The organism is Rhodanobacter geophilus, from assembly GCF_040812275.1.
Taxonomy (GTDB): domain Bacteria; phylum Pseudomonadota; class Gammaproteobacteria; order Xanthomonadales; family Rhodanobacteraceae; genus Rhodanobacter_A; species Rhodanobacter_A geophilus.
Map to the genome: position 1 here is coordinate 1 of NZ_JBFOHL010000002.1, position 416293 is coordinate 416293.

Consider the following 416293-nt stretch of genomic DNA (forward strand, 5'->3'; position numbering starts at 1 on the left):
CACCGAGCATATGAAGGCCGCCGTTCGATCCAAGGTGGAACACCCGTTCCGGGTGGTGAAGCGGCAGTTTGGCTACCAGAAGGTACGCTTCAAGGGGCTGCTTAAGAACACCGCGCAGATACTAACGCTGTTTGCGCTGTCGAACCTGTGGATGGCGCGACGAACGTTGCTGGCTGCTGCAGGGGACGTGCGCCTGTGAGATGGGAAACCCATCCCATCGAGCGCGCATTCATCGTTCAACAGTAGGGTTTTACGAGTGAGCCAACTCTTTTTCCGTCTACCAGTCATGATTCGAGCACGGACGTATGGACGTCCGTTTCATGTTCTATAGATCAGAGCATCCCTAGACCAGGAAAGTTCAAAACATGAAGCGTTTGGGGTCGCACAGCGACCATTGCCAGACAGTTGGCAATCGCCGTACAACGACAGACGGCGACGGTCGCTGACCGGCCAAAAGCGGGGGCGTCGGGCAAAGCGAAAACGAGAGCGCCCGTCCAGCTTCGATGAAATGGAGCCAGCCGCTCTCGAAATAAATGAACCACCGCCGGCAATACACATCTCATCGTCAGCTGAGGCTGAGCCAGCTGAAATCAACGTGTGTACACGCCCCTGGAACCAATGTTTGTACAACGCGTACACACATTGGTTTCATGCCCAGTCGCCGCCAATGGCGGCGGCCATGACTTCCGGCGCATGCACTAGTACGAAGTGAATACTATGGTTCACTCCAAGCTATGACGCAGTACGGGCAAGCACGTGGACGACACCGCCAGCCAGCTGAAGAAATTCCAGAAGGAGCTGTCCACCGGCACCGTGTCGCTGGTGTTGCTGGCGGTGCTCGGGCAGTCGCGCCAGCCGTTGTACGGCTACCAGATCGCCAAGCAGCTGGAGCAGGCGGGCGAGGGCGTGCTGGCCGGCAAGCAGAGCGCGCTGTACCCGGTGCTGCGCAACCTGGAGGGCGCGGGCCTTTTGGCCAGCGAGGTGGAGCCTTCGGTGAGCGGCCCGCCGCGCCGCTACTACCGCATCACGAAATTCGGCCGCGAGGTGCTGCGCGAGTGGACCGCCGCGTGGAACGCCAGCCGCGACAGCGTCGACAAGGTATTGCAGGGAGAACTGTGATGAATGCACCGTCCAGCACGCCGCCGCGCACGATCGCGGAATACCTCGAACAGTTGCGTACCGCCCTGCGCGGCGCCGACCCGGCGCTGGTCCAGGACGCGCTGTACGACGCCGAGGAACACCTGCGCGCCGAGCTGTACGAACGCCCCGGCCGCGACGAGGCGGCGATGCTCGAACACGTGGTGGAAAGCTACGGCGCGCCCGGCGAGGTGGCCGAGATCTACCGCGACCAGGAGATCAGGATCCAGCGCGCGATCCGCCCGCCGCCACCGCCGAAGCGGCGTTCGCTGGCCGGGCGCTTCTTCGGCGTGATCGCCGATCCGCGCGCCTGGGGCGCGCTGTTCTACCTGCTGTTCGGCCTGGTCACCGGCATCGCCTATTTCACCTGGGTGATCGCCGGCCTCTCGATGTCGATGGGGCTCTCGGTGCTCATCATCGGCCTGCCGTTCATCGTGCTGTTCTTCGGCAGCGTGCGCAGCTTCGCCCTGCTGGAAGGGCGGCTGGTGGAGGCCATGCTGGGCGTGCGCATGCCGCGCCGCCCGCCGTATCCGCCGAAGCACAGGTCGCTGTTCCAGCGCATCGGCGCAATGTTCACCGACCCGCGCAGCTGGAGCTCGATGCTGTATGGACTGCTGCAGTTGCCGCTGGGCATCTTCTACTTCACGCTGATCGTGGTGTGGCTTTCCGTTTCGTTGAGCTTCATCGCCGCACCCATCGTGAAGCTGGTCGCCATGCTGGAGCATTGGGACATGGGCACTTGCGTCGGCGCGCCCGAGTGGATTTGCGGCGGCGTCGAATGGTTGAGCGGCTGGGGCGGTGCGACTGTATTGTGCTTGCTGGGCCTGCTGCTGTTCTTCCTGCTGCTGCACGTGGCGCGTGGCCTGGGCCACCTGCACGGCCTGCTGGCCAAGCACCTGCTGGTGCGGAGGGCGTGAGCATGGCGATGGGGGACGCGCTGGCCATGCTGGCGGGCGAGTGGGAAGGCGAGGAAGCCATCGCCACCACGCGCTGGGGTGAGGGTGGTCCGGCGCGCGGGCACTTTTCCGCGCGACTGGATCTGGGTGAACGCGTGCTGCTGATGGATTACCGCGAAGAGCGCGACGGTCGACCTGCCCTGCAGGCACACGCCGTGCTCACCGGCGGCCCCGGGCACGACGAGTACGCGCTCTACTGGTTCGACAGCTACGGCTTCGCCCCCGCGCAGCCGGCGCCGGGGCACTGGGACGGCGCGCGGCTGGTGTTCCTGCGCAGCTCGCCGCGCGGACAAACGCGGCACACGTATGCCTTCCGCGACGGCGCCTGCGAGCTGACCCTGGAAAGCTCGTTCGACGGTGGCGTGCACTGGGATCCGGTGATGCAGGGCAGCTACCGGCGCGTGGCTTAGCCGTCCAAACCGTGCCGGCCGGTCTCCCTCTGCTGCGTGCAGGAAAGGGTCGGGGCGGGGCTTTCGATGACCAATGGCGGTTGACCCCGCCTGGCCGGCTTCCTACGCTGCCCCGGCGCGCCTGTGCGCTCATCGGGGAATACCATGCGCTTCCGTCGCTGCTGGCTTCCGGCTTTTCTCCTGGCGTCGCTGGCGGCCACTGCCGCCGACGCGCCGATCAAGGGCTTCCCGCCCACGCTGCCCGCTGCCGACCTGGTGCTGCGCGACGCCAGCATCGCCACGCTCGATCCGCTGCAGCCGCACGCGCAGGCGCTGGCGGTGAAGGACGGCAGGATCGCCGCGCTGGGCAGCGACGAGGCGATCGCGCACTACATCGGCCCGCACACCAAGGTGCTGGACCTGCACGGCGCCTTCGTCACGCCCGGTTTCATCGAGGGCCACGGCCACCTGATAGACACCGGCGACTCGCTGATGCAGCTCAACGTGGGCATGGCGCCGAACTGGGACGCCATCGTGGCGATGGTGAAGTCCGCGGTGGCCAAGGCCAGGCCGGGCGAATGGATCGTCGGCCAGGGCTGGCAGCAGAGCAAGTGGAACAAGGTGCCGCAGCCCAATGTCGACGGCCTGCCGCTGCCGGCCAGCCTCGACGCGGTATCGCCGGACAATCCCGTGCTGCTCGCGCACACCAGCGGCCACGCGATCTACGCCAATGCCGCCGCGCTGAAACTGGCCGGCATCGGCCACGACACGCCCGATCCCGTCGGCGGCAGCATCGTGCGCGATGCCAAGGGCAACGCCATCGGCGCGCTGCGCGACACCGCGGGCGACGCGGTGTATGCCGCCTACCATCGTTACCTCGCCAGCCTGCCGCCGCAGGAACTGGCCGCGCGCAAGCAGCAGTCGCTCAGGCTCGCCATGCAGAACGAGGTGAGCAAGGGCATCACCGGCTTCGTCGACATGGGCGAGGACTTCCAGACCATCGCCTGGCTCAAGCAGCAGGCGGCCAAGGGCTTCCCGCTGCGCCTGTACGTCAACGTCGGCGTGCTCGACGTCGCCAGCCTGGAGCAGAACCTCGCCAAATACCGCACGATCGGCTACGCCGACGACCACTTCACCGTGCGCGGCGTGGGCGAGGATGTCTCCGACGGCGCGCTGGGCACGCACAGTGCGTGGTTCCTGCAGCCGTACGACGACGCGCCGGGCATCACCGGCAAGAACGTCACGCCGATGGCCACGCTGGCGCAGATCGCGCGCATCGCCGCGCGCGACGGTTTCCAGGTCTCCATCCACGCGATCGGCGACCGCGCCAACCGCGAAGTGCTGGACATGTACCAGAGGATCTTCGACGAATATCCGGCCGCGCATGCGCTGCGCTGGCGCATCGAGCACGCGCAGCACCTGGCGCCTGCCGACATCCCGCGCTTCGCGCAGATGGGCGTGATCGCCTCGATGCAGTCCATCCACGCCTGCTCGGACGCGCCCTACGTGGTGCCCCACCTGGGCGAGCAGCGCGCGAAGGAGGGCGCCTACGTGTGGCACACCCTGATCGACAGCGGCGCGATGGTGCTGGACGGCAGCGACACGCCAGTGGAGGACACCAACCCCATCGCCGGCTTCTACTGCGCGGTGACGCGCGACAACGGCCGCGGCCAGCGCTTCTTCCCGGCGCAGGTGAAGACGCGGCTGCAGGCGCTGCAGTCCTACACCTGGAACAACGCCTACGCCTTGTTCGAGGACCACCAGCTCGGCTCGCTGAGCCCCGGCAAGCTGGCCGACATGGTGGTGTTCTCCGGCAACCTGCTCACCATTCCCGACGACCAGATCCTGCGCACGCGGGTGTTGTACACCGTGGTGGGTGGCAAGGTGGTGTACCAGCGGCCCGATGCAGGCGCGTGGCGCAGCGGGCAGCTGTTCAAGGCCATGCCTGAGTTCGACCACGTGAATTGATGGGGTGACCCCGGTGGCGAAATGATGTCCCCGTTCGCCGACATTTGAGTTGCCATCTGCGCTTCATGTAAGCCGAACATCATTAGGCTGGTGCAGCGTGCGTCCGGCTTGGGCAACCAAACCCAGGCCGATGCCTCCGGCATTTCTGCCAACGGCAAGGGCACGGGTTCCGATGCGCGCATCGATCTGTCGCAAACCACTGGTGGTACGGCCGCCGACGGCAACAAGACGTGGTCGGAGCACGTAGGCTTGGCGCACGAACTCGGTCATGCGCGCACCATCGACCAGGGCGTGCAAAGCTGTGACAAGGGCAACGGAGCGCCGGGCACCACGCCCCCGAGCGAGATCCACTCGATGGCGAACGAGAACATGGTGCGTCGGGAGCACAACTTGCCAATTCGCCCGAGCTACTACGATCCGATCCCGAAGAAACGACCGTTGTCTTCGCCGGCAACAAGCTCATGACAACTACACGCCTGCCGATGCCCCAGATGGCCTTGATGCTGCTACTCGTGTCAGCATGCGCCGCTGCGGGCGAGTTCGTGCTGGGGGATTCTTCCCTGGATGTCCCCATCGTTTCGCCAGCTGCGGCCCCGAAGGTATTGGACAACGGTTGTTCGGTGGTGAATCTCACCTACGATCCGGCGCGCAAAAAGGTCACGTCGCTGTTCTGCAACGGCTCGGGTTGAACTGCGTGGAAATATTCCGATGGGGTGTCTTTGCATTGCGCCAAATCAAGATGCCGGAGACAAAGTGCTCCCCGTCAGCTCGTGCCCCTTCAATAATCGCGCACGTCAAGCACCATGAAGCCGTGGGCGCTGTAGTCACCATCCTGCGGCCATGCCAGGGTGGCCAGCGCATTGGTTCCCGTTATCCACGGCTCGTTGTCGAGCAAAACTTCGCAACGCGCTTCGCCTTCCGCCGTGCGGCGGTACACCAGGCGCAACCAGTGCAGTTCTGGGGTCAAGGCTTCGCGCTGCAGCGTGGATTCGATCGCTGCCGGCACCTGTTCCAGCATCTCCAGGTCGGTGATGTCGGTACCGTGCAGCGCGTAGGAGCCGGCGAACACGTCCCAGGTGCGTACGCCGATCTCCCATGACGTGATCGTCAGCTTGCGCTCGTCGGTGACGTACCAGCAGGCGGCGAGCAGCGGGTGCAGCGCGCTTTGCTCGAACGCGCGCAGCGCAGCCATGCAGCCATCCGTGCCGGCGCCGAGGCCGGCAAAACTTTCCTCGATGCAGCGGTCCTCGCTCAGCACCACGTCGATGTCGAGGTGCCCCGGTGCGACCGCCGTGGCTTCGTGCCATTGGGCGCGCAGGGTCGGGAAGTCGCCATCGGTGGTCAGCCAGCCATCCTCGTCGGCGTCGAGCGCCACGTCGTGCCGCTCGAACAGTCGCAACAGGTATTTCTGCAGTGCCGCGCCATCCATCGTCATTCCCGGTGGTCGGTGGTGTCCGGCGCAGGCAGCTCGCGCCAGGTCAGGTACAGGCGCAGGTCGAATTCGCGCTGGTGGTAGTCCGGCAGCATGTGCTGGCACAGCTGGTAGAACGCCTTGTTGTGCCCGGTTTCCTTCAGGTGCGCCAGCTCGTGCACCACGATCATCTGCAGGAACTCCGGCGCGGCGGCCTTGAACAGGCTGGCCACGCGGATCTCCTTTTTCGCCTTGAGCCGGCTGCCCTGCACGCGCGAGATCGCGGTGTGCAGGCCCAGTGCCCGTTGCACCACGTCGAGCTTGCTGTCGTACAGCACCTTGTCGATGCCCGGTGCCTGCTTCAGGTGCTGCTGCTTCAGCGCGGCCACGTAGGCGTACAGCGCCTTGTCGCTCTGCACGTCGTGGCGATCCGGGTAGCGCGTGGCCAGGTGTTCGCCGAGGCGCTGCTGCGCGATCAGCTGGCGCACCTTGTCCTGCAGGGCCGGCGGGTATGCCTGGAGATACTTCAGCGGGGTCATCGGCGCATTCTCGCATTGCGCCGGCGCACGCGTATCGCGCGGGGTCGTCGCGCCGATGCGGATGTGTCATGGCAGGGAAGAAGGGCGCCCGGTGCGGGTCCGCAATCTCGCATGCCCCGTCGCAGGCAAGCCGCCTGCGGCAGGCGCCTACACCAGGCGCAGATCCTTCGGTCGCGCCTGCGGAAACACCGTCTGCAGCTGGCCGCCGCCCAAGCCCCACAGCCGCGCAAACAGCCCGCCCAGCACGTCGCGGTAGTCGTTGAGCACCGGGTAGTCCCGGTTCTGCAGCAGGTTCTGCGGGTTCACCGCGAGCTGCTCGCCGGCGATCCGGCCGCCGGCCACCTTGCCGCCCAGCACCCAGTGCACGGTGCCGTGGCCGTGGTCGGTGCCGTGGTCGCCGTTCTCGCGGAAGGTGCGGCCGAACTCGGAGAGCACCACCACCGTGGTGTCGTTCCAGGCGTCGCCCAGCGCATCGGCGTAGGCGGCGAGGCCTTCGCCGAGGTTCTTCAGATTGTTGGCGAGGCCGCCCGTGGTGCTGCCCTGGTTGACGTGGGTGTCCCAGCCGCCGACGTCGACGAAGCCGAGCCGGTACTGGTCGCGCATCAGGGTGGCGATGCGCCGGGTTTCAGCGGCGAAATTGTGCGCGCTGGGCGCACCGCGGCTGGCCGCCACCATCTCGTTGCGCAGGTCGGCGGACACAGTCTTGGGCAGGGCGAGGCCATCGGCGCTGGCCTGCGCCAGTAGCGTGCCCTTGTACATGCCGGACAGGATCGCCGCCTGCCGCTCGTCGAAATGCGCCCTGGGGTCGCCCTTCAGCGAGATGTTGGGAATGTCGTGTCCGGCGCCCTGGAAGGAGAGCGGCAGGTTGTTCGTGAACGCGATCGCCGGCACGCCGGCGAGCAGGCCGGACAACCGCGCGAGGAAGCCGGAGCGGTAATTCGTTTCATGGCCAAGCGGCTCGCCGCGCTCGATGTGGTCCTGCGTCTCGAAGTGGCTGCGCGAGAGATCGTTGGTGCCGGCGAACGGCACGAAGGCGAGCTGCTTCTTCTGCCACAGCGGGTAGAGCGATTCGCGCACCACGGGGTTCAAGCCCCAGTGGGCGTCGAGCGCCACGGCGCTGTCGGGATCGTTCGCGGCGGGCTTCGCGATGGCGAGCGTGGGGCGGGACTCGTAGTAGAAGTCGCTGCCGCAGGGCACCAGCAGGTTGTTGCAGTCGTAGCCGCCGCGCAGGAACACCAGCAGGAAGCGCGGCGAGTCCGCCGGCGCGGCCAACAGCCGGCCGGAGAACGACAGCGTGGATGCGGCGGCGGCACCGGCGGCGGCAAGCAGGAATTCGCGGCGGTTCATGGCGGCACCTCAGCGGTAGTTGAAGTCGGGCGAGGACAGCAGGAAGGTGTTCCACTCCATCGGCGATTTGGCTTGCGCCAGCGCGTTGCGGGTGGCATCGGAGAGACGTGGTGCGATCGCATCGCGATACAGCGCGGAGCCCTGCAGGTCCGGCACGCCGGGCGGCGGGTCGTTCGTCAGCTTCGCGCCGCTGCCGTCGTTGCCCGCGAACAGCCGGTTGCGGCCGCTGCCGATCACGCGGGCGAAGTCGAAGCGCTTGCTCAGCTGGCCGGAGCCGGTCCAGCTCGCCGAGTCCAGTGGCCAGCCGTCGGGCGTGATGCGGCCGTACAGCGGCTCGCCCATCTGGCGCAGCCAGTTCACCAGCGGCAGGGCGTTCGGAACCGGCTGGCCGTCGTAGCCCAGCCGCATCGCGGAAACCAGGAAGCGCATCGGGTCCTTGAACTTGTGGCCGCCGACGGCGGCGGCTTCCTTCGACAGCAGCATCGTGCGCAGCACCGCGGCGATGTCGCCGTCGGTGCGCCGGAAGGTGCGCGCCATCGCGTCCACCAGCGCGGGCGGGGGCCGGTCGGCTATGAAGTATTCGGCGAGTTGCTGCGAGACGAAGTGCGCGCAGGCGGGCTGGCGCACGATCAGGTCCACCGCCTGCGCGATCTCGGCGTAGCCGCTGCCCTTGATGGTCTGGCCGAGGAAGGTCTTGTCGCCGAAGTCGTGTTTGGCCGGATTGAAGACGAACAGGCCGTCGCGCACGACGCCGGGCCGCTCGCGGCCGAAGCGCCCGCCGCGCATCGCCAGCTTCGGCGGCATCAGGCCTGCGCCGGTGAGCACGCGCATCAGCTGTTGCACGTCGGCTTGCGTATAGCCCGAGCCCACGCCCAGCGTGTGCAGCTCCATCAGTTCGCGCGCGTAGTTCTCGTTGGTCTTGCCCTGGACGTTGTGCACGTTGTCGAGAAACACCAGCATGGCCGGGCTCTGCAGCGTGGCCATCACCAGGTCCCTGAACTTGCCCAGCGCGTGCGGGCGGATCACCCGTTCCTCGTAGTCGGCGGCGAACACGCGCACCGGGCCCTTGTTCGCGTAGATGCTGAAGTGGTTGAGCCAGAACCACACCATCTGTTCCTTGAGCTGGTCGCCGCCGTAGATCGCGTGCAGCAGCTCGGCCTGCGCGGCCTGCTGCTCGAGCCCGCGGCGGTACTGCGCGAGCGCCTTCTTTGCGGCGTCCTTGGCCGGGCCGGCGGGCGTGTCCTTGTACTGCTTCTGGCGGTCGCGGAAATCCGCGAGCAGCGCGGGCAGCGGCGTGCCCACCACTGGGAAGGCCTGGATTTGCGCGGCCACCTGCGGCGGCAGCGTGTCGTCGGCGCCGGCCAGTTCCCCGTCGAGGAAGCGCGTGCGGCCGAGCTGGCGGTAACGCGTCAGGGTGGCGCTGTCCAGGCCGAAGCCGTCGCGGCGCAGCCAGGCGATGTCGGAGAGGCTCAGGCCATCGACCCTTGCGGTGACGGTGGCGGTGGGCATGCGCGGCGGCGCGGCCTGGCCGGCGCAGGCCAATGCGGGCAGGCATCCCAGCAGCAGGCCCAGTGCGAGGCTGCGGCGACGTGTCGGTGTGGCAGGCATGCGTCCGTTCTCCGGCGAGGATGCTGGGTGATTCCAACGGCGAGGGTGCCGGAGCGGATGACCCCGGCGCTGTGATGCGCCGGGCGGATTCGGGGGCGATTCATCTTACGCAGCCTCTTGCGCCGGTTACCATGCGCGACCTGCCGGAGTGCCTCGATGACCAAGACCTACGACCGCGCCTATTTCGACAAGTGGTACCGCCACCCCGCGCACGCGGTGGGCTCGCCGGCCGAGCTGAGGCGCAAGGTGGCGATGGCGGTGGCGCAGGCGGAGTACTACCTTGGCCGGCCGCTGCGCAACGTGCTGGACGTGGGCTGCGGCGAGGGCACGTGGCGCGCGCCGCTGCGCGCGCTCAGGCCCGGCCTTGACTATCGCGGGCTGGACGCCAGCGAGTACGCGGTGGCGCGCTATGGCCGCAGCCGCAACATCGGGCTGGCGCGCTTCGGCCAGCTCGAACACCTGCGCTTCGACACGCGCTTCGACCTGATCGTGTGCAGCGACGTGCTGCATTACCTCAAGCCCGCGGAGGTTCGCGCGGGCCTCATCGGTGTCGCGGAGATGGTGGAGGGCGTGGCCTTTCTGGAGGTGTTCACCAGCCGCGACGGCGTGGATGGCGACCTGGAGGGCTTCCACCTGCGCTCGCCGGACTGGTACCTGCGCGCGTTCGCCGCGGCGGGGTTGCTGCCGTGCGGGTCGCATTGCTATCTGGCGCCGCGCCTGGGGCGGCGGATCGCAGCGCTGGAGTTGGCGCGGCGGCCGGCCTAGCTTCCTCCTGTCCCGTGAGTGGGGAAGGGGCTCCGTACTCCCGATGCGCGCGCACCGGCAGTTGCGCGGCAGCGCGAACTAGCCAGCTAGTTGTTGTCGCCGCCCAGTATCGAGCCGACGACACCGCCGAGCAGGCCGGCGCCGATGCCGGTCGATGCCGCCCGGTTGCTCTCGCCCGGCAGGTATTCGGCGATCTGGTGGGCCAGGCGCGAAATCGGCAGGGTCTGCAGCCACACCGTGCCGGGCCCGGTGAGCGAGGCGAGGAAGATGCCGTCGCCGCCGAAGATGGCGTTCCTGATGCCGGGCACGGTGGTGATCTGGAAGTTCACCGAGGCCTGGAAGGCGCCCACGTGCCCGGGATGCACGCGCAGCGTCTCGCCGGGGGCCAGGTCCTTCCGGATGAGTTCGCCGGACAGTTCCAGCCAGGCCGTGCCGGTGCCGCCGATGTGCTGGAGGAGGAAGCCGCTGCCGCCGAAGATGCCGGCGCCCAGCGACTGCTGGAAGCCCACGCCGATGCTGACCTGCGGCGTGGCGCAGAGGAAGCCATGCCGGTGCACCATGTATTCGCTGCCCGGCGCTACCGGCACGGGCACGATATGGCCGGGCACCTTGGTGGCGAAGGCCACCGTGCCGGGAGACTGGACGGCGCGGTAGTCCGTCATGAACAGGCTGCCGCCGCCGACCACGCGCTTGAACATGCCGAACAGGCCACCGCCGCCGCCCATCTGGGTGTGTGTGGTCATCTGTATGGACGCGCTCATCCAGGACAGCTCGCCGCTTTCGGCAAAGACGCTTTCGCCGGGGTCGAGCTGCACTTCGAGCACCGGCATCGTCGTGCCCTGGATATGGGTCTGCATGGCGAACCTTTCGGATGATGGTCGGGTGGGAGCCGTCGACGACGCGCGAGCGATCGCCTGCCCCTGCGAAGATACGCTTCCGCGAAGCACGCCGTAAGTCCCCGCCATCAAGCCGAAGGCCGCCTCGCGGCGGCCTTCGGCTTGATGGGTTGGATCTCGCGTTACCCGCGCGACGCGCGCTTGCGGTCGTTCTCGGTGAGGTGCTTCTTGCGCAGGCGGATCTCCTTCGGCGTGACCTCGACCAGCTCGTCGTCGTCGATGAAGTCCAGCGCCTGTTCCAGCGAGAACTTGGTCGCCGGGGTGAGCTGGATCGCGTCGTCCTTGCCGGAGGCGCGCATGTTGGTCAGCGGCTTGGGCTTGATCACGTTGACGGTGAGGTCGTTGTCCTTGGCGTGGATGCCGACCAGCTGGCCTTCGTACACGTTGTCGCCCTCGGCGGCGAACAGCTTGCCGCGCTCCTGCAACGGCCCGAGCGAGTAGGCCGGAGTGGTGCCGCCGGCGTTGGCGATCATCACGCCGTTGAGGCGCTTGGCGATCTGGCCTTCTTCCTTGGGACCGTAGTGGTCGAACACGTGGAACAGCAGGCCCGAGCCCTGGGTGAGGGTCTTGAACTGGTTCTGGAAGCCGATCAGGCCGCGCGCCGGGATCAGGTACTCCAGGCGCACGCGGCCCTTGCCGTCCGGCTCCATGTTCTTCAGCTGGCCCTTGCGCACGCCGATGCGCTCCATCACCGGGCCCTGGTGGATCTCCTCGACGTCGATCACCAGTTGCTCGAACGGCTCCATCTTCTGGCCGTCGATCTCCTTGATGATGACCTCGGGACGCGACACGGCCAGCTCGTAGCCCTCGCGGCGCATGTTCTCGATCAGCACCGACAGGTGCAGCTCGCCGCGGCCGGAAACGAGGAACTTGTCCGCGTCCGAACCCTGCTCGACCTTCAGCGCCACGTTGTGTACCTGCTCGCGGTCCAGGCGGTCCTTGAGCTGGCGGCTGGTGAGGAACTTGCCGCCGCTGAGATCCTTGTTGCCGGCGAACGGCGAGCTGTTCACCTGGAAGGTCATCGAGATGGTCGGCTCGTCCACGGTCAGCGCCGGCAGCGCCTCGGGCGCGTCCAGCGCGCAGACGGTGTCGGAGATGGTCAGCTCGGCGATGCCGGAGATGGCCACGATGTCGCCGGCCTCGGCGCTGTCCTGCTCGATGCGCTCCAGGCCCATGAAGCCCAGCACCTGCAGCACCTTGCCCTGGCGCTTCTTGCCGTGGCGGTCGATCACCGCCACCGGCATGTTCTTCTTCAGCGTGCCGCGCTGGATGCGGCCGATGCCGATCACGCCGACGAAGTTGTTGTAGTCCAGCTGGCTGATGCGCATCTGGAACGGGCCTTCCGGATCCACCTCGGGCCTGGGCGCGTGCTGCATGATGGCTTCGTACAGCGGCGTCATGTCGCCTTCGCGGGCGTTCTCGTCCAGCGAGGCGTAGCCGTTCAGCGCCGAGGCGTAGACGATCGGGAAGTCCATCTGCTCCGGCGTGGCGCCGAGGCGGTCGAACAGGTCCCACACCTGTTCCACCACCCACTCGGGGCGCGAACCGGGGCGGTCGATCTTGTTGATCACCACGATCGGCTTGAAGCCCATCGCGAAGGCCTTCTGGGTCACGAAGCGCGTCTGCGGCATCGGGCCGTCCATCGCGTCGACCAGGATCAGCACGGTGTCGACCATCGACAGCACGCGCTCGACCTCGCCGCCGAAGTCGGCGTGGCCGGGGGTGTCGACGATGTTGATGCGGTTGCCTTGCCAGGTGATGGCGGTGTTCTTGGCCAGGATGGTGATGCCGCGTTCCTTTTCCTGGTCGTTCGAATCCATCACGCGCTCGGCCAGCACGGTGCGCTCGGAGAGCGTGCCGGACTGCTTCAGCAGCTGGTCGACGAGGGTGGTCTTGCCGTGGTCGACGTGGGCGACGATGGCGATGTTGCGCAGGTTTTCGATGGACATGGGGCAGGCTCGGGCGATGCGGGGATCGTCACGCAGGTTTCTGAAAGGCGAATCGGTCGATTATACGCGCTTGCGCGCGTTCCTGCTTGTGTCGGCGATGGGCGCCGATGCCCCTCTGTTCACCCCGGGAGTGGAACGCGGTGCCCGACCGGCGCGGCTGATCGCCAACGTGGCGGGGAGGATCCCCCGCCGTGCCTTCAGTGCGTTGCCGGCGGTGCGGGTTGCCGGGCCTGCTGCCCGTAAGCCTGGATGATCACCGCCCGTGCGCTGGTGAAGTAGTTGATCACGCGGGGCAGGCGGCCGCGCACGAAGAAGATGCCGTACAGCCCGCTGCGGCGGTCGATCCAGGGGAAGGTGCCGGTGGCGCCGGGACTGGAAACCAGCAGGCAGCGGTCGTCGCTCCAGGTTTCGCACCAGTTGCCCAGGGCGTACTGGACCTGGCCCCGGTCGTGCCCCTGCATGCCGGGCGGCAGATAGGCCATGGGCCTGCCGAGGGTTTGCACGGTCTCCATCGTGTCCACTGCCTGCGCCGACAGGATCCGGTGGCCGTCGAAGCGGCCGTGCTGCGCCAGCATGGTGAGGAAGTGCATGTAGTCCGCGGCGGTGGTCACCACCCCGCCTTGCAGCAAGGGGTTCAGCGTTCCGGCTGGCGTCACGCCGCGGCTGGGCAGGTGCTCCCAATGGGTATGGCGCATGCCCAAGGGGCGGGCGATGCGCTCGTCGAACAGCGCGGCCCAGCGCTGGCCGGTGACTGCCTCGACCGCCGCGCCGGCGACCTGGAAGCCCGGGCCGCCGTAGCGGAACGTGGTTCCCGGCTTGTCCTGCAGGGGGCGGCGGGCGATCTGCGCGGCGGAGGCGGCCAGGGTGATGCGCGGATCCTGGCGGATGTCGACCGCCTGGCGCAGGTCGCCTTCGCCGGAAGTCTGCGCCAGCAATTCGCGCAGCGTGACCTGGCCGGCCTGTCCGGCGAAGTCCGGCAGGTAGCGCGAGACCGGGGCATCCAGCGACAGCTTGCCCTCGTCGACCACGCTCATGACCAGCGCGGCGGTCATCCACTTCGATGCCGACGCCACGGGCAGTTGCTCGTCGGGGGCGATCTTGCCCAGGTCGAGCCGGAACACCAGGTGGCCGTAGCGCATGACGATCGCGGTGAGGCCGGAAGCGCCATGCTTGAGCGCCTCCTCCAGTTCCTTGCGGGCTTCGTCCGGCACGGGCAACGGACCGGCGATGACCGTGGTGGGGGACGACAGCGCCTTGTACGCGCTCTTGCCGGCATGGACGAGGATCGCCACGCAACCCGAGACGCTGGCCATCACCGCCATGCCCAGCGCCAGCCGCAGGGTCAGTCGCCAGGACATGGGAGGACCGAGTCGGCCGTATCGCCCCTGGCAGGGGCGGGCGTGCCTGGAGCGCCGGCCGCGATGCCGCCCCAGTCGGCGGGGGCGTGGTCGGCGAGGGTCTGGGAGAACGTCCACAGGTGTCCGCCGGGATCGACCGCCAGGTACTGGCGCTCGCCATAGGCGTAGTCGGCCGGCGGGCTGGCGATATGTGCCCCCGCGTTCACGGCGCGCCGGTAGTGGGCGTCGACGTCGGCAACGCGCACCATGACCGCGTGGGTTCCGTTGACGCCGTCGGGATGCGGCGGGTCGCTCTGCACCGCCACGACGTCGCCGCCGCCGTTGCACAGCTGGGCGCGGTGGCCGGCGACCCGCAGGCGTTCGTGGAAGCCGAATGCCGCGGCCAGCCAGGCCACCGCGGCGTCCAGGTCGGGGTAGTACAGCTCCGGGACCACGACGCTGGTGGGCATGGAGCGATTGCGCGCGGGCGCTGCGGGAACCATGGGGGACGTTTCCGGGCAGGCAGCGGATGATCAGCGCGCGGCGCGGCGCTGCTGGATGTAGGCGAGGATCTCGGTCTTGGACAATTGCCCGTCGTGGTCGGTGTCGATCTCGTCGAAGTGCTCGGCCAGGCGCGGCATGCCCTGCGCCGCCTCGTCGCGGCTGAGGTAGCCGTCGTGGTTGGCGTCGGCGGCGGCAAAGCGCTGGCTGGCCTTGTCGGTGAATCGTTGCGAGCGGCTTTGGCTGCTGGCGCACGCCGACAAGGTCAGGCCCACGGCAGCGGCGATCGCGATCCGGGCGATGTTCGAGGCGGTCTTGGTCATGCGGGTTTTCCTCCGTGGAACAGGTGGTGGCCGCGGAGTCTAGGCAAGTGCGCCGCCCCGGATGTTTCCGGAAGCGGGGGAGCTGTGAGCAGATGTGTCTGGCCCGGATGCCGGCAACAGCCGCTTACAAAGCGGGGGAGCAGCCGGCCGCGAACCGCGCTATGCCGGTTCCGGGTTGCGGCGCTCGCCGCGATGAAGCCCGCGGGCGTGCGGTATCCTAGGCAGGGACTGCATTCGCGTCGGCGCATGCGTTCTTCCCCTGATTCCGAGAGAAGCCCGATGACCATCAACGTCACCCTGCAAACCAGCCGTGGCCCGATCCACCTCCGCCTGCACGAGGACAAGGCCCCGCTGACCGTGGCGAACTTCGTGAACCTGGCGCGGCGCGGCTACTACGACGGCCTGTCGTTCCATCGCGTGATTGCCGACTTCATGATCCAGGGCGGCTGCCCGGAAGGCAGCGGCCGTGGCGGTCCCGGCTACAAGTTCGAGGACGAGTTCCACTCCTCGCTGCGCCACGACAAACCGGGCGTGCTGTCGATGGCGAACGCCGGCCCGCGCACCAACGGCAGCCAGTTCTTCATCACCCATGGTCCCACGCCGTGGCTGGACGGCAAGCACACCGTGTTCGGCGAAGTGGTGGACGCGGATGACCAGCAGGTGGTCGACGCGATCCGCCAGGGCGACGTGATCGAGAAGGTCACTCTCGAAGGCGACGTGGACGCGCTGCTGGCGGCCAAGGCCGATCGCGTGCAGGAGTGGAACGGCGTGCTCGACCAGCGCGGCTGATCGACGCCTGCTCCGCCCCGCAAGCCACCGTCCTCCGGGCGGTGGCTTTTTCACGCGCCGGTCACGGCAGTGACAGTGGGCAATCCATAGAATCGGCGGACTGCGCGCGGCATTCGCGCGCGGCTTCCATCAACCAAGGAGAGCAGCCATGTCATTACTCGGTAGTTTGCTGGGCGGCGGCGGTCAGGCCGGTGGTTCGGACCTGGTGTCGCTGGCCGGCCAGCTGATTCAGCAGGCCGGCGGCGTGCAGGGGCTGGCCGGCATGCTGCATCAGGGCGGGCTAGGCGAAGCCGTGCAGTCGTGGGTGGGCAATGGCGCCAACCAGGCCGTGTCCGGCGACCAGCTCAACCAGGCGCTGCAGAGCGGCGGACTGGGCATGGTGCTGCAGGAAGCGGCGGGCAAGCTGGGCATGGACCAGGGGCAACTGTCCGGCGCACTGGCGCAGGTGTTGCCGCACGTGGTCGACCATCTCACTCCCGATGGCCAGGTGCCAGGGCAGGGGCAGGCTGGCGGTTTCGATCTCGGCTCGCTGGCGGGGCTGGCCGGCAAGCTGTTCGGCTGAGGGTCGGTCGACCCATCCCCGAGCGTCGCGCGGGCAGGCAGCGCCCGCCCGCGCGACCGCGTCTCACGAGGAGGCGCTGGGTTTGAACAGCACGTGGTAGATCGCGAGCAGGATGATCGCGCCCACGATCGATGCGATGAAATGCACGAATCCGGTGGCGGGCCACCAGCCCAGTCGCTCGCCCACCCAGGTGGCGAGGATCGAGCCCACGATGCCGATGATGATGGTGACGATGAAGCCGACCGAATCCTTGCCGCCGCGGATGAACTTGGCGATGACGCCGACGATGAAGCCGATGATGATGACCCAGAGCCAATGCATATCCGTGTGTCCTCATGCGTGGTTGATGAAGTCCCCTGGATAGTGCACGAGCCGCATGTCCCGGCGGCTCGTTGCCGCGTGCCCGGTGAGGGCGTGGCGGCGACGGCATCATGCCATTCGCGGGCACGGGCATGCATCCACGGATCGTGATGCCGCAAGCTCTTGCGGGGGGCCGGGATGCGGCGGCGCCGCATGCTAAAATCGCCGGGTTTGCCGCTTCCGTCCCCTCACGAACCCGAGGAAGTCATGCCCCAGCTCGCCCAGCGTGTCGGCCGTGCCAAGCCCAGCGCGATCATGGTCATCGCCGCCAAGGCGAAGCAGCTCAAGGCCGAAGGCCGCGACATCATCAGCTTCTCCATCGGCGTGCCGAACTTCCTGCCCGGCGAACACGTGTACGCGGCGGCGCGCGAGGCGCTCAGCCACGACAGCGGCCAGTACGGCAGCAACCGCGGCGCCGAGCCGCTGCTGGACGCATTCCTGAAGCACATCGAGGCGCTGGGTTTCAGCGGCTACGGCCACGCCAACCTGTCGGTGGGCATCGGCGCCAAGCAGGTGCTGTACAACCTGGCCGAGGCGCTGCTGGACGAAGGGGACGAGATCGCCTTCGCCGCGCCGTACTGGACCACCTACCGCGACATCGCCGACATCGTGGGCGCGAAGGCCAACGTGCTGCATTGCGGCCCGGAGCAGGCCTACAAGCTCACGCCTGCGCAGCTCGACGCCGCGCTGGCGCGCAAGCCCAGGGTGTTCCTGTTCAACAACCCGTCCAACCCCACCGGCATGGTCTACACGCGCGAGGAAATCGCCGCGCTGGCGGATGTGCTGGCGAGGCATCCGGACACCTGGATCATCACCGACGACATCTACAACTCGATGGTGTTCGACGGCATCGGCTACCACAACTTCGTGTTCGCGCGGCCGGAGCTGAAGGAGCGGCTGGTCTTCGTCGACTCGGTGTCCAAGACCTACGGCATGCCGGGCTGGCGCGTGGGCCTGCTGGCCGGGCCGGAGGCGGTGGCCAAGGCGGTCACCACGCTCAACTCCAACCACATCACCAGCGTGCCGGAAGTGATCACCGCCGCCGCGGTGGCCGCGTTCACCGGCCCGCAGGACATCCCGCTGGCCAAGTGCACCGAGTTCGCCGCGCGGCGCGACACCGTGGTCGCCGCGCTCAACGCCATCCCCGGCGTCACCTGCCCGCGTCCGCAGGGGGCGTTCTACGCGTTCCCGGATATCTCGGTGGCGTTCGGCAAGAGCCACCACGGCACGAAGATTTCCAATGACGTGGAGCTTTGCGCCGCGCTGCTGGAGGCCAAGGGCGTGGCCTGCGTGCCGGGCTCGGCCTTCGGCGAGCCGCGCGCCCTGCGCATTTCCTATACCTGCCCGCAGGCTCAATTGCAGCCCGGCCTGCACCGCATCCAGGAGTTCTTCGCCGAACTTGCCTGAGGCGAAGCACGTTTTTCGAATCCCGCACGACCCATCCCGGAGATCCAACGATGAAAGCCCCCGTTCGAGTTGCCGTTACCGGCGCTGCCGGCCAGATCGGCTATGCCCTGCTGTTCCGCATCGCCGCTGGCGACATGCTGGGCCCCGACCAGCCGGTGATCCTGCACCTGCTGGAGATCACCCCGGCGCTGCCCGCGCTGCAGGGCGTGGTGATGGAACTCAACGACTGTGCGTTCCCGACCCTGGCCGGCGTGGTCGCCACCGATGACGTCAACGTCGCCTTCAAGGACGTGGACTACGCGCTGCTGGTCGGTGCGCGCCCGCGCGGCCCCGGCATGGAGCGCAAGGACCTGCTGGAGGCGAACGGCGCCATCTTCGCCCCGCAGGGCAAGGCGTTGAACGACCACGCCAAGCGCGACGTGAAGGTGCTGGTGGTGGGCAACCCGGCCAACACCAATGCGCTGATCGCGCAGCAGAACGCGCCCAGCCTGGACCCGAAGTGCTTCACCGCGATGGTGCGCCTGGACCACAACCGCGCGATGAGCCAGCTCGCCGAGAAGACCGGCAAGCACAACACCGACGTGAAGAAGATGACGATCTGGGGCAACCACAGTTCCACCCAGTACCCCGACCTGCACCACGCCACCGTGGACGGCAAGCCGGCGCTGTCGCTGGTCGACCAGGCCTGGTACGAGAACGACTTCATCCCCACCGTGCAGCAGCGCGGCGCGGCGATCATCAAGGCGCGCGGCGCTTCCTCCGCCGCTTCCGCCGCTTCCGCCGCGATCGACCACATGCGCACCTGGGCGCTGGGCACGGCCGAGGGTGACTGGGTGTCGATGGGCATCCCGTCCGACGGTTCCTATGGCATCGAGCCGGGCGTGATCTTCGGCTACCCGGTGACGGTGAAGGACGGCAAGTACGCCATCGTGCAGGGCCTGGCGATCAATGCGTTCTCGCAGGCGCGCATCGACGCGACCAACAAGGAACTGCGCGAAGAGCGCGCTGGAGTGGAGCACCTGTTCGCCAAGTAAATGGCGAGGTGCCTGCGTGCTTCAGGGGAAGGGCGGCTTCGGCCGTCCTTCTTCGTTTTCGGGCGGGAGTAGGCCTGCCGGCCGCCGCGCTCGATTCCCGCAGGGAACCTGTGGCGGCTCGCTTCGCGCCGGCCTTGATCGAGCCCCTCTCCCGCTTGCGGGAGAGGGGTTGGGGAGAGGGCACGGTATCGCCGCGATGTCTCGCTCCGCCCGTACCCTCACCCGCCTGCCGGCACCCTCTCCCGGAGGGAGAGGGATTCACCCGGGCGGCTGGCGGGGCTTCCATGCATCGAGCTGCTTTTGATCGAGCTCCTCTCCCTGTGGCTCGCGTGTGCCCTCAGGCCGCGGCGGCCTCGGCCGCCGGCGCCGAGCTGCGGATCAGGTGGTCGAACGCGCCCAGCGCGGCGGTGGAGCCGGCGCCCATCGCGATCACGATCTGCTTGTACGGCACCGTGGTGGCGTCGCCGGCGGCGAACACGCCGGGCAGCGAGGTCTGGCCGCGGGCGTCGATCACGATCTCGCCGCGCGGGCTGAGTTCCAGCGTGCCCTTCAGCCATTCGGTGTTCGGCAGCAGGCCGATCTGCACGAAGATGCCTTCCAGCGAGAGGCTGTGCATGGTGCCGTCGCTGCGGTCCTTGTAGACCAGGCCGTTGACCTTCTGGCCGTCGCCCAGCACCTCGGTGGTCTGCGCGCTGACGATCACGTCCACGTTGGGCAGGCTGCGCAGCTTGCGTTGCAGCACCTCGTCCGCGCGCAGCTTGCCGTCGAACTCGATCAGGCTGACGTGGGCCACGATGCCGGCCAGGTCGATCGCCGCCTCCACGCCGGAGTTGCCGCCGCCGACCACCGCCACGCGCTTGCCCTTGAACAGCGGGCCGTCGCAGTGCGGGCAGTAGGCCACGCCCTTGTTGCGGTACTCGTCCTCGCCGGGCACGCCCATCTGCCGCCAGCGCGCGCCGGTGGAGAGCACCACCGACTTCGCCTTCAGGCTGGCGCCGTTTTCCAGTTCGATCTCGATCAAACCACTGGCCGATCCATCGGCTGGCACGAGCTTGTTCGCGCGCTGCAGGTCCATGATGTCCACGTCGTAGTTGCGCACGTGCTGCTCCAGCGCGGCGCCCAGCTTCGGGCCTTCGGTGTAGTCCACCGAGACGAAGTTCTCGATCGCCATGGTGTCCAGCACCTGGCCGCCGAAGCGCTCGGCCGCCACGCCGGTGCGGATGCCCTTGCGTGCGGCGTAGATCGCCGCCGCGGCGCCGGCCGGGCCGCCGCCCACCACCAGCACGTCGAAGGCTTGCTTGGTCCTGATCGATTCGGCGGCGCGCGCGGCGGCGCCGGTATCGAGCTTCGCGACGATCTGCTCAAGGCTCATGCGACCCTGGTCGAAGACCTCGCCGTTGAGGTACACGGTGGGCACCGACATGATCTGGCGGCGCTCCACTTCGTCCTGGTACAGCGCGCCGTCGATGGCGACGTGCTTGATGTTGGGATTCAGCACGCTCATCAGGTTGAGCGCCTGCACCACGTCCGGGCAGTTCTGGCAGGACAGCGAGAAGTAGGTCTCGAAGCGGAACTCGCCTTCGAGGTTCTGCACCTGCGCGATGGTTTCCGCCGCGGCCTTGGACGGATGGCCGCCCACCTGCAACAGCGCCAGCACCAGCGAGGTGAACTCGTGGCCCAGCGGGATGCCCGCGAAACGCACGCCGATGTCGGTGCCGGCGCGGTTGATCGCGAACGAGGGCTTGCGCGGCTCGTCGTCGTCGCGGCGCAGTTCGATCCGGTCGCTGAGCGCGGCGATCTCGTGCAGCAGTTCGTCCAGTTCGCGCGACTTCGCGCTGTCGTCCAGCGCGGCGACCAGTTCGATCGGCTGCGTGAGTTTTTCCAGGTAGCCCGCGAGCTGGGCCTTGATGGTGGCGTCAAGCATGGTGAGCACTCCGGCAGGAATGGAGAGGGGGAGGGAGGCTTGTGGCAGCGGCCGGTGCCGTGGGGGAGGGCGGCTGCGGAGGGGAGCGCAGCCGGGCACGGGCCGCTGGCACAAGCATCCTCGGAGGAACCCGGGCGCTGCGCGCCCGGGTCCGGTGTTGCAGGTATTGCCGTGGATCAGATCTTGCCGACCAGGTCCAGCGAGGGAGCCAGGGTCTTCTCGCCTTCCTTCCACTTGGCCGGGCACACCTCGCCCGGGTGGGAGGCGACGTACTGCGCGGCCTTCACCTTGCGCAGCAGCTCCCCGGCGTCGCGGCCGATGCCGCCGGCGGTGATCTCGACGATCTGGATCTTGCCCTGCGGGTCGACCACGAAGGTGCCGCGGTCGGCCAGGCCGGCGTCCTCGATCAGCACCTCGAAGTTGCGGCTGATCGCGTGGGTGGGATCGCCCACCATCGTGTAGCCGATCTTCCTGATCGCGTCCGAGGTGTCGTGCCACGCCTTGTGCGAGAAGTGCGTATCGGTCGAGACGCTGTAGATCTCCACGCCCAGCTTCTGGAACTCGGCGTAGTTGTCGGCCAGGTCTTCCAGCTCGGTCGGGCAGACGAAGGTGAAGTCGGCCGGGTAGAAGAACACCACGGACCACTTGCCCTTGAGATCGGCCTCGGTCACTTCGACGAACTGGCCGGCCTTGAACGCCTGGGCCTTGAATGGCTTCACTTCGGTGTTGATAAGCGACATCTGTGTTGCTCCTGGTGGTTGAAAGCTTGGGAAGAATGCTAGACGGCACCAGACAATCAATCCAATTGATTGTCAGCATGGATGCCATTGTCCAAGACTATGGTATGGCCGGCTGCGCTATACGCAAGAGGCGCTGGTCACGGCATGCCGCCGCGCAGCCACGTCGGAATGCGCAGCGGCCCGGCGAACGTCCTATCCCGGGTGCGCGACCACGTAGGCTAAAATGACCGTTTTGACGGAGGCCACATGACACAGTCAGCCACCGCAGGCGCCCGTTTCCGCGCGGCACTCGCCGCCGAATCGCCGCTGCAGGTGATCGGCGCGATCACCGCCTACGCCGGCCTGATGGCCAAACGCGTGGGCTACCAGGCGCTGTACCTCTCCGGCGGCGGCGTGGCCGCCAATTCGCTGGGCATGCCCGACCTCGGCATCTCCACCATGGAGGACGTGCTCACCGACGCGCGCCGCATCGTCGACGCCACCGGCCTGCCGCTGCTGGTCGACATCGACACCGGCTGGGGCGGCGCCTTCAACATCGCGCGCACCATCCGCAACTTCGAGCGCATCGGCGTGGCCGCGGTGCACATCGAGGACCAGGTCGGCCAGAAGCGCTGCGGCCATCGCCCCGGCAAGGAAGTGGTGCCGAAGGAGGAGATGGTGGACCGCGTGAAGGCCGCGGTGGACGCGAAGACCGACGCGGACTTCGTGCTGATGGCGCGCACCGACGCCGCCGCGGTGGAAGGCATCGATGCCGCCATCGACCGCGCCTGCGCCTACGTCGAGGCCGGTGCCGACATGATCTTCCCCGAGGCGATGAAGACGCTGGACGACTACCGCAAGTTCAAGGCCGCGGTGAAGGTGCCGATCCTCGCCAACCTCACCGAGTTCGGCTCCACGCCGTTCTTCACCACGGAGGAGCTCAGGAGTGCCGACGTGGACATCGCGCTGTACTGCTGCGGCGCCTACCGCGCGATGAACAAGGCGGCGCTGAACTTCTACGAGACGGTGCGCCGCGAGGGCACCCAGAAGAACATCATCGACACCCTGCAGACGCGCGAGGAGCTGTACGACTTCCTGGGCTACCACGCCTACGAGGACAAGCTCGACGCGCTGTTCAACAAGCGAGGCTGACACGCTTAGCGAATGCCTTGCAGGAGCGGCTTCAGCCGCGATCCACGCACTGGTCCGCGGCCGAAGCCGCGCCCACGCGGACGTTTTGATTTACCCCTGCACCCCAGGAGATACCCATGAGCGAGCAAGTCCTTCCCAAGGCCAAGAAATCCGTGGCGCTGTCCGGCGTGGCCGCCGGCAACACCGCGCTGTGCACGGTGGGCCGCAGCGGCAACGACCTGCACTACCGCGGCTACGACATCCACGACCTGGCCGCCAAGGGCTGCTTCGAGGAAGTGGCGCACCTGCTGGTCTACGGCGTGCTGCCGAACTGGACCGAGCTGCAGAACTACAAGGCCAGGCTGAAGCGCCTGCGCGGCCTGCCGGCGCCGGTGAAGGCCGCGCTGGAGCTGCTGCCCGCCGCCACCCACCCGATGGACGTGCTGCGTACCGGCTGCTCGGTGCTGGGCACCGTGCTGCCGGAGAAGGACGACCACAACGTCACCGGTGCGCGCGACATCGCCGACCGCCTGATGGCCAGCTTCGGCTCGATGCTGCTGTACTGGTACCACTTCAGCCACAACGGCAAGCGCGTGGAGACGCAGACGGACGACGACTCCATCGCCGCGCACTTCCTGCACGTGCTGCACGGCAAGGCGCCCAGCGAGCTGCACGCGAATGCGCTGGACAAGTCGCTGGTGCTGTATGCCGAGCACGAGTTCAACGCCTCGACCTTCACCGCCCGCGTGATCGCCGGCACCGGCTCGGACATGTATTCCGCCCTAACCGGCGCGATCGGCGCGCTGCGCGGTCCCAAGCACGGCGGCGCCAACGAGGTGGCGATGGAGATCATCGCGCGCTACCGCAATGCCGACGAGGCCGAGGCCGACATCCGCGCCCGCGTGGAGCGCAAGGAGATCGTGATCGGCTTCGGCCACCCGGTGTACACGGTGTCCGACCCGCGCAACGTGATCATCAAGGAGATCTCGCGCAAGCTCTGCACGGACGGCGGCAACCCGGTGCTGTTCGACGTCTCCGAGCGCATCGAGAAGGTGATGGGCGAGACCAAGAAGATGTTCCCCAACCTCGACTGGTTCTCGGCCAGCGCCTACCACATGATGGGCGTGCCCACCGCGATGTTCACGCCGCTGTTCGTGATCGCCCGCACCTCCGGCTGGAGCGCGCACGTGATCGAGCAGCGCCAGGACGGCAAGATCATCCGCCCCAGCGCGAACTACGTTGGCCCGGAAGACCAGACCTACGTGCCGATCGACAAGCGCTGAGGCGCTGCCGGAAAGCCGAAGCAACGAGGGAGCCGCGAGGCTCCCTTTTTCGTGGGAATGGCGGCGGTTCGTGCCCACGGCACCTTGCGCCCGTTACAGGTGTTGCAGGTCTGATACAGATTCCCGCGTCACCGGGCTGGCGGCCAAAGCCTTGTCGCGGCGCGCCGGGGGATGCCTCGGCCATTCCCGCCTGCCGCCCGCTGTAACGCTTCCGGAACAGTGCATGCGGCGAATCGATGCGGCGTTGTCGATGCGTTGATTTCAACTTCTTGATTGAAAAGAAATTCCATCCGCGTGCTCGTTTGGCATTCCCTTTGCCAGTTCAGCTTGCTGCACACGCAAGACTAGGCGGGATGGCCCAAGTCAACCAGGGGATTCCCGAGCAGAACCGCAACCCGGCGCGTGCCGGAGCATGGCGGCGGGGTCTGGCGCTGCAGGCAAGCGGTTCCGGCATTCACCGGAATTGATGATGCACGGGCCTGATCAGGCATTTCTAAGGAGAGCGAATCATGCGCAAGACACTCATAGTCACGGCATTGGCCGCGGTCGGTTTGGCCATGGCGGTTCCGGCAATGGCCGATCACAACTACAACAATGGCAATGACAACAGCCACAACAACAACAACTCGGCGAACCTGAATTTCGTCAATGCAAGCACGCACACCAAGACCGTCACCAAGACCAAGAACGTCGATGCCAGTGGCAACGACCGCAACAACAGCGGCGATGCCAGCAGCCTCGGCCTCGGCAATGCCACGGCGAACAACAGCAGTTCCGCGAGCAGCTCGGTCAGCGATTCGTTCAACAAGAGCGTCGCGGTAGGCAAGACCGAGCTGGACGGCGCGGTTTCGGACAACGTGGTGTTCGGCATCGGCAACCGGGCCGGGAACTGGGGCAATGCCAGCGGCTCGCACGGCGGCAGCGGTGGTGATGCCCGGGGCGCCAACGCCAACAGTGCTGGCGGCAACGCGCACTCCAGGAGCGGTGACACCAGCGGCCTGTTCAGCGGCGACAGCGGCAGCTCCGCCGCCACCGGCGGGAACGGCGGCAACGACACCGGTGGCTCCAACATGGGTGGCGCGGGTGGCAGCGGCGGCAACGGTGGCACCGCTGCGGCTGACGCCGGTTCCTTCGACATGGCGAACAGCATGAGCAGCGTAGCCGCCGGCGCGGCTGGCATCACCACGATTGCCCAGAACAGCGGCGCTTCTTCGCTGATCCAGCAGGGCGTGACGGTTCAAGCCAACCTGAGCGTAGGCCACTGAGTGACGACGGACTGGCACGGCGAGGCGAAACGCCTCGCCGTGCCGGACGGGAGTTGTTGCAAACGAGCCGAACGCCATGGGAGGTGGGTCATGTCCCCGTCAAAGGGTTGGATCGGGTGCTGTCTGCTGATGGTACCGATGGCGGCATTTGCCGCGAATCCGCCGGCTGGTTCCGCCGCCGGCACGATGGCGCCGCATGCCGAAGGCTGCGCGCAGGCAAGCGCAGCCGCGCGCCGATGTGTTGACGGCCTCGGTCCGGTCGTGAGCACCGACACGCTGGAACATTCCAGCGGTGGCACGAACACCAGCAACATCCAGAACCTCAGCGGTGTCGTGACGGGCAACAGTGCGACGCAGGTGGATACCGGCTCGAACTCGGTCAGTTCCGGCGCCTTCAGCGGTGCGGTCGGGCTGCCGACGGTCATCCAGAACACCGGCAACAACGTGCTGATCCAGAGTGGCGTCATCGTCAACGTGCAGTTCAAGCCATGAGCAGGAGGTGGCTGCCGCCGCTCGCGATCATGCTGGCGCTGGCCTGGCCTGCCGGCCTGCTTGCCGGTTCGGTGGAGATCAACAACGGCACGGGCTCGACCTACACGCTGCATCTGACCACCCTCAAGGAGGCCAAATTCAGGAACACCATCCGGCAGAAGTACGACTTCAGTTGCGGGTCTGCCGCCGTGGCCACCCTGCTGACCTACCAGTACGGCTATCCGGTCACCGAGCAGATGGCATTCGCGCAGATGTACGCGCACGGCGACCGCGCCAAGATCAACAAGGAAGGTTTTTCCCTGCTGGACATCAAGGACTACCTGCAGACCCTCGGCTTCGAGGCGGACGGCTTCCGCCTGCCGCTGGACAAGCTTGTGCAGGAACACCTGCCGGCGATCGTGCTGATCGAGGAAAACCGCTACCACCACTTCGTCGTCGTCAAGGGCCTGCTGGGTGGCCGCGTACTGGTGGGCGACCCCGCCCTGGGTACGCGTTCGATCCCGCGGGACCGATTCGAAAAACTGTGGAAGGACAAGTTGCTGTTCGTGATTCACAACCGGCGCGATCTCGCGCACTTCAACCTGGTCAGCGATTGGCGCGCGGCGCCTTTGGCGCCGCTGGGCATGGGCATCGACCGACGCTTGATGGATTACACCACCATGCCGAAGTTCGGGCCCGGGCAGTACTGAGGTGATGGTGATGCAACACAAGAATCCGAATTCAAGAACGAGCCTGCAAGTCGTGCTGCCCTTGTGCCTGCTCGGCAGTGCAGGCGTCGCCCACGCCATGCCCGGCGCTGATGCGGGCAATGCCGGTGTCCAGGCGCGGCAGTCGGTGGAGGCGCCGCCCGCGGACCAGGCGGGGCCCGATATCCCCGGCCTCGGGCAACCGACCAGCGATGCCAGCCTCGACCACGTGCGGGGCGGCTTCGATCTTGGCAGCGGATTGGTGGCCTCGTTCGGCCTCCAGGAGGAGACCTACATCAATGGCCTCCTGGTGATGTCCACGAACATCAATATCCCGGATATCAGCAAGATCACCCAGCAGCAGGCCGCTGCCCTGGCATCGACACTCGACGGCCTGAACCTCGTGCAGAACGGGCCGGGCAACAGTGTCGCTTCCGGCAAGGCGCCGGCCACGCCCGCTCCCGGCTCGACCGGCAAGTCGGCCAATCCCATGCCGGCCTCGCAAGCGCCCGTTGCCGCGGTGGCCACCAGGCCAGGCACGTCGAATGGCGGCAGCGGCGCATACGTCCCGAATCAGCAGAGCACCATCACCCCGGTCATGGATGCGCCGCCGGAGGCGCTTGGCGCGCCTGCGCCAGGCTCGATCAACGTCACGTCGGCGGCAACCCGGAACACCATGAGCAGCGCTGCCGCCGCCGCATCCGCACTCGCGCAGGGTGGCGCCCTGGCGCAGGTCGTGCAGAACACCTTGAACAACCAGTCCATACAGACTTTGACCACGCTCAACGTTTCGGTGAACACGTTGCAGGCGCTGCGCCAGATGAACCTGCAGAACACCCTGCAGTCGGCGCAACTGCTTTCGCTCGGGCACTGAACCGTCGTGCGACTGCTGCGTGCGCGCGTCTGGTGATGCCCAGGTCTCCCAGATCGGTTTGACAAGGAGCTGAAATGGAACGCAAACGTCGACAATGGGCATGCGCAGCCAGCTGCGCCGGACTGATGGTGTTCGGCGGATGGGCGGGCGCGCAGGAGGTCTCGCCACCCGCGGCGCCCGCCGAGGCGGGGCATGGCGATTCCGCGCCGGCCTTGCCCGCCGCGCCTGCACCGGCCGTGTCTTCCGCGACGATACGCCAGCGACTGCAGCAACAGGATGCGCAGATCGACGCGATGCGCAGGCAGATCGATGCACAGGTGGCGCAGCTCAAGCTGATGCGCCAGCAGCTGGCCCAGCAGGCGGCCGACTATGCATCGCTGCGCCACGCGGTCGGCATGCGCGAGCTGGATCGGCAGCGTGGCGGCAACCTGCAGGCGGCGGGGGCGAGTTCGCCGACGCAGCCCATGCCGGCCGCATCCGCCGCGCAAACGGTGACGGCCGCCAATCCGCCCGAAGTCGGGCAGGCTCCGCCGAAAGACACCCGTCCGCCGGAAGTGGCGCCCATTTCCAACCAGCCCGGCGTGTTGACCCCAAGGCACAGCTTCGTGCTGGAGCCCTCGTACCAGTTCGGCTATTCCGCCGCCAACCAGGTCGATCTGGTGGGTTACACCGTCATCCCGGCCATCCTGATCGGCCTGATCGACATCCGCACGGTGCGGACCACCAGCCATACCGTGACGTTGACCGGGCGCTATGGCCTTACCAATCGCCTCGAACTCGAGGTGCGCGTGCCTTATGTCTGGGAGGGCAGCAACATCGTCAGCCGCGAGGTATTCACCGGCACGGCGACGAACAACGTGCTGAGCTCCAGCGGCAGCGGCATCGGCGACATCGAGGCCACCGCGCGCTACCAGTTCAACGACGGTGGTGCGGACAAGCCGTATTACATCGGCTGGCTCCGCTTCAAGTCCCGCACCGGCGAAGATCCGTTCGAAGTGAGGACCGACTGCCAGACGCGCTGCGTCGAGAATGCCACCGGCACGGGCCTGCCGCTGGAGCTGCCGACCGGCTCGGGCTTCTATTCCCTGCAGCCCGGCCTCACCTGGCTGCTGCCCTCCGATCCGGTGGTGATCTTCGGCAACCTCAGCTACATGTACAACTTCGAACGGCACAACGTGTCCGAGAACCTCGTGGTGGGCAAGGAATTCATCGGCAACGTGAAGGTGGGCAACGTCGCCGATGCGAGCATCGGCGTCGGCTTCGCGATGAACGACAAGGTGTCGTTGAGCCTGGGCTACGACCAGAGCTTCATCGGCGTGACGCGCGAAGCCGGTTCCAAGGTGCCGGGCTCGACCAAGATCTGGCTGGGCTCGCTGCTGGTGGGTGGTTCCTACCGCGTCGATCCCAAGCGGACCCTGAATTTCACGCTCGGCGTAGGCGTGACCCGCGATACGCCCGACGTGCTGATGACGGTGCGCGTGCCGATGGCGTACTGAGACGAGCAACCATCGGTCACGCCGGGGCTCGACGCCGGCGTTGCAGCAGCCAGCCGTCGCCGCAGACGCCAAGCACCAGCATCGCATCGAGCAGGTATTTGACCCAGGCATGCGCCGTGAACCAGGCCGACCACAGATGGTCATGCGCGATCATGCGCGCCGATGTCCAGGCGATCGCGCCGGCGCCGAGGTAGACGATGACGGGAAAGCGCTCGATCAGCTTCAGGATCAGGGTCGAGCCCCACACCACCAGCGGCACGCTGATGGCCAGGCCAAGCACCACCAGCAGCAGGTCGCCGTGCGACGCGCCGGCGATCGCCAGCACGTTGTCCAGCCCCATCAGCGCGTCGGCGACGATGATGGTGCGCAGCGCGGCCCAGAAGCCGTCGGCGGCGGCGACGTCGTGCGCTGCTTCGTCCTGCTTCAGCAGCTTCAAGGCGATCGGCAGCAGCAGGAGGCCGCCGGCAAGCATCAGGCCCGGCAGCTTCAGCAGCCAGACCACGATGGCGGTAAGTGCGATGCGCACGGCGACGGCACCGAAGCTGCCCCAGAACACGGCTTTCTTCTGCAGCGGCCCGGGCAGCTTGCGCGCAGCCAGCGCGATCACGATGGCGTTGTCGCCGGCCAGCACCAGGTCGAGCAGGACGATGGTGGACAGGCCGGAGAGAAAGCTGGTGAGGGATTCCATGCAATGGTCCGACGCGCCGAGCGCATGCAGCGACGACGGACGCGCGCAAAACCGTCGTCACCGCAAAAGTCTCGTTCGCGACATCGGTCGCCACGGTGTCCGGAGCGAGGCATCGCTCGTGTTGACGAACACCGCACGGATGCATGAGCGCATCCGGAACTACTCCCCCTTGGGTGGTAGTCCGGCCATTCTCATGGCGGTCCGGGCAGGGGTCAAGCACGCCGCGTTCCTGCTGGCGGCACGGGCCGGATACAATGGGCGTTTTCCCTCGCCGCGAGATCCGCCATGAGCGCCCACGACATCCGTTCCGCCGTCCGCCCCGATCCCGACCAGCCGATGGTCGACATCGCCAACTACGTGGCCGACTACCGGATCGAGTCGAAGGAAGCCTACGACACCGCGCGCTACATGCTGCTGGACTCGCTGGCCACCGCGATGATGGCGATGAAGTTCCCCGAGTGCGTGAAGCACCTCGGTCCGGTGGTGCCGGGCGCCGCGCTGCCCGGCGGCGCCCGCGTGCCGGGCACCAGCCACGAGCTGGATCCGGTGCAGGCCGCGTTCGCGATCGGCACGCAGATCCGCTGGCTGGATTTCAACGACACCTGGCTGGCCGCCGAGTGGGGCCATCCGTCCGACAACCTCGGCACCGTCCTCGCCGTGGGCGACTGGCTGGGCCGCAAGGCCGAGCGCGAAGGCGGCCAGGCGCCGACCGTGCGCGACGTGCTGGGCTATGCGATCAAGGCCCACGAGATCCAGGGTTGCTACGCGCTGAAGAACAGCTTCAACCGCGTGGGCCAGGACCACGTGATCCTGGTGCGCCTCGCCTCCACCGCGGTGGCCACGCACATGCTGGGCGGCAACAAGGAGCAGATCACCACCGCCGTGTCGCACAGCTGGATCGACAACGGCGCGCTGCGCACCTACCGCCACGCGCCGAACACCGGGCCGCGCAAGAGCTGGGCCGCCGGCGACGCCTGCCGTCGCGCCGTCACGCATGCCATCAATGCGGTGTACCGCGGCGTGGCGGGCTATCCCTCCGCGTTGTCGGCGAAGACCTGGGGCTTCTACGACGTGGCGTTCAAGGGCAACGCGTTCGAGTTCGAGCGCCCGTTTGGCAGCTACGTGATGGAGAACGTGCTGTTCAAGATCAGTTTCCCGGCCGAGTTCCACGCGCAGACCGCGGTGGAGTGCGCGATGCAGCTGCACGGCCAGGTCGCCGGCAGGCTGGACCAGGTCGAGAGGGTGGTGATCGAGACCCAGGAAGCCGGTTGCCGCATCATCGACAAGACCGGCCCGCTGGCCAACTATGCCGATCGCGACCACTGCATCCAGTACATGGTCGCCGTGCCGCTGATCTTCGGCCGCCTCACCGCCGACGACTACAACGACGACGTGGCCGCCGACCCGCGCATCGACGCGCTGCGCGAGAAGATGACGGTGAGCGAGAACCCGCAGTTCACCAGGGACTACTTCGACCCCGAGAAGCGCTACATCGGCAATTCGGTGCAAGTGTTCTTCAAGGACGGCACGTCGACCGAAAAGGTTTCCATCGATTACCCGATCGGCCACCGCAAGCGTCGTGCCGAGGGCATCCCCGTGCTGCTGAAGAAGTTCGAGGCAGCCATGCGCGGCCACCTGCCGGCACACAAGGTCAAGGCGATCCTGGAAGCCACCCGCGATCCGGCGAAACTGGATGCCATGCCGATCCAGCAATTCCTCGGTTTGTTCGCGCTCTGAATACACCTCGGCGGCAATGCTTGCCGAAGCCGCATGCCGCCCAACAGCATCGGTTGTCACGAATTGTCCCGATATTCCCGATGTGTTAGTTTTGTGTAAAGCCGTAATGAGCCGACCGGGCTCACGCAAGGGTGCCGCATCAGGACAAAAGCGGATGCGACTGTTTCAATAACGAAAAGGGAGAGACTTGATGAAACACAAGGGCCTTTATTTCATGGTTGCCCTGGCCTTGGGCGGCGTAGGTGCCGCCCACGCGCAGGACAACACGGCGGCGAGCGCCGGCAGCAGCGACAGTGCGGCCGCTCCGGCGTGGCCGAACGGGTTCGATGACCGCTGGTACATCGCGCCGACCATCGGCGGTTATTTCAACGACACGGACCGCAACACGAACAGCCGTCAGATCTACTACGGCCTGGCCGTGGGCAAGTTCTTCACGCCGAATCTGTCGCTGGACCTGTTCGCCGACCGCACGAAGCGCGACATCGACCACAATGCCGGGACGTGGGCGAGCAACAACGTGGGCGTAGCCGCACGCTGGTACTTCACGAATGGTTCGTGGCGTCCGTACCTGCTGGGTGCCGTGATGGGCAGCCATCACAAGAACCCGGTGGACAGCGACTGGGCGCCGGCGGCCGAGCTGGGCCTGGGTCTGTCGAAGTCGATCACCGACAGCTCCGACATTCGCGTGGAAGGTGGCTACCGTTACGACTGGGACGACAAGAGCCAGACCACCAAGAGCGGTTACGGCGACTGGTTCCTGGGCCTGAGCATCGTGTCGCGCTTCGGCGCGGTGCCGGCTGCTCCGGCTCCGGTGGCACCGCCGCCGCCGCCCCCGCCGCCGCCGGCAGAAGCGCCGGCGCCACAGAAGGTGGTGATCGACCTGCGTGGCGTGAACTTCAAGTTCGACTATCCGAAGAAGGGCCACGTGCACGCTTCGGAAATCGACAAGGCGCTGGCCGTGCCGACGTCGGACTCGGTGGCGATCCTGGACCAGGCGGTGGATACGCTGAAGCGCTATCCGGACGTGCACGTGACGGTGGCGGGCTACACCGACTCGAAGGGCAAGCCGGCGTACAACCAGGCGCTGTCGGAGCGTCGTGCACAGATCGTGTACGACTACCTGACCAGCCACGGCGTGGACGCGAGCCGTCTGGAAGGTCCGATCGGCCACGGTGCGGACAACCCGATCGGCGACAACGCCACGGACGCGGGTCGTGCGCAGAACCGTCGCGTGGAGCTGCAGGTCCAGCAGTAATCGGACGGGTCGCAGTGTTACGAAAAAGCCCGGCGCATGCCGGGCTTTTTCGTGAATGGGGCAATGCGGATCGACTCGATCAGGTCGACATTGCCCAATACAAAAAATACACGTGGACAGGAGTAGGGAAAAGACCCGACGCCGACCCTGAACGATAGTGTACCGAGTAGTGCAAAAGCTGTTTTGATCCCGTGTGCGGCGTTTAACGATTTTGCTACACTCGTTCCCGGTTGCTGAGTACGAGCGCCAGGCAGATAAGGCGTTACAAGCCGTTGAAGACGTTAAAAGCAACGCCATGCAGTGCCCGTTTGGCGTGTAACGGACGCGAAGACCAAATTGACGAGGAGAGACCTGATGAAACACAAGGGCCTTTATTTCATGGTTGCCCTGGCCTTGGGCGGCGTAGGTGCCGCCCACGCGCAGGACAACACGGCGGCGAGCGCCGGCAGCAGCGACAGTGCGGCCGCTCCGGCGTGGCCGAACGGGTTCGATGACCGCTGGTACATCGCGCCGACCATCGGCGGTTATTTCAACGACACGGACCGCAACACGAACAGCCGTCAGATCTACTACGGCCTGGCCGTGGGCAAGTTCTTCACGCCGAATCTGTCGCTGGACCTGTTCGCCGACCGCACGAAGCGCGACATCGACCACAATGCCGGGACGTGGGCGAGCAACAACGTGGGCGTAGCCGCACGCTGGTACTTCACGAATGGTTCGTGGCGTCCGTACCTGCTGGGTGCCGTGATGGGCAGCCATCACAAGAACCCGGTGGACAGCGACTGGGCGCCGGCGGCCGAGCTGGGCCTGGGTCTGTCGAAGTCGATCACCGACAGCTCCGACATTCGCGTGGAAGGTGGCTACCGTTACGACTGGGACGACAAGAGCCAGACCACCAAGAGCGGTTACGGCGACTGGTTCCTGGGCCTGAGCATCGTGTCGCGCTTCGGCGCGGTGCCGGCTGCTCCGGCTCCGGTGGCACCGCCGCCGCCGCCCCCGCCGCCGCCGGCAGAAGCGCCGGCGCCACAGAAGGTGGTGATCGACCTGCGTGGCGTGAACTTCAAGTTCGACTATCCGAAGAAGGGCCACGTGCACGCTTCGGAAATCGACAAGGCGCTGGCCGTGCCGACGTCGGACTCGGTGGCGATCCTGGACCAGGCGGTGGATACGCTGAAGCGCTATCCGGACGTGCACGTGACGGTGGCGGGCTACACCGACTCGAAGGGCAAGCCGGCGTACAACCAGGCGCTGTCGGAGCGTCGTGCACAGATCGTGTACGACTACCTGACCAGCCACGGCGTGGACGCGAGCCGTCTGGAAGGTCCGATCGGCCACGGTGCGGACAACCCGATCGGCGACAACGCCACGGACGCGGGTCGTGCGCAGAACCGTCGCGTGGAGCTGCAGGTCCAGCAGTAATCGGACGGGTCGCAGTGTTACGAAAAAGCCCGGCGCATGCCGGGCTTTTTCGTGAATGGGGCGGCCACGGACGGTCACCCGTTTGATTCTCGCGATCATGGATGGTTGCAAAAGGGGTTGCCCCGACGCCATCGAGGTTTGCTTGATGCCTCCTGCACGACCATCCGGAACACAAGGCGGCAAACGCCATGGCGTTGCCCGCGTGCTGAGCAAGCTGGGCGTGTGCTCGCGCAGTCAGGCCGAGGCCGCGGTGCGCGCGGGACGCGTGGGCGTGGATGGCCGCGTGGTGCGCGATCCCGAATACCCGGTCGAGGCGGATCGCCAGCAGCTCAGCCTGGATGGCGTCGCCGTGATGGCGGCACGGCGCATCTACCTCGCGCTGAACAAGCCGCGCGGCATCGTGGTGAGCGCGGCCGACGAGCGTGGCCGCGACACGGTCTACGACCTGCTGCGCGATGCCGGCCTGCCGTGGCTGGGACCGGTGGGGCGATTGGACAAGGCCAGTGAAGGCCTGCTGCTGCTCAGCAACGACAGCGCCTGGGCTGCGGGCATCACCGAGCCGAGCACGCATCTGGACAAGACTTATCACGTACAGGTGGCTGGCCAGCCGGATGCAGCGGTGTTGGCTGCGATGCAGGCCGGTATTCGTGAAGGGGCAGACCTGCTCAAGGCCCGAAGGGTCGCGCTGTTGCGCGCCGGCGAGAAGAATGCCTGGCTGGAAGTGGTGCTGGACGAGGGCCGCAACCGGCATATCCGCCGCCTGCTGGCGGCGTTGGGCACCGACGTGCTGCGGCTGGTACGCGTGGCCATCGGGCCGCTGGTGCTGGGCGACCTCGCCAAGGGGCAGTGGCGCCACCTCGATGCGAGCGAGGTGGCGCAACTTCGCCGGCGCTGACCGGCGACTTCAGCCGCCGATCACGCCCAGCTGCTTGCCCACCTTGGTGAACGCCGCGATCGCGCGGTCCAGGTGCTCGCGGGTGTGCGCCGCGCTCATCTGGGTGCGGATGCGCGCCTGGCCCTGCGGCACCACCGGATAGAAGAAGCCGGTGACGTAGATGCCCTCGTCGAGCAGCGCCGATGCCATCGCCTGCGCCTTCTTCGCATCGTAGATCATCACCGGCACGATGGGATGCACGCCCGGCTTGATGTCAAAGCCGGCCCGCGTCATGCCCTCGCGGAAATGGCGGGTGTTCTCCTGCACCTTCGCGCGCAGGTCGCCAGCCGCTTCCAGCATGTCGAACACCTTGATCGCGGCCGCCACCACGTGCGGTGGCAGCGAGTTGGAGAACAGGTACGGCCGCGAGCGCTGGCGCAGCATCTCGATCATCTCGGCGCGGCCGGTGGTGAAGCCGCCCAGTGCGCCGCCCAGCGCCTTGCCCAGCGTGCCGGTGAAGAGGTCGATCCTGTCCATCACGCCGTTGACCTCGGCCGAGCCGCGGCCGGTCTCGCCGAGGAAACCGGTGCAGTGGCATTCGTCGATGTGCACCAGCGCATGGTACTTCGCGGCCAGCGCGGTGATCTGGTCCAGCTTGGCGATGAAGCCGTCCATCGAGAACGCGCCGTCGGTCGAGATCAGCTTGGTGCGCGCGCCGGCCGCGTCCGCGGCCTGCAGCTGCTTCTCCAGGTCGGCCATGTCGCTGTTGGCGTAGCGGTAGCGCTTGGCCTTGCACAGGCGGATGCCGTCGATGATCGAGGCGTGGTTGAGCGCGTCGGAGATCACCGCATCCTCCTCGCCCAGCAGCGGCTCGTACAGGCCGCCGTTGGCGTCGAAGCAGGCGGCGTAGAGGATGGTGTCCTGGGTACCGAAGAAGTCGGCGATCTTCCTCTCCAGCTGCTTGTGCAGGTCCTGCGTGCCGCAGATGAAGCGCACCGAGGCCATGCCGAAGCCGTGGGTGTCCAGCGCCTCCTTGGCGGCCTTGATGACCTCCGGATGGTCGGCCAGGCCCAGGTAGTTGTTCGCGCAGAAGTTCAGTACCTTGCGGCCGCCTTCCAGCTCGATCTCGGCCGACTGCGGCGAGGTGATGACGCGTTCGGCCTTGAACAGGCCCTGTTCGCGGATGGATTCGAGTTCGCTGGCGTAGCGCGCCTGGCCGGGGTAGCTCATGGTGGGGTTTCCGCTGGGTCAAAAGCCTATTTTGATCCCTGGTGCTCCGGCTGGGAAGGAAGCGCGGGATCCTGGCGCGCTCATCCCTGGTGCAAGCCGAACTCCACGCGCGTGGTCTTGCCCTTGTCGGTGATGCCCTTGGCATCGAGCCTGGGCGCCTTGAGCGAGACGCGCTTGTCGTCCAGCTTGCCCTTCAGCCACGCCTGCACCGCGGCGGCGCGACGCTGCGCCAGCGCGCGCATGGCGGCCTCGTCGACCGGGACGTTGGTTTCCATCAGGCTGCGCATCTCGTCGGGCGCGAGCGATTTCTTGAGGCCGATGAAATTCTTCGGCTTGCCCTTGAAGTCGTCCTCCTTGTACGCGCGCTTGAGGTACTTGTCGGACTCGTCCGGCGTGATATTGACCGCGGCGAGCGCGGTGTCCGAAGTGTCGGCGTGCTTGCCCGCCTGGTCGAGCAGCTTTGCGCGGCGCACCAGGTTGTCCACCGTGACCTTGCGCAGCCCGTCCTGGTCCTTGGACGGATCGACGCGGCCGGTGATGTCGAGATCCAGCGTGGTCTTCTGCCTGAGCATGGCGACGATCTTGCCCAGCCGTTCCTGCGCGTTCTTGTCCAGTACGGCGGAACCGGGAGCGAACTCCACGTAGCCAAGATCCTCGTGGTTGCTGCCACCGAAGGCCGCGCCCAGCAGGCGGAACGGCGCCGTGGCGGCCCTGGCGATGAGGTTGCCGATGGCATGCCAGATCAGGCTGCCCAGGCTGAACTGCGGATCGTCCAGCGAACCGGACACCGGCACGTTCACGTCGATGTTGCCCTGCGTGTCCTTCAGCAGCGCCACCGCGAGCTTCACCGGAAGATGCCTGATGCCGGGACTTTCGTCGCGGTTGCCGAAGGTCAGCTGGGTGATGAAGATGTGGTTGTCGGCGTTGAGCTTGCGCTGGTCCAGCATGTAGCGGACATCCACCGTCAGCTTGCCCGCCGTGATCGGGTAGCCGGTGTACTTGGTGGAATAGGCGCTCAGGCCGGTCAGCTCCACCTCGTCGGCCTTGCCCTTGATGTCGAGGAAGGCCACCGGCTGCAGCGGGTTGATGGTGCCGTCGATGTCGACCGGCGAGTTGTCGTTCACCGCCGCCTGCACCGACAGGTCGGCCGGCGGATCGCCCGGCTTGGTGCCGAAGGCACCGATCTTGCCGGTGAGCTTGGTGAGGTTGGCGGTGTAGTTGGGCTTGATGAAGTTGTCGGTGTAGTTGAGCTGGCCGTTGACGAGGGTGATGCCGCCGATGTGGATGTCGGCGGCGGGAGCCGCGGCGGAAGCGGCCGATGCAGGTGCGGCGGCAGCGATTCCTGTCGTCGCCGTCGCGCTGGCGGCAGGCTTGGGCGCCGGTGGCGGCGCGGAGACGGCCGGCGCCGGCACGGACGCGCCCGCGGGCTGCTCGTTGGCGGCACGGGTCACCGAAACCGGCGCCGCGGCGGGATTGGCCTCCACCTCCGACAGGTTCAGCGTGCCGTTCGCGTTGACGATCATGCGCGCATAGAACGAGCTGAGCACCAGGCTGCCCACATGCATGCGCGGCGCGCCGATGCCGTAGGACACGTCGAGCCGGTCAGCGCTCAGCGTGCGCCAGCGCAGGAAGTCGTCGCCGGTGAGCTTGTCCTGGACGCGTACCCGCTCGAGCGCCGCATTGCCCCGGTAGGTCATCCTCGGTTCGGCGTGGCGCCCGTCGTAGTGCAGCCGGCCCTTGCTGCTGATGCGTGCGCTGGAAATGGTCACGTTCAGCGGCACGCTGATGTAGGGCTCGAAGCGGGCGATGTCCAGGTGCCGGGTGTCGAGCCGGAGGTCGGCCAGCGTCGGCAGTGGCTGTACCCGGCCGCTGGCGGTGAAGCTGCCCTTGCCGACGGTACCCGCCAGCTTCACGGCGCTGGGCTTGTCGAGCTTGTCGCTCACGCCGTCGAGGCCGCCGCTGAGCGCATCGATCTTGATCTTCACCGGCTTGGCGCCGGCGGCGAAGTCCGTAAAGGCGATCGCGGACTTGTCGAAGGCCAGGTGCGCGATGCTCCAGTGCCACGGCGGCGCGTTCGCGGTGGTCTTCTTCGCCCGCGCCCCGTTGCCGGCGAACAGCTCGACCAGGTTGATGTGCCGGTTGCGGTAGCGCTCCACGTCCAGCTCCAGGCCCGCCGCCTTGAGCGTACCCAGCCGCGCCTGCTGTGTTGCCAGGTCGACCTGGTCGATCTCCGCATCGAGGCTGTTCCATGCCAGCGGCGAACCGCGCCCCCTGGAGCGGGGTTGCAGCGCGAAGTCGCTGACCGTGGCATGCGCGCCGGCCAGGTGCACGTTGAACGGCTTGCCCCAGTCCAGCTTGAGCTGGCCGGTGGCCTCCAGCTTGCCCTTGGCCACGTGTGCCGCCAGTCCCGGGGAGATGGCCGCCTGCAGCGGTGCCAGCCCGACCTGCTGCAGGTTCAGCGCGGTGGCGAGCGTGCTCCTGGCGAGATCCAGGCTGCCCTTCAGAGCAAGCTGGCCGCCGAAGAGCTGCGCCCCCATGTCCAGCCTGGCCGGCGGGGCGGCCAGCATGCTCAGGCCCTGGATGCTGCCGTGCAGGTGGGTCAGGTCGATCTTGCTGCCGCTGGCATCGCTGTAGTGGATGCCGCTGCCGGCCAGCGTCAGCGAGGCGATGCGCAGGTCGGTCGGCTGGGTTTTCGCGCCGGTGGCCGGCTTCGCCGGCGTCGCCGTCAGCGTATCGAAGTTGCTGTGGCCGTCGGCGCCGGCGGTGTAATCGAGCTGCGCGTTGTCGAGCGCAAGTGCGGCCAGCGCGTAACGCGATTGCAGCGGCTGCACGTCGGAGAGGTCCGCGGTGCCCTTGCCCAGGCTCAGGATCGGCTGGCCGTGGCTGCTGTCGAGGACGAAGTCGTCCAGCTGCAGTCTGCCGGTGAGCTGCAGCTGCGGCGTGGGCCTGGCCTGTACGAAATGCAGGGTGAGATCGCCGCTGAGCAGACCCCTGGGGATCGCGACCGGCAGGGTGGTGGGTGCGTAGGCGATGTAGCGCGCCAGGTCGAGGTGGTCGAGCCGGAAACCGATGGTCGACTCGCGATTGTCGGCGAAAGGCCGGGTGTGGCCTTCCATGTGCAGCGGGCTGCCGTCCACTTCCAGCGACAGCAATGGCTGCACGAACACGTCGGTGTCGCTGGGCAGGTTGGCGATGAACGGGATGCCCAGTTCCAGGTGGGTCACGTGATGGCTGGTCTTCAGCACCTCGTCGGCGAACTGGATGTCGCCGTCGTGCACGCTGATGTTGGAGAGCGCGAAGCGGGCAGGCGACGCCTTGGGATCGGCCGGCGTCGCGTCGATGCGGTCGATGATGTCGCTGAAGTTGAAGCGCTGCTCGCCCGTGCGCACGATGCGGATGCGCGGGCGCTGCAGGGTCAGCCCGTCCAGCACCGGCGCCATGCGGAACAGCGAGGCCCAGGACGCATTGACGACGACCTGGTCGATGTCGACGAAGTCCGACTTGCCGTCGCGGTCGGCGATGTGCAGCCGATCCAGCTCCAGCCGCAGCGTGTACGGATTCAGGTGCACGGCGCCCACGCTGACCGGACGCTGCAGCGCGGCCGAGGCACGCTGCTCGATCTGCCCGCGGATGACGGGAGGCGCCGCGAAGAAACCGAGCAGGCCGAACACGATCAGCAAGATCGCGACGATCAGGGCGATCTTGCGCGTGCGGTGCGAGCGGTAGACGGCGAGGGCGCGGTCGCGTCCCGCGGCCAACCGTGGATGGCTGAAAAGGCCTGTCATCACGATGCTCCCATGACATCGCGTGCCGACCGTGCTTGGCCCTCGCGCCCCGCACCTTCACAATCCCGGCGATTCTGTCGGCCGCCCAAGTCCGGAGTGTACAAGGGCGGCCGAACGCTCAGCGCGGATTTCCCGTGAAGGCGTCCGCGCCGAGACAGGAGGCGCTCAGTTCCAGGAACAGACCACCTTGCCGCACTTGCCGGCGTCCATCAGGTCGAAGCCCTTCTGGAAGTCGTCGATGTGGATCTGGTGGGTGAGCACCTTCTGCAGCGGGAAGCCGGTGAGCACCATCTGGGTCATCTTGTACCAGGTCTCGTACATGCGGCGGCCGTAGATGCCCTGCAGGGTGAGGCCCTTGAAGATCACGCGGTCCCAGTCGATGCCGGCGCCCTTGGGCAGGATGCCGAGCAGGGCGACCTTGCCGCCGTGGTACATGCAGTCGAGCATGTCGTTGAAGGCGCGCGGGTTGCCGCTCATTTCCAGGCCCACGTCGAAGCCCTCCATGTGCAGATCCTTCATCACGTCCTTCAGCGACTGGTTCGCCACGTTCACCACGCGGGTGGCGCCCATGTCGGCCGCCAGCTTCAGGCGGTAGTCGTTGACGTCGGTGACCACCACGTTGCGCGCGCCCACGTGCTTGGCGATGCCGGCGGCGATGATGCCGATCGGGCCGGCGCCGGTGATCAGCACGTCCTCGCCGATCAGGTCGAACTCCAGCGCGCAGTGCGCGGCGTTGCCGTAGGGGTCGAAGAAGGCAGCCAGCTCGGACGGGATCTGGTCGGGGATCGGCCACAGGTTGGAGGCCGGCATGGTCATGTACTCGGCGAACGCGCCGTTGCGGTTCACGCCGATGCCGATGGTGTTCGGGCACAGGTGCTGGCGGCCGGCGCGGCAGTTGCGGCAGTGGCCGCAGACGATGTGGCCCTCGGCCGAGACGCGGTCGCCGACCTTGTAGCCGGTGACGCCGGGGCCGATCTCCACGATGCGGCCGACGAACTCGTGGCCGATGGTGAGGCCCGGCTTGATCGTGCGCTGGCTCCACTCGTCCCACTTGTAGATGTGCAGGTCGGTGCCGCAGATCGCGGTCTTCTCCAGCTTGATCAGCACCTCGTTCGGCCCGACCTCGGGCACCGGCACCTCTTCCATCCAGATGCCCTGCTCGGGCTTGCGCTTGACCAGGGCTTTCATCGTCTGCGGCATGGGGAATCCAATGGCTGGCCCGAACGGGCGGGGAAAGCGCCAATTATAGATCCTTGCCGCGACGGCCAGCCGTTGCGTGCCGCAGCGCGCTCAATCGACGCGCTGGTAGACGCGACGGAACACCACCGGACGCTGCAGGAAGCCGGGCTGCCAGCGTTCGGTGACTTGCAGCGTGCGGCCGTCGGCGGAGCGCGACCAGGTCTCGTCGATCCGGCTGCCGTCGTCGAATTGCAGGCTGAACTGCAGGTCCCCGCCGCCGGCTTCCCTGCGCGCGACGGCGCTGCCGTTGAGCGTCTGCTGGTGGTTGCCGTCGAGGCGCACGGCCAACTGTTCGCCGTTCTCAAGCCGGGCCTGCAAGGCCTGCGCGTCCTGCTGCACGACCAGGACGGCATCGTTGTCGAGCATCGGCGGCGGGTGCAGCAGGTCGTCGCTGCCGCTGGATGCATCGCCCGATGATGCGCCGGCGCGCCTGCCGCCACGGCCATGGCCACCACCCATGCCGCCGCCACCCATGTGGCCGCCGCCCATCCCTCCACCGTGCCTGCCGCCGCGGTTGCCCGACTGCGGCGTCGTGCCGCTCGACGAGGAACCGGCCGGCGCCACGGTGGGCGACTGTTCGCGCCTGAGTTCCATGCGCAAGCTCGCGGTGACCTGCGCCAGGTTGTCGCTGGCCTGGTCGTCGATGCGCCACAGGCCGCTGAAATCGGCTGGCGCGGGGGCTTGCTGGGCCGGTGCCTGCAGGGGCGCAAGCAGCAGGCTGGCACCGATGAGCAGCGAAACGGGGATGCGTGGCGTGGACATGCCTGCCTGAACGGACGAGGCGCCAATGCGATGACGTGCTGCCCGTGCAGGCGTTGCCCCGGGCGCCGTTCCGACGGGTGGCCTGCGGCGCGGAGGCAGGAGATTGCCTTGCGGGCGGCTTCATGACTATGGTCGCAGGCTTCAACGAAACCTCGCCGGGGAAAGGCCATGCGCTTGCAGTCGATGGATCTGGTACGGGCCGTGCCGCGCGGGCAGGGCATGCGCAGGTACTGCTTCGGCGCCCTGCTGCGCCTGCGGCCGGCACTGTTGTTGGCCCTGGCCCTGGCAGCGCTGGCGCCCGCCGCGGCCGCGCAGGCCCGCAGCCAGGGGGCCGCGCCGCCGCTGCAGTTCCGCGTCGCCGAGGGAGGCATCGAGAACGCGTTCTACCAGCAGGGCGACATCGCCGCGCACCTGCTGTTGAGCTCCGGCGATCATCCCCGCGTGCTGGTGGCGTTTCCGGCCGGCAACAGCGGCGTGGGCGTGTGGTTCGAGCCCACCGCCACGCCGGTGCGCTGGACGCTGGACAAGGTGCAGGGGCTGCAGCGCGCGGTCGACGGCCATGCGATGAACGGCATCGTGGCCGAGGCCAGCGTGGACTCCGCCGCGCCGCTGGTGGTGAAGGATGCGGTATTGAGCAGCATCCGCGTGCTGCGCGACTACCAGCTCGAACAGGTCTATCCCGAGCAGGTGGCCGCCGCGCCGCAGGTGGCGGACCGCTCGGTACGCTGGCAGCGCCGGCGGCTGGACGGCGCGGCGGGCTACGAGCTGTCGCTGAGCACCGACAACGGCCGTTTCCGGCGCGAGGACGGCCGCATCGTGTTGCGCCCCGACCATGCCGGCGAAGCGCTGCACCTGCACATCGAGGCTGCCACGGGCGAACAGCCGCTCACCCCGTTCGCGCACCTGTTCAACGACCGCGTGCGGAACGATGCGCGCAGCCAGGACGTGCTGCGCTTCCTCAGCTACCGGCAGAAGTTCCTCGCCGGCTCCTGGCGCTTCGACACCTACTTCGGCCGCGACACGCTGATGTCGCTGCGCCTGCTGATGCCGGTGCTGCAACCCGCCGCCATGGACGCCGGCATCGCCTCGGTGCTCGCGCGGCTTGCGCCCGACGGCGAGGTGGCGCACGAGGAGGGCATCGGCGAGTTTGCGGTGCTGGACCACCTGGAGAAGGAGGGCAAGCTCTCCGACCGGCCGGTCTACGACTACCAGATGATCGACGGCAACTACATGCTGGCGCCGGTCGCCATGGCCTGGCTGCTGGACGATGCGCGCGGCCGCGCCGGGGCACAGGCCTTCCTCGCCGGGGGCGAGCCGGGGCAGCGACGCGGCGACGCGCTGGTGCGCAACCTGTCGTACGTCGCCGCCAGCAGCGAAGCCTTCGCGCGCCAGCCGGTGTACGCGAACCTGATCGGACTCAAGCCCGGCAGCCAGGTGGGGCAGTGGCGCGACAGCAATGCCGGCATCGGCGGCGGGCGCTATCCCTACGACGTCAACGTGGTCTGGGTGCCGGCCGCCTTGCGCGCCATCGGCCGCTTCCTCGACGCCGGCCTGCTGGACGCCTACACCACGCCGGCCCAGCGCGCGCGCCTGCGCGCCGATGCCGCCCACGCCGATGCGTGGGAACGCCTTGCCGCGGCCATGTTCGCCGTGCACCTGGACCGCGCGCAGGCAGCGGCGCAGGTGCGTGCCTACGCGGCGCAGGCCGGCGTGCCCGCTGCCGCCGCGCTGGCTTCCCTGCCGGACGAGGGCCTGCAGTTCCCGGCCATCGCGCTGGACGCGCAGGGGCGCCCGGTGCCGATCCTGCATTCCGACGAAGGCTTCGACCTGCTGTTCGGCCAGCCGAACGCGGCGACGCTGGATCGCTACGTCGACGACATGCTGCGGCCGTTCCCCGCCGGCCTGATGACCGGCGTGGGCATGGTCGTGGCCAACCCGGCCTATGCGAACCGCGACGCATGGTCCATGTTCGGCAGCAACGCCTATCACGGCACCGTGGTGTGGTCCTGGCAGCAGGCCCTGCTGGCGGCGGGGTTGCGTCGCCAGTTGGCCCGCGCCGGCCTGCCGCAAGCCACGCGCACGCGGCTGGCCAAGGCGCAGGCGACGCTGTGGCAGGGCATCTGCACCACCCGGTCGATGCGCGACTCGGAACTGTGGTCGTGGACATTCTCCGGTGACGCTTACCACGTCGAGCCGTTCGGCGCGGCCGGCGCGCACGAGGACGAGGCCAACGCCGCGCAGTTGTGGAGCACGGTGTACCTGGCGATTCCACCGCCTGCCGCGGACATCGCGCCGGCCTGTCGCTGACGGTTGGCGCAAGGCAGCGGGCGGCGAGGCGGCGCCCCGTTTCGCCGCCGGGCTGTCGTGTGGTGCCGGCCTGCCGCTGCGGTCGCCGCGGCCCATCGCCACAGGCTTCCGCGGGCGCCGGTGGGGAACGGGGAATGCGCTGGAAGACGGCACGCCCAAGGCCGAGGCGACTGCGATCAAGGTCGAGGCCTTCGGCGGTGGCGCCTCCGGTCCCCCGCTTTCGGCGCGAGGTTCTATCCACAGCGAATGTGGATAGGCATTGGACAAGCGTGTGGACAAGTCGCGTTCGCGCCGCCGCAACAGGCACTTGCCACGCATTGGCCAAACTTTGCGCAAGCATGCCTGGGTTACCCTTGCGCACCTGCGCCAACGCCGATACGCATGAGCCTCGATACCCGCCCCCTCGCCATCTTCCTGATGGGCCCCACCGCCTCGGGCAAGACCGCGCTTGCCTGCGAGCTGGCGGATCGCTTTCCGCTGGGCCTGGTCAGCGTGGACTCGGCCCTGGTCTATCGTGGCCTGGACATCGGCGCAGCCAAGCCCGACGCGGCCACGCTGGCGCGCTGGCCGCATGCGCTGATCGACATCCGCGATCCGGCCGAGCCGTATTCCGCGGCGGAGTTTTGCGACGATGCGCTGGCGACGATGCGGACGATCACGGCGCGGGGCAGGGTGCCGCTGCTGGTGGGCGGCACCGGCCTGTATTTCCGGGCGCTGCAGCGCGGCCTGTCCGACCTGCCCGAGGCCGATCCGGCGCTGCGGGCGCGCCTGGGCGAGGAGGCGGCGCGCATCGGCTGGCCGGCCATGCATGCGCGGCTGGCGCGGCTCGATCCCGCCGCCGCGGCGCGCATTGGCCCGAACGACGTCCAGCGCCTGCAGCGTGCGCTGGAGGTGATAACGCTCAGCGGGCGCCCCTTGTCCGAGCTGCAGCGTGGTGGCCGCGGCGGCGTGTTCCCGTGGCGTGTGCTCAAGCTGGCGCTGCTGCCGGGCGACCGCCGGCCGCTGCACGCGCGCATCGCCGAACGCTTCGATGCGATGCTGGCCGCCGGTTTTCTCGACGAGCTGCGCGCGTTGCACGCCCGCGGCGACCTGCACGCGGACCTGCCGGCGATCCGCGCGGTGGGTTACCGGCAGGGCTGGGAGCACCTGGACGGCCGCTTCGGTGCCGTGGAGTTCCGCGACCGCGCCATCTTCGCCACCCGCCAGTTGGCCAAGCGGCAGATCACCTGGCTGCGCGCCGAGCTGGAGGCGCGCGTGTTCGATCCGGAGCTGGCGCCACCGCTGGCGCAGGCGGCCGGGGCCGTCGACCTGTTCCTCGGGGCGCCGGCCTGAGGGAGGCGCGGACCGGTTCCGGTTTCGTGCGCCGCCCCCGAAAAACCGCTTCCTTCAAGCCCTTGAACCCAGTTAAGATTCCTTCAGTTGGGCCGGGGCGCCGCAGGCGTTTTTTCCCCGGCCGGTTCGCCGCTCAGGGGAGAACAAGAAATGTCCAAGGGACAATCGTTGCAGGATCCTTTTCTCAATGCCTTGCGCCGCGAGCGTGTGCCGGTAGCCATCTACCTGGTCAATGGCATCAAGCTGCAAGGCACGGTCGAGTCGTTCGACCAGTTCGTGGTGCTGCTGCGCAACCAGGTCAGCCAGATGGTCTACAAGCATGCCATCTCCACCGTGGTGCCCAGCCGCAACGTGCGCCTCGGCAATGGCCACGACAGCCACGACGCGCAGGCCGACGCCGCGTCGGCAGCCGACGCGACGGATGCTTGATTGAGCGCCGGTCGGCCCACATGAAAACGGAATCCCCCCGGTTCCGTCCCCGCACAGAGGCCGTCGTTCCACGTGTTTGATCGTCAGAAGAAAGGCGAGCGCGCCGTCCTCGTGCTCCCGCATGCCCGTGGCAGCGGCGACGCCGAGCGCCGCGCCGCCGAGTTCGTCGAGCTGGTGAAGTCGGCCGGCGCCGAAGTGCTGGGCTGCATCGCCGCGCGCGTCGAAGTACCCAATCCGCGTTTCTACATCGGCAGCGGCAAGGCCGAGGAAGTGGCCGAGATGGTGCGCGCGCTGGATGCCGACCTGGTGCTGGTCGACCACCTGCTCAGCCCGGTGCAGGAGCGCAACCTCGAAAAGCACCTCGGCGCGCGCGTGGTCGACCGTGCCGGCCTGATCCTGGACATCTTCGCCCAGCGCGCCCGCTCGCACGAAGGCAAGCTGGAAGTGGAGCTGGCCCAGCTCAAGCACATCGCCACCCGGCTGGTGCGCGGCTGGACCCATCTGGACGCCCAGCGCGGCGGCGCGATCGGCAACCGCGGCCCCGGCGAGACCCAGCTGGAAACCGACCGCCGCCTGCTCGCCGAGCGGGTGAAGCAGCTCACCAGGCGCCTGGAGAAGGTGCAGACCCAGCGCGGCCAGCAGCGCCGCGCGCGCCTGCGCAACACGGTGCCGCGGGTGGCCCTGGTCGGCTACACCAACGCCGGCAAGTCCACCCTGTTCAATGCGCTCACCGCCGGCGGCGTGTATGCCGCCGACCAGCTGTTCGCCACGCTGGATCCCACCGTGCGCCGGCTCGACGACCTCGCCTGCGGCCCGGCGGTGGTCGCCGACACCGTGGGCTTCATCCGCGAGCTGCCGCACGACCTGGTCGCGGCGTTCCGCGGCACCCTGGCCGAGGCGCGCGACGCCGACCTGCTGCTGCACGTCAGCGACGCCGCCGACGAGGAGCGCGAGCCGCTGCGCCGCGTGGTCGACCAGGTGCTGGAGGAGATCGGCGCCGGCGAGGTGCCGCAGCTGCGCGTGTTCAACAAGATAGATTTGGTTGGAGGTGAAGTGGACGATGCGGGAGCATCGCCCGCTTCACCGATGCAACCACGCATCGACCGCGACGCCGCGGGCCGGCCGCAGGCGGTGTGGCTGTCGGCCGCCACCGGCGCCGGCATCGAGCTGCTGCGCCAGGCGCTGGGTGAACTGCTCGGTGGCGAGCGGGTGCAGTCCGAGTTGCGCCTGCCGCTGACGGCGGGCCGGCTGCACGCACGGCTCAAGGCCGTGGGCGCGATCGCCGGCGAACAGGTGGACGAGCACGGCTGGTGCCTGCGCATCGACGCGCCGCGCAGCGTGATCGCGCCGCTCAACGGCGGCAGTGCGACGGAAACCGAGCTGCTGCGCGCGTTGCTGGCGGCACCGCCCCCGGACGCCGCCTCGCTCTGCTAGAATTCCAATCGTTTGCGCGACCGAAAAACCCTCGGCGCCACCCCCGACAGGCAGCCTGGTTCCGCTACATGCTCGTTGCGTCCAAACCGACTCGCTCCGGCACGCATAGCCGGCCTCCCAAGCCAAGAGCCTGTTCGATGCCTTCGCATAGCTCGCGTTGCCTTGCCGGGGTCGTCAGGTGGTAGCGCTTGGCGCAGCGCCTGCCTGGCTGGCAGGTCAAGCCGCGTGCTGCCGCATGGCGACCCCGGCAAGGCAACCCGGAGGGCCGGGTCTGTTTGCCCCCATCCCTGCGTCATCACTCAGTCGTGGACGGACGTCCACTCCTTCGCCCTTCCTTGGCCTGCGCGCAAACAGCTTCCGGCGCGGGCCATGCGAAGGCATCGAACAGGCTCTAAAGGAGACTGACCATGGCCTGGAATGAACCCGGCGGCGGGCAGAAGGATCCGTGGAACCGGCAGCGCCCGGGCGGCAACAAGTTCGCGCCCGACAAGCTGCTGAAGGGCATCGGCGATCACCTGGGCCGGCTGGGCCGCGGCCCGGGCGGCATCCTCACCGCCATCGTCGTGCTGGTCGTCGTGGGCCTGCTGATGAGCAGCTACACCATCATCGACGCGCGCCAGGTCGGCGTGGTGCTGCGTTTCGGCGAGTACACGCGCACCTTGTCGCCGGGCTTCCACTTCAAGCTGCCGACCCCGATCGAGGAAGTGGACAAGGTCGAGGCCACGCGCATCCGCTCGGTCAACGACCGCGTCTCCATGCTGACCCGCGACGAGAACATCATCACCATCGATTTCACCGTGCAGTACCAGGTGGACGACGCGCGCAAGTACCTGTTCTCGGTGAGCGACCCCGACGGCAGCGTGAGCGCGGCGGCCGAGGCCGCGGTGCGCTCGGTGGTCGGCGGCAGCGACATGGACCAGATCCTTTCCGCCGCCGGCGCGAACCTGGTGGGCGAGGCGCAGCAGGCGCTGCAGAAGACGCTGGACAGCTACGACAGCGGCCTGCGCGTCACCGAGGTGAGTTTCCAGAACGTGGCGCCGCCGGCCGAGGTGAAGGACGCCTTCGACGACGTCAACAACGCGCGCGAGGACAAGCAGAGCATCGAGAACAACGCGCTGGCCTACGCCAACAAGGTGGTGCCGGTGGCGCGCGGCGACGCGTCGCGCATCGCCGCCGAGGCCGCGGGCTACAAGGCCGAGCGCATCGCCCGCGCCCAGGGCGACGTCGCCCGCTTCGATCTGCTGCTGAAGGAATACAAGGCGGCGCCCGCGGTGACCCGCAAGCGGCTGTGGCTGGAGACGATGGAACAGGTGATGGCCGACAACCCCAAGGTGATCGACGGTTCCGGCGGCCGCAACATCATCAACCTGCCGGCCGGCCGGCACGCGCGCAGTACGGATGGCGGCGGCGCCAGTGCCGCGGCGGTGGCCGCGCCCGCCCCGGCCAGCTCCACCGACGACGCGGCTGCGGGCAAGGAGAAGCAGCCATGAAGCGGATCGTCACGATCGTCGTCGTCCTGCTGCTGGTCCTGCTCGGCCTGAACAGCATGTTCGTGGTGGGCGAAGGGCAGAGCGCGCTGCTGCTGCAGTTCGGCCGCATCGTGCGCGCCGACTACCCGCCGGGCCTGCACTTCAAGCTGCCGGTGGTGCAGCAGGTGCTGCACTTCGACAAGCGCATCCTGTCGCTGGACGCACAGCCGGAGCGCTACTTCACCTCCGAGAAGAAGAGCGTCAACGTCGACTTCTACGTGAAGTGGCGCATCGCCGACAACGCGGCCTACTACCGCGCCACCGGCGGCGACCAGCTGCAGGCGGAGCAGCGGCTCACCCCGGTCATCAAGGATGCGCTGCGCTTCGAGTTCAACGCGCGCACGCTGCAGGACCTGATCTCCGGCGGGCGCAAGGACATCACCGAGCGCGTGCGCCAGCAGACTGACGCCTCGGCGCGCAGGAACCTCGGCATCGCCGTGGTCGACGTGCGCATCAAGCGCATCGACCTGCCCGACGAGGTGAGCGAGTCGGTGTACAAGCGCATGCGCGCCGAGCGCCTGCAGCTGGCCAACGAACTGCGCTTCACCGGCCAGGAAGTGGCGGAGAAGATCAAGGCCGATGCCGACCGCCAGGGCCAGGTGCTGCGCGCCGACGCCGGGCGCGATGCCGCCAAGGTGCGCGGCGAGGGCGATGCCGAGGCCGCGGCGATCTACGCGCAGGCCTACAGCCAGGACCCGGAGTTCTTCGCGTTCTACCGCAGCCTGGCCGCCTACCGGAAGTCGTTCGAGGACGGCAATGGCGTGCTGATCCTGAAGCCCGACTCGGAGTTCCTGCATTACTTCGGCAACCCGGAGCCGGCCAGGCATTGAACGTCGCGTCGCCGGGCAGGCGACGCGGTGCATGCGTCACTGAAACAGTTCACGGCGGCCACGCGCCGGCAGGGTTACCTTTTCGCGTTCCCCACGGGGCGCTTCAACGTTGAGCGAGAACATCATGGGCAAGTCAGTCGTCATTCTCGGGGCCCAGTGGGGCGACGAAGGCAAAGGCAAGATCGTCGACCTGCTGACCGAGCGGGTCGGGGCGGTGGCACGCTTCCAGGGCGGCCACAACGCCGGCCACACGCTGGTCATCAAGGGCAAGAAGACCGTGCTGCACCTGATCCCCTCGGGCATCCTGCGCGACGACGCGCTGTGCCTGATCGGCAACGGCGTGGTGCTGTCGCCGCAGGCGCTCAAGCAGGAAATCGAGGAGCTGGAAGCGCAGGGCGTGGAAGTGCGTTCGCGCCTGAAGATCAGCCCGGCGACCCCGCTGATCATGCCGTACCACATCGCCGTGGACAAAGCGCGCGAGGTCGCCGCGGGCAAGGACGCCATCGGCACCACCGGCCGCGGCATCGGCCCGGCCTACGAGGACAAGGTGGCCCGCCGCAGCGTGCGCGTGGCCGACCTGATGTACCCGCACGAGCTGCCGGAGAAGCTCAAGGCGGCGGTGGAATACCAGAACTTCATCCTCACCCAGTGGCTGAAGGCCGAGCCGGTCGACTACGACACCGTGCTGAAGGACGCGCTGGCCTACGGCGAGTTCATCCGCCCGATGGTCGACGACGTCGCCACCATCCTGCACGACGTGCGCAAGGAAGGCGGCCACATCCTGTACGAAGGCGCGCAGGGCGCGCTGCTCGACATCGACCACGGCACCTATCCGTACGTCACCTCGTCCAACACCACGGTGGGCGGCGCGCTGGCCGGTACCGGCGTGGGCGCGGACGACATCGACTACGTGCTGGGCATCTGCAAGGCCTACGCCACGCGCGTCGGCGGCGGCCCGTTCCCCACCGAGCTGCATGACGAGATGGGCGAGCGCCTGCGCAAGGTCGGCAACGAGTTTGGCGCCAGCACCGGCCGGCCGCGCCGCTGCGGCTGGATCGACCTCGTCGCGCTGAAGCGCGCGGTGCAGATCAACGGCATCAACGGCCTGGCCATCACCAAGCTGGACGTGCTCGACGGCCTGGAGACGATCAAGGTCTGCATCGCCTACGAATACCGCGGCAAGCGCCGCGAGCTGGCGCCGCTGGACGCGGACGGCTGGGACGAGTGCAAGCCGGTGTACCTGGAGTTCCCGGGCTGGGAGGAGTCCACCGCCGGCATCCGCGACTGGAACAAGCTGCCCGCCGCCGCGCGCGCCTACCTGCGTGCGGTGGAGGAGCTCTCCGGCTGCAGGCTCGCCATCGTCGCCACCGGCGCCGACCGCGACGACACCATCGTGCTGGACGATCCGTTCGCCTGATCGTTCCGCCGGCCTGAGCCGTGCGACGAAGAAGGCCCCGCATGCGGGGCCTTCTTCGTTTCGCATGACACCGTCCCCGCATCGCGGCTCGGGGATTCAGTGCCCCTGTGCGTTCGCATCGGCACTGCCGCTGGCCTGGGCCGAGGCGGAGACACCGCTCCCGCCGAGCGAACCGTTGGCGTTGGCCCGGCCGCTGCCTTCGGCCGCGCCGCTTGCGCCGGAGCGGGCGCCGGTGCGGGCGTTCGCGTTGCCGCTGGCGCTGCCCGAGCCCGAGGCATCGACCGCCGGGCTGCCATTGCCGTCGGCGGTGTCCGCGACCGCACCCACGCGGTTGCCCGCGCTGCCCGTGGCGGACGAGGCCGTGTTCCTCAAATCGCCAGCGGCCTGCGTACCGGACGAGCGGGCCGAGGACATGCCGCTGGCTGCAGCCTGCCGGGTCCTGTCGACCCCTGCCCGGGCCGCATCTTCGGCATCCGTGCGGGCGTTGCCGGCTGCAGTCCGCGTGCGGTCCAGGGCGTTCGCGGCTCCCTGCCTGGCCGTCGAGACGGCCGAATGCGCCGGGCCGGCGGCATCACGCACCGCACTGCCGTCGATGCTGCCGGTGGCGGACGCTCCCGATCCGGCAGTGCCGCCCAGTGCAGCCTGCCTGGCGCTGGCGCCGGCCGCACCGGCGAGCTGGCCGGTGCCGCCGGCAGCCGTCTGGCCGCCCAATTGGCCGGCGGCCTGTGTCGCGGCATGCGTCGCCGTCGCGGTGCCCGAAGTGGCGCGCCGACGCAGGCGTTCGGCGCGCTGTTCGGCTGCGCGCGGGTTGATGTCGGGCATGCCGAGGTTGCCCATGCCACGCGCGGAACCGCCGATCTGGCCGTTCGGTTGGCCCATCGTCGCGTGGAGCTGGCCGGCCGCCCCGCCGACGAGGCCGCCGCCCAGGTGCTGGGCATGCGCGCTGGTGATCGAGGCGAGGGCAAGCACGCCGCCGCACACGGCGATGCCGAGGGTCTTGTGGTTGAGGATCGTGTTGCGCATGTCGGGACCTCCTGCCGGCGGCGAATCCGCGGCTTCCAGGGTCCACTACGCGTCTTGCCGGAACATCCTTCCACGTTGGCCCGGCGTGGTTGCTGGGTGTTCAGTTTCAGGGCGACAGCAGGCCGTGCCCGCAGCGCTGGCCGTGATCCGCGGAATCGAGCGGATGCGCTTCGCCGATCAGGCTTTGCAGTGCCTGGGCTGCGGCGTCCGGCCGGGGCGCATCCAGCGACTGCATCGCCTTGCGCGCCACGATGGGGGCCGCGAACGAGGTGCCGCGCAGCGCGTTGCGACCGCTGCCGACCACGCCGAGCGCGCAGAACGCCACCTGCTTGCCGCTGGCGGACTCGGGCAACACGCGGCCACGGGCATCGACGGCGCCGACGCCGATCACGCCCGGGTAGGCGGCCGGAAACAAGGGCGGCGCCGCAGGGCCATCGTTGCCGGCCGCGCCGACCAGCACGTGGCCGCGCGCGATCATCGCCTGCACCGCGCGGGCGAGCACCGGATTGTCGGGGCCGACCAGGCTGATGTTGATCACCGCCACGCGTTCGCGGTCCATCCAGGCGAGCGCGTCCACCAATCCGGAGGTTGCGCCACCGACCGCGTCGCCGCACCACAGGTCGGCGGCATACAAGGTGTCCGGGTCACCGGCGACGAGGCGCGCGGCGACCGCCGTGCCATGCCGCGACGGCGTCGTCGTGCGGCAGCCGTGCCCTTCGATGCGCGCGTGCGCCAGCGCGGGATCGGCCGGGTCGACGCCACCGTCGACCATGCCCACGCTGCGGGCGGGCATGTTGGCAGACGAAGCCGCGGCAGGCGCTGCGCTGGTGCCGCCTGCCGGAAGGTAGAGATGCTGATAGGTGAACGTGGCATCCGGCGCGGCCTGCTGCAGGACGCGCAGGGCCTTTCGCATGCTGCGCCCGCGGGTGTCGTGCAGCACCGTGAAGTCCAGCCCGAGCGTCGCGTTCGCCGAAGCCTGGCGGTCCGCGGTGAAACCCAGCGCCTGCAAGGCATCGAGCTGGGGGCCCGACAGGCCCATGGCGAGGAACTCGCCGCGCAGGATCGGTGCGCCGCTGGGATCGACGGTGACACGTCGCGGCTCCCTGTGCAGCAGCGCATCGACCTGCACCTTCAGGCTGAGGGCCAGTGGTCGCCGCAGCAGGTCGTCGACGCCCTGCTGGTTCACGCCGGGCACCGCGCCGGGCAGCGGCGTGGACGGCAGCGGCAGGTTCGGCAGCCCCCGCTGCATCGGCCCCAGCACCTGCGCCTGCGCGGGAGCGCTGCCGGCCAGTGCGAGCATGATGGCCAGCAGCGGAACGGACAACGCGGAAGCACGACGCAAGGGCATCGCCGGACACCTCGGGAGCGATCGGGCCGGATGCTAGCATGCGTTTTCTTTACGCCCTCGGACCGCGCCGGCGCGGGCGAGGGAAGGAATCCGTCCCTCCGGACGTAACGGAAGGTGATGCGTGCATTCGAGCGACGCCGTGCGCGAAGGACTGCTTGCATTGCTGCCGCGCCTGCGCCGCCTGGCACGGGCGTTGGCAGGGCAGGCGGCCGATGCCGACGACCTGGTGCAGGTGGTGCTTGAGCGCGCACTGGCCCGGGCCGGGCAGTGGCGGCCGGACGCTGCGCTGGACAAATGGGTGTTCGCGATCGCGCGCAACGCCTGGCGGGACGAGTTGCGGGCACGCGGCCGGGCGCAGCACCTGTTCGCGCCCGAGGAGGCTGGCGAGGCGGTGGCCGACGGCAGCGATGTGCGGCACGCGCGGCAGATGGAACTGGCGCAGGCAGTGGCGATGCTGCCGCCGGACCATCGCGAAGTGGTGGCGCTGGTGCTGGTCGAGGGCCTGTCCTACGACGAGGCCGCCGCGTTGCTGGAGGTGCCGGTGGGAACCGTCACCAGCCGCCTGGCCCGCGCCCGCGCCACCCTGCAGGCTCATCTTGGGAACGACGCATGAACCCGATCGACGACGACACCTTGCAGGCTTACGTGGATGGCCAGCTCGACGCGGCGGAAGCCGCGCGTGTCGATGCCGCGCTGGCGCAGGATGACGCGCTGGCTGGTCGCGTGCGGCGGATGCGGACACTGAATACGCGACTGCGTGCCGCATTCGATCCGGTACTGGACGAGCCGCTACCCGAGCGCTTGTCCGCCCTGCTGCAGCCAGCCAGGCCGAATGTCGCGCCCATCGTGCTTGCGGGCGGACGAGGTGCGGATGCCGGCCGCCGTCGCGCACCCCGCCGCTGGCTGATGCCTGGCGCCGCGCTGGCGGCATCGGTGGCGTTGCTTGCCGCAGCCCTGTGGTGGCACGCAGGCAACGGGCTGGTGCGCATGCGCAGCGGCGGGCCCTATGCCTCCGGCGCCCTCGGCCGCGCGCTCGACCAGTCGCTGGCGAGCGAGCCGGACGCGCATGCCCCGGTCGCGATCGGCCTGAGTTTCCGCACGGCCGAAGGGAACATCTGCCGCACCTTCACCATCCGCACGCCACCGGCGCGCGCCGGGCTGGCCTGCCACACGGCAGCGGGCTGGGAACTGCCCGTGCTGGCTCCGTCGGCCCCGGCCGAAAGTGGCGAGCTGCGCCAGGCGGCGAGCAGCTTGCCGCCCGCGGTGCAGGCCGCGGTCGATGCCCGCCTGCGCGGCAACGTCTTCGACGCGCAACAGGAGCGCGCGGCAAGGGCGGCGGGCTGGCGCTGAAGGTTCCGGAAGCGGCGCCGCCCGTGATTCCGCGCACTGGTGCTTTTGCCGCCGGCATGGTTCTTGGATCGGCGACGCCTGCCCCCATCTCGTTCGAGTCGACCACCGCGGAGACCTGCCATGTCCGTGTACCGCAAGACACCCGAGGCCTTGGCGCGGCTGACGCCGGAGCAATACCACGTCACGCAGGAGAACGCCACCGAGTACCCCGGCACCGGCGAATACCTGCACAACAAGGCCGCGGGCATCTACGTGGACGTGGTGTCAGGCGAGCCGCTGTTCGCGTCCTCCGACAAGTTCGATTCGCACTGCGGCTGGCCCAGCTTCACCCGGCCGCTGCAGCCGGCGAGCGTCCGCGAACTGCGCGACACCACGCACGGCATGGTCCGCACCGAAGTCCGCTCGGCGCAGGGCGATAGCCATCTGGGTCACGTCTTTCCGGACGGCCCTGCCGAGCGCGGCGGCCTGCGCTACTGCATCAACTCCGCGTCGCTGCGCTTCGTGCCGCGCGCCGAGATGGAGGCCGAGGGCTACGGCGCGTACCTCGACCAGGTGGAGGGTGAATGATGGCCACCGAACGAGCCGTACTCGCCGGCGGTTGCTTCTGGGGCGTGCAGGAGCTGCTGCGCCAGCAGCCGGGTGTGCTGTCCACGCGCACCGGTTATGCCGGCGGCGACGTGCCCCACGCCACCTACCGCCACCACGGCACGCATGCCGAGGCGGTGGAGATCGTGTTCGATCCCGCGCGCATCGGCTACCGCGAGCTGCTGGAGTTCTTCTTCCAGATCCACGACCCGAGCACGCCGAACCGGCAAGGCAACGACCGCGGCAGCTCGTACCGCTCGATGATCCTTTACGCCAGCGAGGAACAGAAGCGCGTCGCCGAGGACACCATCGCCGACGTGGACGCTTCGGGCCTGTGGCCGGGCAAGGTGGTGACCGAGGTTCGGCCGCTGGGCGACTTCTGGGAAGCCGAGCCCGAGCACCAGGACTACCTGCAGCACTATCCTGGCGGCTACACCTGCCATTTCGTGCGGCCGGGCTGGCGTTTGCCGCGCCGGGAGGGCGAGGCGGGGCATCGATCGTGAACTGATTCGCGAGGGCGGTGCGGTGGCCTTGCTGGACCGCGTGGCTGGTGCTGGCCGGGTGGCGCAGCGGAGGGAGCGCGACGGGCACCCTCGAGAAATCGGCGGCGCGCACGCAGCGGTCGAACGTGACGTTGCATAAGCCGATGCCGGCGCCGTCCATGGCATGGACGGGGGCAAGGGCGGCACGTACCCAGCGTGTCCAGGGTCGCGTGCCCGGCGATCGGGTGGACGCGCCGCAGGGAAGATGCCCTCGATCGCGATGGAGTTCCCGCCGGCCGATCGCCGGGAGCGGGCATGGCGGCCGATTCTGCGGGTTTCGCCGGGCATGCGACCAAGCCGGCTTCGGTGGGTGCGTAACCGGCGAAAGGCGGCGCGAAGCGCCCGCGGCAGGCATGACTTCCGGCCATTCCTGCCCATCGTCGCCGGCGCCACCATGGACGGCAATCCATCCCACCTGCCCTCCAAGGAGAGGTCTGCATGCGCAAGTCCCTGGTTTCCGCGATCGCGCTGGCGCTCGCCGTGTCCGCCGGCGCCACGCTGGCGCTGCCGGCACAACACGCGGCTGCCGCTGCCGCGTCGCAGACCCCCACGCAATTGCCGCGCAACGTGCGGCCCGCGCATTACGCCGTGGCCATCACACCGCATGCGGACAAGCTGGACTTCGACGGCCGGGTCACCGTGGACGTGCAGGTGCTCGAGCCCAGCACCCGCATCACGCTCAACGCGGCGGGCATGACGTTCTCGTCGGTGACGCTGGCGCCGGCTTCGGGCAAGGGCGCGGCCATCAAGGCCAAGGTCGCCGTGGACGAGAAGACGCAGACCGCCACCTTCAGCTTCGACAAGACCATCGCGCCGGGCCGCTACCGGCTGGCGATGGACTACGTCGGCACCATCGGCACCCAGGCCAACGGCCTGTTCGCCATCGACTACCCGACCGACACCGGCCAGAAGCGCGCGCTGTACACCCAGTTCGAGAATTCCGACGCGCGCCGTTTCATTCCCTCGTGGGACGAGCCGAACTACAAGGCCACGTTCGACCTCTCGGTCACCGTGCCCGCCGGCGAGATGGCGGTGAGCAACATGCCGGTGGCCTCGAAGACCGACCTCGGCCATGGCCTGGCGAAGGTGACGTTCCGCACCACGCCGAAGATGTCCACCTACCTGCTGTTCTTCGGGCTGGGCGACTTCGACCGCGCCACCACCAGCTCGGACGGCACCGAGATCGGCGTGATCATGCAGAAGGGCAAGGCCGCGCAGGCGCGCTTCGCGCTGGAGTCGGCCAAGGCGGTGCTGCACGACTACAACGAGTACTTCGGCATCAAATATCCGCTGCCGAAGCTGGACAACATCGCCGCGCCGGGCAGCAGCCAGTTCTTCTCGGCGATGGAGAACTGGGGCGCGATCTTCACCTTCGAGTACGCGATGCTGCTCGACCCGTCGTACTCCACGCAGGGCGACCGGATGGAGGTGTTCAACACCGCCGCGCACGAGATGGCGCACCAGTGGTTCGGCGACCTGGTGACCATGGACTGGTGGGACAACCTGTGGCTCAACGAGGGCTTCGCCTCGTGGATGGCCGAGCGCGAAACCGAGAAGGTGCACCCGGAGTGGAACACGGTGCTCGACACCGTGGGCGTGCGCGAAGGCGCGATGTCGGTGGATGCGGTGGCCACCACGCACCCCATCGTGCAGAAGATCGACACCGTGGAGCAGGCCAGCCAGGCCTTCGACACCATCACCTATTCCAAGGGCGAGGCGGTGATCCGCATGCTGGAGGCCTACGTCGGCCCCGCGGCATGGCGCCAGGGCGTGCACGACTATCTCAAGGCCCACGCCCACGGCAACACGGTGTCCGACGACCTGTGGCATGCGATGGACGGCGTGGCGCCCGGCAAGCACCTCACCCAGGTGGCGCACGACTTCACCCTGCAGCCGGGCGTGCCGCTTATCAAGGTGGCTTCCGCCATGTGCAGCGACGGCGAAACCACCGTCAAGCTCACGCAAGGCGAGTTCACCAAGGATCGCCCGCACAAGCAGCCGCTGCGCTGGCACGTGCCGGTGACCGCGCAGGTGGTGGGCAACGCCGCGTCCAGCACGCCGGTGGACGGCTCGGCCACGCTGAAGCTGAAGGGCTGCGGCCCGGTGCTGGTGAACGCGGGGCAGAGCGGCTACTACCGCACGCTGTACGCGCCGGCGCAGCTCGCCGCGCTGAAGCAGGACTTCGGCAAGCTCGCGCCGGTCGACCAGCTCGGCCTGATGGGCGACACCTGGGCGGAGAGCATGGCCGGCCTCGAACCGGTGTCGGACTTCCTCGACATGGCCAAGGCCACGCCGGCCGACGCCGCGCCGGAAATCTGGGCGGAAGTGGCCGGCAGCCTCGAAGGGCTGGACCAGTACTACCGCGGCGACAAGGCGCGGCAGGACCGTTTCCGCGCGTACGCGGTGGCGCAACTCAAGCCGGTGTTCGCGCGCGTGGGCTGGGAGGCGAAGCCGGACGAGAGCACCTCCACCACGCTGCTGCGCACGCAGCTGATCGGCGCGCTGTCCCTGCTGGGCGACCAGGACATGCTCAAGGAAGTGCGCCGCCGCTACGACGCCCAGGCCATCGATCCGAAGGCGGTGCCGGCGGCGCTGCGCAAGACCATCCTCGCCATCGTGGCGCTGCATGCCGATGCGGCCACCTGGGACAAGCTGCATGCCGAGGCCAGGGCCGAGAAGTCCCCGATGATCAAGGACCGCCTGTACGGCCTGCTCTCCATCGCCGAGGACAAGGCGCTGGCGCAGCGTGCGCTCGACCTCGCGCTCACCGCCGAACCCGGTGCCACCAACAGCGCCGGCATGATCCGCAGCGTGTCCAGGTGGCACCCGGAACTGGCCTACGACTTCGCCATGGCGCACCGCGCCCAGGTGGACAAGCTGGTCGATTCCACCTCCAGCAGCCGCTACTACCCGTCGCTGGGCGGCAGCTCGTTCGACCCGGCGATGATCGAGAAGATCAAGGCCTACGAGGCCACCATCGATCCCTCGGCGCGCCGCCCCGCGGACACCGTGATCGCCAACATCCAGTACCGCATGATGGTGCGCAAGGATCGCCTGCCGGCGGTGGATGCGTGGCTGGCGAAGAACGGCGGCTGACTTGCTCTGACACCCCTCTCCCGCTTGCGGGGGAGGGGTTGGGGGAGAGGGCGCTTTTCAGCCCAGTGCTGTCTCAATCGCCCCCAGTGCCGCCTCGACGTTGCGTCGCGGCGTGCCGATGTTCATGCGCATGAAGCCGCTGCCGTCGGGGCCGAAGTCTGTGCCGGGGTTCAGGCCGAGCCGGCAGCGGTGGATGAAGAAGTCGTGCAGCCCCGTGTCGTCCATGCCCAGCGCGCGGCAGTCCAGCCACAGTAGGTAGCCGGCTTCGGGTGGCACCAGGCGGATCGATGGGATATGCGTGTGCAGGTAATCGGCGACGAAGTCGCGCGCACCGGCGAGGTAGGTGCGCAGGGCGTCGAGCCAGCGGTCGCCTTCGCACCACGCGGCTTCGCCGGCGGCGACGGCGAACGGATTGGCGTCGCCCAGATGCAGGGCCGCGACCACACGCCGCAGTGCTTCGCGCTGGTCGGGGCGGGGCGCGGCCATGACAGACAGTCCCAGCCCCTGCAGGTTGAAGGTCTTGCCGGGTGACAGCACGGCGATGATGCGGTCGTCCGCCTGCGCGAGGCCGAGCAGCGGATGGTGCTGGTCGCCGTGCAGCGCGAGGTCGCCGTGCACTTCGTCCGTGATGACGGTGAGGCCGTGGCGGCGCGCGATGCGCAGCACGCCTTGCAGCTCGTCCTGCGTCCATGCGCGGCCGACCGGGTTGTGCGGGTTGCACAGCAGCAGGGCGCGCGCACCATCGCGGGCCTGCTGCTCCAGTTGCGCGAGGTTCATCGTGTAGCGGCCATCGGTTTCGCGCAGCGGGTTGTGCAGCAGGCGCCGGCCGCTGTCTTCGACGACGCGGAAGAAGCCGGGGTACACCGGCGGCTGCACGATCACCGCGTCGCCTGCGGCGGTGCAGGCCTGGATCGCCGCGATCATCGCGGCCAGCACGCCGGCGACCGGCAGCAGCCAGTCGCGCTCGACATGCAGCCGATGGCGGCGTGCGCACCAGTCGACCAGCGCCTGCAGCAGGCTGTCGGGATACTGCGTGTAGCCGTAGATCGGGTGCCGCGCGCGGGCGAGCACGGCCTCGCTCACGCAGGCCGGCACGGCGAAATCCATGTCGGCGATCCACAGCGGGTTGACGTCGTCGCGGCCGAATTTCTGCAGGCGGCCTTCGAGCTTCAGCGCGTGGGTGCCGTGGCGGTCGACGGGCAGGTCGAAATCGAAGCTCACAGGTGGCCTCGCCAACCGCGTCGGGCAATCGCGGCGTGGGGCGTGGATGCGCGCAAACGCTGGCGAGTGAATCCATCTCCCTTCGGGAGAGGGTGGCGCCAGCCGGGAGAGGGTTCGGACGGAGCGAAGGGCCGCGGCATGCCCGAACCCTCACCGCCGCCCCCTCTCCCGGAGGGAGAGGGGGGAACGGCACCTGCGCAATATTCCGGACGGCGGTGCACTGGAGCAGGGTGGGCGATGAAGCGATCCAGCCGGATCACGCGCGCCGCCGCCACAGCGTCACCTCGGACAAGGTGTGCTGGAACTTGCGCCGCGTCTCGCGTATCACGAACGGCACCGCGCGCGGTTCGCCCAGCCGCTGGAAGTGCAGGCCGAGGATGGCGTCGAGGCCGTCCAGCGTGGTGAAGCTCTCGCCGTCCTTCTTGAAGCCGCCCACCCAGTCCGCGCGCGGCGTGTGCTCCGCCAGCCAGGTGTAGGGCGAGGCGATCATCAGCAGGCCGCCGGGGTTCAGGCGTTCGTGGATGGCTTCGAGGAATTGCGCGGGGTTGTACAGCCGGTCGATCAGGTTGGCGGCGAGGATGAAGTCGTAGCCGGTGAACTGCGGCTTGAGGTTGCAGGCGTCGCCCTGGAAGAACTCCACCTTCGCGGCCGTGTCCGCCAGGCCCAGCCCGGCGAGGTTGCGCGACTTGTACTCGACCAGTTCGCCTTCGTCGGCCAGCAGGTAGCGCAGGCTGTCGCCGCGCGCCAGCGCCACGCCCTGGCCGATGAAGCGCGCGGAGAAGTCCACGCCGGTGACGTGGTCGAAGTGGCGGGCCAGCTCGAAGCTGGCGCGGCCGGAGGCGCAGCCGAGATCCAGCGCGCTGCGCTTCGGCGCGTCGCCGAGTTCCGCCACCGCCAGTTGCACCAGCGCCTGCGGGAAATTCGGCACGCCGAAATAGCTGTCGCCGTAATGGAACTCCGCGTATTCGGAGAGCAGCTTGTCGGTCTCGTAGTGCGAGGCCGGAGCCGGCTTGATGTGCTTGGAAACCACGTAGCGGAACCCCGCGTGCTGGAAGAAGTGGCGACGGAAGGCGTAGCGCGAGGCGGCCTCCGCCTCGTTGCCGGTGGCGATCCACGAGCCGCCCTTCATCAGGTTGTGGCGGCCGTCGAAGGTGGGCGTGGTGAAGTCGTCGTAGATCGGGTGCACCTGGAAGCCCTCGAACGGATAGATCGGGGTTTCCGTCCACTGCCAGGCATTGCCGGCGACGTCGAAGAATTCGCCCTGCGCGAAGCGGTTCACCGGGCACGAGGAGGCCCAGTGCGCCAGGTTGAGGTTGGCGTCCGGCGTTTCGCCGTCCGGCGCGCCGTGGCGGCTTTCGGCGTACAGGCGATACCACTCGTCCTCGGTGGGCAGGCGCACCGGCTGGCCGCCGTGGGCGGATTTCCAGCGGCAGAACGCCTTGGCCTCGTGGTAGTTCACCTCCACCGGCCAGTCCCACGGCATCGGCACTTCGCCGGTCATCAGGCGCAGCTGCCAGCCTTCGGCGGAGCGGCGCCAGAACGTGGGATGCCCGGCCTTGGCGAATTCGCGCCAGCCGTCGCCCTCCGCTTCCCAGTAGCCGGACTGCGCGTAGCCGCCGGCCTCGACGAAGGCGAGGAACTCGCGGTTGCTGACCAGCATGCGGCTGGCCTCGAAGGCCGGCACCTCGGCCTCGTGGCGACCGTACTCGTTGTCCCAGCCGTAGACCGCGCTGCCGATCTCGCGGCCCAGCGCCACGCTGCCCGCCGGCACCTTCACCAGCGTGTTTTCCGGCGGCTCGCCGGCCTGCGTGCACGGTGGCCACGCCGGGTGCGGCTTCACGTAGGCCAGCTTGTGCTGGCGGATCAGCACCGACGAGGTTTCCAGGTGGATGCGCTCGTGCTCGATGCCCATGACGATGGCCCACCACGGGTGGTCCCAGCCGATCGGCAGTTCCAGCGGCGCCTCGTCGATCAGGCGGGTGACCAGGGCGCGCACCTTGTCGCGGTAGGCCTTCACCTCGGCCACGCCGGGCCAGTCGTAGTGGGCGTCGTTGAGGTCGTCCCAGCCCATCTCGTCCACGCCCACCGCGAACACGGACTCCAGGCGCGGGTCGATGCGTTCCTCGATCATCCGCGTCAGCAGCAGCTTGTTGACGAAGAACGTGGCGGTGTGGCCGTAGTAGAAGATCAGCGGATGGCGCAGCGTGATCGGCGGCTCGTACCAGGCCGCGTCGGTGGCGAGCGTCTCGAACAGCGACTCGTAGCGGTCGAAGGTGCTGGTGAAATACTCGCGCAGCACCTGGCGCATGCGCCGGGGATCGGTTTCGTGCAGGTTCGGCGTGCGCGGCAGCGGCGTGGTGGCAGCGCGCCGGACAGGCTCGGCGAGTGTGGAAGCGTTCAAGGCGATACCTCTCGATCCCGGGGAAACGGATGGCGCCAAGGCCTGCATTCTGGCACGCGGCGTGCCGTGCGGCCGCATGGGCCTGCACATCCGTGATACGTAAGGCACCCCGGCACGGATTCAATGCCGCGATGCGTGCGATCGGCCCGCATCGCGAGAATCACCGAGCCCCCATCCATGGCGCGCCCCTCAAACGGAAAGCCCCGCGAGGCGGGGCTTCTGCTCGAAGCCTCTCTCCCGCTTGCGGGAGAGAGGTTGGGAGAGAGGGGAGAAGCACGTTACGCCTCGGCCCCTTCCTTGTACGCATCCACCGGGATGCAGGCGCACATGATGTTCTTATCGCCATAGACGTTGTCCACGCGGGCCACCGGCGCCCAGTACTTCTGCCGCTTCAGCGAGGGCAGCGGGAAGGCGGCCAGTTCGCGCGGGTAGGCGTGGGTCCACTCGCTGGCGCTCACCGCGAACGCGGTGTGCGGGGCGTTGCGCAGCGGGTTGTCGTCGCGGTCGAGCTTGCCTTCCTCCACCGCGCGGATCTCGTCGCGGATCTGGATCATCGCGTCGACGAAGCGGTCCAGCTCGTGCTGCGACTCGCTCTCGGTGGGTTCCACCATCAGCGTGCCGGCGACCGGGAAGCTCAGCGTGGGCGCGTGGAAGCCGAAGTCGATCAGGCGCTTGGCCACGTCCTCCGCGCTGATGCCGGTGGCGTCCTTGAGCGGGCGCAGGTCGAGGATGCACTCGTGCGCCACCAGGCCGTTGCGGCCGGTGTACAGCGTGGGGTAGTGCGGCGCGAGGCGCTTGGCGATGTAGTTGGCGTTGAGCAGCGCCACCTGGGTGGCCTTGCGCAGGCCGGCCGTGCCCATCAGGGTGATGTACATCCACGAGATCGGCAGGATGGAGGCGCTGCCGAACGTGGCGGCGCTGACCATCGCGCCGTTGCCGGTGCCCTGCGTGCGTGCGCCGTCGTTGCCGAGCGCGCTCGGCAAGAAGGGGGCGAGGTGCGAGCGCACCGCGCACGGGCCCACGCCGGGGCCGCCGCCGCCGTGCGGGATGCAGAAGGTCTTGTGCAGGTTGAGGTGGCTGACGTCCGAGCCCCACTTGCCGGGCTTGGCCACGCCGACCAGCGCGTTCATGTTGGCGCCGTCGGTGTACACCTGGCCGCCGTGCTGGTGGACGATGTCGCAGATCGCCACCACGTCCTCCTCGAACACGCCGTGGGTGGACGGGTAGGTGAGCATGATCGCGGCGAGGCTGGCCGAATGCTTCTCGGCCTGCGCGCGGATGTCCGCCAGGTCGACGTTGCCGTTCGCGTCGCACTTGGTCACCACCACCTTCATGCCGCACAGGTTCGCGGAAGCGGGGTTGGTGCCGTGGGCGGACTCGGGGATCAGGCAGATGTCGCGGTGGCCTTCGCCGCGCGACTGGTGATACGCACGAATCGCCAGCAGGCCGGCGTATTCGCCCTGCGCGCCGGAGTTCGGCTGCAGGCTCACCGCGTCGTAGCCGGTGATCTCCACCAGCTGCGCTTCCAGCCCGGCGATGAGTTCCTCGTAGCCGCGGGTCTGTTCGGCCGGCGCGAACGGATGGATGTTGGCGAACTCGGGCCAGGTCACCGGTATCATCTCGGCGGTGGCGTTGAGCTTCATGGTGCACGAGCCCAGCGGGATCATCGTGCGGTCCATCGCCAGGTCCTTGTCGGCCAGCGCGCGCAGGTAGCGCAGCAGCTCGTGCTCGCTGTGGTGGGTGTTGAACACCGGGTGCGTGAGGAACGCCGACGTGCGCTGCAGCGCCTGTGGGATCAGCGACGGCGCGCTGCTGTCCAGCGCGTCGATGCTCGGCAGCTTCGCGTCGTCGCCGCCGAAGATGCGCCACAGCAGTTCGATGTCGGCGCGGGTGGTGGTCTCGTCCAGCGAGATGCACAGGTACTCGCCCCAGGCCTTGCGCAGGTTGGCGCCCAGCGCCACCGCGCGCGCGGCGATGGCGTCGGTGCGTTCGCCGGTATTCAGGCTCAGCGTGTCGAACGCGCTGTCGTGGTGGAACTGGGTGAAGCCGAGCTGCTGCAGGCCGGCCTTGAGGATGGCGGTGAGGCGCGCCACGCGCGAGGCGATACGCACCAGGCCTTCCGGGCCGTGGTAGACGGCGTACATCGAGGCCATCACGGCCAGCAGCACCTGCGCGGTGCAGATGTTGCTGGTGGCCTTCTCGCGGCGGATGTGCTGCTCGCGCGTCTGCAGGGTGAGGCGGTAGGCCTTGTTGCCTTCGGCGTCGATGGACACGCCGATCAGGCGACCCGGCATCGAGCGCTTGTAGGCGTCGCGGCAGGCCATGAAGGCGGCGTGCGGGCCGCCGAAGCCGAACGGCACGCCAAAGCGCTGCGAGTTGCCGATCACGATGTCCGCGCCCATCTCGCCCGGCGTCTTCAGCAGGGTCAGCGCCAGCAGGTCGGTGGCGAAGATGGCGAGCGCGCCCCTGGCGTGGATCTTCGCGACCTCGTCGCTCCAGTCCAGCAGCCAGCCGCTGCTGGCCGGGTACTGGATCAGCGCCGCGAAGTAGTCGTCCGCGGCGATCGCGGCGTCCCACTCCCCGGCGGAGTTGGCCTGCTTGACGGTCAGGCCCAGCGGCTCGGCGCGCGTGCGCATCACCTCGAGGGTTTGCGGGTGCGCGTCGCCGGACACCACGATCACGTTGCCCTTGGCCTTGGCCGAACGCTTGGCCAGCGTCATCGCCTCGGCCGCCGCGGTGGCCTCGTCCAGCAGGGAGGCGTTGGCGATCTCCATGCCGGTGAGGTCGGCGCACATCGTCTGGAAGTTGATCAGCGCCTCCATGCGGCCCTGCGAGATCTCCGCCTGGTACGGCGTGTAGGCCGTGTACCACGCCGGGTTCTCCAGGATGTTGCGCAGGATGACGTTGGGCGTGTGCGTGCCGTAGTAGCCCTGGCCGATGAAGCTCCTGAACACCCGGTTCTTGCCGGCGATGGCGCGGATCTTCGCAAGCGCCTCCACCTCGCTCATCGCGGCCGGCAGCGCCAGCGGCGCGGCGGACTTGATCTTGGCGGGCACGATGGCGTCGGTCATCGACTCCAGCGAATCGTGGCCGACGATGCGCAGCATGTGCGCGATCTCGGCATCGTTCGGGCCGATGTGGCGCGCGATGAAGGCGTCGTGGTTTTCCAGCTCGCGCAGGGAAGGGGAGTTCTGGCTCATTGGGGGCGTCCGAAGTCTGCGTGCATGCCGCACGCGGGCGCCCCTCTGTCCTTCTGCCTGAGAGTTTGGAAGCGCGGCGTTCCTCGTGGAAGCCGGCTTCGTGCCCCTTCGGCGGCGGATTCAACCGCTCTCTCCAGAGTGCTGTTACGCAGGATGGTATGGGGCCTGAGCGATTACGGGCGTTGCGCCTTCGGCAGCGGTGCGTTCCGGGAACGGCCGCTTCTCCCACCATGCGTTTCAGCGGCAATTATACAGGGGCAAGGCAGTTGGAGCGCTATGCTCGGGGTTTCCGGTCCCTGGAGTTTCCATGATCCGCATCGGCGAAATCGACCACGTCGTGCTGCGCGCCATCGACCCCGGGGCGATGCGGCGTTTCTACTGCGAGGTGCTGGGTTGCCGCGAGGAGCGCCGGCAGGACGAGATCGGCCTGCTGCAACTGCGTGCCGGTGCCTCGCTGATCGACCTGGTGACGATGGACGGCAGGCTGGGCCGGCAGGGCGGCGCCGCGCCGGGCAGGGAAGGCCACAACATGGACCACTTCTGCCTGCGCGTGGAGGATTGGGACGAGGCGGCGATCCTCGCCCATCTCGAGGCGCACGGCGTGCGCATCGGCGAGCTGGGCTCGCGTTACGGTGCGCGCGGCGAGGGCCCGTCGATCTACTGCTACGACCCGCAGGGCAACCTGGTGGAGCTGAAGGGGCCGGCGTCCGGTCCCTGATCGGGCGTGGCGTGCAGTGCCGCCGCGAGGCCGCTGCAGTCGGCGAAGTGCCAGTCGGCCAGCTCGGGCCAGCGGTTCACCGGCAAGTTCACCAAGACGGCCTGCGCGCCGGCCGCGCGGGCGCAGGCCAGATCATGGGCATGGTCGCCGACCATGGTCAGCCGGGTGGAATCGACCATCCAGCGTGCGGCCAGCCGATGCAGGCCGGCGGGGTCGGGCTTCGGCGGCGCGTCTTCGCGACCGAGCACGTCGGCCGGGTCGAAGCAGTCGGCGAGGCCGATCGCTTCGAGCGAAAGCAGGGCCAGTTCGCGCAGGTTGCGGGTGAGGATGCCGAGCCGGCAGCCGCGCGCCGCGAGTGTGCGCAGCAGGGGCACCGCGCCGCCGGCGGGGCGCGAGTCCAGCGCGAGTCCGCGTTCATGTTCGAGCAGCCAGGCGCGCTTGGCGCCGGCCTCATCCACGGGCAGGGCGGCGATGTGGGCGAGGATGTCCTCGTCGTCGCGGATGTCCAGCGCCCGGCGGATCACCTCGAAATCGTGCACGGCGACGGTCAGCGTGCCGTCGAGGTCGAACACCCAATGGCGTCGGTCGGCGAAGGCAGGGAGCGAAGACGTCATCGGGGCTCGCCGTGGCGCTGCGTACGGATCGCAGAAACGACGAAGCCCGCATCGCTGCGGGCTTCGTCTACAATTGGTGCCCAGGAGAGGACTCGAACCTCCACGGTTTTACCCGCTAGTACCTGAAACTAGTGCGTCTACCAATTCCGCCACCTGGGCAGGTGCCGCGCGAGCCTTGCGGGCTGCGTGAGCCGCGTAGATTAGGGATCGGCCCGGGCCCTGTCAACACTTTGTTGACGCATAACTCCATGACACTGCACCGTGCGCGGCGCAGCCATCCACACAAGGCGATTTCGTGACCAGAAAAAACAAGGAAGACCAGCGCGCGGGCAACCGTGCGCCGACCCGCAAGACCCCGTCCCCGCGCAAGACCACCACGGGCGCGAGCCCGGCCGCCGGCAAGCAGCGCAGGCAGGCCGATCCGCATGATCCGCATGCCGAGCGCGAGGCGCAGCGCTACGAGCGCCCCATTCCCAGCCGTGAGGCGATCCTCGCCCTGCTGGAGGAACGCGGCGAACTGCTCACCGAGGCGCGCATCGCCGAGGCGCTGGAGCTGCATGACACCAACGATCTCTACGCGCTGCACAAGCGCCTCGGCGCGATGGTGCGCGACGGCCAGCTGCTGCTGGGGCGGCGCGGCGGCTATGCGCCGGTACGCAAGCTCGACCTGATTCCCGGCGTGGTACTGGCGAATGCCGAAGGCTACGGCTTCCTGCGGCCGGACGAGGGCGGCGAGGATCTTTACCTTTCTCCGCAGCAGATGCGCAGCGTGCTGCACGGCGACCGCGTGCTGGCCAGCGTGGTGGGCGTGGACCGGCGCGGCCGCCGCCAGGGTGCGATCGCCGAGGTGCTGCAGCGCCGATCGCCGCGGCTGGTGGGCCGGGTGGTGGTCGAGAACGGCGTGACCCTGGTGGCGCCGGACGACCGCCGCCTGCACCAGGACGTGATGATCCCGCCCGGCGAAACGCAGGGTGCGCGCGCCGGGCAGATCGTGGTGGCCGAGATCACCGACCCGCCCACGCCGCACCGCGGCCCGCTGGGCGCGATCCGCGCCGTGCTGGGCGAACGCCTGCAGCCCTCGCTGCTGATCGAGATGGCGATCGCCAGCCACGACCTGCCGCGCGAATGGCCGCCCGAAGTGCTGCGCGATGCGTCCGAGGTGGAACCCGAGGTCACCGCCGCCGAGCGCGAAGGCCGCGTCGACCTGCGCAAGCTGCCGCTGGTGACCATCGACGGCGCCGACGCGCGCGACTTCGATGACGCGGTGTACGCCGAGCCGAAGCGCGGCGGCGGCTGGCGGCTGGTGGTCGCCATCGCCGACGTGTCGCACTACGTGCCGGTGGGCAGCGCGCTGGACCGCGAGGCATTCGAGCGCAGTACCTCCACCTATTTCCCCGGCTTCGTGGTGCCGATGCTGCCGGAGACGCTGTCCAATGGCATCTGTTCGCTCAACCCCAAGGTCGAGCGGCTGTGCATGGTCTGCGACATGACGGTGGACGCCGCGGGCGAAGTGACCAGGTCGAAGTTCTACCCGGCGGTGATGCGCTCGCACGCGCGGCTCACCTACGACCAGGTGTGGCAGGCGGTGGGCCTGCGCGAGGCCGGCGCCCGCGATGCGGCGTCCGACGTGCTGCCGCAGCTGGAGAACCTGCACGCGCTGTACCAGGCGATGGCGGCGCAGCGCAAGCGCCGCGGCGCGATCGACTTCGAGACACCGGAGGTGAAATTCCGTCTCGACCAGCGCGGCGACGTGGAATCGGCCGGCGCCACACAGCGCAACGACGCGCACAAGCTGATCGAGGAATGCATGATCGCCGCCAACGTGCAGGCGGCGCTGTTCCTGGAAAAGAAGAAGATCCCCGCGCTGTTCCGCGCGCACGAGCCGCCGCCGGCGGAGAAGTACGAAGACCTGCAGCAGTTCCTCCGCGAGTTCAAGCTGCGCATGCCGCCGGTGGAAGAGGTGACGCCGGCCGACTTCGCCGACGTGCTGCGCCTGGTGGCCGAGCGTCCCGAGCGCGAGCTGATCCAGAGCGTGCTGTTGCGCGCGCAGAGCATGGCCGCCTACCAGCCGGACAACCGCGGCCACTTCGGCCTCGCGCTTTCGGCCTACGCGCACTTCACCTCGCCGATCCGCCGTTATCCGGACCTGCTGGTGCACCGCGCGATCCGCTACGCCCTCACCGGCGGCAAGCCGGCCGGCCACGCATACACGCCGGCGCAGATGGCCACGATGGCGGTGCACTGCTCGCAGCGCGAGCGCCGCGCCGAGGAAGCCGAGCGCGACGTGGACGAGCGCTACAAGTGCGCGTGGATGGCCAAGCACGTGGGCGAGGAATTCGCGGGCGTGGTCACCGGCGTCACCTCGTTCGGCCTGTTCGTGGAGCTGGACGAATCCAAGGTGTCCGGCCTGGTCCACATCAGCCAGCTCAGCAACGACTACTACCACTTCGACCCGCAGCGCCACCTGCTCAAGGGCGAGCGCACCGGCGCGCAGTACCGGCTGGGCGACCACGTGCGTGTGCAGGTGCTGCGCGCCAGCCTGGAGGATCGCAAGATCGACTTCCGCCTGGCCGCGCCGCGCGCCGCCACCGCGGCACCGCCGCGCAGCGGCAAGGCCTACGACTACGCCGCGGCTGGCGAGCGCTATTCGCTGCCGAAGCCGGCGGCTGCGGCGGCGAAGGCGCCAGGCATGTTCGGCAGGGCGGCCAAGGCGATCGGCCGCGCGTTCGGGCGCAAGGAGGCCGCGGCCGTCGCGCAAGCGTCGCCGCAGCGGGCCGCGCCAGGCGATAATCCGCCGCCCGGCTCGCACGCGTCCCCGCGGCGCGATGCCGGTGCGCGTCCCGTCCGGACGCCGAAGGCAGACAAGGTCGAGCGGCCGGCGGCCTCCGCGCGCCAGACGGGCACCGCGAAACGCGGCGTGGCCTCTCCCGCCGCGCGGGCCACGAACAAGAACGCCGGCCGCAAGCCGGACAAACCGAAAGGCAGGAAATGAGCGAACACTGGATCGTCGGCATCAACCCGGTCGATGGCGCCCTGAACAATGATGCCGCGCGCGTGTGCGAGCTGCTGGTGGAAAACGGCCAGCGCAACCCGCGCGTGCATGAACTGGCGGAGCGCGCCAAGGCGTTGAAGATCCCGGTGCACCATCGCCCGCGCGAGCAGCTGGACAAGCTGGCCGGCGAGGCGCGCCACCAGGGCGTGGCGGCGTTGTACGAAGCGCCGGCGATGGCGACGGAAGGCGACCTGCCGGAGCTGCTGGAACGGGCCGGCGCTTCGGCGCTGGTGCTGGTGCTGGACGGCGTCACCGACCCGCACAACCTCGGCGCCTGCCTGCGCAGCGCGGCGGCGGCCAACGTCACGGCGGTGATCGTGCCCAAGGATCGTGCGGTGGGCCTCACGCCGGTGGTGCGCCGCGCCTCGGCGGGCGGCGCGGACCGCGTGCCACTGATCGCGGTGACCAACCTCGCGCGCACGCTGCGCGTGCTCAAGGATGCCGGCGTGTGGATCACCGGGCTGGCCGGCGACACCGATCAATCGATCTACGGCATCGACCTCAAGGGGCCGGTGGCGCTGGTGATGGGCAGCGAGGGCGAAGGCCTGCGCCGGCTCACCCGCGAGACCTGCGATTTCGCGGCGAAGATCCCGATGCCGGGCGCGATGGAGAGCCTCAACGTTTCCGTGGCGACCGGTGTCGTGCTGTTCGAGGCGCTGCGTCAACGGAGCGGACTGCGATGACCTTCCACTGGTACGACTGGGCCGGCTACATCGGCGTGCTGCTGGTGCTGCTGGCCTACTTCCTGCTGCAGGCCCGCAAGCTGCACGGCCACAAGCTGGCCTACCAGCTCATGAACATCCTCGGTGCGTTCGGCGTGCTGCTGTCGCTGACCTTCGGCAGCTTCAACTGGTCGGCGTTCCTGCTCGAAGTGGCGTGGATCGCCATCGGCATCTACGGCATCGCGCGGGGAGTGCAGTTGAAGCGCACGGAGCGCTGAAGCACGCGCTTTTGCGTGGCAGGTAGGCGCTGGCCGAAAGGGTTTCGCCACAGCGGCGCCGCGCGTGTCTTGCCCGTCATGCCGGCGAAAGCCGGCATGACGATTCGGCAGGCAGCTGGCCGCGGGATCTCCCTCAGTCCCCGTGGTCGCCCAGCTTCGGCAGCTCCGGGTTCGCGGTGAGGTCGCGCTTGGCGCGCTGGGCGGTGAGCGGTTCGCCGGTGACCTGGTACCACACGTTCTCGGCGATGTTGGTGGCATGGTCGCCGATGCGCTCGATGTTCTTCGCCATGAACAGCAGGTGGGTGCACGGCGTGATGTTGCGCGGGTCTTCCATCATGTAGGTGAGCAGCTGGCGGAAGTAGCCGGTGTAGGCGTCGTCCAGCTCCACGTCGTCCTTCCACACCTGGTAGGCGCGCTCGGCGTCGCGGTCGCGGTAGGCGCGCAACACTTCGCGAACCTCGGAGGCGGCCAATGCAGCGAGGTGGGCCAGGCCGCTGGTGGGGTTGATCGGCGCGGCCATCGACAGCGGGATCGAGCGCTTGGCCACGTTCGCGGCGTAGTCGCCGATGCGCTCGATGTCGGCGGCGATGCGCAGCGCGGCGAACACGTTGCGCAGGTCGCCCGCCATCGGCGCGCGCAGCGCCAGCAGGCGCACCACGTCGTGGCTGATTTCCTGTTCCAGCAGGTCGATCGCGTCGTCGTTGCCCACCACGTGCTGGGCGGCGCGTTCGTCGCGGCGCTCCACCACGTCGATCGCGGCTTCCAGCTGGCTCACCGCCAGCTCGCCCATGCGCACCAGCTCGCCGGTGAGGCGCGCCAGCTCGTCGTCGTAGCTCTTGATGATGTGTTCTTTGCCAGTGCTCATGGTTGCCTCGTGGTTTTTTTCCTTCTCCCTCCGGGAGAAGGTGCCCAAAGGGCGGATGAGGGTTCGGGCGGAGTGGTGCGTCGAGGGTTGCCCGGCCCCTCACCCCAACCCTCTCCCCGGAGGGGAGAGGGAGTTTTCCCGCTTACCCGAACCGGCCGGTGATGTAGTCCTCGGTCTGCTTCTTCGAGGGCTTGGTGAAGATCTTCTCGGTGACGTCGAACTCGATCAGCTCGCCCAGGTACATGAAGGCGGTGCGGTCGGAGACGCGCGCGGCCTGCTGCATGTTGTGGGTGACGATCACGATGGTGTAGTCGTGCTTGAGCTCTTCCACCAGCTGCTCGATGCGGCCGGTGGCGATGGGGTCGAGCGCCGAGGTGGGCTCGTCCAGCAGCAGCACCTCGGGCTTGAGCGCGATGCCGCGGGCGATGCACAGGCGTTGCTGCTGGCCGCCGGAGAGGCCCAGCGCGCTGTGCTTGAGCTTGTCCTTCACCTCGTCCCACAGCGCGGCGCGGCGCAGGGCCTGCTCCACGCGCTCGGTCATGTCGGCCTTCGACAGCTTCTCGTGGTGGCGGATGCCGTAGGCCACGTTCTCGAAGATCGTCATCGGGAACGGCACCGGCTTCTGGAACACCATGCCGACCTTGCTGCGCAGGCGGTTCAGCGAGTAGCGCGGGTCGAGGATGTTCTCGCCGTCCAGCAGCACCTCGCCGCTGGCGACCAGCTTCGGGTAGATCGCGTAGATGCGGTTGAAGATGCGCAGCAGGGTGGACTTGCCGCAGCCGGAGGGGCCGATGATCGCGGTGACCTGCTTCTCCGGGATGTCCATGCCGATGCCTTTCAGCGCATGGGAGCCGTTGTAGTGGAAGTGCAGGTCGCGCACCGCGATCTTGGTGGGCGCCGTGGTGGTGGTTTCCGCGGCAGCCGTGAAGTCCGCGGCGGTTTTCGCAGCACTCGCGGCGAAGTCAGTCATAACGCACCTTGTGGCGTGAGAACAGCATTCGGGTCAGCAGGCTGAGCGCGAGCACGAACAGCGTGATCAGCAGAGCGCCGGCCCAGGCGATGGCGTGCAGGGCCGGGTTGGGGTCGTTGGTGTACTGGTAGATCGCCACCGGCAGGCTTTCCATCTTGTCCAGCGGGTGCGCGGTCATGAAGTTGTTGCCGAACGCGGTGAACAGCAGCGGCGCGGTCTCGCCGGCCAGCCGCGCCAGCGCCAGCAGCACGCCGGTGACGATGCCGGAGGTGGCCGCGCGCATCAGCACCTGCACGGTCATCTTCCACTGCGGGATGCCCAGCGACAGCGTGGCCTCGCGCAGCGTGCCGGGCACCAGCTGCAGCATTTCGTCGGTGGTGCGCACGATCACCGGCAGGCCGATCAGCGCCAGCGCCACCGCGCCCGCAAAGCCGGAGAACGACACCGCGCCGTGGGTGAGGCTGGACATCGGCAGCACCACGATCACGTACACGAACAGGCCGAGCACGATGGACGGGGCGGACAGCAGGATGTCGTTGAGGAAGCGGATCGTGGCGCCGAGCCTGGTGCGGTTCGCGTACTCGGCGAGGAAGGTGCCCGCGAGCACGCCGATCGGCGCGCAGATCAGCAGCGCCATCAGGTCCATGATCAGGCTGCCCACGATCGCGTTGGACAGGCCGCCCTGGTCGGCGTAGGCGGTGATCTTGGTGAACAGGCGCGGGGTGATCGCGCCAAGGCCGTTCTCCAGCGTCACCCACAGGATCCAGGCCAGGAACAGCAGGCCCAGCAGGGTGGCGCAGGCGCTCAAGGTCAACGCCACCACGTTGACGGCGCGCCGGCGCAGGTAGACCGAGGCGGCCATCACGCGCCCTCCCGCCGCGCCAGCTGGCGCAGCATCAGGCGGGCGATCAGCAGCACCACGAAGGTCACCACGAATAGCAGGAAGCCCAGCGCGATCAGCGCCGAGCGGTGCGTGCCCACCGCCTCGTTGAACTCGTTCGCGATGGAGGAGGAGATCGAGGTGCCGGGCATCAGCAGCGAGTTGGTGATGCTGTAGGCGTTGCCGAGCACGAAGGTCACCGCCATCGTCTCGCCCAGCGCGCGGCCGAGGCCGAGGAAGATGCCGCCGATCACCGCCGAGCGCGTGTAGGGCAGCACGATGTCCCACACCACTTCCCAGGTGGTGGAGCCCAGCGCGTAGGAGGATTCCTTGAGGCGGGTGGGCACGGTCTGGAACACCTCGCGCATCACCGAGCAGATGAACGGCAGGATCATCACCGCCAGCACGATGCCCGCGGTGAGCAGGCCCAGCCCGATCGGCGGGCCCTGGAACAGCTTGCCGACCAGCGGCAGCCGGCCCAGCGTGTCGCTGAGCGTCGGCTCGATGCCCGCCATGAACGGCACGAACACGAACAGGCCCCACATGCCGTAGATGATCGACGGGATGCTGGCCAGCAGTTCGATGGCGGTGGCGACCGGGCCGCGCAGCCAGGCCGGGGCGATCTCGGTGAGGAACAGCGCGATGCCGAAGCTCACCGGCACCGCCAGCACCAGGGCGATCAGCGAGGTGACCAGGGTGCCGAAGATCGGCGCCAGCGCGCCGTAGTCGTCGCTGACCGGGTTCCAGGCGTCGCTGGAGAGGAAATGGAAGCCGTCCTTGAACAGCACCTCGCGGCCGCCCCACAGCGTGGACACCGCGGCGCCCAGCAGGGCCGCCAGCACCAGCAGGGCGCAGGTCCGCAGCAGCCAGCGGAACCAGGCATCGTGGCGGGCATCGCGATGACTGCGCTTGTCGATGTCGGAGGCGAAGTCGGTGGCTGGGATCGATGACATGTGGTGTCCGCGAGTGGATGCTTCTTCCCTATCCTTAGGGAGACAAATCGGCAGGATTGCCGATTTGCATGGCCGAGCCGCCCGAAGGGTGAGGCACATGGATGTGCCGAATGCAGGTGGCCCGAAGGGCCGGATGAGGGTACGGGCACGGCGAAACGGTTCGCCATGCCCGAACTCTCATCGCAGCCCCTCTCCCGCCGGGAGAGGGGCTTTCTTGTGGCTTACTGCTTGTACTCGGTCTTCCAGTAGTTCTCGATCTGGCTCACCAGCGAGGTGGGCAGCGGCACGTAGTCCAGCGAGCGGGCCTGTTCCTGGCCGTGCTCGTAGGCAAACTTGAAGAAGTCGAAGGCGACCTTGCTGTTGGCGGCGTTCTTCGGCTGCTTGTACATGATCACCCACGAGGTGGCGGTGATCGGCCAGGCGGTGGCGCCGGGCGCGTTGGTCATCAGCAGGTTGAAGTCCTTGGCGTGCGCCCAGTCGGCGGTGTCGGCGGCGGCCTGGAAACTGGAGGTCTTCGGCTCCACCACCTTGCCGGCGGCGTTCTTCATCAGCGCATAGCCGATGTGGTTCTGCAGCGCGTAGGCGTATTCGACGTAGCCGATCGAGTTCGGGATCTGGCGGATGTAGGCCGAGACGCCCTCGTTGCCCTTGCCGCCGATGCCGGTCGGCCAGTTGATGGCGGTGCCTTCGCCCACCTTGGACTTCCAGTCGGGGCTGACCTTGGACAGGTAGTCGGAGAAGTTGAAGGTGGTGCCCGAACCGTCGGAGCGATGCACCACGGTGATCTTGGTGCCGGGCAGCTTCAGGCCCGGGTTGAGCTTCTGGATGGCCGGATCGTTCCAGCTGGTGATCTTGCCCAGATAGATCTCGGCGAGGGTGGGGCCGTCCAGCACCAGCTTGCCGGCGGCCACGCCGGACACGTTGAACGCCGGCACGATGCCGCCGATCACGTCGGGGAACTGGCCCAGGCCGAACTTGGTCAACGTGGCCTCGTCCAGCGGCATGTCGCTGGCGCCGAAGTCCACGGTGCCGGCCTTGATCTGGGCGATGCCGCCGCCCGAGCCGATCGACTGGTAGTTGACGCGGTTGCCGGTCTTTTCGGCGTAGCTGGCCGACCACTTCGAGATCACCGGATACACGAAGCTGGAGCCCGCGCCGGTGATGTCGGTGGCTTGGGCGGACAGGGCGCTCAGCGAGCAGGCGAGGGCGAAGGCGATGGCGCCTAGGCGGAACGTGGAACGGGAGGAGGTGAACACGTTGAGGCTCCTTGGTGTGCACGGGGCGTGTGCCCGGATGCCCGCCATTGCAGCGTTGGCGTGTTGCAATGAAATGAGATGAATGTTGCAGATGGATGACAATTTCGCCGGAAAGGGTGTCAGCCCGCGTCCGTGCCGACCCGTTCGCGCTCGAACATCTCCAGCTGGCGCCAGCGGTTGACGATGTCGCAGAACAGCAGGGCGGTGGATTCGGCGTCGTAGATCGCCGAATGCGCCTCGCGGGTGTCGAACGCGCGGCCGGAGGCCTGCACCGCCTTGCCCAGCACGGTCTGGCCGTAGGCGAGGCCGCCCAGGGTGGCGGTGTCGAAGCAGCTGAAGGGATGGAACGGGTTGCGCTTGTTGCCGGTGCGGCGCACCGCGGCATTCAGGAAGCCCAGGTCGAACGCGGCGTTGTGGCCCACCAGGATCGCGCGCTGGCAGCCGTTGTCGCGCACCGCGGTGCGCACCGCCTGGAACACGTGCTCCAGGGCCGCGCGCTCGTGCAAGGCGCCGCGCAGCGGATTGTCCGGGTCGATGCCGGTGATTTCCAGCGCACGCGGGTCGAGGTTGGCGCCGGGGAAGGGCTCCACGTGGGCGTGCACGGTGGCCTGCGGATGCAGGAAGCCGTGCGCGTCCATGCCCACGGTGATCGCGGCGATCTCCAGCAGGGCGTCGCGCTCGGCGTCGAAGCCGCCGGTCTCCACGTCGACGATCACCGGCAGGAAGCCGCGGAAGCGCTCGGCCATGCGGCCGGCCATGCTGTTGTTTGGAACGTCCATCGACAAAGCATATCAGCCGCGGCGGGCCCTCCGCGGGCCATGTCTGCGCGCCGTGTCTTCATTCTGTCATGTGATGTGCATGCAACCGCAAAGATGGATGCGCATGCTGCGCCCCGTTCATGCCTTGCCGGCCGGCGTCAGCCAGGGGACGGTCGAGGCGGATCCCGCCATCACCAAACAGTGGAGAAAAGCATGCACTCGAAGACGCTCGCGCTCGCGATCGCCGCCGGCCTGGGCCTGACCAGCTTTGTGGCCAGTGCCCAGACGACGACGCAGCAGACGACGCACCACCACAAGGCTGCCAAGGCCGGCAAGTCCACCGTCACCGCCGACGAGGTGGCCCAGCTCAAGGCCCAGCTCGCCGTGCTGCAGGAGAAGGTGGACGAACTGCAGGCGCAGTCCAGCGCGCAGAACGAGGCGCAGAGCCAGACCGCCCAGGCCGTGCAGCAGGTCCAGGCGAAGCAGGCGACCATCGCCGCCGCGCCCAGCGACGCGCTCAGCAAGCGCGTGGACGCGCTGGACAAGCTGGTCAACAACACCACCGTGTCCGGCACGATGTTCTTCGACTTCAGCAACATCGACCAGAAGAACAGCGACACCGGCAAGACCAACAGCAGCGGCACGGGTTTCGACGTCAAGCGCTTCTACCTGAGCGTCAGCCACAAGTTCAACGACATCTGGTCGGCGAACCTGACCACCGACTTCCAGTACAGCAGCACGGTCGGCGCCACCGAGCTGTTCGTGAAGAAGGCCTACGTGCAGGGCAAGTTCGACGACGCCTTCGTCGTGCGCGCCGGTTCGGCCGACATGCCGTGGATCCCGTTCGTGGAGAACTACTACGGCTTCCGCTACGTCGACAACACGCTCACCGATCGCCTGAAGTACGCCAACTCCGCCGACTGGGGCATCAACGCGAGCGGCGACATCGGCGGCAGCAAGATGCTCAACTACTCGGTGTCGGCCGTGAACGGCGGCGGCTACAAGAACCCGAGCCGCACCGACGGCATGGACTTCGAGGGACGCGTCGGCTTCGTGCCGTTCAAGGGTTTCGTCGTCGCGCTGGGTGGCTACAGCGGCCACCGTGGCCAGGAGACCGAAAACGTCGATGCGCCGCACACCGCGCAGCGCGGCGACCTCCTGATCGCCTACGCCGACAACAACTTCCGCCTGGGTGGCGAGTACTTCACCGCAAAGGACTGGAACAACGTGCTGACGCCGGCGTCCGACAAGGCCGATGGCTACTCGCTGTGGGGCAGCATCGCGCTCAACGACGAGTGGAGCCTGTTCGCCCGCTACGACAACGCCAAGCTGAGCAAGGATCTGGACACCGGCAAGAAGGATGTCTACTACAACGCCGGCATCCAGTACCAGGTGACCAAGGGCCTGCGCCTGGCCGCCGTGTACAAGCACGAAACGGCCGACGCGACGGTTGCCGCTCCGGCGCCCCTGCACGTCCAGAACGTGAAGACCAACGAAATCGGCATCTTCGGCGAACTGAAGTACTGAGGCACGCGTTTATCGCAAGGGAGTTCGACCCAGGGACGGAAAACGGCGGGCATGATGCCCGCCGTTTGCTTTTTGCCGGCCGCGGGCGGGGCGATCAGTGGCCGAGGAAGGACGACGTCGCCTTGTCCGCCACGTGCTGGCACAGCTTCTTGGCCACCGTCCCCTTCAGGTTGCCGAGGTCGAAGCTCTGCCCGTTGCCGCCCTGCAGGACGCCGTTGAGGCCCTGCTGGTAACCCTTGTCCTGCGTGGCCTGGGACGAACCGCCGAACTTGCCCAGCAGCTTGTCCTTGAGCGTGTCGGTGGCGCTGGGCAGGTAGCCGTGCGACTGGCAGTAGCCCAGTACGCCCGCCGCGTTCTGCGCGCTGCCCAGCGAGGACACCGAAGGCAGGGCCGAGGTCGAACCCTTCTGGCCGAGCAGGTTGCCGGCGGTGCCCTTGAGCGAATCCAGGCTTTGCGCCGAAGCTGCACCGGCGAAGGCGAGGGCGGCGACAAGCAGCAACGGCCGGATGGGAGTGGCATGCATGGGTGGAGCCTCCGTGTGGACGAGGCTCCTGTTATACGCCACCTGGCGTGCTCGCTGTGTCGTGGCCAGGCACGCCGTCAGGCTGCCGGCGTCTTGTCCCTGTAGCGGCACAGGTCCCGGATCACGCAGCCCGGGCAGTCCGGCTTGCGCGCCTTGCACACGTAGCGGCCGTGCAGGATCAGCCAGTGGTGGGCGTCGCGCTTGAACTCGGCGGGCACCAGCTTTTCCAGCTTGTCCTCCACCGCGCGCACGTCCTTGTCGGGCGCGAGGCCGGTGCGGTTGGCGACACGGAAGATGTGCGTGTCCACCGCGATGGTGGGCTCGCCGAAGGCGGTGTTCAGCACCACGTTGGCGGTCTTGCGACCCACGCCGGGCAGCGCCTCCAGCGCCTCGCGCGTGCGCGGCACTTCGCCGCCGTGCTGTTCCAGCAGGATGCCGCACAGCGCGATCACGTTCTTCGCCTTGGCGTTGAACAGGCCGATGGTGCTGATGTATCGCTTCAGCTTTTCCTCGCCGAGCTCGAGGATGGCCTGCGGCGTGTTCGCCACCGGATAGAGCTTGCGCGTGGCCTTGTTCACGCCCACGTCGGTGGCCTGCGCGGACAGCACCACGGCCACCAGCAGCTCGAACGGCGTGCTGTAGTCCAGCTCGGTGGTGGGGTGGGGGTTCAGCTCGCGCAGGCGCGTGAACAGCTCGACCACGTCGGCGCGCTTCATGGTGACTTGTCCTGTTTCGCACGGGCGCGGGCCAGCGCGGCCAGCACCGGGTTGGCCGTGGCGGCGGTGTCCACCGCCGCCTTGCGCGCAGCCAGCTCCGCCTCGCGCTCGGCGGCTTCACGCGCCAGCCGCGTTTCGCGCTTCCGGAAATGCTCGCGTGCGGCATCGGCATGCGCCTGGTTGATCTGCGTCGGCGGCATGGGTTCCAGCACGATGCAATCCACCGGGCAGGCGGGCACGCACAGTTCGCAGCCGGTGCAGTCGTCGGCCAGCACGCTGTGCATCAGCCTGGCCGCGCCCACGATGGCATCCACCGGGCAGGCCTGGATGCACTTGGTGCAGCCGATGCACTCGTCCTCGACCACCCGCGCCAGCATGCGCGGCTTCTCGGTGCCGTGTTCCGGGTCGAGCGGCAGGGCGGGGCGATCCAGCAGCGCAGCCAGCTTCGCGATGCCGGCGGCGCCACCGGGCGGGCACTGGTTGATCGCCGCCTCGCCGCGCGCGATCGCCTCCGCGTAGGGCCGGCAGCCGTGGTAGCCGCACTGCTCGCACTGGGTCTGCGGCAGGAGCGCGTCGATGCGGTCGGCGAGTGAATGCGTCACGGCAGCACGCTTTTCTCCCTCTCCCCGCCGGGGAGAGGGCTGGGGGGAGGGGAGGTTCTGCCGAAGAGCCTTGAGATGGTGAAAGTGGATGCGCACATTTTTGTGGGGTGTGGCGAGAGTGTCCCCTCACCCTGGCCCTCTCCCCAAAGGGGAGAGGGGACTAAAACGTTCAGCGCACCGTGGCGCCCGGCTTTGCGCCCTGGTCGGCGTCGAGCAGGAACAGGTCGCTGCCGCCGTCGCCGGCGGAGAGGATCATGCCTTCGGAGAGGCCGAAGCGCATCTTGCGCGGGGCGAGGTTGGCGATGAACACCACGTTGCGGCCGACCAGCTTCTCCGGCTCGCCGTAGGCGGCGCGGATGCCGGAGAAGATCTGCCGCTGGCCCAGCGCGCCGGCATCCAGCTCGAAGCGCAGCAGCTTGTCCGAGCCGTCCACGAACTCGCAGGCCAGCACCTTGCCCACGCGCAGGTCGAGCCTGGCGAAGTCGTCGATGGCGATGGTGGCGGGAGCGTCGGCGGGGGCAGGTGCGGCGGCGGGCTTGGCGGCGTCGTTCATGGGTTTCTTCTTGGCTTGTTCCTGGGCGGGAGCGGGGGCTCCCAGCGACTCCTTCGAGGCCTCGACCATCGCCTCGATGCGCTTGGGGTCGAGGCGTGCGAGCAGCGGTTCGAAGGCGTTGATGGTGTGGCCGTGCAGCGCGTCGCGCGCATCGGCGAAGCCGGCGATGGGCGCGGCGAGGAATTGCTCGGCAGCGGCCACGGTGGCGGGAAGGATGGGTTTCAGCAGGCCGGCGAGCAGGCGGAACGCGGCCAGCGCGAACGAGCACACCTGGGCAAGCTCCGCGCGGCGCGCCTCGTCCTTCGCCATCGTCCACGGCGCCTTCCCGGCGATGTGGCCGTTGACCATATCGGCCATCAGCACGAAGCGGCGGGTGAGTTCGGCGAATTCGCCATCCTCGTACAGCGACTCGATGCCTTCGTAGTGCGCAAGCAGGCTCCGCCACAGCTCGGCGTGTTCCGCATCGAACGCATCGGCCAGCTTGCCGCCGGAGAACTTGTGCACGAAGCCCGCGGTGCGGCTGGCGATGTTCACCCACTTGCCGACCAGGTGCGAGTTGACGCGTTCCTCGAACGCCTTGAGGTCGAGATCCACATCAACCGGCGCGTCGCTCAGCATCGTGGCGAAGTAGTAGCGCAGAAATTCCGGATGCAGGCCGACGTCCAGGTAGGTGCGCGCCATGATGAAGGTACCGCGCGACTTCGACATCTTCGCGCCGTTCACCGTGAGGTAGCCGTTGACGTGCAGCGCGGTGGGCACGCGCATCTGCGCGCCGTGCAGCATCGCCGGCCAGAACAGGCCGTGGAAATTGATGATGTCCTTGCCGATGAAGTGGTGCATCTCGGCTGCGCTGCCGGCGCCCAGGAAGTCGTCGAACTCCAGGCCGGTGCGGTCGCACAGCGCCTTGAAGCTGGCGAGGTAGCCCACCGGCGCGTCCAGCCACACGTAGAAGAACTTGCCCGGCGCGTCGGGGATCGGGAAGCCGAAGTAGGGGGCGTCGCGCGAGATGTCCCAGTCCTTCAGTCCGCCGTCCAGCCATTCGCGCAGCTTGGCGGCCACGCCGCTGTTCGCCACCGGCTTGCCGCCGGTGTACTTGCCGGCGAACCAGTCGCGCAGCAAGTTCTCGAATTTCGACAGCTCGAAGAAGTAGTGCTCCGAATCCTTCAGCACCGGCGTGGCGCCGGAGACCACCGAATAGGGATCGATGAGGTCGGTGGGCGCATAGGTGGCGCCGCAGTTCTCGCAGTTGTCGCCGTACTGGTCGGGCGTGCCGCACTTCGGGCAGGTGCCCTTGATGTAGCGGTCCGGCAGGAACATCTGCTTCTCGGGGTCGTACAGCTGCTGGATGCCGCGCCTGGCGATATAGCCGGCGTCACGCAGGCGTGTGTAGATCAGCGCGGCCAGCTCGCGGTTCTCGTCCGAGTGGGTGGTGTGGTAGTGGTCGTAGCTGAAGTGGAAGTCCGCGAAATCGGCCTCGTGGCTGGCGCGGATGCCGGCGATGAACGCCTCCGGCGTCATGCCGGCCTTCTCCGCGGCCAGCATGATCGGCGTGCCGTGGGCATCGTCCGCGGCCACGAAATGCACCTCGTTGCCCATCATCCGCTGCGCACGCACCCAGATGTCGGTCTGGATGTAGCCCAGCATGTGGCCCAGGTGCAGCGGGCCGTTGGCGTAGGGCAGGGCGTGGGTGACGAGCAGGCGGCGACTCATGGTGGGCAGGCACTCCGTTGGACTGCGCATTATGACATGGCCGCATCGCGCGGCCGTTCGTCGCCTGGCGCCGGCAGGCCGGGTGCAGCATGGAGCGATGCGGCCTGCCGGCACATGGCGGATTGCGCATTTATACGTGATTGTTTATGTTTGTACGTATTGAATCGGAAGGAGTGGCGCGGTGTCTGCAAGCAGTGCGGTGGCGACTCGCGAGTTCGCGCCTGCGGGGCGCGCCACGCGGCTGGTGTTCCTGGCTGCCGGCATTGGCGTGGCGGCGTGGGCGCCGATGGTGCCCTACGCCAAGGCGCGGCTGGGGCTGGACGACGCCACGCTGGGCCTGGTGCTGCTGGCCTTCGGTGGCGGCTCGATGGTTTCGATGCCGCTGGTGGGTTTCCTCACCCACCGCTTCGGCAGCCGCAAGGTGATCGTCGTTGGCGGCGTGCTGACCTGCGTGGCCCTGCCGTTGCTGGCGCTGGCTCCCGACGCGTGGGCGCTGGGCGCGGCCCTGCTGTATTTCGGCGCGGCGCTGGGCGCGGTGGACGTGGCGATGAACGCGCACGCGGTGGAAGTGGAACGCCGTGCCGCGCGCCCGTTGATGTCCGGCTTCCACGGGCTGTTCAGCATCGGCGGCCTGGCGGGCGCGGCGGGCATGAGCCTGCTGCTGGCGGCGGGCTTGTCGCTGACGCTGGCGGCCGTCGTGGTCTCGCTGCTGCTGCTGGCGCTGGTGCTGACGCAGTGGCCGAACCTGCTCGGGGAAGTGGCGGGGGCGGCGCAGCGGCCGGCCTTCCGCATGCCGCGTGGCCCGGTGCTGCTGCTGGGCGTGCTGTGCTTCATCAGCTTCCTCGCCGAAGGTTCGATGCTGGACTGGAGCGCGCTGCTGCTGCGCGATTTCCACGGCTTTCCGGAAGCCTCGGCGGGCATCGGCTACGCGGTGTTCTCGGTGGCGATGGCGCTGGGGCGGTTGAGCGGCGACCGCGTGGTGGCGCGTTTCGGCCCCGTGCTCACCGTGCGCATGGGCGCCTGCGCGGCGGCGGCGGGGTTCCTGTTCGCCTCGCTGCTGGCGTGGCATTGGGCGGCGTTGGCCGGGTTCGTGCTGGTGGGCCTGGGCGCGGCCAACATCGTGCCGGTGATGTTCGGCGCGGCGGGGCGGCTGCCCGGCACCTCGCCCGGCATCGCCATCGCCACGGTAACCACGCTGGGCTACCTGGGCCTGCTCTGCGGCCCGGCGCTGGTCGGTTTCGCGGCGCGCGCGATCGGCCTGCCGCTGGCGCTGGCCGGCGTCGGCGCGATGCTGCTGCTGACCGCCGCCTCGGCGAAGCTGGTGCGGCCATGAGCGCGGCGCGCTTCGATGCCGTGGTGTTCGACCTCGGCGGCGTGCTGGTGGACTGGAACCCGCGCTACCTCTACCGCCAGCTGTTCGACGACGAGGCGGCGATGGAGCGCTTCCTGGCCGAGGTATGCACCTCGCACTGGAACGAGCAGCAGGACGCGGGGCGCCCCTGGTGCGAGGCGATTGCCGCGCTGAGCGCGGAACACCCGCAGCATGCCGCGCTGATCGCCGCCTACCGCGGGCGCTGGGACGAGATGCTGCGCGGGCCGATCGCGGGCAGCGTGGCCATCCTCGACGAACTGCGCGCGCGCGGCGTGCCGCTGTACGCGCTGACCAACTGGTCGCAGGAAACCTTCCCGCTGGCGCGGCGGATTTACCGTTTCATGGAGGCGTTCCGCGGCATCGTGGTGTCGGGGGAGGAGCGGCTGATCAAGCCCGATCCGGCGATCTACCGGTTGCTGCTGTCGCGCCATGGCCTGGATGCCGCGCGCACGGTGTACATCGACGACGCGCCGCGCAACGTCGAGGCCGCGGCGCGGCTGGGCATGCATGCGCTGCATTTCCGCGACCCGGCCACGCTGCGCGAGGCGCTGTGCCGCGCCGGCCTGCTGGAGGCGGCGCGTGGCTAGGCGCGCGCCGCCGGCGCAGATGCTGCCGCAGGAGCGCCAGCAGCGCATCCTGCAGCGCCTGCGCAGCCATGGTCGCGTGGTGGCGGCCGAACTGGCGGCGGAGTTCGCGGTGACCGAAGATTCGCTGCGCCGCGACCTGCGCGAGCTGGCGGCGCAAGGCCTGTGCCGGCGCGTCTACGGCGGCGCGCTGCCGGTGTCGGTGCCGGCGACGCCACTGCGGCAGCGGCGCGCCGAGCATGTCGGCCGCAAGCTGGCGCTGGCGCGCAAGGCGGTGGAGCTGGTACGCGAAGGGCAGGTGCTGCTGATCGACGCCGGTTCCACCAATGCCGCCATTGCCGCCGCATTGCCCGAACGGATGGGGCTGACCGTGGTCACCAACGCACCGGACATCGCGCTGGCGCTGTATGAGCGCGAGGGTTTCGGGATACTGCTGCTGGGCGGCCGCGTCGACCCGCGCATCGGCGGCACGGCGGGTGCGCAGACCCTGCAGGAGCTGCGGCGCATCCGTGCCGACCTGTGCTTCCCCGGCGCCTGCGCCATCGACGCGGGCAGCGGCCTGTGGGGCTTCGACAGCGAGGAGTCGCTGCTCAAGCGGGCGATGGTCGAGGCCAGCGCCGAGACCGTGGTGGTGGCCACCGACGACAAGCTGGGCGCGCACGCCACGCATCGCATCGTGCCGGTGGAGGCGGTGCGGCACCTCGTGGTGGAGCGTTCCGCGGGGCGTGCCGCGCGCAACGCCTTCGCGGCGCACGGCGTGCTCGTGCATCGCGCCGAACCGGCGGACGCCTGAGTGGCGTCACGAGCGGCCATGCACGGTGTTGGAAAGCCGGGCTGCAGCGTGTAGTTTCCATGGAACCGCCCGCTGCCCGGAGCCGATGCCCATGGTGGATACCACGCGCCGCACCTTCCTCTTCTCCAGTATCGGATTGGCGGGCTCCTGCCTCCTGCCGCGCGCCCTGTGGGCCGGTGGCATCGGCGGCGGGACTGGCGGAAAGCCGTCGCTGCTCCCGCGGCAAGGCGAGTCGCCGATGGCGCCGCGCGAGCAATGGCTGCTCGATTTCGACTGGCGCTTCGCGTTCGGCAATGGCGACGACCCGGCCAAGGACTTCGGCTACGGCTTCGGCCAGGGCGATTTTTCCAAGACCGGCGACTTCAAGATCGCCACGTCCGATTTCGACGACGCCGGCTGGCGCGCGCTGGATCTTCCGCACGACTGGGCCGTGGAGCTGGCGCCCGTGCACGACGACAGCGGCGACGACGACACCCGGCTGACCTCGCACGGCTACAAGCCGCTGGGCCGCCGTTATCCGGCGACCAGCGTGGGCTGGTACCGGCGCACGTTCGAGCTGCCCGCCAGCGATCGCGGCCGCCGCATCTGGATCGAGTTCGACGGCGCGATGCGCGACGTCGTGCTGTTCGTCAACGGCTGCTTCATCGGCCGGCACGACGACGGCTACACGCCGTTCCGCTTCGACCTCACCGATTTCCTGAACTACGGCGGCAAGAACGTCGTCGCGCTGCGCGTCGACGCCAGCTTCGGCGACGGCTGGTTCTACGAGGGCGCGGGCATCTACCGCCATGTCTGGCTGACCAAGATGGATCCCGTGCACCTCGGCCGCTGGGAAAGCGTGGTGCGGTCGACCGTCGAAGGCCATGCGGCCACGCTGGCACTGGCGACGATGGTCGAGAACGAGAGCGAGCATGCGGTCCAGGCATCGCTTGCGTGGAGCATCACGGATGCTGCCGGCCGCGTGGTGGCGCATGCGACGACGCCCGCGCAGGCGATCGCGCCCCACGCATCGGCGGATTGCCGGACGACGGCGCACATCGATGCCCCCATGCTCTGGTCGCCCGGCGAACCGCATCTCTATACGGCCCTGGTCAAGGTCGTCGTCGATGGCGCCACGCGCGACGCCGAGCAGTTCCCGTTCGGCATCCGCACGGCGGCGTTCGACCCCGACCGCGGCTTCTTCCTCAACGGCCAGCCGCTGAAGATCCAGGGCACCTGCAACCACCAGGACCACGCGGGCGTGGGTGCCGCCCTGCCGGACCGGCTGCAGGCGTTCCGCGTGGGCGTGCTGCAGGGCATGGGCTGCAATGCCGTGCGTACCTCGCACAACATGCCCACGCCCGAATGGGTGGCGGCCTGCGACCGCATGGGCATGATGATGATGTGCGAGACGCGGCACATGAGCTCCAGCCCCAGCGGCATGCAGCAGCTGGAGACCATGGTGAAGCGCTATCGCAACTCGCCCTCGATCATCCTCTGGTCGATCGGCAACGAGGAATGGCGGCTGCAGAAGGGCGCGCTGGAACAGCAGGGCGAACGCATCGGCGCGGCGATGGTCGAGCGCTGCCACGAGCTCGATCCCACCCGCGTGGTGTCGGCGGCGGTCAACGGCGACAACGAGCAGGGCGTGTCGGATGCGCTCGACGTCATCGGCTTCAACTACAACCTGAAGTACCCGGACAAGTTCCACCGCGAGCATCCCGGGCGCGCGGTGTACGGCTCGGAAACCTCCAGCGCCATCGCCACCCGCGGCGAATACGTCACCGACCCCGGGAAGAACACGGTCAACAGCTACGACGGCGTGGTGCCGTGGGGCGAGACGCCGGAGCAATGGTGGAGCTTCTACGGCAGCCGCGACTGGCTGGCCGGCGGCTTCGCGTGGACGGGCTTCGACTACCGCGGCGAACCGACGCCGTATGGCTGGCCCTCGGTGAGCTCGCAGTTCGGCATCGTCGACCTGTGCGGTTTTCCCAAGGACTATTACCACTACTACAAGGCCTGGTGGACGAAGGCGCCCAGCCTGCACGTGTTCCCGCACTGGAACTGGGCGGGCAAGGAAGGCCAGGAGATCGCGGTGTGGGCCTACACCAACCTGGACGAAGTCGAGCTGCTGCTCAACGGCAAGAGCCTGGGCGTCCGGAAGGTGCCGCGCTTCGGCCACGTGCAGTGGAAGGTGGCCTACGCCCCGGGCGTGATCGAGGCGCGCGGCCGCAGGAACGGCCAGGTCGTGCTGGTCGACCGCCGCGAAACCACCGGCGCGGCACGCAAGCTGCGGCTGACCGCCGATCGGAGGGAGATCGCCGCCGACGGGCAGGACGTGGCGATGATCACGGTCGACGTGCTCGACGGGCATGGCCGCCCGGTGCCGACGGCGAACAACAAGCTTGCTTTCCGCATTTCCGGCGCGGGCCGGCTGATCGGCGTGGGCAATGGCGATCCCAATTGCCATGAAAGCGACAAGGAGCCCCGGCGCTCGCTGTTCAACGGCCTGGCGCAGGTCATCATCCAGTCGACGGCGGACATCGGCACGATCCGCATCGAGGCGGTCGAAGAAGGGGCCACGGGGTCATCGTTGACCCCGGCCTCATTGACCGTCACGACCCGGAAGGCGGCGCCGCGGCTGGTTGTCGCCTAGGGAACCAGCCGCTCCGGCGCAAACGAAAAGCGCGCCTCGCGGCGCGCTTCGTGGTGTCGCTGCCGGGCCGGCGGCTCAGTCCTGGCGCTGCCAGGTCTGCGAGCGGCCGAGCAGGGCGAAGCCGATGTAGCCGTGCACGTCGAGCTTGCGCCCGCCGTCCTCCAGCGTGAGCTTCACCTTGTAGACCTTGCCGTTCTTGGGGTCGAGGATCTTGCCGCCGTCCCACACGTCGCCGTCCTTGCTGACGCCCCACATGATGGTCATGCCCTCGATGGGCTGGTCCTTGCGCGCACCATCGCACTTCACGCACTTCGGGTGCTCGCCGTCGCGGGCGATGTCTTCCGGGCTGCGGTTCAGCAGCTGCATCACCTTGCCCTGCAGTTCGCCGTTGCTCTCGCTGATCTGGATGATGGATTTCACCTTGCCGGTGACGTCGTCCACCTGCTTCCAGGTGCCGACTGGCGTGCCGGTGCCCGCGGCGGATACGGCGCCGGCGCCCAGCAGCAGGCCGAGGGCGAGGGCGAGATGAGCTGCTTGCTTCATGGTGATGCTCCCCGTACGAAACAGTATGGTCGGAGCCTGCCGATGCCCGGCGAGACCGTCAAGCTGCATCGCGCCATGCTGATCCACATCAGCCGGTGCCGCGGCCGCGGCTGGCATAATGCGTCGTCCCCCCTGCGATAAAGCCCGATCCGACATGACACAGGCGAACGAAGCCCTGGTGCGCCGACTGCTCGGCGAAGTTACCGACAGCCATACCGGCGCGCCGCTGGCCGAGGCCGTGCGCGCGGTCGGCGTGGATGGCGCGAAGGTGTCGGTGGACCTGCAGCTGGGTTACCCCGCCGCGGGCGCCTTTGAGGAACTGGCCGCGGAGGCGAAGCGGGCACTGGAGGCCGATCCGGCGATCGCGGCGGCCACGGTGTCCGTCACCAGCCGCATCCAGCCGCACAAGGTGCAGGGCACGCTGGCGCCGCTGCCGAACGTGAAGAACATCATCGTGGTGGCCTCGGGCAAGGGCGGCGTGGGCAAGTCCACGGTGGCGGCCAACCTTGCGCTGGCGCTGCAGGCCGAGGGCGCGAAGGTGGGCGTGCTCGACGCCGACATCTACGGCCCCAGCCAGCCGCGCATGCTGGGCATCAGCGGCAAGCCGGAATCACCCGACGGCAAGAGCATCACGCCGATGCAGGCGCACGGCCTGCAGGCGATGTCGATCGGTTTCCTCGTCGACGAGGAGACGCCGATGATCTGGCGCGGCCCGATGGTCACGCAGGCGATGATGCAACTGCTCACCGATTCGCGCTGGGAGATGCTCGATTACCTCGTCATCGACCTGCCGCCGGGCACTGGCGACATCCAGCTCACCCTGTCGCAGAAGGTGCCGGTGGCCGGCGCGGTGATCGTCACCACGCCGCAGGACATCGCCCTGCTGGACGCGCGCAAGGCGCTCAAGATGTTCGAGAAGGTGGAAGTGCCGGTGCTCGGCATCGTGGAGAACATGGCCACCCATGTCTGCTCGAACTGCGGCCACGAGGAACACATCTTCGGCGAGGGCGGCGGCGTGCGCATGGCGGAGCAATACGGCGTGGCCTACCTGGGCTCGCTGCCGCTGGACATCCGCATCCGCGAGCAGGCCGACGGCGGCACGCCCACCGTGGTGGCGATGCCGGAATCCGATCTTGCAGCGCGCTACCGCGAAATCGCCCGCAACGCCGCCGGGCGGCTGTCGCGCCAGCCGCGCAACAAGTCGCTGGGGCTGGGCAAGATCGTGGTGCAAGGCATTCCTGCCGCATGACCGCGCCATCGCGACGGCGCGTGCTGTGCCTGTGCGGCAGCCTGCGGCGGGTTTCGTCCAACCGCGCCGCGCTGCAAGCGGCGCGGCAACTGGCGCCCGCGTCGCTGGAACTGGCGATGTACGATGGTCTCGCTGCGCTGCCGCCGTTCAACCCCGACGACGAAGCCGGCCCGCTGCCCGCCCCGGTGCTGGCGCTGCGCGAAGCGGTGGGGCAGGCCGACGCGCTGCTGGCCGCCTGTCCCGAATACGCGCACGGCGTGCCCGGCGCATTCAAGAACCTGCTGGACTGGCTGGTCGGCAGCCTGGAATTCCCCGGCAAGCCGGTGCTGCTGCTGAACGCCTCGGCGCGCGGCTCGCACCACGCCCAGGAGGCGCTGGCCGAGATCCTGCGCACCATGTCGGCCGAATTGCTGAGCGCGCAACCGTTTCCGGTGGCCTTGCCGGGGGCCGGCTGCACGGCGGAGCAGATACTGGCCAGCGCGGAGCGCCGTGCCGAGTTGCGCGCGATGCTGGATTGCCTGGCGGGCGAGCTGGCCTGAGCCGCTGCGCGCCGGTCCCCGTCTCTCCAGGAGGGAGGACCGCGCAGGCTTGTTGCCACGGCTCCCGCCCCGTTGCTGGCGCGCGGCCACCCCGACCATGTATTTTTGCCGCTTTACGCCCGGTCCCGCCGGGCGCCACGCCGACCGCGGAGTGCACGTGAGCATCAAGTCCGACAAGTGGATCCGACGCATGGCCGCGAGCCACGGCATGATCGAGCCGTTCGAACCGGGCCAGATGAAGCTGCGCGAGGACGGCAGCCGCGCGGTGTCCTGGGGCACCTCCAGCTACGGCTACGACGTACGCTGCGCGCGCGAGTTCAAGGTGTTCACCAACATCAACTCCACCATCGTCGATCCGAAGGCGTTCGACCCGAACAGCTTCGTGGACGTGACGTCGGACGTGTGCATCATCCCGCCCAACTCCTTCGCGCTGGCGCGCACGGTGGAGTATTTCCGCATCCCGCGCGACGTGCTGGTGGTGTGCCTGGGCAAGAGCACCTATGCGCGCTGCGGCATCATCGTCAACGTGACGCCGCTGGAGCCGGAGTGGGAAGGCCACGTGACGCTTGAGTTCTCCAACACCACGCCGTTGCCGGCGAAGATCTACGCCAACGAGGGCGTGGCGCAGATGCTGTTCTTCGAATCCGACGAGTCGTGCGAGACCAGCTACCGGGACCGCGGCGGCAAGTACCAGGGCCAGCAGGGCGTGACCCTGCCGCGTACCTGAACAGGCGCACGACGACCGCCCACCGTGACCGCCCGGCGCAAGGCGCCGCGCTAAACTCGCCAAGCCATCACGACGCTTTTTGCAGGAGAACCCGATGATCCGTCTTTCCACCCTCTTGACCCGCGCCGCCGCCGCGCTGGTGCTCGGCAGCGCGCTTGTCCTCGCCGGTTGCCACAAGGAGAGCGTCAAGCAGCAACAGGCCACCACGGCCCAGTGGAAGGGCAAGTTCGACGCCACCGTCCAGGCCTACAAGGAAGGCCAGTTCGTGATCGACGGCGCGGTGCTGTCCGCGGTCGATGCCGGCAGCCACTTCGCCTACCTCAAGGACACCGGCAGGTTGCCCAAGACCGTGCTGCTGCTGCCCAGCGACGATTCCAAGATCCGCAAGGTGCACCTGCAGTACATGGCGCGCATGTCGCTCGACTACGGTTTCGCCGTGTATTACGACAAGGGCGGCCAGCTCACCCAGATCAACGCGATCAATACCAAGGCGCGCGCGCTCGAGGATCACCACGCGCCGGTGAAGGTCGACGACGGCCAGCAGTGCAAGACGGCCGCCGGGTGCGACTCCGTCGACCAGGCCGCACAGCAGCAACAGCACTGAGCACCAGCTCGCAGCGTATCGAACGAAGCCCGCGGAGCGATCCGCGGGCTTTTGCTTTTGCGCTCATCCCTGATCGCGGGAATCAAGCCGGCGGCCATCCTTGGCCGCACTTTTCAGTTCTTGGAGTTTTTGCCGCAAGGCATCCAGGCGCGCGGCCAGTGCGTCGGCTGCATACGGCACGGCCGCGCCGCTGCCCCATACCGGGCCGGGCCAGGCCGCGTCGTCCGCGGTGCGCGCCACCACGTGCAGGTGCAGCTGGCGCACGATGTTGCCCAGCGCACCGAGGTTGAGCTTGTCGCAGGGCGCCACGGCGCGCAGCGCGGCGGCGGCCTGGTTCGCCTCGCGCCACAGCTGCGCCTGTTCGGCCTCGGCGAGGTCGGCGATTTCCACCACGCCGGCGCGGCGCGGCACCAGGACCAGCCACGGGTAGCGCGCGTCGTCCATCAGCCGCAGCTCGCACAGCGGCAGGGTGGCGACGGGATGGGTGTCGGCCTGCAGCCGCGGATCGAGCGCGAAGCCAGCCTCGCTCATGCGCCGGCCAGTTGCCGGTCGAAGAACGCCAGCGTGCGCTGCCACGCCAGCATCGCGCTGGCGCCGTGGTAGTGCTTGTCGCCCGGCACGTCGCGATTGAACGCGTGGCCGGCGCCGGGGTAGCTGAACACCTCCATCTGCGGCAGCAACTCGCGGTGCTGCGCCACCGCCTCGGGCGGGATCGACGGGTCGTCCTCGCCGAAGTGGAACATCACCGGCGCCTTCGGTTTCTCGCCGAGGAAGGGCAGGTTGCGCGCGCCGTAGTAGCTCACCGCGGGCAGGCCCAGCCGCAGCGCCGAGAGCAGGGCCACCGTGCCGCCCCAGCAGTAGCCCACCACGCCGATCTTGCCGGACGAGGCGATCGCCTCGGCGGCGCTGGCCACGTCCTCCAGCGGGCGGTCCAGTCCCAGCTCGGACACCAGCGCCTTGCCGCGCGCCATGCCGACCTCGTCGTAATCCAGTTCCAGCCAGGATTCGAGATGGTCGAACAAGGCCGGCGCGATCGCGGTGTAGCCGGCGGCGGCGAAGCGGTCGGCCACGCTGCGGATGTGCGCGGTGACGCCGAAGATCTCCTGCACCACCACGATGCCGCCCTTCGGCTTGCCCTCGGGCTGGGCGAGGTAGCCGCCGATGCACTGGGTGCGCGAGGTGGGGATGTTGATGTGCTGGCCCATGGCGGGCGTCTCCTTGGCGAGGATGCGGGGATTCTAGCGGGCCAGGGCGCAAGGGGGCGGTGAAAGCGTATGCGGCTCCGACACTGTTGCAGAAGGGTTTCCAGTGAACCCATCTCCCTCCGGGAGGAGGGTGCGGGCGGAGCGAACGCAGTGGCATGACCGGACCCTCGCCCCAACCCCTCTCCCGACAGGAGAGGGCTTCGGCCACGTCGCACGGGCGATCCCCGTATAATTCGTTGTTTTCCCACGTCCCCACGGTTGCCGCCGCCATGTCGCAGGCCTCGCAGAAGATCGGTTTCGTCAGCCTCGGCTGCCCCAAGGCGCTGGTCGATTCCGAGCGCATCCTCACCCAGCTCAAGGTCGAGGGCTACGAGATCGTGCCCAGCTACGGCGAGGCCGATGCAGTGGTGGTGAATACCTGCGGCTTCATCGACGCCGCGGTGCAGGAGTCGCTGGACTCCATCGGCACGGCACTCAACGAGAACGGCAAGGTGATCGTCACCGGCTGCCTGGGCAAGCGCGCCGAGCTGATCCGCGAGGCCTACCCGGACGTGCTCTCGATCAGCGGCCCGCAGGACTACGCCAGCGTGATGCACGCGGTGCACGAGGCGCTGCCGCCGGTGCGCAACAGGTTCCTCGACATCGTGCCGGACACGGGGGTGAAGCTGACGCCCAAGCACTACGCCTACCTGAAGATTTCCGAAGGCTGCAACCACCGTTGCAGCTTCTGCATCATCCCCTCGATGCGCGGCGACCTCGTCTCGCGCCCGGTGGACGAGGTGCTGCTGGAGGCCGAGAAGCTGGTCAAGGGCGGCGTGAAGGAACTGCTGGTGATCTCGCAGGACACCAGCGCCTACGGCGTGGACCTCAAGTACGCCGAGCGCGAATGGCGCGGCAAGACGTACCGCACGCGCATGACCGAACTGTGCGAAGGCCTGGCCGAGCTGGGCGCGTGGACGCGCCTGCACTACGTCTACCCGTACCCGCACGTGGACGAGGTGATGCCGCTGATGGCCCAGACCCACAACGGCATGCCCAAGCTGCTGCCCTACCTCGACATCCCGTTCCAGCACGCCAGCCCGCGCATCCTCAAGCTGATGAAGCGCCCGGGCAACATCGACAAGACGCTGGAGCGCATCCGCAACTGGCGCAAGCTGGTGCCCGACCTCACCCTGCGCAGCACCTTCATCGTCGGCTTCCCCGGCGAGACCGACGCCGAGTTCGAGGAACTGCTGGACTTCCTGCGCGAAGCCGAGCTCGACCGCGTGGGCGCCTTCGCCTATTCGCCGGTGGACGGCGCCAAGGCCAACGAACTGCCCGGCGCCGTCTCCGAGGAACTGAAGGAAGACCGCCTCGAACAGTTCATGGCCGTGCAGGCGGAGATTTCCGCCGCCAGGCTGCAGCGCAAGATCGGCCGCACCATCAAGGTGCTGGTGGACGAGGCCGGCGCCGATGGCGCCGTGGCCCGCTCCGCCACCGATGCGCCGGAAATCGACGGCAGCGTGCTGATCGCCGACGGCCAATCGCTCAAGCCGGGCCAGTTCGTCGACGTGGTGGTCGAGGCGGCAAGCGAGCACGACCTGCATGCGCGCCTGGCGCATCCGACGCTCAAGGTGGTCTGAACGTTGGGCGGCTGCGGGTGATCCGCTGACGCCCAACGCTGTGCCAGTGCGCTTCGCCTCACCGTTCGCCCCCGGATCAAGTCCGGGGCAGGCTCTGGGCGTGGACCGGAAGGGGCGACGCGGAGAGTGGCCAAGGATGGCCACGCTTTGAGAAGCGAGGAAGTCGAAGGGCAGTTATCGCGAGGAAGCACACGGGGAGGGCGCATGAAGAAAACCCGCTACCTGGCACCTCCACGCGACGCGGTCGACCCGCAAGTGTTCGACCGCATGCCCCTGGCCGCCTGGCGCGAATACCTCCACCTGCTCACAAGCCCCGCCTGGCCCGGCATCGACACCCTCAACGCCGCCCGCCCACCCGGCATGCGCGAACGCTTCGCGGTCCAGACCCGCGAGCTGCTCGCCGACGGCCTGCACTACGAACAACGCATCGCCGAGCGCGGCGACATCGCCACCCGCGAAAACAACTGGCACGACCTGTTCAACGCCCTGGCCTGGCTGCGCCATCCCGCACTCAAGCGCGCGCTCAACGCACGGCAGGTGGCCGAGATCACCCACATGGGCCCGAAGCAACGCTCGCGCGCCCAATACGCGCTCACCCATTTCGACGAAGCCGGCGTCATCGTCACCCTGCGCGACTCCGCCTTGCTCGCGCTGTGGGACGTGCACGACTGGCACGGCCTGTTCTGGCGCGAACGCGAGGCATGGCTCGACGGCCGCATCCAGCTGGACGTGTTCGGCCACGCCCTGCTCGAACACGCGTTGACGCCGGGGCAGTTGCTGGTCGGCAAGGCGGTGGTATTGCTCCGCGCCGGCCGCCCGCCCGCGGGCGACGAGCCGGGGGAGAACGGCGCGCGGGCCGGCGCCGCCTGCGCCCGGGCCATCCACGCAGGCCAGTGGCTGCTCGACCCGCTGGAACTGCGCCCGCTGCCGCTCGCCGGCATCCCCGGCTGGCACCCCGGCAACGGGCGCGAGGCCTTCTTCGACGAAACCCCATGCTTCATGTCGGTGCGGCCGGGGCGCCGCTATCCCGCGCCGCTGGCCGGTGGATGAATCCCCTGCAGGACAAGGAAAAGGCGCTGCTTGCCGAGATCATCGAGCGGGTCAACGGGCTCTTCGAGGGCGGGATCAGCGAGGGCGACAAGCTCGTGTACGTCAACGGCGTGATCAAGGGCAAGCTGCTGGAAAACGAGACACTGGTGCAGCAGGCCGGCAGCAACAGCAAGGAACAGTTCGCCAACTCGCCCGACCTGGGCGAGGCCCTGCTGCACGCGATCATGGACGCGCTGGAAGTGCATTCATCCATGAGCAACCAGGCGCTGGGCTCGGAGCGCGTGCGCGATGGCATGAAGCACACCTTGCTCGGTCCGGGACAACTCTACGAACTGCTGCGCGCCAAGGCGGAGCAGCGTGGAGCCATGCGCTAGGCGACGGTTCTGGCCAAAGCAGGGCACCCAAAGCGGGGCCGGGCCCACTTGAGCCGTTTGTCAGAGGCAGCACGGACCTTTCCTTGGAGTGTGCCTGCGCCAAGCGTACGATGACTTTCTGCCGTCGCATCGCAAGCCTTTCGACATGCCACCAACCCCATCTTCCGTCTCAAGAACAAGCCGCATCCAGGGCGCCCTGCTGGGCGCTTTCATCGGCGACGCGCTGGCCCTCGGCCCGCACTGGTACTACGACCTCGATGCGCTCAAACGCGACTATGGCGACTGGGTCAGCGACTACGCGGCGCCGAAGCCGGGGCGCTATCACGGGGGATTGCCGGCCGGGGCGTCGTCGCAGGCGGGGTTCATCCTGGCGCTGACCACGCGTTCGCTGGTGGATTGCGGCGGCTACGACGAAGCGGATTTCTGTGCGCGGATGGATCGCGAGCTGTTCCCCCTGCTGGACGGCACGCCGATGGCGGGGCCGGGCGGTTACACCAGCCAGTCGATCCGCGAGGCGTGGCGCAAGCGGCGCGCCGGCCTGCCGTGGGGGCAGGTGGCGGGGCTGGCGGACAACACCGAAGCGGCGGAGCGCGTGCTGGCGATCGCGCTGCGCTACGCGGACGAGCCGGCACAGTTGGCGCGGCACGTGAGCAGCAACGTGGCGCTCACCCAGCGCGATCCCACGGTGGGCGCGATGACGCTGGCGTTTGCCGCGGTGCTGGGGCAACTGGTGAACGGGGTGGCGCTGGACGGGGATCTGTCCGGCCGCCTGATGGGCATGGTGAAGTCCGGCGAGCTGCCGTTCCACACCGTGACCAGCGGCGAACTGGACGTGCCGCAGGGCGCGGAAGCGCCCTTGCAGGCGGGGCAGTTCGCCTCGCCCGATGCCTTGCTCACGGTGTCCTCCATCGCGCGGGCCGCACACGATCCCGCTGTCGCGATCGAACCCGCGTCGAAGGTGGGCCTGGTCTACGGCCTGCCGTGCGCGGTGTACCACCAGTTTCCCGCGGCCTACTATCTTGCGGCGCGCTTCCAGGGCGACATGGAACAGGGCGTGCTGAACGCGGTGAACGCGGGCGGCCAGAACCAGGCGCGCGCCATGCTCGCCGGTGCCCTGTGCGGCGCCCTCGGCGGGTTGGAGGCGATCCCCGCGCGCTTCATCGCGGGGCTGGAGAAGGGCGAGGAATATCTGGCACTGGCGAAGGCAGTGGCGGAACGGGTCGGGTGAAGGCGGCTCACGCCTCGTAGCGCACCGCGACAATCAGGAACCTTGTGGGCCCGCCCGGCAACTCCGCCTCGAACTCGTCGTCGAGGCGCTTCTTCAGCACCGCCCGGGCCATGGGCGAGTCGATGCTGATCCAGCCCAGCCTGGCATCGGTTTCGTCGGGGCCGACGATGCGGTAGACGGCTTCCTTGCCGCTGGCGAGGTTTTCCAGCGTGATGCTGGCGCCGAAGAACACGGCTTCGCGGTCCGCGGGCAGGCCTTCGGCCACCTTGAGCGAAGGGATGCGCTTGCTCAGGTAGCGCACGCGGCGGTCGATCTCGCCGAGCTGCTTCTTGCGGTAGGTGTACTCGGCGTTTTCCGAGCGGTCGCCTTCGGCGGCCGCGGCCGCGAGTGCCTTCACCACCTCGGGGCGCAGCGTGTGCCACAGGTGGTCGAGTTCGGCCTTGAGCTTCTCGAAGCCGGCGCGGGTGATGATGGCCGTGGAGCCGGGTGCGGGTGGACGCCAGCGGCTCATGCGCTCTCCTCGTCGTGGTGGTGCAGCAGTTGCCACGCGGCGATGACCAGCCAGCCGAGCATCAGCAGGATCAGCGCCTTCTGGCCGAGGCCGCGGGGCGACGCGCGCCAGAACGCCTGCACCCACAGCAGCACGAAGCACAGCGCGGCGTACGCAAACGCGGGCCGGAACCAGCGTCGCCAGCGCGTGTCGCCGCGCAGTCGCCAGCTTTGCAGCAGCATGGCGGTGGCGGTGCACAGGAAGGCGCTTTGCGCGGCGATGCCGTGCACGTAGCCGTGCAGCGTGGGCGGGTGGTTCCAGGTGTCGGTGGTTTCGATGGCGGTGAGTGCCAGCGCTGCGCCGCCCGCGACGAACAGCAGCGCCGGTGCCGCGCTGCGTGCCGCAGGCGTCAGCGCGCGATAGGCGCCTGCGCCGAACAGCACCAGGGCCAGCGCCAGCGTGTAGTAGCCGGCGCGCACCATGCCGCCCCACGGACCGATCAGGTAGAAGCTGTTCGGCACGCGCACCCAGTCGAGCTCGGGGCGCAGGCATTGTGCGGCGATGCCGGTGGCGAGGAAGACGAGCATGCCGGCAAGCGCGAGGGCGGCGGTGGATCGGGTCGTGTTCACGCGGCCCCCGCCAATTGCCGCTGCAGGGTGGCGATGTCGCCGCGCAAGGGATGGTCGGGCCAGGCGGTGGCGAGTTTTTCCAGCAGCACGAGGGCCTCGGTGCGGCGCTCGGCCTGCGCGCCGAGCAGGCGCGCGACGAGCAGGCCGTAATGCGGCGCGTGTTCGTCGCGCGGCCAGTGCGCGAGGTAGCCGCGGCCGAGGTGGGTGGCGAGGCGCGCCATGCCCAGCCGGTCGGCGAGATCGGCCAGTTCGCCGCAAGTGCGCGGGTCGTCGGGCACGAATGCGGGATCGATGCCGCAGCATTCCTGCAGCACGCCCAGCGCGCGGCGCGCTTCGTTCTGGGCGATCAATGCGGCGATCCAGATCTGGCCGTGCACCAGCAGGTCGTCGCGCAGCCCCTGGCGGCGCAGCAGTTCGCGATAGAGCTGGTGCACCGGCGCCGGCGCGTTGTGCTGGCGCAGGCGTTCGGCGAGGCGATGCAGCGTGGCGACGGGATCGTCCGCGGCCTGCGCGCGCGCCTCCTCGACGAGGCGGCTGTCCTCGTCCTGGCCGGAGGCCCGGGCCAGCCGTGGCGCTTCGGGTACCAGGCCGAGGTGCTCGTGGCGCTGGTGGATCAGCGCTCCCATCAGGTGGAAGGCCAGCACGATCAGGTACGTGCTGGCGAAGGCGAACAGCGGCAGCGCGAGGATGCGCGGCAACAGGTGCGAGCCGAGCGAGGCCAGCACGACCAGCAGGCCGAGCAGCAGGTTGATCGCCACCGGCACCAGATAGACCGGACCGAACGTGTTGACCACGCGCACCCAGTTCAACGGGTTGAGCGCCAGCGCCAGGTTGCCGTCGAAGGCCAGCGACATGTCCACCGCCGGCAGCGCCAGCGCGGCCACCACCAGCACCGGCCACAACGCGCGCGGGAAGAACACCACCGCCAGCACGCACAGCGCCACCAGCAGCAGGTGGACCGCGGTGAGCCCCCAACCGCTGGCGCTGTTGCCCTCGCTGCCCACGTCAGGCGGGTTGGCGTAACCATGCGCGGTGTGCAGCAGGCAGTCGGCGGCATAGCGCCAGGTGGCGGCCCACACCAGCAGGCTGGCCAGCATGCCCACGGCAGGCAGCAGGCCCGCGTAGTGGGCCAGCGTGAGCGCAGTGCAGGTGGCCAGGCCGGCGCCGCGCAGCGGGTAGCCGAAGCCGGCGGCGAGGCGTTCGCCAAATGGCGTGTCGGCGGGAACCACTTCGATGCGCGGCATCAGGGACTGCTCCCGCTCGCGGCGCGTACCGGGTGGCCAAGCTTGCCGTGGAGGTCCCAGAAGATCTCCGGTTTGGCCTGCGGCTTCCCGTCATCCAGGCCGGGCTTGCCCAGCCGCGCCTTGAGCTTGTCGCCTGGCTCACCCGCGGCCATCGCCAGGCCGGCGAGATCGCCCTTGCCGTCGGCGAGCAAGCAGGGCACGCCCAACCTGGAGAAGCCCTCGGCCAGCACCATCAGCGACACCGATTTGCCGGTGCCGGTGGCGCCGGCGATCATGCCGTGGCGGTTGCCGCAGCGTGGTTCGAGCGCGACGCTGGCATGTTCGTTGCGGCCGATCAGGACGTCGGTCATGGGAGTCCCTTCGTTGCGATCAGGCCCGATTGTAGCCAGAGCGCATCGCAGTCAAGCCGGCAGGGTGCCGGTTCATTGAGTCTGCGGGTGCCGCGGGCTATGGTGTCCGTTTTTCGTCGGGTGGTTTTGCTCATGCGGCCTGTTCGTCTTGTTCGATCCTTGCGCCTGGCGCCGCTGGCGGCGGCGCTAGGCCTGCTGGCCGCTTGTGCGGGTACGGGCGGCACCAAGCCGACGGCGACGGTGGCCGCGTTGTACACCCAGCTCGACCAGGCCACCCAGGGCTACGACACCGCGTTGCAGCAGGTCCGCGCCGGCAACGGCGCCGCGGGGCAGAAGACGCTGGAGCAGGCGCTGGACACGCTGAAGAACGCCGCCGCCCGCTGCGGCGGCACCGCCGGCTGCGACCCGCAGCGCTTCCTCTCCGCCTATGACCGCATGCTGCGCCTCAAGGACGGCAGCTTCATCGGCGACGAGAGCGTGGACGAGGAGCCGCAGACCGGCATGGCGCTGGACCAGAATGGCGCCGCCGCGCTGCCGGAGGCGCAGCGCAGCGTGACCCTGCTGCACGGCCAAAAGCTGTCCGAACTGATCGCGATGAACGGCGCGGTGAAGGCCGCGCTGCAGATGTGGCTGACCCAGTGGCGGCCGAACCTGATCGACGCCTGGATCAACTACCAGTACCTGCGCCAGCAGATGTGGCCGCAGTACCAGCAGGCCGACCTGCCCGAGGCGCTGCTGTTCGGCATCATGGCCAAGGAATCCGGCGGCAAGGTGCACGCGGTGTCGCGCTCCGGCGCGGCCGGCCCGCTGCAGTTCATGTACGCCACCGGCATGCGCTTCGGCCTCACCAACTACGACGGCTTCGACCTGCGCTTCGATCCGGCCGCGTCGGCGCGCGCGAACGCCGCGTACATGAACGAGCAACTGAAGGTGTTCAACGACAACCTGGAGCTGACCCTGGCGGCCTACAACGCCGGCGAAGGACGCATGAAGCGCCTGGTGGGGCCGGACACCTCGGTGAGCTTCTACGACCCACGCATCTATGGCCAGCTTTCGCAGGAAACCCGGGACTACGTGCCCGCCGTGCTGGCGGCGGCATGGCTGTTCCTGCACCCCGACAGCTACAACCTGCGCTTCCCGAGGATCGACGGCGTATCCGGCAGCATCACGTTGAAGCGGCCGGCCTCGATCGACGAGCTTACCGTGTGCCTGGGCTCGGCGGGCGGCATGGAGGAAGGCTGGTTCCGTACCCTGCGCAACCTCAATCCGCGGCTCGACCCGCAGCAGGAACAGGCGACCGGCGCGGTGCTGCAGGTGCCGAAGCTGCTGGAGAAGTCCTACGCCGCGCGCTGCGTGGACGGCCCGTGGCCGATCCTCGCCGCCGACCTGCACAACGCGGCTGCGCCGGTGGTGGCCGCTCCGCCGCCGCCTGCGGCGCCGGCCGGGATCCGCCATTACAAGGTGCGCCACGGCGACACCCTGGTCGGCATCGTGCGCAAGCTGCGCTGCTCCAGCGTGCAGGAGGTGGCCGACATGAACCATCTGCGGCACCACCACATCGCGGTGGGGCAGGTGCTGAAGGTGCCGGAGTGCCGCTGAGCCTGCCGCATGCTTTGAAAGAACCGCGGCGTGGGCAGCACACGGATGCGCCGTACGCGGGCAAGCACCCGGGTGCTTGATCGCGGAGGCGTGTTCGGACATGTGCCGAACTCGCCGACTCGAATAACCATCAAGAGGACGGTTATTCGAGGGTAGGGGGCGTCTCAGGCGGTGGCGCCGGCGCGCATCCAGTCCTTGACCGGGTCGGCCGGGCGATGCAGGCGCTTGAGCTCCTGCAGCAGATGCAGCACCTGGCGGTGCTGTGGCAGCAGGCGATCCTGCGGAGAGTGCTTGGTCTCGTGGTAGGCCACGGCCAGCCACAGCGCGATGCCGCGCAGGGCCACCTCGGGGTTGTCCGAGCGCGCCCGCTCGTAGCCGGCGCCGGTGCCGTGGCCCCAGGGCAGGTAGCGCGCCTCGGGCGGCGTGCCGTACAGATGCGGGAATTCACTGCGCGAGGCCTGGCCGATCTCGCGCAGGGTCAGCAGGCTCAGCTGCGCACGGCTGCGCTGGGGCAGGGCGCGCACGCTGCGCTCGATCTCGCGCAACTGGCGAGCGAGCTGGTGTGCGCGGAGGAAGGCGATGGCCGGGCTGAGCAGCTGCATGGAGTCCTCGTCGGCTGGCACCGCAGATGGGCGCGGCAACGGCGGGAGGATAGTGGGCACGTGGCGCAGCAGGCGCCCAGTGCGTCACAAAATGACGTCTTGCGTCAGTTTGTGCGCACGAGGCGTCCCAGGCGCTGGCCCACCCGCACCGGCTGCTGCGGCTGCAGCGCATCCAGTTCGGCCATGCCCGCGGGCAGCAGCAGGATCACGGTGGAGCCCATGTTGAAGCGTGCCATCTCGGCGAAGCGCTGCAGCGTGATGTGCTGGCCCGCGAAGGACTTGCGGCGGATCGACGGTGCGTAGGGCGGGATCACCAGCCCGTCCCACACCGTGGCCACCGAGGACACCAGGATCGCGCCGACCATCACCACCGCGAACGGGCCGTGCTCGCCCTCGAAGTGGCAGACCAGCCGCTCGTTGCGCGCGAACAGCCGCGGGATCGCCTCCACCGCGAACGGCGCCACGCTGAAGATGCGCCCCGGCACGTGCACGGTTTCCTTCAGCGTGCCGGTCAGCGGCATGTGCACGCGATGGTAGTCGCGCGGCGACAGGTACACGGTGGCGAAGCGGCCATTGCGGTAGGGCGCGGCGGCGGCCGCGTCGCCCAGCAGTTCGGCGGCGCTGTAGTCCTGCCCCTTGGCCTGGAAGATGCGCCCGTCCACGATCGCGCCGGCCTGGCTGATGCGGCCGTCGGCGGGCGAGAGCAGGGCGGCCGGATCGGCGTCGGCCTGGCGTGCGCCGGGCTTCAGCTTGCGGGTGAAGAAGGCATTGAAGTGCTGGTAGGCCAGCGGATCGGGCTGCGCCGCCTCGGCCATGTCCACGGCGTAGTTGCGCACGATGGCGGAGATCAGCCAGTTCTTCCACGGCGCGAAGGTCCAGCGCGTGCCCCAGTAGACCAGGCGCGACAGGAAGCGGTGCGGAAGGGCGTATTGCAGGAATACTTTGAAAGTCATCCGGCCAGTATACGGGGCCGATACCTCTCATCGTGGATCCCCGCTCCCTCCGGGAGAGGGACCGGCCGGAGCGTGTCCTTGCCCATGGCCGCACCCTCACCCCAACCCCTCTCCCGAAGGGACAGGGGCTTATAATCGCCGGTCAATTTGCCGCCACCGGATTGCCGTGACCGCCGAACTCGCCACCATCATCGACTTCATCCGCTACGGCGCCAGCCGCTTCTCGGCGGCCGGGCTGACCTTCGGCCACAGCCACGACAACCCCATCGACGAGGCCACCCACCTTGTGCTGGCCAGCCTGCACCTGCCGCCGGACATCCCGCCGGCCTACGGTGCCGGCCGGCTCACGGCCGAGGAACGGGCGAACGTGCTGGCGCTGATCGAGCGTCGTGTCAACGAGCGCCTGCCGGTGGCCTACCTCGTCGGCGAAACCTGGTTCGCCGGGCTGAAGTTCAAGAGCGACCGCCGCGCCCTGGTGCCGCGCTCGCCGATCGCCGAACTGATCGAGTCGGGCTTCGCGCCGTGGCTGGACGAGCGCCACGTCGAGCGCGCGCTGGACCTGTGCACCGGCTCCGGCTGCATCGGCATCGCGATGGCCGAGTACAACCCCGACTGGCGCGTGGACATCGTCGACATCAGCGACGACGCGCTGGCGCTGGCGCGCGAGAACATCGTGTTCCAGCACGTCGAGGCGCGCGTCGAGGCGGTGAAGTCCGACCTGTTCGAGGGCGTGCGCGGGCGCACCTATGACCTGATCGTCTCCAACCCGCCCTACGTCACCGAGGACGAGTACGCCGCGCTGCCCGGCGAATACGCGCACGAGCCCAAGCTGGGCCTGACCTCGGGCGCGGACGGGCTGGACATCTGCCTGCGCATCCTCGACGAGGCGGCCGGCCTGCTGACCGACGACGGCCTGCTGATCGTCGAGGTGGGCGAGAGCGAGCACGCGCTGGCCGCGCTGCTGCCCGAAGTGCCGTTCGTGTGGATAGAGTTCAAGGTGGGCCAGATGGGCGTGTTCGCGCTGGAGCGGCGCGACCTGGTCGAGCACAAGGCGGCGATCCATGCCGCCGCGGCTGCGCGTCGCTGAACCGATGGAACTGGTGACGGCGCGCCTGCGACTGGATGCCCTGCGGGAAGGCGATGCGGAGGCGTTGTTCCGTTACCGCGCCGATCCTGATGTTTGCCGTTACCAGGGCTGGCGCCCGGCCGCATTGGCCGATGCCGAGCGTTTCATCGGCGACCAGTCGGCGATGACCGAGCCATCGCATGGCCAGTGGTTCCAGCGCGCCATCCGCGACCGCGACGATGGCGTGCTGATCGGCGACATCGGATTTTGCGTGGCCGATGCGCAAGCCGAATTCGGCATCACGCTGGCGCCCGCCGCCCAAGGCAAAGGCCTCGCCCGCGAGGCGCTGCATGCGCTGTTCGGCTGGCTGTTTGGCGAGATGGGCGTCCATCGCGTGCATGCGTCGGTCGATCCGCGCAACGCGCCCAGCATGGCCTTGCTGCAGGCGATGGGCATGCGCCAGGAGGCCCATTTCCGCGAAAGCCTGCGGTTCCATGGCGCATGGGTCGACGACGTCGTCTTCGGGCTGCTGGCGAGCGAATGGCCCGATGCCGCCGGCCGGGGCGCAGGGATTGCTGCATCGCGGTAAGCTGTGACAGTTTCCCGTGGACGTCCAAACCCCGTGTCCAGCAATTCCTTCGGCAAGCTCTTCACCGTCACCACCTTCGGCGAAAGCCACGGGCCGGCCATCGGCTGCGTGATCGACGGCTGCCCGCCCGGCCTGCCGATCAGTGTGGAGGAATTCCGCCACGACCTTGATCGCCGCGCCACCGGCAAATCGCGCCACACTTCGCAGCGGCGCGAGGCGGACGAGGTGGAGATCCTGTCCGGCGTGTACGAGGGGCGTACCACCGGCACACCGATTGCGCTCCTGATCCGCAACACCGACCAGCGCAGCAAGGACTACGGCGACATCGCCTCGACCTTCCGTCCCGGCCACGCCGACTACACCTACTGGCAGAAGTACGGCATCCGCGACCCGCGCGGCGGCGGGCGCTCCTCGGCGCGCGAGACCACCATGCGCGTGGCCGCCGCGGTGGTCGCGAAGAAATGGCTGGCCGAACGCCACGGCGTGCGCGTGCGCGGCTACCTCGCTCGGTTGGGCGACATCGTGCCGCTCGGCTTCGACTGGAGCGCGGTGGAACAGAATCCGTTCTTCTGGCCCTGCGCCGAACAGGTTCCCGCACTGGAAAAGGCCATGGACGCGCTGCGCAAGTCCGGCGACTCGGTGGGGGCGCGCGTCGGCGTGGTGGCCGAAGGCGTGCCGCCAGGCTGGGGCGAGCCGATCTACGGCAAGCTGGACGGCGACCTCGCCAGCGCGCTGATGTCGATCAACGCGGTGAAGGGCGTGGAGATCGGCGATGGTTTCGCCGCGGTTTCGCAGCATGGCAGCGAGCATCGCGACGAGATGCGTTTGGACGGCTTTACGTCCAATCATGCGGGTGGCATCCTTGGCGGCATCAGTACGGGACAGGCGGTGATTGCCTCGATCGCGCTGAAGCCCACTTCCAGCATCCTGATCCCCGGCCACAGCGTGAACCTGGCCGGCGAACCGGTGGACGTGGTCACCAAGGGCCGCCACGACCCCTGCGTCGGCATCCGTGCCACGCCCATCGCCGAGGCGATGATGGCGCTGGTGCTGATGGACCACGCGCTGCGCCACCGCGCGCAGTGCGGCGACGTGGGCGAAGTGGCACCGCGCATTCCCTGACGGAGGCGCAAGACAATGAAAACGCATTCCAGTCCGGCCGCCGGCCTGATGCCCCATTTCGGCGGGATCCTCAGCGATGCGATCGCCTACTGGGAGCGCCGGCGCATCGCCTACAACATCGCGCTGGCGGTCGTCGCCCTGGGCTGGACGGTGTCGGCATGGGCCAGGCTGCGTGACCAACTGGATGTCCAGCACCTGCTCGCGCTGTTCGTGCTCGCGGTGCTGGCGAACGTCTGCTATTGCGCGGCGTACCTGGTGGACGTGCCGATGCAACTCTCGACGTTCCGGTACGGCTGGCGTCGCCGACGCTGGCTGCTGTGGCTGGTCGGCACCCTGTTCGGCATGGCCTTGGCCTGGTTCTGGATCGCCGACGAGATCCTGCCGGCGGTTGGGCGACCATGAGCGACAGGCCGAGCGTGTGGGTGTCGCGCCCGACCTTCGACGACGTGATCGCACGGCTGGCGCCGCATTGCGAGGTGGATGTCGAGCCGGAGGAGAGGAAGTTCGCCCCGGCCGAGCTGGCCGCGAAGCTGGCTGCCTGCGATGCCGCCATCGTGGGCCTGAAGGAACACATCGGCGCGGCCGAGCTGGCCGGCGCGAAGCGCCTGCGCATCGTGGCCAACCTCGCCGTGGGCTACGACAACCTCGACCTGGCCGCGCTGAGCGCCGCCGGCATCGCCGCCAGCAACACCGCCGACGTGCTCAACGAGAGCGTGGCCGACTACGCCTGGGCGCTGCTGCTGGGCGCGGCGCGGCGGATGGGCGCCGCCGAGCGCTGGCTGCGCGCGGGGCAGTGGCACGCCACCGAGTTCAAGGGCTGGCTGGGCACGGACGTGCGCGGCCGTACGCTGGGCATCCTGGGCATGGGGCGGATCGGCCAGGCCATCGCGCGGCGCGCGCAGGGCTTCGGCATGCCGGTGCTCTACCACAACCGCACGCGCCTGCCCGAGGCCACCGAGCGCGAATGCCGCGCGCGCCACGTGGACAAGGACACCCTGCTGCGCGAGTCGGACTGCCTCGTGCTGGTGCTGCCGCTGACGCCGGAAACCCGCCACGCGATCGGCGCCGCCGAGCTGGCGCGGATGAAGCCGTCCGCGGTGCTGGTGAACGTGGCGCGCGGCGGCATCGTGGACGACGCGGCGCTGGCCGCCGCGCTGCGCGAAGGCCGGCTCGCCGCGGCCGGGCTGGACGTGTTCGAGGGCGAGCCGAAGGTGCATCCCGAGCTGCTCACGCTCGACAACGTGCTGCTCAGCCCGCATATCGCCAGCGCCACGACCGATACCCGCCGTGCGATGACCGCCGTGGCGGTGGACAATGTGCTGGCGTTCTTCGGCCACGGCCCGCATGCGGGGCATCCGCCGAATCTTTTGAATCCCGAGGCGCTGGCCGCGGCCGGCGTGGCTCTCCCGCCACACCACCACTTTCCAACCCACCAAGAACCCACCCGATGAGCAAGAAGAGCAGTTACAAGGTTGCGATGGTCGGAGCCACCGGCGCCGTGGGCGAGACCCTGCTCGCCATCCTCGCCGAGCGCAATTTCCCGGTCAGCGAGCTGGTGCCGCTGGCCAGCGAGCGTTCCGCCGGCAGCCAGATTTCGTTCGCTGGCAAACAGGTCACGGTGAAGAACCTTGACGACTACGACTTCGCCGGCGTGGACATTGCCTTCTTCTCGGCCGGCGGCCCGGTCAGCAAGGTGCACGCGCCGCGCGCGGCGGCGGCCGGCGCGGTGGTGATCGACAACACCTCCGAGTTCCGCTACCAGGACGACATCCCGCTGGTGGTGAGCGAGGTGAACCCGCACGCGATCGCCCAGTACACCACCCGCGGCATCATCGCCAACCCGAACTGCTCGACCATGGGCATGCTGGTGGCGCTGGCGCCGATCCACCGCGAGGTGGGCATCGAACGCATCAACGTTGCCACCTACCAGTCGGTTTCCGGCGCAGGCCGCTCGGGCATGGAGGAGCTGGGCAAGCAGACCGCGGCCCTGCTCAATTTCCAGGACGTGGAAGCGAAGAAGTTTCCCAAGCAGATCGCGTTCAACGTGATTCCGCACATCGACGACTTCCAGCCCAACGGCTACACCAAGGAAGAGATGAAGATGGTCTGGGAGACGCGCAAGATCCTGGAGGACGAGTCCATCGCCGTGAACCCCACCGCGGTGCGCGTGCCGGTGTTCTACGGGCATTCCGAGGCGGTGCACATCGAGACCCGCGACAAGATCACCGCCGAGCAGGCGCGTGCGCTGCTGGAGCAGGCCGAGGGCGTGCTGGTGATGGACGAGCGCAAGGCCGGCGGCTACCCCACCCCGGTGGGCGACGTGGCCGGCAAGGACCCGGTGTTCGTGGGCCGCATCCGCGAGGACATCTCGCACGAGCACGGCCTGGACCTGTGGATCGTCTCCGACAACATCCGCAAGGGCGCGGCGCTGAACGCGGTGCAGATCGCCGAGCTGCTGATCGAGGACTACCTGTGAGGCGGCGCCTGCACTGGCTGGCGCTGGCCGGGGTGCTGGCTGCCGCGCCGCCGTGGGCGCACGCCCAGCAGTCCGCCGACGCCCGAACCTCCAAGGCCGTGCGCAAGGATGCGGACACGGTCGCCCGGCAACGCGCCGAGGTGCAGCGTCTGCAGCACGACGTGGCAGCACAGGAGTCCGGCAGCCACGCGGCGGCGCAGCGGCTCCGGCAGCAGGATGCGGAAATCGCCGAACTGCAGCGACAGTTGCAGGCGGCGCAGCAGGGTGGCGCTGCGGCCGACAAGGGGCATTGAGCCGTTCCCGGGTTCTGGAATGCGCAGCAGCAATGCGTCGCAAGTCTTCGATCCGGCTATTGTTGATCCGTCCGCATCTAACTAAAGTGGCGCCTCGGCCGGGCGAAGCGCCGCCATCGTGGCGGCCTCACCAGAGGCCACGGCCTGTTCGGGGGAACGCGTGATGAATCGTTCGTTGAAACTGCCACTGCTGGTGGCGTTGGCCCTTGGCAGCGGCCACGCGCTGGCACTGGACCTGGGCCAGATCCGGGTCAAGTCGGCGCTGGGCCAGCCCTTGCTGGCGGAGATCCCGGTGCAGCAGGCCACGCCGGCCGAACTGCAGCAGCTCAGCGTGCAGCTGGCCTCGGGCGATGAATTCGCCCGCGCCGGAGTCGCTGGCGGGCGCCCCTCGGTTCCCTTGCATTTCGACGTGGTCGATGGCGGCAACGGCCACAAGCTCATCCGCATCACCAGCGAAGCGGCGGTCAACGACCCGTTCCTCGACCTGCTGATCGAGATCCACGGTGGCAGCGGCAAGAGCGTGCGCGAGTACACCATCCTGCTCGACCCGCCCGGCAGCGGTCCGGCGCCCACGTCCGTGGCGTCTCACCCGGCCGCGGCCGCGCGCGCGGCGAAGCCGGCTGCCGCCGCATCCGCGCCGCGCCAGGCCGCCGCCCATGCGGGCGCGGCGCACGCCGCCGTGGCGGAGCAGGTGGCCAACGGCCGCTTCGGGCCGGTCGAGCGCGGCCAGACCCTGTCCGCGGTGGCCCACCAGACGGCACCGGCCGGCGTCGACCTCAACCAGATGCTGCTGGCGCTCAAGCAGGCCAATCCCGACGCGTTCTACCGCGACAACATCAATGCGCTGAAGGCTGGCGCGGTGCTGCGCATCCCCAGCAAGGACGAGGCCGCGGCGGTTGCCGTGGCCGCTGCTGCGGCGGAAGTGCGCCGCCAGAACGGCGACTGGCGCAGCGGCACGGTGAGCAGCTCGCCGGTGACCGTGGCCGATGCCGGCACGCGCGCCGGTACCTCCAGTTCGCCCACGGCGGCTGCGAGCAAGGGCGATCACCTTGCCCTGGTGCCGGCAAAGCAGGGCGGCAAGGCCGCCACGGCGGCGGGCGGGTCGGCGCAGGGGAACGCGTTGCGCCAGGATCTGCTGCGCAGCCAGGAAACCCTCGCCAGCCTGCAGCAGCAGGGCGCGGACCTGAAGTCGCGGCTGAAAGAGCTCAGCGACATCAACAGCAAGAACGAACGCCTGCTGGCACTGAAGGACAACGAGATCGCCGAGCTGCAGCAGAAGCTGGCCGCGGCGCGCAAGGCCGCCGGCCAGCCGGCCGAGCCTGTGCATGCGGCAACGGCTGCTGCCGCCACGACGGCCGCTGCGGCCGGCGCGAACGCGGCGAAGCCGACGGGTCAGGCCGCCGGCACGGCTCCGGCGCCGGCGGCGACTGCGGGCAACGAGACGGCCGCCAAGCCGGAAACGGGCCCGGCCAGTGCCGCGACGGCACCCGCGGCAAGCAAGCCGGCGCCGGCCGCTGCGCCGGTGAAGACCGCGCCGGTCAAGCCGACGGCGATCAGGCCGGCCGCGGCCAGCGAGGAGCCCTGGTATACCCAGCTCTGGGCACAGGCGCTCGGCGCCCTCGTCATCGTGCTGCTGTTGCTGGGGGCGCTGCTTGGCCGCCGCCGCAAGGCGAAGCCTGCGGCCCAGGCGCCGAAGACGGCGCCATCGCTGGCCGATCGCTTCGGCGACGCCGCGCCGGCCGACGGTGCCGACGATGTCGACCAGAACCTGCTGCTCGACCAGCTGGCCGAGCATCCCGACGACATCGGCCTGCACCTGGAGCTGGTCAGCCTGTACTACGGTCGCCGCGACGTCGAGCATTTCGAGGCCGCCGCCGAGGCCATGCACGCCCACGTCAGCGACCCGCAGCAGGAAGAGTGGCAGGAAGTGCTGCACATGGGCGAAGACCTGGTGCCCGGCCATCCGCTGTTTGCCGGTCACGGTGGCATGCCGGCGGACGAGCTCGAGGCGCGCCACGGCTTCGACATCGACCAGTACGCCGCCGAACCCGCCGCGGCGCCGGCGCCGGCACCGGCCGGCCCGCCACCGCTGCCCGCGCATCCGGTGAAGGTGAGCGAGTACAACTTCAACTTCGATCTGACGCCGTCACACGAATCGGCGGCGCCGAAGCATGCCGACGACGTCGAGCCGGCCACGGCGCATCATGATGCGGAACATCACGCCGCAGACGACGACGCAACGGTGCTGCGTGGGGCGGCGTCGAGCTGGCAGTTCGATGAGTCGGAAGTGCAGATCCAGCCGGCCGGGCACGACATCGAGCCGCGCGATTTCAGCGACGACCCGGTGGACACCAAGCTCGACCTCGCCCGCGCCTACCTCGACATGGGCGATCCCGACGGCGCCCGCGCCATGCTGGAGGAAGTGCTGCACGAGGGCAGCCAGATGCAGCGCGACGTGGCCAGGCGCATGCTTGACGATCTGCACTGAGCATTCCACGCATCTGGACCCCGAACGGGCCGGCCACGCCGGCCCGTTTGATTTTCGCGATCCGGGGCGATCGCAAGTGAAGAGGCCTGCTACGCTGCGCACTTTCCGCGACTTTCCTGATCCATGCGCATCGCCCTGGGCATCGAATACGACGGTACCGACTTCCTCGGCTGGCAGCGCCTGAGCCACGGCAGCACGGTGCAGGGCGCGCTGGAACAGGCCTTGTCGAAGGTGGCCGCACAGGCGGTCGAGGTGACCTGCGCGGGCCGCACCGATGCCGGCGTGCACGGCCGTTGCCAGGTGGTGCATTTCGATACGCCGGTGGAGCGCGCGATGCGCGGCTGGCTGCTCGGCGCCACCTCCAACCTGCCGCACAGTGTGGCGGTGCTGTGGGCGCAGCCGGTGGCCGACGATTTCCACGCGCGCTTTTCCGCGCGCAGCCGGCGCTACCGCTACACCATCCTCAACCGGCCGGTGCGCGCGGCACTGGACGCGCGCTACGTGACCTGGGAGCGCCAGCCGCTGGACGCCGAACGCATGCACGCCGCCGCACAGGCGTTGCTGGGCGAGCATGACTTTTCCGCGTTCCGTGCGGTGTCCTGCCAGGCCGCGCACCCGCGCCGCTGCGTGCTGGCGGCAGGCGTGCGGCGCGAAGGCGAGCAGGTGATCGTGGAGATCGAGGCGAACGCCTTCCTGCACCACATGGTGCGCAACATCGTCGGTTCGCTGCTGCCGGTGGGGCGCGGCGAGCAGCCGGTCGGGTGGGTCGCCGAACTGCTGGCGGGATGCAATCGCGAAGTGGCCGGGCCGACCGCACCGTCGTCCGGGCTGACCTTTCTTGGGCCGCGCTACGAGGTGCGCTGGGGCCTGCCGGCCGAGGTGAGCCAGCCATGACGCGCATCAAGTGCTGCGGCATGACCCGGGTCGAGGATGCGCTGCTGGCCGCGCGGCTGGGTGCCGACGCGATCGGCCTGGTGTTCACCGCGCGCAGCAAGCGGCGCGTTTCCATGCAGCAGGCTCGCGCGATCCGGCGTGCGTTGCCGCCCTTCGTGGATGCAGTGGCCCTGTTCATGGACGACGAGGCTGCCCTGGTCGAAGAAGTCATCACGACGGTGCAGCCGGACCTGCTGCAATTCCACGGCGACGAAACAGATGCCTGGTGCGCGCGGTTCGAACGCCGGTACCTCAAGGCCATCGCGATGGGCGACGGCGCAAGCGCATTGCCGCGCCTGCACGATTACCCCTGCGCTGCCGCGCTGCTGCTGGACGGCCACGCCGCGGGCGAGGCCGGCGGCAGCGGCAAGGCCTTCGACTGGTCGCTGCTGCCACGCGACCTCGCGCAGCCGCTGATCCTCGCCGGCGGCCTGCACGCCGGCAACGTGGGCGGCGCGATCCGCGCGGCGCGGCCGTGGGCGGTCGACGTGGCCAGCGGCGTGGAGTCGGCGCCGGGCATCAAGGATGGCGGCAAACTGCGTGATTTCATCGCGGCGGTGCGCGCCGCGGACGAGGGGGAAAGCAAGCCATGAGCGAAGGTTCCAGCACGGTGCCGACACCGGCCGCGATGGAGGAGTGCCGGGTCGATGTCGGTCATCCGTTCGACCCGCGCATCCTGGTCGACCGTGACCGCCCGCTGGCGATCCGCGGCTTGGTGCGCGACTGGCCACTCGTGCAGCTCGCGCTGCAGTCGGACACCGCTTTCGCGCAGCGGCTGGCGGAGCTGGACAACGGCACCGATGTCAGCACCCTGATGGTGGCGCCGGAGGCCGACGGCATCGTCGGCTACTCGCCGGATCTGGGCGAGATGAACTACCAGCACTTCAAGGTGCCGGTGACCATGGGCCTGCAACGGCTGGCCAGCTACAGCCGGCGGGAGAACGCGCCGGCACTGGTGATCCAGAGCGCCCGCGTGCGCGAATGCCTGCCGGGGCTGCTGGAAGACCACCGCCTGCCGTTCCTCGATCCCTCGGTGGAGCCGCGCCTGTGGGTGGGCAACAAGGCCACCACGCCCACCCATTTCGACTCGATGCGCAACATCGCCTGCGTGCTGTGCGGCGCGCGTCGTTTCACCCTGTTTCCCCCGGAGCAGTTGCCCAACCTGTACATCGGGCCGCTGGACTTCGCGCCCACCGGCGCGGCGATCAGTCTGGCGCGGCTGGACCGGCCTGATGACCCGCGCTACCCGCGCCTGAAGCAGGCGCTGGCCGCCGCGCAGGTGGCCGAATTGCACCCCGGCGACGCGATCTACATGCCGCCGCTGTGGTGGCACAACGTGGAATCGCTGCGGCAGCTCAACGCGCTGATGAACTACTGGTGGAGCCCGGTGGACGTGCCCGGCTACAACTCCGGCTATGCGCGTGCGGCGCTGTTCCATTGTCTGCTGGCTTTCCGCGAACTGCCGGCGACGGAACGGGAACAGTGGCGCAGGCTGCTGGACTACTACGTGTTCGATGGCGAGGAAGCCGTGGCGCACATCCCCGAGCATCGCCGTGGCGTGCTGGGGCCGCAGACACCGGAGGTCGTGGAAAAGCTGAAGGAAGGTGCGCGGCAGAATCTCTGACCGCGCCTGCTTTCATGCTTCTGCCAGTTCATGGCGCAACCATCCTGCCAGCGCATCGGCACGGGTGTCGCCGCTACGCGTGGTGACCAGCGCCCAGCGTGCGGACGTTTCGCGAAACCCCCAGGGCGCCAGCAGGCGGCCGCTGGCAAGATCGTCGGCCACCAGCGGTTGCGGTGCGATCGCCACGCCCAGTCCCGCTGCGGCCGCTTCCAGCAGGAAGTAGAGGTGGGGCAGGGCCTGGGTCTGCTGCAGCGATTCGGGTGGCAAGCCCATCGCGCGTGCCCATTCCGGCCAGGCCTGCGGACGCGAGGCGGTGTGCAGCAACGGTTCGTCGCACAGTGCGCTGGCCGCCTGCTCGCGCAGGCGTTCGGCACCGGGATAGCGCGGGCTGAGCACGGGGCCGATGCGTTCCGGCGCCAGTTCGTGCACCTGCCAGCCGGCGGGCCAGGGCGGCGCGGCCAGCAGCAGGGCCGCATCGACATCGGCCAGGTGCCCGGCGACGGGTTCTTCCTGCACGGCCAGGTGCAGGGTCAGTGCGGGCAGTTCGTGGCGCAGGCGTTCCAGCCGCGGGATCACCCAGCGCGCCAGCACGCTGCCGGAGCAGCCGAGCACGAAGGCCGCCGCGGCGCGGGCATGGCGCAGCTGCAGCCATGCTTCACGCAATTGCCCGAACGCGGCACTGCACTGCTCGCGTAACTGCTGGCCGATCACGGTGAGCACGACGCCGCGCCCCTGGCGGGCGAACAGCGGCTGGCCCAGTGCTTCCTCCAGCGCGCGCACCTGGCGGCTTACCGCGCCGTGGGTCACGTGCAGTTCCTGCGCGGCGAGGCTCATGCTGCCCAGCCGTGCGGCGGCCTCGAAGGCGCGCAGGGCATTCAGCGAGGGCAGGTCGCGATCCGACATGCTGTGATTTTAGCTCAAGTATCGAGGCGATCTTTTCGCTTTTTCACTCGCAGGCATGGCGTTAAGGTGTGAGCCTGTTGCTCAGCTTTCGTTGGAGTCGCCATGCCCGAGATCCGGGATTTCCACGCCTTCCCCGACGCCCAGGGGCGTTTCGGCAAGTTCGGCGGCAGTTACGTGGCCGAGACCCTGATGGCGCCGCTGGCCGAGTTGACCGCGGCCTACCTGCGCCTGCGCGAGGATCCGGCCTTCATCGCCGAACTGGACCGCGACCTCACCCACTATGTGGGCCGGCCCAGCCCGGTGTATTTCGCCGAACGGCTGACCAAGCACGTGGGCGGCGCGCGCATCCTGCTCAAGCGCGAGGACCTCAACCATACCGGCGCGCACAAGATCAACAACACCGTGGGCCAGGCGCTGGTGGCGCGGCACATGGGCAAGACCCGCATCATCGCCGAGACCGGCGCCGGCCAGCACGGCGTGGCCAGCGCCACGGTGGCGGCGCGGCTGGGCCTGCAGTGCGTGGTCTACATGGGCGCGGTGGACATCGAGCGGCAGAAGATCAACGTCTACCGCATGAAGCTGCTCGGCGCCGAGGTGGTGCCGGTGACCTCGGGATCGAAGACGCTGAAGGATGCGCTGAACGAGGCGATGCGCGACTGGGTCACCCACGTGGCCGACACCTTCTACATCATCGGCACCGTGGCCGGCCCGCACCCGTACCCGCTGATGGTGCGCGACTTCAATGCCATCGTGGGCCGCGAGGCGCGCGCGCAACTGCTGGAGCAGTACGGCCGGCTGCCCGACGTGCTGACCGCCTGCGTGGGCGGAGGCTCCAACGCGATGGGCCTGTTCCACGCCTTCTTGAATGACCGCGAGGTGCGCATCGTGGGCGCCGAGGCGGCCGGCGAAGGCATCGCCACCGGCCGCCACGCGGCCTCGCTGGCCGCGGGCCGGCCCGGCGTGCTGCACGGCAACCGCACCTATGTGCTGTGCGACGACGACGGCCAGATCACCGAGACGCACTCGATCTCCGCCGGCCTGGACTACCCCGGCGTCGGCCCCGAGCACGCCTTCCTCAAGGATGCCGGCCGCGCGGAGTACGTGGGCGTCACCGACGACGAGGCGCTGGAAGCCTTTCATCTGCTGTGCCGCACCGAGGGCATCCTGCCGGCGCTGGAATCCAGCCATGCGGTGGCGCAGGCGATCAAGCTGGCGCGCGAGTATCCGCCGGACGGCATCGTGCTGTGCAACCTGTCCGGCCGCGGCGACAAGGACGTGCATACGATCGCGGCGCGCGAAGGAGTGCAGGTATGAATCGCATCGACCGTCGTTTTGCAGCTCTCAAGGCCGCCGGTCGCGCTGGCCTGATTCCCTTCGTCACCGCGGGCGACCCCGCACCGGAACACGCCGTGGCGTTGATGCACGCGCTGGTCGAATCCGGTGCCGACCTGATCGAGCTGGGCGTGCCGTTCTCCGACCCGATGGCCGACGGCCCGGTGATCCAGCACGCCAGCGAGCGTGCCATCGCCAAGGGCGTGGGGCTGGCCGACGTGCTCGGCTGGGTGGCGCAGTTCCGCCAGCGCGACACGGCTACGCCGGTGGTGCTGATGGGCTACCTCAACCCGGTCGAGATCCGCGGCTACGAGCGTTTCGCCGCCGAAGCGGTGGCGGCCGGCGTGGACGGCGTGCTGCTGGTGGATTGCCCGCTGGAGGAAGCCGCCGTGCTGGCGCCGCTGCGCGGGGCGGGCCTGCGGCAGATCCTGCTCGCCGCGCCGACCACGGCGCCGGAACGCCTGGCGCAACTGTGCCAGGCGGCGGAGGGCTTCCTCTACTACGTCTCGTTCGCCGGCATCACCGGCGCCGCACGGCTCAGCACCACGGATATCGCCGCGCGCGTGGCGGACGTGCGTGCGCATGCGAACGCGCCGGTGGCCGTGGGCTTCGGCGTGCGCGACGCGGAAAGCGCGAAGGCCATCGCCGGTTTTGCCGATGCGGTGGTGATTGGCAGCGCGCTGGTGGAGCGGCTGGCCGGCGCGATGTCCGAGGCGGACATCGCGCAGCGGGTGCAGGCATTCCTGCCGCCGATCCGCGCCGCGCTCGACGCGCGCTGAAGTGCTTTCGCCCGTCATCCCGGCGCAGGCCGGGATCCAGTAGCGATCACTCCTGTTCGAGCCGTACGGTTGCTGGATCCCGGCCTGCGCCAGGATGACGACAAAGACACGTTCTAGCTATTCGAAGGGCGTCGGGCCTGCGCCAGTGGGCATACAGTTGATGCCACGGCCCCGTCAGCCCGCCTCGCGCGCGCGGATCAACGCCCAGACCTGCGCCGCGTCCGCCGGCGTGGCCGGGGTGTACACCACCATGCCGAGGTCGGGCCGGCCATCGACCGCGAAGGCCGAGTACTCCAGCGCGATCGGGCCGGCGTGCGGGTGGATCAGGTGCTTGCTGCCCTCGCCGAACTGGCGCACATCGTGGTCGCGCCACATCGCCGCGAACTCGGGGCTTTGCCGGCTCAGTTCGTCCACCAGCGACTGCACGCTCGCCGAAGCCCCGGCACGCACGGCGTCGGCGCGGAACACCGCCACCACGAAGCGCGCCGCGCTTTCCCAGTCGGGCTGGGCGGCGCGCACGCGCGGATCGCAGAACATCATCCGCAGCACGTTGCGCCGTTCCGGCGGCAGCGTGGCGTAGTCGGTCAGCACCGCGGTGGCGGCGCGGTTCCAGGCCACCACGTCCCAGGTGGCCGTCTTCACCATGGCGGGACTCCACTCGAGCGCGTCGAGCACGCGCTGCAGCCGCGGCGAGACGCCGCCGGCCTCGCGCTGACGCACCTCGGGCGGGTGGCCCAGGGCGAGCAGGAACAGGTGTTCGCGCTCCACCTCGGTCAGCAGCAGGGCGCTGGCGATGCGCTCCAGCGCGTCGGCCGAGGGCGCGCCGCCGCGGCCCTGCTCCAGCCACGTGTACCAGGTCGCGCTGACGTGGGCGCGCTGGGCCACTTCCTCGCGGCGCAGCCCGGGCGTGCGCCGGCGCGCCAGCGGCAGGCCGAAGGCGGCCGGATCGAGCCGGGAGCGGCGGTCGCGCAGGTAGGCGCCCAGCAGATTGGCGTTGGCTGGCAGGTCCATCCTGTTGGTTCCGTTACCCGTATGAACTCACTACTTTACCCGGATGGCGCCGACGCGGAGAGTGGCCTCCTTCCATCGCGGAACGGGAGTTGACCCATGCGTGTATTCGTTACCGGCGCGACCGGTTTCATCGGCTCGGCCATCGTCGCGGAATTGATCGGCGCGGGGCACCGCGTGCTCGGCATGACGCGCTCGGATACCGGCGCCCGGGCGCTGCAGGCCGCCGGCGCGGAAGCCTATCGCGGCGACCTGGCGGACCCGGACAGCCTGCGCCGCGGCGCCGCCCTGGCGGAGGGCGTGATCCACTGCGCCTTCGACCACGACTTCTCCAACTTCGTCGCCAACTGCGAGAAGGACCGTCGCGCCATCGAGGCGCTGGGCGCCGGGCTCGCGGGCAGCGGCCACCCGCTGGTCGTCACCTCGGGCGTCGGCATGGGGCAGGCGGCGCCGGACCAGCCCGCCACCGAGGACGTGTTCAACATCGACGCCCCCAACCCGCGCAAGGCGTCGGAGCTGGCCGCGGCGGCGGTGGCCGCCGCCGGTGCCAACGTGTCGGTGCTGCGCCTGCCGCAGGTGCACGACACCCGCCGGCACGGCCTGGTCAGCTACCTGATCGCGGTGGCGCGCGAGAAGGGCGTCTCCGCCTACGTGGGCGAGGGCAGCAACCGTTATTCGGCGGCGCACGTGTCCGACGTCGCGCGGCTCTACCGCCTGGCGCTGGAGCGGCACGCGCCCGATGCGCGCTACCACGCGGTGGCCGAGGAAGGGGTGGCGTTGCGCGACATCGCCGAGGCCATCGGCCGTGGACTGGGCGTGCCGGTGGCCTCGCTGCCGGTCGACGAGGCGGCGGCCCATTTCGGCTGGCTGGCGATGTTCACCGCGCACGACCTCTCCGCCTCCAGCGCCTGGACGCGGCAACAACTGGGCTGGCAGCCGGCCGGGCCCGGGCTGCTGGCGGACCTCGCCGGCCACTTCAACGGCTGAACGAACGACGCGGCGCGCGATGGTCCGGTCGTCGCGCCGGCCCCGCGCTCTCGCTCGTCCCGGCGCCACGCCGCTCTCCCGGAGGGAGCGGGGCGCGCTCGACTACCTCGCGCGTAGTCAGGTGCTTCGACTTCGATGATCTTTGCTGGGATTCCGGACAACGGCGTGCGCCGCGTGGCATTCCACACGCCCGCGTCCGGAGCGCCCGTCGAACTCGGCTAGAATGCGCGCTTCACCAGAGGCGTCATTATGAACTGGCTGCAGAAAATCATGACACCGCGTGCGCGCACGCAAAGCTCCAACGGTGGCGGCAAGGGCAAGGTGCCCGAGGGCGTGTGGGAGAAGTGCGCCGGCTGCGGCTCGGTGCTGTACAAGCCGGAGCTGGAGCGCAACCTGATGGTCTGCCCCAAGTGCGGCCACCATCACGCCATCCGTGCGCGCGCCCGGCTGCTCGCGCTGCTCGACGAGAATTCGGCGCAGGAGCTGTGGCCGAGCATGGAGGCCACCGATCCGCTGAAGTTCCGCGACTCCAAGAAGTACCGCGACCGCATCGTCGCCTCGCAGAAGTCCAGCGGCGAGAAGGACTCGCTGGTCGCGATGAGCGGCCGGCTGAAGGGTCGCCCGCTGGTCGCCACCGCGTTCGAGTTCGGCTTCGTCGGTGGCTCGATGGGCTCGGTCGGCGGCGAGAAGTTCGCCCGCGCCGGCGAGCGCGCGCTGGCCGAGAAGAGCGCCCTGGTGTGCTTCGCCGCCAGCGGCGGCATGCGCATGCAGGAAGGCCTGTATTCGCTGATGCAGATGGCCAAGACCTCGGCCGTGCTGGCGAAGCTGCGCGATGCCGGCGTGCCCTACATCAGCGTGCTGACCAACCCGTCCACCGGTGGCGTCTCCGCCAGCATGGGCATGCTGGGCGACATCAACATCGGCGAGCCGAAGGCGCTGATCGGCTTCGCCGGTCCGCGCGTGATCGAGCAGACCGTGCGCGAGACCCTGCCCGAAGGCTTCCAGCGTTCCGAGTTCCTGCTGGAGCACGGCGCGATCGACCTGATCGTCGACCGCCGCGAGATGCGCGACAAGCTGGCCGACCTGCTCAACCTGCTGCAGAAGGCGCCGCGCGCGGCGTGAGGCTTTCCTGCATCGCGCGACACGATGCCGCCTCCGGGCGGCATCGTCGTTTCCGCGGCAGGGTTTTCCACAGCGGGTGTTGATGCCTGCCGAACAAAGCTGTGGACAAGCCGCATTCGCGGCTTTGCCGACAGGCACTTGGCACGCGTTGATGAATTTCTGCGCAGGACCTCCCGCATTTTCCACAGCGATTGTGGAAGCACGCGGGCAAAGCCTGTGGATAGGTGCGCCAAGTGCCTGATGCGGAAGCCCCGCGCGACGCCGTGCGGAAGAATCGCTCAGGCGAGCATGGCCACGGCGTGCCCCAGCCACAACGACAACGCGCCGAGCGCACCGCCGATGCCGATCGCGGCGAGCACGTCGCTGGGATAGTGCAGGCCGAGCACCACGCGCGACGTGGCGATCAGTACGGCGAACGTCACCAGCAGGGGCGCCAGCAGCGGGTACCAGGCCAGTGCCACCACGGTGAAGCCCACCGCCTGCAAGGTATGGCCGGACGGGAAGCTGAATTCATCCAGCGGCGGCACGTGCGCGATCACGCCGGGGCAGGCGCGGAACGGGCGTGGCCGGCGCGTGTGCCGTTTCAGCAGGCGGTAGAGCAGCAGGGCTGCCAGCCCGGTGACCGCCATGTGCACGGCGGCGAGCAGGCCGCGCCGGCCATCCAGCACGACCAGGGTGAGCATCAGCGCGTACCAGAACAGGCCGTCGCCGAGCCGGCTGACGACGCCGAAGAACGCACCCACCGCGCGCCGCGTGCCCCAGCGGTTCGCCGCCACGCAGACCCGGAGGTCGAAGGCGTAGCGTGGTGCTTCAGGCGTGGACGATGACGGTATCGTGCCCATGGTCGCGCTCCTCGGCCAGTTCGCGCAGCAGGGTTTCGAATTCGCGGATCACCGCATCTGGCGACAGTCGCGCCATGCTCTCGTGCGCGTGGCGCCCCATGTGGCGGATCAGGCCGGGGCTGCCCGCCAGCTTGACCGTTGCCTCCACGAAGGCGGCCGCATCGCCGCCGGCAATGCAATAGCCGTTGTAGTTGTTGCGCAGATGCTCGCGCGCCGCGCCCTCGCGATAGGCCACCACCGGCAGGCCGCTGGCCAGCGCCTCAAGGATCACGTTGCCGAAGGTCTCGCTGAGGCTGGGAAAGGGGAACAGATCCGCGCTGGCGATGTGCCGCGCCAGCGCCTCGCCACGCTGCAGGCCGGCGAAGACGAAGTCCGGATGCGCCGCCTGCAGCGCGGCGCGCGCCGGGCCGTCGCCCACCCACACGTAGCGCATCGCAGGCAGTTGCTGCTGCGCGGCGCGGAAGGCCTGCACCGCCAGCTCGAGATTCTTCTCCGGGGCGATGCGGCCCACGTACAGCATCACCGGCGTGCCGGCATCGACGCCCCATTGCACGCGCAGCGCCGGGTCGCGCCGGCCAGGATGGAACAGGCGCGTGTCCACCGCGCGACGCAGCAGGCGCGCATTGTCCACGCCGAGCCCGGCGAGCTCCTGCGCCAGCGCGTCGGTGGGCACGAGGGTGGTGGCGGCACGGCGATGGAAGCGGCGCAGGTGGCCGCGCACCAGTGGCGTGAGCCAGCGCAGCCCGTAATGGCCGGCGTAGCTGTCGAAGCGCGTGTGGAAACCGGTCGCCACCGGAATGCGCAGGGCGCTGGCTGCACGCAGCGCCGATCCGCCCAGCGGGCCTTCGGTGGCGACATAGACCGCATCGGGACGCTCCTGCGCCCACCGTTCGCGCAAGGCCTTCCCGGCCGGCAGGCCGAGCCGCAGGCCGGGATAACGCGGCAACGCCACGCCACGCGTGAGCAAGGTGTCGAAGCCGGGCTCGGCTACGCTCCGCCGTGTCTGGCGCGGCCGCACCACGTCGATGGAGTGCCCGCGCGCTGCGAGCCCGGCGGCGAGCCCGTGCACGGTGAGCGCCACGCCGTTGATCTCGGGAGGCCAGGTTTCGCTGACGATGCCGATGCGCATGACGGTGGCCCTCGCGTGGTCTGCGTGCAGCTTCGTCCTGCAGCTTTGCGCGCGGGTGGCGGCTGCATGACGCGGCGATGACGGCGGCCTGCACGGGCTTGCCGGCGCGGCTGGCTTGCCCGTTCATCCCTCGCGGGAGGCATGCCCGCCGTGCCCCGGCCATGCATGCGCCGCGGCGGGAGCGGGGCGACGCAAACCACGTCCGGTTCGCTGCCGGTGCCGGAGCGGATCACCATGCACGGGAACACTCAGCGGCCGAAATACACCGACACGCCGAGGCCCGCCTCCCACTCGTCGGCGTGGCCGGACAAGCGGTGGCGCGCGCTGGCGTCCAGCTGCACGCGCGGCGTGACCAGCCAGGCCACGCCGGCACCGGCCTGGCTGCCCTGGCCGTCCACGGCATCGTGCAGCCATGCCGCCTCGGCATAGACATTCAGCGCGGGCGTCAGTGCGTAGCCGTCGTCCAGCGCCAGCAACTGGCTGTCGTGGCCGCCGGCGCGCACGTCCTGCAAGTACAGCCCCGCGGTGTTGCGTGCGTTCCATTGCCAGTTGAAGTCGGCGCCGAGCAGGTATTGCCGTTGCGGGTTGTGCAGTGCGCGCGTGCCGTCGGTGAATTCCACGCTGCCCAGCAGACCCCAGCTGAAGGCGCCGGAGGCGGGCAGGGCGAACTTCATCCCCAGCGAAGTGTCGCCGCGGCCACTGGCATGCTCGCTCGTGCCTGCGCCGCTCAAGTGCAGTTCGTTCCAGGAGCTGCCCAGCTGCAGCTCCAGTGGACCGCCGAGGCCGAGGCGCAGCAGGCCGTCGGTGCTGTACTGCGCGCTGGATGTGCCGCCGTCGTGGCTGCGGGTCCAGTCGGGCAACCCCTGCTCGTACGTCACCGCCCCGGCCTGCAGCACGGCAGGCGCGAAGCCCAGGCCGGGGCGGTCGTAACCGGGGTTGCCGTCCGCATGCGCGGTGGCGGCGAGGCCGAGTGCAAGCAGGCCCGCCAGCGGCATGCCAAGGTGCGCGGCGCCGTATCGGCTAAAATCCGTCGCTTCGCTCCGCGTCCCCTTGAAGAATCCCATGACCGTTCGCACCCGTTTCGCCCCCAGTCCCACCGGTTTCCTGCACATCGGCGGCGCGCGCACCGCCCTGTACTGCTGGCTGGAGGCGCGCCGCCGCGGCGGTGAATTCCTGCTGCGCATCGAGGATACCGACCGCGAGCGTTCCACGGACGAGGCCGTGCAGGCGATCCTCGACGCGATGGCCTGGCTGGATCTCTCCGCCGACGAGGCACCGGTGTACCAGACCCGGCGCCTTGCCCGCTACCGGGAAGTGGCCGAGCGCCTGCTGGCCGAGGGCAAGGCCTACTACGCCTACGAGAGCAAGGAGGAGATCGAGGCGATGCGCGAGGCCGCGATGGCGAAGGGCGAGAAGCCCCGCTACAACGGTTTCTATCGCGACCGCAACGAGCCCTGTCGCGACGATCCCAATCGCGTCATTCGATTCAGGAACCCGCTGGAAGGATCGGTGGTGTTCGAGGACAAGGTGAAGGGCCGGGTGGAATGGGCCAACGCCGAGCTGGACGACCTGGTGATCTTCCGCTCCGACGGCTGGCCCACTTACAACTTCGCCGTGGTGGTGGACGACATCGACATGGGCATCACCGAGGTGATCCGCGGCGACGACCACGTCAACAACACACCGCGCCAGATCAACATCTACCACGCGCTGGGCGCGCCGGTGCCGGAGTTCGCGCACCTGCCGATGATCCTGGACAAGGATGGCAAGAAGCTCTCCAAGCGCACCAATTCGGTGAGCGTGATGGAGTACCGCGAGGAAGGCTACCTGCCGCACGCGATCCTCAATTACCTCGTGCGGCTGGGCTGGTCGCACGGCGACCAGGAGATCTTCTCGCGCGAGGAGATGGTGAAGCTGTTCGACGTGGCCGACGTCAACAAGGCCGCCTCGCGCTTCGACACCGAGAAGCTCAACTGGCTGAACCAGCATTACCTCAAGACCGAGGACCCCGCCGCGCTGGCGCCCGAGTTCGCGTGGCACCTGGCGCGCGCCGGAATCGACGTGGCGCATGGCCCTGCGCCCGCCGAGGTGATCGTGGCGTTGCGCGACCGTGTGCACACGCTGAAGGAAATGGCCGAGCGCGCGAAGATCTGGTACGGCCCGATCACCGAGTGGGACGACAAGGCCGTCGCCAGGCACCTGAAGAACGACAGCGCCGTTGCCGTGCTGGAAGAGGCCAGGGGCTTGCTGGCCGCCGTCGAGTGGAAGCCGGAAACTATCCACGGCGTGATCGAGCAGGTGGCCGCGAAGCTGGAACTGGGCATGGGCAAGATCGCCCAGCCGTTGCGCGTGGCGATGACCGGCACCCAGGTGTCGCCGTCGATCGACCACACCATCTACCTCGCCGGGCGTAACGAGGCGCTGAAGCGCATCGACCACGCGCTGGCCCTGGCGCGCGGCTGAGGGCGCCGGCGGACAGGGCGACCCATGCACGAGCTGCTTGCCCGCGCCATGCAGGGCGTCGATCCGGACGCGCCGGGCGCGTTCTGGCGGGTGTTCCTGAATCTCTGGGCGATGGTGCCCTGGGGCGCGCTGTTCTGGTGGAACCTGGTCTTCGTGGCGGTGGGCGCGCTGCTGGGCTGGTGGCGCGGGCGTTTCTGGGAAGGGGTGGCCTGGGCCTGGCTGCTGGGGCCGATCGGCTGGCTGGTGCTGTGGCTGCGCACGCGCCGCCGGTCGCGCGCCGTACCGCCGCCGCTGCCGCATTGACTTGCCGGCCTGTGGCCGCATCTCAGCGTGTATGATCGTCCGCGAGGAGAGCCCCTTGGCCCACGACGCCGCCAGCAAGCCGCACGCCCACCATGCGCATCACCATGACGCTAAGGGCTTCGTGCGCGAGGTGGCGCATGTCAGCGAGCAGCGTGGCCTGCGCCTCACCCCGCTGCGCATGGAGGTGCTGGAGCTGGTCGCCGCCGCGGACAAGCCGGCGAAGGCCTACGACCTGCTCGACCAGTTGCGCGAGAAGCACGGCAACGCGGCGCCGCCCACGGTGTATCGCGCGCTGGATTTCCTGCTGGAGCAGGGCTTCATCCACAAGCTGGAATCGATCAACGCCTACGTCTCCTGCCATCACCCGGCCGAGGCGCACCAGGTGCCCTTCCTGATCTGCGATGTCTGCTCCGGCGCCGAGGAAGTCTGCGACGAGCGTGTCGCCGAGTTGATCGAGGCGCAGGCCAGGGCGCTGGGTTTCCGCGCCCAGGCGCAGACCCTGGAAGTCCACGGCGTCTGCAAGCGCTGCCACAAGCCCTGAACGCCATCCCCGGGCAGCGCGCGCCGCTTGTGCAACTCAATTGTTATAAAGTAACATTGCCTACATGGACAGGATCGCAAGCTCCGCCGAAGCCGACAGTCTGCTGCTGGACCCCGTGACGATGGGGCCTGCCGTCGTGGACGATGCGCCGAAGGCGGCGGGCTGGTGGCATCTGGCTGACCGCGTGGGCGCCACCGCCTCGTTCCTGTGCGCGATCCACTGCGCGCTGCTGCCGTTCGTGCTCACCGTGCTGCCGCTGCTCGGCCTGGGCTTCCTGGCAGGGCATCGCTTCGAGCGCGGCTTCGTGATGTTCGCCGCGACGCTGGCGCTGTTCGCCCTGGCCGGTGGCTATCGCCGGCATCGTCGGCCGCTGCCGCTGCTGCTGGCCGTGCCGGGGTTGCTGCTGTTGCTGCTTGGCGTCACCTGGGCCACCGACTATTCGATCGTCGTGCACAGCGTGATGGTCACCTGTGGTGGCCTGCTGGTGGCTTCGGCGCACTTCGTGAACCTGTACATCGACCGCCGGCATGCGCATGCGGAGGCGCATGTGCACGGCCCGCAATGCGTGCATTGAGTTGCGCGCGGAGCCAGAGACCATGCGGCCTGCCCCCACGATCCTCGTCGTCGGCGCGTCGCGCGGGTTGGGCGCGGCCATGGCTGCCGGATTCCTCGACCGTGGCTGGCATGTCATCGGCACGGTGCGGGCCGGAACCCGGACCGCGTTGCATGATCTGGCGGAGCAGCACCCGGGGCGCGTCGAGGTCGAAACGCTCGACATCAACGAGGTGGAGCAGATCGCCGCCCTGCGCGGGCGCCTTGCCGGCCGCGCGCTCGACATCCTGTTCGTGAGCGCGGGAACCACCACGCACGACCAGCGCGTGCGCATCGGCGACGTGGCGACGGAAGAATTCGTCCGCGTGATGGTGACGAACGCGCTCGGCCCGATGCGCGTCATCGAGGCGCTGCAGGATCTCGTGCCGGCGGACGGGTTGATCGGAGCGATGTCGTCGGGGCAGGGCAGCATCGCGAACAACGAAACCGGGATGCGCGAGGTCTATCGCGGCAGCAAGGCCGCGCTGAACATGTTCATGCGCAGCTTCGCGGCACGCGAGGCCGCGAATCCGCGCGCCATGGTGGTGCTTGCGCCGGGATGGATACGCACCGAGCTGGGCGGTCCGGATGCGCCTTTCACGATCGAGGAGAGCGTGCCGCTGCTGGTCGATCTGCTGATCTCGAAGCGCGGGGTGCCGGGCCTGCAGTATCTAGACCGTTCCGGCCGGGACGTTCCGTGGTGAGCGCGTGCACGGAAACCCGTGCGGTGATTGTGTAACGCCAGCCGCGCTTCCTAGCATCTGCGCATGAGCAACCCGCATTCCTGCCGACACGATCATCCGCATCCGGCGACGGTGCACGATCACGATCTTGACCACGCGCCGCCTGTCGGCGCGCGCGGCCGCAAGCTGCTCGTGGCCTTCCTGCTGACCACGCTGACCATGCTGGCCGAGGTGGTCGGCGGCCTGTGGTCGGGCTCGCTGGCCCTGCTCACCGACGGCGGCCACATGATGGTGGACGCGCTGGCCCTGCTGATGGCCTTCGTCGGCGCGCGCCTGGCGCTGCGGCCGGCCGACGCGCGGCGCAGCTACGGCTACGGGCGGATGGAAGTGCTGGTCGGTTTCGTCAACGCGCTGAGCCAGTTCGTGCTGGTGGCATGGGTGGCGTGGGAGGCGGTCCAGCGCCTGCTGCATCCGGGCGCGATCCTGTCGGGCCTGATGCTGGCCGTGGCCATCGTCGGCCTGCTGGCGAACCTGCTGGTGCTGCGCAGCCTGCACGGTCATGCGCACGACGACGTGAACCTGGCCGGCGCGACCCTGCATGTGCTGGGCGACCTGCTCGGCTCGGTGGCCGCGGTGCTGGCCGCGCTGGCGATACGCTGGTTCGGCTGGCTGTGGGCCGATCCGCTGCTGTCGCTGCTGGTGGCGGTGCTGATCCTGGTCAGCGCGTGGCGCCTGCTGCGCCGCTCCGCCCATATCCTGCTGGAAGGCGTGCCGGACGGCATGGACAGCGCGGAGGTGGAGGCTGCGCTGCGCGGTGCGGATGCCTCGATCCGCGGCATCCATCACCTGCACGTGTGGCAGCTGGCCTCCGGTTCGCGCATGGCCACCCTGCATGCCGAGCTGCACGACCCGGCCGCCGCCGCGCAGGCGCTGCGCGCGATCCATCGCCTGCTGGGAGAGCGCTTCGGCATCCAGCACGTCACCGTGCAGATCGACCCGGAAGCCTGCCTCGACCAGCCGCGGGGCTGCGCCGGCCACGGCTGAATCCGGTCCGGCCAGCTCCGGCACCGTCTATGGCGCCGGGGCTGGCGCTGCTATCATGGCGGGCCATCACGCATCGAGGAGATTCCCATGGGCAAGGGCGATCGCAAGACCCGTCGCGGCAAGACCTATCGCGGCAGCTACGGCAACACCCGCGTGCACGGCGCGCAGCCGGCGGTGGTCGGCGCCAAGCCGACCGTGACCAAGCCGGCCGCCGCGAAGAAGGCCGCGCCGAAGAAGAAGTCGGCCTGAGTCTGTCCGGCACGTTCCACGAAGAACCCCGCCTTGCGCGGGGTTTTTTGTGCCCGCCATTCCTCGCGACCGTCCCATGGACCATCGCTGGTGCGGTGCCGGCATCGCTCGCGGCGGATTTGCGGGCGCTTTGCGGCTGCTGCGTCGACCGGCGGGTCTGCCGTGACGGCGCGCTGAACGCGGCCCGGCGCCCGACGCTTGCACCGGGTGCCGATGCTCCCTACAATGCCGATCCATTGTACTAATGCGCTAATACATTATGAAACGTCGATCGCTGGATCCCGAGACGCCCGTCGAGTCGGCGGAGCAGAGCCTGTGCCAGGCGCTGCTGTCGCTGAAGGACGAGGGGGAGATGGATGCCTTCCTGCGCGACCTGTGCACGCCGGCCGAGCTGGAGGTGCTGGTGGATCGCTGGCGCGTGGTGCCCTACCTGCTGGACGGCGTGGCCTATCGAGAGATCCACGAGCGCACCGCGGTGAGCATCACCACGATCGGTCGCGTGGCGCGCTTCCTCACCCAGGGCAACGGCGGCTACCTGGCGGCCGCGGCGCGCGCCTCGCGCCGCCGCGCGGTGGCGAAGAAGGTGCGCGCATGAAGCCGCGCGACCGCCTGCGCATCGCGATGCAGAAGTCCGGCCGGCTCACCGAGCCGGCGCTGGAACTGCTCAGGCGTTGCGGCCTCACGTTCCGGCAGAGCCGCGACAAGCTGTTCTGTTTCGGCGAAGGCGAGCCGGTGGACCTGCTGCTGGTGCGCGACGACGACATCCCCGGCCTGATCGCCCAGGGCGTGTGCGAGCTGGGCATCGTGGGTCGCAACGTGCTCGACGAATTCCGCCTCACGGCGGGGCTGGAGAGCGAGCCGCTGGCCGAGTTGCGGCCGTTGGGCTTCGGGCGCTGCCGGCTGTCCATCGCGGTGCCGCAGGAATTCGACTACCGCGAGCCGGCGCAACTGGCGGGGCAGCGCATCGCCACCTCGTATCCGGGCCTGCTCGGCGCATGGCTGCGCGAGCGCGGCGTCGAGGCCGGCGTGGTGACCCTGGCCGGTTCGGTGGAGATCGCGCCGAAGCTGGGCACCGCGGACGCGATCTGCGACCTGGTGCAGAGCGGCGGCACCCTGGTGGCGAACCAGCTGCGCGAAGCCGACGTGCTGCTGGAAAGCGAGGCGGTGCTGGCCGGCCCGCAGGCGCTGCCGGCGGACGAGCGTGGCGACCTGGCCGAGCTGTTGCTGAAGCGGCTGGACGGCGTGATCCAGGTGCGGGAATCGCGCCTGCTGCTGTTGCAGACCCCACGCCATGCGCTGGATGCGGTGACCCGGCTGCTGCCCGGCGGCCCGCAGCCGACCCTGCTGCCGGTGGCCGGCCAGCCCGACCAGTTGATGCTGCAGGCGCTGTGCGCGGGCGAAGTGAGCTGGCGCCAGCTGGAAGAGATCAAGAAGGCCGGTGCGCGCGAAATGTTCGTGCTGCCGGTGGAAAAGATGCTGGCATGAAGAGTCCCAAGGCATGAAACGGATCGACTGGAACGCGCTCGATGAACCGGGCCGCAGCGAGGCACTGGCGCGCCCGGCGCAATCGCGGGCGGCGGTGTTGCGCGACGGCGTGGCCCGCATCATCGTGGACGTGCGTGCGCGCGGCGACGCGGCCCTGCGCGAGCTGAGCGCGAAATACGATCGCTGCGCGCTGACGGAACTCGAGGTCGCCGATGCCGAGTTCATGGCTGCCGAAGCCGCGCTCGATCCCGCCCTGAAGGCGGCGATCCGCGAGGCCGCCGGCCGCATCGAGGCTTTCCATCGTGCGACCGCGCCGCAGCCGGTGGGCGTGGACACGGCGCCCGGCGTGCGGGTGGAACGCATGCTGCGGCCGATCGGCCGCGTGGGACTGTACGTGCCGGCGGGCAGCGCGCCGCTGCCGTCCACCGCGCTGATGCTGGGCGTGCCCGCGCGCATCGCCGGCTGCCGCGAGGTGGTGCTGTGCTCGCCGGCCCGCGCCGATGGACGCTGCGATGCGGCGGTGCTGTATGCCGCGCGCCTGGTCGGCGTGCACAAGGTGTTCAAGCTGGGCGGCGCGCAGGCGATCGCGGCGATGGCCCATGGCACGGCTTCCGTGCCGAAGTGCGACAAGCTGTTCGGCCCCGGCAACGCCTGGGTCACCGAGGCCAAGCTGCAGGTCTCCTCCGATCCGGACGGCGCGGCGATCGACATGCCGGCCGGTCCGTCCGAGGTGCTGGTGATCGCCGACGTGGCGGCTAATCCCGCCTTCGTCGCCGCCGACCTGCTGTCCCAGGCCGAGCACGGGCAGGATTCGCAGGTGATCCTGCTCAGCGACTCGGCCGCGCTGCTGGACCGCGTGGAGCGGGAGGTCGAACGGCAATGCGCGGAACTGCCGCGCGCGGAGATCGCCCTGCAGGCGCTGGCGCAGAGCCGGCTGATCGCCGTGGCCTCGCTGGCGCAGGCGGTCGAGGTGAGCAACCGCTACGCACCCGAGCACCTGATCCTGCAGGTGACGGCGCCGCGGCGCCTGCTGGACGGCATCGACAGCGCCGGCTCGGTGTTCCTGGGCGCATGGACGCCGGAGTCGGTGGGCGACTACTGCAGCGGCAGCAACCACGTGCTGCCCACCTACGGCCATGCGCGCAGCTACAGCGGCGTGTCGGTGGCGAGCTACCAGAAACAGATCACGGTGCAGGAGCTCAGTGCCGACGGCCTGCGCGGCATCGGGCCGTGCACCGCCACGCTGGCGGCGGCCGAACAACTGGAGGCGCACCGCCGCGCGGTGACGCTGCGACTGGCCGAACTGGAGTCCATGACATGAGTGTGCTCGATCTCGCGCGGGCGGAAATCCGCGCCCTGCAGCCGTATTCCTCCGCACGCATGGAGGCCAGCGGCGGCGAGCTGCTGCTGAACGCGAACGAATCCGCATGGGAGCCCACCGGCGACGGCGGCACGGGCTGCAATCGCTACCCGGAACCGCAGCCGGCGGCCCTGGTGGATGCGCTGACCCGCCTGTACGGCGTGCGTCGCGAACAGCTGCTGGTGGGCCGCGGCAGCGACGAGGCGATCGACCTGCTGGTGCGCGCGTTCTGCCGCGCCGGACGCGACGCGATCCTGGTGCAGCCGCCCACCTTCGGCATGTACGCGGTGTGCGCGCGCATCCAGGACGCCGGCGTGGTCGAAGTGCCGTTGCGTGGCGACTTCAGCCTGGACGTGGACGCCGTGCTGGCCGCGCTGACGCCCGCGGTGAAGCTGGTGTTCGCCTGCACGCCGAACAATCCCGCGGGCAGCGTGGTGCCGCGCGCCGACATCGAGCGGCTGGCGCAGGCGCTGGCCGGCCGTGCGCTGCTGGTGGTGGACGAGGCCTACGTGGAGTTCGCCGACGAAGGTAGCGTGGTCGACCTGCTCGATCGCTACGACAACCTTGCCGTGCTGCGCACGCTGTCCAAGGCCTGGGCGCTGGCCGGTGCGCGCATCGGCTGCCTGCTGGCGCATCCGGACGTGGTGGCCCTGCTGCGCCGGATCATGCCGCCGTATCCGTTGCCGCTGCCCAGCGTGAACGCGGCCCTGCTCGCGCTGTCGGGCTGGGGACAGGCGAATGCGCGGGCGCACATCGGCGTGGTGCGCGCCGAACGCGCACGCATGCGCGCGGCCCTGGCCCGCCTGCCGGGCGTGCGTGCCGTGCTGGCCTCGCAGGCGAATTTCCTTGCCGTGCGGTTCGACGATGCCGGCGCCGCGTATCGGCAACTGTACGAGGCCGGCATCGTGGTGCGCGACGTGCGGCGCCATCCCGGTCTGGACGATGCCTTGCGCATCACCGTCGGCACGCCGGAGGAGAACGATCGTGTGCTGGTTGCGCTGGGGGTTCCCATGCAGGCGCGAGGGGCGGCATGAGCGCTCGTCGCATCCTCTTCGTCGACCGCGACGGCTGCCTGATCGAGGAACCGGCGGACGAGCAGATCGACAGCTACGAGAAGCTGGCCCTGCTGCCTGGCGTGATCGCCGCGCTGCAGCGCTTCGTGGCCGCCGGCTACGAGCTGGTGATGGTGACGAACCAGGACGGACTCGGCACGGGCAGTTTCCCGGAGGCGCATTTCAGCGGCCCGCACGAGCTGCTGCTGCGCATCCTGTCCTCGCAGGGCATCGGTTTCCGCGAAGTGCTGATCGACCGCAGCTTTCCGCACGAGGGCCGCGACACGCGCAAGCCCGGCACCGGCCTGATGCGCGGCTGGCTCGCCGACGATGGCTGGAGCCGCGCGGCGTCGCTGATGGTGGGCGACCGCGAGACCGACCTGCAGTTCGCCGCCAATCTCGGCGTGCGCGGCTTCCGGGTGGGGCCACAAGGCATGGCCTGGGACGAACTGGCACACCAGGTGCTGGATGCGCCGCGTGTCGCCGGGGTGGTGCGCAACACCCGGGAGACCCGCATCACCGTGCGCGTCGACCTGGACAAGGTGGCGGAGCCGAAGGTGCACACCGGCCTGGGCTTCTTCGACCACATGCTGGAGCAGATCGGCAAGCATGGCGGCTTCGCGCTGCAGCTCGCCTGCGACGGCGACATCCACATCGACGAACACCACACCATCGAGGACTGCGGACTGGCGCTCGGTCAGGCCTTGAAGCAGGCGCTGGGCGACAAGCGCGGCATAGCCCGCTACGGCTTCTGCCTGCCGATGGACGAGAGCGCGGCGGAAGCGCGGCTGGATCTTTCCGGTCGCCCGTACTTCGTGTTCGAAGGCGGCTTTCCGCGCGAGCGCGTGGGCGAACTGGCGGTGGAGATGGTGCCGCACTTCTTCCGTTCGCTGTGCGAGACGCTGGGCGCGAACCTGCATCTGTCGGTGCGCGGTGACAACGCGCACCACATGGTCGAGGCCTGTTTCAAGGCGGTGGCGCGCACGCTGCGCCAGGCGATCCGCCGCGAGGGCGACGAGCTGCCCAGTACCAAGGGGACGCTGTAATGAGCGTCGTGCTGGTCGATGCGGGCGGCACCAATATCGGCTCGGTGCGCTACGCGCTGCAGCGGCTGGGCGCGGATGCGGCGCTGACTTCCGATGCCGCGTCGATCCGCGCCGCCGACAAGGTGATCCTGCCGGGCGTGGGCGCGGCAGGACCGGGCATGGCGCGGCTGCGCGAGCTGGACCTGGTCGAACTGCTGCGCTCGCTGAGCCAGCCGGTGCTGGGCGTGTGCCTGGGCATGCAACTGCTGTGTGCGCATTCGGACGAAGGCGACACCGAATGCCTCGGCCTGATCCCGGCCACGGTGCGCCGCTTCGCCGGGCGGCCGGGCCTGCGCGTGCCGCACATGGGCTGGAACGGCTTGTCCGTGCAGCAGGAACACCCGCTGCTGAGCGGACTGGACGAGGGCGGCCAGGCGTATTTCGTGCACAGCTATGCGGTGCCCGTGGGCGAATGGACGCTGGCCAGCGCGGACTACGGCGAACCGTTCTCCGCCGTGGTCGCACGCGGCAACTTCCACGGCATGCAGTTCCACCCCGAGCGTTCCGCCGCCGTCGGCGCCAGGCTCCTCAAGAACTTTCTCGAACTATGACGAGAGCCCTATGACGTTTGCGGTCATTCCCGCCATCGACCTGCGCGAAGGTCGCGTGGTACGCCTGAAGCAGGGCGACTACGCGCAGCAGACCACCTATGCCGACGACCCGCGCGCGCTGGCGCAGCGCTACGCCGAGGTCGGGGCGCGCTGGCTGCACCTGGTGGACCTCGACGGCGCACGCTCCGGCACGCTGGACAACCTGGCGGTGATCGCGGCGATCGCCAGGGACGGCATGCAGGTGCAGGCCGGTGGCGGCGTGCGCGAGGATGCCGACCTGCGCCGGTTGTTCGATGCCGGCGTTACCCGCGTGGTGGTGGGCAGCGTGGCGATCCGCGATCCCGAGCGGGTGGCCGGCTGGCTGCGCGACCATGGCGCCGAACGCATCACGCTGGCGCTCGACACCCGCTGCATCGACGGGCGCTGGAGCCTGCCCAGCACGGGCTGGACCGAAACCGAGACGCGCACCCTGGACGAACTGGCGCCGTGGTATGCCGCACAAGGTGCGCGCCACCTGCTGTGCACCGACATCGACCGTGACGGCATGCTGGCCGGCTTCAACCTCGACCTGTACCGGCATCTCGCCGCCAGCGTGCCGCAGCTCGCGGTACAGGCCTCGGGCGGCGTGCGCTCGCTGGACGACATCCGCGCGGCGCGCGCAGCCGGCGCACGCGGCGTGATCCTGGGACGCGCCCTGCTGGAAGGCCGCTTCAGCGTGGCGGAGGCGCTGGCATGCTGAGCCGCCGCATCATCCCCTGCCTCGACGTGCGCAACGGCCAGGTGGTCAAGGGCGTGCGTTTCCGCGACCACGTGGCGATGGGCGGCATCGTGGATCTCGCGCTGCGCTATCGCGACGAGGGCGCCGACGAGCTGGTGTTCTACGACATCACCGCCAGCCCGGAGGGACGCAGCGTGGACCGCGGCTGGGTGGAGAAGGTGGCGCGGGTGATCGACATCCCGTTCTGCGTCGCCGGCGGCATCCGCTCGGTGGACGAGGCGCGCGCCGTGCTGCACGCCGGCGCGGACAAGGTGTCGGTGAACTCGCCGGCACTGGAGCGACCGGCGCTGATCGACGAGCTGGCCGCCGCCTTCGGCGTGCAATGCGTGGTGGTGGGCGTGGATTCGCTGCGCGACGCCGACGGCGAGTGGCGCGTGCGCCAGTACACCGGCGATCCGTCGAAGACCCGCGTGCTGGCGCGCCGCACGCTGGACTGGGTGGTCGAGGCGCAGCAGCGCGGCGCCGGCGAAATCGTGCTCAACTGCATGGGCAGCGACGGCGTGCGGCAGGGCTACGACCTCGAACAGCTCGGGGCGGTGCGTGCCATATGCCATGTGCCCTTGATCGCATCGGGTGGTGCGGGCACGCCCGGGCATTTCCGCGACGCCTTCGTCGAGGCCGACGTGGACGGTGCATTGGCCGCGAGCGTGTTCCACGCCGGCGCGATCGCGATTCCCGGACTCAAGCGTTACCTGCAAGGGCAGGGCGTGGCGGTGCGAGCACCTTAGCTCGTCATTCCGGCGCAAGCCGGAAGCCAGTGACTTTCGCATGGCGATAAAGCTTCGAAGGCACTGGATTCCAGCTTGAGACGGAATGACGGCGAAAATGAATTCCCGGCATGTCTTGGCGGGCGCATACGGCAGCAGGTATCCCAATGAGCGACATCCAGACCGATCTCGCGCGCCTCGACTGGCCCAAGGGCGACGGCCTGCTGCCGGCCATCGTGCAGCACTGGCTGAGCGGCGAAGTGCTGATGCTGGGCTACATGAACGCGGAGGCGCTGGCGGAAACGCGGCGCAGCGGCCACGTCACGTTCTGGAGCCGCAGCAAGCGGCGCTTGTGGACGAAGGGCGAAAGTTCCGGTCACGTGCTGGTGCTGAAGTCCATCCGCGTCGATTGCGACGCCGACACCTTGCTGGTGCAGGCCGAGCCGTACGGGCCGACCTGCCACAACGGCACGTCCAGTTGCTTTGGCGACGACGTGCGCCCGGCGCCGGGCTTTCTCGGCGAACTGGACGCGTTGGTGGCGCAGCGCCATGAGCAGCGTCCGCAAGGCAGTTACACCACCAAGCTGTTCGAAGGCGGCATCCGCCGCATCGCGCAGAAGGTGGGCGAGGAGGGCGTGGAAAGCGCACTCGCCGCGGTGGCGCAGGGCGACGAGGAACTGCTGGGCGAGGCGGCGGACCTGCTGTTCCACCTCACCGTGCTGTTGCGTGCTCGAGGGCTGTCGCTGGCCGATGCCGTGGGCGTACTGGCGCGGCGCCACGCCGGGCAGTGACCCTGGCCCTCAGGGATTCGCCGTCGTGGCGGCGGGCGCCGGCGGCGCCGGCATGAACCGCACGGCCGGCCCTGGCGTGATGCCCTTGCGCCACGCGTCCAGTTGCGCCTCGATGCCGTCGCCGACGTAGCTCTGCGGCTCCGAGGGCGTGAGCTTGTCGCGCTGCTCCCATTGCGCGATCTCGGCCTTGGCCTGGGCGAAGGCGTCGACGAAGTTGTCGGTGCGGTTCAGTGCGTCGACCAGCCAGGCATGGCCGAAGTAGGTGAGGTCCGATTCGCTGCCGCAGCCGAAGGAACTGCGGTCGGTGCGTGCGGCGGTGAGCACCAGCGTGCCAGCGGTGGCCAGCGGCGGGATGAAGCCGCCGGAATAGCAGGCGTTGACCACCACCACCTTCCACTTGAACGGGTGCTCCTTGAGGATCTCGGCGAGGTCCTGCGCGCCGATCTGGTCCAGCGGCAGCGGGTCCATGTCCACCAGCAGCTCGTGGTCGTCGCTGCCGTGGGTGGTGAGGTAGAGCATCAGGATGTCGTCCGGCTGCATCACCCTGGAAAGGCCGTCGAGTGCGGCTTCGAGGTTGTTCCAGCCGGCAATGGGATACGTGGAGAGCGAGGCCGGGTTGTTCTCCAGCACCAGCGTGTGGGTGCTGGCCCCGAAGCGCTGGCGGAACAGCCTGGCGGCGTATTCGGCCTCGTTGCGGAACACGTCCTCGCTGCCGTCACCCGCGAAGGTGACCAGGTAGAGGTTGGGCTTGCCGGGCACGCGCGGACCGAGCTTCGCCAGTTCGTCCTGCAGCATCTTCGGTTGGGCGTACAGCACCTGCTCGGGGGTGGGGCCCTGGTTCGGCCAGTTGGCATCGTCCTCGCTGTCCTCGCCGTCGTCGGCGGACGAGCCGGCCGTGGCGGTGCTGTTCGCCGTGGCCGTCGTCGCCGTGGTTGCCGCGACAGTGGATGACGATGGGGTGTGGCCGTGGCCGGGCAGCCACAGCATCAACAGCACGCCGGCGGCGAAGGCGAGCAGGGCGGTGAGGATGGTGCGCATGCAGGGCTCGATGTTGGCTCAGGGGGTGATCGCGTCGAAATCGGCGTAGGCGGGATGGCGCGGTTGCGCAGGCAAGGCCTGCGGCGGGCGCAGCAGCCAGCCGGTGCGGAAGCCCGCAGCCTGCGCGGCATCCAGTTCCTCGGCGATGTCGGACAGGAACAGGATGTGCGCGGGCTGTTCGCCGATCGCCGCGGCGATCTTCTCGTAGGAAGCCTGCGCGCGCTTGGGGCCGGTCTCGGTATCGAAGTAGCCGGCGAACAGCGGCGTGAGGTCGCCGGCCTCGCTGTAGCCGAAGAACAGCTTCTGCGCGGGCACCGAACCGGAGGAATACACGTACAACCGCAGGCCCTCGGCGCGCCAGGCGCGCAGCCGCGCTGCCACTTCGGGATAGACGTGGGCGCGGTAGTCGCCGGCCTCGTAACCTTCCCGCCAGACCATGCCCTGCAGCGCCTTCAGCGCGGTGGACTTGCGATCCTCGGCGATCCAGCGCAGCAGCAGCTCGATCACTTCCTGCCGGCTGGCCTCGATGTAGCCGGCCTCCTTTGCGGCCTCGTGCAGCCAGTGCTGCACCTCCGGGCGATCGGCATGGGTTTCGACGAAGGCGGGCAGGCGCTTGCGCGCATAGGGAAACAGCACGTCCTTGACGAAGCTGATCGAGCTGGTGGTGCCTTCGATGTCGGTGACGATGGCGCGGATTTCGGGCATGGCTGTTGCGCGGGGAGAGTGGACCGACAGTTTACCCGGCTGCGGCGTTCATCCCCTCTCCCGCAGGCGGGAGAGGGGAGCAGGCCTGGCTCAGCCCGCGGCGGCGACAGGTTCCATGCGCGGGAAGCCCTGTGCGATGTCGCTGCCGGTGAAATTCGCCACCCAGCCTTCCTTGTTGGTGAACAGGCGGATCGCCACGAAATACGGCGCCTCGCTCATGTCGAACCAGTGGCGGGTGCCGTCGGGCACGCCGATCAGGTCGCCCGCTTCGCACAGCACGTCGTAGACCCTGCCGGCCATGTGCAGGGTGAACTGGCCGGCCCCGGCGACGAAGAAGCGCACCTCGTCCTCGCTGTGGGTGTGCTCGCTGAGGAACTTCTGGCGCAATGCGGCGCGCTCGGGGTGATCGGGCTTCAGGCTGATCACATCCACCGACTGGTAGCCCTCCTCGCGCATCAGCCGGTCGATGTCGGTGCGGTAGGCGGCGATCACCTCGTCCTGGCTGGCGCCGGGGGCAATCGGCTGGTTGGCGGCCCACTGCTCGAAGCGCACGCCGACCCGACCCAGCTCGCGGGCGATGGCCGCATGCTCGGCGTATGTGGACAGCGGTGCCTCGGGACGGTTCTCGTCGAAGATGCGCAAACGGCTCATGCCTTGAGTCTCCGTAGATCAAGTTCGCAAGCCAGCAGGAATTCCAGGGCCTCGAGGTGGCGGCGAGCTTCGGCCATGTCGCGGCCCCACGTATAGATGCCGTGGCCGTCGATCAGGTAGGCCGAGAGCGGATTGCCGGAATCCAGCCAGGCATCCACGTGCGCCACCAGCTCGGGCATGTGCTGGGTGTTGGGGAACACCGGGATCTCCAGCACGCCTTCGTGCGTGGTGTGGCCGGTGATGGCTTTCTGCAGTTCCCAGCCTTCCACGCGCACCACGCCATGCTTCGCGAACAGCCGCGAGGCCACGCTCTGCGTGCGCGAATGGGTGTGCAGCACGGCCTGCGCCTCGGGCCAACGGCGATAGACCTGGGTGTGCAGCGCGGTTTCCGCGCTGGGGCGGGCGTCGGTGCCCACGGCCCGGCCCTGCATGTCCACCAGCATGATGTCGTCGCGGGTGAGCTTGCCCTTGTCACGGCCGGAGATGGTGATCGCGGCGTGTTCAGAGTCGACGCGCATCGAGAAGTTGCTGCTCGTGGCGGGCGTCCAGCCGGCCAGCGCCAGCTCGCGCGCGGCGGCGGCGATCGCGTCGGCGCGCGCGGCGAACAGGTCGGGCGGAATCGAATCGGGCAATGGCTGGCTCATGCAAATGGACGTCCAAACGAGGGAGGAATCATACCACGTGCGGCATGCCGCCCTGTGGCAACGTGTCCCGGCCAAATGCGATCCATTCGCGCCCCGCGCGTGACGGTGGGCGTAGCATGTCTGGCGGTTCCACCGCGGCACGCGGTGGAAGTTCTTCCCAACGACGGAGGTTTTCAATGTCGCATGACGAAAACAACGAATCGCGTCGCCGTTTCCTGAAGGTGGCCGCCGGCACCACCGCGGCCGCATTGGTGATGGGCGGCTTGCCGCGTTTCGCGCGCGCGGCCGACCTGCCGCACGTGACCGACGCGGACCCGACTGCGAAGGCGCTGGGCTACGTCGAGGACGCCAGCAAGACCACCAATCCCAAGCACAAGGCCGGCGACGCCTGCGCCAACTGCCAGTTCTACTCCGGCGGCCCGACCGGCTACGGTCCCTGCGCGCTGTTTCCCGGCAAGTCCGTCAATGCGAAAGGCTGGTGCGTGTCGCATTCGCCGAAGGCGGGTTGATCGCGCGCGCTGCGCTTCCGGTCGGGCAAGCGAACGAAGGCCGGCACAGGGTGCCGGCCTTTTTGCATGCAGTGTCACGTGGGCACACGTCGACCGCGCACTGATGGCGCGAGTGGCATCGGAGAGGGGGCGCCGCGGGAAAAATGCTGCCCGGCGCGTCAGGCTGAGGAGCTACCCACCTGACGCACCGGGCCGCGATCCGGGGCCCACTGCCAAGTGATCAACCCTCGGACTGGGGATAATACCCCTGGGCGGGCCAAATGGGCGGTCGGGAGTCGAGATTCTTTCGGAAATATTCCGTTAAGTTGTTCAAAAACAACATGTTGTGCGGATAAGGCGAGACAAGTTCTGAAAAACCAGGGTTGCCGCCTCGAATGATCATGATGGGCGACTTACAACGGAAATGACTTGTTTTCGACGGAATTCGGCGGAGCTCTCCGCTCAAGCTCGCCCAATGCTTGCCCGTGCACGGCGCAGCTCGCTGTGCCGGTAGCCGTAGCCGAAGTAGATCGCCAGGCCGATCACGGTCCAGATGCCCATCAGCAGCCACTGGTACCAGTTCTCCCAGTACAGCAGGCCGAGGCAAGAGAACACGCCCAGGGTGCAGATCACCGGCGCCCACGGCACGCGGAAGGTGCGCGGCAGGTCGGGGCGGGTGTAACGCAGGATCAGCACGCCGGCGCAGACCGCGACGAACGCGATCAGCGTGCCCATCGAGACGAGGTCGCCGAGGATGTCCAGCGGGAACACCGCCGCCAGCGCCGCGATGCCGATGCCGGTGATCACGGTATTGATGTGCGGCGTCTTGTAGCGCGGGTGGATCTTCGCGAACACCGGGGGCAGCAAGCCGTCGTTGCCCATGATCATGAAGATGCGCGGCTGCGCGATGATCATCACCAGCACTACTGACGACAGGCCGATCAGCGCGCCGATCTCCACCACCCAGCGCAGCCAGTTCAGTTGCGGGTGGGCCTTCACCGCGGTGACCACCGGTTCGCTGGTGCCCAGCTGGTCGAACGGCAGCAGGCCGGTGATGACGGCAGCCATGCCGATGTACAGCACGGTGCACACCGCCAGCGAGACGAGCGTGCTGATGGGCAGGTCGCGCTGCGGGTTCTTCGCCTCCTGCGCCGCGGTGGAGGTGGCCTCGAAACCGATGTAGGCGAAGAACACCAGGGTCGAGGCGCGCATGATGCCGGCCCAGCCGTATTTCTCCGGTCCCTGCTGCGCCGGGATGAACGGATGCCACAGGGCCGGGTTCACGTACTGCCAGCCGGCCACGATCACGATCACGATCAGGCCGACCTTGAGCAGCACCATCGCCAGGTTCGCGCCGCTGGATTCGCGTATGCCCACGTAGCACAGCCAGGTCAGCGTCAGGGTGATCGCCACCGCCGGGAGGTTGAGCAGTGCGCCGGTGGCGACGAGGTGGCCGTCCTGGTAGGCCAGCGGCGCGTTGGTGAGCGCCGCGGGCAGGTGCAACCCCATGTTGTCGAGCAGGCTGGTGAAGTAGCCGGTCCAGCTCACCGCCACCGCCGAGGCGGACACGCCGTACTCCAGCACCATGTTCCAGCCGATGAACCAGGCCACCAGTTCGCCCAGCGTGGCGTAGGCGTAGGAGTAGGAGCTGCCGGACATCGGGATCAGGGTGGCGAACTCGGCGTAGCACAGCGCGGTGAAGCTGCAGCAGATCGCCGCGATGATGAACGACAGGACGATCGCCGGCCCTGCATGCTCGGCCGCCGCCTGGCCGGTGATCACGAAGATGCCGCCGCCGATCACCGCGCCGATGCCCAGTGCCGTCAGGCCCCAGGGACCGAGCGTGCGCTGCAGGGCAATGCCGTGGGCGGCGTCGGCGCCGAATTCGGTCTTGCGGGCGAGCAGTTGCTTGAGCATGGTGCTTCCAAACGTGGAACCGGCACGACGTGGTCGTGCCGGCAACGTGACAATCGGTGTATGGGGGCGCGCGGGAATCAGCCCGCCTCGGTACCGCAAGCCAGGTGGCTCTTGCGGTAGCCGTACAGGTAATAAACCACCAGGCCGATCGCGCCCCACGCGAAGAAGGTGATCTTCGCTTCCTTCGACAGATTGAGGAACAGCAGCAGGCAGCCGAGCACCGCCAGCGGGCAGACCAGCCACGGCAGCGGGGTGCGGAACGGGCGCGGGCGGTCGGGCTGGGTCTTGCGCAGGATCAGCACGCCGATCGCCACCATCATGAACGCGAACAGCGTGCCCGAGTTGGTGATGTCGGCGAGGATGCCCACCGGGAACAGCGCGCCGAACAGCGAGACGAAAGTGCCGGTGATCAGGGTGATCACGTGCGGCGTGTGGAAGCGCGGATGGATCTTGGCCAGCCTGCTGGGCAGCAGGCCGTCGCGCGACATGGTGAAGAAGATGCGGGTCTGGCCGTAGGTCATCGTCAGGATCACCGAGGGCAATGCGATGCCGGCGGCGAAGGCGATGAAGGCGGCGACGGTGTTGTGGTTGAGCAGGCGCACCACGTGGGCCAGCGCTTCCTTGCTGCACACCAGCGCCTGCGAACCGTCGCAGGCTGCGGCGAACGCCGGCGTGCCCGGCTCAAGCGCCATCCCGTTCGGGCCCAGCATGGGTTGCGCACCCACCGAGCCCACCGCGGCGTAGCTCACCAGCAGGTAGTAGATGGTGCACACGCCCAGCGAACCGATCAGGGCGATCGGGATGTTGCGGTTCGGGTTCTTGGTTTCCTCGGCCGCCGTCGAGATGGCGTCGAAGCCGATATAGGCGAACACGATGGAGGCCGCCGCGCCCAGCACGCCGATGCCGCCCATCGGGCTGCCCCAGCCGTTCGGCACGAACGGCGTGAAGTTCTGGTCCTTCACCGCGGGCAGCGCGACGAAGATGAAGGCGGTGAGGGCGGCAATCTTGATCAGCACCAGCACGGTGTTGACCTTGGCCGACTTCGAGGTGCCAACCACCAGCAGGGCGGTGACCGCCAGGCCGATCAGGCAGGCCAGCAGGTTGAAGCTGCCGCCGTCCATCGGGCCCGCCTGCAGGAAGTGCGGCAGACCGAATCCTGCATGCGCGAGCAGGCCGTTGACGTAGCCGGCCCAGCCCACGCACACCGTGCTGGCGGCGATGGTGTACTCCAGCACCAGCGCCCAGCCCACGATCCATGCGACACCCTCGCCGAGCACGCCGTAGGTATAGGTGTAGGCCGAGCCGGCCACCGGCACCATCGCGGCGAGTTCCGCATAGGCCAGCGCGGCGAACGCGCAGACCACCGCGGCGATCACGAACGCGATCATCATGCCGGGTCCGGCTTTCTGGCCCGCCTCGGCGGTGAGCACGAAGATGCCGGTGCCGATGATCGCGCCGATGCCGAGCATGGTGAGCTGGAAGGCGCCGAGCTGGCGGGTGAGGCTTTTCTTCTCCGCCGTGGCAATGATCTGGTCGATCGGCTTGATGCGCTTGAACAGCATGCGGTGCTCCCCGGAAAACAACGACGTCACGCTCGAACGGAAACGCGACGAAGAGTGACGCGACGAGCCGACGGACGGCCAACCATAGCGGAGCGACTGTAGGGGTACAAGACGCGATGCAGCTAGAATGCGCGTTGTTTTCCGCATCCCTGCCACAAGTCATGCCAGCCTTTTTTCCGCGATTCGCCACTGCCCTGGATGACTATCTCGCGCGCCATCCGGAGGAGGGCGACGTCGTCGCCGATTTCGAGGAATTCCTCGCATCGGATGCGGCGGTGTTCGAGCGCAGCCATGGCGAGGGCCACTTCACCGGTTCGGCCTGGCTGGTGAGCGCGGACGGCGAGCGCGTGCTGCTCACCCACCATCGCAAGCTCGGGCGCTGGCTGCAGCTGGGCGGCCATGCCGACGGCGATGCCGACCTCGCGCGGGTGGCGTTGCGCGAGGCGCAAGAGGAATCCGGCCTGGGCGAACTGGTGGTCGAGCCGGAGATCTTCGATCTCGACGCCCATTGCATCCCGGCGCGCGGCGACGAGCCGGAGCACTGGCACTACGACGTGCGCCACGTGGTGCGCGCCACCGGCAGCGAGGAATTCGCGATCAGCGCCGAGTCGCTGGCGCTGGCATGGAAGCCGGTGCGCGAGATCGCCGGCGATGCGCACGCCGATGCGTCGCTGCGGCGCATGGCCCGCAAGTGGCTGGCGCGCAACTACGCGTAGCGTTCCGGCGCCGGGTTGAGGTGGCCGCAGCCCTGGCAGGTGCGCGCCTCGCGCGAGCGGTAGAAGCGCTCGAACACCGGCGGGAAGTCGCGCTCGATGCTGTCGAGGATGAAGTACTCCTCGTACAGCTTGTGGTTGCAGCGCTCGCAGAACCACAGCAGGCCGTCCTTCTCGTGCGGCAGGCGCCGGCGCTCGATCACCAGGCCGATGGAGTCGGCCATGCGCTGCGGTGAATGCGGCACGCGCGGCGGCAGGTAGAACATCTCGCCGGCGCGGATCGGCAGGTCGCGCGCCACGCCGTCGTCCTGCACCTTCAGCACCATCTCGCCCTCGAGCTGGTAGAAGAATTCCGGGCCCTCGTCCCAGTGGTAGTCGGTGCGCGCGTTGGGCCCGCCCACGATCATCACGATGAAGTCGCCGTCGACGATGCACTTGTTGCCCACCGGAGGTTTCAGCAGGTGGCGGTGTTCGGCTATCCAGTCTTGCAGGTTGAAGGGTGGGGTGAGTGCCATGGACGGTGCCTCGCTGCTTTTCTTCCTCTCCCCTCCGGGGAGAGGATCGAGGTGAGGGGCGGGTGCTCGCATCGGCCTTTCATGGGAAGCGAATCAGCCACGTCCGCACCTTATCGCAAGACTGGCCCCCCACCCCAGCCCTCTCCCCAGAGGGGAGAGGGAGCCGACCTCACACCTCCAGCGTGGCGAGGTCGCCTTTCTCCTCCAGCCACGCCTTGCGGTCGCCGGCGCGCTTCTTGGCCAGCAGCAGGTCCATCAGCTTCGCGGTGCCGTCGTCGCCGTCCACGGTGAGCTGCACCAGGCGGCGGGTGTCGGGATGGATGGTGGATTCGCGCAGCTGCGGCGGGTTCATCTCGCCCAGGCCCTTGAAGCGGGTGACGCTGACCGCGCCCTTCATTTTCTCGCGCTCGATCTTCTGCAGCATCGCCTGCTTCTCGGCTTCGTCGAGGCAGTAGAACACCTGCTTGCCCACGTCGACGCGGAACAACGGCGGCATCGCCACGAACACGTGGCCCTCGCTGACCAGGTGCGGGAAGTGCTTGAGGAACAGCGCGCTGAGCAGGGTGGCGATGTGCAGGCCGTCGGAGTCGGCGTCGGCGAGGATGATCACCTTGCCGTAGCGCAGGCTGGCGAGGTCGTCCTTGCCGGGATCGCAGCCGATCGCCACGGCGAGGTTGTGCACTTCCTCGGAGGCCAGCACGGAAGTCGATTCCACTTCCCAGGTGTTGAGGATCTTGCCGCGCAGCGGCAGGATCGCCTGGAACTCCTTGTCGCGCGCCTGCTTGGCGCTGCCGCCGGCGGAGTCGCCTTCCACCAGGAACAGCTCGGTGCGCGAGAGGTCGGTGGAAGTGCAGTCGGCCAGCTTGCCGGGCAAGGCGGGGCCCTGCACGATCTTCTTGCGCACCACCTGTTTGGCGGCCTTGAGCCGCGCGCTGGCGCGCTCGATCGCGAGCTGGGCGATGCGCTCGCCGAGATCCACGTGCTGGTTCAGCCACAGGCTGAAGGCGTCGTGGATCACGTTCTCCACCATGCCCGCGGCCTGGCGCGAGGACAGCCGCTCCTTGGTCTGGCCGGCGAACTGCGGATCGAGCAGCTTGGCGCTGAGCACGAAGGCGAGCCGCTCCCACACGTCCTCCGGCGCCAGCTTCACGCCGCGCGGCAGCAGGTTGCGGATGTCGCAGAACTCGCGGATCGCATTGGTGAGACCCGAGCGCAGGCCGTTGACGTGCGTGCCGCCCTGCGCGGTGGGGATCAGGTTGACGTAGCTCTCCTGCACCAGCTCGCCTTCCGGCAGCCAGGCCAGCGCCACGTCCATGCCTTCGGTGTCGCGCGCCACGTGGTGCACGAACAGTTCCGCGGGCAGCGCCTCGCCGCCGTCCAGTTCGCCGCGCAGGTAGTCGCGCAGGCCGTCCTCGTAGCGCCACTCGACGACTTCGCCGCTGGCTGCGTCGGTCAGCTTCACCGCGAGGCCCGCGCACAGCACGGCCTTGGCGCGCAGCAGGTGCTTCAGCCTCGACAGCGAGATCTTCGGCGAGTCGAAGTATTTCGGGTCGGGCCAGAAATGCACGGTGGTGCCGGTCTTCTTCTTCGGCACCGTGCCGATCACCTGCAATTCGCTGACGCGATCGCCGTGCTCGAAGGCCATGCGGTATTCGTTGCCGTCGCGGCGGATCGTCACTTCCACCCGCTGCGATAGCGCGTTCACCACCGACACGCCCACGCCGTGCAGGCCGCCGGAGAAGTTGTAGTTCTTGCCGCTGAACTTGCCGCCCGCATGCAGGCGGGTGAGGATCAGCTCGACGCCCGGGATGCCTTCCTCGGGGTGGATGTCCACCGGCATGCCGCGGCCGTCGTCCGTCACCTCGACCGAGCCGTCCGCGTGCAGCACCACCTCGATCGATTTCGCGTGGCCGGCCAGCGCCTCGTCCACCGAGTTGTCGACCACCTCCTGCGCCATGTGGTTGGGGCGGGTGGTGTCGGTGTACATGCCGGGCCGGCGCTTGACCGGGTCCAGGCCGGAGAGGACTTCGATGTCGGCGGCGTTGTAGCGACTGCTCATGCGTGGTCGTCGGGCAAATGAAAGCGTCGCAGCATGGCGGCGCACAGGGGGAGGGTCAAGGACTCACAGCGGCGCGCAATGGCGTTCCAGCCAGGCGAGGTCGGCGCCTTCCAGCAGCGGCGACAGCGCGGCGCGCACGGTGGCGTGGTAGTCGTCCAGCCAGGCGCGTTCGTCGGGGCCGAGCAGGCCGGGTTCCAGTGCGCGGCGGTCGAACGGGCACAGGGTGAGCGTCTCGAAGGCGAGGAAGTCGCCGAACTCGGTGCTGTCGGCCTCGACCACCACGGCGAGGTTCTCGTGGCGGATGCCGTGGCGGCCCGGCTTGTACAGGCCCGGCTCGATCGAGGAGATCATGCCCGGCTCCAACGCCACCAGCGCGCCGCCGTTCACCGGCGGGCGGATCGATTGCGGGCCTTCGTGCACGTTGAGGAAGTAGCCCACGCCGTGGCCGGTGCCGTGGCCGTAGTCGCAGCCGGCCGCCCACAGCGGCGCACGCGCCAGCGCGTCGAGCTGCGGGCCGCTGGCGCCTTTCGGGAAGCGCGCGCGGGACAGCGCGATCATGCCCTTGAGCACCAGGGTGGCGTCGCGGCGCTGCTCGGCGCTGGTCTCGCCCAGCGCCAGCACGCGGGTGATGTCGGTGGTGCCGCCGAGGTACTGGCCGCCGGAGTCGACCAGCAGTAGGCCCTTCGCCTGCAGCGCGCTGTGCGATTCCTGGGTGGCGCGGTAGTGGGGCAGCGCGCCGTTGGCCTGGTAGCCGGCGATGGTGGCGAAGCTTTCGCCCACGAATTCCGGTTGCGCGGCGCGCGCGGCATGCACGAGCCGGTGCACGTCCAGCTCGGTGAGTGGCTTGCCCTCGGCGAGCTGGTGCTCGATCTCGCGGAACGCGCCGGCCAGCGCTGCGCCGTCGCGGCGCATCACGTCGCGCACGCGATCCAGCTCGGCCGGGCTCTTCACCGCCTTGAACGCGGTACTGGGGTTGGCGGCCTCGATGCGCCGGACACCGGCGGGGATCGCGTTGCTGATCGCGCAGACCACGCGGCCGGGATCGAACAGCAGGGCGTCGTCCTTGCGCAGCTCGGCCAGCGCGCCGGTGATGCCGGCATAGCCGGTGATCGCGACGCCGTCGGCGGCGAGCTGCGCCACCAGCGCGTCGTCGAACTTGCCGCGTTCGGCGAACAGGGTGGCCTTGCCCTCGGCCGTGACCAGCAGGTGGGCCAGGAAGACCGGGTTGCACTCCACGTCGCTGCCGCGCAGGTTGGTGAGCCAGGCGATGTCGTCGAGGCTGGAGACGAGATGGTGCGTGGCGCCGCGCTTGTGCAACGCGGTGCGCAGTCGCGCCAGCTTGTCCGCGCGCGACGTGCAGGCCCAGGCGATCGGGTGCTCGACGATGCGCGCGTGCGGCAGGGCGGGGCGGTCGTGCCAGGCCGCGCCGGGCAGGTCGAGGTCGGTGCGCACGCGGACGCCGTGCTCGCCCAGCCTGGCTTCCATCTGGCGCAGGCCGGCCAGCGAGACGCTGTCGCCGGCCACGGCCAGCACGTCGGCTTCGTGCAGGTGCGTGGCCAGCCAGTCCATGTGCTCGGGGGTGTGCGGCACGTGCAGCTTCATCAGCGCGATGCCACTGCCGGCGAGCTGCTGCTCGGCCTGCGCGAAATAGCGCGAGTCGGTCCACAGTCCGGCATGCTCGCGGCCCACGATCAGGGTGCCGGCCGAGCCGGTGAAGCCGGACAGCCACGCGCGGGCCTGCCAGTGTCCGGGCAGGTATTCGGACAGATGCGGGTCGGCGCTGGGGACGATCACGGCGGCGACGCCGTGCTGCTGCATGGCCGCGCGCAGTGCGGCGATACGGGCGGGGACGGGAGTGCTCATGCGCGGCATGTTAGCAGGCGCGCATGTGGCCGGATGCTTGCCACAACGCGGCGCGGCCCGCAACGCGCAAGATCATCGCGCAGCATGCTTCAACTGCGGCATTGTGTCTCGACGGGGTGTCATTTCGCACCGCTACTCACTACGATGCGCGCGCCGCATCCCCACGGCATCCCCCTTTTAGCCGTCCAAAGAGTCGTTCGTGAGCAAACGTAGCGTCGTTTCCGCCTTGCGCTGGTCGTGCGCAGGCCTGGCCGTGTTCCTCGCCGGCTGCAACATGGAGGTCCTCTCGCCGAAAGGCGACGTGGGCATGCATGAAAAGAACCTGATCCTGATCGCGCTCGGGCTGATGTCCGTGGTGGTGATCCCGGTGATCGCGTTGACCCTGTGGTTCGCCTGGCGCTACCGCGCCTCCAACACCAAGGCCACCTACGCGCCGAAGTGGTCGCACTCGACGAAGATCGAGGCGGTGATGTGGGGCATCCCCTGCGTCATCATCGCGATCCTCGCCGTGATCACCTGGCGCAGCACGCATGCGCTGGACCCGTACAAGCCGCTGGTCTCGGAGGTGAAGCCGGTGACCATCGAGGCGGTGGCGCTGGACTGGAAGTGGCTGTTCATCTACCCGGACTACGGCGTGGCCAGCGTCAACCAGATCGCGTTCCCGGTGGACACGCCGGTGAATTTCAGGATCACCTCGGCCTCGGTGATGAACGCGTTCTTCATCCCGCAACTGGGCAGCCAGATCTACGCGATGAACGGCATGCAGACCAGGCTGCACCTGATCGCGCGCGAGCCGGGCAGCTATGAAGGCCTGTCCTCCAACTACAGCGGCGCCGGCTTCTCCGACATGCACTTCAAGGCGATCGCCACCACCTCGCAGGGCTTCCGGGACTGGCTGGCCAGGGCGAAGGCCAGCGCGGCCGCGCTCGACCTGCCGACCTACCAGGCGCTGGAACAGCCCAGCGAAAAGGTGCCGGTGTCGTACTACGCGACGGTCGCGCCCGGGCTGTTCGAGAACATCCTGCACAACGACGTGGGCGGCAGGCCTGCCGGCGACAAGCCGACGGAGGGCGCGCCGATGAAGGGCATGCCGATGGAAGGCATGCCGGCGCACGACGGCGTCGCCGTCGTCGCCTCGCGCCACGATCACGCCAAGGTTGCGGAGTAAGCCATGTTCGGAAAGCTTTCCCTTTCGTCGATCCCGTTCGACCAGCCGATCGTGATGATCACCCTGCTGGCGGTGGCCATCGGTGGTGCGGCCCTGCTCGGCGGCATCACCTATTTCCGCAAGTGGGGCTACCTGTGGAACGAGTGGTTCACCACGGTGGACCACAAGAAGATCGGCGTCATGTACGTCATCCTGGCGCTGGTGATGCTGCTGCGCGGCTTCGCCGACGCGATCATGATGCGCGGCCAGCAGGCGCTGGCCGCGGGCGGTGCCCAGGGCTACCTGCCGCCGCACCACTTCGACCAGATCTTCAGCGCCCACGGCACGATCATGATCTTCTTCATGGCGATGCCGTTCATCGTGGGCCTGATGAACCTGGTCGTGCCGCTGCAGATCGGTGCGCGCGACGTGGCCTACCCGTTCCTGAACTCGCTGAGCTTCTGGCTCACGGCGTCGGGCGTGGTGCTGATCATGCTGTCGCTGTTCGTGGGCGAGTTCTCCACCACCGGCTGGCTGGCCTACCCGCCGTTGTCGGAACTGCAGTTCAGCCCAGGCGTCGGCGTGGACTACTACATCTGGGCGTTGCAGCTGTCCGGCCTGGGCACCACGCTTTCGGGCATCAACTTCATCGTCACCATCCTGCGCATGCGCACCCCGGGCATGACGCTGATGAAAATGCCGGTGTTCAGCTGGACCGCGCTGGTCACCAACGTGCTGATCGTGGCGGCGTTCCCGATCCTCACCGTGACGCTGGCGCTGCTCGGCGCCGACCGCTACCTCGGCATGCACTTCTTCACGAACGGCCTCGGCGGCAACGCCATGATGTACGTGAACCTGATCTGGGTCTGGGGCCACCCCGAGGTCTACATCCTGGTGCTGCCTTGCTTCGGCGTGTTCTCCGAGATCATCTCCACGTTCTCGGGCAAGCCGCTGTTCGGCTACAAGTCGATGGTGTGGGCCACGGTGGCGATCGGCGGCCTGTCCTTCCTGGTGTGGCTGCACCACTTCTTCACCATGGGCTCGGGCGCGGACGTCAACGCGTTCTTCGGCATCGCCACCATGGTGATCTCGATCCCCACCGGCGTGAAGGTGTTCAACTGGCTGTTCACCATGTACCGCGGCCGCGTGCGCTTCACCGTGCCGGTGCTGTGGACGATCGGCTTCATGGTGACCTTCGTGATCGGCGGCATGACCGGCGTGCTGCTGGCGGTGCCGGGCGCTGACTTCGTGCTGCACAACAGCCTGTTCCTGATCGCGCACTTCCACAACATGATCATCGGCGGCGTGGTGTTCGGCTGCCTGGCCGCGCTGAACTTCTGGTTCCCCAAGGCCACCGGCTTCAAGCTGGAGGAGCGCTGGGGCAAGTGGTCGTTCTGGTGCTGGCTGGTGGGCTTCTACGTGGCCTTCGTGCCGCTGTACCTGCTCGGCTTCATGGGCGCCACCCGCCGCATGCAGCACTACGACAACGCGGCCTGGCAGCCGTACTTCGTGGTGGCCTTCATCGGCGCGGTGATCATCCTGGCCGGCATCGGCTTCACCGTGCTGCAGATCGCGGTGAGCATCCGCAACCGCGACAGCAACCGCGATCTCACCGGCGATCCGTGGGGCGGCCGCACCCTGGAGTGGTCGACCAGCTCGCCGGCGCCGTTCTACAACTTCGCGGTGCTGCCCGAGGTGAGCGAGCTGGACCAGTTCTGGGCGGACAAGGAGCACAAGCGCGCCTGGCCGCGCCATGCGCACTACGCCGACGTCCACATGCCGCGCAACACCGGCGTGGGCGTGGTGATGGGCGGCTTCGCCACGCTGCTGGGCTTCGGGCTGATCTGGCACATCTGGTGGCTGGCGATCCTGGGCCTGGCGGGCATGGTGGGCTCGTTCGTCGTGCGCTCCTACGACCGCGACGTCGACTACTACGTGCCGGGCGCCGAAGTCGAGAAGATCGAGCGCGAGCGGCTGGTGCCGCTGCACAAGCTGATTGACCAGGTGGGCGCCGCTCCCGCCGAGCAGAAGGTGGCCTGATCCCATGAATGCTTCCGTCATTACCGCCGGCCACGACGTCGCCGGCCACCACGAGCACCACGACGACGGCTCCAAGACCCTGCTGGGGTTCTGGATCTACCTGATGAGCGACTGCCTGATCTTCTCGGGCCTGTTCGCCACCTTCGCCGTCATGGCCCACTCCTACGCGGGCGGCCCCACCGGCAAGGAGATCTTCGATCTCAAGTACGTGCTGGGCGAGACCATGCTGCTGCTGGTCTCCAGCTTCACCTTCGGCATGGCGATGCTGAACATGCACGCCGGCCGCCGCGGCAAGGTGCTGGCCTGGCTGGTGGTCACCTTCCTGTTCGGTGCGGCCTTCGTGGGCATGGAAATCCACGAGTTCGTCCACCTGATCCACGAGGGCGCCGGCCCGGACCGCAGCGCCTTCCTGTCGGCCTACTTCACCCTGGTCGGCACGCACGGCCTGCACGTCACCTGCGGCCTGATCTGGATCGTGGTGATGCTGGACATGGTGCGCCGCCATGGCCTGGACGGCATCGTCAAGCGCCGGTTGTCCTGCCTCAGCCTGTTCTGGCATTTCCTCGACGTGATCTGGATCTGCGTGTTCACTTTTGTCTATCTGCACGGGGTGCTGTGATGTCGCACGCTCATGAACAGGCCGCCCACGGCGGCAAGCACGGCTCGCTTTCGTCCTACATGGTCGGCTTCGGGCTGTCGCTCGTGCTCACCCTGCTGTCCTTCGGCTGCGTGATGACCGGCATGGTGCCGCACCACCTGGTCGTGCCGGGCCTGATGGTGTTCTGCGTGGCCCAGGTGCTGGTGCAGCTCGGCTTCTTCCTGCACATGGGCATCGCCCCGGAGCAGCGCGAGAACCTGATGGTGATGGCGTGCGCGCTGATCTTCATCGCGATCGTGGTGATCGGGTCGCTGTGGGTGCTGCACAACATGAATGCCTACATGATGCCGGGGATGGCGCACGGCTGAGGCTGGCGCTCCCGATGGTCCTGCTGCCGGCGGCTCCGCGAGGGGCCGCCGGTTTTGTTTGGGGCAGCGCAAGCGTCAAAGCGGTTTCGTGCGCCTGCTGGCGCCCGAGTTACTTTTCTCTTGCGTGGCCAAGAGAAAAGTAACCAAAAGAGAAGGCCACCCCGGGGCGGCGCTTGCCGTCCATCCATGGACGGCAAGTCCGTGAGGCGGGGCCGGGCTTTTCGAGCGGGCTCCTGCCCGCGCGAAAAGGCGAGGCCATCCGTGGCCTCGCCCGCTGCGCGGCCTCCTCGTCCCCGCCTCACGGCCGCCCAGGGGCCCCATAAAAGCAGGCGCCCATCGTGCGCGCCAGAAGCAACGGCCAAAGCAAGGCAAAGCGCCGCGCACCCGCAGGGCGGGAGGTCCGGAGGGCGCGCCATGGGCGCCCCCTTTCTTTGGCTACTTTCTCTCGGGCAAGCACAGAGAAAGTGACCCGGGCCGCGGCAGGGGCTCGAAACCGCTTTGTTCCTCGCGAACACGGCAGGCAACAACCCGTCTTCAGCAAGGAGGGCTGGCCGCGCAACCGCAATTCATCATGAATCCGGCCCACCGCGACATCTCGCGGCGGAGGCCGTCTGCCGCTAGAATGCGTATTTCCAGCACGGCTGCTTTCCATGACCCCCCTGATTTTCGTCACTGGCGGTGTGGTGTCCTCGCTTGGCAAGGGCATCGCCGCGGCGTCGCTGGCCTCCATCCTGGAAGCGCGTGGCCTCTCGGTCACCATGATGAAGCTCGACCCGTACATCAACGTAGACCCGGGCACCATGAGCCCGTTCCAGCACGGCGAGGTCTACGTGACCGACGACGGCGCGGAGACCGACCTCGACCTCGGCCACTACGAGCGCTTCGTCCATACCCGGCTCACCGGCAAGAACTCGATCACTACCGGCAAGATCTACGAGAGCGTGATCCGCAAGGAGCGCCGCGGCGACTACCTGGGCGCCACCGTGCAGGTGATCCCGCACATCACCGACGAGATCAAGCACTGCATCCACGAGGCCACCCGCGGCTTCGACGTGGCGCTGGTGGAGATCGGCGGCACGGTGGGCGACATCGAATCGCTGCCGTTCCTGGAGGCGATCCGCCAGCTGCGCATCGAGCATGGCCCGGAGAAGTGCCTGTTCATGCACCTCACCCTGGTGCCGTTCATCAAGGCCGCCGGCGAGATCAAGACCAAGCCCACCCAGCATTCGGTGAAGGAGCTGCGTTCGATCGGCATCCAGCCGGACATCCTGCTGTGCCGCAGCGAGCAGCCGCTGCCCGAGGGCGAGCGGCGCAAGATCGCGCTGTTCACCAACGTGCCCGAGAATGCCGTCATCAGCGCGGTGGACGTGGACGTGATCTACAAGACCCCGTTGTGGCTGCACCAGCAGGGCCTGGACGAGATCGTGGTGAAGAGGCTGGGCCTCGACGCCAAGCCGGCCGATCTCTCCGGCTGGCAGCGCACGGTGGACGCCGTGGTGCACCCGAAGGACGAGGTCAACGTGGCCATCGTCGGCAAGTACGTGGAGCACAAGGACGCCTACAAGTCGCTGGGCGAGGCGCTGCGCCATGGCGGCATCAAGCAGCAGACCCGGGTGAACCTGCAGTGGATCGACTCCGAGCAGGTCGAGGCCGAAGGCGCCGCCAAGGTGCTCGGCGCCATGGACGCCATCCTCGTGCCGGGCGGCTTCGGCAAGCGCGGCTTCGAAGGCAAGATCATGGCCGCGAAGTACGCGCGCGAGCACGGCGTGCCGTACTTCGGCATCTGCTACGGCATGCACGCGGCGGTGGTGGATTTCGCCCGCCACGTGGCCGGGCTGGCCGATGCCGACTCCAGCGAGAACGACCGCAACACGCCGAACCCGGTGATCGCGCTGATCACCGAGTGGACCACGGCCGCCGGCGAAGTCGAGCAGCGCAGCGAACGTTCGGATCTCGGCGGCACCATGCGCCTGGGCGCGCAGGAGTGCCGCCTCAAGGCCGGCACGCTGGCCCGCGAGATGTACGGCCAGGACGTGGTGCGCGAGCGCCATCGCCACCGCTACGAATTCAACAACCGCTACCGCCAGAGCTTCGAGGACCAGGGCCTGGTGATCTCCGGCAAGTCGATGGACGACCTGCTGGTCGAGATCGTCGAGCTGCCGCCGCAGAAGCACCCGTGGTTCCTCGGCTGCCAGGCGCATCCGGAGTTCACTTCCACCCCGCGTGACGGCCACCCGCTGTTCATCGGCTTCGTGCGCGCCGCGCGCGAGTACAAGGCCGTGCGCGACGGCCACAAGCTGGCGCAGGGAGCCGTGGCATGAAAGGTTCTCACATCCCTGTGACTGGGTTCCGGCCAATCCATGGCCGCAATGACGATGTGGCGTCATCGCTGCACCCTGAAGGAGTGCAGCGATGAAACTCTGCCATTTTGAAGTCGGCCTCGACCGGCCGCTGTTCCTGATCGCCGGCCCCTGCGTGGTCGAATCCGAGCAACTGCAGCTGGATACCGCCGGCAAGCTCAAGGAAATCACCGGCAAGCTCGGCGTGAACTTCATCTTCAAGTCCAGCTTCGACAAGGCCAACCGTTCCTCCGGCACCAGCTTCCGTGGCCCGGGCATGGAGGAGGGGCTGCGCATCCTCGGCGAGGTGAAGCGCCAGATCGGCGTGCCGGTGCTCACCGACGTGCACGAATACACCCCGTTCGGCGAGGTTGCCGCGGTGGTGGACGTGCTGCAGACGCCGGCCTTCCTGTGCCGCCAGACCGATTTCATCCAGGCCGTGGCCCGCGCCGGCAAGCCGGTGAACATCAAGAAGGGCCAGTTCCTCGCGCCGTGGGACATGAAGCACGTCGTCGCCAAGGCCAAGGCCGTGGGCAACGACAGCATCCTGGTCTGCGAGCGCGGCGCCAGTTTCGGCTACAACAACCTGGTCTCGGACATGCGCAGCCTCAGTGCGATGCGCGAGACCGGCTGCCCGGTGGTGTTCGACGCCACCCATTCGGTGCAGTTGCCGGGCGGTCAGGGCAGCAGTTCCGGCGGCCAGCGCGAGTTCGTGCCGGTGCTGGCGCGCGCGGCGGTGGCCGCGGGCGTGGCCGGGCTGTTCGCCGAGACGCACCCCGATCCTTCCAGGGCGCTCAGCGACGGCCCCAATGCCTGGCCGCTGGGCAAGATGGAAGCGCTGCTGGAAACATTGATGGAGCTGGATGCCGTGACCAAGCGCCACGGCTTCCTCGAAGACACCTTGTGACGCCGGGGACCATCCCGGGTCAACCCTGAATCGCCACCTCTGGATTGGAGCCGCATGAGCACTGACATCACCCGCATCCACGCCCGTGAAATCCTCGACTCTCGCGGCAATCCCACGCTGGAGGCCGAGGTCACCCTGGCCGGCGGCGGCTTCGGCCGCGCCGCGGTGCCCAGCGGCGCCAGCACCGGCACCCGCGAGGCGGTGGAGCTGCGCGACGGCGACAAGGCGCGCTACCTCGGCAAGGGCGTGCGGAACGCGGTGGCCAACGTCAACGGCGCGATCGCCAGCGCGCTGAAGGGTTTCGATGCAGCCAACCAGGGCGGGCTCGATGCGAAGCTGATCCAGCTCGACGGCACGCCGAACAAGGGCAAGCTGGGCGCCAATGCGCTGCTCGGCGTGTCGATGGCCGCCGCGCATGCGGTGGCGGCGCAGCGCAGGCAGGCGCTGTGGCAATACCTCGCGGAGATCAACGGCACCACCGGCAAGCCCGGCGCGCTGCCGGTGCCGATGATGAACATCATCAACGGCGGCGCGCATGCCGACAACAACGTCGACGTGCAGGAATTCATGGTGCTGCCGGTGGGCGTGTCCAGCTTCGCCGAGGCGCTGCGCGCCGGCGCGGAGATCTTCCACGCGCTGAAGGGCGTGCTGAAGGGCAAGGGCCTCAACACCGCGGTGGGCGACGAGGGGGGCTTCGCGCCGAACCTGCGTTCCAACATCGAGGCGCTGGACACCATCCTCGAAGCGGTCCACAAGACCGGCTACAAGGTGGGCAGCGAAATCCTGCTGGGCCTCGACGTCGCCAGTTCCGAGTTCTTCAAGGACGGCAAGTACGACCTGGAAGGCGAGGGCAAGGTCTACACCCAGCACGAGTGGGTGGACGTGCTGGCCAGCTGGGCGAAGCAGTACCCCATCGTCACCATCGAGGACGGCATGGCCGAGGGCGACTGGGACGGCTGGAAGCTGCTCACCGAAAAGATCGGCAAGAGCGTGCAGCTGGTGGGCGACGACCTGTTCGTCACCAACCCGGGCATTTTCAAGGAAGGCATCGACAAGGGCATCGCCAACGCCATCCTGATCAAGGTCAACCAGATCGGCACGCTGTCCGAGACGCTGGAGGCCATCGCGATGGCCGACGCCGCGAAGTACGCCGCGATCGTGTCGCACCGCTCGGGCGAGACGGAAGACACCACCATCGCCGACATCGCCGTGGCGACCACGGCGACCCAGATCAAGACCGGTTCGCTGTGCCGCACCGACCGCGTGGCGAAGTACAACCAGCTGCTGCGCATCGAGGAAGCACTGGGCCCGGCGGCGCGCTATGCGGGCCGCACGGCGTTCGTCAGCCTCGACCACCTGCCGGGCTGACCCGGCGCGCCCCGGCCCATGCTGCGCTGGATCGCCCTGGTCCTGTTCCTGCTGCTGGTCGGACTGCAGCTGAAACTGTGGTCCGTGCACGGCGGCATGCACGAGGTGGATGCCTTGCGCGTGTCGATCAAGAAGCAGACCGACGAGAACACGCGCCTGCAGCAGCGCAACCAGGCGCTGGCCGCCGACGTGTCCGACCTCAAGCACGGCGACCAGGCGATCGAGGCGCGTGCGCGCACCGGGCTGGGCCTGATCAAGCCGGGTGAAACGTTCTACCAGGTCGACAACCAGCCCGCGGGCGCGAGCAGCACGCTGCCCCTGCCGCCGCCGGCCCGGCCCGCCGGCGCCACGGGTGGCGTCGTCAGATGAGCACGACCTTCTGGTGCGTGGTGCCCGCCGCCGGTCGCGGCGCGCGCATGGGCGCGGACTGTCCCAAGCAATACCTGCCGCTGGCCGGCAAGCCGTTGATCGCGCACACGCTGGAGCGGCTGGCCGCGCACCCGCGCGTCGCCGGCCTGATGGTGGTGCTGGGCGAGAACGACGCGCACTGGCCCGGCACCGCGACCCTGCACGGCAAGCCGGTGCGCACCGCGATCGGCGGCGCCGAGCGCAGCGATTCGGTGCTGGCCGGGCTGCACGCCTTGCCGCCCGAGGTGGGCGATGCCGACTTCGTGCTGGTGCACGACGCCGCGCGTCCCTGCGTGCGCGAGGCCGACATCGCACGCCTGGTCGAACGGGCCGCGCAGGCGGATGGCGGCCTGCTCGGCGCGCCGTTGCGCGACACGCTGAAACGTGCCGGTGAAGGCGGGCGCAGCCTCGCCACCGAGCCGCGCGAACAGCGCTGGCGCGCGTTCACGCCGCAGATGTTCCGCCGTGGCGAGCTTGCCGCGGCGCTGCACGCGGTGGCGCGCGACGGCCGGGCGGTCAGCGACGAGGCGATGGCGATGGAGCTGGCCGGTTTCCGGCCGCTGCTGGTCGAGGGCGCCGAGGACAACATCAAGGTGACCACGGCGGCGGACCTCGCGCTGGCTGAATTCCTGCTGGCGAGGACGGCATGAGCTTTCGTATCGGCAATGGTTTCGACGTGCACGCGTTCGGTACGGGTGACCACGTCACCTTGGGCGGCGTGCGCATCCCCCATACGCATGGATTGGTGGCGCACTCCGATGGCGACGTGGTGATCCACGCCCTGTGCGACGCGATCTTCGGCGCGCTGGCGCTGGGCGACATCGGCAGGCACTTCCCGCCCTCCGACGAACGCTGGCGCGATGCCGACAGCCGCCGGTTCCTGCGCCACGCGGCGCTGCTGATGGCACAGCACGGCTATGCGCTGGGCAACGCCGACGTCACCGTGATCGGCGAATCGCCCAAGGTCGGTCCGCACGCGCAGGCCATGCGCGAGAACCTCGCCGCCGACCTCGAATGCGAGCTCGGCCGCGTCAGCGTCAAGGCCACCACCACCGAAAAACTGGGCTTCACCGGCCGCGGCGAAGGCATCGCCGCCCAGGCCTGCGTGCTGCTGATCCAACGCTGAAACCACGACCCCATGACAAACCGGGAACTTCCTTTCGCCCATGGCGCCGCGCCGCCTTTGACGGCGCGTCTTCGCCTTGCTCATGAAGATTTCCTGGTCGAGGAAATCCTGGGCTACGACGCCGACGGCAGTGGCGAGCACGTGCTGCTATGGGTGGAGAAACGCGGCGCGAACACCGACTGGGTGGCGCGCGAGCTGGCGAAGTTCGCCGGCGTGCCGCCGTTGGCGGTGGGCTACGCGGGCTTGAAGGATCGCCATGCGGTGACCCGGCAGACGTTCTCGGTGCAACTGGCGGGCAGGCCCGATCCGGACTGGTCCGCGTTTCCGCATGCGGAAGTGAAGGTGCTGGCCGCCACGCGCCACGGCCGCAAGCTCAAGCGCGGCGGGCTGCGCGGCAACCGTTTCGTGCTGGTGCTGCGCGAGGTGCAGGGCGAGCGCGAGCGCGCGGAACAGGTGCTGGCCACGATCGCCGCACGTGGCGTGCCCAACTACTTCGGCGAGCAGCGTTTCGGCCGCGAAGGCGGCAACCTCGCGCAGGCGCGGGCGATGTTCGCGGGGCGCCGGGTGGATCGTGACAAGCGCGGCTTCCTGCTCTCCGCCGCGCGCTCGCAGATCTTCAACAGCGTGCTTGCCGCCCGCGTCGAGCGCGATGCGTGGGATGCGCCGCTGGATGGCGAGATCTGGTCGCTGGCCGGTTCGCGTTCGTGGTTCGGTCCCGAGCCGTATACCGAGGTGCTGGCGCAACGGCTGGCAGGCGGTGACATCCACCCTTCCGGTCCGCTGTGGGGGCAGGGCGAGCCGCCCGCCTCAGGCGAGGCGGGTGCGCTGGAGCGCGAAATCGCTGCCGCCCACGCCGACCTCGCCGAAGGCATTGCCGCCGCGCGCATGGATCAGGAGCGCCGTCCGCTGCGCCTGCTGCCGCAAGACCTGCGCTGGCGCTGGCTGGCGGACGACGCGTTGGAACTGTCGTTCCAGCTGCCGGCGGGGGCGTATGCGACGGTGGTGGTGCGGGAAGTGGCGGTGACGTCGCAGGTCGCCGATTCGCAGGCCGCAGATCAACAGCGTCATGTTTGATTGATCCCCGACGCGCATCCTGCGCTTCGGGGATTCGCCTGCTCCGGGCATTGCCCTGAGCAGGCTCCGTCCGGCAGGCGCGATACGCCTGCCGGACGTTGGGCCATCCATGGCCCGGGCTCCCTCACCCTCGCAGCAACACGACGACTGCACCGGTGCCCCCTTGCGCCGGACGCGCGGAGGCGAACGCCACCACGTCGTCGCGTCGGCGCAGCAGGCGGTCGGTGAGCGCCTTCAGCACGGGGCCGGCGGCCTTCGAGCGCAGGCCCTTGCCGTGGATGATGCGCACGCAGCGCAGGTCGCGCTGCTTCGCCTCGGCAAGGAAGCTGGCGATGGAGGCCTGCGCGGCGGCGGCGTTCATCTGGTGCAGGTCCAGGTCGTCCTGCACGCTGAACTGGCCGCGCTTGAGCTGGCGCAGCAGCTTCGGCGGATAGCCGTCGCGCAGGTAGCCCAGTTCCTCGCCCACTTCGAGCGTGGCCGGGTCGAAGGCCATCTCCAGCAGTTCGCCCGGCACCGCGGCCTCGTCGGCCTCGAACATGCGCGGCAGCGGCGCGGGCTTGGGCGCGGACGGCGGTGCGGCGACCGGATCGATGCGCTGCACCTCGCCGATCGCCTCGCGGAACAGGCGGGCGTCATCTTCGCTGATCACGGCGGGCGGGCGGCGCTTCATGCAGCGATGCTAGCAAGTCGCGCCGACCAGCCGTGAAACGGCGGGTGCGCTCCGGTAAACTCGGGCAGTTACGGGGTGCGCGCGCCGCGAACGGCGATGCGTTGCGATCGACTCAACACGGATCAGCATGCGAGTTCTTGTCAGCAACGACGATGGCGTGGACGCGAAAGGCATCCACGTGCTTGCCGAGCGTCTCGGCGAGGTGGGCGAAGTGACGGTGGTGGCGCCCGACCGCGACCGTTCCGGCGCGAGCAATTCGCTGACCCTGGACGCACCGCTGCGCGTGCTGCACATGGAGGATGGCCGCTACCGCGTGGCCGGCACGCCCACCGACTGCGTGCACCTGGCGCTGTCGGGCCTGCTGGAGCACGAGCCGGACATCGTGGTGTCGGGCATCAACAACTCGGCCAACCTCGGCGACGACGTGATCTATTCCGGCACGGTGTCGGCGGCGATGGAAGGGCGCTTCCTCGGCCTGCCGGCGATCGCCGTGTCGCTGGTGAGCCACGACCATCGCGGCATCCATTACGACTCGGCGGCGAACGCGGTGTTGCTGCTGATGCGCCGGCTGCTGGTCGACCCGCTGCCGGCCGACACCATCCTCAACATCAACGTGCCGGACCGGCCGTGGGCGGAGATCCGCGGCTTCGAGGTCACCCGGCTGGGCCGCCGCCACCGTGCGGCGCCATGCATCGCGCAGACCGATCCGCGCGGCCGTCCGATCTGGTGGATCGGCCCGGCGGGCGAGGTGGACGATGCCGGCCCGGGCACCGACTTCGACGCGGTGCGTCGCGGCTGTGTCTCGGTCACGCCGATCCACGTCGATCTCACCCGTTTCCAGGCGCTGGAGAAGGTCAGCAGCTGGATGCAGTCGCTCAGCGACGACATGGCCGCTTCCGGCCACAAGGCGGCTTGAGCGATGAACATGCATACGCTGCCTCCTGCGGCGCTGAAAGGCGAGGGCATGACCTCGCAGCGCGCGCGCGACCGGCTCGCCGTCCAGCTGCGGGAAAGCGGCATCCGCGATCCGCGGGTGATCGACGTGATCCGCAACGTGCCGCGCCACCATTTCATCGACCAGGCGCTGCACTCGCGCGCCTACGAGAACACCGCGCTGCCGATCGGCCACGGCCAGACCATCTCGCAGCCCTGGGTGGTGGCGCGGATGACCGAGGCGCTGCTCGAACATTTCGATGCGCGCAGGGAGAAGCCCGGCCGGGTGCTGGAGATCGGCACCGGTTCCGGCTACCAGGCGGTGGTGCTGGCCGCGCTGGTGGAACAGGTCTACACCGTGGAGCGCATCGAGGAACTGCTGCGCCAGGCACGCCGCCGTTTCCGCCAGCTCGGCCTCGCCAACATCCGCTCGCGCCACGACGACGGCAAGCTGGGCTGGGCCGACGAGGCGCCGTTCGACGCGATCATCCTCACGGCCGCGGGCGACACCATCCCTAGCCGCATCCTCGAACAGCTCAGCCCCACCGGCGTGCTGGTGGCGCCGGTGGGCTCGCCCAGCAGCCAGGTGCTGATCCGCCTGCGCGGCGACGGGCAGGGCGACTTCGCCCAGGAAGAACTCGGCGCGGTGAGTTTCGTGCCGCTCTTGGGCGGCATCGGCTGATGCAACGAAGAGTCTGCTCAATGTCTCCACATAGCCCGCGTTGCCTTGCCGTGGCCGTCAGGTGGGAATGCGTGGCGCAGCGCCTGCCTGGCTGGCAGATCAAGCCGCGCGCTGCCGCATGGCGGCCACGGCAAGGCAACCCTCCGGGCCGGGTCTGTTTGCCCGCATCCCTGCGTCATCACTCAGTCGTGGACGGACGTCCACTCCCTCCTTCTTCCTTGGCCTGCGCGCAAACAGCTCCCGGCGCGGGCCATGCGGAGGCATTGAGCAGACTCTCCAAGGAAACCGACTAGATGCGCCTGTTCGGCAAGCTCTATGCCCGCGCCCTGGTGTGGGCACGCCATCCGCACGCGATCCGCTACCTGTGCGCGCTCAGCTTCTTCGAGGCCTTCATCTTCCCGATCATGCCGGAGGTGATGCTGGCGCCGATGATGCTGGGCAAGCGGCACCGGGCGTTCTTCTACGCCAATGTCAGCCTCGCGTTCTCGTTGCTGGGCTCGCTGGTCGGCTACGCGCTGGGGCACTGGGCGTTCGAGGCGCTGAAGCCGTTGCTGGACACGCTGCACCTGCTGGCGCCGATCGAACAGGGCGTGTCCAGCCTGCGTGTGCAGATGGCAGAGCACCGCTGGGGGCTATACGGCGTGCTGGTGCTCGCCGCGCTGCAGCCGGTGGTGCCGATGAAGTTCGTGACCTGGGCCGCGGGCATCGTCGGCGTGCCGGTGCTGCCCTTCCTCGGCTGCGTGGCGCTGGGCCGCGGCAAGCGCGTGTGGCTGCTGGCGCTGCTGATCTGGCTGTTCGGCGAGCGCGCCGAGCACCTGCTGCACAAGTACATCGAGTGGATCGGCTGGATCGTGCTGGTGCTGCTGGGCCTGCTGCTGGCGTGGTGGCTCTGGTGGCATTGAGGCTGCTGCGCGTCGCATGAAAAAACAGGGGGGCCTCGCTATGCTGGCGCGCATGAATCGACACCTGCCATTGTTCCTGCTCGCTGCCGTATGGCTGATGCTGTCCGCCTGCAGCACCGTGGTGGTGGAACCGGCCGGGGGCCAAGGTGGCAGCCAGGGCGGCAACCGTGCCGTTCCCGCTGCGATGCACGCGCCGGTTCATGGCGGCAGCTACCAGGTGGCGAGGGGTGACACCCTGTATTCGATCGCCTTCCGCAAGGGTGTGGATTTCCGCGACCTGGCGAAGTGGAACGGCATCGCCGCGCCATACACGATCTGGCCGGGCCAGCAACTGCGCCTGTCGCCGCCCGCCGCCAGTGCGCCGGTTTCGCACGCTGTGCCGGCTGTTGCCCATGCGGCAAGGCCGGCGCCAGCGCCGTCCGCGCCCGTGTTCGAGAATGCGCCGGCACCGGCCCCGGCCCCGGCGCCGGGTGGCACCCATGCATCGAAGGCGACGGGTGCCCATGCGCCGACAGCTGCCGGGTCGGCCACTGCGGTTGCCTCGGTGGTGCCGGCACCTGGGCGGGCCACCGCCGCGGCCTCCATGCCGGCAGCGCCTTTGAGCACCGAGGTGCCGGTGGCGGGAGAACCCAGGGCGGTGGTACCGCCACCGGTTCCGGTGGTGGCGAGCGGCAGTTCGCGCGCGTCCGGAGGCGTGACCTGGCACTGGCCGGCCGACGGCCGGGTCATCAAGCGTTTCACGCCGGGCGACGCGGTGCCCGGCATCGAGATCGCCGGCAAGGCCGGCGACCCGGTACGCGCCGCGGCCGACGGCGTGGTGGTGTACAGCGGCAATGGCCTGGTCGGTTACGGCGAGCTGGTCATCATCAAGCACAACGACAGTCTGCTGTCGGCCTATGGGCACAACAGCAAGCGACTGGTGAAGGAAGGCCAGCGCGTCAGCGCCGGCCAGGAGATCGCGTTGATGGGCTCCAGCGGCGCCTCGAGCGTCGAGCTGGGTTTCCAGATCCGCAAGGACGGCAACCCGGTCGATCCGCTGAACTACCTGCCGGCGAAGTAAGTCCGGACGCCCGCTGCCTGATTTTCGCGCTCAGGGACGGGCGCAAAGGATAAAACCGGCGACCACGTGCCGCCCCTCGCCGGCCAGCAGGTTGTAGGTGCGGGCGGCGGCGGCGTTGTCCATCACCTCCACGCCGATGCCCTTGCGCAGGAAGCCGACCATGAATGCGGCCGCGGGAAACGTCTGGCGCGTACCCGTGCCCAGCAGCACCAGTTCGGGCTGCAGGGCAAGCAGGGCGTCGACATGGCTGGCATCGAGTGCACCGGCCTCATGCACTGGCCAATGCTCGACGACATGGTCCGGCGCCAGCAGGAAGCTGTCGGTGAGCTCGCGGTCGACCAGGGTGATGCCATGCTCGCCGACACGGCGCACGAACAGGTAACCCTCGGGACGGTCGAGCGAAAGATCCATCAGCGTGGCAGCGCGATCTTCGGCTCGCCGGCGTTGCGGCGGAACAGCACGGCGACATGGCCGATCTGCTGGATCGCCTCGGCGCCGGTGCCGGCGAGCAGGGTGTCGAGCTGGGCTTGCCGCTCCTCCTTGTCGCCGCCGGACAGCTTCACCTTGACCAGCTCGTGGATCTCCAGCGCCAGGCCCAGTTCCTTGACCACGGCGTCGCTGGCACCCTTGTTGCCGAGCAGGATGACCGGATTCAGGCCGTGGGAAAGGCTGCGCAGGTAACGGATCTGCGAGGGGGAGAGGGCCATGGGGCGGGTTCAATTCGCGGGGAGTCGGCCGCAAAGGGTATCATGCGCCCTGATCCCCCTGTAGCGATGTTGCCCCATGAGCCGCAGCAAGAGCAGCGCCGGCTGGCTGCGCGAACATTTCAGCGACGTCTACGTGAAGAAGGCGCAGGCCGAGGGCGTACGCTCGCGCGCGGTCTACAAGCTGGAGGAACTGGTCGATCGCGACCGCCTGCTCAAGCCGGGCATGACCGTGGTGGACCTGGGGGCGGCGCCGGGTGGCTGGTCGCAGCTGGTGCGCCAGCGGCTGGGCGACCATGGCAAGGTGTTCGCGCTGGACATCCTGCCGATGCAAGGCATTGCCGGGGTGGATTTCCTCGAAGGCGATTTCCGCGAGGAAAGCGTGCTGCGGGCGCTGGAGGCCCGGCTGGAGGGGCAGAAGGTGGATCTTGTGCTGTCCGACATGGCCCCCAATATGAGTGGTGTGGCGCTGGCCGACCAGATCCGCGCCATGGCTCTGGCCGAGCTGGCGCTGGATTTTTCCCGGCAATGGCTGAAACCGGGTGGGGCGTTCCTGATCAAGCTGTTCCAGGGTGCCGGCTTCGACGATTACATTCGCAGCTTGCGCGCGGACTTCTCGCGCGTGACGATGCGTAAACCAAAGGCCTCGCGCGCACGTTCGCGCGAGGTGTACGCACTGGCGACCGGCCGCAAGGCCGCCGCGGTGCAACCGGGCGAGAACCGCGCATGAACGAAACAGCGAAAAACGTGTTGCTCTGGGTGATCATCGCGGTGGTGCTGTTCACCGTGTTCCAGAGCTTCAACCCGCACGGCTCCGCGTCGTCGAACATGGCCTACAGCAGCTTCGTGCAGAGCGTGGCCAACGGCAACGTGTCCAGCGCCGTGATCAGCGCCGATTCGCCCCCCGCCATCAGCGGCAAGCTGAAAGACGGCTCGAGTTACCGCACGGTGGCGCCGATGCTGGGCTTCTCCACCAACCAGGTGGTGAAGCAGATGCAGGACAAGGGCGTGGAAGTGCGCCAGGATCCGGCCGAGGGCTTCTCGCTGCTGGGCCTGCTGGTGAGCTGGCTGCCGGTGCTGCTGATCGTGGGCGTGTTCATCTGGTTCATGCGCCAGATGCAGTCCGGCGGCGGCGGTCGCGGCGCGATGAGCTTTGGCCGTTCGCGCGCCAAGCTGCAGGGCGAGGATCAGATCAAGGTCAACTTCAGCGACGTGGCCGGCTGCGACGAGGCCAAGGAGGAGGTCGGCGAACTGGTCGAGTTCCTGCGCGATCCGGGCAAATTCCAGAAACTGGGCGGCAAGATTCCGCGCGGCGTGCTGATGGTGGGCCCGCCCGGCACCGGCAAGACCCTGCTGGCGAAGGCCATCGCGGGCGAGGCCAAGGTGCCGTTCTTCTCGATCTCCGGTTCGGATTTCGTGGAGATGTTCGTGGGCGTGGGCGCCAGCCGCGTGCGCGACATGTTCGAGCAGGCCAAGAAGCACGCGCCGTGCATCATCTTCATCGACGAGATCGACGCGGTCGGCCGCCATCGTGGCGCAGGCCTGGGCGGCGGCCACGACGAGCGTGAGCAGACCCTCAACCAGCTGCTGGTGGAGATGGACGGGTTCGAGGGCTCGGAAGGCATCATCGTGATCGCCGCCACCAACCGGCCCGACGTGCTCGATCCGGCGCTGCTGCGCCCGGGCCGTTTCGACCGCCAGGTGGTGGTGGGCCTGCCCGACGTGAGGGGCCGCGAGCAGATCCTCAAGGTACACCTGCGCAAGGTGCCGGTGGCCGCCGACGTGGATGCCATGACCATCGCACGCGGCACACCGGGGTTCTCCGGTGCCGATCTCGCCAACCTGGTCAACGAGGCGGCGCTGTTCGCCGCGCGCGAGAACGCGCGCGAAGTGCGCATGGCCCACCTGGACAAGGCGCGCGACAAGATCCTGATGGGCACCGAACGCCGCTCGATGGCGATGAGCGAGGACGAGAAGAAGCTCACCGCCTACCACGAGGCGGGCCATGCCATCGTCGGCCGCCTGGTGCCCGAGCACGACCCGGTCTACAAGGTCACGATCATCCCGCGCGGTCGCGCGCTGGGCGTCACCATGTACCTGCCGGAAGGCGACAAGTACAGCATGAACAAGGTGGCGATCGAGTCGCAGCTGTGCTCGCTGTACGGCGGCCGCGTGGCCGAGGAGCTGATCTTCGGCGCCGACAAGGTCACCACCGGCGCCTCCAACGATATCGAGCGGGCCACCAAGATGGCGCGCAACATGGCCACCAAGTGGGGGCTGTCCGACGAGCTGGGTCCCATCACCTATGGCGAGGACGAGGACGAGGTGTTCCTGGGCCGCTCGGTGACCCAGCACAAGAGCATCTCCAACGAGACCGCCAGCAAGATCGACGAGGTGGTGCGCGGCATCCTCGACCGCGCCTACGCGCGCAGCACGCAACTGTTGAACGACAACATCGACAAGCTGCACACGATGGCCGAGGCGCTGCTGCAGTACGAGACCATCGACGCGCACCAGATCGACGACATCATGGCCGGCCGCCTGCCGGGGCCGCCTGCCGACTGGAACCGCAACACCAGCGGAGGCTCCACGCCGCCGCCACCGCCGCCGCCCAAGAGCGGAGACTCCACGGTGGGCAAGGTGGGCGACCCGGCAACGCAGAACCGTTCCGGGCTGGATACCTGATACGGACGTCTGGACGTCCGTACATCCCTTGGTCGGGGATCATCGAAGGGAGTGGCCATTGCCGCTCCCTTCGTCATTTGCGGACCGCCGGAGACGCGGGGCGGCTGTCCTCGCCCGGTGCGTCTGCCGCGCGACAGGATTGCGGTGCGTGCGGAGTGGCCACGCCATGCGTGAAAAAAAGTTCACGAAAAGTGTTGACCTTCGTGGCACGACCCTGAATAATTCCGCTCCTCGCTTCGGCGGTTCGGGAAACCGGTCGACGGAGTGGCAGGTTCAGTGCGCGCCCGTAGCTCAGTTGGATAGAGTACCTGGCTACGAACTAGGTGGTCGGGAGTTCGAATCTCTCCGGGCGCGCCATTTTGTACGGCAAGACGAGGTGCTCGCACTTCGTCCTGTTTCCGCGGAACGGCAGGCCTGCCGGAGCCGCGGAATGGTGGGCATGGTGCCTGAGCGATGTTCGCGGTTTGACGGATGGCACGGTCGCCCGCAACATTATCAAGGCTCCGTTGATGAAGGCTGTCGCGGGCTCGCTCGGGGTATAGCTCAGTCTGGTAGAGCGTTGCGTTTGGGACGCAAAAGTCGGGGGTTCGAATCCCTCTGCCCCGACCAGTCGCGTGTTCTGCCGTAGGCGTCCGCGCCTGTAGCTCAACCGGATAGAGCATCGGCCTTCTAAGCCGACGGTTGCAGGTTCGAGTCCTGTCGGGCGCACCACTGAAAGTGTTTATGGTGGACGTAGCTCAGCTGGTAGAGTCCCGGATTGTGATTCCGGTTGTCGTGGGTTCGAGTCCCATCGTTCACCCCAGTTCAAGTTTCAGGGCCGTTAGCTCAGTTGGTAGAGCAGTTGACTCTTAATCAATTGGTCGTAGGTTCGAATCCTACACGGCCCACCAACTCGCCAAGCGCCGACCCCCGTGGTCGGCGTTTTGCTTTGGGTTTCGCGGTGCCGTCCGGCGCGCATTGCATGCTTGTGCTGCAGCTTGGCACGCCCGTACAATGAACCGCTTTAGCGCTGGGTAATCATCGACTTAGGCTGCAGCGGGGCAGGCGTGGCGCGAACGCCGTTTCTGCTGCCACGGCCGGGCATGGCAAGGCGAAAGTGGCGGAACTGGTAGACGCACCAGATTTAGGTTCTGGCGGGTAACCCCCGTGCGGGTTCGAGTCCCGCCTTTCGCACCACTTCCCGATGATTTTCCGGCGCCGTACGGTTGCCGCCAGGGCGCCCGACGGGTGCCACAACAATCAGGTTCCAGGAGACGACATGCAGGTTTCGGTTGAGAACATCGGCACGCTCGAGCGCAAGCTCACGGTGAAGTTTCCCGCCGAGCGTTACGAGACGCAGGTGAGCGCGCGCATCGCGGAGCTGGGGCGCACGGTACGCCTGAAGGGTTTTCGTCCGGGCAAGGTGCCGGTGGCCGTCATCAAGCAGCGTTTCGGCGAGCAGGTGCGTGGCGAGGTGCTGTCGGACCTGATCGGCAGCACGCTGCGCGAGGCGGTGACGCAGGAGAAGCTGCAGCCGGTCGCCAACCCCGCGATCGACACCACCGGCAAGCCGGAGAACGGCGAGATCGCCTACACCGCCACCTTCGAGGTGATGCCGGAATTCCCCGCGGTCGACGTTTCCGCGCTGGAGATCAGGCGCCCGCTGGCCGAAGTGACCGACGCCGACGTCGACAAGATGCTGGAAACGCTGCGCCAGCAGCGCCGCAGCTTCGAGCTGGTGGAGCGCGCCTCGGCCGAGGGCGATTTCGTGATGTTCGAGTACGCGGCGCAGGCCGGCGACTACCGTTTCCCGGCCGAAGGCCTGGAGCGTGCCGGCAGCGTGCTGGGCTCGGGCAACCTGTTCAAGGCGCTGGACGAGGCGCTGACCGGCCGCCAGGCCGACGACAGCTACGAGGCCGACATCGAGTTCCCGGCGGATTTCCGCAACGAGAGCCTGGCCGGCAAGGCCGCCAGGGTGAACTTCAAGATCGTCAAGGTGCAGGAGCCGAAGCTGCCGGAGATCGACGCCGAGTTCGCCAAGCTGTTCGGCATCGCCGACGGCGACCTGGAACATTTCCGCAAGGAAGTGCGCGCCAACCTGGAGCGCGAGCTGAAGGCGGCGCTGATGGGCCGGTTGAAGTCCGAAGTGGCCGAGAAGCTGGCCGACGCGCATCCCGCGCTGGACGTGCCGAAGCTGATGGTGCAGTCCGAGGCACAGGCGATGGCCGCGGGCAGCGTGCCGCGCGGCCAGCAGCCGCCGCCGCAGCTGGTCGAGGCCGCGCTGCCGATGGCGCGCAAGCGCGTGATCGCGGGCCTGTTGATGGGCGAGATCGCCCGCAAGCAGGAGCTGAAGATCGACCGCAAGCGCGTGGCGGAGCAGCTTGCGGCGATCGCGTCGACCTATGAGGAGCCGGAGAAGGTCATTGAACTCTACAACGGCGACCCCCAGTTGATGTCCGGGCTGCAGAATCGCGTGATGGAGGACCAGGTGGCCGAGTGGGTGGCGGACCACGCCAACACCACCAACCTGGACCTGAGCTTCGACGAGGTGATGCGCCCCGCGGGCAGCTGATCGGCCGGGGCCCGTGCGTCGGGTCTGGCGCGCGCCGGGCCCGATGGCATACTTCAGGTACATCAACCAGAGAGCGCAAAGACCATGGAACCGATTCAGAACCTCAACCTGGTGCCGATGGTCGTCGAGCAGACTGCCCGCGGCGAGCGCTCCTACGACATCTACTCGCGCCTGCTCAAGGAGCGGGTGATCTTCCTGGTGGGCGAGGTCAACGACCAGGTGGCGAACCTGCTGGTCGCGCAGATGCTGTTCCTGGAGTCGGAGAACCCGGACAAGGACATCCACCTGTACATCAACAGCCCGGGTGGCGCGGTCACCGCGGGGCTGGCGATCTACGACACCATGCAGTACATCAAGCCCGACGTCAGCACCATGTGCATCGGCCAGGCCTGCAGTGCGGCCTCGCTGCTGCTGATGGCCGGCGCCAAGGGCAAACGCTACTCGCTGCCGAACTCGCGCGTGATGATCCACCAGCCCTCGGGCGGCGCCCGCGGACAGGCCACCGACATCGAGATCCAGGCGCAGGAAATCCTGTATCTGCGCCGGCGTCTCAACGACATCTACGTGCAGCACACCGGCCAGCCGCTGGACAGGATCGAGCGCGACATGGAGCGCGACCGCTTCATGAGCGCCGAGGCGGCCCGCGAGTACGGCCTGATCGACGCGGTGCTCGACCGCCGTGCCGTCGACACGGTCAAGTCGGCCTGACGTTGGACCTTGCGAGCTTCCCTGATCGCGGAAATCAAATGGGCGGCCATCCATGGCCGCACTCTTCAACGATTTGAGCCCAGGGGCTTCGCGTACCAGTCGGCGCGGAGCCCTGTGGTATTCTCGGGCCGCAACCTGAACCAGCCACAGTTTCACCAGCAGGATCGAAAGTATGAGCGACGACCGGCAGGGACGTTCCAGCGACGGCGGGAAAATCCTTTACTGCTCTTTCTGCGGCAAGAGCCAGCATGAGGTGCGCAAGCTGATCGCGGGTCCGTCCGTGTTCATCTGCGACGAGTGCGTGGAACTGTGCAACGACATCATCCGCGAGGAGCTGGAGGAGAAGGCCGCTTCCGGTCGCACCCAGCTGCCCAAGCCGAAGGAAATCCGCGAGTCGCTGGACCAGTACGTGGTGGGCCAGGCCCGAGCCAAGAAGGCGCTGGCAGTGGCGGTGTACAACCACTACAAGCGCATGGAGTCGCGCCAGAAGGGCGACGACGTCGAGCTGGGCAAGTCCAACATCCTGCTGATCGGTCCCACCGGCTCCGGCAAGACCCTGCTGGCCGAGACGCTGGCGCGCCTGCTCAACGTGCCGTTCACCATCGCCGACGCCACCACGCTGACCGAAGCCGGCTACGTGGGCGAGGACGTCGAGAACATCATCCAGAAGCTGCTGCAGAAGTGCGACTACGACGTCGAGAAGGCGCAGTCGGGCATCGTCTACATCGACGAGATCGACAAGATCTCGCGCAAGAGCGAGAACCCGTCGATCACCCGCGACGTGTCGGGCGAGGGCGTGCAGCAGGCGCTGCTGAAGCTGATCGAGGGTACCCTGGCCTCGGTGCCGCCGCAGGGCGGCCGCAAGCACCCGCAGCAGGAATTCCTGCAAGTGGACACCAAGAACATCCTGTTCATCTGCGGTGGCGCGTTCGCGGGGCTGGAGAAGGTGATCCAGCAGCGTTCCGAGAGCACCGGCATCGGCTTCGGCGCCGAGGTGCGCAGCAAGGAGCGCACCCAGAACCTGGGCAAGGTGCTGGCCGACGTGGAGCCGTCGGACCTGGTGAAGTTCGGCCTGATCCCCGAGTTCGTCGGTCGCCTGCCGGTGGTCGCCACGCTGGACGAGCTGGACGAGTCGGCGCTGGTGAAGATCCTCACCGAGCCCAGGAACGCCGTCACCAAGCAGTTCAAGAAGCTGTTCGAGATGGAGGAGGTGGAACTGGAGTTCCGCCCCGAGGCGCTGCAGGCGATCGCCAAGAAGGCGCTCAAGCGCAAGACCGGCGCGCGCGGCCTGCGCACCATCCTCGAGCAGGTGCTGCTGGACACCATGTACGAGCTGCCTTCGCTGGAGCACGTCAGCAAGGTGGTGGTGGACGACGCGGTGATCGAAGGCCAGGCCGAGCCCTACCTGATCTACCGCGGCAACCTGCAGCAGCGTGCGGCGGGCGACGGCGGCGACGCTGCCTGATCGCCGCATGTTTTGCCAACAAACGGCTCCGGCGCCTGCGTCGGGGCCGTTTGCTTTCTTGAAGAGCACAGCCGCGGATGGCCGCCCGCCTGATTCTCGCGGACACGGGCGTTCGCAAGGCCAGCGTCGCTTGAGTAATCCCCGACTCGCCTCCACTTGACGTGTCATGGTGCCCGGCGCAGTGTCGGGCCTGTCCCACCAGATTTCCGTGAGAACCCCTCAATGGCCAAGAACGCTCCTGCGCCTGCCGTACTCGACGCGCTGCCCGTGCTGCCGCTGCGCGACGTGGTGGTCTATCCGCACATGGTCATCCCGCTGTTCGTGGGCCGTGACAAGTCCATGCGTGCGCTGGAGCGCGCGATGGAAAGCGAGCGGCAGATCCTGCTGGTGGCGCAGAAAAGCCCGGACATCGACGATCCGGCGGTGGGCGACCTGCACGAGATCGGCACGCTGGCCGGCGTGCTGCAACTGCTGAAACTGCCCGACGGCACGGTGAAGGTGCTGGTCGAGGGCCAGTCGCGCGTGTCCATCCAGGACTGCCACGAGGACGGCGGCATGCTGGTGGCGCGTTCGCACGTGATCGAGCCGGTCTACAGCGCCAAGGAGCGCGAGCTGGACGTGGTCTCGCGCACGCTGATCTCGCTGTTCGAACAGTTGGTGAAACAGAGCCGCAAGCTGCCGCCGGAAGTGCTGGCCAGCCTGTCCGGCATCGAGGATCCCTCGCGCGTGGCCGACTCCATCGCCGCGCACCTGTCGGTGCGCATGGCCGACAAGCAGAAGGTGCTGGAAACCGCCGACGTGGGCGAGCGGCTGGAGCTGCTGATCGGTCTGGTCGACGGCGAGATGGACCTGCAGCAGGTGGAGAAGCGCATCCGTGGCCGCGTGAAGTCGCAGATGGAGAAGAGCCAGCGCGAGTACTACCTCAACGAGCAGATGAAGGCGATCCAGAAGGAGCTGGGCGAGGGCGAGGACGGCCCGAACGAGATCGAGGAACTGCAGAAGAAAATCGAGAACGCCGGCATGCCCAAGGCGGTGCTGGCCAAGGCGCGCCAGGAATTCGGCAAGCTGCGCCAGATGTCGCCGATGTCGGCCGAGGCCACGGTGGTGCGCAACTACCTGGACTGGCTGGTCGGCGTGCCGTGGAAGAAGCGCAGCAAGGTGCGCAAGGATCTCGCGCTGGCGCAGGAAGTGCTGGACGCCGACCACTTCGGCCTGGAGAAGGTCAAGGACCGCATCCTGGAATACCTCGCCGTGCAGCACCGCGTGTCGGTGATGAAGGGGCCGATCCTGTGCCTGGTCGGCCCGCCTGGCGTGGGCAAGACCTCGCTGGGCCAGTCGATCGCCAAGGCCACCAACCGCAAGTTCGTCCGCATGTCGCTGGGCGGCGTGCGCGACGAGGCGGAAATCCGCGGCCACCGCCGCACCTACATCGGCTCGATGCCGGGCCGCATCGTGCAGAACCTCAACAAGTCCGGCAGCAAGAACCCGCTGTTCGTGCTGGACGAGATCGACAAGATGTCGATGGACTTCCGCGGCGACCCGTCCTCGGCGCTGCTGGAGGTGCTCGATCCCGAGCAGAACCACGCGTTCAACGACCACTATCTGGAAGTCGACCTCGACCTCTCCGAGGTGATGTGGATCGCCACCGCGAACTCGCTGAACATCCCGGGCCCGCTGCTGGACCGCATGGAAGTGATCCGCATCCCCGGCTACACCGAGGACGAGAAGCTGGCGATCGCGCAGAAATACCTGCTGCCCAAGCAGATCAAGGCGAACGGACTGAAGCCCGAGGAACTCGGCGTGGCGGAAGAGGCCGTGCGCGACATCGTGCGTTATTACACGCGCGAATCCGGCGTGCGCAGCCTGGAGCGCGAGATTTCCAAGATCTGCCGCAAGGTGGTGAAGGAGCTCACGCTGGGCGAGGTGCGCAAGGCCAAGGGCAAGGCGAAGCCGGCGGCGGCGAAAGCCGCGAAGGGCAAGGCGAAGGCTGCGACGACAGTGGTCGTGGATTCCGCCAACCTCGATCATTACCTTGGCGTGCGCCGTTTCGACTTCGGCCGCAAGGAGCTGCAGAACGAGGTGGGCCTGGTCACCGGCCTGGCCTGGACCCAGGTCGGCGGCGAGCTGCTCAGCATCGAAGCCTCGGTGGTGCCCGGCAAGGGCCGGCTGGTGCACACCGGCCAGTTGGGCGACGTGATGAAGGAATCGATCCAGGCCGCGTTGTCGGTGGTGCGCGCGCGTGTGGACCTGCTGGGCATCGACTCCGAGTTCCACCAGAAGTTCGACATCCACGTGCACGTGCCCGAGGGAGCCACGCCGAAAGACGGCCCCAGCGCCGGCATCGGCATGTGCACCGCGCTGGTGTCCGCGCTCACCAGGGTGCCGGTGCGTTCGGAGGTGGCGATGACGGGCGAGATCACCCTGCGTGGCCGCGTGCTGCCGATCGGCGGCCTCAAGGAGAAGCTGCTCGCCGCACATCGCGGCGGCATCACCACGGTGATCATCCCCGAGGACAACAAGAAGGACCTGGCCGACATGCCGGCCAACATCACCGCCTCGCTGGAGATCCACCCCGTGCGCTGGATCGACGAGGTGCTGGACATCGCGCTGGAGCGGCCGCTGCAGCCGAACGAGCCGAAGGCGGAGTCGCCGCATGCGGCGCGCGATGAACAGCCGGATGTCGAGGAGGCGGAGTCGCACGTGCGACCCCACTGAAACCCGTCGCAGGCAAGGCGCCGCCGGGCCCTGACCGGCCCGCGGCACCTTGCGTTTTCATGCGTTTCGGAAAATTCGCATGCATCGCGGGTGTTTTGTGATGCAGTCGCCGGCAAAGTCGCCGCGGCCGCTGCATGTCGCCTGAAAACCTTGCTGCAGCTTGTATTGCGGTGTTCGGCGAGGCACTGGTATAAAGGCGAAACCGCAATCCCGGCGCCTGCTGCACGTGCCAGTGATGCGGGGTTGCGATACGGCGCCAAGCGGGTACCAACCATCCACGGCGGTTGCGTGCGTTCATGTCACGGACGCGCCTGCCGCAAAACGTACTAGGGAGCTTTCAATGAATAAAACCGATCTGATCAATGCCATCGCCGACAAGGCCGAACTGACCAAGGCCGATGCCGGCCGCGCACTCGAAGCGTTCTTCGAGGTCGTGCAGAAGTCGCTGAAGAAGGGTGAGGACGTGTCGGTGGTCGGTTTCGGTACCTTCACCGTGCGCAAGCGCGCCGCCCGCACCGGTCGCAATCCGCGCACCAACGAGACGATCAAGATCAAGGCTTCGAAGGTTCCCGCCTTCAAGGCTGGCAAGACGCTCAAGGACGCCCTAAACTGAGCGGCTCACGCTCGGTTTCGGGTGCTTAGCTCAGCGGTAGAGCGCCGCCCTTACAAGGCGATGGTCGTAGGTTCGATCCCTACAGCACCCACCAGAAAACTGTGGAGCGGTAGTTCAGTCGGTTAGAATGCTGGCCTGTCACGCCGGAGGTCGCGGGTTCGAGTCCCGTCCGCTCCGCCACGGTTCGCAAGGGCGCCCCTGTGGCGCCCTTGTCGTTTGGACGGCGTTCCCGGGGAATCCGCCGTGAGAGGTGCCTTGCCGGCACCCGAACGAATGGTTCATGCAACGTGCGCCGCGTGCGCCGATCAACACTGGCAGGAAGGTAGGCAATGCTGCAGGCAATGCGTAACAAGATGCACGGATGGCCAGCCGTCGTCCTTCTCGGCGTGGCCACCTTTGCGATGACGTTCTTCGGCATCGAGGGCTACATCATGTCCCGCGCCGACACCTACGTGGCGAAGGTGGGCAAGCACGAGATCAGCCAGCAGGACTTCCAGGACCGCATGAACCAGCTGCGCCAGCAACTGAGCGCCGAGCAGGGCGACAGCTTCGACCCGGACGCGTTCGAGAAGCCGGAGATGAAGCTGAAGGTGCTGGACGGCATGATCGACCAGCAGCTGCTGCTGAAGGCGAACCAGGACTGGGGCGTCCGCGTGCCCGACCAGGCCGTGCGCGACTACATCGCCGGCATTCCCGCGTTCCAGATCAATGGCCAGTTCGATCCCACCACGTATCGCACCCTGCTTGCCGAGCAGCGCAAGACGCCCGACATGTTCCAGGACGACGTACGCGCCTCGTTGGCCACCCAGGCGCTGCCGAACGCGATCGACGCCAGCACCATCATCACCGACGCCGAGGTCGATCATTTCCTCGATTTGCGCATGCAGCGACGCGACATCAGTTACGCCGTGCTGCCCAAGCCGCAGCCCGCCGACGCCAAGGTCACCGACGCCGAGATCGCGGATTACTACAAGGCGCACCTCGCGGACTACATGAACCCCGAGCAGGTGTCGCTGCAATACCTCGAAGTGAACGGCGCCGAGCTGAAGCCGGATGCGGCGCCCAGCGACGCCGACCTGATGAAGCGCTACGAGAGCGAGAAGCAGCGCTTCGTGCAGCCCGAGCAGCGCGAGGTGTCGCACATCCTCGTCAACGTGCCCGCCAACGCCACGCCCGAGCAGCAGAAGGCCGCGCTGGCCAAGGCCGACAAGATCGCCGCCGAAGCCACGCCGGGGAACTTCGCCAAGCTGGCCGCGCAGGACTCGGACGACCTCGGCTCGAAGCGCCAGGGTGGCGACCTGGGCTGGCTGCAAAAGGGCGTGACCAATGCCGCGTTCGACACGGCGATGTTCGCCCTGAAGAAGGGCGAGATCTCCAAGCCGGTGCTGACCCCGGACGGCTACGACATCCTCTGGCTGCGCGACATCCGCAGCGGCGAGGCGAAGTCTTTCGCGGAGGTGCGCGACCAGCTGGTGGCCGAGGCCACGGCCGGCGACAAGGACCGCCAGTACAACGAGGTGGCTGGCAAGCTGTCCGACAACACCTACCAGAACCCGTCCTCGCTGGAGCCGGCCGCGCAGGCACTCGGCCTGCCGATCAAGACCACGCCGCTGTTCTCGCGCAGCGGCGGCGAGGGCATCGCCGCCAATCCCAAGGTCGTCAAGGCGGCGTTCGGCAACGACGTGCTGGCGCAGGGCAACAACTCCAGCCTGATCGAGCTCGGCAACGACGACGCGGTGGTGATCCGCGTGGCGAAGCACGAGGCCGCCGCCGCCAAGCCGCTGGCCCAGGTGCACGACGAGATCGGCAAGACCCTCCTGGACCAGCGCATCGCCGCTGCCGCGAAGCAGCAGGCCGACGGCCTGCTGGCGCGCCTGCGCAAGGGCGAGGCGCTGGCGGCCGTGGCGGCCAGTGCCAACGCCAGCGTCAAGAACGCGACCGGCGTGGTGCGCGTGCAGCCGGACGTGCCGGCGGCGCTGCGCGACGAGGCCTTCCTGCTGCCGCATCCGGCGGACGGCAAGCCGCAGTACGCCGCGGTGGACATGCACGACGGCAGCTATGCGCTGCTGGCCGTGGACAAGGTGCAGGGCGCCGACCTGTCCAAGGTCCCGCACGAGCAGCGCGACATGCTGCGCCAGCAGATGACCCAGGCCTACGGTGCCGTGGCGACCCAGGAGCTGATCAAGTCGCTGCGCAACGGCACCGAGATCAAGATCGCCAAGGACCGGATGTAAATCCATCGCATCCGGTTCCGGCGAGGCCGGATCAAACGAGGAAGGCGGCCCGCGGGCCGCCTTCCTCGTTTCGTGTCTGCGGGTGTTGCGGCACTGGCAGCGTGCCTGCGGTCAATGCGGTGCGCTGACCTTGAGCACCTGGCCGGGCTTGATGGGCTTCCCCTGCAGGTGATTCCAGTGCTGCAGGTCGTCCACGCTCACCGAGTAGTGGCGGGCCAGCTGCCACAGGCTTTCGCCGGATTTGACGCGGTGCGTCTGCGCGTGTCCCGCGGCGCCGGGCGATGACTTCGTGGTGGCGGACAGCGGCGCCGGATCATCGCCGGTGGCGCCGATGCCTGCCGCGAACGAGGCGTCGGGCAGCCGGTCGCTGTCCGCCTGCGCCAGCGGTGCATCACGGAACTGCTGGGCGCGGCCGGCCGGCATCATCAGATAGGAGGCGACGCTGGTATCGGCGATGTCGTTGCGAAAGGCGGCATTGAGATCCTTCAGCGTGTCCAGCGGCATGCCGGCACGGTCGGCGGCACGCGCCAGCGGCATCGAATGCGGCAATTGCACCTTGACCAGGTGCTGGCTGGGCGCCAGCACGGGCAGGCTGACGTGGAAGCGATCGGGTTCGCGCACCACGCAGGCCATGGCCAGCAGCTTGGTGAGATGCTCGCGGGTGATGTCATGCACCGGCCAGCGCGGGATCACCGGCGTCTCCGGCGGCAGGCCGTGCTTCTGCACCATCGCGCGGGCCTTGTACTCGCCGGCGTTGTACGCGTAGTCGACGATGCGCCAGTCGTGGAACTGCGCGTGATAGCCGTTCAGCAGCTTCATCACGGCGTCGGCGGTGGCCTGCACGTCAAGGCGGCCGTCGTAACGGCGGTCCACGTGCAGGCCCATGGCGGCGGCCGTGGCGGGCATGATCTGCCACATGCCGGCGGGGCGGCCGCGCCGGCCCGGGATCGGGCGGAAGCCGCTCTCGATCCAGGGCAGCAGCACGAACTCGCCGGCCACGTCATGCGCGGCCGCCACCTGCTGCACGTAGGTCAGCTTGGGCAGCGCCGCGCGCGCCTCCTGCTCGAAGCGCTGCGGATTGCGCGTGTAACGCCGCGCCCAGGACAGCACGGCGGGGTCGGCGTCGCAGTCGGCCATCGCGAAACTGCCGCGCAGCCGGTCCCAGACGTTGCCGGTTTCCGGCGCCGGTTCGGCCATCGTGACGGGCGGCGTCGACTCGACCGGCGCGGATGCGGGCGGGATGGTGGGCGGTGCAGGCCCGGAACGTGGCGGCGGTGTGGTGGCGCAGGCGCTGAGCAGGGCCGAGAGAGCCAGCGGCAGCAGCCGTTTCGGGTAGCCGCGCCTGCTCATGCGCGGAACGCGTCCTTGGCTGCCCGCACCGCGGCGAAGCGGGCGACGCGATCCGCGGGGTGCCCGGCTTGTCGCCGGCACCAGTCGATCACCGCCGGCGCATCGGTGCGCAGGAAGGGGTTGGTCGCCAGCTCGCTGGCCATGGCGACCGGCAGGCTGGGGCGCTGCTGCGCACGCAGTGCGGCTACTTCCTGCAGGCGCGCCGACAGCTCGGCATTGTCCGGCTCGACCTCGCGGGCGAAGCGGCCGTTGGCGGCCGTGTATTCATGCCCGCAGCAGAGCAGGGTGTTGGCCGGCAGCGCGGCGAGGCGATCCAGCGAGGCCAGCATCTGCGCGGGCGTGCCTTCGAACAGGCGCCCGCAGCCCAGGCTGAACAAGGTGTCGCCCGCCAGCAGCACGCCCTCGCCGAAGTAGGCCACGTGGCTCAACGTGTGGCCCGGCACGGCGATCACCTCGAAGTCCGCCCGCGGCTGCGGCAACGTGATGCGTTCGCCGTCGCGCACGCGCACGGTGGCCGTCTCGATCCGTGCATCCTCGGGCGCGTACACGGGGGCACCGTGCCGCTGGTGCAGCGCCGTTGCACCGCCGATGTGGTCGGGATGATGGTGGGTCAGCAGGATCGCCCGCAGCCGCAGCCTGTGAGCGGCCAGCGCCTGTTCCACCGGTGCGTCGTCGCCGGGATCGACGACGATGGCTTGGCCCGCGTCGTCGTGCAGCAGCCAGATGTAGTTGTCGGCCAGCGCCGGTAGCGCTACGAGATGCATGGCATGCTCCGCTGCGTTGGTTCGAGAGCCGGCGCAGTGCGCTGGAGATTCCGGGCGGGCCCGACGGCAGACGCAGCCATCCCGGCATGCGCGAATCGGTCGACTATAAACAGCCTTCCCCGGTGGCTCGTTAGCATGTCGTTAATGCGCCGGACGGCGGTTCAGCGATGTGAGGCCTGTCCACAACGATCTGCGACGCGATTGGCACCATCAAACGCTACACTGCGAGCTGGATTTCGATGATGACCGGAACCCGGAACCGCCGGGGCTGAATCGAGTGCATGCCGCTTCAAAGCGATCAGGACATTCACGCCAGCGCCCCCCTGAGGCAGTTGCGCAGCGGGCAGTGGCGCCGCATGGTGCCATTGCTGCAGCGCGAGACGGGGCGCCGCGCCCTGCGCATCGGTGTGGCCGATGAGGATGCGGTGCCGCCGCTGCCCGGCATGGCGTGGACGCGGCTGTGGCTGGCACGGGGCGCCTACCTGGGCGACCTGCGCGGCCGCGCCGACGAGCCGTTGCCTTTCCTCGACGAGGCCTTCGATCTCGTCTGGCTGCAACACGCGCTGGAGCCGGCGCCGCAGGTCGATGCGCTGCTCGACGAGGCCTGCCGCGTGCTGGCGGCCGGTGGCGTGCTGGCGGTGACGGCGGTACATCCCTTGAGCGGCTGGTCGCCATGGTTCTGCTGGCGCGCGCGGGGGCAGCGGCAATCGCTGCAATGGCCGTGGCGCTTGCGCCAGCGGCTGCGCCGGAAAGGGCTGGAGATCGAAAGCCTGCGCCGGCTGGGCGCGCCCTGGCCCGGCCATGCGCCGCCGACCGTCGGCGACAGCCGCTGGGGCGGCGGCTACCTGCTGCTGGCGCGCAAGCAGCGGCGCCTGGCCATTCCCCTGAAATTGCGGCCGTTGCCGGCGCACGCGCCGGTGAACGCGCGCCTGTCGCCGGGTACGCGACGGCATTCCGTATCCTGAAGGAAACATGGTGACGACCGAGGAAGTGCAAGCATTCACCGATGGCGCCTGCCTCGGCAATCCGGGGCCCGGCGGCTGGGCGGCGCTGCTGCGTGCCAGGGGGCGCGAGCGCCTGCTGGCCGGCGGCGAGGCCGACACCACCAACAACCGCATGGAATTGATGGCGGCGATCGGCGCCTTGGAAGCGCTGACCCGGCCCTGCACCGTGGTGCTCACCACCGACTCGCGCTACGTGATGCAAGGCATCGAACAGTGGCTGCCGAAGTGGCGCGCCAACGGCTGGCGTACCGCCGACAAGAAGCCGGTGAAGAACCAGGATCTGTGGGAGCGCCTCTCCGCGGCGACCGGCAACCATCGCGTACGCTGGCAGTGGGTGAAGGGCCACAACGGCCATGCCGAGAACGAGCGCGTGGACCAGGCCGCGCGCGAGCAGGCCGAACAACGCAGGAGCAACGCATGAGGCAGGTCGTGCTGGACACGGAAACCACCGGCCTGGAAGTGCGGCAGGGCCACCGCCTGGTGGAAATCGCCTGCGTGGAAATGGTGGGGCGGCGCCTCACCGGTCGCCACTGGCAGACCTACCTCAATCCCGAGCGGCCGATGGACGAGGGCGCCAGCCAGGTCACCGGCATCCGCGACGAGCACCTCGTCGACAAGCCGCCGTTCGCCGACAAGGTCGACGAGTTCCTCGCCTTCGTCGATGGCGCCGAGCTCGTCATCCACAACGCCAGTTTCGACGTGGGCTTCCTCGACGCCGAGCTGGCGCGGCTGGGCGAATCCTATGGCCGCATCGGCGACCGCTGCAGCGTGCTCGACACGCTGGCGATGGCGCGCGAACGTTATCCCGGCCAGCGCAACAGCCTCGATGCCTTGTGCAAGCGGCTCGGCGTGGACAACTCGCGGCGCGACCTGCACGGCGGCCTGATCGACGCCCAGCTGCTGGCCGACGTCTATCTCGCGATGACGTCGGGCCAGGTGGCGCTGGACCTGGCCTTCGAGCAGCCGCAGGAATCGTCGCTGGCGACAGCGGCCGCGCCCCTGGTGCTGCGTGGGCGGCCACGCGTGCTGCGCGCGTCCGCCGAGGAAGCCGCCTTGCACGAGCAGCGCCTCGATGCGCTGGACAAGAGCGCCGGCGGCGTCAGCGTCTGGCGCAGGCTGGAGACCGCCGAGGCGCCGGTGGAGGCGGGCTCAGCTTGAGCGCAGCAGGATCGCGGTGATGTTGTCCTTGCCGCCGCGATCCAGCGCATCCAGCAGCAACTGGTCGACGCATTCCTGCGCGGCCAGGTCGGTGCGTGCCACCGTGCGCGCGATCGACGCCGCATCGAGATCCTCGGTCAGGCCGTCGCTGCACAACAGGAAGCCCATGCCCGGCGCGATGCGGCCATGCGCCATGCCGACGTGCAGCTGGGCGGGGGCGGTCACGCCCAGCGCCTGGGTCAGCACGTTGCGCTGCGGGTGCCGCGCGGTGTGCGCCGGGTCCAGCTGGCCCGCCTCGACCAGCGCCTGCACCAGCGAGTGGTCGTGGCTGATCTGGCGCAGCTCGCGCCCGGTGGTGTAGATGCGGCTGTCGCCCACCCAGGCCGCCTCGTAGCCGTCCTCGCTCAGCCGCAACGCCGCGATCGTGCTGCCCATCGGCATCACGTCGGCGCCTTCATGCATCTGTGCGAGCAGATGCTCGTCGGCGGTGCGGATGGCCTCGGCCAGACTGTGCCCACGGCCCACCAGCTCGACCACGCTGTCGCGCACCACGGCGGAGGCCACCTCGCCGTGCAAGTGGCCGCCCATGCCGTCGGCGACCAGGAACAGGCCAAGTGCCGCATCGGCGTAGTAGGTGTCTTCGTTGCGCGTGCGGCGCAGGCCGACGTGGGTGCCGTGTCCGAATTCGATCATGGGAGGCGGGGTGCAGTGGAAGCGGAAAGCATGACGGATGTCGGGAGGCGGTGCAAAGAATCGCCCGGCAGGTGCCGGGCGCGCGACAGGAACGCCGGCCACGCACGACGTGAATGCACGAATGCAGCCATCTTCACACGGCGCTTTCGCGCCTCCCGTTATCTAAGGGGGACAGGGTTGAATCCATGGCCGCCACGCGTGGGCGAAGCGCATCCGTGCGATGCGGCGTCGCCACGCGCTCCTGCCGAAGAACACCTGCCTTTGAAGAACGGCCTGCCGTCCATTCTCAGTCTGCATCGTCTGCGTGCCCGGATGCGCCGTCGCCGTCGCCGGCCGGCCGAGCCGGAATCGGCGTTGCGCGCGGAACTGTTCAGTGCCGACCAGATGGACCAGTACGGTGCCGAGCTGGCCGGCCGCCACAAGACCAGCGCACGCGCGCACACCGACGCGCTGCTGGCGCGCCTGTCCGGCAACCACACGCTGCTGGCCGAGGCCTGCGACCTGCTCACACGAACCATGCGCGACGGTCGGCGCATCACCCCTGCGGCGGAATGGCTGCTGGACAACTACTACCTGATCGAGGAACAGATCCGCACGGCGCAGCGCCACCTGCCCAAGGGCTACAGCCGCGAGCTGCCGGTACTGCTGAACGGACCGTGCGCGGGCCTGCCGCGAGTGTACGAGATCGCCCAGGAAACCATCGCGCACGGCGACGGCCACGTGGACGGCGAAAGCCTGCGCCGCTTCGTCGCCTCGTACCAGACGGTGGCGCCGCTCACCCTGGGCGAACTGTGGGCCATCCCGATCATGCTGCGACTGGCGCTGATCGAGAACCTGCGCCGCGTGGCCGCGCGCGTGATGACCGACTGGGGCGACCGCCGCCTCGCGGCGCACTGGGCCAACCGGATGAGCGAGGTGGCCGAGCGCGATCCCAAGAGCGTGGTGCTGGCGGTGGCGGACATGGCGCGGTCGAATCCGCCGATGGTCAGCTCGTTCGTGGCCGAGCTGGCGCGCCGGCTGCAGGGCCAGAGTCCCGCGCTGGTGCTGCCGCTGACCTGGGTGGAACAGCGGCTGACCGAGTCGGGGCAAAGCATCGAACACATGGTGCGGATGGAAGCGCAGCAGCAGGCGGCCGACCAGGTTTCCATCGGCAACAGCATCGGCAGCCTGCGCACGCTCTCGGCGATGGACTGGCGCGGCTTCGTGGAGAGCACCAGCCTGGTGGAGCGCACACTGCGCGAAGAGCCCGCCGGCGTCTACGCGCACATGGATTTCGCCACGCGCGACCAATACCGCCATGTGGTGGAACGGCTGGCGCGGCATTGCGCGTTTTCCGAACTGGCCGTGGCCGAGGCCGCGGTGGCGCTGGCGCGCGAAGGCGGCAGCGGCGAACGGGCCGAGGCGCGTGGCCATGTCGGCTTCTATCTGGTGGACAGCGGGCTGGACGCGCTGGAAGCGCGCGTCGCGGCGCGCGCAACGCCGGCGCGGCTGTGGCGACGGCTGCTGCTGCGCGGGCGCCGGCCGCTGGAGCTGTACCTGGGATTGATCGCACTGCTCACCGCGCTGCTGGCCTGGCCGCTGGTGCAGGGCCTGCCGCTGGATGCCGACCGTCGCTGGCCCTGGCTGTTGCTGGCGGTGCCGGTGGTGCTGGTGAGCAGCCAGCTGGCGATCAGCCTGGTGAACTGGCTGGCCACCGTGGTCACCCGGCCGCGTGTCCTGCCGCGGATGGACTACGACGACGGCCTGCCTTCCGACATGCGCACCCTGGTGGCGGTGCCCGCCATGCTTACCGGCGCGGACGACGTCGACGAACTGGCCGAAGACCTGCTGGTGCGCTACCTGGCCAACCGCGACAGCCACCTGCACTTTGCCCTGCTCACCGATTTCGCCGACGCCGCTGCCGAGAGCCAGCCGCAGGACGAAGTGCTACTGAAGGCGATGCGCGAGCGCATCGAGGCATTGAACGAAGCCTATGCCGACGCCGAGACGGATCGCTTCTTCCTGTTTCACCGTCCGCGCCTGTGGAACCCCTCCGAGCGCAGCTGGGGAGGACGCGAACGCAAGCGCGGCAAGCTGGCCGACCTCAATGCCTGGCTGCGCGGCGGCGCACGCGACGCCTTCGCGCTGGTGGTGGGCCGCACCGAAGTGCTGGCGGACGTGCGCTACGTGATCACGCTGGACGCCGACACGCAGTTGCCGCGCGACGCGGCACGCCGTTTCGTGGGCGCCATGGCGCACCCGCTCAACCGGCCGGTGTTCGACCCCGTGCACGGCCGCGTCGCCGCCGGCCACGCCATCCTGCAGCCGCGCGTGGGCATCAGCCTGTCCAGCGCGGTGCGCTCGGCGTACGCGCGGCTGTTCGGCAGCGACGCCGGCATCGATCCGTACACGCGCGCGGTGTCCGACGTGTACCAGGACCTGTTCGACGAGGGCTCCTTCATCGGCAAGGGCATCTACGACCTGGACGCCTTCGAGCGGGCCGTCGACGGCCGCTTTCCCGACAACCACATCCTCAGCCACGACCTGGTGGAGGGCTGTTATGCGCGCAGCGGGCTGATCAGCGACGTGCAGCTCTACGAGGAATACCCCGCGCGCTACCTCGACGACGCCAAGCGCCGGCATCGCTGGATCCGCGGCGACTGGCAGCTGTTGCCGTGGTTGTTGCCATGGGCGCCGGCAAGCCGCGGCGGCTGGCGGCGCAATCCGCTCACTGCGCTGTCGCGCTGGAAGATCCTGGACAACCTGCGGCGCAGCCTGGTGTCGCCCTCGCTGCTGGTGCTGCTGCTGTTCGGCTGGCTGTCGCGCGCGGCGCAGCCCTCGTGGACCTTCGCCGTGCTGATGGTGGTGCTGGTGCCGCTGCTGCTGGCCTCGCTGCTGGAGCTGTTCCAGAAGCCGCGCGATGCGGTGCTCGACCAGCACCTGCGCGCCGCCATGCGCGTGGTGGGGCAGCATGCGGCGCGCGCCGCGCTGGGCCTGGTATGGCTGCCGCACGAGGCGCTGTACAGCCTCGATGCGGTGCTGCGCACGCTGTGGCGGCTCTTCGTCAGCCGCCGGAATCTGCTGCAGTGGAATCCCTCGCGCCAGGCCGCACGCGCCGGGCGCGACGAACCCGCCGCGCTGTGGCGCGCGATGTGGGTCGCGCCGCTGCTGGGCGTGCTTGCCGGCATGGCACTGGCGTGGACGCGGCCGGCCGCGCTGGGCGTGGCGGGGCCGTTCCTGTTGCTGTGGCTGCTGGCGCCTGCAGTAGCGTGGCGGATCAGCCGACCGCCAACGTCGTCGCGCTTCGACGCCACGCCCGCCGATGTGCGTTTCCTGCGCCGGCTGGCGCGCAGGACCTGGGCGTTCTTCGAGAGCCACGTGGGTCCGCAGGAGAACTGGCTGCCGCCGGACAACCGGCAGGAGCAGCCGGAGCTGATGATCGCGCACCGCACCTCGCCCACCAACATGGGCATGGCGCTGCTGGCGAACCTGTCGGCGTGGGACCTGGGCTACCTCAGCACCGAACGGCTGCTGCAACGCACCGACGGCACCCTGCGCACCATGCAGGACCTGCCGCGCCATCGCAGCCACTTCTACAACTGGTACGACACGCTGTCGCTGCAGCCGCTGCCGCCGCACTACGTGTCCACCGTGGACAGCGGCAACCTCGCCGGCCACCTGCTCACCCTGCGGACCGGCCTGCTGGAACTGATCGATGCGCCGCTGTTCGAACGCCGCCAGCTCGAAGGCGTGGCCGATGTCCTGGAGCTGCTCGAACACGCGCTCGCCGGGGCGGGCCTCCACGCCGACATGCTGGCTGGCCTGCGCCGCGAACTGGACGCCGCGCTGGCCGAACCGCCCGCCACCGTGGAGGCGGCCATCGCCTGCATGGAGCGCCTGGCCGACCTCGCCGGCGCCATCGCGCCGGACGCGGACCCGGACAGCGATGCCGCCTACTGGCTGCATGCGCTGCGCGTGCAATGCCTCGACGCCCGCGACTACCTTCGCCCCTTCGCCGGCTGGCCGGCCGGGAAGAGCGCCCCGGCGATGCCCTCGCTGCGCCAGCTGGCGCATGTCGACGAGGCGCAGGCACCGATCCCGCTGCTGGAGGCGCGCCGCCGCGCCGCCGGCCTGCTCACGGTGATCGAGCGTCTTGCCGGCCAGTCCGGCAAGCTGGCGGCGATGGATTACGGCTTCCTGCACGACGCGCGGCGCGACCTGCTGTCGATCGGCTACAACGTGGACGAGCGCCGGCTGGACGCGGGCTTCTACGACCTGCTCGCCTCCGAGGCGCGACTCACCAGCTTCGTGGCCATCGCGCAGGGCCAGCTGCCGCAGGAAAGCTGGTTCGCGCTCGGGCGGCTGCTCACCACCACCAGTGGCGAGCCGGTGCTGCTGTCCTGGACCGGCTCGATGTTCGAGTACCTGATGCCGACGCTGGTGATGCCCAGCTACGAAAGCACGCTGCTCGACCAGACCTGCCGTGCCGCGGTGGCACGGCAGATCGAGTACGGCCGCCAGCTCGGCCTGCCGTGGGGCGTGTCCGAGTCCGGCTACAACACGATGGACGCCCATTTCAATTACCAGTACCGCGCCTTCGGCGTGCCCGGGCTGGGCCTGAAGCGCGGCCTGGGCGACGAGCTGGTGGTGGCGCCCTATGCCACCGCGCTGGCGTTGATGGTGGCGCCGGAAGCCGCCTGCGCCAATCTGCAGCGGCTGGCGGAAGATGGCCTGGAAGGCCGCTATGGCCTGCACGAGGCGGTGGACTACACACCGGCGCGGCTGCAGCACGGGCAGCACGCCGCGGTGATCCGTTCCTACATGGCGCACCACCAGGGCATGAGCCTGCTGGCGCTGGACCACCTGCTGTGCGGCCAGCCGATGCAGCGTCGCTTCGCCGCCGATCCGGCGCTGCAGGCCACCCTGCTGCTGCTGCAGGAGCGCGTGCCGCGCAGCGCCGCCGAATACCGCCACACCTCGCCGGCGCCGGCGCCCGAGGCGCTGACGCGCGGGGCGGAGACGCGGCTGCGCGTGTTCGCCGACCCGGATCGCCCGCGGCCCGCCGTGCAGCTGCTTTCCAACGGCCGCTACCACGTCATGGTGAGCAGCGCCGGCGGCGGCTACAGCCGCTGCCGCGAGCTGGCCGTGACGCGCTGGCACGAGGACATCAGCCGCGACGACTGGGGACAGTTCTGCTACCTGCGCGACGTGGAGAGCGGGGTGTTCTGGTCCGCCGCGCACCAGCCGGTGCGGCGCCGCGTCGACTCCCACGAGGCGATCTTCTCCGATGCCCGCGCCGAGTTCCGCGTGCGCGAGCGCGACTTCGACGCGCACACCGAGATCGTGGTCTCGCCCGAGGACGACATCGAGCTGCGCCGCATGCGCATCACCAACCGCGCCCGCACGCGGCGCACCATCGAGATCACCAGCTACGCCGAGGTGGTGCTGGCTCCGCCGCTGGCCGACGCGATGCACCCGGCCTTCAGCAAGCTGTTCGTGCAGACCGAGCTGGTGCGCGCGCTGCAGGCCATCGTGTGCACGCGCCGGCCGCGCGCGGCCGACGAGCAGGTGCCGTGGATGTGCCACCTGCTCGCGGTGCATGGTGCCGACATCGACGAGATCTCCTACGAGACCGACCGTGCGCGCTTCATCGGCCGCGGCTGCAGCCTGGCCGCACCGCAGGCGCTGGCGCCGGGCGAGGCGCACCGCAAGCTCGGCGACAGCGAGGGGCCGGTGCTGGACCCCGTGGTGGCGATCCGCTGCCGCATCACGCTGGAACCCGAGCAGTCGGCGCGGGTGGACCTGGTCACCGGCATGGGCGACAGCCGCGATGCCTGCCTGCGCCTGATCGAGAAATACCGCGACCGCCACCTGGCCGACCGCGTGTTCGACCTGGCCTGGACGCACAGCCAGGTGCTGCTGCGCCAGCTCAACGCCAGCCTGGCCGATGCCCAGCTGTACGAGCACATGGCCACCTCCATCGTCTACGCCAACGCCTCGCTGCGTGCCGATCCCGGCATTCTGCGCGCCAACCGCCTCGGGCAGTCCGGCTTGTGGGGGCAGGCGGTATCCGGCGACCTGCCGATCGTGCTGCTGCACATCGCCGATCCCGCGCACATCGAGCTGGTGCGGCAACTGGTGCAGGCCCACGCCTACTGGCGGCTGAAGGGCCTCGCGGTGGACCTGGTGATCTGGAACGAGGACCACGCCGGCTACCACCAGCAGTTGCGCGACCAGATCATGGGCCTGATCGCCTCGGGCGTGGAGGCGAACCTGATCGACCGCCCCGGCGGCATCTTCGTGCGTTCCGCGCAGCAGCTGTCCAGCGAGGAGCGCCTGCTGATCCAGGCCGCCGCGCGGCTGGTGCTGAGCGGCCAGCGCGGCAGCCTGGCCGAGCAGATCGAGCGCCGCCGCGTGCAGTCGCAACCCGCGCCGTTCCGCGCCACCGAGACGCGACCCGCGACCAGCTTGCCCGCGCCGGCGGAAACGCCGGCGAGCGACGAGCTGGCGCTGCGCAATGCCTGCGGCGGCTTCGCGCCGGACGGCAGCGAATACGTGGTGGTGCTGGCGCCGGGCCACGCCACGCCGGCGCCCTGGGCGAACGTGCTGGCCAACGCGCAGTTCGGCACCGTCGTCTCCGAAAGCGGCAGCGCCTACACCTGGAGCGAGAACGCGCACGAGTTCCGGCTCACTCCGTGGGGCAACGACCCGGTCACCGACGCCGGCGGCGAGGCGATCTATCTCCGCGACGAGCAGACCGGCGAATTCTGGTCGCCCACGCCGCTGCCGTGCCGCGGCCGGGGCGCCTACCGCACCCGCCACGGTTTCGGCTACAGCGTGTTCGAGCACGAGCAGGACGGCATCCGCAGCGAGCTGTGGGTGTACGTGGCGCTGGACGCGCCGGTGAAGTTCTCGGTATTGCGCGTGCGCAACGCCAGCGGACGCACGCGCCGGCTCAGCGCCACCGGCTACGTGGAATGGGTGCTGGGCGACCTGCGCGACAAGACCGCGATGCACGTGGTCACCAGCTCCGACCCCGCCACCGGCGCGTTGATGGCACGCAACGCCTGGAACATGGAATTCGCCGGCCGCGTCGCCTTCCTCGACGTGGACCAGCCCGGGCGCAGCATCAGCGGCGACCGGGTGGAATTCCTCGGCCGCAACGGCAGCCAGCGCCAGCCCGCGGCGATGGCGAACGCGAAGCTGTCCGGCCAGGTCGGCGCGGGCATGGACCCCTGCGGCGCGGCGCAAGTGGCGTTCGAGCTGGACGACGGCGACGAGTACGAGGTGATCTTCCGCCTCGGCGCCGCCGCCGACGCCAAGGCGGCCAGCGAACTGGTGCAGCGCTTCCGCCGCCGCGGCACCGCCGCGGCCGCGCTGGACGCGGTACGCATGCATTGGCGCTGGACGCTGGGCAAGGTGCAGGTGCGCACGCCGGACCCGGCGGTGGACGTGCTGGCCAACGGCTGGCTGATGTACCAGACCATCGCCTGCCGCTTCCTGGCGCGCAGCGGCTACTACCAGTCCGGCGGCGCGATCGGTTTCCGCGACCAGCTGCAGGACGCGATGGCGATGGTCCATGCCTCGCCCTATGCCGTGCGCCAGCACCTGCTGCTGTGCGCCGCGCACCAGTTCACCGAAGGCGACGTGCAGCACTGGTGGCACCCGCCGCTGGACCGTGGCGTGCGCACGCGCTGCTCGGACGACTTCCTGTGGCTGCCGCTGGTCGCCAGCCGCTACGTGGAGGTCACCGCCGACACCGGCGTGCTGGACGAGCAGGTCGGCTACATCGAGGGGCGGCCATTGGGGCCGGGCGAGGAGTCCTACTACGACCTGCCCACGCATGCGGAATTGCGGGAGCCGCTGTACGAGCACTGCAAGCGCGCGATCAGGCATGCCGGCGAGCGTGGTCCGCACGGCCTGCCGCTGATGGGCAGCGGCGACTGGAACGACGGCATGAACAAGGTGGGCGAGGGCGGCCGCGGCGAAAGCGTGTGGCTGGGCTTCTTCCTGTATCACGTGCTGCAGCGTTTCGCGCCGCTGGCGCGCCGGCGCGGCGACGGGGCCTTCGCGCAGCAGTGCGACGACGAGGCCGCCGCGCTGCGCGCGAACCTCGACCGGCACGCTTGGGACGGCGCCTGGTATCGCCGCGCCTGGTTCGACGACGGCACCCCGCTGGGCTCGGCCGCCAACGACGAGTGCCGCATCGACTCCATTGTGCAGAGCTGGTCGGTGCTGTCCGGCGCGGGCGACCCCGGGCGCCAGCGCCAGGCGATGGACGCGCTGGACACGCACCTGGTGCGCCGCGACTCCGGCCTGGTGCAGCTGCTCGATCCGCCGTTCGACACGTCCGCGCTCGACCCGGGCTACATCAAGGGCTACGTGCCGGGCGTGCGCGAGAACGGCGGCCAGTACACGCACGCGGCGGTGTGGGCGGCGATGGCCTTCGCCGAGCTGGGCGACGGGGCGCGTGCGTGGGAGTTGCTCAACCTGGTCAACCCGGTCAACCACGGCCTGGGCGAGGCCATCGCCACCTACAAGGTGGAACCCTACGTGGTGGCCGCGGACGTCTACGGCGCGCCGCCGCACCTGGGGCGGGGAGGGTGGAGCTGGTACACCGGCTCGGCGGGCTGGCTGTACCGGCTGGTCGTGGAATCGCTGCTGGGCCTGCGCGTGGAAGGCGAGCGCCTGCGCCTGGCGCCCTTGCTGCCGCCGGGCTGGGACGCGTTCGCGCTGGACTACCGCTACCGCGAGACCGACTACCACATCGCGGTGCATCGCGTGCGGGACGGCGAAGCGGAACGCTGCGTGCTGGATGGCCGCGTGCAGGACGGGGACGCCATCGCGCTGGTGGACGACGGCCGCGACCACCACGCCGAGGTGTTCCGCCGGTAAACGCGATATCGGCGCGCGTACCGCTTGCGGGGCCGGCCGTTGCGCCTGCGCGTCCATGAAGGCGCGCCTCGCGGCTATCCCGCGCAAGGCGTCGAAGGGATGGCCGCGAGGGGACCCGACCGGTTCACGGAGTCCGCTCAGGCCCGGTCCAGCCACCGCGCCAGCCGTGCCCGCACCCGCGCGGTGAGGCGCGAGACGCGGTAGGCGTCGGCGGCGGCGCGGATCGCCTCGGCCTGGGTGGGGTAGGCGTGGATCACGCGCTCCAGCCCGCGCAGGCCCAGCCCGGACTCCATCGCCAGGGTGATGCCGTTGATCATCTCGCCGGCGTGGCGGGCCACCACGGTGGCACCGAGGATGCGGTCGCTGCGGTCCTGCACGTGGATCTTGGCGAAGCCTTCCTGCTCGCCGTCCGTCACCGCGCGATCGATCTCGTGCATGGGCACGGTGTAGGTCTTCACCGGAATGCCGCGGCGGTTGGCCTCGCGCACGTACAGCCCGACGTGGGCGATCTCCGGGTCGGTGAAGGTGCACCACGGGATCGCCAGCCGGCTGAGGCGCTCGTGCCCGCGGAACAGCGCGTTGCGCACCGCGATGCGGGCGGCGGCCACCGCGGCGTGCGTGTACTTGTGTTCCATGCACACGTCGCCGGCGGCGTAGATGCGCGGGTTGCCGGTGCGCAGGAAGTCGTCCACCAGCACGCCCGCGGCCGGGCTGCAGTCCACTTCCGCGCGTTCCAGGTCCAGGCCTTCCACGTTGGCGGCGTGGCCGATGCCGGTGAGGATGGCGTCCGCCTCGACGCTGCTGCGGTAGTTGTCGCTGACCATCTCGACCAGCCGCGTGCCGTCCCGGCCTTGCACGGCGGTGATCCGGGTGTTCAGGCGGATGGCGATGCCGTCGCGGGCCAGCGCGTCGGAGAGCAGCTGCGCGGCGTCGCGCTCCTCGCGCGGCAGGAACAGCGGGCGGTCCTGCACCAGGGTGACCTTCGCGCCCAGCCGGCAGAACGCCTGCGCCAGCTCGCAGCCCAGCGGGCCGCCGCCGATCACCAGCAGGCGCGGCGGCAGCGCGGTGAGGTCGAACACGTTCTCGTGGGTGAGGTAGCCCGTCTCGGCCAGGCCGGGAATCGCGGGGATGTTCGGGCGCGCGCCGGTGGCAATCAGCGCCTTGGCGAAGCGCAGCATCGTGTCGCCGACCCGCACGCAGTCGGTGCCGGCGAAGCGCGCCTCGCCGAAGAACAGGTCCACGCCCGCGGCCGCCAGCCGCTGCGCGCTGGCGTCGTCGGCGAGGCGGGCACGCAGGCGCCGCACGCGCTCCATCGCGCGCGCGAAGTCGGGCGGTGCCGTCTCGCCGGGCGCGCTGGCGCCGTAGCGCGCGGCGTCGCGCAGGTCCGCGTACAGGCGCGCGGTGCGGATCAGCGCCTTGGACGGCACGCAGCCGGTGTTGAGGCTGGTGCCGCCGATCTGCGCGCGCTCCAGCAGCGCCACCCGTGCACCCGCCGCGGCGGCGGCCTGCGCCGCGGCCAGGCCGGCGGGGCCGGCGCCGATCACCACCAGGTGGTAGCGCGCGGCGGGTTCGGGGTTGCGCCAGCCTGCCGGGTGGAGGTGCCCGATGCGACGGCGCTCGACCTCGTCCAGCGGCGGGGAATGAGGGGCATCGGGCGTCGTCATCGACCCGTCTCCGGCGCGGCATCCTCCAGCCAGCCGCCGCGGAAGCCTGCCCGGCGCAGTCCGCGCACCAGCCAGGGGCTGCGACGCATCAGGCGCCAGGGCAGGCCGCTGCGATGGTTCTCTATCATCATCGCCACGATGCCCTGGTCCAGTCCGTAGTGTCCGTCCGACACCCATGGCCGGCCACCGGCGTCCGGCAGCGAGGGATTGAAGCTGGCAGCGAGGCGATCATCGCGCAGCGTCTCGGGATACTGCGCCAGCATGTGGCGCAGCGCCTGCAATGCCAGCTCCGGCGCGAACGGCAGCGAGGCCAGCGCGGCCGGTGCCGACACGGTGCCGTCGTCCGGGCCGTAGGGCACGCCGCGCGCCGAGTAGCCGAACAGGCGGCGCGGTTCGCCGGAGGCATCCGGCCGCTCGCCACCGGGGCCGTCGCAGGCCGACAGCCCCCAGCACGATTCGCCGTAGCCGGCGAAGCCGTTCGGGTTGCGCCTGGCGTATTCGCGCTGCACCAGGGCCGCGCGGCGGCTGTTCTCGAAATAGTCGCAGCGCTTCCCGCGCATGAAGCGGTCGCGGATGCCGCGGAAGTCGATCCACGCATGCGAATAGTGGTGCACGAACAGCGGCCCGGCGTAGAGGAAGTCGTGGCCGTACAGGTTTTCCCACTGGTAGGTGAGCGTCCACGCGCCATAGCATTCGTCGGTGGCGGCATGGCTTGGCGAGCCCGCGGCCAGCGCGTACAGCACGATCGCCTCGTTGTAGCCGTCCCAGCCGTAGTGCAGGAAACCGCATTCGGGCTTCCAGCCCTGCCGTATCGTGGGCTTGCCGTCCTGCGCCCAGCGCCAGTCCACGCGCAGGTACAGCGTATCGGCCAGCTCGCGCAGCTCGCGCTCGTCGGCGGCGTCCGTGTCGAAGTATTCGCGCGCGGCCAGCATGCCGGCGACGAGCAGGGCGGTGTCGATCATCGACAGTTCGCACGACCACACGCGGCCACCGCGGCGCATGTCGAGGAAGTGGTAGTAGAAGCCCTTGTAGCCGGTGGCGTCCGGGCGCCCGCTCTGGTCGCTGCCGTGGAAGAAACGCAGCGCCGCCAGGCTGCGCCGCAACGCCTCGGCGCGCGACATCCAGCCGCGCTCCACCGCGATCGGGTAGCACGACAGCGCGAAGCCCGTCACCGCGATGCTGGAAGGCGAACCCTCGCGCGAGGTATCCGCCACCAGGCCGTTGCGCGGGTTGCCCATCTGCGCGAAGTAGTCGCAGGCGGCGCGCTGCAGGCGGTCGAGCAGGGCCTCATCGCCCAGCGTGTGCGGGAACGACTGGCGGTCGGCGGGGCAGGAGGGCGTGGCGGAATATTCCTCGGGCATGCAGGGCAGGCAGATGTGAGCCGTCTCCGCAGAGTGCCGCAGCGCTTGCATGGGTCGTGTGTAGAGGGCGCGCAGCCCCCGATTTCACGCCACGCTCCGGGGGCGGCCCGTAGGCTCGGGGTTCCCTCTGCATGCGCGGTCGCAGCCTCGCCGCGCGAAGGGCCACTGACCACCATGACCTTGCCTTCCCGTATCGCGCATCCCGTGTCGTGGCTTTCCAACGGCCATCTCGCCAGCTTCGTGGGCGCCGCCGGCGCGGGCGGCTGCCACTGGAACGGGCAGGCGGTGACGCGCTGGCGCGAGGATGCTGTCGGCGATGCCTGGGGCAGCTACGTGTTGCTGCGCGACGAAGCCAGCGGCGAAGCCTGGTCCGCCACGCCGCAACCGCTGGGTGGCGAATCGCGGGAATTCGCGGTGGACTTCGACGCGTCCCGCGCACGCTTCACGCGCAACCACGGCACGCTGGAAAGCGTGCTGGACATCGCGGTGCACGGCGCACTCGACGCGGAACTGCGCCACCTCGCCCTGACCAACCACGGCGAGCGGCCGCGCGAGCTGTCGATCACCTCGTATGCGGAACTGGTGCTGGGGCCGGCCGGTGCGGACGTCACGCACCCGGTGTTCTCCAAGATGTTCGTGCAGACCGAATGGATGGCCGAAGCAGGCGCGTTGCTGGCCACCCGCCGCCCGCGCACGCCGGACGAGCCGCGCCTATGGGCCGCGCATGCCATGGTGCTTGCTGACGGAACGCCGGGTGCCGAGGCGCACGAAAGCGACCGCATGCGCTTCCTCGGCCGCGGCCGCACGCTGCACGACGCGCTCGCGATGCGGGCGGGCGCGCGGCTGTCCAACCGCACCGGCTGCATGCTCGATCCGGTGTTCAGCATCCGCCGCCGCGTGGAACTGGCGCCCGGGGCGCGCATGAGCCTGTGCTTCTGGACCGTGCTGGCCGACAGCCGCGATGGCGTGCTGGCATCGCTGCGTTCCCTGCAGGCGAAGGACGCCGCCGACCAGGCGCTACGCAGCGGCGAGGCCTGCACCGCGGCGCGGCGCAGCGGGTTGGGCATCGACGAGGACCAGGCCGCACGCTTCGATGCCCTGGTCGGCGCGCTGCTTTACCCGGACGCCGCGTGGCGCGCTCCGGCCGAGGCGCTGGCGCGCGGGCAGGGAGGTGCGCCGGTGCTGTGGAGTGCCGGCATTTCCGGCGACCGCCCCATCGTGCTGTTGCGCCTGCCGGACAAGGCCGGGCTCGGCCGCGCACGCGAACTGCTGCAGGCCCAGCGCTACTGGCAAGCCATGCAGCTGGGCATCGATGTGGTGCTGCTGGACTGTGCGGGCGGCGCCCTGCACGACCCGCTGCAATCCATGGCGAAAACCCAGGCCGGGCAGCTCAAGGGCAAGGAGGCCGTTCGCGCGGAATGCTTCGCGCTGGACGAGCAGACCTTGCAGCCGGCGCTGCGCGACGGCCTGCGCACCGCCGCGCGGATCGAGCTCGACAGCGCTTCGTCGTGGCCGGCGCCGCTGCGCGGATCAATGCCGGCGTTCGCTGCGCCGCCGCGGCGCGCGCCCGTTCCGTTCGCGGCGGCGCCGCCGGCCGACACGCCGGTGCGCGAGTTCGACAACGGCCTGGGCGGCTTCGTCGATGGCGGACGCAGCTACCAGCTCGAGCTGAGCGGCGAACGCTGCACGCCGGTGCCCTGGATCAACGTATTGGCGAACCCGCAGTTCGGCTGCCTGGTTTCGGCCGAGGGCGGCGGTTACGCGTGGTCGCAGAACAGCCAGCAGAACACGCTGACGCCATGGCCGAACGACCCGGTGTCGGACGTTCCGCACGAGGTGCTGTACCTGCGCGACGAAGATCGCGACCTGCTGTGGAGCGCCACCGCCGCGCCGATCCGCGTGCCCTCGGCGCGCTACCGCGTCACGCACGGCAAGGGCTGGAGCCGCTTCGAGCACACCGCGCAGGACATCGAGGTGGAGCTGCTGCAATGCGTGCCGGCCGACGTCACCGTGAAGCTCTCGCGGCTGCGCCTGCGCAACCGCTCGTCGCAGCGGCGGCGGCTGTCCGTCACCGGCTACGTGGAATGGGCGCTGGGCGCCAACGGCGCCACCGGCGCGCCCTTCGTCGTGACCGAGCGCGATGCCGGCGGCGCGCTGTTCGCCCGCAACGCCTGGCGCGATGAGTTCGGTGCGCGCGTGGCCTTCGTCGACCTCGGCGAGCTGGCCGGCGCCTGCACCGGCGACCGGCTGGAGTTTCTCGGGCGCCACGGCTCGGTGGAGCGGCCGGCCGTCCTGCTGGGGCGGCGTGGATTGTCCGGTCGCACCGGCGCGGGGCTCGATCCCTGCGGTGCGCTGCAGGCAGTGCTTGAGCTGCCGCCCGAGGGCGAAGCCGAGCTGCTGTTCATGCTCGGCGATGCCGCCTCGCGCGACGAGGCGCGCACCCTGGTACGCAAGTACCGGGCGGCGGGCATCGACCCCGCATGGGCGGAAGTGCGCGCGCAGTGGGATGCCATGCTCGACGTCGTGCAGGTGCGCACTCCCGACCGCGCCATGGATCTCCTGCTCAACGACTGGCTGCCGTACCAGGTGCTGGCCTGCCGCCTGTGGGCGCGCACCGCGTACTACCAGGCCAGCGGTGCCTACGGCTTCCGCGACCAGCTGCAGGACAGCATGGCGCTGTGCACGAACCGGCCCGACGTGGCGCGCGAACACCTGCTGCGCGCCGCCGGCCGCCAGTTCCCCGAGGGCGACGTGCAGCACTGGTGGTTGCCGCCCAGCGGCAAGGGCATCCGCACCCGAATCAGCGACGACCGCCTGTGGCTGCCGTTCGTCGCCGCGCATTACGCGGAAACCACCGGCGACACGGCCGTGCTCGACGAATCGCTGCCCTTCCTGCACGGCGATCCGGTGCCGCAGGACGCCACCGAAGCGTTCTACCTGCCGCAAACCTCCGATGACGCCGCCACCGTGTACGAACACGCCGCGCGTGCCATCGACTCCAGCCTGGCCACCGGCGCGCACGGCCTGCCGCTGATGGGTACCGGCGACTGGAACGACGGCATGAACAACGTGGGCGCGCAGGGACGCGGCGAAAGCACCTGGCTGGCCTGGTTCCTGATCGCCACCATCGACGCGTTCGCGCCGCTGGCCGCGGCGCGCGGCCAGGACGAACGCGCCGCCCGCTGGCGCGGGCATGCCGACGCCTTGCGGCGGACGATGGACGGCGACGCCGGCTGGGACGGCGCCTGGTACCGCCGCGGCTACTACGACGACGGCACGCCGCTGGGCTCGCACGAAGACGAAGAATGCCGCATCGACGTGATCGCGCAATCCTGGAGCGTGCTTGCCGGCGCCTCCGACCGCGCCCACGCCGAGGCCGCCATGCAGGCCGTGCGGCAACACTTGCTGGTGCCCAGCCCGGGCATCGCGCTGCTGCTCGCGCCGCCGTTCGACCATACCGACAAGAACCCCGGCTACATCAAGGGCTATCCGCCCGGCATCCGCGAGAACGGCGGGCAGTACACGCACGGTGCCGTCTGGTCGGTATTCGCCCACGCCAGGCTGGGGCAGGGCGACCGCGCCGGCGAACTGTTCGACCTGCTCAACCCCATCCGCCACGCAGACCGTGCCGAGGCGGTCGAACGCTATCGCGTGGAACCGTACGTGGCGTGCGCGGACGTCTATTCGGTGGAGCCGTGGATCGGCTGCGGCGGCTGGACCTGGTACACCGGCTCGGCCGGCTGGCTGTATCGCGCCGGCCTGGAAGCCATCCTCGGCTTCCGCCTGCACGGCGCGCAATTGCACTTGTCGCCATGCCTGCCGGCGGCGTGGCCGCACGCCGAGATCCATTACCGCCGCCACGGCCCCGGCGGCATCGTCACCTGTTACGAGATCCGCGTGAGCAATCCCCACGGCTGCCAGCGCGGCATCGCCGCCGCCTCGCTGGACGACGCAGCGCTGGCGACCACGCACGGCGAGCTGTGCGTGCCGCTGGTCGACGACGGCGGCACCCATTGCATCCACGCTGTGTTGGGCGAGAGCTGATCCTGGCCGCGCTGGAAGAACGGCTCGACCAGGACAGCGAGGTCCGGGAGGGTGCCGGCGATGGTCACTTGGGCGCAATGCGTTTGATCGAGCCGGGCAACCTGGACCAGAACGGCTACATCGAATCGTTCAACGGTTGCCTGCGCGATGAGTGCCACAACGAACACCGGTTTCCCAGCCTGCTGCACGCCCGCACCAAAATCGAATGCTGGCGACGCGCATGCAACGAGGAGTGGCCGAAGAAGGCGCTGGGCGGGCTGACACGGGCCGCCTACGCGAAGCAGTTAAGTAACCCCGGACTCTAAATCCACCCGCTACTCAAAGCGGGGGGACATCGCTGATAGGCAAGCTCCATGACTTTGACGAACAGGCCGCCAGTCAAGAAAGTGACTATGGAACTCATAGATGCAGTATCTCCCATAGACCTTACTTAGCGACGCTCGGCAGACATCTGCTGAATTGTGCGTTCGACTTCACGAAGCCGCTTCGCTGCGTCACCTCGCCAGCTCCGGCTGAGGCGTTTACGAATGAGGATGCCGCACGCCGTTTTCGCGTGGCAGTACGCTAGGTGACTCATTGCTGGGTCATCCAGCGAGGTTGGTTCGACTGTTACGGTAATAATTGCCCTTGGTTCAAGGCGGCACGGCAACTGCGTTTGCCGCAGGAAGTCGTTCGTAATAACGGACTTTTGCTTAGCGAAGCGACTAGAGGTGTAGCCGACTTCCGTAATCGTCACGGGTATGTACCCGGTGTTTATGACTTCGATGCAGACGGTTACTTGTCCGGTCGAAATGAACATGACGCGACTGAGTACCCGCAAACGCACCACATCCTTGCGAACCATCCAGTAAGCGTTGAAGACACCGAGTGTGGCGCCTATCACGGCAATCCCGAGCGTCACCCCCTGAATTAAGTCCACGCCGCACTCCTACTGTTGTGGAGACGAGTGTACGTGTTGCGCGTAGCCCATGCAGGCATGTGCAGGAGCGCGTCGCGCGGGGAGGGCAGTACGTACCTATTGCTCCGCAGTCCGAGCACAGCGAAATCGCCACGCGTCTCGCCGCGATCTGCGTCCGTAGCCGTCCGCGCACAAGCGGGTTGTGAAGTAGGGACGAAAGTCGGGACGACGAGCACAAGGCAATAAAAAAGCCCCTTAATTCAGGGGCTTATTTACATTTCTGGCGGAGAGGGTGGCCGCCTTGGATAGTAACAATGAGCTTCAGTGTTTTGCAAGGAGGCTCAGAGTAAACCCTTATTTTAAGCCGTTTGTTGGAGGTTCTTGCTCAACGAGCCACAACGAAAATCAATCACATCCAGATTTGCGTGGCATACTGGATGGCACACCAAAAACTGGACCTGGAGCCTCCACTATGGCCCTGCTCACTGACACCAAAGCACGCAGTGTCAAACCTGGAGGCGTTCCGCTCGCACATGGCGGAGTCACCGGACTGACGCTCCACCCGTCCCCTAGCAGTAAAGGGCAGGGCAAGTGGGTCTTCCGTTACGTTAGTCCTGTTACCAAGAAGCGTCGGAACGCGGGGCTAGGCAGCTACCCCGAGGTCAGCATTGCCGAGGTAGCGCAGCAAGCCCGTTTCATGCGCGAGCAAATCGCTCACGGGAAAGACCCGTTGGAGATCAAGGCTGCTGACGCCGCCAAGCCACATACCCCATCGCTACGTGAAGCTGCGGAAACCCTGCACAAGGAATTGACGCCGGGCTGGAAGAACGCCAAGCACGCGCAGCAATGGATCAACACCCTCACTGAGTATGCCTTTCCGCTGATTGGTGCGATGCCGATGGATCAAATCCAGCCGCGCCACATTGCCGACGTGCTGCGGCCAATCTGGCTAGAGAAGGCCGAGACGGCCGGACGGGTGAGGCAGCGGCTGCACGCCGTCATGGCCTGGGGATGGGCACATGGCTTTTGTCAGTCCAACCCGGTCGACGTGGTGAATCACCTCTTGCCACTCCAGCCAAGCAAGACGGTTCGCACGCAGCACCAGCCGGCTATGCCTTGGTCATTGATTCCGACGTTCGTGACCGCTCATCTACCGCAAGACCCTGAACAGAGTCTTGAAGTCACATGCCAGCTATTGGCTTTCGTGGTGCTGACAGCCGCCCGTTCGGGTGAGGCGCGTTACATGACGTGGGACGAGGTAGACCTGAATGCCAAGCTCTGGACAGTGCCTGCGGAGCGGATGAAAGCGAAGCTGAGCCACCGCGTGCCGCTTTCCAAGCAAGCCGTTGCACTCCTCAAGCGCCAACAGGGGCTGCACGACACGTTCGTGTTCCCGTCCGTGCGCAAGGGTGTCCCATTGTCGGACATGGTTCTGACGGCCTTCCTACGGCGCGTGAAGGCCGTCAGTGACGTTCCGGGACGGGTGGCTACTGCGCATGGCTTCCGATCCAGCTTCCGCGACTGGTGCAGCGAGAAAGGGTATGCGCGCGATCTGGCCGAGAGAGCCTTGGCGCACACTGTGCAGAACAAGGTGGAGGCGGCTTACCACCGCACCGACTTGCTTGAGCAGCGACGCGCGTTGATGCAGGCTTGGGCGGACTTCGTGATGCCCCGCCGAGCTAGAAAGCCCCGTGACCGACACTCAGCAACTTGAACCTATCCGCTTGGTGCCGCTCGTGGAAGCTGTGCCGGATGCGGATCAACAAAGCCGCATTCTGGCCCTGGCGGCGGAAAGCAAGCTCCGCTTGTATGTTCCAGTACCGTTGGAGAGAGTGGTCTACACAGGAAGTGCAAAGCTGGACGTATCCAGTTGCGTGACGCCCACGGTGCGGCAGAAGATGGCCGAGGCCAAGCGTAGAGGTGCACTTGTTATCAAAAAGCCTACCCTCTGCCGTGAGGTCGACTTCTTGGCCTTGGCGCCGAATGATGCACAGAGTCTGCTAGTCGCAAGAATGGCGCGCGTCCAGCAATTTCCCGGCGGCCTGAAACTCATACCCGCCAAGGTCGAACACGAGCAAAGCGGGCTGGAGTTTGTTCCGGCCCAGCTCTACTTACGTCCTGCAGGCGAAACCATCGACCGTGGGCCGTGGATTCTTGAAGCAGGCGAGCATGCCATCAGGATCGACTGGCAGGATGTCCTTCTGGATCGTCGCGCCATAGGGATGCTAAAAAATTCAGTCGATACCGACGTGCCCATCGCAACTGTAGATGGGATTGCCAACACTGACATCGGCCACGGTACGCTGCCTGCTTACGTCCCCTTTGAAGATGTCCCCGAAGAAGACCAGCCACTACCGCCGCCTCTGCCCATGATGAAGCTTGAGGAGGATGATCCTTTCAATCTTCGATCACGCGCTCCCGCCGTGTTCGTGCTCTATGCCGCTGCCAAATACTTTTTTGACGAACCTAGATACCCTCCGATCAAGCAGAACCTGCTTGAAGATTGGTTTTCTGACCGTCGTGTGCCAGTGATCGCCTGGATTACACAGATACAGGGGAACTACGCAGGGCTCACTAGGGAGCGCAATGTCAGACTCGCATTCAAGCTTATCCATCCCAAGAACGATAAACGTAAATGGGCGTCGAGCGACTACCAGTCGAAAGAGATCTCCCCTGCAATCGTGGATGAGGCTTCCAAATACCGTGAAAATGTTGAGCACTACGTCAGCAAGCGCCTGAGCGTCGTGATTTTGGCTTTAGACCATTGGGAGCAACTTAATAAGGTTAGCTCTGATCACCAGAAAAATGCGGTCACTGCGGAGCATCAAGTCAAATTGATGGATAAGCTCCGCGATGAACTCCGCAAATGGAGATTTGACTCTGATGACGAGCGGAAAACGATCGTTGACTTTGTGACGTGGCCGCAGCGATACGATGATCTCCAAAAGCAGATCAAATCCGACGCCGAACTTGCCAAAGATGCTCGCGAGACCGGGGAAGCCGCCGAAGTCAAGAAGTCTACCAAGGCCAAGAAGTCTAGGCGTCGCCCAAGATCTCGCTGACGATTGCGAGGTCGTGCTGGAGCTTACGAGGTGCGCCACGCTTCACGCTGGCCCATGACCGGCGTGTGACCCCCTTCCACAGGTCACGCGCATACCCCGTATCCACTTGGAAGTCTTCTTTGGTCATGTACTTGATGGCTTCACGAAGGCCGAGCAACTTCATCCGGTCGCTGACGTGGACAAGCCCAAGGCAGTTTATCGAGTACTCGCCGCGCCTCGTCCAGCAATTGAAATACGTGCCAAGACCGCCACTGTAACGACGCTGCCACGCTTCTCCGAGCAGGCGCGAATACGTCGCAGCCTCGCGGTGCTTGTGCCCATCCATAGCCGCCAGGAGGTGGTAATGGATGCCGCGCCGGAACCCGTTTTCGCGCTTGCAGATCCACGCCTTCACGTCAGGCACGATGCGACTTTCGCGCATAGTCCGAAGGTAGTTGTGGATGCACCGGTTTGCGTCCTCGGTCATAGCCCAGACCTTATGCTCCGGAGCGATGTAGAAATCCACGCGGAGGATCAGCAGGCGCGAATGCTCGGCAAACTTGGAGGCCATGTACCGACAGCACGCTCGAAAATTTTCACGTGCATTGCGACCATAGTTGTTCACTATGCGCCTGAACTTCTTGGAACGACACACGCGGCGCACGAAGCGCAGCAGGTGGTCGAAGGCCCTGGCGACTGCCGGCGCATCGACATCGAGATTCTTGCCGCCATACCTGCACAACGTCGGGCCAATCCGCTGGCAGGCACGAAGCATCACCGTTAGGAAGGGGTTCAAGATGATCTTGAGGTCATCCATGCGCGGAAAGTCGTGCGGATTCTCCCTTAGGGTGATGTTGACCGACAGCCCGCTTACCCTACGACAGCTCGGGTATGCCTGCTCGATATGGGGGACAATATCCATGCAGATGTCCCGGATCTTCGTGCCCAGCCAGGTCAGCCGGTGCTCGAAGTGGCCGTAGGTCAGAAGACCCTTTCCCGTACCTAATTCCACGGCGTTTTCACTACCAGCTACAATGCGCTTCGTTACGCTCGCCATCCGCTCGATGTGGTATGGCAAGTCGATTTCTTCAGTGATGTGGCTACAACCGTCACTGGTGCGAACGATGCCCTTGGAGAGTCGCTGGTAGCGCCTTTCGCTTGCAGCAATTTCCCGCTGCATATCCTCCATGATGTCGGGCTTGAACCTCTTGCCGATGTTATTTTTCTCTGCTTCTTTCACCTTGAACTCCTCGTTGATGTTATTCGTTCGACTAATACAAGTCATTTCCGCCTCCTGTGATCGGTGATCGGCCAATGGCCTTGCCTATGCGATACCAGAAATCGTCCTCACGTCAGTTATCCATGCATTGCATTTGCATTGCATATGTAACCGTAAAGATTTCCAGGCAATCGCCTCCTATGCGCGCCACTCCCCCCCGCTGTAGGGGCTCTTTTGCGCACGACTGCTAGCGTGTGGCCGCTTGTTGACTTGGCGGTTGAGATAGGCCGTCGGTCGCGTGTCGATCCAGTCCCGGATCCGGCTCCACCTCCATCCCACGGCGTTTCGGGTCTTGCCGCTGCCCAGGCACTGTGGCTGCGGGAAATCCGGGTCGAACGACGGGTGGCCAACGGTGCACCTGTTACGGACGGTGGACGCGCTCAGTCCAACTTTGTGCGCTACCTCAGATTCCCGCATCACGCGGTCTTCGTCGCCGCCATGGGCCGCGAGACGGGCAACGGTTTTGCTCAGGATCTCCACTTGTTGGCCCAAAGCTTCGATGCTCTTGCCCACAAACTCCATGAGACCAACCAGCTTCCCTGCAACGTCGTTGTCGATAGCCATCCTTCCGTCCCGTGTGTGACTGCGATGAACGAAGAATGGATCGAAGTCCGTGAGGACGTACAGTTCAAAAATTCGACATCGACGCTCCCGATGTCAAAAACCCGCGCCGTTGCTGCATCTGGAAGTCAAACAGGTGGAGCCGTATTGCGACCGATGCAGAACCCTCCTCGGGCCGCCTGCCGGTTCCACCGTGGCCTTCAGCACCTTTCCACCTCAGCCATGAAGTGCGTCGATGCAAATTGCGGTCTCGCCAGCGAAGCTATTGCGCATTTCCCTCCTGACGCCAACGAGATCATTCACTCCACGAGTAGAAAAGCGCTACCTGCCCGATGCGGTACAGGCATTGGTGAAATACGGAATTTATGGCGGGCCGCAAAATGGCGCAGATTTCGTGTCGAGTTGATGCCTAGTTGGCTCAACTTCCAGCGTCGAGTTGGTTCAAGTCCCTGAAAGGACAAAGTTGCCGCAAGGAAGCACAACGAAACTCAGCAAAGCACGTTCCCATCTGCAATTAAGCTTCGTTGCGAAATAAGCAAACCACGATTCCACACCACCTTTCCGAGCTGCCACCTCGGCAGTTCCATCCACCCGACTGACCGGTGGATGTCTCCCCTTTGTAGGAGGTTTGGTGATGTTTGATAGATCGTGGGCTGGATACCCCTATACCTCGCTGGTCGAATGCCTCGTGGTCTTTGCCGTCCTGTTTCTGGCCGGCGCCCTATGGTCATGGGGCATTCGCTGGTACGTGGCCTATCGCTTGAAGGACGGCTGTCATGGATGACGGTCTCCCGGATGACGAATGGAGCGGTGACCTCATGGAGTTCACACCGCCGTGCTGTCCCCAATGCCGATCGACTCACGTCGAGCCACGCAACCTGGCAAGACGCTTCGGCGGGGCGATTGGTGCCGTTGTAGGAACGACTGGTGGCGTCGCTGCGGCGGTGGCAGGTGCGGAGGCGGGCATCCTGGGTGGCCCCATCGGGGCGCTGCTCGGTGCGGCGGCCGGCGTGGTCATCGAGGGCATTGTCGGAGGCGCCACCGGCTGTGCGGCTGGTTCCCGTCTCGGTGATGCCATCGACCGGAACATCCTGCACAACCGCCGCTGCCGTGCCTGCGGCCACACCTTCGGCGACACGTCCCGCTAAGCCACGGCACCCTGGCGCGGTTCGTTTCGACCTTTCCCTCTCGTAGCGGCATACCGCCCGGGGCCGGGCAGACGCGGGGCCCGGGGCGTTATGCCATCGCATCCAAGGAGTCTGTCATGCCAACGGTTTTACGTCCGGCGCCGCCATCAGCCGGGCATTCCCACAACACCACGGATCAAGCCATCCTGGCCGCCGCCGAGAACATCCTGCACGAGAAACTTCAGCGGCAAGGCTGCATCGGCAACCCGATGGATGCCGCCGACTTCCTGCGCATGCGCCTGGGCGCACTCCTGCACGAGGAGTTCCACGTCCTGTGGCTCGACAACCGGCACCGCATCCTGGATTGCCAGCGGCTTTTCACTGGCACCGTCGATGGTGCCAGTGTCTATCCGCGCGAGGTCGTGCGAGCTGCCTTGAGCATCAATGCCAGTGCCGCCATCTTCGCCCACAACCATCCAAGCGGCGTAGCCGAACCCAGCGCGGCTGACCGAGCCATCACCAGGGAACTACGCGATGCCCTAAGTCTGGTCGGTGTGAGGGTGCTCGATCACCTCGTCATCGGTGCCGAATGCGTCAGCATGGCTAGCCGGGGACTCCTGTAGTCCGGCGTTCCGCATCAAGTTTTATCCGCCGCATCTTGTTTACTTGCGGCTAATTGCTTGGCCTGACTCAGCAGCTTCGATCGTTCAGCCTTCGTCAGCTTGGCGAAGGCCAGCAGCATGTCGGCTTGGTCGTCGTCTTCGGCGAACAGGTAGGCGAGCGGAACATTGAGTGCTTTCGCCAGCGCTGCGGCCGTGTCCATGTCCGCCCGGTTGACCTGCTGTTCGTAGCGGTTGATCCGAACGCTGCCGTTGGCTTTGTCATCGGACACGAGTCCTCCCAATGCCCGCTGCGAAAGGCCCCGCAAAGAACGGGCAGCCTTCAGGCGCTTGGCAAAGATGGCGGCGACGGACGTGGTCAAGCGTTGGCATCGGCAGCTTAATCGTCATCAGCATTGCCTATATACGCCGCGCGCAATAGTCTATACCGTGACAGTATATAGCTACTCACGGGTGCCCACTGAGGCATTCCCGCATGGCCACAGGGGGCCATCGAACAACCGATGCGAAGCCGCACACGCCCAAGGCAAAGCCAGTGAACACTTCATCGACTCTGAAGTGGCGGTGGGTATGTCGGTTGGTGATCACGCGCAGCGGGTTCTGCCCCTTAACCCTCATCTTGGACGAACCAGTTCCAAGGACGTCCTGTGGGGATGGCGTGGGTCTCGTACACGAAGGCGGTTCCCAAAGTACCAGTTAAGCCAACTACAACCACTCACGAGGCAACCTCCATGAATCCGGTTACTGCCACCTGGAACACCTACAAGGCCAATACCCAGTCGCTCGACTCCGTCGATCGCTGGAATCTCATCCTGAGCCGCCTCTTCTTCGGCACGTTGTTCGCCAGCCTCCTCATCACGGCGTTCATCAGCGTGTCGGCGGGGGAGACGGGTTACGTCCTGATGGTAGGCGCCCTGCTGTTCACTGGTTTGCCGTACATCGTCAGACGTGGCTATCAGAAGGGCCTTCGCCAGCGTGGCAAGCAGTTTGCCTCCGGCTTCGCGCTCGGCAGCGATAGTGCGCTCAAGAAGGAATACCGCAATGCGGCCATCGGTGGCGCGATCCTGCTGGTCGCCTGCTGGCTTCCCTGCGCGCTGGTCGAGGGTCTCAACGGTTTCTCCCTCGCTTGCGTTGCTGGCTTCTCCGCCTTCACCGCGGCATGGTTCCTGATTCGCGGGTTCAACGTCGGCTGGAGTCGAGTGCAGCCCATCACGGGCAGTGAGCCGTTGTACGTCAGTAAGCCCGGTCTCATCAATGCCCCGGTGTTCTGGCTCGTGTTCTACGCCGTCTTCTCGCTGATCAGTCTCGTCAGCATCGTCGGTTCACCGGAGCGTGCCGCGGCAGCCGATGCCATGTCACGCGCAGCAAACGCCCAAGCCAATGCGGCGTTGTTCCAAGGCATCGATACCCCTGCCGATCAGTAAGTCCACCCTCGCAGCCCTTCCTAGTCGGAAGGGGTTGTATGCCATGAACTCGATGCTTAACTGAGGAAAAATCTCTCATGAAAAAGCTTTTCATCGTCTCCGGACTGCTGGGCCTTCTGGCCCTGACCGGCTGTGCTCCCGACAAGCACATTGCCGAAGTGAAGGCATTGCCCTTCAGTTACCCCAGTGAGAACGTCCAAGATCCGAACATGACTGTGGATCAGGCGCTGGATTACCGCAACGTCTGTGACTCAGTGAAGTGGAAGATCGATGAAACTGAACAACACCAGACCTTTGTTCAGTACGACTGCACGTATAAGGGTGTCAAAGACTCGATGTTTATTGCGAGAGATATTACAAACTCGCCTTCAAATAACCCTGCCGTTGCCGTTGGTGAGACTTATCAGTGGATTTTTGGCTCGGATGGCAAACCAAGTCTTACCTACATCGCATTGCACTACCGTTATGCAAACGGAAACTCCAAAGACGTGAGCCGGCTTAACCTTGGTGGTGGTGCATATATCGATGGTGCGCCGTGGTACACCGCTGTCATGCAGATGGCGGTCGAGAACAAAGTGGCTGACTACGACCATGTTCTTTCTCACCTTTATGGCTGGCGCATTCCCGTCAAGCCAGCCAAGCCTTTCACGGATACGACCTACGGGAATACCCTGACTGCTTACTATCCCGGCCACAATGCAGCTCAAGCTGCAAGCCTTGCCTACCAGTGGAAGCGCGCACCCATAGAGGGGGTATTCAGCATTGGTGTGGCTGGCTACCCCATCGTCTCCATTAACGATCGATTCGTCGATCAGCTGTTCCCAGTAAACCCAGCGGATGTCCAATTCGCCAAGAAAATCGATACCAGCTATACCGATACCGCTGTAGACAACCTCAGCTCCAATAACCCTTACGAGATCATCAGACTGCTTCAACTTGCTCCGAACAAGCTCTTCTGCCTAAGCAATCGGTGCTACGACCGCAATGCACAGACTGTAGGGCGTGCCCCTGAATCCGTGCTGGCACAAGAAGTCGGGTTCAATAAGTGGGCGCAGATATCTGGAGCCGCTTCGGCATCGAAATCTGAGAAGGAGACGGCTAACACTCCTGACGCGCTTGCTGTCGCCATGGCGAGCACGGCCATGACGCCACCGACTCCTGCTCCACAGGTAGCGCAAGCCGTCCAGCCGACACCTGTCGCTCCGGTAACACAGCAGGTGGTGAACTCGGCCACGGCGACGCTGACCGGTGCCTCGCAGTCCCATGGGCAGCCAGTCGCAGATGCGGCGGTGCATAGCGGTGACGTCGGCCCGGATGGCTGGCCGAAGATGACCCCCTGCATCCAGAAGCTGCAGGACAAGTTCACGGCTGACCAACAGAAGCAGAACGCCGACACCTCGACCAGTCTGGAGCAGATGCAAGAGTGGGCCAGCGTCTGCAAGTCGCTCGGTCAGTGACAGAACAGCCCCTTTTCCCGTGATCGGGAGAAGGGGCTGTTCCATTGACGCATGCAAACCCTGAAACGACCAAGGCGCCTCCGTAGGCACCTTGGTCGGTGCATCGGTCATCCATGTGGCGCCAGACTTCCCGACACCTCTGTTATCCCAGCGCCCCGCATGGCAAGCAAGCCGAAATACGTATCGGCATACGCTGACAGATCAAGTTGCACCGAAGAATCCGAAGAGTAGACTCGCCCCGAAAGGGGATTGATGTTAGGAGGTAGGGGATGGTGAAGGGATCATGGGCCGGCTTGATGCTGGTCGCTGCCGTCGTGTGGTGTCCGATAGCTCAGGCACACTTTCTGTCACCTGATCCGAAGTTGCCGACTGCCGGCAACATCTTCGGATTCAACCGATACGCGTATGCCAACAACAACCCGGTGACGAACCTAGATCCGGATGGGCGTGACTGCACCACCTCGAACCGAGTGACCACCTGCTTCACGGCCATGTATCGCGTGCAGTTTCCAGCGCAACCTGGGTTCAAGGACTTCACCACGTCGTCGCCCAACTATCACTTCTATTCGGTGCCCGTAGACACTCCGGGCCACACCGTGACAGAAGATCAGAATTACCTGGTCCAGAAACCGACACCCGGCAGTTCGAACGGCGCTAGTCCGCAAGGCACGCCGAACGACGCCACCCCGGTAGTTGGTAACGTCCTACCGGGCTCGATCAGCCCTGTGATGTCGTTCACCATGACCAATCAGAAGGATGGCCAACCGGTCATCGTAAACGTCACCGAGCCGGGTCATCCGTTGCAGTCGGGTATCGTGGTGCGTGAAGCCACGCAGTCCAGCGACGGCAGCACCTCGATACAAACCTGGGGCGAGGGCACCGCACCGCTTCAGTCGCCAAGCACATGGGAAGGCCGAGAGTTCGGACCGGACATCAACAACGTATGGAAACAAGAAGCACCCCCACCGCCACCCCCCACACCGAGGGCGACGGGATGCGGCACAGGAGCCATCAGTGTCTGCAATTAACTGGCCCCGTTTCATTCTAGCGATCCTTGTGGCGCCCTTGGTTCCCGGCCTGCTGTTCTTGGCGTTCTCGCTGTTCGGGCATCCGGGTGAGGGCGTTTGGTCGTTGAAGTTCGCGGCCATGCTTGGTTACCCGGCCATGATTGTGCTCGGCGCACCCGCCCACCTGATCCTCGTGAAGTGCCGCTGGACCGCGTGGTGGTCCTACGCTCTGGCCGGCTTGTTGGTCGGGGCGATCATCTGTGGCTTGCTGTTCGGGGTGCGAGTGGCGGCGCTCGGCGCGATCCTGGGCACCTTGACCGCCGCCGTGTTCTGGCTCATCGCGAAGCCACCGCGTGCGCTTGCCGCGTAGGGTGGGTCGAGGAATCGGGCTACTCGCCTTTCTGGCAGTCAGCCCGTGGGCTCAAGCCCACATGCCCGGCGGCGTCGCGGTCCGCGATGACCCGAACCTCCACATCATCGAAGAGCTCGCGAGCCCACCCGATGGCCACGTGGACTACACGCTGGTCCAGATCGCCATCGAGCGCGCGGCCAATCCCACGTTCGATGCCAAAGCCTTCAACGCCACGCTGGACCACTGGGTCGCGGTCGTGCGGGCCCGTGTGCCGAAAGATGCGCCTCCCACGACGGTGATGACGGCCCTGGGCCAGGTCATCTACCAGTCCGGCCCATGGAACGACCACCACCCGTTCTCGTATGACCTGGATGATCCCTTCGGGAAGATATATCAGAACAAACTGGTGTCGACTTACCTGCGTACCCGCAAGGGTAACTGTGTGTCGATGCCCACGCTGCTGATGATCCTGGGTCAGAAACTCGGGCTCACGATGACGCTAAGCCAGGCACCGGAACATGAATTCGCACGGCTTCAAGACGTCAACGGCCGCTGGTTCAACATTGAAGGCACCAGTCCAGCTTCATGGCCGGATTCCGTCTATATCCACGAAATGAATATCACGCAGAAGCAGATCGACAGTGGGATTTACCTACGCACGACCACGCCGCACGAAACCGTGGCGGGGATGCTGGAACCCTTGGAAGCGGTCTACGCGCACCAGCGCAGGCCGGGTGACCTGCTCGGCCTGGCAATGTTGGTCGTGAAGCTGGATCCGAAGAACGCAGGCGGCTACGTCAACGAGGCTAATGCTTTCTTCCTTGAACTCGAACACCGCTATCTCGACCGGCACCTTACCCCAGCGAAGCTGCCGCCGGAGCAGCGCGCGGACTTCCAGGCCCTCTACGACTCGAACACCCGAATCCTGAAACGGGTGGAGGCGATGGGGTGGGTGCCACCGACAGCAGCCGAAGACAAGGCTTACCTTGAACGGATCGAACGATACAAAGCCACTCACGGTGGCTGATCGTCTAAAAGTCCCCTTTGTCGAGCGGATCAATTGAGTATTGGTTTTTATATTGCAATGCTGGAGCATTTAGCTATGACTGCAAACAGCCCTTGGGACATATCGGAGCAAAATCCGGTTGTAGCAAGACCCTATGCAGTAGGCTTGTTTGACGTGCTTGGCTTTAAAGACAAATTTGAGAAATTAGGTCTTGAGCAAATTACTGCCAGATACGCCGCTTTAATTGATATCGTGATGGAGGGTGACAAGCATAGAGCTGAGATGGATCGGTTTTTTCCAGATAGGAAAGAAGGGCCTTATTGGTGTAGCGAAGCGAAGATCGTAATTGACAGCAGAGTCTATGCTGTTTATGCGAGTGACACATTTCTAGTCTGGTCGAATTACACATGGTCGGCTCTCCATACAACGGGAGAAGACGAGCTTAAAAAATTATCTCAAGACCCGCTTCATGATTGGCTATTCTACCCAGTGCCATGCGACCCATTTCTGGATGTCTGCAACGAATTGATCTGCCGCAGTCTTCAGGTTGGATTGCCGCTTCGGGGTGCTTTAGCCGTTGGAGACGGAGTTTTGGATAAAGTCAGGAATATCTTTCTTGGCCAGCCTGTCATTGATGCACACATGCTGGAGATCAATCAACAGTTTATTGGTGCTGGAATATGCAATTCGTTTACTCAGCAGACAATTCCTCCTCGTTACTGCTTAATGTTCGATAAGCAATTAAAAAACCATTTATACAAAGAGGGTAGTGGTCTAATCTTGGATTGGCCAAGGCACTGGAGGAATACCAGGAAATTTGACGTTAGGTCTATTATTGAATCAATGAATACTAATAGTGCATTCTCTGAATATTATCAGAATACGCTAGATTCGATAGAGCTTTCAGAGAAACATGCGAGCGACTTTGAGTCGGGCGATGCCTGCCCCATACGAAGCAATTATGAGCAGTTTTCGTATTCAAGAGACGGCGAGATCGCCGCATATGCACGACCAGTACGAAGGGTTTCACCAGAAGAACTTGAGAAACTGAGGCCAGCCACGCCCGATGATTGATCGGTCGGCGTAGCCGATTCGGTGAACTGGGGCCGGTTGTGCGGAGTCGGGCACATGCGGCGAGTTCATTGCCACCTTGGCGTGGCGTGTCGAGCGCGACAGTCGGATTGGTAGTCAGCCCCAACTGACATCAAACGCAGACAACAACGGCTGGCACACCAGATGGCATACCAGCCGTTGTCTCTTGCTTAAAAGTGAAGTTAAATCAGCAACTTGCACTTTGTCTTTGGCGGAGAGGGTGGGATTCGAACCCACGGTTGTGTTACCACAACGCCTGATTTCGAGTCAGGTACATTCGACCACTCTGCCACCTCTCCAAAGGGGTCGCGTGGTCTGCGCGAGCCGGCGATTTTACGTGGTGGATGGTGCCGTGACAAGCGCGGCGGGGCCGGCTTGCCACGGCAGGCGGGCTCAGCCGGCCTTCTTCTTCGCCAGCCGCAGCCAGGTGTCGACCACGGTGTCGGGGTTCAGCGACACCGACTCGATGCCCTGGTCCATCAGCCATTCGGCCAGGTCGGGGTGGTCGCTGGGGCCCTGGCCGCAGATGCCCACGTACTTGCCCTTGGCGCGTGCGGTCTTGATCGCCATCGACAGCAGCTTCTTCACCGCGGGGTTCCGCTCGTCGAACAGGTTGGCGACGATGGAGGAATCGCGGTCCAGGCCCAGGGTGAGCTGGGTGAGGTCGTTGGAGCCGATCGAGAAGCCGTCGAAGATCTCCAGGAACTCCTCGGCGAGCAGGGCGTTGGAGGGCACCTCGCACATCATGATGACCTTGAGGCCGTGCTCGCCCTGCCGGAGGTCGTTCTTCGCCAGCACCTCGACCACCTTGCGGCCTTCCTCCAGCGTGCGCACGAACGGGATCATCACCCATACGTTGTCCAGGCCCATCGCCTCGCGCACGCGCTTGACCGCCTTGCACTCCAGCCCGAACGCCTCGGCGAAGCTGGGATCGACATAGCGGCTGGCGCCGCGGAAGCCGATCATCGGGTTCTCCTCGTGCGGCTCGTAGCGCGAACCGCCGAGCAGGTTGGCGTATTCGTTGGACTTGAAGTCGCTCATGCGCACGATCACCGGCTTCGGGTACACCGAGGCGGCGATGGTGGCGATGCCTTCGGCGAGGCGGTCCACGTAGAACTCGACCGGGCCGGGGTAGCCGGCGATGCGCGCGTCGATCTTCGCCTTGGTCTCGGCGTCCTGCTTGCCGTATTCCAGCAGCGCCTTGGGATGCACGCCGATGTGGCTGGCGATGATCATCTCCAGGCGGGCGAGGCCGATGCCGGCGTTCGGCAGCATGCCGAAGTCGAACGCGCGCTCGGGGTTGGCCACGTTCATCATGATCTTCAGCGGCGCCTCGGGCATCGCGCCGAGGTCGGCGGTGACGCGCTCGAACTTCAGCTGGCCTTCGTAGATCGTGCCGGTGTCGCCCTCGGCGCAGGACACGGTGACGTCGGCGCCGTCGGGGATGCTGTCCAGCGCGTTGTGCGTGCCCACCACGGCGGGCACGCCCAGCTCGCGGGCGATGATCGCCGCGTGGCAGGTGCGGCCGCCGCGGTTGGTGACGATGGCGCTGGCGCGCTTCATCACCGGCTCCCAGTCGGGGTCGGTCATGTCGGCCACCAGCACGTCGCCGGGCTGCACCTTGTTCATGTCGGCCAGCGAGCGGATCACGCGCGCCTTGCCGGCGCCGATCTTCTGGCCGATCGCGCGGCCCTCGGCCAGCACCTTGCCCTTCTCGCCGAGGTGGAAGCGTTCGAGCTGGGTGGCGTGCGCGCGCGACTTCACCGTCTCCGGGCGCGCCTGCACGATGTAGAGCTTGCCGGTGTGGCCGTCCTTCGCCCACTCGATGTCCATCGGGCGGCCGTAGTGCTGCTCGATGATCAGCGCCTGCTTCGCCAGCGCTTCCACGTCGGCGTCACCGATGCAGAAGCGGTTGCGCAGCTCGGCCGGGGTGTCCTCGGTCCTCACGCGCTCGCCGGGCTGCTTCGAATACACCATGCGCAACTGCTTGGCGCCGAGGTTGCGGCGCAGGACGGCGGGCTTGCCGGCCTTCAGCGTGGGCTTGAACACGTAGAACTCGTCGGGGTTCACCGCGCCCTGCACGACCATCTCGCCGAGGCCGTAGCTGCCGGTGACGAACACCACGTCGCGGAAGCCCGATTCGGTGTCCAGCGTGAACAGCACGCCGGAGGCGCCCACGTCCGAACGCACCATCAGTTGCACGCCGGCGGAGAGGAACACGTTCTCGTGCGCGAAACCCTGGTGCACGCGGTAGGCGATGGCGCGGTCGTTGTACAGCGAGGCGAAGACCTCCTTCACCTTGTGCAGCACGTCGTCGATGCCGACCACGTTGAGGAAGGTCTCCTGCTGGCCGGCGAAGCTGGCGTCGGGCAGGTCTTCGGCGGTGGCCGAGGAACGGACCGCCACCGCGACGTCCGGATACTTCTGCGATCGTCCCTGATCGCCAGAATCAAAAACCGGAGATCCATCGCCGGACCCTTCAACAGAAGCCGCGTCCTTGCACAGCTTGGCGTAGGCGTCGCGGATGGCCTGGTCGAGCTCGGCCGGCAGCGGCGTCTCGGTGACCCACTCGCGGATCTCCTTGCCGGCCCTGGTCAGCGCGTCCACGTCGTCGACGTCGAGCTCGGCGAGGCGTGCCTGGATGCGCTTGGCCACGCCGCTCTTTTCCAGATACTGCTGGAACGCGTCGGCCGTGGTGGCAAAGCCGCCGGGCACCGAGACGCCCAGCCTGGCGAGGTTGCCGATCATCTCGCCGAGCGACGCGTTCTTGCCGCCGACCTTGGCGAGGTCGGTCATGCGCAACTGGTCGAGCCAAAGCACGAGCTGGTTCAAGGGGATCTCCTCAGGGAAAGTGCCGCAGACAGTGGAATGGTCGCGAAGCGCAGGCAGAAAGCGGGCCGCAAAGGATTGGTATTGTCCGCTGTCGATGGTGCGCGGCACAAGAAGACCAATGCCGGCCGGCGCCGCGCCAACTGCATACCAGTCAGGCGCCGGTCAAGCGGCGACAGTCTCCGGGGGCTTGCGCTAAGGTGCGTCGCAGGCGATCACCATGGCTTCCGGACCCTCCATGCAGCGCACGGTCTTCTTCATTTCCGACTCCACCGGCATCACCGCGGAGACGATCGGCAACAGTATCCTCGCGCAGTTCGAGGGACTGCGTTTCGACAAGCATCGCTTGCCCTTCATCGATGACACGCACAAGGCCGAGGCGGCCGCGCTGCGCATCAAGACGCATTACGCGAAGAGCGGTGAGCGGCCGATCGTGGTCAACACCATGGCCGACCGCGCGCTGTGCGACATCGTCGCGGCCAGCGGCGCGCTGATGCTGGACGTGTTCGCGCCGTTCATCGGTCCGCTGGAGACGGAGCTGGGCGCCAAGCGTTCCGGCGCGGTGAACCGCTCGCACGGCCTGGTGGATTTCGAGAAATACGAGGCGCGCATCAACGCCACCAACTACGCGCTGTCGCACGACGACGGCATCGACGTGGACTACGCGCAGGCCGACCTGATCCTGGTCGGCGTGTCGCGCTCGGGCAAGACGCCGACCTGCCTGTACATGGCCTTGCATTACGGCGTCAGCGCCGCCAACTACCCGCTGACCGACGAGGATCTGGAAAAGCTGGAACTGCCGGCGCGCCTGCGCCCGTATCGCGATCGCCTGTTCGGCCTCACCATCGAGCCCGAGCGGCTGGCGCAGATCCGCGAGCAGCGCCGCGCGGGCAGCCGCTATGCCACCCTCAAGCAGTGCCGCTGGGAGCTGGAGCAGGCCGACCGGCTGATGCGCCAGGCCGGCATCCCGTCCCTCAACACCACGCACGTGTCGATCGAGGAGATCGCGAGCAAGATCTTCGCCAGCTTCGGCATCGAGCGCACCATGTATTGAAACACCGCACAGGAGCAGCCAGCGTCCCATGAGTGCCGTACTCGACGATCGCCACAGCCTTTTGCCGGGACGCTTCGAGTTCCTGATGGGCCTGTATGCGGAGAACTACCACCGGCTGACGCGGCTGTTCGCACCCCAGCAGCTGGCGCCGGGGCAGTACGTGTCGGACGTGGATGACGGTCTCAACGTGCACCTGGCAGTGCAGGAGCGCCACCCTTACACGCTGGAGCTGGAACTCACCTACGACTTCGTCGACGCGCACACCGGCCATCGCGCGCCGTCGGCGCAACTGCGCATGTACACCGATGCCCACGTGGCCGAGGCGTTGCACTGTCATCCCGGGCGGCATCTGTGGCAGGTGCTCGGGCCGTTCGCGCCCGCGCACACGGTGTTCCAGCATCGCCTGCAGATGAATGGTTTCCTCGCGCGCTGGCTGGAGTACCTGGCGGAGCAGGGACACTCGATGGGAACGCTGGTGCGGGCCGATGCCGGGCCGTCGTAGGAGCAACTTCAGCCGCGACCAACGGCGTGGAATCGCGGCTGAAGCCGCTCCTGCAAGGGAGGCTCGCCGAGCCAACAAAAAAGCCGCCCCAGGGCGGCTTCTTTGTTGATCGTGGCGGAGCGGACGGGACTCGAACCCGCGACCTCCGGCGTGACAGGCCAGCATTCTAACCGACTGAACTACCGCTCCACATGTGTTTCCAGCAAAAGCAACAACGCGTACCAAATCCTGGCGTCCCCACGGGGATTCGAACCCCGGTCGCCACCGTGAAAGGGTGATGTCCTAGGCCTCTAGACGATGGGGACGTTGCTTTTTCGAAAAGTCCGCACAGGGAAGTGCGGGTTCTCGCAAAGGACTTGCGTTGAATCAAACCCTGGTGGAGCCAGGCGGGATCGAACCGCCGACCTCCTGCATGCCATGCAGGCGCTCTCCCAGCTGAGCTATGGCCCCGCCGCTGGAAGCCGCAAAGAATAGGTGGGGGTCGGAAATCCGTCAAGCTTTTTTTCAAGAAATCTTCACGTGATCGCCGGGCGTCATTGGACGTGATCCGTCCGGCGTCGGGCGTGCTGCATGCGAGGCATCGTTTAAGCTCCCGGCATCGGCGCAACCAGAGGTAGACATGCACGAGATCGGCTTCATCCGCGACCTCGCGATCGTGATGCTCGTGGCCGGCGCCGCCACGATCCTGTTCCAGCGTTTTCGCCAGCCGGTGCTGCTTGGCTACATCCTGGCCGGTGTGCTGATCGGCCCGCACACGCCGGGCATGCTGGTCGCCGATCCGCGCGCGATCGACGACATCTCCAATCTCGGCGTGGTGCTGCTGATGTTCACGCTGGGGCTGGAGTTCAGCGTGCGCAAGTTGCGCGAGGTAGGCATCGGCGTGCTCGCGGTGGCGGTGCTGGAAGTGGGCCTGATGCTGTGGATCGGCGTGGGCCTGGGTGGCCTGTTCGGCTGGAAGGGCATCGACGCGCTGTTCCTCGGCGCGATCATCGCGCTGTCCTCGACCATGGTCGCCACGCGCACGCTGAAGGAGGGCGGCAAGCAGGGCCTGCCGTTCGCGAAACTGGTGGTGGGGCTGCTGGTGGCGGAGGACGTGCTCACCATCGTGATGCTGACCCTGCTCACCGCGGTGGCGATCGGCGGCACCGTGCATGCGGACACCGCATTCGCGCTGATCGGCCATCTCGGCCTGTTCGTGGTGGTGGGCATGATCCTGGGCCTGCTGCTGCTGCCGCGGCTGGTGGACTACGTGGCCGGCTTCGGCCGCGACGAGACCCTGCTGGTGAGCGTGCTCGGCATCTGCTTCGGCGCCAGCCTGCTGGCGGTGTGGATGGGGTTCAGCGTGGCGCTGGGTGCCTTCCTCGCCGGCGCGGTGGTGGCCGAGGCGCGCAGCGTGGGGCGCGTGCTGCACCTGATCGAGCCGCTGCGCGACATGTTCGCCGCGCTGTTCTTCGTGGCGATCGGCCTGAAGATCGACCCGGCGATGCTGTGGCAGTACGCGTTGCCGGCGCTGCTGATCGCCGCGGTGGTGATCGTGGGCAAGACGCTGGCCTGCGGCCTGGGCATCCTCGCCGTGGGGCACGACGCGCGCACCGCGCTGCGGTCGGGCCTGAGCATGGCGCAGATCGGCGAGTTCTCGTTCGTGATCGCCACGCTGGGCCTGTCGCTGGGCGCGATCAGCGATTTCCTCTATCCGATCGCGGTGGCGGTGTCGGTGCTGTGCATGGCGTCGTCGCCGTACCTGGGGCGCTCGGCCGACCGGCTTGCCGATGGCCTGTCGCGCATCACGCCGCGGTCGTTGCGCCTGCTGGCCGACAGCTACAGCGGCTGGCTGGAGAACCTCAAGCCGGTGAACGAGAACGCGGTGCTGGCGGCGATGCTGCGCCGCCTGCTGTGGCATATCGCGGTCAACGTGCTGCTGGTGGTCACGCTGTTCGTGATCGGCGCCTACGTGAATTCGCACGGCTGGGACTGGTTCGCGCAATTCGGCATCCATCGCGACCTGCGCCACACGCTGATCTGGGCCGGCGCGCTGTTCCTGTCGCTGCCGATGCTGATCGCCGTGTACCGCAAGGCCGAGGCGCTGGGCATGCTGCTGGCCGAGCTGGGCATACGCGAGCGTTTCGCCGGTGCCTACACGCAGGCGATCCGCAACGTGCTGGCGCGGATGATCCCGCTGGCCACCCTGTTCGCCCTGGCGCTGCTGGTCAGCGCGCTGGGCTCGGCGATCCTGCCGCCGCGCGGGGTGGCGCTGTCGCTGCTGGTGGCCGGCGTGACGCTGGCGGTGGTGCTGTGGCGCAGCCTGGTGAAGCTGCATGCGCGGCTGCAGGCCGCCCTGAAGGAGACGCTGGACAAGCCGGAGCCGCCCGAGCAGGGCCATTCCGCCTGATGGGGTCAGGCATGTTTCGCCGGTGCCTCGTGCCGAATCGACGGAACCTTTCCACGACTTGACTGTCGCAACTGAACCCGATTGCAAGCCCGGCGCAGTCGCCCCACAATGGGCGACCATGCCTCCGCGGTGGGGGCCCGGCCGGCGGCACCGGCATATCCAATACGAGGGAGTTTCGAATGAAGCATTTTCTGCGCCCCACGCTGACGGCGGTGGCGATGACCGCGGCGCTGGGCCTGTCGGCGGGTGCATTCGCCGCCCAGAAGACCACCACCAAGGCCCCCAGCAGTGCCGCCGGCACGGTTGACAAGGCCAAGGCCAGCTACGTGGTGGGCTGGGAGATTGCTTCCCAGGTTCCGCCGATCATGCGTGACGAGCTGGACCCGACTGCCGTGGCGAATGCGGTGAAGGCCGCGCTCTCCGGCCAGAAGCCGACCATGAGCGAGGCCGAGGCCAAGCAGGTGCATGACGCCTTCATGGCCAAGATCAAGGCCAAGTACCAGGCCGAGATGGCCAAGGAAGCCGCCAAGAACAAGACCGAGGGCGACGCCTTCCTTGCCAAGAACAAGACCCAGCCGGGCGTGAAGGTCACCGCCTCGGGCCTGCAGTACCAGGTCATCAGCCAGGGCACCGGTGCCCGCCCGGGTCCGAGCGACACGGTGAAGATCGATTACACCGGCAGCTTCATCGACGGCACGGTGTTCGATGCCTCCTCCAAGCACAACCCGCCGGGCCCGGCCGACATCCCGCTGGCCGGCGTGATCCCGGGTTTCCGCGAGGGCCTGCAGCTGATGCAGGTGGGTGGCCACTACAAGCTGTTCATCCCGGCGAACCTGGCCTACGGCGCCGAGCCGCAGCCGCCGATGCCGCCGAACGCCACGCTGATCTTCGACGTGACCCTGGTCAGCACCAAGCCGACGCCGGCCGCTCCTGCCGGCAACGGTGGCGGCAACAGCGGCCAGTAAGCACGGCCCTGGCAGTCCATGGCGAGAGGGCGCGAAGCGATTCGCGCCCTCTCGCTTTGTCGGGCCATGGCGACGGCCGCCCGGTTAGAATGCGCGTTCACGTTCCACAGGAATCGGCAGCACGATGAAAGTCACGATCTTCGGCACCGGCTATGTCGGCCTGGTCACCGGCGCCTGCCTCGCCGAGATGGGCAACCATGTGGTCTGCGTGGACATCGACGCGGGCAAGGTCGAGCGCCTGAAGCGCGGCGAGATCCCGATCTACGAGCCGGGCCTGGAGCCCATCGTCAAGCGCAACCATGCCGACGGCCAGCTCGACTTCACGACCGAGGCCGCGCCGGCGGTCGCACATGGCGAGGCGATCTTCATCGCGGTGGGCACGCCGCCCGACGAGGACGGCAGCGCCGACCTGCAATACGTGCTGGGCGTGGCCAAGACCATCGGCCGGCACCTGGACCGTTACGCGGTGGTGGTGAACAAGTCCACCGTGCCGGTGGGCACCGCCGACCGCGTGCGCGCGGCGATCGCGGCGGAGCTGGCCGAGCGTGGCGCGAACGTCGAGTTCGACGTGGTCTCCAACCCCGAATTCCTCAAGGAAGGCGACGCGGTGGAGGATTGCCTGCGCCCCGACCGCATCATCATCGGCAGCTCCAGCGCGCGCGCGGTGGCCGTGCTGCGCAAGCTGTACGCGCCGTTCAACCGCAACCACGAGCGCACCGTGGTGATGGACGAGCGTTCCGCCGAGCTGACCAAGTACGCCGCCAACGCGATGCTGGCGACCAAGATCAGCTTCATGAACGAGATCGCCAACATCGCCGAGCGCGTGGGCGCCGACGTGGAACTGGTGCGCCAGGGCATCGGCGCGGACCCGCGCATCGGCTACCACTTCATCTACCCCGGTGCCGGCTACGGCGGCTCGTGCTTCCCCAAGGACGTGCAGGCGCTGGAGCGCACCGCGCGCGGCACGGGTTATCAGGCGCGCCTGCTCGGCGCGGTCGAGGCGGTGAACCACGACCAGAAGACCAAGCTGTTCGAGCTGATCATGCGCCATTTCGATGGCGACCTGCGCGGCAAGACCATCGCGCTATGGGGCCTCGCCTTCAAGCCGAACACCGACGACATGCGCGAAGCCTCCAGCCGCCACCTGATGGAGGCGCTGTGGGCGGCCGGCGCACGCGTGCAGGCCTTCGATCCGGAGGCGCGCGAGGAAACCCGGCGCATCTACGGCGAACGCGCGGATCTCGTGCTGTGCGAGCATGCCTACGAGGCGTTGCAGGATGCGGACGCGCTGGCCATCGTCACCGAGTGGAAGGCGTTCCGCAGCCCCGATTTCGCGCGCATCCGCGCCACGCTGAAGGTGCAGGCGATCTTCGACGGCCGCAATCTCTACGATCCGGTGGCGGTGGAGGAGGCGGGCCTGGCCTATTACGGCATCGGCCGCGGCCGCAGCCTGCGGAAGGCGCGCTGATGGATGCGATCGAGCAGCGCCTGGCCGATCTCGAAGTGCGGCTGACCTTCATCGACGATACCGTGCAGGCGCTGGCCGCGGCCGATGCCGAACAGGCGATGCGCATCGTCGAACTGGAGCGGCTGCTGCACCTGCTGCGCCAGGAACTGCAGAGCGTGCGCCTCGGCGCGGCATCCGATGCGCACAGCGAGCCGCCACCGCCGCACTACTGAAGAGTGCGGCCAAGGACGGCCGCCCGTTTGATCTTCGCGATCATGGACGATCGCAGTGAAAAGCATCGGGCATTACCGGAACCACGATCATGAGCGAATCCCTGCGCGACCAGCTGCTGAAGAGCGGTCTCGTCAAGCAAATCCGCGAGGAAAAGCGCGGCAACGAAGGCAAGGGCAGGTCATCCGGCAGGCCGCAGGGCCATGGCGGCAAGCCGCCGGCGCCGCGCCGCAGCCAGGAAGAGATCGACCTGGCCAAGGCCTACGCGATCCGTGCCCAGACCGAGGCGACCGAGCGCAAGCGCGCGCAGCAGGAGGCCGAGGAGCAGGCGCGCCTGCGCCGCGAGCGCAAGCAGAAGATCCAGCAGTTGCTGGACGGCAAGGCCTTGAACAAGGCCGAGACCGAACTGGTACGCAACTTCGAGTACGGCGGCAAGATCCGCCGCATCCACGTCGATGCGGCGCAACTGGCCGCGCTCAATGCGGGCGAGCTGGGCGTGGTGCAGCAAGCAGGGCGTTACCTGCTGGTCAGTCGCGAGATTGCCGAGCAGGTGCGGACGATCGACGGGCACCAACTGGCCTTGCTGGTCGATCCGGATGTGGCTGGCAGCGACGATGACGGCGTGCCTGACGATCTGGTCTGGTAGCACGACCGCGTTGCGCATGTGAAAGCGCCCGGCTGGTACCGGGCGTTTTCGTTGCGGCGTATGCCGCATCAGAACGTGGTGGTGGCCGCCAGCGCTGGGTGATCCCAGCCTTCCTTGGGCGTGAAGCGGGCACCGTGGCGCTGCGCCAGCTGTTCCAGCTTCGCCTTGACCGCATCGGCTCCCTCGCTGCGCAGATACTGGATCGGACCGCCGCGGAATGGCGCGAAGCCGGTGCCGAAGATCACGCCCGCGTCGAGCAGGTCGGCGTCGTCCACCACGCCATCGGCGAGGCAGGCCACGGCCTCGTTCACCATGGACAGGATCATGCGGTCGACGAGGTCGGGCGCCGCCTGGTAGTCGGGATCGACTTCCGGCCTGATCGGCTTGCCGTCCTGCCACACGTACAGGCCCTGGCCGTCCTTCTTGCCGCGCTTGCCGGCGTCCAGCTTGTCCTCCAGCCCGGGCGGCAGTTCCAGGCCGAGGAAGGGCGACAGTTCCTTCCCTACCGAAACACAGACATCCAGGCCCACGGTGTCGGCCAGTTCGATCGGCCCCATCGGCATGCCGAACTGCTTCGCCGCCTTGTCCAGCACCGGGCCTGGCACGCCTTCGTTGTACAGGCGCAGCGCCTCCAGCAGGTAGGGCATCAGGATGCGGTTGACCAGGAAGCCGGGCGTGCCCTTCACCGCCACCGGCAGCTTGCCGATCGCCTTGCAGAACGCCAGCACGCGCTTCTCGACGGCGGGGTCGAGCTGGTCGTGGCGAACCACCTCGACCAGCGGCATCTGCGCCACCGGGTTGAAGAAGTGCAGGCCGAGGAAGCGCTGCGGCGACTCGAGGTGCTTGCGCAACTCGTCCAGCGGAATGCTGGAGGTATTGCTGGCGAGGATTTTCCCGTCCGGGAACTGCGGCTCGATGGCGGCGTACAGCGCCTCCTTGGCCTCGGCGTTCTCGTAGATCGCCTCGATGGCGAGGTCGGCGTCCTTCACGCCGCTGCCTCCCACGTCGGCGCGCAGGCGCCGGACGGTGGCCTCGATCTTTTCCGGCGTCTTCAGCTTCTTCTCGTACAGCTTGCGTGCGCGATCCAGCGCGGGCTGCACGAACTTCATCTCGCGGTCCTGCAGGGTCACCTCGAAGCCCTTGAGCGCGGTCCAGGCGGCGATGTCGCCGCCCATCACGCCGGCGCCCACCACGTGCACATGCTTGATGCCGTGCTCGGTGCCGGCGCCCTGGTTCTTCAGGCGTTCCTGCAGGAAGAACAGGCGGATCAGGTTGTGCGCGGTGGGCGTGGCCGCCAGTTTCGCCACCGAGCACGCCTCCAGCTTCAGCCGCCGGCGGATGTCGCCGCCGCCGCGCTGCCACACGTCGATCAGCGCGAACGGGGCCGGGTAGTGTTCCTTGCGCACCTTGGCGGCGGTCTGCTTCATCACCATCGGCGCGAGGATCTGCCGCGCCGGCCAGCAGTTGGTGAGCCAGGCCCTGGCGCGGCGCGCGAAGGGCCGCGGCTGCGGGCGGCGCAGCAGGGCGCGCGCCTCGGCCAGCAGTTCCTCGGGCGGCGCCACGCGGTCGACCACGCCGAGCGCCAGCGCACGCCTCGCGGACAGCGCCTTGCCGGTCAGCATCAGTGGCAGTGCCTCGGAGGCGCCGATCAGCCGCGGCAGGCGTGCGGTGCCCCCCCAGCCCGGATGGATGCCCAGCATCACCTCGGGCAGGGCGATCTTCGTCTTGTCGTCGTCCGCCGCGATGCGCTGGTTGCAGGCCAGGATCAGTTCGGTGCCGCCACCCATGCAGGCGCCGTGCACCGCCGCCACCGTGGGGCAGGGCAACCTTGCCAGCGCCTCGTACACCTGCTGGCCGTGCTCGATGTTCTCCAGCACGCTGCCCTGCTTCGCGTATTCCACGAATTCCCTGATGTCCGCGCCCACGGCGAAGCCGGCGGGCTTGGCGGAATGCACGATCACGCCGGCCGGCTGCTCGATCGCCAGCCGCTCGACAATCTGGCCCAGTTCGTCGAGCACGGCGCGATGGATGGCGTTGACGCTGCTGCCGGCGCGGTCGAGGCTGAGCGTGACGATGCCGTGCTCGTCCAGGCTCGTCTTCCAGTGGTTGAAGCGCAATCCTTCGAACATGGGGGCTGGGGAGTGGTGGACGAAGCCCGAACCATACCGTCCCGTCCGGGCGAATGCGAGGTGCGGCCGGGGCATGCCGGCAGGCGCAACGCACGGACTTGCGTCGACTTTCGGAATCTTCCGATCGGTCGAATGTGAAGCGGTTCGCCCATCGCTGCGGCGGACAGGCTCCAGAATGGGCGCAAACCATGGAGAATGTGCCATGGAGGCCGCCGGCCGGCGCAGCATCGTGCCGGTCGCGCCGAATGATTCAGGGAGTCACGATGACATCGATGATGGACATGCCCTTGCCATCTTCCGGTCACGACGTCTTCGAGCGGATCCTGGCCGCGCCGGCCGGGGTGGTGGCCGTGCGCAGCGAGGACGGCGAGGCGCTGCTGGAGCATTTCCGCGGCATCGCCCGTCACAGCGGGCAGGCGGTGTACCTGTGGCAGCCGGGCCTGGGCCTGTCCAGCCTGCGCGATGCGCATGCGCGTGTACCCGATGCGCAACGCCTCGGCCAGGCCTTGCGCTACATGCAGCAGAGCATGCATTTCGGCGTCTACGTGCTGCAGGAACTGGAGTTGCCGCTGGCATCGACCGATCTCGCCTTGTTGCGGCAACTGGCGCGGGCAACCACCGGGCACCTGCGTCGCGTGGTGCTGCTGAACGCACCGCGGGCCCTGGTCGAGCAACTGGGCGAACTGATCAGCTGCATCGACAGCGAGCCCGAGTTGCCGCAGCGCCTGCGCCTGCGCGACGGCCGCTGGCTGAGCGGGCAGGCATGAGCGAAGGCATTCTCGTACTGGCCGAGCAGCGCGACCTGCGTCGCCGCCTGTTCGACGTGTTCGAGCGGGCGGGCTGCCGGCATATCCACAGTGCCCGCGACCCGCAGCACGCGGCGATTCTGCTGGAAGGGCGCCAGCCGCTGGAACTGATGGTGGCCGTGCTCGGCCACGATGCGGCGCAGGCCCGCCGCTGCTGCGAGCAATTGCGCGCCCTGGCGGCCGGCGCGGGCGTGCCGCTGCTGGCGGTCCTGGACGAAGCCGCGCCGCTGCAGGCCGCCCAGTTGCCCGACGAAGTCGCAGGCTGGTTGCATGCCGCCCAGATCGAGGCCGAACTGCTGACACGCTGGCAGCAACTGCCAGCGGCCCCGCCATCGGCGGAACCCGCGCCAAGCCGCAGCGCGGCGGAGAACGCCCTGGCCCTGCTGGTGCGCATCTTCGCCACCGGTGGCGGTAGCGCCACCCGTGACGCCACCGCCCGCTTGCTGTTCGACGAGCTGGCGCTGGACTATCTCGCCGTGTGGCCGGTACGCAACGAAGGCGGCGAGGTTCCGGTGCCGCTGCTGCAGCTGTGGAATGGCGCGGAGCCGACGTGGCCGCCCGTCGAGTCGCAGATTCTGCTGCAGCGTGTGCTGGACGGCGAGGCGGTGCTCCATCGCAGCGATGCGCAACAACGGATGCCTGACGATCCCCTGCTGCCGCTGCTCGAACTGTCCGGCTTCGTGGGCCTGCCGCTGCTCGACGAGCGTCGCGTGGTGCTGGGCGCGATGCTGGCCGGCGCCCGGCGCGGTTTTGGCGACATGGCGATCGTCGAACCGCTGCTGCGCTGCGCGGCGGCCCGCTTCGCGCAGGGGCTGGAGCTGGGCCTCACGCGCGAGCAGGGGCGTGCCGAGGGCCTGCTCGACGCGCTCACCGGCCTGCCGAACCGGCTGCTGTTCGGCGACCGGCTGGAGTCGATCCTGCGCGAGGCGGTGCGCAACGGCGAATGCTTCGCCGTGCTGTTCGTGGACCTCGACCACTTCAAGACGGTCAACGATACCCATGGCCACGCCGCCGGCGACCAGGTGCTGCAGGAAGTGACCCGCCGCCTGCGTGGCAGCGTGCGCGCCTCCGACACCGTGGCGCGCTATGCCGGCGACGAATTCACCGTGGTGCTGCGCCACATCGTGAAGAACGACGACGTGCAGCGGGTGGCGGAGAAGATCCTGCAGGTGGTGGCCGAACCGCTGCAGCTGGAAAACGGCACGCGCCTGCAGGTCGGCGTGTCGATCGGCGTGAGCTTCTTCCCCGACGACGCGGCCGACGCGGAAACCCTGCTCAAGCACGCCGACGAGGCGATGTACGCGGCCAAGCGCCAGGGGCGCAACACCTGCCGCATCTACGAGGTGAGCCCGGAGTACGCGCGCGAGCACGGCCTGGCGCTGCGCTCGCGCCTGCGCCACGCGCTGGGCAACGGCGAGCTGCGACTGGTCTACCAGCCGCAGGTGGGCACCGAGAGCGAGGACATCGTGGGGATGGAGGCGCTGTTGCGCTGGGAGCATCCCGAGCTGGGGCCGATCAGTCCCGCGGTGTTCATCCCGCTGGCGGAGGAGACCGGCCTGATCGTGCCGATCGGTGAATGGGTGCTGCGCACGGCCTGCCGCCAGGCCCATGAATGGGAGCAGCGCTACGGCCTGCGCCTGCGCCTGGGCGTCAACCTGTCCGCGCTGCAGCTGATGGAGCCGAAGCTGCCCGCCACGATATTCCGCGCGCTGCAGGAAACCGGGCTCGATCCCACCCTGCTGGAGCTGGAGGTCACCGAGAGCATCAGCATCAAGGCCGCGCCGAACCTGGTGGAGAACCTGCGGGCGCTGCATCGGCTGGGCTGCCGCATCGCGATCGACGACTTCGGCACCGGTGCCGCCTCGCTGGACTACCTGCGCAAGCTGCCGGCCGACCGCATCAAGGTCGACCAGAGCTTCGTGCGCAACATCGGGGTGGACCCGGACGACGAGGCCATCGTGCGCGCCACCATCGAGATGGCGCATCGGCTCAATCGCAGCGTGGTCGCCGAGGGCGTGGAGACCGAGCAGCACCTGGCCTTCCTGCGCGCCGAGCAGTGCGACGAGCTGCAGGGGTACCTGTTCTGCCGGCCGCTGCCGGTGGTTTCCTTCGAGCGCCTGCTGGCCGAGCGCCAGAACCTGCTGGGCCAGGCGACCGCCGTACCGGCTTGAGCCGGACCCGCTTCGGCCCCATGCTCGGTTGACCCGCCAGGCGGGCCTGCCGACGGCAGGCCGTGCGTCAGGATGGAATCGCTACACTGGCGCGCAACGCTGAACTTGCGCGCCCGGCCCCGGTCTGAGCAGCGCGCTCGTTCTGGCACAAGCTCCGCAGCGGAAGACGGCATTGACGACGGATACGGCCCGGACGGGCGAAAACGAACTGGATCGGGCACTGGTCGAACGCGTGCAGGGCGGCGACAAGCGCGCCTTCGACCTGCTGGTGCGCAAGTACCAGCACAAGCTGGTGGGGCTGGTCTCGCGCTACGTGAAGAGCCATGCCGAGTGCGAGGACATCGCCCAGGAGTCCTTCATCCGCGCCTGGCGGGCGATCGGCTCGTTCCGCGGCGACAGCGCGTTCTACACCTGGCTCTACAAGATCGCGGTGAATACCGCCAAGAACCACCTGGTGGCGATGGGGCGGCGCCCGCCCACCGACGACATCGACGCCGAGGAAGCCGTGTTCCTGTCCGGCGCCGAGCGCATGCACGACAGCGCCACCCCCGAACGCGAGTTGATGCGGCAGGAAATTGAACATTCGGTGTTTTCCACTGTCCAAGCGCTGCCAGAGGAGCTCAGGGTGGCCATCACGCTGCGCGAGGTGGACGGCCTGAGCTACGAGGAAATCGCCGAGGCGATGGGCTGCCCGATCGGGACGGTGCGTTCGCGCATCTTCCGGGCCCGCGAGGCGATCGACGAGAAGTTGCGGCCGCTGTTGTCGGACCGCGAGGAGCAGACATGAACCAGCCAGACCAGCATGCGCGTGAGCACCTTTCGGCCGGCATCGACGGTGAGCTGTCGCACGAGGAGCTGCGCTTCCTGCTGCGGCGGCTCGACCACGATGGCGAGTTGCGCCGTACCTGGGTGAGTTACCACGTGGCCCGCGATGGGCTGCGCCGGCAGTTGCCGGCGCTGGCCGAGGCCGGCTTCGTGTCGCGGGTGATGCTGGCGATCGAACAGGAATCCGTCGCGGCTGCCGCGCCGCGCCAGCACCGCTGGCTGCGCTGGTCGGCCGGCGGCGCGATCGCGGCCGGCGTGGCCGCCGCGGCGCTGATGATCGCGCAACCCACCGCCGACACCGAACGGCACGCCGCTCCGATGACCGCGCAGGCCGCGCCGAAGATGCCGGCGCGCAGCGCTCCGGCAGCCCTGCCGCAGCCGTCGGAAGTGGCCGTGGTGCCGCCGTGGCTGAGCGGCAAGGCGCCGGGCCTGCTCAGCCAGCAGGCCTCGGCCACGCTGGGTGCGCCGGCCAGTACCGATTTCTCGTCCTATGGCCGCGGCGCCTTGCCGTTCCGCGCGCAGCGCTATCGCACGCTGGACAACCACGACGGCAGCTATCTGATCCTGCTCGATCCTGCCCAGCAGCAGGTGCCTGACGTGCAGCGCCAGGGCGCCACCGGCACGCAGTGAGGCCCGGCCGCGTGCACGTTCCGCGGTCCGCCATCCCATGCTGTTCTGCTCGCGCACGGCCCCCTCGGGGTCGCGGGCGATGCGTGTCCGTTCCCGTGTTTCAACCCGTACCCAAGGAGGCGTCATGACTTCGTCCATCCTGCGCAGCTCCCGCCTGAGTCTGCTGGTGTGCTGTGCCCTCGCCGGCACGGCCGCCGTTGCACCGGGCGTGCAGGCCCAGCCAGCGCCCGCGGCGGCGTCCCTGCCGGACTTCACCGGCATCGTGCAGAAGAACGCGCCCGCCGTGGTGCAGGTGGAGGCGAAGTACGACGGCGGCGGCAAACCGCGCCTGCGTGGCCAGGCGGGTCAGGGCGGCATGCCGGACGATCCGCAGGCCGAGCTGTTCCGCCGTTTCTTCGGCATGCCGATGATGCCGTCCCCGGCGGAGCGGGCGCATACCTCGCTGGGCTCGGGCTTCATCATCTCCGCCGACGGCTACATCCTTACCAACAACCATGTGGTCGATCACGCGGACAAGGTGATCGTGCGCCTGCAGGACCGGCGCATCCTCGATGCCAAGGTGGTGGGCACCGATCCCACCTACGACATCGCCCTGCTCAAGGTCAGCGCGGGCGGCAGCCTGCCCGCAGTGAGCATCGGCGATTCCCGCAGCCTTAAGCCCGGCCAGTGGGTGCTGGCGATCGGCTCGCCGTTCGGCTTCGACTACACCGTGACCCAGGGCATCGTCAGCGCGGTGGGCCGCAACCTGGGGCCGGGCGACCAGCAGGACACCTCGTTCATCCAGACCGACGTGCCGATCAACCGCGGCAATTCCGGTGGCCCGCTGTTCAACCTGCAAGGCCAGGTGGTGGGCGTCAACTCGCAGATCTACTCCAGCACGGGCGGCTACCAGGGCGTGTCGTTCTCGATTCCCATCGACGTGGCGATGAACGCGGTGGAGCAGCTCAAGACCAAGGGCTACGTGACGCGCGGCCAGCTCGGCGTGTATGTGCAGCTGGTCACTGACGACATGGAGAAGGCCTATCACTTGCCGGATGCTTCCGGTGCGGCCGTGACGGATGTGTCGCCCGGCAGCGGCGCCGAGAAGGCCGGCATCCAGGCCGGCGACATCATCCTCGGCTACGACGGCCATGCGATAAGCAGCCCTGCGGACCTGCCGCCGCTGGTGGCCATGACCAAGCCGGGCACGCGGGTGCCGCTGGAGATCCTGCGCCACGGCAAGAAGCAGACCGTGCAGGTCACCGTCGGCACGATGCCGCGTGACCAGGACGCGGTGGACCATGGCGGCATGGCACCCGGCGCGAACAGCGGGAGCGCCGCGCTGGGGCTCACCGTGCAGCCACTGGACAACGCCACCCGCAAGCAGATGAACCTGAAACCGGGGCAGGGCGTGCTGGTCGGCGACGTCACCGGCGACGTGGCGGCCCAGGCCGGGCTGCAGCCGGGCGACGTGATCCTGATGGTCAACCAGCAGCCGGTGGGCAGCGTGGAGGCGTTCCGGGCCGCGACCAGGGGCGTGAAGGCCGGCTCCACCGTGCTGCTGCTGGTGCGCCGCGACGGGCAGAACCGCTTCTTCGGCCTGACCGTACCCGACGACAAGTGAGGGCGGCTGGCGCAGGGCGGTGCGATTTGCCGCCCTGCGCCGTGCGGGTGCGGCGTGCCGCCGGAGGGAGGCACGGTGACAGCCTCGGGTTCCATGCGACAATACGGGGTTCGCGTCGCCGCTTCGGCGGCATACCCAAGGCAAGGCTGGCTCCCCGCGCTCCATGGAACTGATCCGCAACTTCTCCATCATCGCCCACATCGACCACGGCAAGTCCACGCTGGCGGATCGCATCATCCAGATCTGCGGCGGCCTGGCCGAACGCGAGATGGAAGCGCAGGTACTGGACAACAACCCGATCGAACGCGAGCGTGGCATCACGATCAAGGCGCAGTCGGTGTCGCTGCCGTACAAGGCGCGCGACGGCAAGACCTACCAGCTCAACTTCATCGACACCCCCGGCCACGTGGATTTCAGCTACGAGGTGAGCCGCTCGCTGGCCGCCTGCGAGGGCGCGCTGCTGGTGGTGGACGCCGCGCAGGGCGTGGAGGCGCAGTCCGTCGCCAACTGCTACACCGCGGTGGAGATGGGCCTGGAAGTGGTGCCGGTGCTGAACAAGATCGACCTGCCCACCGCCGACATCGACAAGGTGAAGGGCGAGATCGAGGCGGTGATCGGCATCCATGCCGACGATGCCGTCGCGATCAGCGCCAAGACCGGCCTCAACGTCACCGAGGTGCTGGAAGCCATCGTGGCGCGCATCCCGCCGCCGAAGCCGCGCGACACCGACAGGCTGCAGGCGCTGATCATCGACTCGTGGTTCGACAACTACCTCGGCGTGGTCTCGCTGGTGCGCGTGATGCAGGGCGAGATCAAGCCCGGCGACAAGCTGCTGGTGATGTCCACCGGCCGCGTGCACGAGGTGGACGACGTGGGCGTGTTCACGCCCAAGCGCAAGAAGCTGGACAAGCTCTCGGCGGGCGAGGTGGGCTGGATCAACGCCTCGATCAAGGACGTGCACGGCGCGCCGGTGGGTGACACGCTCACGCATGCTGGTAAACCTGCTTCAGAACCGCTGCCCGGCTTCCAGACCATGCAGCCGCGCGTGTTCGCCGGCCTGTTTCCGGTGTCCGCCGACGACTTCCCGGCGATGCGCGAGGCGCTGGACAAGCTGCGCCTCAACGATGCCGCGCTGTTCTTCGAACCGGAAAGCTCCGAGGCGATGGGCTTCGGCTTCCGCTGCGGCTTCCTCGGCATGCTGCACATGGAGATCGTGCAGGAACGCCTGGAGCGCGAGTACGACCTCAACCTGATCACCACCGCGCCCACCGTGGTGTACGAGGTGCTGAAGACCGACGGCACGGTGCTGGCGCTGGACAACCCGGCCAAGCTGCCGCCGGTGCCGCAGATCGACGAGATCCGCGAGCCGATCATCGTGGCCAGCATCCTCACCCCGCCGGACTACATCGGCAACATCATCACGCTGTGCGAGGAGAAGCGCGGCGTGCAGCGCTCGATCCAGTACCTCGCCACCCAGGTGCAGATCACCTACGAGCTGCCGCTGGCCGAGGTGGTGCTGGATTTCTTCGACCGCCTGAAGTCGGTGTCGCGCGGCTACGCCTCGATGGACTACCACTTCGAGCGCTTCGAGGCCGGCCCGTTCGTGCGCACCGACGTGCTGATCAATGGCGACCGCGTCGACGCGCTTTCGCTGATCGTGCACCGCACGCATGCGGACCGCCGCGGCCGCGAGCTGGTGGAGCGCATGAAGGACCTGATCCCGCGCCAGCAGTTCGACGTGGCGATCCAGGCGGCGATCGGCGCGCAGATCATCGCGCGCTCCACGGTGAAGGCGCTGCGCAAGAACGTGCTGGCCAAGTGCTACGGCGGCGACGTCAGCCGCAAGAAGAAGCTCCTGGAAAAGCAGAAGGAAGGCAAGAAGCGCATGAAGCAGGTCGGTCGGGTGGAGATTCCGCAGGAAGCCTTCCTCGCCGTGTTGCGGACGGATAAATAATGGAGCGGGGAACAGGGAACAGGGAACGGGGAACATGCAGCGCGCGGCAGCTTGCCCGGCTCTTGTTTCCCGTTCCCCGTTCCCCGTTCCCCGTCCTTCGATAGGAGCAAGGCATGGAATTCGACTTTTCCGCCATTCTGCTGGCCCTCACCGTGCTGTTTGGCGTGGTGTGGGGGCTGGATCGGCTGTTTCTCTACAGGAAGCGCAAGGCACGGCTCGACGCCGAGGGCAGCGAGTACCGTGACCCGGCGCCAGTGGATTGGGCGCGCTCGCTGTTCCCGGTGGTGCTGGTGGTGCTGGTGCTGCGCTCCTTCGTGGCCGAGCCCTTCCGCATCCCCTCCGGCTCGATGATGCCGACGCTGGACGTGGGCGATTTCATCCTGGTCAACAAGTTCGCCTACGGCCTGCGCCTGCCGGCGTTCAACACCAAGTTCCTCGACCTCGGCGAACCGAAGCGCGGCGACGTGGTGGTGTTCCGCTGGCCCGGCTATCTGTGCCGCGACGCCAGCGACAAGCTGGTGCGCAGCGGCGACGGCAGCTGTGCCGATCCGCATGCGCCGGTGCCCAGCCAGAACTGGATCAAGCGCGTGATCGGCCTGCCCGGCGACACGGTGGAGATCCAGGGCGCCAACCTGCTGATCAACGGCAAGCCGGTGCAGGCCGACGAGATCGGCCCCTACGTGGGCAACCCGCAGCGCGACGAGGAGCGCTTGATGCTGGACATGGGCGCCACGGTGTGGACGGAACACCTGGTACGCAAGGACGGCAAGGTGGTGAACCACATGATCGCGCGCATGCCGGCCTATACCACGCCCAATTCGATCCCGAACGCGGTGGTGCCGTCGAAGGTGCCGGCGGGCTGCTACCTGGTGATGGGCGACAACCGCAACAACAGCACCGACAGCCGCTGGTGGGGCTGCCTGCCGGAGCAGGCCCTGGCGGGCAAGGCCTTCATGATCTGGATGAGCTGGAAGGGCTGGGGCACCGGCGGCGTGGATTTCCATCGCATCGGCCAGATCATCCATTGATGTGACGCGGCCGCGGATGCAGTCCGCGCGGCCGCTGGCATAATCGGCGCCGGCGGCCACATGGGCATGCGGCTGCCACACACAACACAGCCGGCCGCGCCGGTCGCATAGCGAGGGGACTATGAAAACGAGACAGTCGGGCGTGACCCTGGTCGGGTTCCTGGTGATCCTGCTGGTGGTGGGCTTCTTCGGCTACATGGCGATGAAGCTGGTGCCGTCCTATACCGAATACGGTGGTGTGGTGAAGGCGGTGAATCAGGAAGCTTCGAGCGGAACATCCGGCAAGTCACTGGACGAGATCCGTCGCGATCTGATGTTCAAGTTTGACAATCAATACGTCGGCGACAACACCATCAAGCCGACCGACATCACGATCAGCCGCGACAACGGCGGTAGCAGTACGCTGCATGTCGTCTACGACAAGGACATCCCGTTCATTTACAACATCGATTTCCTGCTGCACTTCGAGAAGAGTGTGAAGATGCAGGGCAACGTGAACGAGTGAGCCATCCCGCTTGACCCTGAACTACCGTTTCCGCGATCCCGAGCTTGCCGCGCTGGCGCTGACCCACCGCAGCGTCGGCAAGCCGAACAATGAGCGCCTGGAGTTTCTCGGCGACGCCCTGCTGGGCGCCTTCGTTGCCGAGATGCTGTACGAGGCGCATCCGAAAGCCAGCGAAGGCGAGCTGTCGCGGCTGCGCGCACAGCTGGTCAACGGCCAGGCGCTGGCGGCGATCGCGCGCGAGCTGGAACTGGGGGATGCCCTGAAGCTCGGCCCCGGCGAGCTGAAGAGCGGCGGTTTCCGCCGCGATTCCATCCTGGCCGACGCGTTCGAAGCCTCGCTGGCGGCAGTGTTCCTCGATGGCGGCCTCGACACCTGCCGGCAAGTGGTGCGCGAGCTGTTCGAGGGGCGCATCGCGGCGCTGCGGCGCTCCTCCAAGGACGCCAAGACGCGCCTGCAGGAGTGGCTGCAGGCCCATGGCCACGCCTTGCCGCAGTACGAGCTGATCGACAGCCACGGCGAGGATCACGCCAAGACCTTCGACGTGCGCTGCAACGTGGCCGAGCCCGAGGCGTTCAGCGCCGAGGCCAGCGGTTCCAGCCGGCGCCACGCCGAGCAGGAGGCCGCCGAGGCCGTGCTGACCCACCTGATCGAGCAGTCGCGCGCCGCCTGAGCGCGGCCGCACTTGCACCGGCAGCCTGCGGGCACGAGCCGGCGCACTACAATGCCGTCCACCTGTCCGAGTATCTTTCCCCCCATGAATCACCCCATCGAACCCGGCGCCGACGGCGCGCTGCCGCACGCCGACTACCGTTGCGGCCTGGTCGCGCTGGCCGGCCGCCCGAATGTGGGCAAGTCGACCCTGCTCAACGCGCTGATCGGCTTCCGCCTCTCCATCGTCAGCCCGCGCCCGCAGACCACCCGCCACCGCATCCTCGGCATCGCCAGCAGCGAGGCGGGGCAGATCCTCTACGTCGACACGCCCGGCCTGCACCGCGGCGCCAAGCGGGCGATGAACCGCAGCCTCAACCGCGCGGCCCGCGCGGCGATCAGCGACGTCGACCTGGTGGTGCAGGTGATCGAGGCCGACCGCTGGACCGACGAGGACGAGGCGTTGTATGCCGCGCTCACCGAGCAGAAGGCCCCGCGGCTGCTGGTCATCAACAAGGTGGACCTGAGCAAGGACAAGACCGCGCTGCTGCCGTTCGTCGCCACCCTGAGCGAGCAGCACGCCTGGGACGAGATCCACTACGTCAGCGCGCTGAAGAAGAAGGGCCTGGCCGAGCTGGAGCGCGCGATCCTCGCGCGCCTGCCGGTGCGGGCGCCGGTCTACGGCGAGGACGAGATCACCGATCGCAGCGAACGCTTCCTCGCCGCCGAGATGGTGCGCGAGCAGCTGATGCTGCGGCTGGACCAGGAGCTGCCCTACGCCACCACGGTGGAGATCGAGCAGTTCAGCGACCGCCCCGACGGCATCGCCGAGATCCACGCGGTGATCTGGGTCGAGCGCGCCGGCCAGAAGGCCATCGTGATCGGCCAGGGCGGCGCCCAGCTCAAGGCCATCGGCAGCGCCGCCCGCCGCCACATGGAACGCCTGTTCGAGCGCAAGGTCTTCCTCAAGCTGTGGGTGAAGGTGCGCGAGGGCTGGGTGGACGACGAGGCGATGCTGAAGAAGTTCGGCTATACCGACTGACGCCTGCCGGGCCGCGATGCGCCTCGACCAGCAACCCGCCTACGTGCTGCACGCGCGGCCTTACCGCGAGACTTCGCTGCTGCTCGAATGCCTGACGCGTGACCATGGCCGCCTGGGCGTGGTGGCGCGCGGGGTGCGCGGCGAGCGGGCGCGCCTGCGGCGGGCGCAACTGGAACCGTTCCAGCCGCTGGCGCTGGACCTGCTGCTGCGTGGCGAGCTGGCCACCCTGACCGGGGCCGAGACGGTGGGCATGCCGCTGCGGCTGGCTGGCGACCATGGCCTGGCCGGGCTCTACCTCAACGAACTGGTGGTGCGGCTCACCGCGCGACAGGACGCGCATCCGGCGCTGTTCGACGCCTATGCGGACACCCTGGCGCGGCTGGCCACGAACGAACCGGCGGGATGGACGCTGCGCCGCTTCGAGCGCGACCTGTTGCAGGCGATCGGCTACGGCTTGCAGCTGCGGCACGAAGCCGGCGGCGAGGAGGCCCTGCACGCGCAGGCGCATTACCGCTACGACGTCGAGCAGGGCGCCGTGCGCTGCGCCGCCGATGCGGCCCGTGCCGTGCGCGGCGCCGACCTGCTGGCGCTGGCCGAGGACCGCATGCCGGACCGCACGGGTGCGGCGGCCCTGCGCCAGCTGATGCGCGAAGTGATCCGTTATCACCTGGGCGGTGGCGAACTGCGGGCGTGGCAGGTGCTGGCAGGCGTGCAGCCGCGCCGTTGAGGCGGCTCTCAGGTATCCAGGGCCTGCAGCGTGGCCTGCACGGCCCCGCGGAACTGCGCGATGGCGGGGAGGGCCTCGTGGGGGGCTTCGCGCAGCCGCTGCTGCAGGCGTGCCACCTCCGCTGCCAGCGCAGCGGTACCGCAGAAACCGCAGGACGAGCGCAGCCGGTGCAACCGGTCGTCCAGCGCCGCCTGGTCGCGGTCCGGCATACCCAGTTCCTGGTACAGCAAGGCCAGCTCGCCACGCAGCAGCTGGCGCAGCGCCTGCATGGTGGCGGCATCGCCGCTGGCGCGCAGGGCCGCGGCGTCGTCCAGCACGGGCATGCCGCCGGGCAGCAAGGCCAGCAGGCGCTGCAGTTCGGCGACGCCGCAAGGCTTGCGCAGCACATCGCTGAAACCGCAGCCAAGCAGTTCGCGCTCCCGGGCACCGTCCAGTTCGGCGGAGCTGGCGATGGCGAGGCTCCGGGCCGACCGGGCCGCTGGGTCGGTGCGCAGGGCCGCCAGCACTTCGCGTGCGCCGGCGCCGGGCATGCGGCAATCCAGCAACAGCAGGTCGAAGGCCTCGCCACGGGCCAACTGCAGCGCCTGCATGCCGTCGGCGCAGTCCTGCACGTGGGCGCCCAGTGCGCGCAGCCCGTCGCACAGGAAGTGGCGGCTGGCCGGGTCGTCGTCGGCCACCAGTACGCGTGGCGGCGGGAAAGCGGCAGGGCTTGCTGGCATGACCGAATCCTTGGTTCAGCTGATTTTGGCAGAATGGCCGGACATGCGCCCGACATCAAGCCACCTGCTGCTGTGCCTGTTCCTGCTGCTTGGCCTCGGCCTGGCGCAGCCGGCGCGGGCGGACATCACGGTCGCCGCGAAGCAGCTCAGCCTGCCGGGCCTGCGCCTGCAGAATCTCAGCGTGCAGCTTGATGAGGATCCGGGCGGCGGGCTGCATCTGCAGTTGCAGGCGAGCCAGGCGGATGTCGCCGCGATGGGCTGGCGGCGCGTGGGTCTGCATCTCGACGGCCGGCTGTGGCGCGATGCGCAGTTGCGCTGGGTGTTCGACGGCCGCGTGCAGTTGCATGGTGCTCCGGGCAGTGCGTTGAGCAATGCGCAGCTGACCTGGGTGGTGAATCCCGACTCCGACACCATGCAGGTCGAACTGCGCCAGGACAAGGCGCAGGCCAACGCATGGCTGCCGCTGGACCAGCCCAGCCATGCGCAGATCAGCCTGCGCCAGCTGCCGGCCGCCTGGCTGCAGGGCCTGCTCGGCACGGTGTGGTCGGGCCGGCTCACCGGTGGCCGGCTGGATGCCGATCTCGCGCTGGATGCGGACGATGCGGGTGTGCAGTCATCCGGCCAGTTCACCCTGGCCGACGTGGGTTTCGACACCCCGAGCGGCACGCTGGCGGGGCAGGGGGTCGACGGCAAGGGGCGCTTCGGCTTCGACAGCGACGACAACGGCGCCCAGATCAGCCTGCAGGGCAGCCTGGGTGGTGGCCAGCTGCTGCTGGGGCCGCTGTACGCGAAGCTGCCCGCGCATCCGGTGCAACTGGACGTGAGTGCCCATGCGGGGCACGGCGCGATCGAACTGCAGCGGCTGCACGTCAACGATGCCGACGCGCTGCAACTGGACGGCGCACTGGCGTTCGACACCAAGGGCGACTTGCAGGCGCTGCGGCTGGATCACTTCCACGCGAACTTCCCGGCGGCCTACCAGCGTTACGGTCAGGCCTGGTTGGCCACGCTGGGCGTGCACGACCTGCGTTCCGCCGGACACCTGAGCGGCAGCCTGGACCTGCGCAGCGATGGGCTGCGCGCCTTCGCGTTCGACACCGAGGGGCTGGAACTGGCCGATGGGGCCGGCCGCTTCGCAGTGAGCGGCCTGCATGGCGGCCTGGACTGGTCGGCGCAGGACGACCGGCCCGCCACCACGCTGGGCTGGCAAGGCCTGCAGTTCTACCGCATGCCCAGCGGTGCGGTGCAGTCGCACTGGCAGAGCCGTGACGGCACCCTGGCCCTGTCGCAGCCGCTCGTCGTGCCGGTGCTGAAGGGGCAGTTGCGACTGGCCAGCCTGGACTGGCGCCCGGCGGCGGCGAAAGGCCAGCGCCTCGCCACCAGCCTCACCGTCACCGGCGTCGACATGGCCAGCCTCAGCCATGCGCTGGGCTGGCCGTCCTTCCCCGGCACGCTGGGTGGCGCGATCCCCTCCCTGCGCTGGGTCGGCGACCGCTTCGAGCTGGCAGGCGGCCTCTCGGTGAACGTGTTCGACGGCTTCGTGGACGTCACCCATCTTTCCCTGCAGCAACCGTTCGGCGACGCACCGGTGCTGGCCGGCGACATCAGCCTCAGCCAGCTCGACCTCGGCGCACTCACCAGCGTGTTCGACTTCGGCAGCATCACCGGGCGCCTGGATGGCTCCATCGACGAGTTGCGCCTGGTGAACTGGAGCCCGGTCGCGTTCAGGGCCTGGCTGCTGGCCGATGGCGGCGGCAGGATCAGCCAGCGCGCGGTGAACAACCTTACCGCGGTCGGTGGCGGCGGCATCGCCGGCGGCCTGCAGGGCGCGATGCTGAAACTGTTCAAGACCTTCGGCTACAAGCGCATCGGCCTCAACTGCACGCTGCACGGCGCGGTCTGCCAGATGGGCGGCCTGGAGAACGAGGATGGCGGTTACACTATCGTCGAAGGCAGTGGCCTGCCGCACCTGCAGGTGATCGGCCACCAGACCCGGGTCGACTGGCCCACCTTGGTACGCCGCTTGCGCGAAGCCATCAACGGCCATGCGCCGGTGATCCGCTGAGCCCGTTCCGCTCGCCCCATCGTCGTTCACAGGAGTGGCACATGCGCAAGTTCCCCCGTATCGCCCTGGTTGCGCTGGTCGTCGCGCTGGTCGGTTGCGTCACGATCAATGTCTACTTCCCGGAGGCGGCGGCGCAGAAGGCCGCCGACCAGTTCATCGGCACCGTGCTCGACGGCAGCGGCCAGAAGGCGCCGGCCGCAGCGGACAAGGGCGCGCCCGCACGGGACAACCCGCCGCCCGCGCAGCAACCCTCGGCGATGCTGCTGGACCTGCTGGTGCCGGCCGCCCGGGCCGCCGACGTGCCGAACCTGCGCGTGCAGACGCCGGCGGTGCAGGCGATCCACGACCGCATGCGCGCACGTTTCCAGAGTTCGCTGCAGGCCCTGCTGGACAGCGGCGCGGTGGGTTTCACCCGTGACGGCATGGTCGCCATGCGCGACGCCGCCAAGGTGCCGCTGAGCGCGCGCGCCCAGGCCAACGCCGTCGTGGCCGACGAGAACCGCGACCGCGCCGCGCTGTACCGCGAGATCGCCAATGCCAACAACCATCCCGAGTGGGAGGCGCAGATCCGCGCCACCTTCGCCCAGACCTGGATCGAACACGCGCGATCCGGCTGGTACTACCAGGGCGCTTCCGGCGCGTGGCAGCGCAAGTGAGTCGCGAATCCGCGGCAGGCGCCGCGTGCGGCGATCGGTGATAATGGCCGGTCTGCCCATACGGTGTTGAGCTTCTGCAGACCATGTCCCGATCCAATTCCCGCTCCCGTGCGCCTGCCGCGGAAATCGAAGCCGACATCACCGACCTGAGCCACGACGGCCGCGGCGTCGCCCGCATCGACGGCAAGGCGGTGTTCGTCGCCGGTGCGCTCGAAGGCGAGCGGGTGCGCCTGCGCATCCGCAAGCGCCATCGCCATTTCGACGAGGCCGAGGTGACCGAGGTGCTCAGCCGCTCGCCGCACCGGGTCGAGCCGAAGTGCCCGCACTTCGGCCAGTGCGGCGGCTGCTCGCTGCAGCACCTGGATGCGGCGGCGCAGATCGGCGCCAAGCAGCGCGTGCTGGCCGACAATTTCACCCGCATCGGCAAGGTGGAGCCGGCGCAGTGGCTGCCGCCGCTGGTCGACGAACCCTGGGGCTATCGCCGCAAGGGCCGCTTGTCGGTACGCGCGGTGGCGAAGAAAGGCCGCGTGCTGGTGGGTTTCCGCGAGGAGGCCAATCCGCGCTACGTGGCCGACATCCGGCATTGCGATGTGGTGCATCCGGCGCTCGGCGAAAAGATCGAACTGCTCGGCGACCTGGTTGGCGGGCTGGACGCCGCCGCCGCCATCCCGCAGATCGAGTTCGCCGCCGGCGACGACACCATGGCGCTGGTGTTCCGCCATCTGCAGCCACTCGGCGAGCATGACCACGAGGCGCTGGTCGCGTTCGGCCAGACGCACGGCTTCGCGATCTACCTGCAGCCCGGCGGCGTGGGCAGCGTGCATCCCCTGTGGCCGGAAGCGCCGCGGCTGGCGTTCAGGCTGTCGCCGGGCGGCGGCGCGGACGAGGTGGAACTGGAGTTCCAGCCGCTGGATTTCGTGCAGGTCAACGCCGGCATGAACCGCAGGATGATGGCCAGGACGATGGAACTGCTGGACCCGCAGCCCGGCGACCGCGTGCTCGACCTGTTCTGCGGGCTGGGCAATTTCACCCTGCCGATCGCGCGCCGCGTGGCCGAGGTGGCGGGCGTGGAGGGCGAGCACGGGCTGGTGGCGCGCGCCGGCGAGAACGCCGCGCGCAACGGCATCGCCAATGCGCGCTTCCACGTCGCGAACCTGTTCGAGGACCAGCGCGGCGCCGACTGGGCGCGACAGCCCTGGGACAAGCTGCTGCTCGATCCGCCGCGCGCCGGCGCCGACCAGGTGCTGGCCTACCTGCCGCACCGGGCCACGCGGCGCATCGTCTACGTCTCCTGCCATCCCGCCTCGCTGGCGCGAGATGCCGGCATCCTGGTCAACCAGCACGGTTTCAGGCTCGGCGCGGCGGGGGTGATGGACATGTTCCCGCACACGGCGCACGTCGAATCCATCGCGGTGTTCGAGAGGTAATCGTGGGCATCGAGATAGAGCGCAAATTCCTCCTTGCCAGTGATGCGTGGCGTACGCAGGTCGAACGCAGCGAACGCATCGCGCAAGGCTATCTGGTCGATGCGGCGGCGCTGGCGGCCGGGCACGCGCGCGCCTCGGTGCGCGTGCGCCGGTCCGGCGACGAGGCGTGGCTCAACATCAAGGCCGCGCGGCTGGGCGTGGAGCGCGCCGAGTACGACTACCCGATTCCGCCGGACGATGCAGATGTGCTGCTGGCCACGCTGTGCGACGGCGTGCTCGGCAAGTGGCGCCATCACGTCACGGTCGACGGCACGCTGTTCGAGATCGACGAGTTTCTTGGCGACAATGCCGGCCTCGTGGTGGCCGAGGTGGAACTGCCGCACGCGGACGCGCCGTTCCCGCGGCCGCCGTGGCTGGGCCGCGAGGTGAGCGCGCTGGCGCGCTACTACAACGTCAACCTGATCGCGCATCCGCATGCCCGCTGGACGCAGGCGGAGCGCGACGCCAACGATGGGGCGAACGCCTGATGCTGCTGATTGGTCTGGCCGGACTGCAAATCGCCGAGCACGAACGCGCGTGGCTCGCCGCGCCCGGCGTGGCGGGCGTGATCCTGTTCGCGCGCAACTACGCCGACCGTGCGCAGCTGATGGCGTTGTGCGAGTCCATCCGCGAGATCGGCGGCGAGGAGCTGCTGATCGCGGTGGACCAGGAAGGCGGCCCGGTGCAGCGTTTCCGCGAAGGCTTCACCCGCTTGCCGGCGCTGGCGCGGATCGGCGCGGTGCACGAGCGCGATCCCGCCGAGGCGGTGCGTCTCGCCGAGGAGCACGCCTGGGTGATGGCCAGCGAACTGCGCGCCTGCGGCGTGGACTTCAGTTTCGCGCCGGTGGCGGATCTCGCGCGCGGCAGCGCGGCGATCGGGGTGCGCGCTTTCCACGCCGATCCCGCCGTGGCCGCGGAACTCGCCGCGGCCTATGTGCGCGGCATGCACCTGGCCGGCATGGCCGCGGTGCTCAAGCACTTCCCCGGCCACGGTTCGGTGGCGGTCGACACCCACAAGGCGCAGGCCATCGATCCGCGTTCGCTGGAGGAGATCAGCCGCGACGACCTGCGCCCGTTCGCCGAGTGCATCGCGGCACGGGTGGAGGCGGTGATGCTGGCGCATGTGGTCTATCCCGCCGTCGACGCGCAACCGGCCGGCTACTCGCGCGCCTGGATCGGCGAGATCCTGCGCGGCGAGCTGGGTTTCGCCGGTGCGGCGATCAGCGACGACATCAGCATGGCCGCCGCGGGCATCGCCGGCGGCGTGGCCGAGCGCGTGCATGGACACCTGGACGCCGGCTGCGACCTGGTGCTGGCCTGCTTCCCCGAGGTGGTGGACCAGGCCATCGCCGCCGTCGCCGCCCGCGCGCCGGCGCACCCCGAACGGCTGCTCCCGCTGCGCGGCGCGATCGGCGCCAGCTGGGACAGCCTGACCGACAACCCCCAGCGCGACCGCTTCGTCGCGCGCATCACGGCGCTGGACGCCGCACAGGGCACCGCATGAACGAGACGCCTCTCTCCCTCCGCGACGCGCTGGCGCACGCCGACCTGCTGTTCGAACGCGCCGAACTCGAAACCGTGATCGCCGACCTCGGCCGGCGGATCGATGCCGCGCTGGACGGCGAGCGCGCGGTGTTCCTCACCGTGATGAACGGCGCGCTGATGTTCGCCGGCCAGCTGGCGCTCTCGATCCGCACCGACCTCGAGTTCGACTACGTGCACGCCACCCGCTACCGCGGCGCCACCCGCGGCAGCGAGCTGCACTGGCTGCGCGAACCCGCGGCGGATCTCGCGGGCCGCACCGTGCTGCTGGTGGACGACATCCTCGACGAGGGCCACACGCTGAAGGCCGTGCGCGACGACTGCCTGCGCCGTGGCGCGAAACGCGTGCTGATCGCCAGCCTGTGCAGCAAGCAGCACGACCGCCTGGCCGAGGGGATCGCCGCCGACTTCAACGGCGTCGTGCTGCCCGACCGCTACGTGTTCGGCTACGGCATGGACTACCACGAGCAGGGCCGCAACCTGCCGGCCATCTACTCACTGAAGGAAACGGGCGCATGAGCACGTCCATGCGCACCATCGACCTGGCCGTGATCGGCGGCAGCGGCCTGTACAAGTTCCCTGGACTGGAAAACACCAGTCGACATGCGGTGGAGACGCCATTCGGCGCCGCCGCGGGCGAGGTGGTGCTGGGCGATTTCGCCGGCCGGCGCGTGGCCTTCCTCGCCCGCCACGGCGAGAGCCACAGCCTGCCGCCGCACCGGGTGAACTACCGCGCCAACCTGTGGGCGCTGCACAGCCTGGGCGCGCGCACGGTGGTCGGCGTCAACGCGGTGGGGGGCATCCGCGCCGACATGGGCCCGCGCGCCATCGTGGTGCCCGACCAGCTGATCGACTACACCCACGGCCGCTACACCAGCTTCTGCGACACGGATGGCGCCGAGGTGAAGCACATCGATTTCAGCGAGCCGTACACCGCGTTGCTGCGCCACCGCCTGCTGCTGGCCGCGTGCAAGGCCGGTATCGCCGTGATCGACGGCGGCTGCTACGGCGCCACCCAGGGACCGCGGCTGGAGACCCGCGCCGAGATCGCGCGCCTGAAGCGCGACGGCTGCGACCTGGTCGGCATGACCGGCATGCCGGAGGCGGCGCTGGCGCGCGAACTGGGGCTGGACTACGCCTGCCTTGCCCTGGTGGCGAACTACGCCGCCGGCTGCGGCGACGAGGACGAGATCAGCATCGAGGAGATCTTCGCCCACCTCGCCGCGGCCACTGCCGAGGTGCCGCGCCTGCTGGAGGCGATGCTGCGCGCGTGATCGCGCGTTATTGCATTACCGCATGACGCATTCCCATATGCCGGAATGGGGTATCGGGCAGGAAATCGGCAGGCACGTATTGCGCTTTGCCTTGAAACATGTTGATACTTTCCGGGCACCAAGACGGTGAGCCAGGGGGATGGTTCGAGCTCGGTCGGGTGCGCCCTGTCCATGCTTACAGAGGTTCCAGCAATGCGTTTCGGTACGGTCAAGTGGTTCAACGATGCCAAGGGCTTCGGCTTCATCGCGCCCGAGGACGGTGGGGAGGACGTGTTCGTCCACTTCTCGGCCATCAACTCCAAGGGCTTCCGCAGCCTGCAGGAAGGCCAGCGCGTGAAGTTCGAAGTCACCACGGGCCCGAAGGGTGCCCAGGCTTCGGGCGTCGAAATCGCGGGTTGAGTTCCATCGGCCGGCCTCGTGCCGGCCATGCAGTGAAACCGAGCCCCGCGCCCAGGCGCGGGGCTTTTGCTTTGAGCAGCGCAGCCACGGATGGCTGCCCGTTCGATCTTCGCAATCAGGGACGATCGCAAATTTGAGAAGTGCGGTCATGGATGGCCGCACGCGTGATTCGCGCGATCAGGGATGAACGCAAAAACAAAAGAGCAGCCATGACCGATCGCCGCCAATTCCTCAAGGCCTCGCCGCCGGGAGCCTCGGCCCTGGCAACGGGCAAGTGCCTCGACGCGGCCGGCACCGCCCGCCAGGCGGCCTCCGTGCGCGTGGCTTCCACCCGGGACTTCGGCAGCGCCGCCAACGAGGCGGCATGGGCGACCCTGGGCCAGGGCGGCTACCCCGATCGCGACGCGAAGGACCAGCGTGCGCTGATTCCCGCAAAGAGCGTCTTCCACGCATGAGCGGGCGACTGCTCGAAGTAGCCGCCAATTCGCTGGCCTCCGCGCTCGCCGCGCAGGCTGGCGGGGCGGGGCGGGTGGAACTCTGCGCCGCGCTGGAACTGGGCGGCCTCACGCCCTCGCACGCCACCATCGCGATGGCGCGCGAGCGGCTGCGCATTCCGCTCTACGTGCTGATCCGCCCGCGCGCCGGCGACTTCCTCTACGGCGACGACGAATGCGAGGCGATGCGCCGCGACATCGAGACCTGCGTGGCGCTGGGCTGCGACGGCGTGGTGCTGGGCGCGCTGGACGCCGGCGGCGAGGTGGACCTGGAGCGCTGCCACGGCCTGGTCGCCGCGGCAGGGCGCATCGGCGTCACCTTCCATCGGGCCTTCGATCTCGTGCGCGACCCGCGCCGCGCGCTGGACGACGTCATCGCGCTGGGCTGCGAGCGCGTGCTCACCTCGGGCGGGCAGGCCAGCGCGCTGGAAGGCGCTGCCCTGATCCGCGCACTGATCGTGCAGGCAGCCGGGCGCATTGCCATCATGCCCGGCGCCGGCGTGACGGCCGCCAATCTCGCCGCACTCGCCGCCGCCACCGGTGCCCGCGAATTCCATGCGTCCGCCAAGCGGCAACTCGCCTCCGGCATGCGCCACCGGCCACAGCTGCTCGCCGACATGCAAGGCGGCGAACTGCGCAGCGACGAGGCGCAGGTGCGCGCGCTGGTGCGGGCCTTGCAGGGCGTTGGCTGACGCTTGTCGCCCTCCCTCCATCGGGAGAGCGCCGGGTGAAGGGCCCGCCTCGCGACACCCTTGCGTCGAAGCGGGCATCGAGCCGGCGCTCCAGCGAGCATCCGCCCATCGCCCCGATCCTCTTCAACGCATCTCGCATCGGGGCCATCCTTGGTCCTTCACCGCGCGCGGAGGGAAGCCAGGGTGGAACGGCTCCCTACCGCAGCGCATGTTCCCCCACCTTCGCTAAGATGCCGCTTTGCAATTCCCATGCGGAGCGAGTCCCAGTGATCATCAAACCCAAAGTGCGCGGCTTCATCTGTGTCACGGCCCATCCGGTCGGTTGCGAACGCAACGTGGCCGAGCAGATCGCCACCACCAAGGCCGCGATCCACGACGGCGGCAGGGGCCCGAAGCGCGTGCTGGTGATCGGTGCCTCCACCGGCTACGGCCTGGCCTCGCGCATCACCGCCGCGTTCGGCTACGGCGCGGCCACGCTGGGCGTGTTCTTCGAGAAACCCAGCAGCGAGGACAAGACCGGCACCGCCGGCTGGTACAACGCCGCCGCGTTCGACAAGGCGGCCAAGCAGGCCGGCCTGTACAGCAAGTCGATCAACGGCGACGCGTTTGCCCACGAGACCCGCGCGCGCGCGATCGAGATCATCAGGAACGAGATGGGTGGCCCGATCGACCTGGTGGTCTATTCGCTGGCCTCGCCCGTGCGCAAGCTGCCGGACAGCGGCGAAGTGGCGCGCTCCGCGCTCAAGACCATCGGCCAGCCGTTCACCAACACCTCGGTAGACACCAACAAGGACGCCGTGATCGAGGCCACCATCGAGCCGGCCACCGAACAGGAAATCAAGGACACCGTCACCGTGATGGGCGGCGAGGACTGGGCGTTGTGGATCGACGCGCTGGGCGCCGCCGGCGTGCTGGCGAAGGACGCCAGGACCATCGCCTACAGCTACATCGGCACCGAGATCACCTGGCCGATGTACTGGCATGGCACCCTGGGCCAGGCCAAGCAGCACCTGGACAACACCGCCAGGGCACTGCGCGAGCGCCACGCCGCCGAAGGCCTCGACGCGCGCGTGGGCGTGATGAAGTCCGTGGTCACCCAGGCCAGCGCCGCGATCCCGGTGATCCCGCTCTACGTCTCCATCGCCTTCCGGATCATGAAGGAAAAGGGCATCCACGAGGGCTGCATCGAGCAGATCAACCGCCTGTTCCACGACCGCCTCTATCGCGCCGACGGCGCCGCCCTGCCCACCGACGCCGAAGGCCGCGTGCGCCTGGACGACTGGGAGCTGCGCGACGACGTGCAGGACGCCTGCAAGACGCTGTGGCCCACCGTCACCACCGAAAACCTCAAGCAGGTCACCGACTACGCCGGCTACAAGCACGAGTTCCTCAAGCTGTTCGGCTTCGACCGCGGCGACGTGGACTACGAAGCCGAAGTGGATGCGGATCGTCGTTTCGACTGCGTGGAGATGTAACGAGCGACACGCCATCGCGGCGCATCGCATTGATGCCTTGCGCCGCGACCCCATATACTTGCCCGGCCACGACGTTTTCCCCGGGGGTGTACTGGCTTCGACGGGGGTAGTGAGATGGCTTGGTGCATGCCGAGGGGGCAGCTTTCCTCGTTAATCCAGCCGCAAACTCATAGTTGCCAACGACGACAACTACGCTCTGGCCGCTTAAGGCCTAGCCCCGAACCCACTTGTGCTCGTGCTCGTCGGTGTAGGGTCATTATCACGGGATCGCCCGAAGCCGCCGCCTGTCGGCCAGGGTCAAATCAAGCAGGCTGGTCCTTCGATGCGCCTCGCACATCGTGCTGTCGCGGGACGAGACCCAACGGTGAGCTAAGCATGTAGTACCGGGCGTCAAGCGCCTTCGGACGGGGGTTCGACTCCCCCCACCTCCACCAATTCGCCGTCCAGCGGCGTCCAATAAAGGCCGGAAACCCTAGCGATAGCAACGGTTCCGGCCTTTTTCTTGTCCGATACCGTCCGGGGGCATCCATTGCAATCCGGCCCTTGGTGGGGGCATTCTGTGGGGCATGGGGCATCCGCCGAGATGCGATGCCCCCAAGCGAGGATGCCCCCATGCTCACCGATACCGCGATCCGCAAAGCCAAGCCTGCCGACAAGCCGCAACGCCTGTTCGACGGTGGCGGCCTGTACCTGGAAGTCTCCCCGGCGGGCGGCAAGCTGTGGCGCTGGAAGTACCGGATCAACGGCAAGGAAAAGCGCCTCGCTATCGGCATCTACCCCGACACCGGCCTGGCTGATGCCCGCGACAAGCGCGACGCGGCCCGCAAGCTATTGGCGGCTGGCATCGACCCGGGCGAACACCGCAAGGCCGAGAAAGCCGCAGGCGAGGAACGCGCAGCCAACAGCTTCGAGGTGATCGCCCGCGAGTGGCTGGGCAAGCAGACGTGGGTAGAGCACTACCGGGTCAAGGTCGAGGCGTGGATGGTGAACGACGTCTATCCGTACATCGGCGCGCGTCCCGTGGCCGAACTGAGCGCGCCGGAGTTCCTGCGGGTAGGGCGCCGGATGGAGGAACGCGGCGCCATCGAGTCCGCGCACCGCGTCTTGCAAACCTGCGGGCAAATCATGCGCTACGCCATCGCCACCGGGCGTGCGGACCGGAACCCCGTGGCCGACCTGAAAGGCGCGATCGCTTCGCCGGCAGAGCGCCACCATGCCGCAATCACCGATCCTGCCGTGCTGGGCGGCCTGCTGCGTGCCATCGAGGGCTACACCGGCGACGTGACCACGCGTGCGGCGCTGAACCTGTCCGCGCTGCTGTTCGTGCGCCCCGGTGAGCTTCGGCATGCAGAGTGGGCGGAAATCGACCTGGACGCGGCAGAGTGGAACATCCCCGCCGGCAAGATGAAGATGCGCCAGCCGCACCTGGTGCCACTGTGCAAGCAGGCGGTGGCGATCCTGCGCGAGTTGCAGCCGTTGACCGGGCGAGGGCAATACGTGTTTCCCGGTGGTCGCTCACCACGCCGCCCGATGAGCAACAACGCGATCAACGCGGCCCTGCGGCGCATGGGCTTCGGCACCGACAGCATGACGGCCCACGGCTTCCGCGCCACCGCTCGCACGATCCTGGACGAGGTGCTGGGTTACCGCCCCGACTTCATCGAGCACCAGCTAGCCCATGCCGTGAAAGACCCGAACGGACGTGCCTACAACCGCACGGCGCACTTGGCCGAGCGGCGGAAGATGATGCAGGGCTGGGCGGACTATCTGGACGCGCTACGCGTCGGTGGCGACGTGGTGGCGTTCAAGCGGAAGAGGGCCTAACAAAAACCCCGCTGCGGCGGGGTTTTTAGACCGATCGGGTAGGTCTGTTTAGTTCACGATGATGCAATGATCGAGCATCGGAGAATCCAGGATTCTGTGTACGGATTGGCACTCAAGGGAGACTGGCTGACCAATGCTCAGCTGCGCAGCGCGTGGCTTCTGACTGTCATCTAGTGTTGCCTGCACGTATGTGTAGGCGGCTACCTCAAAACGCAAAACGGCTGAGTCGGTGAAGTCCTTGTCAATGGAATTTACAGGGGCGGTTAGCTCCAACAAACGCCCTTTGAACTTGTCATCGGCAGCCACTTCGTTGGCGTTGTACATCTGATACAGAAGTGCTGGCGTGACTTGCATTCTTGGTTCTGCAGGCGCTTCTGGCGCTGTCGATGCGGCATCTGCGCCATCACCCTGCGGCGTCGGATCTTGAGGGCTTTCCGATTGAGCTTCGTACGCCTTCGATCGAGCTACATAGCCGGAATAGCTGGAGGCGATGAACTCATAGGCGATCCAGCCCAGCACCAGGACGACAATCCATCCAAGCAGTGAGGTTGATTTCTTCTTAGGTTGTGGCTTGTTTCGGGAAACGGTGAATTCTGGAGGCGCCGAGGGAGTCTTTAGAAGAGGTCTTCCGCACTTAATGCAGGATGGCGCCTGATCACTGATTTCCTGCCCGCAATCAGGACATTTGATGAGAGCCATGCTTCCCCCGAGGCGATGGTTGTGCGACCGCTCAATATGTTGGGTGAGGTGCTTTCGGTCACCGACGCACCACACCCTTGCATTTCTGCGCGAACGGTAGCAGCCTAGCACCGTCCCCGCCAATTCGGGGGCCAGGTTTGGCGACCTGTCATCTACTAGGCGCAACGGCGCCGATGGCGCTTTTTTTGTGCCCGTTGCGTCATGCCTACGCTTCTATGGTGGGCGTGCAGGGCAGCCTTCGGGCTGGCCGGTTTCCTAGTAGGCCGGTTCGCCAACCCTGCACGTCCGCCACCTTGCCGCAACGGCCTGGTGGCTCCTTCAGCATCAAGTGCAGAGGTGGAGTCATGGCAAACGAAAGCGCAACCCAACGCAGCAACTACGTGCTTCCTCTGAATCTTGTGGACGAAGCCGACAAGCTGGCATACCAAGCCAACGCCGTTCTTGAATGCCTGGTAGATGCGCGTGCTGTGCTGGCCTCGCCGGAGGTCGTCCTGGATGGAATCGGCTGGCTGCTGCGTGACTACATCGCGCGACTGAAAGAGATTTGCAACACCTCGGCGGAGGCCCACGCATGAACGCTCGCGCAGACACGACGATCGCCATGAGCGAAGTGCTCGGCATCGGCGAGCTCCTCAACGTCCCGAATATGAAGCCAGAATTCAAAGCGCAGGCCGCTCGGAATGCGCTCGTGCCGGTTCTGAGTGGCATCGCCGCCATCGGCGACTGGATGACCCAGGACGCTGCGCACGAGGATCTGCAAAGCGAGACGATGTCCAACACGGGCTATCTGTTGACCTTCTTGGCCAACCTCGCGAGCGACTTGCAACACATCGGGGCGGGCGCGCAATACGATTTGCGGACACGCAACGCCAAATCAAAGGAGGGCTGCTTATGAGCGCCGTCGTCCTGCAGTTCCCGGCAAAGGTGCAGCGGCAGGCCAAGCGGCGGATGAACCGCGTGGAGGTGGACGCGCGGCACAGGTGGATGATTCGTAACAGAAGCAAGTGGGAAACCGAGGAGACGGAAGGCATCGATCCGAGAGAGTGTCTACCCCCAAGGGTTCGGCAGTTGATGGAGCTTCTAGACAAGAAATGGGGTGCCGTCAAAGGCCCGACCATGGCCGAGATGCGCCGCGACATCGCCGAGGGCCGCAAGCTGATCGAGAAGCGCAACCGCGTGAAAGCGTGGATCGCCTCGCTGGGCGTCGATTTGGAGAGCATCAAGGATGCCGAGCAGGCGTTGTTCGCTGCGTTCGACGAGCTGGCCGCGCGTACCGGAAAGCGGGGGGCGAAGGCATGAGCACCACCTGGCAGTCCACCCCCATCCCCGTCGACGGCATCGAGGCCCAGGTCTATGCCTCTGCCGATGGCGTGACCCTCGGCATGGTGGTCAATGGCACGTACGCCAGCGACCTGCTGCTGACCCCAAAACAAGCCCGCCAGCTCGCCGCCGATCTTCAGGCTGGCGCGCATGAGTCTGAGTCAGTGACAAGTACCTAATCCTTTCACGCCGCGCCTAGGCTGATCCCCGAACACCGGGCACCTTCCCTGGCTGGCGCGGCACCTCTTGAAGGGCGCAGAGGTGTGCGTGATGCCCATCCATGTTCGCGATCCGATGGAACACGATCCGCAATGGCGTGATCGGAAGAAAAAGAACCTTCCGCCCGAATTGTTGAAAATTGTTGAAATCCTGCACGCCGAGTTGCGCGACCATCTGAAGCCTGGGGCACCTGCTGGAATCATCTTGCAGGTGGCAGTCGCCGTTGTCCGTGCCCAGCAGGTAATCGCTGGTGACAAAGGCAAGGCCGCTGTCATGAAGCGCCATGCTGCACCCGGTGGTAGTCACGACCTAGCTGGCGCAGTGCGCGCCGAATGGGCGTCGGGCAAGTACAAGAGCAGAGACGTATGTGCCGATCAGGTACACGTGAAGATCGGCCTTTCCTACAAGGCGGCGCGCAATGCGCTGATCGGTACTCAAAAAGCTACCCGTAGGGGGTAAAGGGGAAGTTTCGCAGTCCCCATGTGCTTAATGTCCATAGCCGTCCGATTCAACAAAGGGCGGCAAAATGGCATCCGAAGTAGTAGCGACACACGCGTACCTGCGCGTCTCCGATATCACCCGCAACCGCCGCACCGGTACGCCCGGTTTGCTGCCGGTCACCGCTTCGACGTGGTGGAGCTGGGTGAAGGCCGGCAAGGCACCGGCACCGATCAAGCTTTCTCCGGGCTGCACCGTCTGGCGTGAAGCCGACGTGCGTGCGTTCGCCGAGTCCATCGGCAAGGAGGCTGCGTGATGAGCCGCCCCCAGAAACGACGAAGCCCGCGCGAGGCGGGCAACGAGGTTTGTCTTGGCGGACAGCCTCAGTCTATCACCGACACCAGCACCGCCGCCCAGCGTATGCGCCTGCTGGCCCACCTGAGGCATGAGGCCATCGACACGCTCGCCGCGCGCCGTGACCTCAACGTCATGCACCCGGCGATGCGCGTCAAGGAACTGCGCGACGAGGGCCACAACATCGTCACCGTGCGCGTAGGCCGTTACGACGATCAGGGACGTGCGCACCACAACGTGGCGCTGTACACGCTCATGCCTGGAGGTGCGCGATGAATCGCTTCGCCGCTTTCATTCAATCCAGGCGTAACGCCGCGGGCAAGAGCGCCTCTCACGAGCGCACGCACAGGCGCTACCTCCGCAGCGGCATGACAGCTGAAATGGCCGATCTCCTGGTCACGATGGCCAAGATTCTGGAGATGTCCCTGGAGGAGCGTCGCTCCACCTTCGAAGGGCAGGCCATGCAAGCCAAGTACAGGGAGTACTACCGCATGGCAGAAAACGACTTCGAAGCCATTGCCGAGAGCCGGGGCTTCCCCAAGTTCAAGAGAGAACTCGATCGCCTCAGCAAGAAGGCCGCGGACCAGGCCAAGGAGCTGCAGGCATGAGCCGCTCACCGAGCACCTACCTGCCGAAGGACTGGCACGACCGCCTGCCAGATCCGGCTAACTACTACGCGCAACACCTGGACAAGCTGGGCAACATCGCCTCCGATGGTTGGGCGATGGTGCCATGTCCGTTCCACGACGATCATTCGCCATCGCTGAGGGTGAGGCTGACCAGCCGGAAGGGCGCCTATCACTGCCCCGCCTGCGGTGCTCACGGCGACATGGTGGCCTTCCACATGGCCCGCACCGAACTGCCGTTCAAGGAAGCAGTGCGGGATCTGATCGGGTTCAGGGGGCGGGCATGAACGCCGCCATGCTCTTGTCCCGACTGGAGGGTGTGCGGCGCAGCGGTGACGGCTGGCGCGCGAACTGCCCGAACGGCCATGCGAAGGCCCGCGGCTCGCTGTCCATCACCGAGGCGGATGACGGGCGCATCCTGCTGTCCTGCTTCGCCTGCCACGACGCCCCGGCGATCCTTCGCACGCTGGACTTGGAACTGGCCGACCTGTTCCCCGAGCGCATCCGCGACCCGTCGCCGGAAGCGCGCCAGCGTGCCCGTGAAGCGTTTAAGCGCAACGGCTGGCATGCAGCACTGGGCGTGCTGGGTCGGGAGTCCGGCATCGTGCTGCTGGCCGCACGCGACATGCTCGCCGGCAAGACGTTGGTCGACGATGACGTGGAACGGCTGGTGCGGGCAGCGGATCGCATCCAGCACGCCAGGGAGGCACTGGCATGAACGCATCCGCCGAACCGGTGAACCCCTACGTCCGCTCGCTGGAGGATCGCGCCGAGCGTGAACTGGCCATGCTGGATCGCCTGCAGCCGCCGCGGCGTCGCGCCCATGTCGAAAACACCGGGGACAGTGGGGACGCTGGGGACACCGCACCACACAAGGCCTCAAGCCGTCCCCAGCCAGCCGACGGCAGTGGGGACAGTGGGGACAAGCCCGAACCGCGCCCGCATTTCCTGCTGCTGGAGCACCACGACGGCAACCAGCGGGCTGGCGTCTATTGGTGCGACGTGGCCCGCGACAAGGACGGCACTACCACCGGGCAGGCCACGCCGGTCTGGGTTTGCTCGCCGCTCAAGGTGTCCGCGATGACCCGCGACGCGCAGGGCAGCGAGTGGGGGCGCTTGCTGGTGTTCCCCGATCGCGACCGCCGCATGCATCGATGGACGATGCCTATGCGGATGCTCGCCGGCAGCGGTGAGGAACTGCGTGGCGAGCTGCTGGCCGAAGGGCTGACCATCACGTCATCGTCGCGGGATCGCATGAAGCTGGTGGACTACATTCAGGGCGAACGCCCGGGCGTGACTGCGCAATGCGTGAAGCGCACCGGCTGGCATGGTGACGTGTTCGTCCTGCCGCGCGAAACCTTTGGCGACACCGATGCCGAGCCGGTGCTGTTCCAAGCTGCGACGATGGACGGTGTGACGTTGGGTCAGCACGGCAACCTGGACGGTTGGCGCGAGGAAGTAGCGGCATGCTGCGCCGGCAACGCGCGACTGGTGCTGGCGATCTGCGCCGGCTTCGCTGGTCCGTGCCTTGGACTGCTGGGCATGGCAGGTGGCGGCATCCATCTGCGTGGTGGCAGCTCCACCGGCAAGACCACGGCCCTGCTGGTGGCCGCTTCGCTGTTCGGCTCGCCCGACTACCTGCGGACCTGGCGGCACACCGACAACGGCCTGGAAGGCGTCGCCGGCATGCACTCCGACCTGCTGCTGGTGCTGGACGAAATCGGCGAGCTGGCGCCGAAGCTCGCAGGGCAGACCGCCTACATGTTGGCGAACGGTCAGGGCAAGGGACGTGCCGCGCGCGACGGCTCGCCCCGTGCGCTGACCACCTGGCGCACCCTGTTCCTGTCATCTGGCGAGGTGGCGCTCTCGGATCTGGTGACGCAAGCGGGCGGCAAGGTACGCGCGGGGCAGGAAGTGCGTGTGATCGACCTGCCCGCCGATGCGGGTGCGGGACATGGCCTGTTCGACCGCGTACCAGACGGCATGACGGCGGGCGCGTTCGCCGACATGCTCAAGTCCGCCAGCGCGAAGCACTACGGGCACGCATTGCCGGCGCTCCTGCGGGCACTGGTGGCTGATCCGGGCAGGGCACGCGAGGCACTGGCGAGTCTTCGCGACAGCATCGCGACGGAGCTTGCCGGCGACGATGCGAACGGGCAGGTGCGGCGCGTGGCGCAGCGCTTCGCCTTGGTCGCGGCAGCGGGTGAACTGGCGACGGCCTACCGCCTGACCGGCTGGGAGACGGGCGAGGCGCAGTGCGCAGCATCGACGTGCTTTGCGGCATGGCTGGCAGGACGAGGCACGGCACAGGCGTCCGAACCAGTGGCGATGGTCGACCAGGTACGGGCGTTCCTTTCGGCGCATGGCGAATCGCGGTTCACCGATTGGAGCGCCGATGACCGATCACCGCGCACGATCAACCGCGCCGGCTTCCGCAAGGCGGGCACGGATGGCCCCACGTACTACGTGGAAGCCGAGGCGTTCAAGCGCGAGTTGTGCAACGGCTTCGACGCTGGCGCGGTGGCAAAGGCGCTCGCCGATGCGGGGGCGCTGGAAGTGGGCGGCGATGGCCGGCTCACGCGCAAGACGCTGCTACCGGACGAGCGCCGCACGCGCGTGTACGTCATCACGCCGGCCTTGTGGGGTGACGAATGAACGTCGCGGCGATCCTTCAGGCACACGGTCTTGTCCCCAGTGTCCCCAGCCCCCGGCAGGAAGTGGGGACACCGCGAGCCCTTGTGGCAAGCCACGTCCCCACCGTCCCCACAGTCCCCACCGAAAAAAGCGGGGGCGCAGCGAAAATGATGGAAGTGCCACCGGCTGACCCTGCTGTGAGGGTGGACACGCGCGCCGCATTGCTGGAGCTGGCCGACCAGTTGGGCATCGATCGTGCGGCGGTTGTCCGCATCCCGTCCGCAGACTTGTCGTTGTGGTCGACCGTACCCGCCGAGGCGCTGCCGGACTACCTGCGCGCCCTCGGCGACGCTGCGACCCGGCAGGCGGGCAAGGCTCCCCTGGACGACACAGCGGCGATCCACTGCCAGCGCTGCGGCCCGGTGTTCGTGCATCCGTCCATCGCCGCCTGTCTGCCGATGGTCAACGGCTGGGCACGCGCCATCGGTTGTCCGTGGTGCGCGATCCGCAAGGCAGGCGGCTACATCCCGCGCCCTCGCGTGACGTGCGAGACATGCGCCAGCTTCCAACCCGACCCCGTGAACCCGGTGGCAGGCGTGAACACCTGCGCTTGCGGCCACGGGACGCACTACCCGATGCAGCGCCACGGCTGCGGCGACTTCCACCCTGATCGAGACAACGAGGTGAATCGTGATTGATGCACTACTCACCGGGCGGCTGGCTGCCGATCCCGAAACCCGCACCGCCAGCAACGGCAACCGCAAAAGGCAGGCGATAGCCGGCCAGGAGACAACCCCATGACCGTCGTCGAAGCTCTTTTCATCACACTTGGCCTGGACACGCGGGATTTCGACAAGAAGCGGCAGGATGTCGATACCTCGCTGACGAAGTTGGGCGAGACGTCGGACAAGCAGGTGAAGATCATCGCCGAGAGCGGCAAGAAGGCAGCCCACACCTTCTCGCTACTCAAGGTCGAGGTGTTGGGCGCGCTGGCGGCCTTCGGGATGGGTGATGGACTCAAGGGCTTCATCGCCGCAAACATGAATGGCGAGGCCGCTCTGGGGCGCATGGCTGCCAACCTCGGCATGTCCACGCAGAAGCTGGAGGCGTGGAAGCTGGCGGCCAGGGAGGTGGGGCAGTCCGGGCAGGACGCCACCAACGCATTGCAATCGGTAGCTGGCGGCTTGGCTGAAGCTCAACTTCACGGGCATTCTGCATTCACGCAGGCCGCTCGATTTTACGGGGTTGGCATTGATCTCAAGAGCCCCGAACAAACGCTGATCAACATCAGCAAACGATTGTCGGAGTTTCATAACCGACAGCAGGCACTGAAAGCAGCGCAGGAGTTGGGCGTCGGCGACATCTTCAATCTGCTTATACAGGGGCCAGACAAGCTTCAGCAGCAGCTTGCCCACACCACGAGCCTGACCGGCGCCGCAACCAAGGAAAGCTCCGAGCAGGCAGCGAAGCTGCAAGCGCAGTGGGCGGATCTGCAGGAACGGTTCCGGCAAGTAGGCGAACGCATCTTTGCGCACCTAGAGCCCATCCTTGAGCGGCTCGGTACGAAGTTCGCCAACTGGCTGGACAGCGTCGACTGGGGCCAGATCATCAAGCGCATCGAGACGTTTCTCGACAGGGTGAATGAGGTCGTGAAGTCGCTCGGCGGGTGGAAGACCATCGCAGAAGTGCTGGGCGGTGTGCTGGCACTCAAGCTGCTGGCTCCCTTGTTGCAGATGGTGAATGTTTTCGGTCGATTGATTCCATTGATCGGCACGGCCACCACGGGCGCATGGGGCGCAATGGCGGGACTTGGGGGCGCGGCCGGGATCGCACTTGTGGCGCTGACCGGCATCGCCGCCCTCCATGTCGATTCGTTGGGCGGCAAGAAGCGCGCTGACGGCACGTATGAAGACGAAATGCCGCTGCCCAAGAACCTCAAAGGGCCGACCAATAACGAGCTATGGGCGCGCGTGCAGGGCAGGGAAAGCACCTATCGAGGCACGGCCATGCAGGCGGCTCTTCTGCTAGCTGGGCGCAGCTACGCCGACACCATGAGCGATGCCGACTATCGGCAGATGGCGCAACAGATCCTATCTGGCAAGATGTCGCCAAAGGATATTGGCATCGGTGCGCGCCCCACTTCGACCGGCTCTCCGGGGGGATCGAAGGCGATTGACTATTTCATGTCGCAAGGCTTCACGCGCAATCAGGCTATTGGAATGGCCGCCAACATTTCGGCAGAAAGCGCCTTCAATCCCTACCAATACGGCGACCACGGCAAAGCCTATGGCATCGGCCAGTGGCACGCGGATCGGCAGGCCAATTTTGCGAAGGTGATGGGCTTGCCGATCCAGGCGTCGTCCTACGAGCAGCAGCTTGCGTTCTATGCCTACGAGGTCAAGCACAACAAGCCCCTGATGAAGGCGTTTGGGCAAGACCCGAATGCCGGTGCATCGGCCATGCTTGTATCAGTCTTGGATGAGCGCCCCAAGGATGCGGCTGGTGAGGCCGAGCGTCGGGCACTCCTTGCCCAGCACATGGCAAGCGGCTACGGCCTGACCCCAGCGCAGGCCGCCTATGCGCGCGGGCTGGTGCAGCCTGCATCGGTCATGCGCAGCGCACAGGCAGGGGCGCAGGCGAAGGGCAACACCTCGAACAGCGTCACCATCGGCACGCTCCAGGTGAACGCGCCGAAGGCCACGGACGCCAAGGGCGTGGCGAAGGGCATGCAGTCGGCGATGGTCAGTCATCCCTTGATCGGCGCGAACGTCGCGGGCCTGACCTGATCACAAAGTGCAATGAAGTGCGACAGCGCCAAGACGGCAGGGCAGGCCGGATTCAATCAGTTGAAAAAAGTTGAAATCATGGCGGTGGTCAGGTTCGCGCCTGTTGACAAATGTTAAGGCGTGCGAGCTGGTTGACCGGACCAGCAGGGCAGGTTCGGGGCTGTTGGTGAATGTTGGTATGCGTACGGAAACTGGCAAACGTCGACATGACTTCCCGCATCGCACGCGCGAGGGTGCCCTGGCCATTGGTTCGCCCAGCCCGCAGACAAACGCCAGCCAGGCAGTCACTGCGAGGCGCTGGGGGCATCTTTGGGGGCATTTCGCCGCCTGCAACTCAAGAGTTCGTTGCAGGACAAGGCTTGCCGAGGATTGTTGGATAGACCCACCCACGAAAAGCCCGGCAAGTAATCGCCGGGCTTTTTTGTACACCGGTGATCGGTTTCAGTCCGATGGCCAATCCGGTTTCGGCTGCATTTCGTGGCACATGCTTCAATTCGCCTGCACCGTGATCCACTGCTGATTGGGGCCGCCGTGGCAGGGGTACTGGATGAGCGGGGTGCGCGCCAAAATTGAAGAATTGGTCACATCGAGGCACTGACCGCTGTTCCGGTTGACCAGTTCGTTGCCACTCCCCTGGGGCCGGAGTTGCCATTCCTGCCCGGTTGCGCCCGTGCAGGTCGCCTGGACCACGGCGGCACGAGCGGATGTGGAGGCATTCTCGGTGGCCACGCACAGCCCGCTCAGCACGTTCTTGATGGTCCATGAGCCTTCGCTATCGGGCGCGAGCATCCATTTCTGGTTGTCGTGGCCGGTTTCCGGATACTGGATGAGTTGCGTGCCGCTGGTGGTCGAACTCTCGCGGTCGTCCATGACCATGCCCGAGTTGACGCTCTTTACCCAGTACGCCACGCCCGCGGGTGGATTGACGGTGAGGTTGATGGGGCTGTTGTGGGTGAGCGAACCGGCCGTGCCGGTCACGGTAACCGTTGCACTGCCGACGGCGGCTGCGGGCGACGCGGACAACGTCAGCACGGAGGTGGCGCTGCGGTTGTTCGTGGGTGTCAGCGACGCGGGGGAAAACGTCGCCGTCACGCCGCTCGGGAGTCCGGAGATGGACAGCTTGACGGGCGAACTGAAGCCGTTGAAGCCGGAGACGGTGACCGTGTCGCTGCCTTGTGACCCTTGACTCAGGCCGACCGATGTCGGCGATGTGGTCATGCTGAAGTCGAGTGCGCCCGTACTCCAGACGTCGGTGATCGGTGTGGCGGCGGAGGCGTTGCCGAGTGCGGCCAGGCCGTACATGCCTTCCAGCGTTCGCAGCACGCTATAATGATCGATCTTCTCCGCATAGTTGCCCGGCTTGATGTTCGCGCCGTCGAACAGCGTGATGATCTGGTTGGCCTCGGCGGTGTCGTCGTCCTCGTCCCAGGTCAGGATCAGCAGGCTGTTGTGGGTCCTGGCCCATTTGACGTAGCTGTCGATGTGGGAGCCCAGCCAGCTGTCGCCGGTCGATATGGAGCAGTCGTGCATGTCGTCGCACAGGTTAGGGGTCACGAACGACAACGTCGGCAGCTGGGTGAAGTCGCTCGGGAACGCGGTGTAGGGCTGGTTCGTCGACGGCGCAAGGTCGCTGAAGTTCACCCACGGGCTGTGCTTGCGCGCATACCCGGACGATCCATACGTGCATCCGGTGTATCCGGTCGATGGCAGGGTTTCCGAGTAGCCGGCAAAGCTGTAGCCGGCGGCGATCAGCTGGTGGCCAAGGTTGTCCGTGTTGAAAGTGTACGGGCAGCTGTCATCCGTGATGCCTTGGGTGGATCCGGAAAACAGGGCCAGGTAATTCGGCTGGCTCGGATGCGTCACCGCGTAGGATTGGGTGAAATTCACGCCACTGGACATGAGCGAATTGATGTACGGCGCATCGGTGGTATTGCCGACGATGCTGTTCCTGCCGGCGTTTTCCATGATGACGACCACGACGTGGTCGTAACGGGGAATCGCGCCGCTGGTCGCTGCCGCGGCGGACTGGGAACGAAATTGCCCCGTGCCGTTGCCTGCGGTGGTCCGGACCTGCCCGGTTGGGTAGGCCGCCTGGCGTACCGCTGTTGCGTCCCGCTGCCCGATGGGGCTTGCCTTGGATGCCGGGATGTTGCCGATGGCGCCGGCGGTAACGACCAACGTGCAGAGTAGGGCCCTGGTCAGTCGGCGTGCTTTCATGGCTATGGCCTCCCCGTGACTGGACGGATGGGGAACGCACCGGCCTGCACGCTGCGAGCATGTGCTGATCCACCTCGGTTCAATTCAAGGGGCAGCGGCGTGCCTGGTGGTTCGAGAGGTGTCAGGCCGCGCGAAGAAGCCTGATATCGCGGTTCACGGCGCATCGAATGCCTGAGTGGCGTGCATGTGCGATGCGCACCCCGGAGCAGCGTCCGGCTGGGCTGCTGCCCTGTTCCAGTATGCGGCCATCGATCGCTCAGGCAGGGGTTGGATGCCTCAAAGTGTGATGCAATCCGAGGAAACGGAAGGGCGACCCATGCTGCCGGCAATGGAGCCTGGCGCGATGGATGGAGTGAAGATCTCCAAGGATTGCCCCGATCGCGGCATCCATGTTTTCGCAAGTTCGCGACGGGCGAACTTGCGCCGGGATTCATTCGCCTGTAACGGTGCCGGCCACATGCTCGACGCTCCTACCAAACGCGGGAGGTCGTCATGGGAATTCTGGATACCTTGGGTGAAGTCGCTGGTGCGGTAGCCGCGGTCGAGGGTGCCGAGAAGCTCGATCCGAATGCGGGCCTGCTGACCAAGGGTCTCGCGGCTGTGGCCGGCTTCAAGGGCGCGGGCGCGCTGGAATCGATGATCGGCAAGAAGGAACAAGCTGAGACTGCGGCAAGCGACGCCGATGCCGTACCGGCCGACGACAGCCAGTCCTGAGCCTCGTCATCGCCATAGGCAAGGGCCGCCCATCGGGCGGCCCTTGCGTTTCCGGGTGGCACGGCGACGGCTCTACGGGATGTCCTGTGAATCGTCGTCCGCGTCGGGGCGTGGCGCACCGGTTGCCGTGATCTCCAGCGCGGGAAGATCGGCCGCCTGCAATTGCCGGTCGAGCTGCGGCAGGTCGGTGCCGCGGATCGACCGCCACAGCGCCAGCGCCTTGCCGAGGTTGGCGTCGTATTCGGCGAGGGCCTGCTGCTGGCCGTCGGTCGGGGCACGGTCGGCGCCCTCGACGTCGGTGGCGATGGCGGTGAGCGCGTCGCTCATCGCGTGCAGGTTCGAGGTGTACTCGCCGCTGCCGCTGACCAGTGGCTTGGCCTTGGCGTCCAGGGCATCGACCGCGTCGAGCAGGGGTTTGTGCGTCGCGTCGCCGGCGAGCTTCGCGTGCAATGCGCCCAGTTGCTTGCGCAGCGCCTGCACCTCGCCGTAGTTGCTCCGGACCTGCTGCAAGGTGTCGCCGATGCGGCGCGAGAAGGCGAGGCCGGCGGCGAGGTCGGCGGTGGCCACGTGTTCGCGCGGATCCATCGTCACGGTGAGCGGGGCGCGGTAATCCTTGCCGTCGGCGTGCAATACCACCTGGTACGTGCCGGGCAGCACCAGTGGGCCTTCCGGCGTGAGCGGGGTGTCGCTGTCCCAGGTGGCGGCGATGCTGTAGCCGTATTCGATGGCGTGCGGGCGCGGGTAGCGCAGGTCCCATACGAAGCGATGCATGCCGGCGGCGGCCGAGAGCTGCTGCGGCGAACCCAGCCAGCCCTTCTCGAAGTAGCGTTCTGCGTCGAGCTGCCCGGGGCGATCGTCGCTGGCATAGCGACGCACCAGCTGGCCCTTGTCGTCGTAGATGCTTAGCGTCAGCGGGCCGTCTACCGCGTGCGCGAGACGGTAGTCGATGATGGCGCCGGTGGGCGGGTTGGTGCCCAGCGACGTGCCGGGCGGCAGCGGTGTGTCCTTGTTCTCGTTGGCGCGCACGCGGATCGCCGGCGCCGGTGCATACAGCTGCACGGCGGCCGCAGTGCTGGCCTGGCGCAGCGGGCTCACGTCGTCGAGGATCCAGATCGCGCGGCCCTGGGTGGCGGCGACCAGGTCGTCGCCGTGCACCAGCAGGTCGCGCACCCAGGCGGTGGGCAGGTTGCGCTGCAGCGACGCCCAGTGTGCGCCGCCATCGATGGACACGTAGACGCCGCGATCCGTGCCGGCGTAGAGCAGCCCCGCCTTTTGCGGGTCGGCACGCAGCACGCTGACGAAGTCGTGCGCGGGCAGGCCTGCGGCGATGTCGGTCCAGTGCGTGCCGTAGTCGCTGGTGCGCCAGACGTGCGGACTGAAGTCGGCCTGGCGATGGTTGTCCACCGCGATGTAGGCCGTGCCGGGCTGCAGCGCCGAGACATCGATCGAACTGACCTTGCCCCATGCCGGCAGGCTCTTGGGCGTGACGTCGTGCCAGTGCTTGCCGCCATCGCGGGTGAGCTGGACCAGGCCGTCGTCGGTGCCGATCCAGATCTCGTCGTTGTCGCGCGGCGAGGGCGCGATGCTGAAGATCACCCCGTAGCCGCAGTCGCGCGCCTGCTGCGGCGTGGGCTTGCCCTTGCAGTCCTGCGCGCCGGCCCGCTTGCCGTTCAATTCGGGGCTGATCACGCTCCAGTGCTGGCCCTGGTCGGTGCTGCGGAACAGCACCTGCGCACCCACGTACAGCGCATACGGCGGCTTGGCCGAGAACGCGATCGGGGTGATCCAGGTGTAGTGGTACTTGAAATCGGTGGCGCGCTGGCCGTAGCTGCTCACCGGCCACGGCGCGACGTTCTGCACCACGCCGGTGCTGCGGTTCCAGCGCGACACGCGGCCGCCGAGGCCGGAGCCGAACACGATGCCCGGGTCGCCCGGGTAGGGCAGGTCGTAGTCGCGCTCGTCGCCACCCACCGGATTCCAGTCGCGGAAGGAGATCGAGCCGTAGTCGCTGCGGCTGGCGATGCCCACGGTGCCGGAATCCTGCTGGCCGGCGTAGACCCAGTAGGGGAACTGGTTGTCCGCGCCCAGGTGGTAGAGCTGGGCGGTGGGCTGGTTGTACCAGCTGCTCCAGCTCTTGCCGCCGTTGACGGTGACCACCGCGCCCTGGTCGCTGGCGGTGATCATGCGCTGCGTGTTCGTCGGGTCGATCCACAGGTAGTGGTAGTCGTCGCCGCCGGGCGCGCCCTTGAAGATCTGCCAGGTCTTGCCGCCGTCGTCGGAGCGGCGGATCGACTGGCCGGCCGAGTACACGCGGTCCGGGTCGACGGGATCGACGGTGATGCGACTGAAGTAGTCGTTCGGCAGCCAGCCGGCGTGGCTTTGCGCCTGCCACGTCGCGCCGCCATCGTCGGAGCGGTAGAGGCCGCTCTGTTCCGGATGCGTGGCATCGTTCACCACGGCATACACGCGGTCGCCGCGCGCGGTGGCGAGGCCGATGCGGGCGAGGTCGCCGGCGGGCCAGCCGTGGCCGGCCACGCGCTGCCAGCTCACGCCGCCGTCGGTGGACTTGTACAGGCCGCTGCCCGGCCCCGCGTTGGGCAGGTAGTACGACAGCCACGGCCAGTTGCGCACCTGCCACGTGGCCGCGTAGACGACGTTCGGGTTGGCCGGATCGGCGGCCATGTCCACCACGCCGGTGTTCTCGTCCACGAACAGCGTCTGCTTCCAGGTCTTGCCGCCGTCGGTGGAGCGGAACACGCCGCGCTCGTGGTTCGGCCCGAAGTAGTGGCCGAGCGCGCCGACCAGCACGGTGTCCGGGTGGTGCGGGTCGACCAGGATCTTGCCGATGTGCCTGCTGTCGTCCAGGCCCAGATGCTGCCAGGTCTTGCCGCCGTCGTCCGAGCGGTACACGCCGTTGCCCGCGGCGACGTCGTAGCGCGCGGCCACCTGGCCGGTACCGGCGTAGATCATCTCCGGATTCGACGGCGCCACGGCGATCGCGCCGATCGGGGCGGCGGGCACGTGGTCCATCAGCGGATGCCAGGTGCGGCCCGCGTCGGTGGTCTTCCACACGCCGCCGCCCGCGGTGCCGATGTAGAACGTGTCCGGCTGCGCGGGCACGCCCTCGGCCATGGTGGCCCAGCCGCCGCGGAACGGGCCCACCAGCCGCCATTCCAGTGCGCCGGCAGCGGATGCCGGTGGCGGTGCGTCACCTGCCGCGAACAAGGGAGTCGCCGCAGACAAGAGGCAGGCGAACACGAGCAACGGACCCACGGCACGACGCAGCGACATGGCAAGACCCCTGGGGGAAGCAAGCGGCGAAGATAACGCCGATGCCCTGCGAATGCAGGTGCCAGGTGACATGCATTGCGTGCGCGAAATCTTGCGCCGCGCGACGTGGCCTGTTTCAGCCGTCCGTCGCGTGCTGCACGCAGGCGGCGGCGCGCTTCCGCAGCAGTTCGCGTTCGCGCGCGTTGCGGGTGAGCGCGGCGGCGCGCTCGAATTCCGCCCGCGCCTCGTCGTGGCGGTCGAGCTTCTCCAGCAGGTCGCCGCGCACCGCGGGCAGCAGGTGGTAGTTCGCCAGTATCGGCTCGTCGCGCAGTGCGTCGACGAGGGCGAGGCCGGTTGCCGGCCCGCTGGCCATCGCCACCGCCACGGCGCGATTGAGCTCCACCACCGGCGAGGGCGCGACGGCGGCGAGCGTGGCGTACAGCGCGGCGATGCGGCCCCAGTCGGTCCGCTCCGCGGCAGGCGCGCGGGCATGGCAGGCGGCGATCGCGGCCTGCAAGGTATAAGGCTCGGCATCGCCACCCAGCTGCCGCGCGCGCTCCAGCGCCGTGAGGCCGCGCTGGATGAGCAGCCGGTCCCAGCGTGCGCGGTTCTGTTCCAGCAGCCGGATCGGTTCACCGTCGGGGCCGCTGCGCGCATGCGTGCGCGAGGCCTGCAGCTCCATCAGCGCGAGCAGGCCGAACACCGACGCCTGTCGCGGCATCAGGCCGGCGAGGATGCGGCCCAGCCGCAGCGCTTCGTCGCACAGGGCGGGGCGCATCCAGTCGTCGCCGGCGGTGGCGGTGTAGCCCTCGTTGAAGACCAGGTAGATCACGCCCAGCACGGCGTCCAGCCGCGCGGCGAGTTCCTCGCCGCGCGGCACCTCGAACGGCACCTGCTTCTCGGCCAGGGTGCGCTTGGCGCGCACGATGCGCTGGGCAACGGTCGGCTCGGGCTGCAGGAAGGCGCGGGCGATCTCGGCGGTGCTGAGGCCGCCCAGCAGGCGCAAGGTGAGTGCCACCCGCGATTCGGCGGGCAGCGCCGGATGGCAGGCGGTGAAGATCAGCCGCAGCAGGTCGTCGCCGATGTCATCGTCAAGCATGGCGTCGAAACGGGGCATGGCATCGGCCTGCTCGGCCTCCAGCTCGCGGGCGATTTCCTCGTGCTTGCGCTCCATCAGCTGGTGGCGGCGCAGGCGGTCGATCGCGCGGTGTTTCGCCGTGGTCATCAGCCAGGCGCCGGGGTTGTCCGGCACGCCGGTCTGCGGCCACTGCTCCAGCGCGGTCACCAGCGCGTCCTGCGCCAGCTCCTCGGCCAGGCCCACGTCGCGCAACATGCGTGCGAGCCCGGCGATGATCCGCGCCGATTCGATCCGCCAGATGGCTTCGATGCTGCGATGGGTGTCGGTCGCCGTCATGGCGACCGATCAGACCATCACGGCTGCACGACGGCAAGTGGAGCGGCAGGTGGTCCGGTCGCCGCCCCGCGATCAGGGACGGTGGGCACGACAGGAACGCGGTGGCGTCATCGCGCCGGCGGGCAGTTGATCATCCATGGCACGCCGTAGCGGTCCACCAGCGAGCCGAAGCGCTCGGCCCAGAAGGTCTGCTGGATCGGCATCTGTACCGTGCCGCCTTCGGCCAGTGCGTGGAAGATGCGTTCGGCCTGCTCGGGCGAGTCGAGCTGGATCGACACCGAGCAGCCCTTGATCGGCGTGTAGGGGCATTGCGCCGCCATCGCGTCCGAGGCCATCAGCACCTGGTCGCCCACTTCCAGTCGTACGTGCATCATCTTGTCGCGCATTTCCGCCGGCATGGGCATCTCGGGCGGCGCGTCGCCATAGCGTGCGCGCATGGTGACCTTGCCGCCGAAGCAGCGGGCGTAGAAATCGAAGGCGGCCTCGGCGTTGCCGTCGAAATTGAGGTAGGCGACGAATTGCATGGCGGTTCTCCGGTGAGGAAGGGGAGGGGAGTCAGTGGCGGTTGTCGATCTGTGCACGCAGCCGTTCTTCCTGCTCGCGCAGCTCGGGCGTGAACTCGGCGCCGAAGTCCTCGGCCTCGAACACCGGGCGGAGCTCCACCTCGGTGCCGCCGTCGAACGGGGCGCGCTTCAGCCATTCGATCGCTTCCGCCAGCGACTTCACCTGCCACAGCCAGAAGCCGGCGACCAGCTCCTTGCTCTCGGCGAACGGGCCGTCGATCACCGTGCGCTGCCTGCCGTCGAAGCGCACACGCGCGCCGCGGGAACTGGGATGCAGGCCTTCGCCGGCCAGCATCACGCCGGCTTTCACCAGCTCCTCGTTGTACTTGCCCATCGCGGCGAGCAGGTCCGTCTTCGGCATCACGCCGGCTTCGCTGTCCTGGTCCGCTTTCACGATCACCATGCATCGCATCGTCGTTTCTCCCTTGGAGAGGTGGGGCGCCCGGTGGCGCTCTCACCGGTACGACGAACGGTGGGCTGCGGGATCGACACGGCCAGCACTTATTTCTCCGACGCTCCGGAGGTTCAGAGCTTGAGCTGGACGCCGGTGTACCAGGAGCGCCCGTAGGCCGGCTCCAGGCCGGTCTGCCATACGCGGTCGTAATAGCGGCGGTCGGCAAGGTTGCTGATGCCGGCCAGCAGCTTCACGTGGCGGTTGAGCTGCCAGTCGCCGGCCAGGTCGACCACGGTGTAGGCGGGAATGCGCGCGGGCAGGTAGCTGGCGCCGCCGCCGAGCGGCTGGTCGGAGTCCTGCCAGTACTGCGCCGCCGAGGAGACCGCGGTGAGGCTGAGTTTCACGCGCTGCTCCACGCGCCAGGTGAGGCCGGCCTTGGCGAGGTAGCGCGGCGCGTAGGCCGGCACCTTGCCGGCCTGGCCGGGAATCGCGCTGGCGGTGAACCTCGCATTGAGCAGGCTCACGCTGGCGAACGCCTCCAGGTGCTCGCCGCGCGCGGCGAGCGCGGTGGGCGCGAGGAAGTCGTAGTCGAGCTGGCCTTCGACGCCGCGGTTGCGCGTGTCGCCGGTGTTCACCTCGACCACGTCGATGGCGTTGATGTGCTGCGCCTCGATGCGGTTCTTGAAGTCTATCCAGAACAGGCTGACGTCGTAGTACAGGCCGGTCAGCGGCACGCCGTGCACGCCGGCCTCCCACGACAGCGATTTCGACGGATCGGGCGCGTGGCCGGGCACGATGTTGGCGAACGGCGAGGCCATGTCGAAGTAGCGCAACGGCCGCCAGCCCTGCGACACGTTGAAATAGGTCTCGTTGCCGTGGCCGAAGTCGTTGCCGATGCCGAGGCCGAACAGCGGCACGGTGCGCGCATCGGCCTCGTGGATCAGCGGGCGGCTGAGGAAGGGCGGGTGCACCGTTTCGTCCACCGCCACGCGTTCGCGTTCCAGCCGCACCGAAGGCACGATGTGGATCTCGTGCGGCAGGCGGAACACGTTCTCGGCGAATACCGCGTAGTAGTCCGAGCTGCGCGCCTGGCGCAGGACCGGCGTACCGCTGCGGTCGAAACGATCGACATAGAGGTCGGGATTGCTCCATTGGCGGAACGGGTCGTTGCCGTGGAACAGCACCGTGCCTGCGGTGAATGCGTTGCCGTGGCCCCAGGCCTTGCGCACGCGCAGGTCCAGCCCCTGGGTGCGGAACTGCTCGTCCTGCAGCGTGGTGCTGGCGGGCGGCGGCTGCGGCGCCAGCGCACCGTTCGCCGCGCGGCTGGCAAGATCCTGGTACGCGAACCACAGCTTGCCGGTGAGCCGCCAGCCATCGCCGAACTCGCGCGTGTGGCCCAGCACCAACTGGTCACGGTCCACCCAGTCGCGGTTCCACGGGGTGGGCGTGGTGCGCGGATCGGCCTGCCACTGCGGATAGCCCAGCCGGCCCGGGTCGCCGGAATCGGCGTCGATCGCGTGCAGGTCCAGCCACCAGACGTTCTGGTCGCTGGGGCGGTATTCCAGATAGAGGTCGCCCTGGCGCATCTGCGACTGCGCGTTCGGCCGCGTGCCGTCGCTGCGCACGTAGGCGGCATCAAAGCGGAACGTCCACGCACCACGACTGCCTTCGAGCGTGTTGTAGGTGGAATACAGGCCGTGGTCGCCCACCACCTGTTCGGTGCTGGCCGAGAACGGTGTGCCTGGTTTGGGGCGCTTCGTGACCAGGTTGATCACGGGCGCCGGTTCCGGCCCGTACAGCAGGCTGGAACCGCCGCGGACCAGCTGCACCTGGTCGAGGCTCTGCGCCAGCGGCATCGCGTACAGCGTGGGGAAGCCGATCCAGTCGCTTTCCAGCGGAATGCCGTCCTGCATCACCAGCACGTATTCCGATTCCTGCGGATTGCCGAGGCCGCGGTAGCTGAGGTTGAACTGGGTGGGCGTGGGCTGCTGCGAGACCAGCACGCCCGGCGAGCGCGCCAGCAGTTGCTGCAGGTTGTTGCCGATCACGGTGGGCTGCAGGTCGAGATGGGTGACCGTGGTCTTCTTCGTCACCGTGATCTTCGTGCCGGCCACTTCCGCCATCTGGTGCTTGAGCTTGGCCGCCACGTACTGGCGCCAGTCGTAGCCGTGCACGTCGATGCGCGGCAGGTTGGTGACCGATTGCGGTGCGGGCGTGGCGGCGCCCGATGCCGTGTCCGTCTGCTGCGCCGCAGCCGCGAAGGTGGCGAGCGTGAGGGCGGTGGCTAGCGCAAGGGGCAGGGTGGCGCGACGTGGCATCGTGGGAATGAGTGCGGTGGGGGATGTCGGGTTATCGCGCATTCCCGGCCACATCGCCATAGGCCAGGCGTTTACCCATGACGTGGCGTCGACACTACTGCGTGTCGGCGGGAGTAGGCTTGAACGTTCCGCACCGGGAGGATCGCATCATGTTGCGTCGAACCCGCAAGCTGCTGATCGTGCTGGCCGCCTTGTTGCTGCCCGGTCCTGCCGCAGCATCTTCCACCGCTACCTCGTCGCCTGGAGATACCGCCGCCTTGTTGCAGAAGGCGGTGGACGGCAACTGGCGTTCCGCGGCGGACAAGGCACGCGACCGCTATCGTCACCCACTCGAGACGCTGCAGTTCTTCGGCATCCGGCCGGACATGACCGTGGTCGAACTGGCGCCGGCTGGCGGCTGGTACACCGAGATCCTCGCGCCGCTCCTGCGCGGGCATGGCCATCTGGTCGAGGCGCCGTCGCCATCGCCAACATTCATGGCACGGATGCAGGCCGACCCGGCGGTGTTCGGCCACTTCGCGCAAGTGCTGCCGTTCAAGCCACCTGCACAGGTCACGCTCGGTGCGCCGGGTTCGGCCGACATGGTGCTTACCTTCCGCAACACCCATGACTGGCTCAACCGCAGCCCCGAGACCTTGGCCGCAGTGTTCAAGGCCGCCTTCGACGTGCTCAGGCCCGGCGGCGTGTTCGGCGTCACCGAGCATCGCGCCAAGCCGTTCGCCGTTGCGCAGGAGAGCAGCAAGGCCTTGCATCGCCTGCCGGAGGACTACCTGATCGCGCTGGGCCTCAAGACCGGCTTCCGCCTAGGCGGCGTATCGGAGATCAACGCGAATCCGAAAGACCCCGGGAACATCAACGTGCACCGCCTGCCGCCCGATCTTGCCGGCCCGGCCAGCGAGCATGCGGCGATGCAGATGATCGGTGAGTCGGACCGGATGACGCTGCGGTTCGTGAAGCCATGAAGAGGATCGCGCACATGCACCATCCAGTCGCGGGCCGCTTGGCCGCTTGCCTCTCGGCCACGGGGTGCCGGATCGCGGTTTCCCTGCTGCTTGGCGTGGGCATGACTGCGCCGGCAGTCGCCCAGAGCCTGCCGGCGCAGGACTGGCCCATGTTCGGCGGCAACGTGGAAAGCGCCAGCGCCAACGACAAACCCACCGGCATCACGGCCGCCAACGTCGCCACGCTCACGCGCAAGCAGGTCAGGCTGGATGGCACCGTGGACGCCAGCGCCATCTACCTGCATGGCGTAGCCATCCGCGGTGCCCGCCATGATGCCATCTTCGTCACCACCACCTACGGCAAGACGCTGGCGCTCGATGCCCACAGCGGCACCGTCCTGTGGGAATACACGCCGCCCGGCTACCAGGCACTGGCGGGCACGCGGCAGATCACCAACTCCACTCCCGTGGCCGACCCCACGCGGCAATCCATCTACGCCGCCTCGCCCGATGGCTATATCCAGAAACTCGTCGTCGGCGATGGCCACGTCGTCTGGCGTACCGCCATCACCAAATTGCCATTGCGCGAGAAGATGGACTCGCCGCTGAAGTTCTTCCGCGGCCGCGTGATTGCCGTCACGGCGGGCTACATCGGCGATCGGCCGCCCTATCAGGGCCATGTCGTCGCGCTCGACGGCGGCACAGGCAAGTTGCTCGCAGTGTGGAACTCGCTGTGCAGCCAACGCGCCGGGTTGCTGCAGCCGGACTCGTGTCCGCAAAGCGATTCGGCCATCTGGGGGCGTGCCGGCGCGGTGATCGATCCTCGCAGTGGCGACATCTTCGTCGCCACCGGCAATGCCGACTGGAACGGCACGACCGACTGGGGCGATGCGGTGATCGAGCTCGATGCCGGCGCCACGGAAATGCGGGGCAATTACGCTCCGGCCAATACCGATGAACTGAACGCGGAGGATCTCGACCTGGGCTCGACTTCGCCGGTGCTGCTGGGCAGCGACCTGGTCGCCCAGGGCGGCAAGGACGGCAAGATCCGCCTGCTCAGCCGCAAGGCCATGGCCGGCACGACTCCCCACAAGGGCCATGAGCTGCAGATCGTTGCCACGCCCAGCGGCACCGATCTGTTCACGCAGCCGGCAGAGTGGCAGCACGACGGCCAGACCTGGATGTTCGCCGCCGACAACGGCGGCACGGCAGCCTGGGAACTGGAAAACGGCCAGCTCCGGAAGAAATGGAAGAACGGAACCAGCGGCACCAGTCCGTTCGAGGCGGACGGCCTGTTGTTCGTCTACGCCCGCGAGGGCGGGCTGAACGTGTACGAGGCCGCCTCGGGCAAGCGCGTTGCCACGCTGCCCTGCGGTGCGGGCCATTGGAACAGCCCCATCGTGCTGCAGGGCGAGATCATCCTCCCCGAGGGCAATGCCAACGCCCATGCCACCAGCGGTGTGCTGGATATCTGGAGCCTGCCTGGCGGGCACCGGGTTGCCGCCGTTGCTCAAGGCTTCACTCCATGACTTCCGGCCCTTGAGTCCTGCGCAATGTCGCACTCACAGTTTCTCCTTGGCCTTGTCCGTCTCCTAGGGGAAACCGATCATGCGTCTGTCGCATCGTCTTACCGTGCTCGCCTTCGGAATGGTCGTCACCTGGGCTGCGCAGGCGGCGGTGGCGCCTTCCTCCTACCAGGCGCTGAACTGGCGGATGATCGGGCCGTTCCGCGGTGGCCGCGTGCTGGCGGTGAGCGGCATCCCGGGCGACGCACGGCATTTCTATTTCGGCGCGGTGGACGGTGGCGTCTGGGCCACGCAGGACGCGGGGCGCACCTGGCAGCCGATCTTCGACAGCGAACCAGTGGGTTCGATCGGCGCACTGGCGCTGGCGCCGTCGAACCCGAAGGTCATCTACGTGGGCACCGGCGAGGCCGACATGCGCTCGGACATCGCCCACGGCAACGGCATGTACAAGAGCGTGGACGGCGGCAGGCACTGGACGCGCATCGGGCTGGCGGACAGCTACCAGATCGGCAAGATCCTGGTCGATCCGCGCAACCCGGACGTGGTGTACGTGGCGGCACTCGGCCATGCCTACGGGCCGAACGCCGAGCGCGGCGTGTTCCGCAGCAGCGACGGCGGCAGGACCTGGACCAAGGTGCTGTCCAGGAACGACGACACCGGTGCGATCGATCTCGCGTTCAAGCCCGGCGATCCGGGCACGATCTATGCCGCGCTGTGGCAGACCCGCCGGCCGCCGTGGAGCGTGTACCCGCCTTCGAACGGTCCGGGCAGCGGCCTGTACGTGTCGCACGATGGCGGCACGCACTGGAGTCAGGTGCAGGGCAACGGCTTTCCCGCGCATCCGGGTCGCATCGGTTTGGCGACTTCGCCAGCGCGGCCGGATCGCGTCTACGCGCTGGTGGACGCCGCGGGTGGCGAGGGTGGTCTCTACCGTTCCGACGATGCGGGCGCGCACTGGAAGCATGCCACCGGCGACCAGCGCCTGTGGCAGCGCGGCTGGTACTTCGGCGGCATCACGGCTGACCCGAAGGATGCCGACCGCGTTTACGTGATGAACACCATCGTGCTGCGCTCGGATGATGGCGGCACGCATTTCATCGCGCTGAAGGGCGACCCCACCGGCGACGACTTCCACACGCTGTGGATCGATCCCACCGATTCCGACCGGCAGATCCTCGGCGTGGACCAGGGCACGCTGGTCACGCTCAACGGCGGCAAGACCTGGAGCAGCTGGTTCAACCAGCCCACCGCGCAGATCTACCACGTCAGCACCGACAACCGCTTCCCGTACTGGGTCTACGGCGCGCAGCAGGACTCCGGCGCGGTGGCGCTGCCCAGTCGCAGCGGCAGTGGCGACGGCATCACCATGGAGCAGTTCCACGAGATCACGCCCGGTGGCGAGAGCGGCATGATCGCGCCCGACCCGGACGATCCGGACATCGTCTACGGCGGCACGGTGGAGAAGCTGGACACGCGCACCGAACAGGTACGCAGCGTCGATCCCACGCTGGCCTATCCACTGGCGCATTACCGCGGTGCCTGGACGCTGCCGCTGACCTTCTCCAGGCGCGGCACCAGGACGCTGTACTTCGCCAACCAGCGCCTGTTCCGCACCACGGACGGCGGCGACCACTGGGCGCCGATCAGCCCCGACCTCACCCGCGAGGATGCCGGCATTCCTTCCAGCCTCGACGCGCCGACCGCAGCCGACGACGACCACGTGAGCAAGCGCCGTGGCGTGATCTACAGCATCGCGCCCTCGCCGCTGGACGCGAAGACGCTGTGGGTGGGCACCGACGACGGCCTGGTCTGGCGCAGCACCGACGACGGCGCGCACTGGCAGGACATCACGCCGAAGCCGCTCACGCCGTGGTCCAAGGTGGCCGGCATCGAACCCTCGCACTTCGATCCGGGCGTGGCCTATCTTGCGATCGACCGCCATCGCCTCGACGACGACACGCCGTACATCTACCGCACCACCGACGGCGGCAAGAGCTGGGCGCGCATCGACAGCGGCATTCCCCGCGACAGCTTCGTCAACGTGGTGCGCGAGGATCCGCAGCGCCGCGGCCTGTTGTACGCCGGCACCGAGCGCGGCATGTACGTCTCCTTCGACGACGGTGCGCACTGGCAGCCGCTGCAGCAGAACCTGCCGATGACCTCGGTGCGCGACATCGACGTGCACGGCGACGACCTGGTGATCGCCACCCACGGCCGCGGCTTCTGGATCATGGACGACGTCACCGCGCTCCGGCAGCTGGCCGACGCGCGCACGAATGCCGTCACCCTGTTCAAGCCCGCGGTGGCGCTGCGCGTGCGGCCGGCCGGCTTCACCGGCACGCCGTTCCCCAAGGACGAGCCGATGGCGGCGAACCCGCCCGATGGCGCGATCATCGACTACCTGCTGCCCGCCGGCGTGCACGGCCCGGTGACGCTGACCGTGCGCGATGCGCAGGGCCAGGTGGTGCGCAGCTACAGCAGTGCCGAAAAGCTCACCACGCCCGATCCGGCCAAACTGCCCATCGCGCCGGAATGGGTGCCGGTGCCGGCACGGCTGTCCACCGCGCCCGGCATGCACCGCTTCGTATGGGACTTGCGCTACGCGCACCCGGGCGCGCCCCAGGCGGACCGGACGGAAGCGCGGCACAAGGGCGGCGTGTGGGCGCCGCCGGGCCAGTACAGCGTGGATCTCGCGGTCGACGGTCGCAGCTACCGGCAGCCGCTGACCGTGCAGCCTGATCCTCGCGTGCATCTGCCGCCGGCCGCTTACCAGCACCAGTTCGCCCTGGCCCGCCAGGTCGAGGATGCCACCATGCAGGCGATGGAGGCCACCCAGGCCGCCACGGCCCTGCTAAAGTCGCTGGAGGCACGGCAGGCACATGCCGATGCAGCCACCCGCACGCGCATCGAGGCGCTGGCCGGCAAGGTCGCCGACGTGTCCGGCGTGGTCGCCCATCCCGATCCGCGCAATTCGATGGGTGCGCCGCCGAAGCGCGTCGACAGCTTGCGTGCGCTGTCGATGAGCCTGATGAAGCTGGAGCAGGCAGTGGATGGCGCGGACGCCGACCCCAGCGCTGATGCGCAGGCTTCCTGGGCGCTGCTGTCGAAGACGCTGGATGCCACGCTGGGCGAGTGGAAACAGTTGCAGCAAGGCGATCTGGCTGCGCTCGACGCCAGCCTGACGAAGGCGGGACAGAAGCCCGTCGCGGCACACTGAGGCGGGCCAGCTGGGCGCCTTCCACGCGAAGGCGCCCAGCTTCCGGCCGATGGTCAGGCCGAGCGGTTGTGCGAGCGCATGGTGCGCTGTTTCTCGATCTGCCAGTCGCGCTGTTTTTCGGTGTCGCGCTTGTCGTGTTCCTGCTTGCCGCGCGCCAGGCCGACTTCCACCTTGACCTTGCCGTTCTTCCAGTACATCGCGGTGGGCACCAGGGTATAGCCCTTGCGCTCCACCGCGCCGACCAGGGTGTCGATCTCCTTGCGATGCAGCAGCAGCTTGCGCGTGCGCCGATCCTCGGCGATCACGTGGGTGGAAGCGCTGATCAGCGGCGGGATCGAGGCGCCGACCAGGAAGATCTCGCCCTTGATCACGATCGCGTAGCCGTCGCCGAAGTTGATCCGCCCCGCGCGCAGCGCCTTCAGCTCCCAGCCCTGCAGGGCAACGCCAGCCTCGTAGCGCTGGTCGATGTGGTACTCGAAGCGTGCGCGCTTGTTCAGCGCGATGGTGCCGGTGCCCTTGGTGGTGTCCTTGTCCTTGCTCTTGGCCATGTCCGCTAAACTTCATTCCCTGCACGCCCCATCGGAGCGGTGCTTTTACTGAGAGTGCGCCCATGGATGGGCGCCCGTTTGATTCTCGCATTCAAGGATGAATGCAAAAGCACACACAGTGCGCCCATGGACGGACGCCCATTTGATCCTCGCATTCATGGACGAATGCACTAGTAAAAGGACTGCCGTGATCGAGATACGCCGCAGCGCGCTGGTGCGCCATTCGCCGGAGCAGATGTTCGATCTGGTCGACGGAGTGGAAGCATACCCAAAGCGCTTCCCCTGGTGCTCGTCGGTTGCCGTGATCGAACGTGCCGGCAACGTGCTGGTGGCGCGGCTCGACCTGCACTTCGCGGGCCTGCGGCACAACTTCACCACGCGCAACACCGCCGAGCGGCCCCAGCGCATCGACATCCGCCTGGTCGACGGCCCGTTCCGCTCGCTGGATGGCCTGTGGAGCTTCACTGCACTGGGCGACGACGGTTGCAAGGTGGCGCTGGCGCTGGACTTCGATTACGCCGGCATCGGCGGGAGCGTGCTCAAGCTGGGTTTCCAGAGCCTCGCCAATCGCATGGTGGACGATTTCTGCCGCGCCGCGGACCAGGTGTATGGCTGAGACGGCGATCGTGGTGGAAGTGGTGCATGCCGGCGTGCAAGGCACATGGCGCCGGCGTGTCTCCGTGCCGGCAGGCAGCACCGCGCTGCAGGCGGTCGAAACCTCGGGCTTGCTGCGGCAGCTGCCAGCGGAGGTGCGCAGTCCGTTGCGGCTGGGTGTCTACTCGCGCCGGGTCGATGCGGGCCACGCACTGCGCGACGGCGACCGCGTGGAAATCTACCGGCCGCTTGCCCTCGATCCGATGGCCGCGCGCCGGCGTCGTGCCAGCCGGGGCTGAGGCAGCCGGATCAGTTGCCGCTGCTGCCGCTGCTGCTGCCGGAGTCGCCGCCGGAATCCTGGTCGTCCTTGCCCTTGATGTCCTTGTCGCCCTTGGATTCGTCGACCGGGTAGTCGACGTGGTACTTCTTGCTCTCCTTGAGCAGGTTCTTGTTGTTCTCGAGGAACGGGCTGCCCTCGACGCGGGCCAGCGTGTCGTTGTCGAAATACAGGGTCATCGTGCTGACCTGCATCGGGCCGCCGCGGTGCGAGTAGGTGGAGGTGTAGTCCCAGCGACTCTGGTTGAACGGCGAGGCCACCGACGGCGTGCCCAGCAGCAGCAGCACCTGGCGCTTGGTCAGGCCGGGCTTGAGCTGATCCACCGCCTTCTGGTCGATGGTCTTGTCGAGCAGGTTGCCCTGGCGCACATCCGGCGTGTAGACCAGATGACAGCCGGAAACGGCAAGCGCCAGCATGGCGACAACCGGCAGGGTGATCAGCTTTTGCATGCGTGTTGCGTCCAGATCGTGAAGGTGTCGGATGATACACTACCGGTTCGGCATCGCCGCGCCGGGCAAGGTGGCAACGATGGAACAGGAAACCAAAGAACTGCGCCGGGTCGGCCTCAAGGTGACCCACCCGCGCATGCGCATCCTGCAGATCTTCGACGAGGAGGAGGGCAAGCACCTCACCGCCGAGGACGTCTACAAGTTGCTGCTCGCCCATCAGGAGGACATCGGCCTGGCGACGGTGTACCGTGTGCTGACCCAGTTCGAGGCCGCGGGCATCATCATCAAGCACAACTTCGAGGGTGGCCAGGCCGTCTACGAGCTCGACCGTGGCCGCCACCATGACCACATGATCGATGTGGACAGCGGAAAGGTGATCGAGTTCGTCAGCGAGGAGATCGAGCGCCTGCAGCACGAGATCGCGGCACGCCACGGCTACGTGATCGAGGATCACAGCCTGGTGTTGTACGTGCGCCCCAAGCACCGCGCGCGCAAGGCCTGATCCCACTTCGCCTGTTTCCGGGGCTGTGCAGGCGCGATTCGCGGGCGCAAAAATCGCGCGGGAGGGATTTTGACATCCGTTCAGCGGTGGTCCGAAAGGTGGCCCCCCAGAAAGGCGGGCACAAAAAAATCGCGAGGAAGGACTCCTGTCCACCCCGCGATTGCTTCGATACCTGGCTGGACGTCCGGCAGGGCGAGTTGCTCGCTCAAGCCGTGCGCGTCCCAGGTAACGACCAGATGGCATCCTGCCATCTCTCCGGAGTCGCCGTCCCCACGAGGACTCCGGCACGCCATCTCACGATGGCGGCTCCCCCACATCGATGAAAGGATCGTAACGAAGCCTTTACGGTCTGTGTATCGGAAAATTTCCTAGATGTTCCGATTTGTGACCGGGGATTCGATGCTGCTTCGCAGCAACACGCGCAGGTGCACGCCGTACGGCACCGGGCGCAGCCGGAACAGCCCGCCCAGCGAGGTGACGCGGTCGCGCATGCCCTGCAGGCCACGGCCGCCGCGCGGCAGGCGCTCGGGCAGGCCGATGCCGTTGTCGCGCAGGTCGAGCAGGGCCAGGGCCGAGCCGTGGCGTTCGCCGATGCGCAGGCGCAGGCGGAATTCGCTGGCCCTGGCGTGCTTGACGGCGTTGGTGGCGCTTTCCTGTGCCAGCCGGTAGATCGTGGTGCGGGTGTCGTCGTCGAGCAGGCGCGGGTCGCCGCGCAGCTCGGTGTGGTAGCTGATGCCCGCGGCGTTCAGCAGATCGCGGATCGGGCCCTCGTCCAGCGCGCGCAGCAGGCCGAATTCGTCCAGCACGGCGGGGCGCAGGTCGTCCAGCAGCCGGTGCAGGGCACGGCGCATGTGGGCGAGGATGCCGTTGATCGAGGTACTGATGTCCTCCATCCCGACCTGCTGCAGGCGGGCCTGCGCCAGTTTCACGTGGGTCTGGATCGCGGTGATGTTCTGGCCCAGTTCGTCGTGCAGTTCGGCGGCCAGGTGCCGGCGCTGGTTCTCGTCGGCCTGCAGGTTGCCGCGCGCGGCGGCGCGCAGCTGTCGCGCGAGCTGGTCCAGCCGACGGTTGACCGCGGCCAGGTGGGTGTTCTGCTCGGCCACCCGCAGCTTGCTGCGGCGCAGGGCGTCGGTGGCCGAGCCCAGCATCAGCGTGCCGGTGCCGGCCACCGCCAGAAACAGGTAGCCGGCCGCCGAGGGCTCATGGCCGAGCCGCTGGTCCATCACCGTCATGCCGAGGCTGGAGACGATCATCGCCAGGCTGGCGCCTCGCCAGCCATGGCGGAAGGCGAAGAACAGCACCGGCGCCAGCGACAGCGCGCGGGCGAACTGCGGCTGCGACGTGGCCTGCTCGGACAGCAGCAGCAGGATGGCCATCGCCGGCAACATCACCTGCAGGCCGTCCAGCGCCAGGCCGGCCATCGCGTGGCGATCGGGCGGTGCGCGCAGCAGCAACACCATTACCGGCACCACCAGCAGCACGCCCAGGTAGCCACCCAGCAACTCGTTGCCGAGCATGTGGATCAGGGCATCCTCGGCGGCGGCGGTGTGGATCACCGTAAGCAGGCCCATATCCACCGCGGTGGTGGACAGCACCACCAGGATCGCGGCCAGCAGCAGGCGCGCCGTTTCCTGCGGGTTGTGCAGGCTCGCACCTGCATGGGGGTTGAGGCGGCGCAGCAGCCACAGGCCCGCCGCGGTCACCAGCGGTTCGGGCAGATCGCCCAGGAGGTAGCCGCTCCAGCCCATCGGCGATCCCTCGTGGAGGGTCATGCCGGCGGCGGCGATCAGTTCGGCGCCCAGCAGCCAGCCCCAACTGCGCACGGGCAACAGCAGCAGCGCACCGAAGCGCATGCCGTAGGGCAGCATCCAGTACGGCTGCGAGGTGGGCCACAACAGCAGCCACAGCAACAGATAGAGCACGCCGAGCAGCGGGCCGGAGTGCAGCGGGCGAAGCGGTTTCAGGCGCATCCGCGGATGGTACACGGGCGCTGGCGCAGACCGGTCCCGGTCCGTATACAGTAGGCCCATGTACAGCATTGTCCTGGTCGACGACCACGCCATCGTGCGCGAAGGCTTCAAGCGGCTGATCGGGCTGGAGCCCGATCTCAAGGTGGTGGGCGAGTGCCGCAGCGCGGACGATGCCGTGGAAGCGGTGACACAGCACCGGCCCGACCTGGTGGCGCTGGATCTGTCGCTGCCCGACGGCAGCGGCCTGCCGCTGATCGAGCACCTGCGCAGCGTGGCGCCGGAGACGCGCATCGTGGTGCTGAGCATGCACGACGGCGAACCCTACGTGTCCGAGGCCCTGCGTCGAGGCGCCAGCGGCTACGTGACCAAGGGCGTGGCGCCGGAGGAACTGGTGGCCGGCCTGCGCGCGGTGATGGAGGGCGAGCAGTTCCTGAGTTCCGACCTGCGCCAGCGTCGCGCCGAGCAGCCCGAATCCGCGCTCGATCCGCTGCATCGGCTGACCGCGCGCGAGCACGAGGTGTTCCTGCTGCTGGCCTGCGGCCGCACGCCGAAGCAGGTGGCAGCCGAACTCGGCATCGGCCAGAAGACCGTCTACATCCACCGCGCCAGCGTGATGGGCAAGCTCAATGCCGGATCGGAACTGGAGCTGTACCGGATGGCCAGCGAGCGGGGGCTGTTGCCGGCCGCGGGCTAGGCCTGGGCGCGTTCCAGCATCTGCTTCGCGTGGGCGCGTGTCTCGCGGGTGATCTCCACGCCACCCAGCATGCGCGCCAGTTCGTCGCGGCGGCCTTCGGCGTCCAGTGCCTGGATCCGCGTACGGGTGTGGCCATCGTCGCTGTGCTTGCTCACGTAAAGATGCGCATGGCCTTGCGCGGCGACCTGGGGCAGGTGGGTGACGCACAGCACCTGGCGCTGGCCGCCCAGCGCACGCAGTTTCTGGCCCACCACTTCGGCCACCGCGCCGCCGATGCCGCTGTCCACCTCGTCGAACACCATGGTGCCGATGCTGTCCTTGCCCAGGGTGGCGACCTCGATGGCGAGGCTGATGCGCGCCAGTTCGCCGCCGGAGGCCACCTTGCGCAGGGCGCGCGGCGGCTGCCCGGGGTTGGCGCTGACCAGCAGCTCGCAGCGTTCGCGGCCTTGCGGATCGGGTTCGTCGCCTTCGGCCGCTTCCACTTCCACCTGCAGCACGCCGCCGGCCATGCCCAGTTCGGTCATCAGCGCGCTGACTTCCTTGCCGAGTTTTTCCGCGGCCTTGCGGCGCGACTTGCCTAGAGTTGCGGCGGCCTTGTCGTAATCGGCGCGTGCACGCTCGCGCTGGGCGGCGAGTTTCTCCAGGGCCTCGCCGGCACCTTCCAGCTCGTCCAGTTCGTTGCGCAGCTCGGCGAGCTTGCCGTGCAGCTCGGCGACCGGCAGGCGGTGGCGGCGGCCCAGCTCGTGCAGGCGGGCGAGGTGTGCATCGACCTCGGCGAACCGTTCGGGGTCGAGGTCGACGTCCTGCGCGTAGCGGCCCAGTGTGTCGGCGGCCTCGCCCAGCTGGATCGAGGCGTTGTCCAGCAGCTCCAGCGCGGGGTTCAGCGCTTCGTCCAGCATGGCCAGCTTGCCCAGCTCGGCATGGGCGCGACCCAGTGCGCGGCGCAGCGCGAACTCGCTGTCGCCGTCCAGCAGCTCGACCACGCCGGCGGCACCCTCGGCGAGCCGGCCGGCGTTGGCGAGACGCCTGTGGCTGGTTTCCAGCTCGGCGAGTTCGGCGGGCGGCAACGCCCATTGCTCCAGCTCTTCGAGCTCGTGGCGCAACAGCTCCAGCCGTTGCTCGCGATCCTCGCCGCCGCTGAGGCGGCGCATGCGCATGCCCAGCTCGCGCCATTGCGTGGCCAGTTCGCGCGCCTGCGCGGCCAGCGCCTCGTGGCCGGCGAAGGCGTCGAGCAGGGCGAGCTGGTGGGCGCGGGAAAGCAGGGCCTGGTGCTCATGCTGGCCGTGGATTTCCACCAGCAGCGTAGCCAGCTCGGCGAGTTGGCCGGCGCTGGCCGGGCGGCCATTGATCCACGCGCGCGAGCTGCCCTCGGCACGGATCACCCGGCGCAGCTGGCAGGCCTCGCCATCGTCCAGCTCCTCCTGCGCCAGCCAGGCACGGGCTTCGGGCAAGGCGGCGAGGTCGAATTCGGCGGACAGCTCGGCCCGGTCACTGCCCGTGCGCACCATGCCGCTGTCGGCGCGGGCCCCGGCGAGCAGCAGCAGGGCGTCCACCAGCAGCGACTTGCCGGCGCCGGTTTCGCCGCTGACCACGGTGAGGCCGGTGCCGAAATCGACTTCGGCGTGTTCGACGACGGCGAATTGGCGGACATGGAGCGAAGTGAGCATGGCGGGCTGGTGGCAGTCCGGAAGTGGTCGGGGGATTGTAGCGGCAGGCCAGCCGCTACAATGCGGCGAACGGCTTGCGTCGCGGGCCTGCAGACCTTATTTCTTTGTCGTCTCATTCATTGCTACAGCGCATGCCCCGTCGCCACGACCACGAACTCGATACTCGCACGCGACGCCTGCTGCGCAGCCTGATCGCGCAGTACCTGGTCGACGGCGAACCGGTGGGCTCGCGCACGCTGTCGCGTTCGTCCGGGCTGGACGTGAGTCCGGCCACGATCCGCAACATCATGGCCGACCTGGAAGAGGCGGGCCTGGTCGCCTCGCCGCACACGTCGGCGGGTCGCATTCCCACGCCGCGCGGCCTGCGCCTGTTCGTGGACAGCCTGATCGAGCTGCAGCCGCTGCCGCACGAGGAAATGGCCCGCCTGCAGCGCGAGCTGCCACCGGGGCAGGCCTCCACGCGCGATCTGCTGGGCAACGCCTCGACCCTGCTGTCGGCGATGACGCATTTCGCCGGCGTGGTGACGGTGCCGCGGCAGGCGGATTTCCCGCTGCGCCACATCGATTTCGTGCCGCTGCCCGACGCGCGGGTGCTGGTGATCCTGGTGTTCTCCGACAACCAGGTGCAGAACCGCGTGGTGCAACTGGCCAAGCTGCTGGACGGCCGCGAACTGGAGCAGGCGGCGAACTACATCAATACGCATTTCGCGGGCCTGCGCGTGGACGACATCCGCGCGCACCTGCTGGCCGAGCTGCGCGCGGCGGGCAGCGAGCTGAACCGGCTGGTGGCTTCCGCCACCGAACTGGCCACCGCTTCGTTCGCGCCACAGGCCGGTGGCGACGAGGTGCTGGTGAGCGGCCAGACCAACCTGATGGGCTATGCCGAACTGGCCGACCTGCAGCGCCTGCGCGAACTGTTCGAGGCATTCCAGCAGAAGAACGAGCTGCTGCAGCTGATGGAAGTGTGCGCACGCGCACCTGGCGTGCGACTGTTCATCGGCGAGGAATCGGGCTTCGCGGCGCTGGACGGCTGCAGCGTGGTCACCGCCAGCTATGGTGTGCAGGGCCGCGTGCTGGGCGCGGTGGGCGTGATCGGTCCCACGCGCATGGCCTACGAGCGGGTGATCCCGGTGGTGCAGGCCACCGCGGGTCTGCTCAGCGATGCCTTGAATCGCGCCGCGACGGCCTTATAACCGCCACGGGAGGCGGGGATACCCGCGGTTTTCGAGCGGTCGGCAGTGCATGCCGGCCATGGACGAGGTTTGGAGTCATTCATGCAGAACAACGACCCGCACGCGCCACAGCCGGCGCCCGATGTCGACGCTGCCAGTGCGGCGGCCAACGCCGACCTGGAGGCGCTCAAGGCCCGCGTGGCCGAGCTGGAGGCCAGCAATACCGAGCTGCGCGAGACCGTGTTGCGCGAAAAGGCCGAGATCGAGAACCAGCGCCGCCGTCTGCATCGTGACCTGGAGCAGGCCCGCCGCTTCGCCAACGAGAAGCTGCTGAACGAGCTGCTGCCGGTGTTCGATGGCCTGGAAAGCGGCCTGGCGGTGGAAACCGCCGACGTGGCGGCGATGCGCGAAGGCCTGGGGCTCACCCTGAAGTCGCTGCTCAAGGTGGGCGAAAGCCATGGCCTGGCCCAGGTCGATCCGTTGGGCCAGCCGCTGGACCCGGAGCGCCACCACGCGGTGAGCATGGTCGAGGCGCCTGGCGCCGCCGCCGGCACCGTGGTCAGCGTGCTGCAGAAGGGCTACGTGCTGAACGACCGCCTGCTGCGCCCGGCGCTGGTCGCCGTGGCGAAGGACTGAACCGCGCGGCGCTGAACGCGACGCCTCCGGAGCCCCGCCGGCATTGATTCGCCGCGCGCGGGCCCCATCTGGAAAACCATTGCGCGGTCGTGGGGCCGCTTACGAGATTCGGGAGCTAAACACATGGGCAAGATCATCGGCATCGACCTGGGCACCACCAACTCCTGCGTGTCCGTGATGGACGGCAGCACCACCAAGGTCATCGAGAACGCGGAAGGCGACCGCACCACACCCTCCATCGTCGCCTTCAGCAAGGACGGCGAAGTGCTGGTCGGCGCGCCGGCCAAGCGCCAGGGCGTGACCAACCCGAAGAACACGTTCTACGCGGTGAAGCGCCTGATCGGCCGCAAGTTCACCGATGCCGAGGTGCAGAAGGACATCCACATCGTGCCCTACGCCATCGTCGCCAACGACAACGGCGACGCCTGGGTGGCGACCGCCGACGGCAAGAAGATGGCGCCGCCGGAAGTCTCCGCGAAGGTGCTGATGAAGATGAAGAAGACCGCCGAGGACTACCTCGGCGAGCCGGTCACCGAGGCCGTGATCACCGTGCCCGCCTACTTCAACGACAGCCAGCGCCAGGCCACCAAGGACGCCGGCCGCATCGCCGGCCTGGAAGTGAAGCGCATCATCAACGAGCCGACCGCGGCCGCATTGGCCTACGGCCTCGACAAGAAGGGCGGCGACCGCAAGATCGCGGTGTACGACCTCGGCGGCGGCACCTTCGACGTGTCGATCATCGAGATCGCCGAAGTCGACGGCGAGAAGCAGTTCGAGGTGCTGGCCACCAACGGCGACACCTTCCTCGGTGGCGAGGACTTCGACATGCGCGTGATCGACTACCTGGTCGAGGAGTTCCAGAAGGACCAGGGCATCGACCTGCGCAAGGATCCGCTGGCCCTGCAGCGCCTGAAGGATGCGGCCGAGCGCGCCAAGATCGAGCTGTCCTCCAGCCACCAGACCGAGGTGAACCTGCCGTACGTGACGGCCGACGCCTCCGGCCCGAAGCACCTCAACATCAAGCTCACCCGCGCCAAGCTGGAAGCGCTGGTGGAAGACCTGGTCAAGCGCACCATCGATCCGTGCCGTACCGCGCTCAACGACGCCGGCCTGCGCGTGTCCGACATCGACGAGGTGATCCTGGTCGGCGGCCAGACCCGCATGCCCAAGGTGCAGGAGTCGGTGAAGGACTTCTTCGGCAAGGAGCCGCGCAAGGACGTCAACCCCGATGAGGCCGTGGCCGTGGGCGCGGCGATCCAGGGCGGCGTGCTGGGCGGCTCGGTCAAGGACGTGCTGCTGCTCGACGTCACCCCGCTGTCGCTGGGCATCGAGACCATGGGCGGCGTGATGACCAAGCTGATCGAGAAGAACACCACGGTGCCGACCAAGGCCGCGCAGACCTTCTCCACCGCCGACGACAACCAGACCGCGGTGACCGTGCACGTGCTGCAGGGCGAGCGCGAGCGCGCCAACGCGAACAAGTCGCTGGGCAAGTTCGACCTGTCCGGCATCGACCCGGCGCCGCGCGGCATGCCGCAGATCGAGGTCACCTTCGACATCGACGCGAACGGCATCCTGCACGTGTCGGCCAAGGACAAGAAGACCGGCAAGGAACAGAAGATCGAGATCAAGGCCGGCTCGGGCCTCTCCGAGGAGGAGATCGCCCGCATGGTGGCCGACGCCGAGGCGAACAAGGAAGAGGACAAGAAGTTCCACGAGCTCGTCGGCACCCGCAACAAGGCCGACCAGCTGGTGCATGCCACCCGCAGCGCGCTGAAGGAGCACGGCGACAAGGTCGGCGCGCAGATCGGCAGCATCGAGGAGGCGCTGTCGGAACTGGAGAAGGTCAAGGACGGCGACGACAAGGCGCTGATCGAGTCGAAGATCACCAAGCTGGAGCAGGCCGCGCAGGCGCTGTATGCCGCGGCCCAGGGCGGTCCGGCCGATGCCGGCGCCCAGCCGGGCCCGGGCCCGGGCGGTTCGGCCCAGCCGGACGACGTGGTGGACGCCGAGTTCACCGAGGTCAAGGACGACAAGAAGTAAGCGTGCCTTGGCTCAAAACGAGCGCCGCGAAAGCAACGTGCGTTGTTGAAAAATGCGGCCAAGGATGGCCGCCCGTTTGACTTTCGCGCTCATGGACGAGCGCACAAGTTTTTCTGGGGGAAGCGATGGACAAGGGGCGGTTGGAAGCCTTCAGCGACGGTGTGATGGCCATCATCATCACCATCATGGTGCTGGAGCTGAAAGTACCGCACGGTGCCGAGTGGAGCGTGCTCGCGGCGCAATGGCCGGTGTTTCTCAGCTACGTGCTGAGCTTCACCTATGTGGGCATCTACTGGAACAACCACCATCACTTCCTGCATGCGGCCAGAAAGGTGGACGGCAGCGTGCTGTGGGCCAACCTGCACCTGCTGTTCTGGCTGTCGCTGATGCCGGCGGCCACGGGATGGATGGGCGAGAACCAGTTCGCCCGCTTGCCGGTGGCGACCTATGGTTTCGTGTTGCTGATGTGCGCCATTGCCTGGCTCCCGCTGCAATACAGCCTGATCTGCGCAAACGGCGGCAAGACCTCGCTGCTGGCGCAGGCGGTCGGCGGCGACTGGAAAGGCAAGCTGGCCGTCGCCATGTATCTGGGAGGCATCGCGCTGGCGTTCGTGGCGCCATGGGTGTCGTGTCTGTTTTATGCCACGGTGGCAGCGATCTGGTTCATTCCTGATCGGCGCATCGAATCGCGGATCGAGCAATGAGCAAGCGTGATTATTATGAAGTCCTGGGTGTCGAACGCACGGTCACCGAGGCCGAGCTGAAGAAGTCCTTCCGCCGCCTGGCGATGAAGTACCACCCGGACCGCTGTCCGGACGACCCCCATGCGCAGGAGAAATTCAAGGAGGCCAAGGAGGCCTACGAAGTGCTCTCCGACGCGCAGAAGCGCTCGATGTACGACCAGTACGGCCACGCCGCCTTCGAGGGCGGCATGGGCGGGCGCGGCGGCAGCGGCTTCGGCGACATGGGGGACATCTTCGGCGACATCTTCGGCGACATCTTCGGTGGCGGCCGCGGCCGCCAGCCGCGCCGCGGCGCCGACCTGCGCTATTTGATGGAGCTTGACCTCGAAGAGGCCGTATTCGGCGTCGAGCGGAAGATCGAGATTCCCACCCAGGTCAACTGCCACCATTGCAACGGCAGCGGTTCCGCCGACGGCAAGACCGTGCAATGCAGGACCTGCCACGGCCACGGCCGCGTGCGCATGCAGAACGGCATCTTCTCGATCCAGCAGGCCTGTCCGCATTGCGGCGGCAGTGGCCAGACGATCGAGAAGCCGTGCAAGCAGTGCCACGGCGAAGGGCGGCTGGAGGAAACCCGCACGCTGTCGGTGAAGATCCCCGCCGGCGTGGACAACGGCGACCGCATCCGCCTCACCGGCCAGGGCGAGGCCGGCCCTGCAGGCGTGCCCGCCGGCGACCTGTACGTGGAAGTGCACGTGCGCGAGCACCGCATCTTCCAGCGCGAAGGCAACGATCTCTATTGCGAGGTGCCGATCCGCTTCTCGCAGGCCGCGCTGGGCGCGGAACTGCCGGTGCCCACGCTGGAAGGCGAGGTGCCGATCAGCATTCCGCCGGAGACGCAGACCGGCCAGAGCTTCCGCCTGCGCGGGCGCGGCGTGAAATCGGTGCGCAGCGGCCGCGCCGGCGACCTGATCTGCCGCGTGGTGGTGGAGACGCCGGTGCGCCTCACCAGGCAGCAGCGCGAACTGCTGGAGCATCTCGAAGCCAGCTTCAACGACGGCGAGGCCGGGGAACACATGCCGCGCGCGAAGAACTGGGTCGACGGCGTCAAGCAGTTCTGGTCGCGGGTTACTTCATAATCCGGGCTTCCTTTCCGTCACTGCAGGACGCCGGCCATGACCGCTGCCCCGATCCGCCTCGCCATCAATGGCGCTTCCGGCCGCATGGGGCAGGCCCTGCTGTCGCTGTTGCGCAGGGACGCCCGCTTCGAGCTGGCGCATGCGCTGGTCTCGCCGGGTTCGGTGCATGACGGCGAGCCGGTCTGGCTGGGGCAGGCCTTGCGCCATGCGCACGATTGGTCGCAGGCGCCCGCGCTCGATGCGGTGATCGATTTCAGCGGCCCCGCCGGCCTGGCGGCGGCGCTGGATCACTGCCTCGCGCATGGCGTCCCGCTGGTGACCGGCACCACCGGTCTCGATGCAGCCCTGCAGTCGCGGCTGGAGACGGCAGGTGCGAGCATTGCGCTGCTGCGCGCGGCGAACTTCAGCCTGGGCGTGGCGCTGCTGACGCGACTGCTGCGCGAGGCCGCCGCCGCGCTGCCGGACTGGGACCTGGAGATCGTCGAAGCCCATCACGGCCGCAAGCAGGACGCGCCCTCGGGCACGGCGCTGGCGCTGGGGCAGGCGGCCGCCACCGCGCGCGGCACCACGCTGGATGCCACTGCGGTCTGCAGTCGAGAAGGACGCACCGGCGAGCGGGCTCCCGGCAGCATCGGCTTCGCGGTGGTGCGCGGCGGCGACATCGTGGGCGAGCACCAGGCGCTGCTGATCGGGCCAGGCGAGCGGCTGGAGCTGGGGCATCGCGCCACCGACCGCGCGATCTTCGCGCGTGGCGCGCTGCAGGCGGCGCTCTGGCTGGTCGGCCGCGCGCCGGGGCACTGGCAACTGGAAGACGTGATCGCGTCGCCGCGCTGAACCAGACCGCCGGCATTGCCATGCCCGGCGATGGCCGCTAGCATCACCCGCCTGTCATTGGGGAGTAGCCAGCCTCACCCCCGAGGCGTTCGCATCAACAGACTTGGTCGCCGTTTCCCGGCGCCATGGTGCGGACAGCGAGAGCGCCATCCACGTGGCGCCTGGCCCGGCGAGACCTTTGGCCAGCGACACTTCACCCGGCCGGGCGAACGGTGTCGTTGTGCCATCGGTTCATCCGTTCGCCCGGCCCGTGCCTTCCATGCTGCTCATCCTCTGTCTGTTCCTCGTCTCGGCAGGCGCGATCTATCTCGCCTGCGAATACTTCGTCAATGGCATCGAATGGCTGGGCCGCAAGCTGCGGCTGGGCGCGACCGCCACCGGCACCGTGCTTGCGGCCTTCGGCACGGCCTTGCCGGAAAGCGCGGTGACCTTCGTGGCGGTGATCTTCGGCAAGACCCCGGCTGCGCGCGACATCGGCGTGGGCGCGGCGATGGGCGGCCCGCTGGTGCTGGCCACGATCGCCTATGCGGTGGTCGGCGTGGCCATGTGGGGCAACCGCCATCGGCTGCGGCGTGCCGACCGGCTGGTGCGGGTCGACCACCAGCGGCTGGCGCGCGACCAGTCGTGGTTCCTGGCGATCTTCGCGGTCAAGGTGGGCCTGGGCCTGGTGGCGTTCGCGCTCAAGCCGTGGCTGGGCGTACTGTTCCTGCTCGCCTACGCGCTGTACGTATGGCGCGAGATGCGCAGCGACGACAGAGCGCCGGAGGAGGAGACGCTGGAGCCACTGAAGCTGCGCCCGCATCAGGCCGAGCCCGCGATGCGCTGGGTGGTGGCGCAGACGGTGGCGGCGCTGGTGGTGATCGCCGCGGCTTCGCGGGTGTTCGTGGGGCAGCTCGAAGCGATCGGCGAGGCCTTCACGCTGCCGCCGCACCTGGTGGCGCTGGTGCTGAGCCCGGTGGCGACGGAACTGCCGGAAACGCTCAACGCGCTGATCTGGGTGCGCCAGGGCAAGGAGCGGCTGGCGCTCGCCAACATCTCGGGCGCGATGATGATCCAGGCGACGATCCCCAGCGCGCTGGCGATCTTCGCCACGCCGTGGCTGTTCGATCTGCCGCTGATCGTGTCCGGCGTGCTCACTGCCGCGGCCATCGTCTACCTGTGGTGGCTGTTCCGTCGCGGTCGCGTGGACGCACGCTGGCTGTTGCCGGTCGGCCTGCTGTACGGCGTGTTCGCCGTCTTCGTGGCCTGGCATTTCACCCGTTGAGGCAGGAGATCAGTCGCGGTGCGCGGCGTTGCGGTCGCGGTCGGCGCCGTAGCGGGTGTCCAGCTTGCCGAACAGCTTCTTGAACAGGCGGGAGAACTTGCCGCGCCTGGTCTTGCGCAGCTTTTCCTCCTCGCTGGTGAGCCAGGCCACCTGGATCACCCGGCGCTCGCCCTCGTAGGGCAGGTGGCCGTGGAAGGAGTTGTCGCAACGCCGGAACACCGCCAATTCGCCGTACAGCGGCGGCAGTTCGGGCACCACCGTGGCGTCGATGTCGTCGATCTTGTCGAGGAAGCGCAGGCAGCCGTCGCTGGTGTCGGGCCACTGCGGATTGAGGTAGAGCAGGGCGGTGGCCACCTTGGACTTGCTGTCGGTGTGGATGGTGCCGTGGCGCTTGTTCAGCAGCCGGCACAGCGTCACCAGGGTGGGGTACTGGCCGAGGTCGGCGATGCCCAGCCGCTGGCCGATCAACCCGGCAAAGGCTGGCGCGGTGAGCTGCTCCACGAGCGCGTTGATCGAGGGGCCGCATTCAGCCGGGTCCCAGGGAAAGAAGCCGGCGCTGGGGTAGCGCGGGAAGTCGCGGTCCAGGTCGCCGCGCGCCTCGTCGGGCAACTGGCCGTGGGCGACCATGAACGGAAATGGCGTATGCCGCACCAAGGTGTCCGGACGTTCGAGGCGGGCAGGATCAAGCAGGGCGTCCGGACTCATGGGCAAGCTTCATTCCCTGTAAACATGGCATCAGTGTAGCGCCGTGCAGTGGTACGGCAGCTGACGAGCCGGCGTTTTCTGTCCCGATCGAAGTGGACAGCCAGCACCGCTGCGCCTATCATTGCGACCCGCCCGAATGTCCTCCCTTCCAAGGTTCTCAAGCCTGCTTCCTGCGGCTTGCGGACTTTGCTGCACCCGAAAGGCGGTTCCCATGCCCATCCCCGCATTGCTTGCCCTCGAAGACGGCAGCGTGTTCCACGGCCATGCCGTGGGCGCGACTGGCGAGACCGTCGGCGAGGTGGTCTTCAACACCGCCATGACCGGCTACCAGGAGATCCTCACCGATCCCTCGTATTCCCGGCAGATCGTCACCCTGACCTATCCCCACATCGGCAACACCGGCTGCAACGCCGAGGACGCCGAGTCGGCCAAGGTGCATGCCGCCGGCCTGATCGTGCGCGACGTGCCGCGCCGGGCCAGCAACTGGCGCAGCACCGAGAGCCTGCCCGATTACCTGAAGCGTCACGGCGTGGTGGCGATCGCCGGCATCGATACCCGCCGCCTCACCCGCATCCTGCGCGACAAGGGGGCCCTGAACGGCTGCGTCGTCGCAGGCGAGCAGGTCGATGCCGAGGCCGCCCTGGCCAAGGCACGTGCCTTCCCGGGCCTCAACGGCATGGACCTGGCCAAGGTGGTGTGCACCGACCAGGCCTATGCGTGGAACGCGGGCGTCTACGACCTCGACCGGCAGGCCTTCAACCAGCCGGCGAAGCGCTTCAAGGTTGTCGCCTACGACTACGGCGTGAAGCACAACATCCTGCGCCTGCTGGCCGAGCAGGGCTGCGACATCACCGTGGTGCCGGCGCAGACGCCTGCCGCCGAGGTGCTGGCGATGGCGCCCGATGGCGTGTTCCTCTCCAACGGCCCTGGCGACCCGGCCGCCTGCGATTACGCGATCGCCGCCGCCAAGAGCTTCCTCGACGCGAAGATCCCGCTGTTCGGCATCTGCCTCGGCCACCAGATCATGGGCCTGGCGCTGGGCGCGAAGACACTGAAGATGAAATTCGGCCACCACGGCGCGAACCATCCGGTGAAGGATCACGGCGACGGCCGCGTGCTGATCACCAGCCAGAACCACGGCTTCGCAGTGGATCCCGCCACGCTGCCGGCGAACGTGCGCGTCACCCACACCTCGCTGTTCGACGGCTCGCTGCAGGGCTTCGCGCTCACCGATCGCCCGGCGTTCTGCTTCCAGGGCCACCCGGAAGCCTCGCCCGGTCCCCACGACATCGGTTACCTGTTCGACCGGTTCGCCCAGCTGATGCAGGAGGCCCGCTGAGATGGCCAAGCGTAGCGACATCAAGAGCATCCTGATCATCGGCGCCGGCCCGATCGTGATCGGCCAGGCCTGCGAGTTCGACTACTCCGGCGCACAGGCCTGCAAGGCGCTGAAGGAAGAGGGCTACCGGGTGATCCTGGTGAACTCCAACCCCGCCACCATCATGACCGACCCGGAGACGGCCGACGCCGTCTACATCGAGCCGATCAACTGGCAGACGGTGGAGCGCATCATCGCCAAGGAAAAGCCCGATGCGGTGCTGCCCACCATGGGCGGCCAGACCGCGCTGAACTGCGCGCTCGACCTCGCCGACCACGGCGTGCTGGACAAGTACCGGGTCGAGCTGATCGGCGCCAAGCGCGATGCGATCCGCATGGCCGAGGACCGCGAGCTGTTCAAGCAGGCGATGGCCGAGATCGGCCTGGACTGCCCCAAGGCGGAAGTCGCCAGGAGCTTCGAGCAGGCGGTGGAGATCCAGGCCAAGGTGGGCTTCCCGACCATCATCCGCCCCAGCTTCACGCTGGGCGGCTCGGGCGGCGGCATCGCCTACAACAAGGAGGAGTTCGAGGAGATCGTCAAGCGCGGCCTCGACCTTTCCCCGGTGCACGAGGTGCTGGTCGAGGAATCGGTGCTGGGCTGGAAGGAGTTCGAGATGGAGGTGGTCCGCGACACCGCGGACAACTGCATCATCGTCTGCTCGATCGAGAACCTCGACCCGATGGGCGTGCACACCGGCGATTCGATCACCGTGGCGCCGGCGCAGACGCTCACCGACAAGGAATACCAGCGCCTGCGCGACGCCTCCATCGCCGTGCTGCGCAAGATCGGCGTGGACACCGGCGGCTCCAACGTGCAGTTCGGCATCAATGCCGAGAACGGCCGCGTCGTCGTCATCGAGATGAACCCGCGCGTGTCGCGCTCGTCCGCGTTGGCCTCCAAGGCCACCGGTTTCCCGATCGCGAAGATCGCCGCGAAGCTGGCGGTGGGCTACACGCTGGATGAACTCAAGAACGACATCACGGGCGGCCTCACGCCGGCTTCGTTCGAGCCGACCATCGACTACGTGGTCACCAAGATCCCACGTTTCGCCTTCGAGAAATTCCCTGCCGCCGACGCACGCCTCACCACCCAGATGAAGTCGGTGGGTGAGGTGATGGCGATCGGCCGCAGCTTCCACGAGTCGCTGCAGAAGGCGTTGCGCGGGCTGGAGATCGGCAAGACCGGGCTCAACCCGACCGGCCTGGAGATCGGCACGGACGAGGGCCTGGCCACGCTGAAGCGCGAGTTGCGCGAGCCGCGGCCCGACCGCGTGTTCCATCTTGCCGACGCGTTCCGCGCCGGCCTCACGCTGGAAGAGGTGCACGATCTCAGCCGCGTCGATCCCTGGTTCCTCGCCGGGTTCGAGGACATCGTGCTGACCGAGCAGGATGTGCAGGCGCAGGGCATCGCCGCGCTGGATGAGCCGCGCATGCGCGAACTGAAGCGCATGGGCTTTTCCGATGCGCGCATTGCCGAGCTGACCGGTTCCGACGAGGCCGCCGTGCGCCACCTGCGCCGTACCCTGGGCGTGCGCCCGGTGTACAAGCGCGTGGACTCCTGCGCGGCCGAGTTCGCCACCACCACCGCCTACATGTACTCGACCTACGAGGAAGAGTGCGAGGCCAATCCGACCGACCGCGAGAAGATCGTCGTGCTCGGCGGTGGCCCGAACCGCATCGGCCAGGGCATCGAGTTCGACTACTGCTGCGTGCACGCCGCGCTGGCACTGCGCGAGGACGGGTTCGAGACCATCATGGTCAACTGCAACCCGGAAACCGTGTCGACCGACTACGACACCTCCGACCGCCTGTATTTCGAGCCGCTCACGCTGGAAGACGTGCTGGAGATCGTCGACCTGGAGAAGCCGAAGGGTGTGATCGTGCAGTACGGCGGCCAGACTCCGCTGAAGCTGGCGCGCGCGCTGGAAGCGGCCGGCGCGCCCATCATCGGCACCTCGCCCGACTCGATCGACCTGGCGGAGGACCGCGAACGCTTCCAGCAGATGATCGAGAGGCTGGGTCTGCGCCAGCCGCCGAACCGCACCGCGCGCAACGCCGACGAGGCGCTGGCGCTGGCGCGCGAGATCGGCTATCCGCTGGTGGTGCGCCCCAGCTACGTGCTGGGCGGACGCGCGATGGAAGTGGTCTACGACGACGCCGACCTCGCGCGCTACATCCGCGAGGCAGTGCAGGTGTCGAACGATTCGCCGGTGCTGCTGGACCGCTTCCTCGACCATGCGGTCGAAGTGGACGTGGACATCATCGCCGATGCCGAGGGCAACGTGCTGATCGGCGGCATCATGGAGCATATCGAGGAGGCCGGCGTGCATTCCGGCGATTCCTCCTGCTCGTTGCCGCCGTATTCGCTCACCGCCGAGGTGCAGGACGAGATGCGCCGGCAGGTTGCCGCGATGGCGAAGGAGCTGAAGGTCATCGGCCTGATGAACACCCAGTTCGCGATCCAGGGCGATACCGTGTTCATCCTCGAGGTGAACCCGCGCGCCTCGCGCACGGTGCCGTTCGTCTCCAAGGCCACCGGCGTGCCGCTGGCCAAGATCGCCGCGCGCGCGATGGCTGGCAGGTCGTTGCCGGAGCAGGGCAGCACGAAGGAAGTGATTCCTTCGTACTACTCGGTGAAGGAGGCGATCTTCCCGTTCCTGAAGTTCCAGAACGTGGACCCGATCCTCGGTCCCGAGATGCGTTCCACCGGCGAGGTGATGGGCGTGGGCCGCAGCTTCGGCGCCGCGTTCGCCCGCGGCCATGATGCGGCTGGCATCAAGACGCCACCGAAGGGCAAGGTGTTCGTGTCGGTGCGCGACGCCGACAAGGACCGTTTGCTGCCGGTGGCGCAGGAAGTGCTGCGCCGCGGCTTCTGCCTGGTGGCCACTTCCGGCACGGCGGCCTACCTCAACGACCACGGCGTCGCTTGCGAGCGCATCAACAAGGTGCTCGAAGGCCGGCCGCACATCGTCGACCTGATCAAGAACGGCGAGATCGTCTACATCGTCAACACCACCGAGGGCAAGCAGGCGATCGCCGACTCGTTCTCGATCCGGCGCGAGGCGCTGCAGCAGCGCGTCACCTATTCCACCACCGTCGCGGGCGCGCGGGCGCTGGTCCATTCGCTGGATTTCCACGGCAGCGAGGACGTGCACAGCCTGCAGGAACTGCACAAGGAGTTGAACGCATGAGCGCGCGTGCCCCCATCACCAAGGCCGGTTCGGAACGCTTGCGCGCCGAACTGGAACGCCTGAAGTCGGAAGAGCGCCCGCGCATCATCGCGGCAATCGCCGAGGCGCGCGCGCACGGCGACCTCAAGGAGAATGCCGAGTACCACGCCGCGCGCGAGCTGCAGAGCTTCATCGAGGGACGCATCGCCCAGTTGGAGGCGCTGCTTTCCACCGCCCAGGTGATCGACGTGTCGCGGCTCAATCCCGGCAGCAAGGTGGTGTTCGGCGCCGTGGTGGACCTGGCGGACGAAGACAGCGGCGCCGAGGTGACCTACCAGATCGTGGGTGACCTCGAGGCGGACATCAAGCAGGGCCTGATCGCCGTGTCCTCGCCGATCGCGCGCGCGCTGATCGGCAAGAGCGAGGGCGACAGTTTCGAATTCAATGCGCCGAACGGAGTGAAGCGCTACGAAATCACCGGCGTGCGTTATTCCTGAACCGATGCGAGACTGCCCGTCTTCCTGATCGACTGGCGGCAGCGGTGCCTGCGGCCGAGTGCCTGACTACGGATCGCCCCATGCCAAAGCAGAAGATACTGTTGCTCAGCGTCTCGGCCGGTGCCGGGCATGTCCGCGCCGCCGAGGCCCTGCGCCTCACTGCCGAGGCGGAGTTTCCACAGTTGGAGACCTTGCACCTGGACGCGATGGACTACGTGCCATCCACGTTCCGCAAGGTTTACACCGACTTCTACATCACCCTGGTGAACAGCTATCCCACGCTGTGGGGCATGCTGTACCAGCGCAGTTCCGAAGCCGACCCGGACGGGCCGATGCAGAGGCTGCGGCGTGCCATCGAGCGGCTCGGCACGGGCGATCTGCGCAAGGCGATCGAGGCGTTCGCGCCGGATGCCATCGTCTGCACCCACTTCCTCCCCGCCGAGATCCTGATGCGGGAGATACGGCGTGAACGGATGAACGTGCCGGTTTGGGTGCAAGTCACCGATTTCGACCTGCATGGCATGTGGGTGATTCCGTGCATGACGGGGTACTTTGCCGCCAGCGACGAGATCGCATTTCGCATGCGGGCAAACCGCATTGACGCCGAGCGTGCGCATACCACCGGCATCCCCGTCATGCCGGCGTTCACCGTGCCGCAGGAGAGGCAGGTCTGCGCAGCGCGCTTCGGGCTTGATCCCGGCAGGCGCACGATCATGCTGATGGGCGGCGGCGCCGGCGTGGGCAAGCTCGATGAAGTGGCCGCCGGGCTGATGCGCCTGGAGCATGACTTCCAGCTGCTCGTGCTGGCCGGGCGCAACGAGGCTGCGCTGGCACGGCTCAAGGTCCAGGCCGCGGAACATCCGCAACGGCTTTTCCCGTTCGGCTTCACCAACGAGGTGGCGCAATTGATGGCCTGCACCGACCTGGTGGTCACCAAGCCCGGTGGCCTGACGACGTCCGAATGCCTGGCGATGGGGGTTCCCATGGTGGTGTATGCGCCCATCCCGGGCCAGGAGGAGCGCAATGCCGACTATGTGCTGGAGCAGGGCGCCGCATGGAAGGCGATCGACCAGGTCTCGCTCGAGTACAAGGTGCGCCAGTTGTTGACGGAACCGGACCGGTTGGCAAGGATGCGCGAGTGCGCGAGCCGGCTCGGGCGGCCGCGGGCCGCGCGGCACGTACTCGAAACCGTGCAGGCTGGGCTTGGCCGTGTCGATCGCTCCAGCGCACCAGTGGATGCCTGAGCGTGCGGAGTCCTGGCCACAAGTCCGCTCGCGCCGGAAGCGCGGGGCAGGTCCCGGTCCGTCCGGCGGTCCTGTTGATGACGGTGGGCTGGGTGCTCCTGCTGGCGTTTTTCTTCGCCAACGTCGAGATCCAGGTCGAAGGCGCCGCCGGCTGGGCCGCCAACCTGCCGACCTGGCGCATCGAACACCACTGGCTGCTCGACATCTTCTGGGGCGGCCGACCGATGACCGGTTACCACGCCTGGCTGTTTCCCTGCATGGCGCTGTTCTTCCATTTCCCGCTGATCTTCACCGGCAGCTGGAGCTGGCGGGCAGAGGCGCGCGTGTTCGCCTGCATCATGCTGTTCTGGATCGCCGAGGATTTCCTCTGGTTCGTGCTGAACCCTGCCTACGGCGTGGCGCATTTCGCGCCACGCTACATCCCCTGGCATATCCACTGGTGGGGACCGGCGCCGAGCGATTACTGGGTCTCGCTGTGCTGCTCCGCCATCCTGTTCTGGTTGTCGTGCCGCCACCCGGCGGACCCGCGACGCTGACCGGCGTGCGACGGCACGAGAGCAGGCACAAAAAAGGCCGCCAGGCGGCCTTTTTCATCGACGCGTCCGCGCTGCAATCAGCGTTGACGGGCCTTGAAACGCGGGTTGCTCTTGCAGATCACGAACACCTTGCCGCGACGACGCACGATCTTGCAGTCGCGGTGCCGCGCCTTGGCGGACTTCAACGAGTTAAGCACCTTCACGGCCAGCTCCTGATACCAAACAGAAAAACGCAGCGCGCAAGTATAACCTGCTGAATCGCCTGTCACAAGTCGCTGGATCAGTCGTCGCTCGACGCCTGCACCGTGGCGAGGAATTGCGCAAGCGCCGGCGAGGGATCGCCGACACGGCTGGCCACGGCCAGCAGCAGATGCGCCGCGCGGTCGGCCAGCGGCACGTAGCTGATTCCGGCCAGGTGCACCGCCCGCATCGTCGCCGGTACCAGCGCGAGCCCCAAGCCGGCGGCCACCAGCGCCAGCAGGCCGTTGATCTGCTGGGCCTGCTGCACGATGCGCGGCTGGAAGCCGGCCGCGCCGGCCAGCGTGGCGAGCCGGTCGTGCAAGGTGGCGGCGAGTTCGCGTGGCTGGCTGACGAAGGCCTCGCCGGCCACTTCGCCCATCTGCAGTTCCTCGCGTGAGGCCAGCGCGTGGCTGGAGGGCAGGGCAAGCAACAGGGGCTCGCGGTCCAGCACGTGCAACTGCAGCTGGCGGGCGTCCTGCGGATGGCGGGGCTCGTCGCGCACGAAGCCGACATCGATCTCGTTCGCCAGCAGGGCGGCGAACTGCGGCTCGGTATACATCTCGCACAACTGGATGTTCACCTCCGGTGCCATCCGGCGATGGCGCAGCAGGGCGCGCGGCAGGGCGGGGTGGAACGACACCGACACCGTATAGGCCAGCCGCAACTGGCCGCTGTGGCCGGCCGCGACCGCCGCGGTGCGGCTGCGCGCCAGTTCGGCCTGGGCGAGGATCTGGCGCGCCTGCTCCAGGAAGACCCGGCCGGCCTCGGTCAGCTCCACCTTGCGTTTGCTGCGTTCCAGCAGGGATACGCCAAGATCCCGCTCCAGCGCCTGGATCTGCTGGGACAGCGGTGGCTGGGAGATGTGCAGGCGGATCGCCGCGCGGGTGAAGCTCAACTCCTCGGCGACGGCGATGAAGTAGCGCAGCTGGCGGAAGTCAAACATATATGGTTTCGATATAAATATCGTTCTAAATATATATTAGATACTTGAACGTGTCGCTCATAAAATACGCCTCGTCCCACCATCCACCCCCCTCCCCCGATGGTGGTGACCCTCGCCTCGCAGCGACGCTGAATACCGATACTGGCCACCTCCCCCCCCGGGCCCTATCGATGCGTCGTTTCGCGAGGCGTTTTCTTTGCACGCTCGCCGGACGTCCGGCGAGCGACGCCGTCACCCGTCGGAGATGGCCAGGGCGTACTCAGAGCCGGCAAGCCAGCCGCGTGCCTTGCTCGATCGCGCGCTTCGCATCAAGTTCGGCGGCCACGTCGGCACCACCGATGACGTGCACGCTCATGCCGGTGGCGATCAGCGCCTCGGCAAGCCGGCGATCCGGTTCCTGGCCGCCGCAGATCACCACGTTGTCGACCGGCAGTATCTGCGGCTGGCCATCAACGGTGACGTGCAGGCCCTGGTCGTCGAAGCGCTCGTAGGCGACCTTGCCCAGCATGGTCGCGCGCTTGGCCTTGAGCGTGGCGCGGTGAACCCAGCCGGTGGTCTTGTTGAGCCGGGCGCCGGGACGGCCTTCGCTGCGCTGGAGCAGCCAGAGCCGCCGCAGCGGTGCCTCAGGTTGCGGCGACTGCAGGCCACTCCCTTGCGCATAGCGCGTATCCACGCCCCATTCGCGCGCCCAGCGCGCCACGTCGGTGGTGGGCGATGGCTGGTGTTCGACCAGGAATTCGGCCACGTCGAAGCCGATGCCGCCTGCGCCGATGATCGCCACGCGCGGCCCGACCGGATGGTCGCGCGCGAGCACGTCGAGGTAGCCCAGCACACGCGGGTCGTCGCTGCCCGGAAAACTCACACGGCGCGGCAGTACGCCAGTGGCGACCACCACCTCGTCGTAGCCGGCGGCCTTGAGCGTAGAGGCATCGGCCTCGACGCCCAGCTTCAGTTCGACGCCGGTATCGGCGAGACGGTGGCGGAAATAGCGCAAGGTCTCGTGGAACTCCTCCTTGCCCGGGATCCGCTTGGCGTAGTTGAACTGGCCGCCGATCTCGCCAGCGCGATCGATCAGGGTCACCGCATGGCCGCGCTCGGCCAGCATGGCGGCGCAGGCCATGCCGGCCGGGCCCGCGCCGATCACGGCGATGCGCTTGCGCTGCGGCGCCGGCTCGATCTTCAGCTCGGTTTCGTGGCAGGCGCGCGGATTGACCAGGCAACTGGCACGGCGATTCTGGAACACGTGGTCGAGGCAGGCCTGGTTGCAGGCGATGCAGGTGTTGATGCGCTCGCCGCGGCCGCCCTTCGCCTTGTTCGCCCATTCGGGATCGGCCAGCAGCGGGCGGGCCATCGACACCATGTCCGCGTCGCCGTCGGCCAGCACACGCTCGGCCACCTCGGGCATGTTGATGCGGTTGGTGGCGACCAGCGGGACGGCAACCTCGCCCTTGAGCTTCTTCGTCACCCATGCGAAGCCCGCGCGCGGCACGCTGGTGACGATGGTGGGCACGCGGGCCTCGTGCCAGCCGATGCCGGTGTTGATGAGGCTGGCGCCGGCGGCCTCGATCGCCTTGGCCAGCGCGACGACCTCGCTCCAGTCCTGGCCACCCTCGACCAGGTCCAGCATCGACAGCCGGTAGATGATGATGAAGTCGCGGCCCAGCGCCTCGCGGGTGCGGCGCACGATCTCCACCGGGAAGCGCATGCGCCGCGAGGCATCGCCGCCCCAGGCATCATCGCGGTGGTTGGTGCGCGCGGCGATGAACTGGTTGATCAGGTAGCCTTCCGAACCCATCACCTCGACGCCGTCGTAGCCCGCCTCTCGGGCCAACTGTGCGCAGTGCACGAAGTCGCGGATGGTGCGCTCGACGCCACCCGCGGATAGCGCGCGGGGCGTGAACGGGGTGATCGGCGATTTGATTCGCGAGGGAGCCACCGACAACGGGTGATAGCCGTAACGACCCGCGTGCAGGATCTGCATGCAGATGTGCCCACCTTCGGCGTGTACCGCGTCGGTGAGCTTGCGGTGGCGAGCCACGTGCCAGGGCATCGTGAGGCGGCCGCCGAAGGGCTTCAGCCAGCCCCGGATGCTGGGCGCGATACCGCCTGTGACCATCAACCCCACGCCGCCGCGGGCGCGCTCGGCGAAATAGGCCGCCAGCTTGTCGTAGTCGGCGGCCCTGTCCTCCAGCCCGGTGTGCATCGAGCCCATCAGGATGCGGTTGGGCAGGGTGACGTGACCCAGGTCCAGCGGGGCGAACAGGTGGGGATAGCTCATGGTGCGACCGTGTTCAAACGATCGTATGAATGTGCCTGTTGCCGGGCGCGGACGCAAGCGCCGATTCAGGCCAGCAACTGCTCCACCAGGGCGATGTAGCGGCGCATTGCCGCGTCCTGCGAAACGCCGCGCAGCTGCATCCAGGCCGCGTGCTTGGCGGTGCCCACGAAATCGAAGAACCCGGGCTGCCCGCCGTGCGCGTCGCCCTCCGAGCCCTGCTTGTAGAGCGCGTAGAGCCGAAGCAGGGTGTCGTTGTCGGGGCGCTGGTCCAGCCGCCTGACGGCCTCGGCAGCCTGTTCGAATGCGTGGCGAAGCTCGTTCATGGCGGATCGGCGCTGCGGAATTCCGTCATGTTACGCGATGCCGCACGGGCCGGCGCGATACCATGCGATTCCCTTTGCCCGACAGGATCCGTCATGAGCCGAACCGCGCCCGTTCCCGTGCTGACCATCGACGGCCCCTCGGGTTCGGGCAAGGGCACGATCAGCCGGCGGGTGGCCGAGCACCTGGGCTGGCGGCTGCTCGATTCGGGCGCCCTGTATCGGGCGGTGGGCTATGCAGCAGGGGCGGCGGGGCTGGACCTGTCCGACGCCGAGGCGGTGACCCGTTGCGCACAGGCCACCCGGATCCGCTTCCAGGCCAATGCCGATGGCAGCGACACCCGCATCCTGGTCAACGGCCACGATGCCACCGACGAGCTGCGCACCGAGACTGCCGGTGCGGCGGCCTCGGCGATCGCCTCGATCGCCCCGGTGCGGCAGGCGCTGGTGGAACTGCAACTGGGCTTCCGCAAGGCGCCGGGACTGGTGGCCGACGGGCGCGACATGGGCACGGTGATCTTCCCCGATGCACCGTTCAAGGTGTTCCTCACCGCCAGTGCCGCCGAAAGGGCGAGAAGGCGCTATAAGCAGTTGAAGGAAAAGGGACTCAACGTTACACTAGCGAGTCTCCAGCGCGAGATCGAGGCGCGTGACCACCGCGATGCGTCGCGGACGGTCGCCCCCCTGAAGCCCGCGCCGGAGGCCGTGCTGGTGGATACCACCGGCATGGACATCAATCAGGTAGTCGCAAAAGTTCTCGCCGTCGTGCAGCCCTAGCGGGCGGGCGCGGCGGTTTCCGTTCCCCGGCCATTGATGGCGGGGGATTCAACCACAGGTGACGACGGGCTCCCGCACGGGCGTTCCGAAGGCACCCCAACCGGTGGATCGTTGCCGATACAGACCCTGTCGCAGCCATCCTTTCCCATTCTGGAATCAACATGACCGAAAGTTTTGCCGAACTGTTTGAACAGAGCCAGCAGGCCATCGCCAAGCTGAAGCCCGGCGCCATCGTCACCGGCATCGTGGTGGAGATCCGCAACGACGTCGTCGTGATCAACGCGGGCCTGAAGAGCGAAGGCATCGTCCCGATCGAGCAGTTCAAGGGCGAAGACGGCACCCTCGAAGTGAACGTTGGCGACGCCGTGAAGGTGGCGCTCGAGGCGCTTGAGGACGGCTTCGGTGAAACCAAGCTGTCGCGCGAAAAGGCCAAGCGCTCGATGGTGTGGGACGACCTCGAGGAGGCGTTCGACAAGGAAGAGACCATCAAGGGCATGATCTCCGGCAAGGTCAAGGGCGGCTTCACCGTCGACATCAAGGACGTGCGCGCCTTCCTGCCGGGTTCGCTGGTCGACGTGCGCCCGGTGCGCGAGCCGACCTACCTCGAGGGCAAGGAACTCGAGTTCAAGATCATCAAGCTCGACCGCAAGCGCAACAACGTGGTGGTCAGTCGCCGTGCCGTCGTCGAGACCGAGTTCTCCGCCGAGCGCGAGCAGCTGCTGGAGCGCCTGGTCGAAGGCGCGATCATCAAGGGCGTGGTCAAGAACCTCACCGACTACGGCGCGTTCGTGGACCTGGGCGGCATCGACGGCCTGCTGCACATCACCGACATGGCGTGGAAGCGCGTGCGTCATCCGAGCGAAGTCGTCAACGTCGGCGACGAGCTGGAAGTGCGCGTGCTGAAGTTCGACAAGGAGCGCAACCGCGTTTCGCTGGGCCTGAAGCAGCTGGGCGACGATCCGTGGGTGAACATCTCGCGCCGCTACCCGGTGGGCTCGCGCCTGTTCGGCAAGGTCTCCAACGTCACCGACTACGGCTGCTTCGTCGAGATCGAGCCGGGCGTCGAAGGCCTGGTCCACGTGTCCGAGATGGACTGGACCAACAAGAACGTCAACCCGGCCAAGGTGGTGCAGGTCGGCGACGAGACCGAAGTGATGGTGCTGGACGTGGATGAAGAGCGTCGCCGCATCTCGCTGGGCATCAAGCAGACCCGTTCCAACCCGTGGGAAGCCTTCGCCGCCATGCACAAGAAGGGCGACAAGGTGTCCGGCCAGATCAAGTCGATCACCGACTTCGGCGTGTTCATCGGCCTGGACGGCGGCATCGACGGCCTGGTGCACCTGTCCGACATCTCCTGGCAGATGTCCGGCGAAGACCTCGTGCGCAACTTCAAGAAGGGCGACGAGATCGAGGCCGTGGTGCTGGCGGTGGATCCGGAGCGCGAGCGCATCTCGCTCGGCATCAAGCAGATGGAGCAGGATCCGTTCGGCCAGTTCATGGGCAACCACCCGCGCGGCAGCATCGTCACCGGCACGGTGAAGGAAGTGGACGCCAAGGGTGCGGTGATCGACCTGGGCGAGGGCGTGGAGGGTTACCTGCGCGCCAACGACATCGCCAAGGAGCGCATCGACGACGCCACCCAGCATCTGAAGGTGGGCGACAAGGTCGAGGCCAAGTTCACCGGCATGGACCGCAAGGGCCGCCAGCTCTCGCTGTCGATCCGCGCCAAGGACGAGGAAGACGTGCAGGAAGCGCTGGCCGAGTACTCCTCGGCGGCTGGTGGCACCACCAAGCTCGGCGCGCTGCTCAAGGAACAGCTCAACAAGGCCGAGTAAGCGTTGCGCAACTGGCGCGGGGCGGCATCGCCCCGCGCCACGCAGCGCAGGACACACGTCGCGGACACGGGGACCATGACCAAATCCGAATTGATCGAGGCGCTGGCCAGGCGCCAGACCCACCTTGCGTTCACCGATGTCGAGCTGGCGGTCAAGAGCGTGATCGAGCAGATGAGCCTGGCGCTGGCCCAGGGTGAGCGGATCGAGGTGCGCGGTTTCGGCAGCTTTGCCCTGCATTACCGGCCGCCGCGCATGGGGCGCAACCCCAAGACCGGCGAATCGGTGGCGCTGCCCGGCAAGCACGTGCCGCATTTCAAGCCGGGCAAGGAACTGCGCGAACGCGTCAACCTGCGGCTGGAAGAAGCCGCGGCAACCTGACACTGCATACGGACCGGATGCACCAAGGCAGGCGGCGCAAGCCGATCCTGCCTTTATTGTTGGGTTCATCCCTGGTCGCCAGGATCAAACGGGTAACCATCCATGGCCGCGTTTTTCGTTTCTTTTGCGATCGATCCCTGATCGCGAGAGTCAAGCGGGCGGCCATCCATGGCCGCGCTCTTCATGATTGGTGCTGAATCGCAGCAGCGTGACCTGGTTTGCTTGCTGTGTCGCGCATGGCTGATCGGGTAAAGTCAGCGGATGCGCCTGATCGTGATCCTCATCCTCGTGTTCTTCGTCGCCGCCGGCGTGGTGGTGGGCGCGCTCAACGCCGAACTGGTGGGCTACGACTTCGTCCTTGTCCGCCTGCAACTGCCCAAGGGAGCGGCCTTGCTGGCTGCGCTGGTGCTGGGCTGGTTGCTGGGCGGGCTCAGCGCATGGCTGGGCGTGAGCCTGCGGCAGCGGCGCCTGCAACGGCAGCGCCGCAAGGAGACCGTCAGGAAACCGGTCGACGCATGATGCCCTGGTACGTGCTGCTGCCACTGGCGATCCTCGCCTTCGCGCTGGGCTGGTGGGCTTCCCGCCGCGCCAGCGCGCGGCGATCCGGCGCGGCGGTCAACGAGCTCTCTTCGGACTATTTCCGTGGCCTGAACTATCTGCTCAACGAGGAGCAGGACAAGGCGATCGAGGTGTTCCTGCGCCTGGCCGAGTACAACCGCGACACGGTGGAGACGCATCTCGCGCTGGGCAACCTGTTCCGCCGCCGCGGCGAGGTGGATCGCGCGATCCGCCTGCACCAGCACCTGGTGTCGCGGCCGAACCTGTCCGAACCGATGAAGACCGTGGCCTTGCTGGAACTGGGCGAGGATTACATGCGGGCAGGCCTGCTCGATCGTGCGGAGGCGTTGTTTGCCGACCTGGTGGCGATGAATGCCCATGCGCCCTCGGCGCTGCGCCACCTGATCGCGATCTACCAACACGAGCGTGACTGGAACAAGGCGATCGAGCATGCGCGCCGGTTGGAGGTGATGACCGGTGAGGACGAGGCGCCGATGATCGCGCAGTTCTATTGCGAGCTGGCCGACCGTTCGCGCCAGCACGGCGCCCGGGTCGAGGCGCGCGACTACCTCGAACAGGCTTTCCACTGCCAACCCGATTGCGTGCGCGCCTGGATGCTGACCGGGCGGCTGCAGGCCGAGGAAGGGCAGCATGCCGAGGCGGTGCAGGCCTACGAGGCGGCGATCGGCGCCGACATCGCGTTCGTGCCCGAGATCCTGCCGCCACTCCTGAACAGCTACGCCTGTTCGCAGCAGATGGACCGCGCCGAGCGTTTCCTGCGCGAGCTGCTGGAGCGTTACCACGGCATCTCGCCGGTGCTGGCATTGACCCGGCTGTACCAGCAACGCGACGGCCGGCGGGCGTCGGTGGGTTTCCTCACCGCGCAACTGCGCCAGCGCCCCTCGGTGCGCGGCCTGATGGCATTGATCGATGCCACCATGGACCGGATCGAGGGCGAGGCGCGCGAGAACTTCCTGATACTGCGCGACCTCACCCGGAAGCTGCTGGAAGGGCAGGCGATGTACCGCTGCAGCCGCTGCGGCTTCGGCGCCAAGGCGCACCACTGGCAGTGTCCGAGCTGCAAGAGCTGGAGCACGATCCGTCCCATCCACGGCGTCGCCAACGAGTGACGCCCGTGGCCATCGGATGGTTGCTGCTGTCGTTCGTCATCGCCTGGCTGTCGGCACGCGCGGCGATTGCCTATGCGCATCGCCGCGGGATGCTGGACCGCCCCGGTCAGCGGCGTTCGCACAGCATTCCCACGCCGCGCGGCGGCGGCATCGGCATCGTCATCGCGAGCATCGTCTGCCTGCCTGGCGCGCTGCTTGGTGCGGCAGCGCCCTGGGCTGCCGTGGTGGTGGTCGGCTTGCTGGCGGCCCTGGTGCTGGTGGCGCTGGCCGGCTGGTGGGACGACCACAGCTCCCTGCCGATACTGCCGCGTTTCGGTGCGCAGTCGCTGGCCGTGCTGCTGTTCGCCGCAAGCCTGGGCGTGAACGGCCTGTCATGGTGGTGGCTGCCCGTGCTGCTGCTGGCCGGGGCCTGGAGCATCAACCTGCACAATTTCATGGACGGCATCGATGGCCTGCTCGCCCAGCAGGCGATGTTCGTGGGAGGTGGGCTGGCCTGGCTGGCTTGGGACGCCGGGCAGCCGGGGCTGGCATCTGCGGCCGGCTGTCTAGCCGCGGCCAGCCTCGGCTTCTGGTGCCTGAACCGCCCGCCGGCGCACATCTTCATGGGCGATGTGGGCAGTGGCAGCACGGGGCTGCTGATCTTCGCGTTCACGGCGATGCTGTGGCGGGTTGAGACACGGTTGCTGTGGCCGGCACTGATCCTGTCCTCGGCGTTCGTCGCGGATGCCAGCCTGACCCTGCTGACGCGATTTCTCCGCGGGCGGCGCTGGTACACTGCGCATCGCGAGCATCTGTACCAATGGCTGGTCAGGTGCGGTTTCACGCATGCCGGGGGAGGCGCGATCTACATGACATGGAACTTGCTGCTTGCCGCGCCGCTGGCCTGGTTGGCTTGGAGTCATCCTGGGGCGGGCTGGCTGATTACCATGGGCGCCTATCTGGCCGCGGCCGCCTTCTGGATGCTGCTCAAGCGTCGCTGCCTGCGGCGCCGTCTGCCAAAGGATCCCCATGTCGCTGCGTAGGCTCGTCGGCATCATCCATCCCCGCGTGGCGGTCATGCTGCATGACCTGGCCATGGCCGCGCTGGCCTGGTGGATCGCCAAGCTGCTGCGTTACGCGGTACGGCCGGAAGACGTGATGCACTTCCGCTGGTTCGAGTTCCCCGTGGTGCTGCTGGCGCAGGGGCTGATCTTCCGCTGGACCGGCCTGTACAAGGGTGTCTGGCGTTTCGCCAGCCTGCCGGACCTGTGGAACATCCTGCGCGCCGTGGTGCTCGGTTCGGCGGCGGTATGGCTGCTGCTTTCGATGTTCGACCGGCTGGAGGGTGTGCCTCGCTCGATGCTGCTGCTGTATCCGGCGGTGTTGGCAACGGTGCTTGGTGTGCCGCGGCTGGCCTATCGCTACTGGAAGGACAGTCGCCGCGGCGTGGCCGGGGAGCGTTCGGTGCGCCGCGTGATGATCATCGGCGCGGATCGCGCCGGCGAGGTGTTGTCGCGCGATCTCCATCGCGACGGTGGCTACGCGGTGGTGGGTTTCCTTGACGATCGCCCTGCGCTGCGCGGCGCCAGCATCAACGGGCGTCCGGTGCTGGGCCAGTTCGCGCAGTTGCCGGAGATCGCCCGCGAGGCGGCGGTGGAAATGCTGTTGATCGCGTTGCCGAACGCCAGCGTGAGCGAGATGCGCCGGGTGGTGGCGTTGTGCGATGCCAGCGGCTTGCCGTACCGCACGATTCCACGTCTGGACGACGTGGTGGCCGGCCGCGCACAGCTCAACGAGATCAAGGAAGTGGCGATCGAGGACCTGCTTGGCCGCGACGCGGTGGAGCTGGACTGGACGGCGATCCGCGAGACGATCGGTGGCCGTCGCATGCTGGTGACCGGCGGCGGCGGTTCGATCGGTTCGGAGCTGTGCCGCCAGGTGGCACGGCTGGGCGCGCAATCGCTGGTCGTGGTCGACCACAGCGAATACAACCTCTACCAGATCACCCGCGAGCTGCGCGCAAACTATCCGGAACTGCTGCTCGAGGGCGTGCTGGCCAGCTGCGGCGACAGCGTGCTGATGCGCAAGGTGCTGACCGAGACGCAGCCGCAGGTGGTGTTCCACGCCGCCGCCTACAAGCATGTGCCGATGCTGCAGGGCCAATTGCGCGCCGCCTTCCTCAACAACGTACTGGGCACGCGCACGATGGCCGACCTCTCGCGCGACGCGGGCGTCGAATGCTTCGTGCTGATTTCCACCGACAAGGCGGTCAACCCCACCAGCGTGATGGGGGCGTGCAAGCGCATCGCCGAGATCTGGTGCCAGAACCTCAACGCGCACGCCGACACCCGCTACATCACGGTGCGTTTCGGCAACGTGCTCGATTCGGCCGGTTCGGTGGTGCCGCTGTTCCGCCAGCAGATCCGCGCGGGCGGCCCGGTCACCGTGACCCATCCGGAAATCTCGCGCTACTTCATGACCATCCCCGAGGCCTGCCAGCTGATCCTGCAGGCGGCCAGTCTCGGCAAGGGCGGCGAGATCTTCGCGCTGGACATGGGCGAACCCATGAAGATCCGCGACCTTGCCGAGCAGATGATCCGGCTCGCGGGCAAGAAGCCCGGCAGCGAGATTCCGATCGTCTACACCGGCTTGCGTGCCGGCGAGAAATTGTTCGAGGAACTGTTCCATCCGCTGGAACAGTACAGTGCAACGACGCACGCCAAGATTTTCCTGGCCCAGCACCGCCAGGTGTCGTGGGAGCTGCTGCAGGCGATGATGCACAAGGCGGCCGAGATGGTCGCCACGGACAACGACGAAGAGCTGCGGCGCTGCGTCTCCGGCCTGCTGCCCTCGTTCCGCTGGAGCGAGACGGCGCAGCCGGACAACGTGGTCTCGATTCGCCGTCAGGAAAACACGGGAGAGATGTGAGTGAGCAAGCCGTTGCGCAAGGTGGTGTTCCCGGTCGCAGGTCTGGGCACGCGTTTCCTGCCCGCCACCAAGGTGGTCGCCAAGGAAATGCTGCCGGTGCTGGACAAGCCGCTGATCCAGTACGCGGTGGACGAGGCAGTCGACGCCGGCGCCGACACGCTGATCTTCGTCACCAATCGCTACAAGCACGCCATCGCCGACTACTTCGACAAAGCTTACGAGTTGGAGGCGAAGCTGCAGGAGAAAGGCAAGGATGCGTTGCTTGCGCTGGTGCAGGGCACCTTGCCGAAACACGTGCGCGCGATCTTCGTCACCCAGCCCGAGGCGCTGGGCCTCGGCCATGCCGTGCTGTGCGCCAGGCCGGTGGTGGGCGACGAACCGTTCGGCGTGATGCTGCCCGACGACTTGATCTGGAATGGCGCCGGCAAGGGCGCGCTGCGGCAGATGGCCGAGGTCGGAGAACGGGAAGGCGCCGGCGTGATCGCCGTGGAGGAAGTTCCGCACGAGCAGACCGACAAGTACGGCATCGTCGATGCCGTGCCGGTCGACGAACGCAGCGCGCGCATCCGCCACATGGTGGAGAAGCCCAGCCCTGCCGAGGCGCCGTCCAACCTTGCCGTGGTGGGCCGCTACGTGCTGCCGGGGCGCATCTTCGAACTGCTGGAGCAGACCACCCCGGGTGCGGGTGGCGAGATCCAGCTCACCGATGCGATCGAGGCGCTGCTCAAGGAGCAGGGCAAGGTGCTGGCGTATCGCTTCGAAGGCACTCGCTTCGACTGCGGCAACAAGGCTGGCCTGGTGCGCGCCACCATGCACATGGCGCTGCAGGATCCGACACTGGCGCCGGTGGTGCGCGAGGCTGCTGCCACGCCTTGATGCCGTAGTCGGCCGGGGCACGCCCCAGTCGCGCCGGAATCGTGGCGGCATCCCGTCGTGATCGCGGTGCAAGATGGCCGCAGCGAACCGTGCCTGCCTGGGATGAGGCCGGTGCGGTGATTGGGCTATGCTCGGATGCTTCGCGGTCGCACAGGGGCGAAAGCGCATGAAGCAACCACCGGTTCCGTCGTACTACCGTGCCACGGCCACACCGTATGAGGCGTATGTGCCGCTGCAAGGGCGGCAGGAAACGCGCATCGCCATCGTGGGTGGCGGCTACGCGGGGCTCAACACCGCGCTGGGCCTGGCCGAACGTGGCGTGCGCGACGTGGTGCTGCTGGAGCGAGAACAGATCGGTTTCGGCGCCTCCGGGCGCAACGGCGGCTTCGTGTTCGCCGGCTATTCGCTGGGCGAGCAGGCCCTGCTCTACCAGCTCGGCGAGGCGCGCGCCCGCGCGCTGTTCGGCCTCACCACGGCGGCGGTACGACGCATCCGCGAGCGCGTGGCGAAATACGCCATCGCCTGCGACGCGGTGGACGAAGGCGTGATCTGGGCCAACTGGTTCCGCGATCCCGATGTGCTGCGCAGGCGCCAGCAGCTGCTGGCCGATCATTACGGCACGTACTGGGACTGGCTGCCGTGGGAGGAACTGCGCGAGCGCGTGCGGAGCGATCGCTATTACGACGGCCTGTACGAGCGCAATGCGCTGCACCTGCATCCGCTCAACTACGCGATCGGTCTCGCTGCCGCGGCGAGCGGGCAGGGCGTGCGCATCCACGAAGAGAGCGAAGTGTGGCGTCTGCAGCGCGAAGGTTCGCGCTGGCTGCTCAGCACGCCGCACGGCGAGTTGCTGGCCGAGCAGGTGGTGCTGGCCTGCGGCGGTTATCTCGCCGGCCTGCGCAAGCAAATCGACCGTGCCGTGCTGCCGATCGCCACCTACGTGATGGCCACCGAACCGCTGGGCCACCGTCTCGGCGAATGCCTGCAGACGCGCGCCGCGGTCTACGACAGTCGCTTCGCCTTCGACTACTACCGCCCGTTGCCGGACACGCGGCTGCTCTGGGGTGGCCGCATCTCCATCCGCAACCGCTCGCCGCAGGCGGTGCAGCGCCTGCTCAGGCATGACTTGTCGCGGGTGTTCCCGCAACTCAAGGATGCGAAGATCGACTTCGCATGGTCCGGCCTGATGAGCTATGCGCGTCACCAGATGCCGCAACTCGGCCGCGGCGAGGGCGAGGACGCCGGCCTGTGGTGGGCGCAAGCCTTCGGTGGCCATGGCGTGGCGCCCACCTGCGCGGCAGGCGAACTGCTTGCCGCAGCGATCGCCGAAGGCGACGAAGGTTGGCGCCAGTTCGAGGACTACGGGCTGGCCGGCGCACACAAGCCGTTCGGCCTGCTCGCTGCGCAATGCAGCTACTGGTGGCAACAGGCGCGCGACGGATTCAAGACGAGGCTGGAAGGATGAGCGAAACGAACGTGACGGGCCAAGCGAGCGAGATCGGCTGGGCCGACTTCGAGAAGGTGTTGATCGTTGCCGGCACCGTGACCAGGGTGGAGGCCTTTCCCGAGGCGCGCAAGCCGGCGTGGAAGGTGTGGGCCGACTTCGGCCCCTATGGCGAGAAGAAGACCAGCGCGCAGATCGTGGCGCTGTACAAGGCCGGGGAGCTGGTGGGCCGGCAGATCGTGGGCGTGATCAACTTCGCCGAGAAGCAGATCGGTCCGTTCCGCTCGCAGTTCCTGCTCACCGGCTTCCCCACGCCCGACGGCGTGGTGCTCACCGCGATCGAGCGCCCGGTGCCGAATGGCACGCGGCTGGCCTGAAATGAACGCGCTGCGCCCGGCGCGCATCGAGGACGCCGCGGAGATCGCGCGGCTGGCCGGCGAGCTCGGTTATCCGGTGCAGATGGCGGCGATGGAGGCCCGGCTGCGTGCGATCCTGCCGCTGCCACGGCATCACGTGACGCTGGCGCAGGGCGAGGGTGGCGGTCTGCTCGGCTGGATCGCGGTCGAGCGCCGTCTCACGCTGGAGTCGGGCGAGCGCGTCGAGATCGCGGGCTTGGTGGTGGACGCCGCGGCGCGGGGAACGGGCATCGGTCGCGCACTGGTGACGGATGCCGAACGGTGGGCGCTCGCGCAGGGTTTCGAGGCGATCGGTGTGCGCTCCAACGTGATGCGCGAGGGGTCGCATCCGTTCTACGAGAGCCTTGGGTATGCGCGGGTCAAGACGCAGCATGCGTATGGCAAGCGGCTGAAGTGAGCCGGGTGCCTGCTTCTTTCACCTCTCCCGCCCGGCGAGAGCTTGCCTGACCTGCCGGCGCAGCCGGCCCGCAAGGGCAGGCATCAGGGATGGCGCGGGTTCAGGGCAGTTGAGGGCCCCCGGCTTGCAGCGAACCGGATCGCACCGGTTGCGGTGGCCGCGCCACGCGCAGCCGGCAAGGCCTCACTGCTGATCCAGCCACACCCCCAGGCCCTGCGCGTTCAACTCGATGTCCATCCCCAGCAGCGCGATCAGCGCCGCGCGTCCCTGCATCCAGCCATGCGCAGCGGCGCGCGCGGCATAAAGGTCGGTGAGTGCGCGCACCAGCGCGGCATGGCGATCGGGCTTGTCGCGGGCGGCCTGCGCGATGGCCACCATCGCGTCGATTTGCGCATGCAGGTCATCGGCGAGTTTCGGCACGTTCTCGACGCGCCCGTAGTGGGTGAGATGCATCGCGATCGGGTCCAGCGCGACGAGGCGGCGGATCGATGCGTGCAGGGCTTCGGGGTCGAACTGTACCGGTGAGGTGGTGGGCAGGATGAAGGGGCCGCTCGCGGTGTCGAAGTCGCGGTAGGACAGGCCGAACACGTCGCCGGTGAAGCAGGTGTTGCTGCGCACGTCGTGCACCGTGAGATGGTGCTTCGCGTGGCCGGGCGTGCCGAGGCAGTGCAGGGCACGGCCGGCGAGGTCGACGACATGGCCGTCCGGCGCCTCGACCACGCGTGCGGCGGGCACCGGGCGCAGGCGGCCGTAGGTCGATTCCATCACGTCCTCGCCGTACACCGCGCTGGCGCCGGCCCACAGCTTCGAGGGGTCGATCATGTGCTGTGCGCCGCGCGGGTGCACCACCAGCTTGGCGTTCGGCAGGCGCGCGATCAGCTCGCCCGCGCCGCCGGCATGGTCGAGGTGCACGTGGGTGAGGATCAGCCAGTCCACGTCCGCGGGCGCCAGGCCGGCATCGTCCAGCGCGGCCAGCATGCGCGGCACCGCGTGGTTGGTGCCGCAATCGACGAAGGCGCCACGGCCATGCTCCAGGACGAGGTAGGCGGCATCGAAGCGCGGCCGCACGAAGCCGGTGTCGATGGTGTGGATGCCCTGGGTCGTCATGTCCGGTCCCGCCACGGTGAATGGCGCAGCGTAGCAAACGCACCTGTCGCGCTCCGTTGAACCTTGGTCGAAGCGTGGCGGTTTCACACACCCGGCGAGCGTCCGGGAATGGTGTCAACCTTGCGCAAATTCGTGCGTTAGCAGTAAACCAGTTCATGTGACATCCGTGCCAGCACAGGGGGCGACCCATGCAACGTATCTTCGTCGTCGGTTGCCCGCGCTCCGGTACCACGCTTGTGCAGGCGATGCTGGCGCGGCATCCGGCCGTGCTGACCCTGCCGGAAACGGCGTTTTTCGAGTGCCTGTGCGGAGACCTCAAGTGGCGCTGGGGCGATCGTGACGTCAGGCCGCAACGGCGGCGTCTGCGGCAACGATTGGGATTCGCCCACAAGCGGGCATACAAGGCGCTGGATATGCTGCAGCGCTGCCTGGCGCGCGAAGCAGCGGCGCACCTGCCGCGGCTGCTGCGTACCGCGGGCTGCGTGCGCCGCTTCATCGGCCTGCTCGACGCGCGCGCATACGCCGAAGGACGCACGGCCTGGATCGAAAAGACGCCGTATCACCTGCTCTACATCCCCGAGATCGAACACTATGTGCCGGACGCGCGCTTCATCCACGTGATCCGCCCCGGCGAGGACGTGCTGGCCTCGATCGCGGACGCGAACCTGCGCTACGAAAACAACAACGCCTTCGGCGGCGGCACCGTGCACTGGTCGCGGCGCTGGAACCGTGCTGCGCAGATCCACCGCGAACATGCGCGGCAGCCGCACCACCACTTCGTCTTCCTCGACGACCTGACCAGCGACATGCATCGCGAGTGGCGCCGCCTTTGCGAGTTCCTGCAGATCGATGCCGCGGCCGAACTCGATGCCAGCTGCGACCAGTTGATCGCCGACCTGGACAGCGAGCCGTGGAAGCGCGAAGCGCTCAGCGGCCTGCCGGGCCAGACGCGGGACAAGGCCGAGAGCCTGTTCGGGCCGAAGATGCGGGAGTGGCTGCAGCGGAAGCTGACGCCATACGAGGAACTGCGCCGCTGCTGCAAGGGCGATGAACAGGACACCGGACGCAAGGTCCGCTACCTGTCGCGGTGAAGCGCATGCACGGCCGCGGCAGGCGACCGCGGCTGGCTGGCCACCGGGCCGTCACCCAGCCCGCCGGCTGGGGCAAGCCGTACGAAGCGGTATACGCTACCCCGGCGTGACAGGGGTGATGTGGTATCGCAATGGCGGTGGGTATCCTTCAACGGGAGGGGACGGCATGAACTTCGACAGGAAATACCTGGTGTGGGCGCTCGGCTACCTGGTGGCCGGCATGTGCGTGGGCCTGTACATGGCCGCATCGAAGAACCACGCGCAACGGGTGGCGCACGCGCACATCCTGCTGGTCGGCTTCGCGGTGTCTTTCATCTACGGCATCATCCACCGGTTGTGGCTGGATCGCCCCGGCAAGGTGCTTGCCACGACCCAGTTCGTGCTGCATCAGGCCGCCGCCATCGTGATGTGCGTGGGCCTGCTGCTGCTCTATGGCGGCGTGCTGTCGGAACCTGTGCTCGCGCCAGTCCTTGGTGCAGCCTCGCTGGGGGTGCTGCTGGCGGCCTTGCTGATGATCTGGCTGGTGCGCCAGTCGGGCCGGGCCGAAGCCGCGGCCTGATGCCGGCTTCCGGTTGCCATGCAGTCGGCGCTGCATGGCAACCAGTGACCCGATTCACGACTCCTCCGCGGCCCGGGGTGGAAGCCCCTCATGCGACGAAGCTGCGTGGGGGCGAGGGCGCAGCAGGCCACCACCCAGCAAGGCCGCCAGCGTGGCGAACCATGCGCCGAGCAGGAAGGCGGACTGGTAGCCGCCCACCAGTGCGACGGTCTGCATGTTGCCCGCTGCCAGCAGGTGATCGCTGCGCGCCGCGGCGACGCTGGCCAGCACCGCCAGGCCCAGCGCACCGCCCATCATGAAGGCGGTGTTGACGATGCCCGAGGCCAGGCCGGATTCCCCGGGCGGCACATCGCCCATCGCTGCCAGCAGCACCGGGTTGAATGCGATGCCGGCGCCCAGGCCGAGCAGCAGCATGCCGGGCAGCACGTCCGCCACGAAATGGCCGTTCACCGGCGCCCGCGCGAACAGCGCCAGCCCCAGCGCGGCCAGCAGCAGCCCGGCCGCCAGCGGCACGCGGATGCCGAAGCGCATCACCATCCTCGCCGACAGGCCCAGCGAGAACGCCGCCATGATGAGATTGGCCGGCAGGAAGGCCAGCCCCACCTGCAGCGGGCGGTAGCCCAGCACCAGTTGCAGGTACAGCGCTGACAGGAAGAACCACGCGAACATCGCCGCCGCCCACAGCACGCCGGTGACATTGGCCACGGCGAGGTTGCGCAGGCGGAACAGGCCCAGCGGCACCAGCGGTGCGCGCACCCGCGCCTCCAGGGCAAGGAAGATCGCGAACATCGCCGCCGCCACGCCAAGCAGTCCCAGCGTGCGCGCCGACAGCCAGCCCGCCGCGTTGCCGTTCACCACCGCGTACACCGCCAAGAGCAGTGCGGCCGTGACGCTGACCGCGCCGGCCACGTCGAGGTGCCGATGTGCCAGCGTCACGCGCAATGCCGGCAGCAGGCGCAGCGAGAGCAGCAGCACCGCCGCGCCGATCGGCAGGTTGATCAGGAACACCCAGTGCCAGTTCAGTGCGCCAGTGAGCGCGCCGCCGAGCAGGGCGCCGAGGCTGCCGCCGCCGGAGCAGACGAAGCCGTACACGCCCATCGCCTTGGCGCGGTCGCCGGGCGTGGTGAACAGGTTCATGATCAGCGACAGCGCCACCGCGGTGACCACCGCGCCACCCAGTCCCTGCACGCCGCGTGCCACCACCAGCATCGTCTGCGTGGCGGACAGCCCGCAGGCCAGCGAGGCCAGGGTGAACAGCGCAATGCCCAGCAGGAACAGCCGCCGGTGGCCGTACAGATCACCCAGTCGGCCCCCCAGCAGCAGGAAGCCGCCGAAGGTGAGCATGTAGGCGTTCACCACCCAGGCCAGGCCGGTTCCGGTGAAGTGCAGGTCGGCACGGATGGAAGGCAGCGCCACGTTCACCACCGTGGTGTCCAGCACGATCATCAGCACGCCGAGGCAGAGCACGGCGAGCGCCAGCCAGCGGCGGTCGTGTGGCACGGATGCGGCAGCGGAAACGTTCAAGGCTGGTCTCCGCAGCAGGAGGCGGTCGCCGGGATGGGGGCGGCCGCGTCATCATAACGGTCGTGCAGGCGCTGCCATCCCATGCCCTTGCCGTCGAGATCGGGCATGCCGTCCCAGCCCTCGCCGCGTCCGGACGGCGTGAGGTCGAGGTAGTGATAGGTGGTCAGCAGCATGTCCAGCCCGCGGGCATAGCTGGAATAGCTGTGGAAGACGCGCTCGCCATCGCGCAGGAACACGCTGATGCCGGGCAGCTCGCCCGCGAGGTTGCCGTGCTCGCCGCGCGCGAGCATCTCGGCCTTGTCGCGGTAGTTGTATTCCAGCGGCGCCACGGACTCGTCCTGGGTGACGTGGAAGTCGTGGTTGAAGTCGCTGCCCCAGGAGGAATACCACGGCAGCTTCCAGCCCATGCGCGCCTGGAAGCGCTGCAGCTCCGCCAGCGGCGCGCGCGAGACCAGCGCTAGCGTGGTGTCGCGCGCGTGCAGGTGCGCGAGGTGGCCGATGTTGTCCACCAGGAAGGAGCAGCCGTGGCAGCCTTCGCCGCGGTCGCGGTGGAACATGAAGTGGTACACGATCAACTGGCGCCTGCCCTCGAACAGGCCGAGCAAGGTGGCTTCGCCATCCGGCGTGTCGAACAGGTAGGGCTTTTCCACCGGCACCATCGGCAGGGCGCGGCGTTGCGCGTTCAGCCGGTCCAGCATGAGGGTGGCGGCCTTCTCGGCGGCCAGCAGTTCCTTGCGGGCGGTCAGCCAGGTCTCGCGGCTGGCAATGGCGGGGAGTGTCGGCATCGGGCGTCTCCAGGCTTGGGGTTCCTGAAGACGACGAGCGGGGCAGGCCGGTATCGACAATGCCCCGCCAACACCCGGTTGCCATCACGGCAGGGGGGCGAAGCTTCAGGCGGCCACGTCCACCAGCACCAGCTCGGCATCCTCCAGCGCGGTGACGCGCAGCGTGGGCTCGTCGCGGATCGCCGCGCCGTCGCGGGCTTCCAGCTTCACGCCGTTCAGTTCCACCGAGCCGCGGGCCGGCACCAGGTAGCCGTGGCGACCGGGCGCCATCGCGTATTCCGCCGTCTCGCCGGCCTTCAGCGTGGCACCCAGCACGCGCGCGTCGGTGCGCAAGGGCATGGCGTCGTCGTCGCCGGGGACGCCGCTGGCCAGCGCCACGAAGCGCCCGGCGCGTTCGCCCTTGGGAAACGGCCGCGTGCCCCATGACGGCGGCTGGCCGTGCGCATCGGGGATGATCCAGATCTGGAAGATGCGCGTGGTCTCGTCTTCCATGTTGTATTCGGCATGGGTGATGCCGCTGCCCGCGCTCATCACCTGCACGTCGCCCGCCACGGTGCGGCCCTTGTTGCCAAGGCTGTCCTGGTGGCTGATCGCGCCTTCGCGCACATAGGTGATGATCTCCATGTCCGCGTGCGGATGCGGCGGAAAGCCGGTGTGCGGCGCGATGGTGTCGTCGTTCCACACGCGCAGCGCGCCCCAGCCCATGCGTGCCGGCTCGTGGTAGCCGCCGAACGAGAAATGGTGTTTCGCCTTCAGCCAGCCGTGGTCGGCGCCGCCGAGGCGGTCGAAGGGACGACGTTCGATCATGGGAGATGCTCCATCGAGAGGTCGCCACAGGATGGTGGTCGCCCGGGCCGGGCGAAACCCCCGGCGGACGAACGGATCGTTGCCCCGGACGCACCATTTCGCGGCCCCGCATTCGATGACGTTACCGGTCAGCGCCGCGTGATGGCGCCTTGCCCGCCTGAACGCCCGCTCGGCTGCATGCTGGAAATCGCCGCCGCCTGGCCGCATATTCCACGTTCAACCATCCACAGACGCCGCGGAGGTTTCCATGGCTACCGGTTGGGCCGGCGACGGCGCCGTGCAGGAGCAGATCGACGCGACCGTCGCCGATGCGGTGCGGCGCGCCCGCAGCCAGCTGAAGCGAGGGCCCAGCCTCGTTCGCTGCGAGGAATGCGACGCCCCGATTCCCGAGGCACGTCGCCAGGCCGTGCCCGGCGTGCGCCTGTGCGTGGCCTGCCAGCAGGCACAGGACGCCGAACGCGCCGCGAACCTCTACAACCGGCGCGGCAGCAAGGACAGCCAATTGCGCTGACGGCCGGGAATCAGGCGGACACGGCATGCCGCGCCAGCAACGGCGGCGCGCGTTCATGCACTGCCCAGCCTGCCTGGGCGACACTTCGCCTCTTTGTCCGATACGAGGCGCGTGACATTGCCTGACAGGTTCATTCCCCGCCACGCGGGATATTTGCTGCTGGTGGCCGGCCTGGCGGTGGCGGGCATGGTCATGGCCGTGCCGGCACGTGCCGCGGGCCATCGGTACGACGCGGCACCGGCGCCCCTCTCCGTCCACATCCGCGGCGACCGCATGACGTTGCGTGTGGCCAGGGCGCCGCAGGTCTATCTCGCGGGAACCTTCAACGCCGCGGCCGTGCAGCAGGTGCAGCAGCTGCTGCAGTCGGGCAAGGTATTGCCGGGCGCCGACGTCTACCTGGATTCGTCCGGCGGCGATGTCGCTGCCGGCATGGAACTGGGCAAGCTGTTCCGCGCCGCGCGCCTCAACACCCACCTTGGGACATGGCACACCGGAACGGCACCGGCGTTGCCGGCCACCTGCCTGGATGCCTGCGCCTATGCCTGGCTCGGCGGCGTGTATCGCTGGTCACCCAGCGGCGCCGATCGCATCGGCCTGCATGAGGCATCGCTGCCGGCCACGGACTCCGTCGCGCCCGGCGCGACGGAGTCGAAGGACCCGCGCGGCTACCTGGAGTCGATGGGCGTGCTTCCGGCGGATTTCGCGCAGGTGCTTGCCCCGGCGGTGGGCGGCGTCGTCTGGTGGAAGCTGGAGAAACTGGTGCCCGCGCAGGTGGCCAACAACGGCCGCCTGCCGCTGGTGGCGTCCTACCGGAAGGCTCCCGGCGACGCCCCGCAATTGCTGCTGACCCAGACGGTGCGTGGCCACCAGAACCAGGTCGACCTGCAATGCGCACCCGGCCGTATCACCCTGAGCGCACGCTATGCCGTGGGCGACGAGCGCGCCCCGCTGCTCGCCGCGCGCGCCATGTACGCCTACTTCGTGGTGGGCGAGCAGGCCTGGCAGGCACACCAGGGCGAGCGGCCCCACGCGGAAGGCGAGGCGCTGGTGTTCACGCGCCAGATGCCGTTCGCGCAACTCGCGTCCGTGCTGCAGACGGTGTCGCTGGGCGCGTGGATCGAGATCACCGGCAGCCCGGTGCGGCTGGGCTTCTGGCTCGCGCCGTCGCAGGTCGAAAAACTCACACAACCGTTCTACGCGGATTGCCAGGCGCTGCAGCCGGGCTACGTGCCGCCGAAGGCGCCTGCCGGGCACGCCAAGCCGCCGTTCTGGAAGCGGATCTTCGGTCGCAAGTCGTGAGGGAAAAGCCGCGGGAGTTCCAGGTCAGGCCCGTCCGTCGCGGGTGACGACGATCCGCATATGCGCCAAAACGGCAACGGCGCCGCAGCGATGCGGCGCCGTTGCCGTCTTGCACGATAGGAAACCGGCAGGCTCCCGGATCAGAGTGCCTCGAAGATCCCAGCCGCGCCCATGCCGGTGCCGATGCACATGGTCACCATGCCGTACTTCTGCTTGCGGCGACGCATGCCGTGCACCAGGGTGGCGATGCGCACCGCGCCGGTGGCGCCCAGCGGGTGGCCCAGCGCGATGGCGCCGCCGAGCGGGTTGACCTTGGCGGGGTCGAGCCGGAGGTCGCCCATCACGGCCAGCGCCTGCGCGGCGAAGGCTTCGTTGAGCTCGATCCAGTCCAGCTGGTCCTGGGTGATGCCGGTCTGCCTGAGCGCCTTGGGGATCGCTTCCCTGGGGCCGATGCCCATGATCTCGGGCTTGACGCCGGCGACGGAGAAGCCGACGAAGCGGGCCAGCGGCTGCAGGTTGTATTCCTTGATGGCCTTCTCGCTGGCCAGCAGCACGGCGCCCGCGCCGTCGGACATCTGCGAGGAGTTGCCGGCGGTGACGGTGCCGCCGAACTGGCCGTTGCGGAACACGGTCCTGAGCTTGCCCAGCACTTCGAGCGTGGTGCCCGCGCGCGGGCCTTCGTCGTCGCCGATGGTGCGACCGTCGGTCTTGATGCCGCGGGTGGCGAGGTCGGGGTAGCGATCATCGAGCCGGAACGGGGTGATCTCGTCCTTGAACTCGCCGGCGGCCTGGGCGGCGAGGGCGCGGCGATGGCTTTCCACCGAGAACGCGTCCTGCGCCTCGCGGCTGACCTTCCACTGCTTCGCCACGTTCTCGGCGGTGATGCCCATGCCGTAGGCGATGCCGATGTGCTCGTCGTTGAAGATCGCGGGGTTCATCGCGATCTTGTGGCCCATCATCGGCACCATGCTCATGCTCTCGGTGCCGCCGGCGAGCATCAGGTCGGCCTCGCCCAGGCGGATGCGGTCGGCGGCCATCGCCACGGCCTGCAGGCCGGAGGAGCAGAAGCGGTTGATGGTGACGCCCGGCACGGTGTCGGGCAGGCCGGCCAGCAGCAGGCCGATGCGCGCCACGTTCATGCCTTGCTCGGCCTCGGGCATCGCGCAGCCGACGATGACGTCGGCGATCTCGTGCGGATCGATGCCCGGCGCCTGCGCCAGCACGGCCTTGATGACGTGGGCCAGCATGTCGTCGGGGCGGGTGTTGCGGAATACGCCGCGCGGCGCCTTGCCGACCGGGGTGCGGGTGGCGGCGACGATGTAGGCGTCTTGCACTTGCTTGGTCATGGTGCTTGCTCCGTGGCGTCGCGCATTCAGCAGCGACGCTATTGGTTTTTGATCGTCATTCCGGCGCAGGCCGAAATCCAGTCGCAGCAGTGGTCGCTTCTTGCCACTGGATCCCGGCCTGCGCCGGGATGACGTGCCTGTGGGGTTCGGTCAGTTCCTGAGCGGCTTGCCGGTGGCCATGGTGTGCGCGATGCGGGCCTGGGTCTTTTCGGTCTTGGCCAGTTCCACGAAGTGCCTGCGCTCCAGCTCCAGCAGCCATTCCTCGTCCACCAGCGAGCCGCGCTCCACGTTGCCGCCGCACAGGGTGTCGGCGATGCGGGTGGCGATCGCCACGTCGTGCTCGGAGGCGAAGTAGCCGGCCTGCAGGTTGGCAAGCGAGGCCTTGAAGCTGGCGGTGCCCACGTCGCCGGCGACCGGGATGGCGCGCTGGTACAGCGGCGGCCTCCAGCCGGATTCGGCCAGCGACAGCGCGACCTTCTTCGCCACGTAGAGCAGCTCGTAGGGGTTGAACACCACCACGTCGCTGTCGCGCAGCAGGCCCATGGCCTTTGCCTCGATCGCGCTGGGCGAGACCTTGGCCATGGCGACGGTCTCGAACACCTTCTTCAGCGCCTCGAACGGATCGGCCGGGTTGGCGTGCGCGGCGCGCACGGCCAGCTCGTGCAGGCCGCCGCCGGCGGGCAGCAGGCCCACGCCGGCCTCGACCAGGCCGATGTAGCTTTCCAGCGCGGCCACGGTGCGGGCGGAGTGCATCTGGAATTCGCAACCACCGCCGAGGGCGAGGCCGCGCACGGCGGACACCACCGGCACCAGCGCGTGCTTGATGCGCATGCTGGTGCGCTGGAAGTTGGCGACCATCTTCTCGAAGTCGTCGAACTTGCCGGCCTGCAGCAGGCCCAGCGCGCCCTTGAGGTCCGCGCCGGCGGAGAACGGCTCGCCGGCCTGCCAGATCACCACGGCCCTGAGCTTTTCCTCGGCGATGCCGATGGCGTGCTGGATGCCGTCGAGCACCTGGTCGTTGACCGTGTGCATCTTGGTCTTGAACGAGATGATGCCCACGCCGTCGTCGCCCAGCGTCCACAGGCGGATGCCGTTGTTCTCCCAAACGGTGCCGCCCTGGTCGAACTTCTCGCCCAGGAGGGGATCGGGGAACAGCTGGCGGGCATAGACCGGGTGGCTGGAGCGCGGCTTGTAGCTGTCGGATGCGGCCGACCACGAGCCGTCCTTGCCGTGCACGCCGTCGCGGCCATCCAGCACCCATGCGGGCAGCGGCGCGTTGCTCATCGCCTTGCCGGCGGTGATGTCCTCCTGCACCCACTGCGCCACCTGCTGCCAGCCGGCGGCCTGCCAGGTCTCGAACGGGCCGAGCTTCCAGCCGTAACCCCAGCGGATCGCGAAGTCCACGTCGCGCGCCGTATCCGCGATATCCGCAAGATGATAGGCGGTGTAGTGGAACAGGTCGCGGAAGGTGGCCCACAGGAACTGCGCCTGCTTGTCCTGCGAGGCGCGCAGCTTGGCGAACTTCTCGGCCGGGTTCTTGATGGCGAGGATCGCGGCGACTTCGTCGGAAGCCCTCTGCTCGCTCGGGCGGTAATCCTGCTTGGCGACGTCGAGGACGACGATGTCCTTGCCGAGCTTGCGGTAGAAGCCGGCGCCGGTCTTCTGGCCCAGCGCGCCCTTCTCGATGAGCCCGCTCAGCCACACCGGCGCCTTGAAGTAGGCGTGCCACGGATCGTCGGGCAGGGTGTCGGCCATGGTCTTGATGACGTGGGCCATGGTGTCCAGGCCCACCACGTCGGCGGTGCGATAGGTGGCGCTCTTCGGGCGGCCCACGGCCGGGCCGGTGAGCGCGTCGACCACGTCGAAGCCCAGGCCGAACTGCTCGGTGTGGTGCATGGTGGCCAGCATCGAGAACACGCCGATGCGGTTGCCGATGAAGTTCGGGGTGTCGTGCGCGATCACCACGCCCTTGCCCACGGTGGTGACGAGGAAGGCCTCGAGGCCTTCGACCACCCCGGGGTCGGTGAGGCGGGTCGGGATCACTTCGACCAGGTGCATGTAGCGCGGCGGGTTGAAGAAGTGCACGCCGCAGAAGCGGTGGCGCATCTCCTCCGGCAGCGCCCCGGCCAGACCGTTGATCGACAGGCCGGAAGTGTTGGAGGCCAGCACGGCGGTGGGCGAGACGTGCGGGGCGATCTTGCGGTAGAGATCGAGCTTCCAGTCCATCCGTTCGGCGATCGCCTCGATCACCAGGTCGACGTCCTTGAGCTGGTGCATGTCCGTGTCGTAGTTCGCCGGGATGATCGCGCTCGCGAGATCCTTGTCGGCCAGCGGCGCGGGCGAGAGCTTGGCCAGGTTGGCGATGGCCTTCAGCGCGATGCCGCTCTTTGGGCCTTCCTTCGCGGGTAGGTCGAACAGCACGGTCTCGACGCCGGCATTGGTGAGGTGCGCGGCGATCTGTGCGCCCATGACGCCGGCGCCGAGGACCGCGGCCTTGCGGATGCGCAGCGTCGGAGTGGGGGTGGATGGAGCGGTCATCGGGATTCTCCGGTCAGGGACTGCTGGGGAGTACGGAACGAAAAGCCGTTCAAAAGGCGAGCACGCGGTCGTGGCCGCGCGGTGAAATCAGGAGGCATTGAGTCCGGCGGCGGCGAAGCGGACCAGGTGCTGCACGGTCTGCTCGCGGTGGGCGCGTTCGCTGACGCCGCTCTTGCGCTGGATCATGCCGAAGCCGGACATCGCGTGGGTCAGCGCGCCGGTCACCAGGTCGATGCGCCAGTACAGCTCCTCCTTGCTGAGCCGCGGCAGCAGCCGGGCGAACTCGGCGGTGAACTGGCGCATCACGTGGCCGTAGTTCTCGGACAGGAACTTGCGCAGGCCGTCGTCGTGCTCGGCGAAGGCGCGCGCCAGCACGCGCATGAACAGCGAGCCGCCATCGTCGTGCGAAAGCTCCAGGGCAGGGCGGATGAAGGCATCCAGCACGTCCTCCAGCCGGGTGCCGGGCTGGTTGGCCACCTTGGCCAGCGCGGCCAGGCGCTGGGCGTTCAGCGCGTCCAGCCGGCGCCGGAACACTTGCTCGACCAGCTTCTCCTTGGAGCCGAAGTGGTAATTGACCGCGGCGAGGTTGACCCCGGCGGCGCTGGTCAGCTGGCGCAGCGAGGCGCCGTCGAAACCACGCTGGGCGAACAGGGTCTCGGCGGCGCCGAGTATGCGTTCCTTGGTGGAGCCGGTGCGGTTCACGGATCAGGTCTTCCCATCTCGCCACAGGGAGGCGGTTCAAACGATCGTTTGAGCATACGCGGGCGGCTTCGCTGCCGTCAAACCGTGGGGTCGGCGGGGCCGTCACCGGCTTGCGAATGAAGTAGAATCTGTCAAACTTCGCAGGCTAAACCCGCATTCCAAGTCGGTTTTGCTCGATTCGCGGCACGATGCCGACCCATCCACCACCCCGTTTCCCGGAGCACATCCATGGCGCTGGAGCGCACCCTTTCCATCATCAAGCCCGACGCCGTCGCCAAGAACGTGATCGGCGAGATCTACGCCCGTTTCGAAAAGGCCGGCCTCAAGGTCATCGCCGCCAAGCAGAAGCAGCTGTCGCGCGCCGAGGCCGAGGGCTTCTACGCCGTGCACAAGGAGCGCCCGTTCTTCAAGGCGCTGGTGGATTTCATGATCTCCGGTCCGGTGATGATCCAGGTGCTGCAGGGTGAGAACGCCGTGCTCAGGCATCGCGAGCTGATGGGTGCCACCAATCCGAAGGAAGCCGCGCCGGGCACGATCCGCGCCGATTTCGCCGACTCCATCGACGCGAATGCCGTGCATGGTTCCGACGCCGCCGAGACGGCTGCGGTCGAGATCGCGTACTTCTTCGCTGCCACCGAGATCCACTCACGTTGATTCGTGCGTTCGTCCATGGCCGCACGAGTTGAACCAAGGCGTTCATCCATGAACGCGAAAATCAAGAAGCGGCCATCCACGGCCGCACTCTGAAACAAGGACATGAACCAGGTAGCCGCCATTTCATCCGACCCGTCCGGCGCCGCCGGCAAGGTCAACCTGCTCGACTTCGATCGCCAGGGTCTGCGCGATTTCTTCGCGCAGCTCGGCGAGAAGCCGTATCGCGCCGAGCAGGTGATGAAGTGGATCTACCACCACCTGGAATCCGACTTCGCCAACATGACCGACGTGGGCAAGGCGCTGCGCGCCAAGCTCGAGGCGAGCTGCCACGTCGGCCCGCCGCAGACCCTGGTGGACAAGGCCGCGGCCGACGGCACGCACAAATGGCTGCTCGGCATGGACGGCCGCAACGCGGTGGAGGCGGTATACATCCCCGAGCCCACCCGCGGCACGCTGTGCGTGTCCTCGCAGATCGGCTGCGCGCTGAACTGCCAGTTCTGCTCCACCGGCGCACAGGGCTTCAACCGCAACCTCGCCACCGCCGAGATCATCGGCCAGATGTGGGTGGCGGCGAAGCAGCTGGGCAACGTCACCCACCAGAACCGCCGCATCACCAACGTGGTGATGATGGGCATGGGCGAGCCGCTGGCGAACTTCGACAACGTGGTGCGCGCGATGAGCCTGATGCGCGACGACCTGGGCTTCGGCCTGGCGTCCAAGCGCGTCACGCTGTCCACCGCCGGCATGGTGCCGATGATCGACAGGCTGTCGGACGTCATCGACGTGTCCCTGGCGGTGTCGCTGCACGCGGCCAACGACGAGCTGCGCACCGAGCTGGTGCCGCTCAACAAGCGTTACCCGTTGGCCGAGCTGACCGCCGCCTGCCAGCGCTGGATCGCGCGCAAGCCGCGCACCTCGATCACCTTCGAATACACCCTGATGAAGGGCGTGAACGACCAGCCCGAACACGCGAAGCAGCTAATCCGCTTCATGCGCCGCCTGCCGACCTGCAAGGTCAACCTGATCCCGTTCAACCCCTTCCCCGGCACGCGCTTCGAGCGTTCCGACGCCGAGACCATCCGCGCGTTCCAGACCCAGTTGCTCAATGCCGGCATCCTCACCATGCTGCGCCGCACCCGCGGCGACGACATCGACGCGGCCTGCGGCCAGCTGGCCGGCCAGGTGAGCGATCGCACCCGGCGCAGCGCCGAGATTCGCAAACGCGTGGACACAGAGGTGACGCATGCGCTGTAAGCCGCTGCTGATGTTCGGCCTGTCGCTGGCTCTGGCCGGCTGCGTGACGGTGGGGGGCAACAATGGCGGCGACAACAACGGCAGCGGGCAATCCAGCAGCGCCAACATCTCGGCAACCAGCAAGGCCGACCAGCGCCAGGACGCGGCACGCATCCATACCGAGCTGGCCCAGCATTACTTCGCCGAGGGCGACCTGCAGGATGCGCTGGCCAAGCTGCAACTGGCGCTGAAGTTCGACCCGGACTACGCGCCCGCCCATACCGTGATCGCGGTGGTCTACGAAAAGATCAACAACCTCCCCGAAGCCGAGGCCCACTACCGCAAGGCGGTGGCACTGGAACCGACCAAGGGCGGCCCGAACAACAACCTCGGCCAGTTCCTGTGCCGCACCGGCAAGGTGCAGGAATCGATCGGCTACTTCCGCAAGGCGGTGGCCGATCCGTTCTACGCCACTCCCGACGTGGCGCTCACCAATGCCGGCATCTGCCAGTTGCGGATGAACGACACGGCCGGCGCGGAAGCGAGTTTTCGTGACGCAATCGCGCGAAATCCCGTCAACGGCGATGCACTTTTCCATCTTGCCGAAGTACTCTACCGGCAGGGGGATGCGTTTCGTTCTCGGGCTTTCATCCAGCGCTTTGATGCGCTGGGCCAACCCAATGCGGCCGCTCTCAAGCTTGGTTACGATATCGAGTCGCGCTTGGGCAATACGGACGCAGCCCAGACCTATCTCAGGCGTTTGCAGAGCCAGTTCCCGGACTCGGAGCAGGCTCGCGCCCTGAAAACAACCGCCAGCAGTCAATGACCACGATGCAGCCTTCCCATCCCGGCCAGGACGAGGCCGCGCACGATCCGTTCGCCGATCGACCGGATGATGTCATGGAAGGCACCCCCGTCAACCATGCGCATGTCGATCCCGACGTCGCCTTCGGCAGCCGCCTGCGCGCGGCGCGCGAGGCGCGCGGACTGGAACTGGAAACCTGTGCGCACGCACTGAAACTGCCGCTGCGCATCCTGCGCAAGCTGGAACAGGGCGAGTACGCCGGCATCGACTCGCGGGTCTACCTCGCCAGCTACATCGGCAAGTACGCCCAGCATCTGGGCATCGACGAGGTGGCGATCCAGTCCGAGCTGGCGCGCATCCGCCAGGTCGAGCCGCCCCTGGTGGCCACGGGCGGCATCTCGCATTCGCGCTTCCTGCTCGACCGCTACGCAACGGCCGCCACCTATGTGGTGCTGACCCTGGTCTTCGCGGTGCCGACGATCTGGTTCGGCGTGCGCAGCACGCTGGACCGCGACCTCAGCCATCTCACGCCGCTGGATGCCTCGCCGGTGGCGCAGCAGGATGCGCAGGCCAAGGCGCCGGGCAAGCCGGGTGCGCAGCCGGTGGCGCCGGTGGCGAAGGCGCCGGCCCCGCAGTCGGCGCAGGACCAGCCGCTGATGGCCTCGATGACCCCGTTCCCGAACCTCGGCGACGACGGCATGCAGCCGCCCAAGGTTGCGGCACCCGCGGCGGACGCAGCCGGCGGCCACAGCCTCACCTTGAGTCTCAGCGCGGACAGCTGGGTCGAGGTGATCGGACAGGATGGCACGCGGCTGGAGTACGGCCTGCTGCCCGCGGGCACCAGCAAGACCTGGCACAGCGATCAGCCGCTGGACGTGCGCATCGGCAACGTCGTTGGCGCCCAGGTGAGCATCGACGGCCAGCCGGTGGCGCTGGATGGTTTCCGCCATGCCAACGTGGCGCATTTCCGCATGCAGATCGCGGACGGCAAGGCGGCTGCAGCCAGCCTCTGAGCCTGATGCCGCACGCGCGCGCCGCGCCTGCGGATCATCCATTTCGGTTATGCTTGCCCATTCTTCGCCCTTGACCGGGCGAAGGGTGCCGGCAGGCGTTTTCCGCCCTCCTGCACGCGGCGCGCGGCACGCACGTTTTCCACGAACGGTGAAGCATGGCATTTGACGCATACGACGACTACGAACAAAGCGAACGTGTCCAGAAATGGCTGCGCGAGAACGGCCTCTCCATCGCCGTGGGCATCGCGATCGGCCTGGTCGGCATCTTCGGCCTGCAGCAGTGGCGCAGGCACCAGGCGAACAACGAAGCTGCCGCCGCCACCCTGTACCAGCAGGCCCAGGTGGCGCTGGCCAGCGGCAAGCCGACGGCGGCGACCGCCTTCGTCGACGAGCTGATGAAGGACTACGCCAAGTCGCCGTACGCGTTGTTCGCGGTCAGCGACCGTGCAAAGCAACAGGTGCAGGACAAGCAGCTGGACAAGGCCATCGCCTCGTTGCAATGGGCCGAGGCGCATGCCACCGACCCGGTGCTGAAGGCACTGGTGGAACTGCGCATGGCGCGCGTGCAGCTGGCCAAGGGCGACGGCCAGGCCGCGCTGGCCACGCTCGAGGCCATGCCGGTCGGCCAGTACACCGGCCTGAACCAGGAACTCCGCGGCGATGCGCTGGTCAAGCTGGGACGCGCCGACGACGCACGCAAGGCCTACCAGGCAGCGATGGCGGCATTGGGTGAGGACGCGCCGCAGCATGCCGTCCTGCAGATGAAAATCGACGATCTGGCCGTGGCCGGAAAGCAGGGTGCATGAAAGTCGTGGTGAAGAAGAGCGTATGGTTGCTTGCCCTGGGTTCGCTGGTGCTGCTGGCCGGCTGCAATTCGTTCAAGAAGAAGAATCTCGAGCCGCCGACTCCGCTGGAAAAGCATTTCACGCCCACGGTGCAGGTCAGCAAGGCCTGGACCGCGCGCATAGGTGACGGTGCCGGCATCAGCGGCGTGCACCTGCGCCCGACCGTGGTGGACGGCGTGCTGTATGCCGACAGCACCGACGGCAAGGTCGCCGCGTTCGATGCCGCCAGCGGCAAGAAGCTGTGGGAAAAGACCACCCGCAGCAGCAAGGGCTGGTTTGGCCTGGGCCACAGGAAGGGCGTCGATGCCTCGTATGCCGGCGGCCCGGCCGTGGCTGGCGACCTGCTGGTCGTGGGTACGCTCGATGGCTACGTCCATGCCATGGGCGCGAAGGACGGCAGCCCGCGCTGGGACGCCGAACTGGATTCCGAAGTGATCGCCGCGCCGGCGATCAGCGGTGACCTGGTGGTCGTGCGTGCCCAGGACGGCCGCGTGTACGGTCTCGATGCCGCCACCGGCAAGCGCCGCTGGGTCTACGACCAAGGCAATGTGCCGGCGCTCAGCCTGCGCGGCAACAGCGCGCCGCTGGCCGCGAACGGCGTGGTGTTCATCGGCAGCGATGACGGCAAGCTGGTCGCGCTGCGCGAGGACAACGGTGAAAAGCTGTGGGAGCAGCGGCTCGCCAGCGGCGAAGGGCGTACCGACATCGAACGCCTCAACGATGCCGACGGCGCGATCCTGCTCGATGGCAGCACGCTGTACGGCGCCGCCTACCACGGCAACCTCACTGCGATCGACGGTCCCAGCGGTCGTCCGCTGTGGAGCCGTGCGTTCTCCACCTACACCTCGCTCGCGCTTGGCGGCAATGCCATCTACGGCGTCAACGACCAGGGCGAAGTGTGGGCGTTCGACCGCAGCGGCGGCGCGGACATGTGGAAGAACGACAAGCTGAAGTACCGCTGGCTCACCGGTCCGGCGGTGCAGGGCAACTACGTGGTGGTGGCCGACGCCTACGGTTACGTGCACTGGCTGCAGGCCGGCGACGGCGCATTGGCCGCGCGCGTGCGCCTGTCGAAAAAGGCGATCGAGGCCCAGCCGCTGGTGGCGGGCGACACCGTGTACGTCGAGGACGTGAAGGGCCACATCGGCGCCTACCGCCTCGCCGCGCACTGATCGCCGGGAACCATGCCCCCTCATGCTGCCCGTCGTCGCCCTGGTCGGTCGCCCCAACGTCGGTAAATCGACCCTGTTCAACGCGCTGACGCGCAGCCGCGACGCCCTGGTGGCCGACCTGCCGGGCGTCACCCGCGATCGCCATTACGGTGTCTGCCATCTCGTCGAACAGCGGCCGTTCGTGGTGGTCGATACCGGCGGCCTCTCCGGCGTGGACGAAGGCCTTGATGCGCTCACCGCGCAACAGGTGCGCCTCGCCATCGACGAGGCGCAGGCGCTGGTGTTCGTGCTGGACGCGCGCGACGGCCTGCTGCCGCAGGACCGCGCCATCCTCGACGAGCTGCGCCGCAGCGGCAAGCCCATCATCGCCGCGGTCAACAAGACCGACGGCCTCGACGAGCAGGCCGCGCTGGCCGAGTTCGCCGCCTTCGGCATCGCCGCCACATTGCCGTTGTCCGCCGCGCACAACCGCGGCACCGACCGCCTGCTTGCCGCGCTGCAGCCGCTGTTGCCGGAAGACACGCACGAGGAACTCGCGCCCGACGAGAACGACAGCATCCGCGTCGCCATCGTCGGCCGGCCGAACGCGGGCAAGTCCACCCTGGTCAACCGCCTGCTCGGCGAGGACCGGCTGATCGTCTCCGCCGTGGCCGGCACCACCCGCGACCCGATCCGCGTGCCGCTGGAGCGCGACGGCCGCAAGTACACCCTGATCGACACCGCCGGCGTGCGCCGCCGCGCGCGCGTCGAGGAGGCGGTGGAGAAATTCAGCGTCATCAAGACCCTGCAGTCGATGGCCGCCGCGCAAGTGGTGGTGCTGATGATCGATGCGCGCGAGAACCTCGCCGACCAGGACCTCACCCTGATCGGCCATGCGCTGGAGGAGGGCAGGGCGCTGGTGATCGCGGTCAACAAGTGGGACGGCCTGGACGCCTACCAGCGCGAGCAGTGCCAGCGCGCGCTCGAGCGCCGGCTGCAGTTCGTGGACTGGGCGAAGAACGTGTTCATTTCCGCGCTGCACGGCTCCGGCCTGCGCGAGCTGATGCGCGCGGTGGTGCGCGCGCATGCCGCCGCCACCAGGGAGCTCGGTTCCTCCGACCTCACCCGCACGCTGGAAAAGGCCTACGAGAGCTACCAGCCGCCGCTGGTGCGCGGTCATGCGCCCAAGCTGCGCTTCGCCCATCCCGGCGGCAGCAACCCGCCCACCGTCGTGATCCACGGCAGCCGCACCAGGCACATCGCGCCGGCCTACCAGCGCTACCTCGAGAATTTCTTCCGCAAGCGCTACAAGCTGGAAGGCACGCCGATCCGCATCGTGTTCCGCGAGGGCGAGAACCCCTACGCCGACAAGAAGAACGTGCTCACCGAGGCACAGCAGCGCAAGCGCCAGCGCATGATCCGCGAGATGAAGAAGCGCAAGCGCTGAACGTCGACCGCATCCGTGCCGCCGGGTCTAAACTGGCGCGATGAACGATCCCCTGAATCGCGAAAGCTGGCTGGATTCGCTGCGCTCCAGCGTCCCGGAAATCCCCCCCGCCGAAGCACTGGCGCGCCAGGCGCAGGGCGCGCTGCTGGTCGACGTGCGCGAGGAGGGCGAACGCGCCGCCGGCATGCCGGCCGGCGCGCTGGGGCTTTCGCGGGGCTTCCTCGAATTGCGCATCGAGCAGGCCGAGCCGGATCGCGCGCGGCCGTTGCTCGTGCTGTGCGGCAGCGGCATGCGTTCGCTGCTCGCGGCCGAATCGCTGCAACGCATGGGTTACCGCGAAGTCGCCTCGGTGGCCGGCGGTTTCGGGCGCTGGAAGAGCGAAGGCCTCCCGGTGAGCGCCGCGGCGCTGGACGCGGACGCCGCGGAACGCTACGCGCGCCAGCTGCGCCTGCCGCAGGTGGGCGAGGCGGGACAGGCGAAGCTGGCGGCGGCGAAGATCGTGCTGCTCGGCGCCGGCGGCCTCGGGGCGCCCGCGGCGCTGTATCTCGCCGCGGCCGGCGTGGGCCAGCTCACCCTGATCGACGACGACCGCGTGGAGCGTTCCAACCTGCATCGCCAGGTGATCCACGCCGACGCACGCGTCGGCATGGCCAAGACCGAGTCGGCGCGCCTCGCGCTGAACGCGCTGAATCCACGCGTGCGCATCGAGACGCGCGAGGAACGCCTGCGCGCCGACAACGTGGAGCGGCTGCTCGGCGGCCACGACCTGGTGATCGACGGCGCAGACAATTTCCCCGCGCGCTACCTGCTCGCCGCGGCGACGCGGCGCCTGCGCCTGCCGATGGTCTACGGTGCGGTGGAACGCTTCACCGGCCTGGTCAGTGTGTTCGACCCGCGCAACGACGACGCGCCGTGCTACCGCTGCCTGTTCCCCGAGCCGCCCTCGGCCGCCGAGGCGCCGAACTGCAGCGAGGCCGGCGTGCTCGGCGTGCTGCCCGGCATCGTGGGCCTGCTGCAGGCCACCGAGGCGCTGAAGCTGATCCTGGGCCTCGGCCAGCCGCTGGTCGGGCGGCTGCTGTCCTTCGATGCGCTGGGCATGCATTTCCGCGAGGCGCGCCTGCCGCGCGACCCGGCCTGCCCGGGTTGCGGCGCGGCCGCACGCTTCGCCGGCTACGAGGACATCGCCGCGCTGTGCGCGGCGGCCGGCTGATCGAGGTCGGTGGGTACCAGTGCATATACCGCCGCGTCGTGGGCGCGATCCCAGGCCCACAGACGCTGTCGCGCCATTCCCTCGAACGCGGCGCCCAGCTTGACGGCAACGCGACGGCTGGCGCGGTTGTCGGGCAGGGTGACGATCTCGATCCGGATCAGGCCCAGTTCGCCGAATCCGAAACGCGCCACCAGCCTTGCGGCTGCGGCGGCGACACCCTGGCCCTGGCGCGAGGCGCGCACCCAGTAGCCCAGGTTGGCGCTTCGATGCATGGCGTTGAACTGGTTGAGCCCGCAGCCGCCCAGCAGTCCGCCGCTGGCGGCGTCGCGCACGGCAAACGCGAACTGCTGGCCGGTGCGCCAGTCGTCGCGGCACTGCGCCGCCCAGGCCTCGGCGCGTTGCAGCCCGTAGTCCGCGTTGCACCACGGCAGCCAGCGCCCCACGCTGGCCACCGACTCGCGCACCGCGTCATGCAGTTCGGTGGCATCCGCACTGCGCCACGGCCGCAACAGCAGGCGGCCATCGGCGAGCACAGGCGTGACGTGGGCGGTGGCTTCGATCATGGCGCGTTTGTGCACTGCGGTTGGAGCTTGGATAATGGCGCGTCTTTCGGCCTGGCACCAACATGAGCGCACGCATCCTCGACGGCAAACGCATCGCGCAGGAACTGCTGGAGCGGATCGGTCGGCGCGTCGCCGAGCGCAAGGCGCAGGGCCAGCCCGCGCCCGGCCTGGCGGTGGTGCTGGTGGGCGACGACGCGGCCTCCTCGGTGTACGTGCGCAACAAGCGCAAGGCCTGCCACCAGGTCGGCTTCCGCTCCTTCGATTTCGACCTGCCGGCGAGCACCACGCAGGACGAATTGTTCGCGTTGATCGACCGGCTCAACGCCGATCCGGCGGTGCACGGCATCCTGGTGCAATCGCCGTTGCCGGGACACATCGACGAGGATGCGCTGGTCGACCGCATCGATCCGGGCAAGGACGTGGACGGCTTCCAGGCGGTGAACGTGGGCCGCCTCGCGCTGCGCCGCTTCGGCCTGCGCCCGTGCACGCCGAAGGGCGTGATGACCCTGCTCGGCCACACCGACCGCCCGGTGCGTGGCCAGCACGCGGTGGTCGTCGGCGTGTCCAACCACGTCGGCCGGCCGCTGGCGCTGGAGCTGCTGATCGCCGGCTGCACCACCACCTGCTGCCACAAGTTCACCCGCGACCTGGAAGGCCACGTGCGCCAGGCCGACATCGTGATCGTCGCGGTGGGCCGGCCGGGGCTGGTGAAGGGCGAATGGATCAAGCCCGGCGCGGTGGTGGTCGACGTGGGCATCAACCGGCTCGACGACGGCCGCCTCGTCGGCGACGTGGAATTCGCGCCGGCCGCCGAGCGCGCCAGCTGGATCACGCCGGTACCCGGCGGCGTGGGTCCGATGACCGTGGCCACGCTGATGGAGAACACGCTGGAAGCGGCCGAGGCCCGCTGAAGCTCAGCGACTGCTCTGGCGACATGCTGCACTGCCGCGTATAATCCTCTCTTTGCCGCGGGGCATACCATGCGCATTCTCGCCGAGGCTCTCACCTACGACGACGTCTACCTCGTTCCGGGCCATTCCACCGTGCTGCCGCGCGACGTGGACACTTCCACCCGGTTCACCCTCGGCCTGCGCCTGAACATCCCCATCGTCTCCGCCGCGATGGATACCGTGACCGAAGCGCGCCTCGCCATCACCATGGCGCAGCAGGGCGGCATCGGCATCATCCACAAGAACATGACGCTCGAACAGCAGGCCGCCGAAGTGCGCCTGGTGAAGAAGTTCGAGGCCGGCGTGATCCGCAACCCATTCAGCGTCAGCCCGGACACCTCGATCAGCGAGGTGCTCAAGCTCACCCGCGCGCACAACATCTCCGGCGTGCCGGTGGTGGAGGGCGAGAAGCTGGTCGGCATCGTCACCAGCCGCGACATGCGCTTCGAGCGCAAGCCCGACGATCCGGTGCGCAACATCATGACCCGGCAGGAACGGCTGGTGACGGTGAAGGAAGGCGCCAGCCAGGACGAGGTGCTGCAGCTGCTGCACAAGCACCGCATCGAGAAGGTGCTGGTGGTCAACGACGACTTCCAGCTGCGCGGCCTGATCACCGTGAAGGACATCCAGAAGGCGCGCGACAACCCGAACTCGGTCAAGGACCGCAACGAGGCGCTGCTGGTCGGCGCCGCCGTGGGCGTGGGCGGCGACACCGAGCGCCGCGTGGAAGCGCTGGTCGCGGCCGGCGTGGACGTGCTGGTGGTGGACACCGCGCACGGCCATTCGCAGGGCGTGATCGACCGCGTGGCCTGGGTGAAGAAGAACTTCCCGCAGGTGCAGGTGGTGGCCGGCAACATCGTCACCGGCGACGCCGCGCTGATGCTGCGCGACGCCGGCGCCGACGCGGTGAAGGTGGGCGTGGGCCCCGGCTCGATCTGCACCACCCGCGTGGTGGCCGGCGTAGGCGTGCCGCAGATCACCGCGATCGACATGGTGGCCACGGCATTGAAGGATTCCATTCCGCTGATCGCCGACGGCGGCATCCGCTATTCCGGCGACATCCCGAAGGCGCTGGCCGCGGGTGCGTCCTCGGTGATGCTCGGTTCGATGTTCGCCGGCACCGAGGAGTCCCCTGGCGAGGTGGAGCTGTTCCAGGGCCGCTCGTACAAGAGCTACCGCGGCATGGGCTCGATCGGCGCGATGCAGCTCGGCTCCAAGGACCGCTACTTCCAGGACAACGAGGCCGACGCCGACAAGCTGGTGCCCGAGGGCATCGAAGGCCGCGTGCCGTACCGCGGTTCGCTGCGCAACATCATCCACCAGCTGATCGGCGGCCTGCGCGCCTCGATGGGCTATCTCGGCGCGGCCACCATCGACGACGTGCGCAACAAGGCGCAGTTCGTCAAGGTGACCTCGGCCGGCGTCACCGAGGCGCACCCGCACGACATCCAGATCACCAAGGAAGCGCCGAACTACCGGCTCAATTCCTGACGAATGCGGGAGCGCCTGCGCTCCCGCTCGTCATCCCGGCGCAGGCCGGAATCCAGTTGCCAAATGTTCCGGTTGTCGCGGATACGTTCCGGGTGACGCCTGGCGCGACCGGGCAAACCATTCACCCCATCGTTACCGGATTCCGGCCTGCGCCGGAATGACGACAAAAGACTCCAGCCTTCCTGCCCGCCGCCCATGACCGCCAACATCCATTCCGACAAGATCCTCATCCTCGACTTCGGCGCGCAGTACACGCAGCTGATCGCACGCCGCGTGCGCGAGCTGGGCGTGTACTGCGAGATCTGGGCGTGGGATCACGACCCGGCGGAGATCGCCGCATTCGGCGCCAGGGGCATCATCCTCTCGGGTGGCCCGGAATCCACCACGCTGCCGGGCGCGCCGAAGGCGCCGCAGGAAGTGTTCGACTCGGGCCTGCCGATCCTCGGCATCTGCTACGGCATGCAGACCCTGGCCGCGCAGCTGGGCGGCGCCACGGAAGCGGCGGACCAGCGCGAGTTCGGCCATGCCGAGGTCGACATCGTGGCGAACAGCCGCCTGTTCGACGGCCTGAGCGACCACGCCGGCGTGCACCGCCTGGATGTCTGGATGAGCCATGGCGACCACGTCAGCCAGGCGCCGCCGGGCTTCGCCATCACCGGCTCGACCGATCGCATCCCGGTCGCGGTGATGGAGAACGAGGGCAAGCGCTGGTACGGCGTGCAGTTCCATCCCGAAGTGACGCACACCAGGCAGGGCAGTGCGCTGCTCAAGCGTTTCGTCACCGGGATCTGCGGCTGTGCCACGCTGTGGACGGCGGCCAACATCATCGGGGACCAGATCGCCCGCGTGCGCGGGCAGGTCGGCGACGACGAGGTGATCCTCGGCCTCTCCGGCGGCGTGGATTCCTCGGTGGTCGCCGCGCTGCTGCACCGGGCGATCGGCGACAAGCTCACCTGCGTGTTCGTCGACACCGGGCTGCTGCGCTGGCAGGAAGGCGACCAGGTGATGGCCACGATGGCCGAGCACATGGGCGTCAAGGTGATCCGCGTCAATGCCGCCGCGCGCTATTTCAAGGCGCTGGAAGGCGTTGCCGATCCGGAGGCCAAGCGCAAGATCATCGGCCGACTGTTCGTGGAGATCTTCGACGAGGAATCGCACAAGCTCGTCAACGCCAGGTGGCTGGCCCAGGGCACGATCTACCCCGACGTGATCGAGTCGGCCGGCAGCAAGACCGGCAAGGCCCACGTCATCAAGAGCCACCACAACGTGGGCGGCCTGCCCGAGCACATGAGGCTCAAGCTGGTCGAGCCGCTGCGCGAGCTGTTCAAGGACGAGGTGCGCCGCATCGGCGTGGAGCTCGGCCTGCCGCGCGAGATGGTCTATCGCCACCCGTTCCCCGGCCCCGGCCTGGGCGTGCGCATCCTGGGCGAGGTGAAGCCGGAATACGCCGAACTGCTGGCCCGCGCCGACGCGATCTTCATCGAGGAACTGCGCAAGGCCGACCTGTACGACAAGACCAGCCAGGCCTTCGCCGTGTTCCTGCCGGTGAAGTCGGTGGGTGTGGTCGGCGACGCCCGCGCCTACGAATGGGTGATCGCGCTGCGCGCGGTGGAGACCATCGACTTCATGACCGCGCACTGGGCGCAGCTGCCGTACGATTTCCTCGGCAAGGTCTCCAACCGCATCATCAACGAGCTGCGCGGCGTCTCGCGCGTGGTCTACGACATCAGCGGCAAGCCGCCGGCGACGATCGAGTGGGAGTGAGATGCTTCGCCCGCTGAGTCCGGCCCCGAAAGCCGGCACCGCGCCGGCTTTCGGGTGATCGTTCGACGCTTGCCGCCATGACCGAAGAAACCCGCCAGCCATTCACCGCCGAAGACGAGGCCCACATGCGCCGCGCGCTGCAGCTCGCCGCGCACGCCCGCGACGCCGAGGGCGAGGTGCCGGTGGGCGCGGTGCTGGTGCTGGGCGGCGAGATCGTGGGGCTGGGCTGGAACCGCAACATCACCCTGCACGATCCCACCGCCCACGCCGAGGTGATGGCGCTGCGCGCGGCGGGCGAAAGACTCGCCAACCATCGCGTCGTCGGCGCCACGCTCTACGTCACGCTGGAGCCTTGTTCGATGTGTGCGATGGCGCTGATCCACGCCCGCATCGGCCGCGTGGTCTACGCCGCCGCCGACCCCAAGACCGGGGCCGCCGGCAGCGTGTTCGACACCCTGCTCGACCCGCGCCACAACCACCGCCTCGAAGTGCAGGGCGGCCTGCTGGCCGAGGAATCCTCGGCCATGCTGCGCGAGTTCTTCCGCGCCAGGCGCTGAGCGGTTTCACACCTGCAGGCGGTCGTCCTTGCGCGCCACCAGGCTGTACAGCGCGGGCATCAGGAACACGCCGATCACCAGGCGCGAGATCATGCCGCTGACGATCACCAGCGCGAACGGACGCTGCGAATCGGTGCCCACGCCGGTGGCGACGGCGGCGGGCAGCAGGCCCAGCGCGGCCACCAGCGCGGTCATCACGATCGGCCGCAGGCGCAGCAGGGAAGCCTGCCGGGTCGCTTCGGCGATCCCCATCCCGCCCAGCCGCAGTTCGTTGACGCAGGAGATGTAGACCACCGAGGTCAGCACCGAGACGCCGAACAACACGATGAAGCCGATGCCGGAGGACACCGAGAACGGCGTATCGGTGAGCCACAGCGCGAGGATGGCGCCGACCGGGGAGGTGAGCAGCACGCCCAGCACGGTGATGAACGGGAACTTGAAGTTGCCGTACAGCACGAACAGCAGGCCGAAGATCAGCAGCACCGTGAGCGGCAGGATCACGTTCATCTGCGCGCGCGAGGCGGTGTATTCCTTGTACTCGCCGCCCCAGTCCAGCCGGTAGCCCTGCGGCAGCTTCACCTTCTGCGCCACCTGCCTGATCGCATCGCCCACCGTGCTGGCCAGGTCGCGCCCGCTCACCGAGAACTGCACGCCGATGTAGCGCGAGTTGTCCTCGCGGTAGATGAAGGAGGCGCCATTGCTGACCCGGATGTCGGCGAGCTCCTTCAGCGGCACCTGCTGGCCGCCGGGCGTCAGCACCGGGATGTCGCCGATCGCCTGCGGGTTGTCGCGGTACTGCTGCTGCAGCCGCACCACCAGGTCGAACTGCTTCTCGCCCTGCACGACCTGGGTTGCCACGTCGCCGCCGACCGCGGCCTCGATCACGTTGTTGATGTCGGACACGTTGAGGCCGTAGCGCGTGATGGCGGCCCGGTTGATGGTGATCGCGAGGTTGGGCTGGCCCAACTCGTGCACGAGGGTCACGTCGGTGATGCCGGGCACCTGCTGCATCGCTTCCTTGATCGCCTTGCCCTTGTCCTGCAGCGTCTTCAGGTCGGGGCCGTACACCTTCACCGCCAGCGAGCTCTTCAACCCGGTCTCGGCCTCGTCCACCGCGTCCTCGGCCGGCTGGGTGTAGTTGAAGTCGATGCCCGGGAACACCTCGAGCTTCCGGTTGATCGCATCGATCAGCGCCTGCTTGCTCGCGTACTGGCCGCCCCATTCGGAGTAGGGCTTGAGGCCCACGAAGAACTCCACGTTGAAGAAGCCGGTGGAGTCGGTGCCGTCGTCGGGCCGGCCCAGCTCCGAGGTCACCGTGGTCACCACGGGAAAGGAGCGCAGGATGGCGCGGATCTTCGGCGTGATCTCGGCCGATTCCTTGAACGAGATGGTGTAGGGCATGGTGGCGCGCACCCACAGCGAGCCCTCGTCCAGGTGCGGCATGAACTCGGCGCCGATGCGTGGCAGCAGCAGCATCGAGAGCGCCAGCAGCACTGCCGGCACCGCCGCCGTGCGCCAGCGCGCGGCAAGGCAGCGATCCAGCCAGCGGGTGTAGAGCACCTGCGTCTTCTCGAAGATCGCGTTGCGCCGCTCGCGCACGCCCTTGCGCATGAACAGCGCGCACAGCACCGGCAGCAGGGTGAGCGCGACCAGCAGCGAGCCCACCAGGGCGAAGATCATGGTGTCGGCCATCGGCTTGAACAGCGTGCCGGACGGCCCGGTGAGCACGTAGATCGGCAGGAAGCTGGCCACGATCACCGCCACCGCGTAGACCAGCGGGCGATCCACCTCGGAGGCCGCATTGCGGATCACCTCGCGGATGTCGTATTCGGTGCCGTGCCGCTTCGCCAGTTCGCGGAAGATGTTCTCCACCATGAAGATCGCGCCATCCACCAGGATGCCGAAATCCACCGCGCCGATGGAGAGCAGGTTGGCCGAAGCGCCCTGCAGCTGGATGCAGACGAAGGCGAACAGCAGGGCCAGCGGTATCGTCACCGCCGCGATCAGTCCGGCGCGGATGTCGTACAGGAAGAAGATCAGCACCACCACCACCAGCAGCATGCCCAGCAGCAGGTTGCGCTGCACGACGTGGGTGGTCTGCGCGATCAGGTCGCTGAGGTCGTAGAACGGGTGGATCTTCACGTCCGGCGGCAGCACGTGCTCGTTGAGCTCGCGGGTCTTCGCCTCCACCCGCTGCAGCACGTCCTGGGTCTTCTGCCCGGTGAGCATCAGGATCACGCCTTCCACCGCGTCGTCCTGGCCCATGTAGCCGAATTCACCAAGGCGCGGCGCGATGCCGATCTCGACCTTGCCCACGTCCTTCACCAGCACCGGCGTGCCGTTGTGCACGGCCAGCACGATGTCGCCGATGTCCTCCGGCGTCTTGATGCGGCCGAGGCCGCGCACGTAGAAGAACTGGCCGCCCTGCGTGTAGAAGCCGCCGCCGGCGTTGTCGTTGTTGGCCGCGATCGCCGCTTCGATCTGGCTCACCGACAGGCCCTGCGCCGCGATCTTCGCAGGGTCGAGCAGCACCTGGTATTGCATGTTGCCGCCACCGAACGCGGAGTCGTCGGCGACGCCGGGCACCGAGCGGTACTGGGGCGCGATCACCCAGTCCTCCAGCGTCTTCAGCTCCATCGGCGAGCGGTCGGTGCTCTGCAGCACGTAGCGGTAGATCAGCCCCGATGGCGAGGACAGCGGCGACACCGAGGGCGCCACGCCGCCGGGCAGGGTGATGCCGCCCAGCCGGTTGAACACGCGCTGGCGCGCCCAGTAGTTGTCGGTGCCGTCGTCGAAGGTGAGGGTGACATCGGAGAGGCCGTACAGCGAGATCGAGCGCTTCACCGAGAGTTTCGGGATGCCGTTCATGCCCAGCTCGACCGGCACCGTGATCAGCCGCTCCACTTCCTCGGCGGAGTGGCCAGGCCACTGCGTGATGATCTCCACCATCGGCGGCGAGAGGTCGGGATAGGCATCCATCGGCAGGCGCTTCAGCGCCCAGATGCCGGCGCCGACCAGCAGCGCCGTTAGCAGCACGATCAGCAGGCGCTGTTCGAGCGCGAACGCCACGATGCGGTTGATGAGGGAGGCCGGACGCGCTCCGGGTGGCGGCGTCAGCTCGCTCATTGGGTCTGGATGAAACGCACGAAGATGCCGCCCTCGATCACCACCTTGTCGCCGGCCCTGAGGCCGCTGGCGATCAGGTTGCGGTCGCCCGTGCGCACGCCCAGCGTCACCGGGCGGCGTGCGTAGCTGCCATCCGTCTCCTGTACATAGACGAAGGGCAGGTTCTCGTCGTCGCGCAGGACCGCCGCCACCGGCACCAGCAGGCCGCGTTCCGGCTTGGCGGAACTGATCCGCACGCGCACGTACATCTGCTTCTTCAGCAGGGCGCCCGGATTGTCCACCACCACGCGCGCGGCCACCGAGCGGGTATCGGGGTCGACTTCCGGCGACACGTTGGTCACCTTGCCGGGCAACGCCTTCGAGCCTGCGCCGGTTTCCACCTCGGCGTTGTCGCCGACCTGCACCGCGGCGAGGTCGCTGTCGAACACCTGGGCCATCACCCACACCTTCGACAGGTCGGCCACGGTGAAGCAGGCCGTGCTGCCGGCCTGCAGCAACTGGCCGGGCGTGATCGAGCGCTGCACCACGGTGCCGGCGACCGGCGCGCGGATCACGCCCTGCACGTTATCCACCGGGCGCCCCTGCTCGATCGCCTTCACCACCTGCGGGTCGACGGGCAGGGCGAGCAGCGCCTGCCGTGCCGCGTTGCTGTCGGCTTCGGCGCCGACCGCATCGGACTGCGCCTGCGCGTTCTCGCGCTGCGAGATCGCGTGGTGGGCGTACAGGTCCTTGTCGTTGGCGGCCACCTGTGCCGCCGCGCGCGCGGCCGCGAGCGCCTTGCGATAACCGTCGACGGCGGCGGCGAAGTCGGGTGAGGCCACCGTCGCCAGCGGCTGCCCCTGCTTCACCGATTCGCCCAGGCTCACCAGCACCTTCGTCACCGGGCCGGAGAAGGGCGCCAGCACTGCGGTGGAACGATCCTGGTCATAGTCCACCACGCCGGTGGTGTCGGTCACCGCCTGGTAGGACGAGGGCTCGACCGTGTAGAGCCGGATGCTCTGCTGCTGTGCCTTCGTCAGCGTCACGTTGTGCGGCGTCGTGGCCGCGGACTCGGGCGCAGCCGTATTCGACGAGCAAGCGCCGAGCGCGACGGTCGCGAGCAGGGCCACGAGCGCGGCGCCATGGCGCATGGAGGCAGGGAAGGGCGGGGCAGGCTTGTTCATCATCACTGCTTGTTCAGATCGGGGTGGTGCCACCAGCCGCCACCCAGCGCCTGGTACAGCGCGGCCGTGTCGGCGAATCGGTTGGCCTGGGCCTGCACGAGGGTGATTCGTGCCTGCTGCCAGGTCTGTTCGGCGGTCAGCCACTGCAGGTTGCTGGCGTAGCCGTCCTTGAGTTGGTGCTCGGTGAGGTCCAGCGTCAGCTTCGCGGCCTGCTCGGCTTGCGCCGCGGATTGCAGCGCCTTCGCGTCCTGGTCGAGTGCGGCCAGTGTGTCCGCGACATTCTGGAACGCCGCGAGCACGGTGCTGCGGTACTGCTCGCTGGCCTCGACGTACGCCGCCTTGGCCGCACGCTGCTGGTGCAGCAGGCTGCCGCCCTCGAAGATCGGCGCGGTGATGCCGGCGCCCAGATCCCAGAAACCGGTGCCGCCGGTGAACAGCCTGGAGAATTCCAGTGCCGTGCTGCCGGCGTCGGCGCTCAACGTGATGTTCGGCAGGCGTGCCGCGGTGGCGACGCCGATCTCGGCGCTGGCGGCGTGCAGGTTGGCTTGCGCCTGGCGCACGTCCGGCCGCTGCGCCACCAGGGCCGAAGGCAGGGAGAGCGGCAGGGCCGTGGGCAGTTGCAGGCGGTCCAGCCGGACCTGGTCGCCTGTCGCCTGCGACGGGAAACGGCCTGCCAGCACCGCCAGCTGGTCGCGCTGCTGCAGCAGCTGCTTCTCCAGCGGCGGCAGCGTGGCCCGGGTCTGCGCCAGTTGCGATTCCTGGGCGGCCAGATCGACCCGGCTCGCATAGCCCTTGTCGTACTGGTAGCGCAGGATGTCCAGCATCCTGGTGTTCGCGTCGACCAGTTGCCGCGTGGCGTCGATCTGCGCCTGCAGCGATGCCAGCTGGATCGCCGCCACCGCCACGTTGGAGGCCAGCGTGTTCCAGGTCGCGATCATCTGGAAGCGCGCAGCCTGCTCCTGCGCCTGCAGCGACTCGACCGCGCGCCGGTTGCCGCCGAACACGTCGGGCGTGTAGGAAATCGAGAGCTGCGGCGTGTACAGGTTGTACAGGAAGGCGTTGGATTCGGGGACCGGCGCCAGCGAGCCGGGCTGGCGCTGGCGGCTGGCCGACAGGTTCGCCGACACGCTGGGCAGGAATGCGCCGCGCTGCGCCAGCATGTTCTCGTGCGCCACGCGCAAGGCCGCCTGCGCCGCCTTCAAGTCGTGGTTGTGCTTGAGCGCTGTTTCGATCAAGGCATCGAGCGGCGCGCTGTGGAACAGCGTCCACCAGTCGCCGGGGATGTACGCGCCGGCCTCGAAATGCTGGGCCGAACCGCCCGCCACGTTCGGCGTGGCTGCCGTCGTCTTGACGGGTCGGGGCGCGTAGCCGTCGACCGCAGGCGGGGCCGGCGCCTTGAAATCCGGACCCGCCGCGCAGGCGGCGAGCAGCAGCGGCGCGACCGCAAGTGCGGCGACACGTACGACGAACGAGGTGGACACGCGGGCAAGAGACGAAACAGGCATTGCGGAATCGATTTCCTCGCGGTGCTATCGACGAACGGCTCAACTCACCCGAACCCTGGCGAGAGATTCCCCGCATCATCGACCAGGCTCGGTTCTCGCTGCGGCCGCCGCTGCACGCACATCACGATCGATGCAAGGCGGACTGGCACGCAGCTGCGCTGCGGCCCTCTCCCCCATGCCTCGGGCAGGCACAAGCTGGTGAAGATAGCCCCAGCAGGCGGGGCCGGCAAGAACGGTTTTCTTGCGTCAAGGACGTGCGATCCGGGTGCCGGCTGCCCAGACATCCGCTTCATCGAAGAACCCGCTCCCGGGGAAATCATCGCCGCCGCCGGTCGATCAGGAGTGACGATCCTCTTGCCGTCGGCATCCCTCGGGCCGCGTCTGGCGCAAGGCGCCCGCGGGCCACGTGCCCGGCCACCGCCGCGTCAGCGTACCGGGTCCGTTGCCTGCTCAAGCACGGCGGTCCCGATCGATGGCGTGGCGCCAGCTCTATGGGGCTTTCCGGGGGCCGGCTTGCTTGCCTCCGCCACGGCGTCGTGCGGATGCAGGCTTTCGCGGTGCTCGACGCGAACGTGGAAGTGCGTGAGGGTGTCGTCGCCATCCAGTACGCGCTGGATGCGCCGCGCGGCGTCTTCGCAGAACATCGGGTTGGCGCCGTTGGCGCGCGCGAAGGCCTGTTCGTCCTCGCGCTTCACGGCCGTCTGCACCGGCGTGCCCAGCGCCTGTTCGACGCGGTCGATCAGGGCGACAAGGTTCAGCGGCACGCCAGCGGCGAAGCGCACGGCGAGTCGCGCCACGCTGCGCTGTGCGTGCGGCGTGGCGACGATGCCGCGCTCGCTGCCCAGCCAGTCCAGCACGGCCGCATGCTCCAGCGGTGCGGCCACGTCGAAATCGTGCGCGAACTGCTGCTGTATCAGCTGGCGCGACAGCGCCGCCGAAGCGGGGCAGGTGGAGGAGTAGGTCACTTCCGTGCCCAGCTCCAGGCGGAAGCCGGCGCTGTCCAGGCAGGCGTCGATGGACACCGGATAGGCCCGCCAGCCCGCATGGTCGCTGCGCAGCGCGGCGCGTCGCACGAGCAGGTCGAAACGCAGGCTGGCGCGGGCATGCCGGGCCAGGCCTTGCTGGGAGACGAGGAAGGCGCGCAGCAGGGATTCGAGCAGTGGCGCATCCAGCGGCCGCGCGCCCAGGTATTCGCCGGCCAGCAGGTACAGGCGCGACATGTGGATGCCGCGCCTGTCCGGCTGCGCGAGATCGACGAACACGCCGACCCGGGCGTTGGCGCGCTGCACGTCGCCGTTGCCGGCGTCGAAATGCACCGGCATCTCGATGCCGTCCATGCCCACCCAGTCCAGCACGGCGCCCGGGTGCGAATGGACCTGGGTGGCGACGTCGGGCAGCGGGCCAGCGGCAACGCCGCGGGCCGCGGATGGCGGCCGGCCGCCGGCCTCAGGGCGCGCTTCGCCGCGCGCCACGCAATTGCTCCACCGCCGCGGCGGCGTTCACCTGCAGCACGCCGCCGGAAACCCTGCTGCTGTCCCGCAGCAGGGCGTGGACGCCGCGCGCGTCGAGTTCCGGCGCGAGCGCGAGCAGCAAGGCGATGATGCCGCTCACGTGCGCGGCGGCCATGGACGAGCCGGTCGTGAAATCGTAGCGGCTGTCGGGCTGGGTGGTGAGGATGTCCGTGCCCGGGGCGCTCAGCACGCCGGGCGGGGCTGTCCCGGCGCCGGCCACGCGCACCACGATGACGCCGGGCACGTCGTTGGGGAAGCCACCGGGCTTGCCGTCCGGCGGCATCGCGGCGACCACGATGCGGCCCTGGTCGAGCAGCCGCGTCAGCAGCATGTGCAACAGCGGATCGATCGGGCCGCCGAGGCTCAGGTTGACGACGCGCACCCGGGTGTCGGCAATCGCCGCTAGCGCCTTGGCCAGGGTGAGCGAGTTGCAGCGCGCGGCGGCATCCGCCACCGGCGGATACCAGCAGGCCTTGTAGATGCTGAGCGTGGCCTTGGGGGCGATGCCGACGATGCCCAGGCGGTTGTTGCCGTCGGCGGCGACGATGCCGGCCACTTCGGTGCCGTGGGGGTCGGCGTCGAACGCGTGCTCGTCGTCGTCCACCAGGTTGTGCACGTCGCGTATGCGCCCTTGCAGTTCCGGATGGCGAACGTCCACGCCGGTGTCCACGATGGCAACGTCCACTCCCTGGCCCTGGCTGAGCGCGTGGGCGCTGGCCGCGTCGGTGAGGACGAAACCGCGCTGCAGGTCCACATAGGGGTCGTTGTAGCGGCGGGTGGGCGCGGCCTGCTGCGCATAGACCGAGAAATCCTGCAGCGGCTGCGCGAGTTGCACCCGCGCATCGGCGGCCAGGGCTTTCAGCAGCTCGTCCCGGGTCGTGCCGGGCGGCGGTTCGAGCACGGCGCAGTACAGCCCGAGCGGCTTGATCGGCCAGCCGGCGATTTCGCGCAGGCCGTAGCGCCGCTTCAGCGCGTCCATCACGGACAGCGCGCGCTGCCCGGCGCCGTAGTGCGCGGGCGGTGCATAGCCCAGCAGGCTGGAGCCGGCGTGCGTCGAGGGCGGCTGCAGCGGGTTGGCGACCGCCAGCACGATGTCGCGGTGCGCATCCATCGACGCCACCGTCGCGGCCGGCGCGCCTGCGTTGCCCGGATGTCCATCGCGGGCCATCGTCCGCGGCGCTGGCGCGCCCAGGGCGATGGCCAGCGCGAGGAGTACCAGCGCGCGGCCGCTCATGGCGTGGCGCTGATGGGTTCGGCCAGGCGGATGCCACGGGCGGCACGGAGCCTGGGCAGGATCTGGCCGGTCGTCACCGCCGCATCCGTCGGCACCACCGTGTAGGCGCCGACGCTGTTGGGGCCGTGCACCACTTGCAGGTTCAGTGCGTGCAGCAGGGCGTCCCAGTCGGCCAGGGTCATGCCCGCATCGGGCACCACGCGGATCGCACCGGGCGGCACGGGCAGCGGCGTTTCGCTGAGCGTGCGGTACGGCGGGTTTTCGACGGCAGCCAGCTTGATGCCGAGCACGCCGAGGCCGATCGCCTGGGCGAACACGGCGGCGGCCAGCGCCCGCACCAGCCACACTTTCGCTCGCGGCGGGGCGGGAGCTTGCTGGGGATCGGATGCATCGAGCCGGGACAGCAGGCGCTGCAGTCCGGCTTCCGCGTCGAGCGGCAGGTCAGGCGGCAGTGACAGTGCGAGCCGCAGGCGGCTCTGCTGTGCAAACTCGGCGCGGCACGACTCGCAGCCGGCCAGGTGGTTCTCCAGCCAGGCGGCCTGCTCCTTCGAGGCGCTGCCCTGCAGCACCCAGGGCATCAGTTCCCAGGCGTGCGGACAGTCCATGCCGGGGTTCACGGAGGACCTCATGACACACCCTCCTTGCGGGCGTTCGGGTTGCCGGCCAGGGTGGGCAGCACGTTGCGGAGCTTGACCCGGGCATAGAACAGCCGCGCCTTCACCGTGCCCAGGGGGCACTGCATGATGGCCGCGACATCGTCCAGCGAATGCCCCACGCCGTAGACCAGCTCGATCACCACGCGCTGGTCCGCCGACAGGTGCTCGAGTCCCTTGCCCAGCCAGTCGCGCAATTCGCGGTCTTCGTCCGGATCGCTGGACATGCCGTGCTCGTCCGTCGGCAGGTCGTATTCGACGGGCTCGTCGCCGTGTTGCCGCAACGCCTTGAGCCCGCAGCGGTAGGCGATGCCCATGATCCAGGTGGAAACGCGCGAGTCGCCGCGAAACTCGCCCGCCTTCTGCCAGGTGATCCAGAAGCAGTCATTGACGACCTCTTCGATGACGTCGCCGCGCCGGGTGAGACGGGACAGGAAGCGGCACAGCCGGCCGTGGTAACTGCGATACAACGTCGCCAGCGCGGCGCGGTCGCCCGCCGCCATGCGCTGGAGCAGCATGCGGTCGATGGCATCGGCGTTGGTGTCGGCTTCGTTCATGGGTTGTCAGTTTGGTGCCACACGGACGCGAAAAGGTTGCCTGCGGATCAAAAAGACCACGAAACCGTGGCAACCCACGGCGCCGTGTCCGGGGCGCCCCGCTGCCGGCGCAGCTGCGGGTCGGTCACGATGCGCTCGAGGTCCGCGCGCCAGTTTCCCATGGCCCAGATCAGGCCCGCATGTCCGTAGCGGTAGGAGCCCGAGGGCCCGTGCCCGTAGTAGGAGCCTGCGTACTCGTGGCTGCGGTAGGGCACGGCGGGAGCCTGGGCGATGCCCGCTCCGGCGGAAAGGTAGAAATGCCGTGGCAGCGGCCAGTGGAAATCGAGATCGGCCGCACCCCGCACCCGACGATCCCGCGCGCCCAGCACGCGCAGGGCCGACAGGCCGAAGGTCAGCACGTCGCGATACATCCAGTGGACGCCGGCTTCGGCCCGGTCGAAGGCGCGCGTGCGTGCCGAACCGTAGTAGCGGTAATACAGCAGGCTCGTCTGCATCTGCCAGGCGTCGGACAACGACCCGTAGCGGGAGGCCTGGGCGGAGGCTTCGACAAGTTGGCCCGGCTTGCGCAACTCGGTGCCGGCCGACAGGCCCAGCGACCAGCCGGCCGGCGAGGTCCAGGCGGCGGCTCCCTGCAGGATCGGCGTAGGGGCGGTGATCGGCTGGCCGCGGTCGACCAGTTGCGAACCGAGCGCCACGGTGCCGTTGAAGCCGGTCGACTGGGCGTGCAATCGCCATGGAAGGCAGAGGCCCAACGCCAGCGATGCCAAGCCGAGTACGGATCGATTCATGGGGTGAATGGTCCGCTCCGAGCCGTCTGGATGGTTTCCGGGTGGGCGGAGCCTAGCGCGAATCCGGGACGGCGGCCGTGCCGCGGGCGGCGCCCGTCGTGCCTCGGGAATGCGCCGGTCTGGCGGGGGCTGGGCGGGAGGTGTCGGGTCATTGCGTCGCGATGTAGGTCGACAGCGCCTGGATGTCGGCGTCGTCGAGCGTCTGTGTCACGCCATGCATGATCAGCGCGTTGCTGGTGCCGCTGCGCGCACCGTTCCTGAAATCGTCCAGGGCCTTCGTCACGTAGATGGCGGACAGGCCGTGCAGGCGGGGAAAGCTCGCCCAGGGTGGTGGTGGCGCATCGCTGGGATACACCCGCGGCCCGTGCCCGGTCGGGCCGTGGCAGGCCTGGCAGGGCGGGATGCCACGGGCCGGATCGCCGTCGAGAAAGAGCCGCCCGCCGCGGGAGGCGGCATCGGCATGGCCGTCGGGCTTGGCCGGGAGCGAGGCGTAATACGCGGCCAGGTTGCGCATGTCCGCATCGCTCAGCGCGGCGGCCTGGCCACTCATGACCGGGTTGCCGCGCTGGCCGCCCTTGAAGGTTTCCAGTTGCACGTAGAGATAGGTCGCCGACTGCCCGGCCAGGTTCGGGAAGGTCGGTGCGATGGCCAGCCCCTGCGGCCCGTGACAGGCCGCGCAGACGGTCGCTCTTGCCTGGCCGGCGCGGACGTCGCCGGCAATCGGCAACTGCCGGCGGAGATCAACCCAAGCCGCCGGCTTGCGTGCCGCCGTGCCGTCGGCCGCGACCGACGAAAACGCGGGCATGCACAGCAGGGCGAGCGCCGACAGGTGAAGAAAACGGTGCATGGAAGACATCGCGGCGTTCCCCTCAGAGCTTCACGGTCACGAAGGCGCCCACCAGCAGGACATGCCAGTGCGGCTGCGGCCCGAGCTCGGTGAAGACGCGATTGCCGACGATCAGGTCGGCAGGCGTGTCGAAACCGGCGTAATGCCAGTCGGCGTAATTGCCGAATTCGTATTTCCCGTACAGGGCCAGGCCCAGTTTCCGGGTCAGCGCCAGGTTCAGGCGCGCCGTGAGCGTCTGCATGCGGTAGACGTTGGCGGGGAAGCTGTCGCCGACGTCCGCCTGGGTCAGGATGTCACGGTACACCGTTGAGATCGCCGCCAGGCTGGCGTAGTCGTAGCTGTCGAGCCCGCGCGACCAGGTGTAGTCGTAGTCGAGGTCGAGCCTGACGCGCGGCGAGAAGGCGTGCCTGAAATGCGCGCCGGCATCGACGTCGCGCTCGTTGTCGGTCGCCGTCCAGAAATCGGCATACGGGAAGAACGGACCGCCGAATTGCGCGTCGGCCTGCTGCGGCGAGGAAAAGGTCAGCGCCTCGTTGTCGTTGACGTTGCCCTGCTTGAGCCGGCTCGATGCGATGCCCGCGTACGCGCTCATCGAGGTCGCCGCGTCCGGTTCCCAGTCCCAGGACAGGTCGGCGCCGGTGGTGTCGAAGGACTGCCGCCCGATGTCCGCGCCGTAGCGATCGCGATTGCCGTACAGCGTGGCGGTGAAGGTCGCGGTGGTTCCCAGCGGCATGGTCAGGATCGCCCTGAGCTTGTTCGCCTGGAGGTTGCTCATGTCGTACTTGTACATCTGGGCGACGGTGAACGCGGTATAGCCCACCGCGAGCTGCTGGTACCCCGGCATGGACGGCGAATAGGCGCCGAGGTACGGGTCGGGGTTGTAGGGGCCGCCCGTGCGCTTCTGGTACTCGTAGCTCAGGCGCAGTGTCGCGCTTCCGAGGGCTTTGGTATCCCAGCTCAGCTTGACGTGCTGGTCGTTGATGTAGGTGCGTTCGCGCGGGTGCGGCGTCTGGTGGTCGAGCAGGTAGCTCGCGCCCAGCGTGTTGTCCCGGTCCATCCGGTAGCTGCCGCCCAGTTCCGTCTTGCGGTCGTTGTAGCTGAAGGGGATGCTGGCGATCTGCGCGAAGTTCGACTGGTACAGCGGACTGCCGGGCTGGAACAGCTCGGTGCCGCCGGTGACGACCGGTTCCGCGCCGTTCTCGGGCACGTAGCCGTACTGCCCGGTCAGCGGGTTGTACATGGTGTAGCGCGTCATGTTGTCTTCGTCGCGCTGGCGCAGGTTGAAATGCCAGCTGAGCTTCGCGGTGGGACGGAAATCCACGCGCACGTTGAGCAGGCCGGCATCGATGCGCGCATCGCCGTCCTGCCGCGACAGCGCGGCCGTGGTGTTCCAGTCCGCGCAGGCGATGCCGGTGGTGCCGAGGTACTGTCCGCTCGGGCAATACATCGGGTTGAGCGGTGCCTGCAGCGCCTCGTTCTGCCGCATGCTGCTGTAGGCCGCCGAGACGGAAAACTCGCCACGCCAGAGCTTCAGCGGATGCGAAGCCTCCAGTCGCACGTTGTAGTAGTTGTTGTCCGGCTCCAGCGACCAGGTGCCGCCGGTGACCGCCGAGGTGGCGCCCGGCGACACGGCGAACGGCACGGCATAGTCCAGGCTGCCCTTGTGGTCGCGGAAGAACGAGCCGGCCATGGTGAGGTTGATCAGCCAGCCCGAGGCGCCACCCTTGTTGCGCAGGCCCAGGTTGACGTCGGTGGTGGTGAAATCGACCGGGCGCACCGTCTCGTATTGCCCGCCGTACGTGCCCGGCAGGCTCGGCGTGCCTGCACCGCCCGGCCCCGGGGCGACGAAGAAATAGCTCAGGTACATCGGGCCGCCCCAGTCGCGATCGCCCGTGCGGTTTTCGTTGGTCACGCCGGCGTAGCCGATCCAGTCGCGGGTCAGCGCGCCCTCCCAGCTGATGCCCGTGCTCTGGCGCGTTACCGACAGGGTCCGCCGCGGCCGGTTCGCCTCCGTGGCCTGCACCTGGGCCGGAGTGCTGCCGGTGGCGAGGCCGTTGGGCAGGGTCAGCTCGGTGGAACCCGTGCCGTTCCACAGCGGATAGGCCGTCGTGCTCAGGGTGTGCGGGATGTCCCGGTAGAACGCCTCGATGTGATAGTCGCCGTAGCGGCCGGTGCGCAGGCGGTAGTACTGGTCCTGGCTGCTGATGCGGCTGCCGCGGAATTCGACGTACTGGCCGGTCCGGTGGTTCAGGGCGGAGAACGCGAGCATGCCCAGCGCGGCGCCGTTCTTCCAGCCCGAGTACATCCGGAAGAACTCGTCGTTGCGGTCGCCGCTGGCATGCAGGTAACCGAATTCGGCCAGCAAGTCATAGGTCCAGTCGCCGCTGGCTGGCCCGGCCTCGTCGGGTATCCGGTGGGGCCAGGGGTAGAGCACGCCGGTCGGCGTGCGCAGCTGGCCGGCATGCAGCCAGGACATGCCGGTGGGATCCGGCGTGTCGAACGCCGCCCAGCCGGTGGGGTCGAGGCTGTTGCCGAACTGGGTGTTGCCCACGCGCTGGGTGTCGCTGGAATCGCTCTGCGCCAGCACCGGCGCGGGGCCTGCGATGCCGAGCGCCAATCCGAGCAGCACGGTCAGGGGTTTGTGCTTCAGCATCGCTCTCCGCCCTTCGCCGGATGGCGGGTCACTGGTGGAACTTGGCGCCGTTGGGATTGTTCGAGCCGTGGATGTTGCTGTGGCAGTCCAGGCAGCCGCGCTCCATCACGCGCTCGTCCGGAACCAGGCCGCCGCGCAGGTTCTGGCGCGTCAGCAGATCGTTCGGGTGATCCGTGTTCGTGTGGCATTGCTGGCACAGCATCGGCACCGGCAGCGCCAGCAGGTTTTCCTGGTTCGAGCCGTGCGGGGTGTGGCAGTTGAGGCAGTTCTCGGCCACCGGCGCGTGCTCGAACAGGAACGGGCCGCGCTTCTCGGCGTGGCAGGTTTCGCAGGTCTCGTTGACGGTGTCGGTCTTCAGCAGCGGCTGGGTGATGCTGCCGTGCGGGTTGTGGCAGTCGACGCAGGACATCTGCCCCTCCGGCAGCGGCATGTGCGAACGGCGGTTGAACTGGGCGCGGATGTCCTGGTGGCAGGTCGCGCACACCTGGTTGATGGACTCGTTCGCCAGCACACCCTCGGCCGACAGTCGCGTCATCGGGTTGTGGCAGTCGGTGCACGAGAGTCCGCGTGCCTGGTGCACCGAGCCGATCCAGTGCTGGCGCGCGCCGCCGACGTGGCAGCTCAGGCAGGTGCGCGTCTGCACGTCGACCGGGGTCTTGGCGTCGTGCGTGTAGGCGATGATCAGGCCCGGCGCCGCGGGGTTCTTCGCGTGCTCCGAGCCGGGACCGTGGCAGGCCTCGCACGCGGCCTGCGGTCCGCTGCGGACGCTGCCGGCACGGAACGAGGCGACGTGCAGGCTGTGCGCAGCCTGCATGCCCTCCAGCGCATGGCAGGCGACGCAACTCTTCGCGCCGATCGCGTCCGCGTCCGGTGCCAGCGGGTTCTCCGGGATCGGGGCCGCATCGAACGGCGTGGCGGGGCCGTCGTCGGACGCGAGGGCAGCGCCGCGGTGCAGCGCCGCGCCGGCACCCATGTCGGTGGCCGGCAGCATGCGCATGATGTCGCTCTCGGTCAGGCGGCCGGATGGCTGGTGCGCGGCGGCCTGGCCGGCGCCTGTGCCGTCACGCTGCTGCGCCCGCGCGGCGGACGGCCACAGCAGCACGTTGCCGAGGCCGGCGATCACGGCCAGCAACGCCGCCAGCGACAGCGCCTTCAGACATACGGCCCGCCGCTCCCTCTGCAAATCCTGGACATCTCTGCGCGTTGTCGTCATCCAGCCGATCCCATGCATGTCCCCACGAATGCTTCCGGTCGAAGCGAGGCTCATGCGCGTGATGCTTCAGGGAGCCCTGTGATACGGAGTGCCGGTTCGGCGGCGAAAGGTTGCATCGGGCCACCGACAGGCCTGGAAATCGCCGACGGTCCGGTCGCGCGCCGCGGCCATGGCCGGAACCGGAGCGCCGAGGCGTCGCTGTCCATGGCTTCCGCAGAGGCGGGTCGGGGCATCGTCCGGAACGCGGCCTGTGCCCGGCCCTCCCGATCGCGGCACAACCTTTCGCCGGGCGGGAGGTACTCAGCTGTCGTGGGCCATATCCATGAATGCAGGGGCGGGGCCGGTACATGGAAATCGAACGCATCCGGTTGCAGAAGCATGGTGACGATCGCGGCATGCTGATCGCCCTGGAGCAGGATCTGAACGTGCCTTTCGTGATCCGGCGCGTCTACTACCTGTTCGCCACCCATCACGGCGTGCATCGGGGCAGGCACGCACACCGCCATCTCAACCAGCTGGCCGTGGCCGTGCGCGGCTCCGTCACCTTCATGCTGGACGACGGCAGCGGCCCGATGGAGGTCCGGCTCGACGATCCCTCGTACGGCCTGCACCTCGGCAGCATGGTGTGGCGCGAGCTGTACGACTTCAGCGAGGACTGCGTGTTGATGGTGCTGGCCGACCACCTGTACGACCCGGCCGACTACATCACCGACTACGACGCTTTCCTGCGCGAGGTCCGCGGCCCCGTGTACCAGGAGGGCCTGGTGGCATGCCAAGGCCTCTAGTCCTGGTCGGCGCGGGCGAATTCGCGCAGATCGCCTGCGAATACTTCGAACACGACAGCGGACATGACGTGGTCGCCTTCAGCGTCGAGCGCGAATATCTCGCGCAGGCCTCGCTGGCCGGCCGTCCGGTGGTGGCGTACGAAACGCTGGAAGAGCATTACCCGCCGGCGGAATTCGACGTGTTCGTCGCGATACCGGCCAGCCAGCTCAACCGCCTGCGCACGCGCTTCTATCGCGATGCGAAGAGCCGCGGCTACCGGCTTGCCAGCTACGTCAGTTCACGCGCCTTCGTGTGGCGCAACGCCGAGGTGGGCGAGAACAGCTTCATCTTCGAGGGCAACGTGGTGCAGCCGTTCGTGCGCATCGGCAACAACTGCGTGCTGTGGAGCGGCAACCACGTGGGGCATCGCTCGGTCGTGCACGACAACGTGTTCGTCGCCTCGCACGCGGTCATCTCCGGCTACTGCGAGATCGGCGAGAACAGCTTCGTCGGCGTGAACAGCACCTTCAACGATCGCGTCAAGGTCGCCCCCGACAACGTGATCGGCTCCGGCGCGCTGGTCACCCGCGACACGGAACCGGGCCGTGTCTACGTCGGTTCGCCGGCGCACGCGGTGCCCGGCCGCTCCAGCCTCGACGTGAGGCTTTGACGAGCGCATGTCCGCATGGACCAAGCGAGGGCTGGTCTTCGACACCGCGCGGCAGGGCGTGGGCGGCTGGATGCGCCACTCGGCGCTCACGCCGACGCCGTACCGGATCGACGACGGGCGGATCCGCGTCTACGCGGGGTTCCGCGATGCCGATGGCGTGAGCCGCATCGGCTACGTCGACGTGCGGGCGGACGATCCCACGGCGATCGTGCAGGTCAGCGCCGAACCGGTGCTGGACATCGGCCGCGCCGGCTGCTTCGACGACAACGGCATGATCCTCGGCGACCTGGTCGACGCGCCGGGGGGCCTGCACCTGTTCTATGTCGGCTTCCAGCGCGTGGCCAGGGCCAAGTTCCTCGCCTTCACCGGCCTGGCCGTCTCCCGCGACGGCGGCCACAGCTTCCGACGCACCCAGGAAACCCCCATCCTGGATCGCGCGCCCGGCCGCAGCACGATCGCCGCGGTGCACACGGCCATGCATGAAAACGGTCGCTGGCGCCTGTGGTACGCGGTGGGCGACGACTGGGAGACCATCGGCGGCCAGCCGTTCCCGCGCTACCACATCCGTCATGCGGAAACCGGCGATCTCGCGGCGATCCCGCGCGAGGACCAGGTCTGCCTGCGCCCGCAAGGCAGCGAGTACCGCATCGGCCGGCCGCGCGTCTATCGCCGCGACGGCGGCTACGTCATGCTCTTCACGCGGGGCAACGTCACCGGCGAATACTTTCCCGGCGTGGCCTGGAGCGAGGACGGCATCCGCTGGGAGCGCCGCGACGAGGCGCTGGGCATCGCGCTGTCCGCCGACGGCTGGGATTCGCGCACGCTCTGCTATCCCGCGCTGATCCGCCAGCGCGACAAGCTGCTGATGTTCTACAACGGCAACGACATGGGCGTGGACGGCTTCGGCGTGGCCGAAGCCGACGCCGACGCCGACGCGGTCCGTTTCGACGGGGGCGCGCATGTACTCGGTTAGGCCCTACGCCACGGCCGACGCGCCCGCCTGGGATGCGCTGGTCGAGCGCTCGCGCAACGGCAACCTGCTGCACCGGCGCGGCTACATGGATTACCACGCCGACCGCTTCGTCGACCGGTCGCTGGTCGTCGAGCGGCACGGCGAGCCGGTGGCGGTGTTCCCGGCGAACATCGAGGGAAGGGTGGTGACCAGCCACGGCGGCCTCACGTATGCCGGGCTGATCAGCACGCAGGCCATGCATGCCGCATCGACGCTGGCCGTGTTCGGGCAGATCGCCGACCACTACCGCGCGCTGGGCGTGGAGCGGGTGATCTACAAGGCGGTGCCGCACATCTTCCATGCCTATCCGGCCGAGGAGGACCTGTATGCCCTGCACCGGCTGGGTGCGCAGCTGCGGCGCCGCGATCTCTCCTCGGTCATCGCGCTGCGCGAGGCGTTCCACTTCACGTCGAACCGCCAGCGCAGCGTCAACAAGGCGCGTGAATCCGGCATCGGCCTGCAGGCCGGCAACGACCCGGCGGACTTCCACGCGCTGCTGAGCGCGGTGCTGCGCAGGCATGACACCCGGCCCACCCACAGTCTGGCGGAGCTGCGCCTGCTGCAGGCGCGCTTCCCGCAGCACCTCGTGCTGCACGAGGCGCGCCGCGAAGGCCTACTGCTGGCGGGCGCGCTGGTGTACGACTTCGGCCGGGTCGTGCACACCCAGTACCTGGCCGCATCGGAAGAAGGGCGGCGCATGAACGCGCTCAGCCTGCTGCTGGCGGAGCTGATCGGCGGCGTCTACGCGGACCGCGGCTATTTCAGCTTCGGCATCTCGACCGAGCAGGACGGCTGGGTGCTCAACGGCGGCCTGGTCGCGCACAAGGAACGTTTCGGCGCGCGCGCCATCGTGCACGACTTCTACGAATGGACGCTGTGATGGATACCCGGCGGATGGAGGTGCCGTTCCTCGACCTCAGGGGCGCCCACGCGCGCTACGTCGACGAGCTGAAGGCGGCGGCCGCGCGGGTGATCGATTCGGGTCGCTACGTGCTCGGCGAGGAACTGGCCGCCTTCGAGCACGAGTTCGCGGCCTGGTGCGGCGTGCGCCATGCGGTGGGCGTGGGCAACGGGCTCGATGCGCTGGCGCTGATCCTGCGCGGCTACCTGGGGCTGGGCGCGCTGGCCGAAGGCGACGAGGTGATCGTGCCCGGCAACACCTTCATCGCCAGCTTCCTCGCCGTCAGCGGGAACCGGCTGGTGCCGGTGCCGGTGGAGCCCGATCCGGCGAGCTTCAACCTCGACCCGGCCGCCGTGGCGGCGGCGATCGGGCCGCGCACGCGCGCGATCATGGCGGTGCATCTGTACGGCCAGCTGGCCGACATGCCGGCACTGGCCGGGCTGGCGCGCAAGCACGGCCTGCTGCTGATCGAGGATGCGGCGCAGGCGCACGGCGCGGCGTGCGGGGGGCGCCAGGCCGGCGCATTCGGCGACGCCGCCGCCTTCAGCTTCTACCCCGCCAAGAACCTCGGCGCGCTGGGCGACGGCGGTGCCGTGGTGACTGGCGACACGCGACTGGCGGCGCGCGTCGCGGCCCTGCGCAACTACGGCTCCGACGCGAAGTACCACCATCTTTTCCAGGGCGTCAATTCGCGGCTGGACGAGATCCAGGCCGCGCTGCTGCGGGTGAAGCTGCGGCATCTCGACGAGGATCTCGCGCTGCGCCGGCGCGTGGCCTGGCGTTATCGCGAAGGCATCCGCCATCCGCGGATCGTCCTGCCGCAGGTGGCGTGCGAGGAGCGGCACGCCTGGCACCTGTTCGTGCTGCGCTGTCGCCACCGCGACGCGCTGCAGCGGCACCTGCAGGCGCAGGGCGTGCAGAGCCAGGTGCACTACCCGGTGCCGCCGCATCGCCAGCCGGCGTACGCCGGGCTGCGCGACGTGCGCCTGCCGCTCACCGAGCGCCTGCACGGGGAGGTGCTGAGCCTGCCGCTGGGGCCGGCCCTCGGCGAGGACGCGGTGGAGCACGTGATCGCGGCCTGCAACGCGTTCGAATGTCCGCCATGAACATCGTGCGCGCCGGTTTCTATTCCTCGATCGGCACCGCGGCGCGGCTGCTGGCGGCGCTGGTGGTGATCAAGCTGGTGGCATGGCTGGCCGGGCCCGCGGGCGTGGGCAGGCTGGGCCAGTTCATGAGCCTGATGTCGTTGCTGGCCGTGCTGGCCGGCGGCGGCATCAGCGCCGGCATCGTGAAGCATGTCGCCGAGTACCGGCACGACCCGCAGCGCCTGGAACGCCTGCTGTCTGCCGCGCTCTGGTATGCGTTGTGCGCCTCCGTGCTGATGGGTTGCGTGGCCCTGCTGTTCAGCCGGGAACTGGCGCAGTGGCTGCTGGACGATGCCGCCTACGCGGGCCTGATCCGCCTGCTCGCCGTGGCCCAGCTCGGCATCGCGCTGGTCAACTACATCCTGGCCGTGATCAACGGCTTCATGGACGTGCGCCGGCTGGCGCTGATCCAGGTGCTGGGCTCGCTGCTCGGCATCGCGGTGGCGGTCTGGCTGGCGCGCTGGCTGCACCTGTACGGCGCGCTGCTGGCCCTGGTGGTGGGCCAACTGCTGTGGCTGCTGGTCGGCCTGCCGGCATGGTGGCGCAGCCCGTACTTCCGCCGCAGCATGCTGCGGCTGCGCTTCGACCGCGAGATGACGCTGCGGCTGGCCGCCTTCTCGGTGATGACGCTCAGCTCCGCGCTGCTCTCGCCGCTGGTGAACATCGCGGTGCGCGACCATCTCGCGCTGGAGCTCGGCTGGCAGCAGGTCGGCTACTGGCAGGCGGTGAGCAAGGTGTCGGATGCCTACCTGCTGTTCCTCACCACGGCCATCAACATCTACTACCTGCCGAAGCTGGCCTCGATCCGGGAGCGCAGCGCGCTGGTGCACGAGTTGCGCCACGCCTACCGCCATCTGCTGCCGGCGGTGGTGGGCCTGGCGGCGGTCGTGTACCTGCTGCGGGGCTGGCTGACGCGCCTGCTGTTCAGTGCGGACTTCGCGCCCGCCAACGCGCTGTACGCGCCGCAGCTGCTGGGCGACGTGATCAAGATCGCCGCCTTCGTGCTGTCCTACGTGATGCTGGCCAAGGCGATGACGCGGCTGTTCGTGCTCTCCGAATGCGCGTTCGCGGCCAGCTACCTGGCGCTGGTCTACCTGTTCACCGCGCGCTTCGGCCTGGTCGGCGCGATGTACGCCTTCGCGGCGAACTACCTCGTCTATCTCGCCTTCAACGTGCTGGTCGTGCGGCGCTACCTGGGGAGGGTGTGATGACGGCCAACGACACGGTGCAAGGCGTGACGCCGCCGCTGGTCTCGGTGCTGATCCCCGCGTTCAACCACGAACGCTACGTGCGGCGCTGCCTGGACAGCGTGCTGGAGGATCCCTATCCGGCCAAGGAACTCATTGTCATCGACGATGGCTCGAGCGATCGCACCGGCGTGCTCATCGCCGACTGGGTGGCCGCGCATTGCATGGATATCCCGATCGAGTACGTGCGGCGGGAGCACCGCGGCATCGCCGCCACCCTGAACGAGCTGGCGGCGCGCGCGAACGGCGAATTCCTGCGGCCGGGCGCCAGCGACGACTACCTGCTGCCCGGCGGCCTCGGCGCACAGGTGGGCTATCTGCTGGCGCACCCGCACAAGGTGGCGGTGATCGGCGACTCCATGGTCGTGGACCGCGACGGGCGCAAGCTGCACGACAGCGGCATGTGCGACCTGCACGGCGCCGACAAGAGTCTCTACCGCACCGACGACGGCATCCGCCGTGCGGTGATCCGGCAATGGGCCATCGGCGGCCCGGTCGTGCTGATCCGCAAGTGCGCGCTGGACACCGCCGACCGCTGGAGCGAGGGCCTGCGTATCGAAGACTGGGACCTGTTCCTGCGCCTGGCGGCGCGCAGCATGCTCGGTTTCATCGACGTCAAGGTGTGTGCCTACCGCATGCACGACTCGAACGTGAGCAAGACACGGCACCGGGGAACCCGCATCGCCAACCTGGCCGAGTCGCGGCAGGTGGCGATGTTCCGCACGGGCCTGTTCGAGGAGCCGTACCGGACCCTGCTGCGGGCGCAGTCGCATTACATCGACGCCAAGATCTCGTTCCTGGAACGCCGGCCCTGGCCGCTGCTGTGCCACCTGGCGACGTACCTCGCGCTGGTCGCCAGGGCCAGGCTGCCGTCCGCGAGAGCGCACGCGGAGGGGACATGAAGCGGCTGCTGCGACTGCCTTCCACCTGGCTGGGCCTGCCGATCCTGCTCGCCTGCGGGCTGACCTGGTTCACCTACGAGCTGCCGGCCGACTACCTCGAGGGCCTGCTCCTGCTGGCGGTGACCGCGTCGGCGGTCGTGCTGCTCGACGTGCAGGCGGGCGTGCGGATCCCGGCCACCGCACGGTTCCGCGCGCGCGACTACGTCGGCACCCGCGAGTCCTTCGTGGCGCTGGGCCTCGCCGCCCTGATCCTGCTGTTCTGCCTGCTCGACCTCGCGCTGTTCCCGATCCCCTTGTTCGACAAGCCCTCGGCCTACGCCTCGATGGAAGGCGGCCGCGAGCACATCCGGCACGTCTCCGACATGTGCTGGGCGCTGCCGCCGATCGGGCTGCTCTGCACCCGGCGCCGCTGGCTGCGCAACCTGCTCATCGTCGCCGGCTTCGTGTTCCCGGTACTGGTGATCGACCGCAACCGCCTGTTCGCCGCGGTGTTCTCGTTCGCGCTGCTGATCCTGCTGCGGCGGGACGAGGCGCGGCCGCTGCCGTGGAAGGCCGTCGGCGCGCTCGCGCTGGCGGGCATCAGCGTGTTCTCGATCCTCGGCATCGTGCGTTCCGGCACGCTGGACTACGTCACGCTGCCGTTCGGCGCGATGTACCGCGCCGCGCCGCAGGGCATCAAGTGGCTGCTGCTGTACGGCAGCGCGGGCCCCTACAACTTCAGCGCGATGCTGGCCAAGCACTACGCCAACGCGGACTTCCTGATCAACCAGATCGTGCCGCTGCACGGTTCCATCGCGACGGCCGGAACGGGCATCCCGCTCGATGCGCCGAACATCAACGTGGGCACGGAGTTCTCTCCGTTCCTGCTGGCGCTGGGCCCGTACGGTGCGGTGGCTTCGGTGTTCGCGCTGTACGCGATGCTGCTGTGGAGCGTGCAGCGGCTGCGCCCGGCGGTGCCGCTGTTCTCCCTGCTGATCTTCCTGCGCATGTCCTATGTGTGCGTGATGTCGCCGTTCGCGCCGCAGGCCTTCACGTGGACGAACGCCGGCTTCATCGGCGTCTGTCTGGTCCTGCAGCTTTTCGCGGCATGGCTGCCGAACCGAAGGGCAGGGAACGCCGCGATGGCCACGCAAGGCGTGCCTCCACCCTCACTCCAGCGAGTACGGAACCATGGAACACGATGAAATCTACCTGGTCGACCTGTGGCGGATCTTTGCGCGCGAGTGGAAATGGTTCGCGCTCGTGCTGGTGCTGACCCTGGCCTGTACCTACGCGTTCGCGCACCTGGCGAAACGTCAGTGGGAGGCGACCGCCTGGGTCCAGATCGGGCAGGTCGGCGCGGTGCCGTCAGGGCAGGATCCGAAGATCGAACCGCTGCAGCGCGTGCTGGAGCGGCTGCAACTGGTGTCGTTCCAGAACGAGGTCCTGCGAAGCGCCGGCTACGCCCCGGATGCGCCGGTGGCCGGGCTGTATCGCAAGAGCCTGAAGCTGGAACCGCTGCCTTACGCGGGCCCGATGATCCGGTTGAGCGTGCGCTCCTATTCCCGGCGACTGGCCGGCGAACTCGCCACCGCCACGGTGGCCGGGTTGCACGCGATCCACCGGCAAATCGAGCAGGTACCGCTGGCATCGGCGCGCGCGCGGCTCGCCAGGATCGAGAGCGAGCTGCAGGCCGCACAGGCCGACCAGGCCCGCTACCGGAAAGCGGCCGAGCCCGGGAGCCAGGGCGGCAGGGACGTCGCCAGTCCGATGCTCGCGAGCCTGCTGCTGGCCAGCAACGAGAAGGAGATCAGCGACCTGCAGAGGGAGAAGAGCGATCTCGTCGAACGGCTCGGCCCTCCCTACACCTACGAAACCTCGACGATCTGGCCTGTCTACGTCCCCGAGCACCAGGCGTTTCCGAACCCCGCGCTGACGTGGGGCATCGGCCTGCTGCTGGGGATCTTCCTGGGTTCGTCCGCGATGCTGGCGAGAAGCGGCGGGCGACGCTCGGCATCGTCGCGACATGCCTGTCCGCCCGCGGCATTCAACCAAAGCTGACCATGACGGCACCCATGGAGCAGGTACATGAGGATGCGGACGTCGCGGACCGGTGGAACCCGATGCCGCATGTCGCGGCGCATCGCGGCCGAGGTTCCGCCGGAGCAGAGATCGACATGAACGCGGAGCACGAACTCGGGCAGCGCAGCCTGGAAACCGCCGTCCTTCCCGAACCCACGCCGGGCCGGCGCGACGCCAGCGCTTCCCTGGATGAGGCGCGGCTGCTCGACACGCAGTGCGCCTTCGACAGCGTGGCAGCCGACTACGACGGCCCCCGCGGCAACAACGAACTGATCCAGCGCATGCGCGTGACCCTGTGGGACACCGTGTGCCGCGAACGGCCCGCCGGCGGGCGCCTGCTCGACCTGGGCTGCGGCACCGGCCTCGATGCGCTGGAATTCGCGCGGCGCGGCTACCAGGTCGTCGCCACCGACTGGTCGCCGCAGATGGTCGCGCGCACGCAGGCGCGCGCCGCCGCCGCGGGCATGGAGGCCCGCGTCGCCACCGCGCACCTCGGCGTCCAGCAGCTCGACCGGCTCGACGACAGCTTCGACGGCATCTACTCGAACTTCGGCCCGCTGAACTGCGCGCCGGACCTGCCCGCGGTGGCAGCCGAATGTGCGCGCCTGCTGCGGCCGGGCGGCCGGCTGGTGTTCTCGGTGATGGGCCGGATCTGCCCGTGGGAGCTGGCGCACTATGCGCTGCGCGGCCGCTGGCGGCGGGCCGGCGTGCGCGCCGCGCGCGGCGCCACCGCGGTGGGCATGAACCGCCACACGATCTGGACCTGCTACTACCTGCCGCGCGAGTTCTACCGCGCCTTCGCCGGGCACTTCGCGCTGACGGGCTACCGCGCGCTCAGCCTGTTCCTGCCGCCGCCCTACCTGGTGGATTACTACCGCCGCCATCGCCGCCGCTGCGGCGGCCTGGGCTGGCTCGACGATCGCCTCGGCGCGCTGCCACTGCTGCGCGACATGGGCGACCATTTCCTGATCGTGATGCGGCGGCGCTGACGCCATGGGTTTCCCGCATCCCGGCGTCATCCTCCGGTCGTGGACGGACGTCCACTTTCCCGTTCTTCCCTGGCCTGCGCGCAAACAGCTCCCGGCGCGGGCCACGGAGAGGTCATGAACAGTCTCTTGCACGCCGCGCTGGACATCAGCCTCTGCCGCGCGGTCACGGTCGCGCCGGCCGGCCTCTCGCATGCGCCGCTGCCGATCCGGGCTTCGCGGATCGACGCCTCGCTGGCCGCGCGGGCCTGGCGCATCGACCTGCGCGACCACCTGATCTTTCCCGGCCTGATCAACGCGCACGAACACCTGCACGTCAACGCCGTGCCGCCGCTGCATGCGGGCGCGCCGTTCGCCAACAGCTATGCGTGGATCACGGCGTTCCAGGCGCACTTCGCCGAGCCCGCCGTGGCCGCCGCGCTGCGCCTGCCGAAGGCGCTGCGGCTGCGCCATGGCGCGCTGAAGAACCTGCTCGCCGGCGTCACCTGCGTGGCGCACCACGACCCATGGCATCCGGCGCTGGACGCGCTGGATTTCCCGGTGGCGCTGTTGCGCGACTACGGCTGGAGCTACGCGCTGGGCTGGCCCGGCTACGGGCCGCCGGCGCAGGCGAGCTTCGCCGCCACGCCCGTGGGGCGCCCCTGGATGATCCACCTGGCCGAGGGCACGGATGCGGTCGCGCAGGCGGAGCTGGCGCAGCTGGACCGGCTCGGCTGCCTGGCGGCGAACAGCGTGCTGGTGCACGGCGTGGGCCTGCGCGCAGCGGATGTCGACCGCGTCATCGCCAGCGGCGCCGCGCTGGTGTGGTGCCCGACCAGCAACCACAACCTGCTCGGGCACACGCTCGACCCGCAGCGCCTGTGCGCGGCCGGCCGGCTCGCGCTGGGCAGCGACTCGCGGCTCAGCGGCGCCCGCGACCTGCTCGAGGAGATGCGCGGCATCGCCGCACGCGGCGAGCTCGCGCCCGCGGAGATCCTGGCGCTGGCCACGACCGCGGCGGCGCGCATCCTGCGCCTGCCGGATCGCGGCAAGCTGGTGCCGGGGGCGCAGGCGGACCTGGTGATCGTCGAGGACCGCGGCGGCGCGGCGCGCAGCCTGACCGACCTCGGACGCAGCGAGATCCGCGCGGTGGTGCGCGACGGCGTGCCCTGCATCGCCGATCCCGACTTCGCCGAGTGGTTCGCGGTCGCCGGCGTGGACACCGTGCCGGTGATGCTGGACGGCCGGCCGAAGCTGCTGGCCGCCCACCTGGCCGAGCCGGACCTGCTTGCGCTCGAGCCGGGGCTCGAACCCGTCGCCGCGCGCAACGCGCCCGGGCGCGAGCGCGTCGCGGAAGCGTGGTGCCACTGATGGCGCATCCGTCGCTGCTCGAGCCGGCCGAGGCCTATGCGCTGTGGGCGCCCGCGTATCCGGCGCACGCCCACAACCCGGTGATGCGCGCCGAGGAGCGCGCGATGCTCGGGCTGATGCCGCCCTCGCTGCACGGGCAGGCGGTGCTCGACGCCGGCTGCGGCAGCGGGCGCTACCTGTTGCACGCGCTGCGGCGCGGCGCGGCGCGCGCGACCGGCGTGGACCTGTCGCCGCCGATGCTGGAACGCGCCGGCGCGGAGCTGGACGCGTTGCGCAGCGGCGCACAGGTCACCCTGCTGCAGGGCGACCTGGGGGCGCTGCCGCTGCCGGATGCCCAGGCGGACCTGACGATCTGCGGCCTGGTCGTCGGGCACCTGGAAGACCTGGCGCAGGCGCTGGCCGAGCTGTGCCGGGTAACCCGGCCCGGCGGCACGCTGCTGTGCAGCGACGTGCATCCGATCGGGCATGCGCTGGGCTGGCGGCGCGATTTCAAGTCCGCGGGCCACCACTACGCCGTGCGGCACACCCCGCATCTGTACCGCGACTGGCATGCCGCCTGCGCCGCGCTCGGGCTGCACATCGAGCAGGTGCTGGAACCCATGCTCGACCCCGCCGACATCCCCGCCGGCGCGCACTTCGACCCGCGGGCGCTGGAGGTGCCCGTCGCGCTGGTGTTCCGGTTGCGGCGCGCCGCCGGTTCCGCCGGCACCGATCCCGCTTGCACGCAGGCCTGCCCATGACCGCTCCGCGCACCTTGCTGATCAACCCGACCGTCACCTCGCGCTCGAGCGCGCGCTTCCCGCTCGGGCTGCTGCAGCTGGCGGCGGCGCTGGACCGCACCGGCAGCAGCCGCATCATCGACGGCAACGTGGATCGCGATTTCGTCAACGACAGTCTGCGCGCCATGGAGCAGGAGCGTTTCGACGCCGTCGGCGTCGGCGTGATGGGTGGCCCGCAGGTGGCCACGGCGATCGCCGTGTCCAAGGCGATACGCGCGAGCTTCCCGCTGGTGCCGATCATCTGGGGCGGCTATTTCCCGACCCTGCACACGGACGCCGCGCTGGCCGCGCCGTACGTGGACTACGCGATCCGCGCGCAAGGCGAGAGAACCCTGCCCGAACTGGTCGCCGCGATCGTCGACGACGAGCCCGAGCTTGGCCATATCGGCGGCCTGTCCTGGAAGCGCGCCGGCACGGTGGTGCACAACCCGACCCGGCCCATCATGCGCCACGATCCCGCCGGGCTGCTGCCCTACGACAAGCTCGGCGATCCGCGCCGCTACCTGGCGCGCACCTACCTGGGCCAGCGCACCGTCGCCACCCAGGCGGCGATCGGTTGCCGCTACCACTGCACCTTCTGCGGCGTGGCCGCGATGTTCAACGGCGCGACCCACCTGCCGCCCGCCGCGCGGCTGGAGCGCGAGCTGGCTTATTTCAAGCACGAGCTGGGCGCCGATTCGGTGCAGTACTTCGACCACAACTTCTTCGACCGCGAGGTCGACATGCTGCCGCTGCTCGAAGTGATGGCCCGGTTCGAGATGCCGTGGTGGTGCTTCGCCCGTTCCGATGCGCTGCTCAAGCTCTCGGAGCACGCGTGGAAACTGGTGCGCCGGAGCAAGCTGCGCATGGCCTACATCGGCGCCGAGTCGCCCAGCGGCCAGATGCTGCACGACATCCGCAAGGGCACGCGACCGGACCAGACCCTGGAGGTGGTCGAGCTGTGCCGCCGCCACGGCGTGATCCCCGAGCTTTCGTTCATGGTCGCGCCGCCGGAAAACACCGAGGAGGAGACCGAGCGCACCTTCGAGTTCATCCGCGAGATGAAGCGGGTCAACCCGCAGACGGAGATCGTCATCTACATCTACACGCCGCTGCCGGAGCACAGCCGGCACGAGAAGGACCGCGCCAGGCGGCCGGGCACGCCGCTGCTGGACATCGACGGCAAGCCGGTGGTGTTCCCCGCGACACCGGACGAGTGGGCCCAGCCGCAGTGGGTCGACTACGCCTGCCACATGGATGCGCCCTGGCTCAGCGAGCGGCTGCGCCGCCGCATCAACGACTTCGTCACCGTGTTGCGCTGCCGCTATCCCACGGTGCAGGACATGCGCGCGCCGCCGTGGGCCAAGCGCAGGCTGAGCGCGATGGCCGGCTGGCGCTACCGCTTCCGCAAGTACGACCGGCCGTGGGAGCTGAACCTGGCGAACCGGCTGGTGCGCCTGCGCATGCCGCAGGTGTCGGGGCTGTAGGCGCGTGCCGCCCGTGCATGTGGCGCAGATCAATTTCCTGCCCGCGCCCCGCGGCCTGGGCCTCGCGGCCCTGCTCGAACGCTGGCCGTCGCTGGCCGACATCGCGGAACTGGTGGCGGGCGCCGGCGTCCGGGTCACCGTGCTGCAGGCGGCCGCGCATGCCGAGCGCCTGACCCGTGCCGGCGTGGACTACCACCTCGTCGACATGCGCGGGACATGGGCGGCGCAGGGCCGGGGCCGCCGTTTCGCCGCTGTCCTGGGCAGCAGCGGCGTCGACGTGCTGCACGCGCACAGCCTGGCCTATGTCGAGGATGCGTTCGCGGTCGCCAGCAACCTGGCGCCGGGACTGCCGGTGGTCCTGCAGGACCATGCCGACCGGCCGCCACGCTGGTGGCGGCGACCGCGTCACCGCCGCCATTTCGCGGCCGCGGCGGGCGTGGCCTTCACTTCGGTCGAGCTCGCACGACCCTTCGTCGCCGCCGGCGTGCTCGATCCGGCGACGCGGCTCTTCGCGATCCCCGAATCCAGCAGCCGCTTCACGCCGGGCGACCGTGCGCACGCGCGCGCGGCGGCCGGCGTATACGGCGAGCCTTGCGCGCTGTGGGTGGGGCGCCTGAATCGCGGCAAGGATCCGCTGACGGTGCTCGACGGCATCGCGCTGGCGGCGGAGCGCATGCCCGGCCTGCAGCTGTGGTGCGCCTTCGGCGAGCAGCCGATGCTGGCCGAGGTGCAGGCACGCATCGATGCCGACCGGCGGCTGGCCGGGCGCGTGCACCTGCTGGGCCGGGTGGCGCACGTGCAGGTCGAGACGCTGATGCGCGCCGCCGACCTGTTCGTCTCCGGCAGCCGTGCCGAGGGCAGCGGCTACGCGGCGATGGAGGCGCTCGCCTGCGGCCTCATGCCGGTACTCACGGATATCCCGGCGTTCCGTGCACTGAGCGGCAACGGCCGCATCGGCAGCCTGTGGCCGTGCGGCGATGCGGCGGCACTGGCCGCGGCGCTGGTCGATGCCGCGGTCAAGCGGCCTTCGCCGCAGCAGGTGCGCGCGCATTTCGACGAGACGCTCTCGTTCAAGGCCGTGGGGCGACTCTGGACCGAGGCCTATGCGCGGGTCCTCGACGATTGCCGCGCGGGCTTGCCATGAAGCTCGCGCTGGTGGTTCCCGGCGGGGTGGACCGCGGCGGCGAGTTCCGCGTGATCCCGGCCCTGCTGGCGCTGATAGTGCGGCTGGCGCGCACCCACGAGGTGCACGTCTTCGCGTTGCACCAGGAGGCGGCGCCGGATTGCTGGGAACTCGCCGGCGCGCGCATCCACAACATCGGCGCAGGGCGAACGCGACTGCGCGCGATCGCGGCGATCCGCGCCGAGCACCGGCGCGCGCCGTTCGACGCGATCCACGCGATCTTCTCCGGCTCCTGCAGCCTGGTCGCCGTGACCGCGGCGAAGCTGCTGCGGCGGCCAAGCCTGGTGCACATCGCCGGCGGCGAGCTGGTCGCGCTGCCCGGGATCGCCTACGGCGGCCGGCGCACCTGGAAGGCGCGGTTGCGCGAGGCGGTGGTGCTGCGCGGCGCCGATGCGGTCACCGCCGCCAGCGCGCCCATCCTCGAATCGCTGCGCACGCTCGGGCTCGAGGGCCGCCGCGTGCCGCTGGGCGTCGACCTGATGGCCTGGCCGCCGCGCGCGCCGCATGGACGCGCGGCCGGTCCGGCCCGGCTGATCCACGTCGCCAGCCTCAACCGCGTCAAGGACCAGCCGACCCTGCTGCGCGCGCTGGCGCTGCTGGCCGGGGCAGGGCTGGACTTCGAAATGGACATCGTCGGCGTGGACACCTTGCAGGGCGAGATGCAGCGGCTCGCCGGCCGGCTCGGGCTGGATGGCCGGGTGCGCTTTCTCGGCTTCAGGACCCAGCGCGAACTGCGCGGGCTGATGGAGTCGGCCGACCTGCTGGTGATGTCATCGCTGCACGAGGCCGGGCCGCTGGTGGCGCTGGAGGCCGCCGCCGTGGGCGTGCCCACGGTGGGTACGGCGGTCGGCCACATCGCGGAGTGGACGCCGGCGGCGGCGCTGGCGGTGCCGGTCGGCGACGCGCCGGCGCTCGCGGACGCCATCCGCCGCCTGCTCGGCGACGAGGAACTGCGGCTGCGGCTGGCCGCAGGCGCGCAGGTCCGCGCGCTGCGCGAGGATGCCGACCACACCGCGCGCGCGTTCGAGGCGCTCTACCTGCGTCTGCGTGCCGCATGCGCATGAAGGACGCCACGGCACCATCACCGGTGGCCGGGTCGGCAGCACCCGGCCATGCGTGCGGCTGTGCGGCGGACGGCCAAGGCGCGCCATGGCCGCGGCCCGAAGGCGCGGCCGCGCCGAGCCCGGCCGGCACGCGCATGCCCTCGCTGGACGGATTGCGGGCGATCGCGATCCTGATGGTGTGCTACGGGCATCTCTGCGGGACGCGGCATTTTCCCGTTTCGGTCGCGGCGTACGGTCGCTGGTGCGGCGACGTCGCGCATCTCGGCGTGCTGGTGTTCTTCGTGATTTCCGGTTTCCTCATCACCTCGCTGCTGATGGACGAGCGCGAGGCGACGGGAGGGATCTCGCTGAAGCGGTTCTACCTGCGGCGGATGGTGCGCATCTTTCCCGCTTTCTACGCATTCGTCCTGGTCATGGCGGTCGCGACGGTTCTCGGTGCGGTGCAGCTGAGCGTCCGCGACTTTGCCTTCGCCCTGACCTACACGGTGAACTTCGAGCCGGGCCGTTCCCTGCAGATCGGGCATCTCTGGTCGTTGTCGGTGGAGGAGCAGTTCTACCTGCTGTGGCCGCTGGCGCTGCTGGCCTTGCGCGGGCGTCGCGCCTTGCTCGTCGCAGTCGCGGCGGTCTGCCTCGGTCCGCTGGTGCGCTTCGCCATCCGCGAATGGATCTTCCGCGTCGATCCCGGCTTTCCGGGCGGCATGCTGACCAGCTTCCCCGCGATGTTCGATTACCTGGCCACGGGTTGCGCCCTGGCGCTGCTGCGGCCGTGGTTGCTGACCCGGCCGTGGTACCTGCGCCTGACCGGCAGCCGCTGGCTCGTGCTGGCGATACCGCTGGTGCTGCTGATCAACCGCATGGGCAGCCATACCGTGGCGATCTTGCTGGGGTCACCGGTGATGAACGTTTGCCTCGCGTTGCTGATCGAGTCGGGCACGCGCCATGCGCGCGGCCTTGGCGGACGCCTGCTGAACTGGAAGCCGGCGGTTTTCCTCGGCACCCTCAGCTACTCGCTGTACCTGTGGCAATCGCCGTTCCTGGACCACGCCTCCAGCGCATGGATCTGCGCGTTCCCGCAGAACCTCGCGCTGGTCTTCCTCGCGGCGCTGGCGTCCTGGTTCCTGGTCGAACGCCCGTTCAATCGCCTGCGCCGGCGGTGGCGGCGCGGCGACTCATTGCCCGCCATCGTCCAAGGACTGCACGGATGTCCCATGCCGACGAGCTCGCCGCGATGAACAGGGCACAGGCCGCCCCCGGGCTGCTCGGCGACACCCCGCAGCGCGACTACACGGAGAAGCTCCGGCGCTTCAACGCCTTCGCGCGACCGGAGCTGTGCGAGGCGATAGCCGCGCTGGCGGTGCAGGCGGATGCGCGCGTGCTCGACGCCGGCTGCGGCACCGGCGAGGCGCTCGGCTGGTTCCGCGAATCCGCGGGGGATCGTGCGCTGGTGGTGGGGATCGACCTGGCGACCGCGCACGTCCGTGCCACCCGCCGCCGTGCGCCGGCGCTGGCCTCGGTGTTGCAGGCCGACATGCTGCGTCCGCCCCTGCTGGACGGCAGCTTCGACCTGGCCTGGGCGGTCAACACCGTCAATCATCTGCGCGATCCGGTCGCCGGCGTGCGGGTCCTGTCGAGGCTGCTGCGGCCGGGCGGGCGCCTCGCGATAGGGCAGAGCTCGCTGGTGCCGGACATGTACTTCGCGTGGGACGCCCGTCTCGAACAATGCGTCAACGAGGCGGTGCGCTTGTACTACCGCGAGCGCTACGGCCGCAGCGAACACGAGTTCGCCGCGATCCGCGCCGTAGTCGGCTGGCTGCAGGCGGCAGGCTTGCCGCAGGTGGCGGTGCGCACGCGGATGATCGAGCGTATCCAGCCACTGGCGGAAGCGGACGAACGCTACCTGCGCGAGGCGATCTTCCGGGACACCTGGGGCGAGCGCCTGCGGCCCTATCTGCGCCGGGAAGATTTCGACACGCTGGCACGGCTGTGCGATCCGGACGACGCGCGCTACGCGCTGCGGCGCCCGGACTTCCATTTCCTGCAGAGCTTCACCCTCGCGGTGGCGACGAAGCCGTGAACCGCGGCTGCGCTCAGGCCGGGCGGACTTCCGCGAACGGCACGCCGCGCCGGCGGCGCCAGGCCTGGTGGAAGCCTGCCGTGTGGTGCAGCTGGGCGTCCTGCGCCAGGGTTTCCTCGGACACGATGCGGCCGAGGAAGAGCGTGTGCGAGCCGACCTCCTCGCTGTGCACGATGTCCAGCTCGCGGATGCGCAGCGCCGCGGCCATCGCGGGTATGCCGAAGGCGCGCGAGCGCCGGACCGGGAAGGGCAGCGCCGCCCAGTCCGCGAGTGTCTCCCGGTGGTGCACGCTGAGCGCGTAGACGGCGTCCTTCATCGCCGCCGGCATGCAGGAGAGGGCGACCCGGCGCGATTCACGCATCACCGGCACGGAGACATTGGTGCTGCGCAGGGCGAGCGCGAACAGCCCGCTGCGCCCCAGCGGGCCGATCAGGTCCATCGGGAAGACGTTGTGGTGGCCCGGTGCATCCACCGAGACGAGGATGACGGGCCGCGGGCACAGGTAGGCGATCATCAGCTGCTGGGTCGCGGCGGGCGCCATGAGGGAATGGGGCGACGCGCCGCTGTTCCGCATCAGGCGGTTCTGCAGCCACGCGTTCCACGGACGCAGCGGCCAGGCCAGGCAGCGATGGCCGCCGGTCGCGACGTGGTAGAGGGTCAGCGTGGTGCCTCCGGTGGCGAGTGTCGCCGCGCGCGCCAGGCACAGCCCTCCGAGCAGCCGGCCGCTGGCGCGGTCACGATACTCGAGGGCGGGGCTGGGGCCGGCATCCAGGCTGGTCGCGAGGGTGAGCGGCCGCAGCGAGGCGACGGTGTGGTCGGTGGTGACGTCCGCCGTGGCGCCGCCCCAGCGCAGGCTGGCGACGACCGTTTGCTGCGGCGGCGCCACGGCGACCACCGACCATTGCGGCAGCGGGCGGACGAACGGCCTGGCCCAGTCCTTCCACATCGTCAGACCCTCCGCAACAGCAGGAACATGTAAAGCTGGCTCGCGAGCGCGAAGCCGCCGGGCAGCCGGCGCTCCAGCCGGAAATATGGCGCCGCCGCCCGCGCCACGATCCGCGGCGCGAAACGGTGGATGCGGCTTTCGCTGGCGATGGCGTAGTGGCCGCGGCGCACGAGGTTCACCAGGTTCGCCCGCCACCAGCGGTAGCGCGCGTCGGCGAGGCAGTAGGGGTTGAGCAGGCTGGCCAGCACGAAACCGCCGCGCCGGACCGTGCGCGACAGTTGCTCGAACAGCGCGGCATGGTCCGCGAAATGGTTGAGCACCGCGAAATTCGCCGTGACCGCCTGCACTTCGCAGGCAAGCGGCGAGGCGATCGTGGCGATGGTCCCGCGATCGATCTCGTCGCGGCAGTGCCGCACCAGGCAATCGCGCATCGCCTGCGAGGGCTCGAACACGAAGGTCGGGTGGCCGTTGGCGGCATAGGTCTTCGCATCGATGCCGGTGCCGGCGCCGAAATCGAGCACGGCCGCGCCCGCGGGCAGCAGGTCCAGGGCCAGCTGCTGGAACCTGGCGCGCACGATCCGGTCGCGCGGCGATGCCAGCATGAATTCGTGGTACTGCTCGCCCGTGTGCATGTCGTCATCGGCCCCGCGGGCGCCCGCTACTCGCTTGCCGGCGCGGCGCGGGGTTCCAGGGCCGCGCGCACCACGTGCAAGGTGTCCATGCGCGGCACCGGCCGCACGAGCCAGGTCAGCACGCGTCGGCGCCGGGTCGAGGTGACCCAGTCCTGCCCCTGCAGCCAGAGCTGGGTGCGCACCATGTCGGCGCGCTCCTTGCGTGCCTCGCCGCTCGGCCGGACATGGCGCGCAAGATGTCGCACGGCTTCGCCGAGGGAGCGCGACCATTCGATGCCGGCGAACGCGTGCAACCACAGCTCGGAGCACGACACCCGGGTCAGGGTCTGCCGCCGCGAGACCGCGCGCAGCAGGGGCGGGCAATCGCGTTCGAGCCGGGCGAGCACGGCTGCGGGCACCGCATGCCGGTAGTAGCGCGCGACCAGCCGCAGCGGCGGCAACGCCCACCAGGGCGCGTCGTCGCCGTCGGCGCCCCACAGCTCGTCCCAGTCGCGCGCCACCATGCGCGTGGCCAGCAGCGAGATGTCGTTGAGGTGCATCAGGCGCAGGCTGCGGCCGCAGATGTTGCCCGCCGCATGCAGCAACAGGTGGCTCATCAGGGCGCCGGTCGACGGATAGGGGTTCAGTCCCGGCCGTGGCGCGTGCGGGTGGATCCGTCCGGTGATGTCGACGGCGGCCACCGGCAGCCGCTCCCGGATCCGCGTGTGCAGCTCGATGGTCACCGGCGCATCGCGGTGCTCGCCCAGGCCGGCATAGGGCTGGCCGCCGGCGGGCCTGAACACCTGGTGCTTCCATTGCGCGAACGAGGCCACGTAGCCGAGTGCCTGCAGCAGTGCGCCCGCGGCCGCGGCGTCCGCTTCGCGCACCAGCAGGTCGATGTCGGCCATCGGCCGCTCGCCCGGCGCGTAGATGCCTTCGCTGTGCAGCGCCGCGCCCTTCAACGCGACGACGGGAAAGCCGGCGGCGCGGGCGCCGGCGTCGATGCACCCGAGCAGTTCGACGATGCGGCGATGGCGCTGCTCGACGTGCGCATGCTGGCGGGCAAGGAAGCTGCGCCATGCCGGATGCTCCCAGGTCGAGTACCAGTCGAGCAGCGGCGCCACGCCGTGCGCGACGGCCGCGGCCGCGGCCAGCTCCCACTCCAGCTCGCTCCACGCGGGCGTCTCGCCGCCCGGCCGTGCCGATGCCAGCTCGGCGGCCAGCGCTTCGGTGGTGAGGCGCAACCCGTTCCTGACGACGGCAAGTGGCGGCAGCATGGCGGTCACCGCACCTGCAGCGCGATGCGCCGCGGCATCGGCGGCGGCGTCGCGTCGTGGTTGCGGTGCCTGTCTTCGCGCGCGACCAGCGCATCCCAGCGCGCGGCCAGCGCGGCGTTGGCCGCGCGGTAGCGTTCCGTCGACGTGGCGGCCTCCGCCTGCTGCAGCGCGACCTGCTCGTGCAGCAGGTCGCGCCCGCTGCGGTAGAACTCCGAGTCGTAGGCGCCGCGGAACATCATGGCGAGGTCGCCGCTGTCGCGCCAATGCGTCTTGCGGCCGAGCTGGGCCTTCACCAGCTCGTAGAACCGCGTGCCGGGCAAGGGATAGGACACGCTCACGCCGATGTCGTCCGGCGCCGCCTGCGCCACCAGTTCGCGGGTGGCCAGCAGGTCGGCCAGCTCTTCGCCCAGGTAGCCGAGCTGGATGAAGAAGCCCACGCGGATGCCGTGCCGGCCCAGCCGTTCCCGCGCCACGATCAGCTCGGCGACCTTGGTGCCCTTGTTCATCGCGTCCAGCACGCGCTGGCTGCCGCTCTCGGCGCCGAGCCACGCCTCGGCGCAGCCGGCCTGCGCCAGCGCCTCGGCCATGCGTTCGCTGATCAGGTCGGCGCGGGTCTGGATGGTGAACGGCACCGCGCCATCGGTGGCACGCAACTGCTCGGCGAACTCCGTCACCCAGTCGATGCGGAAGCCGAAGATGTCGTCCGCCATCCAGATGTGGTCGGGCTGGAAGGCGTGCTTCAGGTGGGCCATTTCCGCGGCGACATCGTGCGGGCTGCGTTGCATGTAGTGGTTGCCCCAGATCGGCTTGGCGCACCAGTTGCAGCGGAACGGGCAGCCGCGCGACGCGGCCATGTTGAGGCTGAAGTAGCCGTGCCGCTCGTGCCAGATCGCGCGATAGCGCTCGATGTCGACCAGGTCCCAGGCCGGGTGGCCGACCAGGCGCGGATCCGGCGGCAGCGCGCCGACGCGCGTCTGCTGCAATTGCCCATCCACCTGCGCGGCGACGCCCGCGAGGCCGGCCACCCAGGCCGGGGTGGCGATGCCGGGGGCGTGCTCCAGCCGGCCGGTCAATGCGGCCAGCGCGGCGATGCCCTCGCCGATCAGCGTCGCCTCCGCGCCCGCCGCGAGGAAGGCCTCCGGGTGATCGGAAGCGTCGGAACCGGCGACGATCACCCGGGCTCCGGCGGCACGCGCCTCGGCGATCATGCGGCAGGCCGCCTCGCGCATGCGGTCCAGGCACATCTTGGTCAGGAAATTGAAGTTGTCCTCATAGAGCACGACCAGGTCCGGGCGCATGCCGTGCAGGGAGGCGGCGAAATCCTCGACGCCCTCGGCCAGCATCGCGTCGAACAGCGCGACCTTGTGCCCCAGCTGCCGCAGCAGGGCGGCTACCTGGATCGTGGCGAGCGGGGGATAGGGTTTGCCGCGTTCCCATTGTTTCCGGTCGTACTTCAGGTAATAGGCATGACCGACCAGGATCTTCAGCATCACTATGGCCTCCGGGGGCCGTTGGGACAGGCTGCCGCGGCACCGTAGCGGGCGACGGTTGCGTTCGAATCTGCTGTTTCCGGGCAGTGAGTGCCCGCTTGCGGGACTTCGGTTGCCGGCCGACGACAAACCGGTTCGGCGCGGCATGGCTGCCGTCGCGCACGCGCAACCTTTCCCGTGGCGGCGTGCACCCATGGGGCACTTGCCCGAGCCGCACGCGACGAGGATGGCCTTGACGATTTCCCATGGCGCCCAGCACGAGGACGCCGACCCGTTCCGAGAGCGCAGTGGCCCCGTGTCCTCCGTGCGCCGGCAAATCCTAGGCGGCGACTTCCGCTTCGACAGTGCCAGCGCGGCCCTGCTGGGGGTGGTGGAGACGGCGTATGCCGGCCTGCCGTCGCATCGACTGCCGGCGGCCGCGCCGACGTTCCGCATCGAGCTGCGACTGTTGCCGCGCCGTGCCCCGTCGCCCGGCGACGAGCCGCCGCCGGTGCGGATGCAGTCCGGCGCCGGGCTGCTGTGCGGCGTGATGGACACGTCGAACTACGTGGTGCTGGCACCCGCGCAGCGGCAGGCCCTGGTGGTGGCGTCGGAAGACATGCTCGACCGGCCCTACCATCTGCGCTACGAACTGGTGGAATTCGCCGTATTCACCCTGGCGACGCGCGGGCTGGGCCTGGTGCCGCTGCATGGCGCCTGCGTGGGGCGGCAGGGGCGCGGCGTGCTGTTGCTGGGTGCGAGCGGTTCGGGCAAGTCGACGCTGGCCCTGCACAGCCTGCTGCACGGCCTGGATTTTCTTGCCGAGGACGCCGTCTTCGTGCAGCCGGAGGGCCTGCTTGCCACCGGCGTCGCCAACTACCTGCACGTGCAGGCCGATGCGCTGGGCCGCGTGGACGACCGCGCCGCCCGCCACTGGCTCGACCGCTCGCCACGCATCCGCCGGCGCAGCGGCGTGGAGAAGTTCGAGGCCGACCTGCGGCTGGGCCCCGGCCGCCTTGCGGCAACCCCGCTGGAATTGGCCGGCGCGGTGTTCGTCTCCGCCGAGGCCGCCGCCGACGCGGATGCGCTGCTGAGCCCGGTCCGCGCCGGCGAGGTTGCGGCCCGGCTGCGCGCCGGGCAGTCCTACGCGATGGCGCAACCGGGCTGGGATCGCTTCGAACGACAGCTGATCCGGCGCGGCGTGCACGAGTTGCGTCGCGGGGGGCATGTGCGCGACGCCGTCGCCGCGTTGCACGGGCTGCTCGACGGGTCGCGCTGACCGCCACCGCGGCGGACGACAACTTTTGCCGTCCCCTGCGGCACTCACGTTCCCGCGGCCGGGGATGAGGTAACTTTCGGGTCGGGACCGACGAACCACCGGAGTGGTTCACCATCAACCGGGCAGGGGCCCGGCGCGGGCCGTTCCGCGCCGGGTCGATGCCCCATGCGAGGGTTGCACATGAAGACACGTCTTGCGGGATCGATGGCCGCTGCTGCGCTGCTGGCGCTGCTGGTGGCAATGCCGGCGCTTGCCGCGCTCAGGCCCGGCGCCACGGCGCCGGATTTCACGGCCGAAGCCAGCCGCGCGGGCAAGGATTTCAGCTTCTCGCTGAAGGAGGCACTCAAGAAGGGGCCCGTGGTGGTGTACTTCTACCCGTCGGCGTATACCGGCGGCTGCGATCTGGAAGCGCATACCTTTGCCACCGAGAAGGACAAGTTCGACGCAGCCGGCGCCACCATCATCGGCGTGTCGGCCGACAGCATCGAGCGGCTGAATGCCTTCTCGTCCGATCCGAAGTACTGCGCCGGCAAGTTCCCGGTGGCCTCCGATCCCGACGGCAAGGTGGCGGCGTCCTATGACCTCAAGGTCACGGCGGCGCAACCCGGCCTCAACGATGTGCGTGGCGTGGCGATCGACCATGGCTTCATCTCGCGCACCACGTTCGTGATCGCCGGCGACGGCCGCATCGTCGCCACGCTCTCGTCGGAAGCCGATCACCTGCGGCCCGACCAGCACGTGGCGCGGTCGCTGGCCATCGTGCAGGGCATGCGGAACGGCAAGATGCCCGCGATGGGCGCGCACTGAGCAGGCCTGTCCGCCGGGCCGATGGGCGCGGCGGACATCCCGGGCGGATTCCGCGGAATCTCCCGGCACGCGCAACTTCCTGGCCGCCGGTCCGCACTCACCGGCATGCGAAATCCGGCCAGGGAGCAAGCACGCACCGAATCGTCGGGCAGCGCTTCCGGAACCGCGGCTGCCGACAGGCCGCGCGATCCGGCGGCGATGCCCGACGAACCCTCGATGATGCAGGTGCGGTCGCTGGACCTGTTGCGCGCGCTGCTGCGCTCGCTCGCGCGCAAGGATCTGGCGGAGACCGCCGTGTACGTCGCGTTGTCGCTGGGCGCGGCCTTCGCCGGCAGCGTGGCCGCGCTGCTGCTGGTGCCGCTGGTGCAACCCGGGCATGCCTTGCCGTTCGGCGGTGGCCTGTTCGATGCAGGCCGCGGCGCGGGCGCGCAGGCGGCTGCCTTTGCGGCGGCCAGCGGCGCGTTCGCGCTGCTGCGCTGGCAGGCGGCGCGGCTGGGCGCGCGGCTGGTCGGACGCTACGGCGTGAACCTGCGCCGCCGGGTGCATGCCCGGCTGATCGACGCACCGCTGGCGTCGCTGGCCGATGCGACGTCCGCCGAAATCGCCAACGTGCTCACCCACAACGTCGAGATCCTCGTGCAGGGCTTCAGCGCGCTGCAGCAGCTGCTGGTGGCCGGCATGACCGCGGCGGTCAGCCTGGGCTTCGCGTTCTGGGTCTCGCCATCGCTGCTGCTGGCCGTGCCGGTGCTGGCGGGGCTTGGGCTGGCCGCCTCGCGCGCCTACGGCCGCGAGCAGGCGCTGGTCGCGCGCCGCTACGTGGCCGACATGACGCGGCTGTTCTGGCACAGCGAGGATTTTCCGCGACGCCTGCGCCACGTGCGCTCGTTCGGACGCGAGGATGCGGAGAAGGCCAGCTGCGGCGCGATCGCGGACCGCCTGGGCCACGGCTATCGCCGCCAGCTGGAACTGGTGGCCTCCGGCAGGCTGGTGCTCGAACTGCTGGCGACGCTCGGCATCGCCTCGCTGTTCCTGCTTGCCGATCGCTGGCGCGGCGTGGACCGCGCCGCGCTCATCGCCGTGTGCCTGCTGCTCGGGCGCCTGCTGCCCTACCTGGTGGCGACGCGGCAGAGCTTCCAGCAACTGCGTTCGACGGCCCCGGCCTTCGAGCTGTGGCATCGCTACATGGGTCTGGACGCGGACCGGTCGCCGGCACCGGCGGCGGCACCACGGCCAGCGGGGGACGACGGGATCCTGCGCATCGAGCAGATGCGGCTGACGCCGCCGCTGGCGGGCCTCGAGGTCGGCGAGCTGGTACTCGCCCCCGGCGAACTCACGCTGATTTCCGGCGACTCAGGGATCGGCAAGAGCAGCCTGGTCGACGTGCTGGCCGGCATGACCGTTCCCGAGGCCTTCGTGGCGCGCCTCGACTGCCGGCCCATCGGCTTCGACGCCTATCGCGAACGGGTGCGCCACGGCGCCTATGTCAGCCAGAACGTGCGACCGTGGCAGCGTTCGGTGCGCGAGTGCCTGCGCTGGGCGGCGCCCGACGCCACCGATGCGTTGCTGCACAGCGTGCTGGCCGACGTCGGCCTCGACCGGCGGCTGGCCGACTCGCCGCACGGACTCGACACCACGGTGCACGGCGCGTCCGGCCGGCTGTCCGGCGGCGAACTGCAGCGGCTGCTGCTGGCCCAGGTGATCCTGCGGCAACCGCGCCTCGCCGTGCTGGACGAGGCCACCAGCGCGCTCGATACCGCCGCCGAGTTGGCGGTCCTCGCCACGCTGAAGCGCCGCCTGCCGCGAACCACCCTGGTCGTCGTATCGCACCGCCCCGGCGTGGCGGTACTGGCGGATCAATGCCTGACGATCGAAAGCGGTGTCGCGGCGTGGGGGGCCGGGAACGCCACCCTGCGCTGCACGGCGCGACGGCAGGCTTGCAGCGCCTGAGTCGAGTGGGCTCGCGCACCCGCTGCGCCCAGGGAAATCCAGGGCCTTGTCCCGGTGTTCCGGGAAACGGGCCGGTTTCCCGGGCGGCCAGGGTCGCAGAGGGGTTTCTTTGCGATGCCTGCTTCCAGTCGCGAAAGCAGGCGCCGGCACAGGGCGATCAGGGGCCGGTGAGCGGGGGAAGGGCAGGGGCGGCCGCCTCCACCGAAGCGGTGCGCTGGCTCAATCCGCGCGCGAGGAAGAGTTCCACCCGCTCGAACGGGATGCGGTCGCCGGCGTCGCTGCCGTAGTGCACCTCCGCGATGCGACCGCGCTCGTCGATCAGGAAATCCGCCGGCATCAGGTTGCTGGTGTTGAGGCCGGCCAGCCCCACGATGCGCAGGCCCTTCAGCAAGGTGGGCACACGCGTGACGATGGCCTTGAGCTTGCGCCACAGCGAGCGTTCGATGCCATAGGCAGCGTGGGCGCTGGACGTGGGGTCGGCGATCACGGTGAACGGCCTCGGCTTGCGCGCCACGAAGCGGCACACTTCCTCGGGCGTGGAGGTGAACACCGCCACGATGTCCAGCCCCAGCGCGTGCAGCGCCGGATGGTGCTGGGTCAGCTCGTAGATGCGGAAGTTGCAGAACGGGCAGGCCGCGTCGCGGAAGAAGCACAGCAGGGTGCGGCGGCCATCGCGGCCCAGCGTCACCGGCTTGCCGTAGATGTCCAGCAGGTCGAGCCTGGGCGCGTCGATCGGTGCGATCAGTCTCATCGGGTTACTCCCTTGGCGTGGAAGGTGGCGCCGCCGCGGCCTCGCCACCCAGCCGGTGGCCGTACACCAGGTGGCCGCCTAGCCAGCCGGTGGCGACCAGCGCCGCGAAACCGGCCAGGTCCAGCGTGATGCCCAACGCATCCGGCGCCGACAGCGCGCCGCCGCGCCAGCGCAGCAGCAGGGCGGTCGCATACAGTGCCGTCGCGGCCAGCGCGACGCTCAGGTGGCGGTACACGTCGCGCGTGGCGGGACTGTCGTCGGCCAGCCGGGTCAGCTCGTAAAAGCCGGCCAGCATGGCCGGCAACGCCGCGAGCGTGCCCGCTGCCAGCAGCAGGCCACCCGGCCGCCAGGCGGGCGCACCCCAGTGCAGGCCGGCCAGGTCGGCTGCCGTGCCCAGCGACCAGCAGGCGACCGGGAAGTGCACCAGCGCGGGGTGGAGGGGGTGGCGCATGCGCGGGTGCTCAGTGCAGCAGCAGGCTGAGCAGGGTGAGGAAACCGATCACCGCCACACCGGCATGCACGAGCACCACGGCTTTCGGCGCGATCCGCCTGCGCAGGTGGAACGAGGCGACGAAGAAGCCGCCCAGTGCAGCCAGGACCAGCAATGCCAGCGCAGCGGTGAGCCGGCCGGACGCGGGGCCCTGCAGCGCCAGCACGATCAGCAGCACCAGTCCGGTGGCGCCGAGCAGTGCGTGCACCACCGACAGCGCCCACGGCGCGAAGCGGTCGCGCAGCACGTGGCTGGCGAGGATCAGGCCGCCGATGGCGGCGACGGCGAACGCGATGATGGCGTAGAGCAGCATGGTGGATCTCCGGTGCGGGAAGGAAAACGCCGGTGCGGCGCGGCAGGGCGTGGCGAAGGTGCTGCGGCGCCGCCACGGCGCGGGGACTCACGTTCAGCGGCCGGGCGGCGCGTGGCCGTCCGGCGCGACGCCGGCGCCCATCCGCCGCAGCACCGCCTCGGTGATCCGCGCGCAGCGCGGGCCGAGGAAGGGAAAGGCGTCGGCCAGCGCGCCCGCCAGGCTGTCGTGCAGCGCCTCGTGCAGCAGCCGGCGCGCGCGGTGCAGGCGGGTCTTCACCGTCTCGGCGCGAATGCCCAGTGCGGTGGCGGTTTCCTCGACGCTGCAGCCCTCGATCTCGCGCAGCACGAACACCACGCGGAACGGCTCGGGCAGCGCCTCGATGGCGTGCTCCGCCAGCTCGCGCAACTGCGCGCGGGCGACGTGCGTCGCCGGATCCTCGATGCCGAAACGCGACGGAAACGCGAGCACGCGACCTTCGTCCTGCTGCGCGGCCTCGATGTGCGCCACGTCCACCGTGGCACGGCGCCGGCGCCGGCGGGCGTAAGCCTCGTTGAGCACGATGCGGGTCATCCAGGTCAGCACGTTCGCCTCGCCGCGGAAGCCGTCGAGGTGCTCGAAGGCGTGCGTGTAGGCGTCCTGCAGCGCGTCCTCGGCCTCGGCGTCGTCGTTGAGCACGGCGCGGGCGACGCGGAACAGCCGCTGGTTGCCGCGCTGCATGATGTGGCGGAATGCCTCGTGCTGGCCGCGGCGGGCCAGCACGACCAGTTCGTCGTCGGACAGCGTGGCGTAGGCGATGGCGTGGGCGTGTTCGGACATGGCGCGGCTTCCCCCTTTGCGGATCGGATGCGGGAACCGCCGCAAAGGTTCCCGTGCTGCGCGGGAAGCCTGGAGGCTGTGCAGATTACATCCCGGCGAGAGGCACTGTTCAACCCGAGCGAGCCGCCGGGAACGGCTGCCGCCGGACGGGATGCCGGGCGAATTGCATCCATGCCGGCGTGCTCATGGCGGCCAGAGGCGGGATACGTGGCGCGCGGTATGCCGTACCAGGGTGCCGGGACCTCGGCGGCGAAGCGGCGATCTACGACAGTCTTCCCGTCGCGCCCCGGAGCGCGGCGGCCGCGACGGCACGGAAGCCGCCCTCCGGCCGGCGCTGGCGCTCGACCGCCAGACCAACCAGCGACAGGAGGTGTTCGCGCCACGTGTCTCATTGGCCGAGCTGGGCGCATACGACGGCGAATACGACGCGGGACTGGCGCAGTCGCGCGCGCTGGCCGACGATGCCGCGAAACGTACATGGACAGGTTCCGTCTTCGAGGCGAAGCTCGCCGTGCAGCGCGTCCTCGACCGCGGCGCGAATCGCGCCGTTGCGGATGCCTGCCATCGCATGCTGGAGGCCGACGCGCGCAAGGCCGGCTATGGCTGGGTGGCGCAACGATTGGCAACCATGCGGGATGGCCGCGCGGAATCCGGGGCAGGGAAGGAGTAACTTCCGGCTCGTGGCGAAGCTTGCCGATGCCCGCAGGGCGACGATGTTGCATTCGAGCGCATGAAAATCCAGACGCTGGCACCGAAAGTCTATGTCCCGCTGCTGGCTGCCCATGCGGCGGTGCTGGTCGCGGAACCTGCGCGGGTGCTGTCGTGGAGCTACGCGCTGGTCCTGCTGGTGCTGCTGTTCACCTTGTTCCTGGCCGGGCGAAGGTTGCGCATGAGCGTGGCGCACAACCGTCCCTGGTGGACGATGTTGCTGCTGGCGCTGGCAATGCAGCTCGCTGCCTTCGGGTTGCTGCTGACCGATTCACTGGTTCATCCGCAGGGCACGCTGGTGCAGTTCGACCCCACCTTCTACTTCTGCAGCAGCAGCCTGCTGTTGACGCTGGCCGCCGTATACAACCCGGTCGGTCCGCTGCATCGCTGGGCCAGCGCGCTCGACGCCGTGCTGGCCTGTGCCGTCGCGGGCCTGTTCTATGCGTTGCTGCGCGGCGTCATCAGGCATGACACGGCGCAGGCATCCGCGGCCTCGTTCGTCATGTGGATGTTCGACGCGATGGCGCTGTTCGTGGTGGCCTGCGTGACCTTGCGCTTCGCCACCACCAAGCGCGCGGACGAGCGCCGCTTCTTCGTCGTGTTGCTGGTGTTTGCATGGGCGGAGCTGGTGTTTCCGGCGATCCACAACCGCTTCATCCTCTCCAGCGAGTCCTATCTGCCCGAACTGTGCCTGGACTTGCCCTTCGTGGTGCTCGGGCTGCGACTCAGCCAGCGGCGCAACGTGTGGTTCCGGTGGTATCGGCCCAGCCGGCGCGTCCACCTGGTCACGGGCGGCATCAGCCCGTTCGTGCTGAGCATGGCCTTGTGCCTGCTGGCCTTCGTCCAGCTTGACCGCAACCGCGCCATCGCTTTCGGCGCGATGGCGGTGGGCATCGCCTCTTACGCCATGCGCGTCGCGTTGCTGCTGGGGCACCACCTGCGCCAGGAAGGCGAACTCAAGCACTTGCAGCGCGGGCTGCGGCAGACCGTCATCCACGACGAACTGACCGGGCTGCTGAACCGTCGCGGCTTCTATCGCAACTTCGACCGCGCCTGGGAACGATCCACGCGGGACCGCCTGCCCCTGACGGTGGCCCTGGTCGATATCGACATGTTCAAGACCTACAACGACACCCATGGGCACCTGGCGGGCGACGATTGCCTGGCAAAGGTGGGGCGCGCGCTGCAGCAGGAAGCCGATGCATACGGCGACCTGACCGTCGCGCGCTACGGCGGCGAGGAATTCGCCGTGTTGTTGCTTGGGCGCGACCGGATGATGGCGGAGCACATCTTGCAGCGGCTTCGGTTGTGCGTGGAGGCGTTGCGCATCGCCAGCCGCCGAAGCCGGCATGGCGTCGTCACCGTCAGCGTGGGACTCGCTGCCCGGGACGAAGGCGAACCGGGTGAAAAGCCGGCCCTGTTGCACCAGGCCGACCAGGCGCTCTACGCCGCCAAGCACGCCGGCCGCAACTGCCTGCGATGGTTTGCACCTAGCCTGCACGCAAGCGAACTGGACCGGCACGGGTGATGCCGCACCTCGCCAGCCGCGGCATGATACGGAGCCCGCGCGTCACAGGCCGAGCGAAAGCCCGTGCGTGCGCGCAGGCGCATCGATGGCGTTCGTCCATCACGGTGCACAGGCCGCACAGGCGCGCTTGAGGCAGTCGATACCCCATGCGACAGGCCCGCGCATCAGCGCGTCTGGACACGGGCGCGTGAAGCCGTGCTGCCGGCACCGCTCCTTCACCGGCATGCCGGCTTCCGCCTCACGCAGGAAGCCGATGATCCGCTCTTCGGCAAGCCGTCTCTTCGCGTCCGATCTCCTTCGGATGGGGGGCTGGACTCCAAACCGATGTGCTGCCCGTGACCGTGATTTCGATGCCAGCACATGAATCGAAAACGCTCTAGGATGCGGTGAGGCCAACCCAGGGATCCACTCCATGCCATCGTTCGCCCGGCGCTTCGCCTTGTGCCTTGCCCTGTCCCTCCCCGTCGCCGCCGTCGCGCATGCAGTGCCGGACCCATGGTGGAAACACGCGGTGATCTACGAGATCTACCCGCGCAGTTTCGGCGACAGCAACGGCGACGGCGTGGGCGACCTGCGTGGCATCACGCAGCATCTGGGCTACCTGCAGAAGCTGGGCGTCGACGCGATCTGGATCGCGCCGATGTACCCCTCGCCGCAGGTGGACTTCGGCTACGACATCGCCGACTACGAGGCGGTGGATCCCCAGTACGGTTCGCTGGCCGACTTCGATGCGCTGCTGCGCGAGGCAGGCAGGCACCACATCCGCGTGATCCTCGACATGGTGCTCAACCACACCTCGGACAAGCACGCCTGGTTCGTCGAGTCGGCAAGCTCCCGCGATAACCCGAAGGCCGACTGGTACGTCTGGAACGACGGCGTCGACGCGAACGCGCCGGGTGTGACGCCGTTCCAGAAGCGCTTCGAGCACGACGGCAAGGTGCCGCCGAACAACTGGGAGTCGGTGTTCGGCGGCTCCGCGTGGGAGTGGGTGCCGGCCCGCCGGCAGTTCTACTACCACCGCTTCTATCGCCAGCAGCCGGACCTCAATTGGCGCAATCCGGCGGTCGAGCAGGCGATGTTCGGCGCCATGCGCTTCTGGCTGGACCGGGGCGTGGCCGGCTTCCGCCTCGATGCGATCTCCACGCTGTTCGAGGATCCCCGGCTGCGCAACGATCCGGAGCGCCCGGGCACCAACGCCCAGGGCGATCCGAACCTGCAATCCAGGTACAGCGACAACCTGCCCGAGGTGCACGACGTGATCCGCCGCATGCGCGCGATGGTGGACAAGTACCCGGGCAACCGCGTGCTGATCGGCGAGACCTATACGCCGGACATCGCCGACCTGGACAAGTGGTACGGCGGCCCGCGCCACGACGAGCTGCAGCTGCCGATGGACATGCTGGTCGGTTTCGGCGCGAAGGCCAGGTTCGACGCGGGCTGGTTCCGCAAGACGCTGGAAGACTCGCAGACCGTGCACGGCCAGCCGCTGATCGTCTTCGACAACCACGACAACCCGCGTTCGATCGACCGCTTCGGCGACGGCCGCCACGACGTGCAGCGGGCCAAGGCCATCGCGACGCTGCTGCTGACCACGCGCGCGACGGCGCTGACCTACTACGGCGCGCCGCTGGGCATGACCACGGCGACCCCGACGCGCAAGGAGGACGTGCGCGACCCGATCGGCATCACCGGCTGGCCGAAGGAGAAGGGGCGGGATGGCGAACGCACGCCTATGCAATGGACGCCGGGAGCGCAGGCGGGTTTCTCGACCAACCCGCGGACCTGGCTGCCGGTCAACCCCAACCACGCCACGGTCAACGTGCAGACCGAGCTGGCCGAGCCCGGTTCGCTGCTCAACTGGTACCGCACGCTGATCGCGCTGCGGCGTGCGAATCCCGCGCTGCGCGACGGCGCGATGAGCTTCCTCGACCGCGCCGATCCCGACGTGCTCATCTATCGCCGGGAGGGCGGCACGCCGGTCACCGTGCTGGTCAACTTCAGCGGCGAGCCGCAGCGGATCAAGGCCGGCATCGTGCAGGGCGCGGTGCGCACGTTGGCCGCCACCGATCCCGCGCTTGGCAAGGCGACGACGCTGGACGGTGCGACGCTGCCTCCGTACGCCGCATGGATCGTGACGCCGTCGCGCTAGGGCGTTTTTCGGCATTGGATTCGCTTGCGCGCCTCGCCGCGCAGGCGATGCCTGCCCGGGAATGCCGGCGGCGAGACGCAGCAGGCAGCGTCACCGGGCCAAGCGACGCGTTCGGTCCATCAATGATCCAGGCGGATCCGGTTGTCGAATCCAGCGGGAGCGGGCGGGGTGTCGTGCCTGGCGCTTGGCTCCAAAGCCGACAGTCAGGCATGGCTGAACACGGCGACGGCGATCGCCAGGGTCGCTCCCAGGCCGACGACGAAGGCCAGCGTCCGGACAACCGGTATGCCGGCGGCATAAACGACGTAGTGGGCGAGCCGGGCCCCCAGGTAGAGCTTGGATGCAACGACAGTTGCCGGCGTGCTCACCCCGAGCAGCGCCGCGACGATGACCAGCGGCGCGAACACGGCGAGATTTTCCACCGCGTTGGCATGCGCGCGGCGCGCCCTCTCGGCCCAGACCGGGTCGGGCGGAAAAGCGGGATCGGGATTGGCAAACGTGCTGGCAAGTCCGCGCGTCAGGATTCTCGCGGACATGTAGGGAATCCACATCAGGGCCGTCGCAGTGGCGGCGAGGGCCAGGGCATGGAGTTCCGGCGTGAGTTTCATGATGGGATGCCTCTTGATCGCTCGGAGAGATTCTCTCCGGCTTCATGTCGACGGGCAGGCCGTCTCCCGATGAACAGGAGAGGGCGGAAATGCCCTCCCAGGAAGAGCTTTGCGGCGATGTGTGCGCTGCGCCGTCGATGTGGCCATCGACGGCGACTTCTGTGCTTACTTGCCCTGAATCAGCAGGCCCAATGGCGCCAGGGGGCCGACCGGGATGAACTCGAAGTTCAGAATGCCCGCGCTGGCAAGCGGCAACGCACCGATGACTTCCCTGGCTTCATCGACCGACTCGACACTCATGAGAAAAACCACGCCTGGCGTGTCGCCGCGGAACCAGAATTGCTCCATCTTCCCGTCGAGGTAGAGCCTGAGCGTGGCCGGAACCTCGCTCGGCATGTACTGCTGCCTCAGCTCCGGCGTGAGCGGAGCCTTGCCTGATCCGATCGCGAAAACCTTCATGGGTGATCTCCTGGTGGGTGGGGGATTCGGAGAGCCCAATCTAGTCGTGCGATCCCTTGGCTGCTATCGTCATAAATGACAACTTCAGGTGCATTTACGCCATGCGGATATCCGTGCTTGCCCTCGATGGCGTATTCGATACCGGCCTGGCCGCGCTGCTTGACGCACTCACCCTGGCCAACAAGTTCTCGGCGGCGCAGAGTGGTGTGCCCCCGTTTGACGTGTCGATCGTCGGCGTGAAAAGGAAGGTTCGATCCGGGCAGGGCATGGTCATACCCAGTCAACTCATGTCGGACGGCCCGGCACCAGACTGGGTGGTGATCCCGGCCCTCAATACGGGAACGCCCGAATTGCTGTTGCCGGCACTCGAACGACCGGACGTCAGGAAAGCCAAGGCGCAACTGCTCGGATGGCATGCCGGGGGTGCACAACTGGCAGCATCCTGCATCGGGACGTTCTTTCTCGCAGAAATCGGGGTGTTGGATCATCGGGAAGCGACGACAACGTGGTGGCTCGCGCCCCTGTTCCGGCAGCGCTACCCGAAGGTTCTGCTTGATGAATCACGCATGCTCATACCTACCGACATCGGCGTCACCGCAGGTGCGGCGATGGGGCACCTCGACCTTGCCCTGTGGTTGATACGCAAAGCGAGCCCGGAGCTGGCGGTGGTCGTCTCGCGCTATCTGCTGGCCGATATCCGCTCGTTGCAGGCTGCGTACATCATCCCCAACCACCTGGCGCAGGCGGATCCTCTGATCCTGCGCTTCGAGCGCTGGGCGCGCGAACACCTCAGGCAGGGGTTTTCGTTGCAGGCGGCGGCGAAGGCCCTGGCGACGAGCACGCGCACGCTGCAACGCCGCTGCGAAGCAGTACTCGGCAAGTCGCCACTTTCCTACTTCCAGGATCTGCGCGTCGAGCGCGCGCGATCGCTTCTCCGCGGCGGCAGCCTTGATCTGGAAGCCATCGCTGCGGAGGTCGGCTACGAGGACGGGGCGACATTGCGAACACTGCTGCGCCAACGCCTCGGTCGCGGGGTGCGCGATCTTCGCGATGAATTGCGCTAGACGCATCGCCGGCCGAGGCCGGATTCACGGTGGGGATCCATTCCTGGACTTCGAGACAGGCTGGATGCCCGAAGCGGCGGCTGATCCGTCGAATCATTTCGGCATGAGGTGGAACAGGCCGCCCGATTCGGCGTCTTCCAGCATCCAGAGCGAGCCGTCGGGTGCTTCTTCGATATCGCGGATGCGTTTGCCGATGCTCCAGCGCTGGACCGCGGTGGCGCCGCCCTTGCCGTCGAACGTGACGCGAACGATGGCCTCGCTGACGAGGCCGCTGAGCAAGGCGCTGCCATTCCAGTGCGGGAACAGGCTGCCCTTGTAGAACATGAGGTTGCCCGGCGCGATAACCGGCACCCAGTAGATCACCGGCTTGGCGAGATCGGGCCGCGTGTCGGGGCTGGGGATCGGCACGCCGTCATAGTTGACGCCATACGAGACCAGCGGCCAGCCGTAGTTCCTGCCACGCTGGATCAGGTTCAGCTCGTCGCCCCCGCGCGGGCCATGCTCGAGTTCCCACAGTCGGCCATCGGGAGCGAAGGCGAGGCCGTAAGGTGTGCGGTGGCCGGTGGTCCAGGTTTCGGCCGGCGTCAGGTTGGGCCCGGGGAAGGTATAGGTGCTGACCACCAGCGCCGTCTTGGCTTTCTCGGTATCGGCCGCCGGATCGATCAGCGGAATGGTGCGCGCACCGACCTTGCCCGCCCACGGATTGCCTGGCGCGGGTTTGCCGTCCAGCGTCAGCCGCAGGATCTTGCCTTCCGGCTGGTTCGGATCCTGCGCGGGAGTGAAGCGCTGGCGGTCGCCCAGCGTGAGGAAGAGGTACTTGCCGTCCGGCGAGAAGGCGATCTGGCCGCCGGGCTGGCCGCCCTTGCCCGTGGGCATCTGGCGCCACAACACCTGGAAGCCGTCCAGCCGGGGCTGCTTGCCATCCAGCACGAGCCGCCCCCGGCCAAGCACCACGCCGCCGCCGTAGTCGCCCGGTGCGACATAGGTGAGATACACGTCGTGGTCCTTGGCGTAATGGGGCGAGAGGAAGACGCCCAGCATGCCGTCCTGGCCTTCGGCATAGCTGGGCGGGACGCCCGCGATTTCGGTCTTGGCGCCCTGCGGGGTCACCAGATCGACGCGGCCGACCTTCTCGGTCACCAGCATGCGGCCATCGGGCAGGAACGCGATGCGCCAAGGCAGATCGAAGCTCGCCACCTTCGTGATGGTGAAGGGAAGGTCGGGATCGGATTTCTGTTCGCCTGCATTGGTCTGCGCTTGGGCCGTGCTTGTCAGCAAGGCCACGAGAAAGACGCCGGTTGCCAGCTTCATCATCTGCATGTTTCCTTGTGCTCGAGTGACCCGGAACATCCTAGCGCCCTGATTGTTGCAGGATTGGATAAGTCGAGCAGGCGAAGCGGCGGGCTAAAGCGGCGGTTGGCGATCAGGGCAAGCATCAGGGGTAGGCCGGCGCCTGCTTCCGGTCTAGGAGTCACCCGGCGTCTTGAGCTGGCCGCCACGAAGCCGCCGCTCGAAACCTTGCCCGTGCCCGGCATGCGCAGTTTGGGTCGGGAGCGGCAGAGGCGTCTTTGCGAGTTGCGCCCCTGAGGTCATCCGCTTGCAAATCCCCCGGGCGCGCCTTACAGTGAACCATATGGTTCACTATCAAGCCCGCCTCGACTCAACCTTCGCCGCGCTCGCCGATGTCACCCGGCGCGGCGTGCTGGAGCAGCTCGGAGGCTCGGACGCCTCGATCAGCGACCTTGCCCAGCGATTCCACATGACCCTCACGGGCATGAAGAAGCACGTCAGCGTGCTGGAGCAGGCGGGGCTCGTGACCACGGAGAAGGTCGGGCGTGTACGGACGTGCAGGCTCGGACGGCGCCGGCTGGAAGAAGAGGCCGCCTGGATCGAGCGCCACCGCCAGCTCTGGAGTGCACGCTTCGATGCGCTGGACGAACTCGTCGAACACTTGAACCGCAAGGAGAAGGCAGATGCCCAAAGCAAAAGAAAGTAGCCCCGTCGCCATGAACCGCACCGCCGTGGAACGCAAGTCCGACCGCGAACTCGTGGTGACGCGAACGTTCGATGCCCCGGCGCACATCGTCTTCGAGGCGTGGAGCAAGGCCGAATTGTTCCAGCGCTGGTGGGTGCCGAAGTCGGCGGAGTTGTCGCTGCTCTCGTGCGACATGGATGTGCGCACCGGGGGCACTTACCGCCTCGTGTTCCGCCACCCGATGTCCGATCGGCCGATGGCGTTCTTCGGCACGTACCGGGAGGTGATTCCGAACGAGCGCATAGTGTGGACGAACGAAGAAAGCGACGAGGGCGCCGTGACCACGGTGACGTTCGAGGAAAATGCCGGCAAGACGCGGGTCACCTTTCACGAACTCTACCCCACGGAAGCAGCCCTCGACGAAGCCCTCGCCGGTTCCGCGGAAGGCCTGCCCGAACAGTTCGCCCAACTGGACGAGTTGCTCGCCGGAAGGTCGTGACCGCACCGTGGCAAACGGTGCCTGGAAGGGACGACGGGGAAGCACACGATCACTGCCGCGCCGGCCAGTCCGGCGCCACGCGAGGTTCCCATGCTCAGGCGCGATTTCCTGAAGACTGCCATGGCGACCGCCGTGCTGACGGCGGCCCTTCCCGTCCAGGCCAGGAAGCCCCCCGCCATGTCGAACGCGAATTTTGCCGACGTCAATGGCCAGCACATCTTTTACAGCGTGCATGGCGTCGGCAAGCCGCTCGTTCTTCTCCACGGCGGCATCAACCCGGACAGCTTCGGGAGCAACCTGGCCGAACTGGCCAAGGGCCGGCGGGTGATCGCTCCCCATCTCCAGGCACACGGGCGCACGCCAGACACGGACAGGCCGCTGCGCAGTGAAACGATGGGCGACGACATCGCCGCCCTGATCGGCCACCTGGACCTCGGCAAGGCCGACGTCGTGGGCTACTCGCTGGGCGCCAACGTCGCGCTGCAGACCGCCATCCGCCATCCGGACGTGGTCGACCGGCTCGTGCTCGTGTCCGCGGCGATGCGGCAGGACGGCTTTTATCCGGAGGGGGTGGCGGCCTTCAGGCAGCTGGAGGCCAACGCCGCCACGCTGGGCCCTGGCGTCAAGGCATCGCCGTTGGGGAAGACCTATCCCGATGTCGACTGGACCAACCTCTTCAGGAAGGTCGGCGACATGACCAAGCGCCCCTTCGACTGGAGCGCCGGGGTCGCCAGGCTCCAGGCACGGACCCTGCTGGTCTATGCCGACGCCGACGCCATCCGGCCCGAGCACATGGTCGAGTTCTGGAAGGCGCTGGGCGGCGGCCGACGCGATGCCGGGATCGATGGCTCGCTGCGGCCCGCAAACCAGTTCGCCATCCTGCCGGACACCACCCACTACACGATCCCCGTCGATCCGATGCTGCCGGAGATTGTCGAACGCTTCCTCGGGGCGGCATTGAAGGCAGAGCGTTAGGGACCGCGAAACGTCTGAAACATCCTTGTTTTCCGAGTCGTCCGGAGGATCAGGCGGTGGGTGATGCCTTGGCGCAGGCGAAGGGTCAGACCCCGCCAAGTGCGTGATGGGGGCGCTGACGGTTGCCGTGATGGCGCCAGTCCCCGGCTGTGCCGGCGCACCTCGTGCCGGTTGATGAAGGCGTGGCGGTCCGCGACCCCTGTGCGGAAGCTGCGGTTGGGGCGCTCGATGCAGGCGGTCCGGGCCGGCCTGCCTTCCAGTTCAGCCGGACGTCGTTCCCTTCGGCAGTGGGTCGCCGCGCCCCTCGGCTCTGCGGGTTGCAAGTGATCCGGTGGATGTACGTCGAAATCATCCGGTTCGCCTGGCGAGTATTCGGAAGTATCTGGAAGTTTCGCACGCGCCCCGCGCCGGGCTTTACATGGGATGATGATCGTAATATGATATGCGTCATTCAATAAACGGAATGCCGTCATGGCCCACGACGCAATTGAAGGTTCGGTTCTCATCACGGGTGCTTCTTCCGGCATCGGCGCCACGTATGCGCAGCGCTTCGCCGCACGCGGCCATGACCTGGTGCTGGTGGCCAGGGACATGCAGCGGATGGAAGCGACCGCCGCCCGGCTGGCCGGGACGTACGGCGTACTGGTCGACATCCTTCCGGCCGATCTCACCGACCGGGAGCAATTGGCCAGGGTGGAACAACGCCTGCGGACAGACAGCCGCATCGGCGCCTTGGTCAACAATGCCGGCATGGGTGCGCCCGAGCGGTTCGTGGGCGCGCCTGCCGAGGCACTCGACAAGGTGGTGCAGTTGAACGTCACGGCCGTCATGCGACTGGCTGCGGCCGCGCTTCCGGCATTCAAATCGCGTGGCCGGGGCACCATCATCAATATCGCGTCGGTGCTGGCGCTGGCGCCCGAGCTGTTCAGCGGCGTCTACAGCGGCACCAAGGCCTTCGTGCTCAACTTCAGCCAGTCGCTGCAGAAGGAACTGGCCGGCAGCGGCGTACACGTGCAGGTGGTGCTGCCCGGAGCGACGCTGACCGAGATCTGGGCGCGGGCAGGAAAGAACGTCGAGGAGCTTCCCGCGCACATCGTGATGCCGGTCGGAGCGATGGTGGATGCGGCCCTGGTCGGCCTTGATCGCGGCGAACTGGTCACCGTGCCGCCGCTGCACGACGAAGGCCAATGGCAGGCACTGCAGGCAGCGCGAACCGCCATGTTGCCGCACCTTTCCACCGACAGGCCCGCGGCCCGTTATCTCGCCGGCGTCTGATCATCTCACTTCGAAGACACGCCCGGTGCCCCGCGCCGGGCGCAGGAGTCGTCATGCCAGAGCATGCATCCGTGCCCTCCGGGAATCCGGTGAAGCACAAGCGATTCGTCGTTGCCGGACTGGTCCTGGCCGCCATGCTGGCGTTGGCCTGGGTCGGTTGCTGGTGGCTTCACGGGCGCTATTTCCAGAGCACCGATGATGCGTACGTGGGCGGCAACGTCACCGTGATCTCGCCCCGGGTTTCCGGCTACGTGTCGAAAATCCGCGTCAAGGACAATGCCTACGTGCACGCCGGCGATCCGCTGGTGGAGCTCGATCCGGCAGGCTACGACGCGCGGCGCCGTGCGGCAGGTGCCCGGGTCGAGGCGGCGAAGGCGACGTTGGTGCGCCTGAACGCGCAGGTCCAGCTCGCCCGGTCGGACATCGCCGAGGCGACGGCCGAACAGCAAGCCCGCCGGGCGGCGCTGATCTTTGCCGGGCAGGATGCCGCCCGTTACGCACGATTGGCCAGCAGCACCGCCGGCACCGTGCAGGCGGCGCAGCAGGCGCGTTCGCATCATGCCCAGGCCGAGGCGGAGTACGCAGCAGCCGCCAGCCTGTTGCAGGCGCGCCAACGTCAGCTTGCCGTGGTCAAGGCACAGATCGTGGAGGCGGGAGCGGCTCTGTCGCAGGCGCAGGCCGAAGAAAACGAGGCCGAACTCGACGCAGGCTACACCGTGATCCGCGCTCCGGCAGACGGCTATGTCGGGGACCGGTCGGCCCACGTGGGCACTTTCGTGAGTGCGGGTACCCAGCTGATGTCGCTGGTCCCGGCCCAGGGGCTGTGGGTCGACGCGAACTTCAAGGAGGATCAGCTCGCGCGCATGCGCCGCGGGCAGGCCGTGGACATCGTTGCCGACGTCGAGCCGGGCAGGAAGATCACCGGCCATGTCGTCAGCCTGTCGCCGGCATCGGGCTCGGTATTCAGTCTGATCCCGGCGCAGAACGCCACCGGCAACTTCACCAAGATCGTGCAGCGCGTGCCGGTCCGCATTGCGCTGGACGGCAAGTTTTCCCTCGTCGGCCTGTTGCGGCCGGGGCTGTCGGTCACCGCGACCGTCGACACGCAGAGGCAGGCGCCCCAGCCGTGAACACCGCCTCGTCGCCTGCAGGTTCCGATCATCCTTCGGTCTTGCCGTTCGCCGTGATGTGCGTGGGCATGTTCATCGCGCTGCTCGATATCCAGATCGTCGCCGCGTCGCTGCAGGACATCGGCGGCGGCCTGTCGGCGGGGCAGGACCAGATCGGCTGGCTGCAGACGGCCTACCTGATCGCCGAGATCATCGTCATCCCGATGTCCGGCTGGCTGACTCGCGTGTTTTCCACGCGCCGGCTGTTCGTGGCATCCGCGCTGGGGTTCACCGCGGCCAGCGCGTTGTGCGGCATGGCCTGGAACATCGAGAGCATGATCGCGTTCCGCGCCCTGCAGGGCATGCTGGGCGCGTCGATGATCCCGACGGTCTTCACCTCCACCTTCCATTTCTTCCCGGGCAAGCGGCAGCCGCTGGCGGCGGCGGTGGTCGGAACCATCGCATCGGTGGCGCCGGCGCTGGGCCCGATGATCGGCGGCTGGATCACCGACTCCTTGTCATGGCACTGGCTGTTCTACATCAATCTCGTGCCGGGGCTGCTGGTGGCGATTGGCGTGGCGGCCTGGGTCGATGTCGACCGTCCCGAACACGGCTTGCTGAAGGACGCCGACTATCTCGGCATCGGGCTGATGGCCATCTTCCTCGGCAACCTGGAATACGTGCTGGAAGAGGGCGCGCGCTGGAACTGGTTCGACGACGCAGGCATTCGCCATTCGGCGTGGGCGGCTGGCGTGGCCGGCGTACTGTTCGTCTGGCGCAGCCTGGCCTATGAACATCCGATCGTGGAATTGCGCGCGCTGAGCAACCGGAACTTCCTGATCGGCTGCATTCTTTCCTTCATCACCGGCATGGGGATCTTCGGCACTATCTACCTGATCCCGTTGTTCCTGGGCTACGTGCGCGGGTTGTCGGCCTGGCAGACCGGCGTGATCCTCAGCGCCACCGGGCTGGGTTCGTTGCTGGGCGTTCCGTGCTACATCACCCTGGCGCGGCGCGGCGTGGACCCACGCTGGTTGATGGCGTTCGGCCTGGCGATGTTCGGCCTGTCCATGCTGAGCTTCAGCCGCATCACCCACGACTGGGGCGCGGGCCAGCTGTTCTGGCCGCAGATCATCCGTGGCTTCCCGCAGGTGTTTGCCGTGGCGCCCGCGGTCACGCTGGGACTGGGCAGCCTGCCGATGGCGCGGCTCAAGTACGCCAGCGGGCTGTTCAACATGATGCGCAACCTGGGTGGCGCAGTCGGCATCGCGATCTGCGGGGCCATTCTCAACGACCGGACCAACCTGCATTTCGAGCGCATCGCCGCGTCGCTCGATGCCGGGCATGCTCCCCTGGGCGTGGCCATCGCAACGATGCACGCACGCCTGCAGCAGATGCTGGGCGACGACGCGCGCGCCACGGCAGCCAGCCTGGCGGAGCTGCGTCAACTCGTCTACCGCGAGGCCTCGACCATGGCCTATGCGGACGCTTTCCTCGTGATGCTGGTGGCCTTCGCCATCGCCATCGTGCTGGTGCCGCTGCTGCGCAAGGTGGTGCAGCAGGGCGCCGGCAGCGCAGCCGGGCATTGAACCATGCAAACCAAAACGATCAACCGCACCCTCCGTCGGGCCAGCCGTCTCCATCGCACGTGGATCGTGCTGATGGCGGCGGCCCTGTCCGGCTGCATGGCCGGACCGGACTATTCACGGCCGGAAGTCGCCCTGCCCGGGCATTACGCGGATGCAGAGGCGCTGACGGGCAGCCCGTCGCAGGCCGGCCTGGACCACTGGTGGAAGGGCTTTCACGACCCCGTGCTCGACAGGATCGTCGACCAGACCACGTGGCAAAACCTGGACATCTCGGCCGCGGACGCCCGCATCGCCCAGGCGCGCGCGATGGCGCAAGAGAGCAGGGCAGACCTGTACCCGCAGGGCAGCCTTGACGGCAGTGTGGTCCGGCAGCGCCAGTCCTTGCTGAGCCCCGAAGGGCGGCTGGCCAATCGTCTTCCCGGCTATACCCGTGACCAGACGCTGCGGCAGATCGACGCCGGTGCGAGTTGGGAAACCGACCTCGCCGGGGGCCTGCATCGGCGCGCACGCGCCTACCGCGACGAGGCCCAGGCCGCCGAGGCCGCACGCCTGGGCGTGCGCATTTCCGTGGTCGCCGAGGCCGCGGACGCCTACTTCCGGATACGCGAGGTACAGGCCAGCCAGGCCCTGCTGGAGGCGCAAGTCGACGCCGATCGCCGGCTCGCGCAGTTGACCGTCACGCAAGTCGCCGCCGGCGTGGCGACCGATCGCGACGAAGGCGATGCACAGGCGGTGCTCGGGACGGACCAGGCGGAGCTCGCCGGCCTGCGGGACCAGCTGCAACGGCAGGGTTATCGGCTGGACGTGCTGGTGGGCGATGCCCCCGGCACGGATCGTTTCCAACTGCGTGCATCCATCGACACGGCATGGACCGTTCCCGGCATTCCCCCCGACATGCGTCCAGCGGAGCTGATGCGGCGACGTCCCGACGTGATCGCAGCCGAACGGTGGCTGGCCGCGAAAACCGAAGGCATCGGTGCCGCCATGTCCCAGTACTACCCATCGCTGTCGCTCGGCGGCCTGCTCGGTTTCGAGCGGCTGGGTACGGGTGGCCTCTTCGAAAGCGCCGCGTTCCAGCCGGCACTGCTGGCCGGCATCCACTGGCGCCTGTTCGATTTCGGAAAGGTCGACGCCGAAGTGGCCGCCGCGCGCGGCGGTCGGGCCGAAGCCTTGTCGGACTACCGGCAGACCGTGTTGCGCGCTGCGGAGGACGTCGAGGACGCGCTGTCCGGCCTGGCCAAACTGGATGCGCAGGAACGCCGTTGGCAGCAGGTGGTCGACGCCGATGCGCGATCGAGGGCATCGATCGGGCACAGCTTCGACGCGGGCGCCTCGAGCATGATCGATGTGTTGCAGCGCGAGCGCACGCTGCTGATTGCCAAGCGCATGCGCGCCACCCTGCGTTCCGACCGTGCCCGCGCCACCGTCGAGGTGTTTCGCGCACTGGGTGGCGGCTGGTCGCCCGGCCACGAACCATCGTTGGCTGCACGGGATGCGCCATGATTGCAGTCGGGAGTCCGTTCCGGGTCTGGTATATGATGCATGTCATATTTAAATGGAGGGACGCGCCATGCGTTACAGCAGCGAGCACAAGCAGCAGACCCGCGAGAAGGTGCTGACGGCTGCAGCACGCACCATTCGCGAACAGGGGCCGGAGCGCATCAGCGTGGCCGCCGTGATGGGCGAGGCCGGCTTGACGCATGGCGGCTTCTACGCGCACTTCGCGTCCAAGGAGGCGCTGGTCGCCGCCAGCATCGAGCACATGTTCGAGCAGATGCGCGCGCGCATCGATGAGTTGACCGAGGGCAGGGGCGCGCGGGAAGCGCTTCGCAACTACATCGACTTCTACCTTTCAGAGCGCCATGTCCAGGCGCGCGGACAAGGCTGCCCCGTCGCCGCACTGGGTTCGGATCTCCCGAGGCTGGACGATGCGGCGCGGAAGGCCTTCGCCGATGGCATGGCGATCCAGCACCGGCGCCTGCGGGCTTTCTTCAAATCCCTCGATGTCGCGGATCCCGATGACTCCGCGCACTCGCTGCGTTCGGAACTGCTGGGCGCATTGCTGAGCGCGCGCCTGGTGAGCGCCGGTGAGCGCAAAAAAGTGCTTGAAGCGTCACGCCAATCGCTCAAGCGGCGTTTCGACCTCATGGCTTCATAGCCACAGTGGCGACGGCAAAAGTACCGAATCGCACTGTCGACTAAGGAAACTCTGATTTTGCTCGTCATCCCAGCGCACGCTGGGATCCAGCGTCTGTAGACCATTGAACGCAAAGGCACTGGATTCCTGCTTCCGCAGGAATGACGAGCAAGAAGCCGATTGATCAGACCTTCCCTAAGCGGGCCGGCGACACGGTGGTTTCTTCGCGTCAGCCACACGATGCTCCTGCGTCAAGCCATGGCTACACGACGCCGTCACGGAAGCGGCTATGGCTGTCGTCTTCGCGCTGGCCGAAGGACGCGTCCTTCGGCCAGGCCGCGAGGACGTGGCGGAGGCGACGGACAGCCATGTCCGCTACGGGGGCGGCCATTCCTGCAGTCCTTCAATCAAGCATGCTGCCCAGCTATCTATCGGATGAAGCCGCGGATGGTGCCCGACGGAGCGGCATAGTTTGTGCGGTCGACCAACCCTGTCGGAATCATCGGTTATTTGCAGGACACGGGGTTCGGCAGGTAGTCGTCCGGCCGGAACTCCCTTCGCATTCGCTGGGTAGCGAAATCGACAAAGGCGCGAAGTTTCGGCAATGACTGGCTTCGGCTTGGGTAGTAAAGGGAAAGACCGGGAACCTCTTCACAATAGGGTTCGAGCACAGTCTGCAGATCTCCACTTTCAAGATGCGACATCACGAGCGAATGCGGCAATTGGAAGAGCCCAACGCCTCTCAGTGCGGAGCGAATGCAGGCCTCGACGTCGTTGATCACAAGAGGCCCCGCGACCCCCACCGTGATGCGCTCGCCATCGACGACAAATCGCCAATGATCGAGGGCTCGCACGGACTGACGGAGAAGGATGCAACGGAAGTCCTGCAGATCATACGGAGACGACGGTCGGCCATGCTTCTGAAACAAGGCCGGGGCGCCAACGACAACGAAGCGCTCGGGTGGCGTCAGCCATACTGCAACCATGTCAATCTGGACGAAGTTTCCCAGGCGTATCCCCGCATCGAACCCTTCTTCGACGATGTCGATCGGGCGATCCTCGCCCACCAGTTCAAGTTCGACGTTTGGGTGAGCGTCGAGAAAGTCGGGCAGCAGGCGATTCACCAGCAGCGGCAAGGTTGGCCTGGGCACATTCATGCGTAGTCGGCCAGTGATCTCGCCACCCAGGCCACTCGCAGCGTCCAACCCTGCCGTAAGCATGTCGACTGCCGGGCGCGCGTGGGCATGCAAGCGTTCGCCCGCTTCAGTCAGCCTGACGCTTCGTGTTGTACGGGAGAAGAGGGGGGCGCCAACGCGTTCCTCCAGGTTGCGTATTGCCTGGCTGACTGCGGACGGGGTGATTCCGAGGTGCCTCGCGGCTGCACGGAAGCCCCGGTACTCCGCCACGGTCAGGAACATGACAAGCCCGTCCAGATGGCTGCGATCGGTTGTTAAGCTCATCTGCACGGCCCGTTTCGAATGTACCTAATATTCGAATGATAGCGCGGGAGCTACCGTGGGGCGGTCGAACTCTAATGAAGGCGAACGCTCATGTTTTTGGTTATGGGAATTACCGGGAAAGTCGGCGGCGCGACAGCAACTCATCTGCTGACGCAAGGCAAGAAGGTACGTGCCCTAGTCCGTGACCGCGCGAAGGCGGCAAGCTGGGCTGGCCAAGGCGTCGAACTGGTTGACGGCGACTGGAACGATGCGCTCTCCATCGAGCGGGCACTCAAGGACGTCGACGGCGCATTTGTCATGTTGCCTCCGATCTGGGCTCCCTCGCCGGATTTCAGGGAAGCCAGGGGCGTCGTGGCGAACTATGTCGAGGCCCTCACAAAGGCACCGGTGTCCCGGGTCGTGGCGCTCTCGTCGATGGGCGCGAACAGAACCGGCGGGACGGGGCTGATCACGGCCCTGTCGCTTCTGGAGCAGGGTCTGCGCGACCTGACTATGCCGACCGCCTATGTGCGCGCCGGTGGGTTTTTCGAAAATTTCCTGTACGGCCTGCACATCGCCCAGGGCGGCACGCTGCCCGTCTTCTACGACCCGACAAATCGGAAATCGACCATGGTCGCGACCGACGACATCGGCGCCGAGATCGCAGCGCTCCTGAGCGGACCGGCTTGGCCGGGGCATCGGTGCATCGAACTCGGTTCAATGGTGAGCGCAGATGAAGTCGCGACCCAATTGGGCGAGGTGATGAAGCTCGACGTCAAAGCCGTTGCCATCCCGCGGGCCGGCTGGCCGGCTGCATTCGAACAGTTCGGCATTCCGAAGGGCCAGTCTGGCCCTGCCGAAACCATGTATGAGGCTGTCAACGCCGGAGGGATGGACCTCGGGGTGGAGAGTACGGAGCACGTCCCGGGTGCGACGTCGGCACGCGACGTTTTCGCGGCGGCCCAGGGGGCCGCTACGGCGTAGGTCTGCGGACCGGCGATGGGGTATGAGCTTCGGAGTTCATTCCGGAAATTCGCATCCCCGTCGCGGTTCTGGCAGAGAGGCCAAAGCAGCCTGTTTCCTCGTGAACTGCGGCATTTATGCCAACAAATATCGAGATCGAATATGAAGGTTCTTGTTTTGGGTGCCACTGGCGGAACCGGGCGGCTGATCGTCCACGACGCCCTGGAGAAGGGTCATTCCGTGGTGGCGCTGGTTCGCTCAAAGGCGCGCGCGCCCGATCTCCCGGGAGCGGACATCATCGAGGGCGATGCTCGCGACGAAGGTGCTCTCATGCGCGCCTTGGGCGGCTGCGATGCTGTCATCAGCTCGCTGGGAACCGGCCTTAGCCCCGTCAGCGAGGTCAGCCTGCTGACCGAAGCGACACACGCGCTGATCCCGGCGATGAGGCGCAGTGGTGTCTCCCGTCTGGTCTGCATCTCAGCCCTGGGGGTCGGAGACAGCCACGGCCACGGCGGATTCGTATTCGATCGGCTCTTCATGCCCTTGTTGCTTCGCCATGCCTATAAGGACAAGGGGCGTCAAGAGGCCGCGATCCGCGCCAGCTCACTTGATTGGGTCATCGTTCGGCCAGGCATGCTCATCAACGGTCCGGCCCGCGGAAGTCTCAGGGCCATTGTGGACCTCGCCAGCATCAACGGCGGGAAAATAGCACGCGCCGATGTCGCCCGGTTCGTGGTCGAGCAACTGGCGACTAACACGTGGTTGCGGCAGACGCCCGTCCTCCTGTGGTGAGGACGGGTCTCGTAGATCACCTTTTCCAGCCGTCGCATTCGACGGTAACCAGCCAGTTTGCCGACCGGGCGGTCACACAGCTCCAGGCAGCAAACTCCTCACCCAGAGTCGGACCAATGCCCAAAACCTCCTGGCGCCAAGTCTTACCCTTAGCCCTTGCCGTTTTCTTCGTCGTCGGCTCCGTCAGCAACATCTTCGCGCCGGGATCGATCTACGAGGAATACCTGAAATGGGGGTACCCGGGCTGGTTCCATCTCGTGACGGGATCGCTGGAACTGACCGCTGCCATTCTGATTATTCGGGCACCGAGTCGCCTGTTGGGTTCCGCGCTCGGCTGCGCTGTCATGTTGGCCGCCATCGCGACCGTCATCATCCACGGCCAATACGGGCATGCTGTACCGCCACTTGTCGTGGCGACTTTCTCACTTGTGGTCGGTTGGATAAGTTGGCGCAAACGGGTGGCATTACCAGCCATCGATCAGTACAAGCGGTACACAGGCATATAGGTCACGGCACTCCTCGGCTGGGCTGCCCGAGACGCCACGTCTTCTATCCAAATCTGATGGGACGGCGGTCGCGTAACGCGGCGTGTGGTCGCCGGTCGTCGCGTTGAAACATCGTTACTCCACTTCGGATCATTTCACCAAATCGAACCAGGCATGGCCGATCCGGCATCCTCGGATGCTTCGCCAGGCAAAAGGAAGAACACGTGTCTACACCATCCAGGTACGCGAGTTGGGCAATCGTGCTCTATTGGCCACGGAACTCGTTGCTTTTTGCCGCCATCGCCGGGATCTCACAGCCCACCCTCGCATTGGAACAAACCGAAATCCCCATGACGCCGGCGCTATGGCAAGCGAAGGGGGATGTATCGTTTCAACACGACCCGACCAAGCAGAATATCATCGTCGTCAACAAGGGTTATGCAGAACTCAAGAACACCGACTTCAGCAATGGCACGATTGAATTTGACACGAAATTTGCGGGGAAACGAATTGCCGGCATCACCTTCCGTCAACACGATGACGCAGCAGATGCCTTGTATTTTCGACCAAGCATGGACTGCGCCGTTTCGGAAGAATGCATCCAGTACATGCCCACGGCACACCATGTGTTCGAGTGGGATTTATACGGACAGTATCAAACACACGCTCCCATCCATCCCGATGGCTGGAACCATGTAAAGGTGGTGCTCTCCGGCACGCACATGAATGTTTTCATCAACGGTGCGCGCTCGCCAACGCTGGCTGTCGGTACCTGGTCGGTGGCTTTCCTGATGGCCCGATCAGGTTGCATGGGCCTGCATCCTATGCACATCTAAGCATCGCCACCAATTTCGTTGATGGTTTGCCTGTAGTGGCGTCCAGCAACCCAGCGAAGGGTGATCCACGATATGTACGCCACTGGCTCGCTTCGAAGCCGTTCGTCATGCCCAGTCGCATGGATGCCACGCTTCAGGAAAAAACCGGCATGGATCCCCCTTATTCTTCTATGCCAAAACAGTCGGCGTCGTGGAAACCCATAGCGCTCGACCTGGGTGGCTTGGTCAATTTAACGCGATGGTATGGCGATGCGCAGACCGGTCAGGCTATCGCTGGCATTTGGTTGAAGACCATTATCAGTGCTGATCATGGCCAGATAAAGCATGTGGATATTGGATGGACCAGAGAAGTCTGGGTCTTTGTGAACGGTAAGCTGGCGTTCCAAAGCAGGAACCTCTATGGCATCAAGGGCGCGAGCAAAGAGCCCGACGGGCGCCTGTCACTTGCCAATGGATCGTTCGATTTGTCGCTGCAAAAGGGTGCAAACCAGGTTGTCGTGGCCATCGACGACAACTTCGCCGGCGGCCAGCAACATTGGGGATGGGGCCTGGAGATGCGATTGGCAAACACTGATGGCATTCGTCAAGTTGGCGGTGCTGCCGCGAATGCAGACGCTTCGAGTGAATTCTGAAAGCATAAGCCCGGCAGCGCAAAATCTGCTCTCGCTCATCAAGGCGCGCGAGGCTCCTCGACATCGTCGCTCGATCGATTTGCCAGGATGGCACTCGCGATAATCTGAAAGAGATGATCGGCCCGTGGAGCAAATGAGGGCTGGTCAACAGCCCAGCCGAGCGCGGTTATCAGGGCGAACAGGTCGTCCCCGCTCATGTCAGCGCGTGCCGTACCTTCGTCTTGGGCACGCAGCAGCAGTCGCGCGCCTGCCGAGTGCACTGCGGCGCATGAAGCGTAAAGCGCAGAGTCCGGGTTGGTATGGGCGGCCGCCATCATGGCGACGACGCCCCGGTAGCTTCGGGTGAATACCACCAATTCCCGGAACCAGGTGAGAAGTGCTTGGTCAGCCGAAGCCGAGGCTTCGAGTTCGTCTGCCCTCTGAGTCAGTGTGTCCAGATGGGTACACAGCAACGCCTCGAACAAGGCTTCTCGTGTCGGGAAATGACGAAGCAGCGTGGCCAGGCCCACACCGGCGCGGCGGGCGATATCGCGCATCGACGCCCCGGCACCGTGCTCGGCGACGACGTCACGCGAGACCGTGAGGATCTGGCTGCGATTTTTTTGGGCGTCGGCTCGCATGATCGCCTTGACAAGTGGAGCAGTGATCCATATAGTCGAATCCGGATCAGTGGTCCACATGATACCGTGCGATACGGCATTCCACCAGCTTCCGGGCAACTCCACCGAACGAGCACATGACATGAGCAGACTGAATGGAAAGACCGCAGTCATCACGGGCGGCGCCACGGGCATCGGCCTCGCTGCGGCAAAGCGCTTCATCGAGGAAGGCGCTTTCGTCTTCATCTTCGGCCGCCGGCAGAAGGCGCTCGATGCCGCCGTGGCCGCCCTCGGGCCCCATGCCCGTGCTGTGAAGGGCTCGGTCTCCGAGCCGGCCGACCTCGACCGACTGTACGCGGCAGTAAAGGCCGAGCGCGGAACCCTCGACATCGTCTTCGCCAACGCCGGGGCGGGAAGTCCGCTTCCTCTCGGCCAGATCACCGCCGAGCACATCGACGGCATCTTCGACACCAATGTGAAGGGGACGATCTTTACGGTCCAGAAGGCGCTGCCGCTGATGGGCCCCGGCGGTTCGATCATCCTGACCGGATCGAGCGCCGGCACCACGGGCGCCCCAGGATTCACGGCCTACAGCGCAAGCAAGGCGGCAGTGCGCAACCTCGCCCGGACCTGGGCGGAGGACCTGAAGGGCAGCGGCATCCGGGTCAACGTGCTGTCGCCGGGGGCCACGGCAACCGAACTCGCGAAGGAAGCGCTGGGCGAGGAGGGCCAGAAGGCCTACGGTGCGATGACGCCGCTCCTGCGCATGGCCGATCCGGCGGAGATCGGGGCGGTCGCCGCCTTTCTTGCGTCGTCGGACAGCAGCTTCATGACCGCCAGCGAGGTCGCTGTTGACGGTGGCTTGGCACAGCTCTGAGGAGAAAATTCAAATGACACAATCACTAAAGGGCAAAACAGCTCTCGTCACCGGGGCATCGCGGGGCATTGGCCGCGCCATCGCCGAGCGTCTCGCAAGGGACGGTGCGACGGTTGCGCTGACCTACAACGCCGGCAAGTCCGGCGCGGACGAAACGGTCACGGCCATCGAGAAAGCGGGCGGCAGCGCGTTCGCGATCCACGCAGACCTCGTTGACCCGGCGGCCGTCCCGGCCTTGTTCGAGCAACTCGACGACGAGTTCACCCGGCGGAATGGAAGCAAAGCCCTCGACATTCTCGTCAACAACGCGGGCAATTCCGGTTGGGTGGGCTTCAAGGACGCGACGCCGGAGAGTTGGGACACCCTGATGGCGGTCTACGCCCGCGCACCCTTCTTCATCATCCAGGCCGCGCTCGATCGTCTCGCCGATGGTGGACGCATCATCAACATTTCTTCCGCTGCCGCCACGAAGCCCGTGACAGCTGCGCCCGTCTATTCGATGGCGAAGGCGGCCATCAACACCCTGACCCATGCGCTCGCCATCGAGCTGGGGCCGCGCGGCATCACCGCGAACGCCGTAGCACCGGGCTTCACGCGAACGGATGCGAACGCCGACCTCCGGGAGAACCCCGAACTCGTCCAGGCGGTCGAGTCCCAAATCGCGCTGGGCCGCTTTGGCGAGCCTTCGGAGATCGCCGCCGTCGTGGCGTTCCTGGCCTCCGATGAAGGCCATTGGGTGACCGGCCAGACGATTGAAGCGAGCGGCGGTTACAAACTCTGACCTCGCCGAGAAAGAGGAGGAAACATATGAGTTACGCAATCATTGGCTTCGGCGAGATAGGTCACGCACTTGCCAAGGCGTTCGCCCGCAAGGGCATCGAAGTGGCCGTTGCAACCACGCGCGACCCGAAAAGCTTTGCAGCCGATGCGGCCGCGATCGGGCCCACGATTATTCCCAAGACCCTGGCGGAAGCCGTCAAGGCGGACACTATATTTCTGGCTGTCCGTTTCGAATCGCACCCGGAGGTCGCCAAAGCGCTGCCCGACTGGAAGGGGAAGACCGTCATCGATGTGATGAACACGCAGGTGCCGCTTCAGGAACTGGACGGTCTTCCGTCCTCTGCTTTCATCGCGAAGGTGTTCGCCGGAGCGAGGCTGGTGAAAGGCTTCAACCAACTGGTTGCTGCGGTTCTTGGCCAGGATCCGGCCGTACACGGTGGCAGGAGGGTCGTGTTCCTGGCGAGCGACGACGACGGCGCCGCAGCGGAGGTTGGTGCGCTTGCGGAAAAACTCGGCTTCGCACCGATCCAGCTTGGCAGGCTTGCGGAAGGTGGATTGCTTGTGCACGCGCGCGGAAAAAGCTGGGGGCACCTGATCTTCAAGGACTTGCTCAGGTTCGACCGATGAATCGTGCATGAGCATCATCGGCATCATCGGATCAGGCAACATGGCCGCAACGATCGACGGCCTTGCCACCAAGGCCGGACACGCTGTCGAGGTGATGAGTCGCGTCGTTACGGCATGCACTTTTCGAGAGCCACACCAGTGGCGGCGACCATCCGGCGCCAACCGTCGATCGCTAATCATCTATCGACGGTTCGTCGCACAAGGACCACGCTTCAACGAATATCTGAAGTTCCACTACCCCGCTATGCGATGCGGGCGATCCAATGGTTGCTCCTCACGACGAGACTTACCTCAATGAAACGTGCCTCGATATGCTTTTTCACCGCATTGATGATTTTGCCTTTGGGGGCGATGGCGCAGTCACGCACACCATCACCCGATCAACTCACCAAGGACACGGTGGACGTGAAGCACGTCATGTCTGCATACCATGAAGCAATTGTGACGCATGACGGTGCCCGGCTGGCGAGTCTGTTCATTCCTCAGGGAAGCACCTGGCTGAATGTTCTTTCGGACAAGGCGTTTACGCGTTTGCGCACAACCAAACCTGGCATCCCGAAGATCAAGGTGGGTAACTACCAGGACTTCGCCAAGATTGTGTCGCAATCGACCAAGCACATGGATCCTGAGCACCAGCATGTTCGTATCCAAAGCGACGGCACAATTGCCTCGGTCTATTTTGATTACGCCTTCATGATCGACGGAAAGCCGGAAAACCGCGGTAGTGAAACCTGGACACTAGTGAAGGGGGATGATGGGTGGCGTATTGCCACGATCATCTACTCGTCGAACCCAGTAGGCCTCTGACACCTGGACGTTTGACGGCCGCGCCTCGGGACAAAGTGTGCGGGTTTCATCGCGTGTGCAGAATTCCGCGTAAACGGGCTCCATGCCCGCGGGGTATTCCAGACGCCTGGTACCGAACTGTCCCGTTCGCAACATAGCTGATCTCTCTCTACGGGACCCGACGTTGAGCGTCCTGCAGTTTGTCGTGAATCAGTCGGATTCATGGCTTGGGTATGAGGCAGGTGACGATGAACAGAAGTAAGGCATGGACATGGGGCCGCGGTGCAGCACTGTACTTGGGCCTGACGGCCGGCACCGTAGCCTCAGCGACCTCGAGAGATTCGGGCTCGATACGCGCTGTCACCATGAACGCTGGTTCAATTAGTTCCAGCTCGTCCGCATCCTTGCCGATGGCGGCACGGTGGCAAGTGACGGGTGATGTCAGCTTCAAGCAGAAAGAAGGGTTCCCGAGTGGCCTGATGGTCATGAGCGCAAGCAAGGGGCATGACGAACCCCAGGCCCGACTCAAGGGGGTGGGGTTCGAAAACGGCACTATTGAATTCGACGTGAAGCCTATTGATGACGAATGGCCGACAGTACGCTTCCGAGTGCACGACGCAAGCACCGCCGAAGAATTCTACATCCGCCCCGAGCCAGACTGCTCGGTAGCCATAGACTGTGTGCAATACGCACCGATAATCCGTGGCCGCATGCTGTGGGACAGCAATTACGAATACCAGCACTCGGCGCCTTTCCGCGACAACGAGTGGAACCACGTCAAGCTGGTGATCTCAGGCCGTCGCATGAACGTCTACATCAATCGGCTGGCACGACCGGCGCTTGTGGTTGGAGACCTGGAGGGAGCGGGTGGCGCCGGCTGCGTCGAGCTGCAAGGGCCGGCCATCTTTACCGATGTGGTGGTCGCGCCGGGCGATATCGACGGTTTGTCGCCCAAGCCACTACCCGATCCCACCGCAAGCGATCGTGGCTACCTGCGCCACTGGCGAATATCGGGACCTTATCCGCTGATGGCACATGCCGAGCCAGTAACCTTTGGTGATCTGCCGAACGTGCGCTCGGCCTGGTTGCCTATTCAGGCCGAACGCTTGGGGGTGGTGAACTTGGCGCGTCGCATGGACCCTGCCAGCGACCGCAAAGTGCCGCGCTACACATGGTTGAAAACCACCCTGCATTCGGAGCGCAGCCAGGTGAAGCAGGTTTCGCTGGGTTACCTTCGCATAGTCACGGTATTCGTAAATGGGCAGCCCGTCTTCAGCGGGAAAAACCTCTACAACACGCCCAGCGAGCGCAAGCAGCCGGATGGACGCTTAGGTCTGGAAAATGGAAATTTCGAGCTCCCCCTGAAAAAAGGTGACAATCAAATCGTGGTGGCTTTACGCAGCAACTCGCCGGATATGGCCGATCACTACGGCTATGGCTTCCGTTTCCATATAGATGGCCCCAGCGGACTCAATATCGGCGACTGAGGCTTCATTTGTGAAGCATATGGTCTCACGCGCGGCTACGGCGCAGTTCGAAGGAGTTGGGGCATCCCGTCGCCGGGACAAGGAATCGTCTCCTCGAGATAGCCACGCCGCGCCAGCGGTTTCAATTGCGTATCAGGCTGAGTAATACATCGATGAAAATATCAAATGCCGCAACAAAGCGCTTTCTCACTGCCGCCATCGCCCTTCTAGTAGGGAGCACCCATTTCACCAACGCATCCGCCCAAGCAATGGGTACGCATCGGTGCTCCTGATTCACCATATCACCCATCCAAGGTTGCGAGTCGGCGAGTCAGCGCCACAGGTATTTGGGGCGCAACGTGTGGCAGGTGCCATGCAGGGCGTGCCCAACACCGTATTGACCCAACAACCTTCAAAGAAATCGGCACCATGCCGCTTGAACTGAAAGACCACGACGCTAAACCGCGTCAGGAGGATTTGTCATGAGTCACCCAATGCTTTTCACGCCGATACACGTAGGCAATCTGGCATTAGGCAATCGCATCGTGATCGCGCCCATGGCCCAGTACTCGGCCCAGGACGGAAAGATGAGTGATTGGCACCTGATGCATCTCGGCCAGCTGGCGATTTCGGGTGCGGCTGCACTAACCATTGAGGGGACGGCCGTTACACCCGAGGGACGCACCACTTATGCCGACGTAGGACTCTATTCGGATGAGTGCGAGGTCGCCATGGCGCGAGTGCTGCGCGGCATTCGGCGATGGTCAGATACACCGATTGGAATCCAGCTCAACCATGCTGGCCGAAAGGGATCTCGGCAGAAGCTATGGGAAGGTGGCGCCCAGATTCAACCTGACCACGCAAATGGTTGGAGCACGTACGGCCCATCCCCGATCGCCGTGACGAGCGATGAAATACCACCCATCGCCTTGGACCGTGATGGCCTGGCCACTATTCGCGACGCCTTTGCGGACGCAGCACGACGTGCCTCAGCGCTTGGGCTGGATTTCATACAGATTCTCGGCGGACATGGCTATTTACTCCATCAATTTCTCTCGCCCCTCTCAAACCATAGGAACGACGAATATGGCGGCTCAGTTGAGAACCGAATGCGCTTCCCGCTCGAGGTTTTTGATGTCGTGCGAGAAGCGTTTGCACACGATCGCCCCGTCACCATGCGGGTGTCCGCGACGGACTGGGTGGACGGTGGGTGGTCCATCCAGGATACCATCACATTTGTGAAGGCATTGGAGGCCAGAGGCTGTGCCGCCATCAATGTCTCAAGCGGCGGTTCCAGCCCAACGCAGCAAATTCCAATCGGCCCCAGCTATCAGGTTCCTTTTGCCAGGGCAGTGAAGGAAGCGACGATGCTCCCAGTTGTCGCGGTCGGCATGATCACGGAGTTCGAGCAGGCCGAATCCATACTCAGCACGGGGGATGCCGATCTGGTCGCGCTCGCGCGGGCCATGCTCTTCGATCCTCGTTGGCCTTGGCACGCTGCAGCCCACTTCGGAACTCAAGTCCGAGCGCCTGATCAATATCTTCGCGCCCAACCCGGTCGGCTGCGAAAGCTGTTCGTTTAAATGCGCCTTGTCAGAAGCCCCATTCGCAAGCCTATTGCACTGACGCGAGGCTCAGACGAGCACATGGTCGGCATCAGAATTGGAATGCACCGTGGTCAGGCGATCGCTTCTTTCAGTGAATTCGGCTACCCGGTGTCACACTCACACCACCGATGGTGGGCGACATTTCTTTGAAGGATGCTGGCCTTTGGCGAACGGAAAAGTGTTGGCGCGATGCCGCTCGAGACGATGAAGCTGGTCGCCGACGATGTGCGTGGCGGGGTATTGAATGCCTGCAGGCGCTATTTGCCGGAAGAAGCGCCACGTACGGTTGCACGACGCATTATCGAACTCACGAATTCGTAATGTTGAAGATGCTGAAGCGCTTGCATTGGCCAGCCGCCTGGTAATTCAACGACTTGTTGATTACTGAACTTCACGAAGCGATACCTATATCGCGAGGAAAATCATGCGGAACAAGCGTAACGTGAACATGCTCCTCGTCGGCCTCGCCCTCGTTTCATGCGAGGGCGCCGCTTTTAGCTCGGAATACCGCATCTCGGGTGCAAGCCAATCCGTCACGGATGCGCAAGCACTGCTTTCGCGTGTCACACGCCTGCCCACCGCATTTCTCGACATTATGGGTTCCGAGGGTAACCATGAGCGCATTACGTCTCACATACTGACGCCGGAAGAGCGGGAAATGGTCCGCCAATCGCTTACGGCACTTGCGCCGCTTCAGCAACGCGTGATGCTGCAGCATCTGGCATCCATCAGTTTCGCCGACGGCATGCCCAACAGCGCCCTGACTTACCCTGCGAAAGGGCGGCCGGGGTTCTTCAACATCACCATTCGCGCCGGCGTGTTGCACGAGACAGTCTCGCAACTCCTGAACCACAAGGAAAACGCATGCTTCGCGCACGAAAATCCAGGTTCGCGCGTGGTTATCGACGCCGGCCGGATGCCCGCCTTGACCTATATCCTGCTGCATGAATCCACCCATGTCGTCGATGCGTCGATTGGACTTACCCTTGATACGGCCAAGAGGCGCGGACTCGACAAGCCCATTGGTGAGTTCGGGCAAGGCGTCTGGGTCGACTGGAAAAACCCCGTTCCCGCGTATGCCAGCGCCGCATTACAGGTTGGCTGCTACCACCATGGCGGAAAGGATGCTGACATTTCAGCGGCGCCCGTCGTTTACCAGGCACTGGCTGGCACGCCCTTTCCTTCGCTTTACGCCACGGCCAGTGAGCACGAATACATTGCCGAACTCACGGCATATTCGGCGCTGTCACAACGGTTCCACCAGCCTTATACGATCACTGTGTACTTGAACGATGTACCGGTATATAAGCTCAACCCGATGAAGGACGCGCTAGTAAGAGCACAGGTGTCGAAGACTCGTATTTTCTACGGGACAATGGGCGATTCATCCATGTCATCGGGCAAGACATGGTAGCGACTATTTTTTATCCATGGCTCAATCGTGGGTGCCGTGTTGCCGCTTAGATGACCTGGCCAGACGCAAGGAATGGGTTGGGTGACCAGAGTGGACGCACGCAACCTTCGGGCGTGTCCTGGACATCGTGATTGGGTCCGGGCAGGGCGCTGTCGATCGATCTAGCTTCCTCGAATATTCTTCAGGTAGCTGTACAAGCTGGCGCGGGAAATCCCCAGGCGCTTGGCGACGACTGGCGGTGAATTACGAACGCTCAGTAGGCCGGCCGCATCCAATTCGCCGATGAGTTGCCGTCGCGTCCGTGGATCCATAAGGGAGGCAGCCATGCCATGCCTCGTCTCGAATTCGCCAACGGCACGTTCCAGCGCCTGGCGCCAGTTGTCATGGAAGAACGGTGCATGGGGCTCCAGCGAGCTCGGCAGGAAGGCCAGGGAGGCCAGCTGTTCTCCTATGCTCTCCAGCACCGAGACGTCGAAATTGATACACATCATTGCGATCGGCCGCGCTTGGTCATCGCGCAGCGTGGCGGTGATCGAGCGCAGATTGTGCCCATCGCGATTGACCTTGCGGTAGGGGCCAATGACATCCTGTTCCAGGACTGCCTCGTCGAACCGCTCTCCGGCTGAGGAATCGCCCACGCGCCTCTTTGAGAAGGCGTTGACGATGTAAGCGATCTGGTGACGAGTCAGATCGTGGATCACCACCTCGACGTGTGGCTTGAAGAGAGCGGCCACCGCATCGGCGATGGGGAAATAGCGGTTCAACACAGAATGGGATGTCTTTCGGGTATTGGCCATGGTGTCCATACGTAGGGATGGTGGTCCCTTGTGTCGATGCGAAATTGGATATATTGTCCAGTCTACACTATTTGTCCATGCCTAGCCAATGAACGTCCCGACCGTGGCCCGCCAGTATCTCCGACGCCTCTCCATGACGAGAAGATTTCCCTCGCTGTGCATCGGTCTGATGGCGCTGGTGATGATCGCCTCGATGACAGGCCGTGCCGCGGCACAGGTCGGCACGGGGCCGCTGGCGGTTCCCCTGCCGCCAGCGCTGCGCACCCCGTTGGACCGGCCGTTCAAGGGCACGGTGAAACTGGCTGTTCGCGCCACCGACATCGACCACCAGGTTTTTGTCGTGCACGAGACGATTCCCGTGGAGGCACCGGGCGATACGGTCCTGCTCTATCCGAAATGGGAAGCTGGCAGCCATGCCCCGACCGCCACCGTAACGGAGTTGGCTGGTTTGACAGTGCAGGTTGACGGCAAACCAGCGGACTGGACCCGTGATCCGGTGCATATGCACGCCTTCCACGTCGAGGTGCCGAAGGGCGGGCGTTCGATCACGCTTGATTTCCAGTTCCTCGCACCGTCCTCTTCCCACTTGTTGCGACCAGACATGGTCATTGTGCCTTGGCAGCATGTACTGCTCTATCCGGCGGGTTGGTATGCCCGCGACATCCTCGTGGCTGCGAGGGTAGTCATCCCGAGCGGGCTCACGCCGTACACGTCACTCGCATTCCATACCGGAAGCGATGACGCGCTGGATTTCCAGCCGGTCATGCTGGACCAGTTGGTCGACGCGCCTGTCTATGCCGGCAGATACACGCGCCGGATTGCGCTCAACGAAGTTGCGGCCAAGCCAGTGTTCCTGGATCTGCTGGCCGACAAGAAAGAAGACCTCGCCGTCACCGACATACAGATCAGGCACCTCCAGGTATTGATCGCGCAGGGCCTCAAAACCTTCGGCACAGAACCGTACCGTCACTACGACGCGATCGTCACCTTGAGCAATGTGATTTCACCTGACGGTGGCGGTGGCGGCATCGAGCACCTGGAGGAGGGTGAGGACAACCTCCCTGCTGCCTACTTCACCGATGCCCCTGCACAACTGAACAACCTCGACCTGATCGCGCACGAATACGTCCATGCATGGAACGGATTGTGGCGAACGCCGACCGACCTATGGTCGCCTACCCTCAACTGGCCAGCCAGGGGATCGTTGCTTTGGGTATATGAAGGGCAGACCGAATTCTGGGGACGCGTGCTGGCCGCCCGCGCCGGTTTGCGCACTCGCCAGGAAACCCTCGACAAACTGGCGCTGGATGCTGATTTCGTTGCCAATCGCACGCGTCGCCGCTGGAAGGATTTGCAGGACAGCACCAACGATGCGATCTACATGGCCAAGCACCATGTCGCGTGGCGCAGCTGGCAGGGGCGGGAGGACTATTACTCCGAAGGGGTGCTGTTATGGCTGGACGTTGATGCGCGATTGCGCGAGTTGAGCCACGGCCGGCGTAGCCTCGACGACTTCGCGCGCCTCTTTTTCGCCAAGGACGCCCCCCAGGCTACGCGTACCTACAACTTCCACGATGTCTGCGCTGCGTTGAACATGATCGCACCGGATGATTGGGCGACATTCCTCGGGCGGCACCTGCATACCCACAGCACGGATGAAGCGCTCGTGGGCCTTGCCCGTGCCGGCTGGAAACTTGTGTACACCGATGTGCCCACCGAAACCTTTCGTCAGAACGAAGCGGAAGCCGGCGTCACCGACCTCGACGACTCGATCGGCCTCGAGATCGACGCAGACGGCCGCGTCCAGTCCGTGCAATGGGATGGGCCGGCGTTCCGTGCCGGCCTGTCGCCTGGCGCGCGCGTGACCGGGGTGGATGGGCAGGCCTTTTCGACGCAGGCATTGCTCGATGCCGTCCGGGTTTCCGCAACAAAGCCATTGAACGTTCGCGTCGACGCCAATGGCAACCGGCGCATGGCCGTGATCAGCTACCAGGGCGGCTTGCGTTACCCTCACCTCGAACGCATCGCCGGTATGCCCGACCGGCTCTCGAAACTGCTCGACGCGCGATGAATACGGGACGGTACATCATCGGGATCTTGGGTGCCCTCGCGTGGACCATGCCTTGTTTGGCATCTGGTCGCGCCCTGAATCCGGGTCCGATCCCACTGGCAAGCATCCGCGATGTGCGCGACCTCGGTGAAGTGAGCCTGTCACCAGATGGTCGGTCCGTAGCAGCCACTGTGGTTTCCTCCATAGCCGAGGGCGGACAAACACATATCTGGCTCCTGAAGCGCGATGGACATACGTCCCGTCAGCTCACGTCGTCATCGGACGCTGGCCTGGGAGAAAGTGATCCTGCCTGGTCTCCAGATGGAAACGCGCTCTACGTCCTGTCAGGGGGCGATGCGGTCGATCGCATCACGATGACACCCACCACAAGCAGCTCGGTCAGTACCAGCGTAATGCTCAGACCGAACCGGAACGGATGTTCAGCCAGACCGGAATCCGCATCCCACGAAGTTCCGCTTGTGCTCCCCGTACACCCGCGCCAGGTGGATTGCGCTCTTGCCCAGACCTCACACCGCGGACAAGGCCACAGCATCAGCGCCTGCCGGCAGGCATAAGGGGCTTGTCGGATCGTTGACTGCCCGCCACACCGCCTCGGTCACGTCGGATGTCTTCGTTACCGGGTCGGCTGATTGCGCCCAGCGTTCGAACACCTTCTGGACCAGTCCGGCGTACGCCTCCGGGACGCCCCCCTGCATGCGGGATCGCGCGTTCTCGCCGAAGCGGGTTTCTGGTGCCCGGCCCGGCAGCACGAGCCGAACCCGAACGTTGAACGATTCCAGCTCAAGCGCCAGCGATTCAGTGAACGCATTCACGGCCGCCTTGCTCGCGGTGTAGACGGACAGGAGTTGGAGCGGCTTCAGCGTAACCGAAGAGGTGACGTTGACGATCACGCCGCTCTTGCGCTCGCGGAATTGGGGCAACACCGCCTGAGTCATCGCGATGGTGCCCAGAGTGTTGGTTTCGAACACGTCGCGTGCCACGTCCATCGATGTGCCTTCCAGTGCGTTGAGCAAACCGATGCCGGCGTTGTTCACCAGTGCGTCGATGGAACCGGCCGCATCGATGAGCGCGCGGATGCTTCGCGGGTCGGTCACGTCGAGCGGCAGCACGCGCAGGCGCTCGGAGCGCGGCAACAGGTCTTCCCGTGGCGTGCGCATGGTGGCGATGACCTGCCAGCCGCGGCCGAGGAAGTCCTTGGCGATCCCGAGGCCAAACCCGGACGAACAACCAGTGATCAGTACGGTTTTCATAGAAGCTCCTGAGTGGAGTAGTGCGGAAGACGCACCACGATAGGCGCTGGTAGCCGGATCAACTACTATCGAAAGTCCTTATTTAATTTGCCATCGTCCGGTCATGGCCGATCCGCTCTCCGAAGTCGTCACGCTGCTTCAGCCCGGAGCTGCCTTTTCCAAGGTGGTCAACGGTGCTGGGCGGTGGCGGGTGCGCCGCACCGAGCTTGGGCGTCCGTTCTATTGCGTGGTCCTTGAGGGATCCTGCCGGCTTGCCGTGGAAGGGCGCGAGCCGTTGGTGCTGCTGGCCGGAGATTTCGTGCTGATCCCCGCCGCGCATAACTTCGCAACCTCGAGCATTGATCCACCGGATGACGGCCCGGATGCGCCCCCCACCATCCTGCCCGGTGGTGAATTCCGCCTCGGCGCGCTGGAGGGGCCACCGCAGGTGCGCATGATGGTCGGCTACTGCGTCTTCGGCTCGCCGGATGCCGCCATACTGGTTTCGCTGTTGCCACAGTTGGTGCACGTGCGCGGCGAGCAGCGGCTCGCCACGCTGGTGCAGCTGGTGAACGAGGAATCGCGCGGACAGCGGCCTGCCCGCGAACTGATCCTCACGCGCCTGCTGGAGGTGCTGCTGATCGAAGCGCTGCGATCCTCCGCGGGCACCGCTGCATCGCCCGGATTGCTGCGTGGCCTGGCCGACGCGCGCCTGGCCGTCGCGATAAGGCGCATGCATGAGATGCCGACGCGCCCATGGACGGTGGCGCACCTGGCGAAGGAAGCCGCGCTGTCGCGCTCGGCGTTCTTCGAGCGCTTCAACCGCGCCGTAGGAGTAACGCCCATGGAGTACCTGCTGGCCTGGCGGATGGCGCTGGCCAAAAAGCTGCTTCGCAACCGGGACGTCGCCATCGCGGACGTCGCCGAGCGTGTTGGCTACAGCTCAGCGAGTACATTCAGCGTCGCCTTCAGCCGCCACGTCGGCATGCCACCCGCACGCTATGCCCGCGAACGAGGGTGATTAGTCGGTGTTATCGAGGGTAGACGTCGATACGGGGCCCCACGTTGCGCGAGAGGTCGTTACGCGAGATCTTGCGACCTCACTCCTCGAGTTCGAAACCTCCGCCACTCCGGCCTATGATCAGAGCGTTGGAGCTTGGTCGGAAGGACAGGGGCTATGGGGATCTCTATCGAGGGGGTTGTCAGCAGCAAGCTGGGGCTGGCTTCACATCAGAATGCCGTGCCGCTGCTGCGGCAGCTGAACGTCTCAAATGACGGTACGGAAGGTCTTGACGACCTCGTCCTGGAGCTTGAGGCGAGCTTGCCGTTCGCGAGCCCGAAGAGCTGGCGTATCGACCGTCTGGGACCTAACTCGTCGATGGCGATCCCTGACCGCGATGTTGAGCTCAGGGAAGGTTACCTGGCGGACCTGACCGAGAGTATGCCGGCGTCGGTACACCTTCGCTTGCGATCAAGCACCGGCATCCTCGTGGAACAGCGTTTCCCTGTCGAACTGTTGGCTCGCAACCAGTGGGGTGGCGCAGGAAGCATGCCGGAACTATTGGCTGCGTTCTGTATGCCCAACGACCCGGCAGTCGACAGGGTGCTCAAGAGCACGTCCGATGTGCTGCGCCGGGCCGGGCGGACTGATGGGATCGATGGTTATGGGGCTGGCTCCCGCAAGCGGGTTTGGGAGCTGACCTCTGCTGTCTGGTCCGCAATGTGCGGGTACCAGGTCAGCTATGTGCTACCTCCAGCAAGCTTTGAGCAGGAGGGCCAAAAGATCCGGTCTCCGTCGCAAGTGCTCGACGGTGGCGTCGGCACCTGCCTGGATACCGCGCTCTTGTTTGCAGCGGTCCTGGAACAGGCTGGCCTCAATCCCGTTCTCCTGATGACCAAGGGGCATGCATTCGCGGGGGTCTGGCTACAGCCCCAAGAGTTTGCACAAGTTCTCAACGAAGACGCTTCAGCGGTCCGTAAACGGATCGAGCTTCAGGAGCTGCTGGTCTTCGAGACCACGTTGGCCACACAGTCGCCCGCTCCGGGATTCAGCCATGCGGTCGATGTCGCCAAGCGCCAGCTGACCGACGACGACTTCGTCATGGCTGTCGATTTGCGCCGCGCCCGCATGCAGAAGGTGCGGCCACTGAGCGTGTCCGCAAAGGCCGCAGGAGAGACACATGACGAGCAAGCTCCGAAAGTCAGCGAAGCTCTGGAATCAGCCCCTGAGCTGCCGGCCTTCGACATCGAGGTCGAAGAGGTGCCGGCCACTGCAGCCGACAAGTTGGAGCTGTGGCAACGCAAGTTACTCGACCTGACTACACGAAACCGCCTCCTGCACTTGCCTGATAGCGCCAAGGTGATTCGCCTAGTCTGTCCGGATCCAGCGGGACTTGAAGACATCCTTGCCGCCAACAGAAGTGAACCGCCCCGGTTTTCGTGGAGGCTGTTTGGTTTAAGTCAGGCCTCCACGGTGGCTGCCTGACTGGCGAGTTGCCGGTAGTAGTTTGCCTCGGCCTCTGCCGGTGGGATATAGCCGATCGA

Annotated in this window: 381 protein-coding genes, 13 tRNA genes, 1 other RNA gene, 2 pseudogenes and 2 riboswitches; of the genes and pseudogenes, 271 read left to right on the forward strand and 126 right to left on the reverse strand. The window is 67.9% G+C overall.

What is annotated here, in order from left to right; all coding sequences use genetic code 11:
* From ABQJ56_RS02090 to ABQJ56_RS02120, 7 genes are all read left to right on the forward strand, one after another.
* Window positions 1–199 (forward strand): transposase (locus tag ABQJ56_RS02090; RefSeq protein WP_367843337.1); only part of this gene is annotated, 199 nt, incomplete at its 5' end.
* A gap of 557 nt (window positions 200–756) precedes the next feature.
* The gene (locus tag ABQJ56_RS02095) at window positions 757–1119 is read left to right on the forward strand and encodes a PadR family transcriptional regulator (protein WP_367843338.1); all 363 of its coding nucleotides are present in this window, start codon (window positions 757–759) and stop codon (window positions 1117–1119) included.
* Window positions 1119–2054 (forward strand): sensor domain-containing protein, encoded by a 936-nt coding sequence (locus tag ABQJ56_RS02100; RefSeq protein WP_367843339.1) that lies wholly within the window; start codon window positions 1119–1121, stop codon window positions 2052–2054. Before ABQJ56_RS02095 ends, ABQJ56_RS02100 begins: the two co-directional genes overlap by 1 nt.
* A 2-nt stretch (window positions 2055–2056) precedes the next feature.
* Window positions 2057–2503, forward strand: a complete 447-nt coding sequence (locus ABQJ56_RS02105) for a DUF1579 domain-containing protein (protein ID WP_367843340.1) — start codon at window positions 2057–2059, stop codon at window positions 2501–2503.
* Between the two features lie 144 nt (window positions 2504–2647).
* Window positions 2648–4450, forward strand: a complete 1803-nt coding sequence (locus ABQJ56_RS02110; protein WP_367843341.1) for an amidohydrolase — start codon at window positions 2648–2650, stop codon at window positions 4448–4450.
* Between the two features lie 108 nt (window positions 4451–4558).
* Window positions 4559–4915, forward strand: a complete 357-nt coding sequence (locus ABQJ56_RS02115; RefSeq protein WP_367843342.1) for a type III secretion system effector protein — start codon at window positions 4559–4561, stop codon at window positions 4913–4915.
* Window positions 4916–4941: 26 nt separating this feature from the next.
* Entirely contained in the window at window positions 4942–5139 is a 198-nt protein-coding gene (locus tag ABQJ56_RS02120) for a hypothetical protein (protein WP_367843343.1), read from the forward strand.
* An 89-nt stretch (window positions 5140–5228) separates the two neighbouring features.
* On the opposite strand, the gene ABQJ56_RS02125 is transcribed toward ABQJ56_RS02120, so the two are convergent.
* From ABQJ56_RS02125 to ABQJ56_RS02140, 4 genes are all read right to left on the reverse strand, one after another.
* Complete coding sequence (locus tag ABQJ56_RS02125) at window positions 5229–5879, reverse strand: DUF6348 family protein (protein WP_367843344.1); 651 nt, start codon at window positions 5877–5879, stop codon at window positions 5229–5231.
* A 2-nt stretch (window positions 5880–5881) separates the two neighbouring features.
* The gene (locus ABQJ56_RS02130; protein WP_367843345.1) at window positions 5882–6400 is read right to left on the reverse strand and encodes a M48 metallopeptidase family protein; all 519 of its coding nucleotides are present in this window, start codon (window positions 6398–6400) and stop codon (window positions 5882–5884) included.
* A 147-nt stretch (window positions 6401–6547) separates the two neighbouring features.
* Window positions 6548–7747, reverse strand: a complete 1200-nt coding sequence (locus ABQJ56_RS02135; protein ID WP_367843346.1) for a DUF1501 domain-containing protein — start codon at window positions 7745–7747, stop codon at window positions 6548–6550.
* Between the two features lie 9 nt (window positions 7748–7756).
* Window positions 7757–9355: a DUF1800 domain-containing protein gene (locus tag ABQJ56_RS02140; RefSeq protein WP_367843347.1), complete on the reverse strand. Its 1599-nt coding sequence runs from the start codon at window positions 9353–9355 to the stop codon at window positions 7757–7759.
* 156 nt (window positions 9356–9511) lie between these two features.
* Between ABQJ56_RS02140 and ABQJ56_RS02145 the strand changes: the two genes are divergently transcribed.
* Window positions 9512–10120 carry a class I SAM-dependent DNA methyltransferase gene (locus ABQJ56_RS02145; RefSeq protein ID WP_367843348.1) on the forward strand — a complete coding sequence of 203 codons (609 nt, stop codon included), beginning with the start codon at window positions 9512–9514 and terminating at the stop codon, window positions 10118–10120.
* 86 nt (window positions 10121–10206) lie between these two features.
* Here the strand turns inward: ABQJ56_RS02145 and ABQJ56_RS02150 are convergent, their stop codons facing one another.
* The 5 genes from ABQJ56_RS02150 to ABQJ56_RS02170 all read right to left on the reverse strand — a co-directional run bounded on the left by ABQJ56_RS02150 (window position 10207) and on the right by ABQJ56_RS02170 (window position 15126).
* On the reverse strand, window positions 10207–10977 hold the full coding sequence (locus ABQJ56_RS02150; protein WP_367843349.1) for a TIGR00266 family protein: 771 nt from the start codon (window positions 10975–10977) through the stop codon (window positions 10207–10209).
* Between the two features lie 161 nt (window positions 10978–11138).
* Window positions 11139–12965 (reverse strand): translational GTPase TypA, encoded by a 1827-nt coding sequence (gene typA, locus ABQJ56_RS02155; protein ID WP_367843350.1) that lies wholly within the window; start codon window positions 12963–12965, stop codon window positions 11139–11141.
* Between the two features lie 197 nt (window positions 12966–13162).
* Window positions 13163–14323 carry a serine hydrolase domain-containing protein gene (locus ABQJ56_RS02160; protein WP_367843351.1) on the reverse strand — a complete coding sequence of 387 codons (1161 nt, stop codon included), beginning with the start codon at window positions 14321–14323 and terminating at the stop codon, window positions 13163–13165.
* A complete protein-coding gene (locus ABQJ56_RS02165) occupies window positions 14308–14772 on the reverse strand; it encodes a VOC family protein (protein ID WP_367843352.1) in 465 nt (154 codons plus the stop codon). The genes ABQJ56_RS02160 and ABQJ56_RS02165 overlap by 16 nt, the downstream gene beginning before the upstream one ends.
* 63 nt (window positions 14773–14835) lie before the next feature.
* Window positions 14836–15126, reverse strand: coding sequence for an EF-hand domain-containing protein (locus tag ABQJ56_RS02170; protein WP_367843353.1), 291 nt, complete (start codon window positions 15124–15126; stop codon window positions 14836–14838).
* Window positions 15127–15405: 279 nt separating this feature from the next.
* Between ABQJ56_RS02170 and ABQJ56_RS02175 the strand changes: the two genes are divergently transcribed.
* Window positions 15406–15915 (forward strand): peptidylprolyl isomerase, encoded by a 510-nt coding sequence (locus tag ABQJ56_RS02175; RefSeq protein ID WP_367843354.1) that lies wholly within the window; start codon window positions 15406–15408, stop codon window positions 15913–15915.
* Between the two features lie 148 nt (window positions 15916–16063).
* Window positions 16064–16477, forward strand: coding sequence for a YidB family protein (locus ABQJ56_RS02180; RefSeq protein ID WP_367843355.1), 414 nt, complete (start codon window positions 16064–16066; stop codon window positions 16475–16477).
* 63 nt (window positions 16478–16540) lie between these two features.
* Here ABQJ56_RS02180 and ABQJ56_RS02185 read toward each other — a convergent pair whose 3' ends face one another.
* Window positions 16541–16798: a GlsB/YeaQ/YmgE family stress response membrane protein gene (locus tag ABQJ56_RS02185; RefSeq protein WP_367843356.1), complete on the reverse strand. Its 258-nt coding sequence runs from the start codon at window positions 16796–16798 to the stop codon at window positions 16541–16543.
* A 246-nt stretch (window positions 16799–17044) separates the two neighbouring features.
* Between ABQJ56_RS02185 and ABQJ56_RS02190 the strand changes: the two genes are divergently transcribed.
* Window positions 17045–18244 (forward strand): pyridoxal phosphate-dependent aminotransferase, encoded by a 1200-nt coding sequence (locus ABQJ56_RS02190; RefSeq protein WP_367843357.1) that lies wholly within the window; start codon window positions 17045–17047, stop codon window positions 18242–18244.
* Window positions 18245–18294: 50 nt separating this feature from the next.
* Window positions 18295–19278, forward strand: a complete 984-nt coding sequence (locus tag ABQJ56_RS02195; protein WP_367843358.1) for a malate dehydrogenase — start codon at window positions 18295–18297, stop codon at window positions 19276–19278.
* 337 nt (window positions 19279–19615) lie between these two features.
* Here the strand turns inward: ABQJ56_RS02195 and ahpF are convergent, their stop codons facing one another.
* Window positions 19616–21202, reverse strand: a complete 1587-nt coding sequence (gene ahpF / locus ABQJ56_RS02200; RefSeq protein WP_367843359.1) for an alkyl hydroperoxide reductase subunit F — start codon at window positions 21200–21202, stop codon at window positions 19616–19618.
* Window positions 21203–21378: 176 nt separating this feature from the next.
* The gene (gene ahpC / locus ABQJ56_RS02205) at window positions 21379–21942 is read right to left on the reverse strand and encodes an alkyl hydroperoxide reductase subunit C (protein WP_367843360.1); all 564 of its coding nucleotides are present in this window, start codon (window positions 21940–21942) and stop codon (window positions 21379–21381) included.
* A 246-nt stretch (window positions 21943–22188) separates the two neighbouring features.
* On the opposite strand from ahpC, the gene prpB reads away from it, so the two are divergent.
* The 7 genes from prpB to ABQJ56_RS02240 all read left to right on the forward strand — a co-directional run bounded on the left by prpB (window position 22189) and on the right by ABQJ56_RS02240 (window position 29148).
* Window positions 22189–23073, forward strand: coding sequence for a methylisocitrate lyase (prpB, locus tag ABQJ56_RS02210; protein ID WP_367843361.1), 885 nt, complete (start codon window positions 22189–22191; stop codon window positions 23071–23073).
* Window positions 23074–23189: 116 nt separating this feature from the next.
* Window positions 23190–24335 carry a bifunctional 2-methylcitrate synthase/citrate synthase gene (gene prpC, locus ABQJ56_RS02215; RefSeq protein WP_367843362.1) on the forward strand — a complete coding sequence of 382 codons (1146 nt, stop codon included), beginning with the start codon at window positions 23190–23192 and terminating at the stop codon, window positions 24333–24335.
* A gap of 509 nt (window positions 24336–24844) precedes the next feature.
* Window positions 24845–25600, forward strand: a complete 756-nt coding sequence (locus ABQJ56_RS02220) for a hypothetical protein (RefSeq protein ID WP_367843363.1) — start codon at window positions 24845–24847, stop codon at window positions 25598–25600.
* Window positions 25601–25738: 138 nt separating this feature from the next.
* Window positions 25739–26092 (forward strand): hypothetical protein, encoded by a 354-nt coding sequence (locus ABQJ56_RS02225; RefSeq protein ID WP_367843364.1) that lies wholly within the window; start codon window positions 25739–25741, stop codon window positions 26090–26092.
* A complete protein-coding gene (locus tag ABQJ56_RS02230; RefSeq protein WP_367843365.1) occupies window positions 26089–26781 on the forward strand; it encodes a C39 family peptidase in 693 nt (230 codons plus the stop codon). The genes ABQJ56_RS02225 and ABQJ56_RS02230 overlap by 4 nt, the downstream gene beginning before the upstream one ends.
* Window positions 26782–26791: 10 nt before the next feature.
* Entirely contained in the window at window positions 26792–27652 is an 861-nt protein-coding gene (locus ABQJ56_RS02235) for a hypothetical protein (protein ID WP_367843366.1), read from the forward strand.
* A gap of 74 nt (window positions 27653–27726) precedes the next feature.
* Complete coding sequence (locus tag ABQJ56_RS02240) at window positions 27727–29148, forward strand: coiled-coil domain-containing protein (protein WP_367843367.1); 1422 nt, start codon at window positions 27727–27729, stop codon at window positions 29146–29148.
* Between the two features lie 16 nt (window positions 29149–29164).
* Here ABQJ56_RS02240 and ABQJ56_RS02245 read toward each other — a convergent pair whose 3' ends face one another.
* Complete coding sequence (locus ABQJ56_RS02245) at window positions 29165–29836, reverse strand: YjbE family putative metal transport protein (protein ID WP_367843368.1); 672 nt, start codon at window positions 29834–29836, stop codon at window positions 29165–29167.
* 285 nt (window positions 29837–30121) lie between these two features.
* Here ABQJ56_RS02245 and ABQJ56_RS02250 point away from each other — a divergent pair, with 285 nt between their 5' ends.
* From ABQJ56_RS02250 to ABQJ56_RS02265, 4 genes are all read left to right on the forward strand, one after another.
* On the forward strand, window positions 30122–31573 hold the full coding sequence (locus tag ABQJ56_RS02250) for a bifunctional 2-methylcitrate dehydratase/aconitate hydratase (RefSeq protein WP_367843369.1): 1452 nt from the start codon (window positions 30122–30124) through the stop codon (window positions 31571–31573).
* A gap of 190 nt (window positions 31574–31763) precedes the next feature.
* Window positions 31764–32828 carry an OmpA family protein gene (locus ABQJ56_RS02255; protein WP_367843370.1) on the forward strand — a complete coding sequence of 355 codons (1065 nt, stop codon included), beginning with the start codon at window positions 31764–31766 and terminating at the stop codon, window positions 32826–32828.
* A gap of 354 nt (window positions 32829–33182) precedes the next feature.
* Complete coding sequence (locus ABQJ56_RS02260; protein WP_367843370.1) at window positions 33183–34247, forward strand: OmpA family protein; 1065 nt, start codon at window positions 33183–33185, stop codon at window positions 34245–34247.
* Window positions 34248–34392: 145 nt separating this feature from the next.
* Entirely contained in the window at window positions 34393–35142 is a 750-nt protein-coding gene (locus tag ABQJ56_RS02265) for a pseudouridine synthase (protein ID WP_367843371.1), read from the forward strand.
* A 9-nt stretch (window positions 35143–35151) separates the two neighbouring features.
* Here the strand turns inward: ABQJ56_RS02265 and kbl are convergent, their stop codons facing one another.
* The 4 genes from kbl to ABQJ56_RS02285 form a co-directional block, all read right to left on the reverse strand.
* The gene (kbl, locus tag ABQJ56_RS02270) at window positions 35152–36351 is read right to left on the reverse strand and encodes a glycine C-acetyltransferase (RefSeq protein WP_367843372.1); all 1200 of its coding nucleotides are present in this window, start codon (window positions 36349–36351) and stop codon (window positions 35152–35154) included.
* An 80-nt stretch (window positions 36352–36431) separates the two neighbouring features.
* The gene (locus ABQJ56_RS02275; RefSeq protein WP_367843373.1) at window positions 36432–40136 is read right to left on the reverse strand and encodes a DUF748 domain-containing protein; all 3705 of its coding nucleotides are present in this window, start codon (window positions 40134–40136) and stop codon (window positions 36432–36434) included.
* Between the two features lie 165 nt (window positions 40137–40301).
* Window positions 40302–41336 carry an L-threonine 3-dehydrogenase gene (gene tdh / locus ABQJ56_RS02280; RefSeq protein WP_367843374.1) on the reverse strand — a complete coding sequence of 345 codons (1035 nt, stop codon included), beginning with the start codon at window positions 41334–41336 and terminating at the stop codon, window positions 40302–40304.
* Window positions 41337–41426: 90 nt separating this feature from the next.
* On the reverse strand, window positions 41427–42137 hold the full coding sequence (locus ABQJ56_RS02285; RefSeq protein WP_367843375.1) for a hypothetical protein: 711 nt from the start codon (window positions 42135–42137) through the stop codon (window positions 41427–41429).
* 168 nt (window positions 42138–42305) lie between these two features.
* Between ABQJ56_RS02285 and ABQJ56_RS02290 the strand changes: the two genes are divergently transcribed.
* The 7 genes from ABQJ56_RS02290 to ABQJ56_RS02320 all read left to right on the forward strand — a co-directional run bounded on the left by ABQJ56_RS02290 (window position 42306) and on the right by ABQJ56_RS02320 (window position 51415).
* Window positions 42306–44444: a glucosidase family protein gene (locus tag ABQJ56_RS02290; protein ID WP_367843377.1), complete on the forward strand. Its 2139-nt coding sequence runs from the start codon at window positions 42306–42308 to the stop codon at window positions 44442–44444.
* 381 nt (window positions 44445–44825) lie between these two features.
* A complete protein-coding gene (gene miaA, locus ABQJ56_RS02295; protein ID WP_367843378.1) occupies window positions 44826–45776 on the forward strand; it encodes a tRNA (adenosine(37)-N6)-dimethylallyltransferase MiaA in 951 nt (316 codons plus the stop codon).
* Window positions 45777–45926: 150 nt separating this feature from the next.
* A complete protein-coding gene (gene hfq, locus ABQJ56_RS02300) occupies window positions 45927–46205 on the forward strand; it encodes an RNA chaperone Hfq (RefSeq protein ID WP_367843379.1) in 279 nt (92 codons plus the stop codon).
* Window positions 46206–46277: 72 nt separating this feature from the next.
* Window positions 46278–47639 (forward strand): ribosome rescue GTPase HflX, encoded by a 1362-nt coding sequence (gene hflX / locus ABQJ56_RS02305; protein WP_367843380.1) that lies wholly within the window; start codon window positions 46278–46280, stop codon window positions 47637–47639.
* Window positions 47640–48046: 407 nt separating this feature from the next.
* Entirely contained in the window at window positions 48047–49129 is a 1083-nt protein-coding gene (gene hflK / locus ABQJ56_RS02310; RefSeq protein WP_367843381.1) for an FtsH protease activity modulator HflK, read from the forward strand.
* The gene (gene hflC / locus ABQJ56_RS02315; RefSeq protein WP_367843382.1) at window positions 49126–49998 is read left to right on the forward strand and encodes a protease modulator HflC; all 873 of its coding nucleotides are present in this window, start codon (window positions 49126–49128) and stop codon (window positions 49996–49998) included. The genes hflK and hflC overlap by 4 nt, the downstream gene beginning before the upstream one ends.
* Before the next feature lie 124 nt (window positions 49999–50122).
* Complete coding sequence (locus ABQJ56_RS02320) at window positions 50123–51415, forward strand: adenylosuccinate synthase (protein ID WP_367843383.1); 1293 nt, start codon at window positions 50123–50125, stop codon at window positions 51413–51415.
* 96 nt (window positions 51416–51511) lie between these two features.
* On the opposite strand, the gene ABQJ56_RS02325 is transcribed toward ABQJ56_RS02320, so the two are convergent.
* Complete coding sequence (locus ABQJ56_RS02325) at window positions 51512–52438, reverse strand: hypothetical protein (RefSeq protein WP_367843384.1); 927 nt, start codon at window positions 52436–52438, stop codon at window positions 51512–51514.
* A gap of 106 nt (window positions 52439–52544) precedes the next feature.
* Window positions 52545–53786, reverse strand: coding sequence for a S8 family serine peptidase (locus ABQJ56_RS02330; RefSeq protein ID WP_367843385.1), 1242 nt, complete (start codon window positions 53784–53786; stop codon window positions 52545–52547).
* Window positions 53787–53907: 121 nt separating this feature from the next.
* Between ABQJ56_RS02330 and ABQJ56_RS02335 the strand changes: the two genes are divergently transcribed.
* The 5 genes from ABQJ56_RS02335 (at window position 53908) to ABQJ56_RS02355 (ending at window position 59359) form a co-directional block, all read left to right on the forward strand.
* Window positions 53908–54399: an RNA polymerase sigma factor gene (locus ABQJ56_RS02335; RefSeq protein ID WP_367843386.1), complete on the forward strand. Its 492-nt coding sequence runs from the start codon at window positions 53908–53910 to the stop codon at window positions 54397–54399.
* The gene (locus ABQJ56_RS02340) at window positions 54396–55136 is read left to right on the forward strand and encodes a zf-HC2 domain-containing protein (protein WP_367843387.1); all 741 of its coding nucleotides are present in this window, start codon (window positions 54396–54398) and stop codon (window positions 55134–55136) included. Before ABQJ56_RS02335 ends, ABQJ56_RS02340 begins: the two co-directional genes overlap by 4 nt.
* 120 nt (window positions 55137–55256) lie before the next feature.
* Window positions 55257–55703 carry a peptide-methionine (R)-S-oxide reductase MsrB gene (msrB, locus tag ABQJ56_RS02345; RefSeq protein ID WP_367843388.1) on the forward strand — a complete coding sequence of 149 codons (447 nt, stop codon included), beginning with the start codon at window positions 55257–55259 and terminating at the stop codon, window positions 55701–55703.
* Entirely contained in the window at window positions 55703–56224 is a 522-nt protein-coding gene (msrA, locus tag ABQJ56_RS02350) for a peptide-methionine (S)-S-oxide reductase MsrA (protein ID WP_367843389.1), read from the forward strand. Before msrB ends, msrA begins: the two co-directional genes overlap by 1 nt.
* 477 nt (window positions 56225–56701) lie before the next feature.
* Entirely contained in the window at window positions 56702–59359 is a 2658-nt protein-coding gene (locus ABQJ56_RS02355) for a M1 family metallopeptidase (protein WP_367843390.1), read from the forward strand.
* A gap of 57 nt (window positions 59360–59416) precedes the next feature.
* On the opposite strand, the gene ABQJ56_RS02360 is transcribed toward ABQJ56_RS02355, so the two are convergent.
* From ABQJ56_RS02360 to gcvP, 3 genes are all read right to left on the reverse strand, one after another.
* The gene (locus tag ABQJ56_RS02360; protein ID WP_367843391.1) at window positions 59417–60580 is read right to left on the reverse strand and encodes a MalY/PatB family protein; all 1164 of its coding nucleotides are present in this window, start codon (window positions 60578–60580) and stop codon (window positions 59417–59419) included.
* A gap of 256 nt (window positions 60581–60836) precedes the next feature.
* A complete protein-coding gene (ovoA, locus tag ABQJ56_RS02365) occupies window positions 60837–62981 on the reverse strand; it encodes a 5-histidylcysteine sulfoxide synthase (protein WP_367843392.1) in 2145 nt (714 codons plus the stop codon).
* A gap of 278 nt (window positions 62982–63259) precedes the next feature.
* On the reverse strand, window positions 63260–66181 hold the full coding sequence (gcvP, locus tag ABQJ56_RS02370; protein ID WP_367843393.1) for an aminomethyl-transferring glycine dehydrogenase: 2922 nt from the start codon (window positions 66179–66181) through the stop codon (window positions 63260–63262).
* Between the two features lie 35 nt (window positions 66182–66216).
* Window positions 66217–66328: riboswitch (glycine riboswitch) on the reverse strand.
* A gap of 160 nt (window positions 66329–66488) precedes the next feature.
* Here gcvP and ABQJ56_RS02375 point away from each other — a divergent pair.
* A complete protein-coding gene (locus ABQJ56_RS02375; RefSeq protein ID WP_367843394.1) occupies window positions 66489–66899 on the forward strand; it encodes a VOC family protein in 411 nt (136 codons plus the stop codon).
* Here the strand turns inward: ABQJ56_RS02375 and ABQJ56_RS02380 are convergent.
* On the reverse strand, window positions 66845–67513 hold the full coding sequence (locus ABQJ56_RS02380) for an HAD family hydrolase (RefSeq protein WP_367843395.1): 669 nt from the start codon (window positions 67511–67513) through the stop codon (window positions 66845–66847). The two genes, ABQJ56_RS02375 and ABQJ56_RS02380, sit on opposite strands and share 55 nt — an antisense overlap.
* Window positions 67514–67587: 74 nt before the next feature.
* Window positions 67588–67672: transfer RNA gene (locus tag ABQJ56_RS02385), tRNA-Leu, on the reverse strand.
* Between the two features lie 310 nt (window positions 67673–67982).
* On the opposite strand from ABQJ56_RS02385, the gene rnr reads away from it, so the two are divergent.
* The 3 genes from rnr to ABQJ56_RS02400 are packed head-to-tail and all read left to right on the forward strand — an operon-like array spanning window position 67983 to window position 71505.
* Window positions 67983–70505, forward strand: a complete 2523-nt coding sequence (rnr, locus tag ABQJ56_RS02390; RefSeq protein WP_367843702.1) for a ribonuclease R — start codon at window positions 67983–67985, stop codon at window positions 70503–70505.
* Entirely contained in the window at window positions 70502–71248 is a 747-nt protein-coding gene (gene rlmB / locus ABQJ56_RS02395) for a 23S rRNA (guanosine(2251)-2'-O)-methyltransferase RlmB (RefSeq protein ID WP_367843396.1), read from the forward strand. Before rnr ends, rlmB begins: the two co-directional genes overlap by 4 nt.
* Window positions 71245–71505: a CBU_0592 family membrane protein gene (locus tag ABQJ56_RS02400; RefSeq protein WP_367843397.1), complete on the forward strand. Its 261-nt coding sequence runs from the start codon at window positions 71245–71247 to the stop codon at window positions 71503–71505. Before rlmB ends, ABQJ56_RS02400 begins: the two co-directional genes overlap by 4 nt.
* 133 nt (window positions 71506–71638) lie before the next feature.
* Here the strand turns inward: ABQJ56_RS02400 and phoU are convergent, their stop codons facing one another.
* The 6 genes from phoU to rnt all read right to left on the reverse strand — a co-directional run bounded on the left by phoU (window position 71639) and on the right by rnt (window position 77208).
* Window positions 71639–72370, reverse strand: a complete 732-nt coding sequence (phoU, locus tag ABQJ56_RS02405) for a phosphate signaling complex protein PhoU (RefSeq protein WP_367843398.1) — start codon at window positions 72368–72370, stop codon at window positions 71639–71641.
* A 142-nt stretch (window positions 72371–72512) separates the two neighbouring features.
* Complete coding sequence (gene pstB / locus ABQJ56_RS02410; protein ID WP_367843399.1) at window positions 72513–73340, reverse strand: phosphate ABC transporter ATP-binding protein PstB; 828 nt, start codon at window positions 73338–73340, stop codon at window positions 72513–72515.
* On the reverse strand, window positions 73333–74202 hold the full coding sequence (pstA, locus tag ABQJ56_RS02415; RefSeq protein WP_367843400.1) for a phosphate ABC transporter permease PstA: 870 nt from the start codon (window positions 74200–74202) through the stop codon (window positions 73333–73335). Before pstA ends, pstB begins: the two co-directional genes overlap by 8 nt.
* Window positions 74202–75173: a phosphate ABC transporter permease subunit PstC gene (pstC, locus tag ABQJ56_RS02420; protein ID WP_367843401.1), complete on the reverse strand. Its 972-nt coding sequence runs from the start codon at window positions 75171–75173 to the stop codon at window positions 74202–74204. The genes pstA and pstC overlap by 1 nt, the downstream gene beginning before the upstream one ends.
* Window positions 75174–75394: 221 nt before the next feature.
* Window positions 75395–76429: a phosphate ABC transporter substrate-binding protein PstS gene (gene pstS / locus ABQJ56_RS02425; protein ID WP_367843402.1), complete on the reverse strand. Its 1035-nt coding sequence runs from the start codon at window positions 76427–76429 to the stop codon at window positions 75395–75397.
* Between the two features lie 119 nt (window positions 76430–76548).
* Window positions 76549–77208 carry a ribonuclease T gene (gene rnt / locus ABQJ56_RS02430; protein WP_367843403.1) on the reverse strand — a complete coding sequence of 220 codons (660 nt, stop codon included), beginning with the start codon at window positions 77206–77208 and terminating at the stop codon, window positions 76549–76551.
* Between the two features lie 192 nt (window positions 77209–77400).
* Between rnt and ABQJ56_RS02435 the strand changes: the two genes are divergently transcribed.
* Window positions 77401–78714, forward strand: coding sequence for a porin (locus ABQJ56_RS02435; RefSeq protein ID WP_367843404.1), 1314 nt, complete (start codon window positions 77401–77403; stop codon window positions 78712–78714).
* Between the two features lie 94 nt (window positions 78715–78808).
* Here the strand turns inward: ABQJ56_RS02435 and ABQJ56_RS02440 are convergent, their stop codons facing one another.
* The 4 genes from ABQJ56_RS02440 to metG form a co-directional block, all read right to left on the reverse strand.
* A complete protein-coding gene (locus ABQJ56_RS02440) occupies window positions 78809–79237 on the reverse strand; it encodes a DUF2501 domain-containing protein (protein WP_367843405.1) in 429 nt (142 codons plus the stop codon).
* Window positions 79238–79314: 77 nt separating this feature from the next.
* Complete coding sequence (gene nth, locus ABQJ56_RS02445; RefSeq protein WP_367843406.1) at window positions 79315–79953, reverse strand: endonuclease III; 639 nt, start codon at window positions 79951–79953, stop codon at window positions 79315–79317.
* A complete protein-coding gene (locus ABQJ56_RS02450) occupies window positions 79950–80555 on the reverse strand; it encodes an RnfABCDGE type electron transport complex subunit B (RefSeq protein WP_367843407.1) in 606 nt (201 codons plus the stop codon). Before ABQJ56_RS02450 ends, nth begins: the two co-directional genes overlap by 4 nt.
* 169 nt (window positions 80556–80724) lie before the next feature.
* Window positions 80725–82818: a methionine--tRNA ligase gene (gene metG / locus ABQJ56_RS02455; protein ID WP_367843408.1), complete on the reverse strand. Its 2094-nt coding sequence runs from the start codon at window positions 82816–82818 to the stop codon at window positions 80725–80727.
* A gap of 181 nt (window positions 82819–82999) precedes the next feature.
* Between metG and ABQJ56_RS02460 the strand changes: the two genes are divergently transcribed.
* From ABQJ56_RS02460 to galA, 4 genes are all read left to right on the forward strand, one after another.
* Entirely contained in the window at window positions 83000–84151 is a 1152-nt protein-coding gene (locus ABQJ56_RS02460; protein WP_367843409.1) for an MFS transporter, read from the forward strand.
* Complete coding sequence (locus ABQJ56_RS02465) at window positions 84148–84777, forward strand: HAD family hydrolase (RefSeq protein ID WP_367843410.1); 630 nt, start codon at window positions 84148–84150, stop codon at window positions 84775–84777. The genes ABQJ56_RS02460 and ABQJ56_RS02465 overlap by 4 nt, the downstream gene beginning before the upstream one ends.
* 19 nt (window positions 84778–84796) lie before the next feature.
* The gene (locus tag ABQJ56_RS02470; protein ID WP_437343389.1) at window positions 84797–85567 is read left to right on the forward strand and encodes a DeoR/GlpR family DNA-binding transcription regulator; all 771 of its coding nucleotides are present in this window, start codon (window positions 84797–84799) and stop codon (window positions 85565–85567) included.
* Between the two features lie 238 nt (window positions 85568–85805).
* Entirely contained in the window at window positions 85806–88202 is a 2397-nt protein-coding gene (gene galA, locus ABQJ56_RS02475) for a beta-galactosidase GalA (RefSeq protein ID WP_367843412.1), read from the forward strand.
* A 75-nt stretch (window positions 88203–88277) separates the two neighbouring features.
* On the opposite strand, the gene ABQJ56_RS02480 is transcribed toward galA, so the two are convergent.
* A complete protein-coding gene (locus ABQJ56_RS02480; RefSeq protein WP_367843413.1) occupies window positions 88278–88745 on the reverse strand; it encodes a DUF2147 domain-containing protein in 468 nt (155 codons plus the stop codon).
* 154 nt (window positions 88746–88899) lie between these two features.
* Between ABQJ56_RS02480 and apbC the strand changes: the two genes are divergently transcribed.
* From apbC to ABQJ56_RS02500, 4 genes are all read left to right on the forward strand, one after another.
* On the forward strand, window positions 88900–89994 hold the full coding sequence (apbC, locus tag ABQJ56_RS02485) for an iron-sulfur cluster carrier protein ApbC (protein WP_367843414.1): 1095 nt from the start codon (window positions 88900–88902) through the stop codon (window positions 89992–89994).
* A complete protein-coding gene (locus ABQJ56_RS02490) occupies window positions 89991–90533 on the forward strand; it encodes an NADPH-dependent FMN reductase (protein ID WP_367843415.1) in 543 nt (180 codons plus the stop codon). The genes apbC and ABQJ56_RS02490 overlap by 4 nt, the downstream gene beginning before the upstream one ends.
* A gap of 157 nt (window positions 90534–90690) precedes the next feature.
* Window positions 90691–91260: a dCTP deaminase gene (gene dcd, locus ABQJ56_RS02495; RefSeq protein ID WP_367843416.1), complete on the forward strand. Its 570-nt coding sequence runs from the start codon at window positions 90691–90693 to the stop codon at window positions 91258–91260.
* A gap of 94 nt (window positions 91261–91354) precedes the next feature.
* Entirely contained in the window at window positions 91355–91864 is a 510-nt protein-coding gene (locus ABQJ56_RS02500; RefSeq protein ID WP_367843417.1) for a hypothetical protein, read from the forward strand.
* 63 nt (window positions 91865–91927) lie between these two features.
* Here the strand turns inward: ABQJ56_RS02500 and ABQJ56_RS02505 are convergent, their stop codons facing one another.
* Window positions 91928–92395, reverse strand: coding sequence for an HIT domain-containing protein (locus tag ABQJ56_RS02505; RefSeq protein ID WP_367843418.1), 468 nt, complete (start codon window positions 92393–92395; stop codon window positions 91928–91930).
* On the reverse strand, window positions 92392–93069 hold the full coding sequence (locus ABQJ56_RS02510; protein WP_367843419.1) for a dienelactone hydrolase family protein: 678 nt from the start codon (window positions 93067–93069) through the stop codon (window positions 92392–92394). Before ABQJ56_RS02510 ends, ABQJ56_RS02505 begins: the two co-directional genes overlap by 4 nt.
* A gap of 269 nt (window positions 93070–93338) precedes the next feature.
* Between ABQJ56_RS02510 and rimO the strand changes: the two genes are divergently transcribed.
* The 4 genes from rimO to ABQJ56_RS02530 all read left to right on the forward strand — a co-directional run bounded on the left by rimO (window position 93339) and on the right by ABQJ56_RS02530 (window position 97343).
* The gene (gene rimO, locus ABQJ56_RS02515) at window positions 93339–94691 is read left to right on the forward strand and encodes a 30S ribosomal protein S12 methylthiotransferase RimO (RefSeq protein WP_367843420.1); all 1353 of its coding nucleotides are present in this window, start codon (window positions 93339–93341) and stop codon (window positions 94689–94691) included.
* A gap of 204 nt (window positions 94692–94895) precedes the next feature.
* The gene (locus ABQJ56_RS02520) at window positions 94896–95741 is read left to right on the forward strand and encodes a DUF3025 domain-containing protein (RefSeq protein WP_367843421.1); all 846 of its coding nucleotides are present in this window, start codon (window positions 94896–94898) and stop codon (window positions 95739–95741) included.
* Complete coding sequence (locus tag ABQJ56_RS02525) at window positions 95738–96115, forward strand: hypothetical protein (protein WP_367843422.1); 378 nt, start codon at window positions 95738–95740, stop codon at window positions 96113–96115. The genes ABQJ56_RS02520 and ABQJ56_RS02525 overlap by 4 nt, the downstream gene beginning before the upstream one ends.
* 145 nt (window positions 96116–96260) lie before the next feature.
* Window positions 96261–97343: an ADP-ribosylglycohydrolase family protein gene (locus ABQJ56_RS02530; RefSeq protein ID WP_367843423.1), complete on the forward strand. Its 1083-nt coding sequence runs from the start codon at window positions 96261–96263 to the stop codon at window positions 97341–97343.
* Window positions 97344–97350: 7 nt separating this feature from the next.
* Here the strand turns inward: ABQJ56_RS02530 and greB are convergent, their stop codons facing one another.
* The 4 genes and pseudogenes from greB to ABQJ56_RS02550 form a co-directional block, all read right to left on the reverse strand.
* Window positions 97351–97854 (reverse strand): transcription elongation factor GreB, encoded by a 504-nt coding sequence (gene greB / locus ABQJ56_RS02535; RefSeq protein WP_367843424.1) that lies wholly within the window; start codon window positions 97852–97854, stop codon window positions 97351–97353.
* The gene (locus ABQJ56_RS02540) at window positions 97851–98462 is read right to left on the reverse strand and encodes a DUF998 domain-containing protein (RefSeq protein WP_367843425.1); all 612 of its coding nucleotides are present in this window, start codon (window positions 98460–98462) and stop codon (window positions 97851–97853) included. Before ABQJ56_RS02540 ends, greB begins: the two co-directional genes overlap by 4 nt.
* A complete protein-coding gene (locus tag ABQJ56_RS02545) occupies window positions 98459–99706 on the reverse strand; it encodes a hypothetical protein (protein ID WP_367843426.1) in 1248 nt (415 codons plus the stop codon). Before ABQJ56_RS02545 ends, ABQJ56_RS02540 begins: the two co-directional genes overlap by 4 nt.
* Before the next feature lie 20 nt (window positions 99707–99726).
* Window positions 99727–100056: pseudogene (locus ABQJ56_RS02550) on the reverse strand (helicase HerA-like domain-containing protein); the annotation flags it as partial.
* Window positions 100057–100188: 132 nt separating this feature from the next.
* On the opposite strand from ABQJ56_RS02550, the gene ABQJ56_RS02555 reads away from it, so the two are divergent.
* Window positions 100189–101655: a transglycosylase SLT domain-containing protein gene (locus ABQJ56_RS02555; protein ID WP_367843427.1), complete on the forward strand. Its 1467-nt coding sequence runs from the start codon at window positions 100189–100191 to the stop codon at window positions 101653–101655.
* Window positions 101656–101819: 164 nt separating this feature from the next.
* On the opposite strand, the gene ABQJ56_RS02560 is transcribed toward ABQJ56_RS02555, so the two are convergent.
* Both ABQJ56_RS02560 and asd read right to left on the reverse strand, forming a co-directional pair.
* On the reverse strand, window positions 101820–102257 hold the full coding sequence (locus ABQJ56_RS02560) for a hypothetical protein (protein WP_367843428.1): 438 nt from the start codon (window positions 102255–102257) through the stop codon (window positions 101820–101822).
* A 104-nt stretch (window positions 102258–102361) separates the two neighbouring features.
* Window positions 102362–103210, reverse strand: a complete 849-nt coding sequence (asd, locus tag ABQJ56_RS02565) for an archaetidylserine decarboxylase (RefSeq protein WP_367843429.1) — start codon at window positions 103208–103210, stop codon at window positions 102362–102364.
* A gap of 166 nt (window positions 103211–103376) precedes the next feature.
* On the opposite strand from asd, the gene prmB reads away from it, so the two are divergent.
* The 11 genes from prmB to ABQJ56_RS02620 all read left to right on the forward strand — a co-directional run bounded on the left by prmB (window position 103377) and on the right by ABQJ56_RS02620 (window position 113801).
* Window positions 103377–104297 (forward strand): 50S ribosomal protein L3 N(5)-glutamine methyltransferase, encoded by a 921-nt coding sequence (prmB, locus tag ABQJ56_RS02570; RefSeq protein WP_367843430.1) that lies wholly within the window; start codon window positions 103377–103379, stop codon window positions 104295–104297.
* Window positions 104272–104865 (forward strand): GNAT family N-acetyltransferase, encoded by a 594-nt coding sequence (locus tag ABQJ56_RS02575; RefSeq protein ID WP_367843431.1) that lies wholly within the window; start codon window positions 104272–104274, stop codon window positions 104863–104865. The genes prmB and ABQJ56_RS02575 overlap by 26 nt, the downstream gene beginning before the upstream one ends.
* A gap of 33 nt (window positions 104866–104898) precedes the next feature.
* The gene (gene aroC, locus ABQJ56_RS02580; protein ID WP_367843432.1) at window positions 104899–105987 is read left to right on the forward strand and encodes a chorismate synthase; all 1089 of its coding nucleotides are present in this window, start codon (window positions 104899–104901) and stop codon (window positions 105985–105987) included.
* 15 nt (window positions 105988–106002) lie between these two features.
* Complete coding sequence (locus tag ABQJ56_RS02585) at window positions 106003–106389, forward strand: hypothetical protein (protein WP_367843433.1); 387 nt, start codon at window positions 106003–106005, stop codon at window positions 106387–106389.
* Complete coding sequence (locus ABQJ56_RS02590) at window positions 106386–107438, forward strand: 2-hydroxyacid dehydrogenase (RefSeq protein ID WP_367843434.1); 1053 nt, start codon at window positions 106386–106388, stop codon at window positions 107436–107438. The genes ABQJ56_RS02585 and ABQJ56_RS02590 overlap by 4 nt, the downstream gene beginning before the upstream one ends.
* On the forward strand, window positions 107435–108463 hold the full coding sequence (locus ABQJ56_RS02595) for an aspartate-semialdehyde dehydrogenase (protein ID WP_367843435.1): 1029 nt from the start codon (window positions 107435–107437) through the stop codon (window positions 108461–108463). The genes ABQJ56_RS02590 and ABQJ56_RS02595 overlap by 4 nt, the downstream gene beginning before the upstream one ends.
* Window positions 108460–108756: a hypothetical protein gene (locus ABQJ56_RS02600; protein WP_367843436.1), complete on the forward strand. Its 297-nt coding sequence runs from the start codon at window positions 108460–108462 to the stop codon at window positions 108754–108756. The genes ABQJ56_RS02595 and ABQJ56_RS02600 overlap by 4 nt, the downstream gene beginning before the upstream one ends.
* A gap of 163 nt (window positions 108757–108919) precedes the next feature.
* Entirely contained in the window at window positions 108920–111244 is a 2325-nt protein-coding gene (locus ABQJ56_RS02605) for a motility hub landmark protein FimV (RefSeq protein ID WP_367843437.1), read from the forward strand.
* 123 nt (window positions 111245–111367) lie between these two features.
* Window positions 111368–112138 (forward strand): tRNA pseudouridine(38-40) synthase TruA, encoded by a 771-nt coding sequence (gene truA / locus ABQJ56_RS02610; protein ID WP_367843438.1) that lies wholly within the window; start codon window positions 111368–111370, stop codon window positions 112136–112138.
* Window positions 112135–112770 (forward strand): phosphoribosylanthranilate isomerase, encoded by a 636-nt coding sequence (locus ABQJ56_RS02615; protein WP_367843439.1) that lies wholly within the window; start codon window positions 112135–112137, stop codon window positions 112768–112770. The genes truA and ABQJ56_RS02615 overlap by 4 nt, the downstream gene beginning before the upstream one ends.
* Window positions 112767–113801 carry a cupin-like domain-containing protein gene (locus tag ABQJ56_RS02620; RefSeq protein WP_367843440.1) on the forward strand — a complete coding sequence of 345 codons (1035 nt, stop codon included), beginning with the start codon at window positions 112767–112769 and terminating at the stop codon, window positions 113799–113801. Before ABQJ56_RS02615 ends, ABQJ56_RS02620 begins: the two co-directional genes overlap by 4 nt.
* 12 nt (window positions 113802–113813) lie before the next feature.
* On the opposite strand, the gene ABQJ56_RS02625 is transcribed toward ABQJ56_RS02620, so the two are convergent.
* Window positions 113814–114704 (reverse strand): LysR family transcriptional regulator, encoded by an 891-nt coding sequence (locus ABQJ56_RS02625; protein ID WP_367843441.1) that lies wholly within the window; start codon window positions 114702–114704, stop codon window positions 113814–113816.
* Between the two features lie 102 nt (window positions 114705–114806).
* Here ABQJ56_RS02625 and trpB point away from each other — a divergent pair, with 102 nt between their 5' ends.
* Both trpB and trpA read left to right on the forward strand, forming a co-directional pair.
* Entirely contained in the window at window positions 114807–116018 is a 1212-nt protein-coding gene (gene trpB / locus ABQJ56_RS02630) for a tryptophan synthase subunit beta (protein ID WP_367843442.1), read from the forward strand.
* Complete coding sequence (gene trpA / locus ABQJ56_RS02635) at window positions 116015–116815, forward strand: tryptophan synthase subunit alpha (RefSeq protein ID WP_367843443.1); 801 nt, start codon at window positions 116015–116017, stop codon at window positions 116813–116815. Before trpB ends, trpA begins: the two co-directional genes overlap by 4 nt.
* A gap of 174 nt (window positions 116816–116989) precedes the next feature.
* Here trpA and ABQJ56_RS02640 read toward each other — a convergent pair whose 3' ends face one another.
* Window positions 116990–117826, reverse strand: coding sequence for a helix-turn-helix transcriptional regulator (locus ABQJ56_RS02640; RefSeq protein ID WP_367843444.1), 837 nt, complete (start codon window positions 117824–117826; stop codon window positions 116990–116992).
* Window positions 117827–117922: 96 nt separating this feature from the next.
* Between ABQJ56_RS02640 and ABQJ56_RS02645 the strand changes: the two genes are divergently transcribed.
* Both ABQJ56_RS02645 and accD read left to right on the forward strand, forming a co-directional pair.
* Complete coding sequence (locus tag ABQJ56_RS02645; protein ID WP_367843445.1) at window positions 117923–118810, forward strand: SDR family oxidoreductase; 888 nt, start codon at window positions 117923–117925, stop codon at window positions 118808–118810.
* A gap of 249 nt (window positions 118811–119059) precedes the next feature.
* Window positions 119060–119932 (forward strand): acetyl-CoA carboxylase, carboxyltransferase subunit beta, encoded by an 873-nt coding sequence (gene accD / locus ABQJ56_RS02650; protein ID WP_367843446.1) that lies wholly within the window; start codon window positions 119060–119062, stop codon window positions 119930–119932.
* A 278-nt stretch (window positions 119933–120210) separates the two neighbouring features.
* Here the strand turns inward: accD and ABQJ56_RS02655 are convergent, their stop codons facing one another.
* The 3 genes from ABQJ56_RS02655 to ABQJ56_RS02665 all read right to left on the reverse strand — a co-directional run bounded on the left by ABQJ56_RS02655 (window position 120211) and on the right by ABQJ56_RS02665 (window position 122898).
* Window positions 120211–120774, reverse strand: coding sequence for a phosphatase PAP2 family protein (locus ABQJ56_RS02655; RefSeq protein ID WP_367843447.1), 564 nt, complete (start codon window positions 120772–120774; stop codon window positions 120211–120213).
* Complete coding sequence (locus ABQJ56_RS02660; RefSeq protein WP_367843448.1) at window positions 120743–121903, reverse strand: glycosyltransferase family 4 protein; 1161 nt, start codon at window positions 121901–121903, stop codon at window positions 120743–120745. The genes ABQJ56_RS02655 and ABQJ56_RS02660 overlap by 32 nt, the downstream gene beginning before the upstream one ends.
* A gap of 248 nt (window positions 121904–122151) precedes the next feature.
* A complete protein-coding gene (locus tag ABQJ56_RS02665; RefSeq protein WP_367843449.1) occupies window positions 122152–122898 on the reverse strand; it encodes a transporter in 747 nt (248 codons plus the stop codon).
* 67 nt (window positions 122899–122965) lie between these two features.
* On the opposite strand from ABQJ56_RS02665, the gene gltX reads away from it, so the two are divergent.
* The 16 genes from gltX to hisIE all read left to right on the forward strand — a co-directional run bounded on the left by gltX (window position 122966) and on the right by hisIE (window position 135586).
* Window positions 122966–124366, forward strand: coding sequence for a glutamate--tRNA ligase (gene gltX, locus ABQJ56_RS02670; RefSeq protein WP_367843450.1), 1401 nt, complete (start codon window positions 122966–122968; stop codon window positions 124364–124366).
* Between the two features lie 24 nt (window positions 124367–124390).
* A complete protein-coding gene (locus ABQJ56_RS02675; protein ID WP_367843451.1) occupies window positions 124391–124669 on the forward strand; it encodes a hypothetical protein in 279 nt (92 codons plus the stop codon).
* Window positions 124670–124700: 31 nt separating this feature from the next.
* Window positions 124701–125210 (forward strand): transcriptional repressor, encoded by a 510-nt coding sequence (locus tag ABQJ56_RS02680; RefSeq protein WP_367843452.1) that lies wholly within the window; start codon window positions 124701–124703, stop codon window positions 125208–125210.
* A 121-nt stretch (window positions 125211–125331) separates the two neighbouring features.
* Complete coding sequence (locus tag ABQJ56_RS02685; protein WP_367843703.1) at window positions 125332–125784, forward strand: MerC domain-containing protein; 453 nt, start codon at window positions 125332–125334, stop codon at window positions 125782–125784.
* Window positions 125785–125806: 22 nt separating this feature from the next.
* Window positions 125807–126505, forward strand: a complete 699-nt coding sequence (locus ABQJ56_RS02690) for an SDR family oxidoreductase (RefSeq protein ID WP_367843453.1) — start codon at window positions 125807–125809, stop codon at window positions 126503–126505.
* A gap of 63 nt (window positions 126506–126568) precedes the next feature.
* A complete protein-coding gene (locus ABQJ56_RS02695; protein ID WP_367843454.1) occupies window positions 126569–127528 on the forward strand; it encodes a cation diffusion facilitator family transporter in 960 nt (319 codons plus the stop codon).
* 87 nt (window positions 127529–127615) lie between these two features.
* Complete coding sequence (locus ABQJ56_RS02700) at window positions 127616–127777, forward strand: 30S ribosomal protein THX (RefSeq protein ID WP_077483554.1); 162 nt, start codon at window positions 127616–127618, stop codon at window positions 127775–127777.
* 259 nt (window positions 127778–128036) lie between these two features.
* Window positions 128037–128372, forward strand: a complete 336-nt coding sequence (locus ABQJ56_RS02705) for a YerC/YecD family TrpR-related protein (RefSeq protein ID WP_367843455.1) — start codon at window positions 128037–128039, stop codon at window positions 128370–128372.
* Entirely contained in the window at window positions 128369–129262 is an 894-nt protein-coding gene (hisG, locus tag ABQJ56_RS02710; RefSeq protein ID WP_367843456.1) for an ATP phosphoribosyltransferase, read from the forward strand. The genes ABQJ56_RS02705 and hisG overlap by 4 nt, the downstream gene beginning before the upstream one ends.
* A 13-nt stretch (window positions 129263–129275) precedes the next feature.
* Window positions 129276–130583, forward strand: a complete 1308-nt coding sequence (gene hisD, locus ABQJ56_RS02715) for a histidinol dehydrogenase (protein ID WP_367843457.1) — start codon at window positions 129276–129278, stop codon at window positions 130581–130583.
* Window positions 130580–131656, forward strand: coding sequence for a histidinol-phosphate transaminase (gene hisC, locus ABQJ56_RS02720; RefSeq protein WP_367843458.1), 1077 nt, complete (start codon window positions 130580–130582; stop codon window positions 131654–131656). Before hisD ends, hisC begins: the two co-directional genes overlap by 4 nt.
* Complete coding sequence (gene hisB, locus ABQJ56_RS02725) at window positions 131653–132720, forward strand: bifunctional histidinol-phosphatase/imidazoleglycerol-phosphate dehydratase HisB (protein ID WP_367843459.1); 1068 nt, start codon at window positions 131653–131655, stop codon at window positions 132718–132720. Before hisC ends, hisB begins: the two co-directional genes overlap by 4 nt.
* Window positions 132720–133310 (forward strand): imidazole glycerol phosphate synthase subunit HisH, encoded by a 591-nt coding sequence (gene hisH / locus ABQJ56_RS02730; protein ID WP_367843460.1) that lies wholly within the window; start codon window positions 132720–132722, stop codon window positions 133308–133310. Before hisB ends, hisH begins: the two co-directional genes overlap by 1 nt.
* A 10-nt stretch (window positions 133311–133320) precedes the next feature.
* Window positions 133321–134049 carry a 1-(5-phosphoribosyl)-5-[(5-phosphoribosylamino)methylideneamino]imidazole-4-carboxamide isomerase gene (gene hisA, locus ABQJ56_RS02735; RefSeq protein WP_367843461.1) on the forward strand — a complete coding sequence of 243 codons (729 nt, stop codon included), beginning with the start codon at window positions 133321–133323 and terminating at the stop codon, window positions 134047–134049.
* Window positions 134043–134816 (forward strand): imidazole glycerol phosphate synthase subunit HisF, encoded by a 774-nt coding sequence (gene hisF, locus ABQJ56_RS02740; RefSeq protein WP_367843462.1) that lies wholly within the window; start codon window positions 134043–134045, stop codon window positions 134814–134816. The genes hisA and hisF overlap by 7 nt, the downstream gene beginning before the upstream one ends.
* A 146-nt stretch (window positions 134817–134962) precedes the next feature.
* The gene (gene hisIE / locus ABQJ56_RS02745) at window positions 134963–135586 is read left to right on the forward strand and encodes a bifunctional phosphoribosyl-AMP cyclohydrolase/phosphoribosyl-ATP diphosphatase HisIE (RefSeq protein ID WP_367843463.1); all 624 of its coding nucleotides are present in this window, start codon (window positions 134963–134965) and stop codon (window positions 135584–135586) included.
* A gap of 9 nt (window positions 135587–135595) precedes the next feature.
* On the opposite strand, the gene ABQJ56_RS02750 is transcribed toward hisIE, so the two are convergent.
* The 4 genes from ABQJ56_RS02750 to ABQJ56_RS02765 form a co-directional block, all read right to left on the reverse strand.
* Window positions 135596–136624 (reverse strand): C13 family peptidase, encoded by a 1029-nt coding sequence (locus ABQJ56_RS02750; RefSeq protein ID WP_367843464.1) that lies wholly within the window; start codon window positions 136622–136624, stop codon window positions 135596–135598.
* Between the two features lie 18 nt (window positions 136625–136642).
* Window positions 136643–137329, reverse strand: coding sequence for an acireductone synthase (mtnC, locus tag ABQJ56_RS02755; RefSeq protein WP_367843465.1), 687 nt, complete (start codon window positions 137327–137329; stop codon window positions 136643–136645).
* Window positions 137330–137419: 90 nt separating this feature from the next.
* Entirely contained in the window at window positions 137420–137980 is a 561-nt protein-coding gene (locus tag ABQJ56_RS02760; RefSeq protein WP_367843466.1) for a 1,2-dihydroxy-3-keto-5-methylthiopentene dioxygenase, read from the reverse strand.
* Window positions 137977–138624 (reverse strand): methylthioribulose 1-phosphate dehydratase, encoded by a 648-nt coding sequence (locus ABQJ56_RS02765; RefSeq protein ID WP_367843467.1) that lies wholly within the window; start codon window positions 138622–138624, stop codon window positions 137977–137979. The genes ABQJ56_RS02760 and ABQJ56_RS02765 overlap by 4 nt, the downstream gene beginning before the upstream one ends.
* A gap of 176 nt (window positions 138625–138800) precedes the next feature.
* On the opposite strand from ABQJ56_RS02765, the gene ABQJ56_RS02770 reads away from it, so the two are divergent.
* The gene (locus tag ABQJ56_RS02770) at window positions 138801–139133 is read left to right on the forward strand and encodes a high-potential iron-sulfur protein (protein WP_367843468.1); all 333 of its coding nucleotides are present in this window, start codon (window positions 138801–138803) and stop codon (window positions 139131–139133) included.
* Window positions 139134–139574: 441 nt separating this feature from the next.
* On the opposite strand, the gene ABQJ56_RS02775 is transcribed toward ABQJ56_RS02770, so the two are convergent.
* Both ABQJ56_RS02775 and ABQJ56_RS02780 read right to left on the reverse strand, forming a co-directional pair.
* Window positions 139575–141029: an amino acid permease gene (locus ABQJ56_RS02775; RefSeq protein ID WP_367843469.1), complete on the reverse strand. Its 1455-nt coding sequence runs from the start codon at window positions 141027–141029 to the stop codon at window positions 139575–139577.
* Window positions 141030–141106: 77 nt separating this feature from the next.
* Window positions 141107–142591, reverse strand: a complete 1485-nt coding sequence (locus ABQJ56_RS02780; RefSeq protein WP_367843470.1) for an amino acid permease — start codon at window positions 142589–142591, stop codon at window positions 141107–141109.
* A gap of 161 nt (window positions 142592–142752) precedes the next feature.
* Here ABQJ56_RS02780 and ABQJ56_RS02785 point away from each other — a divergent pair, with 161 nt between their 5' ends.
* Window positions 142753–143307 carry an NUDIX hydrolase gene (locus ABQJ56_RS02785; RefSeq protein WP_367843471.1) on the forward strand — a complete coding sequence of 185 codons (555 nt, stop codon included), beginning with the start codon at window positions 142753–142755 and terminating at the stop codon, window positions 143305–143307.
* Here the strand turns inward: ABQJ56_RS02785 and ABQJ56_RS02790 are convergent.
* The 3 genes from ABQJ56_RS02790 to ABQJ56_RS02800 all read right to left on the reverse strand — a co-directional run bounded on the left by ABQJ56_RS02790 (window position 143298) and on the right by ABQJ56_RS02800 (window position 147741).
* On the reverse strand, window positions 143298–143819 hold the full coding sequence (locus ABQJ56_RS02790; protein ID WP_367843472.1) for a 3-hydroxyanthranilate 3,4-dioxygenase: 522 nt from the start codon (window positions 143817–143819) through the stop codon (window positions 143298–143300). The two genes, ABQJ56_RS02785 and ABQJ56_RS02790, sit on opposite strands and share 10 nt — an antisense overlap.
* A 169-nt stretch (window positions 143820–143988) precedes the next feature.
* Window positions 143989–145878 (reverse strand): DNA topoisomerase IV subunit B, encoded by a 1890-nt coding sequence (gene parE / locus ABQJ56_RS02795; protein WP_367843473.1) that lies wholly within the window; start codon window positions 145876–145878, stop codon window positions 143989–143991.
* 63 nt (window positions 145879–145941) lie between these two features.
* Window positions 145942–147741, reverse strand: coding sequence for an aminopeptidase P family protein (locus ABQJ56_RS02800; protein WP_367843474.1), 1800 nt, complete (start codon window positions 147739–147741; stop codon window positions 145942–145944).
* Window positions 147742–148015: 274 nt separating this feature from the next.
* Between ABQJ56_RS02800 and cyoA the strand changes: the two genes are divergently transcribed.
* From cyoA to truD, 11 genes are all read left to right on the forward strand, one after another.
* Window positions 148016–148909 (forward strand): ubiquinol oxidase subunit II, encoded by an 894-nt coding sequence (cyoA, locus tag ABQJ56_RS02805; RefSeq protein ID WP_437343390.1) that lies wholly within the window; start codon window positions 148016–148018, stop codon window positions 148907–148909.
* Between the two features lie 3 nt (window positions 148910–148912).
* Entirely contained in the window at window positions 148913–150928 is a 2016-nt protein-coding gene (cyoB, locus tag ABQJ56_RS02810; protein WP_367843476.1) for a cytochrome o ubiquinol oxidase subunit I, read from the forward strand.
* A 4-nt stretch (window positions 150929–150932) separates the two neighbouring features.
* Window positions 150933–151547, forward strand: coding sequence for a cytochrome o ubiquinol oxidase subunit III (gene cyoC / locus ABQJ56_RS02815; protein WP_367843477.1), 615 nt, complete (start codon window positions 150933–150935; stop codon window positions 151545–151547).
* Complete coding sequence (cyoD, locus tag ABQJ56_RS02820; protein ID WP_367843478.1) at window positions 151547–151894, forward strand: cytochrome o ubiquinol oxidase subunit IV; 348 nt, start codon at window positions 151547–151549, stop codon at window positions 151892–151894. The genes cyoC and cyoD overlap by 1 nt, the downstream gene beginning before the upstream one ends.
* A gap of 650 nt (window positions 151895–152544) precedes the next feature.
* On the forward strand, window positions 152545–154215 hold the full coding sequence (pyrG, locus tag ABQJ56_RS02825; RefSeq protein ID WP_367843479.1) for a CTP synthase: 1671 nt from the start codon (window positions 152545–152547) through the stop codon (window positions 154213–154215).
* A 91-nt stretch (window positions 154216–154306) separates the two neighbouring features.
* Window positions 154307–155140: a 3-deoxy-8-phosphooctulonate synthase gene (gene kdsA, locus ABQJ56_RS02830; RefSeq protein ID WP_367843480.1), complete on the forward strand. Its 834-nt coding sequence runs from the start codon at window positions 154307–154309 to the stop codon at window positions 155138–155140.
* A 54-nt stretch (window positions 155141–155194) separates the two neighbouring features.
* Window positions 155195–156508, forward strand: a complete 1314-nt coding sequence (gene eno, locus ABQJ56_RS02835) for a phosphopyruvate hydratase (protein WP_367843481.1) — start codon at window positions 155195–155197, stop codon at window positions 156506–156508.
* Window positions 156509–156526: 18 nt separating this feature from the next.
* Window positions 156527–156877, forward strand: a complete 351-nt coding sequence (ftsB, locus tag ABQJ56_RS02840) for a cell division protein FtsB (protein WP_367843482.1) — start codon at window positions 156527–156529, stop codon at window positions 156875–156877.
* Window positions 156874–157566 (forward strand): 2-C-methyl-D-erythritol 4-phosphate cytidylyltransferase, encoded by a 693-nt coding sequence (gene ispD, locus ABQJ56_RS02845; RefSeq protein WP_367843483.1) that lies wholly within the window; start codon window positions 156874–156876, stop codon window positions 157564–157566. Before ftsB ends, ispD begins: the two co-directional genes overlap by 4 nt.
* The gene (ispF, locus tag ABQJ56_RS02850) at window positions 157563–158042 is read left to right on the forward strand and encodes a 2-C-methyl-D-erythritol 2,4-cyclodiphosphate synthase (protein ID WP_367843484.1); all 480 of its coding nucleotides are present in this window, start codon (window positions 157563–157565) and stop codon (window positions 158040–158042) included. The genes ispD and ispF overlap by 4 nt, the downstream gene beginning before the upstream one ends.
* Before the next feature lie 12 nt (window positions 158043–158054).
* Window positions 158055–159116 (forward strand): tRNA pseudouridine(13) synthase TruD, encoded by a 1062-nt coding sequence (truD, locus tag ABQJ56_RS02855; protein ID WP_367843485.1) that lies wholly within the window; start codon window positions 158055–158057, stop codon window positions 159114–159116.
* Window positions 159117–159240: 124 nt separating this feature from the next.
* On the opposite strand, the gene ABQJ56_RS02860 is transcribed toward truD, so the two are convergent.
* Window positions 159241–159786, reverse strand: coding sequence for a Smr/MutS family protein (locus ABQJ56_RS02860; RefSeq protein ID WP_367843486.1), 546 nt, complete (start codon window positions 159784–159786; stop codon window positions 159241–159243).
* Window positions 159787–159913: 127 nt separating this feature from the next.
* On the opposite strand from ABQJ56_RS02860, the gene surE reads away from it, so the two are divergent.
* The 4 genes from surE (at window position 159914) to ABQJ56_RS02880 (ending at window position 163363) form a co-directional block, all read left to right on the forward strand.
* Complete coding sequence (surE, locus tag ABQJ56_RS02865; protein ID WP_367843487.1) at window positions 159914–160702, forward strand: 5'/3'-nucleotidase SurE; 789 nt, start codon at window positions 159914–159916, stop codon at window positions 160700–160702.
* A gap of 3 nt (window positions 160703–160705) precedes the next feature.
* Complete coding sequence (locus tag ABQJ56_RS02870) at window positions 160706–161401, forward strand: protein-L-isoaspartate(D-aspartate) O-methyltransferase (RefSeq protein ID WP_367843488.1); 696 nt, start codon at window positions 160706–160708, stop codon at window positions 161399–161401.
* Window positions 161402–161694: 293 nt separating this feature from the next.
* On the forward strand, window positions 161695–162303 hold the full coding sequence (locus ABQJ56_RS02875) for a YqaA family protein (RefSeq protein WP_367843489.1): 609 nt from the start codon (window positions 161695–161697) through the stop codon (window positions 162301–162303).
* 40 nt (window positions 162304–162343) lie between these two features.
* Window positions 162344–163363: a peptidoglycan DD-metalloendopeptidase family protein gene (locus ABQJ56_RS02880; protein WP_367843704.1), complete on the forward strand. Its 1020-nt coding sequence runs from the start codon at window positions 162344–162346 to the stop codon at window positions 163361–163363.
* Between the two features lie 30 nt (window positions 163364–163393).
* Here the strand turns inward: ABQJ56_RS02880 and ABQJ56_RS02885 are convergent, their stop codons facing one another.
* Complete coding sequence (locus ABQJ56_RS02885; RefSeq protein ID WP_367843490.1) at window positions 163394–163774, reverse strand: Mth938-like domain-containing protein; 381 nt, start codon at window positions 163772–163774, stop codon at window positions 163394–163396.
* Entirely contained in the window at window positions 163774–164070 is a 297-nt protein-coding gene (locus ABQJ56_RS02890) for a YhbY family RNA-binding protein (RefSeq protein ID WP_367843491.1), read from the reverse strand. The genes ABQJ56_RS02885 and ABQJ56_RS02890 overlap by 1 nt, the downstream gene beginning before the upstream one ends.
* A 76-nt stretch (window positions 164071–164146) precedes the next feature.
* On the opposite strand from ABQJ56_RS02890, the gene rlmE reads away from it, so the two are divergent.
* From rlmE to ABQJ56_RS02970, 16 genes are all read left to right on the forward strand, one after another.
* Window positions 164147–164797: a 23S rRNA (uridine(2552)-2'-O)-methyltransferase RlmE gene (gene rlmE, locus ABQJ56_RS02895; RefSeq protein ID WP_367843492.1), complete on the forward strand. Its 651-nt coding sequence runs from the start codon at window positions 164147–164149 to the stop codon at window positions 164795–164797.
* Entirely contained in the window at window positions 164794–166752 is a 1959-nt protein-coding gene (gene ftsH / locus ABQJ56_RS02900; RefSeq protein WP_367843493.1) for an ATP-dependent zinc metalloprotease FtsH, read from the forward strand. Before rlmE ends, ftsH begins: the two co-directional genes overlap by 4 nt.
* A gap of 280 nt (window positions 166753–167032) precedes the next feature.
* A tRNA-Arg gene (locus ABQJ56_RS02905) sits at window positions 167033–167109 on the forward strand.
* A gap of 175 nt (window positions 167110–167284) precedes the next feature.
* A tRNA-Pro gene (locus ABQJ56_RS02910) sits at window positions 167285–167361 on the forward strand.
* Window positions 167362–167386: 25 nt separating this feature from the next.
* Window positions 167387–167463, forward strand: a tRNA-Arg gene (locus ABQJ56_RS02915).
* Window positions 167464–167478: 15 nt separating this feature from the next.
* Window positions 167479–167554 (forward strand) — tRNA-His (locus ABQJ56_RS02920).
* A 12-nt stretch (window positions 167555–167566) separates the two neighbouring features.
* A tRNA-Lys gene (locus ABQJ56_RS02925) sits at window positions 167567–167642 on the forward strand.
* Between the two features lie 200 nt (window positions 167643–167842).
* Window positions 167843–167928 (forward strand) — tRNA-Leu (locus ABQJ56_RS02930).
* Window positions 167929–168010: 82 nt separating this feature from the next.
* A complete protein-coding gene (gene tig / locus ABQJ56_RS02935) occupies window positions 168011–169303 on the forward strand; it encodes a trigger factor (protein ID WP_367843494.1) in 1293 nt (430 codons plus the stop codon).
* 84 nt (window positions 169304–169387) lie between these two features.
* The gene (clpP, locus tag ABQJ56_RS02940; RefSeq protein WP_367843495.1) at window positions 169388–170011 is read left to right on the forward strand and encodes an ATP-dependent Clp endopeptidase proteolytic subunit ClpP; all 624 of its coding nucleotides are present in this window, start codon (window positions 169388–169390) and stop codon (window positions 170009–170011) included.
* 172 nt (window positions 170012–170183) lie between these two features.
* Window positions 170184–171476 carry an ATP-dependent Clp protease ATP-binding subunit ClpX gene (gene clpX, locus ABQJ56_RS02945; RefSeq protein WP_367843496.1) on the forward strand — a complete coding sequence of 431 codons (1293 nt, stop codon included), beginning with the start codon at window positions 170184–170186 and terminating at the stop codon, window positions 171474–171476.
* Between the two features lie 222 nt (window positions 171477–171698).
* Window positions 171699–174191 carry an endopeptidase La gene (gene lon, locus ABQJ56_RS02950; RefSeq protein ID WP_367843497.1) on the forward strand — a complete coding sequence of 831 codons (2493 nt, stop codon included), beginning with the start codon at window positions 171699–171701 and terminating at the stop codon, window positions 174189–174191.
* 340 nt (window positions 174192–174531) lie between these two features.
* On the forward strand, window positions 174532–174804 hold the full coding sequence (locus tag ABQJ56_RS02955) for an HU family DNA-binding protein (protein WP_077483600.1): 273 nt from the start codon (window positions 174532–174534) through the stop codon (window positions 174802–174804).
* Window positions 174805–174823: 19 nt separating this feature from the next.
* A tRNA-Val gene (locus ABQJ56_RS02960) sits at window positions 174824–174898 on the forward strand.
* Between the two features lie 9 nt (window positions 174899–174907).
* Window positions 174908–174984: transfer RNA gene (locus tag ABQJ56_RS02965), tRNA-Asp, on the forward strand.
* A gap of 149 nt (window positions 174985–175133) precedes the next feature.
* Window positions 175134–177038 (forward strand): SurA N-terminal domain-containing protein, encoded by a 1905-nt coding sequence (locus ABQJ56_RS02970; protein ID WP_367843498.1) that lies wholly within the window; start codon window positions 175134–175136, stop codon window positions 177036–177038.
* Window positions 177039–177149: 111 nt separating this feature from the next.
* Here the strand turns inward: ABQJ56_RS02970 and ABQJ56_RS02975 are convergent, their stop codons facing one another.
* A complete protein-coding gene (locus ABQJ56_RS02975) occupies window positions 177150–178388 on the reverse strand; it encodes a LysM peptidoglycan-binding domain-containing protein (RefSeq protein WP_367843499.1) in 1239 nt (412 codons plus the stop codon).
* Complete coding sequence (gene gloB / locus ABQJ56_RS02980; RefSeq protein ID WP_367843500.1) at window positions 178385–179152, reverse strand: hydroxyacylglutathione hydrolase; 768 nt, start codon at window positions 179150–179152, stop codon at window positions 178385–178387. Before gloB ends, ABQJ56_RS02975 begins: the two co-directional genes overlap by 4 nt.
* 356 nt (window positions 179153–179508) lie before the next feature.
* On the opposite strand from gloB, the gene ABQJ56_RS02985 reads away from it, so the two are divergent.
* From ABQJ56_RS02985 to dnaQ, 3 genes are read left to right on the forward strand one after another with little or no spacing between them, the layout of a single operon-like run.
* Window positions 179509–180117 carry a methyltransferase domain-containing protein gene (locus tag ABQJ56_RS02985; RefSeq protein WP_367843501.1) on the forward strand — a complete coding sequence of 203 codons (609 nt, stop codon included), beginning with the start codon at window positions 179509–179511 and terminating at the stop codon, window positions 180115–180117.
* Window positions 180118–180124: 7 nt separating this feature from the next.
* Window positions 180125–180577, forward strand: coding sequence for a ribonuclease HI (rnhA, locus tag ABQJ56_RS02990; protein ID WP_367843502.1), 453 nt, complete (start codon window positions 180125–180127; stop codon window positions 180575–180577).
* Window positions 180574–181314, forward strand: coding sequence for a DNA polymerase III subunit epsilon (dnaQ, locus tag ABQJ56_RS02995; protein ID WP_367843503.1), 741 nt, complete (start codon window positions 180574–180576; stop codon window positions 181312–181314). Before rnhA ends, dnaQ begins: the two co-directional genes overlap by 4 nt.
* On the opposite strand, the gene ABQJ56_RS03000 is transcribed toward dnaQ, so the two are convergent.
* Window positions 181306–182007, reverse strand: coding sequence for a PP2C family protein-serine/threonine phosphatase (locus ABQJ56_RS03000; RefSeq protein WP_367843504.1), 702 nt, complete (start codon window positions 182005–182007; stop codon window positions 181306–181308). The genes dnaQ and ABQJ56_RS03000 overlap by 9 nt on opposite strands.
* 312 nt (window positions 182008–182319) lie before the next feature.
* On the opposite strand from ABQJ56_RS03000, the gene ABQJ56_RS03005 reads away from it, so the two are divergent.
* On the forward strand, window positions 182320–190881 hold the full coding sequence (locus ABQJ56_RS03005; RefSeq protein ID WP_437343384.1) for a GH36-type glycosyl hydrolase domain-containing protein: 8562 nt from the start codon (window positions 182320–182322) through the stop codon (window positions 190879–190881).
* Window positions 190882–191018: 137 nt separating this feature from the next.
* Here the strand turns inward: ABQJ56_RS03005 and ABQJ56_RS03010 are convergent, their stop codons facing one another.
* Complete coding sequence (locus ABQJ56_RS03010; protein ID WP_367843506.1) at window positions 191019–192545, reverse strand: mercuric reductase; 1527 nt, start codon at window positions 192543–192545, stop codon at window positions 191019–191021.
* Window positions 192542–193906: a glucoamylase family protein gene (locus ABQJ56_RS03015; protein ID WP_367843507.1), complete on the reverse strand. Its 1365-nt coding sequence runs from the start codon at window positions 193904–193906 to the stop codon at window positions 192542–192544. The genes ABQJ56_RS03010 and ABQJ56_RS03015 overlap by 4 nt, the downstream gene beginning before the upstream one ends.
* 174 nt (window positions 193907–194080) lie before the next feature.
* Between ABQJ56_RS03015 and ABQJ56_RS03020 the strand changes: the two genes are divergently transcribed.
* The gene (locus ABQJ56_RS03020; protein WP_367843508.1) at window positions 194081–197950 is read left to right on the forward strand and encodes a GH36-type glycosyl hydrolase domain-containing protein; all 3870 of its coding nucleotides are present in this window, start codon (window positions 194081–194083) and stop codon (window positions 197948–197950) included.
* A 77-nt stretch (window positions 197951–198027) separates the two neighbouring features.
* Window positions 198028–198255 (forward strand): annotated as a pseudogene (locus ABQJ56_RS03025) (integrase core domain-containing protein); the annotation flags it as partial.
* Between the two features lie 125 nt (window positions 198256–198380).
* Here ABQJ56_RS03025 and ABQJ56_RS03030 read toward each other — a convergent pair.
* Window positions 198381–198869, reverse strand: coding sequence for a hypothetical protein (locus ABQJ56_RS03030; protein ID WP_367843509.1), 489 nt, complete (start codon window positions 198867–198869; stop codon window positions 198381–198383).
* Between the two features lie 451 nt (window positions 198870–199320).
* Here ABQJ56_RS03030 and ABQJ56_RS03035 point away from each other — a divergent pair, with 451 nt between their 5' ends.
* The gene (locus ABQJ56_RS03035) at window positions 199321–200562 is read left to right on the forward strand and encodes a tyrosine-type recombinase/integrase (protein WP_367843510.1); all 1242 of its coding nucleotides are present in this window, start codon (window positions 199321–199323) and stop codon (window positions 200560–200562) included.
* A complete protein-coding gene (locus tag ABQJ56_RS03040; RefSeq protein WP_367843511.1) occupies window positions 200540–201910 on the forward strand; it encodes a hypothetical protein in 1371 nt (456 codons plus the stop codon). Before ABQJ56_RS03035 ends, ABQJ56_RS03040 begins: the two co-directional genes overlap by 23 nt.
* On the opposite strand, the gene ABQJ56_RS03045 is transcribed toward ABQJ56_RS03040, so the two are convergent.
* On the reverse strand, window positions 201885–203174 hold the full coding sequence (locus ABQJ56_RS03045; protein ID WP_367843512.1) for a YagK/YfjJ domain-containing protein: 1290 nt from the start codon (window positions 203172–203174) through the stop codon (window positions 201885–201887). The two genes, ABQJ56_RS03040 and ABQJ56_RS03045, sit on opposite strands and share 26 nt — an antisense overlap.
* A 132-nt stretch (window positions 203175–203306) precedes the next feature.
* On the reverse strand, window positions 203307–203732 hold the full coding sequence (locus tag ABQJ56_RS03050; protein WP_367843513.1) for a helix-turn-helix transcriptional regulator: 426 nt from the start codon (window positions 203730–203732) through the stop codon (window positions 203307–203309).
* A 773-nt stretch (window positions 203733–204505) separates the two neighbouring features.
* On the opposite strand from ABQJ56_RS03050, the gene ABQJ56_RS03055 reads away from it, so the two are divergent.
* Both ABQJ56_RS03055 and ABQJ56_RS03060 read left to right on the forward strand, forming a co-directional pair.
* Window positions 204506–204877, forward strand: a complete 372-nt coding sequence (locus ABQJ56_RS03055; protein WP_367843514.1) for a hypothetical protein — start codon at window positions 204506–204508, stop codon at window positions 204875–204877.
* Window positions 204878–204993: 116 nt separating this feature from the next.
* The gene (locus ABQJ56_RS03060; protein WP_367843515.1) at window positions 204994–205479 is read left to right on the forward strand and encodes a JAB domain-containing protein; all 486 of its coding nucleotides are present in this window, start codon (window positions 204994–204996) and stop codon (window positions 205477–205479) included.
* A 14-nt stretch (window positions 205480–205493) separates the two neighbouring features.
* Here the strand turns inward: ABQJ56_RS03060 and ABQJ56_RS03065 are convergent, their stop codons facing one another.
* Window positions 205494–205838 (reverse strand): helix-turn-helix domain-containing protein, encoded by a 345-nt coding sequence (locus ABQJ56_RS03065; protein ID WP_367843516.1) that lies wholly within the window; start codon window positions 205836–205838, stop codon window positions 205494–205496.
* A gap of 369 nt (window positions 205839–206207) precedes the next feature.
* On the opposite strand from ABQJ56_RS03065, the gene ABQJ56_RS03070 reads away from it, so the two are divergent.
* The 6 genes from ABQJ56_RS03070 to ABQJ56_RS03095 all read left to right on the forward strand — a co-directional run bounded on the left by ABQJ56_RS03070 (window position 206208) and on the right by ABQJ56_RS03095 (window position 211796).
* Window positions 206208–206900 (forward strand): hypothetical protein, encoded by a 693-nt coding sequence (locus tag ABQJ56_RS03070; protein WP_367843517.1) that lies wholly within the window; start codon window positions 206208–206210, stop codon window positions 206898–206900.
* Between the two features lie 77 nt (window positions 206901–206977).
* Window positions 206978–208357 carry a hypothetical protein gene (locus tag ABQJ56_RS03075; RefSeq protein WP_367843518.1) on the forward strand — a complete coding sequence of 460 codons (1380 nt, stop codon included), beginning with the start codon at window positions 206978–206980 and terminating at the stop codon, window positions 208355–208357.
* A gap of 269 nt (window positions 208358–208626) precedes the next feature.
* Window positions 208627–209385, forward strand: a complete 759-nt coding sequence (locus ABQJ56_RS03080; protein ID WP_367843519.1) for an RHS repeat-associated core domain-containing protein — start codon at window positions 208627–208629, stop codon at window positions 209383–209385.
* Window positions 209372–209734 (forward strand): hypothetical protein, encoded by a 363-nt coding sequence (locus tag ABQJ56_RS03085; protein WP_367843520.1) that lies wholly within the window; start codon window positions 209372–209374, stop codon window positions 209732–209734. Before ABQJ56_RS03080 ends, ABQJ56_RS03085 begins: the two co-directional genes overlap by 14 nt.
* Before the next feature lie 61 nt (window positions 209735–209795).
* Window positions 209796–210743, forward strand: coding sequence for a transglutaminase family protein (locus tag ABQJ56_RS03090; protein ID WP_367843521.1), 948 nt, complete (start codon window positions 209796–209798; stop codon window positions 210741–210743).
* Window positions 210744–210776: 33 nt separating this feature from the next.
* Window positions 210777–211796 carry a hypothetical protein gene (locus tag ABQJ56_RS03095; protein ID WP_367843522.1) on the forward strand — a complete coding sequence of 340 codons (1020 nt, stop codon included), beginning with the start codon at window positions 210777–210779 and terminating at the stop codon, window positions 211794–211796.
* Between the two features lie 227 nt (window positions 211797–212023).
* Here ABQJ56_RS03095 and ABQJ56_RS03100 read toward each other — a convergent pair.
* Together ABQJ56_RS03100 and ppsA are read right to left on the reverse strand one after the other, a co-directional pair.
* A tRNA-Ser gene (locus tag ABQJ56_RS03100) sits at window positions 212024–212113 on the reverse strand.
* Window positions 212114–212207: 94 nt separating this feature from the next.
* The gene (gene ppsA / locus ABQJ56_RS03105; RefSeq protein WP_367843523.1) at window positions 212208–214646 is read right to left on the reverse strand and encodes a phosphoenolpyruvate synthase; all 2439 of its coding nucleotides are present in this window, start codon (window positions 214644–214646) and stop codon (window positions 212208–212210) included.
* Between the two features lie 235 nt (window positions 214647–214881).
* Here ppsA and ppsR point away from each other — a divergent pair, with 235 nt between their 5' ends.
* Together ppsR and ABQJ56_RS03115 are read left to right on the forward strand one after the other, a co-directional pair.
* Window positions 214882–215697, forward strand: coding sequence for a posphoenolpyruvate synthetase regulatory kinase/phosphorylase PpsR (gene ppsR, locus ABQJ56_RS03110; RefSeq protein ID WP_367843524.1), 816 nt, complete (start codon window positions 214882–214884; stop codon window positions 215695–215697).
* 28 nt (window positions 215698–215725) lie between these two features.
* Window positions 215726–216199 carry a DUF1249 domain-containing protein gene (locus tag ABQJ56_RS03115; protein ID WP_367843525.1) on the forward strand — a complete coding sequence of 158 codons (474 nt, stop codon included), beginning with the start codon at window positions 215726–215728 and terminating at the stop codon, window positions 216197–216199.
* 112 nt (window positions 216200–216311) lie between these two features.
* Here the strand turns inward: ABQJ56_RS03115 and ABQJ56_RS03120 are convergent.
* The 3 genes from ABQJ56_RS03120 to ABQJ56_RS03130 all read right to left on the reverse strand — a co-directional run bounded on the left by ABQJ56_RS03120 (window position 216312) and on the right by ABQJ56_RS03130 (window position 216649).
* Window positions 216312–216388 (reverse strand) — tRNA-Asp (locus ABQJ56_RS03120).
* 40 nt (window positions 216389–216428) lie between these two features.
* Window positions 216429–216504, reverse strand: a tRNA-Glu gene (locus tag ABQJ56_RS03125).
* 69 nt (window positions 216505–216573) lie between these two features.
* Window positions 216574–216649, reverse strand: a tRNA-Ala gene (locus ABQJ56_RS03130).
* Window positions 216650–216818: 169 nt separating this feature from the next.
* Here ABQJ56_RS03130 and ABQJ56_RS03135 point away from each other — a divergent pair.
* The 5 genes from ABQJ56_RS03135 to ABQJ56_RS03155 all read left to right on the forward strand — a co-directional run bounded on the left by ABQJ56_RS03135 (window position 216819) and on the right by ABQJ56_RS03155 (window position 221877).
* On the forward strand, window positions 216819–218588 hold the full coding sequence (locus tag ABQJ56_RS03135; protein WP_367843526.1) for a cation:proton antiporter: 1770 nt from the start codon (window positions 216819–216821) through the stop codon (window positions 218586–218588).
* Between the two features lie 179 nt (window positions 218589–218767).
* Window positions 218768–219553, forward strand: a complete 786-nt coding sequence (locus tag ABQJ56_RS03140; RefSeq protein ID WP_367843527.1) for an FKBP-type peptidyl-prolyl cis-trans isomerase N-terminal domain-containing protein — start codon at window positions 218768–218770, stop codon at window positions 219551–219553.
* A gap of 124 nt (window positions 219554–219677) precedes the next feature.
* A complete protein-coding gene (locus ABQJ56_RS03145) occupies window positions 219678–221021 on the forward strand; it encodes a UDP-glucose dehydrogenase family protein (protein ID WP_367843528.1) in 1344 nt (447 codons plus the stop codon).
* Entirely contained in the window at window positions 221021–221233 is a 213-nt protein-coding gene (locus ABQJ56_RS03150; RefSeq protein ID WP_367843529.1) for a SlyX family protein, read from the forward strand. The genes ABQJ56_RS03145 and ABQJ56_RS03150 overlap by 1 nt, the downstream gene beginning before the upstream one ends.
* An 89-nt stretch (window positions 221234–221322) precedes the next feature.
* Entirely contained in the window at window positions 221323–221877 is a 555-nt protein-coding gene (locus tag ABQJ56_RS03155; RefSeq protein ID WP_367843530.1) for a DUF2058 domain-containing protein, read from the forward strand.
* Window positions 221878–221945: 68 nt separating this feature from the next.
* Here ABQJ56_RS03155 and ABQJ56_RS03160 read toward each other — a convergent pair whose 3' ends face one another.
* A complete protein-coding gene (locus ABQJ56_RS03160; RefSeq protein WP_367843531.1) occupies window positions 221946–224006 on the reverse strand; it encodes a 3-hydroxyacyl-CoA dehydrogenase NAD-binding domain-containing protein in 2061 nt (686 codons plus the stop codon).
* Between the two features lie 263 nt (window positions 224007–224269).
* On the opposite strand from ABQJ56_RS03160, the gene ABQJ56_RS03165 reads away from it, so the two are divergent.
* The 11 genes from ABQJ56_RS03165 (at window position 224270) to recO (ending at window position 235945) form a co-directional block, all read left to right on the forward strand.
* Window positions 224270–224773 carry a Ycf46 family AAA ATPase gene (locus tag ABQJ56_RS03165; RefSeq protein WP_367843532.1) on the forward strand — a complete coding sequence of 168 codons (504 nt, stop codon included), beginning with the start codon at window positions 224270–224272 and terminating at the stop codon, window positions 224771–224773.
* Complete coding sequence (locus tag ABQJ56_RS03170) at window positions 224770–226983, forward strand: putative bifunctional diguanylate cyclase/phosphodiesterase (RefSeq protein ID WP_367843533.1); 2214 nt, start codon at window positions 224770–224772, stop codon at window positions 226981–226983. The genes ABQJ56_RS03165 and ABQJ56_RS03170 overlap by 4 nt, the downstream gene beginning before the upstream one ends.
* A 172-nt stretch (window positions 226984–227155) precedes the next feature.
* Window positions 227156–227770: an RNA polymerase sigma factor RpoE gene (gene rpoE / locus ABQJ56_RS03175; RefSeq protein WP_367843534.1), complete on the forward strand. Its 615-nt coding sequence runs from the start codon at window positions 227156–227158 to the stop codon at window positions 227768–227770.
* Complete coding sequence (locus ABQJ56_RS03180) at window positions 227767–228438, forward strand: sigma-E factor negative regulatory protein (RefSeq protein ID WP_367843535.1); 672 nt, start codon at window positions 227767–227769, stop codon at window positions 228436–228438. Before rpoE ends, ABQJ56_RS03180 begins: the two co-directional genes overlap by 4 nt.
* A 124-nt stretch (window positions 228439–228562) precedes the next feature.
* Window positions 228563–230041, forward strand: coding sequence for a DegQ family serine endoprotease (locus ABQJ56_RS03185; protein ID WP_367843536.1), 1479 nt, complete (start codon window positions 228563–228565; stop codon window positions 230039–230041).
* 163 nt (window positions 230042–230204) lie between these two features.
* Window positions 230205–231995 carry a translation elongation factor 4 gene (gene lepA, locus ABQJ56_RS03190; protein WP_367843537.1) on the forward strand — a complete coding sequence of 597 codons (1791 nt, stop codon included), beginning with the start codon at window positions 230205–230207 and terminating at the stop codon, window positions 231993–231995.
* Window positions 231996–232108: 113 nt separating this feature from the next.
* Complete coding sequence (gene lepB / locus ABQJ56_RS03195; protein ID WP_367843538.1) at window positions 232109–233023, forward strand: signal peptidase I; 915 nt, start codon at window positions 232109–232111, stop codon at window positions 233021–233023.
* 142 nt (window positions 233024–233165) lie between these two features.
* Window positions 233166–233528, forward strand: a complete 363-nt coding sequence (locus ABQJ56_RS03200; RefSeq protein ID WP_367843539.1) for a DUF4845 domain-containing protein — start codon at window positions 233166–233168, stop codon at window positions 233526–233528.
* Window positions 233529–233538: 10 nt separating this feature from the next.
* The gene (gene rnc / locus ABQJ56_RS03205; RefSeq protein ID WP_367843540.1) at window positions 233539–234198 is read left to right on the forward strand and encodes a ribonuclease III; all 660 of its coding nucleotides are present in this window, start codon (window positions 233539–233541) and stop codon (window positions 234196–234198) included.
* A gap of 84 nt (window positions 234199–234282) precedes the next feature.
* A complete protein-coding gene (gene era, locus ABQJ56_RS03210) occupies window positions 234283–235218 on the forward strand; it encodes a GTPase Era (RefSeq protein ID WP_367843541.1) in 936 nt (311 codons plus the stop codon).
* A 16-nt stretch (window positions 235219–235234) separates the two neighbouring features.
* The gene (gene recO, locus ABQJ56_RS03215; RefSeq protein WP_367843542.1) at window positions 235235–235945 is read left to right on the forward strand and encodes a DNA repair protein RecO; all 711 of its coding nucleotides are present in this window, start codon (window positions 235235–235237) and stop codon (window positions 235943–235945) included.
* Window positions 235946–235953: 8 nt separating this feature from the next.
* On the opposite strand, the gene ABQJ56_RS03220 is transcribed toward recO, so the two are convergent.
* The gene (locus ABQJ56_RS03220) at window positions 235954–236664 is read right to left on the reverse strand and encodes a response regulator (protein ID WP_367843543.1); all 711 of its coding nucleotides are present in this window, start codon (window positions 236662–236664) and stop codon (window positions 235954–235956) included.
* A 43-nt stretch (window positions 236665–236707) separates the two neighbouring features.
* Here ABQJ56_RS03220 and ABQJ56_RS03225 point away from each other — a divergent pair, with 43 nt between their 5' ends.
* From ABQJ56_RS03225 to ABQJ56_RS03285, 13 genes are all read left to right on the forward strand, one after another.
* Window positions 236708–238729, forward strand: coding sequence for an AsmA family protein (locus ABQJ56_RS03225; protein ID WP_367843544.1), 2022 nt, complete (start codon window positions 236708–236710; stop codon window positions 238727–238729).
* Window positions 238730–238770: 41 nt separating this feature from the next.
* Window positions 238771–239385 (forward strand): YdbL family probable chaperone protein, encoded by a 615-nt coding sequence (locus tag ABQJ56_RS03230; protein WP_367843545.1) that lies wholly within the window; start codon window positions 238771–238773, stop codon window positions 239383–239385.
* Window positions 239386–239468: 83 nt separating this feature from the next.
* A complete protein-coding gene (gene rlmD / locus ABQJ56_RS03235) occupies window positions 239469–240812 on the forward strand; it encodes a 23S rRNA (uracil(1939)-C(5))-methyltransferase RlmD (RefSeq protein ID WP_367843546.1) in 1344 nt (447 codons plus the stop codon).
* 2 nt (window positions 240813–240814) lie between these two features.
* A complete protein-coding gene (locus ABQJ56_RS03240; protein WP_367843547.1) occupies window positions 240815–241339 on the forward strand; it encodes a CYTH domain-containing protein in 525 nt (174 codons plus the stop codon).
* Window positions 241339–242355, forward strand: a complete 1017-nt coding sequence (gene nagZ, locus ABQJ56_RS03245; RefSeq protein WP_367843548.1) for a beta-N-acetylhexosaminidase — start codon at window positions 241339–241341, stop codon at window positions 242353–242355. Before ABQJ56_RS03240 ends, nagZ begins: the two co-directional genes overlap by 1 nt.
* Window positions 242352–242912, forward strand: a complete 561-nt coding sequence (locus tag ABQJ56_RS03250; protein WP_367843549.1) for a hypoxanthine-guanine phosphoribosyltransferase — start codon at window positions 242352–242354, stop codon at window positions 242910–242912. The genes nagZ and ABQJ56_RS03250 overlap by 4 nt, the downstream gene beginning before the upstream one ends.
* Entirely contained in the window at window positions 242909–243667 is a 759-nt protein-coding gene (locus ABQJ56_RS03255; protein ID WP_367843550.1) for an S-methyl-5'-thioinosine phosphorylase, read from the forward strand. Before ABQJ56_RS03250 ends, ABQJ56_RS03255 begins: the two co-directional genes overlap by 4 nt.
* Window positions 243668–243859: 192 nt before the next feature.
* Complete coding sequence (locus ABQJ56_RS03260) at window positions 243860–244066, forward strand: cold-shock protein (protein ID WP_026633225.1); 207 nt, start codon at window positions 243860–243862, stop codon at window positions 244064–244066.
* Window positions 244067–244275: 209 nt separating this feature from the next.
* On the forward strand, window positions 244276–244521 hold the full coding sequence (locus ABQJ56_RS03265) for a hypothetical protein (protein ID WP_367843551.1): 246 nt from the start codon (window positions 244276–244278) through the stop codon (window positions 244519–244521).
* Window positions 244518–245252, forward strand: a complete 735-nt coding sequence (locus ABQJ56_RS03270; RefSeq protein ID WP_367843552.1) for a copper homeostasis protein CutC — start codon at window positions 244518–244520, stop codon at window positions 245250–245252. The genes ABQJ56_RS03265 and ABQJ56_RS03270 overlap by 4 nt, the downstream gene beginning before the upstream one ends.
* Window positions 245253–245518: 266 nt before the next feature.
* Window positions 245519–246727, forward strand: coding sequence for an enoyl-ACP reductase FabV (gene fabV / locus ABQJ56_RS03275; RefSeq protein WP_367843553.1), 1209 nt, complete (start codon window positions 245519–245521; stop codon window positions 246725–246727).
* 82 nt (window positions 246728–246809) lie between these two features.
* Window positions 246810–247161, forward strand: a transfer-messenger RNA (tmRNA) gene (gene ssrA, locus ABQJ56_RS03280).
* A 154-nt stretch (window positions 247162–247315) separates the two neighbouring features.
* The gene (locus tag ABQJ56_RS03285) at window positions 247316–248551 is read left to right on the forward strand and encodes a tyrosine-type recombinase/integrase (RefSeq protein ID WP_367843705.1); all 1236 of its coding nucleotides are present in this window, start codon (window positions 247316–247318) and stop codon (window positions 248549–248551) included.
* A gap of 48 nt (window positions 248552–248599) precedes the next feature.
* Here ABQJ56_RS03285 and ABQJ56_RS03290 read toward each other — a convergent pair whose 3' ends face one another.
* Window positions 248600–249250, reverse strand: a complete 651-nt coding sequence (locus ABQJ56_RS03290; protein WP_367843554.1) for an OB-fold protein — start codon at window positions 249248–249250, stop codon at window positions 248600–248602.
* Between the two features lie 344 nt (window positions 249251–249594).
* On the opposite strand from ABQJ56_RS03290, the gene ABQJ56_RS03295 reads away from it, so the two are divergent.
* The 13 genes from ABQJ56_RS03295 to ABQJ56_RS03355 all read left to right on the forward strand — a co-directional run bounded on the left by ABQJ56_RS03295 (window position 249595) and on the right by ABQJ56_RS03355 (window position 257627).
* Entirely contained in the window at window positions 249595–249825 is a 231-nt protein-coding gene (locus tag ABQJ56_RS03295; protein WP_367843555.1) for a hypothetical protein, read from the forward strand.
* Complete coding sequence (locus ABQJ56_RS03300) at window positions 249822–250145, forward strand: hypothetical protein (RefSeq protein WP_367843556.1); 324 nt, start codon at window positions 249822–249824, stop codon at window positions 250143–250145. Before ABQJ56_RS03295 ends, ABQJ56_RS03300 begins: the two co-directional genes overlap by 4 nt.
* Window positions 250142–250549, forward strand: coding sequence for a hypothetical protein (locus tag ABQJ56_RS03305; RefSeq protein ID WP_367843557.1), 408 nt, complete (start codon window positions 250142–250144; stop codon window positions 250547–250549). Before ABQJ56_RS03300 ends, ABQJ56_RS03305 begins: the two co-directional genes overlap by 4 nt.
* On the forward strand, window positions 250546–250749 hold the full coding sequence (locus tag ABQJ56_RS03310; RefSeq protein ID WP_367843558.1) for a hypothetical protein: 204 nt from the start codon (window positions 250546–250548) through the stop codon (window positions 250747–250749). The genes ABQJ56_RS03305 and ABQJ56_RS03310 overlap by 4 nt, the downstream gene beginning before the upstream one ends.
* A 91-nt stretch (window positions 250750–250840) precedes the next feature.
* Window positions 250841–251248, forward strand: a complete 408-nt coding sequence (locus tag ABQJ56_RS03315) for a hypothetical protein (protein ID WP_367843559.1) — start codon at window positions 250841–250843, stop codon at window positions 251246–251248.
* A 67-nt stretch (window positions 251249–251315) separates the two neighbouring features.
* Complete coding sequence (locus ABQJ56_RS03320) at window positions 251316–251543, forward strand: helix-turn-helix transcriptional regulator (protein ID WP_367843560.1); 228 nt, start codon at window positions 251316–251318, stop codon at window positions 251541–251543.
* On the forward strand, window positions 251543–251857 hold the full coding sequence (locus tag ABQJ56_RS03325; protein ID WP_367843561.1) for a helix-turn-helix domain-containing protein: 315 nt from the start codon (window positions 251543–251545) through the stop codon (window positions 251855–251857). Before ABQJ56_RS03320 ends, ABQJ56_RS03325 begins: the two co-directional genes overlap by 1 nt.
* Window positions 251854–252189 (forward strand): hypothetical protein, encoded by a 336-nt coding sequence (locus tag ABQJ56_RS03330; RefSeq protein ID WP_367843562.1) that lies wholly within the window; start codon window positions 251854–251856, stop codon window positions 252187–252189. The genes ABQJ56_RS03325 and ABQJ56_RS03330 overlap by 4 nt, the downstream gene beginning before the upstream one ends.
* On the forward strand, window positions 252186–252494 hold the full coding sequence (locus ABQJ56_RS03335; protein WP_367843563.1) for a CHC2 zinc finger domain-containing protein: 309 nt from the start codon (window positions 252186–252188) through the stop codon (window positions 252492–252494). The genes ABQJ56_RS03330 and ABQJ56_RS03335 overlap by 4 nt, the downstream gene beginning before the upstream one ends.
* A gap of 8 nt (window positions 252495–252502) precedes the next feature.
* Window positions 252503–252925: a hypothetical protein gene (locus ABQJ56_RS03340; protein ID WP_367843564.1), complete on the forward strand. Its 423-nt coding sequence runs from the start codon at window positions 252503–252505 to the stop codon at window positions 252923–252925.
* Window positions 252922–254862, forward strand: a complete 1941-nt coding sequence (locus ABQJ56_RS03345; RefSeq protein ID WP_367843565.1) for a DUF927 domain-containing protein — start codon at window positions 252922–252924, stop codon at window positions 254860–254862. Before ABQJ56_RS03340 ends, ABQJ56_RS03345 begins: the two co-directional genes overlap by 4 nt.
* Before the next feature lie 182 nt (window positions 254863–255044).
* Window positions 255045–255539, forward strand: coding sequence for a hypothetical protein (locus ABQJ56_RS03350; protein WP_367843566.1), 495 nt, complete (start codon window positions 255045–255047; stop codon window positions 255537–255539).
* A gap of 99 nt (window positions 255540–255638) precedes the next feature.
* Window positions 255639–257627 (forward strand): phage tail tip lysozyme, encoded by a 1989-nt coding sequence (locus tag ABQJ56_RS03355; protein WP_367843567.1) that lies wholly within the window; start codon window positions 255639–255641, stop codon window positions 257625–257627.
* 489 nt (window positions 257628–258116) lie between these two features.
* Here ABQJ56_RS03355 and ABQJ56_RS03360 read toward each other — a convergent pair whose 3' ends face one another.
* Window positions 258117–259844 (reverse strand): RICIN domain-containing protein, encoded by a 1728-nt coding sequence (locus ABQJ56_RS03360; protein WP_367843568.1) that lies wholly within the window; start codon window positions 259842–259844, stop codon window positions 258117–258119.
* A 492-nt stretch (window positions 259845–260336) separates the two neighbouring features.
* Between ABQJ56_RS03360 and ABQJ56_RS03365 the strand changes: the two genes are divergently transcribed.
* Complete coding sequence (locus ABQJ56_RS03365) at window positions 260337–260558, forward strand: hypothetical protein (protein WP_367843569.1); 222 nt, start codon at window positions 260337–260339, stop codon at window positions 260556–260558.
* 72 nt (window positions 260559–260630) lie between these two features.
* Here the strand turns inward: ABQJ56_RS03365 and ABQJ56_RS03370 are convergent, their stop codons facing one another.
* From ABQJ56_RS03370 to ABQJ56_RS03390, 5 genes are all read right to left on the reverse strand, one after another.
* Window positions 260631–263849, reverse strand: coding sequence for a WD40/YVTN/BNR-like repeat-containing protein (locus ABQJ56_RS03370; RefSeq protein ID WP_367843570.1), 3219 nt, complete (start codon window positions 263847–263849; stop codon window positions 260631–260633).
* Between the two features lie 115 nt (window positions 263850–263964).
* Window positions 263965–265242 carry an RNA polymerase sigma factor gene (locus ABQJ56_RS03375; RefSeq protein WP_367843571.1) on the reverse strand — a complete coding sequence of 426 codons (1278 nt, stop codon included), beginning with the start codon at window positions 265240–265242 and terminating at the stop codon, window positions 263965–263967.
* A 107-nt stretch (window positions 265243–265349) separates the two neighbouring features.
* Window positions 265350–265766, reverse strand: coding sequence for a VOC family protein (locus tag ABQJ56_RS03380; protein ID WP_367843572.1), 417 nt, complete (start codon window positions 265764–265766; stop codon window positions 265350–265352).
* Window positions 265767–265797: 31 nt separating this feature from the next.
* Window positions 265798–266217, reverse strand: a complete 420-nt coding sequence (locus ABQJ56_RS03385) for a YciI family protein (RefSeq protein WP_367843573.1) — start codon at window positions 266215–266217, stop codon at window positions 265798–265800.
* Window positions 266218–266330: 113 nt separating this feature from the next.
* Window positions 266331–268517, reverse strand: a complete 2187-nt coding sequence (locus ABQJ56_RS03390) for a TonB-dependent receptor family protein (RefSeq protein ID WP_367843574.1) — start codon at window positions 268515–268517, stop codon at window positions 266331–266333.
* A gap of 149 nt (window positions 268518–268666) precedes the next feature.
* On the opposite strand from ABQJ56_RS03390, the gene ABQJ56_RS03395 reads away from it, so the two are divergent.
* The 3 genes from ABQJ56_RS03395 (at window position 268667) to ABQJ56_RS03405 (ending at window position 274201) form a co-directional block, all read left to right on the forward strand.
* A complete protein-coding gene (locus ABQJ56_RS03395; RefSeq protein ID WP_367843575.1) occupies window positions 268667–269479 on the forward strand; it encodes a class I SAM-dependent methyltransferase in 813 nt (270 codons plus the stop codon).
* A gap of 257 nt (window positions 269480–269736) precedes the next feature.
* Window positions 269737–270987 carry an outer membrane protein assembly factor BamB family protein gene (locus tag ABQJ56_RS03400; RefSeq protein WP_367843576.1) on the forward strand — a complete coding sequence of 417 codons (1251 nt, stop codon included), beginning with the start codon at window positions 269737–269739 and terminating at the stop codon, window positions 270985–270987.
* A gap of 79 nt (window positions 270988–271066) precedes the next feature.
* Window positions 271067–274201, forward strand: a complete 3135-nt coding sequence (locus ABQJ56_RS03405; protein WP_367843577.1) for a WD40/YVTN/BNR-like repeat-containing protein — start codon at window positions 271067–271069, stop codon at window positions 274199–274201.
* Window positions 274202–274254: 53 nt separating this feature from the next.
* On the opposite strand, the gene smpB is transcribed toward ABQJ56_RS03405, so the two are convergent.
* The gene (smpB, locus tag ABQJ56_RS03410; protein WP_367843578.1) at window positions 274255–274749 is read right to left on the reverse strand and encodes an SsrA-binding protein SmpB; all 495 of its coding nucleotides are present in this window, start codon (window positions 274747–274749) and stop codon (window positions 274255–274257) included.
* 187 nt (window positions 274750–274936) lie between these two features.
* On the opposite strand from smpB, the gene ABQJ56_RS03415 reads away from it, so the two are divergent.
* Entirely contained in the window at window positions 274937–275365 is a 429-nt protein-coding gene (locus tag ABQJ56_RS03415; RefSeq protein ID WP_367843579.1) for a type II toxin-antitoxin system RatA family toxin, read from the forward strand.
* A complete protein-coding gene (locus ABQJ56_RS03420) occupies window positions 275358–275642 on the forward strand; it encodes an RnfH family protein (protein WP_367843580.1) in 285 nt (94 codons plus the stop codon). Before ABQJ56_RS03415 ends, ABQJ56_RS03420 begins: the two co-directional genes overlap by 8 nt.
* Window positions 275643–275652: 10 nt before the next feature.
* Here ABQJ56_RS03420 and ABQJ56_RS03425 read toward each other — a convergent pair whose 3' ends face one another.
* On the reverse strand, window positions 275653–276129 hold the full coding sequence (locus tag ABQJ56_RS03425) for an outer membrane protein assembly factor BamE (RefSeq protein ID WP_367843581.1): 477 nt from the start codon (window positions 276127–276129) through the stop codon (window positions 275653–275655).
* Window positions 276130–276208: 79 nt separating this feature from the next.
* On the opposite strand from ABQJ56_RS03425, the gene fur reads away from it, so the two are divergent.
* Window positions 276209–276631, forward strand: coding sequence for a ferric iron uptake transcriptional regulator (gene fur, locus ABQJ56_RS03430; RefSeq protein ID WP_367843706.1), 423 nt, complete (start codon window positions 276209–276211; stop codon window positions 276629–276631).
* Between the two features lie 368 nt (window positions 276632–276999).
* Here the strand turns inward: fur and ABQJ56_RS03435 are convergent, their stop codons facing one another.
* A complete protein-coding gene (locus ABQJ56_RS03435) occupies window positions 277000–278601 on the reverse strand; it encodes an MASE1 domain-containing sensor histidine kinase (RefSeq protein ID WP_367843582.1) in 1602 nt (533 codons plus the stop codon).
* A 58-nt stretch (window positions 278602–278659) separates the two neighbouring features.
* Here ABQJ56_RS03435 and ABQJ56_RS03440 point away from each other — a divergent pair, with 58 nt between their 5' ends.
* Complete coding sequence (locus ABQJ56_RS03440) at window positions 278660–279295, forward strand: response regulator transcription factor (RefSeq protein WP_367843583.1); 636 nt, start codon at window positions 278660–278662, stop codon at window positions 279293–279295.
* Here ABQJ56_RS03440 and recN read toward each other — a convergent pair.
* Window positions 279292–280962, reverse strand: coding sequence for a DNA repair protein RecN (gene recN / locus ABQJ56_RS03445; protein ID WP_367843584.1), 1671 nt, complete (start codon window positions 280960–280962; stop codon window positions 279292–279294). The two genes, ABQJ56_RS03440 and recN, sit on opposite strands and share 4 nt — an antisense overlap.
* Before the next feature lie 131 nt (window positions 280963–281093).
* Between recN and hrcA the strand changes: the two genes are divergently transcribed.
* From hrcA to ABQJ56_RS03480, 7 genes are all read left to right on the forward strand, one after another.
* A complete protein-coding gene (hrcA, locus tag ABQJ56_RS03450) occupies window positions 281094–282155 on the forward strand; it encodes a heat-inducible transcriptional repressor HrcA (protein WP_367843585.1) in 1062 nt (353 codons plus the stop codon).
* A gap of 81 nt (window positions 282156–282236) precedes the next feature.
* Window positions 282237–282770 (forward strand): nucleotide exchange factor GrpE, encoded by a 534-nt coding sequence (gene grpE, locus ABQJ56_RS03455; RefSeq protein WP_367843586.1) that lies wholly within the window; start codon window positions 282237–282239, stop codon window positions 282768–282770.
* Between the two features lie 123 nt (window positions 282771–282893).
* Entirely contained in the window at window positions 282894–284813 is a 1920-nt protein-coding gene (dnaK, locus tag ABQJ56_RS03460; protein ID WP_367843587.1) for a molecular chaperone DnaK, read from the forward strand.
* Window positions 284814–284938: 125 nt separating this feature from the next.
* On the forward strand, window positions 284939–285517 hold the full coding sequence (locus tag ABQJ56_RS03465; RefSeq protein ID WP_367843588.1) for a TMEM175 family protein: 579 nt from the start codon (window positions 284939–284941) through the stop codon (window positions 285515–285517).
* The gene (dnaJ, locus tag ABQJ56_RS03470) at window positions 285514–286635 is read left to right on the forward strand and encodes a molecular chaperone DnaJ (protein ID WP_367843589.1); all 1122 of its coding nucleotides are present in this window, start codon (window positions 285514–285516) and stop codon (window positions 286633–286635) included. The genes ABQJ56_RS03465 and dnaJ overlap by 4 nt, the downstream gene beginning before the upstream one ends.
* A gap of 36 nt (window positions 286636–286671) precedes the next feature.
* The gene (gene dapB / locus ABQJ56_RS03475; protein WP_367843590.1) at window positions 286672–287469 is read left to right on the forward strand and encodes a 4-hydroxy-tetrahydrodipicolinate reductase; all 798 of its coding nucleotides are present in this window, start codon (window positions 286672–286674) and stop codon (window positions 287467–287469) included.
* Between the two features lie 47 nt (window positions 287470–287516).
* A riboswitch (yybP-ykoY riboswitch) is annotated at window positions 287517–287663 on the forward strand.
* A gap of 65 nt (window positions 287664–287728) precedes the next feature.
* A complete protein-coding gene (locus ABQJ56_RS03480) occupies window positions 287729–288733 on the forward strand; it encodes a sodium:calcium antiporter (protein ID WP_367843591.1) in 1005 nt (334 codons plus the stop codon).
* 9 nt (window positions 288734–288742) lie between these two features.
* Here the strand turns inward: ABQJ56_RS03480 and ABQJ56_RS03485 are convergent, their stop codons facing one another.
* A complete protein-coding gene (locus ABQJ56_RS03485) occupies window positions 288743–289438 on the reverse strand; it encodes a 2OG-Fe(II) oxygenase (protein ID WP_367843592.1) in 696 nt (231 codons plus the stop codon).
* A gap of 211 nt (window positions 289439–289649) precedes the next feature.
* On the opposite strand from ABQJ56_RS03485, the gene carA reads away from it, so the two are divergent.
* The 5 genes from carA (at window position 289650) to ABQJ56_RS03510 (ending at window position 296262) form a co-directional block, all read left to right on the forward strand.
* On the forward strand, window positions 289650–290777 hold the full coding sequence (carA, locus tag ABQJ56_RS03490) for a glutamine-hydrolyzing carbamoyl-phosphate synthase small subunit (protein ID WP_367843593.1): 1128 nt from the start codon (window positions 289650–289652) through the stop codon (window positions 290775–290777).
* 1 nt (window position 290778) lies between these two features.
* Window positions 290779–294006: a carbamoyl-phosphate synthase large subunit gene (gene carB, locus ABQJ56_RS03495; RefSeq protein WP_367843594.1), complete on the forward strand. Its 3228-nt coding sequence runs from the start codon at window positions 290779–290781 to the stop codon at window positions 294004–294006.
* Window positions 294003–294482 (forward strand): transcription elongation factor GreA, encoded by a 480-nt coding sequence (gene greA / locus ABQJ56_RS03500; protein ID WP_367843595.1) that lies wholly within the window; start codon window positions 294003–294005, stop codon window positions 294480–294482. Before carB ends, greA begins: the two co-directional genes overlap by 4 nt.
* Before the next feature lie 80 nt (window positions 294483–294562).
* The gene (locus tag ABQJ56_RS03505) at window positions 294563–295726 is read left to right on the forward strand and encodes an MGDG synthase family glycosyltransferase (RefSeq protein ID WP_367843596.1); all 1164 of its coding nucleotides are present in this window, start codon (window positions 294563–294565) and stop codon (window positions 295724–295726) included.
* 77 nt (window positions 295727–295803) lie between these two features.
* On the forward strand, window positions 295804–296262 hold the full coding sequence (locus tag ABQJ56_RS03510; RefSeq protein WP_367843597.1) for a hypothetical protein: 459 nt from the start codon (window positions 295804–295806) through the stop codon (window positions 296260–296262).
* Between the two features lie 77 nt (window positions 296263–296339).
* On the opposite strand, the gene ykgO is transcribed toward ABQJ56_RS03510, so the two are convergent.
* The 4 genes from ykgO to ABQJ56_RS03530 form a co-directional block, all read right to left on the reverse strand.
* Complete coding sequence (gene ykgO / locus ABQJ56_RS03515) at window positions 296340–296465, reverse strand: type B 50S ribosomal protein L36 (RefSeq protein WP_007080705.1); 126 nt, start codon at window positions 296463–296465, stop codon at window positions 296340–296342.
* A 77-nt stretch (window positions 296466–296542) separates the two neighbouring features.
* A complete protein-coding gene (locus ABQJ56_RS03520; RefSeq protein ID WP_367843598.1) occupies window positions 296543–297445 on the reverse strand; it encodes a LysR substrate-binding domain-containing protein in 903 nt (300 codons plus the stop codon).
* 259 nt (window positions 297446–297704) lie between these two features.
* Window positions 297705–299723, reverse strand: coding sequence for an FAD-dependent oxidoreductase (locus ABQJ56_RS03525; protein WP_367843599.1), 2019 nt, complete (start codon window positions 299721–299723; stop codon window positions 297705–297707).
* A 65-nt stretch (window positions 299724–299788) separates the two neighbouring features.
* Window positions 299789–300046, reverse strand: a complete 258-nt coding sequence (locus ABQJ56_RS03530; RefSeq protein WP_367843600.1) for an acyl-CoA-binding protein — start codon at window positions 300044–300046, stop codon at window positions 299789–299791.
* Between the two features lie 93 nt (window positions 300047–300139).
* Here ABQJ56_RS03530 and cmk point away from each other — a divergent pair, with 93 nt between their 5' ends.
* The 11 genes from cmk to ABQJ56_RS03585 all read left to right on the forward strand — a co-directional run bounded on the left by cmk (window position 300140) and on the right by ABQJ56_RS03585 (window position 310761).
* Window positions 300140–300820 carry a (d)CMP kinase gene (cmk, locus tag ABQJ56_RS03535; RefSeq protein ID WP_367843601.1) on the forward strand — a complete coding sequence of 227 codons (681 nt, stop codon included), beginning with the start codon at window positions 300140–300142 and terminating at the stop codon, window positions 300818–300820.
* Window positions 300821–300981: 161 nt separating this feature from the next.
* Window positions 300982–302655: a 30S ribosomal protein S1 gene (gene rpsA, locus ABQJ56_RS03540; protein WP_367843602.1), complete on the forward strand. Its 1674-nt coding sequence runs from the start codon at window positions 300982–300984 to the stop codon at window positions 302653–302655.
* Between the two features lie 3 nt (window positions 302656–302658).
* Entirely contained in the window at window positions 302659–303033 is a 375-nt protein-coding gene (locus ABQJ56_RS03545; protein WP_367843603.1) for an integration host factor subunit beta, read from the forward strand.
* Between the two features lie 261 nt (window positions 303034–303294).
* On the forward strand, window positions 303295–303552 hold the full coding sequence (locus ABQJ56_RS03550) for a DUF1049 domain-containing protein (protein ID WP_367843604.1): 258 nt from the start codon (window positions 303295–303297) through the stop codon (window positions 303550–303552).
* Entirely contained in the window at window positions 303549–304721 is a 1173-nt protein-coding gene (gene lapB / locus ABQJ56_RS03555) for a lipopolysaccharide assembly protein LapB (protein ID WP_367843605.1), read from the forward strand. Before ABQJ56_RS03550 ends, lapB begins: the two co-directional genes overlap by 4 nt.
* Window positions 304718–305743 carry an MraY family glycosyltransferase gene (locus tag ABQJ56_RS03560; RefSeq protein ID WP_367843707.1) on the forward strand — a complete coding sequence of 342 codons (1026 nt, stop codon included), beginning with the start codon at window positions 304718–304720 and terminating at the stop codon, window positions 305741–305743. Before lapB ends, ABQJ56_RS03560 begins: the two co-directional genes overlap by 4 nt.
* Complete coding sequence (locus tag ABQJ56_RS03565) at window positions 305730–307628, forward strand: polysaccharide biosynthesis protein (RefSeq protein ID WP_367843606.1); 1899 nt, start codon at window positions 305730–305732, stop codon at window positions 307626–307628. Before ABQJ56_RS03560 ends, ABQJ56_RS03565 begins: the two co-directional genes overlap by 14 nt.
* Window positions 307629–308504, forward strand: coding sequence for a UTP--glucose-1-phosphate uridylyltransferase GalU (galU, locus tag ABQJ56_RS03570; RefSeq protein WP_367843607.1), 876 nt, complete (start codon window positions 307629–307631; stop codon window positions 308502–308504).
* Window positions 308505–308670: 166 nt separating this feature from the next.
* Window positions 308671–309969 carry an NAD(P)/FAD-dependent oxidoreductase gene (locus ABQJ56_RS03575; RefSeq protein ID WP_367843608.1) on the forward strand — a complete coding sequence of 433 codons (1299 nt, stop codon included), beginning with the start codon at window positions 308671–308673 and terminating at the stop codon, window positions 309967–309969.
* Complete coding sequence (locus ABQJ56_RS03580) at window positions 309966–310325, forward strand: tRNA-binding protein (protein WP_367843609.1); 360 nt, start codon at window positions 309966–309968, stop codon at window positions 310323–310325. Before ABQJ56_RS03575 ends, ABQJ56_RS03580 begins: the two co-directional genes overlap by 4 nt.
* Before the next feature lies 1 nt (window position 310326).
* The gene (locus ABQJ56_RS03585) at window positions 310327–310761 is read left to right on the forward strand and encodes a GNAT family N-acetyltransferase (RefSeq protein WP_367843610.1); all 435 of its coding nucleotides are present in this window, start codon (window positions 310327–310329) and stop codon (window positions 310759–310761) included.
* A gap of 183 nt (window positions 310762–310944) precedes the next feature.
* Here the strand turns inward: ABQJ56_RS03585 and ABQJ56_RS03590 are convergent, their stop codons facing one another.
* Complete coding sequence (locus ABQJ56_RS03590; RefSeq protein ID WP_367843611.1) at window positions 310945–311868, reverse strand: MBL fold metallo-hydrolase; 924 nt, start codon at window positions 311866–311868, stop codon at window positions 310945–310947.
* A 188-nt stretch (window positions 311869–312056) separates the two neighbouring features.
* Between ABQJ56_RS03590 and ABQJ56_RS03595 the strand changes: the two genes are divergently transcribed.
* A complete protein-coding gene (locus ABQJ56_RS03595) occupies window positions 312057–312959 on the forward strand; it encodes a sulfotransferase family protein (RefSeq protein WP_367843612.1) in 903 nt (300 codons plus the stop codon).
* A 166-nt stretch (window positions 312960–313125) separates the two neighbouring features.
* Entirely contained in the window at window positions 313126–313518 is a 393-nt protein-coding gene (locus ABQJ56_RS03600; RefSeq protein WP_367843613.1) for a TonB-dependent receptor, read from the forward strand.
* A gap of 54 nt (window positions 313519–313572) precedes the next feature.
* On the opposite strand, the gene ABQJ56_RS03605 is transcribed toward ABQJ56_RS03600, so the two are convergent.
* The 3 genes from ABQJ56_RS03605 to ABQJ56_RS03615 form a co-directional block, all read right to left on the reverse strand.
* Window positions 313573–315042, reverse strand: coding sequence for a DHA2 family efflux MFS transporter permease subunit (locus ABQJ56_RS03605; protein ID WP_367843614.1), 1470 nt, complete (start codon window positions 315040–315042; stop codon window positions 313573–313575).
* A complete protein-coding gene (locus ABQJ56_RS03610) occupies window positions 315039–315827 on the reverse strand; it encodes a DUF899 domain-containing protein (protein ID WP_367843615.1) in 789 nt (262 codons plus the stop codon). The genes ABQJ56_RS03605 and ABQJ56_RS03610 overlap by 4 nt, the downstream gene beginning before the upstream one ends.
* A gap of 105 nt (window positions 315828–315932) precedes the next feature.
* The gene (locus tag ABQJ56_RS03615) at window positions 315933–316634 is read right to left on the reverse strand and encodes a pirin family protein (protein WP_367843616.1); all 702 of its coding nucleotides are present in this window, start codon (window positions 316632–316634) and stop codon (window positions 315933–315935) included.
* Window positions 316635–316881: 247 nt separating this feature from the next.
* Here ABQJ56_RS03615 and ABQJ56_RS03620 point away from each other — a divergent pair, with 247 nt between their 5' ends.
* Window positions 316882–317145 (forward strand): DksA/TraR family C4-type zinc finger protein, encoded by a 264-nt coding sequence (locus tag ABQJ56_RS03620; protein ID WP_367843617.1) that lies wholly within the window; start codon window positions 316882–316884, stop codon window positions 317143–317145.
* Between the two features lie 117 nt (window positions 317146–317262).
* Window positions 317263–318444: a hypothetical protein gene (locus ABQJ56_RS03625; RefSeq protein ID WP_367843618.1), complete on the forward strand. Its 1182-nt coding sequence runs from the start codon at window positions 317263–317265 to the stop codon at window positions 318442–318444.
* A gap of 140 nt (window positions 318445–318584) precedes the next feature.
* Here the strand turns inward: ABQJ56_RS03625 and ABQJ56_RS03630 are convergent, their stop codons facing one another.
* The 3 genes from ABQJ56_RS03630 to ABQJ56_RS03640 form a co-directional block, all read right to left on the reverse strand.
* Window positions 318585–319790, reverse strand: a complete 1206-nt coding sequence (locus tag ABQJ56_RS03630) for an acetyl-CoA C-acyltransferase (RefSeq protein WP_367843619.1) — start codon at window positions 319788–319790, stop codon at window positions 318585–318587.
* Between the two features lie 150 nt (window positions 319791–319940).
* Complete coding sequence (locus ABQJ56_RS03635) at window positions 319941–322328, reverse strand: 3-hydroxyacyl-CoA dehydrogenase/enoyl-CoA hydratase family protein (RefSeq protein ID WP_367843620.1); 2388 nt, start codon at window positions 322326–322328, stop codon at window positions 319941–319943.
* Between the two features lie 87 nt (window positions 322329–322415).
* The gene (locus ABQJ56_RS03640) at window positions 322416–323030 is read right to left on the reverse strand and encodes a TetR/AcrR family transcriptional regulator (protein WP_367843621.1); all 615 of its coding nucleotides are present in this window, start codon (window positions 323028–323030) and stop codon (window positions 322416–322418) included.
* 228 nt (window positions 323031–323258) lie between these two features.
* On the opposite strand from ABQJ56_RS03640, the gene ndk reads away from it, so the two are divergent.
* The 8 genes from ndk (at window position 323259) to moeB (ending at window position 331388) form a co-directional block, all read left to right on the forward strand.
* Complete coding sequence (ndk, locus tag ABQJ56_RS03645; protein WP_367843622.1) at window positions 323259–323684, forward strand: nucleoside-diphosphate kinase; 426 nt, start codon at window positions 323259–323261, stop codon at window positions 323682–323684.
* A gap of 102 nt (window positions 323685–323786) precedes the next feature.
* The gene (rlmN, locus tag ABQJ56_RS03650; RefSeq protein WP_367843623.1) at window positions 323787–324938 is read left to right on the forward strand and encodes a dual-specificity RNA methyltransferase RlmN; all 1152 of its coding nucleotides are present in this window, start codon (window positions 323787–323789) and stop codon (window positions 324936–324938) included.
* Window positions 324928–325743, forward strand: a complete 816-nt coding sequence (pilW, locus tag ABQJ56_RS03655) for a type IV pilus biogenesis/stability protein PilW (RefSeq protein ID WP_367843624.1) — start codon at window positions 324928–324930, stop codon at window positions 325741–325743. Before rlmN ends, pilW begins: the two co-directional genes overlap by 11 nt.
* Window positions 325744–325817: 74 nt before the next feature.
* Complete coding sequence (locus ABQJ56_RS03660) at window positions 325818–326735, forward strand: helix-turn-helix domain-containing protein (protein ID WP_367843625.1); 918 nt, start codon at window positions 325818–325820, stop codon at window positions 326733–326735.
* Window positions 326736–326890: 155 nt separating this feature from the next.
* Window positions 326891–327541 (forward strand): YfgM family protein, encoded by a 651-nt coding sequence (locus ABQJ56_RS03665; protein WP_367843626.1) that lies wholly within the window; start codon window positions 326891–326893, stop codon window positions 327539–327541.
* Window positions 327538–328752: an outer membrane protein assembly factor BamB gene (gene bamB, locus ABQJ56_RS03670; protein WP_367843627.1), complete on the forward strand. Its 1215-nt coding sequence runs from the start codon at window positions 327538–327540 to the stop codon at window positions 328750–328752. Before ABQJ56_RS03665 ends, bamB begins: the two co-directional genes overlap by 4 nt.
* Before the next feature lie 22 nt (window positions 328753–328774).
* Window positions 328775–330178, forward strand: a complete 1404-nt coding sequence (gene der / locus ABQJ56_RS03675) for a ribosome biogenesis GTPase Der (protein ID WP_367843628.1) — start codon at window positions 328775–328777, stop codon at window positions 330176–330178.
* 40 nt (window positions 330179–330218) lie between these two features.
* Window positions 330219–331388 carry a molybdopterin-synthase adenylyltransferase MoeB gene (moeB, locus tag ABQJ56_RS03680; protein WP_367843629.1) on the forward strand — a complete coding sequence of 390 codons (1170 nt, stop codon included), beginning with the start codon at window positions 330219–330221 and terminating at the stop codon, window positions 331386–331388.
* Here the strand turns inward: moeB and ABQJ56_RS03685 are convergent.
* On the reverse strand, window positions 331349–331951 hold the full coding sequence (locus tag ABQJ56_RS03685; RefSeq protein ID WP_367843630.1) for a GNAT family N-acetyltransferase: 603 nt from the start codon (window positions 331949–331951) through the stop codon (window positions 331349–331351). The two genes, moeB and ABQJ56_RS03685, sit on opposite strands and share 40 nt — an antisense overlap.
* 62 nt (window positions 331952–332013) lie before the next feature.
* On the opposite strand from ABQJ56_RS03685, the gene folD reads away from it, so the two are divergent.
* The 4 genes from folD to tadA all read left to right on the forward strand — a co-directional run bounded on the left by folD (window position 332014) and on the right by tadA (window position 336713).
* The gene (gene folD, locus ABQJ56_RS03690; RefSeq protein WP_367843631.1) at window positions 332014–332862 is read left to right on the forward strand and encodes a bifunctional methylenetetrahydrofolate dehydrogenase/methenyltetrahydrofolate cyclohydrolase FolD; all 849 of its coding nucleotides are present in this window, start codon (window positions 332014–332016) and stop codon (window positions 332860–332862) included.
* Window positions 332863–332931: 69 nt separating this feature from the next.
* Entirely contained in the window at window positions 332932–334392 is a 1461-nt protein-coding gene (guaB, locus tag ABQJ56_RS03695) for an IMP dehydrogenase (RefSeq protein ID WP_367843632.1), read from the forward strand.
* 195 nt (window positions 334393–334587) lie between these two features.
* Window positions 334588–336156, forward strand: a complete 1569-nt coding sequence (gene guaA, locus ABQJ56_RS03700) for a glutamine-hydrolyzing GMP synthase (protein ID WP_367843633.1) — start codon at window positions 334588–334590, stop codon at window positions 336154–336156.
* Between the two features lie 77 nt (window positions 336157–336233).
* On the forward strand, window positions 336234–336713 hold the full coding sequence (tadA, locus tag ABQJ56_RS03705; protein ID WP_367843634.1) for a tRNA adenosine(34) deaminase TadA: 480 nt from the start codon (window positions 336234–336236) through the stop codon (window positions 336711–336713).
* Window positions 336714–336719: 6 nt separating this feature from the next.
* Here the strand turns inward: tadA and ABQJ56_RS03710 are convergent, their stop codons facing one another.
* From ABQJ56_RS03710 to ABQJ56_RS03760, 11 genes are all read right to left on the reverse strand, one after another.
* Window positions 336720–339839, reverse strand: coding sequence for an efflux RND transporter permease subunit (locus ABQJ56_RS03710; protein ID WP_367843635.1), 3120 nt, complete (start codon window positions 339837–339839; stop codon window positions 336720–336722).
* Window positions 339836–341002, reverse strand: a complete 1167-nt coding sequence (locus ABQJ56_RS03715) for an efflux RND transporter periplasmic adaptor subunit (protein WP_367843636.1) — start codon at window positions 341000–341002, stop codon at window positions 339836–339838. The genes ABQJ56_RS03710 and ABQJ56_RS03715 overlap by 4 nt, the downstream gene beginning before the upstream one ends.
* Window positions 341003–341004: 2 nt before the next feature.
* A complete protein-coding gene (locus ABQJ56_RS03720; protein WP_367843637.1) occupies window positions 341005–342507 on the reverse strand; it encodes an efflux transporter outer membrane subunit in 1503 nt (500 codons plus the stop codon).
* A 425-nt stretch (window positions 342508–342932) separates the two neighbouring features.
* Window positions 342933–343904, reverse strand: coding sequence for a GTP cyclohydrolase FolE2 (gene folE2, locus ABQJ56_RS03725; RefSeq protein WP_367843708.1), 972 nt, complete (start codon window positions 343902–343904; stop codon window positions 342933–342935).
* A gap of 49 nt (window positions 343905–343953) precedes the next feature.
* Complete coding sequence (locus ABQJ56_RS03730; protein WP_437343385.1) at window positions 343954–345252, reverse strand: S8 family serine peptidase; 1299 nt, start codon at window positions 345250–345252, stop codon at window positions 343954–343956.
* A complete protein-coding gene (locus ABQJ56_RS03735; RefSeq protein ID WP_367843638.1) occupies window positions 345249–345881 on the reverse strand; it encodes an anti-sigma factor family protein in 633 nt (210 codons plus the stop codon). The genes ABQJ56_RS03730 and ABQJ56_RS03735 overlap by 4 nt, the downstream gene beginning before the upstream one ends.
* The gene (locus ABQJ56_RS03740; protein WP_367843639.1) at window positions 345878–346462 is read right to left on the reverse strand and encodes an RNA polymerase sigma factor; all 585 of its coding nucleotides are present in this window, start codon (window positions 346460–346462) and stop codon (window positions 345878–345880) included. Before ABQJ56_RS03740 ends, ABQJ56_RS03735 begins: the two co-directional genes overlap by 4 nt.
* 47 nt (window positions 346463–346509) lie before the next feature.
* On the reverse strand, window positions 346510–347250 hold the full coding sequence (locus ABQJ56_RS03745; RefSeq protein ID WP_367843640.1) for a hypothetical protein: 741 nt from the start codon (window positions 347248–347250) through the stop codon (window positions 346510–346512).
* 148 nt (window positions 347251–347398) lie between these two features.
* On the reverse strand, window positions 347399–348106 hold the full coding sequence (locus ABQJ56_RS03750) for a c-type cytochrome (protein ID WP_367843641.1): 708 nt from the start codon (window positions 348104–348106) through the stop codon (window positions 347399–347401).
* 13 nt (window positions 348107–348119) lie between these two features.
* Window positions 348120–350750 (reverse strand): MtrB/PioB family outer membrane beta-barrel protein, encoded by a 2631-nt coding sequence (locus tag ABQJ56_RS03755; RefSeq protein ID WP_367843642.1) that lies wholly within the window; start codon window positions 350748–350750, stop codon window positions 348120–348122.
* A 28-nt stretch (window positions 350751–350778) separates the two neighbouring features.
* Window positions 350779–351963: a DmsE family decaheme c-type cytochrome gene (locus tag ABQJ56_RS03760; RefSeq protein WP_367843643.1), complete on the reverse strand. Its 1185-nt coding sequence runs from the start codon at window positions 351961–351963 to the stop codon at window positions 350779–350781.
* Window positions 351964–352310: 347 nt separating this feature from the next.
* Here ABQJ56_RS03760 and ABQJ56_RS03765 point away from each other — a divergent pair, with 347 nt between their 5' ends.
* The 17 genes from ABQJ56_RS03765 (at window position 352311) to ABQJ56_RS03845 (ending at window position 369568) form a co-directional block, all read left to right on the forward strand.
* Window positions 352311–352748: a sugar 3,4-ketoisomerase gene (locus ABQJ56_RS03765; RefSeq protein WP_367843644.1), complete on the forward strand. Its 438-nt coding sequence runs from the start codon at window positions 352311–352313 to the stop codon at window positions 352746–352748.
* Complete coding sequence (locus ABQJ56_RS03770; protein WP_367843645.1) at window positions 352733–353398, forward strand: acetyltransferase; 666 nt, start codon at window positions 352733–352735, stop codon at window positions 353396–353398. The genes ABQJ56_RS03765 and ABQJ56_RS03770 overlap by 16 nt, the downstream gene beginning before the upstream one ends.
* Window positions 353399–353405: 7 nt before the next feature.
* The gene (locus ABQJ56_RS03775; RefSeq protein WP_367843646.1) at window positions 353406–354371 is read left to right on the forward strand and encodes a glycoside hydrolase family protein; all 966 of its coding nucleotides are present in this window, start codon (window positions 353406–353408) and stop codon (window positions 354369–354371) included.
* On the forward strand, window positions 354358–355290 hold the full coding sequence (locus ABQJ56_RS03780) for a GNAT family N-acetyltransferase (protein WP_367843647.1): 933 nt from the start codon (window positions 354358–354360) through the stop codon (window positions 355288–355290). Before ABQJ56_RS03775 ends, ABQJ56_RS03780 begins: the two co-directional genes overlap by 14 nt.
* A 14-nt stretch (window positions 355291–355304) precedes the next feature.
* A complete protein-coding gene (locus ABQJ56_RS03785; protein ID WP_367843710.1) occupies window positions 355305–356417 on the forward strand; it encodes a DegT/DnrJ/EryC1/StrS family aminotransferase in 1113 nt (370 codons plus the stop codon).
* Window positions 356414–357664, forward strand: a complete 1251-nt coding sequence (locus tag ABQJ56_RS03790) for an O-antigen translocase (protein WP_367843648.1) — start codon at window positions 356414–356416, stop codon at window positions 357662–357664. The genes ABQJ56_RS03785 and ABQJ56_RS03790 overlap by 4 nt, the downstream gene beginning before the upstream one ends.
* Entirely contained in the window at window positions 357664–358605 is a 942-nt protein-coding gene (locus tag ABQJ56_RS03795; protein WP_367843649.1) for a glycosyltransferase family 2 protein, read from the forward strand. The genes ABQJ56_RS03790 and ABQJ56_RS03795 overlap by 1 nt, the downstream gene beginning before the upstream one ends.
* Complete coding sequence (locus tag ABQJ56_RS03800; RefSeq protein WP_367843650.1) at window positions 358602–359789, forward strand: type 2 periplasmic-binding domain-containing protein; 1188 nt, start codon at window positions 358602–358604, stop codon at window positions 359787–359789. Before ABQJ56_RS03795 ends, ABQJ56_RS03800 begins: the two co-directional genes overlap by 4 nt.
* A complete protein-coding gene (locus ABQJ56_RS03805) occupies window positions 359776–360645 on the forward strand; it encodes a Wzz/FepE/Etk N-terminal domain-containing protein (RefSeq protein WP_367843651.1) in 870 nt (289 codons plus the stop codon). Before ABQJ56_RS03800 ends, ABQJ56_RS03805 begins: the two co-directional genes overlap by 14 nt.
* A gap of 116 nt (window positions 360646–360761) precedes the next feature.
* Entirely contained in the window at window positions 360762–361655 is an 894-nt protein-coding gene (locus ABQJ56_RS03810; protein WP_437343386.1) for a class I SAM-dependent methyltransferase, read from the forward strand.
* A gap of 114 nt (window positions 361656–361769) precedes the next feature.
* Window positions 361770–363002, forward strand: a complete 1233-nt coding sequence (locus ABQJ56_RS03815) for an amidohydrolase family protein (RefSeq protein WP_367843652.1) — start codon at window positions 361770–361772, stop codon at window positions 363000–363002.
* Window positions 363002–363742 carry a class I SAM-dependent methyltransferase gene (locus ABQJ56_RS03820; RefSeq protein WP_367843653.1) on the forward strand — a complete coding sequence of 247 codons (741 nt, stop codon included), beginning with the start codon at window positions 363002–363004 and terminating at the stop codon, window positions 363740–363742. The genes ABQJ56_RS03815 and ABQJ56_RS03820 overlap by 1 nt, the downstream gene beginning before the upstream one ends.
* Window positions 363739–365247, forward strand: coding sequence for a B12-binding domain-containing radical SAM protein (locus ABQJ56_RS03825; protein ID WP_367843654.1), 1509 nt, complete (start codon window positions 363739–363741; stop codon window positions 365245–365247). The genes ABQJ56_RS03820 and ABQJ56_RS03825 overlap by 4 nt, the downstream gene beginning before the upstream one ends.
* A 13-nt stretch (window positions 365248–365260) precedes the next feature.
* Entirely contained in the window at window positions 365261–366391 is a 1131-nt protein-coding gene (locus tag ABQJ56_RS03830) for a glycosyltransferase family 4 protein (RefSeq protein WP_367843712.1), read from the forward strand.
* Window positions 366388–367494, forward strand: a complete 1107-nt coding sequence (locus ABQJ56_RS03835; protein ID WP_367843655.1) for a glycosyltransferase family 4 protein — start codon at window positions 366388–366390, stop codon at window positions 367492–367494. Before ABQJ56_RS03830 ends, ABQJ56_RS03835 begins: the two co-directional genes overlap by 4 nt.
* A gap of 134 nt (window positions 367495–367628) precedes the next feature.
* Window positions 367629–368726 carry an acyltransferase family protein gene (locus ABQJ56_RS03840; protein WP_367843656.1) on the forward strand — a complete coding sequence of 366 codons (1098 nt, stop codon included), beginning with the start codon at window positions 367629–367631 and terminating at the stop codon, window positions 368724–368726.
* On the forward strand, window positions 368696–369568 hold the full coding sequence (locus ABQJ56_RS03845; protein WP_367843657.1) for a class I SAM-dependent methyltransferase: 873 nt from the start codon (window positions 368696–368698) through the stop codon (window positions 369566–369568). The genes ABQJ56_RS03840 and ABQJ56_RS03845 overlap by 31 nt, the downstream gene beginning before the upstream one ends.
* Before the next feature lie 13 nt (window positions 369569–369581).
* Here ABQJ56_RS03845 and ABQJ56_RS03850 read toward each other — a convergent pair whose 3' ends face one another.
* From ABQJ56_RS03850 to ABQJ56_RS03865, 4 genes are read right to left on the reverse strand one after another with little or no spacing between them, the layout of a single operon-like run.
* Window positions 369582–370514 (reverse strand): flavin reductase, encoded by a 933-nt coding sequence (locus tag ABQJ56_RS03850; protein WP_367843658.1) that lies wholly within the window; start codon window positions 370512–370514, stop codon window positions 369582–369584.
* Between the two features lie 2 nt (window positions 370515–370516).
* Entirely contained in the window at window positions 370517–371146 is a 630-nt protein-coding gene (locus ABQJ56_RS03855) for a class I SAM-dependent methyltransferase (protein ID WP_367843659.1), read from the reverse strand.
* A 26-nt stretch (window positions 371147–371172) separates the two neighbouring features.
* Window positions 371173–372402 (reverse strand): nucleotidyltransferase family protein, encoded by a 1230-nt coding sequence (locus tag ABQJ56_RS03860; RefSeq protein WP_367843660.1) that lies wholly within the window; start codon window positions 372400–372402, stop codon window positions 371173–371175.
* Window positions 372403–372407: 5 nt separating this feature from the next.
* Window positions 372408–373892 carry a B12-binding domain-containing radical SAM protein gene (locus ABQJ56_RS03865; RefSeq protein ID WP_367843661.1) on the reverse strand — a complete coding sequence of 495 codons (1485 nt, stop codon included), beginning with the start codon at window positions 373890–373892 and terminating at the stop codon, window positions 372408–372410.
* 226 nt (window positions 373893–374118) lie between these two features.
* On the opposite strand from ABQJ56_RS03865, the gene ABQJ56_RS03870 reads away from it, so the two are divergent.
* The 3 genes from ABQJ56_RS03870 to ABQJ56_RS03880 all read left to right on the forward strand — a co-directional run bounded on the left by ABQJ56_RS03870 (window position 374119) and on the right by ABQJ56_RS03880 (window position 377904).
* Window positions 374119–375150, forward strand: a complete 1032-nt coding sequence (locus ABQJ56_RS03870; RefSeq protein ID WP_437343387.1) for a phosphoenolpyruvate carboxykinase (ATP) — start codon at window positions 374119–374121, stop codon at window positions 375148–375150.
* A 180-nt stretch (window positions 375151–375330) separates the two neighbouring features.
* The gene (locus ABQJ56_RS03875) at window positions 375331–375957 is read left to right on the forward strand and encodes a peroxiredoxin (RefSeq protein WP_367843663.1); all 627 of its coding nucleotides are present in this window, start codon (window positions 375331–375333) and stop codon (window positions 375955–375957) included.
* Window positions 375958–376155: 198 nt separating this feature from the next.
* Window positions 376156–377904, forward strand: coding sequence for an ATP-binding cassette domain-containing protein (locus ABQJ56_RS03880; RefSeq protein ID WP_367843664.1), 1749 nt, complete (start codon window positions 376156–376158; stop codon window positions 377902–377904).
* A 157-nt stretch (window positions 377905–378061) separates the two neighbouring features.
* On the opposite strand, the gene ABQJ56_RS03885 is transcribed toward ABQJ56_RS03880, so the two are convergent.
* The 4 genes from ABQJ56_RS03885 to ABQJ56_RS03900 form a co-directional block, all read right to left on the reverse strand.
* Window positions 378062–378655, reverse strand: a complete 594-nt coding sequence (locus tag ABQJ56_RS03885; protein WP_367843665.1) for a peroxiredoxin-like family protein — start codon at window positions 378653–378655, stop codon at window positions 378062–378064.
* Between the two features lie 4 nt (window positions 378656–378659).
* Window positions 378660–379106 (reverse strand): DUF2231 domain-containing protein, encoded by a 447-nt coding sequence (locus tag ABQJ56_RS03890; protein ID WP_367843666.1) that lies wholly within the window; start codon window positions 379104–379106, stop codon window positions 378660–378662.
* A 10-nt stretch (window positions 379107–379116) separates the two neighbouring features.
* Window positions 379117–379458, reverse strand: a complete 342-nt coding sequence (locus ABQJ56_RS03895; RefSeq protein ID WP_367843667.1) for a hypothetical protein — start codon at window positions 379456–379458, stop codon at window positions 379117–379119.
* A 93-nt stretch (window positions 379459–379551) separates the two neighbouring features.
* A complete protein-coding gene (locus tag ABQJ56_RS03900; protein ID WP_367843668.1) occupies window positions 379552–380274 on the reverse strand; it encodes an RNA polymerase sigma factor in 723 nt (240 codons plus the stop codon).
* A 391-nt stretch (window positions 380275–380665) separates the two neighbouring features.
* On the opposite strand from ABQJ56_RS03900, the gene ABQJ56_RS03905 reads away from it, so the two are divergent.
* The 3 genes from ABQJ56_RS03905 (at window position 380666) to ABQJ56_RS03920 (ending at window position 384659) form a co-directional block, all read left to right on the forward strand.
* On the forward strand, window positions 380666–380944 hold the full coding sequence (locus ABQJ56_RS03905) for a hypothetical protein (protein ID WP_367843669.1): 279 nt from the start codon (window positions 380666–380668) through the stop codon (window positions 380942–380944).
* A gap of 60 nt (window positions 380945–381004) precedes the next feature.
* Window positions 381005–382510: a GGDEF domain-containing protein gene (locus ABQJ56_RS03910; protein WP_367843670.1), complete on the forward strand. Its 1506-nt coding sequence runs from the start codon at window positions 381005–381007 to the stop codon at window positions 382508–382510.
* 412 nt (window positions 382511–382922) lie between these two features.
* Entirely contained in the window at window positions 382923–384659 is a 1737-nt protein-coding gene (locus ABQJ56_RS03920; protein WP_367843671.1) for an alpha-glucosidase, read from the forward strand.
* 203 nt (window positions 384660–384862) lie between these two features.
* Here the strand turns inward: ABQJ56_RS03920 and ABQJ56_RS03925 are convergent, their stop codons facing one another.
* A complete protein-coding gene (locus tag ABQJ56_RS03925) occupies window positions 384863–385267 on the reverse strand; it encodes an MAPEG family protein (RefSeq protein WP_367843672.1) in 405 nt (134 codons plus the stop codon).
* A gap of 165 nt (window positions 385268–385432) precedes the next feature.
* A complete protein-coding gene (locus ABQJ56_RS03930; RefSeq protein WP_367843673.1) occupies window positions 385433–385726 on the reverse strand; it encodes a hypothetical protein in 294 nt (97 codons plus the stop codon).
* 113 nt (window positions 385727–385839) lie between these two features.
* On the opposite strand from ABQJ56_RS03930, the gene ABQJ56_RS03935 reads away from it, so the two are divergent.
* Window positions 385840–386790 carry a GlxA family transcriptional regulator gene (locus tag ABQJ56_RS03935; protein ID WP_367843674.1) on the forward strand — a complete coding sequence of 317 codons (951 nt, stop codon included), beginning with the start codon at window positions 385840–385842 and terminating at the stop codon, window positions 386788–386790.
* 93 nt (window positions 386791–386883) lie between these two features.
* On the opposite strand, the gene ABQJ56_RS03940 is transcribed toward ABQJ56_RS03935, so the two are convergent.
* Complete coding sequence (locus ABQJ56_RS03940) at window positions 386884–388104, reverse strand: PQQ-dependent sugar dehydrogenase (RefSeq protein ID WP_367843675.1); 1221 nt, start codon at window positions 388102–388104, stop codon at window positions 386884–386886.
* 319 nt (window positions 388105–388423) lie between these two features.
* On the opposite strand from ABQJ56_RS03940, the gene ABQJ56_RS03945 reads away from it, so the two are divergent.
* The 8 genes from ABQJ56_RS03945 to ABQJ56_RS03980 all read left to right on the forward strand — a co-directional run bounded on the left by ABQJ56_RS03945 (window position 388424) and on the right by ABQJ56_RS03980 (window position 396370).
* On the forward strand, window positions 388424–388786 hold the full coding sequence (locus tag ABQJ56_RS03945; protein ID WP_367843676.1) for an ArsR/SmtB family transcription factor: 363 nt from the start codon (window positions 388424–388426) through the stop codon (window positions 388784–388786).
* A complete protein-coding gene (locus ABQJ56_RS03950) occupies window positions 388764–389264 on the forward strand; it encodes an SRPBCC family protein (protein WP_367843677.1) in 501 nt (166 codons plus the stop codon). The genes ABQJ56_RS03945 and ABQJ56_RS03950 overlap by 23 nt, the downstream gene beginning before the upstream one ends.
* Window positions 389265–389354: 90 nt before the next feature.
* Window positions 389355–390239 (forward strand): alpha/beta fold hydrolase, encoded by an 885-nt coding sequence (locus ABQJ56_RS03955; protein ID WP_367843678.1) that lies wholly within the window; start codon window positions 389355–389357, stop codon window positions 390237–390239.
* 471 nt (window positions 390240–390710) lie between these two features.
* Window positions 390711–391514 (forward strand): SDR family NAD(P)-dependent oxidoreductase, encoded by an 804-nt coding sequence (locus ABQJ56_RS03960; RefSeq protein WP_367843679.1) that lies wholly within the window; start codon window positions 390711–390713, stop codon window positions 391512–391514.
* 53 nt (window positions 391515–391567) lie between these two features.
* On the forward strand, window positions 391568–392644 hold the full coding sequence (locus ABQJ56_RS03965; RefSeq protein WP_367843680.1) for an HlyD family secretion protein: 1077 nt from the start codon (window positions 391568–391570) through the stop codon (window positions 392642–392644).
* Complete coding sequence (locus ABQJ56_RS03970; protein ID WP_367843681.1) at window positions 392641–394212, forward strand: DHA2 family efflux MFS transporter permease subunit; 1572 nt, start codon at window positions 392641–392643, stop codon at window positions 394210–394212. The genes ABQJ56_RS03965 and ABQJ56_RS03970 overlap by 4 nt, the downstream gene beginning before the upstream one ends.
* A gap of 3 nt (window positions 394213–394215) precedes the next feature.
* A complete protein-coding gene (locus tag ABQJ56_RS03975) occupies window positions 394216–395715 on the forward strand; it encodes an efflux transporter outer membrane subunit (protein WP_367843682.1) in 1500 nt (499 codons plus the stop codon).
* 67 nt (window positions 395716–395782) lie between these two features.
* Window positions 395783–396370, forward strand: coding sequence for a TetR/AcrR family transcriptional regulator (locus tag ABQJ56_RS03980; RefSeq protein ID WP_367843683.1), 588 nt, complete (start codon window positions 395783–395785; stop codon window positions 396368–396370).
* Between the two features lie 485 nt (window positions 396371–396855).
* On the opposite strand, the gene ABQJ56_RS03985 is transcribed toward ABQJ56_RS03980, so the two are convergent.
* Window positions 396856–397809 carry a LysR family transcriptional regulator gene (locus ABQJ56_RS03985; RefSeq protein ID WP_367843684.1) on the reverse strand — a complete coding sequence of 318 codons (954 nt, stop codon included), beginning with the start codon at window positions 397807–397809 and terminating at the stop codon, window positions 396856–396858.
* A gap of 90 nt (window positions 397810–397899) precedes the next feature.
* On the opposite strand from ABQJ56_RS03985, the gene ABQJ56_RS03990 reads away from it, so the two are divergent.
* From ABQJ56_RS03990 to ABQJ56_RS04010, 5 genes are all read left to right on the forward strand, one after another.
* The gene (locus ABQJ56_RS03990; RefSeq protein WP_367843685.1) at window positions 397900–398772 is read left to right on the forward strand and encodes an NmrA family NAD(P)-binding protein; all 873 of its coding nucleotides are present in this window, start codon (window positions 397900–397902) and stop codon (window positions 398770–398772) included.
* Between the two features lie 141 nt (window positions 398773–398913).
* Window positions 398914–399543, forward strand: a complete 630-nt coding sequence (locus tag ABQJ56_RS03995; protein ID WP_367843686.1) for an NAD(P)-dependent oxidoreductase — start codon at window positions 398914–398916, stop codon at window positions 399541–399543.
* A gap of 116 nt (window positions 399544–399659) precedes the next feature.
* A complete protein-coding gene (locus ABQJ56_RS04000) occupies window positions 399660–400049 on the forward strand; it encodes a DoxX family protein (RefSeq protein ID WP_367843687.1) in 390 nt (129 codons plus the stop codon).
* A gap of 203 nt (window positions 400050–400252) precedes the next feature.
* Entirely contained in the window at window positions 400253–400864 is a 612-nt protein-coding gene (locus tag ABQJ56_RS04005; protein ID WP_367843688.1) for a 3-keto-alpha-glucoside-1,2-lyase-like domain-containing protein, read from the forward strand.
* A gap of 119 nt (window positions 400865–400983) precedes the next feature.
* Window positions 400984–401496, forward strand: coding sequence for a hypothetical protein (locus ABQJ56_RS04010; protein ID WP_367843689.1), 513 nt, complete (start codon window positions 400984–400986; stop codon window positions 401494–401496).
* Window positions 401497–401534: 38 nt separating this feature from the next.
* On the opposite strand, the gene ABQJ56_RS04015 is transcribed toward ABQJ56_RS04010, so the two are convergent.
* Window positions 401535–402176 carry a TetR/AcrR family transcriptional regulator gene (locus tag ABQJ56_RS04015; RefSeq protein ID WP_367843690.1) on the reverse strand — a complete coding sequence of 214 codons (642 nt, stop codon included), beginning with the start codon at window positions 402174–402176 and terminating at the stop codon, window positions 401535–401537.
* 61 nt (window positions 402177–402237) lie between these two features.
* Between ABQJ56_RS04015 and ABQJ56_RS04020 the strand changes: the two genes are divergently transcribed.
* The 7 genes from ABQJ56_RS04020 to ABQJ56_RS04050 all read left to right on the forward strand — a co-directional run bounded on the left by ABQJ56_RS04020 (window position 402238) and on the right by ABQJ56_RS04050 (window position 409652).
* A complete protein-coding gene (locus ABQJ56_RS04020) occupies window positions 402238–402972 on the forward strand; it encodes an SDR family NAD(P)-dependent oxidoreductase (protein WP_367843691.1) in 735 nt (244 codons plus the stop codon).
* Window positions 402973–402985: 13 nt separating this feature from the next.
* Window positions 402986–403753, forward strand: a complete 768-nt coding sequence (locus tag ABQJ56_RS04025) for an SDR family NAD(P)-dependent oxidoreductase (RefSeq protein ID WP_367843692.1) — start codon at window positions 402986–402988, stop codon at window positions 403751–403753.
* Window positions 403754–403779: 26 nt separating this feature from the next.
* Window positions 403780–404379, forward strand: a complete 600-nt coding sequence (locus ABQJ56_RS04030; protein ID WP_367843693.1) for an NADPH-dependent F420 reductase — start codon at window positions 403780–403782, stop codon at window positions 404377–404379.
* A 294-nt stretch (window positions 404380–404673) separates the two neighbouring features.
* On the forward strand, window positions 404674–405186 hold the full coding sequence (locus tag ABQJ56_RS04035; RefSeq protein WP_367843694.1) for a Cif family virulence factor: 513 nt from the start codon (window positions 404674–404676) through the stop codon (window positions 405184–405186).
* Window positions 405187–405530: 344 nt separating this feature from the next.
* Window positions 405531–406652 carry a LamG-like jellyroll fold domain-containing protein gene (locus ABQJ56_RS04040; protein ID WP_367843695.1) on the forward strand — a complete coding sequence of 374 codons (1122 nt, stop codon included), beginning with the start codon at window positions 405531–405533 and terminating at the stop codon, window positions 406650–406652.
* A 461-nt stretch (window positions 406653–407113) separates the two neighbouring features.
* On the forward strand, window positions 407114–408214 hold the full coding sequence (locus ABQJ56_RS04045; protein WP_367843696.1) for an NADH:flavin oxidoreductase/NADH oxidase: 1101 nt from the start codon (window positions 407114–407116) through the stop codon (window positions 408212–408214).
* Window positions 408215–408680: 466 nt separating this feature from the next.
* Window positions 408681–409652 (forward strand): hypothetical protein, encoded by a 972-nt coding sequence (locus ABQJ56_RS04050; protein WP_367843697.1) that lies wholly within the window; start codon window positions 408681–408683, stop codon window positions 409650–409652.
* Window positions 409653–409813: 161 nt separating this feature from the next.
* Here the strand turns inward: ABQJ56_RS04050 and ABQJ56_RS04055 are convergent, their stop codons facing one another.
* On the reverse strand, window positions 409814–410449 hold the full coding sequence (locus ABQJ56_RS04055; RefSeq protein ID WP_367843698.1) for a helix-turn-helix transcriptional regulator: 636 nt from the start codon (window positions 410447–410449) through the stop codon (window positions 409814–409816).
* An 88-nt stretch (window positions 410450–410537) separates the two neighbouring features.
* On the opposite strand from ABQJ56_RS04055, the gene ABQJ56_RS04060 reads away from it, so the two are divergent.
* Window positions 410538–412520 carry a M61 family metallopeptidase gene (locus ABQJ56_RS04060; protein WP_367843699.1) on the forward strand — a complete coding sequence of 661 codons (1983 nt, stop codon included), beginning with the start codon at window positions 410538–410540 and terminating at the stop codon, window positions 412518–412520.
* A gap of 506 nt (window positions 412521–413026) precedes the next feature.
* On the opposite strand, the gene ABQJ56_RS04070 is transcribed toward ABQJ56_RS04060, so the two are convergent.
* Window positions 413027–413770, reverse strand: a complete 744-nt coding sequence (locus tag ABQJ56_RS04070; RefSeq protein ID WP_437343388.1) for an SDR family oxidoreductase — start codon at window positions 413768–413770, stop codon at window positions 413027–413029.
* A gap of 103 nt (window positions 413771–413873) precedes the next feature.
* Here ABQJ56_RS04070 and ABQJ56_RS04075 point away from each other — a divergent pair, with 103 nt between their 5' ends.
* Window positions 413874–414770 (forward strand): AraC family transcriptional regulator, encoded by an 897-nt coding sequence (locus ABQJ56_RS04075; protein ID WP_367843700.1) that lies wholly within the window; start codon window positions 413874–413876, stop codon window positions 414768–414770.
* A gap of 156 nt (window positions 414771–414926) precedes the next feature.
* Entirely contained in the window at window positions 414927–416234 is a 1308-nt protein-coding gene (locus ABQJ56_RS04080) for a DUF4011 domain-containing protein (protein WP_367843701.1), read from the forward strand.
* Window positions 416235–416293: the final 59 nt, after the last annotated feature.

Excerpts from the sequence above, each read along its gene's own strand:
- ABQJ56_RS02100 (WP_367843339.1), top strand. The coding sequence starts at position 1,119 with ATGAATGCACCGTCCAGCACGCCGCCGCGCACGATCGCGGAATACCTC.
- ABQJ56_RS02105 (WP_367843340.1), top strand. The coding sequence starts at position 2,057 with ATGGCGATGGGGGACGCGCTGGCCATGCTGGCGGGCGAGTGGGAAGGC.
- ABQJ56_RS02110 (WP_367843341.1), top strand. The coding sequence starts at position 2,648 with ATGCGCTTCCGTCGCTGCTGGCTTCCGGCTTTTCTCCTGGCGTCGCTG.
- ABQJ56_RS02120 (WP_367843343.1), top strand. The coding sequence starts at position 4,942 with ATGGCCTTGATGCTGCTACTCGTGTCAGCATGCGCCGCTGCGGGCGAG.
- ABQJ56_RS02125 (WP_367843344.1), bottom strand. The coding sequence starts at position 5,879 with ATGGATGGCGCGGCACTGCAGAAATACCTGTTGCGACTGTTCGAGCGG.
- ABQJ56_RS02130 (WP_367843345.1), bottom strand. The coding sequence starts at position 6,400 with ATGACCCCGCTGAAGTATCTCCAGGCATACCCGCCGGCCCTGCAGGAC.
- ABQJ56_RS02135 (WP_367843346.1), bottom strand. The coding sequence starts at position 7,747 with ATGAACCGCCGCGAATTCCTGCTTGCCGCCGCCGGTGCCGCCGCCGCA.
- ABQJ56_RS02140 (WP_367843347.1), bottom strand. The coding sequence starts at position 9,355 with ATGCCTGCCACACCGACACGTCGCCGCAGCCTCGCACTGGGCCTGCTG.
- ABQJ56_RS02145 (WP_367843348.1), top strand. The coding sequence starts at position 9,512 with ATGACCAAGACCTACGACCGCGCCTATTTCGACAAGTGGTACCGCCAC.
- ABQJ56_RS02150 (WP_367843349.1), bottom strand. The coding sequence starts at position 10,977 with ATGCAGACCCATATCCAGGGCACGACGATGCCGGTGCTCGAAGTGCAG.
- typA (WP_367843350.1), bottom strand. The coding sequence starts at position 12,965 with ATGTCCATCGAAAACCTGCGCAACATCGCCATCGTCGCCCACGTCGAC.
- ABQJ56_RS02160 (WP_367843351.1), bottom strand. The coding sequence starts at position 14,323 with ATGTCCTGGCGACTGACCCTGCGGCTGGCGCTGGGCATGGCGGTGATG.
- ABQJ56_RS02165 (WP_367843352.1), bottom strand. The coding sequence starts at position 14,772 with ATGCCCACCAGCGTCGTGGTCCCGGAGCTGTACTACCCCGACCTGGAC.
- ABQJ56_RS02170 (WP_367843353.1), bottom strand. The coding sequence starts at position 15,126 with ATGACCAAGACCGCCTCGAACATCGCCCGGATCGCGATCGCCGCTGCC.
- ABQJ56_RS02175 (WP_367843354.1), top strand. The coding sequence starts at position 15,406 with ATGACCATCAACGTCACCCTGCAAACCAGCCGTGGCCCGATCCACCTC.
- ABQJ56_RS02180 (WP_367843355.1), top strand. The coding sequence starts at position 16,064 with ATGTCATTACTCGGTAGTTTGCTGGGCGGCGGCGGTCAGGCCGGTGGT.
- ABQJ56_RS02185 (WP_367843356.1), bottom strand. The coding sequence starts at position 16,798 with ATGCATTGGCTCTGGGTCATCATCATCGGCTTCATCGTCGGCGTCATC.
- ABQJ56_RS02190 (WP_367843357.1), top strand. The coding sequence starts at position 17,045 with ATGCCCCAGCTCGCCCAGCGTGTCGGCCGTGCCAAGCCCAGCGCGATC.
- ABQJ56_RS02195 (WP_367843358.1), top strand. The coding sequence starts at position 18,295 with ATGAAAGCCCCCGTTCGAGTTGCCGTTACCGGCGCTGCCGGCCAGATC.
- ahpF (WP_367843359.1), bottom strand. The coding sequence starts at position 21,202 with ATGCTTGACGCCACCATCAAGGCCCAGCTCGCGGGCTACCTGGAAAAA.
- ahpC (WP_367843360.1), bottom strand. The coding sequence starts at position 21,942 with ATGTCGCTTATCAACACCGAAGTGAAGCCATTCAAGGCCCAGGCGTTC.
- prpB (WP_367843361.1), top strand. The coding sequence starts at position 22,189 with ATGACACAGTCAGCCACCGCAGGCGCCCGTTTCCGCGCGGCACTCGCC.
- prpC (WP_367843362.1), top strand. The coding sequence starts at position 23,190 with ATGAGCGAGCAAGTCCTTCCCAAGGCCAAGAAATCCGTGGCGCTGTCC.
- ABQJ56_RS02220 (WP_367843363.1), top strand. The coding sequence starts at position 24,845 with ATGCGCAAGACACTCATAGTCACGGCATTGGCCGCGGTCGGTTTGGCC.
- ABQJ56_RS02225 (WP_367843364.1), top strand. The coding sequence starts at position 25,739 with ATGGCGGCATTTGCCGCGAATCCGCCGGCTGGTTCCGCCGCCGGCACG.
- ABQJ56_RS02230 (WP_367843365.1), top strand. The coding sequence starts at position 26,089 with ATGAGCAGGAGGTGGCTGCCGCCGCTCGCGATCATGCTGGCGCTGGCC.
- ABQJ56_RS02235 (WP_367843366.1), top strand. The coding sequence starts at position 26,792 with ATGCAACACAAGAATCCGAATTCAAGAACGAGCCTGCAAGTCGTGCTG.
- ABQJ56_RS02240 (WP_367843367.1), top strand. The coding sequence starts at position 27,727 with ATGGAACGCAAACGTCGACAATGGGCATGCGCAGCCAGCTGCGCCGGA.
- ABQJ56_RS02245 (WP_367843368.1), bottom strand. The coding sequence starts at position 29,836 with ATGGAATCCCTCACCAGCTTTCTCTCCGGCCTGTCCACCATCGTCCTG.
- ABQJ56_RS02250 (WP_367843369.1), top strand. The coding sequence starts at position 30,122 with ATGAGCGCCCACGACATCCGTTCCGCCGTCCGCCCCGATCCCGACCAG.
- ABQJ56_RS02255 (WP_367843370.1), top strand. The coding sequence starts at position 31,764 with ATGAAACACAAGGGCCTTTATTTCATGGTTGCCCTGGCCTTGGGCGGC.
- ABQJ56_RS02260 (WP_367843370.1), top strand. The coding sequence starts at position 33,183 with ATGAAACACAAGGGCCTTTATTTCATGGTTGCCCTGGCCTTGGGCGGC.
- ABQJ56_RS02265 (WP_367843371.1), top strand. The coding sequence starts at position 34,393 with ATGCCTCCTGCACGACCATCCGGAACACAAGGCGGCAAACGCCATGGC.
- kbl (WP_367843372.1), bottom strand. The coding sequence starts at position 36,351 with ATGAGCTACCCCGGCCAGGCGCGCTACGCCAGCGAACTCGAATCCATC.
- ABQJ56_RS02275 (WP_367843373.1), bottom strand. The coding sequence starts at position 40,136 with ATGACAGGCCTTTTCAGCCATCCACGGTTGGCCGCGGGACGCGACCGC.
- tdh (WP_367843374.1), bottom strand. The coding sequence starts at position 41,336 with ATGCCGCAGACGATGAAAGCCCTGGTCAAGCGCAAGCCCGAGCAGGGC.
- ABQJ56_RS02285 (WP_367843375.1), bottom strand. The coding sequence starts at position 42,137 with ATGTCCACGCCACGCATCCCCGTTTCGCTGCTCATCGGTGCCAGCCTG.
- ABQJ56_RS02290 (WP_367843377.1), top strand. The coding sequence starts at position 42,306 with ATGCGCTTGCAGTCGATGGATCTGGTACGGGCCGTGCCGCGCGGGCAG.
- miaA (WP_367843378.1), top strand. The coding sequence starts at position 44,826 with ATGAGCCTCGATACCCGCCCCCTCGCCATCTTCCTGATGGGCCCCACC.
- hfq (WP_367843379.1), top strand. The coding sequence starts at position 45,927 with ATGTCCAAGGGACAATCGTTGCAGGATCCTTTTCTCAATGCCTTGCGC.
- hflK (WP_367843381.1), top strand. The coding sequence starts at position 48,047 with ATGGCCTGGAATGAACCCGGCGGCGGGCAGAAGGATCCGTGGAACCGG.
- hflC (WP_367843382.1), top strand. The coding sequence starts at position 49,126 with ATGAAGCGGATCGTCACGATCGTCGTCGTCCTGCTGCTGGTCCTGCTC.
- ABQJ56_RS02320 (WP_367843383.1), top strand. The coding sequence starts at position 50,123 with ATGGGCAAGTCAGTCGTCATTCTCGGGGCCCAGTGGGGCGACGAAGGC.
- ABQJ56_RS02325 (WP_367843384.1), bottom strand. The coding sequence starts at position 52,438 with ATGCGCAACACGATCCTCAACCACAAGACCCTCGGCATCGCCGTGTGC.
- ABQJ56_RS02330 (WP_367843385.1), bottom strand. The coding sequence starts at position 53,786 with ATGCCCTTGCGTCGTGCTTCCGCGTTGTCCGTTCCGCTGCTGGCCATC.
- ABQJ56_RS02340 (WP_367843387.1), top strand. The coding sequence starts at position 54,396 with ATGAACCCGATCGACGACGACACCTTGCAGGCTTACGTGGATGGCCAG.
- msrB (WP_367843388.1), top strand. The coding sequence starts at position 55,257 with ATGTCCGTGTACCGCAAGACACCCGAGGCCTTGGCGCGGCTGACGCCG.
- msrA (WP_367843389.1), top strand. The coding sequence starts at position 55,703 with ATGGCCACCGAACGAGCCGTACTCGCCGGCGGTTGCTTCTGGGGCGTG.
- ABQJ56_RS02355 (WP_367843390.1), top strand. The coding sequence starts at position 56,702 with ATGCGCAAGTCCCTGGTTTCCGCGATCGCGCTGGCGCTCGCCGTGTCC.
- gcvP (WP_367843393.1), bottom strand. The coding sequence starts at position 66,181 with ATGAGCCAGAACTCCCCTTCCCTGCGCGAGCTGGAAAACCACGACGCC.
- ABQJ56_RS02375 (WP_367843394.1), top strand. The coding sequence starts at position 66,489 with ATGATCCGCATCGGCGAAATCGACCACGTCGTGCTGCGCGCCATCGAC.
- ABQJ56_RS02380 (WP_367843395.1), bottom strand. The coding sequence starts at position 67,513 with ATGACGTCTTCGCTCCCTGCCTTCGCCGACCGACGCCATTGGGTGTTC.
- rlmB (WP_367843396.1), top strand. The coding sequence starts at position 70,502 with ATGAGCGAACACTGGATCGTCGGCATCAACCCGGTCGATGGCGCCCTG.
- ABQJ56_RS02400 (WP_367843397.1), top strand. The coding sequence starts at position 71,245 with ATGACCTTCCACTGGTACGACTGGGCCGGCTACATCGGCGTGCTGCTG.
- phoU (WP_367843398.1), bottom strand. The coding sequence starts at position 72,370 with ATGAGCACTGGCAAAGAACACATCATCAAGAGCTACGACGACGAGCTG.
- pstB (WP_367843399.1), bottom strand. The coding sequence starts at position 73,340 with ATGACTGACTTCGCCGCGAGTGCTGCGAAAACCGCCGCGGACTTCACG.
- pstA (WP_367843400.1), bottom strand. The coding sequence starts at position 74,202 with ATGGCCGCCTCGGTCTACCTGCGCCGGCGCGCCGTCAACGTGGTGGCG.
- pstC (WP_367843401.1), bottom strand. The coding sequence starts at position 75,173 with ATGTCATCGATCCCAGCCACCGACTTCGCCTCCGACATCGACAAGCGC.
- rnt (WP_367843403.1), bottom strand. The coding sequence starts at position 77,208 with ATGGACGTTCCAAACAACAGCATGGCCGGCCGCATGGCCGAGCGCTTC.
- ABQJ56_RS02435 (WP_367843404.1), top strand. The coding sequence starts at position 77,401 with ATGCACTCGAAGACGCTCGCGCTCGCGATCGCCGCCGGCCTGGGCCTG.
- ABQJ56_RS02440 (WP_367843405.1), bottom strand. The coding sequence starts at position 79,237 with ATGCATGCCACTCCCATCCGGCCGTTGCTGCTTGTCGCCGCCCTCGCC.
- nth (WP_367843406.1), bottom strand. The coding sequence starts at position 79,953 with ATGAAGCGCGCCGACGTGGTCGAGCTGTTCACGCGCCTGCGCGAGCTG.
- metG (WP_367843408.1), bottom strand. The coding sequence starts at position 82,818 with ATGAGTCGCCGCCTGCTCGTCACCCACGCCCTGCCCTACGCCAACGGC.
- ABQJ56_RS02465 (WP_367843410.1), top strand. The coding sequence starts at position 84,148 with ATGAGCGCGGCGCGCTTCGATGCCGTGGTGTTCGACCTCGGCGGCGTG.
- ABQJ56_RS02470 (WP_437343389.1), top strand. The coding sequence starts at position 84,797 with ATGCTGCCGCAGGAGCGCCAGCAGCGCATCCTGCAGCGCCTGCGCAGC.
- galA (WP_367843412.1), top strand. The coding sequence starts at position 85,806 with ATGGCGCCGCGCGAGCAATGGCTGCTCGATTTCGACTGGCGCTTCGCG.
- ABQJ56_RS02480 (WP_367843413.1), bottom strand. The coding sequence starts at position 88,745 with ATGAAGCAAGCAGCTCATCTCGCCCTCGCCCTCGGCCTGCTGCTGGGC.
- apbC (WP_367843414.1), top strand. The coding sequence starts at position 88,900 with ATGACACAGGCGAACGAAGCCCTGGTGCGCCGACTGCTCGGCGAAGTT.
- ABQJ56_RS02490 (WP_367843415.1), top strand. The coding sequence starts at position 89,991 with ATGACCGCGCCATCGCGACGGCGCGTGCTGTGCCTGTGCGGCAGCCTG.
- ABQJ56_RS02500 (WP_367843417.1), top strand. The coding sequence starts at position 91,355 with ATGATCCGTCTTTCCACCCTCTTGACCCGCGCCGCCGCCGCGCTGGTG.
- ABQJ56_RS02505 (WP_367843418.1), bottom strand. The coding sequence starts at position 92,395 with ATGAGCGAGGCTGGCTTCGCGCTCGATCCGCGGCTGCAGGCCGACACC.
- ABQJ56_RS02510 (WP_367843419.1), bottom strand. The coding sequence starts at position 93,069 with ATGGGCCAGCACATCAACATCCCCACCTCGCGCACCCAGTGCATCGGC.
- rimO (WP_367843420.1), top strand. The coding sequence starts at position 93,339 with ATGTCGCAGGCCTCGCAGAAGATCGGTTTCGTCAGCCTCGGCTGCCCC.
- ABQJ56_RS02520 (WP_367843421.1), top strand. The coding sequence starts at position 94,896 with ATGAAGAAAACCCGCTACCTGGCACCTCCACGCGACGCGGTCGACCCG.
- ABQJ56_RS02525 (WP_367843422.1), top strand. The coding sequence starts at position 95,738 with ATGAATCCCCTGCAGGACAAGGAAAAGGCGCTGCTTGCCGAGATCATC.
- ABQJ56_RS02530 (WP_367843423.1), top strand. The coding sequence starts at position 96,261 with ATGCCACCAACCCCATCTTCCGTCTCAAGAACAAGCCGCATCCAGGGC.
- greB (WP_367843424.1), bottom strand. The coding sequence starts at position 97,854 with ATGAGCCGCTGGCGTCCACCCGCACCCGGCTCCACGGCCATCATCACC.
- ABQJ56_RS02545 (WP_367843426.1), bottom strand. The coding sequence starts at position 99,706 with ATGCCGCGCATCGAAGTGGTTCCCGCCGACACGCCATTTGGCGAACGC.
- ABQJ56_RS02555 (WP_367843427.1), top strand. The coding sequence starts at position 100,189 with ATGCGGCCTGTTCGTCTTGTTCGATCCTTGCGCCTGGCGCCGCTGGCG.
- ABQJ56_RS02560 (WP_367843428.1), bottom strand. The coding sequence starts at position 102,257 with ATGCAGCTGCTCAGCCCGGCCATCGCCTTCCTCCGCGCACACCAGCTC.
- asd (WP_367843429.1), bottom strand. The coding sequence starts at position 103,210 with ATGACTTTCAAAGTATTCCTGCAATACGCCCTTCCGCACCGCTTCCTG.
- ABQJ56_RS02575 (WP_367843431.1), top strand. The coding sequence starts at position 104,272 with ATGCCGCCGCGGCTGCGCGTCGCTGAACCGATGGAACTGGTGACGGCG.
- ABQJ56_RS02585 (WP_367843433.1), top strand. The coding sequence starts at position 106,003 with ATGAAAACGCATTCCAGTCCGGCCGCCGGCCTGATGCCCCATTTCGGC.
- ABQJ56_RS02590 (WP_367843434.1), top strand. The coding sequence starts at position 106,386 with ATGAGCGACAGGCCGAGCGTGTGGGTGTCGCGCCCGACCTTCGACGAC.
- ABQJ56_RS02595 (WP_367843435.1), top strand. The coding sequence starts at position 107,435 with ATGAGCAAGAAGAGCAGTTACAAGGTTGCGATGGTCGGAGCCACCGGC.
- ABQJ56_RS02605 (WP_367843437.1), top strand. The coding sequence starts at position 108,920 with ATGAATCGTTCGTTGAAACTGCCACTGCTGGTGGCGTTGGCCCTTGGC.
- truA (WP_367843438.1), top strand. The coding sequence starts at position 111,368 with ATGCGCATCGCCCTGGGCATCGAATACGACGGTACCGACTTCCTCGGC.
- ABQJ56_RS02615 (WP_367843439.1), top strand. The coding sequence starts at position 112,135 with ATGACGCGCATCAAGTGCTGCGGCATGACCCGGGTCGAGGATGCGCTG.
- ABQJ56_RS02620 (WP_367843440.1), top strand. The coding sequence starts at position 112,767 with ATGAGCGAAGGTTCCAGCACGGTGCCGACACCGGCCGCGATGGAGGAG.
- ABQJ56_RS02625 (WP_367843441.1), bottom strand. The coding sequence starts at position 114,704 with ATGTCGGATCGCGACCTGCCCTCGCTGAATGCCCTGCGCGCCTTCGAG.
- trpB (WP_367843442.1), top strand. The coding sequence starts at position 114,807 with ATGCCCGAGATCCGGGATTTCCACGCCTTCCCCGACGCCCAGGGGCGT.
- trpA (WP_367843443.1), top strand. The coding sequence starts at position 116,015 with ATGAATCGCATCGACCGTCGTTTTGCAGCTCTCAAGGCCGCCGGTCGC.
- ABQJ56_RS02640 (WP_367843444.1), bottom strand. The coding sequence starts at position 117,826 with ATGGACCTGCCAGCCAACGCCAATCTGCTGGGCGCCTACCTGCGCGAC.
- ABQJ56_RS02645 (WP_367843445.1), top strand. The coding sequence starts at position 117,923 with ATGCGTGTATTCGTTACCGGCGCGACCGGTTTCATCGGCTCGGCCATC.
- accD (WP_367843446.1), top strand. The coding sequence starts at position 119,060 with ATGAACTGGCTGCAGAAAATCATGACACCGCGTGCGCGCACGCAAAGC.
- ABQJ56_RS02655 (WP_367843447.1), bottom strand. The coding sequence starts at position 120,774 with ATGGGCACGATACCGTCATCGTCCACGCCTGAAGCACCACGCTACGCC.
- ABQJ56_RS02660 (WP_367843448.1), bottom strand. The coding sequence starts at position 121,903 with ATGCGCATCGGCATCGTCAGCGAAACCTGGCCTCCCGAGATCAACGGC.
- ABQJ56_RS02665 (WP_367843449.1), bottom strand. The coding sequence starts at position 122,898 with ATGCCGCTGGCGGGCCTGCTTGCACTCGGCCTCGCCGCCACCGCGCAT.
- gltX (WP_367843450.1), top strand. The coding sequence starts at position 122,966 with ATGACCGTTCGCACCCGTTTCGCCCCCAGTCCCACCGGTTTCCTGCAC.
- ABQJ56_RS02675 (WP_367843451.1), top strand. The coding sequence starts at position 124,391 with ATGCACGAGCTGCTTGCCCGCGCCATGCAGGGCGTCGATCCGGACGCG.
- ABQJ56_RS02680 (WP_367843452.1), top strand. The coding sequence starts at position 124,701 with ATGATCGTCCGCGAGGAGAGCCCCTTGGCCCACGACGCCGCCAGCAAG.
- ABQJ56_RS02685 (WP_367843703.1), top strand. The coding sequence starts at position 125,332 with ATGGGGCCTGCCGTCGTGGACGATGCGCCGAAGGCGGCGGGCTGGTGG.
- ABQJ56_RS02690 (WP_367843453.1), top strand. The coding sequence starts at position 125,807 with ATGCGGCCTGCCCCCACGATCCTCGTCGTCGGCGCGTCGCGCGGGTTG.
- ABQJ56_RS02695 (WP_367843454.1), top strand. The coding sequence starts at position 126,569 with ATGAGCAACCCGCATTCCTGCCGACACGATCATCCGCATCCGGCGACG.
- ABQJ56_RS02700 (WP_077483554.1), top strand. The coding sequence starts at position 127,616 with ATGGGCAAGGGCGATCGCAAGACCCGTCGCGGCAAGACCTATCGCGGC.
- ABQJ56_RS02705 (WP_367843455.1), top strand. The coding sequence starts at position 128,037 with ATGAAACGTCGATCGCTGGATCCCGAGACGCCCGTCGAGTCGGCGGAG.
- hisG (WP_367843456.1), top strand. The coding sequence starts at position 128,369 with ATGAAGCCGCGCGACCGCCTGCGCATCGCGATGCAGAAGTCCGGCCGG.
- hisD (WP_367843457.1), top strand. The coding sequence starts at position 129,276 with ATGAAACGGATCGACTGGAACGCGCTCGATGAACCGGGCCGCAGCGAG.
- hisC (WP_367843458.1), top strand. The coding sequence starts at position 130,580 with ATGAGTGTGCTCGATCTCGCGCGGGCGGAAATCCGCGCCCTGCAGCCG.
- hisB (WP_367843459.1), top strand. The coding sequence starts at position 131,653 with ATGAGCGCTCGTCGCATCCTCTTCGTCGACCGCGACGGCTGCCTGATC.
- hisH (WP_367843460.1), top strand. The coding sequence starts at position 132,720 with ATGAGCGTCGTGCTGGTCGATGCGGGCGGCACCAATATCGGCTCGGTG.
- hisA (WP_367843461.1), top strand. The coding sequence starts at position 133,321 with ATGACGTTTGCGGTCATTCCCGCCATCGACCTGCGCGAAGGTCGCGTG.
- hisF (WP_367843462.1), top strand. The coding sequence starts at position 134,043 with ATGCTGAGCCGCCGCATCATCCCCTGCCTCGACGTGCGCAACGGCCAG.
- hisIE (WP_367843463.1), top strand. The coding sequence starts at position 134,963 with ATGAGCGACATCCAGACCGATCTCGCGCGCCTCGACTGGCCCAAGGGC.
- ABQJ56_RS02750 (WP_367843464.1), bottom strand. The coding sequence starts at position 136,624 with ATGCGCACCATCCTCACCGCCCTGCTCGCCTTCGCCGCCGGCGTGCTG.
- mtnC (WP_367843465.1), bottom strand. The coding sequence starts at position 137,329 with ATGCCCGAAATCCGCGCCATCGTCACCGACATCGAAGGCACCACCAGC.
- ABQJ56_RS02760 (WP_367843466.1), bottom strand. The coding sequence starts at position 137,980 with ATGAGCCGTTTGCGCATCTTCGACGAGAACCGTCCCGAGGCACCGCTG.
- ABQJ56_RS02765 (WP_367843467.1), bottom strand. The coding sequence starts at position 138,624 with ATGAGCCAGCCATTGCCCGATTCGATTCCGCCCGACCTGTTCGCCGCG.
- ABQJ56_RS02770 (WP_367843468.1), top strand. The coding sequence starts at position 138,801 with ATGTCGCATGACGAAAACAACGAATCGCGTCGCCGTTTCCTGAAGGTG.
- ABQJ56_RS02775 (WP_367843469.1), bottom strand. The coding sequence starts at position 141,029 with ATGCTCAAGCAACTGCTCGCCCGCAAGACCGAATTCGGCGCCGACGCC.
- ABQJ56_RS02780 (WP_367843470.1), bottom strand. The coding sequence starts at position 142,591 with ATGCTGTTCAAGCGCATCAAGCCGATCGACCAGATCATTGCCACGGCG.
- ABQJ56_RS02785 (WP_367843471.1), top strand. The coding sequence starts at position 142,753 with ATGCCAGCCTTTTTTCCGCGATTCGCCACTGCCCTGGATGACTATCTC.
- ABQJ56_RS02790 (WP_367843472.1), bottom strand. The coding sequence starts at position 143,819 with ATGGCACTCACCCCACCCTTCAACCTGCAAGACTGGATAGCCGAACAC.
- parE (WP_367843473.1), bottom strand. The coding sequence starts at position 145,878 with ATGAGCAGTCGCTACAACGCCGCCGACATCGAAGTCCTCTCCGGCCTG.
- ABQJ56_RS02800 (WP_367843474.1), bottom strand. The coding sequence starts at position 147,741 with ATGAGCACTCCCGTCCCCGCCCGTATCGCCGCACTGCGCGCGGCCATG.
- cyoA (WP_437343390.1), top strand. The coding sequence starts at position 148,016 with ATGGAGGTCCTCTCGCCGAAAGGCGACGTGGGCATGCATGAAAAGAAC.
- cyoB (WP_367843476.1), top strand. The coding sequence starts at position 148,913 with ATGTTCGGAAAGCTTTCCCTTTCGTCGATCCCGTTCGACCAGCCGATC.
- cyoC (WP_367843477.1), top strand. The coding sequence starts at position 150,933 with ATGAATGCTTCCGTCATTACCGCCGGCCACGACGTCGCCGGCCACCAC.
- cyoD (WP_367843478.1), top strand. The coding sequence starts at position 151,547 with ATGTCGCACGCTCATGAACAGGCCGCCCACGGCGGCAAGCACGGCTCG.
- pyrG (WP_367843479.1), top strand. The coding sequence starts at position 152,545 with ATGACCCCCCTGATTTTCGTCACTGGCGGTGTGGTGTCCTCGCTTGGC.
- kdsA (WP_367843480.1), top strand. The coding sequence starts at position 154,307 with ATGAAACTCTGCCATTTTGAAGTCGGCCTCGACCGGCCGCTGTTCCTG.
- eno (WP_367843481.1), top strand. The coding sequence starts at position 155,195 with ATGAGCACTGACATCACCCGCATCCACGCCCGTGAAATCCTCGACTCT.
- ftsB (WP_367843482.1), top strand. The coding sequence starts at position 156,527 with ATGCTGCGCTGGATCGCCCTGGTCCTGTTCCTGCTGCTGGTCGGACTG.
- ispD (WP_367843483.1), top strand. The coding sequence starts at position 156,874 with ATGAGCACGACCTTCTGGTGCGTGGTGCCCGCCGCCGGTCGCGGCGCG.
- ispF (WP_367843484.1), top strand. The coding sequence starts at position 157,563 with ATGAGCTTTCGTATCGGCAATGGTTTCGACGTGCACGCGTTCGGTACG.
- truD (WP_367843485.1), top strand. The coding sequence starts at position 158,055 with ATGACAAACCGGGAACTTCCTTTCGCCCATGGCGCCGCGCCGCCTTTG.
- ABQJ56_RS02860 (WP_367843486.1), bottom strand. The coding sequence starts at position 159,786 with ATGAAGCGCCGCCCGCCCGCCGTGATCAGCGAAGATGACGCCCGCCTG.
- surE (WP_367843487.1), top strand. The coding sequence starts at position 159,914 with ATGCGAGTTCTTGTCAGCAACGACGATGGCGTGGACGCGAAAGGCATC.
- ABQJ56_RS02870 (WP_367843488.1), top strand. The coding sequence starts at position 160,706 with ATGAACATGCATACGCTGCCTCCTGCGGCGCTGAAAGGCGAGGGCATG.
- ABQJ56_RS02875 (WP_367843489.1), top strand. The coding sequence starts at position 161,695 with ATGCGCCTGTTCGGCAAGCTCTATGCCCGCGCCCTGGTGTGGGCACGC.
- ABQJ56_RS02880 (WP_367843704.1), top strand. The coding sequence starts at position 162,344 with ATGCTGGCGCGCATGAATCGACACCTGCCATTGTTCCTGCTCGCTGCC.
- ABQJ56_RS02885 (WP_367843490.1), bottom strand. The coding sequence starts at position 163,774 with ATGGATCTTTCGCTCGACCGTCCCGAGGGTTACCTGTTCGTGCGCCGT.
- ABQJ56_RS02890 (WP_367843491.1), bottom strand. The coding sequence starts at position 164,070 with ATGGCCCTCTCCCCCTCGCAGATCCGTTACCTGCGCAGCCTTTCCCAC.
- rlmE (WP_367843492.1), top strand. The coding sequence starts at position 164,147 with ATGAGCCGCAGCAAGAGCAGCGCCGGCTGGCTGCGCGAACATTTCAGC.
- ftsH (WP_367843493.1), top strand. The coding sequence starts at position 164,794 with ATGAACGAAACAGCGAAAAACGTGTTGCTCTGGGTGATCATCGCGGTG.
- tig (WP_367843494.1), top strand. The coding sequence starts at position 168,011 with ATGCAGGTTTCGGTTGAGAACATCGGCACGCTCGAGCGCAAGCTCACG.
- clpP (WP_367843495.1), top strand. The coding sequence starts at position 169,388 with ATGGAACCGATTCAGAACCTCAACCTGGTGCCGATGGTCGTCGAGCAG.
- clpX (WP_367843496.1), top strand. The coding sequence starts at position 170,184 with ATGAGCGACGACCGGCAGGGACGTTCCAGCGACGGCGGGAAAATCCTT.
- lon (WP_367843497.1), top strand. The coding sequence starts at position 171,699 with ATGGCCAAGAACGCTCCTGCGCCTGCCGTACTCGACGCGCTGCCCGTG.
- ABQJ56_RS02955 (WP_077483600.1), top strand. The coding sequence starts at position 174,532 with ATGAATAAAACCGATCTGATCAATGCCATCGCCGACAAGGCCGAACTG.
- ABQJ56_RS02970 (WP_367843498.1), top strand. The coding sequence starts at position 175,134 with ATGCTGCAGGCAATGCGTAACAAGATGCACGGATGGCCAGCCGTCGTC.
- ABQJ56_RS02975 (WP_367843499.1), bottom strand. The coding sequence starts at position 178,388 with ATGAGCAGGCGCGGCTACCCGAAACGGCTGCTGCCGCTGGCTCTCTCG.
- gloB (WP_367843500.1), bottom strand. The coding sequence starts at position 179,152 with ATGCATCTCGTAGCGCTACCGGCGCTGGCCGACAACTACATCTGGCTG.
- ABQJ56_RS02985 (WP_367843501.1), top strand. The coding sequence starts at position 179,509 with ATGGTGCCATTGCTGCAGCGCGAGACGGGGCGCCGCGCCCTGCGCATC.
- rnhA (WP_367843502.1), top strand. The coding sequence starts at position 180,125 with ATGGTGACGACCGAGGAAGTGCAAGCATTCACCGATGGCGCCTGCCTC.
- dnaQ (WP_367843503.1), top strand. The coding sequence starts at position 180,574 with ATGAGGCAGGTCGTGCTGGACACGGAAACCACCGGCCTGGAAGTGCGG.
- ABQJ56_RS03000 (WP_367843504.1), bottom strand. The coding sequence starts at position 182,007 with ATGATCGAATTCGGACACGGCACCCACGTCGGCCTGCGCCGCACGCGC.
- ABQJ56_RS03005 (WP_437343384.1), top strand. The coding sequence starts at position 182,320 with ATGCGCCGTCGCCGTCGCCGGCCGGCCGAGCCGGAATCGGCGTTGCGC.
- ABQJ56_RS03010 (WP_367843506.1), bottom strand. The coding sequence starts at position 192,545 with ATGACGACGCCCGATGCCCCTCATTCCCCGCCGCTGGACGAGGTCGAG.
- ABQJ56_RS03015 (WP_367843507.1), bottom strand. The coding sequence starts at position 193,906 with ATGCCCGAGGAATATTCCGCCACGCCCTCCTGCCCCGCCGACCGCCAG.
- ABQJ56_RS03020 (WP_367843508.1), top strand. The coding sequence starts at position 194,081 with ATGACCTTGCCTTCCCGTATCGCGCATCCCGTGTCGTGGCTTTCCAAC.
- ABQJ56_RS03035 (WP_367843510.1), top strand. The coding sequence starts at position 199,321 with ATGGCCCTGCTCACTGACACCAAAGCACGCAGTGTCAAACCTGGAGGC.
- ABQJ56_RS03045 (WP_367843512.1), bottom strand. The coding sequence starts at position 203,174 with ATGACTTGTATTAGTCGAACGAATAACATCAACGAGGAGTTCAAGGTG.
- ABQJ56_RS03050 (WP_367843513.1), bottom strand. The coding sequence starts at position 203,732 with ATGGCTATCGACAACGACGTTGCAGGGAAGCTGGTTGGTCTCATGGAG.
- ABQJ56_RS03055 (WP_367843514.1), top strand. The coding sequence starts at position 204,506 with ATGGATGACGGTCTCCCGGATGACGAATGGAGCGGTGACCTCATGGAG.
- ABQJ56_RS03060 (WP_367843515.1), top strand. The coding sequence starts at position 204,994 with ATGCCAACGGTTTTACGTCCGGCGCCGCCATCAGCCGGGCATTCCCAC.
- ABQJ56_RS03070 (WP_367843517.1), top strand. The coding sequence starts at position 206,208 with ATGAATCCGGTTACTGCCACCTGGAACACCTACAAGGCCAATACCCAG.
- ABQJ56_RS03075 (WP_367843518.1), top strand. The coding sequence starts at position 206,978 with ATGAAAAAGCTTTTCATCGTCTCCGGACTGCTGGGCCTTCTGGCCCTG.
- ABQJ56_RS03080 (WP_367843519.1), top strand. The coding sequence starts at position 208,627 with ATGGTGAAGGGATCATGGGCCGGCTTGATGCTGGTCGCTGCCGTCGTG.
- ABQJ56_RS03090 (WP_367843521.1), top strand. The coding sequence starts at position 209,796 with ATGCCCGGCGGCGTCGCGGTCCGCGATGACCCGAACCTCCACATCATC.
- ppsR (WP_367843524.1), top strand. The coding sequence starts at position 214,882 with ATGCAGCGCACGGTCTTCTTCATTTCCGACTCCACCGGCATCACCGCG.
- ABQJ56_RS03115 (WP_367843525.1), top strand. The coding sequence starts at position 215,726 with ATGAGTGCCGTACTCGACGATCGCCACAGCCTTTTGCCGGGACGCTTC.
- ABQJ56_RS03135 (WP_367843526.1), top strand. The coding sequence starts at position 216,819 with ATGCACGAGATCGGCTTCATCCGCGACCTCGCGATCGTGATGCTCGTG.
- ABQJ56_RS03140 (WP_367843527.1), top strand. The coding sequence starts at position 218,768 with ATGAAGCATTTTCTGCGCCCCACGCTGACGGCGGTGGCGATGACCGCG.
- ABQJ56_RS03145 (WP_367843528.1), top strand. The coding sequence starts at position 219,678 with ATGAAAGTCACGATCTTCGGCACCGGCTATGTCGGCCTGGTCACCGGC.
- ABQJ56_RS03150 (WP_367843529.1), top strand. The coding sequence starts at position 221,021 with ATGGATGCGATCGAGCAGCGCCTGGCCGATCTCGAAGTGCGGCTGACC.
- ABQJ56_RS03155 (WP_367843530.1), top strand. The coding sequence starts at position 221,323 with ATGAGCGAATCCCTGCGCGACCAGCTGCTGAAGAGCGGTCTCGTCAAG.
- ABQJ56_RS03160 (WP_367843531.1), bottom strand. The coding sequence starts at position 224,006 with ATGTTCGAAGGATTGCGCTTCAACCACTGGAAGACGAGCCTGGACGAG.
- ABQJ56_RS03165 (WP_367843532.1), top strand. The coding sequence starts at position 224,270 with ATGACATCGATGATGGACATGCCCTTGCCATCTTCCGGTCACGACGTC.
- ABQJ56_RS03170 (WP_367843533.1), top strand. The coding sequence starts at position 224,770 with ATGAGCGAAGGCATTCTCGTACTGGCCGAGCAGCGCGACCTGCGTCGC.
- ABQJ56_RS03180 (WP_367843535.1), top strand. The coding sequence starts at position 227,767 with ATGAACCAGCCAGACCAGCATGCGCGTGAGCACCTTTCGGCCGGCATC.
- ABQJ56_RS03185 (WP_367843536.1), top strand. The coding sequence starts at position 228,563 with ATGACTTCGTCCATCCTGCGCAGCTCCCGCCTGAGTCTGCTGGTGTGC.
- lepA (WP_367843537.1), top strand. The coding sequence starts at position 230,205 with ATGGAACTGATCCGCAACTTCTCCATCATCGCCCACATCGACCACGGC.
- lepB (WP_367843538.1), top strand. The coding sequence starts at position 232,109 with ATGGAATTCGACTTTTCCGCCATTCTGCTGGCCCTCACCGTGCTGTTT.
- era (WP_367843541.1), top strand. The coding sequence starts at position 234,283 with ATGAATCACCCCATCGAACCCGGCGCCGACGGCGCGCTGCCGCACGCC.
- recO (WP_367843542.1), top strand. The coding sequence starts at position 235,235 with ATGCGCCTCGACCAGCAACCCGCCTACGTGCTGCACGCGCGGCCTTAC.
- ABQJ56_RS03220 (WP_367843543.1), bottom strand. The coding sequence starts at position 236,664 with ATGCCAGCAAGCCCTGCCGCTTTCCCGCCGCCACGCGTACTGGTGGCC.
- ABQJ56_RS03225 (WP_367843544.1), top strand. The coding sequence starts at position 236,708 with ATGCGCCCGACATCAAGCCACCTGCTGCTGTGCCTGTTCCTGCTGCTT.
- ABQJ56_RS03230 (WP_367843545.1), top strand. The coding sequence starts at position 238,771 with ATGCGCAAGTTCCCCCGTATCGCCCTGGTTGCGCTGGTCGTCGCGCTG.
- rlmD (WP_367843546.1), top strand. The coding sequence starts at position 239,469 with ATGTCCCGATCCAATTCCCGCTCCCGTGCGCCTGCCGCGGAAATCGAA.
- nagZ (WP_367843548.1), top strand. The coding sequence starts at position 241,339 with ATGCTGCTGATTGGTCTGGCCGGACTGCAAATCGCCGAGCACGAACGC.
- ABQJ56_RS03250 (WP_367843549.1), top strand. The coding sequence starts at position 242,352 with ATGAACGAGACGCCTCTCTCCCTCCGCGACGCGCTGGCGCACGCCGAC.
- ABQJ56_RS03255 (WP_367843550.1), top strand. The coding sequence starts at position 242,909 with ATGAGCACGTCCATGCGCACCATCGACCTGGCCGTGATCGGCGGCAGC.
- ABQJ56_RS03260 (WP_026633225.1), top strand. The coding sequence starts at position 243,860 with ATGCGTTTCGGTACGGTCAAGTGGTTCAACGATGCCAAGGGCTTCGGC.
- ABQJ56_RS03265 (WP_367843551.1), top strand. The coding sequence starts at position 244,276 with ATGACCGATCGCCGCCAATTCCTCAAGGCCTCGCCGCCGGGAGCCTCG.
- ABQJ56_RS03270 (WP_367843552.1), top strand. The coding sequence starts at position 244,518 with ATGAGCGGGCGACTGCTCGAAGTAGCCGCCAATTCGCTGGCCTCCGCG.
- ABQJ56_RS03285 (WP_367843705.1), top strand. The coding sequence starts at position 247,316 with ATGCCCCCAAGCGAGGATGCCCCCATGCTCACCGATACCGCGATCCGC.
- ABQJ56_RS03290 (WP_367843554.1), bottom strand. The coding sequence starts at position 249,250 with ATGGCTCTCATCAAATGTCCTGATTGCGGGCAGGAAATCAGTGATCAG.
- ABQJ56_RS03295 (WP_367843555.1), top strand. The coding sequence starts at position 249,595 with ATGGCAAACGAAAGCGCAACCCAACGCAGCAACTACGTGCTTCCTCTG.
- ABQJ56_RS03300 (WP_367843556.1), top strand. The coding sequence starts at position 249,822 with ATGAACGCTCGCGCAGACACGACGATCGCCATGAGCGAAGTGCTCGGC.
- ABQJ56_RS03305 (WP_367843557.1), top strand. The coding sequence starts at position 250,142 with ATGAGCGCCGTCGTCCTGCAGTTCCCGGCAAAGGTGCAGCGGCAGGCC.
- ABQJ56_RS03310 (WP_367843558.1), top strand. The coding sequence starts at position 250,546 with ATGAGCACCACCTGGCAGTCCACCCCCATCCCCGTCGACGGCATCGAG.
- ABQJ56_RS03315 (WP_367843559.1), top strand. The coding sequence starts at position 250,841 with ATGCCCATCCATGTTCGCGATCCGATGGAACACGATCCGCAATGGCGT.
- ABQJ56_RS03320 (WP_367843560.1), top strand. The coding sequence starts at position 251,316 with ATGGCATCCGAAGTAGTAGCGACACACGCGTACCTGCGCGTCTCCGAT.
- ABQJ56_RS03325 (WP_367843561.1), top strand. The coding sequence starts at position 251,543 with ATGAGCCGCCCCCAGAAACGACGAAGCCCGCGCGAGGCGGGCAACGAG.
- ABQJ56_RS03330 (WP_367843562.1), top strand. The coding sequence starts at position 251,854 with ATGAATCGCTTCGCCGCTTTCATTCAATCCAGGCGTAACGCCGCGGGC.
- ABQJ56_RS03335 (WP_367843563.1), top strand. The coding sequence starts at position 252,186 with ATGAGCCGCTCACCGAGCACCTACCTGCCGAAGGACTGGCACGACCGC.
- ABQJ56_RS03340 (WP_367843564.1), top strand. The coding sequence starts at position 252,503 with ATGCTCTTGTCCCGACTGGAGGGTGTGCGGCGCAGCGGTGACGGCTGG.
- ABQJ56_RS03345 (WP_367843565.1), top strand. The coding sequence starts at position 252,922 with ATGAACGCATCCGCCGAACCGGTGAACCCCTACGTCCGCTCGCTGGAG.
- ABQJ56_RS03355 (WP_367843567.1), top strand. The coding sequence starts at position 255,639 with ATGACCGTCGTCGAAGCTCTTTTCATCACACTTGGCCTGGACACGCGG.
- ABQJ56_RS03360 (WP_367843568.1), bottom strand. The coding sequence starts at position 259,844 with ATGAAAGCACGCCGACTGACCAGGGCCCTACTCTGCACGTTGGTCGTT.
- ABQJ56_RS03365 (WP_367843569.1), top strand. The coding sequence starts at position 260,337 with ATGGGAATTCTGGATACCTTGGGTGAAGTCGCTGGTGCGGTAGCCGCG.
- ABQJ56_RS03370 (WP_367843570.1), bottom strand. The coding sequence starts at position 263,849 with ATGTCGCTGCGTCGTGCCGTGGGTCCGTTGCTCGTGTTCGCCTGCCTC.
- ABQJ56_RS03375 (WP_367843571.1), bottom strand. The coding sequence starts at position 265,242 with ATGACGGCGACCGACACCCATCGCAGCATCGAAGCCATCTGGCGGATC.
- ABQJ56_RS03380 (WP_367843572.1), bottom strand. The coding sequence starts at position 265,766 with ATGCAATTCGTCGCCTACCTCAATTTCGACGGCAACGCCGAGGCCGCC.
- ABQJ56_RS03385 (WP_367843573.1), bottom strand. The coding sequence starts at position 266,217 with ATGCGATGCATGGTGATCGTGAAAGCGGACCAGGACAGCGAAGCCGGC.
- ABQJ56_RS03390 (WP_367843574.1), bottom strand. The coding sequence starts at position 268,517 with ATGCCACGTCGCGCCACCCTGCCCCTTGCGCTAGCCACCGCCCTCACG.
- ABQJ56_RS03395 (WP_367843575.1), top strand. The coding sequence starts at position 268,667 with ATGTTGCGTCGAACCCGCAAGCTGCTGATCGTGCTGGCCGCCTTGTTG.
- ABQJ56_RS03405 (WP_367843577.1), top strand. The coding sequence starts at position 271,067 with ATGCGTCTGTCGCATCGTCTTACCGTGCTCGCCTTCGGAATGGTCGTC.
- smpB (WP_367843578.1), bottom strand. The coding sequence starts at position 274,749 with ATGGCCAAGAGCAAGGACAAGGACACCACCAAGGGCACCGGCACCATC.
- ABQJ56_RS03420 (WP_367843580.1), top strand. The coding sequence starts at position 275,358 with ATGGCTGAGACGGCGATCGTGGTGGAAGTGGTGCATGCCGGCGTGCAA.
- ABQJ56_RS03425 (WP_367843581.1), bottom strand. The coding sequence starts at position 276,129 with ATGCAAAAGCTGATCACCCTGCCGGTTGTCGCCATGCTGGCGCTTGCC.
- fur (WP_367843706.1), top strand. The coding sequence starts at position 276,209 with ATGGAACAGGAAACCAAAGAACTGCGCCGGGTCGGCCTCAAGGTGACC.
- ABQJ56_RS03435 (WP_367843582.1), bottom strand. The coding sequence starts at position 278,601 with ATGCGCCTGAAACCGCTTCGCCCGCTGCACTCCGGCCCGCTGCTCGGC.
- ABQJ56_RS03440 (WP_367843583.1), top strand. The coding sequence starts at position 278,660 with ATGTACAGCATTGTCCTGGTCGACGACCACGCCATCGTGCGCGAAGGC.
- recN (WP_367843584.1), bottom strand. The coding sequence starts at position 280,962 with ATGCTCACTTCGCTCCATGTCCGCCAATTCGCCGTCGTCGAACACGCC.
- hrcA (WP_367843585.1), top strand. The coding sequence starts at position 281,094 with ATGCCCCGTCGCCACGACCACGAACTCGATACTCGCACGCGACGCCTG.
- grpE (WP_367843586.1), top strand. The coding sequence starts at position 282,237 with ATGCAGAACAACGACCCGCACGCGCCACAGCCGGCGCCCGATGTCGAC.
- dnaK (WP_367843587.1), top strand. The coding sequence starts at position 282,894 with ATGGGCAAGATCATCGGCATCGACCTGGGCACCACCAACTCCTGCGTG.
- ABQJ56_RS03465 (WP_367843588.1), top strand. The coding sequence starts at position 284,939 with ATGGACAAGGGGCGGTTGGAAGCCTTCAGCGACGGTGTGATGGCCATC.
- dnaJ (WP_367843589.1), top strand. The coding sequence starts at position 285,514 with ATGAGCAAGCGTGATTATTATGAAGTCCTGGGTGTCGAACGCACGGTC.
- dapB (WP_367843590.1), top strand. The coding sequence starts at position 286,672 with ATGACCGCTGCCCCGATCCGCCTCGCCATCAATGGCGCTTCCGGCCGC.
- ABQJ56_RS03480 (WP_367843591.1), top strand. The coding sequence starts at position 287,729 with ATGCTGCTCATCCTCTGTCTGTTCCTCGTCTCGGCAGGCGCGATCTAT.
- ABQJ56_RS03485 (WP_367843592.1), bottom strand. The coding sequence starts at position 289,438 with ATGAGTCCGGACGCCCTGCTTGATCCTGCCCGCCTCGAACGTCCGGAC.
- carA (WP_367843593.1), top strand. The coding sequence starts at position 289,650 with ATGCCCATCCCCGCATTGCTTGCCCTCGAAGACGGCAGCGTGTTCCAC.
- carB (WP_367843594.1), top strand. The coding sequence starts at position 290,779 with ATGGCCAAGCGTAGCGACATCAAGAGCATCCTGATCATCGGCGCCGGC.
- greA (WP_367843595.1), top strand. The coding sequence starts at position 294,003 with ATGAGCGCGCGTGCCCCCATCACCAAGGCCGGTTCGGAACGCTTGCGC.
- ABQJ56_RS03505 (WP_367843596.1), top strand. The coding sequence starts at position 294,563 with ATGCCAAAGCAGAAGATACTGTTGCTCAGCGTCTCGGCCGGTGCCGGG.
- ABQJ56_RS03510 (WP_367843597.1), top strand. The coding sequence starts at position 295,804 with ATGACGGTGGGCTGGGTGCTCCTGCTGGCGTTTTTCTTCGCCAACGTC.
- ABQJ56_RS03520 (WP_367843598.1), bottom strand. The coding sequence starts at position 297,445 with ATGTTTGACTTCCGCCAGCTGCGCTACTTCATCGCCGTCGCCGAGGAG.
- ABQJ56_RS03525 (WP_367843599.1), bottom strand. The coding sequence starts at position 299,723 with ATGAGCTATCCCCACCTGTTCGCCCCGCTGGACCTGGGTCACGTCACC.
- ABQJ56_RS03530 (WP_367843600.1), bottom strand. The coding sequence starts at position 300,046 with ATGAACGAGCTTCGCCACGCATTCGAACAGGCTGCCGAGGCCGTCAGG.
- cmk (WP_367843601.1), top strand. The coding sequence starts at position 300,140 with ATGAGCCGAACCGCGCCCGTTCCCGTGCTGACCATCGACGGCCCCTCG.
- rpsA (WP_367843602.1), top strand. The coding sequence starts at position 300,982 with ATGACCGAAAGTTTTGCCGAACTGTTTGAACAGAGCCAGCAGGCCATC.
- ABQJ56_RS03550 (WP_367843604.1), top strand. The coding sequence starts at position 303,295 with ATGCGCCTGATCGTGATCCTCATCCTCGTGTTCTTCGTCGCCGCCGGC.
- lapB (WP_367843605.1), top strand. The coding sequence starts at position 303,549 with ATGATGCCCTGGTACGTGCTGCTGCCACTGGCGATCCTCGCCTTCGCG.
- ABQJ56_RS03565 (WP_367843606.1), top strand. The coding sequence starts at position 305,730 with ATGTCGCTGCGTAGGCTCGTCGGCATCATCCATCCCCGCGTGGCGGTC.
- ABQJ56_RS03575 (WP_367843608.1), top strand. The coding sequence starts at position 308,671 with ATGAAGCAACCACCGGTTCCGTCGTACTACCGTGCCACGGCCACACCG.
- ABQJ56_RS03580 (WP_367843609.1), top strand. The coding sequence starts at position 309,966 with ATGAGCGAAACGAACGTGACGGGCCAAGCGAGCGAGATCGGCTGGGCC.
- ABQJ56_RS03585 (WP_367843610.1), top strand. The coding sequence starts at position 310,327 with ATGAACGCGCTGCGCCCGGCGCGCATCGAGGACGCCGCGGAGATCGCG.
- ABQJ56_RS03590 (WP_367843611.1), bottom strand. The coding sequence starts at position 311,868 with ATGACGACCCAGGGCATCCACACCATCGACACCGGCTTCGTGCGGCCG.
- ABQJ56_RS03595 (WP_367843612.1), top strand. The coding sequence starts at position 312,057 with ATGCAACGTATCTTCGTCGTCGGTTGCCCGCGCTCCGGTACCACGCTT.
- ABQJ56_RS03600 (WP_367843613.1), top strand. The coding sequence starts at position 313,126 with ATGAACTTCGACAGGAAATACCTGGTGTGGGCGCTCGGCTACCTGGTG.
- ABQJ56_RS03610 (WP_367843615.1), bottom strand. The coding sequence starts at position 315,827 with ATGCCGACACTCCCCGCCATTGCCAGCCGCGAGACCTGGCTGACCGCC.
- ABQJ56_RS03615 (WP_367843616.1), bottom strand. The coding sequence starts at position 316,634 with ATGATCGAACGTCGTCCCTTCGACCGCCTCGGCGGCGCCGACCACGGC.
- ABQJ56_RS03620 (WP_367843617.1), top strand. The coding sequence starts at position 316,882 with ATGGCTACCGGTTGGGCCGGCGACGGCGCCGTGCAGGAGCAGATCGAC.
- ABQJ56_RS03630 (WP_367843619.1), bottom strand. The coding sequence starts at position 319,790 with ATGACCAAGCAAGTGCAAGACGCCTACATCGTCGCCGCCACCCGCACC.
- ABQJ56_RS03635 (WP_367843620.1), bottom strand. The coding sequence starts at position 322,328 with ATGACCGCTCCATCCACCCCCACTCCGACGCTGCGCATCCGCAAGGCC.
- ndk (WP_367843622.1), top strand. The coding sequence starts at position 323,259 with ATGGCGCTGGAGCGCACCCTTTCCATCATCAAGCCCGACGCCGTCGCC.
- rlmN (WP_367843623.1), top strand. The coding sequence starts at position 323,787 with ATGAACCAGGTAGCCGCCATTTCATCCGACCCGTCCGGCGCCGCCGGC.
- pilW (WP_367843624.1), top strand. The coding sequence starts at position 324,928 with ATGCGCTGTAAGCCGCTGCTGATGTTCGGCCTGTCGCTGGCTCTGGCC.
- ABQJ56_RS03660 (WP_367843625.1), top strand. The coding sequence starts at position 325,818 with ATGGAAGGCACCCCCGTCAACCATGCGCATGTCGATCCCGACGTCGCC.
- ABQJ56_RS03665 (WP_367843626.1), top strand. The coding sequence starts at position 326,891 with ATGGCATTTGACGCATACGACGACTACGAACAAAGCGAACGTGTCCAG.
- bamB (WP_367843627.1), top strand. The coding sequence starts at position 327,538 with ATGAAAGTCGTGGTGAAGAAGAGCGTATGGTTGCTTGCCCTGGGTTCG.
- der (WP_367843628.1), top strand. The coding sequence starts at position 328,775 with ATGCTGCCCGTCGTCGCCCTGGTCGGTCGCCCCAACGTCGGTAAATCG.
- moeB (WP_367843629.1), top strand. The coding sequence starts at position 330,219 with ATGAACGATCCCCTGAATCGCGAAAGCTGGCTGGATTCGCTGCGCTCC.
- ABQJ56_RS03685 (WP_367843630.1), bottom strand. The coding sequence starts at position 331,951 with ATGATCGAAGCCACCGCCCACGTCACGCCTGTGCTCGCCGATGGCCGC.
- folD (WP_367843631.1), top strand. The coding sequence starts at position 332,014 with ATGAGCGCACGCATCCTCGACGGCAAACGCATCGCGCAGGAACTGCTG.
- guaB (WP_367843632.1), top strand. The coding sequence starts at position 332,932 with ATGCGCATTCTCGCCGAGGCTCTCACCTACGACGACGTCTACCTCGTT.
- guaA (WP_367843633.1), top strand. The coding sequence starts at position 334,588 with ATGACCGCCAACATCCATTCCGACAAGATCCTCATCCTCGACTTCGGC.
- tadA (WP_367843634.1), top strand. The coding sequence starts at position 336,234 with ATGACCGAAGAAACCCGCCAGCCATTCACCGCCGAAGACGAGGCCCAC.
- ABQJ56_RS03710 (WP_367843635.1), bottom strand. The coding sequence starts at position 339,839 with ATGAGCGAGCTGACGCCGCCACCCGGAGCGCGTCCGGCCTCCCTCATC.
- ABQJ56_RS03715 (WP_367843636.1), bottom strand. The coding sequence starts at position 341,002 with ATGAACAAGCCTGCCCCGCCCTTCCCTGCCTCCATGCGCCATGGCGCC.
- ABQJ56_RS03720 (WP_367843637.1), bottom strand. The coding sequence starts at position 342,507 with ATGCCTGTTTCGTCTCTTGCCCGCGTGTCCACCTCGTTCGTCGTACGT.
- ABQJ56_RS03730 (WP_437343385.1), bottom strand. The coding sequence starts at position 345,252 with ATGAGCGGCCGCGCGCTGGTACTCCTCGCGCTGGCCATCGCCCTGGGC.
- ABQJ56_RS03735 (WP_367843638.1), bottom strand. The coding sequence starts at position 345,881 with ATGAGGTCCTCCGTGAACCCCGGCATGGACTGTCCGCACGCCTGGGAA.
- ABQJ56_RS03740 (WP_367843639.1), bottom strand. The coding sequence starts at position 346,462 with ATGAACGAAGCCGACACCAACGCCGATGCCATCGACCGCATGCTGCTC.
- ABQJ56_RS03745 (WP_367843640.1), bottom strand. The coding sequence starts at position 347,250 with ATGAATCGATCCGTACTCGGCTTGGCATCGCTGGCGTTGGGCCTCTGC.
- ABQJ56_RS03750 (WP_367843641.1), bottom strand. The coding sequence starts at position 348,106 with ATGTCTTCCATGCACCGTTTTCTTCACCTGTCGGCGCTCGCCCTGCTG.
- ABQJ56_RS03755 (WP_367843642.1), bottom strand. The coding sequence starts at position 350,750 with ATGCTGAAGCACAAACCCCTGACCGTGCTGCTCGGATTGGCGCTCGGC.
- ABQJ56_RS03760 (WP_367843643.1), bottom strand. The coding sequence starts at position 351,963 with ATGACGACAACGCGCAGAGATGTCCAGGATTTGCAGAGGGAGCGGCGG.
- ABQJ56_RS03765 (WP_367843644.1), top strand. The coding sequence starts at position 352,311 with ATGGAAATCGAACGCATCCGGTTGCAGAAGCATGGTGACGATCGCGGC.
- ABQJ56_RS03770 (WP_367843645.1), top strand. The coding sequence starts at position 352,733 with ATGCCAAGGCCTCTAGTCCTGGTCGGCGCGGGCGAATTCGCGCAGATC.
- ABQJ56_RS03775 (WP_367843646.1), top strand. The coding sequence starts at position 353,406 with ATGTCCGCATGGACCAAGCGAGGGCTGGTCTTCGACACCGCGCGGCAG.
- ABQJ56_RS03780 (WP_367843647.1), top strand. The coding sequence starts at position 354,358 with ATGTACTCGGTTAGGCCCTACGCCACGGCCGACGCGCCCGCCTGGGAT.
- ABQJ56_RS03785 (WP_367843710.1), top strand. The coding sequence starts at position 355,305 with ATGGAGGTGCCGTTCCTCGACCTCAGGGGCGCCCACGCGCGCTACGTC.
- ABQJ56_RS03790 (WP_367843648.1), top strand. The coding sequence starts at position 356,414 with ATGAACATCGTGCGCGCCGGTTTCTATTCCTCGATCGGCACCGCGGCG.
- ABQJ56_RS03795 (WP_367843649.1), top strand. The coding sequence starts at position 357,664 with ATGACGGCCAACGACACGGTGCAAGGCGTGACGCCGCCGCTGGTCTCG.
- ABQJ56_RS03800 (WP_367843650.1), top strand. The coding sequence starts at position 358,602 with ATGAAGCGGCTGCTGCGACTGCCTTCCACCTGGCTGGGCCTGCCGATC.
- ABQJ56_RS03805 (WP_367843651.1), top strand. The coding sequence starts at position 359,776 with ATGGAACACGATGAAATCTACCTGGTCGACCTGTGGCGGATCTTTGCG.
- ABQJ56_RS03810 (WP_437343386.1), top strand. The coding sequence starts at position 360,762 with ATGAACGCGGAGCACGAACTCGGGCAGCGCAGCCTGGAAACCGCCGTC.
- ABQJ56_RS03815 (WP_367843652.1), top strand. The coding sequence starts at position 361,770 with ATGAACAGTCTCTTGCACGCCGCGCTGGACATCAGCCTCTGCCGCGCG.
- ABQJ56_RS03820 (WP_367843653.1), top strand. The coding sequence starts at position 363,002 with ATGGCGCATCCGTCGCTGCTCGAGCCGGCCGAGGCCTATGCGCTGTGG.
- ABQJ56_RS03825 (WP_367843654.1), top strand. The coding sequence starts at position 363,739 with ATGACCGCTCCGCGCACCTTGCTGATCAACCCGACCGTCACCTCGCGC.
- ABQJ56_RS03835 (WP_367843655.1), top strand. The coding sequence starts at position 366,388 with ATGAAGCTCGCGCTGGTGGTTCCCGGCGGGGTGGACCGCGGCGGCGAG.
- ABQJ56_RS03840 (WP_367843656.1), top strand. The coding sequence starts at position 367,629 with ATGCCCTCGCTGGACGGATTGCGGGCGATCGCGATCCTGATGGTGTGC.
- ABQJ56_RS03845 (WP_367843657.1), top strand. The coding sequence starts at position 368,696 with ATGTCCCATGCCGACGAGCTCGCCGCGATGAACAGGGCACAGGCCGCC.
- ABQJ56_RS03850 (WP_367843658.1), bottom strand. The coding sequence starts at position 370,514 with ATGTGGAAGGACTGGGCCAGGCCGTTCGTCCGCCCGCTGCCGCAATGG.
- ABQJ56_RS03855 (WP_367843659.1), bottom strand. The coding sequence starts at position 371,146 with ATGCACACGGGCGAGCAGTACCACGAATTCATGCTGGCATCGCCGCGC.
- ABQJ56_RS03860 (WP_367843660.1), bottom strand. The coding sequence starts at position 372,402 with ATGCTGCCGCCACTTGCCGTCGTCAGGAACGGGTTGCGCCTCACCACC.
- ABQJ56_RS03865 (WP_367843661.1), bottom strand. The coding sequence starts at position 373,892 with ATGCTGAAGATCCTGGTCGGTCATGCCTATTACCTGAAGTACGACCGG.
- ABQJ56_RS03870 (WP_437343387.1), top strand. The coding sequence starts at position 374,119 with ATGGCCTTGACGATTTCCCATGGCGCCCAGCACGAGGACGCCGACCCG.
- ABQJ56_RS03875 (WP_367843663.1), top strand. The coding sequence starts at position 375,331 with ATGAAGACACGTCTTGCGGGATCGATGGCCGCTGCTGCGCTGCTGGCG.
- ABQJ56_RS03880 (WP_367843664.1), top strand. The coding sequence starts at position 376,156 with ATGCCCGACGAACCCTCGATGATGCAGGTGCGGTCGCTGGACCTGTTG.
- ABQJ56_RS03885 (WP_367843665.1), bottom strand. The coding sequence starts at position 378,655 with ATGAGACTGATCGCACCGATCGACGCGCCCAGGCTCGACCTGCTGGAC.
- ABQJ56_RS03890 (WP_367843666.1), bottom strand. The coding sequence starts at position 379,106 with ATGCGCCACCCCCTCCACCCCGCGCTGGTGCACTTCCCGGTCGCCTGC.
- ABQJ56_RS03895 (WP_367843667.1), bottom strand. The coding sequence starts at position 379,458 with ATGCTGCTCTACGCCATCATCGCGTTCGCCGTCGCCGCCATCGGCGGC.
- ABQJ56_RS03900 (WP_367843668.1), bottom strand. The coding sequence starts at position 380,274 with ATGTCCGAACACGCCCACGCCATCGCCTACGCCACGCTGTCCGACGAC.
- ABQJ56_RS03910 (WP_367843670.1), top strand. The coding sequence starts at position 381,005 with ATGAAAATCCAGACGCTGGCACCGAAAGTCTATGTCCCGCTGCTGGCT.
- ABQJ56_RS03920 (WP_367843671.1), top strand. The coding sequence starts at position 382,923 with ATGCCATCGTTCGCCCGGCGCTTCGCCTTGTGCCTTGCCCTGTCCCTC.
- ABQJ56_RS03925 (WP_367843672.1), bottom strand. The coding sequence starts at position 385,267 with ATGAAACTCACGCCGGAACTCCATGCCCTGGCCCTCGCCGCCACTGCG.
- ABQJ56_RS03930 (WP_367843673.1), bottom strand. The coding sequence starts at position 385,726 with ATGAAGGTTTTCGCGATCGGATCAGGCAAGGCTCCGCTCACGCCGGAG.
- ABQJ56_RS03940 (WP_367843675.1), bottom strand. The coding sequence starts at position 388,104 with ATGATGAAGCTGGCAACCGGCGTCTTTCTCGTGGCCTTGCTGACAAGC.
- ABQJ56_RS03945 (WP_367843676.1), top strand. The coding sequence starts at position 388,424 with ATGGTTCACTATCAAGCCCGCCTCGACTCAACCTTCGCCGCGCTCGCC.
- ABQJ56_RS03950 (WP_367843677.1), top strand. The coding sequence starts at position 388,764 with ATGCCCAAAGCAAAAGAAAGTAGCCCCGTCGCCATGAACCGCACCGCC.
- ABQJ56_RS03955 (WP_367843678.1), top strand. The coding sequence starts at position 389,355 with ATGCTCAGGCGCGATTTCCTGAAGACTGCCATGGCGACCGCCGTGCTG.
- ABQJ56_RS03960 (WP_367843679.1), top strand. The coding sequence starts at position 390,711 with ATGGCCCACGACGCAATTGAAGGTTCGGTTCTCATCACGGGTGCTTCT.
- ABQJ56_RS03965 (WP_367843680.1), top strand. The coding sequence starts at position 391,568 with ATGCCAGAGCATGCATCCGTGCCCTCCGGGAATCCGGTGAAGCACAAG.
- ABQJ56_RS03975 (WP_367843682.1), top strand. The coding sequence starts at position 394,216 with ATGCAAACCAAAACGATCAACCGCACCCTCCGTCGGGCCAGCCGTCTC.
- ABQJ56_RS03980 (WP_367843683.1), top strand. The coding sequence starts at position 395,783 with ATGCGTTACAGCAGCGAGCACAAGCAGCAGACCCGCGAGAAGGTGCTG.
- ABQJ56_RS03985 (WP_367843684.1), bottom strand. The coding sequence starts at position 397,809 with ATGAGCTTAACAACCGATCGCAGCCATCTGGACGGGCTTGTCATGTTC.
- ABQJ56_RS03990 (WP_367843685.1), top strand. The coding sequence starts at position 397,900 with ATGTTTTTGGTTATGGGAATTACCGGGAAAGTCGGCGGCGCGACAGCA.
- ABQJ56_RS03995 (WP_367843686.1), top strand. The coding sequence starts at position 398,914 with ATGAAGGTTCTTGTTTTGGGTGCCACTGGCGGAACCGGGCGGCTGATC.
- ABQJ56_RS04000 (WP_367843687.1), top strand. The coding sequence starts at position 399,660 with ATGCCCAAAACCTCCTGGCGCCAAGTCTTACCCTTAGCCCTTGCCGTT.
- ABQJ56_RS04010 (WP_367843689.1), top strand. The coding sequence starts at position 400,984 with ATGGATGCCACGCTTCAGGAAAAAACCGGCATGGATCCCCCTTATTCT.
- ABQJ56_RS04015 (WP_367843690.1), bottom strand. The coding sequence starts at position 402,176 with ATGTGGACCACTGATCCGGATTCGACTATATGGATCACTGCTCCACTT.
- ABQJ56_RS04020 (WP_367843691.1), top strand. The coding sequence starts at position 402,238 with ATGAGCAGACTGAATGGAAAGACCGCAGTCATCACGGGCGGCGCCACG.
- ABQJ56_RS04025 (WP_367843692.1), top strand. The coding sequence starts at position 402,986 with ATGACACAATCACTAAAGGGCAAAACAGCTCTCGTCACCGGGGCATCG.
- ABQJ56_RS04030 (WP_367843693.1), top strand. The coding sequence starts at position 403,780 with ATGAGTTACGCAATCATTGGCTTCGGCGAGATAGGTCACGCACTTGCC.
- ABQJ56_RS04035 (WP_367843694.1), top strand. The coding sequence starts at position 404,674 with ATGAAACGTGCCTCGATATGCTTTTTCACCGCATTGATGATTTTGCCT.
- ABQJ56_RS04040 (WP_367843695.1), top strand. The coding sequence starts at position 405,531 with ATGAACGCTGGTTCAATTAGTTCCAGCTCGTCCGCATCCTTGCCGATG.
- ABQJ56_RS04045 (WP_367843696.1), top strand. The coding sequence starts at position 407,114 with ATGAGTCACCCAATGCTTTTCACGCCGATACACGTAGGCAATCTGGCA.
- ABQJ56_RS04055 (WP_367843698.1), bottom strand. The coding sequence starts at position 410,449 with ATGGCCAATACCCGAAAGACATCCCATTCTGTGTTGAACCGCTATTTC.
- ABQJ56_RS04060 (WP_367843699.1), top strand. The coding sequence starts at position 410,538 with ATGAACGTCCCGACCGTGGCCCGCCAGTATCTCCGACGCCTCTCCATG.
- ABQJ56_RS04070 (WP_437343388.1), bottom strand. The coding sequence starts at position 413,770 with ATGAAAACCGTACTGATCACTGGTTGTTCGTCCGGGTTTGGCCTCGGG.
- ABQJ56_RS04075 (WP_367843700.1), top strand. The coding sequence starts at position 413,874 with ATGGCCGATCCGCTCTCCGAAGTCGTCACGCTGCTTCAGCCCGGAGCT.
- ABQJ56_RS04080 (WP_367843701.1), top strand. The coding sequence starts at position 414,927 with ATGGGGATCTCTATCGAGGGGGTTGTCAGCAGCAAGCTGGGGCTGGCT.